Source organism: Streptomyces hyaluromycini, from assembly GCF_002217755.1.
Taxonomy (GTDB): Bacteria; Actinomycetota; Actinomycetes; order Streptomycetales; family Streptomycetaceae; genus Streptomyces; species Streptomyces hyaluromycini.
Genome location: NZ_BCFL01000022.1, coordinates 53712 through 512737, shown reverse-complemented (window position 1 = coordinate 512737; position 459026 = coordinate 53712). Strand labels below are relative to the sequence as shown.

The window sequence follows — 459026 nt, the reverse complement described above, 5'->3', positions numbered from 1 at the left end:
GGACGACCTCGACCAGCCCATCGGCACCCTCTCCGGCGGCCAGCGCCAGTGCGTGGCCATCGCCCGCGCCGTCTACTTCGGCGCCCGCGTCCTCATCCTCGACGAGCCCACCGCCGCCCTCGGCGTCAAACAGTCCGGCGTCGTGCTGAAGTACATCGCCGCCGCCCGCGAACGCGGCCTCGGCGTCATCTTCATCACCCACAACCCCCACCACGCCTACATGGTCGGCGACCACTTCAGCGTCCTGCGCCTGGGCACCCTCGAACTCTCCGCCGAACGCGCCGACATCACCCTCGAAGAGCTCACCAACCACATGGCCGGCGGCGCCGAACTCGCCGCCCTCAAACACGAACTCTCCCAGGTCCGCGGAGTCGACACCGAGGAACTCCCCGAAGAGGAGAGCCTCCAGGTCGGCGGCGCACCGCACACGACCTGACTTCCCACAGCAGCGGAGACAGCAGAACATGACATCCCAGCAAGCCCTTGGTATAGCCGTCGTCGGCACCGGGAAGATGGGCGCAGACCATGTGCGCCGAATCCACCAGGTCGTCAGCGGGGCTCGCGTGACCGCCGTCGTGGACATCGAGGCGGAGCGTGCCAGGACGCTCGCGGACGGGATCGAGGGCTGCACGGCGTACACCGAACCCGCGGCCGCCATGGCGGCGCAGGACGTGGACGCCGTGCTCCTCGCCTCCCCCGGGCCCGCCCACGAGGCGGCCCTGCTCGAAGCCCTCGGCCGTGACCTGCCGGTGCTGTGCGAGAAGCCGCTCACCCCCGACGCGGCCTCCGCCCTGCGTGTCCTGGAGGCGGAACAGCGGCTCGGGCACCGGCGCGTCCAGGTGGGCTTCATGCGGCGGTACGACGCCGAGTACATGGAGCTCAGGCGACTCCTCGCCCGGGGGGATCTGGGCAGGACGCTGATGCTGCACCAACGGCATCGCAACCCGGCCATGCCGGCGGGGTTCACCGAGGAGATGCTCATCAACGACTCGGTGGTGCACGAGACGGACGTGACCCGCTGGCTCCTGGACCAGGAGATCACCGCGGTCACCGTGCACAAGCCGGCCGCGACGTCGTACGCCCCGGCCAGTATGAACGACCCGCAGCTCGTCCTCTTCGAAACCGAGTCGGGTGCCCTCGTCGACGTCGAGATCTTCGGCCACTGCGGCTACGGCTACCAGGTGCAGGCCGAGGCGGTCTGCGAGCGGGGCGTCGTACGCATCGACGGCGAGCAGGGCCCGCGGCTCACCTCCGCGGGCCGTTGGGGCGGCTGTGTCACCCCGGACTACCTGGAGCGTTTCGCGGATGCCTACGACCGCGAGGTCCAGGCCTGGGCGGACGCCACCCGGCGCGGGGAGACAACGGGCCCCACTGTGTGGGACGGCTACGCGGCCGCGGCCGTGTGCGAGGCGGGTGTGCTGTCGCAGCGGGAGGGCCGACGCGTCGAGGTCGAGCTGATCGAGCGGCCCGCCTTCTACCGGTAGGCGGCACGCGAAGAGCGGGGGCGGTACCGGACCGGTACCGCCCCCGCTCCGTACTCTCAGCCAGTGGCGGGAAGCACCGTGCGCGGCCGGGCCGGGAAGCCGGCCGCCCGGTAGCACTCGTCGATGAGGCGCATGGTGGTGAGCGCGTCCTCCGCGTCGAGGGCCAACGGTGCACCGTGCCGCAGGTGGGCCGCGAAGGCCTCCAGTTGGAAGGTGTACGACGACCTGCGGCCGAGTTCCTCGGTGCGCTCGCCGACGGCCGTGCGCACCACCACCCGGTCGTCCAGGTGGGGTTGGACGAAGTTCACCGCCGTGGCCTCGCCGCGGGAGCCCACCACACGGCAGCTCATCTGCCACGTGTCGTACGCCATATGGCAGTTGGCGGTGCCGGTGACCCCGCCCGGGAACTCCAGATCGGCGTACAGCCACTCGTCGACCCCTGCGGCCCCCGCCCGCTCGCCCCCGCGCGCGGCGACCAGCCGGGGCGCACCGCCGGCCCAGGGCGCGAGCATCCGCAGCGCGTGCAGGCTGTAGCACCCGAGGTCCATCAGCGCGCCGCCGGCCAGCGGCAGTGACCAGCGCACGTCGCTGTCGGGCGGCGCCGGCATGGCGACCACGGCCTCGACGTGCCGGAGGTCGCCCAGCTCCCCGCTGTCCAGCAGCTCGTGCAGGCGTCGGGTGACCGGGTGGAAGAGGTAGTGGAAGCCCTCCATGAACACGGTGCCGGCCTTGGCCGCGGCCTCGCCGACCTCGGCCGCCTCCCCCGCGTTGCTCGCCGACGGCTTCTCGGTGAGCACGTGCTTGCCGGCCTGGAGCGCGACCAGGTTCCACGGCGCGTGCACGCCGTTGGCCAGCGGGTTGTAGACGACTTCGACCTCCGGGTCCGCTATGAGCTCGGCGTACGAGCCCGCGACTCGCTCCACGCCGTGCGCGGCGGCGAAGGTCTCGGCTCGGCCCCGGTCGCGGGCGGCCACCGCGACCAGGCGGTGGCCGCCCGCGCGAGCGGGCCCGACGATCGAGAGTTCGGCTATCCGCGCGGCGCCGAGGATCCCGATCCGCAGTGGTCCGTCCGTCATGCCTTCCCCACCTCGTCGAGCCGCACGGACCGGAGCCCGTGCAGCGAGAGGGTGCGGGTCTCCGCGGGGAAGGCTCCGATCCGGGCCCGTCCCATCATTCCTGTACGCATGCGGCTCTTCTTTCCGTCAGCTCAAGAGAGCGGCTCAGTCCTGGCCGCCGAAGACGATCTGGTCCCAGTCGATGACCGAGCCGGTCACCACCCCGCTGCGGTCGGACAGCAGGAAGACGACGAAGTCGGCGATCTCGTCGACCTGGCCGAGCTTGCCCATCGGCTGGGCCGCGGCGGCCTTCTCCCGCCAGTCGTCGCCCGCGTCGTGGAAGGCACGCTGGGTCGCGTCCTCGCCCTCGGTGTCCGTCCAGCCGATGTTGAGGCCGTTGATGCGGATCCTGTCCCAGCGGTGGGCGTGGGCCGCGTTGCGGGTCAGCCCGGCCAGTCCGGCCTTGGCCGCGGAGTACGGCGCCAGGAACGGCGGCCCGCCGTGGGCGCAGTTGGAGATGATGTTGACGATGGTGCCGGGCGCCTCACGGGCCTTCATGTCGGCCACCGCCGCCTGCATCGAGAAGAACGGCGCCCGCAGATTGATCGCCATGTGCTGGTCGAACAACTCCGGCGTGGTGTCGAGCAGCGAGCCGCGCGACGTCAGCCCGGCCGCGTTGACCAGGCAGTCGATACGGCCGTGCGCGTCCAGGGTGCGTACGACGGAGTCGCGTGCCTGCGCCGGGTCGGCGAGGTCCGCTTGTACGAAGCGGGCCCCCGTGTCGGCGGCGAGCTTCTCGCCCGCCTCAACCCGGCGGCCGGTGAAGACGACCAGCGCGCCCTCCCGGACGGCCGCCCGCACGATACCGGCGCCGACGCCCTGGCTGCCACCGTTGACCAGGACGACCTTGTCCTGAAGAAGTGCCATGAGTCGGGTGTCCCTTTCAGCCGTGCCGGCGCTTGGCGCCGGCCTGCAGTTCGTGCCCCAGCCGGTCGGGGGTCCAGTCCTCGGCCACGGCCTGCCAGAGGGTGTCCGCCTGGGAGGGCGGGGCGAGACCGTCGACCGGCGGGTCGAGGTCCAGGTTGGTGGGGAAGGGGTAGCCCTCGGCGGTGGCGGCGACCACGCGGCGCAGCCAGTCCTCCGAGACCCCCTCGGCCTTGCGGCGCAGCAGCACCGGGAAGAGGGCGTTCGCCATCGCCTCGCGGTCCACCGTCTCCATCGCGCGGCCGAAGGCGGAGGAGATCTGGAGCAGGTTGGCCATGCGGCGGATGCCGGTGGAGCGGTTGTGCCCGGCGGCGTGGAAGAGCGCGGGGTTGAAGAAGGCCGCGTCGCCCTTGTCCAGGGGGAGCTGGACGTGGTGGGAGTCGAAGTACTCGACGAACTCGGGCAGTCGCCAGGCGAGGTAGCCGGGCTCGTACTTCTGCGAGTGCGGGAGGTAGAGCGTGGGGCCGGACTCGACGGGCATGTCGCAGTGCGCGACGGCGCCCTGGAGGGTGAGGACGGGTGACAGGCGGTGGACGTGCGCCGGGTAGGCGGCGGCGCGCTCCTGGGAGAGGAAGCCGAGGTGGTAGTCGCGGTGCACGCTCTGTGCGGCCCCGCCCGGGTTGACGACGTTGACCTGCGAGGTGACCTGGTAGGCGGGGCCCAGCCAGGCCTCGGCGATCAGCGCGAACATGTCGTTCGCGTAGTAGTCGGCGAACACCTCGGGCGCCCGTACGGCCATCTTGTCCAGGGCGTTCCAGACGCGGTCGTTGGCGCCGGGCCTGGCGAAGTGGTCGCCGCGGGCGGTATCGCTCGCGCGCTCCTCCTCGATCAGCGCGGTGAAGGCGTCGGTGGCCCGGTCGACGACGTCCGGGGCGGCGAACGCGCCCTTGAGGACGACGATGCCGGGTCCGTCGAGCAGCGCCCGCACCAGCTCGTCCTGGACCTCGCGGCGGCCGTCGGCGGTGGCCGTGAGGGCGCGGAGCCGGTCGCTGTCGTAGAGGGGCACGTTCTGCTCGACACGCTCCGCCGAAGGGTGGTCGGCGGCGTCCGTCTCCTGCTCGACGAGCGAGCGGAACGCGTCGAGATCGCAGTCGGCCTCGGTCAGCCAAGTCCGCGCTCCCGCGGCGGTGGGAGACATCTGGGGTCCTTTCGCAGTCCGTGTATTTCTGCCAGTCTTGAGAACCAGAAGCCATCATTCAATGCTTGGCAATACATCAAAAGTCCATCAGAAGTTCTTGGGATCACTCATGAGGCACCCCTACCCGATCAGGGAAATCGCCCGTCAGGCAGGACTGAGCACGGCCACGGTCGACCGCGTACTCAATCAGCGGGGCAATGTGCGGGAAAGCACCGTGAGAGAGGTGCAGGAAGCCATCAAGGACCTGGACCGCCAGCAGGCCCAGGTCCGCATCGGCGGCCGTACATTCATGATCGACATCGTGATGCAGACACCGCAGCGGTTCTCCACCGCCGTACGCGAGGCGCTGGAGGCCGAACTGCCCTCCCTGCACCCGGCCGTCGTGCGCTCCCGCTTCCACTTCCGCGAGACCTGCCCGCCGGCCGAGTTGATCGGCACCCTGGACAAGATCGCCAAGCGGGGTTCGCAGGGCGTGATCCTCAAGGCTCCGGACGTTCCGGAGGTGGGAGCCGCCGTCGGGCGGCTGGTCGCGGCCGGCATACCCGTCGTCACCCTGGTGACCGACCTCCCGCACAGCGCCCGCCTCGCCTACGTCGGCATCGACAACCGTGCGGCCGGCGCCACCGCCGCCTACCTGCTCGAACAGTGGCTCGGCGACCGGCCGGGCAACGTGCTCACCACCGTCAGCCGGGGCTCCTTCCGCGGCGAGGAGGAGCGCGAGATGGGCTTCCGCAGCGCGATGCGGATCGCAGCCCCCCGACGATCGCTGGTGGAGGTCACGGACAGCGACGGCCTGGACGCCACCCAGTACGAGCTGGTGCTCGACGCCCTCAAGCATGACGAGGACATCGTGGCCGTGTACTCCGTGGGCGGAGGCAATCAAGCCACCCTTGAGGCCTTCGACGCGCTCGGGCGGGACTGCGCGGTCTTCGTCGCCCACGACCTCGACCACGACAACACCCGCCTGCTGCGCGAGCGCCGCCTGTCCGCGGTCCTCCACCACGACCTGCGCCAGGACATGCGCCGCGCCTGCCAGATCATCATGCGGGCCCACAAGGCACTCCCCGAGGACGGCCCCGCCCTGCCCTCGGCGACACAGGTGGTCACCCCGTTCAACATGCCGCCCGGGATCCCGGCCCTGCCGGTCGTGGACTGAACCCGTCGCACGCGCGCACCGTCGGCGCGCTGCGCCGGCCATGGCAGCGGTTCCGGACCGCACGCACCGCACGCACCGCTCGACGGCTGCGTCAGGCCGGCGCTCCGGACGTGCTGCGCCTCAGGATGGCGCCCGCGTCGACCTTCATCTGGAGGCCGGTCACGTACCGCGACTCGTCCGAGGAGAGGAACAGCACCGCATTGCTGATGTCGGACGGGTCCACGTACGGGATCGGCATGGGCTGCGTGGTGCGGAACGACTCCTCGGCGTCCTCCCGGCGCGGGTCGTCCAGGTCGGGGCGGAAGATCCGGTACATGGGTCCGCTCTGGAGCATGTCCGTGTCGCAGTTGGTGGGGTGGACGGCGTTGACCCGGATCAGCCGCGGTGCCAGTTGCAGCGCCAGGTCGTGCACGAAGCGGGCCACGCCGCGTTTGGCATGGGAGTAACCGGAACCGCCGGGACCGCTCTCCGGGCTGTCGACGCTCCCGACCATCAGGCCCGCGGACGAACCGATGCAGATCACGGACGCCCCGGAGCCCAGGTACGGATAGGCGGCCTCGACCGTGTTGACGACGCCGACGAGATTCACGGAGACCGCGTCCAGGAAGCCCTGCGGGGGCACGTCCAGGCCCACCGGGGCGATCCCCGCGTTCGCCACCACGATGTCGAGTCGGCCGAGTTCGGCGACCGCGTCGCCGACGGCGGAGACGAGCCGGGAACGGTCGCGGACGTCGACCCGGCGGGTGACGATCCGGCGGCCGACTCCTTCGACGAGGTGAGCGGTCTCCGCCAGGTCCTTTTCCGTGGAAAGGGGATAGTGCGCGGAGTCGATGTCCTCGCAGATGTCGATCGCGATGATGTCGGCGCCTTCCTCGGCCAGCCGCAGTGCGTGGCTGCGGCCCTGCCCACGCGCGGCGCCGGTGATGAACGCAACCTTGCCCTCTACCCGCCCGGCCATGTCGGTCCTCCCTCGTGTGCGCGACGGACCGGGGCCGTGCTGGTAGGCAGTCGGCCCCGTCCTGTACAAGCGACGACGATAGCGCCACATCAGTCAACTATATATACTCTTACATTGACAACTGAGCGCAGTCCCAGGGGCCTTGGCCCACGTCACGGACAGAGGCGGGATGCGGTATGCAGGTGGCGGACAACGCCGACCCGAGGATCGGCAAGGCTTTGGACCAGGCCCTCGACGCGGGCGAGAAGGGCGTGCAGATCGCGGCCCTCCTCGACGGCGAGCTCATCGTGGACGCCTGGGCCGGTGAGACCGGGACCGGGCGGCCCGTCGACGGCGACACCCTGTTCCCGGTCTTCTCGGTGACCAAGGCCGTCACCGCGTCCGTGATCCACGTCTACGCACAGCGCGGCCTCCTCGATCCGGACCGTCCGGTGGCAGACGTCTGGCCCGAGTACGCGGCGCACGGCAAGGGAGGCATCACCTTCGACCATGTGCTCAGCCACCGGTCCGGTGCGCCCGCCATCGGGGCCGACACCACGCTCGAGGAGCTGTGCGACTGGGACACCATGGCCGCCAGGGTCGCGGAGCAGTCACCGGTCGCCGAGCCCGGCACCCGGAACGCCTACAGTCCGTTCGCCTTCGGCTGGGTGCTGGGAGAAGCCGTGCGGCGCGTCGACCCGCAGCGGCGCCCCTTCCCGGACATCGTCCGCCAGGAGGTGCTGCTCCCCCTCGGCATGGACGACTTCTTCCTCGGACTGCCCGACGACCAGCGGCATCGCGTCGCGACCCTGGTGGGCGACAGCGCCCCCACCACGAGCCCTGACGGGCTGCTGGAAGAGGCGTCACCGGCACACCTGCCGTTCGGTCCCTCCATGTTCAACCTGCCCCAGGTCCAGCGGGCGGGGCTGCCCTCCGCGGGCGGCATCGCCACGGCCCGGGCCACGGTGCGGCTCTTCGACGCCTACGCCGCGGCCCGGCGGCAGGACGGAGAGCAGTTCTTCACGGCCGACACCCTGCGTCGCTGCCGCAGGCCCCGCCCGGCGGGCATCGACCACACCTACGGCTTCGGCATGCCGGTCGGGCACGGCGGCCTGTGGCACATCGCCCCCGGCGTGAGCGACGAGAGCCCTGGCGGGGCCCTGACCGAGGGAGTGCTGTCCCACACCGGCGCGGGCGGCACGATCGCCTGGACCGAGCCCGAACTGGGCCTCTCCGTGGCCGTCCTGCACAACCGCATGTTCTTCGGACCCCAGCCCGTCGCCCCCTTCGGCGCCGTGGCGGACGCTGTGCACGCCATCGCCGCGGAACGGGGCTGACGAGGGCTCCGGCGCCGGCTCCCCAGGTCCGCTGCGACCTGGGTACGCAGTGGCCTCCGGGCGTCACACCGGCTGGCGGCCCGTCACCTCGGCCGCCAGCCCGCGCATGACGTGTTCGAGCAGGGCGAGCAGCACTTCTTTCACCGACTCCTTGTCCCGGGCGTCGCACAGCACGAGTGGTACGTCGGGAGAGAGATCGAGTGCGGCACGGATGTCCTCCGGATCCTCGTCGCACCGGCCGTCGAAACAGTTGACGCCCAGGCGCGACCGCGGAGACGGCCGCACCGGCTGTGGCCACGGTCAGGCCGGCGAGCAGCACCCGGCGTTTGCCGTGCAGGTCGGCCAGCTTGCCGAGGAGCGGGCTGACGACCGCGCCGGTGAGCATGTAACAGGTGAGGAGCCAACCGCCTTGGTCGGTACGGAAGTGCCGGGTGACCGAGGGGAGCGCCGTCGACGTCATGGTGTAGCTCAGCGCGACCAGTTCCACCACCATCACCATGGCGATCGTCGACACGACGAGCCGCGGTGTCCAGCCCTGTCCGTCCTGGCTGGGCGTGTTCGCCGTGCGGGATTGGCGTAGCGTCATCGTCGCTCCCCGTGGGGTCGGCTTTTTGACGCGACGCTATGGTCGTGATCCCACCCCGACAATCGGTCCTCCCGGTGGCCGGGCGACAAGGAGCGGCTGTCACGTTCTGGGGCGGCTGGGACAGCCTGCGGCGGGTCCGGAAGCGGGAAACACCGAACGCGAGCAGCGCTCACGTGGTGGGGTCGGTCGCCGTGGCGGACCGGTCCCCTCACGGAGCACCGCTCGCGTCAGGGCTCGTCGCGTCCCGCTTCACAGGCGGGCGCGTGCTACCAGGCGACGGGCAGCTCGTAGATGCCGTAGGCCTGCGAGTCCTCCTTGAACTTCAGTTCCGACAGGTCGGCCGCCATCCGCAGCGTCGGGATCCGGCGGAACAACGTGCTGAAGACCACGTGGAGTTCGATGCGGGCCAGCTGCTGGCCGATGCACTGGTGCGGACCCCAGCTGAACGCCATGTGATGGGCGGCCTTGCGTACGAGATCGAGCTTCTCGGGCTCCGGGAACGCCTCCGGGTCCCAGTTGGCCGCCGCCAGGGACGCGATGACGCCCTCTCCCGCGCGGATGACCTCGCCGTCGATCTCGATGTCCTCGGCGACCGCACGCCGGGCGAGCAGGTGCGGGATGGTCAGATACCGCAGCAGTTCCTCGACGGCGTTGGCCACGAACTTCGGGTCGTCGCTGTGGTCCCGCAGGGCGGCGAGCTGATCGGGGTTCTCCAGGAGCAGGGCCGTGCCCAGGGTGATCATGTTCGCGCTGGTGTCGTGGCCGGCGACGAGCAGGATGTGCCCGAGCGGGGCGGCCTCCGTCATGGACAGGTCGCCCGCCTTCACCCGCTCGGCGAGGTCGGAGAGGACGTTCTCGCCGGGGTCGTCCATCTTGGCCTCGATGAGCCCGGAGATGTACGCGCGCAGCACCCTGGCGGTCTCGGCGCCCTCCTCGGGCGTCTGGAACCGTGCGTTGGTGACCCCGGCGTGGTGCTGGAAGAAGTCGTGGTCCTCGTAGGGGACACCGAGCAGCGCGCAGATCATGAGGGAGGGCAGGGGCAGCGACAGCGCCTCGTTCAGGTCCGTCGGGTTCGGGCCCGCGAGCATCTTGTCGATGAGGTCGTCGGTGATCTGCTGGATCTCCGGGCGCAGCTTCTCCATCCGGTGCCGGGTGAAGGAACTCGTCAGCATCCGGCGCCAGCGCTGGTGCTCGGGGCCGTCGGTGTTGTTGATGGAGGGCTGCATCTGGCTCGCGTGCGCCTTCATCCCCGCGGTGGTGTGCGGATACCCGGAAGCACCGATGTTCGCACTGAGCCGCGGATCGGCCAGCAGTTGCCGCGTGGCGGCGTGGGTCGTGGCCAGCCACGGGGTGGTGCCGTCCCAGGTCTCGACCCTCTGCACCGACCTGCCCGTGCCGTGCAGCGCGCGCAGACCCGGCGGCGGCGCGAACGGGCACTCCGCCGCCCGGGGCGAAGGGAACTTCGGGGTCTCCTCCGTCACGCCGGCATCGGTCACCTTCTCGGCCATGTCCGCACTCCTCTTCCTTGACCTCGTCGCCGGACGGCGCGGAACCGCACGTTCGTCACGACAGCGACGGCACTCCGATGTGCACGCAAGGAATCATACTTCGACCGGTCGGTACAATCAATGCGGTCCACGCGAGCGAAGGCCGTTGTCCTGCACCGAGAGATCGGCGATGTCCGGAACGCAGAGGCCGCGACCCCGTGCGAGGAGGCAGCGGTCTCTGCGTTCCGTGGCTCCGAAGCCGGCCTCAGCCCGTCTTCTCGCCGGCGAGATCGAGGACGGCCCGGTAGGCGAAGGCGAGGCTGCTGCCGATCGGGGTTCCGGCGCCCGGGTACACCCGTCCGGACATGGCCGCCGCCGTGTTCCCCGCGGCGTAGAGACCGGCGATGGCGCCGCCGTCGGGGCGCAGGACGCGCGCGTTCTCGTCCGTCTTGAGGCCGCCCTTGGTCCCGATGTCGGAGAGGACGATGGTCGCGGCGTAGTACGGCGCCGTGTCGAGGGGCGGCAGCAGCGGATGGGCGAGGTCCGGTGACGCCGGCGCCGGATAGTTCATCACGGGCCCGGCCGGGAAGCCCACGATGTGCAGGTACATCTGGTCCCATGGGGTCTCGCCGCGGTGGAAGCGCTCGTCCACACCGGTGGCGGAGTAGGCGTTGTACTCCTCGACGGTCTTGTTCAGAGCCTCGTACGGCACCCCGATCAGCTCCGCCAGCTCCTCCAGGGTGTCCGCCTTCTTCAGCGCGCCCGACTCCAGCCACGCCGGGTCCGGCGACTGACTGGGGTCCCCGCCGATGCTGTCGCGGTCGAGCTGACGCTGGTCGAACACCCAGTGGCAGGGGATGTGGGAGACACCGGTGGTCGAATGCAGGCGGACCAGTTCGTGGCCGGCCTGGTCGTAGGGGCGGGTCTCGTTCACGAAGCGCTCGCCCGCGCCGTTGACCCAGATACCGCCGCGGGTTCCCGTGTGGAACACCGGGAGTCCGTCCGGCTGGACGAGACCCGGTACGAACCATGCCTCGTCGAGAAGGGCGGTGGCAGCGCCCACCGCGATGCCGGCCTGAAGGGCGTCGCCGGTGTTGCCCGGGCAGCCGTTCGACCACGTACCGTCCAGCGGCACCGCGTGGTACTTCTTGCGGAGTTCCCCGTTGCGTTCGAAGCCCCCGGCGGCGAGCAGCACCCCGCGCTCGGCGCGGAAGGCGGTCCGCTCACCCCCGCTCGTCGCCGTGACACCGACGACCCTGCCGTCCTCCAACAGCAGGCTCTCCAGGCGGGTGTTGACCCGCAGCTCCCCGTTGCCGGTCTCCAGGAAGGCCGCCAGGGCCCGGCCGATGAGTGCCCGGCCGCCGGTGAACACCGCGGGACGCTCCGCCCCCCAGCGTTCGACGGGTATCGAGTCCCTTACCAGCTCAGCTCGTTCGCCCAGATCCGCTGCGGCTACGTCCGGCGGGAAGATGGTCCGCCCCGCGGGCGAGGAGCCCGGTACCCCCGCGAAGTAGTCGGGCACAGGTCCGTAGACGAACGACTGGAACCAGGAGTTCTGCTCAAGCTCGTCGATCAGCTTCCGGCCGGCGTCCAGATACGCGTCCTGCAGATGCTCCCTGGTGTCGTCCGCGACCACACCGCGCAGATAGGTCCTGGCGTCCTCGCTTCCTTCCTCGACGCCGGCCCGCAGCAGAGGTGCCGACCCCGGGTACCAGAGCCCCGCACCGGAGTAGGCGGTCGTTCCGCCGACGCGGTCCGTCTTCTCGATCACGAGCGTGCGCAGCCCTCGCGACGCCGCGACATACGCCCCGACCAGACCACCTCCGCCCGATCCCACGACGACGACGTCGTAGCTCTCCCCACTGGCCATCACTGTCCTCCTCGTCTCAGGCGCTCGCGCCCGGCACACCTGCGCCGAGGACGACGTCCTGGAGCTTCGGCGCCCGTCCCTGGCCGAGCGCCCGTAGGCCCGCCCGGCCCTGCACGCGCGGTTCTGCGGCTCGCATGCCGCGCGCGGTGGATTCCCGATCGGCCGGAGCCGGCGAGAGGGCCCGCCCTCGGCCGGGCGACCGCGTCATCAGTGTGTTGTCTGCCTCAGGCACGCAGGTGGCGCGATTCCGGTGACCGGAACGGAATGTGCGGGACGCGGTCGAGTCAGCGGTTGGTGCGGCCGAGGTCCACCGGCAGTTGGATGCCGCTGACGTGACGTGCCTCGTCCGAGGCGATCCAGGCGACGGCCGCCGCGATGTCCTCGGCCTGGCTGACGCCGTCGGGGAGGACGCCCTGGAAGAAGGCGCTCAGTTGCGGGTCGTTCTCCAGGATCGGGCGGATCCCGGGGACGAGTCTGGTGTCGACCCCGTGCGGATGCACGGAGTTCACCCGGATCCGGTGGTCCCCCAGTTCGTTCGCCAGGGTCTTGGCCAGTCCGGTGACACCGTGCTTGGCCGCCACGTAGTCGGCGAGCAGCGGCAGCCCGCGCAGTCCGGCGACCGAGCTGGTGAAGACGATCGCGCCGCCGGTCCCCTGCTCGATCATCAGCGGGACGGCGGCCTTCACGGTGTGGAAGGCTCCGGTGAGGTTGATGTCGAGCGTCGCGTTCCAGTGCTCCAGCTCGATCTCCCAGGTGCGGGCGAACGTCGTCATACCGGCGTTGGCCACCACGACGTCCAGGCGGCCGAGTTCGCGGACGCTCTCCTCCAGGGCCGCCCGTACGGCGGGGAAGTCGCGTACGTCGGCCTTGTGGGTCAGGATGCGCCGACCGAGCTTCTCGACGAGCCGGGCGGTTTCGGCGAGGTCCTCGGGAGTCGCCCCCGGGTATGTCGTGGTGGGGAGGTCCTCGCAGATGTCCAGCGCGATGATGTCCGCGCCCTCCGCGGCGAAGCGCACCGCCTCGGCCCGTCCCTGCCCACGGGCCGCCCCGGTGATGAAGACGACCTTGCCCTGGAAACGGTGCGCGTTCGGCGCGTTCGGCACGGGTGCCTCGGGAACGGTGCCGGTCATCGTGCACTCCTCTCGTCCTCGGCGGGCTCCGCAACGGTGATCTCGGGGTTCGGCTTCGGCGCGGGCGTGAGGCTCAGCTCTTCGAACTCACCCCTGTGCCGCCATTCCTCCAGCATGGTGAAGTACGCCGTCGAGGTGCCCGGGTAGTTGACGTTCTTACGGGGGCGGCCGTCGGGATCCCCCTCGTTGTTCCAGCGGCCTGGCGTGCAGTCCTTCAGGAAGCCGCCCGCGCCGAGGAGCGCGAGCCCGGAGCCCTCCGTCACCTGCCGGACGTACGCCTCCTCGCCCTGCCTGGTGACGTCCGCGATCACTCCCCGCCGCTCGAACTCGGCGACGAGGAAGGCGACATGCTGCGCGGTCTCGTCCAGGGTGTGGCAGAAGTTCACCGCGGCGGTGCCCTGCGTGTAGTTCGGCGGCAGGAGGAAGAAGTTGGGGAAGCCGCTCGACATCACGCCGTGCAGGGTCTCCGGGCCGTCCTGCCACTTTCGGGAGAGGGTGAGGCCGTCGCGGCCGGTGACGTCGAATCCCACCCGGTCGACGTAGGCGGAGTCCTGGTCGAAGCCGGTCGCCAGGATGATGCAGTCGAGCGGGTACTCGACCTCGCCGACCACGACTCCCCGCGGGGTGATCCGCCGGACGCCCTCGCCCTGGGTGTCGACGAGTTCGACGTTCGGCCGGTTGAAGGCCGGCAGGTACTCGTCGTGGAAGCAGGGACGTTTGCACTGGTAGCGGTAGTAGGGCTTGAGCGCCTCCGCGGTCGCCGGATCCCGCACCGCCTCGTCGATCCTGGCCCGGATGTGCTCCATGTGCTCCAGGTCGGTCAACTCACGCTGCTCCGCGAGCTCCTGGGGACTCGGGGCGCCGTATTCGTCGCCGCTGAGCATCGCGTGGTAGAAGACGGTCCAGCCGTCCCCCACCAGGTCCTCGGTGATCGGCTCGCCGTTGGTGACCGCGGTGAAGTTCTCCCGGCGCCGCTTCTGCCAGCCCGGCTCCAGGGAACGCGCCCACGCGTAGTCCGTCTCCCTGTTGTCCCGGACGGCGACCGTGGAGGGGGTGCGCTGGAACACGTAGAGCTGCTGGGCCGATTCGGCGAGCGGGGCCACGATCTGGACCGCGGTGGCGCCGGTGCCGATGACGCCGACCCTCTTGTCACCGAGTCCGGTGAGGGGGCTGGAGCTGTCGCCGCCGGTGTAGTCGTAGTCCCATCGCGAGGTGTGGAAGAGCTCGCCCTCGAAACTGTCGATGCCTTCGACGGCCGGCAGCTTGAGCGAGGTGAACGAGCCGTGGGCCACCACCACGTACCGCGCCTGGAACTCGTCGCCGCGATCGGTGCGCACGCTCCATCTGGCGCTCTCCTCCCGCCACTTCAGCCCCGTCACCGACGTGTGGAAGAGCGCATGGTCGTACAGCTTGAAGTGCCTGGCCAACCGCTGGGCGTGGGCGAGGATCTCGGGGCCGTACGAGTAGCGGCGCCGGGGTATGTAGTCCAGTTCCTCCAGCATCGGCAGATAGACATACGACTCGACGTCGCACATCGCGCCCGGATACCGGTTCCAGTACCAGACGCCGCCGACGTCTCCGCCCTTCTCGACGATGCGGATGCGTTCGACTCCGGCCTTGCGCAGATGTGCCGCGGCGAGCAGACCGCCGAACCCTCCTCCCACCACCATGGCGTCGACCGTGTCGTGCCGCGGCTCGCGCGGCACGACATCGGTGAAGGGGTCCGCCACCAGCTTCTCGCGTTCTGAGAGGTCCAGGATCTCCCGGCGCGAGGGATCGAGGCGCTTGTCCCGCTCGGCTCGGTACTTGGCGCGCGCCCGATCGAGATCCGTGGGCGCGGCCGAGGTGTGCGTCATCCCTGTTTCTCCGTCCTGACGCCTCCGACCAACGGGGCGATTTTAGAAGAACAGTTAAATGATGTGAAGGTATTTGACACCTGAATCAGCTAACTCAATGCTACAATTCATACGCTCAGCTGAGCAGCGCACGACACTTGCGGGAGGATCGGCGCACATGACTGAGTTCGGCATGCCCTGGCCCGGTGCGGACGTCGGCCCGGAGGCCGAGGCCGCGGGCGTCGCGGCCTTCTGCACCGGCGAGTTCGCGGACCACGACGCCTATGTCACGGTCGCCAGGATGGTCGCGTCGACCCGCAGGGCGCTCGTCGGCCCGGCGATCGCCTACGGGTTCTCGCGTACGCCGTTCGCCCACGCGACGGCGATCCGTGACCTGTGGAAGCAGGCACCCGGACGCGTCTTCGCGGGCCTGGGCTCGGGGGCGTTCGCCATCAACCGCGACTGGTGCGGTGTGGCCGCGGACCGCCCGGTGGCGCGGATGACCGAGCTGGTGACGGCCGTACGAACGTGGCTGCACGCCGAGAACGGTCAACGCATCGGCTTCGACGGCGAGTTCTACCGGATCGACGCGCGGGTGAAGGCGCCGGTGCTGGGCCGGATCGATGTGCCGATCCTGCTGGCCGGGTTCCAGCGCGGGATGGCGACCGCCGTCGGCCGCACGGCCGACGGGATCATCGGCCACGGGCTCTTCACGGACGACTGGTGGGACGGCGTCGTCCGTCCGGCCGTCGAGACCGGCGCGCGCGAGAGCGGACGCGACCGGCGGCCGCTGGAGCACGGCTGGCTGCTGACCGCGATCGACGACGCCGATCCCGAGCGTGCCGTCACCGACATACGCCGGATGATCGCCTTCTACCTGACCGTACGCACCTACGACGCGTTCGCCGCACACCACGGCTGGACCTCCCAGGTCGAGAAGATCAGGGAGGCGTTCGCCGACGGGCGGTTCGACGACATGGCGCGGGCCGTGACGGACGACATGGTCGACGCCATCGCGCTCTGCGGAAGCACCGCCGACGCGGCGGCCGCCCTCCGCCGACGCCGGGCGTCGATCGCCCGTGACGTCGCCTACTTCGCGCCGCCGTCGTTCATGGTCGGCGAGCGCCGCCGGCAGGCCTACGCACGGTCGAGTCTGGCGCTGATGGACACACTCGACGCCGCCGAAGCGTCCTGAGAGGGATGCCCCACAAACACCCGGCACGCTCACCCCATGAGAGAGGAGACCTGCCATGCCGCAAGCCCAGGACGTCGTCAACGAAGTGCTCGAACTGCTGGAACCGATGGTCGCTCCCGACGGCGGTTCCATCCGGCTCGCGGAGTTCGCTCCCGAGCAGTCCCGTCTGACGGTCGACTACTCCCGAGGCCACAACGACGCCTGCGCCACGTGCGTGCTCGACGGCGAGTCGCTCAAGGCGTTCATCGAGGAGGGGCTCCAGACCCGCGGCATCGAACTGGCCGAGGTCACCGTGCGCGAACCGGACCCGGCCGGCTGAGGCCGCTCCCTCAGCCGGCCACACGGCGGAGCGGCGGCGAGTCCCGGGACTCGCCGCCGCTCCGCGTTCGCGCGTCCGCCGCTACCAGCCGACGAGCCGGTCCAGTACCAGCGAAGTGGTGGAGAAGTAGTCGCCGTAGCCGCCGCGGAAGAACAGCAGCGGTGTCTTGGCCGACTCGGCGCGCAGGGCGTGGACCCGCCCCACGGCCAGACAGTGGTCGCCGATCTCGACGACCTCCGCGAGTTCGCAGTCGATCCAGGCGACCACCCCGTCGAGCACGGGGTTTCCCAACGGCGAGGGCCGCCAGGGGACGCCGTCGAAGCGGTCGGCGCCCCTGGTCGCCATCGTCCGGCACAGGACCTCCTGGTCGGCCGCCAGTGCGTTGACGCAGTAGCGGCCGGCCGCCCGGATCTTGGGAAAGGTCCCGGAGGAGCGGTCTGCCAGGAAAGCCACCAGGGGTGGATCGAGGGAGACCGACGTGAACGATCCGACGATCATCCCCTCGGGCCGCCCTCCGGGCACCCCCGCCGTGATGGCCACCACGCTCGTGGGGAAGTTCCCCAGCACCTGGCGGAAGTGGGCCTTGTCGTGCCGGGAGTCCGGCAGACCGGGGGAAGAGGTGTTTGTCCCGCTCTCACTCTGCATGTGTTCTCTCCTCCTCGCCCACGGCACCGGAGCTCAGATCAGCACCCGCAGCTGCGGAGGCAGTTCGAGACCCATCTGGGCCAGGGAGTTGGCGTGGTAGGCCGCACCCGGCACATGGATCATGTGGGCCAGGCCGACATGCGCGTCCCGCCAGTAGCGCTGCAACGGGTTGTCACGCCGGATGACGTTGCCGCCGGACCTGGCGAAGATCTCGTCGAGGGCCGACACCGCCCGCCAGGCGCAGCGCACCTGGTTGCGCCGGACCCTGGAGCGCTCCTCGACGGACACCGGCTCTCCGGCCGCGACCTGCTCGTACACCTGGCTGATCCCGTCGATCAGCTGCACACGGGAGGCGGCGATCTCCGCGGCGGCCTCGCCCGCCGAGTGGAGCACGTACGGGTCGTCGCGCACCTGCACACCGGTCACCGCGACCCGGTCGCGCTGCTGGGCCAGGTGGACGTCGAGGGCTCCCTCGCAGATGCCGATGACGGCCGAGGTGATCCCGAGCGGGAACATCGAGGTGAACGGCAGCCGGTAGAGGGCTTCGGTGACGCCGTTGCCCGCCGCCGCCTCCCCGGCCGACACCTCGTCCTGGTTGACGGTCCGGTAGGCGGGGATGAACGCGCCGTCGACGACGACGTCCTTGCTGCCGGTGCCGGACAGTCCGATGACGTCCCAGGTGTCGTCGACGATCTCGTACGACGACCTGGGCAGGATCACGTGCAGGACGCTCGGCGGCGAGGCCGGCCGGCCCTTGCCGTCCCCGACGAGCGCGCCGAGGAACACCCAGTCGCAGTGGTCGGTCCCCGACGAGAAGGGCCAGCGCCCGGAGAGGACGTAGCCGCCGTCCACCGGCTCGGCGATCCCGTTCGGCATGTAGGGGGAGGCGATCCAGGTCTCCTGGTTCTCGCCCCAGATCTCCTGGGCGACCCGCGGGTCCATCTGGGCGACTTCCCAGGGATGGACTCCCACGACCCCGCACACCCAGCCGGCGGCACCGTCGTGCCGGGCCACGGCCATCACGGCTTCGGCGAAGTCGCGGGGGTGGGCCGCGTAGCCGCCGAACTTGGCCGGCTGGAGCAGGCGCAGCACACCGGCGGAGCGCAGGAGACTCACGGTCTCGTCGCTCAGCTTGCCCAACTTCTCGTTCCCGACGGCCAGTTCCGCCAGCTTGGGACCGTACTGCTCTACTCTCTCGACGACTTCATGCGCCATGCCCCGCACCTTCCGCTTCCGATGTCTTCCGGGTGAGGAACTCCAGCACCACTCGTTCGAACTCGGTCTTGCGCTCCACCTGCACCCAGTGCCCGCAGCGGGCGAAGGTGTGCAGTTCGACCTCCGGCAGCCACCGGGTGGCGAAGTGCGCCTGGTCGTAGGGGAGCATGCGGTCGTCGCGCCCCCACAGCAGCAGGGTCGGAGTGGTGAAGGACGCCGCCTTGGTCCACAGGGGCGTGTACTTCTGCCGCAGGGCGGGATGGAACATCGACCCGATGATCTTCCGGGTCTTGTCGATGACGCCCTCCTCCAGGGCGTTGTGCATACGCTCGTCGATGAGTTCGTCGGTGATCCTGCCGTGGTCGCTGACCATGGTCCTGACCCAGGCGATCATGCGCTCCCGGGTGGGGTCGTCCAGGAACTCGAAGAGCCGTACGAAACCCTCGCTCGGCTCGGCGGCGAACAGCCCCACGGAGAGTCCGCCCGATCCCATGAGAGCCAGTCGGCGAACCCGTTCGGGATACAGGGCGGCGAGCTCCGCCGCGACCGCGCCGCCCATGGAATTGCCGACGAACACCGCGGACTCGATGCCCAGTTCGTCCATGAGGCCGGCGATCCGGCGCGCGGCGGCCACCGGGTAGACCTCGGTGAGTTCCGGCAGGCCGCTGCCGCCGAACCCCGGGAGGTCGGGTGCGATCGTGCGGAAGTGCTCGGCGAAGACGGGCAGGTTGTGGCGGAAGTTCGACCAGGCGCTGACACCGGGGCCCGACCCGTGCAGCAGGAACAGCGGCTCGCCCTCACCCGCCTCGTGGCAGGCGATGGTGAGTCCGTCCACGTCGTGGGTGACCCTGGTCGACTCGAAGGTGAGTGCGGTCATCGTCCGGCACCCCTCGCTTCTGCTCGTACTGCGGCTCGGGACGTTTCCATTCCAATGCCTCCCAGTCCGGGGCGAAGGAGAGACGACCCGGAGGACAGCTCGATGTGGTGGTCCGACCCGGGGTCTTGGACACCGACCGGGTCGGGGAGGCCCGCGTAGGGGACCTCAGGACTTCTGGGTCTGGAGTGTCAGTGCGATGTCGATGAGCATGTCCTCCTGCCCACCGACGAGTTGGCGGCGCCCCGCCTCGACGAGGATCTCCCGGGTGTCGACCCCGTACAGCCGCGCCGCGTTCTCGGCATGGCGCAGGAAACTGCCGTACACGCCGGCGTAGCCGATGGTGAGGGTCTCCCGGTCCACCCGGACGGGACGGTCCTGGAGCGGTCGTACGAGATCGTCGGCGGCGTCCTCCAGGGTGAACAGGTCGCAACCGGTCTTCCAGCCCTTGAGGTTGGCGACCGCCACGAACGGCTCGATGGGGTTGTTGCCCGCGGCCGCGCCCTGTCCGGCCAGCGAGGCGTCGACGCGGTAGGCGCCCTCCTCCACGGCGGCGAGGGAGTTGGCGACGCCGAGGGAGAGGTTCTCGTGGGCGTGGATGCCGATCTGGGTGTCGTCGTCGAGGACCTCGCGGTAGGCCCTGACCCGGTCGCGGACGTCCTCCGAGGTGAGTCGGCCCGCGGAGTCGGTGATGTAGACGCAGTGCGCGCCGTAGGACTCCATCAGCTTCGCCTGCCGGGCCAGTTCGGCCGCCGGGAGCATGTGGCTCATCATCAGGAACCCGGAGACGTCCATGCCGAGTTCGCGGGCCTCGGCGATGTGCTGTGCCGCCACGTCCGCCTCGGTGCAGTGGGTGGCGACCCGCACCGAACGCACGCCGAGGTCGAAGGCCTTGCGGAGTTCGGTGATGGTGCCGACGCCGGGCAGCAGCAGGGTCGTGATGATCGCCCGGGGGGCGTTGGCGACGGCGGCCTCGATCCACTCCCAGTCGGTGTGGCTGCCGGGCCCGTAGTTGAGGCTGGCGCCGGCCAGGCCGTCGCCGTGGCTGACCTCGATGGCCGCCACTCCGGCCCGGTCGAGGGCGGCGACGATCCGGCCGACCTGCTCGGGCTCGATGCGGTGCCGGATGGCGTGCATGCCGTCGCGCAGGGTCACGTCCTGGACGTAGATCTCGGTCATCGGGCCACCAGCTCCGCCTGCTCGACGATCCGCTCGGCGACGCGCAACGCGGCGGACGTCATGATGTCGAGGTTGCCCGCGTAGGCGGGCAGGTAGTGCGCGGCTCCCTCGACCTCCAGGAACACCGACACCTTGGTGTCGACCGGGCCGGCCGCCTGGGGCAGCAGGGTCGCGGCCTCGGCCCGCTCGATCGGGGTGAACTGCACGTCCTGCACCAGGCGGTAGCCCGGCACATAGGTGGCGACCTCGGCCACCATCGCCTCGACGGACCGGCGGATCTCGTCGTGGTCGGCCTGGCCGACCAGGCAGAACACCGTGTCCCGCATGATCAGCGGCGGTTCGGCCGGATTGAGGATGATGATCGCCTTGCCGCGGCGGGCGCCGCCCACCGTCTCGATGGCGTGCGCGGTGGTCTCGGTGAACTCGTCGATGTTGGCCCGGGTGCCCGGACCCGCGGAGCGCGAGGCGACGGACGCGACGATCTCCGCGTACGGCACCTCGGTCACCCGGGACACGGCGGCCACGATCGGGATGGTGGCCTGACCGCCGCACGTCACCATGTTGATGTTCGGGGCGTCGAGGTGTTCGCCGAGGTTGACCGGAGGGATCACGAAGGGGCCGAGCGCCGCCGGTGTCAGGTCCACCAGCCGCCGTCCGGACCCCTCCAGTGCCCGCGCGTTGGCGACATGGGCGGCGGCGCTGGTCGCGTCGAGCACGATCCGGACCCGCTCGAACTCCGGCATGCGGAGCAGGCCCTCGACCCCCTCCGCCGTCGTCGCCACACCGAGGCGGGCGGCGCGGGCGAGTCCGTCCGACTCGGGGTCGATACCCACCATGGCGAGCGCCTCAAGGTTCTTCGAGGTGCGTTTGATCTTGATCAGCAGGTCGGTTCCGATGTTGCCCGACCCGATGATCGCGACTCCCACCCTGTCCGTCATCACTCTCCCTTTTCCTCCGAGAAGCGGGCGGTGATGGTGCCGAGCGGCTCGATCGTCACCTCGAAGACGTCCCCGGGAAGCACCGGGACCATCGGCCCGAGCGCCCCGGAGAGCACCAGGTCCCCCGCGCGCAGCGGCGAACCGAACTCGATCGCGGTCGCGGCGAGCCAGCCGAGTGCGTTGAGCGGGTCCCCGAGACAGTCGCGCCCGGTGCCGCTGGAGACGGTCTCGCCGTCGCGCCGCATCGTCATGACCGCGTCCACCGGCTCGAAGGCGTCCAGCGACCGTCCTTCGCCCCCCAGCACGAAGACCCCGGACGAGGCGTTGTCGGCCACGGTGTCCGTGATGCCGATCTGCCAGTCGGCGATACGGCTGTCGACGATCTCCACGGCGGGGTAGGCCGCTTCCACGGCCTCCCGCAGCACGGACAGGTCCTGGGCGTCGGTGAGATCGCGGCGCAGCAGGAACGCGACCTCGGCCTCGGCCTTGGGCTGCAACAGCCTGCCGTAGGGCACCACGTCGCCGTCGGCGTAGCGCATGTCGGCGAAGAGGACACCGAAGTCGGGCCGGTCGACGCCCACCTGCGACTGCACCGCCGCGGAGGTCAGTCCGATCTTCCGCCCGATCAGCCGGGCGCCGGCGGCCAGCCTGCGTTCGGTGACGGTCTGCTGCACCCGGTAGGCGGTCGCGATGTCGGTCCCGCCGATGAGGTCGGTGACCGGCCCGCAGGCCCGTCCGGTGGCACTCGCCTGCTCCAGCCGGGTGGCCGCCGCGAGCACGGCTTCCGTCCCGGCCGTCATGAGGGTCCTCCGCGGGCGGCGGTCCACCGGCACCGCGGTGTGCGGGGCCGGCGGATCGCGGCCGGGTCCGACGCCGGGGCCGGGTCCGACGCCGGGGCCGGTCGTCGCGGGTTCGCGGTCATCACCGCTTCGTCCATCACGCACTCATCGTCCGGCGTCGGCCACGCCTGCGGACGCCATGTGCCCGCTGAGCGGGACAGAAGTGATCAGCGGGCGCGGGCGCGGCCGTGGCGTGGAGGTGGCGGTCAGACGGCGGGAGATCTCGGCGGCGATCCACTTCACATGGAACTTCAGCTCGTCGACACGGATGCGCTCCTGCGGGCCGCACACCGAGATGCCGGCAACCGCCTGGTTCATGACGAGAACGGGTGCGGCGACGCAGGACACCCCGGAGACGGACTCGCCGGTCTCCGTGGCGTATCCGGTGCTGCGGATCCGGGCGAGGACGGCTTCCAGGGCCCGGGGCGTGGTGATGCTGGCCTCCGTACGGCGGCCCAGATCGCTCCAGAGGTACTCGTCCACCACCTCCTTGGGCGAGTGGGCGAGGATCGCCTTGCCCACCGCGGTGCAGTGGGCCGGGAAACGGCCCCCGATCCTGGACGGCAGGGTGCTGGCGAAGTTCCCGCCGACCCTGTCCAGGTAGACGACGTCCCGCCGGTCGAGTACCGCCAGGTGCACCACGTGTCCCGTGGCCGCGCACAGTTCCTGCAACAGGGGCCTGGCGGCCTCGTTCATCCGGGTGCGGTGCACGACCAGGCTGCCGATCTCGAACATCCGCAGTCCCAGCCGGTATTCGTTGTCGTACCTGCTCAGCAGGCGGGCGTTGACCAGCTGCTGGAGAATCCGGTGCACGGAGGAGCGCGGGAGACCGCTGCGTGCGCTGATCTGCCCCAGGTTGAGCGGTCCCGTGGACCGCTCGAAGACACCCAGGATCATGACGACCCTGTCGACCATGCTGGACGGGGATTCGGACACGGTGACCTCCTGAGCATCCCTGGACGGCGCCCTGGTCGGCACGGGGCGTCGTCCAACGGGTCCCTCATGGGGAAAGACTTCATCGGCTCTGCATCGTCAGATCACTTCGGATCACAACGGACTCCCGGCGGAGCCCGCTCTTGGTCAAAGCGGCTCGTCCCGGCCGGTCGGCCGGGCCTTGGTCAGACAGGTAACTCCCGGTAGGGGCCGGCGAGATGACCGCCGTCGGCGGTGAACTGGGACCCGGTGCAGTACGACGCCTCGTCCGAGGCGAGGAAGAGGGCCATGGCCGCGACCTCCTCGGACCGGCCCATCCGGGCCAGGGGCTGCCGCCCCACGGTGCGGGCCAGCCGCGCCGACCGGGCCTCGCCGATCGAGCGGACCAGAGGTGTGTCGATGACCCCCGGGTGCAGGGAGTTGACCCTGATCCCGAGGGGGCCCAGATCGATCGCCATCGACCGGGTGAGCCCGGTCAGCGCGTGCTTCGACGCGACATAGCTCGCCATCGAGCCGATGCCGGTCAGCCCGTCGATCGAGGACACGTTGATAACGGAGGCGCCGCGGCCCTTCCGCAGCAGGGGCAGCAGGGCGCGGATGCCGTAGAAGGCGCCGTGGACGTTGACGTCGAAGAGCCGGAGGTGGTCCTCGACGTCGAGTTCGTCCACCCGGCCCAGCCGTGCGGGTGCGATCCCCGCGTTGTTGACCAGCACGTCCAGCCGCCCGAACCGCTCGCGCACGGTGTCGGCGGCGGCGCTCCAGTCCGCGACGGAGGTCACGTCGAGGTGGAGGTAGCAGCCCGCCACCGAACGTGCGGTCGCCGCACCGCGATCGTCCAGTACGTCACTGACGATGACCTCGGCGCCCTCCCGCGCGAACAGAGCAGCCTCGCAGGCGCCTTGGCCGCGCGCGGATCCGGTGATCAGTGCCACCTTGCCCTGCAGTCTTCCTGTCATGATCGCCCCTCAGGCCATGGACGCGCCGCCGTTGACGCGGATCACGTGTCCGGTGACGCAGCGGCTCGCGTCCGACGCCAGATAGAGCACGGCGTACGCGGAGTCGACGGCTTCGGCCACCGTTCCCAGCGGAGCGGCCGCGGCCATCCTGCTGGCGAGTTGGTCGAACCCGCTCTGCTGGAACTCGCCCGCGTCGTCCACGTGCCGCTGCCGGGTGATGCCGGTGTCCGTCCAGCCGGGTGCGACGCCGTTGACCCGGATGCCCCGGGGTCCCAGTTCGACGGCGAAGGTCCGGGTCAGCGCCTCGCCGCCCTTCTTGGCGGCGGCGTAGGAGCCGGTGCCGGCGGTGGCGAAGTCGATGATCGTGGAGAGGGTGTTGACGATGCTCGACCCCGGCCGCATCACCCGCGCCGCGGCCTGGCTGCCGTAGAGAACGCTCTTGAGGTCGACCGACAGGATGCGGTCGAACTCGTCCGGCGGGACCTCCACGAGCGGACGGCGGATCATGATGCCCGCGTTGTTGACGAGGACGTCCAGCCGTCCGAGTCCGGAGACGGTCTCGTCGACCAGCGCGCCCATGGCGGCCGGATCCGACACGTCGGCCCGGCGGGCCATGGCCTCCCCGCCTTCCTCCTTGATGCCGGCCACGGTCTCCTCGGCGCCCGCCAGGTCCAGATCGGCGACGACGACCCGGGCGCCGGCCGCGGCGAGGACACCCGCGCTCGCCCGCCCGATGCCGCTCCCGGCGCCGGTGACCACGGCCACCTTTCCGGTCAGCCGGAACACGTTCGACGGGTCCATCTCACTCCTCCCCGCCGTTGTGCGGCGGTGCTGCGCTGGTGCGGTCACTAGGGCGGCGGGCGCTTTTCGGACGGCTCGTCATGTCGCCCCCGCCCTCGCGGGTACGACGTCCCGTCCGAGCCCGGCGGCGACGTGCGGGACGACGCCCTCGGCGAGGCTGCGGTGCCCCGTGTCCCCTGGATGGATGCCGTCCACGAGGTGTTCGGGCGCTACGAGGTCCAGTCCCGGCACGAGCGTCACACGGCCGTCCCCGCCCACCTCGGCGAACCGGCGCACCGCTTCCTCCAGGGCCCCACGGAGATCGGCGAGGCTCGCGCCGAACCGGTTGGGTACGTGCTCGGCGTCCGGGCGGACGATCGGGCTCACCACCACGACCGGGGCCTCGGGAAGGCCTTCGCGTACGGCGGTGAGGTAGAGCCGCATGGTCTCCGCGATCTGGGCGGTGCTGGTCGGCAGGGACGAGTAGGCGTTGGTTCCCCAGGCCAGGGTCACGGCCTCCGCCCCGGAGGCGGCGAGCACGTCGGCGGTCAGGAGTTCGCCGCGCGCCGCCCCCGCGAAACCGAGGTTGACCAGGTCGAGTCCGAGGGTGTCGGCGACCTGCGAGGGCCATGCCAGGCCGGGCTCCGTGACCGACCAGCCCTGCGTGATGGAGTCGCCGTAGACCACCCAGAGAGGGCCCCGCGCAGCGGGTTCCGGGCTCTGGTCGCCCGCCAGGCCGACCACCGTCACCTCCGTCGACTCGGGCAGGTACACCCGCACGACGCGGTCCCGGTCCCGGTCCGGCAACCGCACACGTACTGTTCCGTCCCGGGAGGGCAGGGGGACCAGGCGGGAGGGGCTCCCCGGCACCCGTACGACGAATCCGTCGGGGACGGTGGGGGCCGGCACGGTGGTCCGCTCCCCCACCTCCACCGTCAGCTCGACCGTCGACACCGGTCCGGTGAAGGCGAGGTGGACCCCGGCCGGCACGCGGGCGGCCCGCACGGTGTCGGCCGTCAGCTTCGCGCACCCCGCGAGCGGCAGTCGCGAGCCGCCGTCGGCCCACGACAGTCCCGGCAGCACACCACGGAGAAAGCGTTCCGGCTGCACCTGGATCATTCGGGGTTCACCTCTCCATCGGGCGGCGGACGCGGATCCGTGCGGCACGGTCGCGGTGTCCCGCTCCCTCAAGTCCGGACTTCGGCCCGGGCGTTGAACACTTCTCCCTTATTCATCTAACTTCTTTAACGGATATGGCTATATTAACGAGGTGGCTCCGTCGGGCGTCAAGGAACGTGTCAGCACCTTCTGCGGCGTCTTGCGGACCGGCCCCTCGGCAGAGAGGGAGGCACGATGGGCATCACCGAACTCACGCCCGACTACCGCGGCCTGATCGATCTCAAGGGCAGGCATGTCCTCGTACTCGGCGGGGGGCTGGGCATCGGCCGGCAGACCTGTCTGGCCGCGGCGCACGTCGGTGCCAGGGTGTCCGTGGTCGACAGGGACCCCGAGCGCGCCGCCGCGGTAGCCGAGGAGGTCGACGGCCTGGCCCTCACCGGCGACGCCACCGACCGCGCGGATGTGGAGCGGCTGGTCGCCGGGGCCGTCGCGCGCTTCGGTCCGCTGCACGGGCTGGCGGACATCGTCGGCATCTCCGACAACGGCCCGCTGGGCGAGGTGACCGACGAACTCTGGCAGCGCGGGCTCGATCTGAACCTCCGTCATGTCTTCCTCGCCCTACAGGTCGGCGCGAGGGCCATGACGGAAGGCGGCTCCATGGTGTTCGTCGGTTCCGTCTCAGGTCTGCGGTCCGCCCCCCGTCACGCCGTGTACGGCGCGGCGAAGGCGGGCCTCGTCAACCTGGTCAGTACGGCGTCCCTCGAACTCGGACCGGACATCCGGGTGAACGTCGTCGCCCCCGGCCAGACGGCGACCCCTCGCGTGGCCGAGCGGCACCCCGAGCCCGACTACTACGACAGGGCCGCCGGACAGGTGCCGTTGGGGCGGGTGGGCAGGACGAGCGACATCGCGTCGGCCATCCTGTTCTTCCTGACGGACCTCTCGGCCTGGATCACGGGTCAGACCCTGGTGGTCGACGGCGGCGCGGGCCGGAAGTTCGCCTACCACCTCTGACACGTCCACGGGCGGGCCGGTGTGGACCCGGGCCGACCCGGATGGGCCGGTGTGGACCCCGGAACCCCGGGGCCGCACCGGCCCGCCGCTCTCGCACGTCACAGGTACTCGGCGATGGCCTTCTCGATCATCGTGCGGGGCTTGGCTCCCACCAGCGTCGTCACGAGCTCCCCGGCGGAGAACAGCAGGAGCGCGGGGATCGAGGAGACACCGTGCCGCTGGGCCGCCCGGGGGCTCTCGTCCAGGTTGACCTTCACGATGTCGAGGGCCCCTTCGTGCGCCTCGGCCATCGCGTCGAGAATGGGCCCCATCGCCCGGCACGGGCCGCACCACGGAGCCCAGAAGTCCACCAGCACCGGTCGCCCGGTCCCCTGGACGGCCTCGTCGAAGTCGTCGTCGGTGACCGCGCGGACGACTGCTGCCATGAGCGTGCCTTCCTTCCTCCGCCTGCGCGCGGGACTATGCGAGCGGGGCGATCTTCACGGTGATCGGCGTGGTCATCGTGCCGAAGACGAACTCCTTGGGCGTGCCGTGCCCGGCGACGGCGATGTTGATCGCGGCCGGGTCGTTGAACGCCTGGATCGTCTGGGTCCGCTGCTCCTCGGGGGTGAGCTGGAACATCCACTCCCACTCGGGCCGGACCAGGCCGCGCTCCCGGAAGTCGATGAACGGCGCGACGACGTCCCAGATCCGCGGCCGGATGTTGTGCAGCAGAAACCTCTTCACCGCGTCCTTGCTCAGCCCCGCGTCGGCGAACTTCCGCGCCGTCTCCGGCGGCAGCAGGTAGAACAGGCCGTCCTCGTTGCCTTCGAGGCCGGCCAGGGTGCTCGTCATGAAACCGACCTGGGTGAGCGTGGGGGTGCGCGCCGCGATGGACCGGATACGGCGGTCCGCCGGTCCGTGGTTGGAGCCGAGGTCCCACTCCCCCACGGTGTGCACCACGGTCACGGTGCTGTCGTCGGGCCGCAGGCCCTTGCCGACCTGGTACGGCTCCCAGGGACTCTCGTCCTCGTTCTCGCCGAACACCTGGATGTTCTTGCGCACGGTGCCGATGGTGTCGAGGTCCATGCGTCCCGGTATCCACGCGCCGAGGTTGCGCAGCGTCAGGGCGACCGCCCGCCCGATGCGGATGTTGACCCGGTTGTTGAGGCCCGGCCCGAGCGGACTGCGCCCGCTGTTGATGCCGAGCTTCTTCACCAGCGGCCCGTTGACGAGGATCACGGGCGCGAAAGCCCCGGTCGACATCAGGACCGAGAGGTTCATCGGAGGGGGGCACGCGTGAATCGCCTTGAGCGCGGCGATCACGACAGGCAGCTCCTCCGGACGGCACCCGGCCATGGCGGCGTTGACCGCTATCCGCTCCAGGGTTCCATGGCCGTGCAACGGCGGGATGGTGAGGACCAGTTCGTCCCGGGGCAGCCCCTGGGCCTCGATGATGGCCTCCACCTTCGCCCGGGTCGGCGGGTGGAGCGGCAGTCCGTCACCGAAGTCCTTCTGGAGGTAGAACTCGTTGAAGGCTTCGACGGCCGCCACCGGGTCCTGGCCATGGAAGGTGTACGTCTCCTGCCGCTCCTCGTCATCCTCCTGCCCTGCGGTGTCGGCCGGGATGGCAGCGGGAGTCCGGGTGAGGGCCTTGATGATGTCGTCCGCCACCGGCAGCGTCTGCTCGGTCGCCTGTTCCGGCGTGAGCGCGGTGAAGACGCGGGGCACGACCACGTACTGGAGCCCGGGGACGCCGAACACCTTGGCACTGGTGTCCGTGTCGCGCTCGAAGCCCCGGGCCACGATCGTGACCTGGGGGACGCCCGCCTTCTCGGCCTGCGCGCCGTCGTGGATCAGCCAGGACGTGCAGGCACCGCAGTCCGCCGTGGCGCCGATGAGGGCGTCGCTCTCCTCGATGGCCCGCCGCAGCAGCCCGGGTTCGAAGCGGATGGAGCCGGGGTAGAGACGGATCTTGAGGTCCGGGTAGGTCTCCTTGATCTTCTCCGCCACCGCCTGGAGCGCGATCTCGGCGTTGGGCTTGCTGTTGGACAGCAGGCCCAGCACCTTTCCGTCGAGTGTGTCCAGTCGCGGGGCCAGGGAGGTCTCCGCGGAGTCCAGCTTGTCCGCGGTCGGATTGACCACCTCAAAGGCGGCCTGGTCTACGCCGGCTTCGATCGTCACGGCTTCTCCTCATGGATTTAGTTATCTGTATCAGTTATACGATTGAACTCATTGGGTTCGTCAATACTCCGGTCGGAGATTGCCGTCCGCCGGGACCTCGACGTCAGCAGCCACATCACCGTGACCCCGGTCACCGCGGCGGCGACCACCAGCCAGCCCGCCGCCGGCGGCCCCGCCGTCCGGGTCAGCTGGGCGGCGAGACAGGGCGTGAGACCACCGCCGGCAACGGCGCCCGCGTTGTAGGCGAACGCAGCCGACGTGTAGCGCACCCGGGTCGGGAACGCCTGGGTCAACGTGACGTACATCGACGGCGCCGCCGCGTAACTGAGCGCGAGCGCCAGGACGTACAGGGCACCGGCCGCGACGAGCGCCCAGGCGCCACCGGAGCGCACACTCCGCATGCCGTACAGCACGGGGAAGACCAGGGCGGCCGAACCGCCGAGGCCCAGCAGCATCGCCGACCGGCGTCCGAAGCGGTCGGTCCACCAGCCGCCCACCAGGAACCCGCCGGCCCCGAGGAACAGGCAGACCGCCGACAGCCAGTACACCTTGACGGCCGGCACGCCCAGGACGGCGAGCAGGTAGACGCTCATGTAGTTGACCAAGACGCCGAGCACCATGGTGACGACGAGGTTGAGCACGGCCGAGACCGTGATCATGCGCCAGTGACCGCGCAGCGCGGTGCGCACCGGCGACCGTTCGACCGCTTCCGCCTCGGCCAGGGAACGGAACTCCGGGGAGTCCTCGACCCGCACCCGGTAGACCACCACCGCGAGCGTCATCGCCGCGGACAGCAGCAGCGGGATGCGCCAGCCCCAGTGCGCCATGTCCTGCGCGCCGAGAACCGTCACCAGCAGACCGACCACCGCCGGGGAGACGGCGACCCCCAGACTCGAACCCAGCGGTATGAGTGCCTGGAGCCGTCCGCGTCTGCAGCCGCCGTCGGACTCCGCCACCAGCGTGGCGGCGCCCCCGATCTCGCCGCCCGCGCAGAATCCCTGCACCATCCGGACGAGGACCAGCAGGACGGGCGCGGCGACCCCGACCGTGCCGTAGGTCGGCAGCAGCCCCATGAGGGTGGTCGCGCCGCCCATCCCGATGACGGTGACGAGCAACGCGAAGCGGCGCCCGCGCCGGTCGCCGAGCCGGCCGAAGAACAGCGCGCCCAGCGGGCGGGCGAGATACCCCACCCCGTAGACGCCCAGGGAGGCGAGGATCCCCGCGCCCGGGTTGTCCGCCGGGAAGAACAGAGGCGCCGTGTACACGACCAGGAAGCCGTAACAGGTGAAGTCGTAGAACTCGATGAAGGTCCCGAGCATGCTCGCGGTCCCCACCCGTACGGCGTTCGTACGGGTGCCGCTCCCGTTGTGCAGCGCGGACGGGGTCGGCGTGGCTTTCGACATCTTTGTCTCCTCCTGACGGTGTCGGAGTGACTGTGGGCTGTCCGAGGCACACCGGGGGCGGCCCACGGGTTCACGGGTTCACGGGTGGACGACGACCTTGAAGGTCCCCGGCGGCCTGGCGGCGGCGACCTCGAAGGCGCCCGCGGCCTCGTCGATGCCGAACCGGTGGGTGATCAGGGTCCGGGCGATCTCCGGCCGGTCGGCCAGCATCCGGGCCGAGCAGGCGAACTCCCGAGGGCCCGTGGCGTCCTGGGCGTATCCCATCGAGGGCACGACGCGGGCCTCCTTGAGGAAGGCGGCCATGTGGGGCCAGGTGATGCCGGGCGGGAAGACACCGACCGTCACCACCGTGCCGAGAGGGCGCACCAGCTCGATCGCACGGTTCAGACCGCTCTCGCTGCCGCTCGCCTCGACGACGACGTCGTACACCCCCGACGGCCGCGTCGCGCCGAGGCGTTCGCCCGCCTCTGCCTGGAAGGGATGCCTGGCCACCAGGGCCACCTCCGCTGCCTGCATCCGCAGGGCGGCGGCAGCGGCCAGCATCCCGATGGTCCCGGCCCCCACCACGGCGACACGGGTCCCGGCACCGATCTCGCCCCTGCGGCAGGCGTGCCAGGACACCGCGCCCGGTTCGACGAGCGCGGCGTCGTCCAGGGACAGTCCCGGGGGCAGCGGCACGAGTGCCGACCGAGGGGCCCGGTAGTACTCCGCCATCCCTCCCGGTACGGTCATGCCGACCACGTCCCGGCCGGCCGCGCGGCACAGGTTGTGCCGGCCGGCGGCGCACCACTCGCAGGTGCCGCACCGGGTTATGGCCTCCACGGCCACGGGTGTGCCGTCCGCGGTGGTGGCGGCGATCTCGTGTCCGATGATCTGTGTGCTGCCTCGCCGCAGGTACCTCAGGTCGGAGCCGCAGATACCCACCGCGGCCACCCGGACCAGCTCTCCCGGCCCGCCGGGCTCGTCGGTCTCGACGACCTCGATGCCCGGCGGCACGCAACGGACCGCCTTCATCGCATCCCGTCCTCAGGCGAAGTCGTAGTCCTCCGGCCGGAACCTCGCCAGGAGCTCGTGGTACTCCTCCAGCCGCCACGGCACGTTGACCTGCTGGCGGCCGAACTCGTTCACGTAGTAGTTGCGGTCCCTGGAGCCCTCGTCGTACCAGATGAGGGAGAGCATCGCCTCGTCGAGCCGGCGGTTGTAGTCCTCGAAGACCTCCTTGCGGACCGTCAGGTAACGGTGGCCTCCCTCGATGAGGGCGACCAGCCCCTCGGCCGTGTAGCGCGCCCAGGTCTCCATCCACACGATCAACGACCCGGCCCGGTTCTGCGAGTTGGGGCCGTACATGATGAACAGGTTCGGGAAGTCGGGCACCGTGAGGCTGAGGTAGGCACGCGGGCCGCCGCCCGCGGGGTCGCTCCAGCGCTCCTCCAGCGTCTCCTCGGCCAGGCCGCGGTAGCGGGTCGGCCACAGGTACTTCTGGGTGGCGAACCCGGTGGCCGTGAAGACGAGGTCGTAGGGGCGCTCCTTGCCGTCGGCGGTGCGGATGCCCGTCGGGGTGAACCGCTCGATCTTCTCCGTGACCAGTTCGACGTTGTCCTCCAGCAGCGAGGAGTACCAGTTGTTGTCGACGATGAGCCGACGGGCCATGGGGGCATGGCTCGGGATGAGCTTCTCCCACAGGTCGGGGCGGTCGCCGAGCTTCGACTTCACGTACTGGGTGAGGCTCGCGCGGTAGCCGTCGTTGCCCTCGTTGACGAGGCCGCCCGCGGCCTGCCACTCCGCGTCCGGCTCCTGGAGGACCTGGCCGCCCAGCCGCAGGGTCGCGATCGAGTAGCAGTACCAGTTCCAGTAGTAGGGCATCGTGTCGAGCAGCCAGCGGGTCTCCGGGGAGATGGCCTCGCCGTAGCGCTCGCGCGGGCTGATCCACTGCGGGGTGCGCTGGAAGACGCCCACGCTCCGGGCCCGGCTGCGCACCTCGGACATCATCTGCACACCGGTCGAGCCGTTGCCGATGATGGCGACGTCACGGCCGTCCAGCAGCTCCTGGCCCGTGCATTCGGCGGTGTGCACGATCTCGCCGCGGAAGTCCTCGATGCCGGGCGTGTCGAGGCGCTTGGGCGTGGCGAAGAGCCCGCTCGCGCTCACCACGGCGTTGGCGGTGAGCTGTTGCGGCCGGCCGTCGATGACGGCGTCGATCGTCCACCGGCCCGTCATCGCGTCGAAGGCGGCTTCCTGTACGTCGCTGTCGAAGCTGATGTGTTCGAAGACGCCGTACTTCTTGGCCACGTGCTGCAGGTAGTCGCGCACTTCACCGGCCCGCGCGAAGTACTCGGTCCACGGGTAGTTCTTCTCGAAGAAGAACTGGTAGAGGAAGTTGGTGGTGTCCACCCGAACGTCCGGGTAGGCGTTGATGCTCCAGGTGCCGCCCAGCTCCGAGCGCCGCTCGTAGACCGTGTAGGGGATGCCGAGGTGTTCCAGCTGGACGGCCACGGCGATGCCGCCGAATCCGGCGCCGATGACCGCCACCTGGAAGCCCTCGGGAATGGTCGGCTTGGCTCCCGTCCACCGGGCCAGCCGGGGATGGTCGTCGAAGGCGGCGAGGTCACGGCGGTAGGACCAGTCCCGGTCGGTGAGCTCCTCGTTGCGGAACGCCTCGTACATGCGGCGCAGTCGGACGTCGTCCGGCTTCACCTCGGTGAAACCGGCGGTCATGCCGAGGAGGAACTCCGTCGCCTTGGTCCGCACGGTCGACACGGCCTCTTCGGCCAGGACGGTCTGCTTGAGGGCGCCGCCGTACATGGGGGTGGTCTTGAGGGGTAGTTCGAGCAGGGTCTCGTCTCCGGTGGCTTGGTACAGCGCGAGCCTCAGCGCGTTCAGGTCGGCGTCGTCCAGCGCGCGGCCGACGAACGCCTCGTCCACGTGCGGTGACGCTCCCGTCGCGAGCCTGCCTTTCCCGGCCATACGGCTCCTTCCCTGCCGGCGTACCCGTGCCTGACGGGCAGCCACATATCAAGGTTATTGAGTTAACTTAATCTACTCATGGATGGAGCATCAAGACGCAGGTGAGCCGAACTCCACTCACGTATGCGGGAGTTCGGCTCGCCCTCCGTATGCCCTCAGGCGGCCGCGGGCACGGCTGTCCGCTGTCCCAGCGCCTCGCGCTCCTCGGACTTGACCGCCCTCAGCAGCACGATGATCATCGCGATCTTCCAGACGACGAACGCGATGGACGGGATCAGGACCGTGAACACCCCGTCCCAGGCGAACGGACCGTCGGTCGCCACGTACACGAAGACCCCGGGGAAGAAGGAGACCGCCAGCACGAGGTTCAGCCAGCCGAACCACCGCGGGAACACCGGCTCGGGCCGCCGGTCGATGAGGGCCGACAGACCGATCACCGCGACGTTGATGACGAAGATGACGGCGACTCCCACGTACGTGAGCCAGAACTGGTCGCTGAGCAGCTGCATCAACTCGGGGCTGCGGTGCGGCCGGTAGGCGGCGGTGGCCAGCACGGCGAGCGGGTAGACCCATCCCGTGGGTGCGACGACCGCGGTCGTCAGCTGGATCATCGACAACAGGCCCCAGCCGCCTTCGATCCGGCGCATCTGCAGGCTCGTGATGACCGCGAACGGGTAGAAGAACGGAGCGAAGACACCCATCGTGACCACGGCCCACAGGATGCCGGTCCGGTGTTCCGTCAGGAAGTCGGCCACCTGCTGCGCGTTGTCCGAGGGCGAGACGGGCGGCGAGAGGTGTCCGAAGACCGAGAACGCGAGCGTGTTGGCTATGACCACCACCACGCCGCACCAGACCGACAAACGATAGAGCTTGAACTTCAGCTTTTCGTCCATGGGATCTCCCTTGATCCGTCGCATGGTCGGGTGCCGCCCGGGCGCCGAGGACGTGGCTCACCGAGGCGGGGAGGGGACGGCGATCCGGGGGACGGCGATCCGAGGGGCGCCGTTGACGCGGAGAGCCGGTGATGCCGCCGGAAGAGGCTCCGCAAGCTGCGGGGGATCCCTCGGATTCCGGGGAGCGGACGTGCGCAAGCGCGGGCTCGTCAGCGAGTTAAGGCCAGCGTGCCGGCGCTGATGCGGGAGTTCGGCTGCCTCGTCCCGGTGAGGTCATGGTCGCGTCGCATCGCGGCTCTCCTGGGTCTCAGTCCGTCCCGATGGGCGCGATGCCCGGTCGGCTGGATCCAACAGGAGGAGAGTAGGTGGCGCCGATCAGCCGTCGGCCCCGAGTCCCGCTGACCGGGACACGTCTTGCAAAGCCCCCGGGTCTTGCAAAGCCCCCGGGTCTTGCGAAGCCCGGGGGCGCCCGGGCACGGCCCGCACCGTCACGAGGAGATCTCCGCGAAGCAGGTGCGGGCGGCGCCTCGGATTCAGGCGAAGAGATCCACCACGGGCTTGTTGTGCAGGTCGTCCTTGAGGAGGTAGGTGCCCGCGACCTTCATGTGCGTGCGCCAGTGCCGCTCGGCACCCTCGGCGTCCCGGGCCTCCACCAGCACCACGAGACGCTTGTAGGCCTTGATAGCCCGCTGGAAACGCTCGGGCGACTCCGTCTTGTCGAAGTTGCGCGAGACCCGCATCTCGAGATGGGTCGCCACGATCTCCTGAAGGACCGCTCCCTGGACGGCCATGGTCTTGTTGCCGCAGCGCTCCATGATCAGTTCATGGAACCGGTACGTCAGCCGCGACCACAACGCCGGGTCGGGCACGGCGTCGTCCTTCGACTCGACGGCCGACTGGAGTTCCGCCACCACCTCGCTGAGGTCGGTGAGATCCTGCTTCGTGCGACGCTTGGCCAGCATGCGTGCGCAGGCCGGCTCGGCGATCATCCGGGCCTCGTAGACGTCGTCGACGGTGGTCCCCTGCATCTGCAGGAGCAGTCCGACGTGCCGGGCCGCCACGGAGAAGTCCGGGGCCATGACCTGAGCGCCGCCCCGGCTGCCTCGGCGGACGCTGATGAGCATCTCGGCTTCGAGGATGCGGAAGGCCTCGCGCAGGGTGGGCCGCGAGACGCCGAACTGCTCCATGAGCTGGATCTCGGGCGGCAGCGTCTCGCCGGGCGTCAGCTCACCCTGGACGATACGACGGCGCAGTTGCGCGGCGATCAGCTCCGCCGTCTTGGGCGCGCGGACCGTCTGACCGACTGGCCCCAATGTGGCACTCATGACAATGAGTGTACTTGCTCGGAGAACCTCGTTACCGGGAACGGGGCAAGGACGTCCGGCCGCATCCCGCCCGGGTCGCTCGTCCGCTGAGCGGGACGGCCTTCCATCCTTGACGCCGCAATCAGTTTACTGATTTACCCGATCACTGTTAGGGTCAAGCTGCGTGAAGGGCACGACGATGTCGATGGATGCGCGATGAGCCTCAGTCTCGGTGAGGAACAGGAGGAACTGCGCCTGCTGGTGCGCACGTTCCTCGACGACAAGGCCACGAGCCACCGCCCGCCGCCTCCCGGCACCGGTCCGCAGAAGTACGACGGGGGCCTGTGGCGCCAGCTGTCCGGTCAGCTCGGCCTCACCGGTCTCGCCGTGCCCGAGCGGTTCGGCGGTGCCGGCCTCGGCCCCGCCGAACTCGGCGTCGTTCTGGAGGAGATGGGCCGCGCCCTGTTCCCGAGTCCCTTCTTCGCGACCGCCGTACTGGCCGGTCAGACGGTGACGCACTGCGGTGACGAGGCGGCGATGGAGCGGTGGCTGCCGGACATCGTCTCGGGAGCGCTCACCGCGACGCTGGCGACGGCCGAACCGGACGGTTCATGGGCGGCGGATCCGCCCGCCACCGTGGCCGACCGGGGGCGGGACGGCTGGGTGCTCTCCGGCACGAAGACGTACGTCGTGGACGGGCACACCGCCGACCTGCTGCTGGTGACCGCCCGGTGCCCCGACGGCGTCGGGCTCTTCGGCGTCCCGGCCACCGCGCCCGGTCTCACCCGCACGGTGCTGGACGCCCTGGATCCGACCCGGCCCCTGGCACGGATCCGCCTCGGCGCCACCCCCGCGAGCAGGATCGGGACCGGCGACGCTTCCGAGTCGTTGGCAGCCGTGCGGGACCTCGTGCGGGCGGCGCTCGCCGCGGAGCAGGTCGGCGGAGCCGCCGCCTGCCTCGACATGGCGGTCGGACATGCCAAGACGCGTGAACAGTTCGGGCGGCCCATCGGGTCCTTCCAGGCGATCAAGCACAAGTGCGCACAGCTGCTGGTCGAGGTGGAGTGCGCCCGGTCTGCGGCCAGGTTCGCCGGGTCGGTCGTGGGCTCGCCCGGCACCGAGGCGGCGATCGCGGCCGCCGTGGCCCGCTCCTACTGCTCGGAGGCGTTCACCCACGCGGCGAAGGAGAACATCCAGATCCACGGGGGCATCGGCTTCACCTGGGAGCATCGCGCGCATCTCTATCTGCGCCGGGCCAAGTCGTCCGAGCTGCTGTTCGGCACACCCCGCGAGGAACGGGCCCGGCTCGCCCGGCTCACCATGTCAGAAGGAGCCGCCCCGTGACGACCGCTTCGGCCCTCCCCCGCACCCCGGAGCCACTCGACGTCTTCCGCTCCCGGCTGCGGGACTTCCTCACCGGCCACGGGCCCGGGCGGCGGCCACGGGATCCCGAGGAGCGCTTCGCCTGGACACGCGCCTGGCAGGCCACCCTCTTCGACCACGGATTCGCCGGGCCGAGCTGGCCCGAGGAGTACGGCGGGATGGACCTGCCGTTCGCCCATCAGGTGGTGTACCAGGAGGAACTGGCACGCGCCCGGGTGCCCGGCCCGGTCGGGACGGGCCTGGGCATCGCCGCGCCGACGATCATCAAGTACGGCACCGACGAGCAGCGCCGGCGCTGGCTGCCGTCCATGCTGCGCGGGGACACCGTGTGGGCGCAGGGCTACTCCGAGCCGGAGGCCGGTTCCGACCTGCCGGGCCTGCGCACCACCGCACGTCGCGACGGTGACACCTACGTGGTGAACGGACAGAAGGTGTGGACCAGCCACGCCGCCAGGGCGGACGTCTTCTTCACGCTCGTGCGGACGGGTACGCGTGCGTCGCGGCAGCGCGGGATCACCTACCTCGTCGTCGACGCCCACGCGCCGGGCGTCGACGTCCGTCCGCTGCGCGACCTGACCGGGGGGCACCTGTTCGCGGAGGTGTTCTTCGACGACGTCCGCGTCCCGGTCGCCGACCGTGTCGGGGAGGAGAACGGGGGCTGGCCGCTGGTCCGCACGAGTCTGGGGCACGAGCGCGCCGCCGGCGCCATGAACCAGGCCGCGACCTACCGGCGCGTCCTCGGCGAACTCCGGCAGCTCCTCGCGGAACGCGGCGCGCTGGAGGACACGGAGGTGCGGGACCGGATGGCCGACTTCGAGATCCGGGCCCGGATCATGCACTACAACGGGCAGCGCACGATCTCCGACATCCTCACCCACGGGGAGCCGGGCCCCGTCTCCTCCGTGTCACGTCTGCACATCTCCCAGTTCGAGCAGGACATCCACGAGTTCGCCGTCGACGTGCTCGGCCCGGCCGGCCTGCTGGGACCCGGATCCGAGGAAGCGGTGCAGCGCGGCAGGTGGCTCTACGGCTTCCTGCGCACGCGGGCCTCCACGATCGGGGCCGGCACCGCCGAGATCCAGCGGAACACCCTCGCCGAGCAGGTCCTCGGGCTGCCCCGCGACCCCGGCATGCCCTCGGTCTGACAGGAGACACGATGAGGCTCGACACCAGCGCCGAACTCGACGCCTTTCGGGCCGAGGTGCGCTCGTTCATCCGTACCCACGCCCCCGGCAGGAAGACCCACGCGGGGGTGCGGGCGCCCGCCCCGGCACTCGTCCCCGAGCTGCGCCGCTGGATCGCCCGGCTCCATGACGCCGGCTATCTCGGCCGCTCGTGGCCGACCGAGTACGGCGGTCTCGCCGATCCGCGCCCCGAGCCCGCCTTCGTCGTCGCCGAGGAACTGGCACGAGCGCGGGCCTGGGGGCAGATCGGAGCCGGCGCCCTCGCCGCGGGCGCCCTGCTGGCCCACGGGACGGAGCAGCAGAAGCACCGGTTCCTGCCCCGGCTGCGGTCCGGCCAGGACCTGTGGTGCCAGCTCTTCAGCGAACCGGAGGCGGGCAGCGACCTGGCGGGACTGCGGACCCGGGCCCGCCGGGACGGCGACCACTTCGTGGTCGACGGCCAGAAGGTGTGGACCACCAACGCCCAGTACGCCGACGTCGGATACCTGCTCGCGCGCACCGATCCCGGGGCGCCGAAGACCCGGGGCATCACCGCGTTCGCCCTCGACATGCGCGCCCCGGGAGTGGAGATCCGGCCGCTCAGGGAGATCACCGGCACCGCCGACTTCAACGAGGTGTTCCTGGACGGGGTGCGCATCCCGGCCGACCGGGTGATCGGTGAGGTCGACGGCGGATGGCGGGTCGCCGGTGCGAGCCTGGCCCAGGAGCGGGGTTCGGTGGCCGCGCGGAGCGCCGAACTGCTCGACGACCTCAGCGGCCTGCTGGCGCTGGCGGCCCGGCCCGGCCCGGAGGGGCTGCCGCCGCTGGGTGACGCGGCCGTGCGCGATCGCCTGGGCCGGCTGGCGACGCGTGTGTACGTCGCCGACCTGATGAGCAAGGCCGTGCAGTCCCGGATGGCGGCGGGCACCGACGAGCCGACCGATCCGGCGATGGTCAAGGTCTTCTTCAGCGACACCAACCTCGACGCCGTCTCGCTGGGGGTCCGACTCCAGGGGCTGGACGGCCTGCTGGCCGAGGGCGACGACCGTGCCGTGGACGGGGGTTACTGGCAGGACGCCCTCCTCTACGCCCGGGCCTACACCATCGCCGGGGGCGCCAACGAGGTGCTGCGCACGACCATCGCCGAGCGGGCCCTGGGTCTCCCCCGGGAGCCGCGCTCCTGACGTGGACCGGCCGGGACGGTCACGTCGTACGCACGCGAGTCACAGCGAAGAGAGGCGGAAACCGTGCTGAGCGTTGCCGAGTTCGACACCTTGGCCGAGCAGGTCAGCAACTGGAAGCGGTGGGGCGCGGACGACGAACGGGGGACGCTCAACTTCATCACCCCCGAAGTGGTGCGCAAGGCGACGGCCTCGGTGGTGACGGGCGAGAGCTTCTCGCTCGCCATGTCGCTGTCGCTGGACGGCCCGCAGAACGGCATCGGAGTCCCGGGACGGATCAATCCGGTCCGGACGATGCTCGCGATCAACACGTTGATGGGCGACTCCCCCGACTCGGTCGCCTACAGCGACGACATCGTGGTGACCCCCACGCAGGCGGCGACGCACTGGGACGCGCTGTCGCACTGCAGCCACCGCGGTGTCATGTACAACGGCGTACCGGCGGACGCGATCGACGCCTCCGGCGCCACCCGGCTGGGCATCGAGGCGGCCGGCACCGTCGTGTCGCGCGGCATCCTCCTGGACGTGGCCCGGCACCAGGGCGTCGACGTCCTTCCGGGCCGGTTCCCGGTGACGTGCGCCGTCCTGGAGGCCGTCGAGGAGGCCCAGGGAACACCGGTGGAGGAGGGTGACATCGTCCTGGTCCGGACCGGGCAGGTGACGCACTTCCTGCTGGCGGACGTCCCGAGCTATCGCCGGCCGGTGCCCGCGCTCGACTACGACGCGCCCCTCTTCTTCCACCAGCGCCGTGCGGCGGCCGCCGCGATCGACAACATGCCCATGGAACTGCTGCCGTCGAACGTGGAGGACGTCATGCTGCCCGTGCACGTCCTGTGCCTGGTGATGATGGGCATGATCCAGGGACAGAACTGGGTACTGGAGGACCTCGCGGCTGCCTGTGCCCGGGACCGCCGTTACACCTTCCTGCTCAACGCGACGCCCGAGCGCTTCCTGCGCAGCACCGGCGGTCTGGTGAACCCCGTGGCCATCCGCTGACAACCGTACGCACGGCCCGCGGCCCGCCCGACGTGCGAACGCCGGGCGGGCGACGCGCCTAACGGCCCGTCCACTTGGGTTCCCTGCGCTCCACGAACGCCCGTGCTCCTTCCCGCGCGTCCTGCGAGGCGAACACGGCGTCGGAGAACGGGGCCTGTCTGCGCCACACCTCCTCCTGCGGCCAGCCGGGGGCGGCGCTCGCCACGGCCTTGGCACACCGCACGGCCAACGGCGCGTTCTCGGCGACACGTCCGGCGAGCTGTAGCGCCGCCTCCAGGGCCTGTCCCTCGGGCACGACGCGGTTGACCAGTCCCAGTCGCTCCGCCCGCTCGGCGTCGATCGGGTCGCCGGTGAGCAGCAGTTCCATCGCGACGGAGCGCGGCAGCCGCTGCGGCAGCCTGATCATTCCGCCGCCCCGTGCCACCAGGCCGCGCCTGACCTCGGGCAGTCCGAAGCGCGCCCCCTGCGCCGCCACCACCAGGTCGCAGGCGAGGGCGAGTTCGCAGCCGCCGCCGAGCGCCCAGCCTTCGACTGCGGCGATGAGCGGCTTCTCGGGAGGTGCCTCGACGAGCCCGCCGAAGCCACGGCCCGGCAGCGCCGGACGCTCCCCGAGCGCGAACCGTTTGAGGTCCATGCCCGCGCAGAAGGTCCCGCCGGCACCGGTCAGGACGGCGACGGACAGATCCGGTGAGTCGTCCAGGCGGTCGACGGCCTCGGCGACGAGGTGGGCGGCCGCCAGGGTCATCGCGTTCTTCTGTGCCGGTCTGTTGAGGGTGATGACGAGGACCCGGTCGTGTGCGTCCGCCAGGACCTCGGGGGCGGCGCTCACCTGGGGCCCATGCGCAGAGCGCCGTCGAGGCGGACGGTCTCCCCGTTGAGGTACGGGTTGCGCACCATGGCGAGTGCCAGGTCGGCGTAGTCCGCGGCGTGGCCGAGGCGCCTGGGGTGCGGAATGGTCTCGGCGATGCTCTGCCGGATGTCCTCGCGCAGCCTTGCCAGCATCGGGGTGTCGAAGGTCCCGGGTGCGATGGTGTTGACCCGGATCGCCCAGCTCGCCAGGTCCCGGGCCGCCACCAGGGTCATCGCGTGCACGCCGCCCTTGGAGGAGGCGTACGAGGTCTGGCCGATCTGTCCCTCGAAGGCCGCCGCCGACGCGGTCAGCACGATGGCACCGCGGTCGCCGTCCTCGACGGTGTTGCCGGCCATGGCGGCCGCGGCCAGCCGCAGGACGTTGTAGCTCCCGACGAGGTTGACCTCCAGGACCTGACGGTAACTGTCCAGGGCCGCGGGTGCGCCGGACTTGTCGAGGATGCGCAGCCGGTCCCCGCCGCGGCCCGCGCAGTGCACGACGGCTCGCAGGTTGCCGGTCTCCCGGGCCGCTTCGAGGGCAGCCCGCAGACTGTCCTCGTCGGTGATGTCGGCGGGCACGAACCGGACTCCGCCGCCGATCGCGGCAGCCGTCTGTGCACCGGCCGAGCCGGGCAGGTCGGTGATGATCACCTTCGCCCCCGCCTCGGCGAACGCCGCCGCGGTCGCGGCTCCGAGGCCGGAGGCACCGCCGGTGACGAGTGCGGTGATGGCGTCTAGCTGCATGTGTCCTCCTGCATGCGTCCTCCCCAGCAATCAGGCATGTCAAATAAAAGATTTGTCTGTTTCAGGAGCGTCTTCAACGCACCGATGCGGGCCGCCCATTGGCCTCACCTGGACAGCACCGATAGAATCAAGTAACTAATTTAGCTTAAACGTCTGCCTCCCCGTAGAAGGACGCCATGACGAAACAGGCCCGCTCGCATCCCGCCGGGCGCACCCTGCCCCTGCTCTCGAAGTGGCTTCGTCGCGTGATGGGCATCGACCCGGACGCGACGGCACTGACCTTCGCGGAGTCGAGCCTTCCGTGGTCGTACCTCGCCGACGCCACCCGCGATCTGGACACTCTCCTGAGCGGCCACCCCTCCGCTCGGCGGGTCGGCCTCGTCCTGCGCAACAGGCCGGCCCAACTGGCCGCACTGCTGGCCGTGATCGCCACCGGACGGCAGGTCGTCACCCTCAGCCCCCACGTGGGCGAGACCGGTCTGGGCGAGGACATCCGCTCGCTGCGCCCGGACGTCGTCATCGCCGACGCGGAGGACTGGGCCCGGGACGCCGTCCGGGACGCCGCCGAGGACATCGGTGCCGTCCCCCTGATCGCTCGCCAGGAGACGGGCCTGCGACTCCGGCCGGACTCCTGGACACCCGCACCGCCCACACCTCCCGGACTGCCCGGACTGCCCGGGCTTCCCGCGGACGATGTTGCCGTGGTGATGATGACCAGCGGCACGACCGGCAGGCCCAAACGTGTCTCGCTGACCTATCCGCAGCTGACCGCCGCCTTCCAGGCCGCCGGCACCATGCTCGACGACAGCACCGGTCCGCGCCTGCGCCGGGGATGCGTCATCCTGTGGTCCTCGCTCGCCCACATCAGCGGGCTGTACTTCGCGATCGCCCATGCCGTCGACGGCCGGTCCGTCGCCCTGATGGAGCGGTTCCAGGTCGAGGAGTGGGCCCGGTTGGTGTGCCGGCACCGGCCGCGCCAACTCCGCCTGCCGCCCACCGCGATCCGCATGGTGCTCCACGCGGAACTCCCCGCCGACACCTTCAGCAGTGTGCGGGCGATCGGCTCCGGCACGGCACCCCTGCCGCCCGAACTGGCCGAGGAGTTCGAGGCGCGGTACGGCGTGCCGGTCCTCGCCACCTACGGCGCCACCGAGTTCGCCGGCGCCATCGCCGGCTGGTCGCTCGCCGACCACCGCCAGTGGGCGGGAACGAAGCGCGGCAGCGTGGGCCGCGCGCACCGCGGCATCGAACTGCGCGTGGTCGACCGTACGACACAGGACGTGCAGACACCGGGCGGCATCGGACTCCTGGAGGTCCGCGGGCCCCAACTGCCCGTCGCCGACGGGGGATGGCTGCGCACGAACGACCTGGCATCGCTGGACGAGGACGGCTTCCTGTTCATCCACGGCCGCGCGGACGAGGCGATCAACCGGGGCGGCTTCAAGATCCCGCCGAGTGTGATCGAGGACGCCCTGCACCAGCATCCGGCCGTGAGTGACGCCACCGCCGTCGGGCTGCCGGACGAACGTCTGGGTGAAGTGCCGGTCGTGGCGGTGACGTTGTGCGGTCAGGCCAGCAGGCAGGACCTGCTCGACCATCTGGCGAGCCGACTGACGCGCTATCAGATGCCGGTGGATCTGCGGATTCTGGACCAGTTGCCGCGGACCCCCTCGCTCAAGGTCGACCGGCCCCGGCTCCAGGAACTCTTCACCGCCGAAGGCAGCTAGGACCGGTCCATCCGCTCGCCGGGCACCCGCCCGCCCACGAAGCAAGGAGAGATGGTGACCACGTTGACGGACCGGCCGGACTACGGCCTCCTCACCGACGATGCCGTGGAGCGCTCACGGCGGCGCATCGGTCTCCCCCAGCGCCGCCTGCCACCCCACAACCTGGAGGTGAGCACCGACGGAATCCGTCACTTCGCGCTCGGGTACGGCGACGACAATCCCCTGTGGTGCGACCCCGCACACGGCCCGGCCACCCGGTGGCAGGGCACGATCGCACCGCCGAACTTCCTCTACACCATGGGCGAGAACGCCGTCGAACCGGACGACCGGGCCAAGGCGATCCTCAAGGGCGACCCGTTCGCCGGGCTCGGCGCCTACCAGGCGGTCATGGAGTTCGAGTACTACCGGCCGCTGCGCCTCGGCGACCGCTGTTCCTGCCTGCGGGCCCAGGTCGGCGTCCAGGTCAAGCCGAGCTCCTTCGGGGGCAGGGCCGCCCATGTCACCAACGACTTCCTGTTCGCCGACGGCGCGGGCCAGGTGGTCGCCCTCCAGCGCGGCACCTGGATCCACACCGAACGGCACACCAGCAGGAACCGGGCCGACGGGAGGCAGGACCTGGAGTTTCCCCCCTACACCGCCGGCCAACTCGCCGAGATCGACGCCGCCTACGACGCCGAGGAGCGGCGCGGGGCGAACACCCGCTACTTCGAGGACGTCCACGTCGGCGACGAGCTCCAGCCCCGGGTCAAGGGGCCGCTCACCGTGACCGACGTGGTCGTCTGGCATGTGGGATGGGGCATGCAGCTGACGCCACCGGGAGCCTTCGCGGTCGCCCGGCGGGTGCGGCGCAAAGCCCCGGGCCTGTACCCGCCCAACGCCCGGAACATCCCGGACACGGTGCAGCGGCTGCACTGGGAGCCGGAGCGCGCCCGGGAGCTGGGCATCCCCATGAGCTACGACTACGGCGGCATGCGCGAGACCTGGCTGACGCACGCGCTCACGGACTGGATGGGCGACGACGGCTGGCTCTTCAGACTCCGCTGCGAGCACCGCAAGTTCAACTACGTCGGCGACACCACATGGGTGCGCGGTGTCGTGGTGGACAAGGTGCGGACCGACGTCGGCAACGAGGTGCACATCGAGGTGGCCTGCCACAACCAGCGGGGGGAGGTCTCGACACCGGGACGGGCCGTCGTTCTGCTGCCGACCCGTCAGGCCCCGGTGCGCCTGCCGGATCCTCCGGCGGACACCCTCGGCGATCTGCTGGACGCGGAGATCGCACGGTTCGCCGGCTGACAGGCGCGGGCTCGGGGGCGGGCGCAGGCGCAGGCGCGGGTCACCGCAGCGTCCACTTGGGCTTGACGAAGGTCTCGCGCGAGACCTGCGGCTTGCCGAGGGGATTGCCGATCGTCGTGTAGTGCCAGCCGAGTGCCTGGGCCGCCTCGCGGTCCAGGCCGTGCGTCTCCCAGATCGCCCGGACGGTTCCCTGCACGGCCGCGGGCGGCTTGGCCGCGATGGTGCGCGCCAGTTCGTCGGCCCGGCCCCACAGTTCCGGGTAGGGCACCAGCTCGGACACCAGGCCGATCTCGCGCGCCCGCGCGGCCGACATCCGCTCGTCCAGCCCGAGCAGTGCCCACCGCAGGGCCTCGCCCAGGGGGATGCGCCGGGCCAGCCCGATGGGCTCCAGGGCCGATGTCATGCCGTAGCTCACGTGCGGGTCGAAGAAGGTGGCGTCGTCCGCGCCGATCACGATGTCGCAGTCGTTGAGCCAGTAGAAGGCGCCGCCGGCGACCATGCCGTGCACAGCGGCGACGACCGGCTTCCACACCCTGTTCTGCTTGGGGCTCAGCCCCCGCCCCGGGTCCTCCTGGCTCCAGACGTTCCCGGCGAGATGGATCCGGTCGTCGACATCGGTGCCCGTGCAGAAGGCGCGTTCGCCCGCGGCCCGCAGGACCACCACGTGAACGGCGTCCTCGGTACGCACGCACTCCCAGATGTCCCGGAACTCGTCGACCATGGTCTGGTTGAACGCGTTGAGCTTGTGGGGGCGGTTGAGGGTGACCGTGGCGACGTGTTCCGCCACCTCGAACAGCACGGTCTCGTACGCGCGCCCACCGGCGCTGAACTCCTGGTCCGACATCATCGTTCCTCTCGCCCGCCGGGTTCGCGGCCTCGGGATCCTCCGGAAGCTGGCACCTCAGATAGCTTAATCATTACACTCAATAAGAGGCTAGTGATCCGTAATCGGTACGACCATGGAAGGGCCGGTCGATGGTGGACTTCGAACTCTCCGAGGAACAGGCCGCGTTGCGCGAGACGTCGCGGGATCTGCTCACCTCGTACTGCCCTCCGCAGCTCGTCCGGACGGTCCTCGACGCGGGACTGGACGTCGACGAGAAGCTGTGGAGCAGAGGCGCACGCATGGGCTGGACGGGCCTCGCGACCCCTGAAGCCCAAGGCGGCGCGGCGCAGGGGCTGGTGGAGCTCTGCCTGGTGGCCGAGGAACTGGGACGCGCCGCGGCACCGGGCCCGTTCGTGGAGACGGCCCTGGCCTCCATGTCCGCCGCCTGGTGCCCCGACCCGAGCGACCTCGCCGCGCAGGCCGCGACGGAACTCGGCGAAGGGCGGCTGAAGGCGGGGTTCGTGCATCACGGTTCCCTCACCGCACGCCGGGAGGGGCAGGGCCTCGTGCTGTCGGGCCGGGCCACGGCCGTGCACGCCGCCGCCTGTACCGACTGGCTGCTGGTGACGCTCACCGGAGACGAGCCGTACGTCCTCCTGGTCCCGACGTCCGCCGCCCGTACGGAGCGGCGCACCACCCTGGACCTGACGCGTTCCTGGTACGACGTCGTGTTCGACGACGTGACCGTGGCAGCCGCACAGGTGCTGTCCGACCGCCGGGGCGACGCGGACCGGTGGGTGGACGCGATGACGGTCCTCACCGCCGCGGACGCGCTGGGCGTGGGCCAACGGCTGCTGGAGATGACGGTCGATCATGTCACCGTGCGCGAACAGTTCGGCCGCCCGCTGGGCAGCTTCCAGGCCGTCAAGCACAAGGCGGCCGACATGCTGATCACCCTGCGGGGCCTGCGGGCCGCCACCTACTACGCGGCCATGGCCTTCGACGCGGGCCGCGACGACACCACCATGGCGACCGCCGTGGCCAAGGCATTCGCCAGCGAACGCCTCCCCGAGGTCGCCGGGGAGGCCCTGCAGTCCCACGGCGGCATCGGCTTCACCTGGGAACACGACCTGCACCTGTATCTGCGGCGGGCGACGGTGGACTCCCTGGTCCACGGCACCGCCGCCCACCATCACCAGCGGGTACTCGCCCAACTGGAACGTACGACGGTCACCCGGCAAGCCGCTTGAGCAGTTCCATGTCCTCGACCCGCCGATCGTGGGTGACCGCGATCGGCGAGGCGTTCAGCCCCGTGACCCCGCTGTCGCGGAACGCCGCGACCCGTTCCGCGACCAGTCCGCGCGGTCCCACCAGGGCCACCGCGTCGACCAGTTCCCCGGGGACCGCGGCGGCGGCCTCGTCCTTGCGGCCACTCTGGTACAGCTCCTCGATCTCCGCCGCCGGACCTTCGAAGCCGTACCGCGCGACGAGGGCGTTGTAGAAGTTCCGGCCCCGGGCTCCCATGCCGCCGACGTACAGGGCGATGTATTCGCGGACCCGCTGCCGTCCGGCCGCGAGTTCCTCCGCGTCGTCGCTGACGAGGACCTTGACGTCGGCGACGACCCTGAGCGGCGGCAGCCCGGCCCGGCGCCGGGCGCGCCCGGCCTCCAGGGAGGGGCCGAAGACCTCCTTGGCCGCCTCCGGAAGGTACAGCGTGGGCTGCCACCCCTCGCACAGCTCCGCCGCCAGTTCCACGCTCTTCGGTCCCAGCGCTGCCAGGACGATCGGGATGTCCGGCCGGAGGGGATGGTTGATGAGTTTCAGGGCGCGGCCGCCCCGGCCGGTGCCCCCGCGCTCGGCGGTCAGCGGCAGCTGGAAGACCCGGCCCTCGTGGCGCAGGGGCTCGCGCCGCCAGACGGTCCGGCAGATCTCGACCACCTCCCGGATCCGGGTCAGCGGGGATGTGTGGGGCAGTCCGTGGAACCCCTCGACCACCTGGGGGCCGGAGGCGCCGATGCCCAGCTCGAACCGTCCTTCCGACACGAAGTCGAGTCCGGCCGCGGTCATCGCGAGCAGCGCGGGGGTGCGTGAGTACACGTTGAGGATGCTGGTCGCGAGGCGCATCCGTTCGGTGCGGGCGGCGAGGTGGCCGAGCTGGCTCACCGAGTCGAAGGTGTACGCCTCGGGCAGCAGGACCGAGTCGACTCCGGCCGCCTCGAAGTCGCCCAGCCGCCGGGCGGCTTCGGCGAAGCCTCCCGAGTAGCTCATCAGCAGTCCCACGTCCATGAGAAGCCTCTCTTGTTCCGCCGGGGATGGCACCGGATCACAGGGCCATAGGGCGCGGGGCGGTCAGACACCGGCCTCGTCGGCGGACTCCTCCGTGGCCCCCGCCCCCCGCAGCCGGTCGCGCAGCTCGAACTTGCGGACCTTCCCCGACGGGGCCCGCGGGAGGTCGGGGACGACCACGATGCGCTCGGGCGCCTTCTGCGGTGCCACCCGGTGCCGGGCGAACAGCTCGCGCACCTCCTCGACGTCGAGCGTGCCGCTGTCGAGGACGACGAAGGCGGCCACCCGCTCGCCGTACCGCGGGTCGGGTTCGGCGACCACGGCGGCGTGCCGAACCCGCGGATGGGTGGTGAGGATGTCCTCGACCTCCTTGGAGGCGATGTTCTCCCCGCCGCGGATGATGATGTCCTTGATGCGGTCGGTGATGGTCAGGTGGCCGTCCTCGTCGAGCCGTCCCACGTCCCCGGTGCGGAACCAGCCGCCGGGCAGGAACGCCGAATCGTCGTACGCGCGGTTGCGGTAGCCGACGAACTGACTGGGACCGCGGGTCACGACCTCACCCGCCTCCCCCACCGGCAGCGGACGCAGCTTGTCGTCGACGATCCGCACCTCGTCGCCGAAGCGCACCAGGCCGTCCGTCAGGGACCGCTGGCGCGCCGAGGCGTCCAGCGGCGAGGTCGCACACCGCGGGTGCTCGGTGCTGCCGTAGGCGCGGGCCACCACGACGCCCGCGTCGTCGGCCCTGGCGACCAGCGCGGGCGGGACGTTGGCGGCACCGATCTGGACGAACCGCAGACTGGAGATGTCGCGGCCGTGTTCCTCGGCCGCCCTCAACAGCGCCTCCACATGCAGGGGGGTGCCGCTGGTGATGGTGCAGCGGAACTCCTCGACGAGTTCGACGGCCCGGCGTTCGTTCCAGCGGTCCATGTGCACCGTGTCGGTGCCTCCGACGATCCCGCTGCACGCGGCCAGCAGCCCGGCGACATGGCCGGAGGGCCAGGGGATGAGGCGGGTGTCGTCGGGTCCGGCCTCGTTCATCAGGTCGCCCTTGCGCAGCTCGTGCAGCAGGGTGTTGTGGGTGTGCTGCACGCCCTTGGGTGTGCCGGTCGTCCCCGAGGTGTAGATCACCGCGCACACGTCGTCGGCGGCCACGTCCACGGGCGCCGGCGCCTCCTCCGACTCGGCGAGCAGGGTGCACCAGGGGACCGCGTCCGGTACCACCCGGTCGCCGATCATGACGACGTGTTCGAGGGCCGGTCCCGCGTCGAGGCGGGCCAGGCGGTCGACGAAGTCGATGGAGCGCCACGCGTCGGGCAGGACGAGTACCTTCGCCCGGGCGTCGCGCAGGATGACCCCGACCTCGGCGGAGTCGTAGATGTGGGTGATGGGCAGCACGACCGCGCCGGCCAGCCAGGTGCCGAAGTACGACACCACCAGCTCCAGCCGGTTGGGGACCTGTACGGCGATCACGTCACCGGGCCGCACCCGGAGCCGGCGCAGCCCGGCCGCCGCCCGCCTGCCCAGCGCGAGCACGTCCGCCAGGGTGACCGTGGTCGTCTCCGTCTCCGAGGCGAAGACGAACCGCGTCCCGGGCACCCGGCGGCCGGCGTCCTCCAGGGCATCGGCCATGGTGCGCGAGGAGTAGTGGCCCTCCCGGTACCAGCGCTCCCGCAGCGCGGCCAGGTCGAGCCGCCGCTGCTCGGGTGTCACGCTCACTGCCGTCTCCTCCGGTGTGCGCGTTGCGGTCATGTCAGTCGGCCAGTTCGAAGACGGTGGCGTTGGCGGTGCCGCCGCCCTCGCACATGGTCTGGAGGCCGAACCGGATGCCGTGGCGGCGCATGTGGTGCAGCAGCCGGGTGGCGAGGACGGCACCGGACGCACCGAGGGGATGTCCTACGGCGATGGCCCCGCCGAGCGGGTTGACCCGGTCCGGATCGGCCTTCACCTCGCTCTGCCAGGCGAGCGGTACCGGCGCGAAGGCCTCGTTGACCTCGAAGGCACCGATGTCCCCGATCGACAGGCCGGCCCGCTGCAGCACCTTGTGGGTGGCGGGGATGGGCGCCGTCAGCATCATCACCGGGTCGTCCCCGACGACCGCGCCCGCGCGGATCGTCGCCAGCGGGCGCAGTCCGTGACGGCGGGCCAGCTCGGCGGTCGTGATGAGCAGTGCGGCGGCTCCGTCGGAGATCTGGGAGGCGTTGCCCGCGTGGATGACCCCGTCCTCCTGGAACGACGGCTTGAGCCTCGCCAGCGTCTCGGGTGACGTGCCCCGGCGCAGCCCCTCGTCCTGCTTCAGCTCCGGTGCGGCGGGCACGGTGACCAGTTGCCCGTCGAAGACCTCCGCGTCGATGGCGGCGGCGGCCAGTGCGTGCGAACGCGAGGCGTACTCGTCGAGCCGGTGCCGGTCCAGTCCCCACTTGCGGGCGATCATCTCGGCCCCGGTGCCCTGTTCCAGCCGGTCCGTCCGGTAGCGGTCCAGCACGGTCCGCCCGTAGGGCAGGCCGGTCTGCCGGGCGGCTCCGAGCGGAACGCGCGACATGGACTCGACGCCTCCCGCGATCACCCAGTCGTAGGCGCCCGCGACGACGGCGTGCACCGCCGATTCGACGGCCTGCTGGCCGGAGCCGCAGGCCCGGTTGAAGGTGACGCCCGGAATGCTCTCGGGCCAGCCCGCCGCGAGGGTGGTGAACCGGGCGATGTTGCTGGACTGGTCGCCCAACTGCGTGACGCACCCCCACATCACGTCGTCGATGTACTCCGGCGGGACCTCGTTGCGCTCCACGAGCGCGCGCAGGACCACCGCCGAGAGGTCGACGGGATGCACCTCGCTGAGCGCCCCGTTGCGCTTCCCGATGGGAGTGCGCACCGCGTCCACGATCACTGCCTGCCGTGCCGTCATCTCTCCTCGCTCCCACATCGCAGGTTCCGCGTGTCGACCCGGTGCCGGGTTCGCCGGGCCCGTCAGCGCGCCGGGGCCGGGTCACCCCCGGACTCGTCCGCCCGCCACCGTGCGAGCGTGTCCGCCACCGACGACGCCGCCGACGCCGACGGCGCACCCGCGAACCGCCGGCCGCCCAGCGTCGGCCGCCATCCCGTCCGGCCGTCCGGCGCGGGCACCAGCGCGCGTCTGGCGCGCAGGTGCGGATGTCCGGCGGCCTCCGCCAGATTGAGCACGGGGCTCAGACAGGCGTCCGTCTTCTCGGCCGCCGCCGCCCATTCGTCCCGGGTGCGCCGCCGTACGGCCCGCGCGATCTCCCGGCGCAGTTCGGGCCAGTTGCGGGGGTCCTCGCGGATGTCGGTCCAGGCGGGATCGAGGCCGAGCAGCTCCACGAGTGCCGCGAAGAACGGCGCCTCCAGGGCACCGATCGCGACGTGCCCGCCGTCGGCGCACGGGTAGACGTCGTAGTAAGGCGCGCCGGTGTCCAGCCTGTTGGTGCCGGCGACGTCCGACCACGTGCCTCTGGACCGGTACTCGTGCAGCATGGTCGTGAGATAGGTCGTTCCGTCGACGACGGCCACGTCGAGCACCTGTCCCGATCCCGTACGGCCGCGCTCGTGCAGGGCCGCCAGGACGGACATCACCAGATACATGCCGCCCGCGCCGAAGTCCCCCAGCAGGTTGGCGGTCGGGACGGGTACCTCGCCGCGCCGGGCGGCATGGTGTAAAGCCCCTGTGATCGCTATGTAGTTGATGTCGTGCCCCGCTGTCGGTGCCAGCGGGCCGTGCTGTCCCCAGCCGGTCATGCGCGTGTAGACCAGCCGTGGGTTGGCCTTTCGCACTTCCGCCGGCCCCAGTCCCAGCCGCTCCATGATGCCGGGTCGGAAGCCCTCGATCAGGACGTCGCACCGCTCGGCGAGCCGCAGCGCCTCCTGGCGGCCCTCGGCCGACTTGACGTCGAGTTCGACGACGGGCCGGTTCTCCGCCAGCGCGGGCCGGGCGGCGCGCGGCCTGGTGACGGCCAGTACGTCGGCCCCCAGATCGGCGAGCAGCATGCCCGCGAACGGTCCGGGCCCCAGGCCCAGGAACTCCAGGACCCGCAGATCGCCGAGGGGTGGAACCGCTGCCATCGGTCCTCCTATGATGACTCCCGCGCCATAGGGTATATCAGTTAGCGATTTTAGATAATGGCCTGGGAGCGGACGATGCCGTACAGCTTCTACGAGGACGACCACACCGCGTTCCGCCGGACCGTACGCAGCCTGGTCGAGCGCTCGGTGACGCCGCATCTGGAGGAGTGGGAGGAGGCGCGCCTCATCGACCGCTCCGTCTGGAAGGCGGCGGCCGCCGCGGGTGTGCTGGGACTGCGCGTACCCGAGCGGTTCGGCGGTGCGGGTGCCGACGACTACCGTTTCCGGTGCGTGATCCAGGAGGAGCTGGCCGAGGTCGGGGCGGCCGCCCTGGCGTCCGGCTTCTCGATCAACGAGGACATCGTCGCGTCGTACCTGGTCAGGTTCGGGACAGATGAGCAGCGGGAGAGGTGGCTGCCCGGCATGGCGGCGGGCGAGGTGGTCGCCTCGATCGCCATGACCGAACCGGGCGGCGGCAGCGATCTGCGCGGGATACGCACCACCGCGCGGCGCGAGGGGGCGGAGTGGATCCTCGACGGCACCAAGACGTTCATCACCAGCGGTTCCAGTTCCGACCTGGTGATCGTGGCCGCCCGCACCGGGGAGGCGGCCGGCCGCTCCCGGCTCTCCCTGTTCCTCGTACCGTCCACGGCACCGGGATTCCAACGGGGGCGCAAGCTGAAGAAGTTGGGCCTGCACGCCCAGGACACCGCGGAGCTGTACTTCGACGACGTGCGGCTGCCCCCGGAGGCCCTGCTGGGCGAGGAGGGGGCGGGCTTCGGCCAGCTCACCGCCCAACTCCCCCTGGAGCGGCTCTCGATCGCCTGGCGCGCGGTGGCGGCGGCGGAGGCGGCCGTGCGCTGGACGGTGGCGTACACGCGGGAGCGCCAGGCGTTCGGGCGGCGGCTCGTCGACTTCCAGAACACCCGGTTCCGGCTGGCCGAGCTGACCACCGAGGTCGAGGTGACCCGCGGCTATCTGGAGCGCTGCATCCTCGACCTCAACGAGGGGACACTCGACGCGGTGACCGGGGCCAAGGCCAAGTGGTGGGCCACGGAACTCCAGAACCGGGTGGTCGCCGCCTGCCTCCAACTGCACGGCGGTTACGGCTACATGGACGAGTACCGGATCTCACGGGCGTACGCCGACGCACGGGTGCAGACCCTCGTCGGCGGCACGACCGAGATCATGAAGGAGATCATCGGCCGTGACCTGGCCGGACCGAAGCCCGGCGGGGACGCCTGAGCCGGATGCCCCGGCCCGCGTCCGCCGCCGGTCGGGCGGGCGCCTACGAGGACGCGCCGCCCGGCTTCTCGCTGAACTGGTGCCCGAGGAAGGCCCCGGTCCACGCCATCAGGTCCCCGGGCACGTAGTAGTCCTTCTCGTCGTTGATCACGTCCCAGTTCTTCACGACGTCCTCGATCGTGGCCGGACCGTCCTCGTGCACATAGCCGGGCGTGGACCCTATGAAGAAGCGCGCGAAGCGCCGCGCCCCCGCCGCGTAGATCTCGCCGTTGACCGGGCAGGCCTCGTGGGCGAGATAGGCGACGATCGGCGACACCGCCTCCGAGGGCATGCCCGCCTGCTGGGCTGCGGCCTCGGCCGCGGCCTCGTCCTCGATGCCGCCCATGCGGGTCAGGGCGGCCGGGGCGACCACGTTCACCTTGATGCCGTGCGGTTCGCCGGCCAGCCGTGCGCTGCGGGCCAGACCGACCACGCCGCCCTTGGCCGCCGCGTACGACAGGTTGTTGTCGAGGCCGAACAGACCGGCCGACGTCGTCAGCACGACGCGGCCGTACCCCTGCTCGACGAAGTGCGGCCAGGCGGCCTTCATGGTGTTGAACGAGCCGATCAGGTGGACGGCGAGGTGGCGTTCGAGGTTGTCGAGGTCGACCTCGGGCAGACCGGCCCACCTGATGATGCCGGCGTTGTTGATGACGATGTCGACACGGCCGAAGGCGTCCAGCGCGGAGTCGATGATCGCCTTGCCGCCCGCCTCGGTGGAGACGTCGTTGGTGTCCGCGACGGCCTGGCCGCCGGCCGCGACGATCGAGTCGGCCACCTGCTGCGCCGGACCGGCGTCGGCCCCCTCGCCGGCCATCGACCCGCCGAGGTCGTTGACGACGACCTTCGCTCCGCGTTCGGCCAGCAGACGGGCATGGGCACGCCCGATCCCCCGCCCCGCGCCGGTGACGACGGCCACTCTTCCTTCGAAGCTGAACTCACTCATGGGTGACTCCTGTCGTACTGCGCTGTCCCACCGTGCCTGTCTTCCGGGTCTCCCGGGGCCTCCGGGCCGTCACGGCCGGCTACTCCGCTATGCGGATGGCGAGTGCGGGGCACACCGCGGCCGCGTTGCGGACGTCGTCCGCCAGCTCGGCCGACGGGTTCTCGTTCAGCAGGACGACGATGCCGTCCTCCTCACGCTGGTCGAAGACGTCCGGGGAAGCGTTCACGCACTGTCCGGCGGCGACGCACTTCTCCTCGTCGATGAGAACCTTCATGAAACCTCTCCCAATTCGTGTCAGGGGGTGGAGACGGGGGTGTGCAGGGCGTCGACGACCTCCTGGCGGCGCAGGCGCGTCTGCTTGGGCATGTTCCAGCCCAGCACCCCGGTCACCGCGCCCTCGCTGGCGTACCGGAGGACGAACCGGCGGGCCGCCACATCGCCTTCGACGACCTCCACGTCGGCGTCCGCGGGCAGCAGCCCGTGGACCTGGAGCTTCGCCTCGAACTGGTCGGTCCAGAAGTAGGGCACGGGCACATACGGCCGGTCCTCGCCGAGAACGACGCCGGCGACGGCCGCGGCCTGCTCCGTGGCGTTCGTACGGTTCTCCAGGCGCATCAGGCGGCCATAGCCCTCATGGTGGAACCGGGCCACGTCACCGACCGCGTAGATCCCGTCCGCGGCACGGCAGCGGGAGTCGCACACGACGCCGTTGTCCAGGGTCAGACCGCTGTCGGCCAGCCACTCGGTCGCCGGCGACGCCCCGATGGCGACGACGACCACGTCGGCCGCAAGGGTCTCCCCGGTGCTCAGTTCCACCCCGGTGACCCGCCCGTCCCGGCCGCTCAGCCCCGCGACCCCGGCCCCCAACCGCAGTCGTACGCCGTGCTCCTGATGGAGTTCCGCCAGCAAGCCGCCCACCATCGGGCCCACTTGAAGGGCCATCGGCGCGGACAGCGGGCCGGTGAGGGTGACCTCCAGCCCCAGCGTGCGTGCGGTGGCCGCGATCTCCGATCCGAGCACGCCCTCGCCGACCACCACCAGCCGCGCGCCGGGGCGCAGCTCCGCCTTCAGGGCGAGTGCGTCGTCGAGACCGCGCAGCACGTACACGCCCGCCAGGCCCTGCTGGCCGGGCAGGATACGAGGCCGGACGCCGGTGGCGAGGACGACCGCGTCCGCGGACAGCTCCCGTCCGGACGCGGTGCGCACGGTCCGGGCCGCCGGGTCCAGCGCGACCGCCTCGTCACCGAGCACGAAGTCGGCGGCGAGGCCGGAAAGGATCTCCTCCGTGCGCAGCGTCGCCCGCTGCGGTTCCCACGCGCCGGAGAGGACCTGCTTGGACAGTGGCGGCCGGTCGTACGGCGCGTGCGGCTCGTCGCCGATCACGGCGATCTCGCCGGTGTATCCCTTGCGTCGCAGCGACTCCACCGTGGTGAGCCCGGACGCCGACGCGCCCACCACCAGGACCCTTCCGGGGGCGGTCATGTGCTCACCCCGGCGGCCTGGACACCATGCTCGATCCTCATAGCTGACTCCGATGTTGCTTCATACGTTCTCTCAAAATAGACCATGCGGTCTAAACAATAAAGCGGCAGGGCGGGATGTCAGGCGAGATAGCGTCCGCCGTTGGTGCTGAGGGTCTGTCCCGTCACGTAGCCCGCTTCCTCGGAGGCCAGATAGGAGACCGCGTAGGCGACGTCCTCGGGCCGGCCGGCCCGCTTCATCGGCATCGTCTGCGCGACCGCGTCCACGTCGATCGGCCCCTGGCGCACCAGGGGGGTGTCGATGAAGCCCGGGGGCACGTGGTTGACGGTGATGCCCTTGTCCGCGTACTCGATGGCCAGCGCCCGGGTGAGGCCGATGACCCCGCCCTTGGACGCCGCGTAGTGCGCCATGGCCGGGGCACCGGTCTGCGCGGACGAGGACGAGATGTTGATGACGCGCCCCCAGCCCGCCTCCAGCATGTCGGGCACCAGCTCCTTGGTGACCAGGAACGGCCCCTTGAGGTTGATGCCGATCATGCGGTCCCAGGCGTCCTCGGTGATGCCGGTGAACGGCTGGTAGGCCGTGATCCCCGCGTTGTTGACGAGGATCGTGACGGGCCCCAGCTCCGCCCGGGTCCGGCCGGCCGCCGCGGCCACGGCGGTGGCCTCGGCCGCATCACCCCCTACGGCGATCGCGGTTCCGCCCGCTTCCTGGATCGCGGTGACGGTCTTCTCGGCCCCGCCGAGATCCAGATCCCACACCGCGACCTTCGCACCCTGCGCCGCCAGTACCGTCGCGACCGCCTGGCCGATACCCCGGGCGCCGCCGGTGACGACGGCGACCTTTCCCTGCAATGACATACCCCTGCTCCTCGCTCGTGTGACACCGTGCGACAGGTCTTCGACAGACCCCGCCGCCCGGCCGGCTGTGCACCCCGTGCATGCGTCCGGCGCCCCATGGAGCACCGCCCCCCGTCAGTCGGGGAGTGCCTCCCGTGCGGCACTCCGGGCCGCCGACGCGGCCGGGAAACCCGCGTAACCAGCGGCGTGGTAGATGACTTCGGCGATCTCGTCCCGGGTCAGACCGTTGGTGACGCCGATCCGGAAGTGGGTCCGCAGTTCGGTCTCCGCGCCGAGCGCGATGAGGATTCCCAGGGTGACCAGGCTGCGGTCACGCGGACCGAGCCCCTCACGGGCCCACAGGGATCCCCATACGCTGGTCAGGCCGATCTCGACCAGTTCCTCCCCGAGGCGCCCGTCCCGCAGGTCGATGTCCCCGTCGGGGAACACCCCGGGCAGTGCGTCACGCATGGCCTTGAGCCCGGCACCGCGCAGATCGGTCGGCTCTTCGACATTCTTGGCCGTCATGGGCGACTCCTGTTGGCACGACACTGTGTCCTCCCCGCGCCCTGAAAGTTAGTCCAATCGGTCGGTATAATCAACGACCAGGACAGGAATCACCTGTCGCCAGGTCGCGAAGGAGTTCGCGGCGGACATTCAGAGGGTCGACCACCGCCCCGCAGGCATCTCCTCACGGCACGGCCATTGATCGAGCCAGGGCCCTGCTCTACTCTCACCTCAATATTCGATCGATCGGTCGACATAAAAAACTCGGGCTCACGCGGGCGGAGCAGCCCCCTGTGCACTGTGGAGGGCAGATGAGCAAGACGACGAAGACGGCGGCCGCGGCATCCAGAGGTCAGGCCGATCCGGCCGGCCTGCTGGACGTCGTGGTCATCGGCGCGGGTGTCACCGGCATCTACCAGCTGTACCGGGCTCGCGAGGCGGGCCTCTCGGCGAAGCTGCTGGAGGCCGGCAGCGGCGTCGGCGGCGTGTGGTACTGGAACCGCTATCCCGAGGCACGCTTCGACTCCGAGAGCTACACCTACGGCTACCTCTTCTCCAAGGAGCTGTGGGAGGAGTGGGAGTGGTCGGAGCAGTACGCCGGACAGCCGGAGATCGAGCGGTACTTCAACCACGTGGTCGACCGGTTCGACCTGCGGCGCGACATCGCCGTCAACACCAAGGTGACCTCGGCCGTCTTCGACGAGCCGTCCGGCACCTGGACGGTGACGGCCGAGAACGGCACCACGGTCCGGACGCGTTTCCTCGTCGCGGCCACCGGGAACCTCTCGGTCCCCTTCATCCCCGGCATCGCGGGCCGGGAGGACTTCAAGGGCGAGCAGCACCACACCAGCCGCTGGCCCAAGAAGCCGATCGACTTCACCGGCAAGCGGGTGGCGCTCGTCGGGACCGGTTCCAGCGGCGTCCAGATCGTGCCGGCCATCGCCGACGAGGTGGCCTCCCTGACCGTCTTCCAGATGAAGGCGGACTGGGTCACACCGCTCAACAACAGGCCGATCACGGCCGAGGAGCAGGCCGGGCTCAAGGCGGACTACGAGCGGATCCGGGACACCCTCAACACCTCCCCCAGCGGGTTCCTGCACGCCATGAACCCGGTCATGGGCGCGGACGTCAGCCCCGAGGAGCGCCAGGAGTTCTACGAGAAGGTCTGGAACAGCCCCGGCTTCACGAAGCTGACCGAGCACTACCGCGACATGACGTTCAATCCCACCGTGAACGCCGAGTGGTGCGACTTCATGGCCGGGAAGATCCGCGGCATCGTGAAGGACCCCGCGACGGCGGAGAAGCTGATACCGACCGACGGCGGCTACGGCGCCCGGCGCCCTCCGTTCGGCACGGGCTACTTCGAGGCGTACAACAAGCCGACCGTCTCGCTCGTCTCCCTGCCCGAGGAGCCCATCGTCCGGTTCACCGAGACGGGCATCGAGACCTCGACGGGCCTGCGTGAGTTCGACATCGTCATCTGGGGCACGGGCTACGACTTCGGTACCGGCGCGCTCAACCGCCTGGGGGTGCGCGGCAGGCAGGGGCTGGCGCTGGAGGAGCACTGGGCGAACGGCCCGCGCACCTACCTGGGGATCGCCGCGGCCGGGTTCCCCAACTTCTTCTTCCCCGGCGGCCCGCACGGCGCACTCGGCAACAACCCGCGCTACGCCGGCGACCAGGTGGAGTTCGCGCACGAGGCCCTGCTGCACGCGTACAAGCAGGGCTACGACGTGATCGAGGTCAAGGCCGCCGCGGAGCAGGAGTGGACCGACCTCATGAACAACAGCGACAACATGTCGATCTTCCAGAAGGCCAGCTACTTCTACGGGGCCAACATCCCCGGCAAGGCGGTCAGCCAGCTGCTGAACCCCACCGGGCGGTGGAAGCTCCAGGAGCTGATCCAGGAGGTCCGGGAGAACGACTTCAACACCTTCGACCTGTCGAAGGCGGGCAGCGCGGCCGACGCGTGACACCTGCTCTACGTCACGATCACGCCGGTGCCCCGGGAAACGGATCCTGGGGCACCGGCGTGATCGTGCGTGCGACCGTGCGAGTGCGTACGACCGTGCGGGTCCGTCGGCCGGATCCCGCCGCTCACGCCGCAGTGCGCGCGGCAGCGCGAAGGTCCCGCATCAGGCGGCCCGCCCGGCTTCGGAGAAGATGAACGCCCCGTACGCGTCGCCCATGGTCTCGCCCGCCGGGCCTCCCAGCGGCGATCCCGGCAACGGGTGCGGTCGCCACGAGAGCGGCGCCCCGGCCATCAGGTCCGTCCACTCCTCCTCGGCCGCGAGCCCCACCTCGACGACGTCACGCCCGTGATCGCGGGCCCGTACGAGGGCACCGGTGATGAAGTCCACCTGATCGCCGGGGTGACGAGGGTTGTCGGGGACGCAGTGCGGGCCGCCGGGGAAGAAGAAGTTCGGGAAACCCGCGGTCATGACACCGAGATAGCTCCGCGGGCCGTCCGCCCAGTAGCCGGCCAGTCTGAGACCGTCCCGGCCCCGCACCCCGAGCCGCTTCAGCGTGCCGCCGCTGAACGCGTCGTCCCCGGCCACGATGAGGCCCCCCGCGCACACACCGCTGTCGCTGTACGCGGACGATCGGCTCTCCGGAACGTGCGAGGCGGACAGCTCCTGGCGCGCGCCCCGGTGCCCGCGCCCGCGTCCCGGCCGTTACGGTGTCCGGCCCTGGCCTGCTGACGGCCGCCCGCACAGGGGCGGCCGGGTGCCGGGAGGGCTCCGGTGGCGGCGACCAGGAAGCGTGCCCGGTACTCGACGGCGTCATCGGTCAGCACCGACCAGGTCCCGGTCGGGTCGTCGTAGACGGCCGAACCCACCGTGGCGCCCAACCGGATGTGCGGGCGCAGGTCCTGACGGTCGACCAGGTGGTTGAGATAGCCCTCGATGACCGGCTGGCCGGCGCCTTCCTCGGGGCGCTGCCACGCGGCTCCCAGCTCTGCCGAGAAGAGGTGCCCGCGGACACTGCTCTCCGCCTCGAAGCGCGCCTCGAAGGAGTTGTTCCAGTACCAGATCCCGCCGACGCCGAGGCCCGCTTCGAGCAGCACCGCGGAAAAGCCCTCGGCTCTGGCGCGGTAGAGCTGATAAAGGCCTGTAGTACCGGCACCCACGATCAGCACGTCGGCCTCGGTTCGCCAGTCCACTCAACATCCCTCCTCGTGCCGAGCGGTCGCCCACCGCCAAGCAGGACACAAGAGGTTATACCGATCGGTCGGTGAATTAAATCCCACACTATCGGCGCGGGCAGAGGTAGGCAACGCCCGGAACACGGGCGGCGGGCCCCGTGTCACGCCCTGCCGGAGGAACGCGGAATCGGCACGGGAGCGGCGGTCTCCCGCTTGGCGAGGAAGTCGCTCACATGGTCCTCGATGTCGTCGAACCGGCGGCCCGGACCGGCGAATCCCGAGAAGAGCGTCGCGCAGTACTCCCGGGACAGGCTCCGGGCGTCCCACTCACCACCCGGCTTGATCCACTGGTAGGTGTGGTTGTGCATGTTCAGGAACTGCAGGGTGGCCAGCCCGGGATCGAGCCTGCGGAACGATCCGTCCTCCATCGCGGCAACCAGCAACTCCTGGACGACACCCTCGAATTCGCGGCGCTGGCTCAGCAGGCGGGTGCGGTTGTCCCCGCGCAGGTTCCGGTAGTCGTGTTCGTAGACCCGGACATGGTCCAGCCGGGCCAGGATGTTCTCCAGCAGCGTCTGGGACAGCAGCCGGAGCCGGAGCACCGGATCCTCGTCCAGGGCGGCGATCCGGTGCACACCGGCGAGCATGGGACGCATCACCCGGTCCTGGATCTCGACGAGCAGATGCTCCTTCGAGCCGATGTAGTAGTAGAGCGCGCCCCTGGCCAGCCCCGCGACATCGCCCACCTCAGCGATACCGGTGGCGGCGTACCCCTTCTCGGCGAACAGCGCGGCCGCCTTGTCGATGATCTCCTGACGCTTGGTCTCGTAGCCCGGTCCGTGCCCTGGTGGTCTTGCCATGATTCAGCATTCTAGGGACTGCGTACAGAAAACCGAGGGACGGGTCAGGTGAGAAAGAGCTTTGGATCACTCGGTCCATTTCGGTTCAGACCGCGGCGATACGGCGCAGGGTCTCGGCGATCGTGTCCTGCGAGGGCAGCCACGCACGCTCCAGGGAGGGCGCGTACGGGGCGGGCACCGGAGGCGGTGCCACGCGTGTGACCGGGGCGTCCAGATGCCAGAAGCCCTCGTCGACGGCGAGCGCGGCCAGTTCGGCGCCGACCCCGAAGTCCCGCACCGCCTCGTGGGCGATCACCAGGCGGTTCGTCTTGGCCAGGGAGGTGAGGACGGTCTGACGGTCGAGCGGGGCCACCGTGCGCAGGTCGACGACCTCGACACTGACGCCCTCGCCGCTGAGCACCTCGGCGGCGGCGAGACAGTCCTGAACCATCCGGGACCAGGAGACGAGCGTGATGTCGGTGCCCTCGCGCACCACCTTCGCCCGGCCGAGCGGGATCAGGTGGTCGGCCGGTGGCCGTGGTCCCTTGAGGCCGTACTGGAGCCGGTTCTCGACGAAGACGACCGGGTTGGGGTCCTGGATCGCGGCCCGCAACATCCCGTAGGTGTCGGCGGGGTTGGAAGGCATCACCACGGTCAGTCCGGGGATGTGCGCGAGCAGCGCCTCCAGGCTCTGCGAGTGCTGGCTGCCCGAGGAGCGGCCGGCGCCGAACTGGGTGCGGACGACGAGCGGCATGGAGGCACGGCCGCCGGTCATGAAACGCAGCTTCGCCGCCTGGTTGAGCAGCATGTCGAGGCAGACGCCGATGAAGTCCATGTACATGATCTCCACGACCGGCTTCATCCCGGCCATGGCCGCACCCACCGCCGTACCGAGGATCGCGCTCTCGCTGATCGGGGTGTCTCGCACCCTGCCGGGGAACGCCTGCGCCAGACCTCGGGTGAGCCCGAAGACGTTGCCGCCGGCTCCGACGTCGATCCCGGCCACGAACACCGCGGGATCCGCGGCGAGTTCGTGCTCCAGGGCGAGCCGTACGGCGTCCATCGAACGGAAGATCTCGGCCTCGGCCGGGAGCGGGGCCGGCTCGGGTACGGCGGTACGGGGGGCGGAGACGAAGTCGTGGAGGGTCTCCGGGGCGGGCTCGGGCAGGCTCCTCGCCCATTCCACCGCCGCGTCGATCTCCTTGTCGATCTCCTCGTCCACCGCGTCGGCCTGGGACGCGTCCACCCCGGCCGCCGCCAGATGCCGGCGGGCCACGAGCAGGGGGTCGCGCTCCTTGGCCTCGGCGACCTCCTCCGGGCTGCGGTAACGCTGCGGGTCGCCCTCGTAGTGGCCGTGCCAGCGGTAGGTCTCCGCCTCCAGCAGGACCGGGCCGCCGCCGTGCCTGATCCGCTCCACCACATCGGTCATGATCCCGGCCACCGCCAGGACGTCGTTGCCGTCGACGTGGGCGTAGGCGATCCCGTATCCGGCGGCGCGGGCCGAGAGCGGCGCCCGGTGCTGCTCGGCGGCGGGCGAGAACTCCGAGTAGTGGTTGTTCTCGCACAGGAAGACGACCGGCAGGTCCCAGACGGCGGCGAGGTTGACCGCCTCGTGGAACATGCCCTGCGCGACCGCGCCGTCCCCGAAGAACGCCACCACCACGTCCCCCGCGTCGCGCAGCTTGGCGGCGGTGGCCACTCCGGTGGCGATGGGCAGGCCCGCGCCGACGATGCCGTTGGCGCCGTAGATGCCGAGACCCGGGTCGGCGATGTGCATGGAGCCGCCGCGGCCGTGGCAGGTGCCGGCCTCCTTGCCCATCAGCTCGGCCATCATCGACGCCGTGTCCAGCCCCTTGGCCAGCACGTGACCGTGGCCCCGGTGGGTGGAGGTGATGCCGTCGGTGTCGCGAAGGGGCCAGCAGGCACCGACCGCGCTGGCCTCCTGTCCGATCGACAGATGCAGGAAGCCCGGGATCTCGGTGGCCTTGTACAGGTCCGACGCCCGCTGTTCGAACCGGCGGATGCGGCTCATCCGCCGGTACATCTCAAGGAGTTGTTCCGCGTGGGTGGATCTCACTCCGGTCATCTGCGGTGCCAGGGTCATGGTGCGTCCTCACTACTCCTGCGTCCCCTTGTGGAGCTGGTGTCCGGCCCCGCGCCGCGGGGCCGGAGCCACCCGGATCTCAGGCCCGCTCGACCAGTGCCCTGGCGATGACGTTGCGCTGGATCTCGTTGGTGCCCTCGCCGATCTCGAGGATCTTGGCGTCGGCGTAGAAGCGGGAGATCTCCGACTCCCGCATGTAGCCGTAGCCGCCGTGGATCTGCACCGCCTGGGAGGCAGCGCGGTTGGCGACCTCGGAGGCGTACAGCTTCGCCATCGCCGCCTCCGTGGCATGCGGCCGCCCCTGATCGGCGAGCCACGCGGCGCGGTAGACCATGCAGCGGGCCGCCTCGAACTCCGTGCCCAGGTCCGCGATCTTGTGGGCCACCGCCTGGAAGGCTGCCAGCGGACGGCCGAACTGCTCGCGCTCCTTGGCGTGCTGGACCGCGAGCGCGAGCGCCGCCTTCGCCAGCGACATGCCCAGCGCCGCCACGCTGATGCGGCCCTTGTCGAGGACGGACAGGAACTGGCGCAGTCCCCCGCCTTCCTCGCCGATGAGATGGTCCTCGGGGATGAAGCAGTCGGTGAAGACGAGTTCCCGGGTGTCCATGGCGTGCCAGCCGAGCTTCTTCAGCTTGCGGCCGACGGTGTAACCGGGCGTGTCCGTCGGCACGTAGAAGGTCGCGAACCGCTTGCGCCCCCCGTGGTCGCGTCCGGTCACCGCGAGCAGGGTCACGCCCTGGCTGATGTCGGTGCCGGCGTTGGTGATGAACATCTTGGTGCCGTTGATCACCCAGCCCCCGTCCGCGCGCCGGGCGGTGGTGGCGATGCCGGCCGCGTCGGAGCCGGCCCCGGGCTCGGTCAGGCCGAACGCCCCGATGGCCTCGCCGCGGGCCAGCGGAGCCAGCCAGCGGTGCTTCTGCTCCTGAGTGCCGTAGGCGAGCAGCGGCAGCGTGGCGATCGTGGAGTGCGCGTTCCAGGAGGAGGCGACGGACTGGTCGGCGGCGCCCAGTTCCTCCATCACCGCCACGTAGGAGACCAGATCCGATCCGGCGCCGTCGTACTCCTCGGGCACCAGCATGCCCATCAGCCCGAGCTCGCCCAGTTTGGTGAAGATATGGGTCGGGAACTCCTCGTTCTCGGACCACTGGGCAGCGTGCGGCGTGATCTCACGGGCCGCGAACTCGCGGACCATCTCCTGCAGCGCGCGTGTCTCTTCCGGCAGGTCGAAATCCATGTCACAGCCCCTTGGGAGTCAGCAGAACCTTGAGATGCCGGGCCCGGTCCGCAGTCAGGTCGCCGAAGACCCCGATGCCCTGTGCCAGCGGGAACCGACCGGTGAGCAGGGGTGAGGCGTCCAGGCGCCCGGTGCTCATCAGGTCGATGACGCGGGGGATGTCGAAGTTGTAGCCGAGGGTTCCCAGCACGGCCCGCTCGTAGAAGACCAACTGGCCCATGTCCACTTCGATGTTGCCGTGGCCCACCCCCGCCAGGACGACCCGGCCGCCGCGCCGGACGGTGGCGACCGCCTGTCCCGCGAGCGCCGCCACACCCGTGGCGTCGATCACCACGTCCGGGCCGATACGGCCGGTGCGCAGGAACACCTCGCGGCGCACGTCCGTCCCGCCCGGGTCGAACGCCTCCGTGACACCGATCTCCAGGAGCCTTTCCCTGCGCTCCTTCAGCGGCTCGCTCACATACAGCCCGGCCGCTCCCGCGAGACGCGCGGCGAGCACGACCGCGAAGCCGATCGGCCCGCCGCCGACCACCAGCACGTTGTCCCCCGGTCGCACTCCGGCCCGGGTCACCGCGTGCAGTCCGACCGCCAGTGGTTCGGCGAGCGCGGCCATCTCGTCGGTGACGTTGTCGGGCAGGCGGACCAGCCCGGCGAGGGGCACGGTCACGCGTTCGGCGAACGCGCCGGCGGAGGCGAGTCCTACGGAGCCGCTCTTGGGGCAGATGTGGTACTCGCCGCGCAGGCACCAGTAGCACACACCGCATCGCCAGACGGGATCGGCGGTCACCCGGTCACCGACCTCGATGCCGGGCACCTCGGAGCCCAGGGCGAGGACGGTTCCGCTGAACTCGTGCCCCAGTGCCAGGGGCGGCTCCGCTCCGGTGAGGGGGTGCGGGCCCGTGCGGATCATGTGCGGGCCTTCGAGGAACTCATGCAGATCGGTGCCGCACACACCGCACCAGGAGACCTCCACGACCGCTTCGTGCGGTCCGGGTTGCGGTGGGTCGGGTACCTCGTCCAGCCGCAGGTCCCGTGCACCGTGCCAGCGCAGTGCCTTCACGCCCTACGTCCCTCCGTGTCGTCGTGGTCCGTGTCGTCGTGGTCGGTCTCGCCGCGGTCCGGCGCGGGACCTCCGAACGTCGCCTTTCCCGGGCCGTGTTCGAGGAAGGAGCGCAGTCCGGTGGCCGCGTCGGCGGTGCCGAAGACCCCCGTGAACAGGGACCGCTCCAGGGCGAGTCCGGTGGACACGCCGGCGTCGGCGCCGTGGTCCACCGCCTCCTTGATCGCTTCCAGAGCCGCGGCGGGACCCTCGGCAAGCCGCTTCGCGTAGCCCAGGGCGGCGGCCAGCACCTCGTCGGCCGGGACCACCTCGTCCACCAGGCCGATCCGCAGCGCCTCCTCGGCGCCCACCCGGCGGCCGGTCATCAGCAGGTTCTTCGCCCGTGCCGGGCCGAGCAGGCGCGCCAGTCGCTGGGTGCCACCGGAGCCCGGCATGATGCCGAGCTGCACCTCCGGCTGACCGAGCAGGGCGTCCCGGGCCGCCACGCGGTAGTCGGCGCACAGCGCCAGTTCGAGGCCGCCGCCGAGCGCGTAGCCGGTGATCCCGGCGACGACCGGCATCGGCAGCCGGGCGACCTCGTCGAAGGTCCGTTGCAGGGCCCGGTTCCAGCTCCGTATCTCCTCGGGTCCCATCGCCGCCAGCGCCTGGATGTCGGCACCGGCCGCGAACAGCCGCTCACCGCCGTAGAGCACCACGGCCCACACGTCGCGGGAGTCGGCCAGCTCGCGCACCGCGGCCGCCAGCTCGCGCCGCTGCTCCGAGTCGAAGGCGTTCATCGGTGGGTTTGTCAGCCGGAGGACCACGACCGGCCCGTCGGCCTCCCATCGAATACGTGGCACAGAGACCCTCCTCCTCGGCGGGAAATCGCTCCGCACGACGGTTGTCGGTGGCTGCGGAGCGCCGTAAAGTGCGGCTACGGTTTTATAGACCAATGAGTACACGAAAACTTTGTAGTGGGCAACCGACCGGTCGGGACAATGCCGGTCGCCGAACGAGAGAGTCGCCGTGCACAATTTCGCGAGCATCCTCGACTACCACGTGACCCAACGGCCGGACGCCGTGACCGTCGTCCAGGACGAACGGCAGCTGACCGTGCGCGAGCTGCATGAACGGGTCAATCAGCTGGCCGCCGGCCTGTCCGAACTCGGCGTGGGCCGGGGCGACATCGTGGGGCTGCTGCTGTACAACCGGCCGGAGTTCCTTGAGCTGGTGTACGCCGTCAACCGGATCGGGGCGGTTTTCCTGCCGCTGAACTACCGGCTGTCCGAAGACGAATGGCAGTACATCCTCGACCACGCCCGTGCCAAGGTGATCGTGACCGAGCCGGAGTTCGTCCCCGCCATGGCCAGGATCGACCCGGGCCTGGGCCACCTGGAACACCGGATCCAGCTCGACGCCGGTTCCACCGCGCCGCCGTGGACGGGTTACGAGGAACTGCTGGCCCGCCACAAGGGCGCCCGGGTGGAGCCGGTGGACGTGGTCCCGGGCGACCTGCAGCGTCTGATGTACACCTCCGGCACCACCTCACGGCCCAAAGGCGTGTGCATCACCTACGGGAACGTGCAGGCCAAGAACCTCGCCCACATCGTGCACTTCGGGCTGACCGCGGCGGACACCACGCTGGTCTGCGGCCCGCTGTACCACGTCGGAGGGCTGGACATGCCCGCCCTCGGAGTGCTGTACACGGGCGGCGCGGTCGTCCTGCAACGCAGGTTCGACCCGGAGGGCGTGCTGCGCGCGATCCAGGATCACAAGGTCACCAACGTGTGGCTGGCGCCGGCCATGGTCAACGCCGTCCTGGAGGTCCCGGACCGCGAGGCGTACGACACCGCGTCCGTGCGTTTCGTCCTGGGCGGCGGCGAGAAGACCCCCGAGCCGGTGCTGCGCCGGATCATGACCGCCTTCCCCAACGCCTGGTTCGCCGACGCCTACGGCCTGACCGAGACCGTCTCCGGTGACACCTTCCTCGACCGTGAGCACTCCCTGACCAAGCTCGGATCCGTCGGCCGCCCGGTGCCCCACACCCGGGTCCGCATCGTCGGCGACTCCGGCGAGGAAGCTCCCACGGGCGAGCTCGGCGAGATCACCCTGCGCGGCCCCAAGGTCTTCGCCGGCTACTGGCGCGACGAGCGGGCCACCGCCGCCGCCCTGAAAGACGGCTGGTTCCACACCGGTGACATCGGGCACGTCGACGAGGACGGCTTCCTCTATATAGACGACCGGAAGAAGGACATGATCGTCTCCGGCGGGGAGAACATCGCCACGCCCGAGGTCGAGCGGGTCCTGTACGAGCACCCCGCCGTCCTGGAAGCCGCCGTGGTCGGCCTGACGCACCCCCGCTGGGGTGAAGTCCCGCGCGCCTTCGTCGTCTTCCGGCCCGGTACCACGGCCGGGTCGGAGGAACTGGGCGAGTTCTGCCGGGCCCGCCTGGCCAAGTTCAAGGTGCCCGCCCGCTTCGACGTCGTCGACATGCTCCCCCGTACCCCCTCCGGCAAAGTCCTCAAGCGGACCTTGCGCGACATCCCCGTGGAGGAGCAGGCATGACCGACGACGTGAACACCCGTCTGCGCCTGGACGGCAAGACCGTATGGGTCACCGGAGCGGGAAAGGGCCTCGGCCGCGCCATGGCGGTGGCGCTCCACCAGGCGGGGGCCACCCTGGCCGTGACGGCACGCACCGCATCCGATCTGGAGCAGCTCTCCGGCGAACTGTCGACCCACGGCGGCAAGGTACTGGCCGTGCCCGCCTCCGTCTCCGACTCGGCCGCCGTACGGACGGCCGTCGGCCGCGTCGTCGAGTGGGCGGGCCGCCTCGACGTCGTGGTCAACTGCGCCGGCATCAGTCCGCACTTCACCCGCAGCGAGTACGTCACCGACGAGGACTGGCAGCAGGTCCTCGACGTGAACCTGGCGGGCACCTTCTACTGCTGCCGCGAAGCCGGGAAGGTGATGCTGGAGCAGGGCTCCGGGTCGATCGTCAACGTCTCGTCGGTGCACGCCGGCACCGGTTTCGAACGGATCGCCGCGTACGCCGCGAGCAAGGGCGGCGTCGAGGCGCTCACCAAGGCGCTCGCCGTCGAGTGGGCCGAACACGGGGTGCGTGTCAACACCCTCGCGCCCGGCTACTTCCGCACCGATCTCAGCTCCGGGCTGCTCGACAGCCGCTGGGGCGAACGGATCGTCCGCGGAACTCCCCTGGGCCGGGTCGGCGAAGCCGACGAGCTGGGCGGTGCCGCGGTCTTCCTCGCCTCGGACGCGTCCCGCTACATGACCGGCACCACGGTCACGGTCGACGGCGGCTGGACGGCCTGGTAGCGGGCGCGGTTCCGCAACCGACCCGCGCCACCACCGCCCCAGCGGCCATTCCTGACCAAACCATTGATTGTACCGACCGTTGGGTCTATTTTACGGGCAGCCACATCGCTGGTCAGGAGAGACCCGTATGTTCAATGAGGATCATGCGAGCAGCGGTGTCGCCGGTCGTCCTCCCCCGCGGGGCGCCGGCCGCACACACTCAAGCCCGCACCCGGGCCGCCCGGCCCGGACCCGCCGCAACACCCGCTCCGAGCGATCCCCGACACAGGGCTGCACAACGCAACGCGGACATTGAACGGCCCGGCACACCGCGCCCCAGATCCCGCACCCCAGCCCTTCCTCGCCGCCGTTCCGGCACCACGGCACCGACCGAGACGGTCGGTCAGGGCGGCGACAAGAGCCGACGAGCCCGCGTCGGCCCCGACCGGCCGGTTCCCTCCGCCGGTCCGGCCTGACACGGCACACCGAACGCCACAGCCGAGCCGCTCCCCTCTTTCCAGGCCGCGGTCACTCGGAACGGCACCATCCACAGGGATCGATCCCGCTCCCGGCGTCCCCCACGCCGCCCGGAACAAAGCCGCTCCCTGGACCTCCGCTCACCCACGGAAGGCCCTTCCATGTCCCAGACACAGACCACGCCACCCGAGACGTCGGAAAGATCCCGTTCGACCCCGCACAACGTGCTCATCGTCGTCGCCCTGTTGTGGGCCGTGCAGCTGGTGTCCCTCGTGGCCGCGCTGTCGGGCGTGACACAGGCCGCGGTCGCGATCCACTTCCAGACGACCCAGATCGCCTGGTTCACCCTGATGACCCTGCTGAGCGGGACCTTCTTCCTCCCCTTCGTGGTCAAGGGAGCGGCCCTGTTCGGCAAGAAGCGCGCCTTGGTCGTCGCCACCGCGCTGGGCCTCGTCGGAGACCTCGTCGCCGCCGTCGCCACCGACTACCGCACGCTGCTGATCGGGCGCGGCATCGCGGGCATCTACGTGGCGGCCACTCCGATCTGCTACGCCATCACCCGTGACGTCTTCCCCCGCCGTTGGGTCGGGCTGGCCAACGGGGTCATGGCCGGCGGTGTGGGGCTCGTCGCCTTCGGCGGCCCCTTCCTGTCCGGCTGGCTGCTCGACAACCACGGTTTCCGCGGCGTTCTGTGGTTCATGGCGATCAGCACGGCCGTGAGCCTGCTCCTGGTGACGTTCCTCGTCCCGGAGAGCCCCGTCCGCGAACGCGGCGGCCGGATGGACTGGGCCGGCGGAATCCTCCTCGGCGGCGGCGTCACCCTCATCGTCTACGCCGTGGGCGAGGGGGCGGACTGGGGCTGGGGCAGCGGCAAGTTCATCGGATTCGTCGTGGGTGCGGTGGTCGCGCTGATCGCCTTCCTGCTCGTCGAACGCCGGGTCGCCGAGCCGCTGTTCCCGCTGGCCATGACGCGGCGCCGCACCGTGTGGACGGCGTTGCTCGCCACCTCCGTGGCGGCCGGTTCGCTCAGCGCCGTCGGTGTGGTGATCCAGCTGCTGGTGCTGATGCCCAAGATCCCGCACGTCTCCGACGGCCTGGGCTGGTCCGGAACGCACAACGCCATCGTCACCAGCCCGATCAGCGTCATGATCATCGTGGGTGCCGTGGGGACGGGCATGCTCGCCCGCCGCCGGGACAGCCGGCTCCTGCTGGCCGTCGGCGCCGCGCTGGCCGTCCTCGGCTACGGCATCGGCACGCAGTACCACCACACCGCCGCCCAGATCATCTCCTGGGGCGTGGTCGCGGGACTCGGTACCGGCATCGTCGTCGCCGTCGTACCCATCATGATCATCGAAGTGGTCAGCCCGGAGGAGCAGGCTCTCGCCAACGGCGCGCAGAACCTCGCTCAGGGAGTGGCGCAGATCGTCGTCTCCCAGGTGGCCTACGTGGTGATGGCACAGCACGGAATGGTCCTGAAGGGCACTCAGTTCTACCTCGACAAGGGGTTCACCAACGGGATGTGGCTGGTCGTCGGCTGCTGTGCCCTCGGTGGACTGTGCGTCGCCCTGGTGCCGAAGGCCGAGCGTCTCCAGGACGCGGAGGTCGGCCAGGCCGCCTGATCCCGTCCCCCCGGTGTGATCACCGGGGTGTTCGTCCCAGGACCATGAGGTCGGCACGAGCGGAGGACCTCGACCGTACCGTGGCCTGAACGGGCTCCCGCACCGCTGCTCGCGGCGCGGGAGCCCGAACCCATGTCGGCGCGGGTACGCCCTGCCGGTCGTCGGCGGTCGATGCGGAGCCGTCCCGTCCCGGAAGTTCCGTACCGTTCGGCGGGCATCCACTGCGGGGCCGACTGCTCGACGCGGTGTTCTCACGGAGGCCCGGGGGGGGGAGGCGGTACAGCCTCTACGCCTCGGCTTGACCTTACCCTCGGGGGCAAGGTTTAGCGTTCGTCGAGGTGAGAGACATGCAGATCAGCGAGCTGGCCCGCCGGGCGGGTGTGACCACGAAGGCGGTGCGCTACTACGAATCGCTGGGGTTGATCACGCCCGAGCGGTTGGCCAACGGCTATCGGGACTACGGCGAGCACGACGTACGCCTTACGCAGGAGATCCGGGCGCTCGGCAGTCTCGGGATTCCCGTCGAGCGCACCCGCCCGTTCCTGGAGTGCCTCACGGCCGGCCACCGACATGCCGACGAGTGTCCGGCCTCGCTGGCCACCTACCGGGACGCGATCGACGAGCTCACCCAGCGGATCGAGGGGCTCACCGCCCGCCGGGCGGTACTCGTCACGCACCTGCACCAGGCCGCCCACCGGGGCGGCCGCCTCTCACCGGTCAACGAAGGAGAGGACCTGATGACCGACTACACCAGCCTGCCCGCCGACCTGCCCGTCCCCGAGGACGACGGCGCGGCTGCCCACCTGCCGGGCACGAAGCTGCCGCGCCTGGAACTCCCGGGCACCGACGGCGCGACCGTCCGCCTCGACGCGCTCGGCGCGGGACGCACCGTGATCTACGTCTACCCGCTCACCGGCCGCCCGGGCGTCGACCTGCCCGACGGCTGGGACTCGATCCCCGGGGCGCGCGGCTGCACCCCCGAGACCTGCGGCTTCCGCGATCACTACCAGGATCTCCTCGCCGCCGGCGCCGGCGGTGTGTTCGGCCTCTCCAGTCAGGAGACCGACTACCAGCGTGAGGTCGCGGAGCGGCTGCATCTGCCGTTCCAGATGCTCTCCGACCCGGCACGGAGCCTGGCACAGGAACTCGGCCTGCCCACCTTCGAGACCAACGGGCTGACGCTCTACAAGCGGTTGACCCTGATCGTCCGGGACGGCGTGATCGAGCACGTCTTCTACCCGGTCTTCCCCCCGAACGAACACGCCGCCCAGGTCCTGGCCTGGCTTCGGGACAACCCCCGGTAAATCGGGGTGATGCAGCCGGTCGCCGTGACGGTCAGTCTGTCTGCCGGCGGGGTTGGTGTGTTCCCGGGGTGTGTCCGAAGGCGCGGCGGAAAACGTCGATGAAGGCGCTGGCGGACGACCAGCCGCACAGGTGGGCCACGGTGGTGACCGGGGTGTCCTCGGCCAGCAGGACCAGGGCGCGGTACAGGCGCAGTTGGGTGCGCCACTGCGGGAAGGTCATGCCGAGGTCGGCCTTGAAGAGGCGGGAGAGGGTGCGGTCGCTGGCGCCGACTTCCCTGCCGAGGGCTGCCAGGGTGCGGTCGTCGGCGGGGTCGGTGCGCAGGATCTCGCAGACCGCCTTGAGCTGCGGGGTGGTCGGGGTGGGCAGGTGCAGGGGCTGCTGGGGCGAGGCCCTCAGCTGGTCGAGCAGCACGGCCCGCAGCCGCCCGCGTTCGGGACTCTCGTCGTGCGGGGTGTGGGTGCCGGCCGGTACCCAGATGGCGCGGGTGCCCGGCGCGATCCAGGTTCCGGTGCCGGTCGTCACGGCCAGCACGCCCCGGCCCGCGTAGACGATCTGGTGGTCGTCGTGGCGGTGGGCGTCGATGGCGGCTCCGGGCGCCAGCCACTGGGTACGGGTCGGCGCCACGGACTCGTGGCGGATTTCTGTCATTGCCTGGCAGTTTATCGGAAGCACGACATGTTGTCCGGCCGTGAGCATGGTGATGTGTCAAGGAACAGATCGATCACTCTGCTGTCGGTCGGCCATGCCTGTGTGGACATCTACCAGGGCGCGGTCGCCTCACTCGTCCCGTTCTTCGTCGCCGAGCGCGCCTACGGCTACGCGGCGGTGTCGGGCATCGTGCTCGCCGCGTCGGTGCTGTCCTCGGTGGCCCAGCCCGTGTTCGGCCTGCTCACCGATCGCTGGGCGATGCCCTGGATCCTGCCCGTGAGCACGGTCCTGGGCGGACTCGGCATCGCCCTGAGCGGGCTGAGCGGCTCCTACCAGCTGACGCTGGTGTCCGTGGCGGTGTCCGGCGTCGGGATCGCCGCCTACCATCCCGAGTCCGCCCGCATCGCCCGGCTCGTCAGCGCGGGCAGCCACAGCGCGATGGGCTGGTTCTCCGTCGGCGGCAACCTCGGTTTCGCCGCCGCGCCGCTCATGGTCACCGCCGTCGTCGCCTCCGGCGGCCTGCGCCTGTCGCCCCTGCTCGTACTGCCCGCCCTCGCCGGCAGCGTGCTCTGCCTGCCCGTCCTGCGCGCGCTGCATCAGAAGGCAGCCGTCGGCGGCCCCGACACCACCATCGGGGTGGGCACCGACGACAAGGCGTCGTTCGTGAAGCTGTCGCTGGCCGTGGTCTTCCGGTCCATCGTCTTCGTCGGCCTGAGCACCTTCATCTCGCTCTACGCCCGGCAGCGCACGGGCGGCGGTACGGCAGCCGGCACGGCGGCGCTGTCCGTGCTCTACGCCGGCGGCGCGCTGGGCTCCGTACTGGGCGGCAGCCTGGCCAACCGCTGGGACCGGGTCACCGTCGCCCGCTGGTCCTACCTCCTCACGGTCGCCGCCGTCGCGGGAACCGTGTTCGTCCCCGGCCCGCTGTTCTACGTGTTCGTGGCGCTGACCTCCGCCGGCCTGTACGTCCCGTTCTCCCTGCACGTCACCCTCGGCCAGGACTACCTGCCCACCCGCGTCGGCACCGCCGGCGGAGTCACCCTCGGACTGACCGTCAGCATCGGCGGCCTGGTCAGCCCCCTCATCGGCAGCATCGCCGACGCGACCTCCCTGCGCACGGCACTGGCCCCCCTGATCCTGATGCCCGTGCTGAGCTGGCTGCTGTTCCGCACCCTGCCCGAACCCGCCGCGCCGAAGCCCGTGGCGACGGCGCGGCGGACCGGGGACGGCACGGATGCGGCGGCTGCGCGGCGTTGACCCGCCCGCCGGAACGGGCCGGAGATGCGGAAAGGTACCGCGGGGCCGGGACGGAGCCCGGCCCCGGCTACCAGGTGACCGGCAGCTCCTTGATGCCGAAGGCGAGCGAGTCGGCCGGCCGGAAGGTGAGTTCCTCTCGGTCGACCGCGAGGCGCAGGGTCGGGACGCGGCGGTAGAGGGTGCCGTAGACGACCTGGAGCTCGATCCGGGCGAGTTGCTGGCCGAGGCACTGGTGGATGCCCCAGCCGAAGGCGTGGTGGTGGCTCGCCTTGCGGTCGAGGTCCAGCTTCTCCGGCTCGGGGAACGCCGTCGGGTCCCAGTTCCCGGCGGGCAGCGGGACGACGATGCCGTCGCCGGCCTCGATGCGTACGCCCTCGAACTCGAAGTCCTCCTTGGCGATCCGCCGCTGTCCGAACTGGGCGACGGTCAGATAGCGCAGGATCTCCTCGACCGCGCCCGCGACGGCCTTCGTGTCGTCGATCTCCCGCAACCGGGCCAGCTGTTCGGGGTTTTCGAGCAGCAGTGCGGTGCCCAGCGTGATCATGTTGGCGCTGGTCTCGTGCCCGGCGATCAGCAGGATCATCGAGAGCAGGGTCGCCTCGGGAAGGGTGAGGTCGCCGTCCTTGATCCGCGCGGCGAAGTCCGAGAGCACGTCGTCGCCGGGGTTCTCCATCTTCGTCTGCAGCAGCGCCGCCAGGTATCCGCCGAGCGCCTCGTTGGCCCGCCGGTCGTCCTCGGCGGTCTTGTCGCTGCGGGTGGCGAAGGAGGCGTTCTCCTGGAAGAAGTCGTGGTCCTCGTACGGCACTCCGAGCAGCGCGCAGATCATCAGCGAGGGCAGCGGCAGCGACAGCGCGGTCACCAGGTCCACCGGCTTGGGACCGGCCAGCATCTTGTCGATCAGCTCGTCGGTGAACCGCTGGATCTCCGGCCGCAGCGCCTCCATCCGCGGTCGGGTGAACGGCCGGGTCATCATGCGGCGGATGCGGGTGTGGTCCGCGCCGTCCGCGTTGAAGATGGTCAGCGGATAGTGCTGGACGTTCTCGGCCATCGCCCGGTTGGGCAGCGGGAATCCGGGCTGTTTGTCGTCCGAGCTCACCCGTGGGTCGGAGAGTATCGCGCGCTGGGCGGCGTGGCCCGTGACCAGCCAGGGGGTGCTGCCGTCCCAGATCCGGCCGCGGGTCACGGGAGCCTTCTCGTTCAGAGCGCGCAGTCCGGGCGGCGGGGCGAACGGGCACTTGGCGTCCCGGTCGTCCTGGTAGTCGTAAATCCGTTCGTCGAGGGCGGGTTTGATGTCGGCCTCGGCCATGGTCTTTCCTCCAGGGGGAAGTGGGGGATGGGGGAAAATCGGGGGCGGGACGGAGACTGCTCCGCCACGCGGACGGCCGGCCAGGTCAGTCCGCCAGCGCCTCGCGAGCGGCGGTTCGGGCGGCCACCGCACGCGGGAAACCGGTGTAGCCGCTGGAGTGGTAGACGACCTCCGCGATCTCGTCCCGTGTCAGTCCGTTGGTCAGCGCGACACGGACGTGGGTCTTCAGCTCGCTCTCCGCCCCCAGGGCGATGAGGATGCCCAGGGTGACCAGGCTCCGATCGCGCGGGGCCAGTCCCTCGCGAGCCCACAACGACCCCCAGACACTGGTGAGGCCGATGTCGACGAGGTCCTCGCCGATGCGCCCGTCGCGCAGGTCGACCTCGCCCTCGGGGAAGACGCCCGGCAGGGCCGCCCGCATGGCCGTCCAGCCCGCTGCCCTGAGATCGGCTGCTCCCTCAACGTCTTTGTCGGTCATGACTCGCTCCCGTTGTGCGGCTTCGCATCCTTGAGCGAAAAATAGAATAGCCGGTCGATACAATAAACACCTCGTGGATGGCACAGATGACACGACGGACGGATCCTCGCGTGCCGGACCGGTCCCACTCGGCCGCTGTCGATCGTCCCCGTCTCTCCCGGTCAGTGGGACGGCCCCGGGCGGCGGGCACACCGAAGCGCCTACCGTCGCGCACATGGAGGAACCGGGGCCCTGGCCGCCCCGGACTGACCAGCGTGAAGGAGAGAGTCGGATGGGAGTTCATTCGCTCGGGTACTTGAGGCTCGAGTCCAACGACATCGAGAAGTGGAAGGCTTTCGGAGCCGACTTCCTCGGGCTCATGCCGGTCGAGGGCGGCGGCTCCGAGTCGCTGTCCTTCCGGATGGACGACTACCCGGCTCGTATCGTCGTCTCCCCGGGCGCCCAGCCCGGAATGGCGGCGATCGGCTTCGAGGTCCTGGACGAGCGCGAGCTCGAACGCCTGGTCGCGGACGTCGAGAAGGCCGGAATCAAGGTGACGCCCGGCACCGAGGCCGAGGCGGCGGACCGCAAGGTCACCGGCTTCGTCAAGTTCAACGACCCGGGCGGCAACCCGGTCGAGCTCTTCTACGGCACCGTCCTCGACCACGTGCCCGTGCACACCCCGCTGGTGTCGAAGTTCGTCACCGGGGACATGGGGTTCGGACACGCGATCGTGTCCGCCGAGGACGCACGGACCACGTTCGAGTTCTACGTCAACGTGCTCGGCTTCATCGAGCGGAACACCATGCGCTCGCCGGGCGGCACGACCTGGTTCATGGGCTGCAATCCCCGGCACCACACCCTCGGCGTCACCCCGATGCCGGGCCCCGGGCGCCTGCTGCACTTCATGGTCGAGGCGGCGACGCTGGACGACGTCGGACGCGCCCTGGACCGGGCCGGCAAGTACGAGGTGCCGATGATGCACAGCCTCGGCAAGCACACGAACGACCACATGGTGTCGTTCTACGTGTGGTCACCGGAGAACTATGCCGTGGAGTTCGGCTGGAACGGCCTGAAGGTGCCGGAGCCGGTCCCCGTCTACGAGATCACCGACGGCGCGTTCTGGGGGCACCACTTCACGCCGCCGCCGCAGCCGGCCGGCTGAGCGACCGGACATGCGCGAGCCCCACGGCCCGAGGCCGTGGGGCTCGTGCGTTCACGGCGTCACCCTGTGGTGATCGCTCGTTCCGGGCAGGCCGACTCTCCGTCCCGGGCTGCCTCTTCCAGGTCCTCGGGGACGTCTCCGTCGTAGGGCAGTGCATAACCGTCGTCGTCGAGACGGAAGAGTCCGGGCGCCGCTGCCGCGCATCGCGCGTGCCCGGAGCACTGCGCCGCATCGATGGTGATCTTCACTCAGCTACTCCGTTCTACCGGGCTTGCTTCGATATTCAGGATACTTATTTATCGGGCGAAGGGACGGGGGCCGAGGGTCGAGGGGGGCGTCGGGATCAGTGCCACCAGGGCATGAGCGCGTCCAGGTGACGGCGCATGCGGTGCCGTGCCACCCCGGCGTCCTCCTGCAGGATCGCGTCGAGGATGCGCTGGTGGACGTGGCGCACCTCGTCCGCGGCCGTGTCACCGGGCAGGGGCCGGTCGTGGCCGGACGCGTGCCGGCGGAACAGTTCGGTGATGATGTCGAGGAAGAGCGACAGCACCGGGTTGCCGGCCAGGGCCGCGAGCTCGGAGTGGAAGAGGTCGGCCTTGCGGGGCTCTCCGGCCGGCCCCTCCGTGGTCCACCGCACGGCCTTGGACAGGCGCTCGGCGACCTCCGTGTCGCCCTCGGCGTGCCGGGCGGTCACCCTGGCGACGACGCCGAGTTCGATGGCGTTACGGACGATTCGCAGGTCGTCGGCCGTGACGCCCTGGTATTCGAGGAAGAGCGCCATCGTGTCGACACTGGCCCGGGGCTCGGGCTCCGTGACGATCAGCCCGCCGCCCGGGCCCCGGCGCATCCGGGCGACCGAGTGGTACTCAAGGAGCCGGACGGCCTCGCGCAGCACGGCCCTGCTGACGCCGTACCTGGCCAACAGGTCCGCCTCCGAGCCGAGCACCGTCCCGATCCGCCGGCCCCGCGCGGCGATGTCGTCATGGATCCGGGCCGCCACGACCTCGGCGAGCTTGGCCCTCGGGCCCTCGACCGGTTCGGGTTCGACGACGTTCCCCTCGACGCGCCGGCCGCGGCGCACGCGGTGCTTCGCGACCCAGGCGGTCACCGACTCCAGGTGCGCGGTGAGCTCCGCCTGGGCACGGGCACCGTCGTCGGCGATCACGGCGTCGACGACCGCGCGATGCTCCCGGTGCGAGAACTCCTTCGCTTCGCGCGTCTCCGCCCTGGAGAGCCGACGGGAGGTGTGCGCGTACCGGGCGGTGAGGCGGGTGAGAACGTCGATGAACAGGTGCAGCACGGGATTGCCCGACAGCTCGCCGAGCAGCGGGTGGAGTGGTTCCTGCGAGTGGACCGACGGGTCGTCCAGGTGCCTGAGTTCGTCGTCGAGCGCCGTGCGGAGGGTGGCGATCCCGTCCTCGGTGAGGCGCCCGGCCGCGAGTCCCGCGGCGATGGGCTCCAGCAGCAGGCGGGCCTGGAGCAGGTCCGTGACGCCGGTGCCGACGTACTCGAGATAGATCACCACGGCCCGGGTCGCCGGTCCGGCGTCGGGGGCGCGGACGATCAGGCCGCCGCCCGGGCCGCGCCGCATCCTCGCGACCTGGTGGTGCTCGACCAGTCGAACGGCCTCGCGCAGCACGGCGCGGCTCACGTCCAGGCTTTCCCGCAGGTCCGCTTCGGAGCCCAGTGACTCGCCGACCGGCCAGCCCCGGCGGATCACGGTGGCCTCGATACGCAGTGCGGTCTGCGCGGCGAGTTTGCCGACCGCGGCAGGGGTCTCGCCGTCGGCGAACTCGCGATCGACGGCAGTCGCCATGGGTCACTCCTCCGGTGGCTCTCGCGGCTCCCGAGTCTATGCGTCACCGCACCGGAGGGACGAGACGGTGCCGCGAATGGAGTGCCCTCATTTCGCGGCCGCACCGCGAGCCCGCTCAGCCACGCCACTCCAGGCGGAGCGACTTGATGCCGTACATGTTGCCGTGCTGCCAGAGATCCTGACCGGGCGCGATCCGGTAGTCGGGGATGCGGCGGTGCCACTCCTCGACCGCCACGTTGAGTTCGAGGCGGGCGAGGTGCGACCCCAGGCAGCGATGGGGACCCGAGCCGAACGCGATGTGGTTGACGGCCTTGCGACGCAGGTCCACTTCGCTCGGGTTGTCGAACCGGTCCGGATCGCGGTTGGTGACCGCCAGCGGGAGCATCACCATCTCGCCCGCCCGCACCGGACAGCCGCCGACCTCGACGTCCCGCGTCGCCTTCCGCGCCGGGACGACGAAGGAGTAGACCCGGAGGGTCTCCTCCACGCCGGTGGCGATGAGCGAGGGGTCGGCGACGATCTCCCGGCGCTGCTCCGGATGCGTCGCGAAGTGGTACAGCGCCCAGCCGATGGAGATCGGGACCGTGTCCAGGCCGGCCTGGAAGAGGAGGATGCAGAAGGCGTGCATGTCGCGGTCGTTGATCGGTGTGCCGTCGACGGTCCAGGCCATGGCGTGGGAGAGCAGGTCGTCGCGCGGGGCCGAACGGCGTAGCGTGATCTGTTCCTCGAAGTACGCCGACACCGCTCGCATGGCGGCCAGCCGCCTGCTGCCGTCCGGGTCCTCGCTGTGGGAGAGGTGCAGCAGTTCGTGCACCCAGTCCAGGAAGGTGGGCAGATCCTCCTCGGGCAGCCCCATCAGGCGCATGAAGATCAGGGTCGGGAAACGGCGCGCGAACTCGTCGAGGACGTCGGCGCCGGCACGCTCCTTCAGCGCGTCGATCAGATCGCCCGCGACCCTGCGGATCTCCGGCTCGCGGGCCGCGACGGTCTTCGGGGAGAAGTAGTGGCCGAGCAGCCGCCGCCACACGGTGTGCACGGGCGGGTCCAGCATCTCGGGGATCCACAGGAACGTCGGATCCGGATCGAGCGCCGTCACCGACTTGTTGGAGAAGGTGCGCCAGTCCTGGAGCGCCTTCTGCACCGCCGGGCCGTCCGTGACGACCCAGTGGCCGCGGGCGACGGTGCTGCGGAAGCCCGAGTGCGCGGCGGCCATCTCGTCCCAGCGGTTCTGATGGCTGAGCACCGGCCCGCCGAGCCGGTTGTCGAAGTGGTAGGCGGCGACACCGTCGTGGGTTCCGTCGGGTTCGAGTGTCGTGGTCATCGCGACTCCTCTCGTCGTACGTTCGTCGGAGCGCCCCGCTGTCTGTCCCGAGCGCGATCAGCTCGTCCCCAGCAAGACCGATCCTCCGCCCTAATGAGTGTACTTTTTTAGGGATGCTTGGGTAGGCTGACTTCTCCGGGGGGCGGGGCCGTCTGCAGAGCCGGCCCCGCAGCCCGGTCGCTCCGAGGCCGGTCCGTCACCCGGTCGCGGTTCAGGTCCCCTGCGGGACGGGAGCCAGCTTCCGGCTCGCGTCGAAGCCCACGATCCCGGCGAGCGTGCCGCCCAGGATCGCCGCGCGGTCGGCGTCGGGGACGTCCACGAAGTTCTCGGCGACACAGTCGGCGCTGCTGCGGAAGGTGCCCTCCGCGTGCGGGTAGTCGTTGCCCCACATGATCGTCGACAGGCCGGTGATGTGGCGGGCCTTGACGGCTGTGGGGTCGTCGGCGAACTGCACGTGGATCTGGCGCCGGACGTACTCACTGGGCTTGAGCGGGTGCGGCCAGCGGCTGTTCACGGCGAACAGCCGTCCCATCGCCGGCTGTTCCTTCGGCGAGCGCGAGTCGTCCCAGAAACCGAGCCACCAGTCGGGGTCCTGGCCGGTGCCGGTCTTCCAGAGTTTGTCCATGAACCCCATGTAGGAGACCAGCCAGCCGGCGCTGTACTCGATGAGGTTGAAGTGCAGGTCGGGGAAGCGCTCGCAGGCGCCGCCGGCCACCAGGTCGGCGATGATCCCCTGCGGACCGGCCGCCCCGCTGCCCCCGGCGCTCATGGTGCGGCTCGCCACCATGGCGTCGGTCAGCTGGCCCTTGCCCATGTTCATGGAGGTCATCAGGCCCCGGACCGTGACCGCGGTCTCCGAGACGTTCTCCCTGACCTTGACCCCGCCGGTGGCGACATGGAAGAAGACCGGCATCCCGTTCGCCTGGGCCGCGGCCCACACCGGGTCGTACTCCGGCGACCAGTAGGGCACCGGCGGAATGTCGGGCAGCAGGATCGCGCCGATCCCCAGCCGGGCGCAGCGCTCGATCTCGGCGACCGCGTCGGGGATGTGGGTGAGCGGGATCGCCGCCGTGGGGCGCAGGCGGTCCCGGTGGGGGAGGTAGCGCTCGGCGATGTAGTCGTTCCACACGCGGGCGTGAGCCATCGACAGTTCGTGGTCGTCGGTGAACAGGACGAACAGCGAGAGGTTGGGGAACATGACCGACGCGTCGACGCCGTCGAGGTCCATGTCGCGGATGATGTGCTCCGGCTCGCCGTCCGGCGTCTGACCGCCGTGCTGGCGGTACTTGGAGATGGTCCAGCCGTCGAAGCCGATGGTGTGGAGCTTCTTGAACTCCGTGTGACCGCCCGGGACGATCGGCTCGTCCAGGGTGAACTCCTCTTCCCACAGGGCCCGTTCACGGAGCTGCTTGGGCAGCCGGGTCTTGAAGAGATCGACCGGCTCGATGATGTGCGAGTCACCGGACACGACAAATTCCTTGAACACAGGAAGTACCCCTTTTCGAACCTCGTCGTTCGCTGCAGGACTCACCCGGGCTTGCCTACGAAGTTAACTGTACCGATCGGTCGAGTCAATAATTGAGGGTACGGAATGTCGCGTCGGCGTCGCGTCAGCGGGTGACGCGCGGCCGCAGCGCGCCGGTGGAGCGGCCTCGGAGGGCCGAGAGCCATACGCCGGCTCCGTAGGCGAGGTCGTCCAGACGGCGGGCGACGGCGTAGCGGAGGGGGTCGAGAGGAACCTGTTCGTGCTGGTACTCCAGTGCCACGTCGGCCAGCGCCGCCACCGCCGTGGCTCTGCGCACCCGGTGGGACACGGTGCAGCCGACGACCGTGAGCGGCCACCAGTGGCGGGTCAGCAGCGCGGAGGCCTGCGACAAGGTGCCGAGGGCGCCGTTGGCGGTGAGCCGCACGGCGAGCCGGTACGGATGCCTGGTGCCGTCCAGCTTGTGGGCGATGCGGACGGTGACCACTCCCAGGACGGCCCCCGCGGCCGGCACCGACCAACGGCGCTGGGCGAGCAGCGCGGTGACGAGCGCCAGGCTCCACGGGGCGAACACGGCGGGCGCGATGAAGTCCGGGTGCCGCTCGGCGAGGGGCTGGGCCCCGGTCCCGTACACGGCCTTGCGCAGGAGCCAGTCCCCCACGCGTACGCGGTGCTCGTGGGCGGCCCGGACCACGGGCTCGTAGCGCACCCGCAGCCCCGCGTCGACCAGCCGCCAGCACAGGTCGACGTCCTCCCCCACCCGCATGCCGTCGTCGAAGCCCTCCCCCAGCATGTCCACCCGCGCCACCACGCAGGCCGAGGACGCCCAGGACACGGGCGTGCCGGGGTGCACGGGCGCCGGATGTGCGCCGAGGTCGAGGGAGGACCGGCCGTTCTCGTACCGTTCGATCCAGGTCGCGGCGGCGGTGGGCAGGCCGGTGATGCGTGGTACGGCCATGGCGACCCGGGGATCGGCGAAGTGCCGTAGCAGGGTCGGGACCGTGTCGGCGTCGAGCACGATGTCCGAGTCGGCGAAGACGACATTCGGGGTGGTGACGAGCCGGAGCCCGGCGTTGCGGGCGCCGGCGGGTCCGACGTTCGCGGTCAGGGCGGCCAGCCGGGCACCGTGCCGGGCGGCGACGGCGGCCACCGCCGCCGGGTGCCGTGAGGCGTCGTCCACCACGATCACCGGATGGTCCGTGCCGATGCTCCGCAGCAGCCGGTCCAGTTGGCGCGGGCGGTCCCGGACCGGGATCACGACCGTGCAGCGGGGGTCGGGGGGTGCGGGCAGCGATGCGGCCACCGGGTGGGCCATGCCGCACGCCAGCAGCCGGTCCGCGAGGAACGCGCTCGCCCTGTCCCGTACGGGGACTTTCCGGTCCACGAGGAGCCGCCGGGCCCGCGGTGTCAGCCGCAGCAGCCGGGTCGGGAACCCGCCGAGGAGAGCCCTGCCCCCGTCGACGACCCGGGTGTGCCGGTCCAGTTCGACCACGAAACCGATGGGAAGTGTCATGGGTCTACCGCCTCCGGGCGGGTCGGATCGCCGAGACGGCCCCGGTCGTCGCAGGTCCACGCGCTGATCCGGCCGACGGTCGCGGACACCATCGCCGCCATCGCCCGACGGCCCTCCTCGGCCGAGGCGCCGGCGGGATCGCCGAGCACACCGGAGGAGGAGACCGCGCGGACGCCCCGGGCCATCAGCTCCGGCAGGAGGAGGGAGAGCGGCCGGGTGTCACCGGCGACAGCGTCGTCGAGGCGTACCCGGTCGGGTGTCAGGTACAGCAGCAGTGCGGTCTCCGCCCGGCCGGCGTGCGCGTCGCCGCCCGCTACCTCGCAGCAGGTCCAGGCGGCGTCGTGGCCCTCGGCACGCAGCAGACCGACGGCCCTGTCGAAGGTGGCCGTGTTGCCGCCGTGTCCGTTGACGAACACGACGCGGCCCGCCCACAGGAACAGCGAGCGCGCCAGCTCCACGAGCACCGCGTGCAGCGCCTTCTGCCCGATCGAGACGGTGCCCGGGAAGTCCGCGTGCTCGCCGCTGGCGCCGTACGCGAGCGGCGGTGCCACCAGCGGCTGGCCGTACGGTCCGCCGGCGAGAGCGTCGGCCGTCCGCCGGGCGACCGCGTGGGCGACCACGGTGTCGGTGTCCAACGTCAGGTGCGGACCGTGCTGTTCGGTGGATCCGACTGGAACCAGGACGAGCGCACCGGACGGCACGGCCGGCCAGACGGCGTCCGAGAGGTCTCGCACGCTGGTGTCTCCCGGCATGCTCAGGCGACCGGTGATTCGAGGTGGGCCGGGACGGCCTCGGGCGGCACCGGGAGGTCCCCGCCGCCCAGGGTCAGCGGGAAGCCCGGTGGTATCACCAGGTCCCCGGGCCCCAACTCGTCGACGCGGGAGTGCCCGAGGCCCAGCACGGCCGAGTCGAGCCCGCCGCGCAGGATGTCCAGCACGTTCTCGACGCCGGCCTGTCCGTTCGCCGCGAGGCCCCAGAGGTAGGCACGGCCGATCAGCACGGCCTGGGCGCCGAGGGCGAGCGCCTTCGCCACGTCCCCGCCGCGCCGTATGCCGCCGTCGAGAAGGACCTCCACCTGGTGGCCGACCGCCGCCGCGATGGACGGCAGGACCCGGATGACGGCGGGAGTGGTGTCCAGGTTGTTCCCGCCGTGGTTGGACACCGACAGGCCCGACACTCCGGCGTCGACGGCCCGTTTGGCGTCGTCCAGCCGGGTCACGCCCTTCAGGAGGAAGGGCCCGCCCCACTCCTCCCGCAGCCACCTGACGTCCTCCCAGGTCGGCGGCGTGGTCTGCATCCATTCGCCGTAGGCACCGAAGAACGTGGGGGCGTCGCCGCCGGGTGGCCGCAGGTTGGGCACCGTGAGGTCGGGCACCCGGCCGGACCTCGCATACCGCCACAGCCAGCCCGGGCGGGGCAGGACGTCGGGGGCGAGGCGCAGCGCGGTTCTCCAGTCGACGCGGTCCGGGATGGCCGGACTCCCCCAGTCCCGTCCGTGGGAGAAGGACCAGTCGAGGGTGACGATCAGCGCCCTGGCGCCCGCCGCCCTGGCCCGGTCCATGCGCTGCACCATCGCGTCCCGGGTACCGCTCCAGTACAGCTGGAAGAAGGTGTCCGGGTTGGCGGCGGTGACCTCTTCCACCGGTCTGCTCGCGAACGAGCTCAGACCCATGATGACGCCCCGCCCGGCCGCGGCGCGGGCCACGGCCACCTCCCCTTCCGGGTCCACCGCCTGGACGCCGGTCGGTGAGATGAGCACGGGAAGGGCCGTCGGCACGCCCAGCACGGTCGTCGACAGATCGCGCTCCGCGTGGTGGCCCACGAGCCGCGGGGCGAAGCCCAGTTCGGCGAAGGCCGCGATGTTGGCGTCGATCGTCCGCCCGCGCTCCGAGCCCGCGACGAGCGCACCGTAGACCGTGCTCGGCAGTCTCCTCTCGGCCCGTCGCTGTGCCTCGGCGACCGATTCGAACCAGGGGTTCCGGCGTCGCATCTGCCACTCCTCGGAGATTCGGAGATCCGGAGATCCGGTCCTCAGGTCAGTCGGAGCCCGGCCAGCGGGTCCTGGGCACAGTCGCTCACCGGCGGCCGGGCCGGGTCCTCGCGGCGGGTGAGGACGAGGTCCACCGGCCGCGGGCGCCGGGAATGGTCCGCGGACGGGCGTGGACGGCCGCCCCGACCCTCCGCGAGGCGCTGCTCGCCGTATCCCTGCACGCACTCGGGATCCGGGCCGTCCAGCGGAAGGCCGGTGAAGAACTTCGCGGCCATGCATCCGCCCTTGCAGGTGTCGTAGAACGCGCAGGAGGCGCACGCTCCGCCGTGCTGCGGGGCACGCAGCCGCCGGAACAGTTCGGAGTCCCGCCATACCGCGGCGAAGCCGCCCGTCTCGCGGACGTTGCCGGCGAGGAACTCCTCGTGGATGGCGAACGGGCAGGCGTACACGTCGCCGACCGGGTCGATCAGGCAGACGACCCGCCCGGCACCGCACAGGTTCAGGCCGGGGAGCGCCTGGCCGTAGGCGGAGAGGTGGAAGAAGGAGTCCCCGGTCAGCACGTTGTCGCCGTGGGCGAGCAGCCAGTCGTACAGCTCGCGTTGCTGCGAGGCCGTCGGGTGCAGGTCGTCCCAGACGTCCGCGCCGCGTCCGGAGGGGCGCAGCCGGGTCAGGCGCAGCTGGGCTCCGAAGCGGTCGGCGAGGGCCTTGAAGTCGTCGAGCTGGGGGATGTTGTGCCGGGTGCACACCACGGAGATCTTGAAGTTGCGCATTCCCGCGGAGGCGAGGTGCTCCAGCGCCCGCAGCGCCGTGGCGTACGAACCGGGGCCGCGTACCGCGTCGTTGACGTCGGCGGTCGCGCCGTCGAGCGAGACCTGGACGTCCACGTAGTCGTTGCGGGCGAGACGCCCGGCGGCTTCGGGAGTGATCCGGACACCGTTGGTGGAGAACTTCACCCCCACGTGGTGTGCCGTGGCGTAGTCCAGGAGCTCCCAGAAGTCGGGGCGGACGGTGGGTTCGCCGCCGCCGATGTTGACGTAGAAGACCTGCATGGCCTCCAGTTCGTCGATGACCGCCTTGGCCTCCGCCGTGCTCAGCTCCCTCGGGTCGCGCCGCCCGGAGCTGGACAGACAGTGGGCGCAGGCCAGGTTGCAGGCGTAGGTCAGCTCCCAGGTGAGGCAGATCGGGGCGTCGAGTCCGTGCTCGAACAGGTCGACCAGCCGTGGCGTTCGGGGCGTGGGCCCGAGGGCCGTGGGTGCGGTGGTCATGTGATCCTTCCGACGAGCATCGACGCGTCGGCGAGTGCGGCCAGGGCCCGGCCGTACCGGGCCAGTTCGCCCTCGTCGACGCCGGCGGCCAGACAGGCGGTCCGGGCCGTCCGGGCGTGGGCGAGGTGCTGTACGACCGCGAGCAGCCGGCGGTCCTTGAGGAAGGTCAGCCTTCGGGTGCCGAAGTGGTAGAACAGCGCACCGAAGGGTTCGGGGCGCACCGAGACCTGCGGATGCAGGTCCCAGGCGCGGTCGAGGTCCAGCCGTGTCATCCGGCGACGCCTAGTAGACGCCGCACATGCCGTCGATGGAGATCTCCTCCAGGAGGTCCTCGGCCTCGATGAGCGGTGGCGAGGCGTGGGCCTGGTCGTGCTCGGCGTCGAAGGCCGCCTCTTCGGGCACGGTGGAGCGGAGTTCGTTCATGCGACTCTCCCTCGGATGCGGGGAACGTAATGGCACTCGATGCCAAAACCAGGGCGGTCCGCACCGCCGACCCGTCTGGCATTCCTGACGCTAGGTCACCGGTGCGCCGGGCGCCCGAGGCTGTCCCGGTCAGCGGGACACGTCACCGCGCGCGGAGGCCGGTGCGTCTTCAATCACGTGTCCATGAGGCGGACGGAGCACGGGAACAACCGGGCAGGCAGCGCGGACGTCATCGTGGTGGGCGCCGGCGGCAGCGGGGCCGCTCTCGCGGCACGGCTGAGCGAGGACCCCGGCCGCACCGTGCTGGTGCTGGAGGCGGGCCCTGTGCCGCGTACTTCGTCGGCGTTCGCACCGGAGTTGCTGGACGCGCGGCTCGTGCCCGGCGCACAGCCCGGTCACCCGGCCCTCCTGCCGTACGACGTACACCTCACCCCGACGCGTCCGTACCGGGTCGTCCGGGGGCGCTGGCTCGGCGGCTCGACCACCGTCAACGGCGGGTACTTCGTCCGCGCCCGGCGGGCCGACTTCGCACGCTGGGCGGACGTGGGCGGCGCGGTCTGGTCGTACGACCGGGTGCTTCCGTTTCTCCGCGCTCTGGAGACCGACCTCGACCACGGTGCCGACGCACTGCACGGCGCCAGCGGGCCGGTACGCGTCCGTCGCACGGAACTGCGCCATCCCGCCGCCGTCGCGTTCCGGGCGGCCGCGCATCGGCTGGGCTTCCCCGCGGACCCGGACAAGAACGCCCAGGACCCACCGGGGTTCGGCCCGGTGCCGTCCAACTCCGTGGACGGAGTACGCGTCAACACCGGCATCAGCTACCTGCTGGGTGCCTTGGACCGCCCCAACCTCCGGGTGGAAGGAGACAGTACGGTCCGCAGGGTCGTCGTCGAACGGCACCGCGCCACCGGCGTGGAGGTCGAACGCCACGGGCGCCGCAGGGTGCTCCGCGGCGGCGAAGTCGTGCTCTGCGCGGGGGCGTTCGGCTCTCCCCAGCTGCTGCACCTGTCGGGCATCGGGCCGCGCCGTGACCTGGAGGCCCTCGGGATCGCCGTCGTCAGGGACGCTCCCGCCGTCGGAGCCAGGTTCGGCGACCACCCCCAAGTGGTCCTGGAGTGGGTGCCCCGGCGCCCCATGGTGGCGCCCTCCGGCTCATGGCTCGGCGGGGTCCTGCACCTGAGCTCTTCGGACGGGGGCCATCCGGGCGACCTGGAGATCCTGCAGTCCCTCGTCCCCATGGCCGGGCTGACCCGCGGCAAGGTGTCCGTGCCCGGCGCGCCTCTGGCGTTCCTCGTCTCCGTGCAGACACCGCGGCTGAGCGGCCGGATGCGCACCCGTTCCGCAGATCCCGCGACACCGCCGAGCCTCTCCTACGGCTATCTGGCGACCGCGGCGGACCGGCGGCGCATGCGCGAAGCGGTCCGCGTCACTGCCGAGTTGGCAGACACGAGTGACTTCAGGGAGGTCTGCTGCGGTCTCGTCGAGCCGATGGCGCCGGTGCTGGAGGACGACCTCCTGCTCGACCAGTGGATCCTCGGGCATCTCGGTACCGCGCATCACACCTGTGGCACGGTCCCCCTGGGCCCCGCGGACGATCCCCGGGCGGCGGTCGACCCCTACGGCAGGGTGCACGGCGTCGACGGTCTGCGGGTCGCGGACACCTCGATCCTGCCGACGCCCCCGTTGCGGGGACCGGCGGCCACCGCCGTCCTCGTCGGCGAGGTGGTCGCCGACGCCATGCGGCGCGGTCTGGCCTGAACCGCCCAGGCGTCCGCGGCCCCGGCCTCGCTACGTGATCGGCACTACGCCCGAAAAGCCGACTCCCCGTATCCGGCAGCGAGTTGGCGGATGGCCAGATCCAGCAGGCCGCAGAGGTCGGCGTCCTCGTCGGTGAGCCATTGTTCGTACGCGGCGACACACGCGGCCAGGACGGTACTGCCGATCAGCCGGGGCAGCAGGTCGGACACGGGCCGGTTCAGGCGCCGCGCGGCGAACTCGGTGACGAGCGCACGCCATGACGCGTAGCGCACGGCCGAGTCCGCCTGCAGTGTCGGCACCCGCAGGATGAGCCTCATACGCTGCCGGTGCCAGGGCACCACCGCAGGGTCGAACCGGTTGAACTCGACGACCGCCTTGCGCAACGCGTCCATCATCGGCACATCCGGATCAGCCGCCGCGAGCGGGGCCGCCAACCTGGCCAGCTGCTTTTCGAAGTCGCCCCACACGAGGTCGTTCTTGGAGGCGAAGTAGCGGAAGAAGGTGCGGCGGCCGATGCCCGCCGCGTCGGCGATGTCGTCGACCGTCGTACCGTCGAACCCCTGCCGCGCGAACAGTTCGAAGCCCAGTCGTTCGAGTACGGCGCGCGACGTCGCGCGGGGCCGGCCCGTTCGGATCGCTGCCGCACCGGCCGCCGCGTCGCTCCCGAGCGCCTTCATCCGCGGTCCTCTCTTTCGGCACCAGCACCGGCACCGGCACCGCACATGATGCACGGTCCGGCGGGCGGCCTGCCGGGCACGCGCTCGCCGGGCGGTTCGACCGGTCGACAGGGACACGTGCCGGTCCTCGGCCCGGTTCTCAGCTGCCTCGGTGGAGCTGGCTACACCTCCGGTCGGGGAGCCCACGTCCTCGTTCGGATCCGCAGGCGACGGGATCGTGGAAACCAGCCGCTCACCGCGGTTCGCAACGCTCCGTCCGGAAGGAAACCGCCATGACCCCGACGCTCTCGTCGAAGCCGGTGACGGCACGGACGGCGTCGTTCGTGCCGGTGCCGCGCCGGACTCCGGACACCCCTGGACCGCTGGCTTCGTTCGTCCGGTTCGTGGCGTGCGGCGGAGGTGTCGGCCTCGCCTCCGGCCCGGCCGTGACACTGTTCGCCCTCTCGATGCCCTGGGTGGTGGCGAACGCGCTGGTGACGGTCGCGACGACCCTTCTGTGCACGGAACTCCACGCACGCTTCACCTTCGGGACCGGGCGGCGTGCCGGGTGGCGGCAGCACTGGCAGTCGGCCGGTTCGGCCACCGCCGCCTACGCCCTGACCTCGGCCGCGGTGCTCGTCCTGCACATCGTGCGGCCGTCCAGCGGGGTGATGTGGGAGCAGGTCGTCTACCTCAGTGCCTCCGGGCTCGCGGGCATCGGGCGATTCGCCGTGCTGCGCCTGTGGGTCTTCGCCGAGCGCAAACGCACCGGCGCGGCGCCGCAACATCACGAACACCCGGCGGGGCCGGAGACACAGCTCCGCAGTCCACACACGATGGCAGTCCCCGTCCCCTCCTGACAGCCGCCCGGCGTGCTCTTGCGGAGCGAAATCCGAGGCGAACTCGGTTTGTTGCGGCGCCAGTTCGTTCACGCCGAGTCCCCGGGGTGCCGATCGGCGCCGGGCCGGACACAGGGAAGACCGAGCCCGTGCCGCCGACCCGGACGGGGAGTGGGTCGGCGGCACGGCCGTTCTGCGTTCGGGGCTACTTGAAGGTGGTGACCCGCCTGCGGAACTTCCACTCGTCACCCACGCGGACCAGGGTGTCCTCGTAGGTCCCGACGAGTTGGACGGCCCAGCCCTCCTCGCCCCGGACGAAGAACACCAGGTTGCTGCTGGCGGTGACCTCGTCTCCGGGCGGGGAGGTAAGGAGGGTGTTGCCGACGAGGTGCAGCTGCGGAGCCTGCGGCGTGAACGCCGCGTAGGCCTTGCCGATGGCCTCCCGGCCCTCGAAGGTGCCCTGACCGGTGATCTCGGCGACGCCGTCCTCGGTGAACAGGTCGGGGATGGCCTCGGTGCGGCCCGCGTCGATGGCGTGAGCGTAGGCGGCGATGGCGGTCTGTACACCGGCCAGGGCTGCTTCGGCGGAAATGGTCATCTGTCTTCTTCTCTCCCGGGGCGGATTCGATGGGCGGAGTGCGTCGATGGGCGGAGTGCGTCGAGGCGGGAAGCTAGGCCTGGTAGGTGGTCCTGCGACGGTGCAACAGCCACGTACCGTCGACGCGGCGGAAGGTGTCGTCGTAGCGGCCCACGAGCTGTGGTGCCCAGCCCGGCTCCGCGCGCAGGAAGAAGACCACGTCGCTCACCGCCGTGGCCTCGTCCTCGGCGGCGGAGGTGACGACGGTATTGGTCACGACGTGGAGCTGCGGCCGGGTCGGGGCCCAGCCCTTGAAGGCCTCCCGGATCCCGTCGTGACCCTCGACGGGATCCATGCCCGGCACCTCGAGAACGCCGTCGGGCGTGTACAACGCGACGACCTCGTCGGTACGGCCGGCGTCCTGCGCCTGGGCGTGGGCCCCGATCACGGCGCGCACGCCCTCTGCGACCCACGCCTGTGCGGCTTCGCTCATTCTCTCTCCAAGGTCGGACGGGCCTGCGCTCGGCAGCAGCACCCCACCACTTCTTTCGACCACTCAGTCTATTACTGCCCCAGAGGGAAAAGGGAGAGGTCATTCGCATTAAACCCAACTCATTGACCGATCGGTACAATCTGAATAGCATGCCCACGGCTGTCATCGGGACTGTCGCCGAAGGAGGCGTAATCGTGACGAAGCGTTGGAAGCAGCGTCCGCCGGGCTCGACGTGGGGCGACTGGGGTGACGACGACGAGCTGGGCCGCATCAACCTGCTGACCTCCGAGAAAGTCCTCCAGGGCGTGCGCGAGGTCGAGCACGGAATCAGCTTCAGCCTGAGCCTGCCGCTCGACTATCCCGGCGGCTCGGCCATGAACCAGCGCCGCTATCCGCCGATTCTGAGGCCCACCGAGGACCTGGCGCACAAGCAGGACGTCTTCTACAACGTCGTCGCACGTGAACAGATCGCACCCGAGCTCATCGACGTGTGGTCCGACGACGTGGTCACCCTCTGGCTGCAGTACTCGACCCAGTGGGACGCCCTCGCCCATCAGGGCGCCGAGTTCGACACCGACGGCGACGGGGTGGCCGAGCCCGTCTACTACAACGGATACCGCGCGGGCACCGACATCGTCGGGCCGCAGGAGGACGCCAAGGGCGACGGCAGCGGGAGCCTCAGCCACGCCCGTCACCTGGGCCTGGAACACATGGCGGAGCACGGCGTGCAGGGCCGGGGCGTCCTGGTCGACCTGGCACACCACCTGGGCACGGGCTACCAGGCGGTGAATTTCAAGACCCTTCAGGACATCATGGCCGCGGACAACGTCGTCGTCGAACCCGGCGACATGTTGCTGCTGCACACCGGTTTCGCCACCCAGATTCTCGCCTGGGGCAAGAACCCCGACCCCGTGGCGATCCATCAGACCGCCGCCTATCTGGACGCCGACGACCCGGCGCTGCTCGAATGGATCACCGAGTCGCAGATCTCGGCGCTGGTGGCGGACAACTATGCCGTCGAAGGCGTGGGCGTCACACAGGCCCAGGGTCCGCACACGCTGCTGCCGATCCACCACCTGTGCCTGTTCAAGCTGGGCGTCCCCCTCGGCGAACTGTGGTACTTGCACGAGCTGGCCGGCTGGCTGCGCGAGCACGGCCGCAGCAGGTTCCTGTTGACGGCTCCCCCGCTGAACCTGCCCGGCACCCAGGGCAGTCCGCTGACACCGGTCGCGACCGTCTGAACCACGGACTCGACCGGGGTCCGCCGTGGGCCCGACCAGTCCTGCCCGAGCGGCCGGGCCCACGGCGGACGCACCAGGGGCGGCCCGGATCCCGGCGGCGGACCTGCTGCCCTGTCGACAGATGCGGGAACCCGGGGAACTCCGTCGCCTTGTAGGGTTCGTGGAGTTCGGATACCCGGTCCTCGAACCGTCGGATGCGTCACCTGCGGCGGTACATTTGCGCCACGTCGTCCAGGCGTCCGGAGCCGATGCCGGTGCGCCGGAGCACCGGCTCCGTGGGCCCGGCGCGCCGTTGCCATGCTCCGGCAGACGCTGCGGGCTTGAGACGGCGGGTTTTCATGGTTTAATGTACCGATTGGTCCAGTAAAAGCAAGCGGCGCCCCGTGGTCCGCTTCCCCCGGATATACCGAAAGGCATCCGACGTGGGCACGGGAGTCGATCCCCATCGACATGTCGCCACATCACGCGGGGAGTGAATCCATGCCACGACCGCCAGGCCATGGACCGGGCTTCGAGGTCAGACGCCAGAAGATCATTGACATCGCGGCTTCCCTCTTCGCTCAGCAAGGGTACGCCGCGACCTCCATCAACGACCTGGGGCGCGCGGTCGGGCTGGCCAAGGGAGCCCTGTACTACTACATCGGCTCGAAAGAGAACCTGCTGGTCGAAATCCAGTCGCGGGTCATGGGGCCGTTGCTGTCCCGCGCGCGGCAGATCGCGGACCTCGACATGGACCCGCTGCTGCGCCTGCGTCTGCTGTCGGAGTCGCTTCTGACGATCATCTTTCGCAGGCTCGACCACATCTGGGTCTACGAACACGACTATCGCAGTCTCAGCGGCGACGAGCTCAAGACCCTCCTCGCCCAGCGTTCCGACTTCGAGCAGTTGATCTCGGACCTGCTCTCGCAGGCCATGGAGCAGGGCATGTTCCGTACCATGTCGCCCCGGTTGGCCACCCTCCAGTTCCTCAACCTGCACAACCACACGTACCAGTGGGTGAAGCCGGACGGGCAGTGGGACGCGCAGTTCCTGTCCCATGAGTACTGCGCGACCCTGTTCCGCGGCTTCGGCGCGCCTGATCACGCCCTGCCCAAGGTCGAGAAACAGGCACAAGAGTTCAAGCGCGACCGGCCCGGGCTGCCACTCGACCCCGAGGCCGAGTGGGAGGCCACCGCCGGCTGATGACAGGCGCGCCGGCCGCCCCGCCGAGCGCACGGCGACCCCAGCGGGTCCCTGTCCCGACGTCGCCCGCCGGAAGTGCCGGTGCGGGACGCGTCGTCCCGCACCGGTCCTAGCGCGTCTCCTCCGGCGTCAGTCCTCTCGCAGCGAGGCGCACAGGCCGCCGTCGACGACGATGTCGACGCCGTTCACGAAGCTCGCCTCGTCCGACAGCAGAAAGGCCGCGACGGCGGCGACCTCCTCGTACCGGCCGACGCGGCCCAGTGGCGTGTGCTCGATGAGCTGTCGAATCGACGCGTACCGTGCCGCCTCCAGCCGAGTCTCCGGGGTGTCGATCGCACCCGGCGACACCGAGCACACGCGGGCGCCCACGGGGCCGAACCGTACGGCCTCCGCGCGGGTCAGGCGGTGCACGCCGTACGTGGCCCACGGGTACGCCCAGGCCGGATCCTCGACGGCGGGTCCGACCACCTCCCGGATACGGTCGAGGAAGTCCTCCTGCAACGGATCGTCCAGGACGGCCGCCACCGCCGGATCGGGCTCGATGTGCGCGATCAGCGGAGACACGGAGGCCAGGTAGACGAACGCCGTACCGGCCGTGGCGAGCGGCCGGAGCGTGTCGGTGAGCAGCGCCGCCGCGACGAAGTCGGCCTCGATGATCCGGCGCCAGTCGGTTTCCTCGGGCGGGATGCCGTAGGCGTGCGCGACGGCCCGGAGCGTGCCGGCCGCCCTGACCCGGTCGGCGAGCCGGGCCAGGTCCTCCCGGTCGGTGACATCGACCGCGAACGGCTCGACGAGGGCCCGCTTCCCGTGGCCGGACAGGTCCTTCGCGACCGCGGCCACCGCCGCTTCGTTCCCGTCGGCGAGCAACAGCACATCCACCACGTCGGCGAGGCGCCTGGCGCATGCCTCTCCCGTCCCGCTGGCGGCGCCGGTGGCGATACCTACCGTGGTCATGCGTCACTCCTCATTGAAAGACACCTGTCACTGAGGACGAGTGTCTCGCAGGCGGCCGTGTCCAGGGCACCCGTTCACGACGTGCAGATGTCCTTCAACCGATCGGCCGCCGCGTCGATCTTGCTGCTGTCCGGGTCGGTGTCGCCGTTCAGGATGGCCTTGTTGTAGTTCGCGATGGCCTTGTTCAGGTCATCGACCGCATCACCGACCTTGTTGTCGTCCGTCTTGCCGTTGATCTTGTCGAGATTCTTCTCGATGGTGTCGATGGACTCCTGGGTCCGCGAGGGATCCTCGATCGCGTCCGCACCCGCCGTGTGGATGGCGGTGACGCTGTCGGCGATGGTGTCGGCGCTGGAGAGGCAGTCCAGCGAGTCGTCGAACTCGCAGCCTGCGGCGAGTGTCGCGGTCAGCGCGACAGCGGCTGCGGCGGTGGCGACGGCAGTGACGCGATGGCGGCGGCGTGCGGTCATGGGTGTGTCCTTTCCTTGTACCGTCCGGTGCATGTGGGTGGAGCCGGTGGCCGGCTGAGCGCGGGTGGCGGATCGCGGTGCCAGGACCGGAATCCGGTCCCTACCTGCTGGTGACGCGGGTGTCCGGTACGAGCCGACCGGCTTCGTCCCTGACCCTGTGGCGGCCTGTCACCAGTCCTCCGAGCGCTCCCAGCGCGACCAGGCCCATCGCGGCGGCGGTCGCCATGCCCTTCACACCGTCGACGAGGAAGTAGGAGGCCGCGGCCACGGCGCCGTTGAACAGGAACAGGAACCACAGCACCGGCCGTGTCGACAGGAACGCCTTGATCCTGGGCTTCTTCGCGATGCGGGTACCCGTCAGCAGCGACACGGCGGCGCCGGCGAGCCTGGCGACGTTCTTGTCCGTGCCGTCCAGAACCGCGCCGGCCCCTGTGGAAGCGGCCATGCCGGCCACGAAGAACGACCAGAGCAGCAGGTCGGCGACGAACGACTTCAGGGTGGCGAACAGCGACTTCGGCTTCATCGCATTCCTCTGGTGCGGGGAGCTCGGAGCTCTCGTGGTCTGGGCCTCCCACGATTCCGTCGTTCACCTGTCGGGACACGGGCGCGGACTCCCGAACCGAGGGTGTAGCCCGCTACACCCTGGGACCGCACCGGGCAGCGATATTTGCCTCACTCAACTACATCATTTAGCTTCCTGCCATGTGGAAATCGGTGCAGCGCGCCGGGAGGGCCACTGCCCACCTCTTTCTGACGGCGCTCATGGCGTTCGGCACGTGGATCTTCATCACCGTGCTGCTGATCACCGTCGTCGGTACGTTGGCCGTGGTCGGTGCCTGGCTGCTGCCCGAGACGGTCCTGCTCGTCCGGCGGATCGCGGGGGCCAAGCGGAACCTCACCGCCGACTGGACCGGCGTGAAGATCCCCGAGGTGTACCGCCCGCTGACCGGGACGGTGCGCGAGCGGGTGGCCACCGCGGTGCGGGATCCCGGCACCCGCAGGGATCTGCGCTGGATGGTGGCCTACTGGTTCTACGGCGCCCTGCTCGCCCTCGCCGTGCCGCTGTGGCCGGTGGGACTGGTCGTCGACGGCGTGTGGTGCGGCCTGCTGCGCCGGAAGACGGTCGTGCTGCCGCTGATCGTGCGGCTCGCGGACCTGGAGGCCGACTGGTCGACCGCCCTGCTCAAGCCGTCCCCGGAGGCGCTGCTGACCGCCCGGGTGGAGCGGCTGGCCCAGACGCGGGCCGACGCGATCGCCGCGCACGGCGCCGAACTGCGCCGCATCGAACGCGATCTGCACGACGGGGCGCAGGCGCAGCTCGTGGCGCTGTCCATGCGGATCGGGCTCGCCAAACGCGCCTACGGCCGTGACCCGGAGACCGCGCTCAAGCTGTTGGACGAGGCCCAGGAACAGGCCGAGAAGGCGCTCGCGGAGCTGCGGAACGTCGTACGCGGCATCCATCCGCCGATCCTGACCGACCGCGGCCTGGCCGGCGCGCTGCGGGCGCTGGCAGCGAGCAGCGGACTGGAGGTCGCCCTGGACGACGGCGGCCTGGACCAAGGGGTGCGGGCGCCCGCGGCCGTGGAGGCGGCGGCCTATTTCGTGGTGGCCGAGGCGCTCACCAACGTGACCAAGTACAGCGGGGTCACCCGCGCCGAGGTCCGGCTGGTCCGGGCCCGGCGCGGGCTGCGGGTCCGGGTCCGGGACGAGGGCCGCGGCGGTGCCGACGAGGCCGCCGGCTCGGGGCTGCCCGGCATGCGGCGCCGGGTAGCCGCTCTCGACGGAACCATAAAGGTGTCCAGCCCCGTCGGGGGCCCAACCGTGATCGAAGTGGAGCTGCCGTGCGTGTGGTGATCGCCGAGGACAACGCCCTCCTGCGGGAGGGCCTGGTCCTCCTGCTGACCTCGGCCGGGCACGAGGTCGCCGCCGTCGCCGGCAGCGGCCCCGAGATCATGCCCGCGCTGCTGGCACACCGGCCGGACATCGCCCTGCTCGACGTCCGGATGCCGCCCGCTTTCAGGGACGAGGGTCTGCGCGCCGCGCTGGAAGCGCGGCAGGCTATTCGCGGCCTGCCGGTGCTGGTGCTCTCCCAGTACGTCGAGGAGTCGTACGCGGCCGAGCTCCTGAGCGGGGGCACCAACGGGATCGGCTATCTCCTCAAGGACCGGGTGGGCCGGGTCGACGAGTTCCTCGACGCACTGGAGCGGGTGGCGGCGGGCGGCACCGCACTGGACCCGGAGGTCGTCGCCGAGCTCCTCACCCGGCGCAGGAACTCGCCGCTGGACTCGCTCACCCCGCGCGAGCGGGAGGTGCTGAAGCTGATGGCGGAGGGCCATGACAACGCGACCATCGCCCGGACTCTGGTCGTCACCGAACGTGCCGTCCACAAGCACATCGGCAACGTCTTCCTGAAGCTGGGCCTGCCGCAGAGCGACAGCGGCCACCGCCGGGTCCTCGCCGTCCTGGCCTACCTGGCCCACACACCGCAGGCCTGAACGTCCGGAAGGACGACTTCACCACCCGCGGCACAGCGGAGGGGCCGCCCCGAGCAGGCGGCCCCTCCCCGGCTCAGCGGGCCCCGACGGGCTCCACGGAGGGCGACTCGTCGGCCGTCCCGGCGGCCGGGACGGGCACCTTCCGGCTCAGCTTCTCGCCCTCGACATCGATGTTCGGCAGCAGCCGGGCCAGCCACTTCGGCAGGTACCAGGCCTTGTGGCCGAGCAGGGCGAGGATGGCCGGGACGATCGCCATACGGACGACGAACGCGTCGAAGAGGACCGCGACGGCCAGTCCGAAACCGATCATCTTGATCATCGACTCGTCGGCGCCGATGAAGCCGGAGAACACCGCGATCATGATCAGCGCCGCGGCCACGACCACGCGGGCGCTGTGGCGGAAGCCCGAGACGATCGCCTGCTCGGGCTCCTCGCCGTGGACGTACGCCTCGCGCATCCGCGAGACCAGGAAGACCTCGTAGTCCATCGCCAGGCCGAAGACGATGCCCACCAGGAAGATCGGCATCATGCTCATGATCGGGCCGGTGGACTCCACGCCCAGGAGGTCCGCGCCATGCCCCTGCTGGAAGACCGCGACGACCGCGCCGAGGGCCGCGAGGACGGAGAGCAGGAACCCGAAGGCCGCCTTCAGAGGCACCAGCAGGGAGCGGAAGACCAGCAGCAGGAGCACGACGGCGAGCGAGACCACCACCGCGAGATACGGCACCAGCGAGGCCTGTACCTTCTCGGCGACGTCGATGTCCAGGGCGGTCTTGCCGGTCACCTCGAAGGACACGCCCGCGTCCTTCTCGATGCCGGCACGCTCGTCCCGGATGGTCTTGACGAGGTCCTTGGTCTTCTGGTCGGTCGGGCTCGTGGCGGGCGTGGCGGAGAACACCGCGGTGTCACCGGCCTGGTTGAAGCGGGCGGCCGAGACGGAGACGACGCCCTTGGTGGCGGCGATGTCCTTGGTGATCGTGGCCACGTCCGCCTTCGGGTCGTCGGACCCCTTGGCGTCGACGACGATCGTCAGGGGGCCGTTGAAGCCGGGGCCGAAACCCTCGGCGAGCGCGTCGTAGGCGCGGCGCTCGGTGGTGGAGGTGGGCTTGGCCTCGTCGCCCGGCATGCCGAGCTGAAGGTCCATCACCGGCGTGGCGACCGCGCCCAGGCCCACGACGCCCAGCAGGAGCACCGGGAGCGGCAGGCGGACGACGGCCCTGGCCCAGCGCGAGCCCCCGTTGTCGGTCTTCCGCTGCTGCCTGCGGTACCGCCTGGAGTTCTTCCGGGCGCCGCGCGAGAGCACGGCGTTCGGCCAGCAGCCCAGGACCGCCGGGACCAGGGTCAGGCAGATCAGCACGGCGACGAGGACCGCGCCGGCGGCGGCCAGCCCCATCTTGGTGAGCATCGGGATACCCACGACCCAGAGCCCGGCCAGCGCGATGACGACGGTGAGCCCGGCGAAGACGACCGCGGAGCCGGCCGTGCCGGCGGCGAGACCCGCCGCCTCCCGGGGTACGTGGCCCTTGGCGCTTTCCTCGCGGTAGCGGGAGACGACGAACAGGGCGTAGTCGATGCCGCAGGCCAGGCCCAGCATGGTGGCGAGCGTGCCGGTGTTCTCCGACAGTCCGAAGGTCTGGGACAGGGCCATGATCCCGGTCATGCCGACGGCCACGCCGATGATCGCGGCCAGCAGCGGCAGACCGGCGGCGGCGAGGGATCCGAACGTGATCAGCAGGACGACGGCGGCGACGGCGATGCCGATCACCTCGGCCGGTCCGCCGGCCGCGGGCTGGGTCGCCAGCGCGTCGCCGCCGACCTCCACCCGCAGGCCCGCCTGCCGGGCCACGTCGATGGCGGACTCCAGGTGCTTCTTGCTCGCGTCGGCGAGGTCGTCGGCCGTCGCCTTGAAGGAGACGGTCGCGTACGCCGTCGTACCGTCCTTGCTGACGGCCTTGGCCTGGAAGGGGTCGACGGCGGCGGCGACCTGTGAGCCGTCGGCCGCCTCGTCGACGAGCTTCTCGATCGCGGCCCGGTTGCCGGCCGCGGTCACCTTCTCCCCGCTCGGGGCGATGAACAAGATGCGCGCGCTCGCCCCGTCGGCCGTGGTCCCCGGGAAGCGCTGCTCCATCAGGTCGAACGCCTTCTGGGACTCGATCCCGGGCATCGTGAAGCCTTCGTCGGCGGCTGCGGGCGCCTTGGAGGCGGCGAATCCGACGGCGCCCAGCACCGCCACCCACAGGACGACGACGAACCATCGCCATCGAAAGGCCGCACGGCCCAGGTGATACAGGACAGTTGCCATGACGAGGGAAGCCTCCACATCAGCGGTTCCGGGAATGCGCAGGGAGCCGGAACCGCCTCGGCCTGGGAAAGTCCGCCCTGTTCACCGTGGGTTCAGGGAGGCGTCCGTCTCCACACCTCACCCTTCCGTGAGGCGGGCGGAGCCACGAGGGAGCGCCCTCCCGTATCCGTGGTGTAGCCCGCTACACCACGGAGCGGCCCTCGCTCCCTGCCGGTATGTCCTGGTCCCGGCGGTCCGCGGATGCCGTCGTCTCCGAGCGCGAGCGTTGCGGCGGCTGCGGCGAGAAGCCGCCATGGGCAGCGCGGCCCGACTGGGAGCCGTTCGCCGAACTGGGCGCCGACGAGCACGACACCGCACCGCCCGAACGCCGGATCGGCTGCCTCATTTCGAGTACAACGGCGACCCCCACAAGACGGCGGCCGGCCGGCTCGGAGATCTCGTCACGGTCGGCGACTACGGCTACCTCGACGAGGACGGCTGTCTGTTCCTCCTCGCCCGGCGCACAGAGCGTCCTCGCCGTCGTACAACCGAGCTCCGGCGTCGACGCCGACGAGGACCTCTCCGACTGGGCCGGCGCCGAGCGACTGATCGCCCCCGCCGTCTGCGAGTTCGGCGGGCTCGACGTGCTCGTGAACAACGCCGGCATCCTGCGCGACCGCACCATCGCCTCGATGACCGAGGATTGCCATCAAGAACGCGACGCCCTTCCCCGCCGGCTGCGTGGTCACCACGGTCGACCGCACCGGCACGTATATGGCAGACACGAGCGGCTACGACCTGATCACCTGCGCGGCGCCGAAGACCCTGCGCCCGCTCCTGTGACCAGGTCCGACTCCGGCGTCCTTGCGGCTGTCAGGGACCGGCCGTTCCCGTCGGCGTACGGAAGCCGATCGAGTCGGGATACGGCACGGCCACGGCCGTGCCGGTGTCCGTGAGCTGCCCGGATCCCCGGTCCACCAGGAACAGGTTGACCGTGCCGCTCGCCTCGTTCGCGACGAACAGCCACCTCCCGCCGGGGTGGAGAGCGAAGCTCCAGGGGGTGAGACCGGCGCAGGAGATGCGCTGGACCTCGGTGAGCGGACCGGTCCTGTGGTCCGTCGCGAAGACGACCAGGGTGTTCTCGCCCCGGTTGGAGGTGTAGAGGAACCGACCGTCACGGCTGATGACCAGTTCGGCGGCGCTGGTCGTGCCCGTGTGGCCGGGCGCGTTGGTCGTCAGGCTCTGGAGCTGGGTCAGCGTGCCGTGCCGGGCGTCCCAGCGCAGGGCCTGGAGGTCGGCGGTCAGTTCGTTGAGCAGGTAGACGGTACGGCCGTCGGGGTGGAGGGCGAGGCGGCGGGGTCCCGATCCCGGCGCCGTCGCATAGGCGCCGGGGCCGTCGGGCGTGGCGTCGGACAGGGCGCGGGTGGCCTGGTCGTAGCGGTAGACGAAGACGCGGTCGGCGCCGAAGTCGGCGACCAGGGCGAACCGTCGGCTCGGGTCGATGACCATGTGGTGCGGATGCGGGCCCACCTGCCGCGGGCTGGGTCCGGAGCCGGTGTCCTGGACCCGGGAAGCTACCGCGCCGAGCCCGCCGTCCGCGCCGATCGGCACGGTGGCCGCCGTACCCGCCGCGAAGTCGGCGACCAGCAGGGTCCGCGAGCGGCGGTCCACACCGATGTACGACAGCCCGCCGCTGCCGGCCGGCACGCTCTCCGTCCCGACCTCGCCGATCTGGCGCAGGCCACCCGAGGCGTCGTCGATCTCGAAGACCCGAATGAATCCGCCCTGTTCGCTGCCGGCCACGTACAGGACCGGGCGGGTCGGGTGCACGGCCACCCAGTTCGAGCTGACCTGCGCGACGGACCCGACGGGTGTCATGGTCCCGTGGACGGGGTCGAAGCGCACCGCGTAGACCTGACGCTGTCCCCAGGTGCCGATGTAGACGAGGTCCGTGGTCCCGGTCGGCGCCGCCTCGGTCGGAGCGGCGGCGAGCAGCGGGACGGCCGCCGTGGTCACGGAGACCGCCAGGGCGCCGAGCACGGTTCTGCGGGTCGGCGCGTACGGCCGGAGCCGGTGAGGTAAGCGCGGGGAGTCGTTCATCGAGAAGGTGGTCCTTTCCTCGCTTGTCGGAGAGGCCGTGGCTCTGGGCCGTCCGGGGATGCGACGGCGGGCGTTGACGGCGAGTGTTATCACGACCGAGGATGATCAGTCTGGCGAACTCGCCTACCCCGTCAAGGTTTTGGCCTGCCCGGGCCGGGTGGACGCCGGGCTGCGCGCGACAGCAGTCGGCGAGGGCTACGACTGCTACCGCGGGCGGGGCCGACAGTGGGGGCTGCAAGGATGCGGCCATGGAGCAGACATTGAGTCGGCAGGAAGCATCGGAGGCGGTCCAGAACTACGGGTGGCGCTTCTTGCTGGGCACCTTGCAAACGTCGGTCCGGGTCGGGTCGTTGGCTCAGGCGATGGGGGTGGCGGCGGCCGCGGTCGCGGTGTGCGGCAACGACGCCGACCGGCACCTTCGGGTCGATGTCCGCCCCGATCGGGTCGTCTTCACTCTGCAGTCGTCGGACCGCGCAGCGATTACCGCCCGGGACGTCGAACTCGCACGTCAGATCTCCGCCACCGCTGACAGGTCCGGGCTTCTGACAGAGCCAGAAGTCGGAACGGGGGCACCGCGGTCCGTCCAGCTTGTGGAGATCGCGATCGACGCACTGGACATCGCAGGGATTCGGCCGTTCTGGAAGGCAGTGCTGGGCTATACGGATGAGGTGGGTGCCGAGGGACCGGAGGATCCACTCATCGACCCGGTCGGGCAGGGCCCGGCCATCTGGTCCCAGCAGATGGACCGGGCGCGCCCACAGCGCAATCGCATCCACTTCGACATCTGTGTTCCGCATGACGAGGCACCCCGGCGGATCGAGACCGCACTGGCGGCCGGCGGCCGACTCGTGTCCGCGACCCGCGCCCCCGCCTTCTGGGTACTTGCCGACCTGGAGGGGAACGAAGCCTGCGTGACCACATGGCAGGGCCGAGACGGCTGAGACTTCCTTCGAACGTGCGCCGATGCGTCGGATGTCGTCGTCGCTCACCGATCGGGGAACGGCCATATACGGCGTTCGGCGCTGAGTGGGTCGTCGAGGGTGTGCGGGGTGGTGTCCCAGGTCATCGTGGTGCGGTGCTTTCGGGTGTAGCGGGGCCAGTGGGGGCCCGGGTCCAGGTCGCGGACGAAGGCGACCCAGGCGCTGTGCATCGCGTCGGCGAGGGACTGCGGTGGATGCGGGCCCGTCGCGGCGGTGACGCGTTCGGCGTCCAGGAGGTCGAAGGCGAAGGGGATGTCGATGCAGTGCGCGGCGCTGCCCCAGGTGAAGTGGTAGAGCCAGGTGGGCAGTTCGTGGTGTGCGCGGGCCTCGGCGAGGGCGAGTGAGGGTCCGCGGAAGATGGCGTCGGTGAGGGCCTGGCCCATGCGTTGCGCCGGGTCCGTCTGGTCGTGGAGGGCCGCGTACGCGTTCACGGCCTCGGGGCCGAGGCCGTTGGCGGCCAGCATGGCGGGTACGGCTTCGGGCGGTGCGGGTGTCGGGGTGGCTCCGGGCGGGGAGTTGAACTCGCGTTGGGTGAAGCCGAGCAGGAGTGGTACGCGGGACGCGCTGCCGTCGGCGAAGGCTTCGGGGACGGGCACCGGGACCAACTCCCCGTCCGCGAAGGGGGCCAGTGTCAGTCCGGCGTCGGGAGTGGCGAGGGCGTCCTGGAGGGCGAGCAGTTCGTCATCGGTGAGGTCGCGGAGTGCGGAGGCCAGGGCGGGGACGCCGGTGCGTTCGGTCAGGCGGGCCGAGTCGGCGAGGGCGTCGCGACGGCGCTGGGGGGACCTGACGGCGCCGGACTGGGAGATCGCGGCGCGGAAGAGCCCGTGTGCGGAAGGCGTGGCCATGAGGGTCTGCGCGGCGCCGCCGCCGGCCGACTGACCGGCGACGGTGACCTTTCCGGGGTCGCCGCCGAACGCGGCGATGTTGTCGCGTACCCAGGTCAGCGCGGCGATCCAGTCGAGCACACCGCGGTTGTCGGGGGCGTCGTCGAGGTGGAGGAAGCCCTCGATGCCGAGCCGGTAGCCGATGGAGACGAGGACGGTTCCGTCCCGGGCGAAGGCCGATCCGTCGTACCAGGGGCTGGCGGCGGATCCGGCGACGTAGCCGCCGCCGTGGATCCAGACGAGTACCGGAAGGTCCGCGCCCGGTGTCGGCGACGGGGTGAAGACGTTGAGGTTCAGCACGCCGTCGCCCGGTATCGACGGCTCGGGGATGGTGGTGGGGCCGTCGAGGATGAAGGGGCGGCGTTGCGCGGTCGGCCCGTACCGGGTGGCGTCGAGCGGTTCGGTCCACGGCTCGGGCGGGACGGGGGCGGCGAAGCGGAGTTCGCCGACCGGGGGCTTGGCGTAGGGGATGCCGAGAAAACGGGCGGTGGTGTCCTGCCACGTCCCGAGGACAGGACCCTGGGACGTGACGGCGCGTGCGGACTGGGGCACGGAACAACCTTCTCGTGGAGGTGGGGGGTGGGAGGAGAGAGGAGGAAGGAACGAGTGCTGGCCGAGGGCTACTTGACGCCCTTGATCGGCCGGATCGCCAGCGCGCTGACCAGTACGACGGCCATGGCGAAGACGAACAGGACGCGGTAGCCCGGCAGTTTGTCGCTGCCCGCGGCGAAGGAGGTGATGAGCACGGAGGCGATGATCGGCCCCAGTGCCTGCGGGATGTTGGTGGCGATGTTGAGCAGGCCCAGGTCCTTGCCGGCCGCCGAGCCCGTGGGCAGGACCTCGGTCATCAGGGCCATGTCCAGCGACATGTACGTACCGAATCCCATGCCGCTGACCAGTGCGTACGCGTACATCGCGGGCAGGGTGGGGCTGGCGAGCGGGATGGCCATGGACAGGGCCAGCAGGACCGAAGCACCGACCACGAAGACCTTGCGGCGGCCGGTGCGGTCGGAGATCTTCGCCGCGGGCAGGGCACCGGCCAGGGTGCCGACGAGGGCGAGTACGGACATCAGCTGCTGGGCGCTGTCCACGGTGTCGGCGTCGAGGCCCACGTAGTCCTGGAGCGCGTACCGCTGGTAGGTGGCCACTCCCCAGTAGCCGAGGATGAACGTCATCCGGGCCACGAACGCCCAGGCGAAGTCGGGGTGCCTGCGTGGTGAGACCCAGAAGCCGGTCACGAACTCCCGCCAGGAGAACGGCTCCGGAGCCTCGGGGCGGGTCCGGTCGCGGTTGAGCAGGACGAACGCCAGCACGGTCACCAGGACGACGGCGGCGATGACGCCGTATCCGAGGCCGAGCCGTCCGGCGTAGCGGGCGGCGAGGATCACGCCGAGTGTGGCGCCGAGGTTGGAGCCGAGGCCGACGAAGGCGGAGACCATGCCGAACCGGCGGGGAGCGACCCGGTCGGCCATGACGGCGGTCAGCGGGGCCTGGATGACGTTCAGCAGCACCTGGACGGCGACCCAGAGCAGCGTGAGCCACAGCAGGGTGGTGGCGTGCGAGATGGCCAGCAGGGCGAGGGTCGCGCCCACGGCGCCGAACAGCATCCAGGGGGTACGGCGGCCCAGGCGGCCCCGGGTGCGGTCCGAGACGGCGCCGATGATCGGCTGGGCGAAGAGCGTGACGATCGACGAGGTCATCGTCACCAGCGCGAGGTTCGATTCCTTCGCGGCGGCGTCGAGGTTCTGGATCTGGGTGGGGAGCAGGACCACGACGAGGCCGGCGTAGGCGGTGTAGAGAGCGGCGAATCCCGCGCCCATCGACCACATCAGGACGTTGGCCTGGGAGCGGCCCAGGGTGTCGTCCGTTCGGGGAGTGGCGGGTGCGGAAGAGGTCGAAGCGGACAAGACGCCTCCACGGGGACGGACCGGCTTCGTTGCCGGTGCCGGGAGTATGGCCTCGTTCATTTATTTATTTCAAGACTCGAAAAAAAATATCCTGGCCACCCTGACCGGATCCGGTCGTGCCGGAGGCACAATCGACTGGTGAACGCACCCGCCGACTCGGCCGACGTACGGCGCCGCAACCTGGCCCTGGTGCTGCGGTACCTCGACGCCCACGGCCCCTGCGCCCGTACCGAGGTCGCCGTCGGCACCGGACTGGTGCACGCCACCGTCACCGCGCTGGTCACGGAACTCATCGACCGCGGTCTGGTCTGCGAGGCGGGCTCCGTGCCGTCCGGCGGCCGGGGCCGCCCCCGGCGCCTGCTGCGGCTCATACCCGAACGCGTGGTCATCCTCGCCGCCCAGGTGACCCTGGAGTACGTGCACGTCATGGCGGCGGACTTCCGGGGCCACGTCCTGCACCGCGAGTCGGCCCCCCACCACGCGCCGTACGGCGATCCGCGCGCCCTGGCCGCGGTCATCGCCTGCCTGGTGCGGTCGGCCGAGGCGGCGGTACGGAACGCGACGCCGCACGCCCACCTCGCCCAACTCGCCGTGGCCATGGCCGGACCGGTCGTCGGGCCCTCCCATCTGGTCGCCGCCGCGATCGACTTCGGCTGGCACAGCACGGACCTGCGGGCCCTGGTGGCCGCCGAACTCCCGGGGCTGGACTGCCCTGTCGACGTGGTCAACGACGCCAACATGGCGGCCCTGGCCGAGTACCACGCCCTCGCGGCCGAGGGCGTACGGCATCCCGACACCGTCGCCTACATCAAGGCCGACACCGGCGTGGGCGGCGGACTGCTCGTGGGCGGCCGGGTCCACAGCGGAAGTCACGGCATGGCGGGCGAGATCGGCCACCTGCCGATCGCCCTCGACGGTCCCGAATGCCGTTGCGGCACCCGGGGTTGCCTGGCGACCTACCTCGGCCCCGAACCTCTCATCCGCGCCGCCGGACTGGAGCGGCTCGCCGAGGCGCAGGGTGGTGAAGCCGCGCTGGCCGAGCTGGACCGCCGCCTGCGCGACGGCGACCCGGACGCGGTCGCCGCGCTCGGCGCGGCCGGGCACGCTCTGGGAGCGGCCGTCCTCGGCGTCTCCGGCGTCACCGACGCCGGAGAGATCATCCTCGGCGGTTACCTCGCCACCTGGGCCACGTGGTTCAGGCCCGGCCTCGAAGCGCGTCTGGCCGGACGCCGCGCCCTGTCCCCCGACATGCAGCCGGTCATCACCTTCGGCGTCCTCGGCGGTGAGGCGACGCTGCGCGGCGCGTTCCAGACCTGCCGGGACGCCCTGCTCGACGACCCCACCAGCGTTCCCGCCACCCGGCGGACACCGGTCGGCGGGCCGGTGCGGCAACGCTGAACGCGTTCGGCGCCTGCCCCAGGTGACGACCTGAGTGCGCCACCCGGCCGTGACGCCGGCATGTGATCACCGTGTGATGCGGACAACGGCCGCCGCCAGCAAGGTGGTTGCGGCCAGGGCACCCCACAACGGCGCCGGACCCGCCGTGAGCAGAGCGGTGAGCGCGGCCGGCGCGGCGGCCCTGCCGATGCCGGTCGACAGCTGCCAGCGGGCGAGCGCGCGGCCGCGCAGCCCCGGCGGTGCCATGGCCAGGACCAGCGGTGTGGCGCTGCCGGTGTAGAGGATCTCCCCGGCGGTGTACAGCACCGACACCGCGGCGACGGTCACCGTGCCGGCCTGCCCGCCGAGTGCGGCCGCCGCCCAGAACCCGAGGTAGGACAGTGCGAGCACGGCACCCGCGGAGGCCAGTACCGACCGCCGGGAGCGCCGTGCCAGCCGCAGCACGACGGGCACCTGGGTGAGGATGACCAGCACGGTGTTGGCCACGAAGATGCCGGCGGACCAGGAGGGAGAGGCGTGCAGGGAGGTCACCAGCATGGCGGGCAGCGCCACTTCGAGAACGTCGTAGCAGAACGCGTACGGCAGGTTGACGATGCTCAGGACGGTGACCTGCCGCAGACCGCCGCCGTACGTCGCACCGTCACCGGCACCGGATTGCACCCTCGCACCGGCGGAAGGCTTCACGTGCTGCCCTTCTGTGTTCTGTGCGGCGGCGGGAACCCTCGTCGACCACACCAGCGCCGCCGCCACGAGATATCCCAGAGTCGTCACCACGGCCAGGATCCGGAGCGCCCCGGTGCCGGCGGCCACGGCGAGCGTGGCGACCAACGCCCCTGCTCCCATACCGGCGTTGCGCAGTGACCGCGCGGCCGCCAGAGCGGTGTCGCGCTGCCGGTCGTCCGCGAGGGCGGCGACCATCGCCGCGTGGGCCGCGGGCCAGCACTGGACACCGATGCCCAGCAACACCGCCGCCGCCGTGTACCCGAGCGGTCCGGTGGCCGCCAGCAGGACGACGGTCCCCGCGACCCGTACCAGCAGGGTCGCGGCCACCGGCGCCGTGAGGGCCCCGCGGTCGATCCACCGCCCGGTCAGCGGGACGGCGCCCAGGCCCGCCAGCATCCCGGCGGACAGCGCGAGCCCGGCGTCGCGCGTGTCCAGGTGCAGCACGCCGATCCCGTACAGCAGCAGGAACGGCCGCATCAGCCCGGCGGCCAGGGCGTCCACCAGCAGCGCCGAGGTGTACCGTCCGCCGCCCGGGACCCGCGGCAACCAGGTCAGCCTGACGAGGGCCCCCGCATTCCCCGCAGTACCCGTCCCCGTACCGGTCCCCGGATTCGTATCCGCATCCGCATCCGTGTCCGTATTCGTATTCGTATTCGTATTCGTATCGGTGTCCGTCCTCATGGCCGTCACGATCCCCGCCGGTTGCACGGCCGGGCACGTGGATTGACGATCAGCGCCAATCCGCTTCCCGCCCGGCCGGGCCGCCCGCCTCCGGCTGCGACGATGAGGCCATGAGCGTGACCATCGACATCACGGGACTGCCGCCCGAGCAGATCCGCTTCGCACCCTCACCGCTGGCCGAGCTGACCGCGATGCTGCACGTTCTGGCCGAGCCCAACCACCACCCGGAGCTGCTCGGTTGGGCCACAGCCACCCTCTCTTCGCTCCCGTCAGGTCTCGCCGACCGACTGCTCGACGCGGAGGCCCTGTGGAGGTCCGCCCGCGCGGACTTCCTCCTGCCCGGCCGCCCCGGCGCGACGCTGGCCGACGAGCTGGACGCGGTGGACCGCATCTCGGACGAGGCGTACGCCACCGCGGCACTCACCTCCCAGCGCGCCACAGCGTCCGCGTTCGAGGCACCCCCATCGCCGCTCACCGACCGGGCGGCCCGGGAGCGTGCCCTGGACGTGGCCCGAGCCGGCGGGCCACGGCAGGCGGCCTTCGCGGAGCGGCTGCTGGCGGACCCGCCTGCCGTGCGCGCCTGGGTGCGCAGGCTCCTTGACGACTGCGAGGAGGCGTTCTTCGCCGACACCTGGCAGCGCGCCCGGCATCACCTCGCCGCCGACGCCCGCCAGAAGTCCGACCTGCTGAGCCGGCACGGCCCGGAGCAGACCCTGGCAGCCGTCTCCAGCGCCATCACCCTCGACACGGCACACCGGCGGCGGCGCATCGTCATCGACAAACTCCAGGACGTCAGTACCAGCACCACCGCCGAGACCGGCCTCACTTTCGTCCCCAGCGACTTCGGCCGCCCCCACCTGACGATCGTCTTCTCGCCCGGCTGGCATCCCGTCGTCCAGTACCCCGCCGCCCGGCCCGGCCTCGACCACCCCGCGGCACCCGAAGTGGTCCGGCGCCGCCTCGACGCACTCGCCCACCCGGTACGCCTCCGCCTGTGCCGCACCCTGGCCCGCGGCCCGCACACGACAGGCGAACTCGCCGCCTACTGGCAGCTCACCGCGCCCGAGGTGTCCCGGCAACTGGCAGTGCTCAAGAAGGCCGGACTGCTCGTCACCCACCGCCGAGGACGGTACGTACGCTACGAACTCGACCTCGCCACCAGCGCGCGCCTCGGCACCGATCTGCTGGAGGCCCTGTTGCGATAGACCGCCGGCCGCCGCGCGCTCTGCCGGCGAACCACCGACATGCAGCTGAACGTGCTGCTCAGGCCGTGCCCTCCAGGGCGATGGAACGTTCTGTGGTGAGAGAGCAGGCGGTCGCGAACGCTGGGGTGCACATGATGTCCACTTCCCCTCGTCGGGAGCTGATTCGTGTCGGTGTCGTGGGGCTGAGCGCGCGCGGCGGGTGGGCGGCGACCGCCCATGTGCCGGCGCTGGCCGGGCTCGACGGCTACGAGTTGCGGGCCTTGAGCGCCGGCACCGCCGAGTCGGCGCGTGCGGCCGGCAAGAAGTACGCGGTGCCGTTGGCCTTCGGCAGTGCGGAGGAACTGGCCCGCAGTGACGAAGTCGATCTCGTGGTCGTGACGGTGAAGGTGCCGCATCACCTGGAACTCATCCGACCCGCGCTGGAAGCGGGGAAGATGGTGTTCAGCGAATGGCCGCTCGGTGCCGACCTCGCGCAGGCCGAAGAGCTGGCTGATCTCGCGCGGCGCAAGGGTGTGCTCACGGCTGTCGGCCTGCAGGCCCGGTCGGCTCCGCCGCTTCGGTATCTGCGGGACCTGGTCGCCGACGGTTATGTGGGGCGGGTGCTGTCGACCGACATGCTCGGGTCGGGCTGGATCGGGGGCGCCACTTACGACGACGACTACGCGTACGTGCTGGACGTCACGAGCGGCGCCACACTGCTGACGATCCCCTTCGGGCACTCGGTCGACGCGCTGACCATGGTGCTCGGGGAGTTCCGCGAGGTGTCGGCTCTCATCGAGAACCTGCGCCCGGAGGTCACCCACGTCACGAGCAGGGCGGTCGCGGCCAAGAGCGCGGAGGACCAGATCGCCGTCACCGGTGTGCTGGAGTCGGGGGCCGTTGCCGCGCTGCACTTCCGCGGTGGGACGTCCCGCGCCACTGCGTTTCACTGGGAGATCAACGGCACGGAGGGTGATCTCGTCGTCAAGGCCGGCCTGGAACAGTGGTGGTACGGGGGGACGCGGCTGTACGGAGCCCGGGGAGACGAAGACGCGTTGACCGAACTCCCGGTGCCCGCCCGCTATCAGCGCTCACTGACGCAATGGGCCGACCGATCCGCCGAGCCCGCCTGCGGCGTCGCTCACGAGTACGCGCTTCTGCGCGACCAGGCCACCGGGAGCCTTGCACCGGACGAGGACGGCGTTCCCGACTTCCGGCACGCCGTCCGGCGGCACGCCATGCTGGAACGGATCCGAGAGGCGGCGCGCACGGGCCGGAAGGTCACACTCGCGGAGCACGGCGGGTAAACCCTCGCGGGGACGGTCTTCCGGGGTGCTGCGGGGCCTGCGGTGCCCGATGTCGGGTCAGGGCACGCCGGTGACGTCGGCCCAGTGCACGGCGCGCCCGGGTTCCGCACGGTCGCCGTGCGCGGCGGTGAGCCGGTCGACGATGTCCAGTCCGCGGCCGTGCTCGTCGGGGGTGCAGCCGGCTGCCCAGTCGCCGTCCATGGCGGCAGGGCCTCCGTCGGACACCTCGATGTGGACTCGCTGGGTGCCGGGGTCCCGGCTCAGTCCGAAGTTCACCGGGGGCCGGGCATGCTCCACGGCGTTGGTGACGAGTTCGGAGACGGTCACAAGGACCGAGACGGCCGCATCCTCGGCGACGCTCCACCGAGTCAGGAGCTCCTTGGTGATCTTGCGGGCTGCTCCGGCGGCTTCCGGGCCGTGCGCCCGGATCCATGTGCCGACGGATGCCGACGGACCGCGAGCCGGGCCCTGCCGCGGGCGCGCGTCCGGGGAGTAGGTACAGGTCACGGTCATCGCCTTCCTCCGGCGCCGCCGTGGCGCCTTGGTTGTGACCAGAACCCCTGAGGGTCTACAGAACGTATGCGTCCGGGCGGGTCAGGGCCGGTGAGCTCTCCCGGCGTGAAGCGGCCGGCATGGGGATGCTGCTGCTGACCGCTGGGCACGAGACCACGGCGAACATGATCGCGCTGGGCACCCTGGCCCTGCTGCAGAACCCGGACCAGCTGGACCGGCTGCGCGAGAGCGAGGACCCGAAGGTGGTCGCCTCGGCGGTCGAGGAACTCCTGCGCCACCTCACCATCGTGCACAGCGGACGGCGCCGGGTGGCCCTGGCGGACATCGAGGTCGGCGGCGTGACCATCCGCACCGGCGAGGGCGTCGTCCTCTCCAACGACGCCGCGAACCGCGATCCCGACGCCTTCCCCGTCCCGGACCTGCTGGACATCGGCCGCAACCCCCGCCACCACGTGGCCTTCGGCTTCGGCGTCCACCAGTGCCTGGGCCAGCCGCTGGCCCGGGTGGAGCTGCAGGTCGTCTACAGCACCCTGTACCGCCGCATCCCCACGTTGAAGCTCGCCGTGGATCCCGACGAGATCCCGTTCAAGCACGACGGAAACGTCTACGGCGTCTACGAGCTGCCCGTCACTTGGTGAGTGCGGCCAAGTGCCGTGCAGGAAAGGAGGATCCGATGAAGGTGATCATCGACCAGAACAGGTGTGTGGCCTCCGGGCAGTGCGTGCTGAGCGCACCGGAGGTGTTCGACCAGCGCGAGGAGAACGGCATCGTCGTACTCCTCGCCGAGACCCCGTCCGAGCACCTGGCAGACGATGTCCGGCAGGCCGTCGCCCTCTGCCCGGCCCAGGCGATCTGGCTGGAGGAACAGGGGGACGAGCAGTGAAGCGGATAGCCGTCGTGGGAGCCTCGGCCGCCGGCCTGACCGCGGCCGAGACCCTCCGCCGCCGCGGCTGGGACGGTCACCTCACCGTGATCGGTGCGGAGTCCCGTCCGCCGTACGACCGTCCGCCGCTGTCCAAGCAGATCCTGACCGGCGCCTGGGAGCCCGAACGGGCCGCCCTGCGCTCCCTGCCGGATCTCGCGCGGCTGCGGGCCGACCTGCGGCTCGGACAACGCGCCACCGCCCTGGACATCCCGGGCCGCCGGGTGCGCCTGGCCAACGGCACGAGCGTCGGCTTCGACGCGCTGGTCATCGCCACCGGTGTGACCCCACGGCGCCTGCCCGGCAGCGATCTGGCCGGAGTCCATCTCCTGCGCACGCTCGACGACGCGATCGCTCTGCGTGCCGCGCTGCTGGGCGGGCCCCGGGTGGTCGTGGCCGGTGCCGGATTCCTCGGCACCGAGGTGGCCGCGGCCGCCCGGGCCATGAGCCTGGAGGTGACCGTGATCGAGCCGAGGCCGGTCCCAATGCAGCGCGCGTTCGGGGACCGGATCGGTGCGCTCGTCGCCGAGTTGCACAGGGACCACGGAACCCGCCTGCGGTGCGGAGTAACGCTGCGCAGGCTGCGCCGGGCCGGCGGCCGGGTGACCGGAGTGGAACTCGACGATGGCACCACGCTGCCGGCCGACGTCGTCGTCCTGGCCCTCGGTGCCAAGCCTGCGACCGGCTGGCTGGAGGGTTCGGGCCTGCGGCTGGGAGACGGGGTGGAGTGCGACGCGAACTGCCGGGCGGCACCCGGGATCTACGCCGCCGGCGATGTCGCCTCCTGGCCCCATGCGCACTTCGGCACCCGTATGCGGCTGGAGCACCGGATGAACGCCACCGAACAGGCCATGGCCGCGGCAGGCAACCTGCTCGGCGACGCCGCCCCGTTCGCTCCCGTGCCCTACTTCTGGACCGATCAGTACGACACCAGGATCCAGGCGTACGGGATCTTCCCGCCGGACGCGGAGATGCGGATCGTCCACGGCGACCCGTCGGAAGGCCGCTTCGCCGCCGCCTACGGGCACCGCGGGAGTGTGGTCGGCGTACTCGGCTGGAACGCTCCGCGCCAGGTGCGCACGCTGCGCCGCCTGGTCGTCGACCGCGCACCGTGGACGGCCTTCGCAGCCACACGCGCGCTCAGCCCGGCAATCGTGAACTGACCCCGGCTCTTCTCCTGCCCACCAGCACCCGGAACACAAAACAACGCCGGGCCACCGGACAGGGCCCAGAGGCAGGAGGAGCACCCCTGATTCCTGCAACTGAAGAACCGACGGCAGTGGGCGAACGCGTCGTGCAGCCCGGTCTGCCTGCCGCCCGGGAGTCGTCGGCGAGCCGGATATACCGAATCCATGGCAGTTCACCATCGCCAACTCCCGCCACCGCGACGTCCTGGCCGGCGAGCGCAAGGAACGCGCCCGCGTCCGGGGCAAGCAGGGCAGCCGCTGGGGCCGACGCCGCCTCAGAACCGCGGCTTGAACAACCCGGCGAATCGACGCGGTCATGTCGCTAGCGGGCGAGAAACGGGCCCAGTAGCGCGGTGAGTTCGGTCGGCGCGTCCAGCGCGATGAGGTGGGCAGCGGTGGCGAACTCGACCAGGGCGGCATCAGGGATCAATGAGGCGTAGCGCCGGCCGATGTCCTGGAAGTCGGCGACGTCGAGCTTGCCGATTCCGACCAGTGTGGGGACGGAGATGGCGGAGACGTCGCCCTTCGTGGCGCCCTGGGAATACTCCGCAACGACCCCCTGGTTCACCAACGACGTTCGCAGAGGGCCGCGGAGTCGGTCGGCCAGTCCAGCGGCGACGTCCTCCCACCTTCGAGCCGGCCCGCGCAGCCACATGTCCAGGTTGATACGGACGGCGGCATCCAGGTCGCCGGATGCCAGGGCCGCCGTTTCCGCCTCGTCGTACGCGACCATTTCCGCAGACCAGTCATATCCCGGCTGTGGAGGGGCAAGCAGCACAAGCGAGTGCACCCGGCCCGGGTGAGCGATACTGAAGTCCACGGCCACGCGGCCGCCCCAGGACGCGCCGACAAGCCGAACACGTTCGTGGCCGAGGTGGTCCAGGAGACGCCGCAGATCGTCAGTCTCCCTGAACGGGCCGCTCGGTGGCGCGGATTCACCGAAGCCGCGCAAGTCGTAGCGAACGACAGTGTGTCGTTCTGTCAGGTCGGGCACAACCCCATCCCACATACGGTGGTCGGCGACGCCGGCATGCACGAGTACGACGGGCGGTCCGTCGCCGGCAACGACGTAGGAAAGATGCCCAAGATCATCGGCGAGTGTGAGCATCCGCAGATGCTTGCAGGACGACGATGCACGTGCCACTCGATAAGGGGAAGGCTGCTCCTCCCGCAGCAGGACGTGCCCTCATCCCGCCCGGCTTCTCCCGGATCCGCACCTTCTTCCGCTTCTTCTATCCGGCCGCGCACCTGCGCAGCCAACGCCCTTGATCTCTCCCCTCGGACGTGTGGCTCCTTGCGGAGCGCCTCTGCCGACGCCGGCCGCTGATGCAGTCAGCAAGAACTACCGGTACTCGACGAACCCGCAGGTCGTCATCGACGCCAAACCCCGCCTGGTCGTGGCGGTCGGCCTTCCGCTGCCCGGCAGCCGCAACGGCTGCCGGGCATTCACGGAGTCCGGTGTCGACAGGGCCTGCCGCGGCGCCCCGACCAGACTGCCGCACCGTGCTCAGCTCAGCGTCAAGTGCACCAGGTCGATCTCCTCGTCACGAGCCCGGGCGAAGCACCGGCTTTTCCCCGTGACGACGAAGCCACACTTCTGCAGCACACTGATGGAGCCGGCATTGTCAGCGGCGGCGTCGGCGTGGAGCGGCCGGACGGGTTCCAGCTCGATCAGTTCGGCAAGGACGATGGTGGCAATGCCCTGACCCCAAAGAGCTCGCCCGATGACATACGTGACCTCACGCTCCTGCGGCGGGCCGAAGACAGCGGCATGCCCTGCTACAACGCCGTCGGCAAGAACGGTCCGCAAGATCACGGACGGGTCCGAGCGCACCTTCGCCCAGTGCTGGTCGAAGTGGCCACGGTCATAGTGATACTTCCTGGTCACCGCTGCCATCCGCTGCAACTCGGGATCCGTCAACTGCTGCCAGAAGACCGGCAGGTCACTGTCCTCTAGCCGGCGCAGAGATATGTCCATGGACGCAGTCTCAGAAGCCGTATCTCAACCGAACGTGATCCCTTGATTTCTGCTGGTCAGGCATGGTTTCGCTCGGGGTGAGGGAGGCATGCAGCGTCTTGTGTCGGCATCATGACCGAGGGGTGCGCGGTGGCGTCGGTGCTGGGAATGCTGGAGGAGCGGGAAGCGGCTGCCCGCGTGCGGGTGGAGGGTCTGCGGGAGGAAGTCGCGCGGTTGGCTGAGGTGTTGGAGGCCGCGGAGATCGAGCTGGACCGGCGAGTGATCGCGCGGGAGGAACTGGTCGAGGCCCTGGCTGTGTCCGCCGCCGGGACGACTGTAGTGACCGAGGCGGAGCAGGAGACGGCGTGCTCACCGGTGCCGGTGCCGGGCTCGACGGTGCCGCCATGGCGGGACGGGCTGCCGGTGACGGTGCTGGCACCGGACTACCAGCGGATTCTGGGCGTGCTCGGCGGTCCGCGGGCAGGGGACCGGCGAAGGCCAAGGAGATCGCGGTGGGGCTGGGCCTGGGGACGGCGCCGGCGAAGGTCGAGGGGGTGCGCTCGAAGGCCAGGCGCCTGGCAGAGCGCGGTTGGCTCCTGCAGGAGACGTCGGGGATGTTCAGCGCAGGCCGGCGGCCCGTGGCCGCGCCAGACGCTGGCTCATCCGCGTAACCATCGACCACCGGATCAGCGCTTCGCTGGAAGCGGGAAGAGTCTCATAATCACGGGCCAGACGGCGGGAGTTCATCAACCACGCGAACGTGCGCTCTGCCACCCAGCGCCTGGGGAGCACCACGAACCCCGTCATGTCGTCGGTGCGCTTGACGATCTCCAAGGTCAGGGCAAGTTTGTCCCGGCACCATGCAACGAGGCCGCCGGTGTAGCCGCCGTCGGCCCAGACGAGGGTGATGTCGCGGTGCAGGCGGCGCAGCCGCTGCAGCAGGCCCGCCGCGGCGTCCCGGTCGCCGATGTTCGCGGCGGTGACCGCGACGACTAGGAGCAGGCCGAGGCAGTCGGTCACGATGTGCCGCTTTCGCCCGGGCACCCTCTTCCCGCCGTCGTAGCCGCGTGAGGAGGCCGGGACTGTCGCGGCGGCCCGCACCGACTGCGCGTCGATGATCCCCGCTGTGGGTTCGGCCTCACGGCCTTCGCGTTCACGGACTGTCCCGCGCAGCCGGTCGTGGAACTCGGTGATCAGTCCGTGCTCGCGCCAGCGGCGGAAGAAGGCGTAGACCCGAGCCCAGGCGGGGAAGTCCGCGGGCATCGCTCGCCACGAGATCCCGCCCGCGACCACGTAGCGGATCGCGTCCAGCATCTGGCGGTGGCAATAGCCCTCGGGCTGCCCGCCTCTGCCCTGGAGCCAGGCCGGCACCGGCAGCAACGGCCGGACCTCCGCCCACTCTGCGTCCGTCATGTCCGACGGATACCGGCGCACCCGATCGGGATGATCGGCCGCGTTGCCGTACACGTGCGCGAGGCAATCGCACGACACAGCGGGCGAGTTGAAGTGAACGGGCTCGGGCGCGTACAACAACGACAACAGGGCCTCCAGGAACCGCTCGGAATGGGGTCGCACCCCCGAACTACCAGGAGGCCCTGCCTTCATGCCGGTTCGGCCGGAAGATCACCCGAGCAGGGACTCTGTTCGACTCGCAGGTTCCAAGATCGGTTGGGCTACGGCTTCTGACCCCCAACCCGCCCCTCGTGTTGACGAAACCCATAGGGGCACCACCGAAGAGTTCAGTAGGTATGCCGGGTGATGTGATGTGCAATGTCTGCACTGCGTTTGGCTAGGACGGGCATGCCGGAGATGAAGTAGAAGGCGCCACTGGTGAGTTCTCCCAGTATGTACAGGTGGGGGTTGGCGCGGCCTTGTACGTCGAGTGCTTGGCTGGTGTGCCGGAATACGTGGACTCCGCCTGCCGGGTTCGGGTGGAGCAGGCCGGTCGCTATGGCGTGATCTATAAGGCCCCGGGCCGCATGAGGGGTGTGGCGACGGGCTGGGGTGATGGTGTTGACGAGGAGATCGACTGCGGTAGGGCCAGTACCGGTGGCGACAGTGAATCCGCCGCTACGTGCGGGATGCACGGCCGTGATGCCGGCATGGACAGTGAGCTGGCCGGTGGCGAGGAGTTTGGCGATGCGGGTGGCATTGAAGGCTGGCATGGGGCAGCACAGTGCCATCACGGTCCGGTGGAGGTGGTCGAGCACCCAGTGCTTTGCAGTTGTGTCCAGCAGGTACCACAAGTCCTGTCCGACGGTGGCAACCGCGATTTGCAGGATCTGGGGCCCGATATCGCTGCTGGTGAGGAAGGCATCGAGCTGAGCGGACAGGCGGGCCAGCGGCGGTTGGGGACGCATGGCGCGAAGGAGTAGCTGAGGACTACTGCCAGCAGCGCGAAGTTCGTCCTGGATCATGCGGGATACGGCGTCGATTGACAGGGGCGCGTTCTTGGCGGCGTTTTCGATGGCCGTCGGTGTGAGGTGAGTGAGCTTGTACGAGGTCTGCGGCCCACGGACGGTAGGAAGCTGACCGCTTCGGCCGAACATGGTGATGGGTCCGTCATGGCCGAGTGCGTCCAGGGTGACGGCGACGTCCACGGCGGCCAGACCGGTGCCGAGGATGCCTACCCTGCAGCCGCGGGGGATGTTCGTCGCGTGTTTGGCCAGTGGGTAAGGGCTAGGTAAGTAGTTCGGGGCCGTGGACAGACGGTAGGGGTCAGCGTAAGCGCTCCCGCCCACGGCCAAGACCACTGCATCCAAGCGGTAGGTCTCAGAGGGCGGTATGTAAGTGCATAGGTGATTTGCCGTCACCTGAAGGTGTGGCAGCGCAGTATCCCGGCCGGTCGGCGGCCTCGGGCGTGCTGGGCTGAGCACCGTGAGCGAGCGTAAGCCCTACAAGACTGACCTGTCCGACGAGCAGTGGGCGCTTGTCGAGCCGGTGATCGCCGCATGGAAGGCCGCGCACCGCTCGGTCAGCGGTCACCAGGGCCGGTACGAGATGCGGGAGATCGTCAACGCGCTCCTCTACCAGGGCCGCACCGGCTGCCAGTGGGACCTGCTTCCGCACGACCTGCCGCCGCGCGGTGCGGTGATGTACTACTTCACCAAGTGGCGCGATGACGGCACCGACCAGACCATCCACGACCTGCTGCGCTGGCAGGTGCGGGAGAAGGCGCGGCGGAAGGCGGACCCGAGTCTGGTGGTGCTCGACACCCAGAGCGTGCACGCGGCGGCTGGGGTGCCTGCGCAGTCGACGGGGTGTGATGCGGCAAAAAAAGTACCGGGCCGCAAGCGCGGCCTGGCCGTTGACGTGTTGGGCCTGGTGATCGCGGTGGTGGTGCTCGCCGCGTCGGTGCACGACAACGCCGCCGGTATCGCGCTGCTGGACAGGGTCGCCGGCGACACCGACACCGTTCAGAAGGCCCTGGTCGACCAGGGCTTCAAGAGCGCCGTCGTCGCGCACGGGGTGCAGGTGGGCATCGAGGTGGAGATCGTCGAGCGCAACCCGGCGCAGACCGGGTTCGTACCGATCCCCAAACGGTGGATCGTGGAGCGCGCCTACGGGATCTTGATGCTGCACCGCAGGCTGGTGCGCGACTACGAGCACCTGCCGCGCAGTTCGGAGTCGCGGGTGTACTGGGCGATGACCGCGGTGATACTGCGCCGGCTGACCGGGGCCACCGCTGCGGCCTGGTGCAGCACATGACCGGCGGGGAGCTGACTCTCGGGGCGGTACTGGCGCGGCTGGAGGAGCAGGAACGGGAGCTCGCCGTGCAGGCCGAGGCGACGAGGGAGCAGATCGCGCAGTTGACCGCACGGCTGGACGAACTGGGCCGGGCCGCCGAGGAGGTCCGGATCACCCGCAAGACACTGCTGGCGCTGCCCGATCCGCAGCCACCCGCGCCGCCGGCACCGACGCTGCCGGACCATCCTGCCTACCAGCAAATCATGGCGGTGTTCGCCGCAGCCGACATGCCGCTGCGGGCGCGGCAGGTGTGTGAGGCGATGGACCTGGAGATCGCGCCCAACAACATCAACAACACCCGCCTGAAGCTCAAGCGGCTCGCCGAGCGCGGGGTCCTGGTCGAGACCGAGCAGGGCTTGTTCACCCAGCCGCGGCCGTAACCACCAGGCGACTTCACGGCCGGTCCGCGCACTCCTCCTGAAAGCTCGAAACGGACATCAGATCACATACCGCCCTCTCACTCTTTGTATAAAGGCGCACACCGTGAGGGGTGTTCTCAAGGCGGGTGGCGTGTTCGCTGACCAGGCGCACGGTCCAGCCTTGGTTCTCCAATCGGCCGATGGTTTGCCGAGTGGCGGAGTGCAGGTAGTCCCCATAGGCGGGCCGAGTCAGGAAAGTTGGCTGTCCGGTGTCCGGGTCGGTCAGCGGTAGGTTGTGGGCACGCAACCAGGCCTGGCCGTGGTCGGGATCGTGGTGCACTACCGACATAGCTTTCATCGGCGAGTTGCACCAGATGTACTCTCCATCGTCCTGGTAGGCCCTACCGCGCCACCACAGCTTGGTGTCGTCAAACACGAGGATTTGCCCAGGCCTAGGGGCACTGGCGTCGTCCTGCTCCAACTGTGCAGCAAGATTGTTGATCAAACAGGCGCCTGCGGTGCCACTACCGACGACGCCGATGGTGAGGCCCATCATTCCTCCCCCGAGGCGGGGACTGCGGCGACCAGACCGGTTCCGGCTCCGGTTCCCAGGGCGAGTGCGCCCGCGGCGGCACTCCCGCGGCGGATCAGGGAACGACGACCAATCATGTGGGTCTCCTGGAGGGAGGGACAGAACGTATGGCCCGGCCGGGCACTGCCAAGGATTTGTCACGTCCACCGCCCTCGCCCATGGACCTGGATCGCGGAAGTATGGATTCTCCGTGCACCTGACGGACGGCCTTCGGATTTGTCTAGACATCACCGGTGCCCGGCGGAAATCATGGCCGGGACACAGGCGGCTCCCAGGACCGCCACGCACCCCCAGGTGCCGTGCGCGTCGCCGACCACCGCCGTCCGCAGGAGCACCCCACCTTGCGTACCGACCCTGCCGGCGTCCCCCCGCCGGGCGGCCGTGAGCTGCTGACCGCCCGGCTGCCCGCGGCGGATCCCGCGCTCCACGTGATGCTCCTGGACGACGCGGCCCTGAGCATCCAGACCTGCCCCGTCCGTGGCCCGCACCGGCACGCGTACCACGAGCTGTTCTGGACCAGGAGCGATACGGCTGTCCATGTGGTGGACGGCGAGCGCACGACCGTCGGCCCCGGCACGGTGCTGGTGCTCGGGCGTGGCCCGGTGCACTTCCTGGAACAGGCGAGGGAACTGTCCGGGGCGATCGTGCGGTTCGGGGACGAACTGCTGCACGACGGTCTGTCCACTCGCCCGCACCCCGGCCGCCTGCTCACCGCCCGCGGCCGGCCCGTGGTCAAGGTCCCGCCGGAGGACACCGCGCACTTCGACGCCGTGATCGGGGCACTCGCCACGGAGACCCGGCGCCCGTTGTCCGCCTGCAGCGACGACGTCCACCGGCACCTGCTGCTGACGCTGCTGTCATGGATCGGCCGCTGGCACGACCACGGCGAGTCGCCGGACGCCGGGGGCAAGGACGACCCCGACGTCCGTCTGTACCGGCGCTTCAACTCACTCCTGGAACGCGACTTCGCCCGCCATCACGACGTCCGCCACTACGCGCGCGAACTGGGCGTCTCGGAAAGCGCTCTGTGGCGTGCCCTGTCCGGAGTGACCGGAAGCCCGACCCGGACCCTCATCACCGAGCGCGTGATGATGGAAGCCGCCCGCCTCCTGCGCTTCACCGACCTGGCCGTGGGCCAGATCGCCCACGAGGTCGGCGTCCGCGACCGCCTGTACTTCTCCCGGGTGTTCAAACGCCGGTACGGGAGGTCGCCGCGGGCGTACCGGGCCCGGTTCCACGGGGCGGTGGAAGAGGAGGACGGGGTGTAGCCGCGGGGAAGGGTTGATGACCCGTGGCCGGAGGATGGGCGCGACGGGCCCGCCACCTTGATCGTGGACACCTCGATACTGGATCTTGAGTCCAGGGAAAAGAGTCCCAGGTGGGGACCTACAAGTACTCGGCGGAGTTCCGGGCCGACGCGGTGGCGTTGGCTGGTTCGTCGTACCGGCCTGTCTCGCGCTTGGCCGACGCTGCGGGTCAATACATCTAGAGCGCGTATCGAGTCGTGATCAATCTTTGGGTTTCGTCCTCGCGGCTGGGCCTGGACGGAGAGAGGCAGTGCATTGTCGGAACGCAGCCGATGCACTGCCGGGATACACGGACGCTTTGGCCAGCAGAAATCAAGGGATCACGTTCGGTTGAGATACGGCTTCTCAGCCTCCACAAGAGAGGTACCCGGATGGCTGGTTCAGCCTAGACCCAGCTTGCAGTTGCGGGACAATCTTTTAGCGACACCGGCTACCCCGGCGCTGGGCGGTCGAGCGCTCGCCCGCGACTACGAGGCACACCCGCAGCGCTCCGGAGCAACAATCCACGTCGCGGACCGCCGGAAGCACCGGGACCACCGCCTGCCGAACCGGTGTGCTCAGAAGTAGCTCGTGATGTGCAGGTCCCGGAAGACGAACTCGTTGGCCTGGATCGGCATGTAGCGCGTCGGGTCGGCCGGGTCCTCCTGGCGCCACCGCTTCCCGGAACACCGCAGGTGCACGGTCTCGTTCATCGAGTCGTTGCGCACCGTCCCGACGCACACCCAGTCGTGGGCATCGACGTCGTTGCGGGTGTAGGCGGCGAAGTAGGCGCCGCGCCGCTCCAGCCGCAGCCGGGCCGCGAGCACTCTGCCGTCCCCGACGGGCGGCCCGTACTGGTTGGTGTCGTAGAGCGTGCCCAGGTTCCAGTTGATCCGGTAACCGTCGTCCTCGTCGTGTTCGGCGCCGACGAACGGCGGTGCGCCGTGGGGGTCGTAGAAGGCGTCCTTGTCGCGGAAGGAGCGCGGGAACCACGGCGTGCCATCGTCGTTGTACGGCGGGTGGTGTGTGCCGGGGTCGGCGTTGACCGCGGCCATCTCGCACATGGTGGCCTGGGCCGCCACCGCTGACTCGACCCGCACCTCGGCGGCGAAGTCGCCGCGCAGACCATGCGTCACGCCGAAGCCGCCGCCGCTGTAGAACGGCCAGTCGCCGAGGGCGTCCCAGCTGCGTTCCGCCAGCTCGGCGAGGCGGCGCTCGACCGGGTCGACGGGCAGGGGCGGCTGGGGGTCGCCCTGGTACGGGGTGATGCGGATGTGGATGCCGTCGTCCTGGAAGACGTGGCCATAGGGAGTGGCCTTGGCGTAGCCGAGCGCGAAGCGGCGGGTGTCGACGTGGGTGCCGGCGAACGTCTCGTCGAGCCGGCCGGTGCCGGGGCGGAGGGCTTCGGCGATGTCGAAGGTGGACTCGGTACCCACGGCCCACGTGTACGGTTGCGCGGCGGCGAGTGCGGGGTCGTCGAGGTCCCGGTCGGCCCGGGGCAGGACGAGCACGCCGAGCCGCACCCCTTCCGAGCGTTTGGCCTCGCCGATGCGAACGCCAAGGCCGGTGGGCCGGCCGTCGGGGCCGATCAGATCGTCGATGCCGGCGAGGACCAGGTCGAGAGCCCCGTCCTGGAGGGCCGCGTCGAGCAGGGCCGGGTCGGGGCCGGCACCGGAGCCGACCAGCTGGGGTCCGGTCAGCGCGGTGCCCACATCGAGGTCGAGCCTGCGCGCGTGGCGCAGCAGTTCGGGGTCGCAGGCGGCTACGACGAGGCGTGCGGTGGCGGCGTGGCGGACGAAGATTCCGATGACGGCGGCGACGGTGTCCGTGCCGCCGGTGCTCACCCGCACCACATAGGTGACGTCGTCGGGCAGCGCGTCGAGGAGGTCGTCGAGCGCTTCGACGCGCACGGGCGCGTGGCCCGCGGGTCGGTAGCGAAACTCCGGGGAGCCACGCGGCTTGAAGGTGGTGCTCAGGTCGAGTTCGCGCAGCCGGGTGAGGGTGAGTTCGCCGACGGAGGCCGTAGAGCCGGCCTGGCGGGGCAGCCCACGATCGGAGCCGGGCACGACGTGTCCGTCGGCGGTCACGGCGACGTCGAAGACGAGAACGTCGGCACCTTGGACGTAGGCGGACGTCAGCGCGGTACGGGTGTGGGGCGGGGCGTGCAGGGCGTTGCCGCCGATTGCCGCGATCCTCATGGCGTCGTCAACTCCTCTTCGCTGATCGGGCCGGCGGCGCACACCGCGTAACCCTGCGCGGGGAAGGGCGTGTTCTGCGCGAACACCGTGATCGTGTAGGTACCGGGCGCGGGCCGCCGATCCGGACGGCCTCGACCGTGTTGGCGCGGTCCAGCGGGAGACCGGTGAGTTGCGCCACGGCGCTGCGGTCGAAGCCGGGGACCTTTTTGTCGGCGTGCTCTTCGTTGCCGACGTGAATGGTGCCGTCGGGTGTGGTCACCGCGAGGTCGCCGGGTGATCCGCTCCCCCGAGGTCTCGGCGGGAACGACCCCCCGGTAGCGGTGCGTCCGGTCCTCAAGGATCGCCGCGATGCGTTCGGCCTCCGGACCGGTGTCGAAGTAGACGGCGATGCGGTACTGCCGGTCGAGTGCTCCCTCGGGGTCGATGCTGCCGGACATCGTGGTCTCGCTTTCGGAGGGTGGTGGCGCCGGTGGGCGTTTCGGCGTCAGTCCTCCCGGTCGTCGGTGTGTGCCCAGACCTCGGCGACGGGTGCGGCCCGTGCGGTGATGCCGTCGAGCAGCCGAAGTTGGGTGCGCTTCTCCGCCTCGACGGGCGTCGATCCGTCGGCGAGCAGGGCGGGGCCACCGCCCGGGAGCGGCGTGAGCACGTCGGCGTACGGGCACGGGCCGATCTCTAGGAGGGGGCAGAAGGAGCACGAGCCGCGGGGGCGCGTCAGATGCCCGATGCGTTCGTCGTGACCCAGCCGGCCGGAGCGTGCCTCGTGCAGGAGTTGTTCGACGAGCAGTGGCCGGGCCTGCGCGTAGTCGTCGGGGTGCCCGGTGGGATGCGGGACGAACAGCACCCGGGCGTCGAGTTCCCCGCCGTCGTCGAGGGTGCCGTAGGCGAGCCGGATCTCGGTCGCCATCAGCTGCGCCAGGGGGGTGTCGGGGGCAGGTACGGGTGCCAGGCGATCGCCGAGTTCACCGGCGAACGCGTTGGCGGTGCTCTGGCCGAGCACGAGGATCACGGCAGGCAGCGACTGGAACAGCTGGCGCAGCAGGTGGCGGCGGGTCCGGAAGCACTCGCCGACGATCCCGGCGCGCTGGTCGTCGGTCATCGGCGGAAGGGCGGGGTCGTGCGGATCGGCTTGGGTGGTCCACTTGGCCGAGGCGCAGGCGACCATGTTGCCGTACGACAGGTCCTCGCCGACGGCGAGCGCACCAGGGTCGAGGCCCAGTTCCGCGCCGAGGGCGTCCAGCAGCTGCTGGTAGACGAGGTACATACGCTGCGGCTGCTCGCGGACCGGGATCGCGCGGCGGCCCAGCGCGTCCTCGGGAACGGTGAGCGGGACCCCGGCCAGGGGATCGTCGTCGGGTCCGCCGCCGAAGGCGCGATACGCGTCGTCGGGCAGCTCGGGCTTGAACACCCCTCGGTGTCGGAAGTAGTGCGCGTACTGGCGCACGGAGTCGAAGTCGGGGGTGAGCGAGCCGTGGCTGTCGGGCCACCAGCCCGGGAGGTTGGGGTTGATGCCGACGGCGAGGATCGGAGCCTTGCGGCAACCGGACAGCGGTTCCGGCAGCGGGGTCATCCGGCCGGTGTAGTGCGAGGGCCGCACGATCGAGGCATCCGGCGGCGGCCCGTCGGCGTCATAGTCGTAGGCGTGGTAGGTACCCCACGAGCGGAAGTAGGCGCACGGATGGGGCCCGGATCCGGCGTACTGCGAGGTGCGTAGCGCATTGCACGGCATGAGCTCGAACAGCAGCTCGACCTCGATGGGGAGCCGGGTGACGGCCGGCGGGTCAGGCATCGTCGAAGCCCGCCTCGGAGAGTCCCGCCAGCAGGCCCCACGTGGTGAGCGCGCCGCAGACGCTGGTCCAGTAGCCGTACGACTGGTAGTAGGACACCGCCCACATGGTCTGCTGGTTGAGGCGGAAGTCGTGAGTGGGGAGTTCGCCGTTGATCTGGGGGTCGGACATGTTGCGGACCACCACCCAGTCGGGCACGTGATCCGCGCCCGCGGCGGTGAGGTCGGCAATGGTCAGACCCAGCGCCGCGTCGCCCATCTCGACGGCCGCTCCCTCGTGTTCCAGGCCGTTCGTGGACGTGCCGTACTCGAAGTAGTCGGTGGTCAGGATCGGGTGGAAGGCGGGCATGTCCTGCGCGCCCTGCTCGATGCGGACGGTCGGGTCGTTGTCGGGCGGCTTGAGCAGCGGCCCGACGAAGGGGAAGCGGGTGGACGGCGGGCCGAGCGGTGGTTCGGTGAGCCGGTCGGCGAAACCGCGCATCAGCTTCTGCGCGTCCTCGATCCGGCCGAGCGGGAGGGTCCAGTCGCTCTTGAACGTCCGACCGTTGAAGTCCTCGTTACGGAACTCGTTTTTGCAGCGGAACTTCGCCGCGCGCGTGACCACCACGTCGCCCAGGGGGAAGTCGCCGAAGACGCTGCCCGAGGTGCCTATGGTGGCGATCACTCGCGGCCGGGCCTCCTCGATGATCTGCTCGAAGAAGTCCCGGACGGGCAGGGTGGCGGTGCCTTCGCCGGTCTTGATGCCGTCCTGGTTGAGGTGGAGTTCGGACTTCACGCACAGCACATCCAGGTCGCCGAGCTTGACGGGGAAGTACGAGCCCAGGCGTGGCGGGCGGGCGGCGAGCGAGGGCGCTCCGGCTCTGATCAGCGGCCGGTAGTGCTCCTCGAAGCGGCGGGTGTACCGATACCAGTGCAGCCGATCGAAGCCGTGGGTGAACACGTCGGCCAGGGCATCCTGTTCGTCGACGGTCCAGGTGATCACGACGACGTCGGCGCGAGGCAACGCGGCGTCGGGGGACGGTACGACGTCGAAGGGCTGTGGGACGGGTGCGAGCCCGTCGGGGAAGACGATCCCGAGGTGGGCGGCGAGGACAGGGCCTCCCGGCGCCTCGGCCAGGTCGGGCGACAGCTCGAGGTCGGCCGGGGTGATTCCGGCGGACAGCAGGGCGCGGGCGATGTCGACCCGCTCGTCGAGGGTGTCCATGGTGCTGCCTTTCGCATCGTTCCCGTTCGGTCCGGTGTCCGTGTGCCGGTACCTCGTCGAGGGCGTGCGCCTCAGTCGGGGTCCGGGAGTTGCTCGCACACCCGGTAGGCGTTGGCGAGAAGCGTCAGGGTGGGGTTCGAGGCGCCGGCGGTCGGCATGAACGCGCAGTCGAGGACATAGAGTCCGGAGACGGTGTGCGACTGGCAGTTCTCGTCGAGCACCGAGGCGTCGGGATCGGAGCCGGCGCGCAGCGTGCCCTGCACATGCCCGTAGCCGGGATTCTCCGCGCCGGGAACGTCGTAGCCGCGCAACTCGCCGCCCGCGTCCTCCATCACCCGGACGACGCGATCGATGGCGTAGCGAGCCGCGGCCAGGTCGTAGGCGTGGTGCCGGTACCAGATTCGGGCCGCAGGCATGCCCCACGGGTCGGTGACGTCGGGGTCGAGTTCGACCCGGTTGTCGTACAGGGAGAGCGCCTCGCCGGTGAAGGAGAAGTAGACGCCGCCCTGGTGACGCAGTTCCTCAAGGTAGGTGTACAGGTCCTCGCCCCACAGGCCGCCGCGGCCGGGTCCGAGCGCGGCGCCCTTGACGAGCCGGACCGGCGGCACGCACGTGTAGGGGTCGTACACGGAGAACTTGCCGGCCTTGGTGACCGGGGTGGCGGGGTCGTCGACCACGTACAGGTCCCGCAGTTGCAGCGAGCCGATCGCGGTGGCGGGCTGCTGGGCGCCGTCGCCGGTCCACACGGGCTGGAGCGGCAGGGTGACTTCGGCGTTTCCGTGGGTGTGATAGGTCAGATAGCGGCCGATCATCCGGTTGGGGTCGGGCACCTGCGACACGAGGAACAACCGCGCCGACTCGATGGTCTGGATGGACACCAGCACCTGGGATGCACCCAGGAACCGTTCGGGTCCGCCGGGCTCGGTGCGGTACATCACGCCGCGCACCCGCCCGTCCTCGTGCACGAGCCGGGTCACGCAGTGTCCGGTCAGCAGGTCGCACCGGCCGGTGGCCAGGGCGCGCTGGAGCACCGTGTTCAGCGCGGAGGCCCGTGAGTTGAGACCGCAGCCGAAGAACTGGTTGTAGCCGCAGAACGAGCAGGCCGGACGGCCGTCGCGCACCCGGGAGTTGATGGCCCGGGGGCCGAGGTAGGGCCGCATGCCGGCGCGGCCGAACGCCTCGGTCAGGAACGGCACGGCCGCGTGCGGGCGCAGCGGCGGCATGGCGTAGTCGTAGCCGGCCCGTATCGGCTCCTGAGCCGGGGACTGCCGGGCCCGCCCGGAGACGCCCCATTCGTACTCGGCCCGCTCGAACCACGGCTCGAACTCGCGGTAGGTCCACGGCCAGTTCACCATGTCCGCTTCGGGCGGCACGTCGTGCAGGTGGTCGAGGACGCGGAAGTCCTCCTCGGTGTAGCGGGGCACGTTGGCGTCCCACACGTTCGTCGCGCCGCCGGCCATGTTGACGTTCCACCAGCGCTCGACCCGGGTGGGCTGGTCCTGAGCGGGGCCGGCCATGTAGATGTTGGGGTCGGTGTCGCGGTGCGGGATCAGCGCCTTGTGCGTGTGGAAGTGGAGTTCGTCGTAGGGAAGGAAATCGTCGGCGACCGGGAGCGGGCCCTTCTCCAGCACGGCGACGCGGCGTCCGCGCGCGGTGAGCACGCGGGCCGCGGTGCCGCCGCCCGCGCCGGCGCCCACGACGATCGCGTCGTATCCGCCGGGTGCGGTGGTCGTGGCGGTCATGAGTCCTCCCCGGGCCGGTCGGCGGTCGCGGTGGTGGGGCGGGTGAAGGGTGTCGCGGTGGTGGGACGGGTGAAGGGTTCGGCCGGTGTGAGGTAGCCGTACCAGCGCCAGATCACCGCTTCGCGGTTGCCGCCCCAGCGCGGGTCGCCGAAGCAGCCCTCGATGCAGTGGGCCCGCAGCAGGGCGAACGCGGCCGGCTGCGCAAGGGCGGCCGTGGGCCAGTCGGGCAGGGTCCCCGCGGCCAGGTCGAGCAGCAGCGCGGTTGCCTCGGCGCGGTCGAGTTCGGCGACGCCGCGTCCGCCGTGCGCCTGTTGCGCGGCGGTGTCGAGCGCTGCGAGCAGCACCGGGTAGGCCAGGCGCCACGACGGAATCTCGGGATGCGTCTCGGGGCCCATGGCCAGGAGCCGGTCGATGTATTCGGCGGCGTCGGCGTCGGCCGCGCCGGGCCGTCGGGGGCCGCCGGGCAGGACCGCGTCGAAGAGCACCTCCACGGCGCGCCGCTGGTCCTTGTCGAAACAGCCGGTTTCGGGCGGTCGCAGGAGCCACATGGTCAGGCCTTTCCGGTGGTCCGGGTGGCCCCGTCCGCGCTGTCCGGGTCGTCCGTGCCGCGCGCGGGGTCGGCGGCGTCTGCGACATGCGCGTTGTCGAGGGCCTCCTCCATCGCGCCGACGATGGCCGCGTAGGGCCCTATGTCCGGCGGGCCGGTGTGGCGGACGATGGAGAGCACCGTCGCGTCGTCCGCGTCGGTGAGGTGGCGGCCCAGTTCCGGATACAACTCGTCGTTCTCGCGCACCGCGTGCGCCCGGAAGAGCAGGACGAAGCCCTCCGTGCAGCGGCGGAAGTCGGAGATCGCGGAGGTCACGTCGCGGGGGTCGCCGTTCTGGATCCGTCGCCAGGCGACGCGGATCGTCTCCCAATAAGCACGGGCCTGGTCGTGCTGGTCGAACATCCAGCGGGCGTGGTCGGGCGGCATGCCGCGTGCGACGGCCAGCGGCACGATCGCTTCCTCAGCCTTCAGGTGCGCCTGGTCCGCGAAGTTGGTGAGCGTGTACACGAACATGCCCATCGCGGTGCGCACCCCCGGCGGGATGTCCTGTGCCTGGTGCACCGAGTCGAGCGCCTGCACGATGCGGCTGCCGCATGCGAATATGCGTTCACCGAGCAGGTGCTCCTGTTCGAGGAACTCCTCGAAGGCACGGCCGCTGTCGCGGACCGATTCCCCCTGCCGGGTGATCACCGCGGGCTGGAACTCCTTGCCGGGTGGCGACGGCTTGAGCACGCCTCGCATCCCGGCCGCCTCGGCAGCGAGGACTTCGATGAGGTTCTCCCCGACGAACAGGCACCGCTCGATCGGTACGCGCATCTGATCGGCCGCGAAGTGGTAGATGGCGGGCTCGGGCTTGTCCACCTTGGCCTCGTGGTTGATCACGATGCCCTGCGGGTCCAGGATGTCGGCGAGGTGGACGACGCTGCCGTCGTGCTCGGTGACGACGGCCTCGGCAATCATCCGACGCCCCTGCTCGGCGCTGACCTCCGCGGGCAGGTTGGTGATCACGCCGAGACGCAGCCCCACCAGATCCCGCATGGCGTCGAGCAGCTTCTCGGTGCTGGGTCGATACAGCGCGAGATGACCGGGCCGGTCGACGTCGCCGAGGGTGTCGCGCAGGTCGAAGAAGACCACGTCGCAGTCGACGGTGGTGGCGGGCATGGGACGCCCCTTCCATGGATGTGTACGAGCGGGACGGACGCGACGTCGTGGGGCGCGCCAGTTCTTCCCAGGCGCACAAGGCTGTCCGGATGCCCTGAGGCCACGGCGACCCGATGTCTCGTCGGTCCGGGACGGCCGGCGACCCGCATGCCGCCTCGCCGAGAGCACCCGACACGCACCACTGCACAAGGCTCAGCCGCAGATTCGGGTGGCTGTGCTTCGAGAGTCACTCGCCGACGGTTGCCCTGCCGGAGCGCTGTCGTCCTCCCGGACTCCGGACCGCACACGTCACCGGCACGCCGCAACCGGGGGTGGCGGTCTCCGGGAAGCGACACCAGCCGGCCGGTGGCGGGGTCACGCACCGGTGTAAGCGGGATCGGTTCTCGGGTTCCCATCCGGGCCTCCTGCCCGCACACCCATCGACGGACAATCATCTCAAATCATAACGAAATAGGTCGAAAGCGGCTATCGCTGCACGCCTGGCCGCCGTGGAGGCACCAGCGGGCCCTCGGTGAGCCCGTGCACGGTGACCGCTTCGCGGCCTGTCCCTGGTCGATGCGAACCCGACGTACACGACTCGGTGTTGAGCCACCATGGCCCGCCGGCTCGCAGTCAAAGTGCTCAAGGACGCAGATAATCCCGTCGAGTTCGTGACAGCCGGCAGTCAAACGCCGACGACGCGAGCCAGTGGCCCATCGGTGGTGCGGCGGGTGGGGAGACGGCGGGAAGCTCACGATGCCGAGTGCCGTACGGGGCCAGGCCAGCAGAACGGGGCAAGGGGCGTGGTCCACGGCGAACCGGCCGCCGGGACCGAGGCCCCGTGGTCCGAGGTGGATGCGCCGGCCGCCGCGGGCCAGGATGAGCAGGTCGGCACCTTCGGCGGCGACGACTCAACTCGGCCCCGGCTCCCTTTCGGCCTTCTGTTCCGCCCTCGCGTTGATCTTCAGCACGAGGGCGGAACAGTCCACCAGCGTGTCGGCGATATCCGGCTGCCGGACGCAGCCTCACGACCGACGGCATCCACGACCTCAGCAGCGACGGTCGGGCAACGAGTCCGGATGGCCTTGTTCATGGTCGACGGGCATCCTGCCCTTGCCGGCAAGCCCGTCAGCTACACCGGCCTCGATCCACTCCTCAGTAGTACATGAACGTCGGGATCAGGCCGCCGCCGCTGGCATTCGGTATCGTTACCAGCCCGCCGGCGCCGACGCCCCTGCTGTTCGCGACGTTGACCACGTCGTAGACCGAGCCGTAGTTGCCCATCCAGTGCCACGAGGGGTCACCCGACTTCTGGGCCTTGCAGGCGTTGGCGAGCTTGATGCCTTCCTGGGCAGTGAGAACTTGGTCAGCCCGCGGCGTGTAGCAGCTGGCGTTCGGCGTGGTCGGCGCCTTCGGCGCGGGTGCGGCGGGAGCCGGAATCGCCAGGCCTATCAGCAACGCCCCGGGCGCGGCCGCGATGGCGAGGGTGCGAAGTCGGTTCATGGTTGACCTCCCTGGCTAGCCACCTGTCTCGGAACCGAGATCTGAACCGACCGTAGAGTCGCCAGGTCTATACCGCCATTCGGATACACCCATTCGGGTGATGTCGAGGCGTCGATGAGGGGGGTGCTTTTGGGCGTGGGGGTGGCGTCTGACCTGGGGTGTTGTTGGTTGGTCGAGAAGGCCGGCGGGGGTGTGAGCTGGGGTTGCCTGTGGTGTGTTGAGGGGCTGGTGGCTTGTTGACGTTGGCGTCTGGGTGTATGTAGCTGTGGAGTTCAACTCGGCTGCACCAACGCGTGATCGTGTCGCTCACCGGTTCGGGAATGCGGCCGATCACCCGGAACGCGTTCGGCGGTATCCGTCGGACATGACGGACGCGGAGTGGACCCGGCAGCGGCCACAACGACGCACACACCCGGACCACCGCGCCCTGTAGAGCGAACGACCTCTGTTCCTGGTTCACCCACCACACGATGTCGATGAACGCCTCGTCTGGGTCGCTGCCGTGCGGGTAGGTGCAATACCCCACGGTGTCGAGTGCGGCGTCGTCAACGCACATCAGCGCCTTCCGCCAGGCCGCGGCGCCGGCGGCGAAGGCGGCGACCGCCCCTGTGGCGTCCCCGATGACGGAGTGGTCGGCGCGGGTCAGCGCGTGCCCGCCGGCCGTGTGGTCGGCGCGCAAGGTCAGCGTCTCGCCGTGGTGGCTCAAGCGCCATGCGATGGTGGCGAAAGGCGGGGGCCAGGGGTGCGGGCAGGAGGCGGCGTCGCGTCCCCAGTCGCCGGTGCCGACCAGGAGCGTCGCGCGAGACCCTGGCCTGTTCACGCGCCGCCGTACCGACCAGCAGTCAGGCACCGTCAGACACCGGCTCCCAGAGATACTCCTCGTCAGTCATAGGGCCGACCTTGGTATCCGTCCCGTCGCCGCTTTCCATGGCGGGCCCTGTCATACGGTCGGCGAGGCGCTTGTGGCGAAGTCGGACTGCTCCAGCAACGGAGACAGGCGGGACGGTGTCGTCATCGGAAAACAGGCTCACCGGCCGGATCGCGCGTTGGCGAACGACGTCATCACATCTCATCCAGCAGCCAGCAAACGGCAGCCGACGAGCGTCCGTAGATCATTTACGGGACATCCCTTGGCTACGAGTGCGCTCCCCACCAGATGTGGGTGGAAAGGGGGATGCCGACGTCCGGGTCGGTCGCGGAATTGGAGTTGAAGACCGCTACCGTCCCCGGAGAAGTTCGCAGGGACCAGGGAATCGTGTCGGCATCGAGCCAGTTCGGATCGTCGTTGTCCCACCAGGGAGGGCCAGATCACCGACCGGTACAACGCGGCGGTGGAGAACCTCGGCAACACTCCCAGGACGTCCGTCTGGGCGGCGTCTACGCCCTTCAGCGCATCATGCAGGATTCCCCGCGCGACCAGCCCACCATCGTTGATGTGTTGGCGGCGTACGTCCGCGCCCACGCCGCGCAGTCGAAGGGAGCTGACGGTGACCCGAAGCAAGGCCGGCATAGGCCGCCCAGCGATGTCGAGGCGGCGCTGTCGGCCCTGCGGGACAGAGACAGCCGCCATGACGGCGGCGCACACCTGGATCTGAGCAGTAGTGCCCTCACCGACTCGGACCTGCACGGCGCGGACTTCCACGGCGCGATCCTCAACCGCGCTGACCTGTACTACTCGGACCTGGTGGGGGTGAACATGCGCGGTGCGAAGTTGGGCGGGGCCGTCCTTAGCCACTCGTGGCTCCTGCGCACGGACCTGAGTGGCGCGATACTGCAGGGCGCAGACCTTGGGTGCTCGTCGCTACGCGAGGCGAACCTGGAAGGCGCCCGCTTCGGCGGCGCCACGCTGGGTGGCGGTGATCTCACCGGCGCGAACCTGGCTCATGCAGACCTACGGGGTGCGGATCTCAAGGCAGACGACGATGGGGACGACGCGGTGGTGAGCGTTCAGCAGTTGCTGAGTGCCAGGCTCGACAGCACTACCGAACTGCCTGCCGCATTGGCGAAGGACCTGATGATCACCGGAGCCACCAGGGGGAGCCCGCAGCATGACCGGCACCACGCAGGCCCTTGGCGGGTCGGCTGCAGTCGACGATGCGGCACAAAGTGTCACGCGCCCGTTCTACGTATACGCCGTGCTCGCCAACTCGCTGTTCCAGCGTGGCGTATTCGTCCTCTTCCTTCAGCAGCGAGGCTTCTCCGCCGGGCAAGTGGCCCTCCTTCAGACACTGCTCTACCTGGTCAGCGGACTTGCGGAGTTGCCGACGGGAGTGATCGCCGACCGAATCGGCAGGCGTGCCAGCATCGTGATCGGCCAGGTGCTGATAGCTGGATGCCTGCTCGGTCAGGTGACGTCCTCCAACTACTGGGTGTTCCTGACGCTGTTCATCGGGCAGGGCGTGGGGATGGCATGTGTATCCGGTTCGGACACCGCCCTGCTGTACGACCTGCTCGTGCGTCGTGGTGCAACAGCCGGCTACGTCAAGATCAAGTCCCGGTTCACCATGCTCGGGACGGTCACCTCGGGAGCCGCCATCGTCCTCGGCGGCCAACTGCAGCAGCTTTCCTGGGGAATCGTCTACGTCGGTTCGGCGTCGTGCCTCGTCCTGGCCGTGGTGGTGCTGATGTCACGGGTGCCCGAGATCCGCGGCGCGGACGCGGTGGACGAGCAGGACGGAGCCGAGGAGCACGGCGACGCCACAGCATGGCGGGCGGTGCTTCGGGTCGCCACGCCGGCACTCGTGACGCTTGTCGTGGTGTCCGGATTGATGCATGCGACTTTGACGCCGTACATCATTTTTACGCAGAAGACCCTCTCCGATCAGGGAGCGGGCACCGCATTGGTCAGCATGGTCATAGCGGCGGGATTCTTCACCGGCGGGCTCACTCCGCTGCTGTCGGACCGCGCGGACCGGCGCATCGGGTATCGGGTCATCGTCCCGGTGTCTCTCCTGACGCTCGCCGTGGCGCTCGGCCTGAGCGGCCTCGGCCTTGTCTGGGTCACCATCGCCGCGTTCCTGGTCCTGGTCGGGATTCCCGAGATCACCGCCGTGATCGTGGACAACGTGTTCAACGAGGCAGTGCCGTCGCGCCACCGGGCGAGCCTGCTGTCGATGATCGCATTCGTGGAGTCGGCGCTCATCGGCATCGGCTATCTCGTCCTCGGCGCGCTCATGGACGGGCTGGGCTCCAGTGTGGGCATGGCCACCTACGCCGCAGTCCCCCTGCTGGCATGTCTCCTGTGGCTCCCGGTGCTCTTCCGAGGGGCACGGGTGACCACCGAGATCGAGAGACCCGCCGACCAAAAGGCATCCTGAAACAGACCATCTCGCGCAGCCCCCTGCCCGGTGGCAGGGGCGCTGCTCGTTGACATGTCGCTCCCAGTCGGCGACGGAGCAGATGCACGTGGATCCCCTGGCAGGACGGTTCTCACCGCAAGATCGTCCGCTGAACCAGAGACTTCACGTTGGTCACCTATGCTGCCACGCTCGATGTCCCGCACCACATCGTGGTGCACCTCCCCCGGTTGCTCGCCGCGCATCGACGTCCTCGCCGCTCAAGCCCCCGACCTGCACGAGGTGTTGAACCGCTGCCGCGAAGAGGAGATGAGTCACGTGATCCTCGACGGCCTGCCCACCCAGAATCGGCCACTGCCACGCAGGTCACCAAATGTCGTCCCCGCCGGCACGGGGGTGTTCCAGTGGCGGTGCCGCCCTGGACGTCGTGGCCGCAACGGGAGAGAAGGCCAGGCCAACTCCGAAGGCTGGACGCTCCATTGCTACCGAAACGGTCATGAGGTCAGCGGTTGCCGTCCGTGGAGCCGGCGGAGCTGGGGTCGAGGGCTGTGGGACTGGCGGCGGTGTGCGTGGTGAGGTTTTCGCCGTCCTGGGCTGCTCAGCGGGTTCCCGCACGGGCACGGAGCTGTTCCGCCAGCCGCTCGAGTTCGGCCGCCGTGGCAGGCGAGGGGTCGTTGAGTCCGCTGTGCACGGCCGTCGGGCTCTTCAGGAAACGCCGGAGCACGGCCACGAGGAGCCCTTGCGGCAGAGCCCGCAACGCGGCGAACGCGCGAGGTACCGGCGGCGTCTCCATCGCGGCGAGGTTCTGCCGCATGAGGTGGAGCATGCCGCGGACCGCGTCCGGGTCGTCGGCCAGCGCTACCGGGCCGCCCGCCGCGCGTACCGCCTGCCCGAGCGGGACCTCGAACGCGGCGTGCGTCCTGAGCCAGGCATCCATCTGCGGCTCGGCCTTGGCGTTGATCCCGGCGGTACGGAACGTCTCCACGATCCGTTCCAGTCGCGGGGTGGTACGGCCGTCGGGCTCGCCGATCGGCATCGCGACCCGGCGGGTGATGAAATTGTTCTTGCGGTAGCGGACCACGTCGCCTTCCATCGTGCCGCCAGTCGTGGGGAAGCCGAGCAGCACCCGCTCGTGGCCGATCACCGCACCCAGCGTCTCCGGCCCGGCTGCCCAGTTGAGCAGGAACAGCACGTCACCTTGGACACCGGCGAGTGATTCCAGCACTGCATCCACCTGGTGGGTGCGAACGAAGACGGCGATCAGGTCGTACCCGCCGTCCGGGTGCTCGACCGCCGGTACCGGCACCCGCCTGACCGCTGGACTGCCTTCCTCGGCGAGTTGCACTCCGTGCCGGCGCAGGGCGGTCAGACGCTCGCCCCGGGCGAGGAGCGAGACGTCGTGGCCGGCCTCATGCATGCGGGCGGCGAACAGGCTGCCGCAAACCCCGGCGCCGTACACGAGCAGCTTCATGACAGTCCTCTTTCATACGTTCGCTTGATTCATACGTTCGTTTCATTCAAACATATGTATAGTCCCTCGTGTGGCGACCCCAGACACCCGCACCCAGATCCTCGACGCGGCCGAGCACCTCTTCGCCGAGCACGGATACCGCGGCACCTCGGTCCGCGCGATCACCAAACTCGCCGGAGCGAACCTGGCCGCCGTCGGCTACCACTTCGGCTCGAAGGCGGAGCTGATGGCGGCAGTCGCCCGCCGCGTGGTCGAGCCCATCACCGCTGCCCAGTGCGCCGGGCTCGACAAACTGCTCGCCCGGACCCCCGACCCACCGGTCGGTGAACTGGTGGAGGCATTCGCGGGGCCGCTGTTCGACGAGATGCCGGCCGGCGACGAGGGCGGCGCCCGGACGTCCCGGCTGATCGTGACGATCCTCAGCGACCCGGCCGAGGAGGCACGCAGCTGGACCGGGCCGGCCGAGGACTCGGTCCGCGAGCGCTACTTCGCAGCCTTCGCGCGCGTACTGCCCGGCCTTTCCCCGGAGGAGCTGTGGTTCCGGATGCGGGGGATCTTTGCCGTGACGGCCGTCGACCGCCTCCAGGTCCACCAGCAGCCCTCCCCTGGCTGCGCGTCCCCGATAGCGGGCGAGGCGTCCCGGCGATGGGCGATCACGTTCCTGACGGCAGCGATGAGTGCGCCTCCGATCCGGCCCTGACGACCCAGGACAGACGCCGGCGGAGCAAACTGTCCTGAGCGTTGTGGGTCGGGTGGCCGGTGCCGTCGAGGGTGAAGTAGCGAACAGCGGTGAACTGGGCCTCGATCCTGTTCAGCCAGGAGCTGTTGGTCGGGGTGCAGACGATCGCGATGCGTACGTCCGCCGGGTGGCTGTGACGTTGTTCAGCGGCCCGGCATGTCGGCTTCCAGCGGCCCCAGTTGGCGAAGGTTCCGTAGCTTCCCGACGACGTCCTCAAGTGGCCCCGGTTGTTGGCTGCGTGGCGCATCAGCCCGGCCAACTCGCCGCCCCCTCGGCCGCGGGCGCCCCGCGCCCGTCTCCGTTCACCCGGTCACGGCGTCATCGCCTCCCAGGGCCGTACCGCCGCGCCGCTTCCTGCGTACGACGAGCACTCCGACCACCGCTGCCAGCACGGCAGTTGCGGCCGAGGCACCGGCAACAACTGTTCCCGGCCGGTCCAAGAAGCCGCTCGCCTGCTCCTGCGGCGGGCTCGGCAGCCGTCGGCCTCGGCATGCCGCGGGCACCGGCGCCGCTTTGGCGCCCTCCGTCACCTGGAACAGGAAGCGGTTGGTCTGCGCGTCGCCGTCGACCGCCAGCACCGTGTAGGTGAGGGAGTCGACTCCGGCCGGCAGCCCCCGCACGGCGGCACACACGGTGGAGCCCGGGACCACGACGGGTTCGCCGACAGGCACCGGTTTGCCGTCGGGCCCGGCGGCGGAGACCTTGGGCACGGTTCCCTTCAGCAGGGTGCCGAACGTCAACGCGATGACCTGGGTGTCCGGCCCGACCTTGGCGCCGGGAGCCGGTGACGCCGTCTGAAGGGCGGTGTGGGCGTAGGCCGGCGTACCGCCGGCGCAGAACAGCGCGCAGCCGGCCGCGCAGAGCACGGCCGGTGCCCTCAGAAGTCGAAGTCCGCGCATGCGATGCGGTTGTCGAGAGCGTCGCTGGGGTGGACCACGATGGCGACCGCGCCCTTGCCGGTCTTGCGGTCGTTGTTCACCGTGGTCATCCCGATGCCCTTCGTGTCGGCCTTGAAGGCCAGGTGCACCTCGTTGGGCGGCATGGCGGGGCCGCCCTTGACGAACTGGAAGTGCTCGCCGCCGTTGTCGGCCGAGCAGTGCTGGGCGTGCAGATGCGCCATGTAGGAGGCGCCGGGTTGCAGACCCGTCAGTTTCACCGTGACGGTGGTTCCCTTCGGCCCCTGCGCGAGCCACGCCGTTCCCTTGACGTGGTCCAGTCCCGGCGGCCGGGTGTCCAGCAGCTTGAACGTGCCCTCGACCACGGTGGCGTGGGCCATCTTGTAGGCGGGCGTGGCCGAGGGGTCGCCCATCGCCATGCCGGACATGTCGTCCATGTTGTGGGCGGTGGCGGTCGTCTTCGGCTTGGCGGCGGCGTGGTCGGACGATCCCCCTCCGCAACCTGCGAGGAGGGCTGCCAGGGCGGTCACGAGAGCGGTGCCGAGGGCGAGCCGGGGCGCGCGGCGAAGGGGGGCGGGCGCCGACGGGGTACCGGGCGTGGAGAGGTGGGCGGACGTGCGGTGGTACATGGAACTCCCGATCGAGGGGCAGGGGAGCACGCGCCGTCGCCTGCACAGGGGCTGGCGGGCGTATGCCGAGCCGGATGGACGGACTTGCGCACGCGGGTGCGCGCGCAGGTCCTGGGCGTGACCCGGCCCGCCCCCTGTACCCGTCTCCGGGAAGTCGCGTCGGACTTCAGAGGGGTACGGCGGACAGCGGGCCGGTAGTCTTCAGCAGTGAGCGGACTGCCGAACCGGCCCGTGGCGGGCCCCTGCGGATGACAGCGTGCCGCAGTACGGCGGAGGTGGCGGGCGGCGCCTGCGCGGTGGCCTCGGCCGGGCGGCGGGTGACGCGAGCGCGCCGACCGGGCACCGGGCCCGCGAGCATGCGGCTGACGCGTCGCAAGGGAGCCAGCAGGGTGACGGCAAGGGCCCGGGCCATCCGGTGGGCCGCCGTCTCACCGCGCCACAGCCAAAGGCCGCAGACGACGGCGGCCAGCAGATGTGCCAGGAACATTCCGGCCGAGCCCTGGTGCAGCAGCACCGATCCCGTCGGCAGGAGCTTCGCAGCGCCCGTCGTCCCGGTGTGCGCCATCGCCATACCGGAGGGGTCCATCTCCATGCCCGAGTGGCTCATGCGCATGACCATGCCGGATCCGGAGAAGCCCATCGCGTGGTTCATTCCGGAGGCGGCCGCCCGTCCGGACGCACCGGACGGCACCCGGACGAGTGCGTGGGCCAGGTCGAACCACAGGTGCAGCAGCCCTTGGGCCACCGCCGTGACCCCGACCACCGTCGGGGCACCGCGTTCGCGCCCCGTAAGCCGCCAGGCCACCGTGGCCGTTCCGGCGAACGCCGCCCCCAGCGCCCACCAGGGCAGCAGGTCACCGGACATGAGGGAGTGCCCGAGCGATGTCGTGACCACGCAGACGGCCGCGAAGACGCCCGCCCGCAGCGGACGCAGGCCGACGCCGTTCGCTGCGGCCGACGTCGTGCGGGACGCCGGGCCGGGCACGCCGCCGCGACTCCTGAGGGGCACCGGTCAACTCCTGGTAGGGATGGGCTCGTTGTCTCTTACGGAAGGGAACGTCCCCGCGTTCAGGCCGGGCTGGGGTGCGTGTCGGCGCTCACGACGTCCGGGGCGTCCTGGTGTGCGAGCGGCTGGGCCTCGTACGTGATGCGGATGACGCCGTCGGCATGGCGTTCGGTGCGGGCGCGGACGCCGAAGACGTCCGCGAGGATCTGCGGGGTCAGCACGTCGAGGACCGGTCCCGCCGCGACCACGGATCCTTCGTACAGGACGGCCAGGTGGTCGCAGAGGCGGGCGGCCAGGTCGAGGTCGTGCAGGACGGCGAGGGTGGTGATCCCGGTGGCCCGGATGAGGTCCAGCAGCTCGAAGCGGGCCCGGATGTCGAGGTGGTTGGTGAGTTCGTCCAGGACCAGGAGCCGGGGGTTCTGGGCCAACGCGCGGGCCAACAGCACGCGTTGGCGTTCGCCGCCGGACAGGGATGCGTAGTCGCGGTCCGCGAAGGGCCGTACGCCGCAGCGGTCGACGGCGTCCGTCACGGCCCGGTGGTCCTCGGCGCCGTCGCGGCCCAGCAGGCCGTGGTGGGGGGCGCGGCCGAGGGCGACGATCTCGGTGACGGTCAGGCCCGTGGTGTTGCCGCCCGCGTCCTGGAGGACGGCCGCGGTACGGCGTGCGGCGGCCCGGGGGGACAGTGCCCAGACGTCGTCCTCGCCGACCCGGACGGCGCCGTCCGCCGGGCGCAGCGAGCGGTAGACGGCGCGCAGCAGGGTGCTTTTGCCGCTGCCGTTGGGCCCGACGAGGCCGACGATGTCGCCCTTGCGGGCTTCGAGGCTCACGTCGCGCAGGATCGGGGTGCGGTCCAGGGTGATGTGGAGCTGGTCGACGGTCAGTTTCATGCGGTCAGTCCAGACCCTTGTTGCGGCGCAGCAGCCACAGGAAGAAAGGGGCGCCGAGGAGGGCGGTGAGGATGCCCAGCGGGAGTTCGTTGGGGCGGTCGAGGGTGCGGGAGAGCAGGTCGACGAGGACCAGGTAGACGGCGCCGAGCAGGGCGGTCAGGGGCAGCAGGCGGCGGTGGTCGGCGCCGGTGGTGAGGCGTACCAGGTGCGGGATCATCAGGCCGACGAAGCCGATGCTGCCCGCGACGGCGATGACGGTGCCGGTCAGCAGTGCGCTGAGGACCAGGAGGACGGCCCGCAGCCGGTTGACGTCGACGCCGAGGGCAGTGGCGGACTCGTCGCCGGCGAGCAGGACGTTGAGGCGCCGGCCGAAGAGGGACAGGAGCGTGGTCGTGACCAGCACCACCACCGCGACCGTGGGGAGTTGGTCCCACTGGGCGCCCGCGACGCTGCCCAGCATCCAGAACATCACCGTCCGCAACTCGGTGGGGGTGGCCTGGAGTTGGACGAAGCTGGTGGCCGAGAGGAAGACGTATCCGACGGCGACGCCCGCGAGCACCAGCCGGGTCGGGGCCATCCGTCCCTTTCGCTGCCCGAGTGCGAAGACCAGCGCACCGGCGGCGACGGCGCCGAGGAAGGCCGCCGCCGACACGCCGAGCCCGGCGAGCGCGGCGCCCCCGCCCAGGGTGATGACGAGGACGGCGCCGAGCGTGGCGCCGTAGGAGAAGCCCAGCACGATGGGATCGGCGAGCGGGTTGGACACCACGGTCTGGAGCACCGCGCCGGACACGGCGAGGCCCGCGCCGACCAGGGCCGCCAGGACCACCCGCGGGGTGCGGAAGTTCCAGACGATCTGGTCGAGCGCGAGGTCGGAGGGCGCCGGTCCCGCCCCGGTGACGTGATGCAGGACGATCCGCCACACGTCACCGACCGGGACGTCGACGGCGCCGATGCTGATCGCGACGATCATCGTGGCGACCAGCGCGACCGGCAGGAACGTGAACGCCAGCGGGACCCTGAGACGGCTCAGAAGGCGTCCGGGTGCAGCACCTCGGCGATCTTCTGCACCGCCAGGTCGTTGCTGGGGCCGAGGTACATCGAGTCGGACAGCGTCACGTACGCGTTGTTCTTGGCGGCCGGCCACTGGGGGAACTCCTTCAGCAGTTTCCTGGCGTACGCCGCCGGGTTGGGGTCGTTGTAGGCGATGACGACGAGCGCGTCGACGTCGGTGGCGGCCACCTTCTCCTTGCTCAGGTCGGCGAAGGACGTCTTGGAGGCGTTCTCGAAGGCGTTGGTGCCGCCTGCCTTGGCGAGGATGTCGTTGTAGATGCCCTTGGCGACGACGGAGCTGAAGTCGTTGCCGCCCATGGACATGTTGGAGAAGAGCACCATGACCTTGGGCTTCTTCTCCCCCTTCACCTTGTCCGTGACGGCAGCGATGTTCTTCTCGGAGGCGGCGATCAACTTCTCGGCCTTCTGACTGACGTTGAAGACCTTGCCCATGTCGCGCAGCAGCCGGTAGCTGTCGGCGACGGTCATCTTGGAGGTGTCCTGGTCGCAGCCCTGCGGGGAGACGTAGGTGCTGGCGCCGACCTCCCCGAGCTGGTCGCGGGTGGCGAAGCCGTTCTTCTCGTCGAAGCCGTACGACGTCGTGGACAGCACCAGGTCCGGGCGGAGGCCGAGCATGGTCTCGCGGGGGACGTCGTAGGCATCGTTGAGCTTGACGTTCCCGGTGGGCAGCTTCTTGATCGCGGCGGCCCGGCCCGCGACCTCGGAGGCGCCGTAGCTCTGCTCGTTGGCGACGACCCGGTCCCCCAGACCGAGGGCGAGGAGCGTGGAGACCTCGGCGACCGAGGCACCGTTCATGACGACCACCCGGCTGGGCGCCTTCTTGAACGTCTCCTTCTGCCCGCAGTTGTCCAAGGTCACCGGGTAGCCGGTCTTGGAGGCCGCGACCTCGGCCGTGTCGTCGCTCGCCTTGTCGTCGGACGAGGCGCCGCATGCCGCCGTGAGCAGGCAGAGGGCTGCGGCCAGGGCGGTGGCGGCCGGCCGGTTGATCGACATGCGGACTCCTATGCGTACGGGGCATGCTGACGGTCTGAGGGGTTCTGATGCAGTAGTCGGGGCGCGACGGCCGTGAGTTCCCGGCAAGTCCCGTTCATTTCACGAAGGTTGCCGACTGCGGCCGCCGCCGGCCGGGGCGGGCAGCAGGCCCGTGGTGACGCAGTGGTCCAGGTGGCGGCGGACCAGGTCGCGGCCGACGGACGGGCAGGTGATGCCGCTGCCCGCCAACCCGGCACGGACGTGGTCGGCTTGGACGTGGCCGAGGCGTAGGTCGGCGGCGGTGGCCTGCTCGGCGGAGTCGAAGAAGGCGAGCGTGGTGGCGGCGGTGTCGGCCGAGCCGGGCAGCTGCTCCCGCCAGCGCGCCAGCGGCAGACGCCGTACCGGATAGCCGTACTCCGCCACCCAGTCGTAGACGTCGGCGAGCCGCACCCGAGGCAGGGTCGCGTGGTTGAAGACCGGGCCACCGAGGGCGGCCGGGTCGAGGGAGAGATGGACCAGGGACCGGGCGGCGAAGTCCACCGGGGTCCACACCTCGTCCTCGAACAGTTCGGGGACGATCCCCGCCGGGATGCCCGCCCGCAGCACGCTCCACAGGAAGTCGTGCTCGTTGACGTACCCGGTGCCGGACGGTCCGACCACCCGGCCCAGGCGGTGCACGGTGACCGGCAGCCCGCGCCCGGCCGCCTGTTCCAGCAGCCGTTCGGAGACCCACTTGGACTGCTGGTAGCCGTACCGCAGCCCGTCGTGGGGCGGCAGGAACGCCTCCGGCACCTCGGGGCTGCGGCTCGCGGGCGGGGCCACGGACAGGGTGGAGACGTAGTGGAGCGGGGTCGTGCGTACGGCGGCCAGGCGCAGCAGCTGCCGGGTGGACTCGGTGTTGGCGGCGCGCAGGGTGGCGTAGTCGCGCAGGATGCTGACCGTCGCGGCATTGTGGAAGATCGCGTCGCAGGTCGCGGCGAGGTCGCCGAGCGCGTCCCGGGTCAGGCCGAGGTGCGGGCGGGCGAGGTCGGAGGGGAGGGCGGTGACGCGGGACCGGGTCCGCTCGTCCAGGGTGATGCCGTGCCGGGCGAGGGCCGTTGCGATGCGGGCGGCGGCCTCGGGGACGGTATCGGCCCGGATCATGCAGACGATCTCGGCCGCCGTGGCCGCGAGGAGTTCGGCCAGCAGATGGGCGCCTACGAAGCCGGTCGCACCGGTGAGGAGAATGCGGCGGGGGGTGTGGTGCGGGGGGCGGTCGATGCCGGGGCGGATGCCCGGGTCGAGGACGGTGTCGGCGAAGAGGGTCGGCGGCAGTCCGGACGGTGGGGTGAGCGGTTGGGCGCCGTCGCTGTCGCCTGCGGTCTGGGTCTCGGTCTCGGCGAGGAAGCGCGCGAGTGCGGCAGCCGTGGGGTGCTGGAAGAGCCAGGCGACCTTCACGTCCCGGCCGAGTTCGACGCCGAGCCGGTTGGCGGCCTGGATGGCCTGGAGGGACTGAGCACCCAGGTCGAACACGTCGTCGTTCACGGCGACGGCGGCGATGCCGAGGAGCTGCTGCCAGGTGCCGGTGATGGTCCGTTCCAGGGGACTGACGGCGGAGGGGAACCCGGGTTCGGAGGGAGCGGCGGCGGGCGCCCGGAGTGCGGAGAGGGCGATCCGGTCGATCTTTCCGGAGGCGGTGCGGGGCAGTCGGTCCAGGAATTCGACGGCGGAGGGGGTCATCGCGGACGGCAGCATCGCCCGCAGGTGCTCCCTGATCCCGGACGGCGCAACATCGTCCGCGACCAGATGGGCGACCAGCCGACGGGTGCCGTCGCCGAGCGGCTGGCCCACGACGGCGGCCTCCCGGACCCCGGGGTGAGTGAGCAGCGCGCTCTCGACCTCGGCGGGCTGGACACGGTGACCACTGATCTTGAACTCGTCGTCCGCCCGGCCGACGAAGCGCAGTTGCCCGTCCTCGCCGAGGCGGACCAGGTCGCCGGTGCGGTAGGCGCGAGGGCTCCCCGGCAGCGCGGCCAGCGGGCCGAAGCGGACGTTGTCCGGTGTCTCACCCCGGTAGCCGTGTGCGAGAGCGTCGCCCAGCAGGTACAGCTCGCCGCCGAGCACGGCGGCCCGGGTGCCGGGCAGCGGACGGCCGATGGGGACGTCGCCCGGGAGGAGAGCGGGGTCGTGCAGGTCGGCGACGGTGGCGACCACCGTCGCCTCGGTGGGGCCGTAGGTGTTGAGCAGCGCGACCGAGGTGCCGACCGCCTTGCGCCAGCGCTCGACCCGTTCGGGCAACGCAGCCTCGCCGCCGATCACGACGGTCCGCACGCATGACGGAAGGGCGGCGGCGCCGGTGGAGACCGCATACGCCGTCTCGTGCCAGTACGCGGTGGGCAGGTCCAGCACGCTCACCCGCAGCCGGGCGCACTCGTCCAGGAACCGGGGCACCGAGTCGGTCATGTCGTCGGCGCGGATCACCAGCGTGGCGCCGGTGCACAGGGTCAGGAAGACCTCCTCCACGCTGGTGTCGAAGTGGAGAGGGGCGAACTGGAGAACGCGGTCGTCGGGGCGCAGCCCGTACCGGTGCGAGGCGCCCGCGACGAAGTGCGCCAGCGCTGCGTGGCCGATCTCGACGCCCTTGGGACGGCCGGTGGAACCCGAGGTGTGCAGCACGTACGCCAGGTCGGCCGGGCCGGGGCCCGATGGTGCACGCACGTCGGCGGTGATCGGTTGGTCCAGGAGGAGGAGCGTGTGGTCCGGGAAGGCGGGCGCGCGGTCCTTGGTCGTCACGACGAGCGCGGGAGTGGCGTCGGCCAGTAGCTGGGCCGTGCGGTCGGCGGGGGCCTTCGGGTCGAGCGGGCAGTAGGCGGCGCCGGACAGCAGTACGCCCAGGACGGCGGTGACGGCGTCTGCGCCACGGGGCAGGACCACCGCGACCACGTCACCCCGGCCGACTCCCCGGGCGGCCAGGCTCCGGGCGATGTCCCGTGCCGCGCCGAAGAGTTCGGCATAGGTGAGACGGCGGTCACCGTCCTCCACCGCGATGGCCCCGCCCCGGCGGGCGGCGTGACCGGCGATCAGGCTCAGCACCGGCCGGGCGGGGGCGGGCAGCGGGCCGCCGTCCAGAACCGACGCGGACGGCACGGCGAGGGGGGTGCTGCCGTCCATCTCCCTCAACCGCCGGTCGGGGGCCGTGACCGCCTCGGCCAGCAGGTTCAGCAGGCCCTCCTGGAAGCCCGCCGCCTCACCCTCCGTGTACAGGTCCGGGTTGGCGTCCAGGGCGAGGCGCAGGCCCGTGCCGTCCGAGCGGTCGTAGACGTTGAGGGCCAGGTCGTCCACGGGCCCCGCCGACACGTTGTGGACGGTGCTGCGGTGTCCGGCGAACCGCAGGTCGTACGCGAACGGCATGATGTTCACGCCGGGTCCGGAAAGCCGCCGTTGGCCGCCCACCAGCCGCAGGTCGCGGCGCAGTCGCTCGTAGCGGTGGCGCTGGTGGGGCAGTCCGGCGCGCAGTTCGCGGGATACGCGGACCGCGAGGTCGCGCAGGCTGTCGTCTGCGGTGACGGCGACGCGCAGGGGCAGGATGTTGCGGACCATGGCGGGCACGCGCAGGGAGACCGAGCCGAGGCGGCCCATCGCGGGCAGGCTCAGGACGGTCTCCGGTGCGCCGGTGACCCGGTGCAGGTGGGCGGCGGTCACCGCGAGCACCACCTCCGACCAGGTCACCGACAGCTCGCGGGCGACCCTGCGGAGGGTGTCCGCCTCGGCCGGTGCGAGGTCCGTGGCGTGGCGGTGGAAGGTGCGGGCGGGCAGGGCCGATCGGCCGGCCGGGGTGGCGACGGGGGGACGGTCGGCGAAGCGGTCGGTCCAGTAGGCGTGGTCCTTGGCGTGGCGGGCGGAGTCGCGGTAGGCGCGTTCCTCGGCGCGGACCGACTCCAGGGTGCCGAAGCCGCTGTCGGGGACGGGTTCGCCGGCCATGAGGGCGGTGTATACCTGGGCGACGCGCCGGGCCACGAGGGAGAGCCCGAAGCCGTCGAGGGCGATGTGGTGGACGCGGTGGTACCAGAGGTACTCGTCCTCGGCGGTACGCAGCAGGGCGTGGCCGAAGACCGGGCCCCGGGTGAGGTCGACGGGGCGGGCCATGTCCTGGTCCATCCACGCCAGGGCGGCGGCGTGCGGGTACGGCCCGGCGGTGAGGTCGGCGATGTGGGTGTGCCAGTCGCCGGCCGGGGTGTCGAACTGCCAGGGGCGGCCGGAGTCGTCGGCGACGAAGGTCGCGTGGAGCGCCTCGGCCTCTGCGACGACATGGTGCAGGGCCGCGTCGAACACGGCGGTGTCGACCGGGCCGTGCACGCGCACGTATTCGGCGGTGTTGTAGGCGGGGCTGTCCACGTCGAGTTGCTGGCCGGTCCAGATGCCCTCCTGGGCGGCCAGCAGGGGGTGGCGTTCAGGTGTCGGCATGGCCCGCTCCCCGCTGACGTGTGGTGAGCAGTTCCCACCACTGGGCGAAGGTGGTGCGCTCGGCGAGTTCGACGAAGGTCACGTCCACGCCGGCGGCCTGCCAGCGCTCCAGCAGCGTGACGATGCGCAGGGAGTCCAGTCCCGCGTCCAACGGGCTTTCCTCCAGGTCGACTTCGTCGGCCGGCAGGAAAAGGCACTCCGCGAGTTCGGCGCGGAAGCTGTCGAGAGTGAGAGAGGGTTCGGGCACGGGTTCTCCCTACGACCGTGTCGGCGGGCTCAGTTGACCTTGCGCGCGGAGTCGCTCCAGAAGCGGTCGCGCAGTTCGCGGCGGAGGATCTTGCCGCTGGGGTTGCGCGGCACGTGGTCGATGACCTCGTACCGCGAGGGCAGTTTGAAGGCGGCCAGCCGCGGCACGAGGAAGGTGTGCAGGTCGCGGGGGCTGGGCTGCTGCTGTCCCGGCACGGGGACCACGAAGGCGTGCACCCGTTCGCCCCAGCGCTCGTCGGGGGCGCCGACGACCACGGCCTCGGCGACCTGGGGATGGCTCTCCAGGACGTTCTCGATCTCGGCGGGGTAGACGTTCTCGCCGGCGACGAGGATGGCGTCCTTGATGCGGTCGCGGATGAAGACGTATCCGTCCTCGTCGACGTATCCGGCGTCGCCGGTGTGGATCCAGCCGTCGACGAGGGTCTCGGCGGTCTTGTCGGGCAGGCCCCAGTACTCGACCATGCGGGCGGGGGTGTGCAGGCAGACCTCCCCCACCCAGCCCGGAGGCAGCTCCCCGCCGTGTTCGTCGATGACCTTGGCCCGGACGCCTGGGTAGGGGTGCCCTGCCGCCTGCATCAGCGGGCCGCCGGGAACGTGGGCGGCAGGGGGCAGGCAGACGGCGGTGTTGCCGGTCTCGGTCAGGCCGTAGATCTGGGCGAACTCGCAGTCCAGGACGGCGAGGCTCTCCTCAAGGAGGGCCTCGGAGATCGGGGAGCCGCCGTACACGGTCTTGCGCAGGGTGGTGAAGTCGGCGGCGGTGACGCCGGGTTCGGTGAGCATCATGCGGAGCATGGCCGGGACCATGCAGGCGGTGGTGACGCCGAGGTCGCGGATGAGGTCGACGGCCTGCCGGGCGGCGAAGGCACGCATCGCCACGATCGTCGTACCGGCGTTGAGGTTCTGGGTGGCCCACCACAGCCCGCCGACGTGGAAGCCGGGGATGCCGACGAGCGCGATGTCGCCCGCCCGCCAGTCGATCCAGTCCAGCCCCTCTGCCGCCAGGGCGTCACGGACCGCGAAGAAGCTGCGATGGGCGAGCACCACTCCCTTCGGCAGGCCAGTGGTGCCGCTGGTGTACAGCTGGGCGACCGGGGTGTCGGGGGTGGCCTCGAACTCCGGCTCGGCGTCCGCGTGTTCGGCCCGCCAGTCCAGGATCGAGCCGAGGTTCACGACCGTCTCGGGTGGCGCGGTCGGCATGCCGTCGACGATCGGGGCGAACTCGTCCTCCAGGAACAGCAGCCGGGTGCCGGAGTCCTGGAGGATGTGGCTTACCTCGGGCGCGGTGAGCCGCCAGTTGACGGGGACCAGGACGGTGCCGGTCTTGGCGCAGGCGAAGAGGACCTCGTAGTAGTGCTCGGACTCCTTGCCCAGGTAGGCCACCCGGTCGCCCTCGGCGAGGCCGGCGGCGCGCAGGCCGTGGGCGAGGCGGTTGCTCGCGGTGTGCAGGTCCGCGTAGGTCAGGGTGCGGCCCTCGCAGACCACGGCGGGGGCGGTGGGCTGACGGTCGGCGTGGAAGCGGGCGGTCTGGACGAGGGTGGTGAGTTCGGGGTGGTGCAGCCTGTGCGGCACCGGCTGCGTTCTTGTCTCCATGGGGAGTTCTCCCTTTCGGCGGATCAACGGTGGATCAACGGCGGGGCATCCGTGGGTCGCCGCCGGGTCAGGGGATGTTGACGAACGCGAGGGTCGCCTCGCCGTCGCACCGGCCGCCGTCGCTGTCCCAGTAGCGGTACGACGTCTGCGCGTGGAGGAAGGGGCTGCCGCCGCCGGGGGTCCGTCGGGTGACGGAGTGGAACTCCATCTCGCCGGAGAAGGCGCGGGGGTCCACGGGGCGGCGGAAGTTGCCGGCGAACCGGGCGATGAGGATGTCGGGGAGCTGGTGGCGCCAGAAGTCGGCCGGCGTCCAGGTCTCGAACCCGGTCAGGAGCCCTTCCTGCACGGACTTGGCGACCAGGTAGTACATCATCTGGTTGTAGGCGATGTTGACCTCGACCGAGTTCAGGTGGCCGGTGTCGTCGATGTAGCAGGACTCCGGGATCGCGAACTCGCAGCGGGCGGCGGCGAGTCCGGCGTCGGCGGTGACATGGGCGGATCTCAGGTACTTGCAGTTGTCCTTGTAGGGCGCCAGGACGCGGGCCAGCAGTTCCTCGTCGGTGGCGTACGAGCGCTGCGGCGGGGCCTCGGGGTGGTCGGCGGCAGGGGCGGTCACGCGGCCGGTATCCCGTCGTGCAGTTTGCGCTCGTCGTGGACGGTGACGCGGTAGGAGACCGTCGGCTCGGGTGTCGTGGTGTGGCGGGCGCGGTGGATGAGGCTGCGGTTGTCCCAGACCAGCAGGTCGCCCTTCTCGAAGCTCTGGAGGTGGATGTTGCCGTGCTCGAAGGTCTCGTCGAGCTGGCCGGTGGCCTCGAAGAGACGCTTGAGCAGCTCTTCGTCGAGCGGGTCGCCGTCCGCGTCCTCGATGCCGACGGTGAAGCCCTCGCTGATGTAGAGGACGGTCTCGCCGGTCATGGGGTGGGTGAAGGTGGTGGGCTGGACGACGGGCGGGGTCTTGGTCTCGACCTCGTCGATGACCTCGGAGATGGGGCGGTACACGTCGTGCGGGCGGATTTTGAAGTACTTGCGCACGGAGTGCCTGCACCGGGTGTCGGCGATCTCCTTCTTCAGCTCCCCGGGTAGTTCCTCGTACGCCCGGCCCATGTCGATGAAGTAGGTGCCGCGGTTCTTCTCCGGGACGACCTGCGGGTAGATCAGGGTGATGCCGAAGGGGTCCGGCATGAACTGGTAGTCGGCGTGCCAGAACTTGCCGGTCTTCGGCACGCCTATCTGCTTGCCGTTCTCCGGGACGTTGGAGGAGACGAAGATCTCGGGGACCTCGGGGTGCTTGTACATCGGTTCGTAGTAGGTCTCGGGGCGGCCGAGGCGTTCGCCGAGCGCGAGGAACCCCCATGGGGAGAGGTCCTGGCCCTTCAGGACGGCGATCTTCTTCGTGTAGACGGTCTGCTTGAGCGTCGCGATGTCGGCGTCGGAGGCCGTGGTGTGGTCGAAGTCCTCGACGAGCGCGCCGAGTTCGGCTCCGGTCTGGTCCTTGATCCGCATGTCGCTTGTCCTTTCGTGGGGTTCAGCGAGGTTCAGTGGGGTTTTCAGACGGTGGTGGCCCGGCGGGCATCGACGAGTGCGGCTATGTCGCCGAGGGTGAGGCCGGGCTGGAGTTCGTCGTCGCCGACGGTGACGCCGAGGTCGCGTTCGATACGGATGCTGATCTCGACGGTGGTCAGGGAGTCGACGTCCAGTGCACCGAGGGTGGCTTCGGGGCGGATCAGGTCGGCGGGGGTGTCGTGGAGGCGGGTGAGGATGCCCACGAGGTCGTCGTAGGTGCTGGTCATGGTGTGCTCCGTTCGGGTTGCGGATGCGTGAGGAGCGGGGGCCAGGTCAGGAGGCAGGAGCCCCAGGTGAGGCCGCCGCCGAAGGCGGTGAGCAGGAGGCGGTCGCCGGCCCGGATCCGCCCCCGGGCGGCGGCGTCGGCGAGGGCGAGCGGGATGGAGGCGGCACCGGTGTTGCCGACGGAGTCGACGTTGGCCACGCAGCGTTCCCTGGGCAGGTCCAGGTCGTCCGCGACGGAGTGCAGGATGCGCAGGTTGGCCTGGTGGGGGACGAAGTGGTCGACGTCGTCGGTCTTCCGGCCGGCCCGGTCCAGCGTGGCCCGCGCCGAGGCGGCCATGCGGGTCACCGCGTGGCGGTAGACCTCCTTGCCGCGCATTGCGAAGTGCCGCTCGGCGCGGGTGGGTTCGCCGCCGTCGAAGCCGTGCCGGGAGCCGTCGGCGGAGCCGTGCCGGAAGCCGCCGTCGGAGCCCTGCCCGGAGCCGGCGGTGGACGGCCGGCGGGAGCCACCGGCGGCGACCATGATCAGGTCCTCGTTAGCCCCGTCGCTGCCGAGGTCGAAGTGCCCGACCGCGCCTGGCTCGTCCGGGTGCCCGGCGCGCAGGACGACCGCTCCGGCGCCGTCGCCGAAGATGATCGCGTTGGCACGGTCCAACGGGTCGACGATGGTGGAGTAGACGTCCGCGCCGATCAGCAGGACCCGTTCGGCGACCCGGGAGGCGATCAGGCCCGCCGCGGTGGCGAGGCCGTACACGAATCCGGTGCACACCGCGCCGACGTCGAAGGCCGCCGCACCGCCGAGCCCGAGCCGGGCCGCGACCAGGGGCGCGGTGGCCGGGCACGGCCGGTCCGGGGTGGTCGTGGTGACGATCACCGCGTCGGCGGAGCCGCGCCCGGGGCGGTGCCCGGAGCCGCCCCCGGCGGAGGTCAGGGCGGAGCGCAGGGCGAGCCGGCCGGCCTCGACGGCGAGGTCGGAGGTGGCCTGGCCGGGCTCGGCGATGTGGCGGCGTCGGATTCCGGTGCGGGTGCGGATCCAGGTGTCGTCGGTCTCCAGCCGCTCGGCGAGTTCGTCGTTGGTGACCACGCGGGGCGGCACCCAACCGGCCAGTCCGCACAGGACGGCCGCCGGGGCGGACGGTCTGGGGGCATTGCTGGGCACAGCTGTTCTCCTGATGAGGTGGGGCGGAGCGGCGGCTTTTCAGGCGGTGGCGGCGGCGGTGGCGGTGCTGCGCAGGGCCAGGGTCAGCGGGATCCCGCAGCCGAGGCCGGCCGCGATCGCGAACACGGCGGCGCGGATACCGGTCAGCAGGGCGTCGTCCGGCGGGCCCTGGCCGATGCCGCCCGCCAGGGCGACCAGCAGGGCGAGTCCCACGGCGCCGCCGATCTGGAGGCTGGTGGAGGCCATTCCGGACGCCACGCCCTGGTCCTCGGGGGCCACCCCGGAGGCGGCGGCGATCCACATGCCGGTCCAGGCGGCACCCTGGCCGAGGCCGAGCAGCACGATCCCGGGCAGCAGCAGGCCGTACGAGCCGTCCGCGGTGAGCGCGAGGCCCAGGGCGGCGGCTCCGGCCGCGCCGCAGACCAGGCCGCCGACGAGCATGCGCCGTACGCCGACGGCCGCGACGGCCCGTTCCCCGGCCTGGGTGCCCAGCGCGGTCACCACGGCCGGCACGAGGAAGGCGAGGCCGGTGGCGAACGCGCTGTAGCCGCGCACGGTCTGGAAGTACAGGGTCAGGAAGTAGGGCAGGGAGCTGAAGGTGGCGCTGTAGAGGGCGGTGACCGCCATCGCCGCGACCAGACTCCGGTGGGTGAACAGCCGGGCCGGCACCAGCGGGTCGCGGGAACGGGTCTCGACGACGGCGAAGAGTGCCAGGAGGGCTGCCGCGAGCACCCCGCCGAGCAGGGCGGACGTGCTGGTCCAGCCCGCCTCGGGGGCGTGTACGAGGACGAACACCAGGAGCGTGATCCCGCCGGTCCCGGCGAGCGCGCCGGTCACGTCGAAGCGCCGTACGCCGGTGCGCGGAACGTCCGCCGGGAACAGGCTCCGGCCCGCCCAGGCGATGGCGGCCGCCACGGGCACGTTGACGAAGAACACCGACGGCCAGCCGAACGCGTCGACCAGCACCCCGCCCAGCAGCGACCCGAAGCACAGGCCGCCGGCCCCCGCCGCACCCCACACCGCGAGGGCCCGGTTCCGGGCCGGTCCCTCCTCGTAGATCGTGTTGATCAGCGAGAGAGTGGCCGGGAAGAGCAGCGAACCGCCGATGCCCTGGACCGCGCGGACGGCGACGAGGGTCCCCGCCGACTGCGACAGTCCGCCCACCAGGGAGGAGCCCGCGTAGACCAGAGCCGCGGCGACGAACGTCCGGCGCCGGCCCAGCAGATCGGCCGTCCGGCCGCCCAGTAACAGGAAGCCGCCGGTCGTCACGACGTACGCGCTCACCACCCACTGGAGGTCGTGTGCGGAGAAGCCGAGGCCGGCGCCTATGTCGGGAAGTGCGACGTAGACGATGTTGTAGTCGAGCGCGATGACCAGTTGGGCGAGCGCGAGAACCAGAAGGGACAGTCGTGCACGCATCGGTCGGCCCCCTCCTCACGCCTGAACGGAAAACGACGGCGAATTCGAACCGGATATTCGCGCCGGTCGATCAATTTCGGTCACCATAACACCTCGGAGAAAGCTTGAGAATGACTCGTCAGAAAACATTTACCCGCGACCTTGATTGCATTTCCGGGCACGCCTGAATTCCGACGGACAGAAATCCCGCCGGATGAACCGTGCTACGAATTACGGGTAATCAGCCGTCGCCCATGAGCTGCCTGATCTCGGTGATGAGCGCTACCAGCGCAAGCCTTTCCGGGACAGTTGTCTCCGGATGCCACAGGTCCACGAGCAGGCAGGTCCGCGGCCGTTCGCCGTCATTGCGCGCCGCATGCTCGAAGGAATAGTCGAAGAGCAGGCACTTTCCCTCCCGCCAGGAACGGGTCTCACCCGCCACGGTGATACTGCAACCGTCAGGAATGTCGACCGCGAGATGCAGGTTGATGCTGAAGTTCCACAGGTCGCAGTGCGGGGCGATGGCGGCCCCGGGGAGCAGAATGGAGAAGTGGGATTCCAGGAGGGGACAGATCTTCTCCGTGTCCACCGCGAATTCCTTGAGCACCTGGTACGCGGTGGGTGCGGGCCCTGCCGACTCCTCGACCATGATCCCTCCCCGGTACAGGTAGAGGGCCTGCCAGTCCTCCTGGCGGGTCAGGTAGTGCTCGTAGTCCGAGAACGCCTCCCGCCGTCCCGCCCAGGCGGCGGTCAACTCCTCTTTGACAGCCGGATGGGCGGCCTCCAAGGCATCGACGACCGGGGCCAGTTCGGGATACCCGTGCGGATCGTGCCACGGGGTGGCGGACAGTCCCGGCAGGATCCACTTGGCCCCCTTCTGCAACGGGTGCCGTGGGTCGCCGCCCCCGGGCTCCAGCATCCGTTCCACACGCCTGAGGGAGTCCGTGCCGTAGTCGCCTCTGATCGCCGCGAAGGCGGTCTCTGTCTCGGGTGTCATACGGGCCCTTCCAGCTGGTGCCACGACCGGCTCGGTGAGCCGGTGTCGCACTAGTAGTCGGACGCGCGAGCGAGCGGGTTCCCGCGAGTTTCCGCCAATCTCCCGGCCCGGCAGCGGAGTTGGTGCGTTGGTGCTCCCCCGACGGGGAGCACCGACCCGTCGTCGCGTCAGGCCGCCAGGGCGGCCGGTGCCTCGGCCTCCAGGAGCTGCCTTTCCAGAGTCGCCCGGGCGCGGGACACCCGGGAGCGGATGGTGCCGACGGGGCAGCCGGTGAAGCTGGCGGCCTCCTCGTAGGACAGGCCGACCACCTGGGTGAGGACGAACGCCTCACGGCGTTCGTCGGACAGCGCGTCCAGCAGATCGAGCAGGGCCACACCTTCTTCGAAGCCAGGCAGGCCGCGCGGCTGGGTGCACTCGACGGCCACCTGCCAGTCGGGGGTGTCGGCGAGCCGCGGCCGGGCGGCGGCATGCCGGAAGCTGTCGGCCACCGCGCGACGGGCGATGGACAGCAGCCAGGTGCGGGCCGACGCCCGCCCTTCGAAGCGGTGCAGGCTGCCGAAGGCCCGCGCGAAGGTGTCCTGGGTCAGGTCGTGGGCGGTCTGGGGATCGCCGCTGAGGTGGGCGACGTAGCACAGCACGTCGTTGTGGAGCGCGCGGACGAAGTGCTCGGCCGCGTGCTGGTCGCCGCCTCGGGCGGCCAACGCCCAAGCGGTCGCCGCCGCGTCCGTCGAGGCGCGTTCGGTCCGGGAAGCGGGCAGGACGGCAGCAGTCACGTGATGTCCTTCTCGGGTCGTCAGGGCGTCCGGGGCCGGCCGCAGGGAGCGGCGGCGCACTCGGACTTGGGGTGCAGCCGTACGCGGTGGGTACGGCGATGCCCGGGGCCCGTCAGGAGGTGTCGGCGCACGGCGGCACGTGGACGTGCCGGTGTGAAGCGTCGACAGGAAGGAACTGCGCGCGAACGCGGCAGGACAGAGACGGAGGGCGAGACGTGAGGCCCCGGTGGTTCCGGCTGTCTCAGGCGACAGCGGCACCCGTGGGCGGGGCCCGGGAGGTGAGAGAGCAGCACAGGAGAAGGCGCGCCGGAGCCGGTACGTCGGTGGCGCGACGCCTGCCCGCGAGCGGGCGCGGGAGCGGCGCGGGCCCGGCCAGCAGCATCCGCAGCGGTGCCACCAGCCGGGTGGCCGCGGCCCGCAGGACGCGGAAGACCGCGCGCTCGCCGTACGCGAGCCAGAGCCCGCACAGGACTGCGGCCAGGAGGTGTGCGGCGAACATGCCGTACGTGGCGGTGCCGCTCATGCCTGCCATACCGTGCGCGTGTTGGGCACCGGTGATGGCATGCGCCATGGAGCCCATGTCCATCGGGTCCATGTGCATGGAACCCATGGACGTGGAGCCCATGTCCATGCCGCCGCTCATGTCCATGCCGTTCATGTCCGTCACTGAGCCCGGGGCGCGGGCCGCGACGCCTTGGCCGGGCACCGCCGCCGGTGTGACCGTCTGCGCCAGCGAGAACGCCTCGTGGAGCACCGCCTGCGCCACCGTCACGACCGTGACGATCAGCGTGCGTCCCCGTTCACGGTCGGCCAGCAACCAGCCGACCGTGCCGGTCCCGGCCGCGCCGGCGGTCATGGCCCACCAGGGGACGGAGGTGCCGGACATGATCACGTGACCGAGGGCGGCGAGCAGCACGCAGGCGGCGGCGAACACACCGGCCCGCAGCGCACGGCACCACCCTCGGACAGTCATAGCCCGCCCATCCTCGCACCCGGCGTCCGCTCGTCGTCAGGGGGTACGTGCGGGCAACCACCCTCCGACTCACCGACCGGACAGTGACGCACCTCACACCCAGCGCCCGGGAACTCGACGGCCGATCGGCACGACTACTGGAATGAGACACTTCCCGGACGCACCACCACCGCAAGGACCTTGACCCGCCCGCTGTGCCGGAACTCCAGGGTGAAGGGCACCAGATCGCCCGAACTCCACTTCCCGGCCGGAGCGGACACCGTCAGGTCCACCCCCTGCGGAGACATCGCGACGCTCCCGCCCGCCGGTATCCCCACGGAGTCGACTGCGGCGCCGTAGGCCACGTTCCCCTCGTTCATGCGGTGACGGGCGAGCGTTATGCCGCCGGGGACGTCGCGCGAGGTCACGCGTATCAGACTGTCGGCCGAGCCGCCCTTGTTCTCCATACGGAAGAACGCGGCCGTCTCCGCGACTCCTGCGGACGGCAGCAGGACGCGCCCTTCGGTGATGCTCATGCGCGCCGGGCTGCCCGCCCTGCCGGTGCCGGTCCAGGCGGTGAGGCCCGCCAGGGCCACGCTGCACGCGGCGACGGGAACGAGGGCGGCGAGCGCGCCGTCCTTCAGCCGCCGCCGGTCGCCGAGGGCCGTGCTCGTCCACTCCACAGTCCACTTCACAACACTGCCGCCTTCCCGGATCGTGCCCCGCGTCCCCGGCCACCGCCGGGTGCCCGTTGCGGTTGCCAGCCGCGCAGCCGCAGGCTGTTGGCCACCACCAGCACGGAACTCACCGACATCGCGGCGGCGGCGAGCATGGGGTTGAGCAGCCCCACCATGGCGAGGGGCACGGTGACGACGTTGTAGCCGAAGGCCCACAGCAGGTTGGCGCGGATGGTGCCGAGCGTGCGCCGGGCCAGTCCGACGGCGTCAACGAGTGCCTCGATGTCGCCGCGCACCAGTGTCAGGTCGGCCGCCCCGATGGCCACGTCCGTGCCGCTGCCCATGGCGATGCCCAGGTCGGCACCGGCGAGCGCGGCGGCGTCGTTCACACCGTCACCGACGACCGCGACCCGGCAGCCCTCCTCCCGCAGCCGCCGGACCAGGTCGGCCTTGTCCTCCGGGGAGCAGCGGGCGTACACCTCGTCGATCCCGAGTGCCTGCGCCACCGCCCGCGCGGGAGCCTCGCGGTCCCCGGTGGCGAGCACCGGGCGCAGGCCCAGTCGCCGCAGCCGTTCCACGGCACGGTAGCTGCCGGGCCGCACGAGGTCGCCGACGGCGATCAGCCCCAGGGCCCGGCCGTCCACCCGGACCACCACGGGCGTGTACGCCTCGCCCTCCGCCGCGGCCAGAGCCTCGGCCAGCACGGGCGGCAACTCCCCTTCCGGTACGGCCACTTCGACCGTACGACCGGCCACGCGCCCCGTGACACCCCACCCCGCCGTGGCGGTGAAGCCGGTCACGTCCGGCAGCGGGTCCTGGTCGGCCGAACGGCGCGCGTACGCCGTGACCGCCCGCCCGATCGGATGCTCGGAGCCCTGCTCCACCGCTCCGGCGAGGCGGACCAGTTCCTCCTGTGCCGGGCCGTCGGGCACGGTGGTCACCCGGGCGACGGTCATGTGACCGGAGGTCAGGGTGCCGGTCTTGTCCAGGACGACCGTGTCCACGTGCTGGAGCGTCTCCAGCGTCTGCGGGCCGCTCACCAGTACGCCCAGTTGTGCCCCGCGGCCGGTGGCGGCCATCAGGGCGGTCGGGGTGGCGAGCCCCAGCGCACACGGGCAGGCCACGACGAGGACGGCCACGCAGGCGGTGAGCGCCGCCTGCGGGTCGGCGCCGGCGCCGAGCCAGAACCCGAGGACGGTCACCGCGATCGTCAGCACGACCGGTACGAACACCCCGGCCACCGCGTCGGCCAGCCGCTGCGCCCGCGCCTTGCCCGCCTGGGCCTCGGTGACCAGCCGGGTGATCCGGGCCAGCCGGGTGTCCGCGCCGACGGCAGTCGCCCGTACGAGAAGCAGCCCGCCTGCGTTGACGGCCCCGCCGACCAACGCCGAGCCGGGGCCTACCTCGACGGGCTCGCTCTCACCGGTGACCAGGGACAGGTCCACGGCGGAACTGCCCTCCGTCACCCGCCCGTCGGTGGCGACCCGCTCCCCCGGGCGCACGACGAAGACCTGCCCGACCCTCAACTGCTCTATGGGGACGGACCGCTCGCCGTGCTCGTCACGGACGGACACCTCCTTGGCCGCCAGGTCCGCCAGCGCCCGCAGGGCCGTCCCGGTCCCCCGGCGCGCCCGCGCCTCCAGGTACCGCCCGGTCAGCACGAACAGCGGCACGCTCACCGCCGCTTCCAGATAGACGTGCGCCGTACCGTCCGACGCGGACGGCAGCAGACTGAACGGCATCCACATCCCCGGCTCGCCCGCTCCCCCGAGGAACAACGCGTACGCCGACCAGGAGAACGACGCCACCACGCCCAGCGAGACCAGGGTGTCCATGGTGGCCGCGGAGTGGCGCAGCCCTCGTAGCGCGCGCTCGTGGAAGGGCCACGCGCTCCACACAGCCACCGGCGCCGCCAGCGCGAAGCACAGCCACTGCCAGTTGCGAAACTGAAGGTCGGGCACCATCGACAGCACCAGCACGGGGACGGCCAGCAGCGCGGTGACGAGAAGCCGTTCACGCTCCTGCCGGGCGGCGGACTCGGTCCCGTCCGGCTCGGCGTCCGCCGTCCGCTCGTCCTCGTGGACAGGTGGTGCGGGCAGGGCGGCCTGGTAGCCGGCCTGTTCGACCGCGGTGACGAGTTCCTCCGGCGCGACGCCTGCCGGGTGGCTGACCCGGGCCATCCCGGTGGCGAGGTTCACGGTGGCCGTGACGCCGTCCAGCTTGGCGAGCTTCTTCTCCACCCGCCGTACACAGGCCGCGCAGGTCATCCCGCCGACAGTGATGTCCGTGACCACGAGGCCGGTCACCGCTTCGCCCGCCGTCACCGGTCACTCCCGTCCGTCATCCCCGGCATGTTCTGCATGCTCCCGTCCGTCCCGGACATGTCCTCCATGCCGCCGCCGCTCCCGCCACTCCCGCCACCACCGTCTCCGCCGCTTCCACTTCCGGCGCTCCCGGTCCCGTGCATGCCGGGCGCCACCGGCCCGGCGGCCAACCCGACGGCGTAGGACACCGAGAACACGAGGACGAGCAGCAGCAGGAAGCCGCACAGCGCCGGGGGCGGCAGCAGCCTGCGGGCGATCGCGCCGGCAGGGTGGGACGGTTGTCGGATCTCGGCCATGCTCGACCTTTCTGGTCGCATCGAACCGTCGTACGAAAGACAGCAGTTGAAGCCGTATCGCTCCAGTAGTCGGCCGGAAGGAACGCGGAGTTCCCGCATCCAAACGTGACGCGCGACACACCTGAGGCGTTTGTCTTCGCGTGGTGCGGGTCAATGTCCCGGATGCGTCGGGTCACCGCGCCGGACGTCGCGGCGCTCTCCGGGCACGGCGGTGGCCACAGGCAGCGGCCAAGCCCCTGAGGCAATGCGCGTCCCCCGCCCCGGACCTCAGCCGACTCGGGCTCCCAGGGCCACGCGGCGCGCACTGCGCCACGCTGGTGGTTGTCGTGCCGGCCGTCCGCCGCCCCGACCCCCTCCTCCCGCACCGGGCCCAGCGCCGCGGAGGAGTCCTTCTCTCGCGCTCCGTGCCGGAATCGACGCACTCGCTCCGGAACTTCCGGCTCCGCCCAACCGACTGTTGTGGTGACGGGAAGGGACTGAACTTCCGGCCCCGTACACCCGTAAACCGCCCAAAGCCCCATAGGCATCCAGGAGTTGCGCCATGGCACAGAAGCAGTACAACGTCACCGGCATGAGCTGCGAGCACTGCGCGGCGAGCATCAGGGAAGAGGTTTCCGAGGTCGCGGGGGTGAGCCAGGTCGTGGTCGACGTCGCCGCCAAGTCCGTCACCGTGCACGGAACGGACCTCGACGACGGGCGACTCCGCGCCGCGATCGTCGAGGCCGGATACGGCATCGCCGACACGGTCGCCGCCTGAGCCGCCCGAGGACACGCACCCGCGCCGGGAAGGCCGGGCAGGACGCATCAGCCGTCCTGCCCGGCCTTCTCCGTCAACCGCGGGCGTGAGCTTCGGCACCTTGCGCACCCTCAGACCGCCAGGGCGGCGGACTTGGCGGCGGACTTCTCCGTCGTCTCAGCCTGTTCCAGCAGGTCGATCAGGGTCGCGCGGGCCCGGGCCACCCGGGAGCGGACCGTGCCGATCGCGCAGTCGCCGACCTCGGCCACCTCGTCGTAGCGCAGGCCGAGCAGTTGGGTGAGGACGAACGCCTCACGGCGTTCCTCGGGCAGTGCGGCCAGCAGGTCCAGCAGCGCGATGCCGTCGTCGAAGCCCGGCAGGTCGCACGGCTGGGCCAGCTCGACGGCCAGCTGCCAGTCCGCTACGTCGCTCAGGCGCGGCCGGGCGGCGGCGTACCGGTAGCTGTCGATCACCGCGCGGCGGGCGATGGACAGCAGCCAGGAACGGGCCGAGGAGCGCCCCTCGAACAGGTGCAGGCTGCCGAGCGCCCGCAGAAACGTGTCCTGTGCCAGGTCGTCCACGGCCTGGGGATCGCCGCACAACTGGGCGACGTAGCACTGGACGTCCCGGTGCAGGGCGCCTACGAACTGCGCGACCGCGTCGGCGTCACCGCAGCGGGCGGCCAGCGCCCACGCGGTGATCGATTCGTCGAGCGCCGCCGTTTTGCCGTTCCTGGCACGCGCGGCGGGCAGGGCAGAGGTGATCACCTGGTGTCCTTCTCGGTCGACCGTGATCCGGACCAGGGCGCACGAAGAACGCGAGCGGTCCGGTGAAGTGGGGAGACGGCCTACGGCACGCCGACACCGCGCCGGGGTGCGGTCGTACGGCCGTGGCCCGAGGGGCACGCCATGCGCGGCCCCGGGAAGCCTGCTGTCCTCAGACGACAGCAGCCCGCGCCGGCGGGCCCCGAGAAGTGATCGCGTGGACGAGGAGAAGCAGATACGGCGTCCGGTCCGCTTGGCGCCGCCGCGGGCGGCCGGGCGGCTGGCAGGCGGCGGGGGGCAGGGCGAGCAGCAGTCGCAGTGGTGCGGTCAGCCATCCGGCCACGGCCCGCGTGATGCGGAACGCGGCCTTCTCGCCGTACGCGAGCCACAGGCCGCACAGCAGTGCCGCCACCAGGTGGGCCGCCAGCATGCCGGACGAAGGCGAGGTGCCGGCCAGGGAGTGACCCACGGGGTCCATGTGATCCATGTGGGCCATGCCCATGGAGTCCCCGCGCATCGAGCCCATGTCCATGGAACTCGCGTCGCCCATGTTCATGACGGCGGCGGAGACGGATGCCACGGTCGCCGGTCGCGCGAAGGAGAACCCCTCGTGCAGCATTGCCTGGGCGGCGACCACAGCCGCGACGATCGGCAACGGCTCCCGCTCACGCCATGTCAGGCACCAGCCCACGGCGCCGGTCACGGCGACCCCGGCGGCCAGCGCCCATGCGGGCGCCTCGCTGCCGGACATCATCACGTGCCCCAGGGCGGCGAGCAGCACGCACACGACCGCGAACACCGCGGCCCGTAACGCGCGAGAACACCACCCTGCTGTCATGGCGCCACATCCTGGCACCCGGACACCGGCCGGCGGGGCTGCCGCACGGAAACCCACAGGCGTTCCCACCCGATCCACAGCATGTGATCTGGATCACAGAAAACGCCTGGAACTCAAGGGCCCTCGGGCCCGACTGTTACAGGAGAGCCGCGCCGTGCAGGGTCCGTCCCGCCGACGGGAACCGGGAACCGTGCCCTACTCGGCCTGGGATCCGGTGGAGCGACCGCGCAGGCCGGCGAACGCGGCCGCCGCCGGCCCGAGGACACCCACGACCAGCCCGGCGACACCGAGACCGCGGGCGGTGGAGTCGCCGTTGCGGTTCCCGCCGGTCAGCGATACCAGGCGGCCAGGCGCCGCCAACAGGTCATGCCCGAGGTTGTCACTTTCCCACGATCAGACCAACGAGCATCTGGCGTCGCCGCCATGACCAGAATCCGTCACGCTGCCGTTGCCGCAGTGTTCACACTCGTCCTGCCACTGCCCGCGGTCACAGCAGGTACGGCATTGGCCGCGCCTGCGCTCTCCGCAGTCGCGGCCTCGGACCCGTACGCGCTCCGTCCCGAACTCCCCCGCCCGACCGGTCCGCACGCCGTGGGCCGTGAGATCCTGCACCTCGTCGACACCCAACGTCAGGATCCCTGGGTGCCGTCGGCGGGGCCGAGGCAGCTGATGGTGTCGATGTATTACCCGGCCCGGCCCGGGACGGGCGGACCGGCTCCGTACATGACCGTCGAGGCAGCCCAGGACATGCTCCAGTTGAAGCTGCCGGGTACCACCATCCCTGCGGAGGCGGTCAGCGGCACCCGCACCTGGGCGCGCTCCGACGCGCGCCCGGAGCACGGCCGCTTCCCGCTGGTGATGCTCTCGCCCGGATTCACCATGCCGCGCACCGAACTCACCAGCCTCGCCGAGGACCTGGCCAGCCACGGATACGTCGTCGCGCTCGTCGACCACACCTATGAGAACTCCGGCACCACCTTCCCCGACGGGCAGACACACACCTGCGCCATCTGTGACACACCCCCCGACGGAGGTCCGGGGGTCATAGCGCAGAGCCGGGCGAACGACGTCTCCTTCGTGAACGACGAGCTGACCAGCCGTCACCACCATGGTGACAGACAAAAGGGTGCGAGCCGGGGTGAATCTCGACGGCTGGAAACGCTGGCTCATCGTCGCCGGTTCCAACCATGCCAGCTTCACGGATGTACCGGTCCTCTCCGAGGCGCCGGGCATTCCCGAGCCTCCCGGTACAACCCTCTCCGCCCAGCGGTCGGTTCAGCTCACCCGCACCTACGTCCGGGCGTTCTTCGACCTGCACCTACGCGGCATCCCGGAGCCTGTCCTCGACGGACCCTCCGCGGCAAACCCCGAAGTCAGCCTCCACCCCTGACGATTTCGCTCACCGACACGGCCGACCGACGCCGCCGGCAGCTCACCCTCCCCACCCGAAGGACCGCAGAACAGTCCCCGTCGAACGATGCGGAGGGGCCTGTGGACTCCCCCTCCACATCGTCACAGGTGCCGGCAGTCAGCTCTTGCCGAGCAGCCGCCAGATCTGGTTCTTCTTGGTGCTCAGGGCGCTCGCCGCGTCGCAGGTCCACTGATGGATCTGTGCTCCGGCGGTCGTCGAGACGTTGCTGACGTCGACACACTTGCCGCTGTGGACGGCGACGAGTTGGTAGTCGTGGCTGTTGCCGAGTGCGGTGACGGGGTTGAGGGTGAACTGCTGGTTGGTGGCGCCGTTGCAGGTGTACTGGATGACGGCGGCGCCGTCGGCGGTCGACGCTCCTGTGACGTCGAGGCATTTGCCGCTCAGTTCGTCGACCACGCTGTACGTGCTGGTCTTGCCGCTGACCGGCTTGAGGTCGAGCATCTGCTGGTAGCCGCCCTCGCAGTAGTACTGCTGGTACTGCGTGCCGTTGGCGGTGGAGAGGTTGGTGTCGTCCAGGCACTGGCCGCTGTTCTGGCTGACGGCGACCGTGGAGACGGTGGTGTTGGACGGGGGCAGCAGGGTGACGGTGTAGCCGTCCTTGGCGTTCGTCCAAGGGAGGCTCACCGACGCGGCGTTGCCGCTGACCGTGAGGGTGGTGTCGGCGATGGTCTCCGGGCCGGTCACGGCGGCACCGCTGTTGTAGGGGATGCGCTGGACGACGGCGCGGACCTGGCTGTTCTCCACGACGGACGTGGTGTTGAGCCCTGTCAGATTGACAGTGACGGTGCCGGTGTTGCCGCTGCTGCCGAGCAACACCTTGGCGTTCCCCGCCGAGTTGTCCTTGGTGGCCAGGCCGTCGGTGCCGGTGCCGGGCGTGAGCTTGACGATGTTGCCGGTCTGGGAGCCGTAGTAGCGGTACATGAACCACTCGCCGAGCGGCAGGTACTGGCCGGCGCTGTTCTTCGTGAGGAGGTTGGCCTCGTCGTCGTGCAGCGCGGTACCCGAGGCCCAGTTGCCGCGCAGGCCGTCGGCACCGGCGCGTTCCAGGCGGCCGATGAACCAGGCGCCGCCGCCCGGGGACTGCATGGACAGGGTGGCGTACTCGTTGATCTGGTACGGCCGCGTGTTGGTCAACCCTGCTGCGGCGAGCGTCGAGTTGGCGCGGCCGACGTCGGTGACCGGGTCGCCGGGCTCGTCGTGCCAACTCCAGATGTCCGGAGCCACGTTGTCGGCCTTGACGTACGTCAGGAAGGTCGTCCACCAGCTGTTGGAGGAGTTCGGCTGGCCCGCGATGCTGGGGCCGACGATGAGCTGGGCGGGGAAGGCGGCGCGCACCTTGGCGTAGAAACGCGACCACATCTGCAGGTACTGCGTCTGTGAAGCACCCCAGAAGCCGCTGCCGTCGGGCTCGTTCCACAGGTCCCACTGGACCGTCATGTTGTTGGCCTTGACGTCACCGATGAGCTGGGCGAGGAAGGCGTCGAACTGCGTCCAGTCGCCGTTGTCACCGGGCCAGCCCTGGCTGGTGGTGCCGTCGGCGCCCCACAGGTCGTGCGGGAGGAGGACGAAGGTGCCGCCGAGGGCGGCGGTCCGCTTGTACTGGGCCAGCGTCGATGCCCAGCGGGTCTGGTAGTCGGCGAGGCTCGTGGCGTAGCCGCCGCTGTTGAGCTGGGCACCGCCGGCCCGCATGAAGTGCCACTTGATGTCGGTGAAGAAGTGGTCCTGGGGCAGCGAGCCGTCCGGGGTCATCCCGTAGATCATGCCGGAGGCGTGGTACGTGGGGGCGCCCCCGGCGGTGGAGAAGTCGACGGTGACGGAGGTGTCAGCGGCGTGGGCGGTCGTCGCGGGGAGGGTGACGGCGGCGAACGAGGACGAGGCCAGGAGCGCGGCGATCAGTGCGGTCCTGCGGCCTCTCGGGACGGGTGGTCTGCCGGGGCGGCCGGGCGGGGAAAGGAAGCGAGGTATGCGCATGTGCGGGTCTCCCGAAGGGGGTACTGCCTGGGCGCGAGTCGCCCAGGGGCTCTGTCAGCCGCCGACGGCCTCCGCGGTCTCGGCGTGCCTCAGCTCGTGGGCCTCGGCAAGAAGGAGGTAGCTGCCGGCCGTCCAGGTGTAGGCGCGGTCGCGCAGGCCCGCGCCGGTGAGGGCATCGAAGTTCTCCGCGAAACCCGAGGTCTCGCACAGGGCCCGGAAACGGTTGCTGATCTCGTCCGCGAGACGGTCGTGGCCGGCGCGGCGCAGGCCGTCCTCGATCAGGACGGTGGCCGGGGCCCAGATCGGACCGCGCCAGTAGCCGTCGTCCAAGTAGTGCGGTGAGGTGGGCAGTTCGGTGGCGAGACCGTATGCGGTGAGGTGGGCCTCGATGCGGTCGGCCAGCGCATCGCCGATGTTCTCGGGCAGGTGCTCGCCGAGCACGACGGGCATCAGGTCGAGCAGGCTGGAGCTGGTCCAGGTGGCCCCGGTGTGTGCCGAGCGGGCGACGAACCGGTCGTCGGTCCACAGCTCGTCGAGCATCGCCGCCTGCGTCGCGTCGGCCGTCCGGGTCCACCTGCGCGTGTCGTCCGGCAGCCCCAACTCGCCTGCCAATTCGGCAAGTTCGCGCAGTTGGAGGACGAGGAAGGCGGACAGGTCGGCGCTGACGATCACGCGCTCGGGATCGAAGGTGGTGGCGTTGTCCCAGCCGCTGTCGTTGCCGTGCTGGTAGTGCGGGAGGGTGGCCCCGGGAGCGCGCCGCATGGTGAGCCAGAAGTCCGTCCAGCGGGCCAGCCGGTCGTAGACCTCGGCCAACTCGGCCTCGCCGAGCGGATCGGGAAGCCGTCGGCGCAGGTGGCGCAGGGCCCAGCCGTGGATGGGGGGCTTGACGAAGTTGTAGAGGATCTCCGAGTGCGCCACCGAGTCGGGCAGCGCGCCGGTCTCGTCCTGGTGGTCGAAGGGCAGCGAGAACTGGTCAAGGGCGAGTCCGGGGCTTCCCGGGGCCAGGGCCAGGGCATTGAAGCAGTGGTCCCAGCTCCATACCTTGTCCATCCAGTGCTTCGACATGAGCACCGCGGGCCGGGTGACGAAGCCTCTGGGCCGGACGGTCGCGGACCACAGCACGTAGGCGGCGAGTTCCGCGGCCGGCGTCCTGGACGAACGCCAGGGCGCGACGGCGTCGACGAAGGCGGAGAAGGCGCCGTGCGCGGCGTCCACCACCTGGCCGAAGGATGCCGAGGACACGTACGGGCGGCGCGCGGTCTCGTACTCCTCGACCGCGACCTCCCAGACCGCGCCGGCCTCGGCGCCGATCGTGACACCTCGCGCGGCACTGCCCATCGTCTGCGTGCCGGACGCCTCAGCCACGGTCCCGGACAGCACGGTGACGCGGTAGCGCCGCCCGGTCTCGTACGAGGTGAACACATACGCCCCTGTGCCGGGTTCGGGGTAGAAATAGGTGCCGCTGAACGGGGTCAGCACGGCCGCCGCCGCGCCGATGTGCAGGCCCAGCCCGTCGCCACGCAGGCGTACGGTGTCCGGCGACTCGTAGGACAGGTCGATGCGGCCTTCGGCGCCGATCCAGCTGAGCAGGCTCGGCGTCGCGTGCGGCCCGGTGGCGGCGCGCTCTCCGGTGGTCATGTCGAGCGCGAGGAGACGCAGCACGGCGTGCATGCCGTTCTGGTGCGAGACGAGGTGGATGTCGTCGGCGGTGTCCTTCTCCGCCACCACGGGCGAGATACCGAACCATGATCCGCGGGTGCTGAACGGGATGTCGTGGACGGAGAAGGCCGGGCCGGACGGGGCGGCGGTCATGCAGCATGACTCGTTTCTGGAGCAGGGGTGATCGGCCCTCGAACGGGGCTGACGAGCTGGGAAGGTTTCAGTCCTTGACGGCGCCGGCGGTCACGCCGGCGGCGACGTAACGCTGGGCGAGGACGAGGATCACCGCGGCGGGCAGCGAGGCCACGACGGCGGTCGCCATGATGGCGTTCCACTGCTGGTTGTTGTTGCCGATGTAGTGGTAGATGCCGAGGGTGATCGGCTCGTGCGCGCCGCCGTTGGCGAGCGTGCTGGCGAAGACGAAGTCCGACCAGGACCACAGGAACGCGAACAGCGACACGGTGACGATGGCGTTGCGGCTCATCGGCAGGACGATCGACCAGAAGGTACGCAGGGGCCCGGCCCCGTCTGTCTTCGCGGCCTGGAGCAGTTCGCCGGGGATGCCGGACATGAACGCGGTGAAGATCAGCACGGCGAACGGGACGGCCAGCGTGGAGTCCGCGACGATCAGGCCGGGCACCGACTGGAGCAGGCCGAGGCTGAGGTAGATGGCGTAGAAGCCCATCGCCATGATGATGCCGGGGATCATCTGGGCGACCAGGAAGAGGAAGCTGAGCACTCCGCCGCCACGCGGGCGCAGTTTGGCGAGTGCGTAGCCTGCGGGCGCGGCCAGTGCCACCGTCAGTACGACCGTACCCAGACCGATGACGAGGCTGGTGCCGAGGTAGGGCAACTGCTGGTCCAGGACCGCGCGGTAGCCCTCCAGGGTGCCGTGCAGGGGAATCAGGTCCGGCGGGCTCTTGCGCATGTCCTGGTCACGGGTGAAGGACACGTTGAGCATCCAGTAGACCGGGAAGAGCATCACCGCGGTGAACAGCACGCCGATGGCCGTCTGCCACCACGTGCGGCTGGTGCTTCGGTTCATGGCCGTGCCGTTCATGACAGTGCCTGCTTCCGCTGGACCCTGGCGTAGACGAGGCCGAACACCAGGGCGGCGACCACGAGCAGGTTGCCGACGGCCGCTCCCGGTCCGAAGGCCGGCAGCAGGTTGCCGAAGCCGAGCTGGTAGGACCAGGTGGCGAAGGTGGTGGACGAGTCGGCCGGGCCGCCCTTGGTCATGATCCAGATGATGTCGAAGACCTTGAGCGTGTAGACGAGGCCGAGGAGGAGGGTGATCGCGGACACCGGTCGCAGCAGCGGGAAGGTGATCCGCCAGAACCGCTGCCAGGCGTTCGCCCCGTCGAGGGCCGCCGCCTCGTAGAGGCTCGCGGGGATGGACTGCAGGCCGCTGTGGAGGACCACCAGGTTGAACGGGACGCCGATCCAGATGTTCGCGATGATCACCGAGGCCAGCGACCAGCCCGGTGCGGTCAGCCAGTTCACCGGACCGATGCCGACGGCGTGCAGGACGGCGTTGACGACGCCGGAGTCGCTGGTGAGCATCCACGACCAGGTGGACGCCGACACGATCAGCGGGAGCAGCCAGGGCACCAGAAAGAGTGCCCGCAGGGTCGCGGAGAGCCGGAAGCGCTGGTTGAAGAAGACCGCGAGGGCCAGGCCGATGGCGTACTGGAAGACCAGACACACGGTGGTGAAGACCACGGTGTGGAGCAGGGCCGGGGCGAAGGTCGGGTCGTCCAGGACCGTGCGGTAGTTCGCCAGGCCCGTGAAGGGAGCGTCGCCCTGGACGAAGGACCGGACCGTGTAGTTGCGCAGGCTCAGGTCGATGTTGCGGTAGAGGGGATAGGCGTAGAAGAGGACGAGGTACAGGGTCACCGGGGCGAGGAAGCCCCAGGCGGCCCACTGCTGGGACGTGGGCCGGCGCCGTGCCCGGGGCGGTGCGGTCAGGGCCGCACCGCTGTGGTGGCGCACGGGCCGCCGGTGTGGCACTTGGGTCATGTGACTCATCAACTGGCCCTGGTCTCTGATTACTTGACGGCCGACTGGGCGGCGGACAGCGCGTCCTTCGGCGACTTCGAACCGCTGAGCGCGGACTGGACCGCCTTCCACAACTGCTCCGAGATCTTCGGGTACTTGGTGCCCAGGTCGTCGCTGGTGCGTCCCTTGGCCGCCTTGACCGCGTCGACCCAGGGCTTCAGTTCGGCGTTCGCCGCGATCTGCTTGTCCTGGACCTCGGCGGTGGGTGCCACGTAGGACAGCGTGGTGTCGGTGTTGAGGAGGTTGTCGGTGCTGGTCAGGCAGGTCACGATCTTCTGTGACGTCGGGTAGCGGTCGGTCTTGCCCTGGACCGGGATGGTGACGAACTCGCCGCCGGTCGGGGCGGCCGCGTTGCCGCCGTCGGCGGCGGGAACGGGGATGACCCCGTAGTCGAAGCCGGCGTTCTTGGCGTTGGCGAGCTGCCAGGTGCCGTTCTCGCTGAACGCGTAGTCGCCGGTGGCGAACTCCTGCCAGCTGGTGGTCTGGGTGTTGTTGAGGACCGAGTTGGGGGCGTAGCCGTTCTTCAGCCAGTCGTTCCACAGCGCCAGCGCGGACACGGCCTGGGAGGAGTCGAGTTCGGTCAGCTTGGCGCCCGACCCCCAGAACCAGGGCAGGAACTGAAAGCTGCCCTCCTCCGTGCCGATCGCGGAGAACGTGATGCCCTTCTTGCCCGCCTTCTTGACCTTCGCGAGTGCGGCGGTCAGCGACTTCCAGTCCCTGACAGAGGCGATGTCCACCCCGGCCTGCTTCAGCACCTTCTTGTTGTAGTAAAGGGCGAGTGTGTTGGCGCCGATCGGCGTGCCGTACGTCTTGCCGCCCGACTGTCCGGCCGCGAGGAGATTGGCGTCCGCCTTCGAGGTGTCCAGCTTGTTGTCCTCGGTCGTGGTGAGAACGCCGGCCTCGGCCAGGGTCGACACGACGGGGTTGTCGACGATGAGGACGTCGGCGGAGTTGTCCTGCTGGGCTGCCAGGAGTGCCTTGTTCGCCAGGTCACTGGTGTCGAACGCGGTCCGCTTGATCTTCACCCCGGCCTTGGTGCCGCAGGCGTCGAGCAGCTTCGCCCACGCGGAGCTCTGGTCGAACTGCGGGTACGGGTCCCAGATGGTGTAAGTGCCGCTGTCCGCGGCCTTGGTGCCGGTGCTGCTCGCACCGGAGGAACAAGCGGTGGCGGTGCCGACGACGGCGAGGAGGGTCACGGTCGCGGCGGTGAGGCGGAGCCGTCTGACGGAGCTGTGCATTGCGCGTTCCTTCGTTTTCAGGCACGGGTGTGCCGAGAGAGGGTGACGAGGGGGGAAGCGGGCATGCCGAACAGCCACGGCGAGCGGTGCATACGGTGAGGGGGACGGATGCGGCCCGTGATCCGTGGTCAGAAAGTGGTGCTGATGGCCGACGTCAGGGGGCGTCGACGGACGCTGTGCCGGGGCCGGGCCCCGTGCTGGCACGGAGCGAGATCGGCGGCGTGAGCAGGTGGTGCCGGGGCGGCGCGTCGGGCTGGTCGATCCGCTCGACGAGGAGGTCGACGGCGTGTCGGCCCATCTCCTCCGCCGGTACGTCCGCCGCGGTGAGCTGCGGGGTCACCGTCTCCGCCCACCGGCCGGCCACGACCCCGGTGACGGAGAAGTCGCGCGGCACGTGGCGGCCCGCCTGGGCGAGCCCCCGGTAGAGGCCTCCCAGCGCGGCCTCGTTCAGCGTGACCAGGGCCGAGGTGGCCGGGTCGTCGTGCAGGATCCGTTCCAGGCACTCCTGGCCGGACGCGGCGTCGTCTCCGCAGCAGTACGTCCGCACGGTCAGCCCGCGCTCGGCCGCGGCCTTGGTGAAGCCGTCCAGCCCGCGGTGGGCGGACTCGTAACCGGCCCGCAGCAACTGTGCGGGCCGGTTGACGAATGCGACCCTGCGGTGACCGAGGTCCGCGAGATGATGCACGCACGCCGCTGCCAACGCGGTGTGATCCAGGCCGACCCACCAGGTGCCCTCGGGATGCGCGGTCCGGCCGATGGCCACAGAGGGAAAGCCGAGGGCGGCCAGGTGATCGACCCGGTCGTCCTCCAGTCTGATCTCCATCAGGATCGCGCCGTCGACCCTCCGCTCCCCCAGCAGCCGCTGGAACGAGCGGTCGCTGTCGACGCCGCTGGGAGACAGCAGCACGTCGTAGTCGTGGGCCGCGGCGGCCTCCACCACGCTGCCGATGAAGTCGAGTTGCATTCCGGTGTAGTGGTTGCCGGCCGGCGGGAAGACCAGGCCGATCGTGTTGGTCCGGCCGTTGGCCAGGGCGCGCGCGCTGGCGTTGGGCCGGTAGCCCAGCTCGTCGATGACGCGCTGGATCTTCCGTCGGGTGTCCTCCGACACCGCACGCTTGCCGCTCAGCGCATAGGACACAGTGCTCCGCGAGACACCGGCCCGCCGGGCGATCTCACCGATGTTCACGGGGTACTCCTTGGACGGATCGAACCGGTTCGATGTGCTGAACCAGTTATCGAACCGGTTCGCGTGAAGTGAAGGTAGGAACAACCCCAGCGACTGTCAACACCTCTCGCCACACTTCTCGCAACGCGCCTGAAATCCATGACTACCTGACACGACTTCCTCTGCCAGAAGTATTGCTGCCGGTTTTCCACGCTGCTAGCTTCCCGACCCAGCATCATCGAACCGGTTCGATCCGCCTCGTTCCCTTCCACGCGACTACACCTTGCCTTCCTCCTCCACCGCCCCGTGGAACCGCTCCCGGTACGCCCGCGGCGATCGCCCGTACCGGCGCTTGAACGCGCGGGAGAAGTACAGGCGGTCGCTGACGCCGACCTCGTGGGCGATCTGGCCCACGGCCAGGTCGGTGAAGCGCAGGAGGCGGGCGGCCTCCATCATCACGCGCTCGGTGATCAGGGTCCTTGTCGAGCTCCCGGTCACGCCGGACAGCGCGCGCCACAGCGCGCTTTCCGAGACGCCCAGTTCGCGCGCGTAGTGACGGACGTCGTGGTGGCGGGCGAAGTCGCGTTCCAGGAGGACGTTGAAGCGCCGGTACAGACGGATGACGGGGTCGTCCTTGCCCCCGGGTCCCGGCGATCGGTCGTGGTCGTACCAGCGGCCGATCCACGACAGCAACGTCAGCAGCAGGTGCCGGTGGACGTCGTCGTTCAAGGCGGACAACGGGCGCCGGGTCTCCGCCGCGAGTGCCCCGATCACGGCGTCGAAGTGCGCGGTGTCCTCCAGCGGGACGTGCACCACGGACCGGTCGCGGGCGGTGAGCAGGCAGCCGGGGTGCGAGCGGGCGGAGAGACTCTCCTGCAGCAGCTCGTCGCCGAAGCGCACGATCGCCCCGGAGAGTTCCCTCGCGTGCTCCAGGAAGTGCACCGGGCCACGGCCCAGCACCAGCACCGTGCCGGGGCCGACGACTGTGCGCTCGCCGTCCACCAAGTGGACACCGGTGCCGCTCCTGGTCCAGAACAGCTCGTGGTAGGCGTGCCGGTGCGGGCCGCGGACGGGGCAGGTCTGGGTGCTCAGGGTCGCGTTGTCCAGGGGCATCACGTGGAGCGCGGGGTCCGCTGCGGGCAGCCGGGCGATCAGCAGTTCGCGATCGCCCGGCGGCGGGTCGCTGGAAGGGTCGGTACGCAAGGTGGGGTGCTCCTGCGGACGGCGGCGGTCGGCGACAGGCGGCATCAAGCGGCGACGCGCACAGCGCATGGGGGGCGCGTGGTGGTCCTGGGAACCGTCTGTGTCCCGGCCATGATTTCCGTCGGCCGCCGACGATGTCCAGACAAATCCGAAGGCCGGCCGTCAGGTGCACGGAGAATCCATACTTCCGCGATCCAGGTCCATGGGCGGAGGCGGTGGACGTGACAAATCCTGGGCAGTGCCCGGCCGGGCCGTACGCTCTGTCCACCTCTCTCGGAGACACACATGATTGGTCGTCGTTCCCTGATCCGCCGTGGGAGTGCCGCCGCGGGCGCACTCGCCCTGGGAGCCGGAGCCGGCCTGGCCACCGCGGCCCCCGCCTCCGCCGCCCCCGGCACTACCGGTTTCCTGCCCCTGCCGGACCACGTGAAGCCACTGCCCGACACCGGCGACGGCTACCGGCTGGAGCGCGTCGGACGCAACGGCTACGTGCTCATAGCAGGGATCGTGCAGTGCGTCTTCGTCGTCACCCGCGAGGGTGTCGTCCTCGTCGACGCCCCTCCCGCCGCCCGCGCGGCGATCCGTGCCGCCATCCCCTCGGTGACCGACAAGCCGGTCACCCACGTCATCTACAGTCACGACCACGCGGACCACATCGGCGCGGTCGGCGACCACCCCGGGGCGACACTGATCGCACACAAGGACTGTGCCGCCCTCCTCGCCGCCTACGCCGACCCGGCCCGGCCGGTGCCTCACCGGATCATCCGCGACCACCACAAGGTGATCCACATCGGCGGAGAGGAGATCCACTTCATCTACCCCGGCCCCAACCACGAGGCGGGGAACATGATGATCCACTTCCCCCGGCTGCGGCTGGCCCACATGGCCGACGTGGTCATGCCCGGCTGGGCGCCCTACCGCGCCTGGGGCAACGCCGACAACATTCCCGGCCTGCTGACCGCGCACGACGCGATCCTGGACCTCGACTTCGACACCTTCTGCGGCGGGCACGTGTACCGCACCGCCACCCGCGCCGAGGTCGCGCAGTCCCGCGAGTTCTTCGTGGACATGTGGTCCACGACCGTACGGAAGAGCAGTGAGATCTCGTCCGCGGACGCGGCAGCAGCGGTGGCCGAGAAGGAGAACGTCTGGGCCGTCCAGAAGGTCTGGATCGACCGGATCGCACAGTCGGTGACCTCGGAGCTCATCGACCGCTGGGGCACCAGGATCGCCGCGGTGGACACCTTCACGCCGGACTGTGTGGGCGCCCTGGTCGTCTCCACCTTCACCGACGCGCCGGTGAACTTCCCCTGACGGCGACACCGCTCCTGCCCGCCCGCAGCGCGACATGAGGTGCGTCTCAGGCGGGTAGGAGCGGACGCGACACCGCACCCTCGAACGAGCCTGGGCCGCCGAGGCATTCGGTGCCGAATGGGTCGTCGGCGACCTGCGCGACAGCCGGCGCGGTGAGGGCCGCCCCGGTCCGGGCTCTTCCCTCCTGGTCACCCGGCCTGCGCCCTCCCCGCCCCCAGTGCACATCCAGTGCACACTCGGACGGGAATTCCAGGGAAATCCAGGGAAATCGCGGGAGCTGCTGACAGGGCGTCAAAATGCTTGCCCAGGTCAGCAGCGGTCCAGGTCAGGCCCCGGATGCCGCCAGTGTGACGGTCTTGTACTCGACGTACTGGGCCAGTCCGGCCGTGCCGTACTCGCGGCCGATGCCGCTGGCCTTGTGGCCGCCGAACGGGCCGTCGAAGGAGATGGATGCGCCGTTGACGGTGACCGTGCCGGTGCGCAGTCGGCGGGCCACTTCGAGGGCGTGGGTCTCGTCGGCGGACCACACGCCGCCCGAGAGGCCGTACTCGGAGTCGTTGGCGATCCGCACGGCGTCGTCCTCGTCGTCGTAGGCGATCACCACGAGGACCGGACCGAAGATCTCCTCCTGGGCGATCCGCAGGGAGTTGTCGACGTCGGCGAACACGGTCGGGGTGACGTAGTTGCCGTTCTCCAGCCCCGGCGGGACCTGGGGGCCGCCGGTCACGAGCCGGGCGCCCTCCTTGATGCCGAGTTCGATGTAGTCGCGCACCCGCTGCTGCTGGTCCCTGCGGACCATCGGGCCGATGAAGGTGTCGGGATCGGCCGGGTCGCCGACCTTGAGCGACTCCACGAGCTCCTTGAGGGCGGTGACGACCTCTTCGTACCGGCCGCGCGGCGCGAGGACGCGGGTCTGTGCGATGCACGACTCGCCGTTGTTGAGGAGCGACGCGAACTTCAGTCCCTGCACCGCCCGGTCGACGTCGGCGTCCGGCAGGATGATCGCGGCCGACTTGCCGCCCAGCTCCAGGCTGACCCGCTTCAGCTGCTCGCCCGCGATGGCGGCGATCCTGCGGCCGGCCCGGGTCGAGCCGGTGAACGCGATCTTGTCGACGTCACGGTGCGAGACGAGGTGTTCGCTGGTCTCCCGGTCGGCGGGGAGCACGCTGATCACGCCTTCCGGCAGGCCGGTCCGCTCCAGCAGCTCCGCGAGGAACCCCATGCTCAGCGAGTTCTCCGGCGACACCTTCAGGACGACCGTGTTCCCGGCCAGCAGCGCCGGGATGATCTTCGCCAGGGCCGCCGAGAACGGGGAGTTCCAGGGGATGACGGCGGCCACGACGCCGACGGGCTCGCGGCGCACCACGGTCCGGACCGCGGCGGCGGACTCCAGCGTCTCCTCCCAGCCGAACCCCTCCGCCGCCCTGAGGTAGGCCTCGGCCTGCCGGGTGAGCCCCGGCTGGCCGGCCCCGGTGAACCAGCGGGCCGAGCCGTTCTCGGCCGAGATGAGGTCGGCGATCCTCTCGGCCTCGGCCTCGCGCAATGCGTTCAGCCGCCGGATGACGGCGATGCGCTCCGCCGGGGCCGTCCGTGGCCAGGGGCCCTCGTCGAAGGCTGACCGCGCGGCGGCCACGGCGCGGTCGATGTCGGCCGGCCGGGCCTGGGCGGCACGGCCGATGACGGCCTGGTCGTGCGGCGAGCGGATGTCGAGCAGTTCCGGGTCGCTGGGCGCCGTCCAGGAGCCCGCGATGTAGAGACGGCCGTAAGTGATCATGTGCCCTCTCTCGAGGATCGGAGCGAATCGGGTTTGTCATCCATCCGCCACTCGCCTATCTGTCACATCAATGTAGCACTTCGACTTCGCTCCAGCTCATTGCTGAGTCGGTAGGCGTACTAGGTGCCACACCTCCGGATATGCTCCGTGCGTGAGAGCTGACGCAGCACGCAATCTGGAAGCCGTTCTGACGACCGGGGCCCGTATGCTCGCCGCCGACCCGGGCACGAGCATCGCCGCGATCGCCGCCGAGGCCGGGGTCGACCGGCGCACCGTCTACCGCCGGTTCGCGTCCCGCGAGGAGCTGCTGGCGGCCATCTACGAGGCGCGGTACGACGCGGTCGAGCGGGCCGTCGAGCACGCCAGGCTGCGCGAGGCCCCCGTCTCCGTGGCTCTGCACCGGTACGTCGAGGAGATCATCGGCGTCAATCGCAAGTGGCCCGTGGAGCTCACCCGGCTGCGTGCCGACGACGCGATCCGGGAGCGGCGCGACGCCCTGGTCCGGGACGTCGACGACTTCCTGCGGCGGGCCACCGACGAGGGGCTGCTCCGCGCCGACCTGCCCCTCGCCTGGGCGAGTTCACTGCTGCCGCAGCTCATGCATCTGGCGTCGCAGCAGTTGCCCGAGCTCAGCGCCGCCCAGGCCGCCGACACGGTCGTCGACACCTTTCTGCACGGGCTCGGGGCACGGTGATCGCCGCGGGGGTTGTGGTGCGCCCGTGCGTCTGATTGGGTACCGCGCGACAGAACAGGGGTGACCAGCGTGGATCAGGCGGCACGGCAGGACGACCGAGGGGCGCTGCCCGCGGGGCTGGGGCAGGCGATACGGCAGACCGCCGCCGACATCACGGCCGTCCTCGACGGCGTCGCCGACACAAGTGCCGCCGTACCGGGATCGAAGTGGACGGTCGGCGAGGCGGCGGCGCATCTGGCGCTGGCCAACGAGCTGATGGCCGACCTCGCCCAGGGCCGGGCGCGCCCGTACGGGGACGGCACACCGCAGAGCCTGGCGGCCGCCAACGCCGAGTCGCTGGCCGCGTTCGGGGAGCGCCGGGCGGCACCGCTCGCGGCGATGATCGCCGAGCAGGCGGAGCGCTGCGCCGACGCGCTGGCCACGACGGCCGACGGCCCGGCGCCCGTGACTCCGCTCGGCCCGATGGACCGGTCCGTCCTCGCCTCCTATCTGCTCACCCACATGCTGGGCCACGGCTACGACCTCGCCCGTGCGCTGCGGCGCCCGCACATGATCGACGCCGAACGGGTCGCGTGGTGCATGCCGTTCATGCTCTCGGTGATGCCGACCGTGGCCGACGGCTCGGCCACCGCCGGTCTGACCGCCCGCTACACGATCCGGCTGCGCGGTGGCGACAGCGCCTTCGGCGTCACCCTCACCGACGGTGCCGTCCAGGTGGCAGCGGAACCGCGCGACCGCCCCGACTGCACGATCCTCATCGATCCGGTCGCCTTCCTGCTCATCGCCCTCGGCCGCCGCAACCCCTGGCTGGCGATGGCCCGGGGTCAGGTGCTCGCCTTCGGACGCAAGCCCTGGCTCGGACCTCGCTTCCCCGCCCTCTTCGTCGCCCCCTGACCACGTCTGAAACGGCGGGGATGTGGGAAGGGCGACCGGGACATGCCGCTGAGCTCCGGGAAGTCGGGGTCCGCCGGGGAATCTCGGTGCGCCGGGCACGTCGGCGGTTGCACGCTCGTCGGGACCGGCACGGCAGTCGGGCGAGCCGGAGAACCTGCCGTACACGGGCCTGATCCGGGTGGACCCGGGCCTTGTCCGGGTGGACCCGGGCACCGGCGCCGTCGTCAAGGTCCCCATCCGGAATCCAGAGCGTCCTGCGGGCCCGCTCGTGCAGGCCGCCTACGCGCACCGAGTCAGCGCTCCGCCCGCTGATCCGGCGTACGCCGAGGCACCACCACCCCACCCCCCCCGTCCGGTCCAACGCCGCTCGTCCAGAAGAGGCGAGCGGGCGTGACCGATGTGACCGTGGTGGAAGGTATGGGCGCGCGCACGGATCCGAGGAGGCTGCATGGCCGAGGGACTGGTCGACGGCAGAGCGCCCCGCACTGCCCTGGTGGACGGTTCCGGCCGCCCCGCACCGACCTTCGAACAGATGAGTGCCGTTGCCGACGCCGTGCTCTACGAGGGCTACCTCCTCTACCCCTATCGGCGGTCCTCGCCGAAGAATCGTGCCCGCTGGCAGTTCGGGGTCCTCCTGCCCCGGGACTGGGTGGAGGCCGACGGTCCGGTCAGACCGGGTGTGTCGGGTTCGGCTGACTCCTGGTACCAGCAGACGGAATGCCTGCTGCGGGTGCGCCGGCCGGATACGGTCGTACGGCTGCGGGTGCGGTATCTGCACGTGCAGCACAAGCAGGTCGAGGACCGCGACGGGCGGCCGGTCGAGTCGCTGAGCTGCGACGACGGGACCGTGCAGCTGACCTTCGAGGAAGCGGTGGCGCGCGAGACCGACCTCACGATCGCGCTGGACGAGGGCGAGCACAGGTTTCCGGTGGGTTCCCCGGCCGGCACCGACACGCAGGAGCTGTCCTCCGGCGCGGGGCGGGTGGTGCGGCGCCGGGCGGAAGTGCAGGCGAGTACCGTCCTCGTGGCCGAGCGGCTCGGCGAAGGGCTCTTCCGGCTCCGGGTGCGCACCGCCAACGAGGGGCACGTGGGGGATCCGCATGCCCCCCGCGAACGGGCCCTGCGGCACGCGCTCATCGCGACCCACACCCTTCTCGGCGTCGAGGGCGCGGAGTTCGTCTCCCTGATCGACCCGGGCCCGGCCCTCCAGGAGGCCGCCCGGAACTGCCGCAACGACTTCACCTTCCCGGTGCTCGGCGGCGCGCCCCCCGCCCCCGCCCCCGCGGACGGCTCGGTGTCCGCCCTGCTGCTGTCCTCGCCGATCATCCTCCCCGACCATCCGCAGGTGGCGCCGGAGAGCCCGGGTGACCTGCACGATGCCGGTGAGATCGACGAGATCCTGACCCTGCGCACCATGCTGCTGACGGAGGAGGAGAAGCGGGAGGCCAGGGCCACCGACCCACGGGCCGCCGAGATCCTCGACCGGGTCGACACGATGCCACCGGAGGTCTTCGAACGGCTGCACGGCGCCATCCGCTCGCTCAACCCGATCAGCGAAGCGTCGGCCGGCGAGGACTCCATCGGCGAAGCCGCCACCGGAGACGGCTCCACCCGACACGGGTCCACCGGACGCGGCTCCATCGGCGAAGCCTCCGTCCTCGGAGACGGCTCCAGCCGCGCACGCCCCGCCGGCGAAGGCTCCCTCCACGCAAATCCCGTCGGCCGGAGCTCACTTGGCACACACCCCACCGGCCAGTACACCCCCGCCGCACGCCCCGCCGGCAAAAGCTCCCCCGCCGAACGCCCCCTCTGGTGGCAGCAGGGCGGCGACGACGGGATCTCCCCGGCCACCGACACCGTCCTGGTCGGCGGTGTGCGGGTCGGCGGTGGCAGCCCGGTGCGGCTGTGCCCGCGGGGCAGGGGCTCCGACGCCCAGGACATGTTCCTGGCCGGCCGGACCGCGACCGTGGCCGCCGTCTTCCACGACGTGGACGGCAGCACCCATCTCGCCGTCACCGTGGACGACGATCCGGCGGCCGAACTGCACGGCTGGTACGGCCGTTACCACTACTTCCGGCCCGACGAAGTCGAGCCGCTCGGGGGCACCGACGTCCCGGATCCAGCGGCGGCTGCCGAGCCGTCCCCGGGCCCCACTCCATCGGAGGCCTAGCGCATGAGCACCAGCAAGAACGGCACCACGGCCGTCGGCGGCGAACCCGGCCCGGCCGGCGAACACCAGGGGTTCGACGAGATCACCATCCTCTGGATCTCCGAGGGCATGAGCTGCGACGGCGACACCGTCTCCGTGACGGCCGCCGACCAGCCCTCCATCGAGGACCTGGTCCTGGGCCTGATCCCGGGGATACCGAAGGTCAACCTGGTCAACAAGGTGCTCTCGCCGAGCCTGGGCGGCGAGGACTTCCTCGCGCCGTACCGGGCGGCCGCGCGGGGCGAACTGGAGCCGTTCATCCTCGTCATCGAGGGATCGATCCCGAACCAGAACATCATCGAGGGCGACGGCTACTGGACGTCCTTCGGCAACGACCCGGAGACCGGCCAGCCGCAGACCCTCAACGACTGGATCGACGAACTGGCGCCCAGGGCCTGGGCGGTGGTGGCCGTCGGCACCTGCGCCACCTTCGGCGGCATCCACGCGATGGCCGGCAACCCGACCGGCGCCATGGGCCTCGCGGACTACCTCGGCTGGGACTTCAAGTCGCAGGGCGGGCTGCCGGTGGTGAACATCCCGGGCTGCCCGGTCCAGCCGGAGAACTTCATGGAGACCCTGGTCTGGGTGCTGTACCACGCCGCCGGCACCGCTCCCCCGCCGCCGCTGGACCACATGCTGCGCCCCCAGTGGCTGTTCGGGCGCACGGTGCACGAGGGCTGCGACCGGGGCTCGTACTACGAGCAGGCGTCCTTCGCGACGGACTACAACTCGCCCAAGTGCCTGGTCAAGACGGGCTGCTGGGGTCCGGTCGTGAACTGCAACGTGCCCAAGCGGGGCTGGATGGCCGGCATCGGCGGCTGTCCGAACGTCGGCGGTATCTGCATCGGCTGCACCATGCCGGGCTTCCCGGACGCGTTCATGCCGTTCATGGACGAACCGCCCGGCGGCACCCTCTCCTCGCTCGCGATCAAGCCGTACGGGGCGGTCATCCGCAGGCTGCGCGGCTTCACCAACGAGCTGGTCAACCACGAGCCGAAGTGGCGCCACAACAAGCGCAAGCTCACCAGCGGCTACGCCCCGCGCTGGCGGCCCTGACACGCCCGCGCCCTCCCGACCCCCAAGTCCCCCCCACAGCAAAGGTCAGCGACGCTGATGACAACAGAGGCCCGGCAGAAAGGGCGCAAGCCCGCGCAGATCGTGGACATGTCCTGGGATCCGATCACGCGGATCATCGGAAACCTGGGCATCTACACGAAGATCGACTTCGCCAACAAGGAGGTGGTGGAGTGTCACAGCACCTCCTCCCTCTTCCGCGGCTACTCCGTCTTCATGAAGGGGAAGGACCCGCGCGACGCCGGGTTCATCACCTCCCGCATCTGCGGCATCTGCGGCGACAACCACACCACCTGCTCCGACTACGCCCAGCAGATGGCGTACGGCGTGAAGCCGCCGCCGCTGGCCGAGCACATCGTCAACCTCGGCGAAGCGGCCGAGTACATGTTCGACCACACGATCTTCCAGGACAACCTGGTCTTCGTGGACTTCTGCGAGCAGATGGTGAAGGCCACCAATCCGACCGTCCTGGCCCGCGCGCAGAAGACCAACGCGCCGCGCGGTGACATCCACGGCTACCGGACCATCGCGGACATCATGAAGGCCTTCAACCCCTTCGAGGGCGAGGTCTACAAGGAGGCCCTGAAGGTCTCCCGGACCACCCGCGAGATGTTCTGCCTGATGGAGGGCCGCCATGTGCACCCCTCCACGCTGTATCCGGGCGGTGTCGGCACCATGCCGTCGCCGACCGCGTTCACCGACTACCTCAGCCGGCTGATGCACGTCATCGACTTCGTGAAGAAGGCCGTCGCCATGAACGACGACGTCTTCGACTTCTTCTACGAGGCACTGCCCGGCTACGAGGAGGTCGGCAAGCGCCGTATCATGCTCGGCTGCTGGGGCGCCTGGCAGGACCCGAAGGTCGTCGACTACAAGTACGAGAACATGAACCGCTGGGGCAAGGCGATGTACGTCACCCCGGGCATCGTGGTCGACGGCGAGCTGGTCACCAACAACCTGGTCGACATCAACCTGGGCCTGCGGATCATGCTGGGCAGCTCGTTCTACGAGGACTGGGTCAACGAGGACCCGTTCGTCACCCACGACCCGCTCGGCAACCCCGTCGACATGCGCCACCCGTGGAACCAGACCACCCTCCCGGTGCCGCAGAAGCGGGACTTCGAGGGCAACTACAGCTGGGTGATGAGCCCGCGCTGGTACGACCAGCGCACCGGCGACCACCTGGCCCTGGACACCGGCGGCGGCCCGCTGGCCAGGCTCTGGTCGACCGCGCTGAACGGCATCGTCGACACGCCGTACATCAAGGCCACCGGCCACAGCGTGCGGATCTCGCTGCCCAAGGGCGCGTCCCTGCCGGAGACCACGCTGGAGTGGAAGATCCCGAAGTGGTCCAACACCCTCGAACGCGACCGCGCCCGGCCGTACTTCGTCGCCTACGCGGCCGCCATGGCCCTGCAGTTCCTGGACGAGGCGATGGGGCTGGTGCGGTCCGGCGACACCAAGGTGTTCGAGGACTTCGAGGTGCCGGACGAGGCGATCGGCTGCGGTTTCCACGAGGCCGTGCGCGGGGTCCTCTCGCACCACCTGGTGATCAAGGACAAGAAGATCGCCAACTACCACCCGTACCCGCCGACCCCGTGGAACGCCAGCCCCCGTGACAAGTTCGGCACCCCGGGCCCGTACGAGGACGCCGTGATGGGCCAGCCGATCTTCGAGGAGAACGGCCCGGACGACTTCAAGGGCGTCGACATCATGCGCACGGTCCGCAGCTTCGACCCCTGTCTGCCGTGCGGTGTCCACATGTACACGGGCAAGGGCAAGACCCTGAGCGTCACGCACTCGCCGGTGTACGGAGCGAGTCATGGCTGACGCCGGGCGTCTCGACGGGCCGGCGGTCGAGGCCCGGCTGGCCCGGCTCGACGCGCTGCTGGAGGGCCTGGAGTCCGCTCCCGGTCCGACCGGCGGTTCGGCCGTCGAGGCGGTGCGGCTGCTGACCGAGGTCTACGGCGAGGCGCTCGCCCGGGTCCTCGACCACGCGGACCCGGCGGCCGTCCGGCAGCTCGCCGACGACGAGCTCCTCGACCACCTGCTCGTCCTGCACGACATCCATCCCGAACCGCCCGAGCTCCGGGCCGCCCGCGCGGTCGAGCGGCTGCGCCCCGCCGTCCAGGAGCGCGGCGGCGACGTCGAGTGGGCCGGTGTGGAGGGCGAGGTGGGCCGGGTGCGGCTGGCCACGGGCGGCGGTTGCGGCTCGGGGTGCGGCGGAGGTACCACTGAGGTGACCGACGCCGTCCGGGAGGCGGTGCTCGCCGCTGCCCCCGAGCTGGCCGACGTGCAGCCGGTGCCCGAGGCCTCGGCGCCCGCCTTCGTGCCCCTGGACTCCCTGCGCCGGCCACAGGAGGCCCGGTGACCGCCGACGGAGCCCTGGCCCGCCTCATCCGTTCCTCGGCCGACCGGCAGCCGGCGGCCGGGGCGGAGGTGTGCGACCTGTGCGCCGAGCCGCTGGCCGAGGACCATCCGCATCTGTACGACACCGGGCAGGCCGAGGTCCGCTGTGCCTGCCGGGCCTGCTCGGTGCTGTTCGCCGACACCCGGCAGGGCACCGGCGCGGGCGACGGCCAGTTCCGGCTGATCCCCACCCGCCGGGTCCGCCTCCCGAAGGTCGACACCGCGGCCCTCGGGGTCCCGGTCGGCCTGGTCTTCTTCGTGCCGCGCGCCGACGGCTCGGTCACCGCCGAGGGGCCGAGCCCGGCGGGGGCCATGCGCTGGGAGGTGGCGGCGGCGGCCTGGCAGCGTGCGGTCGCCGGCTGCCCGCCCCTGGCCGGCATGACCCCCGACGTCGAGGCACTGCTGGTCAACACCGTGCACGGCCTGGACCACCACTGGATCGTCCCGGTCGACGACTGCTTCCGCATGCTCGCCGTGGTCCGCCGGGAGTGGCGCGGCCTGTCCGGCGGCGGCCGGATGTGGCCGGCCGTGGAGCGTTTCTTCGAGGAGCTCACCGAGCGTTCTTGAGGAACGGCAACACAGGAAGGAGAAACCTCATGGGCAGCATCCGAGTCGGCCGCGCCCAGGCCCGGCCCGACACACCGTCCCACGTGCCCGGCATCCACCAGGGCAACGAGGGTCCGTACACCACCCAGAGGGGGCACCACCGGGACGGCACCGCCGACGCGCGGCGCTCGACCGGCATCGACTGGAAGCAGCACGACGTCCTGCTGGACGTCATGCCCAACATCCCGCCCGCGTGACACAGAGCAGGGAGTGCCCGCTATGAAGATGCAACGCAGGAGAACCGGAACGGCGGCCCAGCGCGTGCTGACCGCCGAGGTCGCCGTGGTGGGCGCGCTGTTCCTGGCGCTGTTCGTCACCGAGATCCCCGCCTTGATGCGCGAGATGAAGATCTGGCGGATCGTCGGCGGGCCGCGCGCCGGTCACCGGTATCCGTGAGCCGGTCGTGCACGAACTGTCGATCGCGACCGCGATCGTGGAGCAGGCCGACGAGTGGGCCCGGGCGGACGGCGCGGACAGTGTCTCCGCGGTGACCGTCCGGGTCGGCGAACTGTCCGGGGTCGTCCCCGACGCCCTGGACTTCGCCTTCGAGGTGGCCCGTGACGGCACCGCCCTCGCCGGCGCCCGGCTCGTGGTCGAGCAGGTGACCGCGCGGGCCTGGTGCGGGCCGTGCGCCGAGGAGTTCGCGGTGGGCATGCCGCCGTTCTTCTGGTGCCCGCACTGCGACCGCCCCTCCACCGAGCTGCGCAGCGGCCGGGAGCTGGAGATCACCGCGGTCGAGTGACCCCGCCGGTGCCGCGGAGAACCCGGGCCGCCGGCGGGGTCATCGCCCTGTCGTCAGCAGACGTCGTCAGCAGATACGGGGCAGTTGCTCCCCGAGCGGAAGATCGACGACCCGGGTGCCGCCCAGGCCGGTCGCCACCACCACCATGCCGGGGTGCTCGGTCACGCACTGGCCGACGACCACCGCGCCCGCCCCCTGCGGATGGGCGCGCATCGCCGCGAGCACGGCGTCGGCCTCCGTCGGCGGGACGAAGGCGACGAGCCGCCCCTCGTTGGCGACGTAGAGCGGGTCGAGGCCGAGGAAACCGCAGGCGTTGGCGACCGCGTCCGGTACCGGGATCGCGCGCTCGGCCAGCTGTACCCCGGTTCCCGAGGCGCGGGCGATCTCGTTCAGCGACGCGGCCAGGCCGCCGCGGGTCGGGTCGCGCAGGACGTGGATGTCGGGGGTGACGTCCAGCATGGTCGCGACCAGGTCGGCCAGCGGCGCGGTGTCGCTGGCGATCTCGATGCCGAACTCCAGCCCCTCGCGCACGCTGAGCACGGCGACTCCGTGCAGGCCGATCGGCCCGCTGACGATGACGGCGTCGCCGGGGCGGGCCCGCTGCGGCCGGATGTCGACGCGCTCGGGGACGAGGCCGACGCCGGCGGTGGTGACGTACACCCCGTCCCCGTGGCCGCTCTCGACCACCTTGGTGTCGCCGGTGGCGATGGTGACACCGGCCGTCTCGGCCGCCGCGCCCATGGCCCGCGCGATGCGCTCGACGACGGTCAGCTCGACGCCCTCCTCCAGGACGAAGGCGGCGGAGAGGTAGGCGGGCCGGGCGCCGCTCATCGCCAGGTCGTTGACGGTGCCGTTGACGGCGAGGTCGCCGAGGCAGCCGCCGGGGAAGAACAGCGGGCGTACGACGTAGGAGTCGGTGGAGAAGGCCAGGCGGGCGCCGCCGAGGTGGAGGACGGCGGAGTCGGTCATCCCGGCGAGGAGGGCGTTGCCGTAGGCGGGGGCGAAGACCTGCTCGATCAGTTCGGCGGAGAGGGCGCCGCCTCCGCCGTGGCCCATGACCACGACCGGCTGGTCGCGGATGGGCGCCGGGCAGCTCCAGTTCGCGGGGTCGACGACGGTCTGCTCAGCCAACGGGGTTCATCTCCTCGCGCGGGAGGGCCGGTTCGGACATCCGGCGGTACAGGTAGTAGGCGGCGCAGGCGCCCTCGCTGGAGACCATGGTGGCGCCGAGCGGGGTGCGCGGGGTGCAGCTGGTGCCGAAGGCCGCGCAGTCGGTGGGTTTGATGAGCCCCTGCAGGACCTCGCCGGCGCGGCACTCGGCGGGTTCCTCGGTGCGGATGCCGGTGACGTCGAAGCGGTGCTCGGCGTCGAACGCGCGGTAGGCCTCGCTCAGCCGCCAGCCGCTGCCGGGGATGCGGCCGATGCCGCGCCAGTTCCGGTCGGTGATCTCGAAGACCTCTTCGATCATGCGGATGGCGGCGGGGTTGCCGTCGGCGCGTACGGCGCGGGCGTAGGCGTTCTCCACCCGGTGCTCGCCGCGCTCCAGTTGGCCGACCGTGCGGCGGATGCCCTCCAGGATGTCGAGCGGTTCGAAGCCGGTGACGACGACGGGGACCCGGTGCCGTTCGGCGAGTCCGGGGTACTCGGCCATGCCCATCACGCTGCACACGTGCCCGGCGGCCAGGAAGCCCTGCACCCGGCAGGCGGGGGCGGTCATGATGGCCTCGATGGCCGGGGGGACCCGGACATGGGAGACCAGGAGGGTGAAGTTGGCCAGGCCGAGGCGCTTGGCCTGGTGGACGGCCATGGCGTTGGCGGGGGCGGTGGTCTCGAAGCCGATGGCGAAGAACACCACCTGTTTGCCGGGGTGGCGCCGGGCCAGCTGGAGCGCGTCGAGCGGTGAGTAGACCACGCGGACGTCACCGCCCGCGCCCTTGACCCGGAACAGGTCCCGGTCGGTGCCGGGGACGCGGAGCATGTCGCCGAACGAGCAGAAGATCACGTCGGGGCGGGCGGCGATCTCCAGCGCCTTGTCGATGCACTCCAGCGGGGTGACGCAGACCGGGCAGCCCGGCCCGTGGATCAACTCCACCTCCTCCGGGAGGAGTTGGTCGATGCCGTGCCGGATGATCGAGTGGGTCTGGCCGCCGCACACCTCCATCAGGGCCCAGGGCCGGGTGACGGTGGCCCGGATCTCGTCCAGCAGCCGGCGCGCCAGCTTGGGGTCGTTGAACTCGTCGAGGTACTTCACCGGACCTCGCTCCCCTCGGTCGGCTGAGCCGCCTGCCGGGCCGCCTGCTGCCAAGCGTCGCCGAACTCCTCCTCCAGGAGCCCCAGTTCCTCGAAGAGCCTGAGGGAGGCCAGGGCCGACTCCTCGTCAAGTCGCTGCAGGGCGAAGCCCACATGGACGATGACGTACTCGCCGACCTTGACGTCCGACACGTACTCCAGACACGCCTGCTTCTGCACCCCGCCGAAGTCGATCAGGCCGGTGAGCGGATCGGCGGTGTCGTCGATGCTCACGACCCTTCCGGGCACTGCCAAACACATGGGTCACTCCGTCTCGTCGCTGACTGCCGTACGTCGGTCGTCGTCGGGTCGTTGCCGGTGGGCCGCGACCACCAGTTGCCCGAGGGCCAGTCCGCCGTCGTTCGGCGGGACTTCGCCGTGCCGCAGGACCGTGAATCCGGCGCCGTGCAACAGGTCCGTGCTCGCGTCTTCGAGGAGCGCGTTGGCGAACACGCCTCCGGTGAGGGCGACGGTGGTCAGTCCGGTGGCCCGGCGCGCGCCGCGGCAGAGGTCCAGGACCGCCCGGGCGACCCCGCGGTGGAAGCGGGCCGCGATCACCGGCACCGGCGTGCCGCGCCGCAGGTCGGCGATGATCGCGCACAGGGCGGGGGCCGGGTCGAAGGGGTCGCCGAAGGGGTAGGCGGCCGTCTCCTCGCCCCAGGCCCGGCAGGCCTCGGCCTCCAGCTCCAGGGCGGCCTGGGCCTCGTACCCGGCACGGTGGCACACGCCCGCGAGGGACGACACGGCGTCGAAGAGGCGGCCCATGCTGGAGGTGGCGACGCAGCCGATCTGGCTCGGCAACTGCCGTGCCAGCAGCCTGAGTTCCTCACGGGAGCAGGCGGCGGCACTGGGCAGGTCGGGGTCCCAGGGCAGTCCGGCCGCCCACAGCCGGGCCAGTGCGGTCCGGCACGGGTTGGCGACGCCCGCGTCCCCGCCGGGCAGCGGGGCCGGGGCGAGGTGGGCGAGGCGCCGGTAGCCGGTGTAGTCGGCGACGAGCACCTCGCCGCCCCAGACGGTGGCGTCGTCGCCGTAGCCGGTGCCGTCGAAGGCCACGCCGATGACGGGTGTGGTGCCGTCGAGGCCTGCCTGGGCCATGGCGGAGGCGATGTGGGCGTGGTGGTGCTGGACGAACACCGGTTTGCCCAACCCGAGTCGGGTGGACCGGCGGCGGGCCCAGGCGGCCGAGTGGTAGCCCGGGTGGCGGTCGGCGGCGACGAGTTCGGGGCGGACCCCGGTCAGCCGGTACACGTGCCGTTCCGCCCTGACGGCCGCCTCCAGGGTGGCCAGGTCGCCCATGTCGCCGATGTGCGGCCCGAACCAGGCCAGGTCGCCCTCGCCGACGCACAGCGCGTTCTTGAGGTCGCCGCCGACCGCGAGCGCGGGCCGCACCGGGACCGCCAGGCGCAGCGGGCGCGGCGCGTATCCACGGGAGCGGCGCAGAACCTGCTCGGTGCCGTCGGCGCGGACCCGCAGCAGGGAGTCGTCGCAGGGCGAGGCGATGGGCCGGTCGTGGGCGAGCCAGGCGTCGGCAAGGCCGAACAGCCGGCTCAGCGCCTCTTCGTCGTCCGTGACGATCGGTTCGCCCGAGCGGTTGCCGCTGGTCATGACCAGGACGCGGGGGCCGGGCGGGTCGCCGGGGAGGCCGAACAGCAGGGTGTGGACGGGGGTGTAGGGCAGCATCACGCCGAGGTGCGGACTGCCGGGGCACACGCCGGGCGCGAGCCGGGCGGCGGGACGGGGGCGGAGGAGGACGATGGGGCGCCGGGGGCTGGTGAGCGCGGCCCGCTCGGCCGTCCCGATCTCGGCGATCCGCTCCGCCTCGCCGAGGTCCGCGCACATCACCGCGAACGGCTTGTCGCCCCGCGCCTTGCGGGTGCGCAGGGTGTCGACGGCCCGGGTGTGGGAGGCGTCGCAGGCCAGGTGGTAGCCGCCGATGCCCTTCACGGCGACGATCCGCCCTGCGGCGAGAAGCTCTCGTGCCCGTGAGAGGGCATCACCGTCGCGAGCGGCTCTCACGCCGCTGCCCGCGGCGGGCACCAGCCGCAGCCGGGGACCGCAGTCCGGGCAGGCCACGGGCTGGGCGTGGAATCGGCGGTCGGCCGGGGCGTCGTACTCCCCGGCGCAGGCGGGACACATGGGGAAGCCGGACATCGTGGTGACCGCGCGGTCGTACGGCATTCCGGTGGCGATGGTGAAGCGGGGCCCGCAGTGGGTGCAGGTGATGAAGGGGTGGCGGTGCCGGCGGTCGGCCGGATCGGCGAGTTCCCGCAGGCAGTCGGGGCAGGTGGCGGTGTCGGGCGGCAGGAGGGTGCGGCCCGGGGCCGACTGCTCGGTGGCGCGGATGGTGAAGCCGGGGTCCGCCCCGGTGACCGGTACCTCCTCGACGGCCACGGCGGTCACGCTTGCCAGCGGCGGCGGTTCGCCGGCGAGCCGCTCGCAGAACCGTGCGACGCCGGCCGCCGCCCCCTCGACCTCGATGAGCACCCCGCTGGCCGTGTTGCCGACGAACCCGGTGAGCGCGAGTTCGGCGGCCAGGCGGTGGACGTACGGGCGGAAGCCCACGCCCTGTACGGTCCCGCGCACGGTGATGCGCCGGCGGACGGCAGCCGTCGTGGCGGGCGCCGTCACGAGGCGGCGGGAGCGTGGACGTGACCGTGCGGGTGCGGGGCGAGGGGCGGTGTGTGCACGGGGGCGCCGTCCCGTACGGCGAGCACCCGGTCGAGGACCGTGTCGACGCCCTCCCCGGTGCGGGCGCAGGAGCGGATGATCTCCACCCCGGGGTTGACCCGCCGCACATGCTCGGCGAAGTCGGTCTCGTCGAAGCCGGCCGGCCCGGCGAGGTCGGTCTTGGTGAGCACGACCAGGTGTGCGGAGCCGAAGGCGGTGGGGTACTTCGAGGGCTTGTCCTCGCCCTCGGTCACCGCCATGAGCACGATCCGCAGGTGCTCGCCGAGGTCGTAGGAGGCCGGGCAGACCAGGTTGCCGACGTTCTCCACGAACAGCAGCGCGGTGTCCGGCGGCAGCCAGCCCTCCAGATGCCCGCGGACCTGCCGGGCCTCCAGGTGGCACAGCCCGTCGGTGAGCAGCTGCTTCACCGGCGCTCCCGAACGGGCCAGGCGTTTCGCGTCGTTCTCGGTGGCGAGGTCGGCGGTGAAGGCGGCGACGGGCACGCCCCGCTCCCCCGCCCGGGCCAGCACCCGGCCGAGCAGTTCGGTCTTGCCGCTGCCGGGGCTGGAGAGCAGGTTCACCACGCCGACCCCGCGTGCGGCCAGGTCGCTGCGCAGCCTCGCGGCCAGGCCGTCGTTCCTGGCCAGGACGGCCCGGGTGACCTCCTCCGACTGACACATGAAAACTCCGCTCCTCGGTCGCTGCGCTCGGGAAGGACCTGCGGAGCGGGTGGGTCCGCGTCCTGGTCCGTCAGCGATCCTCCGCGCCGGTGACGGCTGTCGGCGGGCGACCGGCCGCGGCGGGGGCCGTGGATTCCTCCGGGCGGTCCAACGCGGGCGTGATCAGGGGATCGGCGAGCAGCGCCGGGACCAGGCGGTGCAGGGCGGCGACCGCCCGTGCGACCGCGTCCCGGACGGGTGCGCTCAGTCCGGGGGCGATGTCCTCGTCGCCGCGCGGCAGCTCCCCGGGCTCGCAGGCGAGCACGAGGACGCGGGGCAGGGCCTCCCCGCCGAGATGGGCGGCGAGCGCGAGCACCTTCGCCGGGTCCATGCCGTGTGCCTCGGGCGGGGCCGCCGGGCGGCCGTCGGGGAGCGCGGGCTCGACGAGGGACAGGGTGCCGGGCCGCTCGCCGCGTACGGCCGCGTCCACGAGGACGACCACCGACCAGCCGTCGAGCAGGGTGTAGGCGAGGTCCATGCCCCGGATGCCGAAGTCCCGGACCCGCGCCCCGGGCGGCAGCGGACGCGCGTCCAGGGCTCGGATCACCTCCGGGCCGAAGGCGTCGTCGCCGAGGAAGATGTTGCCGACGCCCGCCACCAGCAGCCGCGTCACCGGGCACCGCCCGGGACCTTGCGGACGAAGTCGGAGCGCAGGGCGTGGTAGGCGGCGTCCGGGTCGCAGAACACGGCGTGCATCCGGGCGAGTTCGTCCCTGCGGTACTCGGCGAGCGGCCGTTCCTCCTCGTCGGCCCGGCGCGCCGCGGCCTTGGCGGCGATCCTGCGGTCGAGATCCGGAGTGCCCGCGAGCTCGGCCGCCAGTCGTTCGACCTCGGCGGTGAAGCCCTCTGCGGGGACCGGCAGCAGCCGGTCGACGAGCCCGGTCCGGGCGGCCGTCGCGGCGCTCACCGGCCGGGCCTCCTCCGTCAGCCGCCGGGCGGTGTCCGCGCCGGCGCGGCGCGGCAGCGAGTACGTCCAGAACTCGGAGCCGTACAGGCCCATCCGCCGGTAGTGCGGGTTGAGGACGGCACCGGCCCGGCACCAGACCTCGTCGGCGGCGAGGGCGAGCATGGCACCGCCGGCCGCCGCGTTGCCGCCGAGCGCGGCCACGACGAGCCGGTCGTCGGTCCGCAGCACGGCCTCGACCAGGTCGTCCATGGCGTCGAGGTTGGTCCGGGACTCCTCGGCGGGGTCCGCGGCGGCCTCGATGACGTTGAGATGGATCCCGTTGGAGAAGAAGTCGCGCCGGCCGCCGAGCACCACGACCCGGGTGGGCCGGTCGAGGGCGTACCGGTAGGCGGCGAGCAGGCGCCGGCAGTGGTCGGTGCTCATCGCGCCGCCGGGGAAGGAGAAGCCGACGAGGCCGACGTCGCCGAGCTGCCGGTAGCGGATGTCGGTCCAGGTGCGGCGGTCCGCGGGCAGTTCGAGCGGGGCGGGGCTCTCGGGGAGGGCCGGGGTGGCGAGGCCGTCGTTGGCGGGGCGGGCCAGGACGTCGGTGGCGGGGCGGCGGAAGGGGGCCGGGTCGCCGGAGTTCTTGCGGGGGCGCAGTTCCGGGATCCAGACGGCGCCGTCGCGGGTGGCCCGGCAGACCGCGCCCGCCCGGGTCGCGAGCAGCTCACCGGGTGCTCCGCGCAGTCGGTCCTCGGGGTGGCCGCCGTGCAGGAACACCTCACGCCCGAGGAGTTCGTCCAGCACCCCGGGCTGTGAGTCGGCCCCGCGCAGCTTGCGCAGCACCGTCGCGGTGTCGTCGGCCGCCCAGTCGATCCGCCGCCGCCGCTGCCGGAAGACGTCACGCCAGACGACCCGCCCGTGGATGGCGGGGTCGCTCTGCGGCCGTGGTTTGTAGGAGCCGTCGGCGTACCGTCGTACGGCCCGGTGGACGGCGGTGAGGGCGGCGTCGGCGGCCTCGTTGCGGTAGAGGTCGCTCTTGCCGACCGGCGCCACCGGGAACGGCTCGCTCGCCCAGACCGCGCCCGCGTCCATGGCCGCCTCGGCCTGGAGCACGGTCACCCCCCACTCGGCCGCCCGGCCGGCGATGGCCCAGTCGAGGGAGGAGGGGCCCCGGTCGCCGAGCGGTCCGGGATGGACGATCAGGCAGGTGTGCCGCTGCCAGACGTCCTCGGGGAGTGCCGTCCTCAGCATCGGTGCGATGATCAGCTCCGGGCGCCGGTCCCGTACGGCGTGGCGGACGGCGTCGGGGTCGTGGCCGGCGAGGACGACGTCCACCCGGTGGCCGAGGTCGGACAGTTCGGCGTAGACCCGCTGGGACAGGCTGTTGAACGCACTGGCGACGAGCAGAATGTCCATGGTGCGGCATATTCGCCGCTTCAGCGGCTCCCGGAAAGGACCCGTGCGGCGTTTCGCCGGCCGTCCTGCGCCCGGCGGCCCTCCCCTGCCCGTGCCGGGCGCCCCTCCCCCGCCCGGAACGCCCACTCCATCCGGGGCTCCATCACCCATCGGAAGACCCGGCGCACCGGCGGTGTGCACAGCAGGGTCACCACCACGGCGGCGGTGAGGGTGGCGGTCAGCGCGCCCAGCGGGCCGTGCATCCAGGCCGGGGCGTACCAGTGGGCGGGCTTGGCGCCCTGTGCGACGAAGCCGTGCAGCAGATAGCCGTAGAGCGTGCCCGCGCCGAGGGCGGTGAACCAGGTGCGGCGGCCCGGCACCCAGGCGAGGAAGCAGGCGGCCAGCACCAGGGAGCAGCCGAAGGTGGCGAGGGTCATGACCGGCCCGTACCAGGCGGGCACGCCGAGCTGCTCGGCGCTGTCCCGGTGGAAGAACCAGCGGTAGCCCTGGTGCGGCACCGACCAGTAGGCCACGGCGAGGGCGCAGCCGACGACGGGCACGGCTGCCACGCGCACGCGCCGGCGGCGCAGCAGACCGAAGTGCTCCGGCCGCAGGCACAGGCCGAGCACGAAGTACGGCAGGAACTGCAGGACCCGCTGCAGGTCGAGGTCGTTGCCGATGGACGACGACAGGCTCGCGAGCATGGCGATCGCGAGCGCGACGGGCAGCGGCCACCGCAGCAGCCGCCAGACGGGCGTGGTCAGCCGCCAGACGAACAGGGCCGCCAGGAACCAGGTCAGATACAGCGGGTCCAGCAGGCTGATCTCGCGGTCCGGGGCGTGGTCGCTCCAGCGGGTGAAAAGGGTGTAGGCGACCTCGAACACCACATAGGGCACGACGACCCCGGTGACCAGCCGCCGGATCCGGGCCGGGCTCGCGTCGAAGCCGCGGGAGAAGTAGCCGGAGACGACGATGAACGCCGGCATGTGGAAGGCGTACACGAACGTGTAGAGCGCGGTGACGGTACGGCTGTCCGAGCGCAGCGGCTCCCAGGCGTGCCCGACGGCCACCAGCACGATCGCCAGGTACTTCGCGTTGTCGAAGTAGGCGTCGCGGCGGTCAGCCGGCGGACCGCCGCGCGTGGCAGGGCCCGGGCGGGGCGGCGGGGCCGGTGTGCGGTCCGCGGCGGGCGCGGACGACGTGTCGACTGCGGTTGCTGTTTCGCGGGAGCCGGACAGACCAGAACACCTCTCGTACGACATGCGCTCCGCAGAGCGACGGGGACCCGGGGGGGCGGGGGCGGTACTCCGGTCACGCTGCTCTCCGGATTCCAGCGGAGTAAACCCGTCATGCTGTTCGAATGCAAAGGGGGAAACGAGATCCGTCCGATGCACCCCCGGCCCGAAAATGGTTCCGCCCGTGTCGACCGATGCCTCTTTGGAGCGTGCCGCGTGACGTCGTCGGACCGTGTCTCCGCACGATTCGTGGACCTGCTGGACACCCGCCCGGAGACCCTGCGGGAAGCCGCGGAGGACTTCGGCCACCTGGTGAGCGCACCGCCGCTGGGCGTGCTGCGGCCCCGGTCGGCGGCCGAGGTCAGGGATGCGCTGGCGTATGCCGGGCCGCGCGGGATCCCGGTGGCGGCACGGGCCGGCGGTCACTCGATGTGCGGCCAGGGCCAGGCCCGCGGCGGGATCGTCCTCGACCTGCGCGAGCTGAGTGCGGTCGGGCCGGTGGCCGGGGACCGGGTGGAGGTCCGGGCGGGGGCGCTGTGGCGGGACGTGCTCGCGGCGACCCTGCCGTACGGGCTCACCCCGCCCGTGCTCACCGACTACCTCGGTGCCGGCGTCGGCGGCGTGCTCAGCGTGGGCGGGCTGGGCGGCGCCAGTCACCGGCACGGCCTGGTCGCGGACTCGGTGCTGGAGCTGGAGGTGGTGACCGGCGCCGGCGAGCACCTGGTCTGCTCGCCGGAACGCCACGGCGCCCTCTTCCACGCGGTCCTGGCCGGCCTGGGGCAGGTGGCCGTCATCGTCCGGGCCACCCTGCGCCTGTCCCCCGCACCGGCCCTGGTGCGCCGCTACTGCCTGTACTACCCCGACCTCGACGCCTACCTGGCCGACCAGCACCTGCTGGCGACGGACCGGCGCTTCGACTATCTCGAAGGCCAGGCCCGCCCCGCCGAGGACACCGCGGAGGACACCGGCGGCGGCTGGACCTACATGGTCGAGGCCGTGACCGCCCACCAGGGGCCGACCCCGCCCGACGACGAGGCCCTCCTCGGTGACCTCTCCTTCGCCGCCGCCGAGAGCACGGACCTCGGATACGCCGAGTTCGCGAACCGGGTCGCCGCCGACGAGGAGATCCTGCGCGCCACCGGCGAGTGGGGGCACCCGCATCCCTGGCTGAACCTGCTGCTCCCCGAGGACACCGCCGCGTCCGTCGTGACCGCCATCCTTGCCGACCCCGGCTTCCGGGACCTGCGCGCGGGCGGCCTGGTCCTGCTCTACCCCCTGCTCACCCGCACCCTGCGGGCCCCGCTGTTCCGCCGCCCGCGCGGTGAGGTCGTCCATCTGCTCGCCCTGTTGCGCACCGCGGCCCCCGGCACGGCCGACCCGATGGTGGCCGCCAACCGCACGGCGTACGCGTACGCGCGGGCCAAGGGGGCGGTCGCCTATCCGGCCAACGCGCTGCCGATGTCCCCCGCCGACTGGCGGGAGCACTACGGCAGCCAGTGGAGCACCCTCGCCAAGGCCAAGAGCGTCCACGACCCGCACGGCATCCTGGGCCGGGGGCACGGCCTGTGGGGACCGTCGTGAGGCGGCAGCGGACCGGAGCGCCGGCATCGGGTTCCGCCGGGGTGTCGATTCCGGCCGGCTCCGTTCGTCGGTGGGATGCAGGAAGCTCTTGAGGACCGGGAGGAACCATGAAGTACATGTTGCTGGTCTGCGGCGACGACACCGCCGACGCGTCCGGGATGGCGCCGGTGGAACCCTGGGTGGAGGAGCACGGTGTCCGCCGCGGGGTCCGGTTGTACGGCCACCGGCTGCAGCTGCCGGACCGGGCGGTCACCGTGCGGGTGCGCGACGGGGAGGTGCTGCGGACCGACGGGCCGTTCGCGGAGACGAAGGAGTACGTGGCCGGGTTCGACGTCGTCGACTGCGACAGCCTGGAGGAGGCCGTGCGGGTCGCCGCCGGGCACCCGGTGGCGACCATCGGGGCGATGGAGGTGCGCCCGTTCTGGGACGAGGGGCTCATGGAGGACGCCGAGACGGCCGTCCGCCGGATCGACGCCGAACTGACGGAGGCCGCCCGCGACCGGGACATCGACCGGATGACGGCCTGCTACGCGCCCGACGTGGAGGTCTTCGGGCCCGCCGGTGCAGAGGTGCAGTCCGGAATCGGCGCGCTGCGCAAGGCGGTCGAGGCGTGGTTCGCGACGCTGAGCGGGCCCGTGCACCGCGAGGTGCTCGAACTCCGCGTGCGCCCCGGGGAGGGCAGCACCTACAGCCACGCCCTCGTCCGGATCCACGGCACCCGGGTGACCGGGGAGCCCCTGGACCGGGTGGTGCGTGTGACCACCGGCTACCGGGACACCGGTTTCAGCTGGCTGATCGCCCATGAACACGTCTCGGTGCCGCTGGAGGCGAAGCCGTCATGAAGTACGTCATGTTCATCTGCACACCCGTGGGCGGTGCGGAGCTCAGCCCCGCCGAGATCGCCGAGGACCCGCGCTTCACCTCGTACATCCACGAGGTCCGTACCCGGGACGTCGTCAGGGGCGGTGCCCGGCTGCGGCCCGCCGCCGACGCGACGACCGTCCGGGTCCAGGGGGACGAAGTGCTGCTGAGCGACGGGCCGTTCGCCGAGACCAAGGAGTACATCGCGGGCTTCGACGTCATCGAGGTCGCCGACCTCGACGAGGCGATCACGCTGGCCTCCCGGCACCCCGCGGCGCTCGCCGGCGGCTCGGTAGAGGTACGGCCGGTCTGGGAGTGAGCACCACGGACGAGGTCGCGGAGGCCGTCGCCGCCGCCTTCCGCGCGGAGTGGGCCCAGGTCGTCGCCACCCTGATCCGGGTGACCGGCGACTGGGACCTCGCCGAGGAGTGCGCGCAGGACGCCTTCGCCCAGGCGCTGGAGCGGTGGCGGCGCGACGGCGTGCCGGGCCGCCCGGGCGCCTGGCTGACCACGACCGCCCGCAACCGCGCCCTGGACGTGCTGCGCAGAGAGGCGGTGGGGGCCCGGAAGCTGCGGGAGGCGGCGGTGCCGGCACGGGACGAGGGGCCGTACGACCCGGACCACGAGGGCGACGACAGCGGGGTGGCGGACGACCGGCTGCGGCTGGTCTTCACCTGCTGCCACCCGGCGCTGCCCATCGAGGCCCGGGTCGCCCTGACGCTGCGCACCCTGGCGGGGCTGACCACGCCGGAGATCGCCCGCGCCTTCCTCGTCCCCGAGGCGACGATGGCGCAGCGGCTGGTGCGGGCCAAGCGGAAGATCCGCAACGCCGGTATCCCGTACCGGGTACCGCCCGCGCATCTGCTGCCCGAACGCACGACGGGTGTCCTCGGCGTGCTCTACCTGCTGTTCAACGAGGGGTACGCGGCCACGGCCGGCGCCGGCCTGATGCGGACCGGCCTGTGCGCCGAGGCGATCCGGCTGGCCCGGCTGCTGGCCGGGCTGATGCCCGACGAACCGGAGGTCGTCGGGCTGCTCGCGCTTCTGCTGCTGCACGACGCCCGCCGGGACACCCGGGTGGACGCGGCCGGCGACCTGGTGACCCTGGAGGACCAGGACCGCACGGCCTGGGACCGCGCCGAGATCGACGAGGGCACCGCGCTCCTGGAGGGCGCGCTGCGCCGGGGCCGTCCCGGGCCCTACCAGATCCAGGCCGCCATCGCGGCCTGTCACACCACCGCACCGGCAGCCGCCGACACCGACTGGGCCGACATCGCCGGCCTCTACGGCGAGCTCCAGCGGTACGTCCCCTCGGCCGTGGTCCGGCTCAACCGCGCGGTCGCCGTGGGCATGGCCGAGGGCGGGGAGGCGGGGCTCGCCCTGGTGGCAGAGCTGGAGGCGAAGGACGACCTGGCCGACTACCACCTGCTCCCCGCGACCCGCGCCGACCTGCTGCGCCGCATGGGCCGTATGCGCGAGGCGGCCGACTCGTACGAGCGGGCACTGGAGTTGGTGGAGAACGCGGCCGAGCGCAGGTTCCTTGAGAAGCGGCTCGCGGAGTGCCGGTCGACGTAGGCGGCGGAGATCCGCCGCAGGCTTCGGCCGGAGGTCGCCCCACTGCGAATGCGGACGTCACCTGCAACGCGTCCCCGCGCTGACGGGCGCCTCCGGGCCGTCCTGGCGGGGACGGCCCGGAGCCCCGCACCCGGATCAGGCGCCGTCGCGCCGTCGCGCCTCCTGGGCGAGCGCCCTGAACTCCCGCCATTCCACCTGCGGCCGGGACAGGCCGCGGCGGTGCAGATAGCGGTCGGTGGCCCGCTTCGTGGTGCGGAGCACGCTCACCGCGTCGCTGACCCGGCCCGATCCCATCGGCTCCACCACCTTGGTGGGGACCAGCAGCAGGCCGGAGCCGCTCTCGCGCAGTTCGCCGCGTACGAGCGCGTTGTGCATGTGGTTGAGGCGTTCGTCGTGCCGGTGCACCAGCAGGGCGGCGGGGCCCGGAGCGGCCGGGCAGTCGGCCGGTACGTCCACGGCGAACCCCTCGCCCGCGGGCACCGGCCGGGTGCGGGCCAGCACCGGCGCCCCGGAGGCGTCGCGCGCGGCGAGCACCGCGGTCGGGAAGCGGGCGAGCTGCGCGGCGCCCACCAGGTCACCGGCCGCCGCCGCGGGTACGTCGGACACGTCGGACACGGGCAACGGCGGTCGTACGACGACCTGGTCGGGCGTCACGGTGATCAGCAGCCGCAGGTAGTACCAGTCCATCACCAGCCGCATCGGTGCCGTGACGTACGACCTGCTGTGCGGCTGCCGTTCGAACAGCATCCGCCAGTAGTCCTCGGCGCCCTGCGGCCCGGTCATGATCTCGTCGGGGCAGTCGGCGTGGCCGCCGACGAATATCTGCGGGGCCTTCTCCAGGCCGCTGCCGGTGGGGTCGGAGAAGAGCAGGGCGACGCGGCCGTCCCGGCGGATGTTCAGCGCCTTCTGCGCGAACGCCAGGGAGGTGCTGAGCAGCAGTGTCCCGTCCGGGCGGCGCCGCACAGCGGTCGGCCAGGCGAGCGGGGTGCCGTCCCGGCCCAGGGTGGCGAACTCGCAGGTCCGGTAGGCGTCCAGGACGTCGAGCGGGGCGGAGTCGAGGAGGGCCATGGTCTACTCTCCGTCCAGCGGGGCGCGCATGGTCCGGCAGTAGGCAGCGTACTGACGGCGTCCGACGGCCTGCCAGAGCAGCCGGCCGATCAGCGGGGCCTTGCCCAGGAAGAAGGCGCTCTCCTCGGGGGTGGCCTCCTCCAGGATCGCGCCGAGGGCCAGCAGGCGCTTGTTGTTCGGCAGCCCTTCCAGGCCGCGCTGTCCGACCAGTTCCCATTCCGGGACGGTCAGATGCTCGGCGATCAGCGGCAGCACCGAGCGTTCCTCCTCGTCGAGGTGGTCCAGGAGCGCGATCCGGTGCGCGTCCAGCGCCAGCGCCAGTTCCTCGCCGGGTATCCGGTCTCCGGACCGCTCCCACAGGGGCAGCCACTCGGTGACCGCCGCCAGGGTGCGGTCGATCGCCTCGTGCTGCTCCGTCATCCGCTCCACCAGCGCCTCGTCGTGCGCGGCCCGGGCCCGCAGCAGCGGCCAGATCAGCTCGTCCTCGGCGTGGTGATGGTGGTGCAGGCCGAGGGTGTAGTCGCGCAGGGCGGCGGCGACCCGTACCGCGCGGGCCCGGTCGCCGTCGGGCACCGCGCGCACCAGCCGGGGCAGCAGCGCCGACTCGCGGCGGAAGACCCGGTGGACCACGACCATTTCGTGGGTATGAGGACGCTCTGCGGTGGCGGAGGCGCCGTGACTGCTGTTGAGGGACACGCTTTCCTGCTCCAACGATCTGGTGTGTACGTCAGCCGCCCACCGTTGCCCAGCCCTCTTGGTGTCCGCTTGGCGACCGGCTTGGCGCCCGCCTCGGCGGCGGGACGACGGTCAGCCCGGCGGCCCCGTACAGCGCACGTTCAACATCTGTTGACAGGATCGATGCAGCGCTCGGGTAGATTCCCGCGCCGTGCTGCGTTTGCGAGTCCTGGGTCCGCTGAGTGCCGAAGTCGCCGGGAGAACCGTCGAGTTGGGTGCTCCGCGGCAGCGTGCCGTGCTGGGGCTGCTGGTCGCGGCCCGCGGCGGTGTCGTACCGGTCGACCGGATGACGGACGCGCTGTGGCGGGGCGAGCCGCCGGCCAAGGCCGCCGTGTCGCTGCACGCCTACCTGTCCAACCTACGCCGGACGCTGGAACCGGGGCGGCCGCCGCGGGCCCCGGCCACCGTCCTGGTCACCGCGGCGCCCGGATACGCCCTGCGGCTGGCCGGGGACGCGGTGGACGCCTGGCGGTTCGAGACCTGGATCGGGCGCGCCCGTACCGCCCCGCCCGAGGAGGCCCGGCGGCTGCTCGCCGAGGCGCTTGACTGGTGGCAGGGACCGGCCTTCGCCGAGCACGCGGACGAGGAGTGGGCCGCCGTCGAGGTGGCCCGGCTGACCGGGCTGCGCGCGGAGGCCCGGGAACTCGCCGTGGCCGCGGACCTGCGCACCGGCCGGGCGGCACAGGCCGCGGCCGACGCCGGGTCGCTCGTCCGGGACAGCCCGCTGCGCGAGGAGGGCTGGCGGCTGCTCGCCCTCGCCCACTGGGCCTGCAGCCGGCGGGCCGACGCCCTCGCCGCGCTGCGCCGGGCCACCGCCGTGCTGCGCGCCGAACTCGGCTGCGATCCCGGACCCGCCCTGCGGGAGCTGGAGCACGCCGTGCTCAACGGGCGGCTCGACGTGCTGCGTGCGGCCGTGCCCGAGGCCGAGCCCGTCGCCGAACTCGCCGCGCGCACCGGGCGCGGACTGTTCGTCGGCAGGGGCCCGGAACTGCGGAGCCTGGACGGGGCGGCCCGGGCCGCACGGCAGACGGGCGGCCTGGTGCTGGTCACGGGCGCGGCCGGGGCGGGCAAGTCCGCGTTCCTCGACCGGGCCGCCGCCGGGCTGCGGGAGGCGGGCTGGCGGGTGGTGATCGGGCGCTGCCCCGAGTACGAGGGCGCACCGCCCGCCTGGGCCTGGGTGGAGGCGCTCGGCGCGCTCGCCCGCGAGGTGCCCCCGGCCCGCCCGGAGGAGCTGGCGGTGCTGCTGCGGGAGCCGGAGAGCACGGCAGGCCCGACCCAGTCCGAGGCCACCGCCGGCCGCTTCCGCATGCACCGCGCCTTCGCCGCCTGGCTGCGCGACGCGGCCTCCCGGGCGCCCCTCGCCGTCCTGCTGGAGGACCTGCACCGGGCGGACGCCGAGACCCTCGCCCTGGTCGAGGCGGCGGCCGCCGTCACCGGGGTGCCCCTGCTCACCGTCGCCGGTTACCGGCCCACCGAGGTCGGCGAACACCTGCTCAAGACCCTCGCCCAGCTCGCCCCGGCCGCCCCGCACCGGATCACGCTCGGCGGCCTGACCCCGGAGGACACCGCCACCCTCGTCGACGCCGTCTGCGGGACGCCCGTGGATCCGGCGACCGTGACGGCGCTGGCCGAGCGCACCGGCGGCAATCCGTTCTACGTCCTGGAGAGCGCCCGTCTCCTGGCCGACGAGGGCGCCCTGGTCGCGGTCTCCGAGGTCCCCCAGGGCGTGCGTGACGTGCTGCGCCGGCGCCTCGCCCTGCTGCCCGCCGCCGCCCGGTCCGTCGTACAACTCACCGCCGTGCTGGGCCTGGAGGCCGAGGTCGCGCTGCTCGTGGACGCCGCCGAGGCGGACGAGGAACAGGTGCTGGAGGGCCTCGACGCGGCGCTGGCCGCCGGCCTGCTCGCCGAGCCCGGGCCGGGCCGCGTCCGGTTCGTGCACGCCCTGGTCCGGGACACCGTCTACGCCGACCTGTCCGGCGCCCGGCGCTCCCGGCTGCACGCCCGGGTCGCGCGCCTCCTGCGCCACCACCGTCCCGCCGAACTCGCCGCCCTGGCACATCACTTCGCGCACTCCGGCAGCGCGGCGGACGCCCCGCTCGCCGTGGACTACGCGCTGCGGGCGGCCGAGGCCGCCGAGCGGCGCTACGCCCACGACGTCGCCGTCGCCCTGATCCAGCAGGCGATCGACACCCACACGGCGACCACCGGCGACGACGCGCCGCCCGACCGGCTGATCGAGTTGCTGGTACGGCTGCTCGGGGCGCAGGTGCGGACCGGCGCCACGGACACGGCCCGGCGCACCCGGCAGCGCGCGGTGGAACTCGCCGAACAGGCCGACCGGGGCGACCTGGTCGCGGCCGTGTACGGGGTGTGGACCGAGCCCGCGGCCTGGCGCAGCCGCCTCGAAGGACGGTACGACCGGACCGCGCTGGCCCGTCTCGAAAGGCTCGCGGCCGATCCCGGCCTTGACGGCCCGACCCGGGCCCGGGTCCTGCAGGCCCTTGTCGACGCGGTCGCCGCCGAGGACCCGCCCCGGGCCCTGGAGGCGGCCCGCGACCAGCTGGCGCTCGCCCGCGCCGACGGCGAACCCTCCCTGATGGCCGCCGCGTTGATGACCTCGGCGCGGTTGCTGCCGCACGAGACCCGGACCGGCACCCGGCCGTCGCTCACCGCCGAACTGCGCGATCTCGCCCACGCCCACGACCTGCCCGCCTACCGCTGGGTCTGCGAGAACCTGGACGCGATGACCGCCGCCGCCCGCAACGACCCCGCGGCCGTGCAGCGGCACACCGCGGAGGGTCTGGTCCTCGCCCGCCGCTACCGCATGGTGTGGGCGCAGGGGCTCAGCGCCGCGACCTCCGCGATGCTGGCCACCGTGGCCGGGCGTTTCGAGGCGGCGGAGGCCGCCTACGCCGAGGCGGACGCCCTGCTGCAGCAGGTGGGCGCCCACCACGCCACCGGCGTGCGCGCGCTGGCGCTGATCAACATACGGCTCGTCCAGGGCCGGGCGGCCGAGATCGAGCCGGTGGTCCGTGCCGTGTACGAGTCCGCCGGTGCTCCGGTCGCGGTGGTCCGGGCGCTGGTCCTGGCCCGGCTGGGCAGGCTCGACGAGGCCCTGGCCGTACCCGTGTCCCCGGAGCCGCTGCAGGACCATCTCTACGGCCTGGAGCTCGACTTCCGCGCCCAGCTCGCCGTGCTCCACCGGGACCGCGACTCGGCGGCCGCCCTTCTCGGGCACCTGCTCCCGCTGCGGGACCAGCTGGCGGGCGCGGCGGGCGCGGTGTACGCGAGCCGTCCGCTCGCGCACGCCCTCGCCGACCTGCAGCGGCTTCTCGGTGAGGACCGGGCGGCGGCCGAGGGCTATGCGCTGGCCGAACGCACCGCGCACGCCTGGGGATCGGCCCACCTCGCGGCGAACGCCCGCCGGGCGGCGGCGGACCTGGCCGAGGCCCGGGCCGGCCGCCGCACCTTCGCGACCTGACGGCCCGGCACCGGGCCGCCTCCGTCGTCAGCCGCCGAGTGCGGTGTTCACCACCGCCTTGGCCTCCTCCTGTACCCGGGCCAGGTGGTCGGGGCCCCGGAAGGACTCGGCGTAGATCTTGTAGACGTCCTCGGTGCCGGACGGGCGGGCCGCGAACCAGGCGTTCTGGGTGGTCACCTTGATCCCGCCGATCGCCGCGCCGTTGCCCGGTGCCTCGGTGAGGACGGCGGTGACCGGCTCCCCCGCCAGGGTCTCGGCGGCGACCTGGGCCGGGGAGAGCTGGGCGAGGAGGGCCTTCTCCTCGCGGGAGGCGGGGGCGTCGATGCGGGCGTAGGCGGGTTCGCCGAAGCGGGCGGTGAGGTCGGCGTAGTGCTCGGAGGGGGTCTTGTCCGTCACGGCCGTGATCTCGGAGGCGAGCAGGGCGAGCAGGATGCCGTCCTTGTCGGTGGTCCACACCGAGCCGTCCCGGCGCAGGAAGGAGGCGCCGGCCGACTCCTCGCCGCCGAACCCGATGGCGCCGCCGGCCAGTCCGTCCACGAACCACTTGAACCCGACGGGCACTTCGACCAACTGCCGGCCGAGGTCGGCGGCGACCCGGTCGATCATCGAGGAGGAGACGAGGGTCTTGCCGATGCCGGTGCTCGCCGGCCACCGGTCGCGGTGGCGGTAGAGGTAGGAGATGGCCACGGCCAGGTAGTGGTTGGGGTTCATCAGGCCGGCGTCGCGGGTGACGATGCCGTGCCGGTCGGCGTCGGCGTCGTTGCCGGTGGCGACGCGGAACTCGGCGCGCTTCTCGATCAGCGAGGCCATCGCGTACGGCGACGAGCAGTCCATGCGGATCTTGCCGTCCCAGTCCAGCGTCATGAACCGCCAGGTGGGGTCGGTGTACGGGTTGACCACGGTGAGGTCGAGCCCGTGCCGTTCGGCGATCCGGCCCCAGTAGGCGACGGAGGCGCCGCCGAGCGGGTCGGCGCCGATCCGCAGCCCGGACGCCCGGACCGCGTCGAGGTCGAGGACGCTGGGGAGGTCGTCGACGTAGGTGCCGAGGAAGTCGTACCGGCCGGTGGTGGGCGCGGCGAGCGCGCGCTCGTACGGGACGCGCTGTACGTCCTTCAGCCCGCCCGCGATGATCTGGTTGGCGCGGTCCTGGATCCAGGAGGTGGCGTCGGAGGCGGCGGGGCCGCCGCTGGGCGGGTTGTACTTGAAGCCGCCGTCGGCGGGCGGGTTGTGCGAGGGGGTGACCACGACGCCGTCCGCGAGGCCGGTCGTACGGCCCCGGTTGTGGGTGAGGACGGCGTGCGAGACGGCGGGGGTGGGGGTGTAGCCGTCGGCGCTGTCGATGAGGACGGTCACGCCGTTGGCCGCGAAGACCTCCAGTGCGGTGACCTTGGCGGGCTCGGACAGGGCGTGGGTGTCGGCGCCGAGGAAGAGGGGGCCGTCGGTGCCCTGGCCGCTGCGGTACTCGCAGATGGCCTGGCTGGTGGCGGCGATGTGGTCCTCGTTGAACGCGGTCGCCAGCGACGATCCGCGGTGACCCGAGGTGCCGAACGCCACCCGCTGGGCCGGGTCGGACGGGTCGGGGTGCAGCGCGTAGTAGGCCGTGACCAGCCGGGCCACGTCGACGAGGTCCTCCGGAGCCGCCGGCCGGCCCGCTCGCTCATGCGGCATGAGTCCACTTCCTCCGCAGTCGTTGATCGATCGCTCGCCGCCCATCTTTCCTTGTCTGCGGCCGCGGACGCGAGTGCGGCACCGGTCGCGCGCCGAAGACACGGCGGGTTCACGGCGGGTTCACAGCAGTCGTAGCGCGTCCGGGGCCCGCTCTTCGAAGATGCCGACCAGCCAGTCGAAGACGGTGGCCCCGCGTCCGGCACGGGCCTCGGCCAACTCCGCCGCGACGGCCCCACGGTTGGTCGGGTGGCAGCGGGCGAGCCGGATTTCCAGTTGGCGGGCGGTCTCCGCATGGCCCAGATGGGCGCGGGACGTCTCGTGGTCGCGCCACTCGAAGACGTAGTCGCCGTCGTCGGGCGTGCCGAAGCCGCCGCTGAGACAGTCGGCGAACGCGTCGAGGTTACGGCCGAAGTAACCGCCGGGCCCGTTGACCGCCTCGCCGATCACCCGCCAGAAGTCCTCCAGGGTCCTGATCGCGGTGCCGTCCAGTACATAAGTCGCCGTCACGACCCGCAGGATACGGCCCCGTCGGCCGGACACCCGCAAGCATTGAATGCGCACGCCGGCACCCGCAGGGGAACCACAGACCCCATCATCGATATATCGTGATACTTCACAGACCGTATCGATGGTGTTGACCGCAGGAATCGAGGGGTTCGGGATGTCGACCGAGCACGCCACCAGTCCGCTGCACTTCGCGCTCATCGACGGCTGGCCGGTCGACTCGGGCCCCTCGCTGGCCCGCCAGGTCATGGAGACCGTCGCACCGCAACTGCGCCCGGGTGCGCCGGTGATGAACGACAACGCCGAGCCCGACTACCTGGACTGCATCCGCGACCGGGCCAACGGCTTCCGCACCCTCTCGCTGCCGCTCAAGGGCTCGACGGAGCTGTCGGTGAAGGTGGGACCGTTCGCCGGCACGTGAGGCCGGGACGGCGAACGCGCGAGGCCCCCGGACGGTGGCGGATTCCAGGGGTCGTTGCAACACAGGTGATCAACTGGCTGTGGCCAGGAGCTTAGCGAGGCGCTCGGCTGGGGTTTCCCAGCCGAGCGTTTTGCGTGGGCGGCTGTTGAGTTCGGCGGCGACGGCCGCCAGGTCCTGGGGAGTGTGGGCGGCCAGGTCGGTGCCTTTCGGGAAGTACTGCCGCAGCAGGCCGTTGGTGTTCTCGTTGGAGCCGCGCTGCCAGGGGCTGGCCGGGTCGCAGAAGTAGACCGGGACGTCGGTGGCGACGGTGAAGGCCCGGTGGGCGGACATCTCCGAGCCCTGGTCCCAGGTCAGGGACCGCCAGAGGTGCCGCGGGAGGGTCTGGACGGTCGCGGCGAGCGCGTTGCGGGTCGCGAGGCCGCTGTGGCCGTCCGGGAGGTGCACGAGCATCAGGTAGCGGGTGGAGCGCTCGACGAGAGTACCGATGGCTGACTGGCCGTTCTTGCCGATGATGAGGTCGCCCTCCCAGTGGCCCGGAACGGCCCGGTCGGCCACCTCCGCAGGCCTCTCGCTGATCATGATCATGTTCTTGACCGGCCGGTTGATCCGCCTGTCGGCGTGACGGTTCGGGCGCCGCATAGCCCTGCCGGTCCGCAGCGCCCGGGTCAGCTCGCGGCGGAGTTCTCCGCGGCCCTGGACGTAAAGGGCCTGGTAGATCGTCTCGTGGACCACGTGCATCTCCGGACGGTCGGGGAAGCGGGTCCGCAGAGCCTGGCAGATCTGCTCCGGGCTCCACCGCATCGCGAGGTGGTTCTGGATGAAGTCCCGCAGCTCGGCGTTCTGGCCGATCTTGCCCGCCTTGGGCCGGGGACGGCGTCGTTCGGCGCGGCGGTGAGCGTGAAAGGGCTGGTAACTCCATCCACCCTTGGGCATGGCCCGGCGGTTGCGGCGTATCTCGCGGCTGATGGTGGACGGGCTGCGGCCCAGTTCGCCAGCGATCTGCCGGACGGATGCTTTCTCACGCAACCGGTCGGCGATGTGGATGCGGTCATGCTCCTGGAGATAGTGCGACGGCCGAGGCGGCCCCTCCGACTCCGGGTAGACAGACATCTGCCCGGTCCCCTGATAGATCGGAGAAACCGCCTTGCTGTCGCCGGAGGCACGCCGGCCGTTCCGCCACCTCTTGCCCGTGCGGAGGTTGATCCCGACGATACGGGCCGCTTCCCGGGTGCTGTAACCCTGCTCCATGAGCTGGAAGTATGCGGCCCGCTCCCGGGTCAGCTTCCCGCCCCCAGGCTTCCTGTCCTTGCGAATCTCGAAGTCCATCGCACCCCTTGAACTGGGGTGTTGCAACGACCACTAGAACTCAAGGGTTCCCGGGGGCCCTCGCATGTCGTTCGGTGTGCCGCGGAGTCGGTCAGTGTGCCGCGGGTACCGTGCGCGCGGCGGCCGGCGCCTTCGCCGGCCTCGGGTTGAGGACGCGGTCGGCCAACTCGCCGAACAGCAGGCCGAATCCGCCCCACAGCGCCACCTGGATGGCGAGCGCCGAGAGCCGGAACCGCCACAGCAGGGTGGCCGGGAAGTCCTTCGGCACCTCGTTGACGACCGGCAGGAACCGGTACGCCAGCCCGATGAGGACGCCGAACGCGACCACCGCAAGGACGGTCGCCCACCAGGTGCCCAGCCGCGGCTGGAGCCGTTTGCCGAGGATGGTGGCGGCGACTGCGAGGAGCACGCCGAGCAGCATCATCAGGAAGTACAGCGTGGTCCGCTTGCCGATGGTGTCCGGGTCGCCCACCGACGGCGGGTTGGCCGGGTACTTCAGGAACGGCACCACGTACACGGCGGTCAGCGCGCAGCCGGACAGCAGCAGCGCGGTCGCCCGCGGCGAGAAGCGGCCGACGCGGCCGAGGGCGAAGCAGTAGGCCAGGGCGGCGATACCGCCGAAGGCGACCCCGTAGACCAGGACACCGGTGGCCAGGCCGGCGGTGGACTGCAGGGAGCGGGAGACGACCTCCATCTCGTGCTCGCGCGAGTGGGCGTCCTCGAAGCTGATGGCCTTGTCGACGTTCGGCTCACCGAGGAGGTAGGCGACGACGAGGGCGAGCAGGCCGGCGGCCAGGCCGGCGAGCATGCCCCGCACCAGGAGGTTCCGGACCGTTGCGGAGTTCATGGGTGGTACGGCGCCCCTCGCGTCAGTGGCAGGGGAAGCCGAGCAGGTGGCGGGCGTCGTGCACCCACTCGTGGACGTCCGTGCCGCTGAACACGGAGGTGGCGCCCTGTTCGGCGCCGACGAAGTAGAGCAGGATCAGCATCAGGATGCCGAAGAACACCGCCCAGGGAGCTATCGCGGAAAGCGGCAGCTTCGCGGGAACGGCGGGGGTGGTGGCTGTCGGCGGAGCGACGGTCTGCGCCATGGCAGGACCTCCTCTGGGAGTTCGCGTCCCATCTCGGTGGTGCACAGGACGACGGCCACGGGTCTGACTCACGAGCTGCCCTGGGGCCCCCGCATACAGTGGCGCGACCGTTCCGGATTTCCACCGGCTTCCGTCTCGCCGTCGTCGATATCGGACAGACCGTACCGCGTGTCAGGAGCACGGCCAAGACCGCACCACCAGGCGTGATCTTCATCTCGCGCCAGGTGGGCGGCAGGTGGGACGGCTCAGACGGGTGGGACGAGGCCCAGTTCGCGCTCGCCGAGCGGGGCGAAGAAACGGTCGACGTCCGCGGCGGTGACCTCGGCGAGGGTGCCCGGGGACCAGTGCGGGGTGCGGTCCTTGTCGACGACCTGGGCACGGATGCCCTCCACCAGGTCGGGGGTCGCGAGGGTCGCGCAGGAGACGCGGTACTCCTGGTCCAGGACCCGTTCCAGCGAGCCGAGTTGCCGGGCCCGGCGCAGCGCCTCCAGCGTGACCTTCAGGGCGGTGGGCGACTTGGCGAGCAGGGTGTCCGCGGTCTCCTTCGCCGCCGGGTCGCCGTGCGCGAGCAGCCGCTGGACGATCTCCTCGACCGTGCCGGCCGGGTAGCAGGCGTCGATCCACGCCCGGTGCCCGGCCAACTCCCCGTCCGGCGCCTGCCGGACCTGCCGGGCGAGCGCCTCGGGCACGGCCAGGGTGGCGAGGTCGGCGACGAACGCCCTGAGCGAGCCGGAGGGCATGTAGTGGTCGGCGAGTCCGCACAGCATCGCGTCGGCGGCGCCGATCTGGGCGCCGGTCAGGGCGAGATGGGTGCCGAGTTCGCCGGGCGCGCGGCCGAGCAGGTAGGTGCCGCCGACGTCGGGCACGAAGCCGATCCCGGTCTCGGGCATGGCGATCCGCGACCGCTCGGTGGCGATCCGGACGCTGCCGTGGGCAGAGACACCGACCCCGCCGCCCATCACGATGCCGTCCATCACGGCGACGTACGGCTTCGGGTACCGGGCGATGCGGGCGTTGAGCCGGTACTCGTCCCGCCAGAACGCGGCCGCGGCCGACCCGTCGCCGTCGCGGGCGTCGTCGTGGACGGCGCGGATGTCGCCGCCCGCGCACAGGCCGCGCTCCCCCGCTCCGGTGATGACGACGGTCCGGACGGCCGGGTCGTGCTCCCAGGCGGTGAGCGCCTCGTCGATGCGGCGCACCATCGCGTGGGTCAGCGCGTTGATGGCCTTCGGCCGGTTGAGCGTGAGGTGCGCGGCCCGTCCGTCGACGTGCAGCAGGACGTGTTCCTCGGCGCCGGTCATCCGGACACCTCCGCCGGGCCGCGGGGCACGATGAGGCGCATGATCTCGTCGGTTCCTTCCGGGGTCGGGTGGACGCGTGGGTCACGGACGATCTTCTCGTGCCCGTTCCGTCCACGGCACGCCGACCCGTCGCAGGACACCGACCGGCACGCGCCTGAGCCGCCGTGGCCGACGGCCGGGCGCGGCGGCCGACGGTGACGAAGGTGACGAAGGGGGCGCCGAAGAAGCGGAGTCCGCCGGTGTCGGCGCCGGCCGTCAGCCGGTAGCCGGTAGCCGGTAGCGTGCGATCTCCGGGCCGCCGGGAGCGAGCGTGCGGTCGGCCACGCCGGTCGCTCCCGCCGGGTGCGGCGTGACCGTCGGTAACGTCGCTGACGGGGCCGGGGCGGACGATCCGGCCGGACAGCGGCCGTTCGCCCCTCAATGACTGCCCCTCCGTCCATGACACGCGTGAACAGACGGTGACCGACGGGGACTTGAAGGCCACTCGCCGGGCAAGCCGGGCTGGTCAGGTCCTCGCAGCGATAACCTACCCATGGGTATGGACACTTGAGCCGTCAAGCTAGCCTCTTCCCATGGACACTCCCGAGCCTCGCTGGCTGACGGATGACGAGACGCAGTGCTGGCTCGTTCTGGCCGGGGTGCTGGTCCGGCTGCCGGCGGAGCTGGACGCGCAGTTGCAGCGGGACGCGGGAATCAGTCACTTCGAGTACCGGGTGCTGGCGGGACTCTCCGAGGCACCCGGCCGGAACCTGCGGATGAGCGAACTGGCGATGTTCGCCAACGGCTCGCTGTCCCGGCTCTCCCATGTCGCCAAGCGGCTTGAGGACCGGGGCTGGCTGCGCCGGGAGCCGGATCCGGACAACGTCCGCTTCACCGTGGCGACACTGACGGACGCCGGCTGGGAGAAGGTCGTCGACTCGGCACCCGGGCACGTGGCGGCCGTACGCCGGATGGTCCTCGATCCGCTGACCCGGTCCCAGGTCCGGCAGTTGCACGAGATCGGCCGCCGCATCCTCGCGGCGACGGACGACGCGGGCAGGCCGTTGGGCTAGGGGGTGTCGCATCCGTGTGCACCGGCCCGCCGGCCGATCGGGTGCGAGGCGAGGCCGCGCCCGGTCCGTCGGGTCCACCACCCCGGCCACAGCTGGGCGAGGCCGAAGGCCGCCTCCATCGCGAGGAAGGGCCACAGCAGCCGCGGCGCGCCATGGCCCAGCGCGTACGCCTGCCAGGTGGCGAACAGGACACGGGCCGCGCCGTCGAACAGTCCGTGCGACGGCAGCGGCCTGACGATCCGCAGGAGCGCCCAGACCACCACGACCGAACCCATCAGGTTCGCGTAGAGGGTCTGCATCGGATCGAGCGCGGGCAGGACGCCCAGCCCGAGCGCCCCGCCCATCGACGACAGAGAGTCATGGACCAGGGCGTAGGTCCAGGGCGTGGCGAATCCCGCCGTGACGACGAGGTCGTACCAGGCGCTCGCGCGCACGAGTTGGAGATAGGCGGGCCGGGAGGGGGCGGACGGACGTCTCACGGGGAGGCTCCTGCTGGTCGAGTGGCACCGGCGGCCTCGACGTCCACCAGCACCTGGTCCCGCCCTTCTACCGAGACGCCCTCGCCGGGCACGGGATCACCGAGGCGGGCGGTCGCGCCCTGCCCGGGTGGAGTCCCGGGGCTGCGCTGGAGCTGATGGATCTGCTCGGCACCGAGACGGCGATCCTGTCGGTCTCCACGCCGGGCACCGGCTTCCTCGCCGAGCCCGGCGAGGCCGCCGCCCTGGCCCGGCGGCTGAACGACTTCTCCGCCGCGCTCGCCGCCGAACACCCCGGCCGCTTCGGCTGGTTCGCCACCCTGCCCCTGCCGGACGCCGCCGCGGCCGCCCGGGAGGCCGAGCGCGCCCTCACCGGACTCGGCGCCGACGGCGTCACCCTGCTCGCCAACACCGGCGGCGACTACCTCGGGGCCGACGGCCAGGACACCCTGTGGCGGGTCCTGGACGAGCACGGCGCCGTCGCGTTCGTCCACCCGGCCGAGCTGCCCGGGCCCGCCGTGGACGGGATCCCGCCGTTCGCCGCCGACTTCCTCCTCGACACCACCCGTGCCGCCTACCTCCTGGTGCGCAACGGCGTCGTGCGCCGGTACCCGCGCATCCGGTTCGTCCTCAGCCACGCGGGCGGTTTCGTGCCGTACGCCTCCCACCGCATGGCCGTCGCGCTCGCGGCCGACACCGGGCGCAGCCCCCTGGACATCCTGGAGGACCTCCGCGGCTTCTACTTCGACACCGCGCTCTCCTCCAGCCCGGCCGCCCTGCCCACGCTGCTCGCCTTCGCCCGGCCCGGGCACGTCCTGTTCGGCAGCGACTGGCCGTTCGCGCCGGCCGCGGCGGGCCAGTACTTCGCCAACGGGCTGGACAGCGGGGTCGACCCCGGCACCCTCGCGGCCGTCGACCGCGGCAACGCCGAGGCGCTCTTCCCACGCCTGGCGGCAGGCACGCCCGCCCCGGCTCCCTCCCGTCCGCTGCACGCACGGCTGCGGCAGTCCGCGCGGCGCGCCGGTGCCCGCGCCTTCTTCAGGATGGTCCAGCCCGGTACCGGCTGAGCAGCTTCCCCGGAGGTCCGGTGAACCGGCAGGGAACTCTTGGTCATGGGTTTCCCTGGACGGCCGTTCGAGTACAAAGGGCTGCCTAACATGAGGCGATCACGAACGGTACGAACCCCCGGGAGCTCGGGATGGTGTTGTCCGGCCTCAGCTGGAGGTCGTTGCGTCCCTGGGCGGTCGTCGGTGTCGCCGTCGTATGCCTGGTGGCCGGAGTTCTGGCGCTCACGCACGACTCACGCCCCGCACACGCCGACCCGGCCGCGCTGCCGCACACCACCGTGGAGGTGTCCGCCAGCCGCTGCGGCCGGGGGTGGAGCGCGCCGGTTTCCGGTGTCCAGGTCTTCGACCTGCACAACCCGACCGACGGGGCCGCCGAGGTCCTCCTGGAGGACCCGAAGAGCCAGGCCGTGTACGGCGAGGTGGAGGACATCGGGCCCGGTACGACCCGGGAGCTGACCGTCCGGCTCGGCAAGGGCGCGTACGCCTTCAAGTGCGTGCCCGACGACGCCGACGCCGTCACCGGGCCCACAGTCCGTATCAGCAAGGGCCGCAGCGGCCCGGCCGCGGCCCCGGTCACCGAGCACGACCTGATCCCGCCCGCGCTCGCCTACCAGAAGTGGGTCGGCGGCGGCCTGTCCGACACCGTGCGGCTGACGACGGCCCTGCGGGACGCTGTCGACCGCGGCGACCTGGCCGCCGCCCGCGCCGCCTGGCTGCCCGCGCACCTGGAGTACGAGCGGCTGGGCGCGGCGTACGACGCCTTCGGGGACGCCGACGGCGCGATCAACGGCACGGACGCGGGGCTGCCCGGCGGGGTGCACGACAAGGACTTCACCGGCTTCCACCGGATCGAGTACGGCCTGTGGCACGGCGAGTCCGCCGCCAGCCTGCGCGGCCCGGCGGCCGGCCTCGTGAAGGCGGTGACCGCGCTGCGCGACGACTGGGCGCAGACCCGGATGGACCCCGCCCAACTGGGGCTGCGGGCGCACGAGATCCTGGAGAACACGGTGCAGTTCGAGCTGACCGGCCGTACCGACTACGGCAGCGGCAGCAACCTCGCCACCGCCCGCGCCAACCTCGACGGCACGGTGGAGGTCATGTCCCGGCTGCACCCGCTGCTGGCCACCCGGTACGCGGATCTGGCCGGTCTTGAGAGCGAGTTGAAGCAGGCCGGCACGGTGCTCGACGGCTTCGGGCACGGCGGCGCCTGGACACCGCTCGGCAAGCTCGGCCACCGGCAGCGCGAGGACGTCGACGCGGTCCTCGGCGACCTGGTGGAGCGGCTCGCGTCGGTGGCGACCCTGTGCGATCCGCGGAGGACGGTATGAGCACGAACGAGACGGCCGGCAAGGGCGGAGTGGGCCGCCGCGGGTTCCTGCGCGGCGCGGCCCTCGCGGGCGCGGGGCTGGCCGCCGGCGGCGCGGCCGCCCCCGGTACGGACCCCGCCACCCCCAGCACCATCGCTCCCTTCCACGGCGCCCGCCAGCAGTCCGCGATCGCCGCGCCCCGCCGGACGACGGTGTTCACGTCCTTCGACGTCACCGCCGGGAGCCGCGCCGAGCTGACCGAGCTGCTGCACACGCTCACCGACCGCGCCCGCTTCCTGACCTCGGGCGGCACCCCGGACCCGGTCGGGGTCACCGGCCCGCCCGCCGACTCGGGCGTCCTCGGGGAGCAACTGCCGTCCGGTGCGCTGGCGGTGACCGTCGGCGTCGGCGGCTCGCTCTTCGACGACCGGTACGGGCTCGGGAAACTGAGACCGCGCCGGCTGACGGAGATGCCCGCCTTCCCGGACGACGACCTGCGGCCCGAGTGGTGTCACGGCGACCTCAGTTTGCAGTTGCACGCGGACGACACCGACACCGTGCTGCACGCACTGCGCGACATCGCCCGGCACACCCGGGGCGGCATGCAGGTCCGCTGGCGGCTGGACGGCTTCACCAGTCCGCCCCGCCCGTCCGGCACCCCGCGCAACCTGTTGGGCTTCAAGGACGGCACCGCCAACCCGGAGACCACCAGCGCCCGGGAGATGGACCGGCTGGTGTGGGTCGGCAAGGACTCCGGCGAGCCGGAGTGGGCGGTCGGCGGCAGCTACCAGGTGGTGCGGCTGATCCGCATGCTGGTGGAGTTCTGGGACCGGGTCTCGCTCAGCGAGCAGGAGCGGATGTTCGGCCGTTCCCGCGAGTCCGGGGCGCCCCTGGACGGCAACGCCGAGCACGACACGCCCGATTACGCCGACGACCCGAAGGGCGACGTCATCCCGCTGGACGCGCACATCCGGCTGGCCAACCCGCGCACCACGGCCACCGCGGAGCAGCGGATCCTGCGCCGCGCCTACAACTACGACCGGGGCATGGACAGCAACGGCAACCTCGACATGGGCCTGCTGTTCAGCTGCTACCAGCAGGACCTGGCCCGGCAGTTCGAGACCGTGCAGAAGCGGCTGGCCGGGGAGCCGCTGGTCGACTACATCTCGCCGTTCGGCGGCGGCTACTTCTTCGCCCTGCCCGGCGTGCGGGACCGGAACGACTGGTTCGGACGCGCCCTGCTCACCTGAGCTTGTTCGAACAACTCCATGGCAATTCCGTAGCCCAAACGGTCAATACCCAGTCAAGGTTTGCCCCAGCATCCCTGACCCGGTGTTCATTCAGCCGCCATCATGGCTCCGCCACAGCGCCCGCAAGCGGGCGAAGCATCCCTGCCTGTACGACGCAGTGACGTTCATGCCCGGAGGGGAACCAGCATGGCCAGCACAGGAAGACGAACCGCGATGAGGAGCCTCGGCGCTCTCGCGGGGGCCGCCGCACTCACGGTCCTCGGGAGCACCGCGCCCAGCTGGGCCGCCGTACCCGCCGGGCACAGCGGCGGCTCGTCGACCGCGACCCCGATCAAGCACGTGGTCGTGCTGTTCGACGAGAACATCTCCTTCGACCACTACTTCGCGACCTACCCGAAGGCCGCGAACACCGACGGCACGAAGTTCACGGCGTCCAAGAAGACCCCGAAGGACATCGCCACCGTCGCGCACGCCGGGCTGCTCACGAAGAACCCGAACCAGTACACGCCCAAGCGGCTGTCCTCGTCGCAGGCGATGACCTGCGACCAGAACCACTCCTACGGGCCCGAGCAGCTGGCCTACGACGGCGGCAAGGCCGACCAGTTCGTGCAGAACACCGAGGTCGACAAGTGCAGCGGCGGCCTGTTCGGCGAGCCGGGCCTGGTGATGGACTACTACGACGGCAACACCGTCACCGGTCTGTGGAACTACGCCCAGCAGTACGCCCTGAACGACCGTTCCTACAGCTCGGTCTACGGCCCGTCCACGCCCGGCGCGCTCAACCTGATCTCGGGTCAGACGCACGGCGCGATCTCGGTGGACTCGGTCACCGGCAAGCAGACGTCGACCCCGGACTCGTACGCCATCGCCTCCCCGGACGCGAAGGGTGTCGGCACGGTCGTCAACGACCCCGACCCGGCCTACGACGACTGCTCCGACAAGGACCACACCAGCGCCAGCGCGCTGGCGTCGCTGCAGGGCAAGAACATCGGTGACCTGCTCAACACGAGGCACGTGACGTGGGGTTGGTTCCAGGGCGGCTTCCGCCCGTCGACGGCCTACGACGGCACGTCCGGCTCCTACGCCAAGTGCGACACCACGCACACGAACGTCGGCGGCGCCTCCGTGGTCGACTACAGCCCGCACCACAACCCGTTCTCGTACTACAAGTCGACGTCCAACCCGCACCACGTGGCGCCGAAGAACGTCAACGAGATCGGTCACAACGGCCAGGCGAACCACAACTACGACCTGACCGACTTCACCGCGGCCGCCAAGGCGGGCAAGCTCCCGGCCGTCAGCTTCCTCAAGGCCGGCGAGTACCAGGACGGCCACGCCGGCTACTCGGACCCGACCGACGAGCAGCACTTCCTCGTCAACGAGATCAACACCATCCAGAGCTCGCCGCAGTGGAAGTCCACCGCGATCGTCATCGCGTACGACGACTCCGACGGCTGGTACGACCACGCCTATGCCAAGCCCCGCAACGGCTCCACGGACTCCACCGTCGGTTCCAACGGCAAGGCCCTGGACAGCGCGGCCTGCCAGGCCGGCCCCGCCGCGACCGGCGGCTACGCCGACCGCTGCGGCCCCGGCACCCGGCAGCCGCTGCTGGTCATCTCGCCCTACAGCAAGGTGAACAAGGTCGACCACACCCAGACCGACCAGTCCTCGATCACCCGCTTCATCGAGGACAACTGGCGCACCGGCCGCGTCGGCGACCACTCCTTCGACGCGACCGCGGGCTCGCTGACGAACATGTTCGACTTCCGGCACCCCAACAACAAGCAGGTGCTGCTGAACTCGGACGGCTCCGTCAAGCACATCGGCCCGATCCGCCACGTCTCCGCGGTGAGCACCCACATCACCCCCGGCCCGGCGATGGTGAACACGGCGGCGACGACCGACTCCGGCCAGTTCCCGGCCCTTCCGGTCAGCCTCGGCGTGGGCGCCCTGGTGGCCGCCGGCGCCATGGGCTCGTACCTGACGCTGCGCCGCAGGCAGCGCACGGCCGCCTGACCCTCCCCCGCCCCGACCCGATCGGCACGGTCCTCCTCCCCGGACCGTGCCGATCGGCGTTTCGGGCGCAGGAACACGGCTGGCCGGAAATACTCACCCTTTCGGATGGAACGGGGCATTCCTGGAACGTCGGACGTGGACCGGGAGTCCTTTGGAGTGAGGGGAAAGGAACCGCAGACCACACAAGAGCCATAGAGCACACAGAACACACGGGGGTGTTCGACCTTGACCGACATCATCGACAGGATCACCGAGAGCGGCGCCGGGGAAGCGGCGCCGACGCCGGAGGAACTGGCGCCGTACGTGGCGCCGTTGCCGGTCCCGCCCGTCCTGCGGCCCGGCACCGGCGACGTCCTGCGCGAGACGGAGATCGCGCTGCGCCCGACCTGGGTCCGCCTGCACCCGCAGCTCCCGCCGACCCTGATGTGGGGGTACGACGGACAGGTGCCGGGCCCGACCATCGAGGTCCGCCGCGGCAGCGCGTCCGCATCGCCTGGACCAACCGGATCCCCAAGGGCAGTGAGTATCCGGTCACCTCGGTGCAGGTGCCGCTGCGCACCGACGGCCGCCCGCAGGCGAACACCGAGCCCGGCCGCGAGGGCGTCGAGCCGGACAAGGACGTCTTCCGGGTGCCGGGCGGCCAGGTCCTGCGCGTGATGGGGAGGTTCGACGGCGCCTACGGCCGCTTCATGTACCACTGCCATCTCCTCGAACACGAGGACATGGGGATGATGCGGCCCTTCGTGGTCATGCCCGAGGAGGCGATGAAGTTCGACCACGGCACGGCCCACGGCGGACACGGCGGGGGCCACACCGGCTGAGGGTCACGACGGGGCCGGGACATCCGCGTCGTCGCTGCCGGTCCGGGCGGGGCCGGTGGCGGCGGGCCCGTCCAGGGAGGCGAGCAGCCGCAGCCGGTCCTCGGAGTCGCTGCCGGGGCGTGCGTGATAGGTGACCAGGGTCTGGCCCGCGCTCCCGGGGATCAGAAGTTTCTCGTAGTGCAGCTCCAGCGGGCCGACCTGCGGGTGGCGCAGCAGGCTGGTCCCGGTCGACTTGTGCCGGACGTCGTGGCGGGCCCAGAGCCGGCGGAAGCGTTCGCTGCGCAGGGACAGCTCCCCGACGAGTTCCACCAGGCGCGGGTCGTCGACGTCCGCGCCGGCGACCGAGCGCAGGTAGGGGACCACTCGGGCGGTCATGGCCTCCCAGTCGGTGTGCAGCTCGCGATGCTCCGGCATGAGGAACGCGTCCAGGATCGCGTTGCGGCCCGGAGCGTGGGACGGCGAGAGCGCGCGGGCGAGCCGGTTCGCGGCGAGGACGTCCATGTACCTGCCGTGGACGTACGCCGGGGTCAGCGGCCAGCTGCCGATCAGGGTGCGGATGCCGTCGCCGGCCTTCTCCGGCCGGCGGGCGCGGCGGCCGCGGGCGGCCTGGGGAGCGGTGCCGAGCCGGATCAGGTAGGCGGTGGCCTCCTCGTCCAGCCGCAGCGCGGCGGCGATGGCGATCAGCACCTGTTCGGAGGGGTTGCGGTCGCGGCCCTGTTCCAGGCGGACGTAGTAGTCGGAGCTGACCCCGGCGAGAAAGGCGACCTCCTCGCGGCGCAGCCCGGGAACGCGGCGCTTGCCGTCGTCGGCGATACCCGCGTCGGCCGGCTGGACGAGTTCCCTGCGGGCCCTGAGATAGCCGGCCAGGGCACCCGGATCACCGACGGCTGTCATACGACCAGGGTAGGCAGCGGCCGTGCCGGCCGGGTGGCCCTGTCACTCCTAGTCCCGAGCCGTCCTGGCCGGTGCCCGCCCGGCACCGCACAGTGGGCTGTGCACCGCCCCGCCCGCCCCCCTGAGGAGCCTTCCGTGTCCGAGCTTTTCCGCACTCCGTTCGACCGGAACTCGACCGCCGCGCAGGTGATCGACGGCGTCGACCTGTCCGGCAGGCGCGCCGTCGTCACCGGCGCCGGGTCGGGGATCGGGGTGGAGACCGCGCGGGCGCTGGCGGCCGCAGGGGCCGAGGTGACCTTGGCGGTGCGCCGGCCGGAGGCGGCCGAACCGGTCGCGGCCGGACTGCGCGGGATCACCGGGAACGACGCGGTGCGTGTCGCCCACGTCGACATCGCCGACCTGGACTCCGTGACCGCGTTCACCGCCGCGTGGCGCGGACCGCTGCACATCCTGGTCAACAACGCCGGGATCATGATGCTCCCCGAGCTCGAACGGGGCAGCCGCGGCCACGAGCAGCAGTTCGCCACCAACTACCTGGGCCACTTCGCCCTCACCCTGGGCCTGCACGGCGCGCTGGCCGAGGCCGGCGGCGCCCGCGTGGTGACCGTGTCCTCCAGCGGCCACCTGTTCTCCCCGGTCGTCTTCGACGATCTCGACTACCGTTTCCGCCCCTACGACGCGCTCGGCGCCTATGGGCAGTCCAAGACCGCGGAGGTGCTGCTGGCGGTGGAGGCGGACCGCCGCTGGGCGGCCGAGGGTATCCGGGCCAATGCCCTGCACCCCGGGGCGATCGCCACCAACCTGCAGCGGCACACGGGCGGGCTGAAGACCCCGGAGCCGTACCGCAAGACGGTCGAGCAGGGCGCCGCCACCTCGGTGTTCCTCGCCGCGTCCGCCCTGGTCCAGGACGTCGGCGGACGCTACTTCGAGGACGTCAACGAGTCACCGCGGGTCACCGGGCGCCCCGCCGGACTCGGCGTGCCGGGCGTGGCCCCCTACGCGCTGGACCCCGCGAACGCCGAGCGCCTGTGGGAGCTGGCGAGCGGCATGCTGCGGTGACGCCCGCCGGCCGGCGGCAGCGGTTCGGTGTGCGGAGGGGGCGATCGGGCGTGCGGTTGTCGTCCGTCCTGCGGCACGGGATGCTGAGGGAGCACGGAGGGAAGCGGTGCCCATGGATCGTTTTCCGAACGCGGCCAACGTCGACTTCCACAGTCCTCTGGACCTCACCAAGGCCGCGGCCGCGGTGCTGGACGCCGAAGGCCGCATCTCGGGATGGGGCGCCTCGGCCCAGCGCCTCCTCGGACATCCGCCCGAGGACGTGCTCGGCCGGCCGGCGGCCCGCCTGCTGGCGGCGGATCCGGGGCAGCGGCTCTCCGCGCTCTGCACGGCGCACCGGCCCCGCAGCACGGTACTGGACCTGTCGTGCCGGGACGGGCACACCCTGCGCGCGGCCGTGACCTTCAGCCCGCTCGCGTCCCAGGGCGTGGCCGCGACCGTCGTGGTCGCGGCGGAGCTGGCGGCGCTGCGGGGCTGGGAGGCGCAGCTGGCCATGCTGCAGGGGCTGGCCACGGAGTCCTCCGTGGGTCTGACGATCTTCGACACGGACATGCGCGTCGTCTGGGGGAACGTCTCCACCGATCTGGAGCTCGCGGGGATCGCCCAGTACATCGGCCGCCCGGCCGAGGACCTCTTTCCCGAGGGGGAGTTCATCTCCCGCCACCACCCTCCGGACGAGGACCAGATCATGGAGCACGTGCTCACGACGGGCGAGCCGATCATGGGCATGCACTATCGCGGGCGGGCTCCCGCCGACCCGGTGCGCGAGCACGTCTGGTCCTGCTCGTACCACCGGCTGGTGGACGCCAGAGGCGAGCCGCTGGGGCTGTTCGAGGAGTCCCTGGACATCACCGACCGCTACCGCGCCCAGGAGCGGCTGTCCCTGCTGGTGCGGGCGGGCAAGCGCATCGGCGCCTCGCTGGACGTACGCCGTACGGCAGCGGAGCTCGCCGACGTGGCGGTGCCGCAGCTGGCCGACGAGGTGCTGGTGGACCTGCCGCCGGCGGTCATCGAGGGCCGGCAGCCGCCGACGGGTTCGGCGCCGGGGCACAGTCTGCTGCGGATGCACGGCCGCACCCCGGAGGAGTTCCGGACCACTCCCGTCTCCTATCCGCCGTCGTCGCCGCAGGCGCTGAGTCTGGCCACCAGCCGCCCCGTCGTCGACGCCGCCAAGCACGGCTCGGCGGACGAACCGGCATCGGCGGACCGGCGCTCCAGCCTGTTCGTCCCGCTGGTCGCCCGGGACGCGGTCCTCGGCCTCGCCACCTTCCGGCGCAGCAGCAACCCCGACCCCTTCGGCCCCGAGGAGCAGACGCTCGCCGTGGAGCTGACCGAGCGCGCCGCCGTCGGCATCGACAACGCCCGCCGGTACACCAGCCAGCACGCGGCGGCCCTGGTGCTGCAGCGGAGCCTGCTGCCACAGCACCTGCCCGAGCAGAGCGCGGTCGACGTGGCCTACCGCTACCTGCCGGCCGACAGCCGGGTCGGGGTGGGCGGCGACTGGTTCGACCTGATCCCGCTGTCCGGTGCCCGGGTGGGGCTGACCGTCGGCGACGTGGTCGGCCACGGTGTGCACGCGGCAGCGACCATGGGCCGACTGCGCGCCACCGTACGGACCCTGGCCCTGCTGGACCTGGACCCGGCCGAGCTGCTCACCCGCCTCGACGGCCTGGTGGCGCAGGACTCCGAGTCCCGCGCGGACGACGGGCTGGGCGACGAGGCGCTCGGGGTGACCTGCCTGTACGCGATCTACGACCCGGTCAGCGGCCGCTGTGTCTGGGCGAGCGCGGGCCATCCCCCGCCGATCGTGGCCGACGCGAGCGGCTCGGTGGCGCTGTCCGCGCTGGCGCCGGGACCGCCGCTGGGGCTGGGCAGCCTGCCCTACGAGAACGTCGAGCTGAGCCTGTCCAGCGGCAGCGTGGTGGCGTTCTTCACCGACGGCGTCGTGGAGGACCGGCGTACCGACATCGACAGCGGTATCGACCGCCTCGCCCATGTGCTCACCTGGCAGCGGTGCCCGTTGGAGGAGCTGTGCGACCGGGCGCTGTCGACCCTGCCGCCGGGGCCGCAGGCGGACGACGCCACGCTGCTGCTGGTGCGCACCCGGCGACTGGGCGCCGGCCAGGTCGCGGACCTGGAGCTGCCGCCGGACCCGGCGATGGTGGCCCGGGCCCGCACGGACACCGAGCGCCAGCTGGAGACCTGGGGCCTGTCCGAGCTGGCGTTCACCGCGGAGCTGGTGGTGAGCGAGCTGGTCACCAACAGCATCCGGTACGCCACCGGGCCCGTGCTGCTGAGGCTGATCAGGGACCGCAGCCTGCTGTGCGAGGTCTCCGACAACGCGCACACGGCACCGCACCTGCGGCGGGCCCGCCGGGACGACGAGGGAGGCCGCGGCCTGTTCCTCGTCGCCCAGATGTCCCAGCGCTGGGGCACCCGTTACACAGGTTCCGGGAAGACCATCTGGGCCGAACTGGCCATCCCCTGAGCCTGAGTAGGCTTGCGGCTGATCGAAGCAGGTCAAGTACCCATATCGACTTACCCATATCGCCGCACCCGTTCCGCCGAGAAGGAGCAGCCCGATCGACGAGCATCCGACCTTCGCGCAGCTGCTGCGCCGGCATCGGCGCGCGGCCCGTCTGACCCTGGAGCAGCTGGCCGAGGCCTCGGGGGTCAGTGCGCGCACCCTGTCGGACATCGAGCGCGGCCGGAGCAAGGGCCCCCATGAGCGGACCGTCACCGCCGTCGCGGACGCGCTGTCCCTCGGGGACGACGCCCGTCGGCAACTCCTGGAACTGGCACGGGGAGCCCGCCTGCGGGACCACTGGACGCGACCCACCGGGCTGTGCGAACTGCCCCGTTCCGTCGACGACTTCACCGGCCGCGCCGCCGAACTGGCCTGGGTCGACCATCTCGTGCGCAGCGACCTCGGCCCCGGGGTCGCCGTGGTGGGGCTGGTGACCGGCTCGGCCGGGCTGGGGAAGACCACGTTCACGGTCCGGGCCGCCCACGCGGTACGGCGGGGCTTCCCCGACGGGGTGTTCTTCGTCGACCTGTTCGGCATGTCCCAGCGGCCGCTGCCCGTCGACGACGCGCTGGCGCTGCTCCTCGGCGCGCTCGGGGTCGCCGCCCAGCAGGTGCCGGCCGACACCCACGGGCGTGCCTCCCTGTACCGCTCGCTGCTGCGGGAGCGCCGGGTCCTCGTCCTGCTCGACAACGCCGCGTCCGAGGAGCAGGTGCGCCCGCTGCTGCCGGCCGGGGGCGCGGCCAGGGTGCTGGTCACCAGCCGCCGGCTGCTGTCCGGCCTGGAGGGCGTGCGCCGGCTGGTGCTCGGCCCGCTGCAGCTGCCGGAGGCCACCGAACTGCTGACCGGCATCCTCGGCGAGCGGTCCGCCACCGACGGGGAGCCGGCGCTCACCCGGCTCGCGCAGCTGTGCGGCGGGCTGCCGCTGGCGCTTCGCATCATCGGCAACCGGCTGGTGAGCCGGCCCGACTGGGGCGCGGACGAGCTCGCCCGCCGGCTGGCCGACGAGGAGCGCCGCCTGGAGCAGTTCAGGGCCGGCGACCTCAAGATCGCCAATGCGTTCGGGATGTCGTACGAGCAACTCGCGCCCGCCGCGCGGCGGATCTTCCGCAGGCTGGCCGTCGTGCCCGGCCGGGACGTGGACGCCGCGCTCGCCGCGGTGGCCGGCGGGACCTCGGCCGAGGACGCCTGGGACGCGCTCGACGACCTGGTCGACCTGGGTCTGCTTCAGGACACCGCCGAGGGCCGCTACCGCTTCCACGACCTGGTCCGGCTCTTCGCCCGGGACCGGCTGCAGCGGGAGGAGACGGCCGCCGAGCGCGCCGCGCTGGCCGAGCGGACGACGTCGTGGCTGCTGCGGACGGCGACGGCCGCCGGCGCGTGGTTCGGGCCCGCGGACAGCCGTCCGGAGGTGCCCGACGCGGGGCTCGCGGGACTCGCTCCCCTGGCGTCCGCGGAGGAGGCGGACGAGTGGCTGCGCGCCGGTGTGGACAACTGGCTGGGTGCGTTGCGGCTCGCGGCGGAGGGCGGACGGCACACCGAGGTGCTCGACTGCGCCGAGTCGATGGGGTGGTACTCCGAGCGGTGGGTGCACGGGCCGCACTGGAACGAGGTCTTCACCCTCGGCGCCATGGCCGCCGCGGCCCTCGGTGACCATGGGCGGCACGCGGCCCAGCTGAACCATGTGGCCTGGGTGCACGGGGTGCAGACGCTCGACGCGGAGGCCGTCCTGCGCTGCACGGCCGAGGCGATGGACCTCGCCGCCCGCAGCGGCGCCACGGCGCAGATCGCGTGGGCGCACTGCCGTGCCGTACCGGGCTACCGGCTGCTCGGGCGGCTCGACGAGGCCGCCGCGTCGGCGTCGCGGGCGGCGGAGATGTTCAAGGGGCTCGGTGACACCCGCGCCTACTGTTCGAGCCTCGTCAACCTCGGTCTCTGCCGGCGGGACCAGGGGCGCCACGAGGAGGCGCTGGAGAGTCTCCGCGAAGTGGTCGCCCTCGCGGGCGCCGCGGGTTCGGGGATGACCCCGGGCACCGCGGCGTTCGTGCGGCGGCACGCGCTCGCCCCGCTCGGCGGGTCCCTGGCGCTGCTGGGCCGTCGGGCCGAGGCCGTCGCGGCGCTCACCGAGGCCACCGCTCCGGGCGAGCGGCTCGATCCCAGCCACTGGCAGGCCGGCGCCCTGGAGCAGCTGGCGGCGCTGCTGGCCGAGGAGGGCCGCGACGCGGAGAGCCGCCTGGCCTACGAGCGGGCGGCCCTCATGTTCGAGACGCTCGGCGACGCCGACGCACACCACCGTTGCGCGGCCCGGGCCACCGCCGCGCCCTGACCCCGCCGGCTGCCCGAACGTGCGGTGTTTCTGCGTGCTGTTCTGCGTGGTCCGGCCGCGGCGGCCCGGCTTGACTGATCCGCAGCGGACGGGCGCCGGGCCCGTCCCTCCAGGTCAGGGGCATCATGACGACAATCAGGAACATCGTGCTCGTGCACGGTGGTTTCGTGGACGGTTCGGGCTGGCAGGGGGTGCACGAGCGGTTGACCGCCGACGGCTACCGGGTGGCCGTCGTACAGAATCCGACCTTGTCGCTGACGGGTGACGTCACCGCCACCCGTCAGGTCCTCGACGACCTGGACGGTCCCGCCGTCCTGGTCGGCCACTCCTACGGCGGCGCCGTCATCACGGAGGCGGGCCACCATCCCGGTGTCGCCGCGCTCGTCTACATCGCCGCGTTCGCCCCGGACAAGGGCGAGTCGGTCGGCACGCTGACCTCCGACCCGGCGCCCGGCGCACCGGTTCCGCCGATCCTGCCGCCCGCCGACGGCTTCCTGGCCCTGGACCGGGAGCGGTTCGCGGCGTCCTTCGCCGCCGATCTGCCCGCGGCGCAGGCGGCGTTCATGGCCGACTCGCAGGTCCCGTGGGGCGTCGAGGCGCTCGGCGGCACGGTGTCCGAGCCGGCCTGGCGGACCAGGCCGTCCTGGTATCTCGTCGCCGCCGACGACCGGATGATCCCGCCGCCGGTGCAGCGGAGCATGGCCGAGCGGGCGGGCGCGACCGTCACGGAGACCCCGGGCAGCCACGCCGTCTACGTCTCCCGCCCGGCCTCGGTGGCAGCCGTCATCACCCAGGCCGCCGAGACCGTCTCCGCGCAGCCCTAGCCACGCCCGCTCGCTTCGCACCGTACGACCGCCCCGCCCGGGCGACCCCTACGCCCGGGCGGGGACGCATCCGGCCCGGCCTCTCGGCCGCCCCGGTCCGATCCCCCGGACCGGGGCTCCGGCATCCGCTCAGGTCTGGGTGTCCCCGGACAGGTCCCCGGGCAGTTCCTCCCCGGCCGGTGCCTGCGCGGTCTCCGCCGGCTCGCGGAACAGGAACCGTACCGGGATCGGCAGCAGCCACCAGTACTTGGCGAGACCGGGCGAGACGAACGCCAGCGGAACCGACGTGGCGAAGATCAGGGTGTGCAGGACGCTGCGGCGGACCGTCCTCCTCAGCCGCTCCGGCGACGCTTTCGGGGTGGCCAGCGCGGGGACGGCCAGCAGCCGCAGGTACATCGCGCCGAGGAGGGCGAGGGCCAGGGCGATCGCTCCCGCGTAGGTCGCCGTCGCCGTGGTCGTGTCGCCGTACTCGCTGAGCAGCTTGGTCGGGAAGGGCAGTGCGGCGACGACGGCCAGGAGCACGAAGTACAGGTAGAGCAGCGGGCGGTCGACGGTGGTGACCTGTTCGAACAGGGCGTGCTGGGACAGCCAGAGCACGCCGATCACGGCGAAGCTCAGCAGATACGCGCCGACGGCCGGCAGCGCCTCCCGGACCGCGTGGGCGACTTCCGAGTTGTGCAGGCCCTCGGGGACGGTGATGTCGAGGGCGAGCAGGGTGATGGCGATGGCGAACACGGCGTCGCCGAGCATCGACAGTCGCTCGGGGCTCACGGCGGTCTCGCTGCGACGCAGCACAAAGGGGCGGGAGTTGCTCATGTGAAGGACACCAGGTGTTCGTCGGCGTACGGACGACGCAAGAGGTACCACACGGCGGTGTACGCGCGGAGCGGGAGAGATCCCCTGGTCCGCACTCCTGCCCGTCGGGGAAATCTCCCGCCCCTTCAGGCATCGACAACGCGGGACGGCCGACGGCCGTCCCGCGTCTGTCCGGCCCTGCGGGCCGGAGGTGTCAGCCGATGATGCGGTGGGTGGTCCAGAACGACGTCAGGTCGGTGCTGGTGGCCGCCTGGGCCGCCGCCTTGAACTCGGCGGTGGTCGAGACGCCGTACCAGTGCGCACTGGCGTAGCTCTTCAGGAGGTTGGTCATGGCGGTGTCGCCGATGAGGCGGCGCAGGTCGTGCAGGGCGCACTTGCCGTAGCCGTAGACGACGGTGGAGTAGCGGGAGGAGTGGGCGTCCCAGTACGCCATCGAGTTGGTGATGTTCTCCGCCGAGGAGGCCCAGGAGACGCTGTTCCAGCAGTTCGTACCGGTGCTGCCCAGCGCGAGGTCGGTGGCGTAGTCGGTGAACGCCTCGTCCAGCCAGGGGCTGTTGTACTCGTCGTCGCCGACGATGCCGTACCACCACTGGTGGCCGATCTCGTGGGTGAGCGCGGTGGTGCTGACGAGGTCGAGGACGAAGCCGGGGTACTCCATGCCGCCGAACCAGAAGTTGTTGTCGATGACCGCGTCCAGCTCGCCGTACGGGTAGGCCCCGAAGCGTCCGGCGTGCGCGTCGACGGCCGACTTGGCGGTGGTGAGCATCGACTGGGCGCTGGAGGAGCTGATGCCCGACACCGAGTAGATGTTGATCGGGACCCCGCCGGGCGAGGTGCCGGAGATCTTGGTGAACGGCCCGGCCGCCCAGGCGAAGTCACGGACCTTGGAGGCGGTGGCGGTGGTGACGGTACGGCCGCTGGAGCCGGCGGTGTCGGTGGACGTGCCGGTCGCCGGGACCAGGATGCTGGTGGGGTGGTCCAGGGTCACCTTGAAGTCGGCGGCCAGGGAGTAGAAGGACTCGCCGTTGTTGGTGTACGGGTCCAGGTGCCAGCCGGAGCCGTCCTGGACCGCGAGGACGGGCAGGGCGTTGCCGATCATGCTGAAGGAGCCGTCGTAGCCGAAGCGGTCGGCGCCGCTGGGCACGGTGATGCCCAGGTCGAAGCCGACCGTGGTGCTCTGGCCCTGGGCCAGCGGCGTCGGCAGGGCGATCTCAAGCGCCGTGCAGGCGACCGAGAGTGCCCCCGCGGTGCCGCCGGAGACGTTGCTGACCGTGATCGGCGGGGCCGAGCAGGTGCCGTGGTAGTTGTCCCACAGCCGGAGGTAGATCTCGCTGAGCGCGGTCGTGGAGGCGTTGGTGAAGGTCACGCTCTCGTGGCCGGTCCAGCCGGTGCCGGTGGAGTTGCTGGTCAGGCTGACGGTGTACGACGGCGCGGCCGGGGTGCGGGTGCTGTCGCCCGGGGTGGTGGCGGCCGAGGTGTCCAGGGCGACGTCGTCCAGGACGAAGCTGGTCTGGAGGCTGGAGTCCTCGGTGCCGCTGAAGGCGACGGTCACGGTCTGCCCCGCGAACGCGGACACGTCGAACGACTTCTTCACGAACCCGGTGTTCTTGTCCAGGTTGGAGTAGGTCGCCAGCGTGGTGCTGCCGATCTTCGCCGTGAGCTTGTCGTACGCCGTGGACGAGGTCGTCTCGGCGGTGTCGACGTGCAGCCAGAAGCTGAGCGTCGCGGCGCATCCGGAGGGGATGCTGACGCTCTGCGAGAGCGTGTCGGTGTGGGTGCCGCCGGTGCCGTCCAGCCAGGCGAAGCTGGAGCCGCCGTGGGCGGTCTGGCCGGAGCGGTTGGTGATCACGCTGGTCGAGGACTGGGTCCAGGGTGAAGTGCCGCTCTCGAAACCGCCGTTGGTGACCACCTGGGCGGGGGTGCAGGCCGCCTGCTCGGCGGCCGACGCCGTACTGCCGGGGAGCAGGGCCGCGGCGAGTGCCGCGATGGCCAACGCACTGGTGGCGAAGGCCTTGTGGGGGGTCGATCTCACACGGAACTCCTTTACGCCGGCCGGGATTCCGGCCTGCTCGGAGGCCGCCCGCCCGGCAGAGGTGTGCCGGGCGGGCGGCCATGGGGCATGCGCTACGAGCGAGTGGTGCGAGTCGGAAGCCTGACAGATTTGACCAGCACATGTCACTAAGGGGTTACCCTCGCGTCAGAGGTGGTCCGCACAGCACGGGGTGGGGTTGGGGACCTCGAAGGGGGCCAGCAGGCCGCCCGCCGCCGGGACCAGGGTGAGGGTGAGGACGCCGTCGCGCCACTCGGGGCGCACATGGTCCTGGGTCAGGACCTCGGTGGCGGGCGGGAGTTCGGCGCCCGGTGCGCCGAGCACCACCAGGTGCTCGATGGCTGTGCGGTCGAGCAGGTCCGCGACGGTGACGGTGCCGGTCAGGTGCGCCACGCCGGGGTAGGCCACGGCCCGGCCGGAGGCGGGGGGCGCGGCGGCCGCCAGCCGGGCGGTGTGCACCGCGTCGTCCGGGCCGTGGGTGCGGTCGGCGAGGGCGAGGCCGGTGCCCGCCGGCAGCGCCGTGAGCAGCTCCGGCCACCAAGCGTCCACGTCCGCTTCCGGGACGGCCAGCGAGACCGACGTGCCCCGGCGTTCGCCGCTGCGGTACAGGTGGGTGCAGGCGAACACGCCCTCCGGGAGGGCCGGTCGGTCCAGCAGCCGGTGGATCAGGTGGTCGGCCTCGCGCAGGGTCGCCGTACCGGCGTCCACCCCGATGACGGAGTGGACGCCGGACGCGTGGTGCGGGGAGGTCATGCGGGCAGGACCCACATCGGGTTGGAGTAGAACCACAGGTCCTTCCACGGGTCGGCGTCGCCGAGGACGTCGATGGCCGGGCCGGCCGGGTCCACGGCGGCACCGTTGATGCCGACCGCGGAGCGGTTGCCGTCGGTGCCGCGCAGCCGGACGTAGACCGGCTTGTCGAGGCGGCCGAGGGAGTAGGTCAGCTTGACCGAGCCGGTCGCCTTGTTGACCTCGAAGGACTTCACGACCTTGGTGGTGGGCGTGGCGAACGTGTCCTGGTCGGAGACCGCGCCGGTGACATCGCCCTGGATGACGTCGACGCGGGCCAGGCTCGGCACGAACTGCGCCCAGTTGGGGCCGTTGGCGAGGCTGATCTCGATGACGAGGTCCACCCGGCTGCCCTTGCGGACCTGGAGCACCCCGCCCAGGGTCACCGCGCGGGAGCCGGAGCCCAGCTGGGCGTTGAGGCCGCTGATCAGGCCGCCGTGGTCGACCCAGACCCGGCCCGCGCGGATGCCGTCCATGACCGACTTGTAGGAGAAGGAGGCGGCGCCGACGTGGGTGCGGGAGTACTGGCCGGGCCAGAAGTCGGTGTCGGTGAGGCTGATGCCGGTGCCGTAGACCGGGTCGTTGTACCGGCCGTTGGCGTTGAAGTCGCTGTTCGGGCCGCGCACGGCGGTGTCGGCGTAGACGTTGTGGGAGTCGGAGTTGGCGGTGATCCACCAGGGCTTGCCCTCGGCGAGCAGGCTGTCCCACAGGCCGCCCACGGTGGCGGTCATCCAGTCGAAGCCGCCCCAGGTGCGGTAGCTCTCCAGCGGGTAGCCGCCGAAGGAGTCGGCGCTCGGGCTGTTGTCGTAGATGCCACGGGCCGAGCCGGGGCCGTTCGGCTTGGGCAGGCCGCCCGCCTGGTGGCCGGGGGCGCCCTCGAAGCCGACGGCGATCGACGGCTGGGCGTCGCGCCAGGCGCGGATCTCGTGCGGGGAGTCGATGCCCTTGCGCGCCGGGTGGTTGGCGAGGAACAGCGCGTCCTTGACCGTGCGGCGCTGCACCTGCTCGGCGAGGAAGTTGAGGCCGGAGATGGCCAGTGCCTCGTTGGCGGGGGTGCTCGCGGAGGCGCCCTTCACCGAGCCGTCGAAGGAGTTCTCGAACTCCTTGAGGACGGCGACCTCGTTCTTGCCGGGGTGGACGAAGACCGTGCCGTGCTCGGCGGCCGGGATGTTCCACTCCAGGCCCTGGAAGACCAGCGTGTCGTCGATCTCGTCACGGGCGGCGACGATGTCCGGGTTGACCTTCTCGACACCGATCTTGGCGTGGGTCTCGCTGCCGTGGTCGGTGATGACCATCCAGTCCAGGCCGTGTGCGTTGGCCTGCCGGACGTGGTCGATGACCCGGTACTTGGCGTCGGAGCTGTGCTGGGTGTGGATGTGGTGGTCGCCGGCCAGCCACAGGTAGCCGCCGGAACGGGCGTTCTGGGAGTGGGCGGAGGAGACCGCGGCGGCGGCCTGGCCCGCACCGGCGAGGACACTGCCCGCCGCGAGCCCGGCGCCCAGCAGGCCGGTGCGGCGCAGCATCGAGCGGCGGGAGAGCTGACCGGGCGTCAGCTCCGCGTCGGGGACGGACAGGTCGAGGGCGGGCGGCAGCGACGACGCGGCGTCGCCGTCCCCGTGGTGGTGATGGTGGTGGTGAGGGTGACCGTGGTCGTGGCTGTGACCGTGGCTCATGTTCGGAACTCCCGTGGGCGGCCGGTACGGGGGGACTCAGGACGTGCAGAGTCTGCGAAGGTCGCGTGAACAACGGGAGTCGAGGTCATGGTGGGGTAAAGAACGACTCATGTGCAGCGCACTACGCTCTTGCCCCGGTGGGGAGTTGACCAAGGGGCCGTAAAGACGAGGGGGCCGTAAAGACGGCAGTGCCCGGGCCGGCTCACGAGGAGCCGGCCCGGGCATCGGGTGCCGGGCGGTCAGACCAGGTCGAAGCGGTCCGCGTTCGCGACCTTCGTCCAGGCGGCGACGAAGTCCTGCACGAACTTCGCCTTGGCGTCGTCGCTCGCGTAGACCTCCGCGACGGCGCGCAGCTCGGAGTTGGAGCCGAAGACCAGGTCGGCACGGGTGCCGGTCCACTTGACCGCGCCGCTCGCGTCACGGCCCTCGAAGGTGGACTGGTCCTCGGAGGTCGACTTCCACGTCGTACCGAAGTCGAGCAGGTTGACGAAGAAGTCGTTCGTCAGCACGCCCGGGGTCTCGGTGAGGACGCCGTGCTTCGAGCCGCCCTGGTTGGCGCCGAGGACACGCAGACCGCCGACGAGGACGGTCAGCTCAGGGGCGCTCAGGCCGAGCAGGTTGGCGCGGTCGAGGAGCAGGTACTCGGCGCGCAGGCGGTTGCCCTTGCCGAGGTAGTTGCGGAAGCCGTCCGAGGTCGGCTCCAGGGCCGCGAAGGACTCGGCGTCCGTGTGCTCGTCGGTCGCGTCGACCCGGCCCGGGGTGAAGGGCACCTCGATGTCGACGCCGCCGTCCTTGGCGGCCTTCTCCACGGCGGCGGCACCGCCGAGGACGATCAGGTCGGCCAGGGAGACCTTCTTGGCGCCGGTGTTGAAGTCCCGCTGGACGCCCTCCAGGACACGCAGGACCTGGGCGAGCTCGTCGGGGTCGTTGACCTCCCAGCCGCGCTGCGGCTCCAGACGGATGCGGGCACCGTTGGCGCCGCCGCGCTTGTCGCTGCCGCGGAACGTCGAGGCGGACGCCCAGGCGGTGGAGACCAGCTGGGAGACCGTCAGGCCCGAGTCGAGGAGCTTGGCCTTCAGGGCCGTCACGTCGGCGGCGTCGATGACCTCGCCCTCGGCCTGCGGCAGCGGGTCCTGCCACAGCAGGGTCTCCTCCGGGACCTCCGGGCCGAGGTACAGGGACTTCGGGCCCATGTCACGGTGGGTCAGCTTGTACCAGGCGCGGGCGAAGGCGTCCGCGAACTGGTCGGGGTTCTCGTGGAAGCGGCGCGCGATCGGCTCGTAGATCGGGTCGAAGCGCAGCGAGAGGTCGGTGGTGAGCATCGTCGGGAGCTTCTTCTTCGACGCGTCGTGCGCGTCCGGGATGATCGCCTCGGCGTCCTTGGCCACCCACTGGTTGGCGCCGGCGGGGCTCTGGGTCAGCTCCCACTCGTAGCCGAAGAGGATGCTGAGGAAGTCGTTGCTCCACTGGGTGGGCTTGGTGGTCCAGGTGACCTCCAGGCCGCTGGTGATCGCGTCGCCGCCCTTGCCGGTGCCGAAGGTGCTCTTCCAGCCCAGGCCCTGCTGCTCGATCGGCGCGCCCTCGGGGTCGGCGCCCACGTTCTCGGCGGGGCCGGCGCCGTGGGTCTTGCCGAAGGTGTGGCCACCGGCGATCAGCGCGACGGTCTCCTCGTCGTTCATCGCCATCCGGCGGAACGTCTCGCGGATGTCGCGGGCCGCGGCGATCGGGTCCGGGTTGCCGTTGGGGCCCTCCGGGTTGACGTAGATCAGGCCCATCTGGACGGCGCCGAGCGGGTTCTCCAGGTCACGGTCGCCCGTGTAGCGCTGGTCGTCGAGCCAGACCTTCTCGGGACCCCAGTAGACGTCCTCCTCCGGCTCCCAGACGTCCTCGCGGCCACCGCCGAAGCCGAAGGTCTCGAAGCCCATCGACTCCAGGGCCACGTTGCCGGTGAGGATCATCAGGTCGGCCCAGGAGATGGCCTGGCCGTACTTCTTCTTGACCGGCCACAGCAGACGGCGCGCCTTGTCCAGGTTGCCGTTGTCCGGCCAGCTGTTGAGCGGGGCGAAGCGCTGCTGGCCGGCGCCGGCGCCGCCGCGGCCGTCGGAGATGCGGTAGGTGCCCGCGCTGTGCCAGGCCATCCGGATCATCAGCGGGCCGTAGTTGCCGAAGTCGGCCGGCCACCAGTCCTGCGAGGTGGTGAGCACCTCCGCGATGTCACGTTTCACGGCGGCGAGGTCGAGGTTCTGGAACGCCTCGGCGTAGTCGAAACCCTCGTCGAGCGGGTTGGCGACGGCGGGGTTCTTGGCAAGGATCTTCAGGTTGAGCCCATCGGGCCACCACTGGCGGTTGCCACCGCCCTGGGTGGGGTGCGGGGCGCGGTCGTGAGCGACCGGGCACTGGCCCGCGGCGTTCTCCTGGGTCTCAGACATGGGGGAAATCCTTCCGGAATGGGCGGATCAACGTACTCAGGAACTACTGGACGTACTCAGGAACTACTGACGGTGGAACATGCGGGGCACAGGCCCCAGTAGATGACCTCGGCCTCGTCGATCGCGAAGCCGTGGTCCTCCGAAGCGGTCAGGCACGGGGCGTCACCGACCGCACAGTCGACGTCGGCGACGGCACCGCACGACCGGCACAGGACATGGTGGTGGTTGTCGCCGACGCGTCCCTCGAACCGGGCCGGGCTGCCGGCCGGTTCGATACGGCGTATGAGTCCTGCCGTGGTGAGCGCGTGCAGCGCGTCGTACACGGCTTGAAGCGATATGTGGCCTACGCGCTCACGGACGCCCGAGGCGATCGCCTCGACGTCGAGGTGGTCGCCGTGGCGGACGGTCTCCAGCAGCGCGACGCGGGCGGCCGTCACCCGCAGGCCGGCACCGCGCAGCTCAGCGGCGGTCGTCGGGGGCTGGGATGCGGTCATGCCGCCAACCTATCGCCTTAAACACGAGTGATTCAAGAAAACAAACCACTCAAGCCTGGTGGCGAACCGGACAACATCCGTCCCGCTCGTCACCGCCGCGCGACTTTGCCATCCCTTTACAACCTGTCCCGGTGCCGGGTCGTCTCTCCGCTCGATCCGTAACTCAGCCCGCCCCGACCACTGCGGGCCGACGAAAGAGAGCGTCCTCATGCGCCGAACTGCCCTGAGCGCCACGGCACTCGCCTGCACCGCCGTCCTGGCGGGCACCGTGCCCGCGTTCGCCGACGGCACCGCCCCGAGCCCGGTCCCCACCGTGGCGCCGTCCGCCGCCCGCTCGGCGGAACCGTCCGCCGTCCCGTCCGAGGCGCCGTCCGAGGCGCCGTCCGCCGTGCCCAGCCGGGCCGCGGCCCCCGCGCCGACGCGGGACTCGCACCAGGTCGCCGCGGTGCCGCAGGGTGCGCCCGACACCGGTGTGGCCGAGCCGTCCTCGGACTCCGGCACCGAGGGTGCGCTGATCGGCGGAGGTGCGGCGGCCCTGCTCGCCGCGGGCGGGACGGTCTTCGCCGTCCGCCGCCGCCGGGCGACCGGGGCATGACCCCGCTCTCCAGGCGCGCCTTCGTCACCGCCGCGACGGCCTCGCTGCTGGCGGGCTGCGCGGGCCGGGCACCGGACCGGACGGCCCCGGCCGCCCATGGGCGGCCGGCGTCCTCGCCGTCCACGTCGACGTCCGCGTCGGCGTCCTCGTCCGGGTCCGCCACGCCAGCCGCGCTCGGGCGTTCCGTGCCGGTCCGGCTGCGCATCCCGGCGATCGGGGTCGACACCCCGCTGCTGCGGCTGGGCCTCGCGGCCGACGGCACGGTGCAGGTGCCGCCGATCACGGCGCACGACCGGGCGGGCTGGTACCGCGACTCTCCCACCCCGGGACAGACCGGTCCGTCGGTGATCCTCGGCCATGTCACGGTCGGCGCCTACGGGGACGGGGTGTTCCGCCGGCTCGCGGAGCTGCGGCGGGGCGAGCAGGTCGTGGCGCGCCTGGAGAACGGCAGGTCCGCGGTGTTCACCGTCGACGAGGTGCGTACGGTCGCCAAGGCCGCGTTCCCGACGCAGGAGGTGTACGGGGACGTGGACCGGCCGGAGCTGCGCCTGATCACCTGCGGCGGCCCGCGCGGCGGCGACGGCTACCTCGACAACGTCATCGTGTTCGCCACGCTGACCGACACGAAACCCTGACCCGTCGGAACGGATGCGGGACCGGTGGAACGTACGCCACCGGTCCCGCATCCTCCCCGACGAGCGAGCCCCTTCGACCCTGGAGAACGTTGAAACGGTCCCGTGACACGGCGGCCTCCGAGCTCTTCGCCGCCCTGTACCCGCGCCTGGCCGGCTGGTGCCGCCGTCTGGTCGACGACGACGAGACGGCGCACGAGATCGCCTCGGAGGCGTTCACCCGGCTGTGGGCCCGGTGGACGTCGGTGGAGGAGCCGCGCGGCTTCCTCTACGTCACCGCGGCCAATCTCGTCCGGGACCACTGGCGCAAGCTGGAGCGCGAGCGCCGTGCGGTGCGCCGCGCCGGCTCGGAGGCCGCCATCCGCCCGCACACCGAGCCGGCGGATCCCTCGGTAAGGCTGCTGGTGCAGTCGCTGCCCGAGCGGCTGCGGGTGCCGATCCTGCTGCACTACTACGCTGACATGCCGATCCGGGAGGTGTCCGAGCTGACCGGGCGCAAGGAAGGAACCGTCAAGGCCGATCTGCACGCGGCCCGAGAACTGCTCCGCGGCCATCTGAGGAGAAGCCTTGACCACACGCTTTGACGACGAGCCCGAGTTCGGCGGCCCCGACGATCCCCTCGCCGTCATCCTGCGGCCGCCGGCCGCGCACCTCGGTCCGCCGCCGGGCCGCTACGAGGAGATCCGCCGGGCCGCGGGCCGCCGCCGGCTGGTCCGCACGGCGGCCGGAGCCGGGGTGACCTGCGCCGTCGCCGCCTGCGTCGCCCTGTCGCTGCATCTGGCGGCACCTGCGGCTCCGACCTCGCCCCGGGAGCCCCTCGCGCCGCCCGCCGTCAGCCCCACCGCCCCGCACCGCCCCTCGGGATCCCCGGCGCCCGCCACGCCCAGCCCGAGCCCGAGCGTGGGACCCACGCGGCGGGAGACCACCCAGGCTCCCACCCGGGAAGCGTCGACGACCCCGTCGATGATCCCGTCGGCGGTCCGGGGCACCCCGTCCGAGGACCGGCCCAGCGCGGTCGCCACGGCGTCCGGCCGGTAGCGGCGTCAACGCGACGGCAGTGGGGTCATTCGTCCGTGCCCCCGTGTTTCGACGCCCGGCCCCCGCTCCAAAGGCGCGGGTCAAGACGCCGCTCCGGCGCGTGCGGGGCCTGACGGGGGTCACGGCCCGGATGGCGGAGGCTGCGCCTCGGCGTTGGTGTGATGTTTCGTACGAGGCCGGAATGAAAGGCGTGGAACGGGCAACGTTCCGTTTCATGCTCCACGCGCGAACCCTCCGGCAGGTGACTCGATGACGACGGCGACCAAGGCCCATCCGACCGCTCCGGCCGCCGCGCCACCCTCCCGCACCCTGTCGTCCGCCCCCGCCCCCTCACTGCCCTCCCTGACCGGACTGAGATGGATGGCCGCACTGCTGGTCTTCGGGCTGCACGTGCACAACTTCCGCTATTTCGGCGGCGCCGGCGGCCGCATCGTGACCTGGGGGTTCGAGGCCGGCGCCTCGGGGGTGTCGTTCTTCTTCATCCTCTCCGGGTTCGTCCTGATGTGGTCCGCGCGGCCGGGCGACCGGGCAACGCGCTTCTGGTGGCGGCGCGTCGCCCGGGTCTACCCGGTGCACCTGGTCACCGTCGCCCTCGCGCTGGTCATGGTGTGCACGCTGCCCCGCCAGCCGAGGCCGACCCTGCTGCAGGGCCTGGCCGACGTCTTCCTGGTGCACTCCTGGTGGCGGCCCTGGTGGCAGACGCTCGACCCGGTCAGCTGGTCGCTGGCCTGCGAGGCCTTCTTCTACGCCGCGTTCCCGCTGCTGGCGCTGGTGCTGCGGCGCCTGGGCGGGCGGGGCGCCACGGCGCTGGCCGCGCTGTCCGTGCTGACGGTGCTGGCGCTGGCCTGGACGGACGCGCACCACTGGTGGGCGCAGCCGATCAGTTCCTTCCCGGCGGCCCGGCTGCCGGAGTTCGTGCTGGGCGCGGCCGTCGCGCGTCTTGTGCTGCTCGGCCGGTGGCGCGGTCCGGGCCTTGAGGCCTCGCTGGCGCTGGCGGTCATCGGCTACTTCCTGGTCCCGCAGGTCACCGCCGAGTACGCGGCCACCGCCTGCACCATCACGGGGTTCGCACTGCTCATCCCGGCGGCGGCGGTCGCGGACCTGCACGGCCTGCCCTCGCTGTGGCGGCGCCGGCGGCTGGTCCGCCTGGGCGAACTGTCGTTCGCGTTCTACATGGTTCATCTGCTGGTGCTGCGGGCGGGCACCCGACTGCTCGGCACCCGCCCGCGTTTCGACCTGCTCACCGGGGCGGCCGTCGCCGCCGTCGCGTTCACCGTGTCGCTGGGCCTGTCCTGGCTCCTGTACGAGGGCGTGGAGCGGCCCGCGCGACGGTTGTTGCTACGGCGTCCGGCACGGCGGCGGACGGCCTAGCGCCCGACCGGTCACGGGAACTGCGTCACCTTGGAGGGGGTCGTGCTGGTCCCCGAGGTCGGTGATCCGGTGGTGTTGACGACGTGGGCGTACTGGCCCATGCCGCCCAGGGAGATCACCAGCAGGTCGTGCATCTTGATCCCCGAACCGGTCGGCACCTGGAAGCCGTTGGACTGGACGATCGTGGGATCGGCCGTGTAGTTGCAGTAGCTTCCCAGGCCCCACGCCTCGTGGGTGGTCACGGTGTCGGCGACCTTGTAGGCCGCGTAGCCGACGACGCCGTCGTGGGTGATGGCGGCGGCGTTCGGGGCGTCGTACGCCTTCTCGTTCTGGAAGAAGATCGTGCGGCCGCGTTCGCCGTTCCAGTAGACGTCGTACTTGTTGAAGTGCTCGACGAACAGGCCGGTGGCGAGGACGTCGTTGCCGTTGACTCTGAGGCCGTAGTCGGCGCGGTTGGTGTCCCAGCCGACGCCGCTGCCGTGGTCGGCGCGCCACAGCCAGGTGTGGTCGATGATCACGTTGTTGCTGTTGACGACCACGGAGTTGGTGGCGAGGCCGGGGCCGGCGCCGCCGATGCGGACGAACACGTCCTGCATGGAGGTGGGGTTGGCGGAGTGGTCGGCGGTGGAGCCGGGGTCGCCGATCCGCAGCAGGGTGTCGGAGTTGACGGTGCCCGCGTCGATGAGGAACCCGGCGAGCTTGACGCCGTCGACGTCGGCGACGTGCATGGCGTCGACGCCGTTGTCCGGGACCAGGGTGGCCAGGCCGAGGCCGAGGACCACGGTGTTGGCGCGGGTGACGTTGATGGTCTGGTCGAGGTGGTAGATGCCCGGGGTGAAGAGGAGGTTGAGACCCTGGGCGAGGGCCTGGTTGATGGTGGCGGCGGTGGCGCCGGGCTTGACGACGTAGAACTGGTCCAGCGGGATGGAGGTGCCCGCGTTGGCCGGCCAGGAGACGCCCCGGGCGCCCGTGCGCTTGGCCGGGACGAAGACCTTGTAGGCGCTGCCGTCCAGGTAGAGGAACGGCTTCTCCCGCGAGACCGGGGTGGTGTCCAGCGTGGTGTACGGGCCGGTGTCGAAGTTGGTCGCGGGTGCGCCCTCGACCCCGGAGAAGGTCATGTTCCACACGCCGTTGGTCCAGCCGCCGACCGAACTGTCGCGGGTGTACCACTGCTGCTGGGAGTACGGGCCGACGGTGCCGTCGATCTTGGAGTCGGCGATGTAGCCGCCGGAGGCCCAGCCGTAGCCGTTCGGGGCGAGGTTGAGGCCGCCCTTGACGTGGATACGGCGGAAGGGGGCCGCCTGAGCCACGGCCCACCGGTCGGTGCCGTTGGACGGCGTGACGGCGAAGTTCTCCGCCGAGCGCCAGAAGTTCTGGGTGGCGTTGCCGTTGAACCAGCCGGCGTCGACGGTCACGTCACCGTTGATCTGGGTGTCGTCGGGGTTGAGACCGAGCCCGGAGATCGAGGTGTAGAAGCCGATCTGGGCGTTGATCCCGCTGTAGGTGCCCGGCTTCAGCAGGAACTGGTAGCGGCCGGTGCCGAACTGCGCCGACTCCTGCTGGGCGAAGACGGAGTCGAACTTCGCCTGGAGGTCCGGCGTGGACGGGTCGACCACGATCACGTTGGGGCCGAGGTCGCCACCGCCCTGGACCGGGGGCGTGCCGGTGGTGGTGCCGTAGACCTGGAACTCCCAGAGCGAGTAGCCCCACTGGGTGGCGCGGTGCACGCCCAGCATCCGGACGTAGCGGCCCTGCCCGGACACGGCGAGGGTGTCGGTGCCGCCGTCGCCGCCGGTCACGGACTGCAGGTCGGTCCAGTTGCTCCCGTCCGAGGAGATCTGGACCTTGTAGTCCTTGCCGTAGGCGGTCTCCCAGTTGAGGACCACCTGGCTGACCTGGGCGGTGGCGCCGAGGTCGACCTGGAGCCACTGGTCGTCGGTGAAGGCGGACGACCAGCGGGTTCCGGTGTTGCCGTCCACCGCGTTCCCGGCGGCGGTCCCGGCGTTCTCCTCGGAGGAGGCGGTGGCGGTCTTGCCCTGGGACAACGGCGTGTCGGCGGCCTGCGCCGCCGGTGCGTGCGCCACGGGGAGGGCAAGCAGCGCTGCCATGGCGGCGAGCGCTACGCCCAAGGATCTCAGTCTCATCAGCGGCTCCCTGAGGTGGGCAGGGGGCGCGCGTCCAACCGACACGCCCCACTGCTTAGTTCAGGATTTGATTTAAGTGGTGAGGCAACCTGGCGGCAACCCTTCGGGAGCGGATTTCTCAACGACCGGCCCCGAGCCCGCGCCGAACGGGCCGCCCACCTGGAAACCGGGGCGGAAGGGGGTGGTGCCGTTCGGACGCGGGGTCACCGTCACCGGGCGAGCTGCTGGTACATCGCGGCGAGGTCGCCCGACAGGGCGCCCTTGGCCCAGCGGGTGAGGTCGTCGCCGAGCACCTCCCAGGCGTCCGACTCGATCCCGTCGAGGGCGGCCGCCGCGATGTCCTGCGGCTTCGCCTTGGCACCGTCGACGTGGGCCGCCATGTCGGTGTCGACATAGCCCATGTGCAGGCCGGTGACACCGATGCCGCGCGGCTGGAGGGCCAGGCGAAGGCTGTTGGTCTGCGACCACAGCGCCGACTTGGAGGCACTGTAGGCGCCGCCCTCGGCGACCCAGGACAGGACCGAGTGCACGTTCAGGATGTGACCGCCGCCGTTGCCCTCGATGACCGGGACGAAGGCGCGGGTGAGCAGCAGCGGGCCGTAGAAGTTGGTCTCGAACTCGTGGCGGATGTCGTCCAGCGAGGAGGTCAGGAAGCGGGTTCCGGTGGCGACCCCGGCGTTGTTGACCAGGATGGTGACGTCCTGGGCCTGCGCGGCGACCGCGGCCACCGAGTCGGGGTCGGTCACCTCCAGGGCCAGCGCCACCGCGTCGGGGTGGGTGACGGTGCGCGGGTCGCGGGCGGTGGCGTAGACCTTGCCGGCGCCGCGCGCGTACAGCTCTTCCACCAGCGCCTTTCCGACGCCTCGGCTGCCGCCGGTGACGAGGACGACGGAGTCCTTGATCGCGGTCATGACACTCACGCTCCAGACGTGCGAGAAGATTGGAAACCGATCGGTTTCCATCGGGTCGAGGCCATCGTAAACCGATCGGTTTCCTGCTGCAATCGCGGAGGGTGCCACGCGGCCTCGGGCAGGACCGGATGCCCGTACGGGCAGGGCTGGTTACTCGATCCAGTTCCTTGCGTCAGACCCCTGGCTACGGAGTCCTACCGGGCGGTATACAGACCCCCGACACACGCGTGCGGGCCGCCCGTCGGGACCGGTTCCGTGCGCGTCCTGGTTCCTGGGGGGATCTCCATGGCGTACGGCATTCCGTCCGACGGTTCGGCGAGACGGCACCGGCGGAAGGCCACCGTGGCGGCGGCGCTGGGCGGCTGCGCCCTGGTGGCCGCGTCCACGACACCGGCCGCGGCACACGGCAGTCCCGGTCACGGCTCCGGCCACGACCGCGGCACCAGCTATGTGGCGCTCGGCGACTCCTACACCTCGGGCCCGCTCATCCCGACGCAGGTCGACGCGAACTGCGCCCGCTCCGACCACAACTACCCCTCGCTGGTGGCGGCGGCCCGGCACGTGAGCGCCTTCAAGGACGTGAGCTGTTCCGGAGCGACCACCGCCGAGATGTGGAAGGCACAGGGCACCAACGGGCCCCAGCTCGACGCCGTGCAGCGCAGCACCGACCTGGTGACCGTCCAGATCGGCGGCAACGACGTGGGCTTCAGCTCCATCATCGGCACCTGCGCGGCGCTCAGCTCGAAGGACCTGACGGGCAACCCCTGCCAGCAGTACTACAACGCGTCCGGCACCGATCAGCTGACGGTCGACATCGCGCAGACCGCGCCCAAGATCGACAAGGTGCTGCGGGCGGTCCGCGCCCGGGCCCCGCACGCCCGGATCCTGGTCGTCGGCTACCCCGACCTGCTGCCCGACGACGGCAGCGGCTGCTACCCGACGGTCCCGTTCGCCGCCAAGGACTTCCCCTACCTCCGGGACACCGGGAAGCGGCTGAACCTCATGCTGCGCATGGTCGCCGCCTGGAACGGCGCCCGGTACGTGGACACCTACGGCCCGACCGTCGGCCACGACATGTGCAAGGCCCCCGCCGACCGCTGGATCGAACCCCTCCAGCCGACCTCCCCGGCCGCCCCGGCGCACCCCAACGCCAAGGGCGAGGCGGCCATGGCCCAGGCCGTGCTGGAGCGGCTGGAGCGGCGTTACTAGGGGTTCGTGGTGGGCAGCGGCTTGGGCGGATAGCCGCGCAGTACGAGGGACGTGGTGACCGGGCCGTGGCGGGCCAGGGAGTCCACGATCTCTTCGAGGCGTTCGGCGTGGGTGCAGTGCACGTCGAAGACCAGGCAGTCCTCGCCGGTCACCCGGAGCGTCGAGACGACCTCCGGGGTCCGGTCGGCGAGGGCGAGCGCCATCGGCAGCCGCGCGTGCGTGGTGCGCAGCCGGACCACGGCGTGGATGTTGAGCCCGAGCGCGGCGGGGGCGACGACGGCGCGGTAGCCGGTGATGACACCGGTCTTCTCCAGCCGCTGGATCCGGGCGCCCGCCGCCGGCTGGGAGAGTCCGACACGCCGTCCGACCTCGGCTCCGGTGAGCCGGCCCGCGGTCTGGAGCAGCTCCAGGATGGCCCGGTCGATGTCGTCGAGTGATTCCATCGTCCTCGTTCCCGCTTTCTTCTGGATCACTTGCCGGGCCGCGCCGCCGCCACTGGTCCGTCCAGAATCGCCCTCGGAACGGACCCGGCGGGCGCCGGGGCACGACGGAAAGGGCGGTCGGCGGTGGTCGCGTACGTCATCATCCCCGGGATCGACGGGTCGGACGAAAGGCACTGGCAGAGCCGGTGGGAGCAGGCCTGGGGCGACGCGGCGGTGCGGATCGCCCCCGCGTCGTGGAACCGGCCCGAGCTGCGGGACTGGGTGGCCGCGGTGCAGGCCGCCTACGACGTCGCCGTCGCACGGGACGGCGGGGTGGACGGCCGGGTGGCGCTGGTGGCGCACAGCCTCGGCTGCTGGGCGGCGGCCGAGTGGCTGGCGCGGGCGCGGCCCCGGGCGGTCCCGGCGTTCCTGGCCGCTCCGCCCGATCCCCGGGGTCCGGCGTTCCCGGGCGCGGCCGCGCCGACGTTCCTGGAGCTGTCCGCCCGCCCACTGCCCGGCCCCGCCCTGGTGGTGGCGAGCGAGAACGACCCCTACGCCGATGCCACGGCCTCCGCCGCGCTGGCATCGGGCTGGCGGGCGCCGTGGCGCTCCGTCGGCGCGCACGGGCACCTCAACTCCGCGAGCGGTCTCGGTGACTGGCCCGTCGGCCGGGAGCTCCTGCACACCCTGGTGGATCCCTGAGCGGCCCCGGCGCCCCGACACCCCGGGTCGTGCGGCCCCCTCGGACGGTTCGCGATAGGTTGACCTGCATGAGCGACAACGTTTATTTCGACATTTCGATCAACAACGAGCCGGCCGGCCGGATCGTGTTCAGCCTGTTCGACGACGTGGTGCCCGAGACGGCCCGCAACTTCCGTGAGCTCGCCACGGGACAGCACGGCTTCGGATACGCCGGTTCCGGCTTCCACCGGATCATCCCGCAGTTCATGCTCCAGGGCGGTGACTTCACCCGCGGCGACGGCACCGGCGGCAAGAGCATCTACGGCGAGAAGTTCAAGGACGAGAACTTCAATCTCAAGCACGACCGTCCGTACCTGCTCAGCATGGCCAACGCGGGCAGGAACACCAACGGCTCGCAGTTCTTCGTCACCACCGTCGTGACGTCCTGGCTGGACGGCAAGCACGTGGTCTTCGGCGAGGTCGTCGAGGGCCAGGACATCGTCGACAAGATCGAGAGCTACGGCTCGCAGAGCGGCAGCCCCAAGGCCAAGGTCGAGATCACGGCGAGCGGTACCGTCTGAGCTCGGACCGGCTTTTTTCCACGGGGGACCGGGCTGCTCGCCCGGTCCCCCGTGGCGTGGTCACCGGGTGCCGCGCTCGCGCCGCGGCTGCGCCGCCTCCGGCGGGGCGCGCCCGGCCGGGGAGTCGTGCGCGGTGAGGTGTTCCAGGACCTCGGCCAGTTCCTTGCAGGCCTCCGCGACGGAGCGCCGGGTGTTGTGCTGTTCGGTGATGACGGCCGACAGCAGCAGTGCGGTCAGGGCCAGCGAGCCGTTGAACAGCTGCAGCTTCAGCATCACCTCGACGGGGGACAGCCGGGCGAACGCGCCGACGCCGTCCGTCGCGGCGACCGTGGCCGTCACCGAGGCGAACAGGGCGCACAGCATGCTTCCGGCCAGCCGGAACCGCAGCGCGGCCCAGATCAGCAGCGGGTAGACGAGGAACAGCGCGCTCAGGGAGCTGTGCGTGGCCACCGGGACCAGGACCGCCGCCACGGCCGCGAGGGCCAGGACCTCCTTCCAGCGGGCCAGGGACGGCGGCCTGCGGGTTTCGAACAGCACCAGCAGGACCGGGGTGACGATCAGGACGCCCATCGCGTCGCCCACCCACCACGCCAGCCAGATCGGCCAGAAGTGGGCCGTGTCGAGCTTGCCGGCCAGGATCAGCGTGGCCACGTCGATGCCGGAGCTGACCACCATGGCGGCGAGCGCTCCGAGGAACACCAGGGCGAGACCGTCCCGCAGCCGGCTCAGGTCGGTGCGGAAGCCGACCCGGCGCAGCATCAGGTACGCGCAGACCGGCCCGGCCGTGCTGCCGAGGAGGATGCCCACGGCGTCGGGCCCGGGCATGCCGAGCGACAGCACGAGGAAGAAGGCGCCGAGCGTGATGCCCGGCCAGCAGCCCAGCCCGAAGACCAGCAGACAGGCCAGCGCCACACCGGTCGACGGATAGACGGGGGTGAAGACGGCGCCCTCGACGGTGAGCCGGCACAGCAGGCCGAGCCGTCCTGCCGCGTAGTAGCAGGTGGCCACGGCCAGCGTCCGGAGAGCGAGGACGGCCGGCCGGCGCAGCTCCTGGTTACCCACCACACCAGCCATCAGACACCGAGGCGGCCGGGTCGGCGAGGCGGGCGCCGCCCGCGGCCGACGTGAAGGGGCCGGTGCCGGTGCCCCCGGGCTACGGCGTGGGGGTGTCCGGGTCGTCGTGGCCCATGACCAGGACGGCCGCGTCGTCCTCGTGGCCCACGCGTTCCGCGCCCTTGATCACGGCGGCGGCCAGGGACTGTGCCTCCAGGCCGGCGACGGCGGCCACACCGGCGAGCCGTACCACCTGGTCGAGTCCCTCCTCGATGGGCATCGACGGCCCCTCCACCACCCCGTCCGTGAGCAGCACGACCATGCCGCCGGTGGTGAGCCGGTACCGGGCCACCGGGTAGTCGATGCCGGGCTCGATGCCCAGCGGGGGTCCGCCCTCGTCCTCCCCGAGCCCGGACTTTCCGTCGGCGGTGGCCCAGACGAACGGAACGTGGCCGGCCCGGGCGCTCTCCAGGACCCCGGTCTCCGGGTCGAGCCGCATGAAGGTGCAGGTCGCGAAGAGGTCGCTGCCCAGGGACACCAGCAGGTCGTTGGTGCGGGCGAGCAGCTCGCCCGGCCCGCCGCTCACCGAGGCGAGCGCCCTCAGGGCCGCCCGGACCTGGCCCATGAAGGCGGCCGCCTCGATGTTGTGGCCCTGGACGTCGCCTATGGACAGGCCGATGTGCCCGTCCGGCAGCGTGAAGGCGTCGTACCAGTCGCCGCCCACGTTGAGCCCGAAGCAGGCGGGCGCGTACCGGACGGCCAGATGGAAGCGGGGGGTGTCGGGCAGGTCCCGGGGCAGCATGCCGCGCTGGAGGGCGATGGCCAGCTCCACCTGCGAACGCTGGTACTCGGCCCGCTCGCGTGCCTGGGCGGTGAGCGACCTGAGTCTGGCCAGCAGCTCGTCGTCGTCCGTTGAGCGCTTGCGGGGCATGGTCCACTCCGGCCGAGGCGACATCCTTACCAGGGCAAACCCCTAGATTTTTACCTTTACAGGATCATAGTGCGAACGGCGGGCGAGCGGTCGGCCGCGACGGCCGGGTGCGGGCGGCCGCGGCGGCGACGGCCGGGTGCGGGCGGCCGCCGCCGGGCGGGTCGGCTCACCCCTTGTGCAGGCCGTCCGTGCGGCGGGACGCGCGCAGTGTGCCGACCGTCTTGAGCAGCCGGTCCGCCGGATCGCGCAGCCGGGGATGGGCCAGGACGGTGTTGCGCAGCCCGCGGACCGGCCGGCGCCACAGGCGGTGCGCCGCGGCCACCGGGTGGGCACGGGTGACGAACCCCTCGCCGACCCGCAGTTCGCGGGTCTTGAGCCAGTCCTTGTACTCCTTGTCGCCGCGCCCCAGGTCGACGAGGGTGACCCCGCCGCGCGCCGCGGCCTCGGCCGTGCGCAGATGCATCATCAACCCCGGTGAGTAGTAGTGCAGTTCGGGGTCGTAGGCGGTGAACCAGGCGGCGAGTACGGTGGCCGAGCGCGGGCCGAAGTGCGCGGCCACCGGCCGGTCGCCCGCATAGAGCACGGACAGCACACCGGTGAAGTGTTCCTCACGGACGTGGAAGAGGTGGTCCACGAGGTCGACGATCCAGGGGCGGGCGAAGCGGTCCATGCGTCCGGTCCGCCGGTACTGGGCGGACTTCCAGCGCATCAGGGTGCGCAGGGCCGCGGGGTCGCGCTCGTCGAACTCGAAGCGCAGGTCGCCGATGTCACGGCCGAGGCGCCGTTCCTTCTTCAGTGTGGTCTTCGCCAGGCCCGGGTAGGTGGCGCGCAGCCACTCGGGGTAGCCGGCGTCGCCGGGCTTCACGTCGATCACCGGCGAGGCGAAGGTGCCGGTGACGTGCGGGGCGAAAGGTCTCTGCTCGGCCACCAGGTGGTCGAACTCGAAGATGGACATCCCGCAGGCGCTCAGCAGTTCCTGGGCGTCCCAGCCGACTCCGGGCCGGTGCACCAGCGCCTGGCAGTCGGAGAGGCCGAGGCCGACGGCCCGGCCGACACCGAGGGCGTTGCGCTCGTACGGGAGGAAGCCGACGGGTTCGCCGCCCTCGCGCAGGACCGCCACCCGCACGCCGGCGCGGTGTTTGCCGACGCCGATCGTGAACTCCGGGGCCAGAAAGGGGTTGGCGTACTCCGGCGACTCGTCCATCGCGCGGTGCCAGGCCCGGCAGAGCGACTGGGTCAGCTCGCCGGGTCTGTGGATCGTGATGTCCACCTCAGATCAACCGCCCTTCGGCTGACGAGGTGTGTGGCGCATGACTCCCGGGCCGACTCCCGGACGGACCTCTGCACTGGCCTCTGGATCGCATGGGCGACCGCTCCCCCCCCATAACGCGTATGCCGCGTTCTGCCGTTCCGCCGTTTCTACGAACAGCTCCTGTTCCCCGCTGTACACCTTCGTTCCCGGACCGGCGACGGGGTCGCCGGTCCGGAGGTGTCGCTCAAACGTCGCGAAACAGTACGCACGCTGTCAAGGGTGCCACTGTCGGGACGGGTTGGGGGTGGGGTGACTCGGACTTTCCCGGCCCTTTCCGTCAGGTCGCCGTCGCCGCGGCCGCCGCACGGCCCGCCTGCCGGCCGGAGAAGAGGCAGCCGCCGAGGAAGGTACCCTCCAGCGAGCGGTAGCCGTGCACCCCGCCGCCGCCGAAGCCCGCGACCTCACCTGCGGCGTACAGGCCGGGGACGGGTGAGCTGCTGCTGTCCAGGACGCGTCCGGAGAGGTCGGTCTGGAGGCCGCCGAGGGTCTTGCGGGTGAGGATGTTCAGCCGCACGGCGATCAGCGGGCCCGCACTGGTGTCCAGGATCCGGTGGATCGAGGCCGTACGGCTGAGCGAGTCGCCGATGTAGCTGAGCGCGTTGCGGATGCCCTGGACCTGGACGTCCTTGGTGTACGGGTTGTCGATCTCGCGGTCGCGGGCCTCGATCTGCCGTCTGAGGTCGGCGAGGTCGATGAGGTTGTCGCCGGTCAGCTTGTTCATGCCGGTGACCAGATCGGTGAGGTTGTCGGCGACCACGAAGTCGACGCCGTTGTTCTTGAACTTCTCGATGGGTTCCGGGGTCTGCCAGATCCGGGAGAGCAGCTGCCAGACGTTCTTGTTGGTGAGGTCGGGGTTCTGCTCGGAGCCGGAGAGCGCGAACTCCTTGGCGATGATCTTCTGGGTGGTGACGAACCAGGAGTAGTCGTAGCCGGAGGCGGTGATCGACCCGAGGGTGTGCAGGGTGTCGTAGCCGGGGATGTCGGGGGTGTTGAAGCGGCGGCCCTTGGCGTCGAACCACATGGAGGACGGGCCGGGCAGGATGCGGATGCCGTGGTTCGGCCAGATCGGGGCGTAGTTGCGCAGGCCCTCGGTGTAGTGCCACATCCGGTCGGGGTTGACGATCCGGCCGCCCGCCTGGGCGGTGATGCCGAGCATCCGGCCGTCCACGTGCGCGGGGACGCCGGTGACCATGAACTTGGGCGGGGTGCCGAGCCGGGCCGGCCAGTTCTGCCGTACGAGGTCGTGGTTGGCGCCGATGCCGCCCGAGGTGACCACCACGACCGGGGCGCGCAGCTCGAAGTCGCCGACGACGGTACGGCTGCTGGGGGTGCCGCGGGCCGCGCTGCTGGGCTCCAGGACCGCGCCCCGGACGCCGGTCACCGCCCCGCCGGTGGTCACCAGCTCGTCGACGCGGTACCGGAACTTGAAGGTCACCTTGCCGGCGGCGACCGCGGCACGCACCTTCTTCTCGAAGGGTTCGACGACGGCCGGGCCGGTGCCCCAGGTCACGTGGAAGCGGGGCACGGAGTTGCCGTGACCGTCGGCGAGGCCGCCGCCGCGCTCGGCCCAGCCCACGATCGGGAACCACTGCACGCCCAGCCCGGAGAGCCAGGACCGCTTCTCGCCGGAGGCGAAGTCCACATACGACTCGGCCCACTTGTAGGCCCAGTAGTCCTGGCCGTTCGGGTCGTCGACGCCCCGGTCGAAGCCGGCCGTGCCGAGCCAGTCCTGCCAGGCGAGGTCGTGCGAGTCCTTGACGCCCATCAGCCGCTGTTCGTCGGAGTCGACGAAGAACAGACCGCCGAAGGACCAGAACGCCTGGCCGCCCAGGCTCGCCTCCGGCTCCTGGTCGAGCAGCAGCACCTTGCGGCCGGCGGCGGCGAGTTCGGCCGTCGCGACCAGACCGGCGAGGCCGTGGCCGACGACGATCGCGTCCGCGTCCTGCGACTCGGCGGCGAACGCCCCAGCCTGACCGAGGGTCATACCGGCGAGCGCGCCGCCGGCCACCGTCAGCACCTGACGGCGGGTGAACCGGGACGACTGCTCGGAGCTTTCGGGCACGTCGGCACCTGCTCTGGGGTTGTCCATGGGGGGTGCCTTCCGTACGGATGCGGGCGCTGCGGGAGACATGACTGGGACTGCCGGGACGGCAAAGTGTTACCGACGGTAGCCCATGGTGGGAGCGGCGACCAGAGTCGCGCGCGACCTGATCGCGACCGAACTGCCGGGCAGGCGGGCCGAGTTGAGCGGTAGCCCGCCATGCCGGCACACGCGACGCCGGCACCTCGTCCGCCCCCCTCCGGCCGAGATAACGTTTCCTATAGGATTTCCCTCAGGTCCCTACGGCACGAGACCACCCCAACTCACGTCTTCCCTGATGGCAACGGTTCTTGTCACAGGCCTTGACGCACACATCTCCCTGCCCCACGATCACCGCATCAATTTCCTATCTGATCCAGCAGGGGTGGGAGATGCACTTCCCGACCAGATCCGTCCTGTCCGGGGTTCTCACAGCGGCACTGCTCGCTGCCGGGACCGCGGCCTGCACCTACCGCAACGCACCCGCCCCCGCCACCGGGCAGGCCTCGACGGCCGGCCGCACCGGGGACGGCGCCGACCTGGCCGACGGGTCGGGGACCAAGGTGGCCCTCGTGCCCGGCGGCGCCCATCCGTACTTCCAGCCGTGGAAGACGGCGGGGGCCGCCGCGAAGAAGACCTACGGCCTCGGGGACGTCACGTTCGACGAGACGGCGGAGTGGGACCAGCAGAAGCAGAACAACCTGCTGTCCACGCTCGCCGCCCGCGGCTACAACGCCTTCGGGGTGTTCGGCGTCTCCCCCACCGACATCAACACCACCTTCGCCGACCTCAAGTCGCAGGGCTTCCCGGTGGCCTCCCTGGGCTCCTGCCCGGCCGGCGACACGGACGAGGCCGACTTCTGCCTCTCCACGGACGTCGAACTCGCCGCCTACAAAGCCGCGAAGGCGGCCATCGAGGCGATGGGCGGCAAGGGCACCCTGGTCCATCTGACCGGCAACAACGTGGACGCCAACACCCAGTTGCGGATCAAGGGCGTGGCCCGTGCCGTCAAGGAGTCCGGCGGCAAGGTGAAGCTCCTGCAGACCGTCACCGACATCGACACGGACCTGCAGACCGCGCAGAAGGCCGTGTCCGACCTGATGGCGGCCAAGGGCGGCCAGATCACGGGCATCGTCGCCACCGCCTACAACCCGGCCGTGGCCGCCGCCGACGCCGTCAAGTCGTCCGGCTCCAAGGCGAAGGTCATCGCCATCGACGACGACGCCAAGATCCTCAGCGGCATCAGGCAGGGCACGGTCACGGCGACCGTCGTACAGAACCCCACCGGCCAGGCCGAGATCGGCACCTGGGCGCTCGCGCTGCTCCAGACGAAGCAGTGCACCATGCGCGATCCCGGGGTGAAGGTCGACTCGGGTTCGTTCGTCGTCACCAAGGCGAACGTGGCCGACTACGACAAGGCCCGGCAGGAGAAGACCAAGCAGCTGAAGACGGAGTTCGCCGACAAGTACCTCTCGTGCGGCTGACCGCCTCGAAAGAGTCCGAAGAGCCCGAAAGAGAACGGACATCGATGAGCATCATCACGACCGCGACCGCCCGGCTGGCCGACATCGCCGTCGAGACGGACCGCACCGACGCGGTGCAGTCCTTCGTCAAACAGGAGACGGTGCTGGTCGACCTGGAGACGGCGGACGGTCTCGCGGGCACCGGCTACGCCTACACGATCGGCACCGGCGGCACGTCCGTGCTGGCCCTGCTCCGCGACCATCTGCTCCCGGCCCTGGTCGGACAGGACGCCCGCACCATCGAGGCGCTGTGGCAGCGGCTGTTCGCCCTGACCCGGGCCACCACCACCGGGGCCATCACCTCCCTCGCACTCGCCGCCGTGGACACCGCCCTGTGGGACGTGCGCTGCAAGCGGGCGGGCGAACCGCTGTGGCGGCTGGCCGGGGGACACCGCCGGGAGGTACCGGTCTACGACACCGAGGGCGGCTGGCTCCACCTGGGCACCGAGGAACTGGTGAAGGGCGCCCTGCGGGCCCAGGAGGCGGGGTGGGCCGGAGTCAAGATCAAGGTGGGCAAGCCGCATCCCGCCGAGGACGCGGAGCGGCTGCGCGCCGTACGCGAGGCGGTCGGTCCCGCGCTGCACGTCATGACCGACGCCAACCAGTCCCAGACGGCGTCCTCGGTGCTCCGGCTCGCGGCCGCGCTGGAGCCGTACGACCCGTACTGGCTGGAGGAGCCGCTGCCCGCGGACGACATCAGCGGCCACGCCCGGCTCGCGCGGGCGACCCGGATCCCGGTGGCCGTCGGCGAGTCCATGTACTCGCTCATGCAGTTCCGCAGCTACCTGGAGTCCGGGGCCGCGTCGATCGTCCAGGTCGACGCGGCCCGGATCGGCGGCATCACCCCGTGGCTGAAGGTCGCGCACCTGGCGGAGAGCCACAACGTGACGGTCTGCCCGCACTTCCTGATGGAACTGCACGTCAGCCTCGCCGCCGCGGTGCCCAACGGCAGCTTCGTCGAGTACATCCCGCAGCTGCGGGCCGTGACCCGGACCGAGCTGGCCATCCGCGACGGCCTCGCGGTGGCCCCGGACGAGCCGGGCATCGGCATCGACTGGGACCTGGACGCCCTCGACGACCGGAGGGTGGCATGACGACGTCCGTCAGCCCGCCGGAGACCGTCCCCGAGGAGAAGGCGGCCGCCCACCGGATGCCGTTCTGGGTCAACCAGCGGCTCGGTCTGCTGGTGCTGGTCATCGCGCTGAGCATCCTGTTCGGCGTCCTGCGGCCCGCCTTCCTCGACCAGCGCCTGGTGCTCTTCCCGCTGCTGCGGGACGTGGCCACGCTCACCGTGGTGGCGCTCGCCCAGATGGTCGCCCTGTCCGTGGGGCACATGAACCTCGCGGTCGGGCGGATGGCGGCCTTCGGCGCCATGTTCGCGGGCCTCGGCTACGACAAGCTCCATCTGCCCATGCAGGCCGGGCTGTTGCTGTGCCTTGCCGCCGGCGCGGCGATCGGCGCGGTCACCGGCTGGCTGATCGCCCGTACCGGAGTGAGCTCCTTCGTCGTCACGCTGGCGATGGACTTCGCCCTGCTGGGCCTGGTGTCCCTGATGTACTCGGCCCTCACCGAGGACGCCGCCTTCACCACCCGCCCGGCCGGAATCGACGCCCTGCGGTCCTACTCGCTGGCCGACATCTGCGCGGGCCCGATCTGCGGCTCGCCCGCCGTCCCGCAGCTGGCCCAGTTCACCGTGCTCGCCATGCTCGGTCTCGGGTTCCTGTACGGCGGTACCCGCATCGGCCGGGAGCTGCTGCTGACCGGGGCCAACCCGGCCGCCGCCGAGCTGTCCGGCATCCCCACCGGACGCCGGGTCCTGCTCGCCCACACCCTCTCCGGGCTGCTCGCGGCGCTCGCCGGGTTCATGGCCGCCGCCGGGACGGGCACGTTCCGCGCCTCCATCGGCGACGACTTCATGCTGCCGTCCTTCCTGGGCGCGGTGCTCGGCGGCACCCTGCTCACCGGCGGGGTGGTGTCCGTCCTCGGCACGCTGCTCGGCACCGCGCTGGTCGGCGTGATCCGCAAGGGGCTCGACCTGCTCGGCGTCGGCCTGGAAAGCCTCAACATCTACCTCGGCTGCATCCTGCTGCTGGCTCTCTCTGCCGACCGGATCCGCACCGTGGTGTCCTATCGCAAGGTGGTGCGCTCCACATGAGCACGATCCGCGACCAGCAGAGCCGGGCCGCCGCGGCGCTGCACCGGTTCTCCCGTACGACGACGGCCATGCTGCTGCTGGTCGTCGTGGCAGGGGCCGTGGCGCTGGAGGTGGCGTCGTCGGGCTCCTTCTTCGAGGGCCCCTCGGTACGGGTCTTCCTCCAGTACCTCGCCACGCCCGTCCTCATCGGCCTCGCCCAGATGGTGGCACTGTGCGTGGGCCAGCTCAATCTCGCCGTCGGCGCCCTGGGCGGCTTCACCGCCTGCCTGACGGGCGTCCTGATGGCCGACCACGGGGTGCCCGCCCCGGTCGCCGTGCTCGTGGGGCTGCTGACGGCGACCGCCGTCGGCCTGGTGACCGGTGTCGTCATCGTGGCCACGCAGATCAACGGCTTCATCGTCACCCTCGCCACGATGACGATCCTGCTGGGAGCGCAGTACCGGCTCGTCGGCACCCGGACCGTCGACGGCTACTCCGCGACGCTGCGCGACCTGGGCACGGCGGCGCCGCTCGACATCCCGCTCGTCTTCGTCACGGCGATCGTCGCGGCAGTCCTGCTCGGCGCGTTCATGTACCGCACGGTCGCGGGCCGGCGGCTGCTCGCCGCGGGCGGCAACCCGCTGGCCGCGCGGCTGTCGGGCATCTCCACCGACCGGCAGATCGTGGCCGCCCACACCCTGTCCGGGCTGCTGGTCGGGGTGGCCGCCGTGACCGCGACCGCCTCGCTGCCCGGCGTCAACCGCAGCGTCGGCGGCGACTGGCTGCTGCCCAGCTTCGCCGCGCCGATCATCGGCGGGGTCGCGCTGACCGGCGGTTCCATCGCGGTGTTCGGGACCGTCCTCGCGGCCTTCGTGACCCGGCTCATCGACGCGGCACGCGCCCAGTTCTCGCTGGACCCGAGCTGGGTGAACCTGCTGATCGGACTGGTCGTCCTCGGCACGGTCGCCGGCGGGCACCTGCACCAGACGCGGCTCGCGAAGAGCACGCCGGCCCCGCAGCCAGGAGGTGCGCGGTGAACACGGTCCTCCTCGAATGCCACGACCTGGTCAAGGTCTTCCCCGGGGTGCGGGCGCTGGACGGCGTGGGGCTGCGGCTCACCGCCGGCTCCGTGCACGCGCTCCTCGGTGAGAACGGCGCCGGCAAGTCGACCCTCATCAAGGTCCTGACCGGGGTGCACTCCCCCGACGGCGGCACCCTCGCCTGGTGCGGCGAACCGGTCCGGCTGCGCTCGCCGCTGGAGGCGGCCCGGACCGGCATCGGCGTCGTCCACCAGGAACGCAACCTCATCCCCGGCTTCTCGGTGGCCGAGAACATCACCCTGCAGAAGCCGCCCGCACGCCGTGGTCTGGTCGACTACGCGGCCATGACCGAACCGGCCGTCGCCTGCCTCACGGAGCTGGGCGTCGACCTCGACCCGGACCGGCCGGTGCGGGAACTGTCCGTCGCTCAGCAGCAGTTGGTGGAGATCGCCAAGGCCCTGTACACCGAGAGCCGGGTGCTGCTCCTGGACGAGCCCACCGCCTCCCTCTCCCCCGAGGAGACCGAGCGCCTGTTCGGGGTGGTCCGGCGGCTCGCCGAGCGCGGTGCCTGTGTCGTCTTCGTGAGTCACAAACTGGAGGAGGTCTTCGCCCTCTGCGACACGGTCACCGTGCTGCGGGACGGGAAGTCGGTGCTGGAGTCGTCGCCCCTGGCCGACCACTCCCACGACGACATCGTGAGCCTGATGGTGGGCCGTGCCCACGCGGCGGCCGAGATGCGCCCGCGCACGGTCGACCGGTCCGCCGCGCCGGTCCTGGAGCTGTCCGGCCTCGCCACGGCCGGCGGGCACCGGGACATCGACCTGGCGGTGCGGCCCGGGGAGATCGTCGGTCTGTACGGGCTGGTCGGCGCCGGGCGCAGCGAACTGGTCAAGGCGGTGCTCGGCCTCGACCGCATCACCGCGGGCGAGGTCCGGGTGCACGGCAGGCCGGCCCGCATCGGCTCGCCCCGCCAGGCCCTGCACGAGTTCGGCATCGGGTACGTGACCGAGAACCGCAAGGAGGAGGGCGTCTTCCTGGAACAGCCCATCGTCCGCAACATCACGGTGACGGTGTGGCGGCGGCTGGCCAGGGCGCTCGGGTTCGTCCCGCCGGGCGAGGAACGCGCCGTCGCCCAGGACCTCGTCGACCGGCTCGGCATCCGGATCACCGGCCTCTCGCAGAACGCCGGTGAGCTGTCCGGCGGCAACCAGCAGAAGGTCAGCCTCGCCAAGTGGCTGGCCGCCGACACCCGGTTGCTCGTCATCGACGAACCGACGGTGGGCGTCGACGTCCGCACCAAACGCGCCTTCCACGAACTCATCTGGGACCTGGCCCACGACGGTCTGCCGATCCTGCTGATCAGCAGCGACCTGGCGGAGATGGTCACCCTCGCCGACCGGATCGTCGTCATGACCGACCACCGCGTCCGCGGCGAGGTCGACAACGACCGGGACTACGACCGGATGAGCGGCCGGATCATCCGCCTCATCCACGACCGCGACACGGTGCGCTCATGAGACGGGTCGCCCAGGTCATCGCCGTACGACCGGAACTGCTCGACACCTACCGGGAGTTGCACCGCGACGTGCCGGAGCCGGTCCTGGACCGGCTGCGGCGCTGCCGGATCGCCAATTATTCGATCCACCTCCTCGGCGACCGGCTGTTCGCCTACTTCGAGTACCACGGCGACGACCTGGCGGCCGACCTGGCACTGATGGCCGCCGACGAGGCGACCCAGGAGTGGTGGCGGCGCACCGCGCCCTGCCAGACGCCGGTTCCGGAGGCGGCCCCGGGTGAGTGGTGGGCCACGGCGGAACACCTGTTCCTCATGGAGTAGCCGGCTCGTCGCCGCCGTCGTCCTGGAGCTGGCGCTCCATGCTGCGGGTGAGGTGCTCGGCCATCGCCTCGGCCGCCCGCTCGGGGTTGCGGCGCAGCACGGCCCGTACGATCCGCTCGTGCTCGGCGACGGTCGGGCCGCCGGCCCCGACGACGTCGCCGAGCCGGAAAATGTGCAGGTGCGCGTGGAGGCGCTGCACGGCATCGGCCAGCAGCGGCCGGTGCGCGGCCTGTCCGATCGCCTCGTGGAAGCGCTGGTCGAGTCCGGCGAAGTCGCGGTAGGACGCGTACCGGCCGTTCGGGCTGGGCTGGACCTGCATCTCCTCAAGGATCCGCTCAAGGCCGTCCAGCTGCTCCTCGGTGGCGTTGACGGCGGCCAGGGCGGCGGCCCTCGGCTCCAGCAGCAGCCGCATCTCGAAGAGCTCCTCAAGGCCCTGACGGGTCAGCAGCTCCGTGGCCCGGTATCCGGACAGGGCGCGCTTGACCACCAGTCCGTCGGACTCCAGCCGGGCCAGCGCCTCCCGGACCGGGGTGGGTGAGACCTTGAGGGCGCGGGACAGCGCGTCGATGCCGACGCGGGCGCCGGGGGCGATCTCGTGGTCCATGACCATCGCCTTGATGCTCTCGTACACGCTGTCCGACAGCGCCTGCCGGACGGGAGGACCGCTCTGCTCGTCGCCCTCGCCCGGAGACCCGGCTGCGGAAGAGGTGTGCGGCGGCATCCCGGATCCTCCTCAAGACCTGCGTGGCACCCCCAGTTTACCCAGGTGGGCGGGGTGAGAGGACGGACTCCTCCCCCACTTCTCCCGGCCTGTCCCGTCGTCAGACGACGGAGATCTCGTCGAGATCGACGGTGATCAGGCGTGGTTCGGGCAGCGCGCGCCCGTCGTCCTGCACGGGCACGATGTAACGGTGGGTGGGGAAGACCAGTCCCGACACCTGCACGTGCTTTTCGGCGAAGTGCGCGGCGGGCGTGCCGCCGAGGACGTCGGGCGCGTAGTCGTGGCGTCGCAGCAGACCGGAGTGGTCGTAGGAGAAGACCTGCTCCGCGCAGTGGGTGGCCATGCCGTGCGGGAACCGGGCCCGCAGCCGGCGCCACTCCGCGCCCGCCTCCCGCCACGGCTCCGCCTCCGCCACGACCACGCCCGGCCGGGTCAGCAGATAGGGGGCCGTGAGGTAGTTCCACATGGCGTAGCCCGCGAAGTACAGCACGTCGAGCCGGTCCCACGGGGTGTCCGGGTCATGGCCGACGAGCGCCTCGCGCGGAGCGGTCCGCTCGGCGACGGCCTCGCCGTCCCGCCGCTCGACCGCGACCCGCTCGGGCGTGAACACACCCCGCAGCCCGGGGCCGGTGTAGCGCTCGAAGACCAGCCGCTGGCGCTGCACGTCGACGCTCATGTCGGCGGCGGCGAGGATGCCGTCCTGACCGACCTGGGACCACAGGACCCCGCCCAGGGACCCCGTGGCATGAATGGTTTCCGTCTCTCGCCACCGTTGCAGACCCCCGTGGGCGTGCAGCACGAGATCCAGCAGGTCGCTCATACGGCCTTGTTCCTTTCATCGGTCTGCGGCCGGGCCAGGAATCGTGTGACGTCGGCGGCGAACTCCTCGTGGTGCTGGAAGAGGAAACCGTGCGCCGCGTCCGGGTAGATCCGCAGCTCCGCGCCGGGGATCAGCCCGGCCAGCAGGTGGGAGTAGCGCGGCAGGATCATCGGGTCGCTGTCGCCGTTGGCGACGAACACCGGCGCCCGGATCGCGGTCACCCGCTCCAGGAGCGAGAAGCCGGGGACGCCCCAGGCGCACACCGCGTCGTACTGCGCCTGCCGCGTCTGCCACGTCGTCGGCGTGTCCAGCTCGCCCCGGGTGAACATGCGGCCGAGCGCGGCCTCACCCGACTTCCGGCTCTCGGGAGACCGGGTGTAGAAGACGTCGAGCATCTTCGCGGGGGCGGTCTCGGCCTGCCCGACCGCATCGATGACCCACTGCGCCCAGCCGTGCATACCGGGCGCTCCCTGGGGCGCGGACGAGGCGAGCACGAGACGCCGTACCAGCGCCGGCCGGATCAGCGCGATCTCCTGGGCCACGAAGGACCCCAGCGAGAACCCGAGGACGTCGACGCGGTCCAGGTCCAGCGCCTCGACGAAGGCGACGGCGTCCGCGGCCATCTGCGCCACCGTGCCCGGTGTGGTGCCGCTGGATCCGCCGACTCCGGTGTTGTCGAAGGCGATGACGCGCCGGCCCTGGGCCAGGGCGTCCACCAGCGCGGGGTCCCAGTTGTCGAGGTTGCCGCGGAAATGCACCAGCAGGACCAACGGCACACCGCCCGCGCCGACCTCGCGGTACGCGTACTCCACGCCGCTCGCGGCCGTCACCTTGCTGATCGGCGCCTCGGTGTAGCTCTGCACCATCGGATCCACCTCTCCCCAGAAGCTGCGACCGGCCGCGGGAAGGCTCCTCGGCCGGCTCCGCACCAGGGTCGGTCAGCTGCGGGCCGCCTGTCCCTCACATGAACGGGTGAGGGGGGCGGCCGGCCGGGGCAGGGTCAGGACCAGGCGGGCGCCGCGTTCGGCTGCGCGAGGCGGCCGGACGGCGAGTGTCCCGCCGTGGGCGGTCGCGATGTCGCGGGCGATGGCAAGGCCGAGACCGGTGCCTCCCTCGCCGCGGGTACGGGCGTTGTCCAGCCGGGTGAAGCGGTGGAAGACCCGTTCGCGATCGGGTTCGGGGATGCCGGGCCCGTCGTCGCGGACCTCGACGACCGCCTCGCCCTCGGTGTGGCGCAGTTCGACGGTCACGGTGCTGTGCGCGTGCCGCAGTCCGTTGTCCAGGAGGTTCGAGAAGAGGCGGGCGAGTGCGGTGCGGCTGCCGAGGACCGGCTCGTCGGGCTCCGCGGGCGCGACGAGGACGACGGGCCGGTGGGGGTACCGCTCGGCTATGGTCCGCCGCAGGAGGTCGGTGACGCCGAGCGGTTGGAGGTTCAGCGGCCGGTGCGCGTCCAGGCGGGCGAGGAGCAGCAGATCGCCGACGATCTCTTCGAGGTTGACGGTGTCGCGCAGCGCCTCCCGGCCGACGGCGGGCCACTCGGCCCGGTCGGGGCGGGCCAGGGCCAGTTCGAGGCGGGCCTTCAGGGTGGTGAGGGGGCCGCGCAGTTCGTGCGAGGCGTCCGAGGTGAAGGTGCGCAGCCGCTCGACGGCGCGCTGGAGCTGGTCGAGGGTGCCGTTCATCGTCTCTGCCAGCGTGGCGACCTCGTCCTCGGAGCCGGGCACGGGGACCCGGTTGTGGAGACTGTGGGCCGTGATGTCGGCGAACTCGGCACGGATGTCCTCGACCGGCCGCAGGGCCCGGCCCATGGCGTACCAGTTCAGACCGGCGACCAGCAGGACCAGCAGGGCGGCGCCTGGCACCAGGGCCCAGGTCAGGACGACGACGGCGGTGCGGGCGGGAGCCAGGTCGGGGTACGCCTGCACCACCATCGGCCCGCCGGAGGTGTTGACGGAGGCGGTCGCCCCGTCGCCGTCCGGCTCACCGGTCCGCGTGCCGTGGGGGCTGCCCGTGCTGACCACGGAGACGTCCGGCAGTGCGGTCAGTACCTTCGTCACGGGTGTGCCGGCGTCGAGTTGGCGGGCAGCCTGCTCGACGTGGTCACGGGCCATGGTCCGGGCGGAGCCGACCAGGTTGGTGTGGACGGCGTAGAGCAGGACCGCCGAGCAGGCGGCGAGGGCGATGCCGGCGACGAGGGCGACGGCCAGGGTGGCACGGCCCCGCACCGTGCGCGGCCACGGGCGCAGGCGTCGGCGGCGGCGGCGGTCAGGATCCGTCGGAGCGGAGTCGGTAGGCTCCGCCGGGTACGGTTTCGATGCTGGCGCGGCCGAAGGGCCGGTCGATTTTGCGGCGTAGCGCACTGACGTTGACCTCCACGATGTTCGGACCGCCCTCGTACGCGCTGTCCCAGACGTGTTCGAGGATGGCGGACTTGGTGATGGCGACGTCCGGGGATGCCGAGAGCAGCGCCAGGACGTCGAACTCACGTGGCGTGAGGGCGATGTCCGTACCTGCGCGGCGGCAGCGGCGGGCGCCGGTGTCGATCTCCAGGTCCCCGAAGTGCCGGACGATCTGCCGTTCGGGGCGTGCGCGGCGCATCAGGGCGTGCAGCCGGGCGATGAGGACGACGAAGGAGAAGGGCTTGGTGAGGTAGTCGTCGGCGCCGGTCTCCAGGCCCTCCGCCTCGTCGTACTCGCCGTCCTTCGCGGTCAGCATCAGGATCGGGGTGTTGTCGCCGGCCGCACGAAGATGGGCGCAGACCTTGTAGCCGTTGAGCCCGGGCATCATCACGTCGAGGATGATCACGTCGTACGTGTCGGCCGCCGCCCTGGCGATACCGTCCAGGCCGTCGCTCACGGCGTCCACCGCGAAGCCCTCTGCCCTAAGGCCCTGTTGGAGCAGCTCCACGAGCCGCGCGTCGTCGTCCATCACCAGCACACGCATGCCGTACACCTTGCCTCACCGGTGACGTGCGGCGCTGAAGGGGATCTTCAGGACGTTCAGCGGATCTTCAGCGGACGGCGGCGAGAGTCGGGGACGTACTCGTTCCCGACGGGACCGGATGCCGCACCGGGTGCGGTGTCTCCGTGTCCCGTCCCCCAGAAGGAGCTGATCCCATGAAGACACGTTGGCGCGGTGTCCGCCGCCGCCGAGGCCTGCTGATCACCGGCGTCGCCGTCGCGCTCCTCGTCTCGGGCGGCGTCGCCGTGGCGGCGTCCGGCGGCCACGGCACGACCGAGGACCCCGGCATCACGCTCACCGAGGTGCCCGGCGCGAAGCCGACCGACTGGACGCCGGCGACTGCGACCCCGGCAGACGGCACCACCCTCACCGAGGTGCCCGGCGCGAAGCCGCACGGGTGGAAGCCCGGCCACGCCACCGCCCTGCCGCAGCAGCCCGTCGTCGCCGACGACGGCGGGGACGGTGTGACGACGCTTCCGGGCCACAAGGCGGGGACGACACGGTGACTCTTCCGGGCCGCAAGCGGCAGTAGCCGGAGTCCCCGTCGCGGGCGCCCGGCCGGGCGCCCCGGGCGCTCCCGCGGGCAGCCCCCCGCTCACCGCGCCCTCGTACTGGCGTGCTATGACCCCTGTTCCATGGAGACCGTGCCGACCGAGCCGATCACCCCGTCCACCCCGCGGCCCGTACGGTGGCCGACGATGGTGCAGGGGTGGCATGAACTGACCTTCCTGCACTGGCCGGTGGAGCCGGAGCGGGTGGCGGGGCTGCTGCCCGCCGGCACCCGGCCGGACACGCTGGACGGGGTCACGTACGTCGGTCTCGTCCCGTTCCTGATGCGGGGCACGGGCTTCGGGCCGGGGCCGGGGCTGCCGTACCTGGGCACCTTCTGCGAGACGAACGTACGGCTGTACTCGGTGGACGGGCGGGGCCGGCGCGGGGTGGTGTTCAAGTCCCTGGACGCGACCCGGCTGCTCCCGGTGCTGGCGGGCCGGCTGGGGTTCCGGCTGCCGTACATCTGGTCCGCGATGCGGCTGCGCCGCGAGGGCGATGTGATCACCTACACCTGCCGGCGGCGGCGTCCGGCGGCCGCGAGCCGGGCGGTCGTACGGATCGGGCCGCCGATCGCCGAGCCCTCCCCGCTGGAGCACTTCCTGACCGCCCGCTGGGGGCTGCACGTGACCTGGCAGGGCCGTACCGCACACCTGCCGAACGAGCATCCGACCTGGCCGCTGCACCGGGCCGAACTTCTGGATCTGGACGACGAGTTGGTGGAGGCGGCAGGCCTGCCGGCGCCGTCCGGGCCGCCGGTCAGCGTGCTCTGGTCGCCCGGCGTGAAGGTGCGGTTCGGGACGATGGAACTGCTTCGCCACGCCAGGTAAAGAAATCGTATGGTCTAGTCCAAAGTGAGCTTTGGTCCAGTCCAATTCATTGACGTGACCGCGACACCTCCGGAAGCTGGGACCACCCCACCTCCCCGGCCCCCCTGGAGGCACCAGTGAGACCCCTTCGCGCATGTCTGGGCGCGGCGGCCGCCGTCACCCTCGCCGCCGCCGGCACCACCGCACTCGTCGCGAGCAACGCCTCGGGCGCGACCACCGCGCTGAGCAACCGGTGGTACGCGGCCGCCCCCTATCTGATGCCGCTGGACAACAACCCGCCGGACGCGGGCGCGATCATGGACGCCAGCGGCCTCAAGGCCTTCCAGCTGGCGTTCGTCCTGGCCCCCAACGGCGGCGGCTGCTCGCCCACCTGGGGCGGCACGGCGGCGGTCTCCTCGGACACCGCCGTCCAGTCGGTGATCAACACGATCCGGGCCAAGGGCGGCGACGTCTCCGTCTCCATCGGCGGCTACGGCGGCACCAAGCTGGGGCAGACCTGCGCGGACGCGGCCTCCACGGCGGCGGCCTACCAGCAGGTCATCACCAAGTACGGGCTGCACGCGATCGACTTCGACCTGGAGGAGCCGGAGTACGAGAACACCGCGGCGATCAAGAACGAGATCGGCGCCGCGAAGATCCTCCAGCAGAACAACCCGGGCCTGTACGTGTCGGTGACGACCGCCGGCACGGCGGACGGGACCGGCTGGTTCGGCAAGCAGATGCTGCTGGAGGCGAAGTCGCAGGGGTTCACGCCCAACAACTTCTCCATCATGCCGTTCGACGGCGGATTCAGCGGGGCGGCCTCGCAGACCAGCGCGCTCACCAACTTCAACTCGATCCTGCAGTCCACCTTCGGCTGGGACCAGGCGACCGCCTACGCCCACGAGGGCTTCTCCGGGATGAACGGGCGCAGCGACACAGGCGAGTACTTCACCCAGGCCGACTTCCAGACCGTGCTCGACTACGCGACGAGCCACAACATGGACCGCTTCACGTTCTGGTCCCTGAACCGCGACCGCCAGTGCACCCCGGTCGACAACAACGGCACCACGTCCGGGACCTGCTCCAGCGTGGCGCAGAGCAGCTGGGACTTCGCCAAGTACTCGGTGAAGTTCGCCGGGGTCACCCCGCCGACCACCACCCCCACCCCCACGCCCACCCCGACACCCACTCCCACCTCGTGCAAGACCGCCTGGAGTGCGACGGCGGTGTACACGGCCGGGAACGAGGTCTCGTACAACAGCCACAACTGGAAGGCCAAGTGGTGGACCCAGAACGAGGTGCCCGGCGCCTCCGAGTGGGGTCCCTGGCAGGACGAGGGCGCCTGCTGACCTCTTGACGGGATTGGTCCGGACCTTTAGCTTCACGGTCATCGACGGTTATGGATGCGGCCGGAGTTCACATACATGAACTCGCGGAGTGGGCTCCGGCCGCATCCCTCTGACGAAAGGACCCCCCACGTGAACCGATCCCGGTTGCTCGCGGCGCCGACCGCCGCGGGCCTCGCCCTCGCCCTCACCGTCCTGTTCGGCGGCAGCGCGGACGCGGCGAACCCGAACGTCGCACCCGGCGGCAACTTCGACCTGTCCATCTGGCAGCTCCAGGAGCCGGTCGGCTCCCCCGGCTCGCCGACCACCATCCCCTCCTCCCGGCTGCAGGGCGCCAACGGCTACCAGGACGCGTACTTCTACACCGACACCCGCGACGGTGCGATGACCTTCTGGGCGCCCGAGAAGGGCGTCACCACCCCGAACTCCAACTACGCCCGTTCCGAGCTGCGCGAGATGAACTGGGACGGCAGCGCCGCGAACTGGTCGCTGAGCGGCAGCCACAAGATGAGCGCGACCCTGCGGGTGGTCTCGGTGACCAAGAACGTGTGCGTGGGCCAGATCCACCTCGGCACCGGCGGCTCGTCCACCAAGCCGCTGCTGGAGCTGTACTATCACTCCAACGGCGACATCGTGCTCGGCACCGAGAACTCCCCGGACGGCGGCCAGACCACGCACAGCGTGGGCAACGTGTCGGTCGGCAAGACCTGGACGTACACCATCGCCGTCTCCGGCGGGAACACCATCAACCTGACCGTCAACGGCACTACGACCCACTACGCCATTCCGTCCTCCTTCAACCAGTACAAGCAGTACTTCAAGGCGGGCTCGTACAACCAGTCGTCCTCCGACAGCACGACCAACGGCGCCCGCGTCGCGTTCTACGGTCTGACCGTCACACACGGCTGAGTTCGTCTGGTCCACCCTGGCGGGGGCCGTCGTTCCGCCGCACGATGGAGGGGGCGTCCGCCACGCGGCCGGACGACGGGAGGACTCATGACGCAGAGCTGGGGGCCACGTCCTCCCGCCACGACCGACGGCCCCGAGTGGCGGCCGGAGCTGGACATCCCGGGGCCCGGGCAGCAGCGCCGCTGGACGGTGCTGCTGCGCTGGCTGCTGCTGGTCCCGCAGTTCGTCGTACTCGGCCTCCTCGGCATCGCGGCGTTCTTCGTGACGGTGGCCGGCTGGTTCGCGGCGCTCGTGCTGGGCCGGCTGCCCGACTCCATCGCCTCGTTCCTCGGCAAGTACCTCGCCTACGAGACCCGGATCGCGGCCAGCTCCATGCTCCTGGTCGACCGGTATCCGCCGTTCGCCCTCACCGCGCCCGACTACCCGGTGCAGATCGAGCTGCGGCCCACCACCCTGAACCGGCTGGCGGTGCTGTTCCGGCTGATCCTGATGATCCCGGCGGCGATCATCGCGAACCTCGCGGCGACCGGCTGGCTCGCGGTCGGCTGGATCTTCTGGATCATCGGGATCGTGCTGGGACGGCTGCCCGGCCCGGTGTTCGGGGCCACGGCCGCGGTCGCCCGGTACCGGATGCGGTTCGGCGCCTACACCAGCATGCTGTCGCCCGTCTACCCGAAGGGGCTGCTCGGCGACGCGCCGACCGCCAAGGACGAGGTCCGTTCCGCCACCCGGCCCCTGGTCCTGGACACCGCCGCGAAGGTCCTGATCTGGGTTTTCCTGGTGCTCGGCCTGGTCACCCAGGTCGGCTCCCGCAGTACCGGGAACTCCGACGACAACGGGCTGGCGAATACGCCGCAAGTGGTACATCTCGCAGGACGGCCGTAGCGTCGAAGGGAACATGTCCGGCGGAACGGGCGGGAGCGACCATGCGCAGACCAGTGGTGGGAACGGCGATCGGACTCGGGGCGGCCCTGCTGCTCACGGCAGGCATGACGACTGCTTCCGCGACGCCGCCGACACCGTCCGCGTCGCGGGCGTCGGCCCAGCACCCCGTGCTCGTGGACTGCCTCTGGCACCAGCGGTTCAGGCCGAGCGACTTCCTGCTGGCCTGCGGCGACGGCAACAGCATCCTCACCGGCATGCACTGGACCCAGTGGAACGACAACACGGCGGTCGCCCAGGGCGTGAACGCGGTGAACGACTGCAAGCCGTACTGCGCGGCCGGCAAGTTCCACAAGTATCCGGTGACCGTACGGCTCGACCGCCCGACGGCCTGGACGAAGCACCCGAACGTGCAGCACTTCACGCGGCTGAACCTAACCTACTCCGGTGCCAGGCCGGAGGGATACACGCAGGTCATGAGCTACCCGATGTGGAACTGAACGGGGCCGTCACCCGGCTGCGCGGCATGCGGGGCCACGCCGTGCGCCGGGCGGGCGACGTCGCGGCCACGGCTGCCGCGGCCCGGGGACGGCGAAGCCTCATTTTGGTGTGACCGGTACGCCGGAGCTCCGCGCTCCCGTCGAAAGAGGTCACATGCCCCGATTCCCCCGCCGGGCCGTCGCCGCCCCGGCCGCGGTCGCGATCGGCCTGCTCGCGGCGGTTCCGGCCGCGAGCGACGAGCCGGTCCTCTCCCGTCCCCACACCGTCGCCCATTTCGACCTGGCCCACGGACAGACACCCGAGAGCGTCGTCGCCGAGCGGGGCGGCACCGTCGACGTCTCCTTCGCGTTCGCCCGGCAGGTCGTCAAGGTCACCCGGGAGCGCCGGGTCCGGGTCCTCGCGACCCTGCCCGACGAGGACAACCCCCGGACGCCCCTCGTGAGTAGCGCGGTCACATACGGCCTGGCCCGCGCGCACGACGGCACGCTGTACGTCAACTACGCCACCGGCACCGGCAGGACCGGTGTCTGGCGCATCCCGGCGGGCGGCGGCACACCCGAGCAGATCGCCCAGCTGCCGGCGGACGGCCTGCCCAACGGGCTGGCCCTCGACGAGAAGCACGGCGTGCTCTACGCCGCCGACTCGGCGCTGGGCACGGTGTGGCGCATCCCGCAGGCGGGCGGCACGGCCACGGCCTGGGCCGCGGGCACCGAGCTCGCCGGTCTCCCGTCGGCCACCGGCTTCGGCGCCAACGGGATCCAGGTGCACAAAGACGCGGTGTGGGTGACCAACACGGACCGGGGCACGCTGCTGCGCATCTCGGTGGGCGCGGACGGCTCGGCGGGGGCGGCAGAGACCAGGGCGGCCGGCCTCACCGGGGTCGACGACTTCGTCTTCCCCGGGCACTCGGACCTCGTGCTCGCCGCGCTGAACCCGTCCAACGAGGTCGTGCTGGTCGGCCCGGACGGCAGCCACGGCAGCGTCCTGACGGTGCAGGAGGGGCTGTCCAACCCGACCGCGCTGGCGGTACGCGACCGCGACGTGTTCGTGGCGAGCGCCGCCTACCTCACCCAGCGCGACCCGAACCTGCTGAAGGCCCGGCTGGGCGCGCACTTCTCCCGCTCGTAGCCGGGGAGGGCCGGGTCGCCCGGCCCTCCCCCGCCCGCAGAGGCCGTCCGGCCTCAGGCGATCTCGACCAGCAGGTCGCCGCCCTCCACCTGCTGGATGCGGTTGATGGCGAGCCGGGAGATCCGGCCGGCCTTCGGGGCGGTGATGGTGGCCTCCATCTTCATGGCCTCGATGGTGGCCACCGTGGCGCCCGCCTCGACCTCCGCGCCCTCGGTCACCGCGAGGGTGACGACTCCGGCGAACGGAGCCGCGACATGGCCGGGGTTGGCGCGGTCGGCCTTCTCGGTGGCCGGGATGTCGGAGGCCGCCGCCCGGTCGCGGATCTGGATCGGCCGCAGCTGCCCGTTGAGGCTCGACATCACCGTGCGCATGCCGCGTTCGTCGGCCTCGCCGACGGCCTGGAGCTCGATCAGCAGCCGGACGCCGGGCTCCAGGTCGACGGAGTACTCCTTGCCCGGGCGCAGCCCGTAGAAGAAGTCCTTGCTGTCGAGGACGCTGGTGTCGCCGTACGTCTGGCGGTGGGTGTCGAACTCGCGGGTCGGGGCCGGGAACAGCAGCCGGTTGAGGGTCGCACGGGGCTCCTTCGCCAGGCCCTCGCGGTCCTCGGCGGTCAGCTCCGGTGCCGGCTTTGCGGCGGCGCGGCCCTGGAGGGCCTTGGTGCGGAACGGCTCGGGCCAGCCGCCGGGCGGGGTGCCCAGCTCGCCGCGCAGGAAGCCGATGACCGAGTCGGGGATGTCGAACTTGTCGGGGGTCGCCTCGAAGTCCACCGGCCGCACCCCGGCGCCGACCAGGTGCAGGGCGAGGTCGCCGACCACCTTGGAGGACGGGGTGACCTTGACCAGCCGGCCCAGGATGCGGTCGGCGGCCTCGTACATCGCCTCGATGTCCTCGAAGCGGTCGCCGAGACCCAGCGCCACGGCCTGGGTGCGCAGGTTGGAGAGCTGGCCGCCGGGGATCTCGTGGTGGTAGACGCGGCCGGTCGGCGAGGCGAGGCCCGCCTCGAAGGGGGCGTAGACCTTGCGGACGCTCTCCCAGTACGGCTCCAGGTCCTCGATCGCCCGCAGGTCGAGCCCCGTGGGACGCTCCGAGTAGTCGGTCGCGGCCACGATCGCCGACAGGGAGGGCTGCGAGGTCGTACCGGCCATGGAGGCCACCGCGCCGTCCACCGCGTCCGCGCCCGCCTGGATCGCGGCCAGGTAGGTGGCCAGCTGGCCGCCCGCGGTGTCATGGGTGTGCAGGTGGACCGGGAGGTCGAACTCCCGGCGCAGCGCCGAGACCAGCTTCGCCGCGGCCGGGGCGCGCAGCAGGCCCGCCATGTCCTTGACGGCGAGGATGTGCGCGCCCGCGTCGACGATCTGCTCGGCGAGGCGGAGGTAGTAGTCGAGGGTGTAGAGGCGCTCGTCCGGGTTGGACAGGTCGGCGGTGTAGCAGAGGGCGACCTCGGCGATCGCGGTGCCCGTCTCGCGTACGGCCTGGATGGCGGGGCGCATCTGGCCGACGTCGTTGAGGGCGTCGAAGATGCGGAAGACGTCGATGCCGGTGGCGGCGGCCTCCTGGACGAAGGCGTCGGTCACCTCGGTCGGGTACGGGGTGTAGCCGACGGTGTTGCGGCCGCGCAGCAGCATCTGGAGGCAGATGTTGGGGACGGCCTCGCGCAGCGCGGCGAGCCGCTCCCAGGGGTCCTCGGCGAGGAAGCGCAGCGCCACGTCGTAGGTGGCGCCGCCCCAGCACTCCAGGGAGAGGAGTTCGGGCAGGGTGCGGGCGACGACCGGGGCGACGGCGAGGAGGTCCTTGGTGCGTACGCGGGTGGCGAGCAGGGACTGGTGGGCGTCGCGGAAGGTGGTGTCGGTGATGCCGATGGTGGGCGACTCGCGCAGGGCGCGGGCGAACCCTTCCGGGCCCAGCTCCACCAGCCGCTGCCTGGAGCCCGCGGGCGGCTCGCCGTCCGGCAGCGGGGGCAGCTTGGTGGTCGACTCGATCAGGTGGGGGCGCTCGCCGTGCGGCTTGTTGACGGTGACGTCGGCCAGGTAGGTGAGCAGCTTGGTGCCGCGGTCCGCGGAGGAGCGGGCGGTGAGCAGGTGCGGTCGCTGCTCGATGAACGACGTGGTGATCCGGCCCGCCTGGAAGTCCGGGTCGTCCAGGACCGCCTGGAGGAAGGGGATGTTGGTGGCGACACCGCGGATGCGGAACTCGGCGACGGCACGCCGGGCGCGGCCGATGGCGGACTTGAAGTCCCGGCCCCGGCAGGTGAGCTTCACCAGCATCGAGTCGAAGTGCGCGCTGATCTCCGTACCCGCGTGGGTGGTTCCGCCGTCCAGGCGGATGCCGGAGCCGCCCGGGGAGCGGTAGGCGCTGATGCGGCCGGTGTCGGGGCGGAAGCCGTTGGCGGGGTCCTCGGTGGTGATACGGCACTGCAGGGCCGCGCCGTGCAGCTTCACCGTCTCCTGGGAGAGGCCGAGGTCGGCGAGGGTCTCGCCGGAGGCGATGCGCATCTGGGCCTGGACCAGGTCGACGTCGGTGACCTCCTCGGTGACCGTGTGCTCGACCTGGATGCGCGGGTTCATCTCGATGAAGACGTGGTTGCCGTCCCGGTCGAGGAGGAACTCGACGGTGCCGGCGTTGCGGTAGCCGATCTCGCGGGCGAAGCGGACGGCGTCGGCGCAGATGCGGTCGCGCAGTTCGGGGTCGAGGTTGGGCGCGGGGGCCAGCTCGATGACCTTCTGGTGGCGGCGCTGCAGTGAGCAGTCCCGCTCGAAGAGGTGGATGACGTTGCCCTCGCCGTCGGCGAGGATCTGCACCTCGATGTGGCGGGGGTCGATGACGGCCTTCTCCAGGAAGACGGTCGGGTCGCCGAACGCGGAGGCCGCCTCCCGGGAGGCCTGCTCGATCGACTCGCGCAGCGCGCCGGGTTCCTCGACGCGGCGCATGCCGCGGCCGCCACCGCCGGCGACGGCCTTCACGAACACCGGGAAGCCGATCTCGTCGGCGGCGCGGACCAGTTCGTCGATGTCGTTGGAGGGCTGCGAGGAGCCGAGCACCGGGACGCCGGCGGCTCGGGCGGCGGCCACCGCGCGGGCCTTGTTGCCCGTCAGCTCCAGTGTCTGGGCGCTCGGCCCGACGAAGGTGATGCCCGCCTCCTCGCAGGCGCGGGCGAGTTCGGGGTTCTCGGACAGGAACCCGTAGCCGGGGTAGACGGCGTCGGCCCCGGCCCGGCGGGCCGCGCCCACGATCTCCTCGACGGACAGATAGGCCCGAACCGGGTGTCCGGGCTGCCCGATCTCGTAGGCCTCGTCCGCCTTCAGCCGGTGCAGCGAGTTGCGGTCCTCGTGCGGGAACACGGCGACCGTGCGCGCACCCAATTCATAGCCCGCGCGGAATGCGCGGATGGCGATCTCTCCACGGTTGGCGACCAGCACCTTGCGGAACATCCCTGGATCCCTTCAGCCTGCCGGCGACGAACACCATGGTGTCAGCCGCGCCCCTCCGTAGCTCGCCGCAACATTAGGGGTTGCCCGAACCGGTTGAAGTGCGAAAACCATCACATTGACGTCGTTGAGCACTTCGGCGGGTCAGCCGCGTGACCTATGAGGTTTCGGGGAAGTCGGGAGGGTCGGGGAGTCCTCAGGGCAGCCGGAAGGACGGTACGGGGTGACGCGGCGGGCCCTGGCTGGGTATCGGCGGGTCCGACCGGGGCGGCGACGACGCTGTGGTGTCGAGGCGTTCCACGAGGCGGGCGGGGAACGGCAGTCGGCGGCCGTGCAGCAGGCCGAGGACGATCGCGGAGGCCACGGCGATCAGGTGCTCGCGGCCCGCGAGGTTCGGTACGGCGATGGACTCCCACACCATCGAGCCGCCGGTGAGGATGAAGACGACGGGCGCCCGGCGGACCACCGCCAGGTAGGTGAAGAGGCCCACCACGGCGGCGGACGGCCCCGTGTCGAGGATCCGGCCGACCTCCGGGGGCAGGCCGAAACCCCACCAGCCGGGGCCGAGCGCGACCATCACCCGGGCGGTCATCGTGCCGGCGAGGGTGGTGAGGTAGGCGACGGCGAGGGTGCGGCCGCGGCCGAGGGTGAGTTCGGCGAGCGCGAAGGCGAGGAAGAGCTGGGTGATGCCCGCCCAGACCGGCAGGTCGAGCGCCGGGACGTAGAGCGACACCGGGGTGCGCAGCAGGGAGAGCCACAGCGGCAGGTCGGCGGTGACGCCGCCGAGGTGCCACACCAGTCTCCTGCCGAAGGGGTGCTGGGCGATGTCGTGGAAGAAGATGACACCGAACGCGGCCACGAACGCCAGCACGAGCCCGGACAGCCCGCGCCGCACCAGCTGCCGTACCGGCTCCACCACGATCGCGTGCCATTCGTCGCGCAGCGTGCGCCGCACGAAGCCGACCGCCCGTGCGGCCATCCGGCTCCAGTCGCCTTCCATGAAAGGCATCGCCCCCATCGACACCGCCCCCGTCTTCGGCCTGCGCCCCCAAGAGGTTCTCCGCGCCCAGGCCGTTCCACTCGTCATCGTATAGACGTTTGGATCATTTGCGACGATGCGGGAGCTACGGCCGGTCGGATATCGGCGTCGGATTTATCACCCGTCCACGGCTGAACCCGCACGGCCGCGTTCGCGTCCCCCTCACCGGCGTCCCGGCAAAGGAGCGGTCATGCGGAGACCTTCGCGTCGCATCGTGCCGGCCACGGCTCTGGGGGCGGCGGCGACCGCCCCGCCGGCCCCGGGGGCGACCGCGCGACTGCGCGCGCTGGAGCGCGAACACCGCGCCCGGCTGGGGGTGTTCGCCTGGGACACCGGCTCGGGGGCCCGGCTCGGTTACCGGTCCGGCGAGCGCTTCCCGATGTGCTCGGTGTTCAAGACGCTCGCGGTCGCCGCCGTTCTGCGCGACCTCGACGAGGGCGTGCTCACCGAGGTCGTGCACTACGACGAGGGCGATGTCGAGAGGGCGGGCGGTGCTCCGGTCACCGGAAGGCCCGAGAACCTCGCCGCCGGAATGACGGTCGAGGAGTTGTGCGCGGCGGCGGTCTCGTACAGCGACAACGCCGCGGCGAACCTGTTGCTGGAGCAACTGGGCGGGCCGGTGGCGGTGACGCGACTGTGCCGTTCGCTCGGGGAGCGGGTGACGCGCCTGGACCGGTGGGAGCCGGAGCTCAACTCGGCGGAGCCCGGGCGGGTCACCGACACCACCACTCCGTCGGCCGTCGCGACGACCTACGTCCGGCTGACCGTCGGTCACGCCCTGGACGGCGCCGACCGCCGGCGGCTCACCGGCTGGCTGCTCGCCAACACCACCGGCGGGGAACGGATCCGCGCCGGGCTCCCCGCCGACTGGCGGGTCGGCGACAAGACCGGAACGGGCGGCCACGGCACCGCCAACGATGTCGCGGTCGCCTGGCCCCCGGGCCGGGCGCCCGTCGTCGTCGCCGTCCTCTCCACCCACGCCGATGCCGCCGCCGAACCCGACTCTCCGCTGGTCAGAGCCGCCGCCACGGTGGTGGCGGACACCTTCGGGCACGGTGTCGCATAAGATCGTTCACAGTCGGGACACAGCAAGTCGCCTTCCCCGCAGCGGGTTTTCTGCAATGAGACCGGAACCGTTCTGTTTCGATCACGAACTCTCGTATAGTGACGCGCAGTTCAACACCGAGCGTCACAGCTCCTTCACCGGACACACATCCCTACCCGCTCCGAGGACCTGACCGGACCGATGACCGCGCCCACGCATCCCGGCGACCGACCGTCCCTCCGCACGCTCGTTCCGACCTTCGCGCTGACCGCCCTGGTACCGGCCCTCGCGGTCGTCGCCGCGGTGACCGCCGCGCCGGCCTCGGTACGCACACCCCTCGCCCTCGGCGCGAGCGCCGCCGCGCTGCTGCTGTGCGCGGCGGTGACCTGGGCCGTGCACGCGGCACGGGCCGCCCGCGGCGCCCGGCGCCGGCTGGAGGCGGTGAGTCAGGACATCGGACGGCTGCTCCAGCAGCAGGCCCGGACCACCGAGGAGGCGCGTCAGGAGCAGCAGCGGCTGATCGGTGAACTGGCCCAGCAGCGCAGCGAGTTCGCCGACTCCTTCGAGCAGGAGCGGGCGCGGATCCACCAGGACAGCGGCCAGGAACTGGACTGGTACCGGCAGGAGAACGACCGGCTCGCCGCCGAACTGGACCATGCCTCCCGGGAGCGGGCCGCCGCGATCGCCGCCGCCGGCAACGCGTCCGGGCGGATGCAGGCCCTCGCCACCGCGACCCTCGCCGACCTGCGGGCCATGGAGGACCGGCACACCGACGAGGACGTGCTCGCCGACCTGCTGCACCTCGACCACCGCACCGCCCAGGCGGGCCGGCTCGCCGACTCCATCGCCGTGCTCACCGGAGCGCGTTCCGGCCGCCGCTGGGCGCGTCCGATCAGCATGGAGTCCATCCTGCGCGGTGCGATGGGACGCATCAGCGGCTACCGCCGGGTGCGGGTGCACTCGGTGAGCGAGACGGCCGTCGCCGGACACGCCGCCGAGGGTGTCATGCATGCGCTGGCCGAACTCCTCGACAACGCGGCCAACTTCTCGCCCCCCACGGCCGAGGTCCATGTCTACGTGGAAGAGGTGCCGGCCGGGGTCATCGTGTCCGTGGAGGACAGCGGGCTGGTGATGGGCGATGTGCAGCTGCGCCGCGCCGAGCGGGCGGTCGCCGGTGACAGCACCGAGCTGGGCGGTCTCTCCGGCACCCGGCTCGGACTCGCGGTGGTGGGCCGGCTGGCCCGCAAGCACGGTCTGAAGGTGTCGTTCCGGCCGTCGGCGCGCGGTGGCACCGGGGTCCTGATGCTGGTCCCCCAGGACCTGCTGACCCGCCCGGTCGCCGACGAACCCGCGTCGGCGAAGGAGACGGAGCCGGAGCCAGCCGCGCCGTCGGCGGCCCTGCTCGACCCCGCGCCCGTGCACGAGTCCGCCGAGCCGGACGAGGACGAGGAAGGGCCCACCGGGCTGCCCAGGCGGCGCCGTGGCCGGACCCTCGCCGAGGCCGAGCGCCGGTCGGCGCCGCAGCCCGCGGAGCCGCGCCCCGCGCCCGGCGCCGCGGACGCCCAGGTCCGTGCCGCCCGCTTCGACAGCTTCCGGCAGGCCGTCCGCCCGGCCGCGCCCGACTCCGCGGAGACCTTCACCGAGACCTCCGCCGACGCCTCGGGTCCGGCCGGCGCAGCAGCCCCGTACGCCCCCACCCCCGTACCCGACCCGGCGCCCGCGCCCCACCCGGAGTCCGAGCCCGAGTCCACCTCCCACCCGCACGCGTACCCGGAAGGCGACCCCACTTCATGACCGGCAGGACCACCGCCGACGACAAGCTCACCTGGCTCATCGAGGGTCTCCTGGAGCGCACCCCCGGCGCGCGGCACGCCCTGGTGCTCTCCCGCGACGGGCTGAAGCTCTGCCGTACCCCGGAGCTCTCCGTCGACCAGGCCGACCAGCTCGCGGCGATCGCCGCCGGCATCCAGTCGCTGTCGCACGGGGCGTCCGTCGAGTTCGGCGACGGCAGCGGCGGCGTGCGGTCGGCGATGACCGAGTTCTACGGGGGCGTGCTGTTCATCGTGGAGGCCGGCGAGGGCGCCCACCTGGCCGTGGTGACCAGCGAGGACGCGGAACCCGGGCTGGTCGGGCACAACATGAGCGAACTGGTCGAGCAGCTCGGCGAACACCTGACCGCGCAGCCCCGTACGTCATGAGCCGCCCGGGCAGGGACGACGCGCCCGACCGTCTGTACACCATCACCGGCGGCCGCAGCAGCACCGGCCCCGACAGCCCCTTCGACCTGGTCACCCTGGTCGTCGCGGAGTCGGAGCCGGCTGCCGGCATGCAGTCGGAGCACGCGGCGATCCTGCGCCTGGCCGAGTTCCCGACCTCGGTGGTGGAGATCGCCGCGGAGCTGAAGCTGCCGGTGAGCATCACCAAGGTCCTGCTGGGCGACCTGCAGGCGGCCGGCCGGGTCAGCGCCCGCCATCCCTACCGGCCGGCCATCACCGACCCCGACATCCTGGAGCAGGTGCTCGTTGGACTCCGCAACCTCTGACGCGCGCACCCCGTTGGGTGCCTCCGCCGACAACGGTTTCAAGATCGTGGTCGTGGGCGGCTTCGGCGTCGGCAAGACCACCCTGGTCCGCTCGGTCAGCGAGATCCGTCCCCTCAACACCGAGGAGACGATGACCCAGGCCGGCGAGGCGGTCGACGACATCCGGGAGGTGCGCGGGAAGTCCGCCACCACCGTCGCCTTCGACTTCGGCCGGATCACCCTGGACGCCCGCAACGTGCTGTACCTGTTCGGCGCTCCGGGCCAGGAGCGGTTCTGGTTCCTGTGGGACCGGCTGTTCTCCGGCACCCTCGGCGCGGTCGTCCTCGTCGACACCCGGCGGATCGGCGACTCCTGGTACGCCATCGACCGGCTGGAGAAGCACGGTACGCCGTTCATCGTGGCCTGCAACCACTTCGGCGGCCCCGTGCACACGCCCCAGGACGTCCGGCACGCCCTCGACCTGGACCCGCACGTCCCGCTGGTCGACTGCGACGCCCGCTCCCGGGAGTCCGGCAAGCAGGTACTGATCACGCTCGTCCAGCACGTCAAGAACCGGTACGCCGGCCCCTCGGCACCGGCGGACCTGCCCCGACAGGAGTTCGTGTGACCCCCGAAGCCGTGCCGCTCGGCGGCCCCCGGTTCCAGACCGAACCGGCGCGTCTGTACCGCGAGATGCGGCGCGACCACGGCGCCGTCACCCCCGTCGTGCTCGACGGTGACGTGCCCGCCTGGCTGGTCGTCGGCTACCGCGAGCTGCACCAGGTGACCGGGGACCCGGTGCTGTTCAGCCGGGACTCGGACCTGTGGAACCAGTGGGACATGATCCCCGACGACTGGCCGCTGCTGCCGATGATCGGCCGCAAGCAGCCGTCGATCCTCTACACCGTCGGCGAGCGGCACCGCGAGCGGGCCGGAATGATCAGCGACGCGCTGGAGGCCGTCGACCCGTATGAACTGCGCGGCCACGCCGAGCGGTTCGCGGACGAGCTGATCGACGGGCTGTGCACCAGCGGCGAGGCCGACCTGATCGGGCAGTACGCGATGCTGCTGCCGGTGCGGGTGCTGGCGCGGCTGTACGGCTTCTCCGACGAGGAGGGCCCCGGCCTGGTCACCGCGCTCAACGACATGATCGACGGGCGTGAGCGGGCGATCGCCGGGCAGGTGCATCTGGCCACGTCCATGGCGCAGTTGCTGGCCGACCGGAAGGCGGACCCGTCCGACGACGTGGTGTCGCGGATGCTCCAGGACAAGAGCGGGTTCACCGACGAAGAGGTCATGCAGGACCTGATGGTCATGATGGCGGCCGGGCACCAGCCGACCGCCGACTGGATCGGCAACTCGCTGCGCCTGATGCTCACCGACGACCGGTTCGCCGCCTCGCTGTTCGGCGGCCGCAACAGTGTCGCCGAGGCGATGAACGAGGTGCTGTGGGAGGACACCCCGAGCCAGAACATCGCCGGCCGCTGGGCCTCCCGCGACACCCAGCTGGGCGGTCGCCGGATCCGCGCCGGCGACCTGCTGATCCTCGGTCTCCAGGGTGCCAACTCCGATCCGCAGGTCCGCACCGACGCCTCCGCGCTGACCGGCGGCAACAACGCGCACTTCTCCTTCGGGCACGGCGAGCACCGCTGCCCGTTCCCCGCCCAGGAGGTCGCCGAGGTGGTGGCGCGGACCGGCATCGAGGTCGTCCTCGACCGGCTCCCGGACATCGACCTGGCAGTGCCCGCCGCCTCCCTCACCCGCCGGCCCTCGCCGTGGCTGCGGGGGCTGACCGAACTCCCCGTCCGGTTCACGCCCGTACCCACCCTGTGATCACGACCGACAGTTAGGCGCAGCACCGATCGGCGCAGTACTCCGACCCTGCCCTGGGAGGCACGTCACGATGACGACCGGAACCGAACAAGCCCGGATCGCCCTCGACCCCTTCGTCAGCGACCTCGACGGCGAGAGCGCGCGGCTGCGCGCCGCCGGTCCGCTCGCGGCCGTGGAACTGCCCGGCGGGGTGCCCGTCTGGGCGGTCACGCACCACGCCGAGGCCAAGGCGCTGCTCACCGACCCGCGCCTGGTCAAGGACATCAATGTGTGGGGTGCCTGGCAGCGCGGGGAGATCGCGCCGGACTGGCCGCTGATCGGCCTCGCCAACCCCGGCCGTTCGATGCTGACCGTGGACGGCGCCGACCACCGCAGGATGCGCACGCTGGTCGCGCAGGCGCTCACCCCACGGCGGGTGGAGCAGATGCGGGAGCGGATCGAGAAGCTCACCCAGGACCTGCTCGACGGGCTCCCGGCGGACCAGGAGAGCGTCGACCTCAAGGCGGCCTTCGCCTACCCGCTGCCGATGTACGTCATCGCCGACCTGATGGGCATCGACGAGGCCGAACTGCCGCGCTTGCAGGTGCTGTTCGAGAAGTTCTTCTCGACCCAGACCCCGCCCGCGGAGGTCATAGCGACCCTCACCGAGCTGGCGGGGATCATGGCGGCGACGGTCGCCGCCAAGCGGGCCGAGCCCGGCGACGACCTCACCAGCGCGCTGATCCTGGCCTCCGAGGACGGCGACCACCTCACCGACCAGGAGATCGTCTCCACCCTCCAGCTGATGGTGGCGGCCGGGCACGAGACGACGATCTCCCTGATCGTCAACGCCGTGGTCAACCTCTCCGCCCACCCCGACCAGCGGGCCAAGGTGCTGTCCGGCGAGGTGGACTGGTCGGCGGTGGTCGAGGAGACCCTGCGCTGGTCCACCCCGACCTCGCACGTGCTGATCCGGTTCGCCACCGAGGACGTGCCGGTCGGCGACAAGGTGCTCCCGGCGGGCGACGCGCTGATCGTGTCGTACGCCGCGATCGGCCGCGACGAGAACGCGCACGGACCGAGCGCCGGGGAGTTCGACATCACCCGGGAGTCGCCGAACCGGCACATCTCCTTCGGGCACGGCCCGCACGTCTGCCCGGGTGCGGCGCTCTCCCGGCTGGAAGCGGGCGTGGCGCTGCCCGCGCTCTACGACCGCTTCCCCGGCCTGGACCTGGCGGTACCGGCGTCCGAGCTGCGCAACAAGCCGGTGGTCACCCAGAACGACCTGTTCGAACTGCCCGTCCAGCTGAACCCCTAACGGGTCTTGACTGAGTACGACTTGGCTCCCGTGCCGGCCAGCCTGCCGCCGTCGACGATCAGGTACTCGTCGCGGATCGGCCGGCCGACGAGCCAGTTCTCCAGGATCTCCCGGGTGCCGGCCGCGTAGCGGGCCTGCGCGGAGAGGCTGGAGCCGGAGATGTGCGGGGTCATCCCCTGGTGCGGCATGGTGCGCCAGGGGTGGTCGGCGGGCGCGGGCTGCGGGTACCAGACGTCGCCCGCGTATCCGGCCAGCTGCCCGCTGCGCAGCGCCCGGTCGACGGCGTCCCGGTCGACGATCAGGGCCCGGGCGGTGTTGATGAGGTAGGCGCCGCGCTTCATCGTGCCCAGCAGCTCGTCGCCGAACAGGCCCTCGGTCTCCGGGTGCAGGGGCGCGTTGACGGTGACGACGTCGCAGTGCCGGGCCATGGCGGCCGCGCTCTCGTGGAAGGTCAGGTTCAGCTCGCGCTCGACGGACTCGGGCAGCCGGGTCCGGTCGGTGTAGTGGAGTTTCACGTCGAAGGGCGCGAGGCGGCGCAGCACCGCGAGCCCGATCCGGCCGGCGGCGACGGTCCCGACGTGCATGCCCTCCAGGTCGTACGACCGGCTCACGCAGTCGGCGATGTTCCAGCCGCCGTCGAGCACCACCTGGTGCGCGGGCAGGTAGTTGCGGACCAGCCCGAGGATCATCATCACCACGTGCTCGGCGACGCTGATGCTGTTGCAGTACGTCACCTCAGCGACCGTCACCCCGTGCTCGATCGCGGCGTCCAGGTCGACGTGGTCGGAGCCGATGCCGGCGGTGACCGCCAGCTTGAGGTTCGGCGCGGCGGCGATGCGCTCGGGGGTCAGGTACGCCGGCCAGAACGGCTGCGAGATGACGACGTCCGCGTCGGCCAGCTCACGGTCGAAGACCGAGCCCGCGCCGTCCTTGTCGGAGGTGACGACGAGGGTGTGGCCGGCCTTCTCCAGGAAGGAGCGCAGACCGAGTTCGCCCGAGACGCTGCCCAGCAGGTGGCCGGGGGTGAAGTCGATCGCCTCGGGGGTCGGGGTGGTCTGGCCGCCCGGGTAGTGGTCGATGACGGGGATGTCGTCGCGGGCGTAGCTCTTCGGGTATCCGTCGGTCGGGTCGTCGTACAGGACGCAGAGCACCTTGGCCATGGTGGCGGCTCCTCAACTCCGTTGCGGATGGGCGCCTTTCACGATCCTCGGGGACAACTGCGCAGGTCAAAGCGAACGTTGCTATGCCGTGATAGCCCGCTTCTATCATCGGCTCCGGCCGTCCAGGACGGCGTGCAGCCGGCTGTCGAGGGCGTCCCGGAGGCCTGCCTCCCGGGCGACCTTCACCAGGGCTCGGGCGAGCACGGACTGGGGTTCGCTGCGGGCGACGACGAGGCCGACCCGGGGGCCGTGGGCGGGGCCCTCCAGCGGGACCACGCGCATGCCCTCCGGTACGCCGAACATGTGCAGCCAGGCGTGCGAGATCACGCTGGACCAGCGGCCGCCGGGGAGGTGGGCGTACAGCCCGGCGACGCTGTCGGACTCGATCGCCGGGACGGGGGCGGCGCCGTCGGCGGCGAAGCACTCGTCGATGATCCGCCGGTTGCGCATCCGCCGCCCGAGCAGGCACAGCGGGAGCGCGGCGGCCTCGGACCAGGTGGCCGTGACCACCTCGCCGAGGAGGCCGCCGACCGGGGTGAGCAGGACGTACCGCTCCTCGTAGAGCGGGAAGCGGCGGACCTGGCGCAGTTCGTCGTCGTCCAGGTAGGTCATGGCCGCGTCCAGCTCGAACTCGGCGAGGCCGCGCCGGATGTCGGCGGACGACAGGGACTCCATGGCCACCCGGGCGTGCGGATGCCGGTCGCAGAACGGGCCGGTGAGGAGCGAGGCGACGGGGACGGCGGTGGGCACGATCCCGAGGCGCAGGGTGCCGGTGAGGCCGTCCCGCAGCGCCGACAGCTCCTGGCGGAGCGCGTCGCCCTCGGCGAGGATGCGGTGCGCCCACGCCAGCACCACCTCGCCCTCTGGGGTCAGGCCCTCGTAGCGGCGGCCCCGGCGCACGATCGGGACCGCCAGGTCGTGTTCGAGCCGCCGGATCGCGGCGGACAGCGAGGGCTGCGAGACATGACAGGCGGCGGCCGCCCGGCCGAAGTGCCGCTCCCGGGCGAGCGCGACGAGGTATTCGAGCTGACGCAGCAGCATGCGGCCTCCGCGGGCGGGCTCGGCGACGGGTACGGGCTCGGGTCCAGGTGTACCGGATCGGCGGCGCCCGTTTGACTTCGAGTGCTCTTGAAGTCGTAGCGTCCCTGAGGAGAACGAGTCAGCGGGAAAGGCTGGAGTCACATGCAACAGCGCAATCTGCGAGATCTGTCGGTTTCCGCCATCGGCCTCGGCTGCATGGGCATGTCCGCCTTCTACGGCACCGCCGACCAGGACGAGGGCGTGCGGACCATCCACCGCGCGCTGGAACTCGGCATCACCTTCCTCGACACCGCGCAGCTCTACGGACCGCTCACCAACGAGTCACTCGTCGGCGAGGCGATCCGGGGGCACCGGGACGAGTACGTGATCGCCACCAAGTTCAACTACCGCATGGACCACGCCGTGCCCGGCGACATGAGCAGCATCGGGCCGCAGGACGGCTCGGCCGAGCACGTCCGCAGCTCGGTCCACGGCTCGCTCCAGCGCCTGGGAACCGACTACATCGACCTGTACTACCAGCACCGCGTCGACCCGAACGTACCGATCGAGGAGACCGTCGGCGCGCTGGCCGAGCTGGTCGCCGAGGGCAAGGTGCGGCACATCGGGCTGAGCGAGGCCGGTCCCGAGACGATCCGGCGGGCCCACGCGGTCCACCCGGTCACGGCCGTGCAGAGCGAGTACTCGCTGTGGTCCCGCGACCCCGAGGACGGGGTGCTGCCGACCTGCCGGGAGCTGGGCATCGGGTTCGTCCCGTACTCGCCGCTGGGCCGCGGCTTCCTCGCCGGCCGGTTCTCCTCCCCGGACGACCTGGACGCCAACGACTGGCGCCGCACCGGACCCCGCTTCACCGGCGACAACCTCGACGCGAACCTGCGGCTGGCCGCCAAGGTGCAGGAGATCGCCGCCGAGAAGGACGTGACGCCCGCGCAGCTGGCCCTCGCCTGGGTGCTGGCGCAGGGCGACGGCATCGTCCCGATCCCGGGCACCAAGCGCCGTACCTACCTGGAGCAGAACGCGGGCGCCGTCGGCGTGGAGCTGACCAAGGAGGACCTGGCCCGTATCGAGGCCGAGGTGCCTCGGGCGGCGGGCGAGCGCTACGACGAGGCCGGGATGCGCTCCGTGGACCTCTAGAGCGCCGTCCGGCGCGCGGTGGCCGGTCCCCCGGCGGTGGCGCACGCTGGTGGCATGGGCAAGCTGCAGAGCTGTGCGGCGGGGCTGCGGCGGTCGTGGCAGTCGTCACACGCGCTGCTGCTGCTCCCGATCGCCCTCATCCTGGTGATCACGGTGGCGGACCTCCGCACGCCGAAGGACATCCATCTGGGTCCGGCCCTGGTCATCGCCCCGGCGCTCACCCCGTCGCTGGCCGGTCCCCGGGCGACCGCGCTGGTCGGGGCGCTGGCGGTGGCCGCCCAGGTGGTGATCGCCGTGTTCCACGGCGGTCTGACCACCGCGAACCACATCGTGCAGATCGTCACGCTGACGCTGCTCTCGGTGATGGTGGTGGTCTACAGCGCGGTCCGTGAGCGGCGCCGTGCCCAGCTGGCCCAGGTGCGCACGGTCGCCGAGGCCGCGCAGCACGTCCTGATGTGGCCGCTGCCCGAGCACATCGGCCCGCTGCGGATCGCCTCGCTGTACCTGGCCGCCGAGGACGAGGCACAGATCGGCGGTGATCTGTACGCGGCCACCCGCTGTGACGGCGAGGTCCGGGTCCTGATCGGCGACGTGCGGGGCAAGGGGCTGTCCGCGATCGGCGAGGCGGCCCTGCTGCTCGGCGCCTTCCGGGAGTCCGCCCACCGGCACGTCACGCTGCCGGAACTCGCCGCCACGCTGGAGCAGAGCGTGCAGCGGTACGCGGCGGACCTGGAGCCCCCGGAGGAGGCGGGCGAGCGGTTCGCCACCGCGCTGCTGGTCGAGATCCCGGACGAGGACCCGGTCACCCGGATGACCAGCTCCGGCCATCCGCCGCCCCTGCTGCTGAGCCCGGGGCACGCGGTCACCGTGCCGAGCCTGCACCCGTCGCCGCCGCTCGGCGTGCCCGCAGCGGGCGGCGCCGAGCACACCCTGGACGTGTTCTCCTTCGAGCCCGGTGACACCCTGCTGCTCTACACCGACGGTGTCGTCGAGGCCCGGGACGCGCAGCGCCGCTTCTACCCGCTGGCCGAGCGGGTCGCGCAGTGGACCGACGCCGCTCCGGAGGCGCTGATGCACCACATCCGGCGGGACCTGCTGGCGCATGCGGGCGGCCGCCTCGGCGACGACGCGGCCCTGATCGCGCTGCACCGCACCCCGACCGTGCACCACCGTCACCACCACGGCATCCTCGGCCACAACTCCGTCCGGACGTAGCGGGGGGGCGGAACCCGGGCCTCAGAACTCGGTGGTCTGCGCCTCCAGGTACGTCTTCAGGAGGGCGAGCTTGGCGTCGCTGTCGGCCACCGCGAGCGTGCCGAAGCCCGCGCCGAGTTCCATGGTCTGCGGGGTGTCGGTGGCGAGGGCGGGCCAGTTGGCCAGGGAGTTGCCGTTCGGGTCGCCGGTGGCGGCGAAGCGGGCGACGTAGGTGGCGCTGGTGTCGGCGATGTCGTAGTCCTTGGAGGTCCAGGGGCGGTCGGTGTTGTAGAGGTAGCCGAGCAGGTAGTAGACGTCGGAGCCCTGGAAGGCGCCGGTCGCGGCGGTGCCGATGACCGGGTTGGTGTCGTCGTACCCGGGCGGGACGCGGGTCCAGAAGTAGGTGTGCACGGCGCTGGAGTTGGCGGCCGTGTCCTTGAACTGGGTCGCCCACAGGAAGGCGGAGACGCGTTCCTCGTCCCGGGCGTAGGCGCTGTACTGCTGGGCGGCCGACGTGTCGCTGTCCGCCGGGTACAGGTCCAGGAAGGTGTCCGCCAGCCCCAGCGGGCCGAACTCCGTTTGCGCGTAGGCCTTGAACGCGTCGAGCGTCAGCTTCAGGTCGGGCGAGGCGCCGTTCGCGTCCTTGCAGACACCGGTGAGGACGGGCACGTCGGTCTCGGCGCAGGCCTTCAGCACGGCGGTGTAGCTGTCGGGCAGGACGTATCCGTCGAGGACGTGGCCGAAGTCGGCGGTGGTGTCGGCGGCGGCCCGGGTGACGATGTCGTCGGCGTCCAGCGCGCGCAGGCCCGCGAGATCGGCGGCGCCCGACCGGGCGGCGAAGTCCGTGCCGTTGGCCTCGGCGTCGGCGAGGCTCCGGTAGCGGCCGGTCCCTCGGGCGAGCGCCGGGTCCTTCGTGTACTGGACACCCGAGGAGAGCAGGGCGCGGTGGTAGAGGCCCTTGGCGCGCCGGGACGCGAGCAGGATGTTCACGACGGACGCGCCCTGGGCCCAGCCCGCCAGGGTGACCCGGTCCGGGTCGCCGCCGAACGCGCCGATGTTCCGCTGGACCCACTCCAGCGCCGCGACGACGTCCAGGATCCCCCAGTTGCCGGAGCCGTCGTACCCGGACTCCGCGGTCAGCTCGGGGTGGGCGAGACCGCCGAGCGGGCCGACCCGGTGGTCCAGGGTCACCACGACCACGCCCTTGGACGCGAGCAGGGAGCCGTTGTAGATCTCCTGGCCGGACCAGAGGGCCTGCGCGCCGCCGTACAGCCAGACGAGGACGGGGCGGCTGCTCCCCGAACCGGTCGCCGACGTCCAGATGTTGAGGTTGAGACAGTCCTCGCCCAGCTCGGGCACCTGGTCGGCGGGAATGCCCGTGACCGGCTGCGGGCAGGCGGGGCCCCAGGAGTCGGCGGCCCGGACCCCGTCCCAGGAGGGGGCCGGCTGCGGCGGGCGCCAGCGGTTGGCGCCGGCGGTGGTGGCGGCGTACGGGATGCCCTTGTAGACGGTGACGCCCCGCAGGCCGCCCTGGACTCCGGTGACCTGGCCGGACTCCGTTGAAATCACTGTGGCGGCCGCGGTCTTCGCCTCGGCCGGCGTGGCCAGCGTGCCGAGCAGTCCGGCCGCGGCGGCGGCGCCGAGGAAGCCGCGCCGGTTCAGCCGGGCGGAAGGCATGTCTGTGTCGCTCACGGGGTTCCCTTTCGGGCGGTGGGGGGACGAACCGACGAGTAGCCTGACCTCGGGCGGACCGTGGGGCAACCGCATCCGGACGACTCACAGCAGGTCAACAGCCTCTGACAGCAGAGGAGTTGGGCCTGCTGTTCAATTGTCTTTGGGTCAAAGTTAAGTCGTAAGGGTGGTCATCGGCACGAGCCGACTGCGAGACTCCGCATCGCCTTTCACCGACAGGGAGCCCACATGCCCGACCTGCAGTCCCCCACCCGCAGACGGCCGCTGCGCAAGGCCCTCGCCGCCGCACTCGGCGCGCTCGCCCTGGTCGTCGCCGTGCCGGCCACCGCGCACGCCGACGTCCTGACCCTGCTGCCGCAGAACGCCGACGGACTGGAGCAGACGTTCTCCCCGGCCTACGACTACGACGGCGACGGCTGCTACGCCACCGCCGCGATCGGCGCCGACGGCACCATCAACCCCGGCCTCTCGCTCGGCGGTGACGTCAACGGCCACTGCCACGACTACGCGCAGCTCGCCAACGCCAACACCTACTCGCGCGAGAAGTGCAACAACGGCTGGTGCGCGGTGATGTACGCCAGCTACTTCGAGAAGGACCAGGCGACGTACGGGCCGCTGGCCATCGGGCACCGGCACGACTGGGAACACGTCATCGTGTGGATCCAGAACAACCAGGTGCAGTACGTCTCGGTGTCCCAGCACAGCAGCTACCAGGTGGCGGCCGCCTCGGCGATCCGGTTCGACGGCACCCACCCGAAGATCGTGTACCACAAGGACGGCCTGTCCACCCACGACTTCCGGTTCGCCAACTCCAACGACGACCCGCCGGAGAACGTGACCGGCGGCTGGTTCTACCCGCGTCTGGTGGGCTGGGACGGCTACCCGGCGGGCTACCGCGACAAGCTGATGAACGCGGACTTCGGCGACGCCACCATCAAGATCAAGGACGGCTCGTTCAACGCCAACCTGTCGTACTCCATGCCGTCCGGGATCTCGTTCGACCCGAACGCCTGAGTCGGGCCTGACCCTCGACGAGCCGGGCCGGGTCGGCGAGAGCCGCCCGCGTGCCCGGTTCGTCGTCCTCGGGGCGGATGCCTTCGGCGAGGCCTCGTGCGGGACCTCGGCCTCCGTGGCGCCGTCCGCCCCGGCACGGGTGGCCGTCACCGGTACCCGCAAAGCGACCGTGCCGGGGCCGGGAAGGTGAGCCGGGCCCCGGCACGGAGCCCATGTCACGGCTTGCGGGCGACCGCTCCGTACATCGCGATGTCCTCGTCGCGGATGCCCTGTTCGCCGGTGCCGTCCGGGTGCCACTTGTGGACCTGGACGATGCCCGGCTCCACCAGCTCCAGGCCCGTGAAGAACTCGTGGGCCTCGTCGATGGTGCGCAGCCGCATCGGCATGTTGCGGGCCGCGTACTCGCGGGCGACCCGGCCCACCTCGTCGGGCGCGAACTCGGCGGTGCCGATGGACATCGCCAGGTAGCTGCCGGACGGCAGCGGTTCGAGCAGACGCCGTACGACACCCACCGCGTCGTCCGCGTCGAGCATGAAGTGGACGATGGCGATCACCGTGAGCGCGACCGGCTTGTCCAGGTCGAGGGTCTCGCGCAGCTCGGGGGCGTCGAAGAGGTCCGTCAGGTCACGGAAGTCGGCCTCGATGTACGCCGTCCGGCCCTCGGGCGTGCTGGAGAGCAGACCCTGGGACAGGGTGAGGACGATGGGGTCGTTGTCCACGTAGACGACCCGGGAGTCCGGGGACACCGCCTGGGCTATCTCGTGGAGGTTCGGGGAGGTGGGGATGCCGGTCCCGACGTCCAGGAACTGGCGCATCCCCGCCTCCTCGGCGAGCCAGCGCACGGCGCGGTTCATCCAGTCGCGGTTGGCGCGCATGTGGATCGGGAGCGCGGGCCACTCCCGGGACATCGCGTCACCCGCCTCCTGGTCGGCGGGGTAGTAGTCCTTGCCGCCCAGGATGTAGTCGTAGATCCGCGCGGAGTGCGCGTTCTCGGTGTCGATGCGGTCGGCCGGCCATCCGTTGTCGGGCAACGCCGTGTCTCCCATTCAGGTGAGGGATGCGGGGGTGTTCGGGGGGCTGCGCTGTGCTGCTTCAGGTGTGGGGGGTTGGTTGAACGATCAGCTATAGCAAGGAAGTTCCGGGAACAGGGGTCACATCAGGAAGTCGGCGTCACCCGCCTTCACGCCGGACAGGAAACTCGTCATCTCACGGGGCGTGAAGACCAGCGCCGGACCGTCGGGGTCGGTCGACTGGCGTACCGCGACCCGGCCGTCGGCGAGCTTCTTCACTTCCACGCAGGCGCCGCCGGCGTCGTCGCTCCACGGCTTGGACCAGCCGCGCGCGCCGAGTTGCCGGGACGGAATGCCGTTGTGTATCGGGTGGTGCACGTCAGAGCTCCTTGCGAATCGCACCGAGGAGGGCCTCGGTCTTTCTGGCGGGCGCTGCCTGCGCGCCCAACCGGTCCAGGGCCTCGCGATAGACCACGACGTCGTCGTTCTTGTCCAGGTAGACGGCGCCCACCAGGCCGTTGAGATAGACGATGTCGGGCAGTTCGGGGGCCCGGAACCGGAAGAGGTGGTACGCACCCGCGCGCATGGCGGGGTGCGGGCCGTTGGCGAACGGCATGATCTGCAAGGTGACGTTGGGGAGCCGGTTGATCTCGATCAGGTGGTCGACCTGGGCGCGCATGACCTCGGACCCGCCGACCGGCCAGCGCAGCACGGTCTCGTCCATCACGACCCACAGCCGCGGCGGGGCCGGCCTGGTGATCAGCTCCTGGCGGCGCATGCGCAGCGCCACCATGCGCTCGGTGGCCTCGCCCGGCGCGTGCGGGTTGCCGGCACCGAGCAGGGCGGCGGCGTACTGGCGGGTCTGCAACAGGCCGTGCACGAACTGGTTTTCGTAGGCACGGATCTGCAACGCCGCCTGCTCCAGGCTGAGATACGCGGCGAACCAGTCCGGCATCACATCGCGGTAGGTGTGCCACCAACCGCGTTTGTTCGCCTCGCGCACCGACTGCAGGAAGGTGTCGACCTCCTGGCGGTCCGTCACACCGTAGACCTGCAGCAGCTTCTCGGCGTCGGCCAGCCGGAGCCGGGCCACCTTGGCGGCCTCCATCCGGCGGATCGTGGAGTGGCTCACCCCGATCGCGGCGGCCGCCTGCTCATAGGTCAGCCCGGCCCGGGTCCGCATCTCCTCCAGCTGCCGGCCGAGGATCATGCGCAGCACGGAAGGGGCTCCGCCCCAGTCGGTCTCCGAGGTCACGCCCTACCCCCTCACACCAGGTTCCAGGGTCACCGTCTCACGTGCTTGTGATCGTTCACGGACTCGTTCGATCACTTCCTGTCGGGAGCAGCATGCACTTCGCTTCTTGCAATTTTCAACTTGCTGGTTGCGAGGCGATGTTGGCAGATGCCAGAGTGGGCTTACTGCTCCGGCCGACCAAGGAGCAGGCGAAGCAGTCCAGTTGGGGGAGACTGAGCTGCGGCCCGGCGCCGCCCAGGCACGGGTCGTCGTCTGCCTCCGAGCGGCCCGGGGCGGACGCGACCGCTCAGCCCCACGCTGCGAAGCCGGACGAAAGGCGCACGGCGATGGCCCCGCCCTCTCTCCCCCAGCCACTCGACCGACTGCCCGAGGACCACATACCCGGCCTGCCGCGGCCGGCCCTGGCGGCCGCGGCCGAGGGCCCGTACCGCCCGTCGGACGCGACGGGCATCCCCAGACCACCCGGAGGCGAACGCCTCGGTCGACTCCCTGGGCCGCAAGGCCTCGACCGGTTCGCCTCCGGGGACCGGCCCCCCGTGCTCAGCCGGGTCTTCGACCTGGCGCCGACGCCGCGCGCGGTGGGCAACGCCCGCCGGAGCGTGGGCGAACTGCTCGGTTCGTGGGGCGTGGGCGAGGAGGCCCGCGACAACGCGGTCCTGGTGACCTCCGAACTGGTCACCAACGCGATCGTGCACTCGGCCGGCCGGCGGATCGTCTGCCGGGTGCACGCCGACGCCGACCGGATCCGGATCGAGGTCGAGGACCAGAACGGCAGCATCACGCTGCCGGCACCCCGGCGGGCCAGACCCGACGAGCAGAACGGGCGCGGCCTGTTCCTCGTCGACGCGCTCAGTCTCGACTGGGGTGTCACGGCCGCGCCGGAGGGACGGCCCTCCTCCCGCGTCGTCTGGGCCGAGCTGTCGACGGCACCGGACGCACCGCTCACCACCCCCCACGCCTCAGGAGGCCCTCCGACCCATGGACCGTCCCCCCACTCCTGACCCCGCCGCAGACCCGTCCTGGACCCGCACCCGCCCCAAGCCGGGTCCGGAACAACCGCACACCGCTCCGGCCGGCTGAGCCGGCACCGCCACGATGCGGCCGGGACGCCACCGTCCCGGCCGCGCCGTTTGTTCGCCACACCGTTTGTTCGCCACCCTGCATGTTCGCCGCGCCGCATGTTCGGAGGCCGCCGCTCACTCCGCCGCGTGTACCAGCAACGCGGCCGCGGCCGCCCGCAGTTGTATCGCCGCGGTCACACAGGCCGTCGCCTGCCGCTCCAGGGAGGCGCCGCCCCACTCCGGCGCCTCGGCACAGTTGCCCAGCGTCTCGGCGGCGCCGCGCAGCCGTTGGGCGTAGCCGTCCATCCGGTCCGCGTCGACTCTCAGGTCGTCCACGTACGCGAGGAGTTCCGGGGCGGCGGTGGCGGGACGGGATGCGGTCACCATGGGGCTCACCTGTACTCGGAGGGATGCCTAGCGCGGCAGCACCGCGCCGGCGCTTCTGCGGGCCACGAACCGGGGGCTGGTCAGCACGAACCCGGGCCGTACGGCGTCGAGTTCGAGGATCTGGAGGTACCGGGCGAGCGGCCCGTGGGCACCGTCGAGCCGCAGCCGCAGCCGGGGGCGGGCATGGAGGCGCGGCCTGCCGTGGGTGCGGACCAGGGTGCGTACGGTGCTCCCGCCCCGGCGCCCGTAGAGCACCCAGTCCGGCTCGGGACAGCGGGCGCCGGGGCCCGGGCGGCCCTCGACCGAGACACCCAACTCGGGTGCGTGTACGCGCAGTTCCCGCCCCTGCAGATCGACGTCGGCGGTGCCGCGTACGGCCGGCTGGGCCCAGACCTCCTCGGCCACCGCCCGCGCCTCCTCCGTGCCGACGGCGAGCGAGACCACGTACCGTCCGGTGCGGCGCAGGTCGGCGCGGCGCAGCAGGTCCGCGGCCAGGTCGTACGCGTGCGGCCGCCACAGGTCGTCGACCAGCACCGACAGGCCCAGCTCGGTGTAGGGGCCGATGGTGGTGCAGCGGTGCTCGTAGAGGGAGAGCACGGCGAGGGCGCGGCGGCCGAGCCGGGTGGGGACCAGCCAGGCGACGTCGGGCAGCAGGCTGCGGGCCACGTCCGGGTCGACCGGGAAGCACAGGTGCGCGGCCGAGGAGTCGTAGTAGCGCACCGGCACGTCGACCGGGCCCGCCGAGGTGACGAGGCTCGTGGTGGGGACCGCCAGGAAGGGATAGCCCTCGGGCGGGCGGGCGCGGTCCCTGAGCCGGTAGACGCGGGAGCGTTCCACCGGGCCCCGGTAGGGGGTGAGGGCACGGTCGACGTCGGCCCGGGCCTGCGGGATCACCGTCTCCAGGTGCTCGATGTAGACGCGGAGCAGGTGGCAGTGCGGGAACTCGCGGGTGGGGCCGGTGTAGTCGACCCGGTACCGGTTGGAGTGCGGGCCGCCGGGGCCGTCCAGGGCCGGGACGATGTCGTACCGGTTGGTGATGCCGGCGACCCAGGTGCGCGGGTCGGCGGGTGTGCGGTCGTCGGCCCGCGCGCCGACGGCGACCACGTGGGTGACCCGGTAGGCGCGGCAGAACTCGTCGTCCTGCGCGAGGTTCAGCAGCGCGATCCCGCCCTCGCCGTGCCCGACCAGCGCGAGGTCGGAGCCGCGCGGGATGCCGTGGGCCCGGATCGCCAGCAGGATCGAGCGGGTGTACGGCGAGTCGGTCAGGAACAGGTTGCGCCAGGCGCCGGCGAAGTCCTGCGGGGAGTCGTCGCGGGGTCGGCCGGCGGCCGTGCCGGGCGCCTGGACGACGTACCGGAGCACGCCGTCGGGGCCCCGTACCTCCTGGACGAGGACGCGGCCGTCGCCGGTGAGCGCGTCGATGTTGCGCAGGAAGCCGAGGAAGGAGCCCTCGGTGGCGAGGGACCGGGCCTCCTGGGCGGACGGTTCGACGGCCTGGGCGGCGCCGTCGCCCCTGCCCGGGACGGAGAGATGGGCGGCGTCGAGGCCGCTGACCGGGCCGGCGGCCAGCTCCCGGCCCGCGGCCAGTGCCCAGGCGGTCTCGTCGCTCAGCGGGTCCTCGTCCAGCAGGCCCCGGATGGCCAGGAGTTCGGCCAGGATCGGGGCGAGCGCGGACAGCGAGCGCTGGGCGCCCCGGTCCTTGAAGAGGGCCCGCAGCGCGCGGACGGCCTCCGGCCCGTGGTCGGCGGTGACGGCGTCCGTCAGCCGTCGCATGCCGGGGTCGTGCCCGAACTCGGGGTGGTCGAGGAGTACGGCGGCGATCCTGAGCCGCAGCGAGGTGACCGCCACCAGCGCGGCCAGGCTCTCCCGGCCCAGCGCCTCTCCCGCCGCGCCGAGCAGATGACCGACGCCGTCCGGTGCGACGATCGCCGAGCCGCCGAGGCCCTGCTTGTTGGTGAGCGTCCGCAGCAGCGCCCAGCGGGCGGCCAGGCCGGTGCGCGGGCGGCGGCGCGCGGAACTCGTCAGCGCCGGGGAGAACAGGACGGAGCTGGTCCGCGCGGAGACCTCGCGGATGCCCTCGGCGACGGCCACCACGTCACGGGCGCAGTCCCGCAGCATCTCCTTCGCGGGCGGCCCGGAGGCACGGCGATGCGCTGCCATCCGACGCTCCCTGGGATCGACGACATGGCCTGGTCCCATCGTGTGCCCTGGATCCGGCGCCCGCACCTTCGTCCGTCCGGGTGAAGCGGGTGCACGGACACGGCGTGCAGGGCGGGCCCGGGTCCGGCGTGCTGTGCGGCGGGCGATCGCGGCGGCCCTAGGGCCTGTCTGACAATTCCCGTCTGCCTCGCGACGCCATGCACGCACTCTCGCCGCACCGGGCGCAGACCCACGTACGTCCAGTACGAGGGCCTACGCCCGGCACGCCGAAAACACGCACCTGACGCCGCGAGGCCGCCCTCCGGGCAACGACGGGAATTGTCAGACAAGCCCTAGGCGCGGCTGATCCCCATCCGTCGGCTGCCGGCTGCCGGCGGATGGGGATCAGCCGGCCGGCGGCGACAGGTCAGGCGTCGGTGGCGAGGCCGGCGGCGACCGTCGCGCCCAGTTCCCAGCACGCCTCGATGTCGGCCTTGCCGGGCTCGCCGGTCACCGTGACCGGTTCGGCCGCCGGGCGCCAGCCGAGGCCGGTGGTGATGGAGTCGAGGGCGCGCAGGGCGCCCGTGACGTCGTTGCCGCCGTGCACATAGGCGCCGAAGGGTCGGCCGCGCGTCTCGTCCAGGCACGGGTAGTAGATCTGGTCGAAGAAGTGCTTCAGGGCACCGGAGAGGTAGCCGAGGTTGGCCGGGGTGCCGAGGAGGTACCCGTCGGCCGCGAGCACGTCGGCGGCGGTGGCGGACAGCGCCGCCCGCCGCACCACCCGCACGCCCTCGATCTCCGGGGCGGTCGCCCCGGAGACCACGGCCTCGAACATGGCCTGGCAGTGCGGTGAGGGGGTGTGATGGACGATCAGCAAGGTGGGCACACCGGCACCCTGCCGTGCGGTGCCCGCCGACGGCAAGCGGCGGCGGGCGGCGCTCAGGGCTGTACGGGCATGCTCCAGCAGTTGGAGACGGCCGGTACGCCGGAGAGACGGGCCGTGAGCCAGGCGACGGCGTCGCCCTGGTCGGTGAGCAGGGGTTCGAAGTGGTTCAGCAGGGCGCGGCCCGCGTCCGGCAGGAGCACCGGCACATAGGTGACGTTCGCTCCCTCGCCGCACCAGTCGACGGCGAGCCGCCGGGCCTGGGCGTGCGGGACGAGGTCGTCGCTGACGCCGGTCGCCAGCCGGACCGGGCTCACCGGCGCGGTCAGGCCGATGCGTTGTTCGTCCAGGAAGGCCTGGAGGGCGGGCTCCTCGGCGACGACCTCGGAGATGGAGCTGCCGTCGTTCGTCCAGGCGGAGCTGTGCTGGGAACCGTAGGCGAGGAGCGCGTCGGCGACGCACATCGTCGACAGGTCGGCGAGGGCGGCCCGGCCCGCCGCGCCGAGGTGGGCGTCGACGATCGGCTTGAGCGCCGGGTCGGACTGGACGAAGCCGTTGACCGCCCAGCCGAGGGCGCCGGCCAGGTCGCTGCCGTCGATGGCCGCGGTGACGGCGGTGAGGTCGGCGGGCGGCGCGCCCGCGTAGGTGCCGGAGAGGGTGATGTCCGGGGCGTAGGAGGGCTGGAGCTCGGCGGCCGCGGCGGTCGCCCCGCCACCCTGGCTGTAGCCGAACAGGCCCACCCGCGAGGCGGCGGTGACCGAGGCGCCGGGGAGGTTCCGGGCGGCGCGTACGGCGTCCAGGACGGCGTGGGCGCCGTCGAGCCGGTTGACGTAGGTGTGGAGCCGGTCCGTGGTGCCGAGCCCAACGTAGTCGGTGACGACGACCGCGACGCCCTCGGCGAGCAGCCGGTAGATCGACAGGTCCTCGTAACCCACCGACACCGTCTGGCCGTTGAGGATCAGCGGGTACTGCAGGCCCATCGAGGCGGCGCACTGGTCGCCCTGCCCCATGGTGCCGGGGGCCAGCGCGACCAGCGGGCGGGCGCCGGGGCCGACCCAGGGGAGGGTGGGCTCGATGTAGGCGCCGGTGACGGCGACGGGGTCGCCCGCCGAGTCGGTGGACTTGTACATCAGCCGGGTCGCGCTGCCCGGCAGCGGGCCGGGCAGGCTCGGCAGGCGCAGTGCCAGCGGGAGGGCTTCGGTGCGGACGAGGGCGCCGTCGGCCGTGGGCAGGGTGGCCGGCGGGTCGTAGAAGGCGGGGATGGTGACACCCCTGGAGACCTCCGCCTGGGAGGCCGTGGCCTGCAGGGTCTGGAGGCAGAGGCAGGCCGCAGCAAGGAGGGCGGTGGCCAGCAGGCGAACGCGGACAGGCATGGGGAACCTCCTGGACGTGCTGGACGTGGGAGGTGCGGAGGACGTCCCCGGAGCGGCCGACGGGGCGGCCGACGGGGCGGGTGCGGTTTACCCGACGGTAACGAGCAATGCATTACCGGCGGTAGCTGCCGTCAGATTACGGTCCAGTAATGTGACGCGCAGTCAACAACGACCCTGCGGACGCACGTTCGCGCGAGAGCCTCGCAGTACTGCCCCTGGGCGGGCTCGGCAGCGCGGAGCACAACGAGATGCTCCCCGCGTTCGAGCCCGCCCAGGACACACTGCGCGGCTTGTGAGAGGGGTCAGGCCGAGTTCCGCCGGGCGCGCCACAGCAGCGCGGCCCCGGAGGCCAGCAGCAGCCCGCCGAAGACCGCGGGCCACAGGTGGGCGCCGGTCTCGGCGAGACCGCCCTGGACCGCCTGGGGCTCGGTCTGGGGTGCCGTCTGGGAGCCGGTGGCCGGGGTCTCCTGACCCGCCGGGGCGGCGACCGCGGTGTCGGTCGGCGTGGCGGCGGCGCTGCCGGTCGGCGCCTCGGTGTCGGGCCGCTGCGTCGGCTTGCTGATGACGCCGCCGCCCGACGACTTCGTGGTCGACGTCTTCTTCGGCGACGCCGTCGCGTAGACCCTCGGCAGCCCGGTGTCGCCGGAGGCAGGGGTGGAGGCGTTGTCGGAGGCGGCGGCGGTCTCGGTGGCCGGGGTGTCGGCCGGGGGCTCGGACGACGGCTGCTCGGACGACGGCTGCTCGGTCGCCGGCTCGGACGGCTCGGCGTTCTGCGTCTCGGCCGGCGGGGCGACCGGGCTCGCGGTGTCGCTCGGCTCGGACGGCGACGCGCTCTCGGCCGGCGGCTGCTCGTCGGCCCCCGCGCCGCACTTGCGGCCGGAGTTGATGCAGTCGACCATCGTCCGCATCAGGCTCTCGTCGAAGACGTTGATGAAGTCGCCGTGGTCGGTGACCGGCTTGTGCAGCTGCTCGGGGAACGAGTCCACCGCGAACAGCGGGACCGTACGGCCGCCGTCCTGGAGGCTCGGCGCGTCCACGGCGTAGACGATGCGCTGCACCAGCTGCGGGATGGCCTGGAATCCGGCCGGGCAGCTCCCGTCGGGGCCCTCGAAGGCCACGTGGGTGCGGTGGTTGGCGCTGTCGATGTTCCGGCCGTCCCAGCAGCTCTGGAACCTGAACGTGCGCACGACGTCACTGCCCGACGGGCAGAGCGGGTACTTGTCCTTGAGCTGCCGGTCCTCGTAACCGGTGCAGCTCCAGGAGGCGTTGGCGTTGGCCGGGCCGTTGACGAACGCCTTGGCGTCGCCGGTGATGACGCGCAGCAGCCGCGGCATCTCGGTGACCTTGGAGGTCGGGTTGCCCTCGAAGGTCAGCGTGACCTCCTTCGCCGTGACGATCTGCCCGGCGTTGCCCTCGGTGCCGCCGCCCGGCTTGTCGGCGTCCCGCTCCTGCTTGCCGTTCTGCAGCCGCAGCACGGGCCAGTAGTACGTGGACTTGTCGCCCTGGTCCGCGCAGCTGGTGTCGGCGTTCGCGAGGTCCTGGTCGCTGGCGAAGGCGTTGTTGGACTGGTTGCCGATGTAGTCGTGGAAGTGGTGGGCGCCGTTGGAGACACCGGGCGCGACGATCACGTTGTCGGAGTTGAACAGGCCGTTGGCGTTGACGCCGCAGCTGGAGCTGAAGGTGCCGGTGGAGCCGCCGGACTGTTCGGCCGGGGTGGTGACATTGGGCTGCACGGAGGTGATGTCCGCGTAGTCGGCGGCGACCGGGCCGTTGCCGCCCTGGCCGCCGATGCCGGTGCCCTGGCTCGGCGCGGCGCTGCCCTGGCCGCTCTGGCTCGGCGTGGCGCCGCCCTGGGGAGCCGCCGACTGCCCGTCGCCCTGGTTCGAGGAGCGCAGGGTGCAGGCGGCGAGGTCTTCGAGACCCTGCGGGCGGCCGCCTTCGCGGCCGATGGCGTCGGCGATACGCTGGAGCGACTCGGACCGCTTCTCCTTCAGCGGGTTCATGATCGTCTCGTCGGCGAGGCCGGGGTTCTGCTCGATCGCCGCGGCGGACTCCGTGAGTTGCTGGTAGGCGGCCGCGATCTGCTGGTCCAGCTGCGCGAGTTCACCGTCGACGGCTTCCCGGGCCGCGTCGGGCACGTCCGTCAGCCGGCTGCCGACGTCGGGGCAGTAGACCGTGGGCGCGGACAGCACCTGAGCGGTGGCGGCCTGGGCCTGCTGATCCCCGCCCTCGGTGGCCGAGGCATAGACGTTCACCGCGACGAGTCCTCCGCCGCCGAGCATCAGCGCGACCGCTGCGAAGGTCGCGCGCTGTGCGCCGGTCGGGCGTCTGCGCCTGTTGCGTCTCAAGGTCGTTCCCCTGCGTTTCGTGGTCGGCCGGGCATGGAAATCCCCCGCCCTATACGGCCCCGGGCGCCACCGTGTTCAACAGACCCACGAATTCACGGTGACCTCACAGAAAGCGGGGGTTCCGGAGAAGGGCGACGCGACCGACGGCAACACCCCGGTGACCCTGCGAAAGCAATGGATGCGCACGAAATGCCGTCCCGTACGGTCGAGTTCCGAACGCTAAGACGAACATCACAAATACGTATCGGACATTACGCACTTCAACCTTCACACGAGTGACACAAGTTGGCTAAGTTGACGGGCAAGCCGCTCGGCTCCCCCCGGCGAATCCCGTCGGGCCGCGCGGCCTCCGCCGAGTCCGGTGCCTCCCAGGGGCGATTCCGGAGCCGGGGACCCAACCGATCACTGGGGTGAATCGGCCGACCGTCCGCGAGGACAGGGGCCGTAGGGCATGCCTTCCGGACTTCACCGCCCGAACCCGACAGCTAACTCGGTAGGCGGAGTACGGAAGGAGCACCACCCCTCAATGGCGCCCGAGAGCCGTGACGAGGTTCGGCAGCGGATCAACAGCCTGTACGACCAGGCCGAGAACGCCACCGGGAACTACAACGCCACGCGCGCGATGAGCGGGGGTTCACGCTCACGCGGTGTCCCGCTGTTCAAGCGGCCCCGTCGCGACGACCCGGGCCTCGACAACATCGCCAGGGAGTGGTTCGACGGCGCCCGCTCGAAGCTGGGGCCGAGCGTCCCGGCAGCGCTCCCCTCCGACCGGCGGCCCGTCCGGTCCGGCCCGCGCCGGCCCGTCAGCGCCATGGCCGCCGACCTGCTCGGCCAGCTGGAGGACTCCGGCCCGGCCCGGCTGGAGCTGACCGCGGGTCCGTCCGCGCAGACCGACATCTCGGTCGTCCGCGAGCTGCCGCCGCAGCGCCCGGTGCTGGAGCAGCGCGCGGTGGCCGCGCTCGAACCGGCCCCGGCCGCCCAGCCCGTACCGACCGCACAGACCCCGTGGCCCACGCCCGAGGCCCAGGCCGCGGCACAGCAGTGGGCGGCTCCCGCCGTCGGCATACCGAACCAGCGGACCGACAGCGGCTCCTTCCGGACCGACGCACTCGCCGCCACCCGCGCGATCCCCGCGGTGGCCGAGACGGGCGGCATCCCGATCGTGTCCGCGACCGACACCGGTACGTTCCGCATCATGACCCCGGGCGGTACCGGCGCCAGCCGTGCCACGCCCCCGGTGGACACGACCGGCTTCCGCGTCATGACCCCGGGCGGTGCGGGCACCGACAGCTTCCCTGGCGTACCTCCCATGGACACAGGCCCCGCCTTCGCCCAGGCCGCGGCTCCGGCTCCGGCTCCGGCTCCGGCGGACATGAGCGGCTTCCGTATCATGACCCCGGGCGGTGCGGGCACCGACAGCTTCCCTGGCGTACCTCCCATGGACACGGGCCCCGCCCAGGCCGCGGCTCCGGCTCCGGCTCCGGGGGACAGCGGTTCCTTCCGCATCATGACGCCGGGCGCCACGGGCTCGTTCCCGATGCCGAACTCGGCCGAGGCGGGAGCCTTCCCGACCGCGGACCCCATGAGCACCAGCGTGTTCCCGAGCGCGGTTCCCACGAACGCCGGCGCCTTCCCGACCGCCGTCCCCACCGACTCCGGCGCCTTCACGACCGCGGCGCCCGCCGCCGCTCCGGCCCCGATGGACATGGGCGGCTTCCGGGTCATGTCGCCGAACGCGGCAGCCGGCTACACCGAGGTGCCCCAGGCCGCCGCCGACACCGCCTACGCCTACGCCTACTCCTACGCCACCGACGCGTACGCCACGGCAGCCCCCGCCGCCCCCGCGCCCATGGCCGCCATGCCACAGGCCGCCCCCTACGCCACGGCGCCCGTCCCCGACATGGTCGGCGCCTACGCCGGAGCCATGCAGCCCGCCGCCGACATGAGCGGTGCCTACGCCGCAGCCATGCAGCCCGCCGCCGACATGAGCGGTGCCTACGCCGCAGCCATGCAACCCGCCGCCGACATGACCGGTGCCTACGCCGCAGCCATGCAACCCGCCGCCGACATGACCGGTGCCTACGCCGCAGCCATGCAACCCGCCGAAGCCGCATACGCCTACGCCACCGCCGCCGCGATGCCCACAGCGATGGCAACTCCCCCTGCCGCAATGCCCGCGCCGATGCCCATGCCCATGGCAGCCCAGATGCCCATGCCCATGGCGGCACCCATGGCAGCCCAGATGCCGGCACCCATGGCTGCACCCATGCAGGCGCCCATGGCAGCACCGATGCAGGCGCCCCCCACGGCCATGATGGCCGCGGCACCGGTGGCCATGGCCGCGCCGGCCGAAGCGATGATGATGGCCGCGCCCACCATGGCGATGCCCACCGCCGCCCCGGTCATGACGGCTCCGCTCCCCACCACCCCCCTGCCGACCGCGCCCCCGCAGGTCGCCGCACCGGTCCCCACCGCAGCCGCGCCCGTGCCCGGCGCCTTCGCCGCCGATCCCGGTGCCTTCGTCCAGCCGGGCGTCGCGGCCGAGCCTGGCAAGGCCATGAAGGCGCTGACGTTCGCACGGGAGCAGATCGGCCGGCCGTGCGTCTGGGGGGCGACCGGGCCGGGGGCGTACGACTGCTCCAGCCTGACCCAGGCCGCCTGGCGCGCCGCCGGTGTCACGCTGCCGCGCAGCGCGCCGGAGCAGACCCTGGCCGGGACCCCGATGACGCTGGCCGCCATCGAACCGGGCGACCTGGTCTTCTTCTTCGACGACGACAGCCACGTCGGGATCTACGCGGGCGGCGGCACGATGGTGCACGCGCCGAGCCCCGGGGCGCTGATCCGCGAGGAGTCGATCTACAACGCCGGGGAGTCGGCGATCCACCGGGTGATCCGCCCGTCCTGATCCGGCCCGATCCGGCTTGCCCGGCCTTCCCCGAGGTCAGACCCTCCGCCGCCGCGTGCGCCAGCTCTCGTGGTGGTCCAGGAGGGTCTCCTCGACAGGCCGGTAGGAAAGGCCCAGTTCCCGGACGCTGCGGCTGTTGTCGACGCGGAAGCGGATGCCGAGGTGCTTGCGTATGTAGTCCTGGGTGAGGCCGAAGAGCGGGCCGAGGACCCGTACCGGCCCGTGCGGGAGCGCGGTGCGCGGCAGGCGCGGGTCCCAGGGGTGGCGGGTGCGGATGATCCGGGACATCTCCTGGAAGGACGTCATCGTCTCGTGGGCCACTATGTAACGGCCGCCGGCCGCCGGGTTCTCCGCCGCCGCGATGTGCGCGTCGGCCACGTCGCGGACGTCGGCCGTGGTGAAGCTGAAGTCCGGGGCGCCGTAGCAGAAGTAGCCCTTGAACAGCTCGTCGAGCAGGAAGAGGCTGCCGGACTCGGAGGCGGGTGTGAGGGAGGGGCCCAGGATCAGTCCCGGGTTGACGGACACCATGCGCCAGCGGTCCTGGGCGGCCTCGGCGTCCCAGGCGGCGCGCTCGGCGACCGTCTTGGCGTAGTGGTAGGGGTTGCCGGCCACCGTGCTGGTGGTGTTGAAGTACTTCTCCGTCAGCACCTCGCCGGCCATCTCGCGGACGTCGGCGTAGTCGCCGAAGATCGCGCCCACGGTGGAGGTGAAGACCAGGGTCGTCACCTCCGGGGTGCGTTCCACACTGCCGAGGACGTTGCGGGTGCCGAGCAACGCCGGGTCCACCACGTCCCGTTGCCCGTCCTTGATCCGCTCGGGCATCAGGAACGGCGAGGCCACGTGGAAGACGGTCGCGCAGCCGCGGAACGCCTCGTCGAAGGAGCCGTCCCCGAGCAGGTCGGCCTCGAAGAGGGCGAGCCGGCCGGGGAAGGCCTCCTGGAGCTCCCAGAGGGGCCGCACCTTCGTCGCGTCGGAGGCGCGGCGGACGGTCGCACGGACCCGGTACCCGCGCTCCAGCAGCCGTCGTACCAGATGGCTGCCGACGAATCCGCTGCCGCCGGTCACCGCGACGGTCGTCTCCCCGCGTGCGTCCACGCTCCCACCCCTCGCCCTCGGGCCACCGCGCCTCGGTGCGCCGCAGAGGACAGGTTGGTGCATGGGCGGGGCGCCCGCCAAGCACCGGGCGGCCGCTGTGACGCCCCGGAAGCCGTCCGAAGCCATAAGCCGGGCCCGACAGAAGTCATAAGATCGCCTTATGGGGTCATAGAGCGGACCCGCGTACTAACTTAGGACTGCCTTAGTTTAGGCTTCCCGTTCGAGATCGCTTGTCCTCACTCGAAGGGAACCTGATCATGCCGCGCCCCCTGCGGGTAGCCATCGTCGGAGCCGGCCCCGCCGGGATCTACGCCGCCGACGCCCTGCTCAAGTCCGCGGTGGCCGCCGAGCCCGGCGTGTCCATCGACCTCTTCGAGCGGATGCCCGCCCCGTTCGGCCTGATCCGGTACGGCGTCGCCCCCGACCACCCGCGTATCAAGGGCATCATCACGGCCCTGCACCAGGTGCTCGACAAGCCGCAGATCCGCCTCTTCGGCAACGTGGACTACCCGACCGACATCAGCCTCGACGACCTGCGCTCCTTCTACGACGCGGTGATCTTCTCGACCGGCGCGACCGCCGACCGCGAGCTGCGGATACCCGGCATCGAGCTGGACGGCTCCTACGGCGCCGCCGACTTCGTCTCCTGGTACGACGGCCACCCGGACGTGCCGCGCACCTGGCCGCTGGAGGCCGAGAAGGTCGCCGTCCTCGGCGTCGGCAACGTGGCCCTGGACGTGGCCCGCATCCTCGCCAAGACCGCCGACGAGCTGCTGCCGACCGAGATCCCGCCGAACGTCTACGACGGACTCAAGGCCAACAAGGCCCTCGAAGTGCACGTCTTCGGCCGCCGCGGCCCGGCGCAGGCGAAGTTCTCCCCGATGGAGCTGCGGGAGCTGGACCACTCCCCCAACATCGAGGTCATCGTCGACCCCGAGGACATCGACTACGACGAGGGCTCGATCGAGACCCGGCGCGGCAACAAGCAGGCCGACATGGTCGCCAAGACCCTGGAGAACTGGGCGATCCGCGACGTCGGCGACCGCCCGCACAAGCTCTTCCTGCACTTCTTCGAGTCGCCGGCCGAGATCCTCGGCGAGGACGGCCAGGTCACCGGGCTGCGCACCGAGCGCACCGCCCTGGACGGCACCGGCAACGTGAAGGGCACCGGCGAGTTCAAGGACTGGGACCTCACCGCGGTCTACCGCGCGGTCGGCTACCTCTCCGACAAGCTGCCCAAGCTGCCCTGGGACATCGAGTCGGGGACGGTCCCGGACGAGGGCGGCCGGGTCATCGAGGAGAGCGGCAGCCACCTCCGGTCGACGTACGTCACCGGCTGGATCCGGCGCGGCCCGGTCGGCCTGATCGGCCACACCAAGGGCGACGCCAACGAGACGGTGTCGAACCTGCTGGACGACTACGCGAACGGCCGGCTGCACACCCCGGAGGCCCCCGCGCCGGAGGCCGTGGAGGCCTTCCTCGCGGAGCGCGAGGTCCGCTTCACCACCTGGGAGGGCTGGTACAGGCTGGACGCCGCCGAGAAGGCGCTGGGCGAGCCGCAGGGCCGCGAGCGCGTCAAGCTCGTCGAGCGCGAGGACATGCTCCGCGAGAGTGGCGCGTGAGGCACTGACGCCGAACGGGGCCCGCCCCTGAGCGGATGGGCGGGCGGGCCCCGTTCGCCGCACCATTGTGCGGGGGCGTGCCGGATCAAGGGCACGAGTGAACCGGCACCGTACGACGCACCCGGTGTGCACCCCGGGTGCGGGGCGCACACCCCGTGCGCGGGCGGCCCCCGCCCGGCGGGACACACTCCCGAGCGGGGATACTGGAAGACGCAGCCCGCTCCCGTCAGCAGATTGGCCCATGTCGAACTCCGCCGCCGACCGTGCCGTCCTTCCGCCGACCGTCTGGCCCGCCCGCGGCCGCCACACGGGCCCGCACTCCGAAGAGGTGATCCGCAGGATCCTGCGCCGCCGCAAGGAGACCGGCGCCCTCGACGACTTCGCCGAACCCCCGGTGCCCGACGACTCCGCCCGGCGGGTCTTCGAGGCCCGCTGGCGCGTCGACGACGGCACCGTGACGGTGCGCGCCCGGCTCACCCTCGTCGACCTGCAGGGCCGGCAGGCGGGCCGGGAGTGGCAGCTCGTCGCCGAGGCCGACCGGCCCTGGGACGAGGCCTGGCCCTCCCCCGCCGCCATGTTCTGGCCCGACGGCGAGGAGGCCGGTGACGGCGGCGAGGCAGCCTGGGACTACCACCCGGCCGTGGCGGGCGTGCGGTTCCGCACGGTCAACCCGCTGCCCGCCGACGACAAGGACATGCGTCGGGTGCTGCGGGACGCGGCCAAGGACGCCTGGTGCGTCAACCTCGTCGTGCACGAGGCGATGACGCCCGACGCGCTGGGCCGGCTGCCGCTGGTCCGGCAGCTGCCGCCCGGACTCGCGCACCGCGTCGTGGAGCACCGGGCCGCGCCCCAGCAGTTCCGTGCCGTCAACTGGGCGCTGCGCGACCTCGGTGTCGAGATCCCGCGCGGCGGCGCCGTGCTGCTGCCCCCGGACCCGGCGCCGTCGGACTACGACGCGCAGGAGTACGCGGTGCGCAGCGTCTTCCTCGACGGCTCGGAGCCCGTCGAACTGATCGCCGCCGTGCGCCGGTTCGCCGCACTGCCGAAGCCCGCGCCGCAGGGCGCCGAGGAGGCGCTGGCCGATCTCCGCGACCACTGGACCCTGATGACGCTGGAGGAGGAACTGGCACGCGAACGGGGGCGCGTCGCGCAGTACGCCGAGGCGCTGGAGGCGATGACCAGGTCCCGGGACCTGTACCGGGAGGCCGCCGAGCGGGCCGGCGAGGCGCTCGCCGCCCTCCGCGACACCCCCGCCCCGGCCGCACCGGTGCCCCAACCCGCCTCCCCCTTCCAGCAGTTGACCCGCGCCTTCAAGGGACTGCGGGCCCCGAGGGAGAATGCCGAACCGACGGCCATGCCCGGGGACGAAACCGGGAACACGGACCAGTGAGAGACCCCGGGCCGGATCGGGGCGGGACGACAGGACAGCCATGGACACCACCACGACCGTGCTCGTGATCTGCGCGATCGTCGCCGCGGCCCTGCTGGCGGGCGCCGTCGCCGTACTCGTACGGCTGGTCCGCACCCGGCGCACCCTGCGCCGGGCCGGGCTGCCGACCGGCTCGCGCTGGGTGTTCTGGGGTGCCGTGCTGTATCTGGTGCTCCCCACCGACCTGCTGCCCGACCCGATCTACCTGGACGACATCGGCGTCCTGCTGCTGGCCCTGCGCTCGATGCGCGCGGCCCTGCCGGCGGAGGACCCCGAACTCTGACCCGTCCGGCATGACAGAGTGACGCAAGCCACATTCACCGGTGCCCCGGTCGGTCCGCGGCGCCCGGGAGAACGGTCACCTGGCGCTTCGGACGGCGGGCGTGGGCCGAGCCGGCCGGCGCCGCCGCCGCAACCGCCGCGGGTCCGTGTCGCGGAGGTGCGTTTTCGGGCCGTCGTGACGCATTCTTGCTGTGTCACCCACCCGGCGGTGCGCGGACGAGGTAGGACCCGATGACTGGGAGCGGCGAGCACATGGGCCGGGCACGTGAGCGGCTGACCGCGCTGCTGGTCGAGGCCTCGACCGGCGCCCTGGGCGCGGCGGGCGGCCACGTCGCCGGGGTGTACCTGCGCTCCGGTACCCCGGGACTGCTGCGGCTGGCCACGCTGGTGGGGCTCCCCGGCCCGCTGTTCCGGCCCTGGTGGCGGCTGCACATGGACCGGCCGTTCCCGGTCGCGGACGCCTACCGGCTCGGCGTGCGGGTGGTGCTGCCCGACGCCACCGAGATGGTGCGCCGCTATCCCCAGTTCGCGGCGGGCCTGCCGTTCCAGTTCGGGTCGGTGTACACGCCCGTGCCCGGCGCGGAGCCGTCCTTCGGAGTGCTCACCGTGCTGCGTCCCGCGACCCCGGACACCGTGGACGAACTGCCCGACCTGGACCGGCTGGGCCGGCTGGCCGAGCGGCTGGGGGCCGGACTGCGCGAGCTGGTGGCCGAGGAGGGCGACGCGGCGGTCGCCTGGGAGGGCGAGCCGGTGTGCATACGGCCGCCCGCGACGCGGCCCGGGGCGGCCCGGGTGGGCCGTTTCACCTGGGATCCGGTCACCTCGGCGGTGCGCGCGGACGACCGGCTGCACGCCCTGCTCGGCATGGCCCCGCAGGACTTCCCCGGTACCGGCGCCGAGCTGGCCGTGACGGTGACGCCCGACGACGCCGAGGACGTGCTGACCGCGCTGCGCGAGACCGCGGCCGGCAAGCCGCCGCACTCCCCGCTGCGGGTGCGGGCCGCGGACGGCGCCCCGCTCCTCCTGGAACTCTGGCCGCCGCCCGGCGCCGCCGACCCGTCCCTGGTCTCCGGAATCGTCGTCGACCCGGGCCCTGACGTGGCCGCCGACGGAGCGGCCGATCTGCTGCCCCAGGGCGTCTTCTGCATGGACCGCTCGGGGGTCGTCCGCTACGTCAACCCGGCCGTCGTCCACCTGACGGGCCGGCCGCGCTCCGAGCTGGTCGGCCGGCCCGTGTGGGAGGCGATGCCGTGGCTGAGCGGACCGCCCTACGACGACCACTGGCGGGGTGCGCTGCTGGCCCGCGGCTCGGTGCACTTCCAGGTCCGGTGCGAGGACGTCGCCGAGGGCGAGTGCCTCGCCCTGTCCGTGCATCCGGGCCCGGACCTCATCACCTGTACCGTCGTCCCGGCGAGCCGCATCGACCCGTCCGTGCACCTGCCCCGCCCGGCCGAGCCGGACGCGGCGGCCGGACTCGGGCGGCCCGGCGGGCCGGGCGGGCCCTCGATGGCCCCGCTGTACCGGCCGATCGCCCTGGCCATCGCGCTGACCGACGCGGTCACCGCCCAGCAGGTGTCCGCGGTGGTGATGCAGGAGCTGCTCCCCGCGTTCGGCGGCCGCCGGCTGGCCATCTACCTGCTCCAGGACCGGCATCTCTACCTCGCCTGGGAGACCGGCTTCCCGGCGGGCTTCCTCGCCCCGTTCGACGGGGTCGGCCTGGACGCCCACATCCCCGGTGTCGAGGCCCTCACCACCGGCAGGCCGCTGTTCTTCGAGTCGATGCGGCAGCTGGCGGACACCTACCCGGGCCTCGCCCTCGACGCCGACATCGGCGCCCGCGCCTTCCTGCCGCTGATCGCCTCGGGGCGCCCGGTCGGCACCTGCATCCTCGGCTTCGACGTCGAGCGCGGCTTCAGCACCGAGGAGCGCACGGTCCTCACGGCCCTCGCGGGCCTGATCGCGCACGCGATGGAGAAGGCCCGGCGCTACGACAGCGAGGCGGCCCTCGCCCGCGGTCTCCAGCAGGCGCTGCTGCCGCGCCGGCTGCCGGCACACCCCCAGGTGGAGACCGCGGGCCGGTATCTGCCCGGCACCCAGGGCATGGACGTGGGCGGCGACTGGTACGACGTCGTGGCGGCCGGCGACGGTCTCGCCCTGGTCATCGGCGACGTCCAGGGGCACGGCGTGCAGGCGGCCGCCACCATGGGGCAACTGCGCAGCGCGGTGCGGGCGTTCGCGCTCAGCGACCGGCCGCCCGACGAGGTGCTGAGCGGCACCAACCGGCTGCTCATCGACCTCGACCCGGGTCAGTTCGCGAGCTGCTGCTATCTCCGTCTGGACCCCGCCACCGGGCGCGCCCGGATCGCCCGGGCCGGTCATCCGCCGCCCCTGCTGCGCGCCCCGGACGGCCGCACCACCGTCCTGGAGATACCCGGCGGTGTCGTCCTGGGCGTGGATCCGCGGGCCCGGTATCCGGTGACCGAGCTGGAGCTGGCGCCGGACGCGATCCTCGCCCTGTACACGGACGGGCTGGTGGAGCGGCCGGGCGCGGACATCGACGACGGCATCGCCGCGCTGGGGGCGGCCCTGTCCGAGGCCGGGACCTCGCCGGGGCGGCCCGGCGGCCGGACCCTGACCGCGGTGGCCGACCGGCTCACCGCCGTCGCCCGGCACGCCACGGACCGCCCCGACGACGTGGCGCTGCTGCTCGCCACCCGCCGCCCGGAGCCCGCGCGCCGAGGGTGACCGGGACACAACGGGGTATCTCGCCGGTTACCTCAGGGGGCGCTCTCGCCTCGCGGGGCGGGGCAGTGTAGACATGGGCTCATGGTCCGTCAGCCCGGCCGGTCCGACACTCGGCCGTCCCGATCCGGGACTCCGCGCGCGCCGCTCGCCCAGCGGGAGCCGAGCGGGTCGGGGCGTCTCCGGTCCGGACGGCTGTGGTCGGCGCTGAGCGGACGCAGCGTGGCCGGACAGGTCTTCGTGCTCCAGGTGGCGATCGTGCTGCTCCTGATCGTGTCGGCCGTGCTGGCCCTGGTGCTCCAGGTGCGGCACGACAGCACCACGGAGGCCCGCAACCGGTCCCTGGCGGTCGCCCAGACCTTCGCCGACGCCCCCGGCACGGCCGCGGCGCTGCGGCTGCCCGACCCGACGAAGGTGCTCCAGCCGCGGGCGGAGGCGGCCCGCAAGGCGACCGGCGTGGACTTCATCGTCGTCATGAACACCGAGGGGATCCGGTACACGCACCCCAAGCCGGACCGCATCGGCAAGAAGTTCGTCGGGACCATCGGGCCGGCGCTGGCCGGCGGGACCGTCACCGAGGAGGTCCACGGCACCATCGGGGAGCTGGTGCAGGCCGTGGTCCCGGTCCGGGACGCGAACGGCAAGGTGGTGGGCCTGGTGTCGGCCGGCATCACCACCGCGCACGTGGGCGGCCGCGCCGACCAGCAGTTGCCGCTGCTGCTGACCGCGGCCGCCGCGGCGCTGGCCCTGGCGACCGCGGGGACGGCGCTGGTCAGCCGGCGGCTGCTGCGCCAGACGCACGGTCTGGGCCCGGACGAGATGACCCGGATGTACGAGCACCACGACGCGGTGCTGCACTCCGTGCGGGAGGGTGTGCTGATCGTCGGCGGCGACGGCCGGCTGATGCTCGCCAACGACGAGGCGCAGCGCCTGCTGGACCTGCCCCGGGACGCCGAGCGCCGCCGGGTCCTGGACCTCGGCCTGGACGCGGAGACGGCGGCGCTGATCGCCTCGGGACGGGTCGCCACCGACGAGGTGCACCTGGTCAAGGACCGGCTGCTGGCCGTCAACCAGCGCCCCATCGAGGTACGCGGCGGCCCGCCGGGCAGCGTCACCACCCTGCGCGACTCCACCGAGCTGCGCGCCGTGTCCGGACGCGCCGAGGTGGCCCGCGAGCGCCTGAACATGCTGTACGACGCCGGGGTGGGCATCGGCACCAGCCTGGACGTCACCCGCACCGCCGAGGAGCTGACGGAGCTGGCCGTGCCGCGGTTCGCGGACTACGCCACCCTCGACCTGTACGACGCGGTCCTCAAGGGCGAGGAGCCGAAGCCCGGGGACACGCTGCGCCGGGTCGCGTTCGCCGGCATCCGCAAGGACGCCCCGCTGTACCCGGTCGGCGAGCGGTTCCAGTTCGTGCCGTCCTCGCCGCAGGGCCGGAGCCTGGAGAGCGGCGAGTCCGTCGTCGAGCCGCGGCTGCGGGACTCGCCCGGCTGGCGGTCCCAGGACGTGGAACTGACCGGCCGGATCCTGGAGTTCGGCATCCACTCGCTGATCACGGTGCCGCTGCGGGCCGGGAACCTGGTGCTGGGCCTGGCCAACTTCTGCCGTTCGGAGAAGCTCGCACCGTTCGACGCCGAGGAACTGGCCCTCGCGGAGGAGCTGGTGGCGCGGGCCGCCGTCTCCATCGACAACGCCCGCCGCTACACGCGCGAGCACAGCATGGCGGTGACCCTGCAGCGCAGCCTGCTGCCGCGCAACCTGCCCGCGCAGAGCGCCCTGGACATCGCCTACCGCTATCTGCCGGCCCAGTCGGGGGTGGGCGGCGACTGGTTCGACGTGCTGCCGCTGTCCGGGGCCCGGGTGGCGCTGGTGGTCGGCGACGTGGTGGGGCACGGGCTGCACGCGGCGGCGACCATGGGGCGGCTGCGCACCGCCGTGCACAACTTCACGGCGCTCGACCTGCCGCCCGACGAACTCATGGGTCTGCTGGACGAGTTGGTGAGCCGCATCGACCAGGACGAGACCCCCGTGGACGACGCGGACAACACGGTCACGATCGCCGGGGCGACCTGTCTGTACGCGATCTACGACCCGGTGTCCCGGCGCTGCACGGTGGCCCGGGCCGGTCATCCGCCGCCGGCGCTGGTGGGGCCCGACGGCAGCGTGGAGTTCCCGGACGTGCCGGCGGGCCCGCCGCTGGGCGTGGGCGGACTGCCTTTCGAGACGGCCGATCTTGAGCTTCCCGAGGGCAGCAGTCTGGTCCTCTACACCGACGGCCTGGTCGAGGACCGGCAGCGGGACATCGACGAGGGCCTCGAACTGCTCGCCGGAGCCCTGGAGTCGGCGGCCGGCTCCAGCCCCGACGACACCTGTGCGGCCGTGCTGGAGCGGCTGCCGGCCCGCCCCGGCGACGATGTGGCGCTGATCGTCGCCCGCACCCGGGCCCTCGGTGCGGACCGGATCGCCGAGTGGCAGGTGCCGGCCGATCCGGCGGCCGTCTCCGAGGTGCGGTCCAGGGTGACCCGCCAGCTGGCGGACTGGGGCCTGGACGAGCTGTCGTTCACCACCGAGCTGATCCTCAGCGAGCTGGTCACCAACGCCATCCGGCACGGCCGGCCGCCCATCGGGGTACGGCTGCTGCGCGACCGGTCGCTGATCTGCGAGGTCTCCGACGCCAGCACCACCTCCCCGCACCTGCGGTACGCGGCGAGCACCGACGAGGGCGGCCGGGGCCTCTTCCTGGTCGCGCAGATGTCCGAGCGCTGGGGCACCCGCTACACGCCCGCCGGGAAGGTCATCTGGGCGGAGCAGCCGCTGCCGTGACCCTCAGCCCAGCGCGCGGTCGAGGTTGAAGGCGGCGCTGATGAGGGAGAGATGGGTGAACGCCTGCGGGAAGTTGCCCTGTTGCTCGCCGGTGCGGCCGATCTCCTCGGCGTACAGGCCGAGATGGTTGGCGTAGGTGAGCATCTTCTCGAAGGCGAGCCGGGCCTCGTCCACCCGTCCGGCGCGCACCAGGGCCTCCACGTACCAGAAGGAGCAGATGGAGAAGGTGCCCTCGTCGCCGCGGAGCCCGTCGGGGCTGGCCTGCGGGTCGTAGCGGTAGACGAGGGAGTCGGAGACCAGGTCCTCGGTGAGGGCGTCCAGGGTGGACAGCCACTTGGGGTCGGTCGGGGCGATGAACTTGGCCAGGGGCATCATGAGCAGCGAGGCGTCGAGGACGTCGCCGCCCTCGTGCTGGACGAACGCACCGCGCCGCTCGGACCAGCCGCGGTCCATGATCCACCGGTAGATGGTGTCGCGGCACTGCCGCCAGCGGGGCAGGTCGGCGGGGAGGCCGCGCCGGTTGGCGAGGCGGATCGCCCGCTCGATGGCGACCCAGCACATCAGACGCGAGTAGAGGAAGTTCTTGCGGCCGCCGCGGGTCTCCCAGATGCCCTCGTCGGGCTGGTCCCAGTGGTCGCAGACCCATTCGACGAGGCGGGTGACGTCGTCCCACTGGTCGCTGGAGATGGGCTCGGCCCACTTGTCGTAGAGGTAGATCGAGTCGATGAGGGCGCCGTAGATGTCGAGCTGGAGCTGGCCGGCGGCGCCGTTGCCGACCCGGACCGGGGCGGAGCCGCAGTGGCCTTCCAGGTGGGTGAGCTCGCGTTCGGGCAGGTCGGAGCGGCCGTCGATGCCGTACATGATCTGCAGCGGGCCGGAGGCGAAGCCGTCGCCGGGGCTGATGTAGGTGGTCACGAACTTCATGAAGGCCGCGGCCTCGCTGCTGAAGCCGAGCCGCAGCAGGGCGTAGACGGCGAAGGCGGCGTCGCGGATCCAGACGTAGCGGTAGTCCCAGTTGCGTTCGCCGCCGAACTGCTCGGGGAGGCTGGTGGTGGGCGCGGCGACGATGGCGCCGGTAGGGGCGTAGGTGAGCAGCTTCAGAGTGAGCGCCGAGCGGTGCACCATCTCGCGCCAGCGGCCGCGGTAGCGGGACTGGTGCAGCCAGCGCCGCCAGTAGCAGACCGTGGTTTCGAACTGGCGCTCGGCCTCGACACGGGCACAGCCGCGCGGGGCGATGTCCTCGCCGGCCTGGTCGAGGGCGAAGACGGCGGACTCGCCCTCGGAGAGCTTGAAGTCGGCACAGGCGTCCGGGCCGTCGCCCTCCAGGGCCACCGTGGAGGTGAGCAGCAGGGACTTGGCCGCGGACTCGAACAGCGCGGTGTCGTCGAGTATGCGCAGGGTGTGCGGGTCGGCGCCGTAGTTGAAGCGGGGGGCCACCCGGACCCGGAAGGGGACGGTGCCGCGCACGCACAGCACCCGGCGGATCAGCCGGTGCCGCTCGCACTCGGCCGACTCGCCCGCCACCGGCATGAAGTCCTGGACCTCGCCGACGCCCTCGTCGGTGTAGAACCGGGTGATCAGCACATTGGTGTCGGGGAAGTAGAACTGCTTGGTCCGGGCCGGTACGGCCGCGGCCAGCGCGAAGAAGCCGCCGCGCTCGGCGTCCAGGACGGCGGCGAAGACGCTGGGGGCGTCGAAGGACGGACTGCAGTACCAGTCGATCGTGCCGTTGCTGCCGACCAGGGCCACGCTGCGCAGATCGCCGATCAGCCCGTGCTCGGCGATCGGCAGGTAGCGAGGGCTCCCGGGCGCATTCTGATAGAACGGCTGTTCGGCCATCGTGACGGCCTCCCCGGAACGGATGTATCGCTACCTTACAGCTTAAAAGGGGCGTTATCCTTCCCGCACCGGCTGTCGGCACCGGGCAGGGCCCCGGGCCGCTCGGGATGCGGGGTGCGGCCGGGCGGGCAATCGTGAGAGTGTGCACCCCGCTCCGCGAAGGAGGGACCATGTCGACCACAGAACCCGAAGCGTCCCGGCCGTCCGACGACCGCGCCACCCCGGACTCCCTGCTGCACAGCGCCCCCGGCACCGGGGTGGCGCCCGAGGACCTGGTGATGGCGTCGGGCCGCGACGTCACCCCGGCCACGCTCGAATGGGCCAGGAAGAAGATGGAGCGCGAGGGGCCGAACTGCATCGAGCGGCTCCTGCCCTGACTCCGGCGGCGGGACGATGAGGCCGACCAGGCGCAGTCTCCTCGGACTGCTCGGCACGGCGGGCCTGGGCCCGTCCGTGCCCGGTGTCGTCGCACCGCACTCCACTCCGGCCGCCGTCGGATCCGCGGCCGACGGCGGCGCGGCGCACGCCCGGTTCATGAGCCTCGCGATCGAGCAGGCACACCGGAACGCGCGCTACCCCTTCGGGGCGGTGTTCGTGCACTCCGGCCGGGTGCTGGGGCGGGGCGTCAACGCCTCGGCCGAGAACCCCTCGTACCACGGGGAGATGGTCGCGATGGCCGACTACGTGCGCCGGGCCGGCAACCAGGGCTGGGCCGCCACGACGCTGTACTCGACCGCGGAGCCCTGTGCCATGTGCATGAGCGCCTGCGTCTGGGCGGGGGTCGGCCAGGTGGTCTGGGGGACCTCGATCGAGGAGCTCGGCCGCACCGGCCTCGTCCAGATCGCGATCCCGGCGGCCGAGGTGGCGCGGGCGGCGAGCCCCTTCTACTCCCCCGAGCTGCTCGGCGGAGTGCTCGCCGGAACGACGGACGCCCTGTTCCGGCAGGCACAGCTGCTGCGCACGGGCCGTACCCGCGGGGTGCCCTGAGCGCTCCGCTGGAAGTGCCGCGATGTGCCGTCTGCCGACTGCGGCGCCGTCGTGGCTGGTCGCGCAGTTCCCCGCGCCCCTTACGGGGCGCTGCCGAACCGCAGCGGACTTCGCCGGACCCGCTTAGCCGACCGGGGCCCGGGCCCGCGAGGTGCGCAACCGCCCTGGTCCGTACCGGATTTCACGCGGAGGTTGCCCGTTCACTCTTTCGAAGCGGGGCCACGTGCTGACAGACTCCGCAGGGTGCGCGATTTCGACATGCTTGTCATCGGATCCGGACCCGGCGGCCAGAAGGCCGCGATCGCCGCGGCCAAGCTCGGCCGCCGGGTCGCCGTCGTCGACAGCCCCGACATGGTCGGCGGCGTGTCCATCCACACCGGGACCATCCCCTCGAAGACCCTGCGCGAGGCGGTCCTCTACCTGACCGGTCTCACCCAGCGGGATCTCTACGGCCAGAGCTACCGGCTGAAGGAGGACATCACCGTCGCCGACCTGACCGCGCGCACCCAGCACGTGGTCGGCCGCGAGGTGGACGTCATCCGCAACCAGCTCTCCCGCAACCACGTCACCCTCTGCTCCGGCACCGGCCGGTTCGTCGACCCGCACACCGTCGCCCTGCGCGAACCGAGCGGAAACGAACGGCTGTTGACCGCGGACCACATCATCATCGCGACCGGCACCCGGCCGGCCCGCCCGGACAGCGTCGAGTTCGACGGCCGCACCATCATGGACTCGGACAACGTGCTGTCGCTGGAGCGGGTGCCGCGCTCCATGGTCATCGTCGGCGCCGGTGTCATCGGCATGGAGTACGCCAGCATGTTCGCCGCGCTCGGCAGCAAGGTCACCGTGGTCGAGAAGCGCGCGGCCATGCTCGACATGTGCGACGTCGAGGTCGTGGAGTCGCTCAAGTACCACCTGCGGGACCTGGCCGTCACCTTCCGGTTCGGGGAGACCGTCGCCGCCGTGGAGCGGCATCCCCGGGGCACGCTGACCGTGCTGGAGAGCGGCAAGAAGATACCGGCGGACACGGTGATGTACTCGGCGGGCCGCCAGGGCCTCACCGACGGACTCGACCTGGACAAGGCGGGCCTGTCCGCGGACCGGCGGGGCCGGATCACGGTGGACGAGCACTTCCGCACCGAGGTGCCGCACATCTACGCCGTCGGTGACGTCATCGGCTTCCCGGCGCTCGCCGCGACCTCGATGGAACAGGGCCGGGTCGCCGCGTACCACGCCTGCGGGGAGCCGGTCGGGCAGATGGACAACCTCCAGCCCATCGGCATCTACACCATCCCGGAGATCAGCTTCGTCGGCCGGACCGAGGACCAGCTCACCGAGGACTGCGTGCCGTTCGAGGTCGGGGTGGCCCGCTACCGGGAGCTGGCCCGGGGCCAGATCATCGGCGACTCGCACGGCATGCTCAAGCTCCTGGTCTCCACCGAGGACCGGCGGTTGCTCGGTGTGCACTGCTTCGGTACCGGAGCGACAGAACTGATCCATATCGGTCAGTCGGTGATGGGCTGCGGTGGCACGGTCGACTACTTGGTGGACGCGGTGTTCAACTACCCGACGCTCGCGGAGTCTTACAAGGTCGCAGCCCTCGACGCCACCAACAAACTGCGGCAGCTCGACCGGCTGGAGGACTGAGGGACTTCAGGAACCACTGCTTCCGGTGTGAGGGTTGGGCTCCCCAAGTGGCATATGTGATTACCGGTCGGTCAGCTTGAAAGGTCAAAGAGGGCCGCTATAGTCACACCCACACACGCGGTGTGACCGTCCGCCGACTCTCGGCATGCGGCCTTCACCACCCCTTTCTTCTCCTGGCCGGCCCCTGCCCCGAGGCCATCCCTCACCGGGTCCGAGGACGGTCGCGCACCCCCCACCCGTACCGCCGCGGGCCTGCACTCCTGTGCGCCGTGCACGACCGGAAAGCAGCACAACCTATGAGCAACAACAGGGGCAGAGGGCTGCAGGCCAACGCCCTCGGCACGTTCGACACGGTGGTCATGGCCATCGCGGGCAGCGCACCGGCGTACTCGCTGGCCGCGACCACCGCGGTGCTGGTCGGGGCGGTGGGCCTGGCCAGTCCGGCCGCCCTGCTGTGGTGTGCGATACCGATGCTGGGCATCGCGCTCGCCTTCAGCTACCTGGGCCGTATCGACGTGAACGCGGGCGCGAGCTACTCCTGGGTCGGCCGCACCCTGCACCCCTTCCTCGGCTTCATCAGCGGCTGGGCGCTGGTGGTGTCCGCGACCATCTTCATGGTGGCCGGCTCACTGCCCGCCGGGTCGATGACGCTGTCCCTGTTCGACTCGGGCCTCGCCGACAACGTGGCGCTGTCGACGGTGGTCGGGGCCGCCTGGTTCCTGGTCATGCTGGTGGTGGTGCTCGGCGGCGCCCGCCTCACCGTGCGCGCCCAGCTGCTGATGTCCGGCATCGAGCTGGCGATCCTGCTGCTCTTCGTGGTGCTGGCCCTCTTCCACACCGGCACGGCCCGCACCTTCGACTGGTCCTGGCTCGGCTTCTCCCACTTCGACGGCGTCTCCGGCTTCGCCTCGGGCGCGCTGATCGCCGCCTTCTACTACTGGGGCTGGGACGTCACCAGCAACCTCAGCGAGGAGACCCGCAACTCCCGCCGTACGACCGGACTTGCCGGCCTGATCGGCGTCGGCATCGTCTTCGCCCTGTTCGAGGTGTTCACCATCGCCGTGAACGTCATCCTGTCCGCGGACCAGATCGCGGCGAACGACGCCAACGTCCTTGGCGTGCTGGGCGAGGAGATCTGGCCGGGCTGGGGCGGCAAGCTGCTCATCGTCGCCGTGATGCTGTCCACCATCGCCACCCTGGAGACGACCCTCATCCAGGTCACCCGCTCGCTGTTCGCGATGGGCCGGGACCGTACGATGCCGGCCGCGCTGGGCAAGGTGCACCGCACCTGGAACACCCCGCACGTGGCGATCGCCGTGGTCGGCGGAGTGGCGCTGGCGATGTTCATCGCCTCCAACGCGCTGGGTTCGGTGGGTGAGATCCTCTCCGACGCCATCTCGGCCATCGGCCTCCAGATCGCCGTCTACTACGGGCTCGCCGGCCTCGCGGTGGTGGTGGCCTACCGCAAGATGCTGTTCAAGTCGGCGGGCAACTTCCTGCTCGGCGGGCTGTGGCCGCTGTGCGGCGCGCTGTTCATGTTCTGGATCTTCGTGGAGTCGCTGGGCGAGCTGAGCAGCGCGGCGATCGCGATCGGCATCGGCGGCCTGGCCGTCGGCCTGATCCCGATGCTCTGGTACTGGAAGCAGGGCAGCGACTACTACCGGCCGGCCAGGCTGGACGCCACCCGCACGGTCGAGGCCGACTACGTCCCCGACGAACACGTCAGCGAACATGCCCGGGCTTACGAAGGCCTCCCCACGGATTTCTGAGGCAGGAGTCCGATGGCGCGCGACCGCTTCGCCCCCGACTTCGACCCGGACTGCGGGGACGAGTCCCTCACCTCGGCCCGACAGGACATCGTCATCGGCCGCTGGCAGGGCCTTAGGGACCTGCTGCGGGCCACCGGCCCGGACTGGCTGGTCCGGGGACACCGGGTACGGCTGCTGGCGCAGGCCTGCGCGGGCAACTCGACGGCGGAGTCCTGGCTGGCCGCCGAGCCGCACGGCGCCGACGCGCTGGTGCTGCGCGCGGCGACCGAGACGGCCCGGGCCTTCACCCTGGCCATCTCGGCGGGCCGGGGCGTCCCGATCGACCGGTCCAGGATCGACACCGCCGTGCTGGCCTGCCTGGCGGCCGCCGAGGCGTACCCGCCGGACCCGACCCCCTGGGTCTCCCTGATCTCGGTGGCCCGGCTGTATCCCACCGGGGTGCGCCGGCAGGAACTCGCCCGCTGGTGGGACGAGTTGCACCGGCGCGACCCGTACAACGTGGAGGGCCACCTCCAGGTGCTCCACTACTACTCCGCCCGCTGGCACGGCACGCACGGCCTGATGTACGACTTCGCCCGGGACGCGGCCGGGGTCGCCCCGCCGGGCTGCGCACTGCCCGTCCTGGTGCAGTACGCCCGCGTCGAGGAGTTCCGGTACGCCCTGGACGCGGCCCAGGGCCAGCAGAACGCGGTCGCACTCAGCCAGCACTGGAAGCACGACGGCGCGGTCAGCGACGTCCGGCGCACCTGGGAGCGCTGGATCGCCCAGCGCGAAGACGCCCCGGTCGCCCCGGGCGAGCTGCGTGACCTCAACTACCTGACACACGCGGCCTGCCAGGCGGGCGTCACGGACCTCGCCACGGACCTGCTGCGACTCATGGGGCGACGGGCCACCCGCACGCCCTGGTCGTACACCGGCGACGCGGAGAAGCAGATCATCAAGTGGCGGGCGGACCTGAAGGTACGCGGTTGATGAGCGCCCTGAAGGGGCGCGGGCCCGTATCAATATGCGGCTCCGCCGCGTGGGCGCGACCAGCCACGACGGCGCCGCAGTCGACACACGGCGAATCGCGGCACTTCCAGCGGAGCGCTCAGCCCTCGGTCTGCTCGGCGGTTCGGGGGCTCAGGCCCGCCGTCCACTTCTCCTCGATGCGGCCGGCCTTCCAGATCAGCAGGGCGATGGCCCAGGTGGCGAAGAAGAGGCCGACGATGACGAAGCCGACGGTGTTGAGGTCGAGCCCGGCGACCCAGTCCCAGAAGAAGCCGTGCAGGTCCATCTTGTCGGCGAGGAGGCCGAGGAGTTCCACGGTGCCGATGATCAGGGCGACGGCCACGGACAGGCCGGTGATGGTGAGGTTGTAGTAGACCTTGCGGACCGGCTTGGAGAACGCCCACTCGTAGGCGAAGTTCATGAACGAGCCGTCGATGGTGTCCAGGAGCGACATCCCGGCCGCGAAGAGCACCGGCAGGGTGAGGATGGCGTACCAGGGCAGGCCGGAGGCGGCGCCGGAGCCGGCGAGGACCAGCAGGGCGATCTCGGTGGCGGTGTCGAAGCCGAGGCCGAACAGCAGGCCGAGCGGGTACATCTGCCAGGGCTTGCGGATCGAGCCGGTGACCCGGCCGAGGAAACGGTTCATGAAGCCGCGGTTGTTGAGCTGGGTCTCCAGGGCGGCCTCGTCGTAGGCGCCGGAGCGCATCTGCCGGAAGACCTTCCAGATGCCGGCCAGGATGACGAGGTTGATGCCGGCGATGAGGTAGAGGAAAGTGCCGGAGACCGTCGTTCCGATGAGGCCGGTGACCTCGTGGAGGTGCGATCCGTCGTCCTGGACCGGTCCGGCCAGGGCCTTCATGCCGAACGAGAGCAGCAGGGAGAGGCCGAAGACGATGCTGGAGTGGCCGAGGGAGAACCAGAAGCCGACCGACAGCGGGCGCTGCCCCTCGCCCATCAGCTTGCGGGTGGTGTTGTCGATGGCCGCGATGTGGTCGGCGTCGAAGGCGTGCCGCATGCCCAGGGTGTAGGCGGTCACGCCGATGCCGATACCGAAGTCCGCCGATTCTCCGGCAGATGCAGTGCCCACGCTGAAGTGCTGCGGGGCGATGATCCCGACCAGCGCGCCCCAGCCGATGACGTGCAGCGCGAGCACGAAGCCGGCCATCCCGCCGACCCTGATCCACTCCTGCCGGGTCATGGAGCCCCGGACACGGCGCCAGGCCGAGCGCTTGTTCTCGGCCTGGGCGGGGAGGGACGGAGCGGAACCAGGGGCGGCCGTCATCGGGAGGTGACATCCTTCGGTCGAGCGATGGGCAGCTGCCATGGGCAGCCTTGTGCCATCCTCCCGTACTTGCACATCGTTCGCAGCAAGGCCCGCGACAGGCCTTCACCAAGAGAATGCCATGAGAAGGTAAAGGCCTGTCCGGTGGTCAGGCCCCCAGCAGTCCGCTCCCCAGCCAGTCCTTGGTGTTCTTCACGCCCGGGAGGGCGAAGAAGTAGCCGCCGCCGGTCGGGGAGATGTAGTCGACGAGGGGCTCGTCGATCAGCCGGGTCTGGGTGGCCTCGAACTGCCGCTTGACGTCCTGGTTGTAGCAGCAGAAGGCCAGGCCCATGTCGAGGTTGCCGACGCTGTCGACGCCCCGGTCGTAGTTGTAGCCGCGGCGCAGGATGCGGGTGCTGTCGGTCTTGGAGGTGCGCGGGTTGGCGAGCCGGATGTGGGCGTCCAGCGGGATCGCATTGCCCTCAGGATCCTGGGCGTAGTGGGGGATGTCGGCCTCCTTGGCACCGTCCAGGGGGGCGCCGGTGTCCTTGCGGCGGCCGAACATCAGCTCCTGCTCGCTCAGCGAGACCCGGTCCCAGAACTCGACGAGCATCCGGATGATCCGGATCACCTGGTAGCTGCCGCCCGTCGTCCAGGCCGGTTCGCCCTGGCCCTCCCCGACCCAGATCAGCCGGTCGGTCTCGCGGGCCGAGGTGACGTCCGGATTGGCGATGCCGTCCTTGAAGCCGAGCAGGTTGCGCTGGGCTCCGGTCGGCCGGGGGGCGTTCTGGAAGCCGTCGATCCGCCACTTGATCTGCATGGCGCCGCGGGTGTGCTTGGCGATGTCGCGCAGGGCGTGCAGCACGGTGTCCGTGCTGTCGGCGCAGATCTGGAGGGAGAGGTCGCCGTGGCACTCGGCCGCGTTGAGGTTGTCGTTCGGGAAGGTCCGCATCGGGGTCAGCCGGGCCGGGCGGGCCTTGGCGAGGCCGTAGCGGTCGTCGAACAGGGAGGCGCCGACGCCGACGGTGACGGTGAGCGCGTCGGAGGGGACCTCGGGGCCGAGGATGCCGTTGTCGGCGGGCGGCGCGCCGACACCGAGGTCCTCGGGGGTGCCGCCGGAGGTGAGGAAGCGGGCCCGCTCGGTGATCGTCTTCAGCAGGTCGGTGAGCCCCTGCCGGTCGTCGGCGATGACGTCGAGGGAGACGAAGGTGGCGGCGGCCGGGGCCGGGGTGAGGATGCCGGCCTGGTGGGTGCCGTGGAAGGGGACCTTGGTGGTGCCGGTCGCGTCGGCGGCCTGGGCCTCGACGGTGCCGCCGGCCTGGCTCAGCGCGAAGCCGCCGCCGGCCAGGACCGCGCCCGCGGCCCCGGCGCCCAGCGCGGTCCGCACGAAGGAGCGGCGGCCCGTGCCCATCGGGCAGGACGGGGTGTCGGCAGCGGACATCGGAGGGTTCCCTTCGTCGTACGGGTGCGGGTGCTCTGCGGGGTTCATCAGGCGGACTTCCTGATCTCCAGGAGGTCCGGCACCGGGGCGAGGTCCTCCAGGAGCTGTCCGGTGGCGCCGGCGATCCGCTGCCGGGTGACGGTGTCGAGCTGCTCGACCGGGGTCCAGCTCGCGCCCTGATGCTCGGCGTCCAGGAGCTTCTGCAGGCGGGCGATGTCCGCGTCGACGGTCGGCAGCAGCTTGGGCGCGCGGGTGGCCAGCAGCGGCCGCAGTACGGTCAGCAGCTCGCCGGTGCCGGCGAGGTTGGCGTTCGCGGTGGCGAGGTTGGTGCCGCTGCCCTCGTCGGTGTCGGCGGTCAGCTCGAACTGGAGGGTGTTCTCCAGGATCTCGTGGGCGCGCAGCGGCAGGTCGCCGGGGTCGAAGTCCTGGGCGGGGAACGCCTTCTGGAGCCCGGTCGCCGCGTCGACGAGCGCCTGGGCCGGAGCCTTCAGCTGCCCGGCGGTCTGCGCGTGCCACAGCCCGTACTCGACCCGGTGGAACCCGGCGAAGTCCTGGTCGGCGACCCCGCCGGGGAGGCCGTCGGCGCGGCCGTTGATCTTCTTGTCGAAGTCCTCGAAGGTGCCGTAGGCGGCGCCGAGGGAGGAGTAGGTGAGGTGGGCGGTCAGCCAGTCGGTGCGGGCCTTGGCGAGGTGGTTGCCCGCGATGTCGGCGTCGAGCGTGCGGGCCTGCGTGACGAGGGTGGCCAGGCCCTGCTCGACGTACGCCTTGTACGCCGTCAGCGGTGCCGCCAGGTCGTTCTCGGAGACCGGTACGACCGCCTTGGTGCTGCCTCCGCCGCCGCTGACGGTGACGGACTGCGAGGTGACCGCCTTGCCGCTGGAGGGGACACAGCGCCAGGCGTAGGTGCCGCCGGCCACCGTGGCGACCAGATCGCGGGTGGTGCCGGGGGCGAGGCCCTCGACCTCGCCGTAGACCGCGTTGGTGCCCGGGTCGATCAGGTACACCTCGGAGGTCCTGCTGCCGGTGTTCTGCATCTGGAAGGTCTGCCGGCCAGGCTTCGGTGCGGTGAAGCCCTTTCCGCACTCGGTCTCGGAGACGGCGACGGTCTGCCCGCCGCTCGGCTTGGGCCGGGCGAAGGCGACGACGAGCCCGGCGACCACGGCGGGGACGGCGACCACGGCGACGGGCACGACCCAGGCGGGCCGACGCCACGGCCCCCCGGCGGGCTTCGGGCCCGGTTCCGGCTCCGCCCGGTCTGCGGTGGCGGTCGGCGCTTTCCGCTCGGCGGCCGGCTTCGGTGCGGACGTCCGCACTCCGCGTACGAACAGCGTCATGACGACGGCCAGATAGCCGAGGTACCCGATGACCTGCAGCCAGGTCATCGTCGGCGTGATGTTGAGGACGCCCTGGAGCAGGGTGCTGTACCAGGAGCCCGCGTCGATGTGGCTGCTGAGGTCGACGGCGTAGGCCGTGTTGCCCGGGAGGACGCCGCCCTCCTGGAGGTCGCGCAGTCCGTAGCCGAGGACGCCGGCCGCGATCACGATCAGGACGGCGCCCGTGTAGGTGAAGAACCTCGTGAGGTTGATCTTCAGCACGCGTCGGTACAGGCCCCAGCACAGACCGGCCGCCAGGACCAGGCCGATCCCGGCGCCGGCCAGGGGGCCCGCGGACTCGCCGGCCGCCCGGGCGGTGGTCCACAGGAACAGCGCGGTCTCCAGGCCCTCGCGGCCGACCGCGAGGAACGAGGTCAGGATCAGCACGCCGGAGCCCATGGCCAGGGCACCGGTGACCTTCTCCTTGATCTCGCCGGCGAGGCTGCGGGCCGAGCGGCGCATCCAGAAGACCATCGCGGTGACGAAGGCGACCGCGATCACGCTGAGGGTGCCGCCGAAGGCCTCCTGAGCGGTCGCGGAGAGGGAGGCGGCGGTGAAGGTGAGGACCGCGCCGAAGCTCATCGCCAGCGCGATCGCGGCCAGCACACCCGTCCACACCTGCGACAGCCGGTTCCTGACCCCGGCCCGCACCAGCGTGGCGACGAGGATCGAGACGATCAGCCCGGCCTCGAGACCTTCCCTCAGCCCGATCAGGAAACTAGGAAACGCGTCGTCCCACATCCGCCACAGCCCTCCCCGGCAGGCCCGTCCCCGCCCCTTGGCTCGAACTTAGTGAAGGCATGCCTTACTCCGCCGACCATGATGACTACACCCATGTAGTCAGTCGGTCATGAACTGGTAATGGTGCGGCAAAGGCCGCGACCGGACACGGTCGCGCACGCACGGGAACGCCGACGGGACGCCGATCGTCTACATTCGGGTAGACCGTCTACATCTTCGTAGTCGCCAGATCTTCACAGTCACCGGAAAGGGCCGTCGTCGGGGTCATGGAACGCAGGAGGACCGCGGAGTTCGCGGGGAGCGTCGCGTTCGGGGCCTGGGCGGCGTTCGCGGTGCTGGCCCTGGTCGTGACCGGCCGGCACGGCGCCCCGTTCGGCCTGGACCGCACGCTGCTGGCCTGGTCCCTCGCGCACCGGCCGGACGTGGCGGTGGCCGTGGCCCGGGGGGTCACCGCGACCGGCACCGGGGTCGTGCCGTACGCCCTGGTCGTGGCGGCCGGGCTGGTCGTGGGCCGCACCCGGCGGCAGCGGCTGGTCGCCGCGCTGCTCGGCGCGGCCTGCCTCGCCCTGGGCCAGGCCGCCCGCAGCGCCCTGATGGAGCTGATCGGCCGGGCCCGGCCGCCGCAGGCCGACTGGCAGACGTCCGCCTCCGGCTGGTCGTTCCCCTCCGGCCACAGCACCACGGCCGCGCTGGCCGCCGGCGTGCTGATCCTCGCGATCCGGTCGAGGGCCCCGCACGGCCGTACGCCGTGGTGCGTGGCCGTCGCCTGCTGGGGGCTCGCCGTCGGGGCCACCCGGGTGTTCCTCGGCGTGCACTGGTGCACCGACGTGATCGGCGGCTGGCTGTTCGCGGTCGGGTGGCTCGGGGTCTGGGCGTGCGTGGCGGCCCGGTGGGTTCCGGAGGCGGGGGCGCCGGACGGCGTGCCGGAGAGACCGGTGACCACGTCGTGAGTCAGGATGTGGCGCCGGGTCCGTCCGGGCGGGTGCGGCGCTGGTCGACCATCTCCCGGGTCAGGTCCGCCGTCTCGGGCTCCGGCAGCCGTTCGAAGCCGTCCTCCGTGATGACCGAGACCACCGGGAAGATACGGCGGTTGAGGTCGGGGCCGCCGGTCGCCGAGTCGTCGTCGGCCGCGTCGTAGAGCGCCTGAAGTGCGGCCAGGGCAGCCTCGCGGCGGGTGAGGCCGGCGCGGTACAGCTTCTTCAGGGCGCCTCCGGCGTACGGCGAGCCGCTGCCCTCGGCGTGGAACGCGCGCTTCTCGTAGAGGCCGCCGGCGACGTCGAAGCTGAAGATGCGGCCGCGTTCCCCCTCCGGCGCCTTGGGGTCGTAACCGGCGAGCAGGGGGACGACGGCGAGCCCCTGCATGGCCTGGCCGAGGTTCTCGCGGATCATCGCGGCGAGCCGGCGGGCCTTGCCGTCGAGGGTCATGGGGATGCCCTCGATCTTCTCGAAGTGGGTCAGTTCGACCTGGAAGAGCTTGACCATGTCGAGGGCGAGCCCGACCGTGCCGGCGAAGGCGACCGCCGTGTGGTCGTCCGCGGGGTGCACCTTCTCCAGGTCGCGCTGGGCGATGAGGTTGCCCATGGTGGCCCGGCGGTCGCCGGCGATCAGCACGCCGTCGCGGTAGGCGAGGGCGAGGACGGTGGTGCCGTGCGGGAAGGCGTCGGGCGCCGCGACCGTGCCCGGGGGCAACGGGCTGCGGGTGGGCAGCAGTCCGGGCCGGTGGGCGGCGAGGAACCGGGCGAAGGACGAGGTCCCCGGCGCGAAGAACTCCTCCCCCAGCCGGCCCCCGGTGTCGTTCTCCGGCATACCAGTCCCCCTCCTGTCGGCCGACGACATCTGACTCCTACCTGATGCGGGCCGCCGGGAAACGCCCGCCCGGTCACAGCGCCCGGCGGCGGATCAGCACCCCGAGCACCAGCAGGCCCGGCAGCAGCGGCAGCCACACGGTCAGCAGTCGGTAGCCGAGCACGGCGGAGGCGGCCGCGGCGGCCGGGGTTCCGGAGGCGGTGAGGGCGAGCGCGAGGGCCGCGTCGAGCGAGCCGAGTCCGCCCGGGGTGGGCAGCAGCGCCGCGGCGCCGCTGGCGGCGAGGTAGAGCAGCGCCACCCGGGCCGGGGACAACGGCAGCCCGACGGCCCGGGACACGGCGATGAGGACCAGCGCGTGCAGCCCGGCGAAGGCGAGTGAACCGCCCCACAGCGCGGCCGCGCGGACCGGACGGGCGTGCAGGGCCCGGATGTCGGCGGTCACGGCGGCCACCGCGCCCCGGCAGCGGGACCACATCCGGGCCCCGAGCAGGACGAGGACCACGACGACCGCCGCGGAGACGGCGAGGAGTGCGGCCACGGACACGTGCGGGAGCCGCAGCAGCCCCGGGCACGCGGGGGCGAGGACGGCGACGAGGGCCAGCCGCACCACCGCGCCGGCGGCCGCCTTGACCGCGAGGGCGGAGGCACCGCGGCCCGCCGGAAGTCCGCAGCGCATCAGGAACCGCAGGTTCACCGCACCCGCGCCGAGCCCGGCGGGCAGTACGTGGTTGGCGGCCGAGGCGGCGAACTGCACGGCGACCAGCCGCCCGCCGGGCAGCCGGCGGGTGACCGCGCCCTGCTGGGCGAGCGCGGAGGACGCCCAGGTGCCGACCGCCGCCACGGCCGCCACCAGCAGCCACCCCTGGTCGGCGACGGCGAGCCGGTCGGCCCCGTGCGCCACGGCCGGCCAGTGCCGCCGGACCAGCCAGCCCAGGCCGAGCAGCAGCACGAGACAGACACCGCTCTGCCAGTAGAGTCCTCGGCGGCCCAGGACGGGCGTGGCGTTCACGTTCGGGACCATCGAGGCACCCACCCCTGTTCCCCTGCGGCGCGCAGGACCCTCCATGGACTGAGGGACAAACACTGACAAACTAACCGGACTTACCGGTGGAGGCAGCGCGGGTACGGCCATACGAACGGCGGCACTACGCGCTGTAAGGTTGAGCCATGGCTGGCACAGGGTCCCGCGGCAGGGCGGAGCGGCGCAGCGCCGGAGAGCTGGAGAGCGAGGTCCTGGCAGCCTTGTGGTCGACCGAACGCCCGTTGACCCCGGCCGAGATCCAGAGCGAGATCGGCGGCGGGCTCGCGTACAACACGGTCCACACGATCCTGAAGCGGCTGTACGACAAGGGGCTCGTTCTGCGGGACGCCGACGGGCGGCGCGGTGCGTACCGGCCCGCGAAGAACGCGGCCGAGCTGACCGCCGAGGCCATGCACGAGGCCCTGGACCGGGGCCCGGACCCGATCGCCGCGCTCCAGCAGTTCGTGTCCGGGCTGAGCCCGGAGGAGGAGCGGGCGCTGCGGAACCTGTTCGCCGGAGGCGGCGCATGAGGTTCGACGTCTACACCCCGCTGCTGGTCTCCCTGCTGCTGCCGCTGGTCAGCCCGGTGGTCGGCCGCCGGATGGCCCCCGCGCTGGCGGCACGCGTCTTGGCGTCCGCCGCCGTGCTCACCGCGGCCGCGGCCACCTGGTCTCTGATCCTCCTGACGACGGCCCTGCTGGGCGACGCCCCGCCGGTGGTCCGGGAGGCCCATGAGGACGGCCGTCCGCTGGCCGACCCGGTGCCCGAGGTGATCGGCGTCGCCGCGTGTCTCGCGCTGGCCCTGGTGGTCTGGCGGGTGCAGCGGGCGGTGCGGGCCGAGCGGCGCACCCGGCGGGCGCTGCGGCGGCTGTGCGAGGGGCATCCGCGGGACACCGAGCTGGTGGTGGCCGCCTGCGAGGTGCCGCAGGCGTTCGCGATCCCGGGCCGACCGGGCCGCATCCTGGTCACCTCGGCGATGCTGGGTGCGCTGGCACCGGCGGAGCGGCGGGTGCTGCTGGCCCACGAACGGGCCCATCTGCGGCACCGGCACGGCCGCCTGGTGACGGCGGTGACGCTCGCCGCGGCCGCCAACCCGCTGCTCGGCCCGGTCCGGTCCGCCGTGACCTTCCTGGTGGAGCGGTGGGCGGACGAGCAGGCGGCGACCGAGGTCGGGGACCGCGGCACCACCGCCCGGGCGCTGGCCCGGGCGGCGCTCAGCGCCGGGCGGGCCGCGCGCCCGGCCTGCGCCCTCAACTTCACGGACCGCGCGGTCACGCGCCGCATCGCCGCGCTGCAGACGAGTCCGCCCCCGCACCTCTGGCCGGCCGCGGCGGCCGTTCTCGCCCTCGGCGCACTGGCCGCACTGTTCTCGGCGGACGCGACGAGCGATCTGGTGGGCCTGCTGTGGAACGTCCTCACTTAAGGCGCCCCTTCCTTTTGGGGGCGCGGGGAACTGCGCGACAAGCCACGACGGCGGCGCGGACGACCGATTGCGCCGTTGGGGTCCGGATGCGTTGCGAAGTGCCGGTTGACTGTGGCTGATCGCGCAGTTCCCCGCGCCCCTGACGGGGCGCTGTAGCTCAGGTCGGCCGGTTCGGTGCCCGGTGCAGCGGTTGGCCCGGTGCCGGTCCCGGCCTCGTCGGCGGCACCGCCCGCACCGCCGGGCTCTCCGTGCCGACCGTCACCGGCTCCCCGTGGTGGTACACGGTCAGCGGTGGGCCGTCGACCAAGGTGTACGTCGCCTTGTCGGCGCCGATCTCCACCCGGAGTCTGCTGTCCCGCAGCTGCAGGCTGAAGGCCAGCCTCCGCAGCCGCTCCGGCAGCCGGGGGGCGAACCGGGCCCCGTCGTCGTAGTGGCGCAGCCCGCCGAAGCCGGCCACCAGTGCCATCCAGGTGCCGGCGAGCGAGGCGATGTGCAGTCCGTCGCGGGTGTTGTGCTCCAGGTCGTCGAGGTCCATCAGTGCGGCCTCGGCCGTGTAGGCGTGGGCGAGCGTCAGGTGCCCGGCCTGGGCGGCGACGACGGCCTGGCAGCAGGCGGACAGGGAGGAGTCGCGTACCGTCAGCGGCTCGTAGTAGGCGAAGTTGCGGGCGATGTGCTCCTCGTCGAAGTACGCCTCGCAGGTGTACATCGCCAGCACCAGGTCGGCCTGTTTGACGACCTGTTTGCGGTAGAGGTCGAAGTAGGGGAAGTTCAGGAGCAGCGGGTACTGGTCGGGGCGGGTGTTCTGGAAGTCCCAGCGCTGGTAGCGGGTGAACCCGGCGTGCTGCTCGTGGACGCCCAGCTCGTGATTGTAGGGGATGTGCACGGACTCGGCCGCGTCCCGCCAGGCGGCGCTCTCCTCCGCGTCGACGCCGAGCCGGGCCGCCTGCCGCGGATGGCGTTCGACGGCGTCGGCGGCGGCCAGCAGGTTCGCCCGCGCCATCAGGTTGGTGTACGTGTTGTCGTCGGCGACCGCGCTGTACTCGTCGGGGCCGGTGACACCGTCGATGTGGAAGGCGCCGCGGCTGTCGTGGTGGCCGAGCGAGCGCCACAGCCGGGCGGTCTCCACGAGCAGTTCGACGCCGGTGTCCCGTTCGAAGTCGGTGTCGCCGGTGGCGGCGACGTAGCGGACCACCGCGTCGGCGACGTCGGCGTTGACGTGGAAGGCGGCGGTGCCGGCCGGCCAGTAGGCGGAGCCTTCCGAGCCGGCGATGGTCCGCCAGGGGAACGCGGCCCCGTCCAGACCGAGCTGGGCTGCGCGTTCGCGGGCGGCGGGCAGGGTGTTGTGCCGCCAGCGCAGGGCCTCGGCGACGGCGCCGGGGGCGGTGTGGGTGAGGACGGGCAGCACGAACATCTCGGTGTCCCAGAAGGCGTGCCCGTCGTATCCGGAGCCGGTGAGGCCCTTGGCGGGTATCGCCCGCTGTTCGGCGCGGGCCCCGGCCTGGAGGACGTGGAAGAGGGCGAAGCGGACGGCCTGCTGGACCTCCTCGTCGCCGTCCACCTCCACGTCGGCGCGGGACCAGAAGTCGTCCAGATAGCCGCGCTGGTCGTCGGCCAGCCCCTGCCAGCCCTCGTGGGCCGCGGCCGCGAGCGCCGCGTCCACCTGGTCGGCCATGGCAGGCAGCGAGCGCACCCCGGACCAGCCGTGGGCGACGAACTTCTCTACCCGCAGCGCCTGTCCGGGCTCCAGCACGGAGGTGACGGTCAGCCGGGCCACGTCCACGCCGCTCTCGGCGCGGGCCGAGGTCCGCTCGGGGCCGGAGACCGTGTGGTCGGCGGCGACCGCGACCCGCAGGCCGCTGCGCCGGGTGCGGTGCACCATCCGCAGCCGGTGCCCGGAGGCGAAGTTGTCCTCCTGCTCCAGCACCGAATCCAACGCCACCGCGGCACGCGGATCGCCGTTGGACCCGGGCAGCTGCTCGTTGGCGACCAGCTCTGACTGGATGACGATCCGGCAGGGCCGGTCGACCGCCTCCACCTCGTAGGCGACGGCGGCGATCGCCCGCTGGGTCAGCGACACCAGCCGGGTCGAACGCACCCGCACGGTGGACCCGGCCGGCGAGGTCCACTCGCAGGTCCGCTCCAGGACGCCCCGGCGCAGGTCGAGGACCCGCTCATGGGCGACGAGCCGGCCGTAGCGCAGGTCGAAGGGCTCGTCGTCGACCAGCAGCCGCAGGATCTTGCCGTTGGTGATGTTGATGACGGTCTGCCCGGACTCCGGGTAGCCGTAGCCCGCCTCGGCGTACGGCAGCGGGTGCACCTCGTGCACGCCGTTGAGATAGCTGCCCGGCAGGCCGTGCGGTTCGCCCTCGTCGAGGTTGCCGCGCCAGCCGACGTGCCCGTTGGAGAGCGCGAACACCGACTCGCTCTGCGCGAGCACGTCGAGGTTGAGCTGCGTCTCGCGGACCGCCCAGGGTTCCACGGCGTACGACCGGTGGGTGATCACTCCTTGCCTCCCAGCTCGGCGAGGTCCTTCACGACGGTGTCCGCGCCGTGCGCGTACAGGGCGTCGGTCTGTCCGACGCGGTCCACGCCGACGACGTACCCGAAACGGCCCGCGCGACCCGCGTCCATCCCGGCGAGGGCGTCCTCGAAGACAGCGGCCGCGGCGGGTTCGACCCCCAGGTCGCGGGCGGCGGCCAGGAAGGTGTCCGGGTGCGGCTTGCCGGGCAGCCGGCGCTCGGCCGCCACGACCCCGTCGATGCGGACGTCGAAGAAGTGCTCGGCGCCGATCGAGCGCAGCACGTCACGGCAGTTGGCGCTGGAGGAGACGATCGCGGTGCGCAGCCCGTGCGCGCGGACCGCCTCCAGATAGCGCAGGGTGCCGTCGTAGGCCTCGACCCCCTGGGTGCGGATCTTCTCCAGCAGCAGTTCGTTCTTGCGGTTGCCGAGGCCGTGCACGGTCGGGGCGTCCGGTGGGTCGTCCGGGGTGCCCTCGGGGAGGCGGATGCCCCGGGAGTCGAGGAAGGAACGGACCCCGTCGGCGCGGGGGCGGCCGTCGACGTACTCGTCGTAGTCGGCGACCGCGTCGAAGGGCCGCTGTCCGTCGTAGCCGCGCAGGAAGGCGTCGAAGGTCTCCTTCCAGGCCGCCGCGTGCACGACGGCCGTCCTGGTGACGACCCCGTCGAGATCGAAGAGACAGGCCTGGATGGTGTCGGGCAGACCGAGTGCAGTCATGACCCGCATCTTCCCCACCGGACGGCTTCGAGGGGGTGGCGCCCGCCACATTCCGGGCCCGGTGTCACACTTTTTGCGTGCCGCTGACTTTCGACGACCTTCTCGACCGCGCCCGTTCACTCGCCGGACGGGCCCCGCGCGCGATCCTCGGCATCGCGGGCAGCCCCGGTGCCGGCAAGACGACCCTGGCCGAACACCTGGTGCGGGAGCTGAACGGCGCCGGTGAGCCGTGGGTCGCGCATGTGCCGATGGACGGTTTCCACCTGGCCGACGTCGAGTTGGACCGCCTCGGCCTCAGGGACCGCAAGGGGGCGCCCGCGACCTTCGACGCGGCCGGGTACGCGGCGCTGCTGCGGCGACTGCGCGCGGAGACGGACGTCGTGGTGTACGCGCCGGGCTTCGAGCGGGTCCTCGAACAGCCGCTCGCGGGCGCGATCCCCGTCCTGCCGACGGCCCGGCTGGTGGTGACGGAGGGCAACTACCTGCTGCTGGCGGACGGTTCGTGGGCGCGGGTGCGGCCGGCGCTTGACGAGGTGTGGTTCTGCGAGATCGACGAGGCGGAGCGGGTACGGCGGCTGGTCGCCCGGCACGAGGCGTTCGGCAAGGGCCACGAGGCGGCCGTGGCCTGGGTCGCGGGCACCGACCAGCGCAACGCCGACCTGGTCGCCGCCACCCGGGACCGGGCGGACCTGGTGGTCCCGGAGACGGCGCTGCCCTGAGCGGGCCCGGCGGCAGCGCCCCAAAGGGGCGCGGGGCCGTATCCGATATGCGGCTACCGCCGCGTGGGCGCGACCAGCCACGACGGTGCCGCAGACGGCAGACGGCACATCGCGGCAGTTCCAGCGCAGCGCTCAGCAGGCGGTGAGGGCCAGTTCGGGCACACCGTGGGCGTCCTCGGCCCCGATGGCGGCCGTGAACGCGTCGGTGTGCACGGTCAGGTCGCCCTCGAACGACGGCGTGAAGTCACCGCCGGGCCCGTACCGCACGGCGAACACGTGCAGGTGCTCCGGTGCGCCCGGCGCCGGTTCGGCCTCGTACGCCGTCGAGGTGACCAGGTGGCGCCAGCCCTCGTCCGGGTTGCCGAAGCCGCGCGGGTCGGCGGCGAGGGCGAACGCGGCCTGTTCCTGGGTGAGTTCGGCGCGCGCGTCGAAGTGGTCCACGCCCTGCCCGGTGGGGTGCGTGAGGCGCAGGGCACCCGCCGAGGCGACCTCGCCCTCGGCGACCCGGCGGACCCGTTCACCGTCGTCCGCCGCGTACGGCAGCCCGGCCAGCAGGTACGGCGTCCCGTCGAGGCGCTGCAAGGCCACCGTCACCCACAGCCGGGTGCCGTCGGTGACGTACAGGGAGCGCACATGACGCAGCACCTGGTCGCGGCCCACGACCGGCTTGCTGACCAGCTTGGCGGTCAGGCCGTCGGCGGTCAGGTCCCGGACCCGGACCTCGCCCATCGGCCGGCAGTACAGGAAGCCGTCCAGGACCGGGCCGAAGCCGTGCTGCCGGTTCACCGCCGCCGGCAGGCAGTAGGTGCCGCCCGCCTCGACCAGGGACGGGGTCATCCGGTGGTCGAAGGCCACCGACACGGAACCCGCGCGGAGTTGGTGGCGGGCCGGGGCCGTCGACGGGGCGCGGTGCCAGGGGGTGGTGTCCTGGATCTGCCAGACCAGCATCCAGGCGAAGTGCCCGTCGACCCCGCCGTCCGGCTTGACCGCGTGCCGGCCCCAGTTGGTGTCGCCTCGGTAGCGCCCCAGGTCGGAGCCGATCCGGGCGCCGAAGTAGCGGAGCCCGAGAACGGATTCGAAGCCGGAGTGCTGTTCGCTGTAGCGGGGGCCGCCGTTGTCGAAGCCGCCGTTCGGCAGGCGGGCGTCGAGGTAGCGGGCGAGCGCGTCGCCGTCCTCGGCGAACATCTCCGCGCCGCTGATCCGGTGGGCCTGGGCGAGGAAGGACAGGGAGATCGGGCCGTAGTTGTTGTCGTAGGCGCCGCCGTGCTCGGGCGGCAGCAGCGCGCCCCGGTCGAGGACGCGGTGGGCGCGGATCCTGTCGGTGTACAGGGCGAGTGCCCGCTCGCGGACCGGCTCCGCCTCCTCGGGCGGGAGGTGCCGTGCCAGCATCAGGCCGCCGACCACGCACCCGATGGCCTGGTTGCCGGCCTCCTGCGGATTGAAGAAGGTGGCCTCGGTCAGCCAGCGCCAGTAACCGCGGCCCAGCTCGACGAGCTCGGCGCGTTGTCCGTCGTCGGCCAGGCCGTCCGCGAGGTCGAGGATGTTCACGGCCTGGAGCAGCGCCCACACCGTGCTGGGCCAGTCGCCGATCGGGTGCGCGCCCGCCGCCAGGACGTAACGGGCGTACGGGAGACCGGAGTCGCGAACGGTGAGGTTCGGATAGCCGGGGTTGTCCTCGGTGTAGACCCGTTCGCGCAGATGGAAGGCGAGGCTGCGGCGCACCGCCTCCGGCAGCCGCGGGTCCTTGGACCGCTGCCAGGCGAGGGCCAGCAGGGAGGTGACGCCGAGGGAGGTGTCGCCGATGTCGTCGTCGGCGTCGGGGTGTTCGAGGTTGCCCTCGGGGGTGAGGCGGGCCAGGGCCTGTTCGACGACGTCGGCGAGGACCGCGTCGTACGCCTCGGGGGTGGACGGCAGGTCGTGCAGCGGGCCGAGCTGGCGCGGCAGGTGCATCGGAGGAGGTCAGCCCTTCATGCTGGAGGTGGCCATGGCGTGGTTCGTCGAGGTCAGACGGCAGGCGAGGGACGGCGGGCGCGCAGTGCGACGGTCAGTGTCTGAGGGCCGTGCCCACCGATGTAGACGCGGTTCCCGGTCGTCGCGTCGGTGCCGCCCACCACGGTGTAGTCCTGGCTCGGGTCGTACCGTAGTACGTCGGTCCGCTCCGGCCCGGCGAGGGGTTCGCCGGTCTCGACGGCGACCTCGACCCGGATCTCGTCGTCGCCGACCCGGTAGGTCAGCGGCCCGTTCGTCAGGCACCAGCGTCCGTCGCCGAGTGGTACGGCGCCCTGCGGCTCGCCGCCCGGCCGGAAGGTCAGTTCGAGGGACCAGGGCACCGGTGGGCCGCTGATGTCGATCCGCAGGTCGGCCCCGTCCTCCCGCAGGTCGACCTCGACTCGGGTCGTGTGGGAGACCTCGTCCTGAGGGCGGTCGGGGAAGGCCATCGCCGCGGAGAAACGGCCCTCGTCCACCAGACGGTAGGCGCCGTCGTCGCGCCTCCGGTCCTCCGGGAGCGGCTGGTAGTAGGCGGTTGTGAGGGTTCCGGTGAGCCGGTACCCGTTGTCGGCGAGCTGTTCCATGTCAGCGGCGCGGAACGGGCCCAGGTCGAAGAACCCTCGCGAGAGGCGGACCGCGTCAAGGACGGCGGCACCGGCGAACAGGCGCAGGAAGGTGGGGTTGCAGGCGAGACCCGAGCGGATGCGCCGGTGCTCAGGCACGTCGGAGCCGCCGTACACCACGGTGTGCGCGGTGGCCGAGGCGCGCGCGGCGAGGCGTGCGGTGGGGAGGTACCGGTCGCGCGGGAGCTTCTCCGCGTCCGGGGCCGGCAGGACGCGGCACAGATCCGGGGTGAGGAGGGTCTGGGCGAGCAGGTCGGGGTCGTCGATGCCGTCGGTGGCCGCCAGGCGGGCCGCGCGGGCGAAGTCGCCCCGGCCGGTGCGGATCGCGAGCAACCGGTAGTGCGGCAGGTAGGGCCACAGCGGGAACGAAAGCTTCTGGTCCTGGCGGCGCGAGTGGACGGTCTCCACCGTGCCGTCCGGCCGAATGAGGTCCAGCGTCGTGGCGAGGTTGCGTTCGACTGCGTCCCGCAGGTCGGCGCGGTCGAGCACGTCGGCGAGCAGGAGCAGCGACGGGTTGGTCACGAGGGACGCGTAGACGGCGCTGCGTTCCGAGTACAGGCCCTCCGTGTCGATGTCGACGCCCTCGGCGAGCCACTCCTCGACACGGTCGAGCAGTCGGCCGTCCGGGAACGAACGGTGCAGCCGGGCGAGCGCCGCGCACAGTTCCCAGCGGTGGTTCGGAGTGTGCACCCCGCCGGTCCGGAGGCTCTCCGAAGCCGCGCCGGCGATCTCGGCGAGGGCCGCGGCGACCTCGTGCAGTGCGGGCCCCGCGCCCACGGCGAGGACGTGCGCGTCGCACACGTCGTTGACGGTGAACGCGGAATCCGGCGGTGACTGCACGTTGTCGCCGCCGGCGAAGAGGCCGGAGGGGGTCTGCAAGGACCGGAGCGCGGTGAGATGGGTCAGCGCCGCGGCGATGGCCTGCCCGCTGCCGTGCAGGGCCGAGTCCGGGGAGCGGTACGCCGCGACCAGGGTCTTCACCTGGCGTGCCAGGGCGCGGTGGGTGACGTCGGCGGGGTCCTGCTCGGGGTCGGCCGCCAGGGGTGCGGCCGACCGGTCGGCGGCGCGGGCCGCCGACCGGACGAACTCGTGGTCGAGCGGGGTGGACACGGTCAGTCCTTCAGGCCGGCATTGATGTCGGCGCCCATGACGTAGCGCTGGAAGACCAGGAAGATGGCGATCAGCGGGATCATGGAGATGACCGATGCGCCGAGCAGGACCGACCAGTTGATGTTCTGCGCGCCGACGATGCTCTGGATGCCGATCTGCACGGTGAACTTGTTGGGGTCGTTCAGCATCAGCAGCGGCCAGATGTAGTCGTTCCACCGCCACTGGAAGGACAGGATGGCGAGGGTCAGCATGATGGGCCGGGAGAGCGGCACCATGATCCGCAGGAAGATCGACAGTTCGCGGGCGCCGTCGATACGCGCGGCTTCCACGAGTTCGTCGGGGACCGTGATGAAGAACTGGCGGAACATGAAGCAGCCGGTCGCGGTGAGCACGGCCGGGAGGATGATGCCGGCGAACGAGTTGTAGAGGCCGAGGTTGCGGACCACCAGGAACTCGGGGGCGAGCATGACCTCGCCGGGCAGCATCGTGGTGGCCAGGATGCAGATGAAGAACGCCTTGAGCCATCTGTTGTCGTACTTGGCCAGCGCGTACCCGGTGCAGCAGCTGACGCCCACCGTGAGGATCGTCGTGACCACGCACACGATGGTCGTGTTGATGAAGTACTGGGAGAAGTTGGCACTGCGCCACGCCTGGGAGTAACCCGACAGGGTGGGGTGGTGCGGAATCAGCGTCAGCGGATAGGAGAACAGGTCCCCGGCCGGCTTGAGGGAGCTGAGGATGAACCACAGCACCGGCAGCCCGTAGAGGCACGCCATGATCCACAGCAGTGTCGTCGCGGGTACTGCCCGCCGGAGCCCGCCGCTGCTCGCACCGCGGGACCGCTTCTTGGAAACGGCCCGTCCGGGACCGGCGTCGACCGGGCGTGGCGTGTCTGTGGTTGTCATCGGTTCTCCACCCGTCGGTTGACGATCAGCTGGATGATCGCGACGGCCATCAGGATGAGCATGAGCACGAACGACGCGGCGCTCGCGTAGCCGATCTGGCCCCGTTGGAAGCCGGTCTGATAGATGTACTGAACAAGCAGGTTGTTCGACGTTCCGGGTCCGCCGTTGTTGAGGGAGACGAACACCGGGTATTCCTTCATCGCGTTGATCGTGTTGAGGAGGATCACGATGAACGAGGTGGGCGCGATGCTCGGCAGCGTGATGCTGATGAACTGGCGCCAGGGGCCGGCGCCGTCGAGCGAGGCCGCCTCGTAGTACGACACCGGTACGTTCTTGATCGCCGCGATGAACAGCAGCATCGAGAAGCCCGTCCAGGCCCAGGATGCCGCGAACACCACCACGAGCAGCGACAGGTCCGCGTTCGACTGCCACGGAACGGCGGACCCGCCGAGCTTCTCGATGACGTAGTTGACCAGTCCGAAGTTCTCGCCGAACAGCCACCGCCACAGCACACCCACGACGATGGGCGACAGCAGCCACGGAATGAAGAAGATGACACGGGCGACGGAGGCGCCCTTGGCGTGCTTGCTCACCAGCAGGTTGGCGGCGAGCAGGGAGAGCGCGAAGTTCAGCGGAACGAAGAGGACGGTGTACAGCAGCGTCCGGGTCAGGGCGTCGTAGAAGGCGGAGTCCCCGAACAGGTTGTGGTAGTTGTCCAGTCCGATGAACTGGTACGCCCCCACACCCGTGTAGTTCGTGAAGGAGTAGACGAGCCCGATCACCGCCGGCCACGCGAAGAACAGCGCGAAGAGCACGACATTGGCCGCGATGAGGACGAGCGGCGCGAGGGTGTAGGTACTGCGTCTCCTGGGCTGCCTCACGGACACTGCCGCGGCACTTTTTGTCATCTTCCTGACTTCCGTGCTGGTGGATGGATTGCTGTGGGCTCACGCCGTGAGCCCGGCATCACGTGGGCGACCAGGCCCGGGCGGCGGTGTCTCGACCCCGCCGCCCGGGCCCCTGGGCCTACGATCAGCCGCCGACCGCCGTGTTGTAGCCGTCCACGATGTTCTGGAGGGCCTTGTCGACCGACTGCTGGCCGTTGATCGCCTTGCCGAGCTCCGTCTTGGTCGGGTCGGTGGCGAGGCTCTTGCCCTTCAGCACCCAGTTCGTCTGCGCGTTGTTGAAGTAGCCCGAGATCGGCGCGTACAGCGGGATCTCCTCGTTGTACAGCTTGAACGCCGCCTGCGCCGCCGCGGAGGTGAAGGGGTACTTCGGGGTCAGGCCGCTCTCGACCGGGAGGAACCCGGAGGCCTGGACCAGCTCGGTGTACTGCTTCGGCTCGTACACCCACGACAGGAACTTCTTGGCGGCGGCGGACGCCGCGCTGTTGTTGTTGAAGCCCACCATCATGCCGCCGCTGTTGACGTCACTGGCCTGCACCGGCTGAGCCGGGGTCGGGACGCTCGCCCAGTCGAACTTCTTGATGCTGTCCGCGAAGGAGGCGACCTGCCAGACACCGGACCAGTAGGCGACCACGTCACCGCTCTGGAACATGGCCGACGGGTCGGCGCCGCTCGTCCACACCGACTTCGGCATGGTCTTGTCGTCGTTCAGTCCGACGAAGTACTTCACGGCCTTCTTGGTCGCGTCGTCCACCGAGAACTTGCCGGAGGAGTCCGCGTGGACGTACTGGCCGCCCATCTCGTACACCATGGCGCGGAGCCGGGACGGCGACTGGTCGAAGGTCAGGGAGTACTTGGCGCCGGTCTTCTCGCGGACCTTGTTGGCCGCCGCGATGAACTCGGTCCAGGTCCAGGTGTCCGAGGGCGAGGCCGGGACGGCGACGCCGGCCTTCTTGAAGAGCGTCTTGTTGATGAACAGGCCGGAGGCGGTGACGTCCGAGGGGATGGCCAGCACCTTGCCGGACGAGTCCTTGGCGAGGAAGTTGGAGTTGATGTTGTTGGCCTTGTTGCCGGTGATGGAGCTGAGGTCGATCAGCTTGCTCGACCAGATCGGGTCAAGGGCCGGCACGTCGGCGACATCCGGCAGCGAGTTCGCCTGCGCGGCGTTGTGCAGCTTCGTCGGGTACCCGTCGTAGGGGATGTTGACGAGCTTGACGCTGACGCCTTCTTCCTTCTTGTACTGCGCCACCAGCTTCTTCCAGCCCGCGTCCTGTCCCGGAACCGTGGAGATCCAGAACGTCAGCGACTTGGAGGTCCCGCCCGAGCCGGACCCCGACCCGCAGGCGGAGAGCAGCAGGGCTCCTGCCGAGGCCACGGCAGCGAGGGGAATCAGGCGGCGCATACCGCCGCGGCCGAGTCGGCTGGTGCGCCGCACACCCACAGTGGTCATCTTCGATCCCATTTCGTCGAACGGACGGAGCACGGCGCCGGCTGAGGCGGCACTGGTGCATTTTGAAGGAAAAGTCACTTTCCGGGGGGCGCGGCCTCGCCCGGCCGCATCGTCCACGCGGGGCGAGATCCCCGGCCGTCCTGGCCGTCACCGTACGGGCACGCCCTCATACGGTTGCCGTACGTCGTGTACGGGCTGGGAGGCTCACCCCAAGCCGGTGTCCCGACCGACTTAGAAAGCGCTTGTCCGGACATTGGCAGACCGATAAGGAAGCCGTCAATCCTTCACCTGCGCGCCTTCGGTCACGTTTTGGACTCCCTTGGCCACGGCGAGCCGGGCGGCACCCACCACGGTACCGAGATCGCCGATCTGGCTGCTGACCACCTCGGTGGGCCAGCTCAGCCGCCCCAGCTCGGTGCGCACCCCGGACAGGAGCTGCGGGTCCGCGCCGGTGCTGCCGCCCAGGACGATCAGCCCCGGGTCCAGTACCGCGGTCACGGCGGCGGCCAGCCTGCCCACGTCGGCGGCGTGCCGGGCGACGAGGGAACGGGCCGGTTCGCGGCCCTCGGCGGCCAGCGCGAACAGCCGCTCGGCGGTACGGGGGCACGGGCCGTCGGTTTCCCGCCAGGCCTCGGCGGCCCGGCGCAGCAGGGCCTGGGAGCCGACGTAGGCCTCCAGGGCCTCCTGACGGGGCTCCCGGTCGTCGTCCCAGGGGTAGGGCAGCCGGGCCAGCTCACCGGCCGCGCCGTTGGCGCCGCGCAGCACCTGGCCGCCGATGACGATGCCCAGACCGACACCGACGCCGATCCGCAGGTAGCCGAAGGTCCGGCGGCCCCGGGCGGCGCCCTCGTGGAGCTCGGCGAGGGCCGCGCAGTTGACGTTGTTCTCCAGGTGCACCGGAACCCCCGGCGGCAGGGCCACGGAGACCGCGTCGAAGACGGGCCCCGCCTTGGCGGTCGCCGGGCGCATGCCGGTGCCCGCCAGGTCGGGGGCGCTGACGTCACCGATGGCGACGACGATGGCCCGCAGCGGGGCGCCCGCCGGCAGCGCGGCCAGGGCCTCGCGGACGGCGTCGGCGGCGCGGGTGCGGGGCGTGTCCGCCTCGGCGAGCAGGGTGCCGTCCAGGGCGCAGCCGCGCACCCGGGTACGGGCCGGGCCGAGGTCGACGGCGAGGACCGAGCCGGAGGCGGGCCCGAGGCCGTAGACGGCGGCGGAGCGGCCGGTGCCGCCGGACGCGGTACCGGAGTGGGTGGCCAGCCCGGCCCCCTCCAGCTCCGCGACGGCGGCGGAGACCGTCGGCTTGGACAGGCCGGCGAGGCTCGCGAGCTGCGGCCGGGTGGCGCGGCCGGCCTGGGCCAGCACGGCGAAGACCGCGCCGGCGCTCTCGGTGAGCCGGGGGGCTTCAGCCACGACGTGTTCCACAGTTCCCCCATGGGTCAGGGGCCGCGCTCCCCCGGGTGCCGGGGGATGCGGCGATGCGGTGCCCTTGTGCCGCGCGGTTGTGGCCTCGACAGCGTCCCGTTGATCGAGTCCGCGGCAACTCTTGACGCACTGTACTTCGTTAGTTAACTTCCTAACGAAGTCCACGGTACTCGCCTGCCGTGCTCCGCAAGAAGCCCGTCCCGGGGCTTCCCGACTTGCACAACTCCTGTTCGGCCAGGCACGGTTCGCCCGCCGTCGCAGCCAAACGCTCCGCTGGAAGCGCCGCGATGCGCCGTCGTTCAACCGCGGCGCCGTCGTGGCTGTTCGCGCCCACGCGGCGGTAGCCGCATATCGGATACGGCCCCGCGCCCCTTCGGGGCGCTGCCGAACCGCAGCGGCCGGCCCTGAGTGCCAGGCCCTTCGGCGCTGTTCGCCCAGACGACGTAAGAGGATCCGTGCAGGACACACCTTCTCTCCCGCTCGTGGTCGGCATCGACGTCGGCGGCACCAAGACCCAGCTCCGCGCACTCGCCGGTGCGGAGCGGGTCGCCGACCACGTCCGTCCGAGCAGCGGCTGGCGGCCGCACGACCCGGCCGCCGCGGCCCGCTGGCTGACCGCGCTCGTCCACGACGCCCTGCCCCCCGGCACCCGCCCGGCCGCCCTGGCCGTCGGCGGGCATGCCTGTGAGACCCCCCGCCAGTGCGCCGGCATCGCCGCCGCGCTGCGGGACCTCCTCGACGTGCCCGTCCGGGTGGTGGGCGACGCCGAGCTCCTCGTCCCCGCCGCCGGCCTGGACAAGGGTGTCGGCCTGGTCGCCGGCACCGGCTCGGTGGCCGTCGGCCGGCAGCCCGACGGCAGCCCCGTGCAGGTGGGCGGCTGGGGCGCGGCCCTCGGCGACGAGGGCGGCGCCGCCGGACTGGTCCGGGAGGCCGCCCGCGCCGTCTGGGCCGCACACGACCGCGGCGAGGCTCCCGACGCCCTCGCTACCGGACTCGTCGCCGCCTTCGAGGTGGCCGAGGTACCCGCACTCGGCGCCGCCCTGGAGAGCGCCTCCGACGTCTCCGCGGAGTGGGGCCGGCATGCCCCGGTGCTCTTCGCCGCGGCCGACGCCGGCTCCGCTCTCGCCGCGGACGTGATAGCCGAAGGCGGGCGCGCCCTCGCCGGCCTCGTGGCCCGGCTCGCCGCCCGCGGTCTCGCCGTGGACGACGTGGTGGTCGCGGGCGGCACGATCCTCTCCCAGCCGCGTCTGTACGACGCCTTCGCCGCCGCGCTCGCCGAGGCCGTGCCCGGGGCGCGGCCCCAGCCGTTGCGGCTCCCGCCGGTCGAGGGAGCGGTGGCGCTGGCGCGTTCGGTCCTGTGAGAACCCTGTCCGCAGCCCGTCCGGTCCCGCACCTCTGGACCACGGGCCGTTCGAGGCTGCGAACGCGCAGGTCCCGGCCGCTTCTTCCTGTGAACCACAGGGCCGCCGTTCAACTCCGGGTCACGTCACGGTCGTCGGGCGATGACCGACGTGACACGAACTCGCCCTAGAACTTCGCTCGTTCAACACTTTTCCCACGCGAACCCACACGCTCGCGCGCATCTGGAGCAATGGCCGTCCGCGCGAGCTCCCCAGAATTCAAGAGAGGCACACCCATGCCGTCACCTGCCGGGCACCACTCCGCTTCTCCGACCCGTGGACCCGCCGTCGGCCGACGGGGATTCCTGAAGACCTCGCTCGGCGCGTCGGCAGGTGTGCTGGCGGCCCCGACCTTCGTCGGCTGGCTCGCGGCCGCCGACGCCAAGGCCGCCACCGCCCTCGCGTTCGTCGACGACTACAAGACCAACATCAGCACCAACCTCACCGCCGACACCAACGCGGTGGTCCGCATCCTCGGCGGCTTCGCGCAGATCTGGAAGACGGGTTCCGCCTGGAACACCGGCACCGTGCTGCGCGCCGACATCCTGCGCGCGAACATGCGCTACTGCGCCAAGATCACCAGAAAGCGCAGCACCGCCGAGGCGAAGAAGGCGTTCCTCTACGACCGCCAGCACCAGAGCTACGCGATGATCGCCGGCCTCGGCCCGCTCGCCGGCCTCTACAAGGCCGGTTCCCTCGCGGTCACCTCGATCACCAGCGCCCCCGACGGCACGCCCGCCACCACGATCAACGACGCCGTCCCGGCCGGCGCCCCGGCGGGCTCGGCGCTCGGCGCGGGCTCGCACGACTCCGCGCTGGGCAAGGTGGCCACCCTGGTCGACACCCTGCGCGGAAACTACGCGTCCGGCAACCCGTCCAAGTACGCCTACCAGTACCCGCGTCCGTGGCGGATGAACGAGGACAGCGAGGTCGTCGACACCGGCACGACGGACGCGTACGGCTACCCGGTCTACGAGTCCGACGTGGTCGTCGCCCCGCAGCTGCTGCGCCAGCGCAGCACCTCCCCCACCGACGACGCCGGTTTCCCCTCCGGCCACACCAACGCCTTCCACCTGGCGGGCCTCGCCTACGCGTACGCGGTGCCGGAGCGCTTCCAGGAGCTGGTCGCCCGCGCGCTGGAGCTGAGCGACACCCGGATCATCGCGGGCATGCACAACACGGTCGACGTGATCGGCGGCCGCGTCATGGCCACCGCCCTGGCCGCCGCCACCCTCGCCGACCCGGCCAACGCCGACCTCAAGGCGGCCGCCCGCGCCCAGGCCCTCGCGTACTTCGAGGCGCAGACCGGCAGCACCGCCGACACCCTGTACGCCTACGCCCACTCGGCGGGCACCGCCACCGACCCGTACGCCGACCGCGAGGCCAACGAGCGCGCGGCCACACCCCGGCTGACGTACATCCTGAACCGGGAGGGCCGCGAGCTCCCGTTCACCGTGCCCAAGGGCGCCGAGGTGCTGCTGGAGACCCGCCAGCCGTACCTCACCGCCGACCAGCGCCGCGAGGTGCTGCGCACCACCGGCCTGCCCTCCGGGTACGTGCTGCTGGACGGCCCGGAGCAGTGGGGCCGCCTCAACCTGTTCGCCGCCGCCGACGGTTACGGCGCCTTCGACGCGGACGTCACGGTCACCCTGGACGCGGCGGCCGGCGGCTTCTCGGCGGCCGACACCTGGCGCAACGACATCGACGGCCACGGCGCGCTCACCAAGAAGGGCACCGGCACGCTGACCCTGACCGGCGACAACCGCTACCGGGGCGGCACCGTGCTGGCCGCCGGCACCCTGGTCGCCGCCTCCGACGACGCGCTGGGCCGCGGTGACGTCCGAGTCTCGGCCGGCACCCTGCGGGTCACCGGGGAGCTGTTCGTGCGCGGGACGTACACGCAGGACGCGGGCGCCCTGGAGGTCACCCTCGCCAAGGGCCGCAAGGCACCGCTGACGGTGAAGCACCTGGCCGTCCTCGGCAGGGGCACCACCCTGTCCCTCACCCTCGACACCGAGCACCCGCCGGCCGCGGGCAGCACCCTGCCGGTCGTCGACGCTCCGCGGCTGCGCGGCCAGTTCGACAAGGTGGAGCTGAACTCCGCCACGCTGCGGGCCGTACCCGTGTACACGGCAGACGGTCTGTCGGTACGACTCGTGAAGCGGTGACGCGCCCGGTGGCGGGAGCGATGCGACAGTAGGGCCCATGGCTGCTCGTGATCGCTCCCGTCACCGCGGGCCCGGTGTCCCCGCGGGGCTGAAGATGGCAAGCGAACAGCAGTCGGTCCTCGAACCCGACGTCCCCGACCTCCCGGGCATCCCCGCCGACCCCGGGCCGCTCCCCCGGCGCACCGCCGCGGCCCGGCTGGCCACCGCCCTGCGAGCCCGCCGCCGGTGGCTGGTGCCGGTCCTCGCGGTGCTGCTGCTCGCCCAGATGGCGGCGGCGATGGTGACCACCGCCGTCCAGCAGACACCCACCATCGACGAGCCGGTCTACGTGGCCACGGCCACCGACTACCTCCACGAGCACCGGCTGCGCTACAACACCGAGCACCCGCCGCTCGGCAAGCTCGTCGTCATGGCCGGCATCGCCGTCGCCGACCCGCACTACGACCCGTCGTACAAAGGCGACCAGGGGCAGGTGGGACAGCACCTGCTGTACGCGTCCGGCAACGACCCCTGGCGGGTGATGCTGTGGGCGCGGCTGCCGGTGATCGTGCTGACGCTGCTGTTCGGTCTGGTGGCGTTCGCCTTCGCCCGTGAGGTCCTCGGTACGGCCGCCGGACTGCTGGCGCTCGCCCTGTACTGCTTCTCCCCCGACGTCATCGCGCACGGCTCGCTGGCCACCCTGGACGTGCCGTCGGCCGGGTTCGTGCTGACGTCGGCCTGGCTGGTGTGGCGGGCCCGGCGCCGGCCCCGGCGGTATCTGCCCCTGGCGGGGGCCGCGCTGGGGGCGGCGGTGGCGACGAAGATGAGCGCGCTGCCCGCGGTCCCGGTGCTCGTGGCACTGGCGGTGGTGTCGGTGTGGGGCGCGCGCCCGGGCCGTGCGCTGCGCGCCCTCGCGGCCGCGGCCGCGGTGGCCCTGACCGCGGTCGCGGTCGTGTGGCTCTCCTATCTGGCGGTCGATCCGCGGCTGCGTGCGCTGTCCGCCGAGCCCGTGCCGGCGGTGCCCGGACTGCGGGGCCTCCTGGCCGATCTGATGCCCTTTCCGCAGGCCTACCGGGACGGCATGCGGATGCAGTTCGCCCTGGAGGACTACCCCTGGCAGGGTTACCTGTTCGGGCACCTCTACACCGGCTCCCGCTGGTACTACCTGCCGGCCGCACTGCTGGTGAAGACCCCGCTCGGCATGCTGGCACTGTGGGCGGCCGGTGCCCTCGCGCTGGTGGCGGTACGGCGGTTGCGGCCGGCCGCGGCGTATCTGCTGCTGCCGCCTGCCGTGCTGCTGGCCTCGGCGATGACCGGGTCACGGGACTTCGGGACGCGGTACGCGGTCTTCATACCGATGTTCCTCGCGGTGGCCGGTGCCGCGGTCCTGACGGTGCGCCGGCGGTGGGCGCGACCGGTGGGCGGGGCGCTGGTGCTGTTCGTCGCGGTGAGCTCGCTGCGCGCGTTCCCGTTCTATCTGCCGTACGCCAACGAGGCGTTCGGCGGTCCGGCGAAGACGCATCTGTGGCTGCACGACTCCAACGTGGACTGGGGGCAGGACCTGGGCCGGCTCGCCGACCGGCTCAAGGAGCGCTACCCGGGCGAGCGGATCTGGCTGGTCTACAAGGGCAGTGGCGTCCCGGCGTACTACGGCATCCACGCCGCCGACCCCCGCAAGGTGCCGCCCGGGAAGGTGCACGGACTGCTGGTGGTCTCGGACTCGTCGGCCGCCAAGGCGCGGGGCGAACTGGCCGAATTGATCGACACCAGCCGTCCGGTCGATGATGTCGGTCATTCGATCACCATCTATCGGCGGTGACCGTACGATCCATCCGATCCACCGGCGACGACCACCGCATCCGTCGCCGGTGAGCGCCGGAATCCCGGTGCTGTTTCCGCATCCTGAGCGTTCGGCCGCCGGGACGGTCCGGCGTACCGCGCAACCCCTGGTCACCACGGTCCGTGAGCTATGTTGAGTCCTCGTGGGAGACAAAGGAGGCGCTTCGGTGCCATCGCCGCAGCAGGCACGTGCCCAGGCATCCGCGATCACCTCGGGCAAAACCGTGCCGGAGGCCGAGGCCGCGCCCACCTCCCAGCTCCGCGAGCTCTTCGACGGCCCCCGGCTCTCCCCCGGCCAGCGGCGCATCGCCCAGTACCTGATCGACCACATCACCGAGGCGGCCTTCCTGTCGATCACCGACCTCGCCGAGCGGGTCGGGGTCAGCCAGCCGTCGGTGACCCGGTTCGCGGGCGCGGTCGGCTTCAGCGGTTACCCCGCGCTGCGTGAGCGGCTCCAGTCGATCGCGCTGCGCACCCTGGCGGGCGGTACGGGCGTCGCCACCGAGCACCGCAGCAACGAACTCCAGGCCGCCGTCGACGCCGAGATCGAGAACCTGGAGAACCTGCGCCGGGACTTCGCCGACCCGGACCGGGTGATCTGGATCGGCCGCGAGCTGTCCCAGTCGTCCCCGCTGACCGTGCTCGGCCTGCGCATCTCCGTCTCGCTGGCGGAGTACTTCGCCTACGCCGCCCGCCGTATCCACCCCGATGTACGTGTGGTGACCCGGGGCGGCAGCGTGGCCTACGACGCGCTGCTGCAGTCGCGCGAGGCGGGCGGCACCTGGGTGCTGGCGTTCGGCATGCCGCGGCACGCGCAGGAGACGCTGACCGCGATCCGGGTGGCGCGCACCGCGGGGCTGCGGGTCGCGCTGGTGACCGACCTGGCGCTCGGCGCGCTGGCCGACGAGGCCGACGTCACCTTCAGCACCGGCATCGGGTCCCGCCTGGTCTTCGACACCTACGCGGCGCCCGGCCTGATGGCCGCCGCCCTGCTCCAGGCCATGACCGACGCCGATCCCGAGCGCACCCAGGCGCGCCTGGAGGAGTACGAGCAGGTCGCCGAGGAGCACCAGTTCTTCCTCAAGGACTGACCCCCGGGATCCCGGTGTTTCCGGCTTCCCTGCGCCCCCCTCCGCATGACCTCGTAGGGGGAGTATTCACCGCATTTCGCGCATGAATGTTTTCATACGTCTTGCAAACGGGACGGCATATATAAATACTGCTCACGGATCACCCCGGCCCACTCCGGGCACGTTCCGCACCCGAGGACGCACCGCTCGCACCCGCCCCGAGAAAGCCGACGGACCGCCCATGCGCACGCAGCACCACCAGCAGTGCCGGCGGCCGGCGACCGGGGCCTCGCACGGACACCCCCAGCCGCCGTCTCCTACCCGCGTCGGCGCCGGGGATGTTCGAACGGGCATCGCCTGTGCGATTCGCCCGCGGCGGCTCCGGCCATCCCCTAGGCCGGAGCCGCCCAGACCTCCGTCGAGCACCCTCACGACGCCGCACACCCGGAAGCGATGATCATGACTCTGACGACGACCGCGCGCATCAGCTCCGACTGGCCCTGCCAGGTCAAGGCACCGGGCAGTTACGACTGGGAGCGCTCCGCCGCCAAGTGGCTGCGCGAACTGGTGCCGGCCCGCTACGCCAGCTACCCGGCGCTGATCCGGCACCCCGTGCTGCTCGCCCGGCACGCGCAGATCCAGGTCCAGCAAGAGGTCCGGGTGGCCCGCACGGCGCTGCAGACGGCGCGCGCCGAACTGCCCCTGCTGGGCCTGCCGGAATCGGTCATCGAGCACACGATCAAGCTGTACGCGGCGGAGGTCCTGCAACTGCAGCACATCGCCCGCAGCGTCCGCGTGGTCACCGAGGCGCTCGTCGGGCACAGCACCGGCCGCTGACCACTTCGGTCCACGGCTGCCCGGATCCTTCATGCACCGGGTACGCATGTGATCGGAGACACCCTCTGTGCCATGCTCAAGCGGTGACGAGCGAGTACGTGCCTCCCCCGGACGCCGGTGCCGTCGCCGAGTCGGCAGCCCTGGCCAGGGTCGTGTCCAGACAGCGCGCCGAGCTGGACCGGCTGCGGGACTCGCTGGCCACGTCCGCGGCGGTGGAGCGCGCCAAGGGTGCGCTGATGGCCGTCACGGGCTGCTCCCCCGACGCCGCCCACGAGGCGCTTCTGCAGCGGGCCGAAGCCGGGAACCGCACGCTGCTGGAGGAGTGCTGGCTCACCCTCGGCGCCCTGATGCCCGCCGCGCCCGCAGCCGAGGCCGCCCCCGTCACCGGCCCGCCCGCCCCCGTGGTGCCCCCGGAGTCGCCCGCGCCGCCCGGCACCGCCGAGACCCTCGGCCGGCTCGGCCGGGCCCTGCTGCACGTCGGTTCCCCGCAGGAGCTGGCCGGGACGCTGCTCGAACACCTGGCACCCCGGATCGACGCCGACGCGGTACTGCTGTACCGGCGGCTGCCGCCCGGCGACGGGCTCGAACTGATCGGGTACGCGGGGCTGGACGCGACGCTCGCCGCCCAGTGGCACCTGGTGCCGCCGCTGCGGGGGTTCGCCCCGCTGGAGGCGCTCAGGACCGGCGAGCCGCTCTGGCTGGAGGACTTCGCCGAGGACCGGCAGGTGTTCCAGCTCATCGACGAGCCGCCCGGCCGCTGGCTGTCCCGGGCCTGGCTGCCGGTCCCGGCCGGCGTGGCCCTCGGCGTACTGCGCCGGCCGGCGGCCGCCTTCGGTCCCGCCGACCGTGAGCTGCTGCGGTCCGCCGCCCGGCTGTGCGCCGGCCGGCTCGGCACCCTGGGCACCCCCGCCGAGCCGGTGGCCTCGGGACTCTCCGCGGCGGTGCAGACGGTGCTGGACGCGCTGCCGGGAGCCGCGGTCCTGCTGATCCCGCTGCGGACCGCCACCGGGGAGGTGGAGGACTACCGCGTCGAGGCGGCCACCCCGGGCGCCGTGGACATCCTGGGCCGCACCGGCCGCGAGCTGGTCGGCTCCCACATCCTGGAGAGCTACCCTTCCGTCGCCGGCGAGTCGCTCTGGCAGGGGTATCTGAAGGCGCTGGGCGGAGAGCCGTACGAGGGCGAGCCGTTCGTCCACGAGGAGGTCGTCGCGGGGGTGACCGTGACCGCCGCCTACTCGGTGCGCGCCGCGCGGCTCGGCGACGGGCTGCTGGTGACCTGGCTTCGGCACGACACGAAGGAGCGGCAGGAGCAGCGGCTGGCGGACATGCAGCGGCTGGGCAACCTCGGCTGGGCGAGCTGGAACCTGATCACCCGGCAGGTCGACTGGTCCTCCCAGGTGTACACCATCCTGGGCCGTGAGCCGGGGCGCGGGGCGGTCCCGCTGGACCTGCTGCCGGACCTCGTGCTGCCCGAGGACGCGCACGCGCTGGCCCGCGCCGTCTCCGAACTCGCCCGCACCGGGCACCCGTTCGACGTGCCGTTCCGGATCAGGGCCGGGAACGCCGTACGGCATCTGCGGGCCGTCGCGGAGGCGGTGACCGCCCCGGACGGCACGGTCGTCGAGGTGCACGGCTTCGTGCAGGACCTCACCCCGCAGCGCAGCGCCGAACTCGCCCTGGTGGACAGCGAGCGCGCGATCCTGGTGCAGCGCGGCGTCCTGGAGGCCGAGCGCGCCCTGGCCGCCCGGCTCCAGCACGCGCTGCTGCCGCTGCCCAGCCGGCCGGTGCGGCTGCGCGGGCTGCGCGTCGAGGTCGCCTATCTGCCCGCCCAGGCCGGGCTGTATGTCGGCGGTGACTGGTTCAGCGCCATCGAACTGCCCCACGAGGCCGCGCTGTTCGTGGTCGGCGACGTGGCGGGCCACGGCGTCGACGCCGTCGCCACGATGGCCCAGCTGCGGTTCACCGCCAAGGGCATGGTGACCACCGGCTCCTCCCTGACCGGTGCGCTGGCCCGGCTCAACTTCCTGCTCCTGCACTCGCGCGACGCCCAGTCCACCGCGACGCTCGTCCTCGCCCGTTACGAGCCGGCCGAGCGCCGTCTCGTCTGGGCCCAGGCGGGCCACCCGCCACCCCTGCTGGTGCGCGGGGGCCGGGCCCACCGCCTGGACCGTCCGGCCGGCATGCTGCTCGGGGCGTGCACGGACCCGGTCTACGAGTCCGCCGAGTTCCGGCTGGAGCCCGGCGACCGGCTGCTGCTGTACACCGACGGCCTCGTCGAGCGGCCGGGCGAGGACATCGACGCGGGCCTCGACCGCCTGGCCGCGGCCGCCCTCGCCGCCGGGCCGGCTTCCCTGGACGCGCTCCTGGCCGCGATGCTGGCGGGCGAACGGCGGGACGACGTGTGCGTGCTGGACATCCGGGTGCCGGCGACGGGCGAGGAGTAGCCGGACCCTCGGTGTTCTCCTGATCCACTGCCCGCCGCCCGAAGCCGCCGGTCAGCTGTCGGTGAGGCTGGTGCGGGACTCCAGGGAGCGGCGGGTGTCGTCGCCGTAGACACCGCGTTCGTCGCCGCTGATGCCGTACCAGACCTGGAAGCGTTCCACGGCCGCCGTCAGGGCGGCGTCGTAGGTGCCGGCGGTGGAGCCGTCGCGGTACACGTCCGGGATGCGCAGCAGGCGCTGCTCCAGCTCGACGACCTCGGGGCCGGTGTCCCCCTGGCGGAGGGTGCCGGCGCCGTCGGGGTCGGTGGAGGCGCCGGAGGCCGACGGGGTGGCGGCCGGTGCCGTGGTGGCGGACGCGGACGGCTGGGCGGCCTCGGCGGTGCCCGCGCGGCCGGGCAGCAGCAGGGCGCTGCCGAAGCCGACCAGGGCGGCCGCGCCGACGGCCACCGCCACGGCGGCCCGGCGCAGTCCCGGCCCGAAGCCGAAGGCACGGGACGGGTGGGCGTCCGCACCGTGCCCGTACCCGCGGCCTCGGCCGCCCGGCGCGGTGCGCGGGCCGTCGGTGACAGGCGGCAGTTCCTGGGTCTCGTCCTCCGTGCCGGAGCCGGACGCCGGGTCGAAGGCCTCGAAGTCCGCCGGGTCCCGGCTCTTCGGCGCCTTCGCTCTCGCGTCGGCCTCCGTCCCCTCGTGGAACTCGCGCATCAGCTCCGCGAGGGTGTCGAGCCTGCGGGGGCGCAGGACCCGGACGGGTTCCAGGACCGGTCCGCGGTGCGGCTGTTCAGGGTCGGGCGGTGTCGACACACTGCTCTCCTTCCACGCACCCGTGCACACGGGTGTCCGCGATCCCCGAGCACACATACGGGAGGACCGGCCCGCCGGTTCAGCGCGGGAGCGGGGGCGGACCCTGGGACGACCGGCAGAGCACTCAGTCCCCCGATATCGTGCACTGAGTGCCAGATGGCGGACGGAATGCTACGTTCGCGTCCATGAGCTCCAGCAGCGCGGCACCGCCCGCCAAGCCGCCCATGCGGGACGCCCTGGTCGCGGCGGCCTTCCGGCTCTTCGTGGAGCGCGGGTACGAGCAGACGACCGTCGACGACATCGTTGCCCTCGCGGGGGTCGGGCGGCGCTCGTTCTTCCGCTACTTCCCGTCCAAGGAGGACGTGGTCTTCCCCGACCACGAGGGGTGCCTGGCCGACATGACCGCCTTCCTGGCGGCGGGCGACCCGCAGTGCGAGCCGGTGCGGCGGGTGTGCGACGCGGCGCGGCTGGTGCTGCGGATGTACGCCGAGAACCCCGCCTTCTCCGTACAGCGCTACCGGCTCACCAAGCAGGTCCCCGGACTGCGCGCGTACGAGCTGTCGGTGGTGTGGCGCTACGAGCGGGCGCTCGCCGAGTACCTGCGGGGCCGGTACGCGGGCCGCCCGGACGGGACGCTGCGGGCGGACGTCATCGCGGCGGCCGTGGTCGCGGCGCACAACAACGCGCTCCGCTCCTGGCTGCGTTCGGACGGGCGCAGCGACGCGGACGAGACGGTCGACCACGCCCTCGGGTACGTGCAGGACGCGTTCGGCACCGGGTCCGCCGCGCCCGCCGGCCCCGCTCCGGGCGGGGCGCCCGCGGCGCTGTTCGGCGGCCCGGTGGAACACCCGGACGACGTGGTCGTCCTCGTCTCGCGGCGCGACGCCCCGCTGTGGCGGGTGGTGCAGGAGATCGAGACCGCGTTCGGCCGCACCTGAGAAGTCCCGGCGGACCCCACATTGGGGGTACGCAGTGCCTTTACGACTGACACTGAGTGCCATACGCTGTCGGCGTGCACGGTGGCACCGCCGACCGGGCACAGGCGTGCCCGGCCGGGTCCGGACACGCGGGATTCCGGGCGAGCCCAGGGAGTTGACCAGCGTGTACCACCACTCGACGAGCGCCGCGCAGTCGGCGGTCGGATTCGCGACGGGCGTTCTCGACCACGCGCCCGCGGAGCGCGCCCAGGACGCCATCGTCTACCAGCGCTGCGCCTGGTGCGGCACCGCGATGTACCACCGGCTGCTGTGTCCGGTGTGCCAGGGCAGCGAGCTGCGGACGGAGCGCAGCGAGGGCACGGGCACGGTCCGCCACTCGACGGTGGTGCACCGCAACACGCCCGCCGCGCGCAACGTGTCCCTGATCGAGATGGCCGAGGGGTTCGTGGTGCGGGGCCGGGTCATCGGCCCGCCGATCGGCATCCACAGCGGCGACCGGGTCAAGCTCTCCACCGCCAAGGACCCGGTGCGGGGCGAGCCGGTCTTCCAGCTGCTCGACGAGCCGTACCGCGCCTGGAGCTGACGGCCGGAAATCCGGTTGCCCGGCGGCCGGTGGCCCGGGCGAGGATGTGCCCATGAGCGAGGAAACGGTCCAGGTGGCGGCCGCGATCGCGGGCGAGCTGCGGCTCATGGACCCCGAGGTGCGCGCCTCCCGGGAGCCGGCGGTCGAGCTGCTGGACCCGGAGTTCGTGGAGGTGGGCGCGTCCGGCCGCAGGTTCGCGTACGAGCAGCTGCTCGCCGAACTGCCCGACAAGCCGGGCGCGTCGAAGGACGGCCCCCGCTACGAGCCGTCCGGCATGACCGGTGTCGTCCTCGCTCCGGGTCTTGTGCAGGTGACCTTCGAGGCCCGTCTCGGCGACCGGCGCTCCCGGCACAGCTCCCTCTGGCGCCGACGCGACGAGCGGAGCGGCTGGCGGATGTACTACCACCACGCCACGGTCGTTCCGCCCGGCGTCGAGTAGCGCGGCGGGGCCGGGGACAGCCGTGCGGGTGGTCGTGGTGGGGGCCGGGATCCTCGGCGCGTCGGTGGCGTACCACCTGGCGTGCCGGGACGTACCGGTGACGCTGGTCGAACAGGGCCCCGGTCCGGCCACGGGCGTCACCGGGGACTCCTTCGCGTGGATCGGGGGCACGACCGGCGGGGACTGGCCCGGCGGTGCCGAGGATCTGCGCCCTGCGGTCCTGGCGGACTGGCGGCGGCTGGAGCGGGAGGTGCCGGGCGTCATGGTCCGCCGGACCGGCTCGCTCACCTGGCCGGTGCCGTACGGTCCCGGCGGCGGTCGGCTCCCCGAAGGACGGCATCCGGTCGGCCGCACCGCGATCCAGGCGCTGGAGCCCCACTTCCGTACGCCCCCCGACGCGGCCGTGCACACCCCGTCCGACGCGGGCGTGGACCCCGTCGCGGTCACGGCGGCGCTGGTCGCAGCGGCACGGGCCCGAGGCGCCCGGGTCGGGTACGAGGCGGCCGGCGCGGTGCTGCGGACGGAGACCGGGCGCGTCACGGGGGTCGACACCGCCGCCGGATTCCGTCCCGCCTCCGTCGTCGTCCTGGCCGCCGGGACGGGAGCCGTCGAGTTGGCCGCGCCTCTCGGGACCGCGCTGCCCGTCATCGGCTCCCCCGCCCGGCTGCTCCGGCTGGCCGCGCCGCCGGGGCTGGTGCGGTCCGTCGTGGCCGGACCGGACTTCGAAGTACGCGAAGTGAGCGCGGGACGGCTGCTGCTGACCCGTACGAGGGCGGACGACGACACGGCCGTCGCCGGCCTCCGCGCGTCGTTCGAGGGCGAGTTCCGGGTGGTCGGGTCCCGGGTGGGCGTCCGTCCGATACCCGAGGGCGGCCCGCTGATCGGCCCGCTCACCCCGGACGGCTCCGCCTACGTGGCCGTCGCCCACTCCGCGGTCACCCTCGCCCCCACCGTCGGCCGCCTGGTCGCGGCGGAACTCGCCACCGGACAGGCCGCCCCCGAACTCGGCAGGTGCCGTCTTCCCCGCACGTGACCCTTCACTCCAGACCCACAGGCAACCCACAGACTCAACTCCCCGTCCTCCGGAGGGCGAGGGGCTCCCCGGGACGGCCGGGGCGGCCCGTGCTCGCCTTCCGAGGAGGAGGGAACATTGGTCCGTACCCGGCGCATATGGGTCATCGCGACAGCGGTGCTCGCGCTCGCGGGAGGAGTGTCCGGCACCACCGCACAGGCTCAACAGGCCCCGGCCGCGGCCGCGTCCGGCGGAAAGCTGCCGCCGGGCTGGCGCATCGACCAGGAGCGGTCGGCGCCCCAGCTGGTGTGGCGGTCCGGCAGACGGGTGCCGATGGGCGACGCTCGGGTCGAATTCCGGTCGGGCGGGCGGCTGTTGGGGGTGCCGAAGCCGGAGCGGGACGGGCACACCTTCCGGCTCGGTCTGGCCGGGGCGCGGGCGGGAGCGCTGAAGGACCTGCAAGTCTGGTCCGGCGGACGCCGGTTGGACACCCGCCCGGACGCGGACACGTCCGCGCCCTCGGCGGCGGTCCGGCCCCCGGCCGCGCTGCCCGCCAATCCGGTGGACCCGGGAGAGCCCGGCCCGTACCGCACGAAGACGGGCTCGTACCAGCTCAGGTCGGTGCGCCTGCCCGGGTTCTCCGTCCCGGTCGAGATGCAGGCCGTGGTGGTCGCGCCCACCGGGGCCTCCGGCTCCCGCCCGCTGGCGCTGTTCCTGCACGGCCGGCACGCCACCTGCTACGCCCCGCACGGCGGAGGTGACGACGCCTCCGGCGCCTGGCCGTGCCCGGCGGGCACGCTCCCGGTGCCGAGCCACCGGGGCTATCTGCGCGACCAGCGGCTGCTGGCCTCCCAGGGCTATGTGACGGTCTCGATCTCGGCGAACGGGATCAACGGCCAGGACTGGCAGGCCGAGGACGGCGGCGCGCAGGCCCGTTCGTCGCTGATCCGGCTGCACCTGGCGCACTGGGCCGACTGGGCACGTCACCCGCGCCTCGCACCCCCGATCGTGCGCGAGGCACCCCGCGCCGACCTGTCCCGCGTGCTGCTGATCGGCCACTCCCGGGGCGGCGAGGGCGTCAACCGGGCGGCGCTGGACAGCCTGTACCCGCCGCCGGCCGCCCAGGACGGCTATCACGGCAGGGTGCGCTGGCACATCAGCGGGACCGTGCTGATCGGCCCGACCGTCTTCGGCCAGAACCCGGTGCCGGACGTCCCTTCGCTCACGATCCTGCCGGGCTGCGACGGCGATGTCTCCGACCTGCAGGGCGAGGTCTACGTCGACGGCACCCGCGCGGTCAGCCGCGGCAGGGCTCTGCACAGCGCGGTGTACGTGATCGGCGCCGACCACAACTTCTTCAACACCGAGTGGACGCCGGGGCAGGCACAGGCCCCCGCGGAGGACGACTTCTCCGACGACCCGGACCACCCGGACCCGGTCTGCTCCCCGCGGGCCGCGACCCGGCTGACCGCCGACCAGCAGCACCGGGCCGGCTCCACGTACATCGCGGCGGCGGCCCGGCTGTTCGTCGCGGGGGACGACAGGGTCCGTCCGCTGCTGGACGGTTCGGGGCGGCGGGCGCCGTCGGCGGATCCGGCGCGGGTGCTCGGTCACGCGGTCGGTGCCAACCGCGGGGCCGGGTTCCTGCCGGACGGCGCGGTGACGGTGACCGGTGGCCGGCTGTGCTCGGCGGTCGATCCGGACCCGGCGGTGGCCTGTCTGGGGCAGGGCGTCACGGGTGTCTCGCCGCACTTCGCGCAGTGGGAGACGGGACGGGAGGCCGGCCGGCACGCGGTCGCGCTGCACTGGACGTCCGCCGGATCCCCGACGCGGGTCCGGGTCGCACGGCCGGTCTCGCTCTCCGGTGCCGAGGCGCTCGCACTGCGGGTCTTCGTGCCGCCGAACTCCCGGGGCACCGCGCTCGACGTGTCCGTCACCGACAGCCACGGCCGGCGGGCGACGCTGGGCCGGGTCCGGGCCGACGGGCTGCCCGGCAGCGACCGCACCGCGTCCTACTGGGCGCGCGAGTTGCGCGTACCGCTCACCGCCGCCGGCCGCGCCGGGCTCGACCTGCGGTCCGTCACCTCCCTTGAGCTGACGCCGCGTTCGGGATCCGGGCGGGCCTGGCTGATGGACGCCTGGGGCTGGCGGCCGGGCACCCCGGCGGTCCGCGCGGCCGTGCTGCCGCGCGTCGACGTCGGCCGGCTCACGGTCGACGAGGGCGACTCGGGCGTACGCACCTACCACGTCCCGGTGCAGGTGTCCGGGCGGGGCAGCGGCCAGGTCCGGGTGTACGTCGTCGACCCGGCGACCGGCACCGCGAAGGACCGCCTGGTCACCGTGGAGCCGGGCGGCCACGACATCGACGTGCCGGTCGAGGTGCGGGGCAACACCCGCTACGGCGCGGACGTGCCGTACGACGTGCTGGTCAAGGCCGTGCACGGGGCCGTGGTCGGCTCCTACCGGGGCGGGCTGACCGTGCACGACGACGATCCGGCGCCCACGGTCACGGTGACCCCGCTCGCGGACCCGGTGACCGAGGGTGCGGCCCTGAAGTGGCGGATCTCGCTGTCCGAGGCCGCGGACACGGACATCGGCGCGCTGTTCGTCCCCGTCCCGGTCGGCAGCGGCGGCACCGAGCTGTCCACCAAGGACGTCGACCCGGGCTGGCTGGCCGGTGTCTCCGGCGCGGAACCGGACCCGGAAAGGCTGTTGTCCCGGGTGAACGGCCTGTACCTGTGGCTGGACGTGCCCGCCGGGGAGACCGGCCTCGACGTGACCCTGCCCACCGTGCGGGACCAGGTCCGGGAGCCGGCCGAGTCGGTGACCTTCCAGCAGACGGACGACGAGGGCAAGCCGCTGCCCGGCGGTCTGACGCTCACCGGAACGGTGCTCGACGCCTCGTAGCGCCCCGCGCGCCCTGAGGAGACCGCGGTCTCCTCAGGGCATGCCCGCTCAGGGCGCCAGGGTCACCCGGATGCCGACGGTGCCGTCGAGGCCGCGGCGCAGCCTGCTGCCGAGGAGGGTGAGCCGGCCGGTGATGCCGTACTTGCGGGCGATGAGGTCGCGGTAGCGGGCGGTGGTGGCCGCGTCGGCGATCTCCGCGGTGGCCGTCACCGGGTCGCCGGTCGGGCGGCCGCGCAGGTCGCAGGGGCCGACCTTGACGTCGGCGCGGCGGCGGATCCGCTTGACCTTGAAGGTGTCGGCGGGCGTCCAGACGCCGAGCGTGTCCCCGTCCCGCACCACCCACACCGGGGTGGGAACGGGGGTACCGTCCTTGCGGTAACTGGTGACCAGCAGGTATTTGCCGGCGCCGAGCCTGTCGAGGGCCGTGCCGGTGGTGTTTTCCATGCCGGAAGTCTAAGCAGACCGGGTGAAGCCCGCTGCCGCTCGGCCACGCCCCGAGGGGCGCGGGGCCGTATTGCATGTCCGGCGCGCGCAAAGCGCCCCAAAGGGGCGCGGGGAACTGCGCGACCAGCCACGACGGCGCCGCGGACGAACGACGGCACATCGCGGCGCTTCCAGCGGAGCGCTCAGGCTGCCGTACTCCGGTCGAGCAGGTCGAGGTACTTCCGTGCGAACAGATACGCGTCGCCGGGCCAGCGGGCCGAGAGATAGGTGCCGTCCTCGACGACGAAGGCGTGGGTGTCGTCGGTCGCGGTGCCGCGCCGGGTGAGGGTGCGGGGACCGCGCTCGAACCGTCCGGCCGGGTCGGCGAGGGCGGTGCGCACCTCGTCCTCGACGTAGGCGGGATACGTGCGGTAGTAGCGGCCGAGGCGCCAGGCGGTGGTGAAGTAGGCGGTGCGTTCCATGTACTTGGGCAGGCAGGTGGTCCGGCGGCCGGACAGGACGCTGCGCCCGGTGGCCGGGTCCACGGTGCGGGCGAGGACGAGGACGCCGTGGCAGATCGCGCCGACCGGGCGGCCCAGTGCCCAGAACTTCCGCACCTGGTCGCGCAGTTCGGGCGAGCCGAGGTACTGGCGCATGCCGGGCGCGTGTCCGCCGGGCAGCACCAGCCCGTCGAAGCCGGAGACGTCGAGGTCCGCCCAGGCGACGGTGGCGGTGAACTCCGGTGCGGAGGTCAGCTGTTCGTAGAACCGCCGGGGTTCGTCCGCGGCACCGAGCTGCCCGAACAGGACGCCGGTGAGCAGCCGGGGGTCGGCCGCGGGCCGGGTGCCGGCGCGTTCGGTGGCGAACACGACCTCATGGCCGGCCCGGGTCAGCTCCCGCCAGGGCACGGCCACCTCGGTCACGTCGAAGTCCCGGTCGGGAAGCGGTATCAGCACACGCATACCGCCATGATGTCAGCCGGGCGGTCACGCCTCACGCGAGCGCCGCGGCCATCCGCCGTACCGCCTCCGTGATCACCTCGGGCGAGGTGGCGAGGTTGAACCGTACGTGCCCGGCGCCGCCGGTCCCGAAGGGGATGCCGGAGTTCACGGCGACCCGGCCGCGCTCCAGGAAGACCTCGGCCGGGTCGTCGCCGAGGCCGAGGGCGCGGCAGTCCAGCCAGGCGAGGTAGGTGGCCTCGGCGGGCCGGTACCGGATGCCGGGCAGGTGGCGGCCGAGCAGGCCGGCGAGCAGGCGCCGGTTCTCGTCGAGGCCGGTGAGCAGGGCGTCGAGCCAGGCGGTGCCGTCGGTCAGCGCGGCCGTGTGGGCGATGACGCCGACATGGCTGGGGCCGTGGCTCACCTCCTCCGGCAGCCGGGCGAGGTCGGCTGCGGCGCCGGGTCCGGCGAGGGCGAGCGCGGCCTTGAGGCCGGCGAGGTTCCAGGCCTTGGAGGCGGACATCAGCGAGAGTCCCCGGTCCGCCCCGGGCACGCTCAGGTAGGGGACGAAGCCGACGCCCGGTGCGGTGAGCGGGGCGTGGATCTCGTCGGCGACGACCCGGACGCCGTACCGCTCGGCGAGGACGGTGACGGCGGTGAGCTCGTCGGCGGTGTGGACGGTGCCGGTCGGGTTGTGGGGGCTGCACAGCAGATAGCCGGCCCGCCCGCCGCCGAGCCCGCGGAACACCGCCTCCAGCACGTCGAGGTCGATACGCCCGCCAGCGCCGAGCGGGGCCTCCACCACGCGCCGGTCCATGTTCCCGACGAACTGGTAGAAGGGCGGGTACACCGGCGAGTTGACGACCACCGGGTCACCGGGCCCGGTGACCAGCCGGAGCATCTCGACCACGCCGAGCATCACGTCGGGGACGATCGCGGTGCGGGCCACGTCGAGCCCGTCCCAGCCCCAGCGTTTCGCGGCGAACGCGGCGAGCGCCTCGGCGTAGGCGGTGCCCGCCGGGTAGCCGGTGTCGCCGAGTTCCATCGCCGCCGTGACCGCGCGCACGATCGGTGCGGCGAGCGGCACGTCCATCTCGGCCACCCAGACCGGGAGCACGTCCTTCGGGTAGGTGCGCCATTTCATGCTGGTACGACATCGCAGCCGGTCGAGGGTGAGGGCGCGCAGCGGGTTCGGTTCGCCCGGATTCTCCTGCGGGATGCTGGTCATGGGCTCAAGATAGGCGGCTGGGGCAGGCCCGGGAACGAGGCGTGCGGTCATGCCGTACTGCCACGGGATCGTAAAGATCACCAACGCTGTGAACACCCTGCGGGCCGCTCACGTATGGAGAGCAGGGCGCTCGACGACCGGAGGGCCCCGCGGTGCAGGCACCGCGCGTTCGGGGTTCGGGAGCCATGGATGAGGCACGCACGACGACGGGTCGTCCGGCGGGGGACACAGCTGGCGGCGGTCGGCGGACTCCTTCTGGGAGGCGCGATGGTCACCACGGCCATGGCGAGCGAGACTCCCGGGACGTCCGCCGTCCCGTTCAGCTCCGGCTCCGCGACCGAGGCAGGTAACACCGGTGCCGCGCTGGTGGCGAAGCTCGGCACGGCCCGTACCGCGGGCAGCTGGATCGGCGCCGACGGCAAGCCGGTGGTCGCGGTCACCGACGCGCAGGCCGCGGCGATGGTGAAGCAGGCGGGTGCCGAGCCCAAGATGGTGTCGCACAGCATGAACGAGCTGAAGGCGGCCACCGCCACGCTGAAGGCGGCGCCGCGGGTGGCCGGCACCGCGTGGGTGGTGGACTACAAGACCAACCGGGTGATGGTGGAGGCCGACAGCACGGTCTCCGCCTCCGACTGGTCGGACCTGAGCCGGGTCGCCGCGGGCATCGGCGGTTTCGTGCAGATGCAGCGCTCCGAGGGGACGTTCACCACCCGGCTGAACGCGGCGCAGCCGATCCTGTCGACGGGCGGCCGCTGTTCGGCGGGGTTCAACGTCACCAACGGGACGACCGACTTCATCCTCACCGCCGGTCACTGCGGTCCCGCCAACACCATCTGGTTCGACGACAGCCAGGGCAACCAGCAGCTGGGCACGACGATCAACACGCAGTTCCCGGGCAACGACTTCTCGCTGATCCAGTACGCGTCCGGGAAGGCCGGTGACAACCCGGACGTGGTCGCGATCGGCAACGGGCAGGGCGTGCGGATCACGGGGGCGGCCGATCCGACGGTCGGGCAGAAGGTGTTCCGCAGCGGCTCCACCAGCGGGCTGCACGACGGCACGGTGACCGCGCTCAACGCGACCGTCAACTATCCGGAGGGCACGGTCACCGGGCTCATCCAGACCAACGTGTGTGCCGAACCGGGCGACAGCGGCGGTCCGTTGTTCTCCAATGGCATCGCGCTGGGGGTGACCTCGGGCGGCAGCGGTGACTGCACCACGGGCGGGGTGACGTTCTTCCAGCCGGTGACGCGGGCGATGGCGGCGCTGAACGTCCAGCTGATCGTGACGAAGCAGGCGGCCGCCGGAAGTCAGAGCGCCGCGCCGGCGCCGTCCGCGTCGGCCAACCACAGCGCCATCGCGCCGAGTGCGGCCTCGCCGGGTTCGACGGCGCCGGTGACCGGGGACGACACCAGTCTGGTCGCCCGGCTCACGGACACCCGCAACGTCGGTCCGGGCCTGCTGGTGATCGGGGGAAGCCTGATCGCGCTGGTCGCGACCCGGTACATCCGCTCGGAACAGGACCGCAAGGCGTACCAGCGCTACTACTCGGCTACTTGGGGCTGACAGAGGACAGAGGACAACAGAGGACAGGGGCCTCGGCGAGGTCCTACGAGAAGGGCACCCGTCCCACGGGTGCCCGGGACGGGCGGTCAGGCCGCCTGGTCCGGCTGCTACGGGGTCGCTGCCGCCCATTCGAGGACGAGCCGCTGGTACTCCTCGCGCTGCTCGGTGCTCAGTGTCCCGCCCGACCGGAGCCACAGGGCCCGGATCTCCTCGTTGACCTCGTCGGCCGATCGCTCGGTGACGGCTTCAACAGTGGTGGACATGGTGTGAAGCATATGCCGGTCGGCGTGAAGGCGCCGTGAGTAAGTACGACTGATACGGACATATCGGACCGTGTTACTCATCACGTCAATGTGTCAAGGAGAAACGGGAGTTCGATGCGGTGCGGCACCGGCTGCCCGAACGGAAACGGCAGTTCAGCCGCCCGCCCCGCCGAGCACCAGCACCTGGATCGCCAGTACGGCCGCACCCCGCGCCCAGTCGTGGAAGTCGGAGACCTTGGTCTCCAGGCCGATCGGGGCGGCGAGCGGATGCCGGTGGGCACGGACCGCGTCCCGCACCGTGTCGCCGGCCACCTCCATCAGGCCGACCCCTTCCCCGGCCAGCAGGATCTTCTGCGGCATGACGAAGTTGGCGATCTGCGCGAGCAGGGTGCCCAGCGCCCGGCCGGCCTCGCCGATCACCCGCGCGGCCATCGGCTCGCCCGCGGCGGCACCGGCGAGGATCTCCTCGTAGGACGCGTCCCGGCCGGTGGCGGCCCGGACCTGGTAGCGGATGCTGGGGATGGTGAGCAGCGACACGGCGCTGCCGCGCTCGCCCTGCGGGGTGAGCGGGCCCAGCGGGTCGATGATCCAGTGCCGTCCGAAGCCGCGGTCCTCCTCGGCGCAGGGGACCCGCCTGCCGCCGAGCACCAGGCCGTAGCCGATGCCGGCGCCGATGGTCAGCACGACGAAGCGGTCGAGTCCGCGGCCGGCGCCGAACCAGGTCTCGGCCTCGACCAGGGCCGCCACGTCGTTCTCCACGACGACCGGCAGCCCGGTGCGTTCCCGGACCAGCCCGGCCAGCGGGACGTCACGCCAGCTCAGGTAGGGCGACTCGCCGACCACCGCGTACTCGCGCACGAACCCGCCGACGCCTATGCCTATGCCCGCGACCGCGGGGTGCCGGCCGGCGAGCTCGGCGGTCATGGCGGCCAGCAGGTCGGCGACGTACTTCGGGTCATGGCTGGTGAGCGGCCGGTCGAGGCGGGCGACGATGTCGCTCCTGAGGCTGGTCACGACGCCGTAGACCATCTCGTCGGTGATCTTGAAGCCGAGGAAGGACCAGGACTCGGCGACCACGTCGAGCGGCTGCGAGGGACGGCCCTGACGCGCCTCCGCCGAAGCGCCCGCCCAGGGGGCCTCGACGAGCAGGCCGGACTCGATGAGCGGTTTGGTGAGGCGGGTGAGGCTGCCCTGGGAGAGGTTCAGCCGGCGGGCCAGCTCGGTGCGCGACAGCGGGCCGTGGACGAGTACCTCGATCGCCACGGAGCGCTCCGCGGGGCTCAGCGGCAGCCAGTCGGTCACGGCATTCCTTTTCTTCCGGAGCTGAAGCAACCTGTCCACCCTACTGTGCGCCGGGTGCGCCGCATAAGCGCCCTCGTCGCACCTTTCAGACTTCCTTCCGCCCCTTGACGGCAAGATTCTTCCGCAGCAAAAGTAACCTCCATGACTTTCTCACTCGGCATCGTCGGCGCCGGTCAGTTCTCCGGCCAGTTCGCCACGCTGTTCCAGGCCCATCCCGGCGTCGGCGACGTGTACGTCACCGACCTGCTGCCCGAGCGGGCGGAGAAACTCGCCACCGCCCAGGGTCTGGCGGGCACCTTCCCGTCGTACGAGGCCATGCTGGAGTCCGGCGTCGACGCGGTCGCGATCTTCACCCAGCGCTGGACGCACGGCCCGCTGGTCCTGCAGGGACTGAACGCCGGCAAGCACGTGTACTCCGCGGTCCCCATGGCGATCACGACCGAGGAGATCGCCGCGATCATCGACACGGTCAAGGCGACCGGCCTGACCTACATGATGGGCGAGACCAGCCAGTACAACCCGGCGACCGTGCACGCCCGCAACCAGATCGCCGAGGGCGCCTTCGGGCGGCTCTTCTACGCCGAAGGCGACTACGTCCACGACATGGACCTCGGCTTCTACGACGCCTACCGCTACAGCGGCGGCGAGAACTGGAAGGCGACCGCCAGCTATCCCCCGCTGCTCTACCCGACGCACGCGGTGGGCGGGGTGCTCGGCGCCTGGCAGACGCACGCGGTGAGCGTGTCGGCGATCGGGGTCGTGGACGACCGGGGCGACGGCGTCTTCGACAAGGAGGTCAGCCAGTTCGGCAACGACGTGTCCAACGCGACCGCGCTGTTCGAGGTGGCCGGCGGTGGTTCGTTCCGTACGAACGAGTTCCGGCGGGTGGGCTACCCGTCCCACATCCGTGAGTCCCGCTTCCGGTTCTTCGGCACGGAGGCGAGCATGGAGCAGCTGGCGACGGTGGCGCTGTGGCAGGACAAGAAGGGCGTGCAGGACATCAGCGAATTGCTGGAGCCCAAGCCCACCATGTCCCCTGACGACCCGTCGCTCCAGCACATCGCGCCGGAGCTGCGGGCGGCCTTCACCTCCGGGTCGGCGCCGGTGCACGACCGGGAGCGGCTGCCGCGGGAGTTCGACGCGCTGCACAACGGGCACGAGGGCAGCCACCACTTCCTGGTGGACGACTTCGTGACCGCCGTCAACACGCGCGGCCTGCCGTCGGTCAACGCCTGGGTCGCGGCCCGCTACACCCTGCCGGGCATCATCGCGCACGAGTCCGCGCGGCAGGGCGGGGCCAGGCTGGAGATCCCGGACTTCGGGGACGCCCCGGAGAGCTGAGCCGAAGCTGTCGCCCAAGCCGCCGGCCGGGGCCGGGTGCCGTCAGGTGCCCGGCTTGCGGCCGTACACGTAGACGTCGTCGCCGGTCTTCAGCAGCGACCAGTACTTCTTGGCGTCCGTCGTGGTCATGTTCACACAGCCGTGCGAGCCCGGCGGGTTCCACATGCTGAGGTTCACCGAGTGGAAGGCCTGGCCGCCGTCGAAGAACTGGCTGTAGGGCATCGGCACGTTGTAGACGGACGAGACGTGGTCGATGTCACGCCAGTAGATCTTCTTCAGACCGGTCCGGGTCTCGAACCCGTTCCGGCCGGTACGGACCGGCACCGGGCCGTAGACCAGCCTGCTGCCGTCCTGGATCCAGCTCAGCTGGAGCGTGAGGTTGACGCAGGCGATGCGTCCCTTGTTCGTCGGGCACTTGCCGTCCTTGTTGGGGTTGTTCCCGACGGCCTTCTGCTTGTTCATCAGGTCCATCACGCCCCAGGTGACGGGACCCGCGTACCCGACGGCGGGCGTGATGCCGTGCTTGTTCTGGAACGCCTGGATCGCCTTGCAGTCGGCGGTGGACTGCTTGCCGTCGACCGGCCGCCCGAGGAACTTCTCCACCTGCTTCTGGTACGGCCCGGCCTGCGTGGTGCAGCTCGCGGCCTGCGCCGGAGCGGAGGTGAGAGCGAGCGTGAGCGGCGCCACCAGCCCGGTGACACCGAGCACGACGGCACTTCGTCTGCGTATGTCCCCCATATGACGTCTGTCTCCTTTTCCTGCGCTGTGGTCTCGTCGTACTGGACCGGCCGATGCCCGGCATTGGTTGTAGCCCTGGTCAGGCTGTGACGAAACGGTTAACTTAGCCGCCACGGCCGCCGTTGCCGGCATGGGTCCACTTACCCGGAAGTGGCCCGCGCCACAGCGTCGTGGCCGACCTAGTGTGCGGTTCATGCATCCCGCACTCGCCGCCGATCTCGCCCGGCTTCCCGAACTCCTCCAGTCCGCCCGCGACGAGGCCGCCCGGACGGTGGCCGGGTCGGCCGAACGGCCGGTGGCCGCGCCGGGGCCCGCACCCGCGCGGGCGCCGCTGCCCGAGCAGGGGGAGGGCGGGGCCGGCGCGCTGGCCCGGTTCACCGAGCGATGGGCGCCGGGAATGTCCGCCTCGGCCGGGCCACGCTACCTCGGTTTCGTCACCGGCGGTGTGACGCCCGCCTCCCTCACCGGCGACTGGCTGACCTCGGCCTACGACCAGAACCTGTCCGGGGACGCCGGTTCCTGGGGTGCCGCCCTGGAGCGCGAGACCGTGACCTGGCTGGCCGAGCTGTTCGGACTCGGCGACGCGCACAGCGGGGCCTTTGTGACCGGCGCCACGATGTCGAACACGGTCGGCCTGGCCATCGCCCGTGAATGGCTCGGCGAGCGGCTCGGGGTGGACGTCTCCCGGGCGGGGGCCGCCGCGCTGGGCCCGGTCGACGTGCTCTCCGGCAGCCCGCACTCCAGCGTGGGCAAGGCGCTGTCGGTGCTCGGCATCGGGCGGGACCGGCTGCGCCCGGTGCCGCTGCTGCCCGGCAACCGGGAGGCGGTGGACGTGGCCGCGCTGGAGGCGGCGCTGGCCCGGCTGGACGGGCGGCCCGCGATCGTCGTCGCCAACGCGGGCACGGTGAACACCGTCGACTTCGACGACCTGCGGGCGATCGCCGCCCTCAGGGAGCGGTACGGCTTCTGGCTGCACGTGGACGCCGCGTTCGGCGCCTTCGCCGCCCTCTCCCCCGCCCACGCCCCGCTCGTCGACGGTCTCGACGCGGCCGACTCGGTCTGTGTGGACCTGCACAAGTGGCTCAACGTCCCCTACGACGCGGCCGTCCAGTTCACCCGCCGCCCCGACCTCCAGGTCGCGGTCTTCCAGAACGAGTCCCCGTACCTGGGCCCGCCCGCCGGCACCCCGGACTTCCTGCATCTCACCCCGGAGAACTCCCGCCGGATGCGGGCGCTGCCCGCCTGGTTCGCGCTGACGGCGTACGGCCGGGACGGGCACCGTGAGATCGTCGAGCGCAACGTCACCGAGGCCCGCCGCCTCGGCGCCGGCATCGCGGAGCTGCCCGCCCTGCGCCTCCTCGCCCCGGTCCGGCTCAACGTCGTCTGCTTCACCCTCGCCGAGCACCCCACGCAGGAGCGGGTGCCCGCCCTGGCCCGGGCGGTCGCCGCGTCCGGCGAGGCGTTCCTGACGCCGACGGTGTACGGCGGGGTGCCGGCGCTGCGGGCGGCGTTCAGCAACTGGCGCACCACCGAGGACGACGCCCGGCGCGTGCTGACCGTGCTCGCGGCCGCCTCAGCGGCTCTCTGACCCGCGCCGGGCCTCCCGGTACGGCCGCAGCGCCGCGTGGAACCCGCTGTTGACGGCGGTGAGTCCGCCGTCGACGCGGAGGGTGGTGCCGGTGATCCAGGCGGCGTCGCGGGAGGCGAGGAAGGCGACGGCCGCGGCGACGTCCTCCGGTTCGCCGACCCGGCCGAGCGGGTACAGCGGCCGGAGGGCGGCGAGTTCGTCCTCCCGGTCCGCCCAGGCCGAGGTGCGGACCGTGCCGGGTTCCACCAGGTTGACCCGCACCCCGCGGGCGGCCGCGCGCCCGGCGAGGGTGCGGGTCAGCGAGGCGAGTCCGGCCTTGGCGGCACTGTAGGCGTGGTTGCCGAAGTCCGCCTCGGCGTTGACCGAGCCGATGCTCACGATCGCGCCCCGCCCGGAGGCGGCCAGGTGCGGCAGGGCGGCGCGGCAGCAGCGCTGGACGCCGGTGAGCGTGATGTCGAGGTCCAGGGCCCATCCGTCGTCCGGCTGGTCCTCGAAGAGGGGGACGTCCGGGGTGCAGTGCGCGGCGCAGTTCACCAGGACGTCGAGCGTGCCGAAGGCGTCGACGGCACCGGCGACGGCGGCCTCCACCGAGTCGCGGTCGGCGACGTCGCAGGCGAACGCCGTGACGGCCAGCCCCTGTTGGCGCAGCGCGGCCGCCGTCCGCTCCGCCTCGGGCAGGTCCCGGTCGGCCGCCAGCACCTGTGCGCCCTCCTCGGCCAGCCGGCGGGCGACGGCCGCGCCGATGCCGCGGGCCGCGCCCGTGACGAGAACTCCGTGTCCGGCAAAGCGATCGAGTCCGGTCATGACGACGACGGTACGGGCCGGACGATCAACAGCACAGATAGCGTGCGCACATGTCCTCGTTCTTGCAGCAACTCCCGGCTCTCATAGGCGTCGTGATCGGCGCGCTCGGTTCGTATCTCGCGGTGGTGCGGGGGGATCGGGCGCGGTTCCGGCGGGAGCAGGAGGTGCGCTGGGAGGAGCGGCGGCTGGCGGTGTACAGCGACTACGCGCGGGCGCTGAAGAAGACGGTGAACCTCACCTACCGTGTCGCGGCCCATCTCGGCAACGATCCGCATCCGCACCCGATCTCCCCGGCCGAGGCCGAGCCGCAGCTGGCGGCGGCCACCGACGGCCGTGATCCGGCCGGGGAGGCGCTGATCATGCTGGGCAGCCGGGAGGTGGTGGAGCAGGCACGGCACTGGGTGACCGCGGTGATGGCCATGGAGCGGTTCATGCGCTCCGGGACGGTCGACCCGGACGCCTGGCAGGACCTGCTGGAGCGGCAGCGGGCCTGCCGGGAGCGCTACTACACCGCCGTACGCGAGGATCTCGCGCTGCCTCCGGGGCACCCGGCGCTCTGGCCGACCCGGCCGGCTTCCGACGGCTGAGGGGCGTGCCGGTTCCGCGGTAGCCGGTGGCGGGGGCTCCCGCGGAAGCCTGACATCACGTGTCGTCCGCTGTTCTCCCGGCGGATGCCGTCCGCCGGGAGAGCTCAGTGGCCCCGGGCGATCCACTCCGCCAGCTGGGGTGCCTCGGCGCCGATGGTGGTCGGGTCACCGTGTCCGGTCAGGACCTTCGTCTCGGGCGGGAGGGTGAGCAGCTTGTCCCGGATGGAGTCGATGATCGTCGGGAAGTGCGAGTACGACCGTCCGGTCGCGCCGGGGCCGCCCTGGAAGAGGGTGTCGCCGGTGAAGACGGTGCCCAGACCCGGGTCGTAGAGGCAGACGGCGCCGGGCGCGTGGCCGGGCGTGTGCAGCACGGTCAGGTCGGCGCCCGCGGCCTCGATGACCAGCCCGTCGGACAGGTGGTTGTCGGGGTCGCGGTCGGGGTGGGTGAGCTTCCACAGCGGCAGGTCGTCGGGGTGCAGCCAGATCTTGGCACCGGTGAGGTCCGCGAGGGCGGGCGCCGCGTCGATGTGGTCGTTGTGGGCGTGGGTGCAGACGATCGCCTTCAGGACGCGGTCGTCGACCGCCTCGGCGATGGCCCGGGCGTCGTGGGCGGCGTCGATGACGATCACTTCGCGTTCGTCGCCGACGATCCACACGTTGTTCTCGACGTCCCAGGTGCCGCCGTCGAGGGTGAACTGTCCGGAGGTGACGAGGCGTTCGATGCGCGTGGTCATCACAGCACCACCACCGAACGCAGCACGTCGCCGCCGTGCATCCGCTCGAACGCCTTCTCCACCTCGTCGAGCTGGATGGTCTCGGTGACGAAGGCGTCCAGGGGCAGCCGTCCCTGCAGGTGCAGGTCGATGAGCATGGGGAAGTCCCGGGAGGGCAGACAGTCCCCGTACCAGGACGACTTGAGCGCCCCGCCGCGGCCGAAGACGTCCAGCAGCGGCAGTTCGAGCTTCATCTCGGGGGTGGGCACACCGACCAGGACGACGGTGCCGGCGAGGTCGCGGGCGTAGAAGGCCTGCTGGTACGTCTCCGGGCGGCCGACCGCCTCGATGACGACGTCGGCGCCGAAGCCGCCGGTCAGGTCGCGGATCGCCTCGACGGGGTCGGTCTCGCGCGAGTTGATGCTGTGCGTGGCGCCCAGGGAGCGGGCCTTCTCCAGCTTCCGGTCGTCGATGTCGACGGCGATGATCTTCGCGGCGCCCGCGAGGCGGGCCCCGGCGATCGCTGCGTCGCCGACCCCGCCGCAGCCGATCACGGCGACCGAGTCGCCCCGGCCGACGCCGCCGGTGTTGATCGCGGCGCCGATGCCCGCCATCACCCCGCAGCCGAGCAGTCCGGCGACCGCCGGGGAGACGGCCGGGTCGACCTTGGTGCACTGACCGGCGGCGACCAGCGTCTTGTCGGCGAAGGCGCCGATGCCGAGCGCCGGGGAGAGCTCCTGCCCGGTGGCGGCGAGGGTCATCCTCTGCTTGGCGTTGTGGGTGTTGAAGCAGTACCAGGGCCGGCCGCGCAGACAGGCCCGGCAGTTCCCGCACACGGCACGCCAGTTGAGGATCACGAAGTCACCGGGCGCGACGTCCGTGACGCCCTCGCCGACCGACTCCACCACCCCGGCGGCCTCGTGGCCGAGCAGGAAGGGGAACTCGTCGTTGATACCGCCCTGTTTGTAGTGCAGGTCGGTGTGACAGACCCCGCAGGCCTGCACCTGTACGACGGCTTCGCCCGGCCCCGGGTCCGGCACCACGATCGTCTCGACCCGCACGGGCTCGTCCTTGCCCGGTGCGATCACGCCGCGTACTTCCTGCGCCATGGGCCTGCCCTTTCGTCGCTCTGCTGACGTGCTGTCTTCCGACCCTACGCGGGAACGATCAGCGACGGCACGCATCGTTCGTCGCGGATCTTCCCGAACGGCCGCCGCCCCCGCCGCCCGCCACCTCCGCCGGATACCCCCGGGGGTACCTCTGCTACGGTGCTCCATATACCCCCGGGGGTAATTTCCGGGGATCGAGGAGAGGAGTGTGCCGCCATGTCCTTCGTCGACACCATCGAGGTGCCCGGACTGGGCAACCGCGGCTATCTGGCGGGCGGGGCGCACGGCGCCGTCGCGGTCGATCCGCCCCGGGACGTCGACCGGGTGCTGGCGGCCGCCGCCCGGCGCGGGGTGCGGCTCACGCATGTCGTGGAGACGCATGTGCACAACGACTACGTCTCCGGCGGCCTTGAGCTGGCCCGGCTGACCGGCGCCGCGTACGTGGTACCGGCCGGGGCGCGGGTGGCGTACGAGCGGGTGCCGGTGGCCGACGGGGACGTGCTGGAGATCGAGGCGGGCCTTGCGCTGCGCGCGCTGGCCACCCCCGGGCACACCCCGCACCACACGTCGTACGTCCTGGAGGAGACCGGCCGCGCGGTGGCCGTCTTCACCGGCGGCTCGCTGCTGATCGGCACGGTCGGCCGGCCCGACCTGGTGGAGCCCCGGCTCACCGGCGAGCTGGCCCGGGCGCAGCACGCCTCGGCACACCGGCTGGCCGCCGAGCTGCCGGACGGGACGGCCGTGCTGCCGACCCACGGCTTCGGGAGCTTCTGCTCGGCCGGGGACGCGTCCGGCTCCGCCACCACCATCGGCCGGGAGCGCGCGGTGAACGAGGCGCTGGTCAAGGACGTCGACACGTTCGTCGCCGAGCTGCTGGCCGGGCTCGACGACGTACCGGCGTACTACGCCCACATGGGCCCGCTGAACTCCGCGGGCCCGGCCCCCGTCGACCTCACGCCGCCGCGCCGGGCGGACGCGGCGGAGCTCGCGGCGCGGCTGGCCGCCGGGGAGTGGGTGGTGGACCTGCGCAACCGGGTGGCGTTCGCCGAGGGCCATGTCCCGGGCACCCTGAACTTCGAGGCCGACGGGCAGCTCGCCACCTATCTGGCCTGGCTGCTGCCCTGGGGCCGGCCGGTCACGCTGCTCGCCGAGTCGGCCGCACAGCTCGCCGACGCCCAGCGGGAACTGACCCGCGTCGGCATCGACCGCCCGGCCGCGGCCGCCACCGGCACCCCCGGGGCCTGGCTGCGCGCGGGCGAGCGGCCCCATTCCTTCCCGCGTGCCACGTTCGCAGAGCTGGCGGCCCACGGGACGCGGGACGTCGTCGTCCTGGACGTGCGCCGGGACACGGAGCGGGCCGGCGGCCACGTTCGGGGCTCCCTCCACATACCCCTGCACCGGCTGCGGGAGCGGCTCGGCGAGATACCCGGCGGCACGGTGTGGGTGCACTGCGCGGGCGGGATGCGGGCGGCCGTCGCCGCCTCGCTGCTCGACGCGGCCGGGCGTGCCGTGGTCGCCGTCGACGACGGGTTCCCGGCGGCGCGCGCGGCCGGGCTGCCGATGGCGCGGCTCACCGCGGTCGAGGCGCAGGCTCGCACGGACGCGGATGCCGTACTGCTGGATGTCCGCGAGGCCGGGGAATGGGCGGCCGGACACGTGCCGGGGGCCGTGCACGCCCCGCTCTCCGGGCTGGCGGCCGGGGCTCCGCTGCCACCGGCCGCCGCGGACCGCCCGCTCGTCGTGGTCTGCCGCTCGGGGCGGCGGTCCCGGGAGGCGGTGGCGCTGCTGGCCGCCCGTGGGCTGGACGCGGTGGACGTCGTGGGCGGGATGACCGCCTGGCACGCGGCGGGCCTCGCGGTGCGCGCCGAGGGCACCCCCGGATGAGCGCGCTTCTGCTCGCCCTCGCCGCCGGGGCCGTCACCGGGCTGGCTCTCGGGGCCCTGGGCGGTGGCGGCAGCGTGCTGGCCGTACCGGCGTTGATCTATCTGCTCGGCTTCACCCCGGCCGCGGCCACCACCGCGAGCCTGGTCGTCGTCACGGTCACCTCGGCCACCGCGCTCGTCGCGCACGCCCGCGAGGGCGCGGTGCGGTGGCGGGCCGGTGCGGTGTTCGCGGCGGCCGGGATCGTGCCGGCGGCGGTCGGCGGGGCGGTCTCCCGGCAGCTGCCGGCGGCGCTGCTGACCGGGGCGTTCGCGGTGCTCGCCGCCGTGGCGGCACTGCGCATGCTGCGGCCGCCGGCCGCCGGGTCCACCGCCGTCCCTGTTGCGGCTCGGGCGTCCCGGGTGGCCGGGGCGGGCGCCGGTCTCGGCGCGGTGACCGGGGTGCTCGGTGTGGGCGGCGGCTTTCTCGCCGTACCGTCCCTGGTGAACGTCGTGGGGCTGCGGATGCGCGCGGCGATCGGAACGAGCCTGCTGGTCATCACGATCAACTCGCTCACCGCGCTGGCGGCACGCGCCGGTTCGGCGGCGGACGTCGACTGGTCGGCGGTGGGCCCGTTCGCCGGGGCCGCGATCCTCGGCGCCTGGGACGGCAGACGGCTCGCGGCCCGGCTCTCCGCCGGCACCCTCCAGCGAGTCTTCGCCTACGCGCTGCTCGCGGTGGCGGCGTTCATGCTGGCCGACGCGGTCGGCTGACGCGCTGGCGGTCCGCTGGAAGTGCCGTGATCTGCCGACTGCGGCGCCGTCGTGGCTGATCGCGCAGTTCCCCGCGCCCCTTCGGGACGCTGCCGCTCAGGCCAGTGACAGGAACAGCTTCTCCAGCCGTGCCTTCATCTGCTCGGTGGTCTCGCCGTCCGAGCCGCCCCGCCCCGGATCGGCGATGCACTGCTGGAGCCCGGTCGCGATGATCGCGAAGCCCGCCCGGTCCAGGGCGCGCGAGGCGGCGGCGAGCTGGGTGACCACGTCCTCGCAGTCGCGGCCCTCCTCGATCATCTTGATCACGCCGGAGATCTGCCCCTGCGCCCGGCGCAGCCGGTTGAGCACCGACTTGAGCTCATCACCCTCGAACTGAAGCTCCACGACCACTCCTCACATACCCGTAGGGGTATGTTACCCGCCCTTCGGGCCAACCAGCCGCTCATCGCCTCCGGAAGACCTCCGGAAAACCCCCAGAGAGCCTCCAGAAGGCCCCCAGGAAGGATCGCACCCCCATGCCCACGACACCCTCGCACCCGACGCTCGACCCCGAGCACGCCCTCGCCCGCCTCCCGGAACTCACCGTCGTCGACGTCCGCACCCCCGGCGAGTTCGCCTCCGGCCACCTGCCCGGTGCCCACAACATCCCGCTGGACAGCCTGGACCGGGCGCTGCCCACGCTCCGCGCGGCGCGCGGCGAACTGCTCCTCGTCTGCGCCTCCGGCGCCCGAGCCGAGAACGCCCGGGCGGTCCTCGCCGGGCACGGCATCCCGGCGGCCACCCTCACCGGCGGCACCCGCGGCTGGGCCGGGCGTGGTCAGGAACTCCACCGCCCAGCGGGCGCGTCCCGTACGGCATGGGCCATGGAGCGCCAGGTGCGGCTCACCGCCGGGACGGCCGTCCTCGCCGGGCTGGCCCTCGGCCAACTGCACCCGGCCTGGCTGCTGCTGTCGGCGGGGGTCGCGGGCGGCCTGGTGTTCTCGGCGCTCACCGACACCTGCGGGATGGCCGCGCTGCTGGCGAGGCTGCCGCACAACCGGCCCCGCGCGACGGACCTCGACGCGACCCTCGCGGCCCTGGGTTCCGCCGCCGACTGACCGCACGCCGGTACCGGGAGCGGCCGTCGTAGCCTGGGTGCGTCGGAGGGCGCCGCCCACCGCCCGGACGAGGAGCACCGTGACCGTCGCAGACGCAGTTCCGACCGGACAGCCGAAAGAGCCCGTGTTCCGGCTGCTCCTCTCCTATGTACGGCCGCACCGCTGGGCCCTGCTGGCGGGCGCGGCGCTCTCGCTGGTGACGGGCGCGACCGGGCTGCTGCTGCCGCTGGTGGCCCGGGGGTTGATCGACGATCTGTCCCACGACCGTTCCATCACCGTCAAGTTGCTCGCGATGGCGGGTCTGGTGGTCGGCAACGCCGCGGTGGGCGCGCTGGGTTCGTACGTCCTCAGGCGCACCGCCGAGTCGGTGGTGCTCGGGGCACGGCGCACCCTGTCGTCGTATCTGCTTAGGCTGCGGATCTCCGCCGTGGACCGCACCGAACCCGGTGACCTGATGGCGCGGATCACCTCGGACACCACCCTGCTGCGCGAGGTCACCACGGACTCGCTGGTCGCGCTCGGCACCGGCGGACTCACCCTGGTCGCCACCGTGGTGATGATGGGCGTGGTCGATCCCGTGCTCCTTGCCGTCACCCTCGTCGTGATCGCCCTGGCGGGCACGGTGCTCGGCACGATCGTGCCGCGCATCAACCGGGCGAGCCGCCGGGCGCAGGACGCGGTCGGGGTGATGGGAGCCTCGCTGGAACGGGTGCTGGGCGCGCTGCGCACGGTGAAGGCGTCGGGCGCCGAGCACCGCGAGGAGCTTGCCCTGCACGAAGCCGCCGAGGAGTCCTGGCGGCAGAGCGTGCGGGCCGCCAAGTGGTCTGCGGCCGCCGGGAACACGGCGGGGCTCGCGATGCAGCTGGCGTTCATCACGGTGCTCGCGGTGGGCGGGGCCCGGGTGGCGACCGGTGCGATCGGCGTGGGCACGCTGGTGGCGTTCCTGCTCTACGTCTTCTATCTGATGCAGCCGATCCAGCAGGTCGTCGGGGCGATCACCCAGTACCAGACCGGCGCCGGCGCGCTCGCCCGGATCCAGGAGGCGCTGCGGCTGCCCGCCGAACCCGCGTCCCTGCCCGCCGAGTTGCCGTCCGGCGGCGCCGAACCGGCCTCGGTCGCCTTCACCGACGTACGCTTCCGCTACGCCGACGACCTGCCGTACGTCCACCACGGAGTCAGCTTCGACGTCCCCGCGCGGGGCATGACGGCCTTCGTCGGGCCGTCCGGCGCCGGCAAGACCACCGTGTTCTCGCTGATCGAGCGGTTCTACGATCCCGAGTCCGGCACGATCGCCGTGGACGGCCGCCCGGTCGCCGACTGGGAACTCCCGCTGCTGCGTTCGGCCATCGGGTACGTCGAGCAGGACGCGCCGGTGCTGTCGGGGTCACTGAAGGACAACCTGCTCCTCGGCAATCCGGAGGCGGACGAGGACGCGGTCGCGCGGGTGGTGAAGACGACCCGGCTCGACACTCTGGTCGCCAAGCTGCCGCAGGGGCTGGAGACACTGGTCGGGCATCGCGGGACCAAGCTGTCGGGCGGGGAGCGGCAACGGGTGGCGATCGCAAGGGCGTTGCTGCGCCGGCCCCGGCTGCTGCTCCTGGACGAGGCCACCTCGCAGCTGGACGCGGTGAACGAGGCGGCGCTGCGGGACACGGTCGCCGATGTGGCACGGTCGACCACGGTGCTGGTGGTCGCGCACCGGCTGTCGACGGTGACCATGGCGGACCGGATCGTCGTCATGGACGCGGGCCTGGTCCGCGCAGTGGGCACGCACCGCGAGCTGGTGGCGGCGGACCCGCTGTACGCGGAGCTGGCGGCGACGCAGTTCCTCGCCGCCGAGCACTGAGACCCGCGAGCCGGGCATCGACCACGGCGTTTCGGGCATCGGTCACGACGTACGGGGACCGGGTACGGCGGAGGGCCGCCCCGGTTCCGGGACGGCCCTCGGGATGCGGGCGGGGGTCAGTACTCGATGCCCGGTACCAGTCCCATGACGGGCGCGGCCAGGTCGGTGACCTGGTGCAGTTCGCCCAGTTTCTGGACTCCGTTCAGCCCCTGCACCTGCTCCGAGGCCTTCGGGATCTCGTCCTGGTACGGCGCCGGGATGTCACTGCGGGCGATGGAGTCGAGCATGCCGAGCGCGGTGAGCTTCCCGGGGTGCTGCGCGCTCGCGTCGGCGGCGTTCGCCAGCGGCGCGGCGAGGCCGGTGACCCCGACGGCGAGGCCGACGGCGGCGACGATACGTCGTGTTGGGATCATGTCCTCAGCAACGGCCCCGGCGCCCGGCCGGACACGGGCAGCCGGTCCCCCTCACCCGTCAGGCGGAGTGCGCGGCCTGCGCTTGCCGAGCCCAGCGGGGCGGAGGAGGCTCGTTGTGAGGGGCTCGCGCGGCCTGCTCCGCATCGGGTCGCGGGCTCCCGCAGGAGGTCACCATGGGCACCGCGACCGGTTCCACGTTCGACACCGACACGCTGCGCCGGGCCATAGAGGGGAACACCGGGAACACCCTTCTGGCGCTCTACGCGGACGACGCGGAGATCCGCATCGTCGACCGCAACACCCAGCCCAGCCACCCCAGGATCCTGCACGGCCGCAAGGACATCGCCGCGCTGCTGGACGACGTCTACAGCCGCGACATGACACACAAGCTGGACCGTTGCGTCGTCCAGGGCGACACGGCCGCATACACCGAGTCCTGCGAGTACGAGGACGGGGTCCGGGTGCTCGCCGAGTCGATGATCACGCTGCGCGACGGCAAGATCGCCGAACAGATCATGATCCAGGCATGGGACGACTAGTCGGGAGGACCGCGAGGGTCCAGGTCAGCTCCCGGTTGACCTGGACCTTCTCGGCGCGGGCCGCAATGGGACACGCCCGCCGCCCGCGTCGCCGTGGGTCCGCCCTGCTGCTGTGGACGGTCCTGCGGTCGCCGCACCACCGCAGGAAGCACTGACGGCTCGGTTACGCTGGGGGCGGGCCGTGACTGGCGCTGAGGTGGAGCACCACCGGGGAGCGGTCCGCACTGTCGATGCCGTGCGCCTGGGCGATCAAGGTCGAACCAGCTCAGGAGTGTGCCGCATGCCCCAGGCCCGCCTCATGGACGGAACCGCCGTCGCCCGCCGGATCGTCGAGGAGACCGCGAAGAAGGCCGCCGAGCTCACCGCACGGACCGGTGTCACACCGTGTCTGGCGACCGTGCTGGTCGGCGAGGACCCCGCCTCCGTCACCTACGTCCGGATGAAGCAGAACCGCAGCCGCAAGGCGGGCATCGCCTCCCGGCGCGTGGCCCTGCCCGCCGCCACGACCACCGGGGAACTCGTCGCCGTACTGCGGGAGTTGTCCACCGACCCGGCCGTGCACGGCATCCTGCTGCAGCACCCGGTCGGCGAACACATCGACGAGCGGGCCGCGTTCGAGGCGATCGCGCCGGAGAAGGACGTGGACGGCGTGACCTTCGCGTCGTTCGCGACGATGAGCTTCGGCCTGCCGGGCTTCGTCTCCTGCACGCCCGGCGGCATGCTGCGCCTGCTCGACGCGTACGACGTCGACCCGGCCGGGAAGCGCGCGGTGGTCGTCGGCCGCAGCGCGATCCTGGGCAAGCCGGCCGGCATGCTCCTGCTGGCCCGCGACGCCACCGTCACCTACTGCCACTCCCGCACCAGCGACCTCTCGGCGGTCGTCCGCGAGGCCGACATCGTGGTCGCCGCCGTCGGCCGGCCCCGGCTGATCCGGGGCCAGGACCTCAAGCCGGGCGCGGTCGTGCTCGACGCCGGCTACAACGAGGGCAACGTCGGTGACGTGGACTTCGACACCGCCGTCGAACGGGCCTCGCTGATCACGCCGGTGCCGGGCGGTGTCGGCCCGATGACCATCGCCGTGCTGCTGGAGCAGACCGTCGACGCGGCCGCCCGGCAGCTCGGGGCCTGAGGGTCAGCGCATCCAGGCGCTGTAGTCCATGACGTCCCCGGCGTGCACCCCGTACTCCGGATCGTCCCGCGCGAACGTGGTCTCCAGTCCGAGTACGACACCGGTGGCCGGGTCCAGGATCAGCATCCGCCGCCCGCCGGCGCCGCCCTCGTCGTACACGTACGCCTGCCCGGTGCGCCCCAGCCGGTCGGTGACCTGACCGGCCGGCCGCAGCCCCTTCGCATCGGCGAGGAGCTCGGCCAGGGCGGCGGACTCCCGCGCCCCGAGGGTCCAGTTGTCCAGCAACTCCTGGGTGGCGTCGAGGAGTTCGGAGGTGGTGAGGGTGTCGCCGTGGATGAGGTCGAGCAGGTAGGCGCGCAGCTTCGCCGGGTCGTGCGGGGGTGTCGACAGCGGCGGCCCGTCGCCCCACATCGGCGGGAAGGTCCGACGGCTGAGCACACGGCCGTCCTCGACCAGCCCCTCGTCGGTGAGGACGGGCCGGCCCGGGTGACTCGGGTCGGTCGCCACCACCACCTCGGTGTGACTGCCGTCGGCCCGCCAGCGCACCACGCGTTCCTCGGGCAGGGTGAGGGGCGGCCTGTCGTCGCTCATGCCCAGGCTCCAGGACTGCACATGGGTGCCCTGGCGCAGCGCCGGGGACCCGTCGCTCGCCGCCACGTCGGCCAGTCTCGCGACCTGTGCGAGCGGTACGGCGGCGGAGTGGGCGCGGACGGTCAGCGGCCGGGGTGCGGCGACGGCCGGGGCGCCGCCGGAGCCGCCGAGCAGGACGGTCAGCGCGACGGCCACCACGACGGCGGCCGCGGTCAGCCCCCATACCAGCCGCGGTCGTGACCAGGTCCGGCGCCCGGGACGGGGGCTGTGCAGCAACCGGTTGAGGTGCCGTTCTGCGGTGTGGTCGAGGGGGCCGTCGCCGAAGTGGGGGCCGTCGGCGGGGGCCGGGTCGGCGGCGCGCAGCAGGTCGAGTTCGTCAGCCATGGCGGTGTTCCTCGGGAAGGGCCCCGGCGGCGGGGGGTCGCAGTCGGTCGATCTCGGCTCTGAGCCGGCGGCGGGCGCGGTGCAGCCGCATCGCCGCCGCCCGGCTCCCGCAGCGCAGCACGACGGCGACCTCGTCGACGCCGAGTTCCTCCCACGCGGTCAGCCGCAGCACCTCCTGGTCGGCCGGGGACAGCCGGGCGAGCGCCTCGTGCACCCAGGCGCCGGGCCGGTCGCTGCCGGGGCTGGCCACGACGTGCCGTCCGTGCGCGGTGTCGTCGTTGCCCAGCCGGTCCAGCAGTCTGCGCCGGCGCCCGTACCCGCGTACCGCGTTGGCGAGGCAGTTGCGTGCCACGCCGTACAGCCAGGGCAGCGGGGCCGCCGGCAGGTCGGCGCGGCGGCGCCAGGCCACCGTGAACACCTCCGCCACCACTTCCTCCACCTCGCCGGTCCGCCCGTCCAGTCGCCGCGCGACATAGCGGCTGACCGCCCAGTAGTGCTCGCGATAGGCAGCGGCGAAGGTCTCGTCGTTGCTCATGTCCCGTTCTTGTCCGGCACCTTCCCGATCGTCACACCCTGCTGCGTGACGCTCGTCGCATCCGTCGAGTGTGACCGGCGTGCACAGCCCGGACACAGACGGGGCATGCGGAACCTCAAGTGGCTCACGACCACGGATCACAAGACGATCGGAACGCTGTACCTGGTCACGGCGTTCTCGTTCTTCTGCGTCGGCGGGGTGATGGCCCTGTTCATGCGCGCCGAACTGGCTCGCCCGGGCCTGCAGATCATGTCGAACGAGCAGTTCAACCAGGCGTTCACGATGCACGGCACGATCATGCTGCTGATGTTCGCGACGCCGCTGTTCGCGGGCTTCGCGAACTGGATCATGCCGCTCCAGATCGGCGCCCCTGACGTGGCCTTCCCGCGCCTGAACATGCTGGCCTACTGGCTCTACCTGCTCGGCTCCACCATCGCGGTCGGCGGCTTTCTCACCCCCCAGGGGGCCGCCGACTTCGGCTGGTTCGCCTACGCCCCGCTCTCGGACGCGGTGCGCACCCCGGGGATCGGCGCCGACATGTGGATCATGGGCCTGGCGCTGTCCGGATTCGGCACGATCCTCGGTGCAGTCAACTTCATCACCACGATCATCTGCATGCGGGCGCCCGGCATGACCATGTCCCGGATGCCGATCTTCGTCTGGAACGTTCTCCTGACGGCGCTGCTGGTCCTGCTGGCCTTCCCGGTCCTCGCCGCCGCGCTCTTCGCGCTGGAGGCGGACCGGAAACTCGGCGCCCACGTCTTCGACGCGGCCAACGGGGGAGCACTGCTCTGGCAACACCTCTTCTGGTTCTTCGGCCACCCCGAGGTGTACATCATCGCGCTGCCGTTCTTCGGCATCGTCTCGGAGGTCATCCCGGTCTTCTCCCGCAAGCCGATGTTCGGCTACCTCGGCCTGGTGGGGGCGACCATCGCCATCGCCGGCCTGTCGGTGACCGTATGGGCCCACCACATGTACGTCACGGGAGGCGTGCTCCTGCCCTTCTTCTCCTTCATGACCTTCCTGATCGCCGTCCCGACGGGAGTGAAGTTCTTCAACTGGATCGGCACCATGTGGCAGGGCTCGCTGTCCTTCGAGACGCCCATGCTCTGGACCACGGGCTTCCTGGTGACCTTCGTCTTCGGCGGCCTGACCGGCGTGATGCTCGCGTCCCCGCCGATCGACTTCCACGTCTCCGACTCGTACTTCGTCGTCGCCCACTTCCACTACGTGGTCTTCGGTACGGTCGTCTTCGCGATGTTCGCCGGATTCCACTTCTGGTGGCCCAAGTTCACCGGGAAGATGCTGGACGAGCGCCTCGGCAAGATCACCTTCTGGACCCTGTTCACCGGCTTCCACGGCACGTTCCTGGTCCAGCACTGGCTGGGCGCCGAAGGCATGCAGCGCCGGATCCCCGACTACCTGGCGGCAGAAGGCCTCACCACGCTCAACACGGTCTCGACGATCTTCTCGTTCCTGCTGGGCTCGTCACTGCTCCCGTTCTTCTACAACGTCTGGAAGACGGCCAGGTACGGAGAGAAGGTCGAGTCGGACGACCCGTGGGGCTACGGCCGTTCCCTGGAGTGGGCGACGTCGTGCCCTCCCCCGCGCCACAACTTCCTCACCCTGCCGCGGATCCGCAGCGAGTCACCGGCGTTCGACCTGCACCACTCGGCGGAGAGGGAGTTGAGCGCCCGATGACGGCGCGGGAGGAGGAACGCGCGCTGGTCAGCCAGATCGAGGGACATCTGCTGCTGGCGGCGACCAGGGAGGAGGGCCGAAGGGCGGCGGCTCGGCTGGCCGACCGTATCGGCTGGCTCACGGACACCCAACGGACCGATCTTGAGAGACATTTCGAGGCCGAATACCTGGACCTGGCCAGAGCGTCCTGGCAGCGCACGACGAAACGTGGCGAGCAGCTGAGGCGTGAGTACGAGACCAGATACCAGTACCAGTCTCTGCGCCAACGCCTCTTGGCCTGCTTCCTGCTGACCTGCGCCCTGCTGACGGCAACGGCTCTACTTGGGCTGGCGGCATGAGCGCCCCGTCAGGGGCGCGGGGCTGTGTCTGATCTGCGGCTACCGCCGCGTGTGCGCGACCAGCCACAGTCCACCCGCGCCCGAAGCACTACCTGCTCAACTCAACTCTGGCTCCACTGCTGATTGGTCCCGCCGTTGCAGGCCCACAGCACCAGCGAAGTCCCGTTGCTCGTGCCCGCGCCATACGCGTCCAGGCACAACCCGGCGTTGACGTTCGTGATCGTCCCGTCCGAGTTGACGTTCCACTTCTGGTTGTTCTGCCCGTTGCAGTCCCAGATCACGACCTTGGTCCCGTTGGTCGTGCCCTGGTTGTACGCGTCCAGGCACTTGTTGCCGTAGACCACGAACTCCTTGCGGGAGGTGTACGTCCAGGCCTGGTTCTGGCCGCCGTTGCAGTCCCAGATCTCGGCCTGGGTGCCGTTGGTGATGGTGTTGTTGTAGACGTCGGCGCAGCGGCTGGAGGCCTTGCCCACGACGAGTGTGCCGTTGGCTCCGGGGATCGGGCTCACCGCGATCGAGCCGAGCGCCGGAAGCGAACTCCCGCTGAAGGTGAGCGAGTTGGCAGACCCCTTGCTCAGGTCGACCTGCACGGACACGGTGCCCTGCGAGGACCCGGTCGGCGGGAAGGAGACCGTCGTGGCGGTCTGGCCGTTGACCTGGAGGGTGCCGGTGACCGCGGTCGAGCCGGTGTTGGTGTAGGCGACGTCTACGACGTCCAGGCCGGTGCTCGCGGCGCTGACGCCGGTGTACTTGCCGGTGGAGGTCGCGCTGTAGCTGGTGCTCGACGCCTCCGTACCGCCGCTGACCTTGAGCATCACCGAGCCGCCGGCCGGGACGCTGGCGGTGTAACTCGTGGCGTAGGAGCCGAGGTTCGACTGCGCCCACAGGTCACGGACCGTCGCGGAGGCGCTGGTCAGGCCGAGGTCGGACCAGCGGGCGGTGATGTTCGCGGCGGACGAGGTGCGGTTGAGCAGCACGACCGCACGGTTGCCGGTGCCGGCGAGGACCTTGCTGTAGACCTGGAGACCGGTGGTGTCCTCGGCGACCTTGACGCCCTGGAGGCCGCGTGCGTCCTGGTCCACGGCGACGACGTCGGAGTTCTTGAGGATCGCGGCCGTCTCACTGGTCATCGTGGTGAGGTCGTTCCCGGCGAGCAGCGGGGCACCGGAGATCGCCCACAGGGCCATGTGGGTGCGGTTCTGGGCCGCCGTGAGGCCGGACATGCCGACGGTGAGCATGTCGGGGTCGTTGTAGTAGCCGGTGTGCTGGGCGGCCGGGTGCAGGGTCTGGTCGAAGTTGGAGAGCACCGCCGACTGTGACGCCGTGCCGCCGTAGTAGTAGATGTCCGTGCTGGTCCGCCACATGGGGGCGAGGCCCGTCGCCCAGTTCCAGGTGTTCTGGTAGCCCCAGTTGCAGATGGACAGGGTCAGCGGGCGGCCGGTGGTGGCGGCGGCCGTGGCGACGGCCGAGCTGATCGACTTGTACGCGGTCGCCGCGTCCAGGCCCTCGGCGTCGCCGCCGCACCAGTCGACCTTCACGAAGTCGAAGCCCCACTCCGAGAACTGGAGCATGTCCTGCGCGTAGTGCCCCTCGCTGCCGGTGTTGGCGGCGGCGGGGCGGCCGGTCGGGTAGTAGTAGCCGCAGCCGTTCGCGCCCGCGTCGGTGTAGATGCCGGCCTTCAGGCCCTTGCTGTGGATGTAGTCGGCGATGGCGCTCATCCCGCCGGGCCACTCACTGGTGTCGACGGTGATGTTGCCGGCACTGTCCCGGGTGCCCTGCCACCAGCCCTCGTCGATGTTGATGTACTTGTATCCGGCGGCCGGGAGGCCGGCCGCGACGAACGCGTCGACCTGCGCCTTGATGACGTCGTAGTCGATCTTCGACGCGAAGCTGTTCCAGGAGGCCCAGCCCATCGGGGCGGTGGGCACCGAGACCTGCGAGACGGTCGCCGCCTGAGCCGGTCCCGGCGTGGCGAAGAGAAGCGCGGCGGCGGCCGTCAGGGCCAGGGCGAGGGCGCGTACGGCGGCGGCCCACAGGTGTTGTACGAGACCGCTGCCGGTCGATCTGGGCGGGGGGTACATGCGGCTCCTCCACGGGGGTGCACGGGGGGTACGGCTCGATCGCGTTCGAAATCACGAACACAGATCGGTGTTCCGAACGCATCGCGGGCCGACCGTAGAGCCGCCGGAGGGTGAAGTCAACGGCTGTGACAGACGTGAAGTCGCCCTTCCCTTCGAGTCGTTCGCCCCACGAGGACGCGCCCGCCGCCATACTGCTGGTCGTGCGCGTAGCGATCATGACGGCGGGCTCGCGGGGCGATGTGGCCCCCTACACCGGACTCGGGTACGGGCTGAGCCGTGCCGGACACGAGGTCACCCTGGTCACACACGGCCGCTTCGCGGGACTGGTCGAGGGGTCGGGAGTCGGCTTCCACCCCCTGCCGGTCGATCCCCGGACCGAGCTGGAGTCCACGCGGGGGCGCGGGCTGCATCGCAGCGCCGGCGGGGTCGGCAAACTGCTGCGGGTGGTGGAGCTGGCCCGCCGGCTGGTCGGACGGATGACGGACGACCTGCTCGCGGCCGCACAGGCCAGCGACGTACTTCTGCTGTCCGCCTCCCTGGCCCCGATCGGCCACACGATCGCGGAGGGGCTACGGCTGCCGAGCATGGGTGTGTACCTCCAACCACTCGCCGCCACAAGGGAGTTCGCACCTCCCGTGCTCGGCGGCGGCACCTGGGGCGCCACCGGGAACCGGATCGCCGGCCACGGCGTGACCCTGGCCGTGGAACAGGTCTTCGCATCCACCGTCCCCGCGCTGCGCACCCGCCTGGCCCTGCCCCCGCAGCGCTCCGGCGCCGCCCGCCGGACCAGGGAGCGCCGGCTCTGGCCCGTCCAGCACGGCTTCAGCCCCCAGGTGGTCCCCCGCCCCCGCGACTGGCGCCCGGGCCTCGGGGTCTGCGGTTACTGGTGGCCGTACGACGGTGCGGCCCGGCTCCCCGACGACGTACGGGCGTTCCTGGACGCCGGGCCGAAGCCGGTGTTCGTCGGGCTGGGCAGCGCCACGGTGCCCGACGCGAGACGGCTGAGCGGGCAGGTCATGGCGGCGCTGCGGAAGGCCGGGCTGCGCGGGGTGATCCAGAGCGGCTGGGGCGGCCTGACCACCGACGGCGACGACATGCTGACCATCGGCGAGATGCCGCACTCGACCCTGTTCCCCCGGATGGCGGCAGTGGTCCACCACGCGGGCGCGGGCACGACGGCGGCGGGGCTGCGCGCCGGAGTACCGGCGGTACCCCTGCCGATCCAGTTCGACGAGGCGTTCTGGGCGGCGCGACTGGTGGGGTTGGGGGTGGCTCCGGCTGCCGTACCGTTGCGGGGGCTGAGCGTCGACGCGCTGGCCGGGGCACTGCGGCGGGCGACCCGCGAGCCGGGATTCGCGGAGCGGGCCGGTGAGTTGGGCAGGCGAATCAGAGATGAGGACGGCGTAACCCCGGTGGCCGCAGCGGTAGCCGACCTGGCCCAGTAGATGCCGGTGACCGGGGCGCCCCGTCAGGGGCGCGGGGCTGTATCGATGTGCGGCTCCGCCGCGTGGGCGCGACCAGCCACAACGCACCCGCAGCCGCAAAACGACCCCCACGGCTCACCCCTTGGGTACCCACCCCTCCGGCCGCAAGATCCCCACCAACAACCGCACCAACTCCTCCACGACGTCGTCCAGACTCGCGTCCACCCACCCCGCGCTCCAGTCGTGCAGCAACCCGTTCACACTGCCGATGAACGCCGTCGCCGCCAGCCGGTAGTCCCGCGGCGCCGCATCCCCCCGCGCCGCCGCCGCGTTCGCCTCGGTGCATATCAGCTCCACCCACCGCGCCCGCCGCGCCAGCCGCTGCTCCTCCAGCCGGGGACTGACGCCGATGATCTCGACGAAGGCGATGCGGATCCGGCGCGGATCCGAGGTCACGTCCCGGGCGTAGGCCCGGAACAGCACCGTCACCCGCTCGACCAGCGGCAGCGGCTCCGCCTCCGCGAACGCCGCCGCCACCGCCGCCTCCGCCCACCCGTTGACCTCCAGGTGCAACGCGGCGAGCACGTCCTCCAGCGTGCGGAACTCCTCGTAGAACTGACGGGTCGACAGACCCGCCGCCTGACTCAGCGCGGCGACGGTGGTGGCGCGAAACCCCGGTGTGCCGCCGAAGAGTTGAAGCGCCGCGTCCAGGAAGCGCCGACGCCGCTCGGCCTTGCGTTCCTCGGCGGACCGGCCGCCGTAGCGACCCGTCGGTGCCTTGAGCCTGCCCGCCAAGATTGCCCCCTCCGTCGACCGCCCGATGGCCAATTTTCTCGCGTACGCCTCTTGTGGACTCAGCCACCCCCTCCTTACTTTTCAGTAAGTTCACTTTGAACGCGCCCGTGTTCAGATTTCGTGACCCTGTGACCGCACGGACGCGTCCCACCCCCCCCTCAGAGGAGAGAGCAGTCATGCCTGCTTTCAGACCCAGGCACCTTTGCTCCGTGGCCGCCGCCCTCGTCCTGACCGTCGCCGCACCCGCGACCGCCGCCACCGCCGCGGCCGACGCGTCCCTGCGCGAGGTGCTGTTCGTCGGCAACAACTGGGACGGCACCGCGACCGTCCTGAACTCGACCGGCGACTTCGCCAAGGTCGGCCAGATCAACGTCATCCCCGACAAGGACCAGCGGATCGCCGAGATCAACGCCGACCCCATCAAGTGGATCTACTACACGTCGATCCGCAACGAGGTCGGCCAGGGGCACGACCAGTACGTGGACGACATGTACTCCACGCCGGACGGGAAGTCCGTGGTCGTCTCCCGCCCGAGCTTCGCCGACGTCGTCTCCATCGACCTCGCCACCGACACGATCAACTGGCGTTTCCCGGTGGCCGGTTACCGCGCCGACCACATGGCCGTCTCCCCCGACGGCACGAAGGTCGCGGTCTCGGCGTCCACCGCGAACAAGGTGCAGGTGCTGGACATCAACACCGGTAAGGAACTGGGCGAGTTCGCCACCGGGGACAAGCCGCACGAGAACGTCTTCAGCCCCGACGGCAAGTACATCTGGAACATGGCGATCGGCGAGGTCACCACCTCGCTCGACGATCCGGTCTGGGACTGGACGAAGGGCGACCGGCACATCACCGTCGCGGACGCCACCACCTACAAGCAGGTCAAGATCATCGACATGCGGGACCGGCTGGACGCGATCGGCCTGACGGACTTCTCGGACGCGGTCCGGCCCGCGGCCTTCACGCCCGACTGGTCCAAGATGTACTTCCAGGTGTCGTTCTTCAACGGCTTCCTGGAGTACGACATCGCCACCGACAAGATCACCCGGGTGAAGACGCTGCCGGCGAACCCGGCGACCAGCACCGACCGCACCACCTGGCTCCTCGACTCGCGCCACCACGGCATCTCGATGAAGCCGGACGGCACCAAGCTGTGCGTCGCCGGAACGATGGACAACTACGCCACCATCGTCGACCGGGCCACCCTCCAGGAGGGCCCGCTCGTCACCGCGTCCACCCCGTACTGGGCGACGGTGAGCGGCGACGGCAAGGACTGCATCATCTCCGAGGCGGGCGCCGACCAGGTGACGGCCATCGACTTCGGCACCGGCCAGAAGGTGACCTCGGTCCCGGTCGGCGACCATCCGCAGCGCGTCCGGCTCGGCCATGTGCAGGCCGACTGGACGGGCGCGTCGGGAAGTTGACCGATCGTCATGAAAAATTCGGCCTCCGGGGTGCGGCGCACCCCGGAGGCCGAAGCACTGCTCAGAACTTCGCAGCCACCCAGGCGGCCAGCTCCGCCTTGGCCGCGTTGAGCACGGTGGAGCTGGGCGAGGTCGCCCCGTTGGTCACCAGCGCGAAGTGCAGCACGCCGGAGTCCGAGTCGGTGAGCAGCAGTCGGCGGCTGCCCGTCCCACCCGGTTCCGCCGCCACGCCGACCGGGGTCGAGGACGTGTACGCCGGGGGCGCGTAGGCCGTGCCCAGGTCGGAGACGACGGTGGTGGACGCGGTCGGGAAGGAGACCGGAAGGTGGAGTTCGGTCGGTGCGGTGGCGCTGCTGGAGCGCCAGACCTGGACGGCGTACTGCCCGGAGCCGACCAGCGCGGCCACGTTCGGCAGCGAGCTGGGCACCGGGTTCCAGGTCAGGGTCGTGGAGCCGTCCCGGGAACGGTCCTCGTAGGTGAAGGCGAGGGTGGAGCCGGAGGTGGCGCCCGGATAGATCCGGTCGAGCAACCGGGCGTCCTGACGGAGCGTCACGGTGCCCGAGTCGGTCATGTTCACGGCCGAGAGGTCCTCGTCGTTCCAGGCGTCACCCGAGGTGAGGACCTTGTCCGGGTTGTCGTTCATCAGCTCGTGGTGGCGGCCGTTGTAGATGTCCCACTGCCACTGGGTACCGGAGAGGACCGGACCCGAGGAGGCCGGTGTGGACCACCAGTTCGCCCCGGAGAGGCGGGAGTCGAGGGCCTGGTACATCGCCTTGTCGACGGTGGGCGCCTTGCCGGAGGTGGTGCCGGACAGCGGATGCCCGAACTCGCTGACGATCGCCGTGGTCCCGGCGGCCGACGCGCGGTCCCGGATGGTGCCGAAGTCGGTGCTGTACTGGCCGTCGGAGGCGTTGCCCCACATCAGGATGCCGGAGATGGCCTTCTGGTCGTAGAAGTGGGTGTTGAAGACGTAACGCGAGCCGAGCGTGCCCGCGTCCAGCAGGCCGCCCTCCTGGTTGGTGACGTTGCCGTTCCAGTAGAGGTTGGGCTCGACGAGGGCGGGCTTGCTGCTCCAGCCGGCCGCGTCCATCCTCGCCCGGAACTTCTGGTAGAAGGGCCACAGCCGGTTCTGCTCCCAGGTGCGGGAGGTCTCGCCGGAGTCGTAGCTGCCGGCGTACGGCTCGTTGTACGGGTCGAAGCCGACCACGCCCGCGAACTCGTCGGACGTCAGGTGCTGGGCCAGGTAGGTCATGGTGGTCTGGGCGGTGGCCAGGAAGGCGTCCTGGAGGCCGTAGTTGTTGTGCCAGAAGTCGTACTGGGCGTCCTGGACGGCCGTGTTCTGGGTGATGTTCTGGCCCCAGAACAGGCAGATACCGCAGGACTCGGCCGGGTAGTTCCCCAGCGCCACCGCCCATTCGGGGGCGCCGTCGCCCGTGTACCAGCTGCCCGAGTTGAACAGGTAGCGGGAGTACAGGTCCTGGTGGAAGTCGGGGAAGACGCGGATGCCGGCGTCGAGGAACGCCTGCATCTGCGCGGTCGCGTTGGCCAGGTAGGTGGCGTCGACCTGACCCTGGACGGGTTCGGCGTGCGCCCAGGAGAGCAGGAAGCGCACGGCGTTGCCGCCGCCGAGGGCGCGCACCGCGGTGGCGGACTTCTTCGCGTCGGCGACCGAGGCGAAGGGCAGGCCGCTGTTCTCCTCCAGCTTGGTCTCGCCGGAGACGTTGTAGCCGCGCAGTACGACCTCACGGCCCTGGCCGTCGATGAAACGACCGTTCTGCACGGTGAGCGCGGTGCCGTCGAACGAGAGAGAGCCGGACGGGGTGGCTGCGGTGGCGGACGGGGTGCCCGCCACCGCGAGGAATCCGCAGAGGACAACCAGGACAACGATCAGTCGTGCCCGGAAATTCGTCATGTCCATTACAGTCCGGTGGTTTCCGGACACAGTCAATACTTCTGACTCACGAGTAAGTTTCGTACCGGTTCCCTCAGCCGGTCACTCGGCCCGCCACGTTCAACAGGTACTCCTTGCGGCTCAGCGGGTTGTGGTCGGTGCGCGGCCGCTCCGGGACCGGCCCCCGCAGCACCGCGGCGTAGTGGTCGAAGGCGGTCTCAGCTCGCCCTCGCCACGGGTCAGCCCCGGCAGCCGCTCCTCCAGTCCGTGCACCCGGGCCGCGGGTACCGCACCTTCCAGGACCGCGAGCGTCCCCTCGGCGAACCGCTCCGGGTCTGATGGAGGCTCCGGCCGATCCCGGTGCGGTTCGCCCCAGGGCGGACCGCACCCTGTATCGGAAAGCCGGGCTGCGTCACGGCCCTGGCTTCGAGGTGAATGCGGACGCACCCCTGTCGCCTTCCGGTGTGCTCCTGCGGTGGCGCAGCGCCCACAACGCGACGGGAGCTCCTGCCGCGACCAGCGCCGAAGCGAAACACAGACCGGCTTGGTAGCCGGAGAGAAAGGCACCCGAGTCATCGGCCCCGGCGGCGGCTGCGGCATGTTCCACGAACGACACGATGGCGCCCACCAGGCCGATTCCGACGACTCCGGACGCCTCACGGGCGGCACTGAACAATCCGGCCGCGATTCCGGAAAGGTGATTCGGTGAGGATTCCAGAGCGCGGGTGGTCACTGGAGCGGCCAGCGCGGAGCCGAAACCGAGAGCTGAAAGCCCGGGCAGAATATCGACGAGCTTCCCTCCCGAACTGCCCAGCGCGACCATCAGCAACCCAAGGCCGACCAGGAGCAGACCCGCAGCGGAGATCCGGCCGTCTCCCCAGCGGCGCGCCATACGCGCAATGAAAGGGGTGGCGACGATCACGGAAAGGGCCACGGGCATGAATGTCAGCCCGGACGGTGTCGGGGCGAGACCGAGGCCGTTCTGCAGAAACCGGGACGTAAAGAAATAGACTCCGCTTACGCTCAGGCCCCACAGCAGTTGAGTAATGATTCCGCCGACGAAAGGGCGTTGCCGGAAGAGGAGTCGCAGCACGGTGTTCCGGCGCGATGTCAGTTCGTAGGACAGGCCGGCGGCCGATGCGACGACGACTCCCCCTGACGTGGCGACGGGAAGGGCGTCGAAGCCTTGTTCAGGCCCTTCGATCAGGCAGTAGGCAAGGGCCGCCAGCGAGCAACAGGCCAACGCGACGACGCGGAGCGAGAGCGTGGCCGAGGCCGGGGACGCGGCACGGGTCGAGGGTCCGGGCCGGGGGATGAGGAAGCCGACGAGGAGACTGGCGCAACCCAGCGGCGCGTTCATGGCAAACACGGACTCCCAGCCCAAGTGCTGTGTCATGACACCGGAGACCACAGGGCCGCAGGCCAGCGCGGACGCCAACGCCGCAGTGGTGGCGCTGAAGGCGGCATTGCGCACCCGGGGCGGCAGATCATGCGACTGGACCGCCAGTGAGGCTGGCAGGATCAGCGCAGCGCCCGCTCCCTGCAGCCCCCGGCAGGCGATCAACGCCATCCCGGAGGGCGCCGCACTGCACCCGACCGATGCGACGGTGAAGAGTGCGACACCGAGCGACAGCGTCGCACGCCGCCCGACGGTGTCCGCCAGATGCCCGCCCAGCAGCAGAAGGCTCGCGAGGGTGAGAGGGTAAATGGCCGCCACCCATTTGAGGTCGGCCTCGCTCAATGCGAGTTCGGCCTGAATCTGAGGCAGTGCCACATTGACGACGGTGTTGTCCAAGGCGGTCATGAAGGACGGCAGCAGCACGGCCACGAGGATGGCGAGGACACGCAGTCGACTCACGGTACCTGCCTTGAGTAGCACCGACGGCGGTAAGTGGCCGCCACGTTCCGCGCGCCCTTCTTCGTACTCTGCCCCGTGGGCATGGCAGGCGCGACTCCGGGGCGCTCTGATTACGGCATCCGGTGTGCGGGAAGCGCCGCTCGCTTTCCTGCAGGTCGGCCTGGCAGGACTCCCGGCGTGGCGTTGCGTCCCACGGTATGCCTATACGTTTTACTGATCACCAGCACTGCCACCATGCATGGGAGATGGATGACGGGCAGCGATGTCTGTCGTCAATTCTCCGGAATGGCTGACGGCCGAGAAGCCCCGCTGTCTGTCGTGAACGAAGGTTCGGTGACTTCATGCGGAAAACCATGGAAGACACGATCAGTCATCATCTCACTCGGGCTGCGGAGCGGGCCCCCGCCGAAAATGCGTTCACTTTCGTGGACTTCAGCACCGATCGCGAAGGAGCCTCCGCCTCTCTGACATGGCGCCAACTGGAGAAGAGGGTCCGTACCCTCGCGTCGGTCCTGCGTCGCGGCGGTGCGGTCGGCGAGCGGGTGGCCCTCGTGGGGCCGCAGAACCTGGACTACATCGTCGGCTTCCTCGCGGTCACGTGCGCCGGTGCGATCGCCGTTCCCCTGTTCCCCCCGACTCTGCCGGGCCATGCGGAGAAACTGGCCGCTGCGCTCGCCGACGCCGACCCGGTGCTCGCCCTCACCAGCCCCGACTCGCTTCAGGCCGCAGAAAAGTTCTGCGCCAACCAGGACGGCCTCCGCGTGCGTGTGGTCACCGAGGAGGACCTGCTCTCGGGTTGGGCGGCATGGGCCGAACCAGCGGACGGTGAGCATTCTCATCCACGCCCCGAGGAGTGCGCCTACCTGCAGTACACCTCGGGCTCCACCCGCATGCCGTCCGGCGTGGAGATCACCCACGCCAACGTCTGCGCCAACGCACGCCAGGCGCTGAAGGCGTACGGCATCCGAGCCGGGCGCAACTGCACCGTCGGCTGGCTTCCCCTGTACCACGACATGGGGCTCGTGCTGGCGATCGTGCTTCCCGTCGTCGGCAACGTCCACTCCGTGTTCATGGATCCGCTGGCCTTCGTCCAGCAGCCCGTCCGCTGGCTGCGGCTGCTCAGCGAACACCCGGGTGCGCTCACCGCCGCGCCCAACTTCGCGTACGACTACTGTGTGCGCCGCGTCACCGACGAGGATCGCGCAACGCTGTCGCTGGGGTCGGTCGCCGCCATGGTCAACGGCAGCGAACCCATCGCCGAGCAGACGCTCCAACGGTTCCAGCAGGCCTTCGCCCCAGTCGGCGCGGTCCCCACGGCGATGCGTCCGTCCTACGGGCTGGCCGAGGCGACCGTGTTCGTGTCTGCCTCACCGGCCGGTGAGGAACCGACCGTCACCTCCTTCGACCGCGACGCGCTGGCGGCCGGCACCGCCCGGCCGGCCGAGGGCACCGAGGCACAGGCCGTGAGCCGTCTGGTCGGCTGCGGGCGGCCCACCGACCAGGAGGCCACCGTCGTCGACCCGGTCGGCCTCGTCCGGCTGGAGGACGGGCGTGTGGGCGAGATCTGGCTGCGCGGCCCCAACGTCGGACGCGGCTACTGGGGAAGCCCGGAACAGAGCGAGGCGACCTTCCGCGCCACCCTCCACGGCGACAACCCGGGCGCGGAGACGCAGCACTGGTTGCGCACGGGAGATCTCGGGGTGTGGCACGAAAACCACCTCTACATCACCGGTCGCCTAAAGGATCTCGTGATCATCGACGGGACCAATCACTATCCGCAGGACATCGAGCACACCGTCGAGAACGCCAACCCGGCGATCCGCCGTCATCACACCGCGGCATTCTCCGTTCCCACCGACGACGGAGAACGCCTGGTCGTCGTAGCCGAGCATGTCCGTGACCTCACGGAACCCCACAGGGTCCGGGACGAGGTGACACGCGCGGTACGCGTGGCGGTGTCCGCCGGTCACGCCATCGCGATGCACGACTTCGTCCTCGCCCAGCCCGGCACCGTACCCCACACCACCAGCGGGAAGGTCGCCCGCAGCGCCTGCCGTGAGCATTACCTCCGGGGTGCCTGGACCTCCGACACGCACGTACAGAGAGAGACCGGCGACGTATGAACCAGCCAGGCGGACACCAGGACCCGGTCGAGGACAACGCCGAGGCCACCATCTCCATCGCAGACGGCCGCTCCGGATCGGGCGCTGGCGAGCTGCGGAACGCACTGGTGCGGCTGGTCTCGGACATCAGCGGCATCTCGCCGGAACAACTCGACGACGGCCGTCCTCTGGCGGAGTACGGCCTCACCTCCCGCGACGCCGTCGGACTGACCGGCGAACTGGAGAAGATCCTGGACCGATCACTGTCCGCCACGCTGCTGTGGGAGTACCCCACCATCGGACAACTCGTTGCCGCCCTGACGAACGCCGGCCAGACCGACGCCGCGCAGCCGGACCGGCAGCCCCGTACGCCCGATGAGGAGGCCGCCGCCGCCCGCACCGACGACGGTGCCATCGCCGTCGTCGGCATCGGGTGCCGTCTGCCCGGCAACGTACACGGGCCGGACGCGTTCTGGGACCAGCTGATGGCGGGAACGGACACGGTCGGCCGGGTGCCCGAGAAACGCTGGCCGAACTTCGCCGGCACGGCGCCCGAGGTCACCGCCCTCATGGAATCCACCACACAGTGGGGTGGCTTTCTCGACGACATCGAGGGGTTCGACGCCAAGTTCTTCGGCATCACGCCCCACGAGGCCGAAGTCATGGATCCCCAGCAACGGCTGCTGCTCGAAGTCGTCTGCGAGGCACTGGACCACGCGGGCGTACCTGCCCCCGCCCTGCAGAGCACATCCACCGGGGTCTTCGTCGGCCTGAGCGCCCTCGAATACGGGCATCTGACCACCTCGGACCCCGCGCGACTGACCGCGTGGACCAGCACCGGAGCCGCCGGCAGCATCGCCGCCAACCGCGTGTCTTATCTGCTCGACCTGCGGGGCCCCAGCATCACCGTCGACACCGCCTGTTCGTCGTCCCTCGTGGCCGTGCACCTGGCTTGCCGCAGCCTGCGCAGCGGGGAGTGCGACACGGCACTGGCCGCAGGAGTCAATCTCCTTCTGTCCCTGGCGGTCACGGCCTCCCTCGACCAGGCCGGCGCACTGGCCGCGGACGGCAGGTGCAAACCCTTCGACGCCGCGGCGGACGGATTCACCCGCAGTGAGGGCTGCGGCGTCGTCGTGCTCAAGCGGCTCGCCGACGCCCGGCGCGACGGCGACAGGGTGCTCGCCGTCATCAGGGGCACCGCCGTGAACCAGGACGGCCGCTCGGCGGGTCTTATGGCACCCAACCCGGCGGCGCAGGAAGCGCTGCTGCGGGACGCCCTGCGCGACGCACGCATCCACGCGGCCGACGTCGATTACGTCGAGGCGCACGGGACCGGCACCCTGCTGGGAGACCCCATCGAGGGGACCGCCCTCGGAGCGGTCGTCGGACGTGACAGGCAGCCCGACCAGCCACTGCTGATCGGATCGGTCAAGAGCAATCTGGGCCACCTCGAAGGCGCGGCCGGCATTATCGGCCTGATCAAGACCGCGCTGGCCCTGCATCACGGCCGTATCCCGGCCAGCTTGCACTTCCACTGCCCCAACCCACACATCGACTTCACCGAGCTGGGCCTGCGTGTGGTCACCGAACCGACCGCATGGCCCACCGCCGGCAACCGTCCGGCGCGCGCCGGTGTGTCGGCCTTCGGCTTCGGCGGTACGAACGCCCACGCCGTACTCGAGCAGGCGTCCCCGACCGGCGCGCATGCCACGCGGGCCGACGACGAAGAGGCCGGCCGCCCGCACATCCTGGTGGTGTCAGCCCGTTCCTCGGACCGGCTCGCGGACGCGGCCGCGAGTCTGTCGCGATGGGTGGCAGCCGACGACGCGCCCGCCCTCACCGACATCGCCCACACGCTCGCCTCGCACCGCCGTGGCCCGTCCTGCGCCGCCGTCGTCGCGCGGACCCACTCCGACGCGGCTGCCGGGCTGGCCGCGCTGGCCCAGGGGGAGACGGTCCCCGGCGTGGTGGCCGCGTGCACCGACGCACGAGCGGCGCAGTCGTTCACAGCGCAGCGACCGGTCTTCGTCTTCTCCGGTTACGGCTCACAGTGGGAAGGCATGGGGCGGCGCCTGTTGACCGACGATGCCGTCTTCGCCGCCCAGGTGTCCGCGCTCGATACGCACTTCCTCAGGGAGACGGGCTCCTCCCTGACCGACATGCTCATGTCCGATTTGACCAAGACAGCGGACCGGATCCAGCCGCTGATCTTCGGAATCCAGCTGGCCCTGGCGCGGACCATGCAGGCCCATGGCGTGGAACCCGCCGCCGTCATCGGACACTCGATGGGCGAGGTCGCAGCCGCCGTGGTCGCCGGTGCTCTCGACGACCGAGACGGAGTGCGCGTCATCGTCCGCCGGTCGGCCCACCTCGCCATCCTCGAAGCCGGCCGGGCCGGCGCGATGGCCGCGGTGGAGCTGCCCGTGGAGTCCCGGGCGACCGTTCTCAGCCGCTTTCCCGGTGTCGAGGTCGCCGTTCACTCCTCGCCCCAACGCTGCACGGTGGCCGGCCCGGCCCAAGCGGTGCGCGACCTGGTGGACGAGCTGACCGATCAGGACCGGCTAGCCCGACTGCTAGAGCTGGACGGAGCCGCCCACACAGCCTTGGTCGATCCCATCCTGGCGCCACTGAGCGAGGATCTTGCCGACCTGTGCCCGCGCCCACCCGCCACACCCTGGTACAGCACAGTCCTTGATGATCCCCGCGCAGGCGCGGCAGCCGATACGAGCTACTGGTGCGCCAACGCCCGCCGCCCAGTGCTTCTGCAACAGGCGGTGACAGCGGCAGCCGAGGACGGCCACACCCTGTTCCTGGAGATCTCGCCCCACCCCATCGTCGTCGTCCCCCTCGCGGAGAGCCTCGACGCCACCCCGGCGGGGGACCAGGCGCTGGTCCTCCCGACCCTCCGCAAGAACACCGACGACACCGTCCAGGTACGAGTCGCGCTGGCGCGGCTGCACTTCGCCGGCGTCCCGCTGAACCCTGGGCTGTGGCCCGCCGGTGCGCGCACCGCACTGCCCACGCCCGCGTGGCGGCATGAACAGTTCTGGTTCCCCCGCCCCACCCGATCGGCCGAAGCCGGCGGCCATCCCCTGCTGGGGGTGCGCACCGACGACCCGAGAACCGGCGCGGTGCTGTGGCAGGGAGAAGTCGGCACGAGCTGGCACGGCACTCGCGGCACGGTCCACGGCAGAGCGGTGCTGACCCTCGCCGAGGCCGCGGAGCTGATGATCGAAGCCGGCCTGGACCTGTGGGCCCGTGAGGGCATCACCCACCTCGGCATCGAGGACCTGCAGATCCACCGGTGGCTCGCCATCTCCAGCAGCACCCCCCTGACCACGGTGTGGGAACCGGACTCCGGCACACACGGAACCATCACCCTCCACGCCCGTGGCGCCGAGACCGTTTGGCATTGCTACGCCTCGGCCCGCGTCACCCGCGCGCCGGAACCCCAGGGCGAGCCGCACCCCGAGCCGGAAACGAAGCCGACGCCTGCCCAGCACTTCATCCCCAAGGACCCCCTGTCCCCGCACCGGCCGTCCTACGCACATGTCCTGACCGCCATGCTGGAGGCGCAGGGCGCCGAGGACACACCACCGGTCGGCGACCGCGCCGTCGAAGCCGCCGCACACACCGTCCCGGTCGGCGTACGGTCCCTGCTCATCAAGGGGCCGGGCGTCCTTGACCCCGGCTATGACATCAGCCGCACGCCCGCCGACGGCGCCGGCCCGACAGGCCCGGACGTCGACCAGTGGCATGTTTCTGCCCGGGGCGACACGAGCGAGATCGTCGCCCGGTTCGTTCAGCTGCGGCCCGTCGAGCGGCGCGAAGTGCCACGGTCCCTCGAGACGTGCACGTACGACATCCAGTGGGAGAAGTCGACCGTTCCCCTGCCGTCGAGGCGTCTGCAGCGTGCCCTGCTCATCAGCGACGAACCGGACACCGCGGGCGGCGCCACGGCCTCGCTCGTGGCAGCCCTGGAAGCCGGCGGTACCGACGTCACGGCGACCGATGCCCGGGACGACGCCTGCGACAACGTACTTGACGCCTGGCTGGAGAGCCCGCAGGACGGCCAGAGCGCCGTAGTCCTGTTCTTCCAGCGGGACGAACGCGACGACGACATGCGGTCACTGCACAGGGCGGCACGGTTGGCGCGCCGCCTGGCCGGCGCAACGCACCGGCAGCCGCCACGCCTGTGGATGGCCACGGTGCTGGCGCAGGCGACGGGGTCCGGGGAACCCGGGGCGCCGTCTCTCGCCTGCCTGCGTGGACTCGTCCGGGTCCTCGCGCTCGAACACCCTCAGCTGCGGGCCTCGCTGGTAGACATCGACAATCAGCCCGGAGCGGTCGACGACCTCGCCCGCGAACTGCTCGCGGGCAGCGACGCGGACGAGATCGCCTGGAGGGCCGGCACACGCCTCACCGCGCGTCTGGCCCGGGCCGACCTCAGCGCACAGCGCAACGACACCGTGGCCTTCACCCGTCCCGACGGCGCGTACATCATCACCGGGGGCCTGACGGGACTGGGCCTGGCTACAGCGAGCCGGCTCGCCGAGCAGGGTGCCGGGCGCATCGTCCTCAACGGACGCCGTGCCCCGGGACCCGAGGCCCAGGCCGTCCTGGCCGAACTGCAGGAACGTGGGACATCCGTCGCCGTGGTACAAGGGGACATCGCGGACCTCGACGTGGCCGCGAACCTGGTGCGTGCCGCGCTCGCCGACGGCCACACCCTGCGCGGCATCGCGCACTGTGCCGGCGTCCTGCACGACAGCATGATCACCGACCTGGAACCGGCGGACATCGACACGGTGCTGCGGCCGAAGGCCGTAGGAGCCCGGAACCTCGAGGCGGCTGTCGCCGACCACGATCTGGACTGGTGGGTGATCTACAGTTCCGCCGCGGCACTGCTCGGCTCACCCGGACAGTCCGCCTACGCGGCCGCCAACGCCTGGCTCGACGCCGTGGCCCACCACCGCAGAGCCAGCGGCCTGCCCGCGACCTCCATCGCCTGGGGCCCCTGGGAGAACGTCGGCATGACGACCGGGAACCAGGTGCTGGCGCTGGAGCCCATCCAGATGAGCGAGGGAATGGACGTCCTGCAGGCACTCGTCACCCTCAACCGCGCGCACGTGGGCGTCGTCCACCTCGACACGGAGCGCGTGCTGGCGGCGTTCCCCGGACTGTCCGCCATTCCTTTCTTCTCCGACGTCCTCGAAATCGGTTCACCCAGTGCCGACGACTGGGTCGGCCCCCAGGGCATCGGGGCTCTGGGCAGCTCCGCCGCAGACAAGGTGTACGCACGCCTGGTCAGGATAACGGCGGCCGTCATGGGATTCGCGGCCGCCGAACTCGGCGAGACGGTCCCGCTGACCGACCTGGGCCTGGACTCCCTGGTGGCGGTACGCATCCAGAACACGATCCGCCAGGACTTCGGCATCGACGTGCCCGCCCCCCGACTGCTGCGCGGCGCCAGCCTGCGTGAAATCGGTCGCGCGGTGCTCGAACAACTTGGACTGGACGCCACGGAGCCGACGGCCGGTTCCCAGCCCACGGCGCCCGAGGACACTCGCCGGGCCGAGCCGTCCACACTCACGCTGCCGAGCTTCCTCGGCCCCAGGGACACTGCGGAGCGGCTGGTCGCGAGCTCCTGGGCCGAAGTCCTGCGGCAAGGGCCGAGGGACATCCGGGAGGACTTCACCACCGCCGGCGGAGACCAGGCCGCCGCCGCGGCCATGGTGGACGTCATTCGCCGGCGCCTCGGTGACGACACCGAGTTGAGCCTGACGGCCGACGCCGTCCTCGCCCAGCGCACCGTCGCAGCCGTCGCCGAACTGATCCGGCCCGTCGTCAACCGAACCGGCAGGTCGGCACTCACCACCCTGCGCCCCCCACTCCCCGGGTCGGAACGGCCCCCGCTGTTCACCTTCCACCCCGCCGGTGGCCCGACCTCCGTCTACCTGCCACTGACGGGGCTGCTGCCGGCCGAACAGCCCGTGTACGGCCTGGAACGCGTCGACCGGCTGAGCACCATGGAGGAGAAGGCGGCCCGCTACCGCACACTCATCCGTGACATCCAACCGGAAGGGCCCTACCACCTGCTCGGCTGGTCTTTCGGAGGATGCCTCGCCTACGAAGTGGCGCTTCAACTGCGGGAAGAAGGACAGGACATCGAGTTTCTCGGGCTGATCGACACCATCCTGCCCCCCGTCCTGCCGCAACCGGAATCACGGGAGTTCCTGCTAGAGCGTTTCGGTCGTTTCGCCGAATACATCGAGAAGACGTACGGACACCGCCTCGACTTGCCCTACGAAGAGCTGGCGGCCACCCCGGACGATCAGCGGATCGACGTTGTCATGCGTCTGGTCGCCGAGGCAGGACTCGACATGAGCCCAGGGATTATGGAGCACCAACGGACCTCGTACATCGACGCCCGCGTGGGCGAACGGTATGTCCCCCGCCCCCAGGAGGGCCACGTAGTGCTCTATCGCGCCAAGCAACCGCAACAGCTCACCACCGCTTTGGACCCGCGCTACCTCCGGCAGGACACCGACCTCGGGTGGGCGGCCCTGTGCCACACCCTCGAGATCGTCCCGGTCGACGGCGACCATCTGTCCGTCATCGACCCCCCGCACGTCCAGACCATCGTGCAGCACGTCACCCGGGCTATGGGGTGGCCCCCCCGATGATCGGCGCACCACGCCTGTTCCGCGGGGCTCCCCGTGGAACAGGCGCAACCACTTTTCACCCACCAGAGCCGCTTTTCGCCCACCAGAGCACGGCCTGCGAGCGGGTGACGCCGAGCCCGGTACCCCGCGAACGCTGCTCGGCTGTACGGCTGTACGGACCTTTGCCCTCCGTGGAACGGGGTGTCTGCTGGTGGTGATCAACGCATTTCGTCATGCTCCCGCATGTGCGGGTCACTTTCTGAAGTACGCGAAAAGAAATCTGGTCTGTCTCTGGCTCGCCGCGGCTCTTCTCTCGACCGAGGCACACGCGGCCGAGTGGAAACCGGACGCCTCGCCCCGGCCTCACCATGCGGAGGCTCGTGTCACTGACGTGAAGGTCATTGACAACCGGATGCGCGATCTCATGGTCAGTTCTCCGGCGATGGGAATGTCCATCCCGGTCCGCGTCATTCTTCCCGCGCACTGGAGAGAAAAGCCGACAACCACCTTTCCAGTTGTCTACTTGTTCCACGGCGGCGACGACGACTACACGTCCTGGACACGCGAGACAGACGTGGAAGCGTTGGCGAAAGACTCTGACGTGCTGGTCGTCATGCCGGACGCCGGAAGGAACGGTTACTACAGTGACTGGTTCGCCGGTGCTCCCCGCTGGGAAACCTTTCACACCCGCGAACTCGTGCGGCTCATGGAGGAGAAGTTCCGTGCGAGCCACTCACGAGCCGTCGTGGGACTGTCCATGGGAGGCTTCGGCGCACTCAACTACGCGGCGCACAACCGGGGGATGTTCCGTTACGTGGCCTCAATGAGCTCTTACGTGGATCTGAACGACCCTGCCGTGCGCCTGGAACTCGCCCTTGGTACCGGGAACGAGGGGATCGACATCAAAGATGTCTGGGGCGACCCGGTGAAGAACGACGAAGTCTGGCACGCCCACACCCCTGCTGCAATGCCGCGCGCCTTCCGCGGAATGCACGTCCATCTCTCCGCGGGCAGCGGCCAGCCCGGACCGCTGGACACGGGACGCCCCTCCGATGTTGTGCTGGTGAGCGTGCTGGGCGAGGCACCCCTGTGGGGGCAGATCGAAAGATTCGCGCGGTCGCTCCGCTCTGAGGGCGTCGACGTCACGACGCATCTGTACACGCCGGGGACGCATTCCTGGCCGTACTGGCAGGCGGAGTTGCACAGCATCTGGCCGTCGGTCATGAAGTCGATCGGGGAGTGATTTCATGCGGACAGTGGTGATTTTCGCCGCGGGATCCCGCGGCGACGTCCAGCCCTGCCTGGCACTGGGGCGAGCACTGCTCCGTCGGGGCGACACGGTGAGGATCCTGGCCAGCCTCCGCTATCGGCGTCTGATCGCCGAGGCGGGCCTGGATCTTCATCCCCTTCCGGTCGACCCGGTGGAGATCATCGAGTCGGCCGAGGGGCAGGAACTCCTCGCCGGACGAAGGAATCCGGTGGCGTTCATCCGTCGTATGGACCGGGTCCTACGACCCCGCATGATGTCGATGCTTGAGGAGACGCAGGTCGGCGCGAAGGGAGCTGACCTGGTTCTGGCACCAACCTTCAGCTTCCTCGGTCTTCACCTGAGCCAGTACCTCCAGGTCCCGCACGCCGTCATTCACTTCCAGCCGAGCCAGCCCACGAAGGTCTTTCCGCACCCGTTTGCACCGGCTGCCCGGATGCTGGGTGGCGTGGGCAACCGGCTCAGTTTCGGTGCCGTCGACCTCGGGTCCTGGATGGTGTTCCGGCGGTTCGTCAACGCATGGCGCCGGGAGAGCCTGGGCCTCCCAGCGCTCTCCTTGTCGGCCCCCTTCCGGCAGGTTCGGCAAGCCCCCGTGCTGTGTGCGTTCAGCCCCACTGCCGTGCCGCGGCCGTTCGACTGGGGACCGAACGTCCACGTCACCGGCTTCTGGCACCATGATCGGCCGCTGTGGAACCCCCCGCGGCGACTGCTTGCCTTCCTGTCCGACGGCCCCCCGCCCGTCTACGTCGGATTCGGCAGCATGAGAACCGGCGACCCCGAGGCGACCGACGCCCTCGTACGGACGGCCCTGCGTCGGGCGAACCTGCGTGGAGTGCTGCCGGGGGACCCGGCCACCAGCGAGGACGACATCCTCGTGGTCGGCGACACCCCCCACGACTGGCTGTTTCCCAGGATGGCCGCTGTCGTCCACCACGGCGGAGCCGGCACGACGGCCTCGGCACTGCGCGCCGGAAGACCCTCCCTGATCTGCCCGTTCTTCGGAGACCAGCCCTACTGGGCCGCACGGGTGCACGAACTCGGCGCGGGGCCCGCGCCTCTGCCGATCCGTAAGCTCACCGTTGCCGCCCTCGTCCATCGCCTGCACGCCCTCACCCGGCATGCCCCCTACACCGAGACCGCGCGCCGACTCGGCCGGGCCCTGGAAGCCGAGGACGGCATCGCCCAGGCCTGTCAGGTCCTGGACCAGCTCGGCAGGGCGGCTTCGAGTTCCCGGTAGGAGCGGGGTATCGGCTATGCCCCAGATCCGGAGGCCGTGTTCGAGTGCGTCCCGGATCACCCGGCTGGTCTTGGCGATGTTGTCGACAGCGTGAACACCGAACGTATCCTCGGGCTGCCGCGGGTGGTGACCGGGTCGCGCAGCCGGTACGACGGGCTGAAGCGGCTGGCGAAGGCGCCGTCAGTGTCGTACTTGCGCGAGCATCCGGCCTGCCTGGACAGGCTGGAGCTGCTGGGGCCGGCGGCGAAGTGGCTGGAAGGTGTGCCGCCGGGGAAGGTGGAACACTTCGCCGGGCAGGCGCGGGTGCTGAACGCGGCCGAGGGGCGAGAAGGCCCTGAAGGAGGGCGCGACACCGGCGGCCTGCTCCAGGAACCGGCTCATCCGCTGGAAGAGGTCGTCGAACACGGCGGCGATCGGCTCGACCCAGCCCGGGGAGGGGAGGACCGCTCGTTCCATGAGATGGCCGGGCCGGTGGTGTACGGGCAGAGTCATCGCGGTTCGCCTCCGCGAAACGACGGCGTTCGGGTCTTTTCCATGCTGCGGGTATCCGTGACGGCCCGAGAATCAGGCCAGCCGACGACCGGCTCCAGGCCCCCGCGGGCCGCGGACTTGCCTGATCAGCGGCGCCTCTGATCCCTTTGGATGGATCCGCTCCACCTCGGCGATGAAGTCCGGGTGCCCGGGGGTGTCGATGAGGTTGACGGTGACGCCGTCGAGGGGGAACGACACGACGGCGGACTTGATGGTGATGCCGCGCTGGCGCTCAAGGGCCAGCGAGTCGGTCGTGGTACTGCCGTCGTCGACGCCGGCGGTGTGCAGCAGCCGTTCGGTCAGACTGGTCTTACCTGCGTCGACATGCGCGAGAATTCCGAGATTGAGCAGATGCACTGGGCGTGATGTCCTTCGGCATGGGTGGGATTCCTTCCTCGGTGGACATGCACGCAGCGCGCATCGGTGGTCCTCTCTCGGTGACGCCGGGTGAGGAGCAGTGCAGCAGGACGGCGGCAATGGACTAACGCTCAACAAAAGCCCTGCCGCAGCGCTCGCCGCCTCCAGGGCGCGGTCATAGAGTGACCTACATCACGCCCATATGACTCATACACCCCGTTTTCCCTCGCTCCTGCCCGCACGGTCTGGAGGCCACATGACCCACATCAAGGTGACGGTGGACGGCACGCCCTACGAGGACGAGGTGGCACCCCGTCTGCTGCTGGCCCACTACCTGCGCGACGTTCTGGGCCTGACCGGCACCCCGATCGGCTGCGACACCTCGAACTGCGGCGCGTGCACAGTCGACCTGGACGGGGCGACCGTCAAGAGCTGCTCGGTACTGGCCGTACAGGCGGACGGCGGCACGGTGACCACCGTCCAGGGACTGGCCGAGGACGGGGAGTGGACGGCACTCCAGCACGCGTTCCACGAGCGGCACGCACTGCAGTGCGGCTACTGCACCCCCGGGATGATCATGGCCGCGCGGGATCTGCTGCGCGAGAACCCGCACCCCACCTCCGACGAGGTCCGGGAGGCCCTGGAGGGCAATCTGTGCCGGTGCACCGGCTACCAGAACATCGTCCGCGCGGTGCTCGCCGCCTCCGGGCAACAGGTACCCGAGGAGGCCACGGCATGACCGACCAGGCCGTGAAAGCCGCAGCACACGAGATCGGCCGCTCCCGGCTGCGCAAGGAGGACGCCCGGCTGATCACCGGCCAGACCAACTGGACCGACAACATCCAGGTCGCCGGACTGCTCCACCTGGCCGTCCTGCGCAGCCCCATGGCACACGCCCGCATCACCCGGGTCGACGTCTCCCCCGCCCTCGAACGCCCCGGGGTCATCGCCGCGTTCACCGGCGCCGACCTCGCCGAAGGCCTGGGCTCGCTCCCCTGCGCCTGGCCGGTGACCGAGGACATCGTGCTGCCCGACCACCCGCCGATCGCCGTCGACGAGGTCCGGCACGCCGGCGACCCGGTGGCCGTCGTGGTGGCCCGCGACCGGTACGCCGCCGCCGACGCGCTGGAGGCGGTCGAGGTCGAGTACGACCCGCTGCCCCCGGTCCTCGACCTGGAGGCCGCGCTGGCCGACGACGCCCCGCTGGTCCACTCCGACAAGGGCACCAACCGCTGCTACACCTGGCCGCTGGCCACCGGCGAGAGCTTCGAGTCCGCACGGCAGCGCGCCGACGTAACGCTCAAGCGCCGCTACCACCAGCAGCGGCTGATCCCCAACGCCATGGAGCCGCGCGCTGTCATGGTCACCCCGATCGCCGCCTCCGGCGAGTACACCGTCTACTCGGCGACCCAGATCCCGCACATCCTGCGGATCATGCTGGCGACCGTCACCGGCATCCCCGAGCACAAGCTCCGGGTGATCGCCCCGGACGTGGGCGGCGGCTTCGGCTCCAAGCTCCAGGTGTACGGCGAGGAGGCCGTCGCGCTCGCCGTCGCCCGCAGGCTCGGCCGCCCGGTGAAGTGGACGGAGTCCCGCTCCGAGGGCTACCTCGCCACCCACCACGGCCGCGGCATGATCCAGGACATCGAGGTCGCCGCCACCCGCGAGGGCAGGCTGCTCGGCCTGAAGGTGGACCTGACCGCCGACATGGGCGCCTACCTGATGCTGGTCACCCCCGGCATCCCGATCCTCGGCGCCTTCATGTACCCTGCGATCTACAAGATGGACGCCTACGAGTTCAACTGCACCGGCGTCTTCACCACCCGCACCCCCACCGACGCCTACCGCGGCGCCGGACGCCCCGAGGCGACCTTCGCCATCGAGCGGATCATGGACGAGCTGGCCGCCGAACTCGGCCTGGATCCCGTGGAGTTGCGGCGCCGGAACTGGATCGGGCACGAGGAGTTCCCGTACACCTCGATCGCCGGGCTGACGTACGACACCGGCAACTACGAGGCGGCCACCGAGAAGGCCCTCGCCCTGTTCGGGTACGACGAGCTGCGCGCCGAGCAGCAGCAGCGCAACGAACGCGGCGACACCGTGCGCCTCGGCATCGGCGTGTCGACGTACACCGAGATGTGCGGGCTGGCGCCGAGCCGGGTGCTGCGCGACCTCAGGTACGCGGCCGGCGGCTGGGAGGCGGCGAGCATCCGCATGCTGCCCACCGGCAAGGTCGAGGTGGTCACCGGCACCAGCCCGCACGGGCAGGGCCACGAGACCTGCTGGAGCCAGATCGCGGCCGACGTGCTCGGCGTGCCGTTCGAGGACGTCGAGGTGGTGCACGGCGACACCCGGTCCTCTCCGCAGGGCATGGACACCTACGGCTCGCGGTCGCTGTCCGTCGGCGGCGAGGCCGTGCACCGGGCGGCGACGAAGGTGGTCGAGAAGGCGCGGAAGGTCGCCGCGCACCTGCTGGAGGCCAGCGAGCAGGACCTGGAGTTCACGGACGGCGTGTTCGCCGTGAAGGGCTCGCCGGAGGCGCGGAAGACCATCCAGGAGATCGCCTTCGAGACGTTCACCGGCCACGACCTGCCCGACGGGGTCGAACCGTCCATCAACGCCGAGACGGTGGTCGACCCGGAGAACTTCTCCTACCCGCACGGCACCCACCTGTGCGCGGTCGAGGTCGACACCGAAACCGGCCGGACCCGGATCAGGTCGTACGTCTGCGTGGACGACGTCGGCCATGTCGTCAACCCGATGATCGTCGAGGGCCAGGTGCACGGCGGTCTCGCGCAGGGCATCGCGCAGGCGCTGTACGAGGAGGCCGTCTACGACGACGAGGGCAACCTCGTCTCCGGGACCATGGCCGACTACCTCGTGCCGTCGGCGGCCGACCTGCCGGACTTCGTCACCGACCGGACGGAGACCCCGGCGGCCTCGAACGCCATGGGCGTCAAGGGGGTCGGCGAGGCCGGGACGATCGCGTCGACGCCCGCGGTGGTCAACGCCGTGGTGGACGCGCTGCGTCCGCTGGGCGTGACGGACGTACGGATGCCGTGCACCCCCGAGCGGGTGTGGCGAGCGGTGAAGGAGGCGTCGGCATGATTCCCCCGGCATTCGAGTACGCCCGTCCGAGCAGCGTCGGCGAGGCGGTGCGCACGCTCGCCGACGCGGGCGAGGAGGCGAAGGTGCTGGCCGGCGGGCAGAGCCTGCTGCCGCTGCTGCGGCTGCGGCTGGCCTTCCCGGAGCTGGTCGTCGACGTCGGCCGGATCCCGGAGCTGCGCGGGGTGCGCGAGGACGGCGACACCCTCGTCATCGGCGCGCTCACCACACACCACGACGTCCTCCGCGACCCGTTGGTGCGGCGGCACGCCGGGCTGCTGGCGGAGGCCACGGCCACCGTCGCCGACCCCGCCGTACGGCACCGGGGCACCCTCGGCGGCTCCCTCGCGCACGCCGACCCGGCCGGGGACCTGCCCGCCGTGGCGCTCGCCCTCGACGCCGAACTGGTCGCCGCGGGCCCGGGCGGCCGGCGCGTGATCCCGGCCCGGGAGTTCTTCGTGGACTACCTGCAGTCGGCGCTCGCCCCCGACGAACTGCTGGTGGAGGTGCGGATCCCGAAGACCGACGGCTGGGGCTTCCACTACGAGAAGTTCCAGCGGGTCGCGCAGGCCTGGGCGATCGTCGGGGTGGCCGCGCTGGTGCGGCGCGCCGACGGGCACATCGCCGAGGCGCGCATCGGGCTCACCAACATGGGCTCCACCCCGCTGCGGGCCACCGCGGCCGAGCAGGCGCTGTCCGGTGCCGACGGCCCGCAGGCCGTGGCCCGGGCCGCCGAGGCCGCCGCCGAGGGCACCCGGCCCTCCCAGGATCTGTCGGCCTCGCCCGAGTACCGGGAGCACCTCGCACGGGTGCTGACCAGGCGGGCCGTGCTGGCCGCCGGCGGAACGGGGTGAGCGCCGATTCCCCCGATGGAAGACCCTGAGCAGGTGGGGGCCCGCCTGGCGGAGACGGGGTACCTCGTCGACGAAGGGCTGTCCGTCACCTGCTTCCTGGCCCTGAGACTGCACCGGCCGCTGTTCTGCGAGGGTGACGCCGGCGTGGGCAAGACCGCGCTCGCCGCCGCCCTCGCCGAGGCGCTGGGCGCACCGCTGATCCGGCTCCAGTGCCACGAGGGCATCGACGCCTCCCAGGCCCTGTACGACTGGGACTTCCCCCGTCAGCTGCTGCATCTGAGAGCCGCCGAGGCGGCGGGTGTGCAGGACGCGGACCGGCTGGAGAGCGAGCTGTACGACCGGCGCTTCCTGATCGCCCGGCCGCTGCTGCTGGCGCTCCAGCAGCATCCGTCGGTCCTGCTGGTCGACGAGATCGACCGGGCCGACGACGAGTTCGAGGCGTTCCTCCTTGAGCTGCTGTCCGAGTACTCGGTGACGATCCCCGAGCTGGGCACGCTGCGGGCCGAGGTGCCGCCGGTGGTGGTCCTGACCTCGAACCGGACCCGCGAGGTGCACGACGCGCTGAAGCGGCGGTGCCTCTACCACTGGTTCGACCACCCGTCCTTCGCCCGCGAACTGGCCATCGTGCGCAGCCGGTTGCCGCAGGTGTCGGCCCGGCTGGCCGAGCAGGTCACCGCGCTGGTGCAGGCGCTGCGCGGCACGGACCTGGTCAAGCCGCCCGGGGTGGCCGAGACGCTGGACTGGGCGGAGGCGCTGGACGCGCTGGGGGCGAGCGAGGTGGACGCGGACCTGGCCGTGGCGACGCTGGGTTCGGTGCTGAAGTACCGGGAGGACACCGAGCGGGCGCGGGGGCTCGATCTCTCGGCGGTCCTCGCGGCCCGGGGCGGGTGACCGGGCATGGGCGCGTCACCGGCGAGGACGGCCGGGGTGCCGGCGGATGCCGTACTGCTCGGTTTCGTCAGGGCGTTGCGGGCGGCGGGGGTGGACGCGAGCGCCGAGCGCGGGTACGCGTTCCTGCGCGCCGTGGCCGCGCTGCGGCCGGGGCTGCGCTCGGACGTGTACTGGGCGGGGCGGGCGACGCTGTGCGGCGGCCATGACGACCTGGAGCGCTACGAGCGGGTGTTCGCGGCATACTTCGGGGCGGTCGGCGCACCACCCGTCCGGCAGCCGGTGCGCACCGCCCCCTCGCCGCGGCTGCGGCTCGTGGTGCGGGAGGCGGCCGGTGCACCCCGTGCCGGTGGCGGGAGCGAGCCGCCGGGTCCGCCCACGGCCGTCCTCGCCAGTTCCGCCGAGGTGCTGCGGCACCGTGACGTCACCGAGCTGGACGCCGCCGAGCGGGCCCAACTGCGCCGTCTGCTGGCCGCGTTCACGCTGGAGGGGCAGACCAGGCGGTCGGCGCGGCGCCGACCCGCCCGGCGCGGGGAGGTCGATCCGCGGCGCACGGTACGGGAGTTGCTCCGGCGCGGCGGGGAGCCTGCCCTGCTGCGGCGGCACGCGCGGGTGGCGCGACCGCGCCGGGTGGTGCTGCTCGTCGACGTGAGCGGTTCGATGGGGCCGTACGCCGACGCGCTGCTGCGGTTCGCGCACGCGGCGGTGCGCGCGGGCCGCACGGAGGTGTTCACCGTCGGCACCCGGCTGACCCGGGTGACCCGCGAGCTGTCGCACCGGGACCCCGATCTGGCGATGGCGGAGGTCGCGGCGGCCGTGCCGGACTGGCGCGGCGGCACCCGACTCGGCGAGCTGCTGCGCGAGTTCCTCAACCGGTGGGGGCAGCGCGGCATGGCGCGGGGCGCGATCGTCGTCCTGCTCTCGGACGGCTGGGAGCGCGGCGATCCGGAGCTGCTCGGCCGGCAGATGCGCCGGCTGCACGCCCTGGCGCACCAGGTGGTCTGGGCGAACCCGCGCAAGGCGCGGCCCGGTTACGCGCCGCTGGCGGCCGGGATGGCGGCGGCGCTGCCCAGCGTCGACTCCTTCGTGGCGGGGCACAGTCTGGCCGCCCTTGAGCGGCTCGCCGCGGTGGTGCGCGGGGCGCGGGACGGTGCGGTACCGGGGAAGGGAGCGGACGGTGCGTGAGATTCTGCCGACGCTGGCCGGCTGGCACGCGGCCGGGATCCCGTTCGGCCTGGCCACGGTGGTCGCGGTCAGCCGCAGCGCGCCGCGCGGCCCCGGTGCGGCCATGGCCGTGGGGCCGGACGACGAGGTGGTGGGCAGCGTGTCCGGCGGCTGTGTCGAGGGCGCCGTCTTCGAGCTGGCACAGGAGGTCGTCGCGACCGGCGAGCCCCGGCTGGAGACCTTCGGCTACAGCGACGAGGACGCGTTCGCGGTCGGGCTGACCTGCGGGGGCGAGATCACCCTGCTGGTCCGGCCGGTGACCGCCGGCTCCGACCCGGCGTTCGGCGCGGTCGCCGCGTCCGTCGCCGGGGGCGAGCCGGTGACCGTGGCCACGGTGGTGGACGGACCCGCGCCGCGGGGGGCCACGCTCGCCGTCTGGCCGCACCGGGCGGCCGGCAGTCTCGGGGCCGGCGGCCTGGACGTCGCCGTCACTGCGGACGCGCGCGGTGAACTCGCGCTCGGCGCCTCAGTCCTGAGACACTACGGCCCGCACGGCGAACGCCGTGAAGACGCGGTGACGGTGTTCCTCCAGTCGTTCGCGCCACCGCCCCGCATGCTGGTCTTCGGCGCCATCGACTACGCGGCCGCGGTGGCCCGCATCGGCGACTTCCTCGGCTACCGGGTCACCGTCTGCGACGCCCGTCCGGTCTTCGCCACACCCAAACGGTTCCCCGCGGCCGTCGAGGTCGTCGTCGACTGGCCGCACCGCTACCTGAGCGGCACGGACACCGACGAGCGCACGGTGATCTGCGTCCTCACCCACGACCCGAAGTTCGACGTGCCGCTGCTGGAGGAGGCGCTGCGCCGGCCGGCCGCCTACATCGGGGCGATGGGCAGCCGCAGGACCCACGACGAGCGGCGCGCGCGGCTGGCCGGGGCCGGTCTCACCGAGGCCGAACTGTCCCGGCTGCGCTCGCCGCTGGGCCTCGACCTCGGCGCCCGTACCCCCGAGGAAGTGGCCGTGTCCGTCGCCGCCGAGATCGTCGCCCTGCGCTGGGGCGGCACGGGTGCGCCCCTGGCCACGACCACCGGCGCCATCCACGCACCCGCCGTCCGCTGACCAGGCTGACCGCCAGGAGGAGTGAGTCATGGAACTGCACCACGAGTTCACCGTCCCCGTCCCGGTCGACGAGGCCTGGCACGCGCTTCTGGACATCGAGCGGGTCGCGCCCTGTCTGCCGGGCGCGGTGGTCGAGGACTACGACGGCAGGACGGTGACCGGCTCGGTGAAGGTCAGGGTCGGCCCGGTCACGGTGGCCTACCGGGGCACGGCGGTCTTCGAGGAGCAGGACGGGTCGGCGCACCGGATGGTGCTGGTGGCGAGCGGCCGGGAGACCCGCGGGCAGGGCACGGCCAGGGCGAAGGTCACCGCGACGCTCGCCGAACGCGACGGCGGTACCGCGGTGTCGGTCCGCACCGACCTCACGGTGACCGGCCGCCCCGCGCAGTTCGGGCGCGGGGTGCTGTCGGAGGTGGGCGACCGGCTGGTGGGACAGTTCGCGGACTGCCTCGCGGCCCGGCTGGCCGAGCGACCGCCCGGCCCCGGCGGCGAACCGGAGCCGCCGGGCGAGGACTTCGGGGACGCCGTACCGGCCCAGCCGCTCGACCTGCTGCGTACGGCCGGGGTGCCGGTGGCCAAGCGGGCCGCGGCGGTGGCCGCCGTGCTCGCCGTGCTCACGGTGGCGGCGGCACGGCTGTGCCGGCGCCGGCGGCACCGCGCGGGGCTCCGGTGAGGTGTTCCGTCCGCCGAACACTATGAACACAACGCCCGGGCCATGGTTCGGGTCCCGGCCCGTTCCCTAGCATCGCCGCGGACGGCGCGAAGGTGCGCCGCCGAGGACAGGGAGCCGCGCCTTGGACAGGTCGAGAACCCCCGCACGGGTCCGCCGGACCAGCCGCCACCGGCGTACCGGACTGCTCGCCTCGCTGGCGGCGGCCCTCACCGCCGCCTTCGCCGGCGCCCCTCCCGCGCAGGCGGAGACAGCACCGCCGGCCGCCGTCTCCTGCCCGGCGGAACTCGACGGCAGGGCCACCTGTTACACCGGCCAGGACGCGCACGGCGCCTACTACGCCATCGCCGTCCCCGAGCACTGGAACGGCTCCCTGGTCGTGCACGCCCACGGCGGCCCCGACCTCGGCACCGGCTCGGACCCGGCGCGCAGCGTCGACGACCTGGCCCGCTGGTCGGTGATGGTGAAGGAGGGGTACGCCTGGGCGGGTTCGTCGTACCGCAGGGGCGGCTACGGCACCCGCATGGCCGCCGAGGACACCGAGAACGTGCGCCGGCTGTTCGTCGCGAACTTCGGGCAGCCGCGGCGGACTTATGTGCACGGCCAGTCCTGGGGCGGGGACGTCGCCGCCAAGGTCGTCGAGGTGTACGGCAGGCGGGGCGGACCCTACGACGGGGCGCTGCTCACCAGCGGTGTCCTCGGCGGCGGGTCCCGGGGTTACGACTACCGCGTCGACCTCCGCGTCGTCTACCAGTACTACTGCCGCAACATGCCCCGGCCGACCGAACCCCAGTACCCGCTGTGGCAGGGGCTGCGCGCGGACTCGACGCTGACGACGGCCGGACTGCGCGCCCGGCTCCAGGAGTGCACGGGCTACGCCTCGGCCCCGCAGGAGCGCACCGCCCTCCAGCAGCGCAACCTCGACGACATCCTCGCCGTCACCGGCGTCCCCGAGCGCACCCTGGAGTCGCATCTGCGGTTCGCGGTCTTCACGTTCCGGGACATCGTGCACGACCGGCTCGGCGGCCGTGATCCGTTCTCGAACCAGGGCGTGCGGTACTCGGGGTCGCACGACGACGAGGCGCTCAACGCCGGGGTCGGGCGGTTCAGCGCCGATCCGACGGCGGTACGCGACCTGTCCTACGACAGTGATCTCACCGGCACGGTGTCGATCCCGGTGCTCACGCTGCACGCGATCGACGATCCGACGGCGTTCGTGGAGCACGAGGCGGCCTACCGGGCCACCCTGCGCGGCGCGCACCGGGACCGGTACCTCGTGCAGACGTTCACCCACGAGTCCGAGCACAGTGCGCTGAGCGACGCGGAGTACGCCGACTCCATTGCGGCGCTGGACGGTTGGGTGCGCACGGGCCGGAAGCCGACGCCCGGGACGATCGCGGACTCGTGCGCCGCGTTCGACCGGACCTACGCCACGGGCTGCTTCTACGACCCGGAGTTCCGCCCCGCCTCCTACGCCTCCCGGGTCCGGCCGCGGCCGGGCGGGCTGCACTGGCCCGCCATGACGGCGGCGCAGGAGAAGCGGTGGAGCAGGATCGACGGGGTCGGGATCGCACCCTGACGGGTCCCCCGGAGATCGTCCGTGCGTCGCGTCACGGCGCCGGCCGGCGCGGCGGCAGCCGGTGCAGGGTCACCTCGGCGAGGGCGCCGTCGGCGACGGTCGCCGTGAGGTAGGTGCAGTCGGGCTGGCGGCGGCGGTCGGTCGGGGAGCCGGGGTTGAGCAGCCGCAGGCCGCCCGGGGCCGCGCTGTCCCACGGGATGTGGCTGTGCCCGAAGACCAGGACGTCCAGGTCCGGGAAGCGGGCGGCGCAGCGGGCCTCCCGGCCCTGGGCGGGGCCGGTCTCGTGGATCACCCCGAAGCGCAGGCCGCCCAGGTCGGCGCGGGCGATCTCGGGGAGCCGGGCGCGCAGGCCCGGGCCGTCGTTGTTGCCGTACACGCCGATGAGGCGGCGGCTTCGGCTCTCCAGCAGGTCGAGGGTGGCCTCGTCGACCCAGTCGCCGGCGTGCAGGACGACGTCCGCGCGCGGGAGCTCGGCGAGGAGCTGGTCCGGGAGCCGCTTGGCGCGCAGCGGAAGGTGCGTGTCGGAGGTCAGGAGCAGGCGCACCAGGCCAGCGTAGGCCAAGGGCCCCCGTCGAGATCTTCAGCCCAGGCTTAACAGTCCGGACTGGACAGTTCCAGCTGGACAGTTGCGACTGGCGGTTCTACGGTGGGCGCATGGCAGAGATCTCCGATTCCGCGACCCGCGCGGCGCGCGACCTGCGCGTGATGTTCAGCAGGATGCGCCGCCGTATCCGCGAGGTCGCCCAGGACGCGGACCTCACCCCGTCGCAGGAGTCGGCTCTCACCCTGGTGTCGAAGCACGGCGCGGCCACGGCCAGTGCGCTGGCCTCCGCGGAAGGGGTGCGCCCGCAGTCGATGGCGGCCACCCTGGCCGCGCTCGACCTGCAGGGCCTGATCCGCCGCAGCCCCGACCCGACCGACGGCCGTCGCCAGCTGGTCACCCTGACCGAGGCCGGCCAGGCCCGTGTCGAGGGCAACCGGCAGGCGCGCGACGAGTGGCTGGCCCGCGCCTTCCAGGACCGGTACACGGAGGACGAGCGGCAGGCCCTGCTCACCGCGATCGAGCTGCTGGAACGACTGTCCCGCCCGTGATACCGAGGCTCACCGCAGGCACCCGCGAGGACACCCGCACGGCCCCCGCCGGATTCGACCGGCGGCTGATCGCGCCGATGGTCCTGGGTTCCGTACTGAACCCGATCAACTCCTCGATGATCGCGGTGGCCCTGGTGCCGATCGGCATCGCCTTCGGGGCCCCGCCCGACGAGACGGTGTGGCTGGTGACCGCGCTGTACCGGCAGGCCGACCCAGAGCGGATCGGTTCCGCCGCCGGACTGCTGCGCACCTTCATGCACCTCGGCGCGCCGGGTGCCTCCGCCGCCACCGCGGCGTTCTACCCGCACCGCGCCGCCACGGTCGGGCTGCACGGCCTGGCCCTGTTCATGCTCGCCGGCTCGGCACTGCTGCTGGCGATCACCCTGCCGGACCGCTCGCTGGCCCGGCTCACCCCCCAACCCCGTCAAGCCCCCCGAAAGGCCTGATCCGCCCCATGTCTCTGAGCACGCTCGACCCGCGCACCGCCCTTGTCGTCATCGACCTCCAGCAGGGCATCGTGGGCATGCCCACCCAGCCGCACACCGGACCCGAGGTGGTGGCCCGCACGGTGGAGCTCGCCGACGCCTTCCGCGCCCAGGACCTGCCCGTGGTCCTGGTCCGGGTCTCCTTCGCCGCCGACTTCGCCGACGCCGTCCCGGGCCGCACCGAGCGCCAGGCGCGCGGCCTCGCCTTCCCGGAGGGCTGGGACGTCGTCGTCGACGAGCTCTCCGGCCGCGACGGCGACATCCACGTCACCAAGCACAACTGGAGCGCCTTCCACGGCACCGGCCTGGACGTCCAGCTGCGCCGCCGGGGCGTCACCCAGATCGTGCTGACCGGCATCGCCACCAGCATCGGCGTGGAGTCCACCGCCCGCGACGCCTACGCGCACGGCTACCACGTGACGCTCGCGACGGACGCGATGGCCGACGCCGACGCCGAGGCGCACCGCAACAGCGTCGAGCGGATCTTCCCGCGGCTCGGCGAGTCCGGCAGCACGGCCGAGGTCCTGGAGCTGCTCGCCAAGACCCATGGCTGAGACCGCGACCCGGACCGCGACCGGCACCGCGGCTCGGACCACGACCGAGACCCCGTCTGAGCAGGTCTTTTGACGCACGGATGACGCTTCACAACCCGGTCTTACCCTCAGGCGGGATCCGCCCGAGGACAGGGCCGGGTTAGCATTCGCCCACAAGTAGATGCCGTCCAGGCAAATGGGCGGCTTATCCCAGGGGGCTAGGAAGCCGGATGCCGGTCAAAGTCAGTGTTGTCGTCCCTGTGTACAACCCGGGGCCCTATATCGAGGACTGCATCGCCTCGGTGCTGCGGCAGTCGCTGCCGAGCGACGAGTACGAAGTGATCTTCGTGGACGACGGGTCCAGCGACGAGACACCGGCCCGGCTCGACGCCGTCGCCGCCGAGCACCCGCACGTGCACGTCATCCACCAGGAGCCCTCCGGCTGGTCCGGCAAGCCCCGCAACGTGGGCATCGCCGCGTCCAAGGGCGAGTTCGTGATGTTCGTCGACAACGACGACTTCCTGGGCGACGAGGCCCTGGAGCGGATGTACAACTACGGCGTCGAGAACGAGGCCGACCTGATCATCGGCAAGATGGCCGGCAAGGGCCGACCGGTGCCGGTGGAGCTGTTCCGGCGCAACCACCCGCGGGCCACCGTCGAGAACGCCCCGCTGATGGACAGCCTGACCCCGCACAAGATGCTGCGCCGGTCCTTCCTGGACCGCATCGGGCTGCGCTTCCCCGAGGGCCGCAGGCGGCTGGAGGACCATGTCTTCGTCGCCGAGGCGTACCTGCGCGCGTCGAACATCTCCGTGCTCAGCGACTATGTCTGCTACTACCACCTCAAGCGGGACGACGCCTCCAACGCCGGCTTCCAGCGCTTCGACCCGGTCGGCTACTTCGCGAACCTCCGTGAGGCCCTCGACGTCGTCGAGCGCTACACCGAGCCCGGCCACCGGCGCGACCTCATGTTCCGCCGCTGGCTGCGCAGCGAGATGGGCGAGCGGCTGCGCGGCAACCGGTTCGTGAAGCTGCCGGACGACTACCGCAGGGAGCTCTTCGACGAGATCCACAAGGTGATCGCCGAGCGCATGGGCCCCTCCGTGTTCGTCCTCCTTGAGCCGGCCCACCGAGTGGTCACCGAGCTGGCCGGCGCCGGCCGCTACGAGGACGTGCTCGCCGTCGCCGAGTGGGAGGCGGCCATCGCCCCCTCGACGGCCGCGCAGAGCGTCACCTGGGACGGCGACGCCCTGAAGATCGAGTTCAGCGCCGAGTACGCCGTCGGCGGCGCGCCCAAGACCTACCCGGCCGACACCTCGGGCACCGAGCCCGAGGGCCCGGCCGCCACGGCCGCGGAGGCGATCGCCCGGCTGGAGCGCGGCACCGCCGCCCGCTTCGCGAGGGCCAGGGTCGACCTGATGATGCGCGAGCGCGAGACGCACGCGCAGTTCTTCCAGCCGGTCGAGATCACCCGCGAGACGCTGCCCGTGGAGGGCGAGCCGGACCGCGTCCGCCTGGTCGTGAAGGCCACCGCCGCCGTGAACCCGGCCACCGCCGCCAGCGGCACCCCGCTGCCGCCCGGGCTGTGGGACGCGTTCGTGCGCCTGACGATCGGCGGCTGGACGCGAGAGCACCGGCTGTTCCCGGTGTCCAAGGACCCGCTCCCCGCGCTGCCCGTCCCGGGTGTCGTCGGCGGCCACCGGGTGCTGCCGTACTGGACGGTCAAGAACAACTTCGCCCTGGACGTCGACCAGGCGGGCAAGCGGCTCGGCTTCGGCGAGTTCCGGCCCGAGGACTTCACCGTCGCCGGCGACCGGCTGCGCGCCGTGCTGCCGTTCCACGTCACCGGCGACGTCAAGGCGGCGGTCCGGCTGACCGGTCCGAAGCCCGCCGCCGAGGTGCTGGAGGTGCCGGCCACGCTGTCGCCCGCCGAGGGCGGCGGTGCTGTGCTGGACGCCCCGCTGCCGGTGCGGTCGCTGCAGCAGGGCGGCTGGCGGCTCGCCCTGTGCCTGGTCGCGGACGCCGCCGAGCCGCGTTTCTTCACGCTGCCGCTCGTCGTCCGTAACTCCCCCGAGGGCCTGAAGGTCGCCAAGCCGGCTCCGAAGAAGGCCAAGGCCGCCGCCGCGCCCCGGCCAAAGGCCCGGCCGGGCGTCGCCCGCCGACTGGCCCGCAAGCTCCCGCTGCCGGTGCGCCGCGCGCTGGTCAGGGCCCTGGGCAGGGGCCGGAAGCCCGCACGACAGGAAGGCAAGTAAGAACCGTGCGACCGCTGAGCATCGAAGGCGCCTGGGTCCAGGAGCCCAAGCTCTTCCCCGACGACCGGGGCAGCTTCCACGAGTGGTTCAGGGCCGGGGAGTTCCGCGAGGCCCTCGGCTACGACCTCGACCTCGCGCAGGCCAACTGCTCGGTCTCCCGGCGGGGCGTGCTGCGTGGCATCCACTTCGCCGATGTGCCGCCGAGCCAGTCCAAGTACCTCAAGTGCGTGCGCGGGGCCGTGCTGGACGTGATCGTGGACATCCGGGTGGGCTCCCCCACCTTCGGCAGCTGGGAGGCAGTCCGGCTGGACGACGAGAACCGGCACGCCGTGTTCCTGTCGGAGGGCCTCGGCCACGCGTTCATGGCGCTGACCGACGACGCCACCGTGGTCTACCTGTGCTCGGCCGGGTACGCGCCGGGCCGCGAGCACGGCATCGACCCGCTCGACCCCGAGCTGGGCATCGAGTGGCCCGAGGGTCTGGAGCCGGTGCTGTCGGAGAAGGACGCGGAGGCACCGTCCCTGGCCGAGGCCGCGGCGTCCGGGCTGCTGCCGTCGTACGCGGACTGCGTGGCCTACTACGAGCGGTTGCGCGGCTGACCGCGACGGGGGCCGGGCGGTGGCCCGGCCCCCCGTCGGTCGGCGTGGTGTCAGGACTTCGCGTAGCGCTGCTTCAGCGCGCTCCGCTTGTTGCTGCCCTCGGCATTCCGGCCTTTTTCGATGATCACCAGGTTGTGGTAGAAGTGCACGCCGACGACATTGAGGTCCGTGTACGTCGGCTGGTAGTTCTCGGTCACGAATTCCTCGTAATTCAGGCCGTCGGTCAGCCGCTTCAGCATCCCCATACTGGTGTGCGCGGCATCGAGGTCCTCGCTGCCCTGCCATTCGGGCCAGTACGACGACTGCGTGTCCTCGACGATGTAGATGCCACCGTCCTTGAGACGCGGGAAGAGCGTGGCGAAGGTCGTGAGTACATGCGGACTGCGGTGGCTTCCGTCGTCGATGATGACGTCCAGCTCACCGATCTTGTCGGCGATCGAGTTCAGGGACGACGGGTCGGACTGGTCTCCGATGAACGTCGTGATGCGGTCCTCGTCGACAAATGACTTGTCCTGGATGTCCATTCCGAAAATCTGCGCCTTCGGGAAGAACTGCTTCCACATCCGCAGGGAAGCACCGCCCTGACCTGGCCTGTTGTAGCCGCCAATGCCGATTTCCAGCAGATTGAAGGACTCGTTCCTCAGGTGTCCGAGGTGGCGCTGGTAGTGCTGGGTGTAGCGGTGTATTCCCCACTTGTCGGTCTTGAAGTGCTGGGCGAGTTTGTTGAGATCGCCGGAGATCGCGTCGAGCCCCGTCGGCTTCGCCGGCTGGGCCGGCCGGGCGGACAGCCGCCGCTTCAGTCGTCGCAGGTTCCGCACATTCTTCTCACCCAGCACGGACTTCACGGTTGCTCGCATCGACATCGCGGAACAAATCCTTTCCCTACCCGGCCCACAAGACATTCAAAGCATCATCGTAGTGACGCGGGGCAGTCCACAAGGGGCGAACACGACGGCCCGTGAAAAAGACCGCCGGGCTCCGGTATTTCCAAACACCACAGGGCGGCCGACATGCTCGGTGAGCCGTCGGCCGCCCTGCGGCGCGTTGGTGCGAAGTGCCTTAGGCGGACATCTCCTTGCGGATGAGCGGCAGCCCCTCCGCGAGGGCCTGCCGCCAGTCCCGCAGCGGTTCCAGACCGGCCTCGGCCCACCGGTCGTGCCCGAGGGCGCTGTAGGCGGGGCGGGGCGCCGGGCGGACGAACGCCTCGCTGGTGGTGGGGCGTACCCGCTCGGGGTCGGCGCCGAGCAGGCGGAAGACCTCCCGGGCCAGCTCGCACCAGGTGGCCGCACCGGAGTTGGTGCCGTGGAAGACGCCGTGCGCGCGGTCGTCCCGGCCGAGACGGGGGCCGAGGTCGGCGATCCGGGCGGCCAGGTCGGCGCTCCAGGTGGGCTGTCCGCGCTGGTCGTCGACGACGTCGAGGGTGTCCCGGCGGGACTCCAGCTCGATCATCGTTCGCACGAAGTTCTTACCGTGCGTGCCGTACAGCCAGGCCGTGCGGACCACCGCGCTCGCGCCCGGGAGTTCCGCCAGGACGGCCCGCTCGCCCGCGAGCTTGGTGCGCCCGTAGGCGGTGCGCGGGGCGGTGGGGTGGTCCTCGGGGTACGGGCTGGTGCGGGCCTCGCCGTCGAAGACGTAGTCCGTCGAGACGTGGACGAGGCGGGCGCCGTGCCGGGCGGCGGCACGGGCCAGCAGGCGCGGTCCCTCGCCGTTGATCAGCAGGGCCCGCTCCTCGTCGGTCTCGGCGTCGTCGACGGCCGTGTACGCGGCGCAGTTCACCACCAGGTCGGGCCGGTGCCCGGCGAGCGCCGACGCCACCGAGTCGGCGCTGGTGATGTCGAGATCGGCGCGGCCGAGGGCCACGACCTCCGCACCCCGGCGGGCGAGTTCCTCGGCCATGTCGTGGCCGAGCATGCCGCCCGCTCCGGCGACGAGCCACTTCATCAGTGCTTCTCCTGCTCCTTGCGGGACTCCAGGGCGGCGCGCTCCTTGAGCGGCTCCCACCAGTCCCGGTTGTCGCGGTACCAGGCGACGGTGTCGGCGAGGCCGGAGGTGAAGTCGTGCTTGGGGGTGTAGCCCAGCTCGTCGTGGATCTTGCTCCAGTCGACGGAGTAGCGCTGGTCGTGGCCCTTGCGGTCGGCGACGCGGTCGACGCGGTCCCAGTCGGCGCCGCAGGCTTCCAGGAGCAGCCCGGTGAGCTCCTTGTTGCTGAGCTCGGTGCCGCCGCCGATGTTGTAGACCTCGCCGGCCCGGCCGTCGGTGCGGACCAGGTCGATGCCCTGGCAGTGGTCCTCGACGTGCAGCCAGTCGCGGACGTTGCTGCCGTCGCCGTAGAGGGGCACGTTCTTGCCGTCGAGGAGGTTGCTCACGAAGAGCGGGATGACCTTCTCGGGGAACTGGTGCGGCCCGTAGTTGTTGGAGCAGCGGGTGACGCGGACGTCCAGGCCGTGGGTGCGGTGGAAGGCCAGCGCGAGCAGGTCCGAGGAGGCCTTGGAGGCGGAGTACGGCGAGTTCGGCTGGAGCGGGTGGCTCTCGGGCCAGGAGCCGGTCTCTATGGAGCCGTAGACCTCGTCGGTGGAGACGTGCACGAACGGGCCGACGCCGTGCCGCAGGGCCGCGTCCAGGAGGGTCTGGGTGCCGACCACGTTGGTGCGGACGAACGCGCCGGCGCCGTCGATGGAGCGGTCGACGTGCGACTCGGCCGCGAAGTGCACGACCTGGTCGGCCTCCGCCATGAGCTTGTCGACCAGCTCGGCGTCGCAGATGTCGCCCTGCACGAAGGTCAGGCGCGGATGCGACGCGGGCAGGTTCGTCAGCGTGCCCGCGTAGGTGAGCTTGTCCAGCACGGTGATGTGCGGCGCGTCGGGCGTGTCGGCGGCGAGCAGGCCGCGGACGTACGTGGAGCCGATGAAGCCGGCGGCGCCGGTGACGAGGAGATTCATGAACGGATCTGCACCTTGCTGTGGTCTCCGAGAACGAGGCGGTGGGCGCTGGGGGTGCCGGTTGCCGGGGTCACCTCGACATGCCGGCCGATCAGCGAGGACTCGATCCTGCCCACCCCGTCGATGGAGGAGTCCCGCAGCACAATGGAGAACTCCAGCTCACTCTCGGTGATCCGGCAGTTCTCGGCGATCGACGTGAAGGGGCCCACGTAGGAGTCGCCGACGACGGTTCCGGCGCCGATCACGGCCGGGCCGACGATCCGGGAGTTGGTGACGCGCGCACCGGCCTCGACGACCACGCGGCCGACGATCTGGCTGGCCTCGTCGACCTCGCCGTCGATGCGCGGCTCCTGGCCCTCCAGGACGGTCCGGTTGACCTCCAGCATGTCGACGACGTTGCCGGTGTCCTTCCAGTAGCCCTTGATCACCGTGGAGCGCACGTCGGCGCGCTGGTCGATGAGGTGCTGGATGGCGTGGGTGATCTCCAGCTCGCCGCGCCAGGACGGCTTGATGGCGCGTACGGCGTCGTGGATGGCCGGCGTGAACAGGTAGACGCCGACCAGGGCGAGGTCGCTCTTGGGCTCCTGCGGCTTCTCCTCCAGGCCGATCACCTGGCCGTCGGCGTCGAGCTCGGCGACACCGAAGGCCCGCGGGTTGGGCACGTGGGTGAGGAGGATCTGGGCGTCGGGACGGGTCTCGCGGAACTCGTCGACCAGTCCGCTGATGCCGCCGACGATGAAGTTGTCGCCGAGGTACATCACGAAGTCGTCGTCACCGAGGAACTCCCGCGCGATGAGCACCGCGTGGGCGAGGCCCAGCGGGTGCTCCTGGGGGATGTAGGTGACGCGCAGGCCGAACTTCGACCCGTCGCCGACCGCCTCCTCGATCTCGGCGGCGGTGTCGCCGACGATCATCCCGACCTCTGTGACGCCCGCGGCGGCAAGGGATTCGAGCCCGTAGAACAGCACGGGTTTGTTCGCCACCGGTACGAGCTGTTTCGCCGATGTGTGGGTGATCGGCCGCAGCCGGGTTCCGGCACCGCCGGATAGCACCAAAGCCTTCATTCGCTACACCTTATAGGTGAACATCTGATTGAGACGTTCTTCTGTTTTCCTGATGGGTTACGACAGTATGGCCCTGGGGCGGATGCCGTGTGACCGCGAGGTACCCGGTAACGGTGTCCAGCCCGGTTCGTCCCGCGGTTCAGGAGTCCTCCGGCCAGGCCGCCGCGCGTTCCACCTCCGCCTCCACCTCGGCCCTCGACCGGCCCTCGTCGCGGGCGAACTCGTTCACCGCGGTCAGTTCGTCGCGGGCCAGGTCGCGCCAGGCGCGCAGGGCGGTCTCGTAGGTCTCCGACTGGGCGCCGCCCGACTGCTGCCGGGCCGGTGGCCCGTAGGTGTCCCGCAGTTCCAGGACTTTTTCGTGGGCCGCGTCGGCCGCGCGGTGCTTCGCCACGAGTTCTTCGAAGGTGTGTGCCACGTCAAGGACACTAAGGAGGGTCGGCCCGCGCCGCCTGTCGAGAGCGGGGGCCGGCGGGGCTCAGTCCTCCAGGACGAGATCCGCCCACACCTGCTTGCCGCCGCTGGCCGGCACGGTCCCCCAGGCCGCCGACACGGCCTCCACCAGGAGGATGCCGCGCCCGCCGGTGGCCTCCCAGCCGATGTTGGTGGGTTTCACGGGGCTGCGCGGCGAGGCGTCGGCCACCGCGATCCGCAGCCGGTGGTCGACCAGGGTCAGGTCGAGCCGGACCGGCCCGTCGGTGTGGATGAGGGCGTTGGTGACGAGTTCGGAGACCACCAGCAGGGCGGCGTCCATCCCCTCGTCGGTCACGTCCCAGGAGCGCAGCACACGGCGGCTGAAGCGGCGGGCGTGCCGGGCGGCCTCCGGGACCCGCCAGACCGTCCAGCTCTCGCGCAGCGGGCGTACGGCCATGCCGTCGTAGCGCATCAGCAGCAGGGCGACGTCGTCGGCGCGGTGCGCGTTGCCGAGCAGGGCGTCGGCGGCCAGTCCCAGCTGGGCGGGGTCGGTGCCGGCGAGGTCGCGGGCGAAGCGCTCCATGCCGTCGTCGATGTCGGTGTCGGGTGACTCGACCATGCCGTCGGTGGTGAGCGCGAGCATGGCGCCGGGGCTCAGGCTGAGCTGGGTCATCGGGAACTCGGTCTGGCCGAGCACGCCGAGCGGGGGGCCGCCCTCGGTCTCGGTGATCCGCGTGGTGCCGTCCGGGTGGCGCAGGACGGGCGGCAGGTGTCCGGCGCGCACGCACCAGGCGGTGCCGTCCTCCATGTCGACGTCGACGTAGCAGCAGGTGGCGAAGAGGTCGCTCTCCATGTCCAGGAGGAGCCGGTTCGCGTGCGAGACGACGACGTCGGGGGTGTGGCCCTCGGCGGCGTAGGCGCGCAGGGCGGTACGCATCTGGCCCATGAGGGCGGCGGCGCTCGCGTTGTGGCCCTGGACGTCGCCGATGACGAGGGCGACGTGGTTGTCGGACAGCGGGATCACGTCGTACCAGTCGCCGCCGACCTGCAGGCCCACGGTGGTGGGCAGGTAGCGGGCGACGGCTTCGCCGCCGGGCAGGCCGGGCAGCCGGCGCGGCAGCAGGGTGCGCTGGAGCATCCCGACGAGTTCGTGCTCGGCGTCGAAGGAATGGGCGCGCATCAGGGCCTCGCCGGCGAGGCCGGCGGAGGCGGTGAGCAGGGCGCGTTCGTCGGGGCCGAAGTCGTGCGGGCTGTCCCAGCCGATCAGGCAGGCGCCGGCCATCCGGCCGCCGGCGGGCAGCGGAAGGATGGCCAGGCCGCCGGGGCCGACCTCGGCGAGCGCGGGTTCCAGGGCGGCCGCCGCGGGCCAGATCTGGGCCCGGCCCTCGCGCAGGGCGGTGGCGAGCGTGGGCATGGAGCGCACGGGTGCGTCGGGCCATTCGGTGCGCCACTCGCTGCGCCAGAGTTCGGGCCAGGACTCGGCTTCGGGCGGGTCGAGGACGATGACGACGAGGCGCTCGTTCTCCAGTTCGGCCAGGGCGATCCGGTCCGCCTTGAGCGGCGCGCGCAGGGCGGTGACGACGGCCTGGCTGACGTCCTTGACGGTGCCGGCGGTGGCCAGGGCGGCGGCGAGCTGCTGGACGCGGGCCACGTCGGTGACGTCCGTGCGGAACGTGGAGGCGTCGGCGACGGTGCCGGCCAGCCGGGCCGGACGCCCCTCGCCGCCGGGCACCAGACGGCCGCGCAGCCGCAGCCACTTGGGCGGGCCGGAGGGCTGCAGGATCCGGAACTCCAGCTCGCGGTCGCCGATGGACATGTGGTCGGCCTCGACGACGGACATCAGGGCGGGCACGTCCTCGGGCACGGTACGGCCCAGCAGCGTCTCGACCTTGCCGTCGAACTCGTCCCGGCCCATCCGGAAGAGGTCGAGGATGCCGTCGCCGACGGCGATCCGGCCGGTGTCCATGGCGAGGCTGAAGGCGTCCGCGGGCAGCTCGCCGGTGTCGGTGGCCGAGGGGAGCGGGGCGGGCAGGGCGATCGCGTCGGCGACCAGGTGCAGGCAGGCGCGGTCCTCGGGCCCGAATCCGTCGTCCCGCTCGCTGACGGCGACGAGGAGTCCGGCGCCGCCGGGCAGCGGCAGGGCGGCGAGCCAGAACTCCTGGGACGGGGTCCGCCGCGCCTCCGGGCAGTCGGCCAGCTCGTCGGGGGCGAGCCAGACGGACCGCCCGCTGCCGTACGCCTCGGCCGCCGGGGACCGCCCGATGGCCGGGTAGGCGTCGCGCAGCCCGTACAGGGTGCGGGGCAGGCCCGCCGACTCGGCGAGGCGCAGCATGGTGCCGTCGTCGCCGGGCGTGTACACCCCGGCGAAGGCCGCGCCGGCGAACACCAGTGCCTGTTCGAGAACGCGGCGGAGCCGATCGGGTGCGCCGGGATCGCCAGTGAGCGTTTCGAGGGCGATTTCGGCGCGATCGGTTCTCGTTCCGCGTACCGCAGCGCCCTCACTGACCACGCCGCCATTACAGCGCTTATGAGGCGTCTGCGCAGCCCCTGTGACCGTTCCGTGGAGGGCGGGGGGCGAGTGCGCCCGAAACGCACCGAACATCTGCTGTCCCGTGCGCTTCGCACGGCGGTCTCGTGACGGACATGACGGTCCGCGACCGGGCCGCGACCGGAACCGCCGGTGCCTCGGGGACACCGTCCGACGCGCCGTCGCGAACGGCGGCTCCCCCGTGCCGGCCCGCTCCGTGGCGCGGTCCCGCCCTGGGTGGCGCGCACCCGGCGCCCGTACGCCTGCCGCGTGCTTCGGCCAGGGGGGAATGTGCCGGGGCGGACGGGGTACCCGGAGGCAGCCCGGTGCGTGCGTCGCCGCAGCTCTCGCCGTGCGCCGGTCGCCGCCACGAGGGAGCCTTGATCCCGAGGACGCGACGCGCGGCCGGACGAGGAGGTGGTCGGGCGTGTCCGACGGGATGGGGGCGCCTCCGGCGGGAGCGGAGCCGGGCGTCGAGGCGCCGGCGGCCGCCGACCCCCGCTCCGGCCGGCCGCTGTTGTCGCTGGCGCTGGCCTCGATCCTGGAGGAGGTCCAGGCGCACTCCGGCGGGGTCTATCTGCTGGCGGCGGACGAGCCGGTCCTGGAGATGGCGGTGACGGCGGGTCTGCCCCGGGCGTTCGTGGCGCCCTGGGAGCGGGTCGGGCTGAGCTCGCCGATCCCGGTCGCGGAGGCGGTGCGCGAGCGGCGGCTGGTGTGGGTGGGCGGCGAGGAGGACATGGCGCGCCGGTACCCGCGCATCGCGGTGGTACTGCCGTACGCGTTCGCGCTGGCCGCGCTGCCCGTGGCGACGGCGGACACGGTGTACGGGGCGGTGTACGTGACCTGGCCCGGTGCCCATCCGACGGTGCTCTCCGACCGGGAGCGGGAGTCGCTGACGGCGGCGTGCGACCGGCTGGCGGTGCGGCTGGAGCGGGCCGCCCGGCAGAACCGGATGCTGCCCGCCGAACCGGATCTGCTGGCGGCGCCGCCGTCGGGCGTGGCGGGCACACTCGGCACGGTGGAGGCGGCGCGGATGGTGGGGCGGCTGCCGTACGGGCTGGCCTCGCTCGATCTGCACGGGCGGGTCGCGTTCGCCAACGCGGCGGCGGCCGAGCTGCTCGGCGTGCACGTCGACGATCTGCTCGGCACCCAGCCGTGGGTCTCGGTGCCGTGGCTGAACGACCCGATGTACGAGGACCGTTACCGGGCGGCGCTGATCAGCCAGCATGTGACGTCGTTCGTGGCGCTGAGGCCGCCGGGCGACTGGCTGTCGTTCCGGATGTATCCGAGCACGACCGGGCTGACCACCCGGATCAGCCGGGCGCGGGCGGTCGCCGAGATGGTGGGCGCGGCGCCGCGCGCGGATGCGTCGCCGTCCCCCCGGCTGGTCACCATCTCCCAGGTGCTGAGCCTGACCGGGGCGCTGACGGAGGCCGTCGGGGTGCAGGACGTGGTGCAGCTGGTGGCGGACGAGGTCGCCCCGGCCGTCGGCAGCCAGGCCCTGGTGGTCCTCGGGTCACGGAGCGGGCGGCTGCACGTGCTGGGGCAGCGCGGGTACGAGGATCCGCGGACCGTGGAGCGATTCGACGGCCTTCCGCTGGCCGAGCGGACGCCCGGCACCCATGTCCTCAACACCGGCGTACCGGCGTTCTTCGAGTCGAAGCAGCAGCTGGAGCGGTTGTATCCGGACCGGAACGAGACCCCGGACGGGTTCGCGGCCTGGGCGTATCTGCCGCTGATCGCGTCGGGCCGGCCGGTGGGCACCTGTGTCCTCGCCTACGCCGAGCCGCACGCCTTCCCCGCCGACGAGCGTGCCGTGCTCACCAGCCTCGGCGGGCTGGTCGCGCAGGCGCTGGAGCGGGCCCTGCTCTACGACGCGAAGAACCAGCTGGCGCACGGTCTCCAGGCGGCTCTGCTGCCGCACTCGCTGGCGCCGCCGGCGGGCATCGAGGCGGCCGCCCGTTATCTGCCGGCCATGCACGGCATGGAGATCGGCGGCGACTTCTACGACCTGGTGCCCACCCGGCCGCTGGCGGCGGCCGTGATCGGGGACGTGCAGGGGCACAACGTGACGGCGGCCGGGCTGATGGGCCAGATCCGTACCGGCGTACGGGCGTTCACGAGTGTCGGGCAGACGCCGGCGGAGGTGATGCGCAGCACCAACCGGCTGCTGATCGACTCCGGCGCCGATCTGTTCGCGAGCTGTCTGTACCTGCGGCTGGATCCGGAGCGGGGGCGCGCGGTGATGGCCCGGGCAGGGCATCCACCGCCGCTGCTGAGACGTCCGGACGGGCGGGTGCGGGTGCTCGACCTGGCCGGGGGCCCGCTGCTGGGCATCGACGCGGAGGCGACGTACCCGACGACCGAGGTGTCGCTGGCGCCGGGCTCGGTGCTCGCCCTCTACACCGACGGGCTGGTCGAGTCCCCCGGTGTGGACATCGAGGACGCCCTGGTCGACCTGGGGGAACTGCTCTCGGAGAGCGGCGACCAGCCTCTGGACAAGCTCGCCGACACGCTCGTGCGGCACAGTGCGGCGGCGCAGGAGCGTGTCGACGACGTCGCGGTGCTGTTGCTGCGGGCGGAGGCCGAACACTGAGCCTCGCCCGGCCCTCGCCGGAAACGATTCGGTCCGGCCCTCCCGCCGGAGGGCCGGACCGTCCACCGTCGGCCGGGAATCGCTGATGGGCCGCGCGATGGGTCAGTTGGACGACGAGGTGCCGTCCGCGCCGGTACCGGTGGCGTCGCCCGTGCCGGTGGCGTCGCCGGTACCAGTGGCGTCGCCGGTGCCGCTCTGGTCGCCGGCCGTCGCGGACGGGTCGACGGCAGTCGCGGACGGGTCGACAGCCGTCGCGGACGGGTCGACAGCCGTCGCGGACGGGTCGGCGGTGCCGCCGATCTGGTCGCCGCCGGCCTGGTCGCCGGCGGTGGCGGACGGGTCGGCCGTGGCACCGGCGTCACCGGCGCCCGCGCCCGCGTCGCCGAGGGTCGCACCGGTCGCCGTCAGGGCGGCGGTCACCGGCTGGAAGAAGGTCTCGCCGCCGGCGGTGCAGTCGCCGCTGCCGCCGGAGGTCATGCCGACCGCGCCGCCGTCCTGGGTGAACAGCGAGCCGCCGCTGTCGCCGGCCTCGGCGCAGACGTTGGTCTGGATGAGACCGGTGACGGTGTCGACGCCGTTGGGGTCGGTCTCGCTCTGGAAGTTGACGGTGGCGTCGAGGCCGGTGACCTGGCCGTCGTGCAGCCCGGTGGTGGAGCCCATCCGGAACACGGTCTCGCCGACGGTGGCGTCGACGGCCTGGTTGATGGCGACGGTCTGGCCGTTGCCTATGTTGACGTCACTGGTCGTCTGGGTGGCGGGGTCGTTGTACTTGACGAGCGAGAAGTCGCCGTTGCCGGGGAACTGGGCCTGGTCCACGGTGGCGATCGGCTGGCCGGTCTCGGAGTCGGACCAGTCCTTGGCGGCGACACCGCAGTGACCGGCCGTCAGGAAGGCGGGGGTGCCGTCCGAGGCGGTGACGTTGAAGCCGAGGGAGCAGCGGACGGTGCCGTTCTGCACCTGGGAGAAGATCGCGTCGCCGCCGGAGACGAGGGTCTTGAAGGTGCCGGACGACTTCTTGAGGGTCGCCATGTTCGAGCCGAGGCTCTGGACCGTCGACTCCAGCGTGTCCCACTTGGTGCCGGTGACGGTGCTGTCGGCGCTGACCACGACCTTGTTGGTCTTCGGGTCGACGGCCCAGGCGGTGCCCGGGATGGTCGCCTTGGTCTTCAGCGTCTGGGCGACGGCCGCCAGTTCGGAGGTGCTGTTCTGCACCTGGCGGACGACCGCGCCGGCCTGCTCCGCCTGGACGATCACGTTGTTGTCGCCGTTGACGACGTTGACGACGAGCTGCTGCTTGGCGCTGTCGTAGTAAGACCCGGCGAAGGCCTGGCCGAGCAGCTGCTGGAGCTGCGCGGCGAGGTCCGAGGCGCCCGTTGCCTTCAGGGTCTTGGGGGCTGCGGCGGCGCCGGAGGCGTTGTCCTGAGACGCGTTGGCCATCGGCAGCAGAAACGCCGCAGCTCCGAGCGCGGCGACACCGCCCACCGCGATAGCGGCCTTGCGCTTCGGAATTCGCTTGTGACTCAAACTTCTCGACCTCCAAGGGACGGAGTGCCTGCCGTTGCGGGGCAGTCGTTCGTGAGCGGCGCCTGGATGGCCATAGGTACGGGCGGGTCACGTGGTGCGTTCAATTCCGGTTCCCAACTTCCTTGACCCGGTGATGAATCGGCCATGGCGCGCCCGTGGTGGGCCAGGTCCGCGCGCCGGGCCGCCGCCTCGGGAGCAATCCCCCATATGACGATGAGCACCGCGGAAGCCGACAAGATCCTCTCCGTCGGCTTCGCCCCCCGGGCGCTCGGCCTCGGGCCGGCCGTCGGGGCGCCGGGCGAGGCCCGGGCGACTCCGCGTCCGCCCTGGTCGGACCGGCTGTCCGGGGAGGGCGGCGGGCTGTCGGGCAGGAGTTGACGGCTGCGGCCGACACGGCGACGGTGGTCGCCGCCCCGGCGGCCCGGGGCGGCTTCGTGCCGATGCCGACGGCGCGGCGGCCGACCTCGTTCCGGCACGCGGTGACCGGTTCGGATGTCCTGATCGAAGCGGTGCCGACCAGACCGGGCCGCCGGATGGGCTTCGCCCACATCACGATGAGCGATCAGAGATCGGGCGCGCTCGCGGGCCGGGCGAGCACGGCCTGCGCACCTCTGAGCGGACCCGATCGACACGGTCAGCAATCGATCACTGACGGTCCGTTGCGATCACGGACCGGGATCCTTGCTTCAGGGAATCTGCACATCCCATACCCAAGCAAGTCACGGGGAGCGGTGGATCTGCACAACCGCGCGCCCCCTGCCGTGCCCTTGGCCCGGAGTGCCCGGTTCGCCGCCGGGCGGGCAAGCCGTGCGGCGGGGGCGAAGTAGTGCGGCTTGTGAAGGAGTCGCCGACAAGCGGTGCGCGCGCCTGCACGGATGAGCCCTTCTGTGGCCCAAGTTCCCAGGTGAGGCCCCTGGTTGATTGGAAGCGCGGACCTCGGGCGTGCTTTGATCCATCGCACCGCGGGGGCCGCCAAGGACTCCCGGAAACGGGCGCCCGGCGCCCGCGGTCACGGCCGTCCGCCTGTCCCCCCAAGGGCCGTTGTTCGTCCCTGAAGGGCGTCGGGGGGCCGCTCTCCCCCTTGTGAATATCCATATGAAGGGAAGTTCCATCATGAACTCCACCCCCCAGGTTGAGACCGTCGAGATCTCCGACGCCGAGCTCGACAACGTCTCCGGCGGCCTGTCCCTGAACGCCCTCGGCACCGTCACCGGCCTGGTGGACAGCGTTGCCCCGGTTTCCGGCCTGGTCAACACGGTCGTCGGCACCGTCGAGGGTGTCACCGGCCTCAACACGCAGCCGGTCACCAACCTGGTCGCCGGTCTCTGATCGCACCTCGTTGCCGCTGAGTCCCGGAGCCGGATCCCGGCCCCGGGACTCTCGGGTGTTCTGAGACACCCTGTTCACCAGTGCCTCTCCCCTAGGTGAGGGAAGTTCCGTGCAGTTCCGCCAACAGGCCCTCGCCAAGCTCCAGTCACCGGAGGAGCTCGATCTTCCGGTGCGTTTCGCCCGTCCGCAGGGCTGGCTCGCGCTGTCCGTCTCGGTCGTCGTGATGGCGGCGGCCTCGGTGTGGGCGGTGACCGGTTCGGTCGCCTCCACGGTGAGCGCGCAGGCCATCCTCACCCACGGGCAGGGCAGCTACATCCTGCAGAGCCCGGTCGCCGGGCAGGTCACGGCGGTCCTCGCCGAACAGGGCGAACGGCTGCCGGCCGACGCCCCCGTGCTCAAGGTCCGCACCGGCCAGGGCGACTCGGTCGTGCGCACGGTCGCCGCGGGCCGGATCAGCGCGCTCGCCGCGACCATCGGGCAGATCATCCAGACCGGCGCGAACGTCGCCGCCGTGGAGAAGGTCGCCCACACCTCGGACCCGCTGTACGCGACGGTGTACGTCCCCGCGGAGAACGCCTCCGCCATCCCGGCGAACGCCCCGGTCGACCTGACCGTGTCGTCGGTGTCGACGCAGGAGTACGGCGTGCTGCGCGGCCATGTGAAGTCGGTGGACCGCGCCGCCCAGTCGGCCCAGTCGATCGCCGCGTTCCTCGGGGACAGCCAGCTGGGCGAGCAGTTCACCAGGAAGGGCCGCCCGGTGGCCGTCCTGGTCCGGCTGGACACGTCGAGAAAGACGAAGAGCGGCTACAAGTGGTCCTCGGCCGACGGACCCCCCTTCGAGCTCGACTCCATGACCCTGGCCTCGGGTTCGATCCGGCTGGCCGACCAGCGTCCCGTCGATTGGCTGCTCCCGTGACCACCGCCCAGGAGACCCGCGGCCGCCGGCGCGCCGCCCCGCCCAAGCGACCGGTCCCCAAGGGCCGCGGCCGGACGGTCCGTACGCCCACCGTGCTCCAGATGGAGGCCGTCGAGTGCGGCGCCGCCTCCCTGTCCATGGTCCTCGGCCACTACGGCCGCCATGTCCCGCTGGAGGAGCTGCGCATCGCCTGCGGTGTCTCCCGCGACGGCTCGCGCGCCAGCAACCTGCTGAAGGCGGCCCGCAGTTACGGCCTCACCGCCAAGGGCATGCAGATGGACCTGGCCGCCCTCGCCGACGTGCAGGGGCCGGCGATCCTGTTCTGGGAGTTCAACCACTACGTCGTCTACGACGGCATGGGCCGCCGCTTCGGCCGCCGGGGCGTCTACATCAACGACCCCGCCAAGGGCCGCCGGTTCGTGCCCATGGAGGAGTTCGACGGCAGCTTCACCGGTGTCGTGCTGGTCCTGGAGCCGGGCGACGGCTTCGAGAAGGGCGGCCGCCGGCCCGGCGTCCTGGGTGCGATGCCGGCCCGGCTGCGCGGCACCGCCGGCACCATGCCGGCCGCCGTCCTGGCCAGCCTGCTGCTGGTGGTCGTGGGCGCGGCGGTGCCCGCGCTCAGCCGCCAGTACATCGACCTGTTCCTCATCGGCGGCCAGACCTCGCTGCTCACCGTGCTGTTCGCCGCGATGGGCACCTGCGTCCTGCTCACCCTGGTGCTGACCTGGCTGCAGCAGGCGAACCTGCTGCACGGCCGCATCGTCTCCTCCACTCTCTCCAGCGCCCGCTTCCTGCGGCACCTGCTGCGCCTGCCGGTGACCTTCTTCGCCCAGCGCAGCCCCGCCGACCTGGTCCAGCGCCTCCAGTCCAACGACCAGGTCGCCGAGACCCTGGCCCGCGACCTCGCCGCGGCCGGTGTGGACGCGGTGGTCGTCGTCCTCTACGCGGTGCTCCTCTACACCTACGACGCACAGCTCACCTTCCTGGGCATCGGCGTGGCCCTGCTGAACATCGTGGCGATGCGGTTCGTCGTACGGCTGCGCGCGACCCGGACCGCGAAGCTGCGCGCGGACACCGCCCGGCTCACCAACACCTCCTACACCGGTCTCCAGCTGATCGAGACGATGAAGGCGACCGGCGGCGAGGACGGCTACTTCCGCAGGTGGGCCGGACAGCACGCGAGCACCCTGGAGGAACAGCAGCGGCTCGGGGTGCCGAGCGCCTGGCTCGGCGTGGTGGCCCCGACGCTGGCCACCGTCAACAGCGCGCTGATCCTGTGGATCGGCGGCATGCGGGCGGTCGAGGGCGGCATCTCGGTCGGACTCCTGGTCGCCTTCCAGTCCCTGGTGACCCGCTTCACCGCCCCGCTGACCCGGCTCAACGGCGTCGCGGGCCGTATCCAGGACTTCGCGGCCGACGTGGCCCGCCTCAAGGACGTGGAGAACTTCCAGGCGGACCCGGTCTACGCCCGCCCCGGCGCCGGTGACTCCACCCGGCGGCTCCAGGGCCATGTCGAGCTGGAGAACATCACCTTCGGCTACAGCCCGCTGGACAAGCCGCTGCTCACCGGCTTCGACCTCACCGTCGGCCCCGGCCGCCAGGTCGCCCTGGTGGGCGGCTCGGGCAGCGGCAAGTCCACGGTCTCCCGGCTGATCTCGGGGCTCTACTCCCCCTGGGAGGGCGTGATCCGCATCGACGGGCAGCGCCTGGAGGACATCCCGCGCGGCGCCCTCGCCGCCTCCGTCTCCTTCGTCGACCAGGACGTCTTCCTCTTCGAGGGGTCGGTGCGCGACAACGTGGCGCTGTGGGACCCGTCGATCCCGGACGAGGCGGTGGTGGAGGCGCTGCGGGACGCGGCCCTGTACGACGTGGTGACGCGCCGGCCCAGCGGCATCCACAGCAGGGTCGAGCAGGACGGCCGCAACTTCTCCGGCGGCCAGCGCCAACGCCTCGAAATCGCGAGGGCGTTGGTGCGACGGCCGAGCATCCTGGTCCTCGACGAGGTGACCAGCGCGCTGGACGCCGAGACCGAGCTGACCGTCATGGACAACCTGCGCCGCCGCGGCTGCGCCTGCGTCGTGATCGCGCACCGGCTGAGCACGGTGCGCGACAGCGACGAGATCGTCGTGCTCCAGCACGGGACGATCGTGGAGCGCGGGCGGCACGACGAGCTGGTGGCACACGGCGGGGCGTACGCCGCGCTGGTCAGGGAGCGATGAGATGACGACCGTGGACCAAGGCGACCTCGTACTCGGCGCGTTCGGCTCACTGGGCGCCCGGATCGACTGCACCGGCTTCAACCGCCTGGACCTCGAAGGCCCGCAGACGCTGTGGCTGGTGGCGTCCGGCGCCCTGGACCTGTTCGCGGTGGACGCCGAACAGCAGGGCCACTGGCACCACCTGGGCCGCCTGGAGGCGGGCTCCCTGCTGCTCGGCCCGGTCGCGGGACCGCAGCACACCCTGGTGGCCCGCCCGTTGCGCGACTGCGTCGTGCACCGCATCGGCCTGCGCGAGCTCTACCAGCCCTCCCACACCCAGACCTGGTCCTACGACGAGTACGGCAACCCCCAGTACGTCCCGCCGGCCACCAGCCCCCTGGAGTACGCCCTCGCCCTCGGCGTCGGCCGCGGCCTGTCGATCCTCTTCCAGGCCCCGATGACCGCCGGCGAGCGGGCCGCGGCCCCCACCGACGACGAGGTCTTCTGGATGCAGGTGCCGCCGGGCAGTGTGCAGTACGGCTCGCTGTACGGCGCGGAGGCGGCCGCCGACCTGCTGATGGACCCGGCGCTGTGGCAGAGCATGGTCGACCAGCAGTACCGCCTGCTGACCACCCTGGACCGGTGGATCGAGCAGCTGGAGCGCACCCACGAGACACGTACGGCGGCCGGGATCAAGGCCGGTGAGGCGGTCCGCGCCCAGGCCGACCGGACCCTGCTCGCCTCCATCGGCAAGGGGGCCAAGCACACCACGGCCGCCGACGCCGACGCCTCCTACGCGGCCTGCAGACTGGTCGCCGAGGCCGCCGGCATCACCCTCGCGGAGCCCGCGCAGAGCGGCACCGAGAGCGACCGCATCGACCCGGTCGAGCGGGTGGCACTGGCCTCCCGGGTGCGTACCCGGGCGGTACGGCTCGACGGCCACTGGTGGCGCGACAACGTCGGCCCGCTGGTCGGACACCGCGCCCTGTCCGGGGCTCCCGTCGCGCTGCTGTGGCGGCGCGGCGGCTATGTGGCCGTCCATCCGGCGACCGGCCGCGAGACGCCGATCGAGAAAGCGAACGCGGCGGAGTTCGAGCCGCGCGCGGTGATGTTCTACCGGCCGCTGCCCGACAAGGCGCTGAGTCCGCTCGGCCTGCTCCGGTTCAGCATGCGCGGCACGCGCGGCGACCTCGGCAGTCTGCTGCTGGCCGGGCTGGTGACCGTGGCGATCGGCTCGCTGGTGCCGATCGCGACCGGCAAGGTGCTGGGCGACTACGTGCCGAAGGCGCAGACGGACCTGATCGTGCAGGTCTGCCTGGCGGTGCTGATCAGCGCGGTGGTGTCGGCCGCGTTCACGCTCCTGGAGAACCTCACGATCCTCCGCCTCGAAGGCCGTATCGAGGCGACCCTCCAACCGGCCGTCTGGGACCGGCTGCTGAGGCTGCCGACGAAGTTCTTCACCCAGCGCTCGACCGGTGAGCTGGCCAGCGCGGCGATGGGCGTCAGCGCGATCCGCCGGCTGCTGGCGGGGGTCGGCCCGGTGGTCGTCCAGTCGGTGACCGTCGGGGCGATGAACCTCGGCCTGCTGTTCTGGTACAGCGTGCCGATGGCGCTGGCGGCCATGGGCATGCTCGTCGTCATCGCCGCCCTGTTCCTGGGGCTCGGGCTGTGGCAGGTGCGCTGGCAGCGCCGCCTCGTGGTGCTCGGCAACAAGCTGAACAACCAGGCCTTCCAGACCCTGCGGGGCCTGCCCAAGCTGCGGGTGGCGGCGGCCGAGAACTACGCGTACGCGGCCTGGGCTGGCGAGTTCGCGCGCAGCCGCGAGCTCCAGCAGAAGGTGGGCCGGATCAAGAACCTCACCAGCGTGCTGGGCTCGGTCTACCTCCCGGTCTGCACCCTCCTGATGTTCATGCTGCTGGCGGGCCCGGCGAGGGGCGCCATGGACGCGGCGGCCTTCCTCACCTTCAACACGTCGGTGACGATGCTGCTCACCTCGGTCACCTCGCTGACCGGTTCCTTCGTGTCGGCGGTGGCCGCGCTCCCCCTCTTCGAGGAGATCAGGCCGGTCCTGGAGGCCGCCCCCGAGGTGCGCACCGCCAGCACCCGCCCCGGCCCGCTGTCCGGCGCCGTCGAGGCCCGCCGCCTCTCCTTCCGGTACACGGACGACGGTCCCCTGGTCCTGGACGACGTCTCCTTCGACATCCGCCCGGGCGAGTTCGTGGCGGTCGTCGGCCCCAGCGGCTGCGGCAAGTCGACCCTGCTGCGCCTGCTGATCGGCTTCGACAGGCCGGTCTCGGGGAGCGTGCTGTACGACGGCCAGGACCTGGGCGCCCTCGACCAGTCGGCGGTCCGCCGTCAGTGCGGGGTGGTGCTCCAGCACGCGCAGCCGTTCACCGGCTCGATCCTGGACGTCATCTGCGGCACCGAGCCGTACACCCCCGAGGAGGCGATGGCGGCGGCCGAGCTGGCGGGGCTCGCGGAGGACATCAAGCGGATGCCGATGGGGCTGCACACGATCGTCGCCGGGAGCGGCGCGATCTCGGGCGGCCAGCGGCAGCGGCTGATGATCGCCCAGGCGCTGATCCGGCGCCCCCGCATCCTCTTCTTCGACGAGGCCACCAGTGCCCTGGACAACGACACCCAGCGCACGGTCATCGAGAGCACCCGCAAGCTCAACGCCACCCGGATCGTGATCGCCCACCGGCTGTCGACGGTCATGGACGCCGACCGCGTGATCGTGATGGAGGACGGCAAGGTCGCCCAGCAGGGCGCGCCGGCCCAGCTGCTCGCCGACACCGGCGGTCGGCTGCACGAGCTGGTGCGGCGGCAGCTGGCCTGACGGGTCAGGCGCCGGGGATGGGCGCGCCGGAGGGCAGGCCGGCGTCGAGATAGCCCTGGTAGTACTCCTTCCAGGGCGTGGTGACGCCGGCGTGCGGGCCCTGGAAGCGCTCGCCTCGGGCCTTGGCGTCGAGGGCGGAGAGGCAGACCTCCCAGCCGGCGCTGTTGCGGGCGGCGGTGTTCTCCTCGCCGAGGACGTGCGTGAGGGTGAAGCGGGTCCCGTCGGGCCCGGCGTCCTCCAGGTCGAAGCGGATCTCGTCGCCGCCCCAGTCGAAGGCCAGGTTCCGGGGCGGGTCGACGGCGAGCACGGTGCCGTGCGACTCGGGCATGTTCGGGTCGCCGGTGAACTTGACGGCGCCGCCGGGGCGCAGGTCGAACTCGGCGCGGGAGGGGAACCACTCGGCGAGTTCGTCGGGGTCGGTGACGAAGTGCCAGACGCGGTCGACCGGGTGGCCGTAGACACGGCTGAAGCGGACGGCGCGGCGGCCGTCGTCGAGGGTGACGTAGGAACGGCGCCGAGCGCAGCGCCTCCTCGCCGGGGAGGAACGCGGGCCGGGTCACCGTCGGGCAGGACGTTCACGGCGGGCGGTTCATGGGCGATCAGGCCGGTCAGCACCTCGGGGTGGCGGACGGCCAGGGTGAGCCCGACGATCGCGCCCGCGCTGCCGCCGAACACCAGGGCGCGTCCGCCGGCGAGACCCTCGACGACCGCACATGGTGAGCCCCGTCCCCAGCGAAACGTTGCCGTTTCGCTGAAAGTGCTCTAGTCTCGATGTGTACGAAACCGTTTCGTTCGCGGCTGCGTAGGTGTCGTCGCGGTGCAGCGGCTTCTCTGTAAATCCCGAATGACTTTCCCTGGAGTGGTTCCCGCATGTCCGAGAAGACTCTGACCGACGACGTCCTCGTCGGCACCGAGGAGGCACCGCCGGCCGCCTCCTCGAAGCGGTGGTGGATCCTCGCGGTCATCGCCGTCGCCCAGCTGATGGTCGTGCTCGACGCCACGATCGTGAACATCGCCCTCCCGTCCGCCCAGGCCGACCTCGGGTTCTCCGACGGCAACCGGCAGTGGATCGTCACCGCGTACGCGCTCAGCTTCGCCTCCCTGCTGCTGCTCGGCGGGCGGATCGCCGACCTGTTCGGCCGCAAGACCGCCTTCCTCATAGGAGTCGTCGGCTTCGCCGCCGTGTCGGCGCTGGGCGGTGCCGCGAACGGCTTCGGGATGCTGGTCACGGCACGCGCCCTGCAGGGTGCCTTCGGCGCGCTGCTCGCCCCCACCGCGCTCTCGCTGCTCAACACCACGTTCACCGACGCCCGTGAGCGGGCCAGGGCGTTCAGCGTCTACGGCGCCATCGCCGGCGCCGGCGGTGCGGTGGGCCTGCTGCTCGGCGGTGTCCTCACCGACACGTTCGACTGGCGCTCGACCCTGTACGTGAACGTCGCGATCGCCGTCGTCGCCTTCGCGGGCGGCATGGCGCTGCTGCACAACCACCGTGACGCCGGTAACGCGAAGCTGGACGTGCCGGGCACGATCCTGGTCGCGGCCGGTCTCTTCTCGCTGGTCTACGGCTTCTCCAACGCCGAGACGCACGACTGGGGTTCGCCGCTGACCTGGGGCTTCCTGATCGCCGGCGTCGCGCTCCTGGCGGCCTTCGCCTGGTGGCAGACCAAGGCCAAGTACCCGCTGCTGCCGCTGGGCATCCTGATGGACCGCAACCGCGCGGCCTCGTTCCTCGCCGTGCTGATCTCCGCCGGCGGCATGTTCGGCGTGTTCCTCTTCCTCACCTACTACCTGCAGCTGAACCTCGGCTTCAGCCCGACGAAGACCGGTGTGGCGTTCCTGCCGATGATCGGCGGCCTGATGGTGACGGCACAGATCGGTACCCAGGTCCTGGTGCCGCGGCTCGGACCGAAGGTGGTCATCCCGCTGGGCTTCGCGGTCTCCGCGGCCGGCATGGCCTGGCTGACCGATATCGGCGTCGGCTCCAGCTACCTCAGCGCGGTGCTGCCGCAGCTGATCATCACCGGCCTCGGCCTCGGCCTGGTCATGCCGGCCGCCATGCAGCTGGGCACCGGCGGGGTGACGGCCGACGAGGCCGGTGTCGCGTCGGCGACGGTCAACGCCATGCAGCAGGTGGGCGGTTCGATCGGTACGGCGCTGCTCAACACGCTCGCGGCGAGCGCGGCGACGGACTACCTGGCCGGGAAGGACGCGACCAGCAAGCTGGTGCAGGCGCAGGCGACGATCGAGAGCTACACGACCGCGTTCTGGTGGTCGGCCGGGATGTTCGCGGCCGGCGCGGTCATCGCCTTCCTGCTGTTCCGCAAGGGGGTGCCGCAGCAGGACCCGGACGCGGCGCCGGTTGTCCATATGTAACTTCCGCAGAGCCGCAGGGACCGAGGGGTCGCCGTCAGCAGGGAGACGGTGGCCCCTCGCCGTTGTTGTCACTCGCCGTTGCCTAGTGCGGGTGCGCGGTGGCTGGCCGCGCCCACGCGGCGGAGCCGCATATCGATACAGCCCCGCACCCCTATGGGGGCGCGTCAAGTCAAGCCACTTCATTCAAGTTCACTTGGTCGAGTGAACCTGATCTTGCGCCACCGACATCAGGGATGCCCGGCGCTCCGACCGGGTAACTACCAGGCCCCGTACGCGCCCTGTGCCTCGTGGAGCAGAGATGACGCCGGAAGCCGTGGACCCCGGGCTGCCCGCCGCCAACTCCTGTGCGCGCACCCGCCGCAGCGGGGCGTTCGTCGTCGTCGAGGTCTACGGCGAGGTGGACATCGCCACCGAGGAGTTGCTCGCCGAGCATCTGCTCGCGGTGACCGCCGCACCCGAGCCCGATGTGCTCGTCGATCTGCGGCGGCTGGACTTTCTCGACTGTTCGGGGCTGCGGGTGCTGTGCCGGGCCGAGGCGCGCGCCAGGGAGCGGGGCGGGCGGCTGCGGCTGGTGTGCGAAGGGCCCCGGATTCCGCGGCTGTTACGGGCCTCGGGGCTGCTGGGGCGTTTTCCGCCGCTCCCCGGCATTCCCCGGGACGGGAACGCCGGAGAGCGGCGGTGATGCCGGGGGTCGGACGGGCAGCCCCACACCACCCGTCCGCCCCCCGGTGCGAGATCGCAGGTTCCCCGCTCCAGGGGCCGCACTCCCCAGTTACGGACCTGTCCGGCAGTCACGAGGACCATGCGATCCCGGGCTCAGAAGGCGAAGACGCTCGTCCCGTAGGCGTCCCTCATGCACTGGTTGCCGAAGGTGTGCTCGTAGGAGACGCGTTTGCCCTGCCAGACGCCCTCGACCGTGACCACGACGGGATCGTAGAGCTTGGTACACCACACATCGCTTCTGGGCGCCAGGGCGTCGAGGTCACCGCCGGCGCCGCGCAGTTCGGCGCAGGCCTCGGCGGCGGCCGGGTGGGTGCCGGACGCGCCCGGAGCGCAGTTCAGGGTGACGGCGCGCTCGGGCGTGGCGGTGGCCGCTGCTGTGCCGTGGCCGGTGGTGAGCACCAGGGCCGAGGGGGCGTAGAGCGAGCTCGGGGTGGCGACGGCGGCCCCCGTCAGGGGTCCGCAGACGGCGGCGGCCGTAAGGCCGAGGGTCGCTGCCCAGCGCGCGGTGGTTCGCATTGTGTGCATCCTTCCGCTCGATTCGACGGGTGCCGCCCTCGGCCCGGTGGGTGCCGGGGCGGCGGGCGCCACTCTGCCGAGTCCGCCGCCGAAACACACATCGAACCCACAGGTTTCAGTAACCTTGCGTATTGAATCAGTGGCGTGAAGTCACGGAATTCGAGCGCGTCGACCGCGCAACGGAGCGGTTCTTGATCGCCCGAAGCGGCCAGATGGCCGGATCCCACCGCCTCGTTAATCGTCCTGAAACATTCCGCTTCCGCTGTCGGCGGACTTCGCCGCAAGCCCTTGCCTTCGTGCTGCAACGGAGTAATCGTCATTACATGATTACTCAAGAGCAACGAGACAAGCTCCGCGGCTGGTTCGCCGGCCGTCTGCCGGACGACCTCTTCGAGGAACTGGTCGAGGTGACGGCCGACCGCGAGGAGGTCACCGTCATCGGGCGCATCCCCGGCCCCAAGCTGGCGGACGACGCGTCGGACGCCGAGCGGGAGGCGGCCGTACAGGGCCGGATCCAGGAGTTCCGGGAGCGCACCCGGGAGAGCCGGATGGTCGTGGCCCGCGAGGCCGAGCACCGATTCCGGCACAAGGTCTCCTGGGGCGTGGAGTGCGCAGGGCAGCGGGCGCTGTTCACGCATGTGGCCGCGCCGGTGATGACCCGGCTGCGCCAGCCCGAGCGTCAGGTGCTGGACACCCTGATCGCCGGCGGGGTGGCGCGCAGCCGCAGCGAGGCGCTGGCCTGGTGCGTGCGGCTGGTCCAGCGGCACACCGACGACTGGCTGACCGAACTACGGGACTCCCTGGAGCACGTGGAGCGCGTCCGAGCCCAGGGCCCGGACGCCGACCAGGACTGAACGCGCCCCGAAGGGGCGCGGGGAACTGCGCGACCAGCCACGACGGCGCCGCGGACAAACCGCGACGCACTGCGGCTCTTCCAGCGGAGCGCCTAGTGGCCGGCCAGTTCCGCCGGCTGCGCCGACGGGCCCCCGGTCCCGGCGATGGAGAGCGAGCCGCGGCTCTGGGACGGCGTCGGGGTGTCGGTCAGCCAGTGCTGGCCACTGGTGTGGTCGCGGACCTTGACCACGATGTCGGAGCCGGGGTCGACACCGCCCGTGCCGAGCGCGAGGGTCTCGTCCCAGCGGGGCAGCAGCTCGCCCTGGACGGTGAGGTCGTAGCGCACGTCCTCGCCGCGCCCGGCGCCCTCCTCGGCACAGGTGCCGACGATGACCACACCGGCGTCCGCGTGCGAGTCCAGGCACAGATCCGGGCCGGCCGCGCTGCGCAGCTCGCCGTCGCTCTCGTAGGTCCACTGCTGGGTCGAGGCCGAGGAGCACGCCGCGAGCACGACGGTCGCCCCGGCCTTCGGCTCGCCGTTGATGTCCAGGCAGAGCTGGGCGGCGGCGTTGCGCAGCCGCGTCGTGTGGTCGGCGGCGGGCAGCCCGGCCGTGCCGGAGGTGGGCGTCGCATCGGGCTCGGAGTCGCCGGGCACCAGGCCGGCGGTGGCGACGGCGTCGCTGCCGTCACCGCCGCCCGACAGCGTGCTGACGGCGAGGACGGAGGCGAGCAGTCCCGCACCGGCCACGCCGACGCTGGTCAGCAGCGTCTTCGACGACCAGGAGCCGGGCGGGCGGCGCACCTGCACGGGGATGCGGGAGAGGAGCCGGGTCCGGGCGGCCGCGCGCCGGCGCCCGCCTCCTCCGGCGCGCCGGGCGGCGGCGCGGGTCAGGGGAACATCCGCACTGCCCTTGCGTCCCGGGCGGGTGTCGAGGTAGCGGCGGGCCCCCCAGCCGAGCACCGCCTCGACCAGCAGCACGCCCATTCCGCCCTCGACATGGCCGAGTTGCTCGGCGGCGGCCCGGCAGTACGGGCACTGCGCCAGATGCTCCTGGACATCCGGCAGCAGTCCGCCGCCGCGACGGATCGGCACGTCGAGGAGGCGGTTGTAGTAGCGGCACTCCTGGGACGGCGCGAGATCCCGGTGCGCGCGGACACAGCCCTCGCGGAATTTCTCCCGGGCGTCTTCGAGAGCCGCCGATGCAGTTGTCGTGTCCATGTCCAACAGACCGGCCGGTACGGTTATCGGTTCCGCCTCCACCTCGGCATGCCAGAGCAGGCTCTGGGCGAGCGCCGGAAGGCCCAGGAATGAACGCTCCGCGAGGGTGCGGTTTTCCGGTGTCATGGACTTCGTGGCACGCATACCACGGCCGCCGGCCGGTTTCCCGAGGTCGGGAAGAACCTCCGCTATTCGGTCCTCCGCGGACCAGTTGGCGACCGTGTCGCGGACGGAGACCAGCAGGCGGGGCCGGATCGCGTCGGCCGTCTCGCCGAGGGCCACCCGGTCGAGGACCTGATGGAAGGCGGCGGCCGCGACCATGTGCGCGACCGGCCCGGAGGCGGCCAGGCAGATGACCGCGTATTCCTGAACGGGCCGCCAGTGCCGCGCCATGAGCAGCGCGGCGGAGCGGGAGGCCTCGATGTCGGATCCGGCTCGCAGCGGGGCGGCGAGGGACTCGTCGGACTCCCCCGCACCACCGCCCGGCGGCGGATAGGGAGGGCGAGGCGGGTGGGGGGTGGGCACGGAGCGGATTCCTTTGGTGCGGTGGTGCGTACCTCTTCGGTGCGCCTGCAGGGAGCGGGAATTCGCCGGCGCGGTGCAGGTCGCGTTCCTCAACTGTCGAATTGGACCGTGCCATTACCCCCGCGCGGGCATTCACCCTCGCACAAGTCTCACACAAGCAACAAGGCACCCGTACAACATCGACAGCATTGACAGAAAGTCAGAAAGGCGCTGGTGGCTATTGCCCCTGCATGGCCGCATTCACCTTTCCGCGCGCCCCGTGTGAAGCGTACGCACGCGGCGGTCCCGCGCGCACGCTCCCGGACCCTCCGCACGGGTGGTCCACTGATGACCGGCCCTCCTCACGAGGCCCCGCGCGAAACGGCGGCTCTTCCGCGCGAAACAGGCCGCCGGCCCCGTTCCTCCCGCCCTCGGCCGGCGGCCCCGAGGAGCCGGGACAGCTCTGTCCTGCACGTCCGGGCAGGTGTCAGAGCTGCCAGGAACGGAGCCGGTCCGCCGCGGAGTAGACGTCGGCCTTGCCGCTCATCAGGTCGCGGGCGAGATCGACGAGGGCGCCGTAGGGCGGGTCGATGCCGACACCGCTGACGTACATGTAGGCCACGGCGGTCGCACAGGCGAACCGCGCGTTGGCCGAGGGCAGCGGCTTGAGCAGGGCGAGGGTGTGCAGCAGGGCGGCGGCCCGCCAGGCCGGGTCGGAGTCCACGCCGAGCCGGGGCGGATCGACCCGGTGCCGGGCGACCGCGGCGACCAGCGCGGAGAAGTCGTTGATGGTGGGCTGCTCCGGCATGACTTCCTCGTGGCGCTGGAGCAGCCAGGGCACGTCGATGTGGATGACCGGCGGCATGGGTCAGGCGGCCTCGCCCTTCGCGGGCGGCTCGTCGTCGGGGAACGCGGCGGCGAACTCGGCGGCATGGGCCGCGAAGAAGCGGCGGAATTCCTCCGCCCCCTCCTGCAGGGCCCGGTGCCGGGCGATGTCGGCGGCCGCCGCGTCACGGACGAGGGCCTTCATGGACGTACCGCGCTCCTTGGCTATCTGCCTGAGGTCCTCAAGTTCGCGGTCGCTGAACTCCACGTTGAGAGCTGGCATGCCCTTCACCGTACCGCGCGGGTACTCCACCGTAAATACCCGCAGGTCAAGACAGTCTCCCCCAGGTACCTACGAGGGATGCGCCGAGGCGCCGCCCGCCGTCTCAGGTGTCGAGGCGGCTGATCCGTACCGCGCCCCGGGTCTCCCCGGGATGGGCGCTGGTCAGGGTGAGGCGGATCCGGGAGCCGCGTGCCGGGGTGAAGGTGATGGCGGTCGGGGTGTCCGAGGCGGTGGCCCATTCCACCGCCGTGTCCCGCACCGCCCGGTAGGCCGTGCCGTCCCAGACGGCCACCTCGACCGACGCGGGGAGGGCGTGGGTCGCGTCCACGGTGAAGGAGACGTCCACCCGGTCGAAGGTGCGGGTGCGCCCGTGGTCGACCGACACCCAGTCCGCGGTCCGGGCACCGCCGAACGCGGGCAGCAGGGCGGTGGCCGACTTGGCGAAGGCGTTGGACCAGCCGGTGGCCGGGTCGCCGTCGAGCATGGCGGCCGGGAGGGTGTCCGGACGGCCGGAGTAACTGGCGTCCGCGTGCGGGTAGTCCGGCGGGGAAGGATGGTCCGGGCCGAAGTCGGGGGCGGGGGTGCCGGCCACGGAGCGGGCGGGGGTGGTGTGCACGGTGGCGGTGTCCCCGTGCAGCCCGTCCGCCCGCGCGGTCACCTTGAGGGCGCCCGGCTCCGTACCGGCGCGGACGATGGCGAGCGCCTTGCCGTGGAAGGCGGTCCGGGTGCTCGCCTGGTAGCGCTCGGCGCTCTCCTCACGGCCGTTGTCGAGCCCGGCGAGCGAGCCGCCGGTCACGGCGAAGGAGATCAGGTGCGCGGCGTCGGGCACCACCACGCCGTGCGCGTCGACGATCTCCGCGGTGACGAAGACCAGCGAACGCCCGTCCGCGGAGAGGGACTTGCGGTCGGCGGTGAGGCGCACGGCGTGCGGGGCGCCGGCGGTGCGCAGGACGTCGGTTGCGACCACCCTGCCGTCGCGCCGGGCCACCGCCTTCAACTCGCCCGGCCGGTAGGGCACTTCCCAGGTCAGGTGCAGTTTGCCCGCACTGCCGTTGGGGCTGGTGTAACTGCCGGGGTAGGGGCCGGAGGTGAAGGTCCTGTCGTCGCCGGTGGCCTCGGTGGTCTCCAGGTAGGTGCGGCCGTCGGTCGTGGTCTTGGTGTCGAACTCCCGCACTCCCAGGGACTCTCCGTTCAGGAACAGCTCGACGGCAGGCACGTTGGCGTACGCCCACACCTCGACCGTGGCCCCCTCCTCGTGGTTCCAGCTCATCGGCAGCAGATGCACCATCGGCTCGCTCACCCACTGGCTGCGGAAGAGGTGGTACATGTCCTTCGGGAAGCCTGCCGTGTCGACCGCGCCGAAGAAGGACGACTTCACCGGGAACACGTCGTACGGCGTCGGCTCGCCGATGTAGTCGATGCCCGACCACAGGAACTGGCCCGCGAACCACTTCCGGTCCCGGTCCTTCTTGTGGCCGTACTCGCCGCTCATCGTCCAGGAGGACAGGTTGTTGTCGTAGGACGAGGTGGCCCGGCGGCCGGGGGTGTGGTTCTCCCCGGTGTTGAGGTGTTCCGGTTCCTGGTAGGTGCCGCGGGTCGAGGTCTCCGAGGAGGACTCGGACTCGAAGAGGAACAGGTGCGGGTAGGCCGCGTGCAGCGAGTCCACGGACCTGGCGGTGTTGTAGTTGAGGCCGAGACCGTCGAGCTTGGCCAGCATCAGGTCGGAGGCGGAGCCCGTCTTCGGCACACTGCGGTACTTGTCGGAGCCGATGACCAGGGGACGGGTGCCGTCGGCGGCCTTGATGGCGGCGATGATCCGGTCGGCCATGGCGAGACCGGCCGTCGAGGTGGAGTCGGGGATCTCGTTGCCGATGGACCACAGCACGACGGCGGGCGAGTTGCGGGCGGCGAGGACCATCTCGGTGGCGTCGCTCTCGCACCACTCGTCGAAGAACCGGCCGTAGTCGTACTTGGTCTTGCCGGTCTTCCAGCAGTCGAAGGCCTCCACCATCATCACGATGCCGAGTTCCTCGCAGACCTCGATCATCTGCGGCGAGGGCGGGTTGTGCGAGGTGCGGAAGGCGTTGACGCCCATCGACTTCATGAGGGTCATCTGTCTGCGCACCGCGTCGGCGCTGATCGCCGCGCCGAGGGCGCCCTGGTCATGGTGGAGGTCGACCCCCTTAATCTTGGTGGGCACGCCGTTGAGGGAGAAGCCCTCCTCGGGGTCGAAGCGGTAGCTGCGGATGCCGAAGACCGTGCGGTAGGTGTCGGTGGTGGTGCCGCCGACCCGGAGTTCGGTGTGCAGGGTGTAGCGGTGCGGGGTCTCGAAGTCCCACAACCTCGGTTTCCCGACGGTCAGTTCCTGGGTCGCGGTGGTCCCGCCGGAGCCGGTGACGGTGACCGTGGAGGAGGCACGGGCGACCGTGCGGCCGTCGGGGTCGGCGATGCGGGACAGGACCGTCACGTCCGCGCCCGCGCCGGACTCGTCGACGACGGCCGTGCGCACCCGCACCACGGCCCGCTCCGCGGTGATGTCCGGGGTGGTGACGTACGTCCCCCACCGCGCCACGTGCACGGGGTCGGTGACCACCAGACGGGCCTCGCGGTAGATGCCGCTGCCCGAGTACCAGCGGCTGCTGGGCAGTTGGTTCTGCACCTTGACCGCGAGGACGTTCTGCGTGCTGCCGTCGGTGTGCAGCAGGTCGGTGAGGTCGAAGGCGAAGCCGGTGTAGCCGTAGGGGTGGCAGCCGACCTGGGTGCCGTTGCAATAGACGTAGGAGTCCATGTAGACGCCGTCGAACTCCACCGAGATCCGCTTGCCGGCGTAGCCGGGCGGCAGGGTGAAGGCGAGCCGGTACCAGCCGAGACCGCCCGGGAAGAAGCCGGTGCCGCTGGTGGTGCCGTTCTCGGTGGTGGGGGTCTGTTCGATGCTCCAGTCGTGCGGTACGGCGACCTGCCGCCAGGCCGAGTCGTCGTACCCGGGGTCGGCGGCGTCCGCGTAGGCGCCGGTCGGGTCGGTGATCCCGCCCGGGTTGACCAGCGCGAACCGCCAGCCGTCCCGCAGGGCGACCGTGCGGCGGCCGGCGACCTGCGAGGACGTATCCGCCTCCGGGGCCGCCCAGGCGCCCGGGGCGCCCAGCCAGGCGCCGGCCGTCGGGGCTGCCGTGGCGGCTGCCAGAACCGATCTGCGAGTGACCGTCATGGTGCGGCTCTCCCTCATCAGGGCCCAGAACTACTCACAACTGATCGTGAACAAACAGATTCTGACGGAGTGACACTTGTGCCCGTCAAGGGTCCGGAGGCCTTCTCCCACCCCTTTCGTCCCGTCGGCCGGTCCGCGTTCGGCACTCCGGACAGGCCCCGGGTCCCGACCGACCGACCGCCGCCGCTTGCCGGTCGCGCGAGGGTCCGAAGCACTACGCTTAACACGAGTGGTGCACCTGTTGACTGTGAGTGTGCGCTTGGGAGTGGCGAGATGAGCCGGGTCTATCCGTTCGACGATGCGGCGACGGCCCGGGCTGTCATCGGCGAGGACGGCACACTGACCGAGTGGAACGAGGGCGCGCGACGGCTCCTCGGCCACCCGGCCGAAGAGGTCGTGGGCCGGTCCGCGGCACTTCTGCTCGCCGGGGACGTCACACCGCGCACCCCCGACGGCACCCGCTGGGACGGCACCGTCGAACTCCGCCACCGGGACGGCCGTACGATCCCGGTCTGGCTGCTCGCGCACCACAGCACGGCACAGGACGAACAACCCGGTCACTGGCTGGTGGTCTCCCCACTGGACGGCGGCGGCCCGCGCACCCCGGACGATCCGCTGACGACCGCCGCGCTGACGCAGTCGCCGTGCGCCATCGCGGTCTACGACGATCAGCTCAGGCTGCGCCGGGTGAACGGCGCGATGGCGGAGGTCATCGGGCTGCCCGAGGAGCGGATCCAGGGGCTCAGGGTCACCGAGATCGGCGGCAAGCCGGAGAGCGCGGACCTGGAGCGGAACATGCTCCGGGTGCTGGCCTCGGGCCGGCCGCTGGACGTGCAGACGTACATGCGCACCGGCGGCGAGGACCGGGCGCACGCCTGGCGGGCCCGGATGGCACCGGTCACCGACGCCGCCGGACGTGTGCGGGGCGTGAGCCTGGCCGCCCACGACTTCACCGAGAACTACCTGGCCAGAGAGCGGCTCCAGCTGGTCAACGCGGCGAGCGTGCGCATCGGCAGCACTCTCGACGTCATCCGTACGGCTCAGGAGCTGGCGGACGTCTGCGTCCCCGCGCTCGCGGACTTCGTCACCGTCGACCTGCTGGACCCGCCGGAGCACGGCGGCGACCTCCCGGCCCGGCTGACCGCGCCGGTCACCCTGCGCCGCACCGCGCACCAGTCCGTGCTGCCCGGCGTCCCCGAGGCGGTCCTCAAGCCCGGACAGAGCGAGGTCTATCCGGCCTCCTCGCCGCAGGCCGACTCGCTGACCGCGGGGCACACGATCGTGGCCTCGGTGGCGTCCGGCGCGCTGGACCAGTGGCTGTCCTGGAACAAGGCCCGCGGGGAGCGGGTGCGCGAGTTCGGCGTGCACTCCTCGATGTCGGTGCCGATCCAGGCCCGCGGCACCACCCTGGGGGTCGCGGTGTTCAGACGGCACCGGCGGCCCGACCCGTTCGGCCCGGACGACGAGCTGCTCGCCGAGGAGATCACGGCCCGGGCCGCCGTCTGCATCGACAACGCCCGCCGGTACTCGCGCGAGCGCGAGACCGCGCTGGCCCTGCAGCGCAGTCTGCTGCCCCGGACGCTGCCGCGCACCGCCGCCCTGCAGGCCGCCTCCCGCTATCTGCCGGCGGCGCGGGCCGGGGTGGGCGGCGACTGGTTCGACGTGATCCCGCTGTCCGGGCTGCGGGTCGCCATGGTCGTCGGGGACGTCGTCGGCCACGGTGTGCAGGCCTCGGCGACCATGGGCCGGCTGCGGACCGCCGTACGCACCCTGGCCGACATCGACCTGGCCCCCGACGAGCTGCTCACCCACCTCGACGACCTGGTGCTCCGGCTCTCGGCCGAGCAGGGCGGCGAGGGCAGCCCCGGCGAGGTCGGCGCGACCTGTCTGTACGCCGTCTACGACCCGGTGTCCCGGCGCTGCACGCTGGCCCGCGCCGGGCACCCGCCGCCCGTCCTGCTCCGGCCCGGCCACCGCCCCCACCGCCTTGACCTGCCCGCCGGTCCCCCGCTGGGCCTGGGCGGGCTGCCGTTCGAGTCTGCCGAGGTGACGCTGGACGAGGGCACGGTCCTCGTGATGTTCACGGACGGGCTGATCACCTCCCGGCACCGGGACCCGGACACCGGCCGCCGGCTCCTGCACGCGGCGCTGGCGGCGTACAGCGACTCCCTGGACGAGACCTGCGACCGGATCCTGCACGCCCTGCTGCCGCCGGGCGGCGCGGCCGACGACGTGGCCCTGCTGCTGGCCCGCACCCAGGGCCTGCCGCCGTCCCGGGTGGCGTCCTGGGACATCCCCGCCGACCCCGCCCTGGTCGCGCCGATCCGCAAGAAGGCCGTGGAACAGCTCGACGTGTGGGACCTGAGCATGGCCGCCTTCACGGCGGAGCTGGTGGTCAGCGAGCTGGTCACCAACGCCATCCGCTACGGCGCCCACCCGATCCGGCTCCGCCTGATCCACGACACGACGACCCTGATCTGCGAGGTCTCCGACACCAGCCACACGGCCCCGCACCTGCGCCGGGCCAAGACCTGGGACGAGGGCGGCCGCGGCCTGCTGCTGGTGGCCCAGCTGACCCAGCGCTGGGGCACCAGACACACCGCGGAGGGCAAGACGATCTGGGCCGAGCTGTCCCTCTTCGAGGACGACATCGCCTAGGGACTGTCCGGTCCCGGTCCCGGTCGCTGCCGGTCGCTGGTCAGGACCACCAGCTGCCGGGTCGCGCGGGTCATCGCGACATAGTGGTCGACGCCGCCCGCGACGCCGGTGCCGAACTCCTCCGGGTCGACGAGGACGACCAGGTCGAATTCGAGCCCCTTCGACAGCTCGGGGGTGAGCGAGGCGACCCGGGACGTCGGGGTGAAACGGGGGGCGCCGATGACGCAGGCGACGCCCTCGGCGTGGGCGGCGAGCCAGGTGCCGAGGATCTCGTCCAGCTCCGACACGGAGCCGTGCACCACGGGCAGGCCGCTGCCGCGGATCGAGGTCGGCACGTTGGCGTCCGGGAGCACGGCCCGGATGACCGGCTCGGCCTCGGCCATGATCTCCTCCGGGGTGCGGTAGTTGATGCTGAGCGAGGCCAGGTCGATGCGGTCGAACCCGACCCGTGCCAGGCGCTCCCGCCAGGTCTCCGGGAACCCGTGCCGGGCCTGGGCGCGGTCCCCGACGATGGTGAAGCTCCGGGACGGGCAGCGCAGCAGCAGCATCTGCCATTCCGCGTCGGTGAGTTCCTGGGCCTCGTCGACGACGATGTGCGCGAAGGGGCCGGTCAGCAGGTCAGGGGCGAGGGTGGGCAGTTCGGACTCGTCGACCAGGCTGACCTTGGCGTCCTCGCCGCGGAGCATCGTCACCAGACCCTCGCCGTCGTCGCCGTCGGCGCCGGAGTCCCGGGCGGCCCCGATCAGGTTGTCGACGACCTGGGCCATGCGCTCGCGCTGAGCGGCCAGAACGGCCTCCTGCCGCCGCATGCGCCGGTCCGCCTCCGGGTCGCCGAGCCGCTGCCGGGCCGCGTCCAGGAGCGGCAGGTCGGACACCGTCCAGGCCCGGGCATCGGCGCGCTGGAGCCTGCGCACGTCGTCGCGGCCGAGCCAGGGGGCGCAGAGCCGCAGGTAGGCGGGGACCGACCAGAGGTCCCCGACCAGGTCGGTCGCCTCCAGCAGCGGCCAGGCGCGGTCGAGGGTGTCGACCAGGTCCCGGTCCCGCTGCAGCGACCTGCGGAACTCCTCGGGCGTGACGTCGTCACCGTCGTACTTGTCCAGCAGGATGGCGGCCAGTTCCGCCCAGATCTGGTCGCGTGCCTCGTTGTGCGGGGTACCGGGAGCCGGTGCCCGGAACGCGTCGGCCCAGTCGTCGGCGCTCAGCCGGAGGTCGGCCCAGTCGGTCGTGACGGTCATCCCCGCGGCGGGCGGTTCCTCGTAGAAGCGGACGGCCGTCTCGATCGCCCGGACCATGTCCGCGGACGCCTTGAGGCGGGCCGCCTCCGGGTCGGTCTCGGCCGTCGCGGCCGCTCCCTCGTCGACGAGGTCGCGCAGGACGCAGGTCTGCACGCCCTCCTCACCGAGGCTCGGGAGGACGTCGGAGACGTAGTTCAGGTAGGGCCGGTGCGGGCCGACGAACAGCACCCCGCCCCGGCGGTGGCCCAGCCGCGGGTCGGAGTACAGGAGGTGGGCCGTGCGGTGCAGGGCGACGACCGTCTTGCCGGTGCCCGGACCGCCGTCGACGACGAGGGCGCCGCGGGAGCCCGCGCGGATGATGGCGTCCTGGTCGGCCTGGATGGTGGCGAGCACGTCACGCATCCGCTCCGACCGGTCGGCGCCCAGGCTGGCGATGAACGCGGACTGGTCGTCGAGCGCGGCATGCCCGTCGAGCCCGTCGGCGGTGAACACCTCGTCCCAGTAGTCGCCGATCCGGCCGTCCTTCCAGCGGTACCGGCGGCGGCTGCGCAGCCCCATCGGGTCGGCGTGGGTCGCCGCGAAGAACGGCTCGGCCGCGGGTGACCGCCAGTCGATCAGCAGCCGGCGGCCCGTGCTGTCGGTGAGGCCGAGCCGGCCGACGTACACGGGCTCGGGGTCGTCTGCGCCGACCATGCGGCCCAGGCAGAGGTCCAGGCCGAAGCGGCGCAGGGTGCGCAGCCGTCCGGTCAGCCGGTGCACCTCGATGTCCCGGTCCATCGCGGCCCGGCCGGTGCCGCCCGGCGCCCTGAGCTCGGCGTCGAGGCGGTCGGACAGCTCGGCGATCGACTGTGCGAGGCACTCGGCGACGGCGGCCAGGTGCCGCTCGTCGGCGGCGATCAGGGCGGGGTCGGCCTTGGCGGAGAGGCCTTCGGGCAGGTCGAAGGCGCTGGTGGTCAGGGGGTTCAATGCATCAGCTCCGTGGGGAGGCCGTGCGGCTGCAGGCACGTACGGCGGGGCGTCCGGAGGGACGGGACGAACAGGGGGCAGGGACGGCGGCCGTCGTCCGGGGTTCGTGGCGGGTTGCGGTGCGTGCGGGACCGCGGGGCCGTCGTGGCCGGTCGCGCCCACGACTGATACAGCTCACCCACCTCACAGGGGCGCCACGGTGGCCGTGTGTGCGGCTCAGGCGGCGTCGAGGAGCAGCCGGGCGGCCACGGTCGCGCCGTCGGTGCGCATCGCGCCGGCCACGGCGGCCGCGCGGGCGCGGGTCTCGGGGGTGAGGGCGGTCGCGAGCGCATCCGAGAGCGACCCGACGGTCGGGACCGGGCCGTCGTGCGCCGCGCCGATACCCAGTTCGGCCACCCGGGCGGCCCAGTGCGGCTGGTCCACGAACTGGGGGACGACCACCTGGGGCACACCGGCCACGGCGGCCGTCGTCGTGGTGCCCGCGCCACCGTGGTGGACGACGGCGGCGACCCGGCGGAACAGCGCCTGGTGGTTGACCTCGCCGACGGCGAAGCAGTCGTCCCGGTCGTCGACCGGGGCGAGGTCCGCCCAGCCACGGCCGACCAGCACGCGGCGGCCCCGGGCACGCACCGCCTCGACGGCCACCCGGGCGGCGTCCGGGGCGCCGCGCATGGCCATGCTGCCGAAGCCGACGTACACCGGCGGCGCGCCAGCCTCCAGGAACGCCACCAGGTCGGCCGGCAACGGGCGGGTGTCCGGCAGCAGCCAGGCACCGGTCTGCACGAGGTCGAGATCCGTCATCTCCCGCCACGGTGCCAGACCCGGATCGGCCGCCAGCCACGGCCGGTCGGTGAGGACGTGGTCACGGACGTTGTCCACCGGGGGCAGGCCGAGCGCGGCCCGGTGGGTGTTCAGCGCCTCCCCGTACAGGGCGTTCACCCGCTCGGCGTCCACCTTCCACAGCGTGGGCAGGTCGGCGTCGGCAGGGGCCGGGCGGCCCGGCCGGGCCGCGGGCGGGAAGCGCGAGGACGGCAGCCCGATCGGGTGGAAGCAGGCCATCACGTAGCGGATGCCCAGCTTCTCGGCCACCGACCGCGCACCGGCCGGCATCAGACCGCTCGCCACCAGCGCGTCGCAACCCTCGGCCGCCGGGGCGACCGTGTCGAAGTGCGCGGCGACCAGCTCGGGCGCGAGCTTGAAGGCGTCCTCCGGTGCCGGATTCGGCCGGGTCACCAGCGCGCGCACCGACGGCCCGAACGGCACGTGCGGCACGCCCGCACGGGCCAGCAGCTCCGCGAACTCCCCGTCCGGCGGGGCGCACACCCGGGCCTCGGCGCCGAGCTCCCGCAGCGCCACGGCGAGTCCCGCCAGCGGTTCGACGTCGCCGCGCGACCCATATCCCATCAACAGCACACGCATGTCGCGTATCCCCCAAATACCGCGGCTCCTGGCTTCGGCCTGCGATTCTGCGGGACGAGGGGGGCCTTGCCGCAAGCCCCCCAGTGCGCTATACGTTAAGAAGGGCAAGGAGAAGAACTCCTCGCCCGGTGTTTCTTCGGGGCCGCCGGTGTGCGGCCCTTTCTGCTGTCACGGCTGCTGCTGTCACGGCGCGCTCAGCCAGGGCCGGACCTGCTTGCGTGCCTCGTGCAGCCGGGACTTCAGCGTGCCCAGCGGGATCCCCACCCGCTCGGCGACCTCGGCGTAGTCCAGCTGGCAGATGTCCCGGTAGACGAGAGGCGCGACCAGCTGCGGGTGCTCCCGCTCCAGCCGGTCCAGCGCCTCCAGCAGATCGATCCTGGACCCGGCGATCACACTCGTCGTACGCGGGTCGACGTGCTCGGTCGGTTCGATGGTCGCCGGCTGCTCCGCCGCCCGCCGCTTCAGGTCCCGGTACTTCTGCCGGGAGCAGTTGGAGACGACGGTGTACAGCCAGGTGCTGAAGCGGCTGCGGCCCTCGAACGTGGAGATCTTCCGGGAGATCTGGAGCAGTACGTCCTGGGCCGCCTCCTCGGCGTCCTCCCGGCACGGCAGGAACCGCCCGCAGCGCCGTACGACGTCGGGCCAGACCGCGGACAGCAGCTGGTTGAGGGCCAGCTGGTCGCCCGCGGCGGCCCGCCGGGCGAGGTCTTCGGTCAGCGCGGCGTCCGGCACGGGAGGTCCCCCTCGAAGTCGATCTCAGGAAAGGCATGATAGTCGTATGCAACCCCTGGAGCGGATCGGCCGCTATCGCCTCGAACAGCGCCTGGGCACCGGTGCCTTCGGGACGGTCTGGCTCGCTTACGACGACCAGCTGGACGCCCCGGTGGCGGTGAAGGTGCTCGCCGACAACTGGTCCCATCGCCTCGACATCCACGACCGCTTCCTGTCCGAGGCGCGGCTGCTGCGGCGGGCCGACTCGAAGCGCGTGGTGCAGGTCTACGACATCGGCGAACTCCCGGACGGGCGGCCGTACTTCGTGATGGAGTACGCCGACGCGGGCACCCTCGCCGACCTGCTCGGCGGCGGCCCGCTCCCGATCCCCGACGCGCTGCGGCTGACCGCGCTGGCGGCGCGCGGCGCCGCGGACCTGCACGGGGCGGGAATCGTGCACCGGGACATCAAGCCGACGAACGTGCTGCTGCGTACGGCGCAGGACGGCACCCGACGGGTACTGCTGGCCGACCTGGGGCTGGCCAAGAGCCTGGCGCAGGCGTCGGGGCTGACCCTGGCCGCCGGCTCGGCGGGGTACCAGCCGCCGGAGCAGGCCCGGCCCGGTGAGGGCATCGACGCCCGCGCCGATGTCTACGCGCTGGGCGCGGTGGGCTACGAACTGGTCACCGGCACGGTGCCGGCGGCGCCCGGGCAGGTCGTCCGGCCGGAGCGGCTGCGGCCGGACCTCGGGGACGACGTGCAGCGGGCGCTGATGCGGGCGCTGGAGCCGGACCGGCAGCGGCGCTGGCCGACGGCGCAGGCCTTCGCGGACGAGCTGGACCGGCTGGCGGCGACCGCGGCGGCCCGGCGGCCGCGGCGGCTCGACGGCGTGCGGCGGCGGCTCAACGTGGTCACGCTCACCCTCGCCGCGGTCCTGGCGGCCGGCGGCACGGCCCTCGCGGTCACGCTGACGCATCGGGACGGGACGCCGAGCGCGGAGACGAAGGTCTCCGACGCCACCGGGCGGGTGGTGGCCGAGGTGCCGTCCGGATGGGCCGGCGAGCTGCGCAACTCCGGCTGGAACCCGCAGGCCCTGGGGCTGGCCTCCGGGCACGAGCCGGGTCTGGAGGTCGCCGACGACGTGTCGGAGTGGCAGGACCTGACGGCCGCGGTGAACGGCGTGTTCATCGGGGCGAGCGAGCACGGGGACGTCACCGCCAAGGTGAACGCCCTGACCCACTCCGGATGCCACTACGACGGCAGCCGTGCCTTCACCGGCACCGAGTGGAAGGGCCGGGTCCGCAGCTGGAGCGGCTGTTCCGGCGCGGGCGGCTCGATCCAGGAGGCGGCCCTCAAGCCGGCCGGCGGCGACAGCCAACCGCAGGTGTATGTGCAGGTACGGCAGAAGGGCGCCGTCGACAAGGCCACCACGGACGGCATACTCGGGTCCCTCCGGGTCACCTGACCCGATGAATCCCGGCGTGCCCCCGAACTTTTCCGCTGTTTCTCGCATCGGATGGGAGTGACGGCGCACGGAGCGCCTCAGGTACGCCTCGTCCGCGTGCCACGACATCCAGGAGTGCTGATCCACATGGCGCACACGTCCCAGTCCTTGCGGCGCGGGGCGGCCCTGCTCGCGAGCACGGTCGCCGCCCTGGGCCTCCTGACCGCCTGCGGCAACGGCGGTCAGGGCAAGTCCCCGGAGTCGGTGTCGGGCACGGCCGCGCCCGCGACCGGAAACGCGTCGAGTGCGGACACCTCGGGCACCTCCGCCGTCCCCTCCGGCACCGGCTCCTCGCCGGCGTCGCAGACCGGCGGCTCGGCCACCGGCGGCGGTTCGTCGACCGGGGGCACCACGACCGGCACCACCGCCGCGGCCGGCACCCGCTGCCACACCTCGGAGCTGACCGCCTCGGTGGGCGGCAACGACCCGGGGGCCGGTCAGGAGAACTTCCCGATCGTGCTCACCAACAAGTCGGGCCGCACCTGCACCGTGCGCGGCTACCCGGGCGCCGCCTTCGTGAACGCCGCCGGCACCCAGCTCGGCCCCGACCCGCAGCGCGAGTCGGGCAGCACCGCCGCGACGGTCACGCTCAAGCCGGGCCAGAGCGCCTGGGCCGGGCTGACCTTCTCCAGCCCGGAGATCAGCGGCGCCAAGACGGCGACGCCGGCCGCGCTGCTGGTCACCCCGCCGGACGAGAAGGACTCGCTGAAGGTCGCCTGGACGAACGGCGCGGTCCCGGTGTCCGGGAACGCCTCCTCGGTGCGCCTGAACGTGTTCAGCGCCGGTACCGGCGCCTGACCACCCCCTGACCGGACCCCGCTGCCCACTCCCCCGGGCAGCGGGGTTCGTCATGTCCGGGCCACGACTGTCACAGACGTGCAACACGCACGGCCGGCTCCGATCTTTTTCGCCGGACCGCCCATCGAACCCGTCGACCACACAGCAACGGGGCTCCGCGAGGGGCCGGGACGACGGAATCGGGGACGGACATGAGCGGCATCTCTCGCAGGCGGGTGCTGACGGCGGGCGCGACGGCGGGGGCCCTGGGTGCTCTCTCCGCATGCTCGAACGGCAACTGGACGGTGGGCGGCAGCAGTCCGGCCGACGGCAGCAAGGACGGCGGTGCGCCGGCCAAGCCGCTGAAGCTCATCGGCGACGGCTCCACCGCCGACACCGGTGCGCAGCCGCACCAGCCGAAGGCGACGCGGATGGCACCCGGCAGCAAGCCGCCGCAGTTCGTGGTGTTCTCCTGGGACGGCGCGGGCGAGCTCAGCAACCAGCTGTTCTCCCGCTTCCGCAAGGTGGCCGCGGACCACGGCGCGAAGATGACGTTCTTCCTCTCCGGCATCTACACCCTGCCCGAGTCCAAGAAGGACCTCTACCGTCCCCCGCAGCACGCGGTCGGCGCCTCCGCGATCGGCTACCTCTCCGACCGGCACATCCACGCCACACTCCAGCAGGTGCGCGCCGCCTGGCTGGAGGGCCACGAGATCGGCACCCACTTCAACGGACACTTCTGCGGCTCCGACGGGGTGCGCAACTGGTCCCCCGCCGAGTGGCGCAGCGAGATCGACCAGGCCATGGACTTCGTCACCAAGTGGAAGACGAACACCGGCTTCACCGACCTGGAGCCGCTGCCCTTCGACTACCGCAAGGAGCTGATCGGCGGCCGCACCCCGTGCCTGGAGGGCCAGACCAACCTGCTGCCCACCGCGGCCGCGCTCGGCTGGAAGTACGACGCCTCCTCCCCCGGCGGCCTGCAGATCTGGCCGGGCAAGGTGCAGGGCAACCGCATCTGGGACTTCCCGCTGCAGTCCATACCGTTCCCCGGGCACTCCTTCCAGGTCCTGTCGATGGACTACAACATGATGTACAACCAGTCGGCCGGCAATCCGCTGGGCGACAAGACCCAGTACGAGGCCTGGCGCACCCAGGCCCGCGACAGCTACGTGGCGGGCTTCGAGCGGGCGTACAGCACCAACCGGGCGCCGTTCTTCATCGGCAACCACTTCGAGCGCTGGAACGGCGGCATCTACATGGACGCCGTCGAGGAGGCGATCGGCAAGATGGCCGAGCACGACGACGTGCGCTTCGTGTCCTTCAAGCAGCTGGTGGCGTGGCTGGAGGCGCAGGACCCGGCGGTGCTGCGCAAGCTGCGCACGCTGAACCCGGGGCAGGAGCCGGTCGGCGGCTGGGCGGAGTTCCTGGGCGTGGCGGGTACCCAGTCTTCGTAACCGGGTCCGTCTGTTTTCATCTGCTTTCATGGGCGGCCGTACTTGATCACGCATCCGAGGGACGCGCCCTGAACACGCCGCTCGCCGAGACCCTGTCCGTCCTCCTGCTCGCCGCCGTTCTCGCCTGGGCCGTGATCCGGCCGCGCGGCCTGCCGGAGGCGGTGCTCGCCGTACCGGCGGCGGGGATCGTCGTCGCCACCGGGGCGATCTCCCTCGGCCACGCGCGGGCGGAGGCCGAGCAGCTGGGCCCGGTCGTCGGTTTCCTCGCCGCCGTCCTGGTGCTGGCCCACTTCTGCGACGTGGAGGGCCTGTTCCATGCCTGCGGGGCATGGATGGCCCGGTGGTCGGGCGGGCGGCCGGTGCGGCTGCTGACCGCGGTGTTCGCGCTGGCGTCGGTGATCACGGCGGTGCTCAGCCTGGACGCGACGGTGGTGCTGCTGACGCCGGTGGTGTTCGCGACGGCGGCCCGGTCCGGGGTGCGGGCCAAACCGCACGTCTACGCCTGTACGCACCTGTCCAACACCGCCTCGCTGCTGCTGCCGGTGTCCAACCTGACGAACCTGCTGGCGTTCGCGGCGAGCGGGCTGAGCTTCACCCGGTTCGCGGCGCTGATGGTGCTGCCCTGGCTGGTGGCGATCGGCGCCGAGTACCTGGTGTTCCGGCGGTTCTTCGCCCGTGACCTGTCCTCGGCGGCCCCGGGCTCCGAGGATCCCGGCGAGCCGCCCCGGCTGCCGGTGTTCGCGCTGGTCACGGTGGCCTGCACGCTCGCCGGGTTCGTGCTCGCCTCGGCGGGTGGGATCGACCCGGCGTGGGCGGCGTGCGCGGGGGCGCTGGTGCTGGCCGGGCGGGCGCTGCTGCGGCGGCGGGCGACCCCGGTGACGGTGGTGAAGGCGGCCGCGCCCGCGTTCCTGGCGTTCGTGCTGGCCCTCGGGATCGTGGTGCGGGCGGTGGTCGACAACGGGCTCGCGGACGCCCTCGGCCAGGTGCTGCCGGGCGGGACCGGGCTGCCGACGCTGCTCGGCATCGCCGTGCTCGCCGCCGTCCTGGCGAACATCGTCAACAACCTGCCGGCGGTCCTGGTGCTGCTGCCGCTGGCCGCGCCGACCGGGCCGGGCGCGGTGCTGGCGGTGCTGCTCGGGGTGAACATCGGACCGAACCTCACCTACGCCGGGTCGCTCGCGACGCTGCTGTGGCGCAGGATCGTGCACCAGCACGACCACGGGGTGGACCTCGGGGAGTTCACCCGGCTGGGGCTGCTCGCCGTGCCCGCCGCGCTGTGCGGGGCGGTGGTGGCACTGTGGGGGGCGCTCCAGGTGGTCGGGACCTAGACGGAATTCGGTCGGGATCTGGACGGAGGCCATGGGCATGCGGGTGATCGTCTGGCTGGTCGAGGGGACCTGGCCCGCCTGTGTGGACGCGGCGCGCGGCTACGCGCGGGACGCGTCCGAGGTGGTGCTGCTGCATGTGGACGAGCCGGGGGTGGCCGGGCTCGCGCACGGCGCCTTCGCGGGGCTGCTGGGCCGGGCCGGCTCGGAACCGGACCCGGAGCGGCGGCTGGTGGAGCTCGGCGGCACGTCGGCGGCGGAACTGCTGGCCGCGGCCGAGGCCCGGCTGGGGCGGCCGTGCACCCGGCTGGAGCGGGTGGGCCGGGTCGAGCGGGAGGTGGTGGCCGCCGCCGGCGACGCCGGCCTGCTGGTGCTGGCCCGGGACGGCGACCGGTCCCGGCTCGGGCCGCACAGTCTGGGCAGGGCGGCGCGGTTCGTCGTGGACCACGCGCCCTGCCCGGTGCTGCTGGTGTGGTCGGAGGGGGCGCCTGACCTGAGGACGATGCCGCCCCCGCCGCCGCACCCCTGAGCCCGCGCGGGCTCAGTGCCCGTGGTGGTCCCCACCGCCGCCGTAGCCACCGCCGTAACCGCCGCCGTAGCCACCGCCGCCGTACTGGCCGTCCCCGGAGCCGTAGCAGTAGCCCGGGTACTCGACGCACGGGTTGTAGCTGGGGGTGCTCGACGGCGTCGGCTGCGCCGTCGTCTTCGAAGCCGACGGGGTGGGCGTCGGCGTGGGCTTCGCGGCCTTGGTGACCGGGGTGGCGGACGCGGTAGGGGTCGGGGTGGTGTCGGCGTCCCAGTTGACGATCTGCATCTGCAGGTCGGGCTGGGAGGTGTCCATCACCCAGCGCTGTGCGCTGACGTTCGCCCGGGTCTTGACCACGAGGGCACCGCCGCCGTCGGTGGCGGCCGGGGCGAGCGCCAGGTCCTGGTCCCAGCGGGGCACCAGCGCGCCCTGGAGGGTGAAGTCGTAGTGGACGCTCTTGGTCTTGGTACCGGCCGAGACCGTGCACGGGGCGAGCTGGACCGAGTAGCCGAGGTGCGAGTCGAGGCACAGCTCGGGTGCGGCGGCGTTGCGCAGCAGTCCGTCGCCCTCGTACGTCCACTGCTGGCTGGCGACCGAGGAGCACTCGGCGAGCTCGGTCTCGGCGCCCTTGACGGCCTTCTTGCCGACCACGCCGATGCACAGGCCGGAGGCGATGTTGTGCAGTCGCCCGCGCAGGGTGCCCTGCGTGGTCCGGCTGGTGCCGATCCAGGACGGGCCCGAGGTGGCGGTGCCGGCCGGCGTGGCGGACGGCTTGGCGGAGGCCGAGGTGGAGTCGTCGCCGGAGCCGAGCACCGACCACAGCACCAGCGGCAGCACGACCAGACCGCTCACGGTGCCCACGGCCACGGTGAGGTTGCGGCGCCGCACCCGGCGGGCGGCCCGCTGCTTGGCGCGGCGGGAGGCGGCGGGGTGCACGATCAGGTCCTTGCCGGGGGCGGCCTGCGGCACGAACGCCTCGCCGCCCGCGAAGCCTCCGGCAGGCATGGCCGCGGGCTCGGCGGGCTGCTCGGTGAGGCCGGCCCGGGACTCCATGTAGGCGCGGGCGCCCCAGCCGAGCACGGCCTCGGCGAGGGCGATGCCGAGTCCGCCGTTGAACTGCTGGAGCTGGTCGGCGGTGTACCGGCAGTGCTTGCAGCCGTTCAGGTGCTGCTGGAGGTCCCGGTCGACGTCGACCCCGCCGCGCCGGAAGGTCACGTCGATCATCCGGACGTAGCGCTGGCACTCGTCCTCGTGGGCGAGCTCGCGGTGCACCTGGAGGCACTCCTCGCGCATCCGCTCGCGGGCCCGTCGCAGTTCGACACGCGCGTCCTGCTCGTCCAGGCCCAGCAGTGCGGCGGGGGCGGCCAGGGGCTCCGACTCCACCTCGGTGTGCCACAGCACGGTCCGCGAGGACGGGGTCAGCCGCTGGAAGGCGCGGGAGAGCAGCCGCCGGTTCGCGGGCGGAAGCAGCCGGGAGGCGGCCCTCTCGCCCTTGCCGACGCGCAGCTGGGGGTGGAGCAGGTCGCCGCGGCCGTCGTGGTCCCATTCGGCGGCGATGCGGCGGACGGTGACAAGGAGCTGGGGGCGCCAAGCAGCAGTCGGGCCGGCCTGGCGGAGGGATTCACCGAAGAGTCTGGTGAATGCGGCGGTGGTGAGCATTCCCGCGCCGCGCGTCCCGTCGGTGCACAGGCGGGCGTAGGCGAAGGCCGCCTCCCAGTGCCGGTCGAGAAGTTCTCCGACGGGGTGCAGGGCGGGTGCGGTGCCCGTCCACTGCTTGAGCTCGGCGCTGAGCTGCTCGTCGGTGACGTCGAACGGCCGGGCGGGGGTAGGGGAATTCCCCAGGCCTGCGTCATTCACGGCGGCATTCCTTCCAGACGCAACGCGGGATTCGGTCCATACCGTCTGGTATGCGACCGGTATGCGACCCGGCCGACACCGAGGTCGGATGGGCTTGTTGGGGGGTTCGGCACGCGAACGTACGCCGTCGGCAGCTCTTTTGAAGCGTGGGGGGCGTACGGGAGCGGCCTCGCGCATGCGGCGGTGAAAATAATTGTCCGCATGCCGACACGGCACACCTTTGCACAGGCCAGCAGGGCAGAACAAGGGATCCCAGGGTTTTGCGCATTGCCCTGAGGTTGCGGTAATTTGACGAATCGTCAATGAGAGAGTCCGCGCTTTGTCGTCGTATCGACATCGCAATTGGCGCGGGGATTCGAGACGGGTCGCCCCGGGATCGACAGCAACCATTGAACCACGGCCCGACCTGCACAAGCCGTCCGGCCGCCGGTGCCCGTGAAACCAATAACCGGGGGCATTTGAGACGTTCACCGGAGCGGTGGCCGCCGGACGGGACACCGTGTCTTTCTCGGAAAACCCGGTTGAAGCGGAACGGGCTGGGAAATCCGGACGCGACGGCGAGCGGGCGGACCGTGTGAGCGCGACAGGACCAGGACACCGGACCGAGGAGGACGGACATGACAGCCACCGGCATCGACAGCACCATCCTGCGGCAGTTCGAGGAGGACGGGTTCACCGTCGTACGGGGGTTGTTCGGGTACGACGAGATCGACCGGCTGTGTGCGGAGTTCGCGGCGCTGCACGCGGCGGGGCGTGTCGTGCCGGGGCACTTCGAGCCGAAGCCGACGGCGGATCCGCTGCACCGCTATCCCCGGGTGATGCAGCCCCACGAGATCAGCGCGCTCGCGCTGCGGTTCCTGCTGGACGCGCGGCTTCGGGTGATCCTGGAGGCGCTGTTCGGGGAGGAGGTGCTGGCCGCGCAGAGCATGTTCTACTTCAAGCCGCCGGGGGGCCGGGGGCAGGCGCTGCACCAGGACAACTTCTATCTGCGGGTCGAGCCGGGGACGTGCGTCGCGGCGTGGGTCGCCTGTGAGGCGATCGACCGGGAGAACGGCGGCCTGGAGGTGGTGCCCGGGACGCATCGGATGGACCTGTTCTGCCCGGAGGAGTCGGATGCAGGGCTGTCGTTCGCGCGGGAATACGTGGCACCGCCGGAGGGGCTCGCGGCGGTGCCGGTCGATATGGGGCCGGGGGATGTGCTGTTCTTCAACGGGAGCTTGGTGCACGGGTCACAGCCCAATCGCTCCGCCGGGCGGTTCCGGCGGTCGTTCATCGGCCACTACGTGGGGCGGTCGGCGGAGCGGATCGGGGCGTATTACCGGACGTTGAGCATGGGCGGGGAGAGGGTTCCTCTGCTGGAGAGCGCGGGAGCCGGTCCTTGTGGGACTGAGCGGTTGTGATTCGGGTGCGGGTGAGTGGGGGCTTGTCGCGCCCACGCGGCGGAGCCGCAAATTGACACAGCCCCGCGCCCCTAAAGGGGCGCGTTTCAGTGGCCGGAGATGGGATGGGGGCCGTAGGGCTGCTCCAGCTCTTCCAACTCCTTGTCGCTGAGCGCCAGTTCCACCGCCGCCACCGCGTCCTCGATGTGGTTCTGTTTCGACGCGCCGATGATCGGGGCCGTCACCGTGTTCTGGTGGAGGAGCCAGGACAGGGCCACCTGGGCGCGCGGGACGCCTCGGTCGTCGGCGATGCGGGTGACGGCCTCGACGATCGCGCGGTCGCCGTCCTGGTAGAGGCGGTTGCCGAAGTTGTCCGTGGAGCTGCGCTCGGTGACCGTGCCCCAGTCGCGGGTGAGACGGCCCCGGGCCAGCGGGCTCCACGGCAGCACGCCCACGCCCTGGTCGGCGCAGAGCGGCAGCATCTCGCGCTCCTCCTCGCGGTAGAGGAGGTTGTAGTGGTTCTGCATGGAGACGAACTTGGTCCAGCCGTTCCGCTCGGCCGTGTACTGGGCCTTGGAGAACTCCCAGGCGTACATCGAACTCGCCCCGATGTAGCGGGCCTTGCCCGCCTTGACGACGTCGTGCAGCGCCTCCATCGTCTCCTCGATCGGCGTGTCGTGGTCGTAGCGGTGGATCTGGTAGAGGTCGACGTAGTCGGTGCCGAGGCGGCCGAGGCTGTGGTCGATCTCGGAGAGGATCGCCTTGCGGGACAGGCCGCCACCGTTGGGGCCGGGACGCATCCGGCCGTGCACCTTGGTGGCGAGGACGATCTCGTCGCGCGGGACGAAGTCGCGCAGCGCCTTGCCGACGATCTCCTCGCTGGTGCCGTCGGAGTAGACGTTGGCGGTGTCGAAGAAGTTGATGCCGGCCTCCAGCGCCTGCCGGATCAGCGGCCGGGACGCCTCCTCGTCGAGGGTCCACTCGTGGGTGCCGCGGTCGGGCAGGCCGTAGGTCATGCAGCCGAGGCAGATCCGGGACACGTCCAGACCGGTGCGGCCGAGCTTCACGTACTCCATCGTTGTCTCCCGCCGTCGAGATCACGTCGTACAGAGGCGAGCGTACGTCGAGGGGTAGTCCGGTCTCCTGTCGTGGCGGTGGTTATCGGACGCCGTCAGTGCCGCTCCAGCAGGTCCAGCGCCCGTTCCCAGGCGAACTCGGTGCGTCCGTCGTCCGTTTCGGCCGCGCCGGCACAGGGGTCGCCGAAGCGGACGCCGAGCGCGCGCAGCCGGGCCAGGCTCTCCTGGTAGGCGGGGTGGGCGGCCAGTGCGCCGGCGACACAGGGCAGGACGGCGATCGGGACGCCGAGCCCCAGGGCCTCGCACAGGGTGCCGACGGCGAGGGTGTCGGCGAGCCCGGCGGCCCATTTGTTGACGGTGTTGAAGGTGGCGGGGGCGACGACGACGGCGTCCGGCGCGGGGAAGGGGCGCGGATCGGAGGGCCGGCGCCAGGCCGACCGGATGGGGCGCCCGGTGCGGGCCTCGGCCTCGGCGGTGTCGAAGAAGCCGTTCACGGCGACGGGCGTGGCGATGACCCCGACCTCCCAGCCGCGTTCCTGCGCCGCGGTGATGAGCCTGCCGACGCCCGCGGCGATACCGGCGGCGCAGACGACGAGGTAGAGGAAGGGCTTACGGGGCTCATCGGTCATTCAGGAACCCTATGCGGGCGCTACCGGAGCGGGAAGGACAGGCCCCGCTCGGACTCCGGGCGCGGACCGTGGATCCGGCGCTCGTGCTCCTCGATCCGGACGTCGTTGATGCCGGCCTCGCGCCGGGTCATGAGTCCGTGCCCGTCGAACTCCCACAGCTCGTTGCCGTACGACCGCCACCACCGGCCGTCCGCGTCGCGGCACTCGTACTGGAAGCGGACCGCGATGCGGTCGCCGTCGAAGGCCCAGAGGTCCTTGCGGAGCGCGTAGTCGAGTTCCCGGGCCCACTTTGCGGTGAGGAACTCGACGATCGCGGCGCGGCCGGTGACGAAGGTGCCGCGGTTGCGCCAGACCGAGTCCTCGGAGTAGGCGAGCGCCACCCGTTCGGGATCGCGGGTGTTCCAGGCGTCCTCGGCGGCCTGGACCTTCTGGACGGCGGTCTCCCGGGTGAAGGGCGGCAGGGGCGGACGGTCGGCCATGATCTCCTCCTCGACAAAGGGAGAACGCACGTTCTCCGGGTCGCTGCTACCGTAGGAGAACGCACGTTCTCTCGTCAAGGAGTGGCCCATGGACAGCGCGGTCGCGCGTGAGCAGGCTCTGGACGCCGCCGAGCGGCTGTTCTACGGGCGCGGGGTGCAGTCCGTCGGCATGGACGACATACGCGGCGCCTCCGGTGTCTCCCTCAAGCGGCTCTACCAGCTGTTCCCTGCGAAGGAGCAGCTCGTGGAGGCCTATCTGGAGCGGCGGGACGTGCGCTGGCGGCAGCGGCTCGCCGAGCACGTCCGGCGGCACGAGGACCCTCGGGAGCGGCTGCTCGCGGTCTTCGACTGGCTGGAGGGGTGGTTCGGGGAGGCGGACTTCCGGGGGTGCGCCTGGATCAACGCGTACGGCGAGCTCGGTGCCACCTCCCCGCGGGTGGTGGCCCAGGTGCGGGGCCACAAGCAGGCGTTCAGGGACTACCTCGCGGAGCTGGTGGCCGACGCCGGGCTGGCCGCGGCGCTCACCGGGCCGCTGTTCCTGCTCGCCGAGGGGGCGATGGTCACCGCGGGCGTCACCGGGAGCACGG

387 protein-coding genes, 15 pseudogenes and 3 riboswitches (1 of these 405 only partly in view) are annotated in these 459026 nt (G+C 71.6%); of the genes and pseudogenes, 180 read left to right on the top strand and 222 right to left on the bottom strand.

The features are described from left to right. Nucleotides 1-436: ATP-binding cassette domain-containing protein (locus SSP29_RS29115; protein ID WP_145968959.1), on the top strand; the 436-nt coding region annotated here is incomplete at its 5' end. A gap of 28 nt (nucleotides 437-464) precedes the next feature. Then, nucleotides 465-1484, top strand: coding sequence for a Gfo/Idh/MocA family protein (locus tag SSP29_RS29110; RefSeq protein ID WP_089103764.1), 1020 nt, complete (start codon nucleotides 465-467; stop codon nucleotides 1482-1484). 56 nt (nucleotides 1485-1540) lie between these two features. On the opposite strand, the gene SSP29_RS29105 is transcribed toward SSP29_RS29110, so the two are convergent. The 3 genes from SSP29_RS29105 to SSP29_RS29095 all read right to left on the bottom strand — a co-directional run bounded on the left by SSP29_RS29105 (nucleotide 1541) and on the right by SSP29_RS29095 (nucleotide 4661). Further along, nucleotides 1541-2560 carry a Gfo/Idh/MocA family protein gene (locus SSP29_RS29105; protein ID WP_089103763.1) on the bottom strand — a complete coding sequence of 340 codons (1020 nt, stop codon included), beginning with the start codon at nucleotides 2558-2560 and terminating at the stop codon, nucleotides 1541-1543. Between the two features lie 144 nt (nucleotides 2561-2704). After that, nucleotides 2705-3466 carry an SDR family oxidoreductase gene (locus SSP29_RS29100; protein WP_089103762.1) on the bottom strand — a complete coding sequence of 254 codons (762 nt, stop codon included), beginning with the start codon at nucleotides 3464-3466 and terminating at the stop codon, nucleotides 2705-2707. Nucleotides 3467-3482: 16 nt separating this feature from the next. Further along, nucleotides 3483-4661: a phytanoyl-CoA dioxygenase family protein gene (locus SSP29_RS29095; RefSeq protein ID WP_089103761.1), complete on the bottom strand. Its 1179-nt coding sequence runs from the start codon at nucleotides 4659-4661 to the stop codon at nucleotides 3483-3485. Nucleotides 4662-4770: 109 nt separating this feature from the next. Between SSP29_RS29095 and SSP29_RS29090 the strand changes: the two genes are divergently transcribed. Next, complete coding sequence (locus SSP29_RS29090; RefSeq protein WP_089103760.1) at nucleotides 4771-5817, top strand: LacI family DNA-binding transcriptional regulator; 1047 nt, start codon at nucleotides 4771-4773, stop codon at nucleotides 5815-5817. A gap of 91 nt (nucleotides 5818-5908) precedes the next feature. Here the strand turns inward: SSP29_RS29090 and SSP29_RS29085 are convergent, their stop codons facing one another. Further along, nucleotides 5909-6775 (bottom strand): mycofactocin-coupled SDR family oxidoreductase, encoded by an 867-nt coding sequence (locus tag SSP29_RS29085; RefSeq protein ID WP_089103759.1) that lies wholly within the window; start codon nucleotides 6773-6775, stop codon nucleotides 5909-5911. Between the two features lie 176 nt (nucleotides 6776-6951). On the opposite strand from SSP29_RS29085, the gene SSP29_RS29080 reads away from it, so the two are divergent. Beyond that, on the top strand, nucleotides 6952-8091 hold the full coding sequence (locus SSP29_RS29080; protein ID WP_089103758.1) for a serine hydrolase domain-containing protein: 1140 nt from the start codon (nucleotides 6952-6954) through the stop codon (nucleotides 8089-8091). Nucleotides 8092-8154: 63 nt separating this feature from the next. Here the strand turns inward: SSP29_RS29080 and SSP29_RS29075 are convergent, their stop codons facing one another. The 6 genes and pseudogenes from SSP29_RS29075 to SSP29_RS29050 all read right to left on the bottom strand — a co-directional run bounded on the left by SSP29_RS29075 (nucleotide 8155) and on the right by SSP29_RS29050 (nucleotide 15020). After that, nucleotides 8155-8376, bottom strand: coding sequence for a hypothetical protein (locus SSP29_RS29075; RefSeq protein ID WP_150135110.1), 222 nt, complete (start codon nucleotides 8374-8376; stop codon nucleotides 8155-8157). A gap of 49 nt (nucleotides 8377-8425) precedes the next feature. Next, nucleotides 8426-8551: pseudogene (locus tag SSP29_RS61290) on the bottom strand (hypothetical protein); the annotation flags it as partial. 392 nt (nucleotides 8552-8943) lie between these two features. Further along, complete coding sequence (locus tag SSP29_RS29065) at nucleotides 8944-10185, bottom strand: cytochrome P450 (protein ID WP_150135109.1); 1242 nt, start codon at nucleotides 10183-10185, stop codon at nucleotides 8944-8946. Nucleotides 10186-10429: 244 nt separating this feature from the next. Further along, on the bottom strand, nucleotides 10430-12034 hold the full coding sequence (locus SSP29_RS29060) for an FAD-dependent oxidoreductase (protein ID WP_089103757.1): 1605 nt from the start codon (nucleotides 12032-12034) through the stop codon (nucleotides 10430-10432). Nucleotides 12035-12318: 284 nt separating this feature from the next. Further along, nucleotides 12319-13164, bottom strand: a complete 846-nt coding sequence (locus tag SSP29_RS29055) for a mycofactocin-coupled SDR family oxidoreductase (RefSeq protein ID WP_089103756.1) — start codon at nucleotides 13162-13164, stop codon at nucleotides 12319-12321. Further along, nucleotides 13161-15020 carry a flavin-containing monooxygenase gene (locus SSP29_RS29050; RefSeq protein WP_089103755.1) on the bottom strand — a complete coding sequence of 620 codons (1860 nt, stop codon included), beginning with the start codon at nucleotides 15018-15020 and terminating at the stop codon, nucleotides 13161-13163. Before SSP29_RS29050 ends, SSP29_RS29055 begins: the two co-directional genes overlap by 4 nt. Nucleotides 15021-15177: 157 nt before the next feature. On the opposite strand from SSP29_RS29050, the gene SSP29_RS29045 reads away from it, so the two are divergent. Next, nucleotides 15178-16194: an LLM class flavin-dependent oxidoreductase gene (locus SSP29_RS29045; RefSeq protein WP_218036923.1), complete on the top strand. Its 1017-nt coding sequence runs from the start codon at nucleotides 15178-15180 to the stop codon at nucleotides 16192-16194. 55 nt (nucleotides 16195-16249) lie between these two features. Next, nucleotides 16250-16513, top strand: coding sequence for a NifU family protein (locus tag SSP29_RS29040; RefSeq protein WP_089103754.1), 264 nt, complete (start codon nucleotides 16250-16252; stop codon nucleotides 16511-16513). A gap of 81 nt (nucleotides 16514-16594) precedes the next feature. On the opposite strand, the gene SSP29_RS29035 is transcribed toward SSP29_RS29040, so the two are convergent. From SSP29_RS29035 to SSP29_RS28990, 10 genes are all read right to left on the bottom strand, one after another. Then, nucleotides 16595-17158 carry a flavin reductase family protein gene (locus SSP29_RS29035; protein ID WP_089103753.1) on the bottom strand — a complete coding sequence of 188 codons (564 nt, stop codon included), beginning with the start codon at nucleotides 17156-17158 and terminating at the stop codon, nucleotides 16595-16597. 33 nt (nucleotides 17159-17191) lie between these two features. Then, complete coding sequence (locus tag SSP29_RS29030; protein ID WP_089103752.1) at nucleotides 17192-18373, bottom strand: acyl-CoA dehydrogenase family protein; 1182 nt, start codon at nucleotides 18371-18373, stop codon at nucleotides 17192-17194. After that, entirely contained in the window at nucleotides 18363-19250 is an 888-nt protein-coding gene (locus SSP29_RS29025) for an alpha/beta fold hydrolase (protein WP_089103751.1), read from the bottom strand. The genes SSP29_RS29030 and SSP29_RS29025 overlap by 11 nt, the downstream gene beginning before the upstream one ends. Before the next feature lie 165 nt (nucleotides 19251-19415). Then, the gene (gene dmpG, locus SSP29_RS29020) at nucleotides 19416-20426 is read right to left on the bottom strand and encodes a 4-hydroxy-2-oxovalerate aldolase (protein ID WP_089103750.1); all 1011 of its coding nucleotides are present in this window, start codon (nucleotides 20424-20426) and stop codon (nucleotides 19416-19418) included. Next, a complete protein-coding gene (locus SSP29_RS29015) occupies nucleotides 20423-21364 on the bottom strand; it encodes an acetaldehyde dehydrogenase (acetylating) (RefSeq protein ID WP_089103749.1) in 942 nt (313 codons plus the stop codon). The genes dmpG and SSP29_RS29015 overlap by 4 nt, the downstream gene beginning before the upstream one ends. Continuing rightward, the gene (locus tag SSP29_RS29010; protein ID WP_089103748.1) at nucleotides 21364-22164 is read right to left on the bottom strand and encodes a 2-keto-4-pentenoate hydratase; all 801 of its coding nucleotides are present in this window, start codon (nucleotides 22162-22164) and stop codon (nucleotides 21364-21366) included. The genes SSP29_RS29015 and SSP29_RS29010 overlap by 1 nt, the downstream gene beginning before the upstream one ends. 144 nt (nucleotides 22165-22308) lie before the next feature. Then, complete coding sequence (locus SSP29_RS29005; RefSeq protein WP_089103747.1) at nucleotides 22309-23139, bottom strand: IclR family transcriptional regulator; 831 nt, start codon at nucleotides 23137-23139, stop codon at nucleotides 22309-22311. 182 nt (nucleotides 23140-23321) lie between these two features. After that, on the bottom strand, nucleotides 23322-24092 hold the full coding sequence (locus SSP29_RS29000) for an SDR family NAD(P)-dependent oxidoreductase (RefSeq protein WP_150135107.1): 771 nt from the start codon (nucleotides 24090-24092) through the stop codon (nucleotides 23322-23324). A 9-nt stretch (nucleotides 24093-24101) separates the two neighbouring features. Next, nucleotides 24102-24893 (bottom strand): SDR family NAD(P)-dependent oxidoreductase, encoded by a 792-nt coding sequence (locus SSP29_RS28995; protein WP_089103746.1) that lies wholly within the window; start codon nucleotides 24891-24893, stop codon nucleotides 24102-24104. 78 nt (nucleotides 24894-24971) lie between these two features. Then, on the bottom strand, nucleotides 24972-25991 hold the full coding sequence (locus SSP29_RS28990; RefSeq protein WP_089103745.1) for a GDSL-type esterase/lipase family protein: 1020 nt from the start codon (nucleotides 25989-25991) through the stop codon (nucleotides 24972-24974). A 234-nt stretch (nucleotides 25992-26225) separates the two neighbouring features. Here SSP29_RS28990 and SSP29_RS28985 point away from each other — a divergent pair, with 234 nt between their 5' ends. After that, the gene (locus SSP29_RS28985) at nucleotides 26226-27005 is read left to right on the top strand and encodes an SDR family NAD(P)-dependent oxidoreductase (RefSeq protein WP_089103744.1); all 780 of its coding nucleotides are present in this window, start codon (nucleotides 26226-26228) and stop codon (nucleotides 27003-27005) included. A gap of 98 nt (nucleotides 27006-27103) precedes the next feature. Here the strand turns inward: SSP29_RS28985 and trxA are convergent, their stop codons facing one another. The 7 genes from trxA to SSP29_RS28950 form a co-directional block, all read right to left on the bottom strand. Beyond that, on the bottom strand, nucleotides 27104-27430 hold the full coding sequence (trxA, locus tag SSP29_RS28980) for a thioredoxin (protein ID WP_089103743.1): 327 nt from the start codon (nucleotides 27428-27430) through the stop codon (nucleotides 27104-27106). Between the two features lie 34 nt (nucleotides 27431-27464). Further along, nucleotides 27465-29168, bottom strand: a complete 1704-nt coding sequence (locus SSP29_RS28975) for a UGSC family (seleno)protein (protein WP_089103742.1) — start codon at nucleotides 29166-29168, stop codon at nucleotides 27465-27467. 17 nt (nucleotides 29169-29185) lie between these two features. Continuing rightward, nucleotides 29186-30571 carry an MFS transporter gene (locus tag SSP29_RS28970; protein WP_089103741.1) on the bottom strand — a complete coding sequence of 462 codons (1386 nt, stop codon included), beginning with the start codon at nucleotides 30569-30571 and terminating at the stop codon, nucleotides 29186-29188. 78 nt (nucleotides 30572-30649) lie between these two features. Beyond that, nucleotides 30650-31585, bottom strand: coding sequence for a zinc-dependent alcohol dehydrogenase (locus SSP29_RS28965; RefSeq protein WP_089103740.1), 936 nt, complete (start codon nucleotides 31583-31585; stop codon nucleotides 30650-30652). A gap of 12 nt (nucleotides 31586-31597) precedes the next feature. After that, the gene (locus SSP29_RS28960; protein WP_089103739.1) at nucleotides 31598-33535 is read right to left on the bottom strand and encodes a flavin-containing monooxygenase; all 1938 of its coding nucleotides are present in this window, start codon (nucleotides 33533-33535) and stop codon (nucleotides 31598-31600) included. Between the two features lie 155 nt (nucleotides 33536-33690). Further along, nucleotides 33691-34428: a hypothetical protein gene (locus SSP29_RS28955; protein WP_150135106.1), complete on the bottom strand. Its 738-nt coding sequence runs from the start codon at nucleotides 34426-34428 to the stop codon at nucleotides 33691-33693. 533 nt (nucleotides 34429-34961) lie between these two features. Further along, nucleotides 34962-35753, bottom strand: a complete 792-nt coding sequence (locus tag SSP29_RS28950) for a FadR/GntR family transcriptional regulator (protein WP_089103738.1) — start codon at nucleotides 35751-35753, stop codon at nucleotides 34962-34964. A gap of 195 nt (nucleotides 35754-35948) precedes the next feature. Here SSP29_RS28950 and SSP29_RS28945 point away from each other — a divergent pair, with 195 nt between their 5' ends. The 4 genes from SSP29_RS28945 to SSP29_RS28930 all read left to right on the top strand — a co-directional run bounded on the left by SSP29_RS28945 (nucleotide 35949) and on the right by SSP29_RS28930 (nucleotide 40455). Beyond that, the gene (locus SSP29_RS28945; protein WP_089103737.1) at nucleotides 35949-37076 is read left to right on the top strand and encodes an acyl-CoA dehydrogenase family protein; all 1128 of its coding nucleotides are present in this window, start codon (nucleotides 35949-35951) and stop codon (nucleotides 37074-37076) included. Next, nucleotides 37073-38260 (top strand): acyl-CoA dehydrogenase family protein, encoded by a 1188-nt coding sequence (locus SSP29_RS28940; protein ID WP_089103736.1) that lies wholly within the window; start codon nucleotides 37073-37075, stop codon nucleotides 38258-38260. Before SSP29_RS28945 ends, SSP29_RS28940 begins: the two co-directional genes overlap by 4 nt. A gap of 11 nt (nucleotides 38261-38271) precedes the next feature. Next, the gene (locus tag SSP29_RS28935; RefSeq protein ID WP_089103735.1) at nucleotides 38272-39462 is read left to right on the top strand and encodes an acyl-CoA dehydrogenase family protein; all 1191 of its coding nucleotides are present in this window, start codon (nucleotides 38272-38274) and stop codon (nucleotides 39460-39462) included. A 63-nt stretch (nucleotides 39463-39525) separates the two neighbouring features. Continuing rightward, nucleotides 39526-40455 (top strand): cyclase family protein, encoded by a 930-nt coding sequence (locus SSP29_RS28930; RefSeq protein WP_150135104.1) that lies wholly within the window; start codon nucleotides 39526-39528, stop codon nucleotides 40453-40455. A 58-nt stretch (nucleotides 40456-40513) separates the two neighbouring features. On the opposite strand, the gene SSP29_RS28925 is transcribed toward SSP29_RS28930, so the two are convergent. Together SSP29_RS28925 and SSP29_RS28920 are read right to left on the bottom strand one after the other, a co-directional pair. Continuing rightward, entirely contained in the window at nucleotides 40514-41284 is a 771-nt protein-coding gene (locus SSP29_RS28925; RefSeq protein ID WP_089103734.1) for a crotonase/enoyl-CoA hydratase family protein, read from the bottom strand. Further along, nucleotides 41281-42048 carry an SDR family NAD(P)-dependent oxidoreductase gene (locus SSP29_RS28920; RefSeq protein WP_089103733.1) on the bottom strand — a complete coding sequence of 256 codons (768 nt, stop codon included), beginning with the start codon at nucleotides 42046-42048 and terminating at the stop codon, nucleotides 41281-41283. The genes SSP29_RS28925 and SSP29_RS28920 overlap by 4 nt, the downstream gene beginning before the upstream one ends. A 176-nt stretch (nucleotides 42049-42224) precedes the next feature. Here SSP29_RS28920 and SSP29_RS28915 point away from each other — a divergent pair, with 176 nt between their 5' ends. After that, nucleotides 42225-43775 carry a class I adenylate-forming enzyme family protein gene (locus SSP29_RS28915; RefSeq protein WP_089103732.1) on the top strand — a complete coding sequence of 517 codons (1551 nt, stop codon included), beginning with the start codon at nucleotides 42225-42227 and terminating at the stop codon, nucleotides 43773-43775. Nucleotides 43776-43826: 51 nt separating this feature from the next. Continuing rightward, the gene (locus SSP29_RS28910; RefSeq protein ID WP_089103731.1) at nucleotides 43827-45071 is read left to right on the top strand and encodes a MaoC family dehydratase; all 1245 of its coding nucleotides are present in this window, start codon (nucleotides 43827-43829) and stop codon (nucleotides 45069-45071) included. A 40-nt stretch (nucleotides 45072-45111) separates the two neighbouring features. Here the strand turns inward: SSP29_RS28910 and SSP29_RS28905 are convergent, their stop codons facing one another. Beyond that, nucleotides 45112-45915 carry an enoyl-CoA hydratase/isomerase family protein gene (locus tag SSP29_RS28905; RefSeq protein ID WP_089103730.1) on the bottom strand — a complete coding sequence of 268 codons (804 nt, stop codon included), beginning with the start codon at nucleotides 45913-45915 and terminating at the stop codon, nucleotides 45112-45114. 131 nt (nucleotides 45916-46046) lie between these two features. Here SSP29_RS28905 and SSP29_RS28900 point away from each other — a divergent pair, with 131 nt between their 5' ends. Next, nucleotides 46047-47147 (top strand): acyl-CoA dehydrogenase family protein, encoded by a 1101-nt coding sequence (locus tag SSP29_RS28900; protein WP_150135102.1) that lies wholly within the window; start codon nucleotides 46047-46049, stop codon nucleotides 47145-47147. Here SSP29_RS28900 and SSP29_RS28895 read toward each other — a convergent pair. The 4 genes from SSP29_RS28895 to SSP29_RS28880 all read right to left on the bottom strand — a co-directional run bounded on the left by SSP29_RS28895 (nucleotide 47128) and on the right by SSP29_RS28880 (nucleotide 52251). Further along, on the bottom strand, nucleotides 47128-48183 hold the full coding sequence (locus SSP29_RS28895; RefSeq protein WP_089103729.1) for an LLM class F420-dependent oxidoreductase: 1056 nt from the start codon (nucleotides 48181-48183) through the stop codon (nucleotides 47128-47130). The genes SSP29_RS28900 and SSP29_RS28895 overlap by 20 nt on opposite strands. A 63-nt stretch (nucleotides 48184-48246) precedes the next feature. Continuing rightward, the gene (locus tag SSP29_RS28890) at nucleotides 48247-49899 is read right to left on the bottom strand and encodes an AMP-binding protein (protein ID WP_167450021.1); all 1653 of its coding nucleotides are present in this window, start codon (nucleotides 49897-49899) and stop codon (nucleotides 48247-48249) included. Nucleotides 49900-49933: 34 nt separating this feature from the next. Further along, a complete protein-coding gene (locus SSP29_RS28885; protein ID WP_089103727.1) occupies nucleotides 49934-51082 on the bottom strand; it encodes a thiolase family protein in 1149 nt (382 codons plus the stop codon). Between the two features lie 62 nt (nucleotides 51083-51144). Next, nucleotides 51145-52251, bottom strand: coding sequence for a CaiB/BaiF CoA transferase family protein (locus SSP29_RS28880; RefSeq protein WP_089103726.1), 1107 nt, complete (start codon nucleotides 52249-52251; stop codon nucleotides 51145-51147). 75 nt (nucleotides 52252-52326) lie between these two features. Between SSP29_RS28880 and SSP29_RS28875 the strand changes: the two genes are divergently transcribed. Next, the gene (locus SSP29_RS28875) at nucleotides 52327-53496 is read left to right on the top strand and encodes an acyl-CoA dehydrogenase family protein (protein WP_089103811.1); all 1170 of its coding nucleotides are present in this window, start codon (nucleotides 52327-52329) and stop codon (nucleotides 53494-53496) included. A gap of 43 nt (nucleotides 53497-53539) precedes the next feature. Here SSP29_RS28875 and SSP29_RS28870 read toward each other — a convergent pair whose 3' ends face one another. The 5 genes from SSP29_RS28870 to SSP29_RS28850 form a co-directional block, all read right to left on the bottom strand. Beyond that, nucleotides 53540-54481, bottom strand: a complete 942-nt coding sequence (locus tag SSP29_RS28870) for an SDR family NAD(P)-dependent oxidoreductase (protein ID WP_089103725.1) — start codon at nucleotides 54479-54481, stop codon at nucleotides 53540-53542. A 79-nt stretch (nucleotides 54482-54560) separates the two neighbouring features. Further along, nucleotides 54561-54755 (bottom strand): ferredoxin, encoded by a 195-nt coding sequence (locus SSP29_RS28865; RefSeq protein WP_089103724.1) that lies wholly within the window; start codon nucleotides 54753-54755, stop codon nucleotides 54561-54563. Nucleotides 54756-54775: 20 nt separating this feature from the next. Next, nucleotides 54776-55963, bottom strand: coding sequence for an NAD(P)/FAD-dependent oxidoreductase (locus SSP29_RS28860; RefSeq protein WP_089103723.1), 1188 nt, complete (start codon nucleotides 55961-55963; stop codon nucleotides 54776-54778). A gap of 119 nt (nucleotides 55964-56082) precedes the next feature. After that, complete coding sequence (locus SSP29_RS28855; RefSeq protein ID WP_089103722.1) at nucleotides 56083-56823, bottom strand: SDR family NAD(P)-dependent oxidoreductase; 741 nt, start codon at nucleotides 56821-56823, stop codon at nucleotides 56083-56085. A gap of 114 nt (nucleotides 56824-56937) precedes the next feature. Then, nucleotides 56938-57330: a carboxymuconolactone decarboxylase family protein gene (locus SSP29_RS28850; RefSeq protein WP_089103721.1), complete on the bottom strand. Its 393-nt coding sequence runs from the start codon at nucleotides 57328-57330 to the stop codon at nucleotides 56938-56940. Between the two features lie 290 nt (nucleotides 57331-57620). On the opposite strand from SSP29_RS28850, the gene SSP29_RS28845 reads away from it, so the two are divergent. Continuing rightward, entirely contained in the window at nucleotides 57621-59282 is a 1662-nt protein-coding gene (locus SSP29_RS28845; protein ID WP_089103720.1) for a flavin-containing monooxygenase, read from the top strand. Nucleotides 59283-59444: 162 nt separating this feature from the next. Here the strand turns inward: SSP29_RS28845 and SSP29_RS28840 are convergent, their stop codons facing one another. From SSP29_RS28840 to SSP29_RS28810, 7 genes are all read right to left on the bottom strand, one after another. Further along, nucleotides 59445-59867, bottom strand: a complete 423-nt coding sequence (locus tag SSP29_RS28840; protein WP_145968958.1) for an NAD(P)/FAD-dependent oxidoreductase — start codon at nucleotides 59865-59867, stop codon at nucleotides 59445-59447. Further along, nucleotides 59831-60472, bottom strand: coding sequence for an NAD(P)-binding protein (locus tag SSP29_RS28835; protein ID WP_089103718.1), 642 nt, complete (start codon nucleotides 60470-60472; stop codon nucleotides 59831-59833). The genes SSP29_RS28840 and SSP29_RS28835 overlap by 37 nt, the downstream gene beginning before the upstream one ends. Before the next feature lie 143 nt (nucleotides 60473-60615). Then, the gene (locus SSP29_RS28830) at nucleotides 60616-61314 is read right to left on the bottom strand and encodes a TetR/AcrR family transcriptional regulator (RefSeq protein ID WP_089103717.1); all 699 of its coding nucleotides are present in this window, start codon (nucleotides 61312-61314) and stop codon (nucleotides 60616-60618) included. Between the two features lie 85 nt (nucleotides 61315-61399). Further along, a complete protein-coding gene (locus tag SSP29_RS28825; protein WP_089103716.1) occupies nucleotides 61400-63397 on the bottom strand; it encodes an alpha-ketoacid dehydrogenase subunit alpha/beta in 1998 nt (665 codons plus the stop codon). Between the two features lie 79 nt (nucleotides 63398-63476). Continuing rightward, nucleotides 63477-64631: an acyl-CoA dehydrogenase family protein gene (locus SSP29_RS28820; RefSeq protein WP_089103715.1), complete on the bottom strand. Its 1155-nt coding sequence runs from the start codon at nucleotides 64629-64631 to the stop codon at nucleotides 63477-63479. 1 nt (nucleotide 64632) lies between these two features. Next, nucleotides 64633-65691 carry an alcohol dehydrogenase catalytic domain-containing protein gene (locus SSP29_RS28815; protein WP_089103714.1) on the bottom strand — a complete coding sequence of 353 codons (1059 nt, stop codon included), beginning with the start codon at nucleotides 65689-65691 and terminating at the stop codon, nucleotides 64633-64635. Then, nucleotides 65688-66530, bottom strand: a complete 843-nt coding sequence (locus SSP29_RS28810) for an enoyl-CoA hydratase/isomerase family protein (RefSeq protein WP_089103713.1) — start codon at nucleotides 66528-66530, stop codon at nucleotides 65688-65690. Before SSP29_RS28810 ends, SSP29_RS28815 begins: the two co-directional genes overlap by 4 nt. Nucleotides 66531-66696: 166 nt before the next feature. Between SSP29_RS28810 and SSP29_RS28805 the strand changes: the two genes are divergently transcribed. From SSP29_RS28805 to SSP29_RS28790, 4 genes are all read left to right on the top strand, one after another. Further along, nucleotides 66697-68235: an acyl-CoA synthetase gene (locus SSP29_RS28805; RefSeq protein WP_089103712.1), complete on the top strand. Its 1539-nt coding sequence runs from the start codon at nucleotides 66697-66699 to the stop codon at nucleotides 68233-68235. Continuing rightward, on the top strand, nucleotides 68232-69005 hold the full coding sequence (locus SSP29_RS28800; RefSeq protein ID WP_089103711.1) for an SDR family NAD(P)-dependent oxidoreductase: 774 nt from the start codon (nucleotides 68232-68234) through the stop codon (nucleotides 69003-69005). The genes SSP29_RS28805 and SSP29_RS28800 overlap by 4 nt, the downstream gene beginning before the upstream one ends. Nucleotides 69006-69622: 617 nt before the next feature. After that, nucleotides 69623-71080, top strand: coding sequence for an MFS transporter (locus tag SSP29_RS28795; RefSeq protein WP_089103710.1), 1458 nt, complete (start codon nucleotides 69623-69625; stop codon nucleotides 71078-71080). A gap of 347 nt (nucleotides 71081-71427) precedes the next feature. Continuing rightward, nucleotides 71428-72384 (top strand): redoxin family protein, encoded by a 957-nt coding sequence (locus SSP29_RS28790; protein WP_089103709.1) that lies wholly within the window; start codon nucleotides 71428-71430, stop codon nucleotides 72382-72384. A gap of 31 nt (nucleotides 72385-72415) precedes the next feature. Here the strand turns inward: SSP29_RS28790 and SSP29_RS28785 are convergent, their stop codons facing one another. Beyond that, the gene (locus SSP29_RS28785) at nucleotides 72416-73033 is read right to left on the bottom strand and encodes a helix-turn-helix transcriptional regulator (protein WP_089103708.1); all 618 of its coding nucleotides are present in this window, start codon (nucleotides 73031-73033) and stop codon (nucleotides 72416-72418) included. 54 nt (nucleotides 73034-73087) lie between these two features. Between SSP29_RS28785 and SSP29_RS28780 the strand changes: the two genes are divergently transcribed. Continuing rightward, entirely contained in the window at nucleotides 73088-74290 is a 1203-nt protein-coding gene (locus SSP29_RS28780) for an MFS transporter (RefSeq protein WP_089103707.1), read from the top strand. 67 nt (nucleotides 74291-74357) lie between these two features. Here SSP29_RS28780 and SSP29_RS28775 read toward each other — a convergent pair whose 3' ends face one another. Further along, on the bottom strand, nucleotides 74358-75596 hold the full coding sequence (locus SSP29_RS28775) for a cytochrome P450 (RefSeq protein WP_089103706.1): 1239 nt from the start codon (nucleotides 75594-75596) through the stop codon (nucleotides 74358-74360). 85 nt (nucleotides 75597-75681) lie between these two features. Further along, nucleotides 75682-76074, bottom strand: coding sequence for a carboxymuconolactone decarboxylase family protein (locus tag SSP29_RS56610; protein WP_089103705.1), 393 nt, complete (start codon nucleotides 76072-76074; stop codon nucleotides 75682-75684). A gap of 295 nt (nucleotides 76075-76369) precedes the next feature. On the opposite strand from SSP29_RS56610, the gene SSP29_RS28765 reads away from it, so the two are divergent. Beyond that, nucleotides 76370-77218 carry a VOC family protein gene (locus SSP29_RS28765; protein WP_245883258.1) on the top strand — a complete coding sequence of 283 codons (849 nt, stop codon included), beginning with the start codon at nucleotides 76370-76372 and terminating at the stop codon, nucleotides 77216-77218. Between the two features lie 59 nt (nucleotides 77219-77277). Here the strand turns inward: SSP29_RS28765 and SSP29_RS28760 are convergent, their stop codons facing one another. The 10 genes from SSP29_RS28760 to mftA all read right to left on the bottom strand — a co-directional run bounded on the left by SSP29_RS28760 (nucleotide 77278) and on the right by mftA (nucleotide 87029). Beyond that, the gene (locus SSP29_RS28760; RefSeq protein ID WP_089103703.1) at nucleotides 77278-77466 is read right to left on the bottom strand and encodes a ferredoxin; all 189 of its coding nucleotides are present in this window, start codon (nucleotides 77464-77466) and stop codon (nucleotides 77278-77280) included. Between the two features lie 95 nt (nucleotides 77467-77561). Further along, nucleotides 77562-79034: a FadR/GntR family transcriptional regulator gene (locus SSP29_RS28755; RefSeq protein WP_089103702.1), complete on the bottom strand. Its 1473-nt coding sequence runs from the start codon at nucleotides 79032-79034 to the stop codon at nucleotides 77562-77564. 115 nt (nucleotides 79035-79149) lie between these two features. Then, nucleotides 79150-80355, bottom strand: coding sequence for a cytochrome P450 (locus SSP29_RS28750; protein ID WP_089103701.1), 1206 nt, complete (start codon nucleotides 80353-80355; stop codon nucleotides 79150-79152). Nucleotides 80356-80566: 211 nt separating this feature from the next. Next, entirely contained in the window at nucleotides 80567-81823 is a 1257-nt protein-coding gene (locus SSP29_RS28745; protein ID WP_150135093.1) for an amidohydrolase family protein, read from the bottom strand. A gap of 142 nt (nucleotides 81824-81965) precedes the next feature. Further along, complete coding sequence (gene mftF, locus SSP29_RS28740; protein ID WP_089103699.1) at nucleotides 81966-83351, bottom strand: mycofactocin biosynthesis glycosyltransferase MftF; 1386 nt, start codon at nucleotides 83349-83351, stop codon at nucleotides 81966-81968. Beyond that, on the bottom strand, nucleotides 83348-84085 hold the full coding sequence (gene mftE / locus SSP29_RS28735; RefSeq protein WP_245883256.1) for a mycofactocin biosynthesis peptidyl-dipeptidase MftE: 738 nt from the start codon (nucleotides 84083-84085) through the stop codon (nucleotides 83348-83350). The genes mftF and mftE overlap by 4 nt, the downstream gene beginning before the upstream one ends. A gap of 20 nt (nucleotides 84086-84105) precedes the next feature. Continuing rightward, entirely contained in the window at nucleotides 84106-85341 is a 1236-nt protein-coding gene (mftD, locus tag SSP29_RS28730; protein ID WP_089103697.1) for a pre-mycofactocin synthase MftD, read from the bottom strand. A 41-nt stretch (nucleotides 85342-85382) separates the two neighbouring features. After that, the gene (gene mftC / locus SSP29_RS28725; protein WP_089103696.1) at nucleotides 85383-86606 is read right to left on the bottom strand and encodes a mycofactocin radical SAM maturase; all 1224 of its coding nucleotides are present in this window, start codon (nucleotides 86604-86606) and stop codon (nucleotides 85383-85385) included. Then, nucleotides 86603-86878, bottom strand: coding sequence for a mycofactocin biosynthesis chaperone MftB (gene mftB / locus SSP29_RS28720; RefSeq protein WP_089103695.1), 276 nt, complete (start codon nucleotides 86876-86878; stop codon nucleotides 86603-86605). Before mftB ends, mftC begins: the two co-directional genes overlap by 4 nt. A gap of 10 nt (nucleotides 86879-86888) precedes the next feature. Then, a complete protein-coding gene (mftA, locus tag SSP29_RS28715; protein WP_089103694.1) occupies nucleotides 86889-87029 on the bottom strand; it encodes a mycofactocin precursor MftA in 141 nt (46 codons plus the stop codon). 183 nt (nucleotides 87030-87212) lie between these two features. Here mftA and mftG point away from each other — a divergent pair, with 183 nt between their 5' ends. Continuing rightward, the gene (mftG, locus tag SSP29_RS28710) at nucleotides 87213-88787 is read left to right on the top strand and encodes a mycofactocin dehydrogenase MftG (RefSeq protein WP_089103693.1); all 1575 of its coding nucleotides are present in this window, start codon (nucleotides 87213-87215) and stop codon (nucleotides 88785-88787) included. Nucleotides 88788-88831: 44 nt separating this feature from the next. Here the strand turns inward: mftG and mftR are convergent, their stop codons facing one another. Next, complete coding sequence (gene mftR, locus SSP29_RS28705; RefSeq protein WP_089103692.1) at nucleotides 88832-89464, bottom strand: mycofactocin system transcriptional regulator MftR; 633 nt, start codon at nucleotides 89462-89464, stop codon at nucleotides 88832-88834. A gap of 272 nt (nucleotides 89465-89736) precedes the next feature. Here mftR and SSP29_RS28700 point away from each other — a divergent pair, with 272 nt between their 5' ends. Beyond that, a complete protein-coding gene (locus SSP29_RS28700) occupies nucleotides 89737-90303 on the top strand; it encodes a GtrA family protein (RefSeq protein ID WP_150135090.1) in 567 nt (188 codons plus the stop codon). A 184-nt stretch (nucleotides 90304-90487) separates the two neighbouring features. On the opposite strand, the gene SSP29_RS28695 is transcribed toward SSP29_RS28700, so the two are convergent. Both SSP29_RS28695 and SSP29_RS28690 read right to left on the bottom strand, forming a co-directional pair. Continuing rightward, a complete protein-coding gene (locus tag SSP29_RS28695; protein ID WP_089103691.1) occupies nucleotides 90488-90880 on the bottom strand; it encodes a nuclear transport factor 2 family protein in 393 nt (130 codons plus the stop codon). Between the two features lie 73 nt (nucleotides 90881-90953). Continuing rightward, entirely contained in the window at nucleotides 90954-91352 is a 399-nt protein-coding gene (locus tag SSP29_RS28690; RefSeq protein WP_089103690.1) for a nuclear transport factor 2 family protein, read from the bottom strand. Nucleotides 91353-91546: 194 nt separating this feature from the next. On the opposite strand from SSP29_RS28690, the gene SSP29_RS28685 reads away from it, so the two are divergent. After that, the gene (locus SSP29_RS28685; RefSeq protein ID WP_089103689.1) at nucleotides 91547-92593 is read left to right on the top strand and encodes a cyclase family protein; all 1047 of its coding nucleotides are present in this window, start codon (nucleotides 91547-91549) and stop codon (nucleotides 92591-92593) included. 480 nt (nucleotides 92594-93073) lie between these two features. Continuing rightward, on the top strand, nucleotides 93074-93775 hold the full coding sequence (locus tag SSP29_RS28680; RefSeq protein ID WP_089103688.1) for a TetR/AcrR family transcriptional regulator: 702 nt from the start codon (nucleotides 93074-93076) through the stop codon (nucleotides 93773-93775). Nucleotides 93776-93904: 129 nt separating this feature from the next. Here SSP29_RS28680 and SSP29_RS28675 read toward each other — a convergent pair whose 3' ends face one another. From SSP29_RS28675 to SSP29_RS60060, 3 genes are all read right to left on the bottom strand, one after another. Continuing rightward, the gene (locus tag SSP29_RS28675; protein ID WP_089103687.1) at nucleotides 93905-94729 is read right to left on the bottom strand and encodes an SDR family oxidoreductase; all 825 of its coding nucleotides are present in this window, start codon (nucleotides 94727-94729) and stop codon (nucleotides 93905-93907) included. Nucleotides 94730-94803: 74 nt separating this feature from the next. Then, nucleotides 94804-95199, bottom strand: a complete 396-nt coding sequence (locus SSP29_RS28670) for a hypothetical protein (protein ID WP_089103686.1) — start codon at nucleotides 95197-95199, stop codon at nucleotides 94804-94806. 100 nt (nucleotides 95200-95299) lie between these two features. Further along, nucleotides 95300-95722 carry a hypothetical protein gene (locus SSP29_RS60060; protein ID WP_150135087.1) on the bottom strand — a complete coding sequence of 141 codons (423 nt, stop codon included), beginning with the start codon at nucleotides 95720-95722 and terminating at the stop codon, nucleotides 95300-95302. Nucleotides 95723-95901: 179 nt separating this feature from the next. On the opposite strand from SSP29_RS60060, the gene SSP29_RS28660 reads away from it, so the two are divergent. Beyond that, nucleotides 95902-97053, top strand: a complete 1152-nt coding sequence (locus SSP29_RS28660; RefSeq protein ID WP_089103685.1) for a sensor histidine kinase — start codon at nucleotides 95902-95904, stop codon at nucleotides 97051-97053. After that, complete coding sequence (locus SSP29_RS28655) at nucleotides 97041-97694, top strand: LuxR C-terminal-related transcriptional regulator (RefSeq protein ID WP_089103684.1); 654 nt, start codon at nucleotides 97041-97043, stop codon at nucleotides 97692-97694. Before SSP29_RS28660 ends, SSP29_RS28655 begins: the two co-directional genes overlap by 13 nt. A 73-nt stretch (nucleotides 97695-97767) precedes the next feature. Here SSP29_RS28655 and SSP29_RS28650 read toward each other — a convergent pair whose 3' ends face one another. Beyond that, nucleotides 97768-99996, bottom strand: a complete 2229-nt coding sequence (locus SSP29_RS28650) for an MMPL family transporter (protein ID WP_089103809.1) — start codon at nucleotides 99994-99996, stop codon at nucleotides 97768-97770. Nucleotides 99997-100848: 852 nt separating this feature from the next. Next, nucleotides 100849-102075: a lactonase family protein gene (locus SSP29_RS28640; protein WP_150135086.1), complete on the bottom strand. Its 1227-nt coding sequence runs from the start codon at nucleotides 102073-102075 to the stop codon at nucleotides 100849-100851. A gap of 248 nt (nucleotides 102076-102323) precedes the next feature. Here SSP29_RS28640 and SSP29_RS28635 point away from each other — a divergent pair, with 248 nt between their 5' ends. Then, nucleotides 102324-103016 (top strand): 4a-hydroxytetrahydrobiopterin dehydratase family protein, encoded by a 693-nt coding sequence (locus SSP29_RS28635; protein ID WP_089103682.1) that lies wholly within the window; start codon nucleotides 102324-102326, stop codon nucleotides 103014-103016. Nucleotides 103017-103060: 44 nt separating this feature from the next. On the opposite strand, the gene SSP29_RS28630 is transcribed toward SSP29_RS28635, so the two are convergent. Further along, a complete protein-coding gene (locus SSP29_RS28630) occupies nucleotides 103061-104491 on the bottom strand; it encodes a carboxylesterase/lipase family protein (RefSeq protein ID WP_089103681.1) in 1431 nt (476 codons plus the stop codon). A gap of 68 nt (nucleotides 104492-104559) precedes the next feature. After that, entirely contained in the window at nucleotides 104560-105846 is a 1287-nt protein-coding gene (locus SSP29_RS28625; protein ID WP_245883254.1) for an MFS transporter, read from the bottom strand. A 138-nt stretch (nucleotides 105847-105984) separates the two neighbouring features. Between SSP29_RS28625 and SSP29_RS28620 the strand changes: the two genes are divergently transcribed. Next, a complete protein-coding gene (locus SSP29_RS28620; RefSeq protein WP_089103679.1) occupies nucleotides 105985-107244 on the top strand; it encodes an ROK family transcriptional regulator in 1260 nt (419 codons plus the stop codon). Between the two features lie 66 nt (nucleotides 107245-107310). Here SSP29_RS28620 and SSP29_RS28615 read toward each other — a convergent pair whose 3' ends face one another. Continuing rightward, nucleotides 107311-108513, bottom strand: coding sequence for an MFS transporter (locus SSP29_RS28615; RefSeq protein ID WP_245883253.1), 1203 nt, complete (start codon nucleotides 108511-108513; stop codon nucleotides 107311-107313). 245 nt (nucleotides 108514-108758) lie between these two features. Here SSP29_RS28615 and SSP29_RS28610 point away from each other — a divergent pair, with 245 nt between their 5' ends. Then, on the top strand, nucleotides 108759-109853 hold the full coding sequence (locus SSP29_RS28610) for a DUF5937 family protein (protein WP_089103677.1): 1095 nt from the start codon (nucleotides 108759-108761) through the stop codon (nucleotides 109851-109853). A gap of 80 nt (nucleotides 109854-109933) precedes the next feature. Further along, on the top strand, nucleotides 109934-111139 hold the full coding sequence (locus SSP29_RS28605; RefSeq protein ID WP_150135084.1) for a Gfo/Idh/MocA family oxidoreductase: 1206 nt from the start codon (nucleotides 109934-109936) through the stop codon (nucleotides 111137-111139). Nucleotides 111140-111196: 57 nt separating this feature from the next. Here the strand turns inward: SSP29_RS28605 and SSP29_RS28600 are convergent, their stop codons facing one another. Then, nucleotides 111197-111652 (bottom strand): ATP-binding protein, encoded by a 456-nt coding sequence (locus tag SSP29_RS28600; RefSeq protein ID WP_089103676.1) that lies wholly within the window; start codon nucleotides 111650-111652, stop codon nucleotides 111197-111199. Nucleotides 111653-111729: 77 nt separating this feature from the next. Here SSP29_RS28600 and SSP29_RS28595 point away from each other — a divergent pair. The 3 genes and pseudogenes from SSP29_RS28595 to SSP29_RS28585 form a co-directional block, all read left to right on the top strand. Beyond that, nucleotides 111730-112290, top strand: a pseudogene (locus tag SSP29_RS28595) (cytochrome P450); the annotation flags it as partial. Nucleotides 112291-112325: 35 nt separating this feature from the next. Further along, nucleotides 112326-112535 carry a ferredoxin gene (locus SSP29_RS56595; RefSeq protein WP_089103674.1) on the top strand — a complete coding sequence of 70 codons (210 nt, stop codon included), beginning with the start codon at nucleotides 112326-112328 and terminating at the stop codon, nucleotides 112533-112535. Next, nucleotides 112532-113737 carry an NAD(P)/FAD-dependent oxidoreductase gene (locus SSP29_RS28585; RefSeq protein ID WP_089103673.1) on the top strand — a complete coding sequence of 402 codons (1206 nt, stop codon included), beginning with the start codon at nucleotides 112532-112534 and terminating at the stop codon, nucleotides 113735-113737. The genes SSP29_RS56595 and SSP29_RS28585 overlap by 4 nt, the downstream gene beginning before the upstream one ends. Before the next feature lie 346 nt (nucleotides 113738-114083). Here SSP29_RS28585 and SSP29_RS28575 read toward each other — a convergent pair whose 3' ends face one another. Continuing rightward, entirely contained in the window at nucleotides 114084-114869 is a 786-nt protein-coding gene (locus SSP29_RS28575) for an alpha/beta fold hydrolase (RefSeq protein WP_089103672.1), read from the bottom strand. A gap of 226 nt (nucleotides 114870-115095) precedes the next feature. Between SSP29_RS28575 and SSP29_RS56585 the strand changes: the two are divergent. Further along, nucleotides 115096-115272 (top strand): annotated as a pseudogene (locus SSP29_RS56585) (IS5/IS1182 family transposase); the annotation flags it as partial. Here the strand turns inward: SSP29_RS56585 and SSP29_RS28570 are convergent. From SSP29_RS28570 to SSP29_RS28555, 3 genes are all read right to left on the bottom strand, one after another. Beyond that, entirely contained in the window at nucleotides 115269-115739 is a 471-nt protein-coding gene (locus tag SSP29_RS28570) for a GNAT family N-acetyltransferase (RefSeq protein ID WP_089103671.1), read from the bottom strand. The pseudogene SSP29_RS56585 and the gene SSP29_RS28570 sit on opposite strands and share 4 nt — an antisense overlap. Nucleotides 115740-116336: 597 nt before the next feature. Continuing rightward, the gene (locus SSP29_RS28560) at nucleotides 116337-117257 is read right to left on the bottom strand and encodes an IS5 family transposase (RefSeq protein ID WP_245883251.1); all 921 of its coding nucleotides are present in this window, start codon (nucleotides 117255-117257) and stop codon (nucleotides 116337-116339) included. Nucleotides 117258-117457: 200 nt separating this feature from the next. After that, nucleotides 117458-118318 (bottom strand): FAD/NAD(P)-binding protein, encoded by an 861-nt coding sequence (locus SSP29_RS28555; protein ID WP_145968957.1) that lies wholly within the window; start codon nucleotides 118316-118318, stop codon nucleotides 117458-117460. Nucleotides 118319-118595: 277 nt separating this feature from the next. Between SSP29_RS28555 and SSP29_RS28550 the strand changes: the two genes are divergently transcribed. Further along, the gene (locus SSP29_RS28550) at nucleotides 118596-119426 is read left to right on the top strand and encodes an IS5 family transposase (RefSeq protein WP_089103669.1); all 831 of its coding nucleotides are present in this window, start codon (nucleotides 118596-118598) and stop codon (nucleotides 119424-119426) included. Next, entirely contained in the window at nucleotides 119423-119845 is a 423-nt protein-coding gene (locus tag SSP29_RS28545; protein ID WP_089103668.1) for a hypothetical protein, read from the top strand. Before SSP29_RS28550 ends, SSP29_RS28545 begins: the two co-directional genes overlap by 4 nt. A 13-nt stretch (nucleotides 119846-119858) precedes the next feature. Here SSP29_RS28545 and SSP29_RS28540 read toward each other — a convergent pair whose 3' ends face one another. Next, nucleotides 119859-120377: an FAD/NAD(P)-binding protein gene (locus SSP29_RS28540; RefSeq protein WP_167450020.1), complete on the bottom strand. Its 519-nt coding sequence runs from the start codon at nucleotides 120375-120377 to the stop codon at nucleotides 119859-119861. Between the two features lie 380 nt (nucleotides 120378-120757). Here SSP29_RS28540 and SSP29_RS28535 point away from each other — a divergent pair, with 380 nt between their 5' ends. Further along, nucleotides 120758-121684: an AraC family transcriptional regulator gene (locus SSP29_RS28535; RefSeq protein WP_145968955.1), complete on the top strand. Its 927-nt coding sequence runs from the start codon at nucleotides 120758-120760 to the stop codon at nucleotides 121682-121684. Nucleotides 121685-122280: 596 nt separating this feature from the next. On the opposite strand, the gene SSP29_RS28530 is transcribed toward SSP29_RS28535, so the two are convergent. The 8 genes and pseudogenes from SSP29_RS28530 to SSP29_RS60040 all read right to left on the bottom strand — a co-directional run. Continuing rightward, the gene (locus SSP29_RS28530; protein WP_089103665.1) at nucleotides 122281-123900 is read right to left on the bottom strand and encodes a glycerophosphodiester phosphodiesterase family protein; all 1620 of its coding nucleotides are present in this window, start codon (nucleotides 123898-123900) and stop codon (nucleotides 122281-122283) included. A gap of 484 nt (nucleotides 123901-124384) precedes the next feature. Then, the gene (locus SSP29_RS28525; RefSeq protein ID WP_089103664.1) at nucleotides 124385-125686 is read right to left on the bottom strand and encodes a hypothetical protein; all 1302 of its coding nucleotides are present in this window, start codon (nucleotides 125684-125686) and stop codon (nucleotides 124385-124387) included. After that, complete coding sequence (locus SSP29_RS28520; RefSeq protein ID WP_089103663.1) at nucleotides 125679-126887, bottom strand: hypothetical protein; 1209 nt, start codon at nucleotides 126885-126887, stop codon at nucleotides 125679-125681. Before SSP29_RS28520 ends, SSP29_RS28525 begins: the two co-directional genes overlap by 8 nt. Before the next feature lie 71 nt (nucleotides 126888-126958). After that, nucleotides 126959-128629, bottom strand: coding sequence for a GMC oxidoreductase (locus SSP29_RS28515; RefSeq protein ID WP_089103662.1), 1671 nt, complete (start codon nucleotides 128627-128629; stop codon nucleotides 126959-126961). Further along, nucleotides 128626-129177 (bottom strand): gluconate 2-dehydrogenase subunit 3 family protein, encoded by a 552-nt coding sequence (locus SSP29_RS28510; RefSeq protein ID WP_089103661.1) that lies wholly within the window; start codon nucleotides 129175-129177, stop codon nucleotides 128626-128628. The genes SSP29_RS28515 and SSP29_RS28510 overlap by 4 nt, the downstream gene beginning before the upstream one ends. A 2-nt stretch (nucleotides 129178-129179) precedes the next feature. Further along, nucleotides 129180-130337, bottom strand: a complete 1158-nt coding sequence (locus SSP29_RS28505; protein WP_089103660.1) for an HAD family hydrolase — start codon at nucleotides 130335-130337, stop codon at nucleotides 129180-129182. Nucleotides 130338-131471: 1134 nt separating this feature from the next. Beyond that, nucleotides 131472-131819, bottom strand: a complete 348-nt coding sequence (locus tag SSP29_RS60045) for a hypothetical protein (RefSeq protein WP_150135080.1) — start codon at nucleotides 131817-131819, stop codon at nucleotides 131472-131474. A gap of 412 nt (nucleotides 131820-132231) precedes the next feature. Continuing rightward, a pseudogene (locus SSP29_RS60040) lies at nucleotides 132232-132834 on the bottom strand (DinB family protein); the annotation flags it as partial. 141 nt (nucleotides 132835-132975) lie between these two features. Here SSP29_RS60040 and SSP29_RS60975 point away from each other — a divergent pair. Together SSP29_RS60975 and SSP29_RS28475 are read left to right on the top strand one after the other, a co-directional pair. After that, nucleotides 132976-133716, top strand: a pseudogene (locus SSP29_RS60975) (pentapeptide repeat-containing protein); the annotation flags it as partial. Nucleotides 133717-133867: 151 nt separating this feature from the next. Continuing rightward, nucleotides 133868-135136, top strand: coding sequence for an MFS transporter (locus tag SSP29_RS28475; RefSeq protein ID WP_150135079.1), 1269 nt, complete (start codon nucleotides 133868-133870; stop codon nucleotides 135134-135136). 577 nt (nucleotides 135137-135713) lie between these two features. Here SSP29_RS28475 and SSP29_RS28470 read toward each other — a convergent pair. Then, complete coding sequence (locus SSP29_RS28470; protein WP_089103659.1) at nucleotides 135714-136586, bottom strand: ketopantoate reductase family protein; 873 nt, start codon at nucleotides 136584-136586, stop codon at nucleotides 135714-135716. Nucleotides 136587-136656: 70 nt separating this feature from the next. Between SSP29_RS28470 and SSP29_RS28465 the strand changes: the two genes are divergently transcribed. Then, nucleotides 136657-137286: a TetR/AcrR family transcriptional regulator gene (locus SSP29_RS28465; RefSeq protein ID WP_089103658.1), complete on the top strand. Its 630-nt coding sequence runs from the start codon at nucleotides 136657-136659 to the stop codon at nucleotides 137284-137286. Nucleotides 137287-137627: 341 nt separating this feature from the next. On the opposite strand, the gene SSP29_RS28455 is transcribed toward SSP29_RS28465, so the two are convergent. The 20 genes from SSP29_RS28455 to SSP29_RS28360 all read right to left on the bottom strand — a co-directional run bounded on the left by SSP29_RS28455 (nucleotide 137628) and on the right by SSP29_RS28360 (nucleotide 159447). Continuing rightward, nucleotides 137628-138224, bottom strand: a complete 597-nt coding sequence (locus SSP29_RS28455; RefSeq protein WP_089103657.1) for a copper resistance CopC family protein — start codon at nucleotides 138222-138224, stop codon at nucleotides 137628-137630. Further along, nucleotides 138203-138850 (bottom strand): superoxide dismutase family protein, encoded by a 648-nt coding sequence (locus SSP29_RS28450; protein WP_150135077.1) that lies wholly within the window; start codon nucleotides 138848-138850, stop codon nucleotides 138203-138205. Before SSP29_RS28450 ends, SSP29_RS28455 begins: the two co-directional genes overlap by 22 nt. Before the next feature lie 166 nt (nucleotides 138851-139016). Beyond that, on the bottom strand, nucleotides 139017-139859 hold the full coding sequence (locus SSP29_RS28445; protein ID WP_150135076.1) for a hypothetical protein: 843 nt from the start codon (nucleotides 139857-139859) through the stop codon (nucleotides 139017-139019). A 59-nt stretch (nucleotides 139860-139918) separates the two neighbouring features. Then, nucleotides 139919-140743: an ABC transporter ATP-binding protein gene (locus SSP29_RS28440; protein ID WP_089103656.1), complete on the bottom strand. Its 825-nt coding sequence runs from the start codon at nucleotides 140741-140743 to the stop codon at nucleotides 139919-139921. Nucleotides 140744-140747: 4 nt separating this feature from the next. Then, the gene (locus SSP29_RS28435) at nucleotides 140748-141713 is read right to left on the bottom strand and encodes a FecCD family ABC transporter permease (protein ID WP_089103655.1); all 966 of its coding nucleotides are present in this window, start codon (nucleotides 141711-141713) and stop codon (nucleotides 140748-140750) included. A gap of 56 nt (nucleotides 141714-141769) precedes the next feature. Then, nucleotides 141770-142807, bottom strand: coding sequence for an ABC transporter substrate-binding protein (locus tag SSP29_RS28430; RefSeq protein ID WP_089103654.1), 1038 nt, complete (start codon nucleotides 142805-142807; stop codon nucleotides 141770-141772). Nucleotides 142808-142906: 99 nt separating this feature from the next. Next, nucleotides 142907-147229, bottom strand: coding sequence for a non-ribosomal peptide synthetase (locus SSP29_RS28425; protein WP_089103653.1), 4323 nt, complete (start codon nucleotides 147227-147229; stop codon nucleotides 142907-142909). Continuing rightward, nucleotides 147216-147476 carry a phosphopantetheine-binding protein gene (locus SSP29_RS28420; RefSeq protein ID WP_089103652.1) on the bottom strand — a complete coding sequence of 87 codons (261 nt, stop codon included), beginning with the start codon at nucleotides 147474-147476 and terminating at the stop codon, nucleotides 147216-147218. The genes SSP29_RS28425 and SSP29_RS28420 overlap by 14 nt, the downstream gene beginning before the upstream one ends. A gap of 29 nt (nucleotides 147477-147505) precedes the next feature. Continuing rightward, nucleotides 147506-149086 (bottom strand): long-chain-fatty-acid--CoA ligase, encoded by a 1581-nt coding sequence (locus tag SSP29_RS28415; RefSeq protein ID WP_089103651.1) that lies wholly within the window; start codon nucleotides 149084-149086, stop codon nucleotides 147506-147508. 67 nt (nucleotides 149087-149153) lie between these two features. Further along, the gene (gene scoD / locus SSP29_RS56545) at nucleotides 149154-149702 is read right to left on the bottom strand and encodes a (2E)-enoyl-ACP glycyltransferase (protein WP_089103650.1); all 549 of its coding nucleotides are present in this window, start codon (nucleotides 149700-149702) and stop codon (nucleotides 149154-149156) included. Further along, nucleotides 149699-150589, bottom strand: a complete 891-nt coding sequence (scoE, locus tag SSP29_RS28405; RefSeq protein ID WP_089103649.1) for a (3R)-3-[(carboxymethyl)amino]fatty acid oxygenase/decarboxylase — start codon at nucleotides 150587-150589, stop codon at nucleotides 149699-149701. Before scoE ends, scoD begins: the two co-directional genes overlap by 4 nt. Nucleotides 150590-150633: 44 nt before the next feature. Then, nucleotides 150634-150876, bottom strand: coding sequence for an acyl carrier protein (locus tag SSP29_RS28400; RefSeq protein ID WP_089103648.1), 243 nt, complete (start codon nucleotides 150874-150876; stop codon nucleotides 150634-150636). Beyond that, entirely contained in the window at nucleotides 150873-152030 is a 1158-nt protein-coding gene (locus tag SSP29_RS28395) for a beta-ketoacyl-ACP synthase III (RefSeq protein WP_089103647.1), read from the bottom strand. Before SSP29_RS28395 ends, SSP29_RS28400 begins: the two co-directional genes overlap by 4 nt. Before the next feature lie 39 nt (nucleotides 152031-152069). After that, complete coding sequence (locus SSP29_RS28390) at nucleotides 152070-153449, bottom strand: MFS transporter (RefSeq protein ID WP_089103646.1); 1380 nt, start codon at nucleotides 153447-153449, stop codon at nucleotides 152070-152072. 220 nt (nucleotides 153450-153669) lie between these two features. Then, entirely contained in the window at nucleotides 153670-154425 is a 756-nt protein-coding gene (locus SSP29_RS28385; protein WP_089103645.1) for an aspartyl/asparaginyl beta-hydroxylase domain-containing protein, read from the bottom strand. Between the two features lie 167 nt (nucleotides 154426-154592). After that, nucleotides 154593-155198 carry a sigma-70 family RNA polymerase sigma factor gene (locus SSP29_RS28380; RefSeq protein WP_089103644.1) on the bottom strand — a complete coding sequence of 202 codons (606 nt, stop codon included), beginning with the start codon at nucleotides 155196-155198 and terminating at the stop codon, nucleotides 154593-154595. A gap of 241 nt (nucleotides 155199-155439) precedes the next feature. Then, nucleotides 155440-156171 (bottom strand): hypothetical protein, encoded by a 732-nt coding sequence (locus SSP29_RS28375; RefSeq protein ID WP_089103643.1) that lies wholly within the window; start codon nucleotides 156169-156171, stop codon nucleotides 155440-155442. 134 nt (nucleotides 156172-156305) lie between these two features. Continuing rightward, complete coding sequence (locus SSP29_RS28370; RefSeq protein ID WP_089103642.1) at nucleotides 156306-156845, bottom strand: copper chaperone PCu(A)C; 540 nt, start codon at nucleotides 156843-156845, stop codon at nucleotides 156306-156308. Then, a complete protein-coding gene (locus SSP29_RS28365) occupies nucleotides 156842-159151 on the bottom strand; it encodes a heavy metal translocating P-type ATPase (RefSeq protein ID WP_150135072.1) in 2310 nt (769 codons plus the stop codon). The genes SSP29_RS28370 and SSP29_RS28365 overlap by 4 nt, the downstream gene beginning before the upstream one ends. After that, entirely contained in the window at nucleotides 159148-159447 is a 300-nt protein-coding gene (locus tag SSP29_RS28360; protein WP_089103641.1) for a hypothetical protein, read from the bottom strand. The genes SSP29_RS28365 and SSP29_RS28360 overlap by 4 nt, the downstream gene beginning before the upstream one ends. Nucleotides 159448-159988: 541 nt before the next feature. Between SSP29_RS28360 and SSP29_RS28355 the strand changes: the two genes are divergently transcribed. After that, nucleotides 159989-160204, top strand: coding sequence for a heavy-metal-associated domain-containing protein (locus tag SSP29_RS28355; RefSeq protein WP_089103640.1), 216 nt, complete (start codon nucleotides 159989-159991; stop codon nucleotides 160202-160204). A gap of 110 nt (nucleotides 160205-160314) precedes the next feature. Here the strand turns inward: SSP29_RS28355 and SSP29_RS28350 are convergent, their stop codons facing one another. The 3 genes from SSP29_RS28350 to SSP29_RS58650 all read right to left on the bottom strand — a co-directional run bounded on the left by SSP29_RS28350 (nucleotide 160315) and on the right by SSP29_RS58650 (nucleotide 162145). After that, nucleotides 160315-160950: a sigma-70 family RNA polymerase sigma factor gene (locus SSP29_RS28350; protein WP_089103639.1), complete on the bottom strand. Its 636-nt coding sequence runs from the start codon at nucleotides 160948-160950 to the stop codon at nucleotides 160315-160317. Between the two features lie 169 nt (nucleotides 160951-161119). Beyond that, on the bottom strand, nucleotides 161120-161785 hold the full coding sequence (locus SSP29_RS28345; protein ID WP_089103638.1) for a hypothetical protein: 666 nt from the start codon (nucleotides 161783-161785) through the stop codon (nucleotides 161120-161122). A gap of 195 nt (nucleotides 161786-161980) precedes the next feature. Then, on the bottom strand, nucleotides 161981-162145 hold the full coding sequence (locus SSP29_RS58650; RefSeq protein ID WP_167450012.1) for a hypothetical protein: 165 nt from the start codon (nucleotides 162143-162145) through the stop codon (nucleotides 161981-161983). 63 nt (nucleotides 162146-162208) lie between these two features. On the opposite strand from SSP29_RS58650, the pseudogene SSP29_RS28340 reads away from it, so the two are divergent. Next, nucleotides 162209-163175: pseudogene (locus SSP29_RS28340) on the top strand (alpha/beta hydrolase). 138 nt (nucleotides 163176-163313) lie between these two features. Here the strand turns inward: SSP29_RS28340 and SSP29_RS28335 are convergent. The 7 genes from SSP29_RS28335 to SSP29_RS28305 all read right to left on the bottom strand — a co-directional run bounded on the left by SSP29_RS28335 (nucleotide 163314) and on the right by SSP29_RS28305 (nucleotide 172511). Next, nucleotides 163314-165188, bottom strand: a complete 1875-nt coding sequence (locus tag SSP29_RS28335; RefSeq protein WP_150135069.1) for an RICIN domain-containing protein — start codon at nucleotides 165186-165188, stop codon at nucleotides 163314-163316. 54 nt (nucleotides 165189-165242) lie between these two features. Next, on the bottom strand, nucleotides 165243-167000 hold the full coding sequence (locus tag SSP29_RS28330; RefSeq protein WP_089103637.1) for an amylo-alpha-1,6-glucosidase: 1758 nt from the start codon (nucleotides 166998-167000) through the stop codon (nucleotides 165243-165245). 67 nt (nucleotides 167001-167067) lie between these two features. Then, entirely contained in the window at nucleotides 167068-167892 is an 825-nt protein-coding gene (locus tag SSP29_RS28325; protein ID WP_089103799.1) for a carbohydrate ABC transporter permease, read from the bottom strand. A gap of 11 nt (nucleotides 167893-167903) precedes the next feature. Further along, the gene (locus SSP29_RS28320) at nucleotides 167904-168875 is read right to left on the bottom strand and encodes a carbohydrate ABC transporter permease (protein WP_089103636.1); all 972 of its coding nucleotides are present in this window, start codon (nucleotides 168873-168875) and stop codon (nucleotides 167904-167906) included. A gap of 20 nt (nucleotides 168876-168895) precedes the next feature. Continuing rightward, on the bottom strand, nucleotides 168896-170143 hold the full coding sequence (locus SSP29_RS28315) for a sugar ABC transporter substrate-binding protein (RefSeq protein WP_089103635.1): 1248 nt from the start codon (nucleotides 170141-170143) through the stop codon (nucleotides 168896-168898). Between the two features lie 154 nt (nucleotides 170144-170297). Then, nucleotides 170298-171329, bottom strand: a complete 1032-nt coding sequence (locus tag SSP29_RS28310) for a LacI family DNA-binding transcriptional regulator (protein ID WP_089103634.1) — start codon at nucleotides 171327-171329, stop codon at nucleotides 170298-170300. 255 nt (nucleotides 171330-171584) lie between these two features. Continuing rightward, complete coding sequence (locus tag SSP29_RS28305; RefSeq protein WP_167450019.1) at nucleotides 171585-172511, bottom strand: AraC family transcriptional regulator; 927 nt, start codon at nucleotides 172509-172511, stop codon at nucleotides 171585-171587. Between the two features lie 285 nt (nucleotides 172512-172796). Between SSP29_RS28305 and SSP29_RS28300 the strand changes: the two genes are divergently transcribed. Continuing rightward, entirely contained in the window at nucleotides 172797-173825 is a 1029-nt protein-coding gene (locus tag SSP29_RS28300; RefSeq protein ID WP_089103632.1) for an MBL fold metallo-hydrolase, read from the top strand. Between the two features lie 325 nt (nucleotides 173826-174150). Here the strand turns inward: SSP29_RS28300 and SSP29_RS28295 are convergent, their stop codons facing one another. Then, entirely contained in the window at nucleotides 174151-175599 is a 1449-nt protein-coding gene (locus SSP29_RS28295) for an aldehyde dehydrogenase (RefSeq protein ID WP_089103631.1), read from the bottom strand. Between the two features lie 205 nt (nucleotides 175600-175804). Between SSP29_RS28295 and SSP29_RS28290 the strand changes: the two genes are divergently transcribed. The 10 genes from SSP29_RS28290 to hypA all read left to right on the top strand — a co-directional run bounded on the left by SSP29_RS28290 (nucleotide 175805) and on the right by hypA (nucleotide 184227). Then, nucleotides 175805-176293, top strand: coding sequence for a TetR/AcrR family transcriptional regulator (locus SSP29_RS28290; protein ID WP_089103630.1), 489 nt, complete (start codon nucleotides 175805-175807; stop codon nucleotides 176291-176293). Between the two features lie 69 nt (nucleotides 176294-176362). Next, a complete protein-coding gene (locus SSP29_RS28285) occupies nucleotides 176363-177187 on the top strand; it encodes a maleylpyruvate isomerase family mycothiol-dependent enzyme (protein ID WP_089103798.1) in 825 nt (274 codons plus the stop codon). 448 nt (nucleotides 177188-177635) lie between these two features. Next, a complete protein-coding gene (locus SSP29_RS59145) occupies nucleotides 177636-179357 on the top strand; it encodes a hypothetical protein (RefSeq protein WP_150135065.1) in 1722 nt (573 codons plus the stop codon). 3 nt (nucleotides 179358-179360) lie between these two features. Then, entirely contained in the window at nucleotides 179361-180452 is a 1092-nt protein-coding gene (locus SSP29_RS28270; protein ID WP_089103629.1) for an NADH-quinone oxidoreductase subunit B family protein, read from the top strand. A gap of 54 nt (nucleotides 180453-180506) precedes the next feature. Beyond that, a complete protein-coding gene (locus SSP29_RS28265) occupies nucleotides 180507-182300 on the top strand; it encodes a nickel-dependent hydrogenase large subunit (protein WP_438363816.1) in 1794 nt (597 codons plus the stop codon). Then, the gene (locus tag SSP29_RS28260; protein ID WP_089103627.1) at nucleotides 182293-182841 is read left to right on the top strand and encodes a NifU-related iron-sulfur-binding protein; all 549 of its coding nucleotides are present in this window, start codon (nucleotides 182293-182295) and stop codon (nucleotides 182839-182841) included. The genes SSP29_RS28265 and SSP29_RS28260 overlap by 8 nt, the downstream gene beginning before the upstream one ends. Continuing rightward, a complete protein-coding gene (locus tag SSP29_RS28255) occupies nucleotides 182838-183446 on the top strand; it encodes a DUF5947 family protein (RefSeq protein WP_089103626.1) in 609 nt (202 codons plus the stop codon). The genes SSP29_RS28260 and SSP29_RS28255 overlap by 4 nt, the downstream gene beginning before the upstream one ends. Nucleotides 183447-183475: 29 nt before the next feature. Then, a complete protein-coding gene (locus SSP29_RS28250; protein WP_089103625.1) occupies nucleotides 183476-183682 on the top strand; it encodes a hypothetical protein in 207 nt (68 codons plus the stop codon). A 22-nt stretch (nucleotides 183683-183704) separates the two neighbouring features. Then, a complete protein-coding gene (locus SSP29_RS58645) occupies nucleotides 183705-183881 on the top strand; it encodes a hypothetical protein (RefSeq protein ID WP_167450011.1) in 177 nt (58 codons plus the stop codon). Between the two features lie 7 nt (nucleotides 183882-183888). Then, on the top strand, nucleotides 183889-184227 hold the full coding sequence (gene hypA, locus SSP29_RS28245; protein ID WP_089103624.1) for a hydrogenase maturation nickel metallochaperone HypA: 339 nt from the start codon (nucleotides 183889-183891) through the stop codon (nucleotides 184225-184227). Between the two features lie 66 nt (nucleotides 184228-184293). Here hypA and hypE read toward each other — a convergent pair whose 3' ends face one another. The 8 genes from hypE to SSP29_RS56530 form a co-directional block, all read right to left on the bottom strand. Beyond that, the gene (gene hypE / locus SSP29_RS28240) at nucleotides 184294-185283 is read right to left on the bottom strand and encodes a hydrogenase expression/formation protein HypE (protein ID WP_089103797.1); all 990 of its coding nucleotides are present in this window, start codon (nucleotides 185281-185283) and stop codon (nucleotides 184294-184296) included. 67 nt (nucleotides 185284-185350) lie between these two features. Further along, nucleotides 185351-186478 (bottom strand): hydrogenase formation protein HypD, encoded by a 1128-nt coding sequence (hypD, locus tag SSP29_RS28235; protein WP_089103623.1) that lies wholly within the window; start codon nucleotides 186476-186478, stop codon nucleotides 185351-185353. Beyond that, the gene (locus SSP29_RS28230) at nucleotides 186475-186777 is read right to left on the bottom strand and encodes a HypC/HybG/HupF family hydrogenase formation chaperone (protein ID WP_089103622.1); all 303 of its coding nucleotides are present in this window, start codon (nucleotides 186775-186777) and stop codon (nucleotides 186475-186477) included. The genes hypD and SSP29_RS28230 overlap by 4 nt, the downstream gene beginning before the upstream one ends. A 3-nt stretch (nucleotides 186778-186780) precedes the next feature. Further along, on the bottom strand, nucleotides 186781-189144 hold the full coding sequence (gene hypF / locus SSP29_RS28225; RefSeq protein WP_089103621.1) for a carbamoyltransferase HypF: 2364 nt from the start codon (nucleotides 189142-189144) through the stop codon (nucleotides 186781-186783). Further along, nucleotides 189141-189863, bottom strand: coding sequence for a hydrogenase nickel incorporation protein HypB (hypB, locus tag SSP29_RS28220; protein WP_089103620.1), 723 nt, complete (start codon nucleotides 189861-189863; stop codon nucleotides 189141-189143). The genes hypF and hypB overlap by 4 nt, the downstream gene beginning before the upstream one ends. 70 nt (nucleotides 189864-189933) lie before the next feature. Beyond that, nucleotides 189934-190515, bottom strand: coding sequence for a hydrogenase maturation protease (locus SSP29_RS28215; RefSeq protein ID WP_089103619.1), 582 nt, complete (start codon nucleotides 190513-190515; stop codon nucleotides 189934-189936). Continuing rightward, on the bottom strand, nucleotides 190512-192206 hold the full coding sequence (locus tag SSP29_RS28210; RefSeq protein ID WP_089103618.1) for a hydrogenase maturation protein: 1695 nt from the start codon (nucleotides 192204-192206) through the stop codon (nucleotides 190512-190514). Before SSP29_RS28210 ends, SSP29_RS28215 begins: the two co-directional genes overlap by 4 nt. A 20-nt stretch (nucleotides 192207-192226) precedes the next feature. Beyond that, nucleotides 192227-193447 carry an acyltransferase family protein gene (locus SSP29_RS56530; RefSeq protein ID WP_245883249.1) on the bottom strand — a complete coding sequence of 407 codons (1221 nt, stop codon included), beginning with the start codon at nucleotides 193445-193447 and terminating at the stop codon, nucleotides 192227-192229. Nucleotides 193448-193636: 189 nt separating this feature from the next. Here SSP29_RS56530 and SSP29_RS28200 point away from each other — a divergent pair, with 189 nt between their 5' ends. The 4 genes from SSP29_RS28200 (at nucleotide 193637) to SSP29_RS28185 (ending at nucleotide 197437) form a co-directional block, all read left to right on the top strand. Next, on the top strand, nucleotides 193637-195001 hold the full coding sequence (locus SSP29_RS28200; protein WP_245883247.1) for an FAD-binding protein: 1365 nt from the start codon (nucleotides 193637-193639) through the stop codon (nucleotides 194999-195001). A 107-nt stretch (nucleotides 195002-195108) separates the two neighbouring features. After that, a complete protein-coding gene (locus SSP29_RS28195) occupies nucleotides 195109-195843 on the top strand; it encodes a nuclear transport factor 2 family protein (protein ID WP_089103617.1) in 735 nt (244 codons plus the stop codon). After that, on the top strand, nucleotides 195840-196181 hold the full coding sequence (locus SSP29_RS56525; RefSeq protein WP_089103616.1) for a YciI family protein: 342 nt from the start codon (nucleotides 195840-195842) through the stop codon (nucleotides 196179-196181). The genes SSP29_RS28195 and SSP29_RS56525 overlap by 4 nt, the downstream gene beginning before the upstream one ends. After that, nucleotides 196178-197437 carry an RNA polymerase sigma factor gene (locus SSP29_RS28185; protein WP_089103615.1) on the top strand — a complete coding sequence of 420 codons (1260 nt, stop codon included), beginning with the start codon at nucleotides 196178-196180 and terminating at the stop codon, nucleotides 197435-197437. Before SSP29_RS56525 ends, SSP29_RS28185 begins: the two co-directional genes overlap by 4 nt. A gap of 135 nt (nucleotides 197438-197572) precedes the next feature. Here SSP29_RS28185 and SSP29_RS28180 read toward each other — a convergent pair whose 3' ends face one another. Both SSP29_RS28180 and SSP29_RS28175 read right to left on the bottom strand, forming a co-directional pair. Further along, nucleotides 197573-198505, bottom strand: coding sequence for a pyridoxamine 5'-phosphate oxidase family protein (locus SSP29_RS28180; protein ID WP_089103614.1), 933 nt, complete (start codon nucleotides 198503-198505; stop codon nucleotides 197573-197575). A 3-nt stretch (nucleotides 198506-198508) separates the two neighbouring features. Continuing rightward, the gene (locus SSP29_RS28175) at nucleotides 198509-199141 is read right to left on the bottom strand and encodes a hemerythrin domain-containing protein (RefSeq protein ID WP_089103613.1); all 633 of its coding nucleotides are present in this window, start codon (nucleotides 199139-199141) and stop codon (nucleotides 198509-198511) included. A gap of 250 nt (nucleotides 199142-199391) precedes the next feature. Between SSP29_RS28175 and SSP29_RS28170 the strand changes: the two genes are divergently transcribed. After that, on the top strand, nucleotides 199392-202721 hold the full coding sequence (locus tag SSP29_RS28170) for an ATP-binding protein (protein WP_150135056.1): 3330 nt from the start codon (nucleotides 199392-199394) through the stop codon (nucleotides 202719-202721). A gap of 27 nt (nucleotides 202722-202748) precedes the next feature. Here the strand turns inward: SSP29_RS28170 and pgm are convergent, their stop codons facing one another. Together pgm and SSP29_RS56520 are read right to left on the bottom strand one after the other, a co-directional pair. Beyond that, on the bottom strand, nucleotides 202749-204389 hold the full coding sequence (gene pgm, locus SSP29_RS28165; RefSeq protein WP_089103612.1) for a phosphoglucomutase (alpha-D-glucose-1,6-bisphosphate-dependent): 1641 nt from the start codon (nucleotides 204387-204389) through the stop codon (nucleotides 202749-202751). Nucleotides 204390-204509: 120 nt separating this feature from the next. After that, nucleotides 204510-204896, bottom strand: a complete 387-nt coding sequence (locus tag SSP29_RS56520) for a barstar family protein (RefSeq protein ID WP_089103794.1) — start codon at nucleotides 204894-204896, stop codon at nucleotides 204510-204512. Nucleotides 204897-205050: 154 nt separating this feature from the next. Between SSP29_RS56520 and SSP29_RS56515 the strand changes: the two genes are divergently transcribed. Beyond that, nucleotides 205051-205314, top strand: coding sequence for a hypothetical protein (locus SSP29_RS56515; protein WP_218036922.1), 264 nt, complete (start codon nucleotides 205051-205053; stop codon nucleotides 205312-205314). Nucleotides 205315-205383: 69 nt separating this feature from the next. On the opposite strand, the gene SSP29_RS28150 is transcribed toward SSP29_RS56515, so the two are convergent. The 4 genes from SSP29_RS28150 to SSP29_RS28135 form a co-directional block, all read right to left on the bottom strand. Beyond that, complete coding sequence (locus SSP29_RS28150; RefSeq protein ID WP_089103611.1) at nucleotides 205384-206640, bottom strand: IS30 family transposase; 1257 nt, start codon at nucleotides 206638-206640, stop codon at nucleotides 205384-205386. Nucleotides 206641-206731: 91 nt separating this feature from the next. Next, entirely contained in the window at nucleotides 206732-207487 is a 756-nt protein-coding gene (locus tag SSP29_RS28145; protein WP_089103610.1) for a CbtA family protein, read from the bottom strand. A gap of 22 nt (nucleotides 207488-207509) precedes the next feature. Further along, on the bottom strand, nucleotides 207510-207731 hold the full coding sequence (locus SSP29_RS28140) for a CbtB domain-containing protein (RefSeq protein ID WP_089103609.1): 222 nt from the start codon (nucleotides 207729-207731) through the stop codon (nucleotides 207510-207512). Between the two features lie 35 nt (nucleotides 207732-207766). Continuing rightward, a riboswitch (cobalamin riboswitch) is annotated at nucleotides 207767-207910 on the bottom strand. A gap of 66 nt (nucleotides 207911-207976) precedes the next feature. Next, nucleotides 207977-209032: an enoyl-CoA hydratase/isomerase family protein gene (locus SSP29_RS28135; protein ID WP_089103608.1), complete on the bottom strand. Its 1056-nt coding sequence runs from the start codon at nucleotides 209030-209032 to the stop codon at nucleotides 207977-207979. 572 nt (nucleotides 209033-209604) lie between these two features. On the opposite strand from SSP29_RS28135, the gene SSP29_RS28130 reads away from it, so the two are divergent. Further along, a complete protein-coding gene (locus SSP29_RS28130) occupies nucleotides 209605-210084 on the top strand; it encodes a MarR family winged helix-turn-helix transcriptional regulator (RefSeq protein ID WP_089103607.1) in 480 nt (159 codons plus the stop codon). Here SSP29_RS28130 and SSP29_RS28125 read toward each other — a convergent pair. Next, a complete protein-coding gene (locus tag SSP29_RS28125) occupies nucleotides 210081-210563 on the bottom strand; it encodes a hypothetical protein (protein WP_089103606.1) in 483 nt (160 codons plus the stop codon). The genes SSP29_RS28130 and SSP29_RS28125 overlap by 4 nt on opposite strands. A gap of 35 nt (nucleotides 210564-210598) precedes the next feature. Here SSP29_RS28125 and SSP29_RS28120 point away from each other — a divergent pair. The 5 genes and pseudogenes from SSP29_RS28120 to SSP29_RS60030 form a co-directional block, all read left to right on the top strand. Beyond that, a pseudogene (locus tag SSP29_RS28120) lies at nucleotides 210599-211627 on the top strand (amidohydrolase family protein); the annotation flags it as partial. 131 nt (nucleotides 211628-211758) lie between these two features. After that, entirely contained in the window at nucleotides 211759-212955 is a 1197-nt protein-coding gene (locus tag SSP29_RS28115; protein ID WP_089103604.1) for an EfeM/EfeO family lipoprotein, read from the top strand. Beyond that, nucleotides 212952-214184: an iron uptake transporter deferrochelatase/peroxidase subunit gene (efeB, locus tag SSP29_RS28110; protein WP_089103603.1), complete on the top strand. Its 1233-nt coding sequence runs from the start codon at nucleotides 212952-212954 to the stop codon at nucleotides 214182-214184. Before SSP29_RS28115 ends, efeB (SSP29_RS28110) begins: the two co-directional genes overlap by 4 nt. 213 nt (nucleotides 214185-214397) lie before the next feature. Further along, the gene (locus SSP29_RS28105) at nucleotides 214398-216203 is read left to right on the top strand and encodes a phospholipase C (protein WP_089103602.1); all 1806 of its coding nucleotides are present in this window, start codon (nucleotides 214398-214400) and stop codon (nucleotides 216201-216203) included. A gap of 225 nt (nucleotides 216204-216428) precedes the next feature. After that, a pseudogene (locus SSP29_RS60030) lies at nucleotides 216429-217024 on the top strand (multicopper oxidase domain-containing protein). Nucleotides 217025-217027: 3 nt separating this feature from the next. On the opposite strand, the gene SSP29_RS28095 reads toward SSP29_RS60030, so the two are convergent. Further along, nucleotides 217028-217918: a helix-turn-helix domain-containing protein gene (locus tag SSP29_RS28095; RefSeq protein ID WP_089103601.1), complete on the bottom strand. Its 891-nt coding sequence runs from the start codon at nucleotides 217916-217918 to the stop codon at nucleotides 217028-217030. A gap of 135 nt (nucleotides 217919-218053) precedes the next feature. On the opposite strand from SSP29_RS28095, the gene SSP29_RS56505 reads away from it, so the two are divergent. From SSP29_RS56505 to SSP29_RS28070, 5 genes and pseudogenes are all read left to right on the top strand, one after another. Further along, nucleotides 218054-218977, top strand: a complete 924-nt coding sequence (locus tag SSP29_RS56505) for an SDR family NAD(P)-dependent oxidoreductase (protein WP_089103600.1) — start codon at nucleotides 218054-218056, stop codon at nucleotides 218975-218977. 112 nt (nucleotides 218978-219089) lie between these two features. After that, nucleotides 219090-221462 (top strand): SpoIIE family protein phosphatase, encoded by a 2373-nt coding sequence (locus SSP29_RS28085; protein WP_089103599.1) that lies wholly within the window; start codon nucleotides 219090-219092, stop codon nucleotides 221460-221462. Nucleotides 221463-221520: 58 nt separating this feature from the next. Further along, a pseudogene (locus SSP29_RS61285) lies at nucleotides 221521-221751 on the top strand (helix-turn-helix domain-containing protein); the annotation flags it as partial. Nucleotides 221752-221889: 138 nt separating this feature from the next. Next, entirely contained in the window at nucleotides 221890-223824 is a 1935-nt protein-coding gene (locus SSP29_RS28075) for a tetratricopeptide repeat protein (RefSeq protein ID WP_089103598.1), read from the top strand. A 125-nt stretch (nucleotides 223825-223949) separates the two neighbouring features. Next, complete coding sequence (locus SSP29_RS28070; protein ID WP_150135051.1) at nucleotides 223950-224648, top strand: alpha/beta fold hydrolase; 699 nt, start codon at nucleotides 223950-223952, stop codon at nucleotides 224646-224648. A gap of 129 nt (nucleotides 224649-224777) precedes the next feature. Here the strand turns inward: SSP29_RS28070 and SSP29_RS28065 are convergent, their stop codons facing one another. The 6 genes from SSP29_RS28065 to SSP29_RS28040 form a co-directional block, all read right to left on the bottom strand. Continuing rightward, complete coding sequence (locus tag SSP29_RS28065; RefSeq protein ID WP_089103596.1) at nucleotides 224778-225464, bottom strand: TMEM175 family protein; 687 nt, start codon at nucleotides 225462-225464, stop codon at nucleotides 224778-224780. Between the two features lie 193 nt (nucleotides 225465-225657). Next, nucleotides 225658-227496, bottom strand: coding sequence for a M1 family aminopeptidase (locus tag SSP29_RS28060; RefSeq protein ID WP_089103595.1), 1839 nt, complete (start codon nucleotides 227494-227496; stop codon nucleotides 225658-225660). A 165-nt stretch (nucleotides 227497-227661) separates the two neighbouring features. Continuing rightward, nucleotides 227662-228267, bottom strand: coding sequence for a hypothetical protein (locus tag SSP29_RS28055; RefSeq protein WP_089103793.1), 606 nt, complete (start codon nucleotides 228265-228267; stop codon nucleotides 227662-227664). After that, nucleotides 228264-229976: a PHP domain-containing protein gene (locus tag SSP29_RS28050; protein WP_089103594.1), complete on the bottom strand. Its 1713-nt coding sequence runs from the start codon at nucleotides 229974-229976 to the stop codon at nucleotides 228264-228266. The genes SSP29_RS28055 and SSP29_RS28050 overlap by 4 nt, the downstream gene beginning before the upstream one ends. 239 nt (nucleotides 229977-230215) lie before the next feature. Continuing rightward, nucleotides 230216-232405 carry a catalase/peroxidase HPI gene (katG, locus tag SSP29_RS28045; protein WP_089103593.1) on the bottom strand — a complete coding sequence of 730 codons (2190 nt, stop codon included), beginning with the start codon at nucleotides 232403-232405 and terminating at the stop codon, nucleotides 230216-230218. A 56-nt stretch (nucleotides 232406-232461) separates the two neighbouring features. Continuing rightward, nucleotides 232462-232899 carry a Fur family transcriptional regulator gene (locus tag SSP29_RS28040; RefSeq protein ID WP_089103592.1) on the bottom strand — a complete coding sequence of 146 codons (438 nt, stop codon included), beginning with the start codon at nucleotides 232897-232899 and terminating at the stop codon, nucleotides 232462-232464. Between the two features lie 208 nt (nucleotides 232900-233107). On the opposite strand from SSP29_RS28040, the gene SSP29_RS28035 reads away from it, so the two are divergent. From SSP29_RS28035 to SSP29_RS28015, 5 genes are all read left to right on the top strand, one after another. After that, on the top strand, nucleotides 233108-233494 hold the full coding sequence (locus tag SSP29_RS28035) for a Tat pathway signal sequence domain protein (protein ID WP_089103591.1): 387 nt from the start codon (nucleotides 233108-233110) through the stop codon (nucleotides 233492-233494). After that, nucleotides 233491-234129, top strand: coding sequence for a class F sortase (locus SSP29_RS28030; protein ID WP_089103590.1), 639 nt, complete (start codon nucleotides 233491-233493; stop codon nucleotides 234127-234129). Before SSP29_RS28035 ends, SSP29_RS28030 begins: the two co-directional genes overlap by 4 nt. Before the next feature lie 89 nt (nucleotides 234130-234218). Continuing rightward, the gene (locus tag SSP29_RS28025) at nucleotides 234219-234710 is read left to right on the top strand and encodes an RNA polymerase sigma factor (RefSeq protein WP_089103589.1); all 492 of its coding nucleotides are present in this window, start codon (nucleotides 234219-234221) and stop codon (nucleotides 234708-234710) included. Further along, nucleotides 234694-235164, top strand: a complete 471-nt coding sequence (locus SSP29_RS28020; protein WP_089103588.1) for a hypothetical protein — start codon at nucleotides 234694-234696, stop codon at nucleotides 235162-235164. The genes SSP29_RS28025 and SSP29_RS28020 overlap by 17 nt, the downstream gene beginning before the upstream one ends. 249 nt (nucleotides 235165-235413) lie before the next feature. Then, nucleotides 235414-236535, top strand: coding sequence for an acyltransferase family protein (locus SSP29_RS28015; RefSeq protein WP_089103587.1), 1122 nt, complete (start codon nucleotides 235414-235416; stop codon nucleotides 236533-236535). Between the two features lie 11 nt (nucleotides 236536-236546). On the opposite strand, the gene SSP29_RS28010 is transcribed toward SSP29_RS28015, so the two are convergent. Both SSP29_RS28010 and SSP29_RS28005 read right to left on the bottom strand, forming a co-directional pair. Then, nucleotides 236547-238679, bottom strand: coding sequence for a discoidin domain-containing protein (locus SSP29_RS28010; protein ID WP_089103586.1), 2133 nt, complete (start codon nucleotides 238677-238679; stop codon nucleotides 236547-236549). A 209-nt stretch (nucleotides 238680-238888) separates the two neighbouring features. Further along, on the bottom strand, nucleotides 238889-239590 hold the full coding sequence (locus SSP29_RS28005) for an SDR family oxidoreductase (RefSeq protein ID WP_089103585.1): 702 nt from the start codon (nucleotides 239588-239590) through the stop codon (nucleotides 238889-238891). A 285-nt stretch (nucleotides 239591-239875) separates the two neighbouring features. Here SSP29_RS28005 and SSP29_RS28000 point away from each other — a divergent pair, with 285 nt between their 5' ends. Next, nucleotides 239876-240799, top strand: a complete 924-nt coding sequence (locus SSP29_RS28000; protein WP_089103584.1) for an SGNH/GDSL hydrolase family protein — start codon at nucleotides 239876-239878, stop codon at nucleotides 240797-240799. Here SSP29_RS28000 and SSP29_RS27995 read toward each other — a convergent pair. After that, a complete protein-coding gene (locus tag SSP29_RS27995; protein ID WP_089103583.1) occupies nucleotides 240796-241242 on the bottom strand; it encodes an Lrp/AsnC family transcriptional regulator in 447 nt (148 codons plus the stop codon). The genes SSP29_RS28000 and SSP29_RS27995 overlap by 4 nt on opposite strands. Nucleotides 241243-241365: 123 nt before the next feature. Between SSP29_RS27995 and SSP29_RS27990 the strand changes: the two genes are divergently transcribed. Further along, a complete protein-coding gene (locus tag SSP29_RS27990) occupies nucleotides 241366-241923 on the top strand; it encodes an RBBP9/YdeN family alpha/beta hydrolase (protein ID WP_089103582.1) in 558 nt (185 codons plus the stop codon). 68 nt (nucleotides 241924-241991) lie between these two features. Next, the gene (locus tag SSP29_RS27985) at nucleotides 241992-242483 is read left to right on the top strand and encodes a peptidylprolyl isomerase (RefSeq protein ID WP_089103581.1); all 492 of its coding nucleotides are present in this window, start codon (nucleotides 241992-241994) and stop codon (nucleotides 242481-242483) included. A 60-nt stretch (nucleotides 242484-242543) separates the two neighbouring features. Here SSP29_RS27985 and SSP29_RS27980 read toward each other — a convergent pair whose 3' ends face one another. The 4 genes from SSP29_RS27980 to SSP29_RS27965 all read right to left on the bottom strand — a co-directional run bounded on the left by SSP29_RS27980 (nucleotide 242544) and on the right by SSP29_RS27965 (nucleotide 247868). Continuing rightward, nucleotides 242544-243557 (bottom strand): MASE1 domain-containing protein, encoded by a 1014-nt coding sequence (locus SSP29_RS27980; RefSeq protein WP_150135047.1) that lies wholly within the window; start codon nucleotides 243555-243557, stop codon nucleotides 242544-242546. Between the two features lie 79 nt (nucleotides 243558-243636). Beyond that, complete coding sequence (locus tag SSP29_RS27975; protein WP_089103579.1) at nucleotides 243637-244467, bottom strand: PP2C family protein-serine/threonine phosphatase; 831 nt, start codon at nucleotides 244465-244467, stop codon at nucleotides 243637-243639. Nucleotides 244468-244633: 166 nt separating this feature from the next. Next, nucleotides 244634-245737, bottom strand: coding sequence for a GNAT family N-acetyltransferase (locus tag SSP29_RS27970; RefSeq protein ID WP_089103578.1), 1104 nt, complete (start codon nucleotides 245735-245737; stop codon nucleotides 244634-244636). A gap of 319 nt (nucleotides 245738-246056) precedes the next feature. After that, nucleotides 246057-247868 (bottom strand): FAD-binding dehydrogenase, encoded by a 1812-nt coding sequence (locus SSP29_RS27965; RefSeq protein WP_089103577.1) that lies wholly within the window; start codon nucleotides 247866-247868, stop codon nucleotides 246057-246059. A gap of 383 nt (nucleotides 247869-248251) precedes the next feature. On the opposite strand from SSP29_RS27965, the gene SSP29_RS27960 reads away from it, so the two are divergent. Genes SSP29_RS27960 through SSP29_RS27935 form a run of 6 tightly spaced genes read left to right on the top strand, consistent with a single transcriptional unit; the run spans nucleotide 248252 to nucleotide 254393 of the window. Further along, nucleotides 248252-249343: a sugar ABC transporter substrate-binding protein gene (locus tag SSP29_RS27960; protein WP_150135044.1), complete on the top strand. Its 1092-nt coding sequence runs from the start codon at nucleotides 248252-248254 to the stop codon at nucleotides 249341-249343. A 44-nt stretch (nucleotides 249344-249387) separates the two neighbouring features. Continuing rightward, nucleotides 249388-250476, top strand: a complete 1089-nt coding sequence (locus SSP29_RS27955) for a mandelate racemase/muconate lactonizing enzyme family protein (RefSeq protein ID WP_089103576.1) — start codon at nucleotides 249388-249390, stop codon at nucleotides 250474-250476. Next, nucleotides 250473-251537 carry an ABC transporter permease gene (locus SSP29_RS27950; RefSeq protein WP_089103575.1) on the top strand — a complete coding sequence of 355 codons (1065 nt, stop codon included), beginning with the start codon at nucleotides 250473-250475 and terminating at the stop codon, nucleotides 251535-251537. Before SSP29_RS27955 ends, SSP29_RS27950 begins: the two co-directional genes overlap by 4 nt. Beyond that, the gene (locus tag SSP29_RS27945) at nucleotides 251534-252553 is read left to right on the top strand and encodes an ABC transporter permease (RefSeq protein WP_089103574.1); all 1020 of its coding nucleotides are present in this window, start codon (nucleotides 251534-251536) and stop codon (nucleotides 252551-252553) included. The genes SSP29_RS27950 and SSP29_RS27945 overlap by 4 nt, the downstream gene beginning before the upstream one ends. Beyond that, nucleotides 252550-254073 carry a sugar ABC transporter ATP-binding protein gene (locus SSP29_RS56500; RefSeq protein WP_089103573.1) on the top strand — a complete coding sequence of 508 codons (1524 nt, stop codon included), beginning with the start codon at nucleotides 252550-252552 and terminating at the stop codon, nucleotides 254071-254073. Before SSP29_RS27945 ends, SSP29_RS56500 begins: the two co-directional genes overlap by 4 nt. After that, nucleotides 254070-254393: an L-rhamnose mutarotase gene (locus SSP29_RS27935; RefSeq protein WP_089103572.1), complete on the top strand. Its 324-nt coding sequence runs from the start codon at nucleotides 254070-254072 to the stop codon at nucleotides 254391-254393. The genes SSP29_RS56500 and SSP29_RS27935 overlap by 4 nt, the downstream gene beginning before the upstream one ends. On the opposite strand, the gene SSP29_RS27930 is transcribed toward SSP29_RS27935, so the two are convergent. The 5 genes from SSP29_RS27930 to SSP29_RS27910 form a co-directional block, all read right to left on the bottom strand. Continuing rightward, nucleotides 254383-255114, bottom strand: a complete 732-nt coding sequence (locus SSP29_RS27930) for a GntR family transcriptional regulator (RefSeq protein WP_089103571.1) — start codon at nucleotides 255112-255114, stop codon at nucleotides 254383-254385. The two genes, SSP29_RS27935 and SSP29_RS27930, sit on opposite strands and share 11 nt — an antisense overlap. Nucleotides 255115-255214: 100 nt before the next feature. Next, entirely contained in the window at nucleotides 255215-255934 is a 720-nt protein-coding gene (locus SSP29_RS27925) for a hypothetical protein (protein WP_089103570.1), read from the bottom strand. After that, complete coding sequence (locus SSP29_RS27920; protein WP_089103791.1) at nucleotides 255931-256800, bottom strand: alpha/beta fold hydrolase; 870 nt, start codon at nucleotides 256798-256800, stop codon at nucleotides 255931-255933. Before SSP29_RS27920 ends, SSP29_RS27925 begins: the two co-directional genes overlap by 4 nt. 72 nt (nucleotides 256801-256872) lie before the next feature. After that, nucleotides 256873-258156, bottom strand: coding sequence for a sensor histidine kinase (locus SSP29_RS27915; protein ID WP_089103569.1), 1284 nt, complete (start codon nucleotides 258154-258156; stop codon nucleotides 256873-256875). 40 nt (nucleotides 258157-258196) lie between these two features. Beyond that, nucleotides 258197-258874, bottom strand: a complete 678-nt coding sequence (locus SSP29_RS27910; protein WP_089103568.1) for a response regulator transcription factor — start codon at nucleotides 258872-258874, stop codon at nucleotides 258197-258199. Nucleotides 258875-259047: 173 nt separating this feature from the next. Between SSP29_RS27910 and SSP29_RS27905 the strand changes: the two genes are divergently transcribed. The 7 genes from SSP29_RS27905 (at nucleotide 259048) to SSP29_RS27875 (ending at nucleotide 265019) form a co-directional block, all read left to right on the top strand. Then, on the top strand, nucleotides 259048-259398 hold the full coding sequence (locus SSP29_RS27905; protein WP_089103567.1) for a hypothetical protein: 351 nt from the start codon (nucleotides 259048-259050) through the stop codon (nucleotides 259396-259398). A 129-nt stretch (nucleotides 259399-259527) separates the two neighbouring features. Continuing rightward, complete coding sequence (locus SSP29_RS27900) at nucleotides 259528-260271, top strand: YqjF family protein (RefSeq protein WP_089103566.1); 744 nt, start codon at nucleotides 259528-259530, stop codon at nucleotides 260269-260271. 116 nt (nucleotides 260272-260387) lie between these two features. Then, the gene (locus SSP29_RS27895) at nucleotides 260388-261602 is read left to right on the top strand and encodes a carbohydrate-binding protein (RefSeq protein ID WP_089103565.1); all 1215 of its coding nucleotides are present in this window, start codon (nucleotides 260388-260390) and stop codon (nucleotides 261600-261602) included. 129 nt (nucleotides 261603-261731) lie between these two features. Further along, nucleotides 261732-262508, top strand: a complete 777-nt coding sequence (locus SSP29_RS27890; RefSeq protein ID WP_167450017.1) for a polysaccharide lyase family 7 protein — start codon at nucleotides 261732-261734, stop codon at nucleotides 262506-262508. Nucleotides 262509-262595: 87 nt separating this feature from the next. Next, nucleotides 262596-263393, top strand: a complete 798-nt coding sequence (locus SSP29_RS27885; protein ID WP_089103563.1) for a DUF4389 domain-containing protein — start codon at nucleotides 262596-262598, stop codon at nucleotides 263391-263393. 41 nt (nucleotides 263394-263434) lie between these two features. Further along, nucleotides 263435-263890 (top strand): hypothetical protein, encoded by a 456-nt coding sequence (locus SSP29_RS27880; protein ID WP_089103562.1) that lies wholly within the window; start codon nucleotides 263435-263437, stop codon nucleotides 263888-263890. A 154-nt stretch (nucleotides 263891-264044) separates the two neighbouring features. Then, complete coding sequence (locus SSP29_RS27875) at nucleotides 264045-265019, top strand: SMP-30/gluconolactonase/LRE family protein (protein WP_089103561.1); 975 nt, start codon at nucleotides 264045-264047, stop codon at nucleotides 265017-265019. 53 nt (nucleotides 265020-265072) lie between these two features. Here the strand turns inward: SSP29_RS27875 and SSP29_RS27870 are convergent, their stop codons facing one another. Both SSP29_RS27870 and SSP29_RS27865 read right to left on the bottom strand, forming a co-directional pair. After that, nucleotides 265073-268447, bottom strand: coding sequence for a pyruvate carboxylase (locus SSP29_RS27870; protein WP_089103560.1), 3375 nt, complete (start codon nucleotides 268445-268447; stop codon nucleotides 265073-265075). Between the two features lie 193 nt (nucleotides 268448-268640). Beyond that, nucleotides 268641-269453, bottom strand: coding sequence for a hypothetical protein (locus SSP29_RS27865; protein ID WP_150135042.1), 813 nt, complete (start codon nucleotides 269451-269453; stop codon nucleotides 268641-268643). Between the two features lie 220 nt (nucleotides 269454-269673). Here SSP29_RS27865 and bla point away from each other — a divergent pair, with 220 nt between their 5' ends. The 7 genes from bla to SSP29_RS27830 all read left to right on the top strand — a co-directional run bounded on the left by bla (nucleotide 269674) and on the right by SSP29_RS27830 (nucleotide 276179). Continuing rightward, nucleotides 269674-270549, top strand: coding sequence for a class A beta-lactamase (gene bla, locus SSP29_RS27860; protein WP_089103559.1), 876 nt, complete (start codon nucleotides 269674-269676; stop codon nucleotides 270547-270549). Nucleotides 270550-270729: 180 nt separating this feature from the next. Continuing rightward, nucleotides 270730-272322 carry an ATP-binding protein gene (locus SSP29_RS27855; protein ID WP_089103558.1) on the top strand — a complete coding sequence of 531 codons (1593 nt, stop codon included), beginning with the start codon at nucleotides 270730-270732 and terminating at the stop codon, nucleotides 272320-272322. After that, entirely contained in the window at nucleotides 272319-272726 is a 408-nt protein-coding gene (locus tag SSP29_RS27850; protein ID WP_089103557.1) for a roadblock/LC7 domain-containing protein, read from the top strand. Before SSP29_RS27855 ends, SSP29_RS27850 begins: the two co-directional genes overlap by 4 nt. After that, nucleotides 272723-273070 (top strand): DUF742 domain-containing protein, encoded by a 348-nt coding sequence (locus tag SSP29_RS27845; RefSeq protein WP_089103556.1) that lies wholly within the window; start codon nucleotides 272723-272725, stop codon nucleotides 273068-273070. The genes SSP29_RS27850 and SSP29_RS27845 overlap by 4 nt, the downstream gene beginning before the upstream one ends. Continuing rightward, nucleotides 273051-273677 (top strand): GTP-binding protein, encoded by a 627-nt coding sequence (locus SSP29_RS27840; RefSeq protein WP_438363814.1) that lies wholly within the window; start codon nucleotides 273051-273053, stop codon nucleotides 273675-273677. The genes SSP29_RS27845 and SSP29_RS27840 overlap by 20 nt, the downstream gene beginning before the upstream one ends. After that, nucleotides 273674-274882 (top strand): cytochrome P450, encoded by a 1209-nt coding sequence (locus tag SSP29_RS27835; protein ID WP_089103554.1) that lies wholly within the window; start codon nucleotides 273674-273676, stop codon nucleotides 274880-274882. Before SSP29_RS27840 ends, SSP29_RS27835 begins: the two co-directional genes overlap by 4 nt. 70 nt (nucleotides 274883-274952) lie before the next feature. Next, the gene (locus SSP29_RS27830) at nucleotides 274953-276179 is read left to right on the top strand and encodes a cytochrome P450 family protein (protein WP_089103553.1); all 1227 of its coding nucleotides are present in this window, start codon (nucleotides 274953-274955) and stop codon (nucleotides 276177-276179) included. Here the strand turns inward: SSP29_RS27830 and SSP29_RS27825 are convergent. After that, nucleotides 276176-277339, bottom strand: a complete 1164-nt coding sequence (locus tag SSP29_RS27825) for an NAD-dependent formate dehydrogenase (RefSeq protein ID WP_089103552.1) — start codon at nucleotides 277337-277339, stop codon at nucleotides 276176-276178. The genes SSP29_RS27830 and SSP29_RS27825 overlap by 4 nt on opposite strands. Before the next feature lie 105 nt (nucleotides 277340-277444). Next, nucleotides 277445-278380 carry a LysR family transcriptional regulator gene (locus SSP29_RS27820; RefSeq protein ID WP_089103551.1) on the bottom strand — a complete coding sequence of 312 codons (936 nt, stop codon included), beginning with the start codon at nucleotides 278378-278380 and terminating at the stop codon, nucleotides 277445-277447. 141 nt (nucleotides 278381-278521) lie between these two features. On the opposite strand from SSP29_RS27820, the gene SSP29_RS27815 reads away from it, so the two are divergent. Next, the gene (locus SSP29_RS27815; RefSeq protein WP_089103550.1) at nucleotides 278522-279511 is read left to right on the top strand and encodes an aldo/keto reductase; all 990 of its coding nucleotides are present in this window, start codon (nucleotides 278522-278524) and stop codon (nucleotides 279509-279511) included. Nucleotides 279512-279565: 54 nt separating this feature from the next. Continuing rightward, nucleotides 279566-280726, top strand: coding sequence for a PP2C family protein-serine/threonine phosphatase (locus tag SSP29_RS27810; protein WP_089103549.1), 1161 nt, complete (start codon nucleotides 279566-279568; stop codon nucleotides 280724-280726). A gap of 21 nt (nucleotides 280727-280747) precedes the next feature. Here SSP29_RS27810 and SSP29_RS27805 read toward each other — a convergent pair whose 3' ends face one another. Continuing rightward, nucleotides 280748-282397, bottom strand: coding sequence for a carboxylesterase/lipase family protein (locus tag SSP29_RS27805; RefSeq protein WP_245883243.1), 1650 nt, complete (start codon nucleotides 282395-282397; stop codon nucleotides 280748-280750). Nucleotides 282398-282625: 228 nt separating this feature from the next. Here SSP29_RS27805 and SSP29_RS27800 point away from each other — a divergent pair, with 228 nt between their 5' ends. Then, on the top strand, nucleotides 282626-283411 hold the full coding sequence (locus SSP29_RS27800) for an NPP1 family protein (RefSeq protein WP_089103547.1): 786 nt from the start codon (nucleotides 282626-282628) through the stop codon (nucleotides 283409-283411). A 215-nt stretch (nucleotides 283412-283626) separates the two neighbouring features. On the opposite strand, the gene SSP29_RS27795 is transcribed toward SSP29_RS27800, so the two are convergent. From SSP29_RS27795 to SSP29_RS27785, 3 genes are all read right to left on the bottom strand, one after another. Continuing rightward, nucleotides 283627-284442 (bottom strand): SAM-dependent methyltransferase, encoded by an 816-nt coding sequence (locus SSP29_RS27795; RefSeq protein WP_089103546.1) that lies wholly within the window; start codon nucleotides 284440-284442, stop codon nucleotides 283627-283629. Nucleotides 284443-284562: 120 nt separating this feature from the next. After that, on the bottom strand, nucleotides 284563-284799 hold the full coding sequence (locus SSP29_RS56495) for a DUF397 domain-containing protein (protein ID WP_174856016.1): 237 nt from the start codon (nucleotides 284797-284799) through the stop codon (nucleotides 284563-284565). Nucleotide 284800: 1 nt separating this feature from the next. Then, on the bottom strand, nucleotides 284801-285676 hold the full coding sequence (locus SSP29_RS27785; protein WP_089103544.1) for a Sco1979 family transcriptional regulator: 876 nt from the start codon (nucleotides 285674-285676) through the stop codon (nucleotides 284801-284803). Between the two features lie 326 nt (nucleotides 285677-286002). Between SSP29_RS27785 and SSP29_RS27780 the strand changes: the two genes are divergently transcribed. Further along, the gene (locus tag SSP29_RS27780; RefSeq protein ID WP_089103543.1) at nucleotides 286003-286677 is read left to right on the top strand and encodes an ATP-binding protein; all 675 of its coding nucleotides are present in this window, start codon (nucleotides 286003-286005) and stop codon (nucleotides 286675-286677) included. A 195-nt stretch (nucleotides 286678-286872) separates the two neighbouring features. Here SSP29_RS27780 and SSP29_RS27775 read toward each other — a convergent pair whose 3' ends face one another. The 5 genes from SSP29_RS27775 to SSP29_RS27750 all read right to left on the bottom strand — a co-directional run bounded on the left by SSP29_RS27775 (nucleotide 286873) and on the right by SSP29_RS27750 (nucleotide 293801). Further along, nucleotides 286873-287124 carry a hypothetical protein gene (locus tag SSP29_RS27775; RefSeq protein ID WP_089103542.1) on the bottom strand — a complete coding sequence of 84 codons (252 nt, stop codon included), beginning with the start codon at nucleotides 287122-287124 and terminating at the stop codon, nucleotides 286873-286875. A gap of 27 nt (nucleotides 287125-287151) precedes the next feature. Further along, on the bottom strand, nucleotides 287152-289284 hold the full coding sequence (locus SSP29_RS27770) for an acetoacetate decarboxylase family protein (protein ID WP_145968954.1): 2133 nt from the start codon (nucleotides 289282-289284) through the stop codon (nucleotides 287152-287154). A 406-nt stretch (nucleotides 289285-289690) separates the two neighbouring features. Next, complete coding sequence (locus SSP29_RS27760) at nucleotides 289691-290149, bottom strand: flavodoxin family protein (protein WP_089103790.1); 459 nt, start codon at nucleotides 290147-290149, stop codon at nucleotides 289691-289693. A gap of 53 nt (nucleotides 290150-290202) precedes the next feature. Further along, nucleotides 290203-291519, bottom strand: a complete 1317-nt coding sequence (locus SSP29_RS27755) for a lipase family protein (protein WP_089103540.1) — start codon at nucleotides 291517-291519, stop codon at nucleotides 290203-290205. A gap of 302 nt (nucleotides 291520-291821) precedes the next feature. Next, complete coding sequence (locus SSP29_RS27750; RefSeq protein ID WP_089103539.1) at nucleotides 291822-293801, bottom strand: DUF1996 domain-containing protein; 1980 nt, start codon at nucleotides 293799-293801, stop codon at nucleotides 291822-291824. Nucleotides 293802-294207: 406 nt separating this feature from the next. Next, a riboswitch (cyclic di-AMP (ydaO/yuaA leader) is annotated at nucleotides 294208-294383 on the top strand. A 10-nt stretch (nucleotides 294384-294393) separates the two neighbouring features. On the opposite strand from SSP29_RS27750, the gene SSP29_RS61590 reads away from it, so the two are divergent. Further along, nucleotides 294394-296772: a C40 family peptidase gene (locus SSP29_RS61590; protein ID WP_438363813.1), complete on the top strand. Its 2379-nt coding sequence runs from the start codon at nucleotides 294394-294396 to the stop codon at nucleotides 296770-296772. Between the two features lie 36 nt (nucleotides 296773-296808). On the opposite strand, the gene SSP29_RS27740 is transcribed toward SSP29_RS61590, so the two are convergent. Next, complete coding sequence (locus SSP29_RS27740; RefSeq protein WP_245883241.1) at nucleotides 296809-297867, bottom strand: NAD-dependent epimerase/dehydratase family protein; 1059 nt, start codon at nucleotides 297865-297867, stop codon at nucleotides 296809-296811. Nucleotides 297868-298124: 257 nt separating this feature from the next. Here SSP29_RS27740 and SSP29_RS27735 point away from each other — a divergent pair, with 257 nt between their 5' ends. The 5 genes from SSP29_RS27735 to SSP29_RS27715 all read left to right on the top strand — a co-directional run bounded on the left by SSP29_RS27735 (nucleotide 298125) and on the right by SSP29_RS27715 (nucleotide 306768). Beyond that, on the top strand, nucleotides 298125-299489 hold the full coding sequence (locus tag SSP29_RS27735) for an FAD-dependent oxidoreductase (RefSeq protein WP_089103537.1): 1365 nt from the start codon (nucleotides 298125-298127) through the stop codon (nucleotides 299487-299489). A gap of 241 nt (nucleotides 299490-299730) precedes the next feature. Next, nucleotides 299731-300879, top strand: a complete 1149-nt coding sequence (locus tag SSP29_RS27730; RefSeq protein WP_089103536.1) for a hypothetical protein — start codon at nucleotides 299731-299733, stop codon at nucleotides 300877-300879. A 40-nt stretch (nucleotides 300880-300919) separates the two neighbouring features. After that, complete coding sequence (locus tag SSP29_RS27725; protein WP_089103535.1) at nucleotides 300920-301201, top strand: YkvA family protein; 282 nt, start codon at nucleotides 300920-300922, stop codon at nucleotides 301199-301201. A 230-nt stretch (nucleotides 301202-301431) separates the two neighbouring features. Continuing rightward, nucleotides 301432-303945 carry a SpoIIE family protein phosphatase gene (locus SSP29_RS27720; RefSeq protein ID WP_089103534.1) on the top strand — a complete coding sequence of 838 codons (2514 nt, stop codon included), beginning with the start codon at nucleotides 301432-301434 and terminating at the stop codon, nucleotides 303943-303945. An 81-nt stretch (nucleotides 303946-304026) separates the two neighbouring features. Continuing rightward, the gene (locus SSP29_RS27715; protein WP_089103533.1) at nucleotides 304027-306768 is read left to right on the top strand and encodes a SpoIIE family protein phosphatase; all 2742 of its coding nucleotides are present in this window, start codon (nucleotides 304027-304029) and stop codon (nucleotides 306766-306768) included. 3 nt (nucleotides 306769-306771) lie between these two features. On the opposite strand, the gene SSP29_RS27710 is transcribed toward SSP29_RS27715, so the two are convergent. After that, nucleotides 306772-308607 (bottom strand): glycoside hydrolase family 15 protein, encoded by a 1836-nt coding sequence (locus SSP29_RS27710; RefSeq protein ID WP_089103532.1) that lies wholly within the window; start codon nucleotides 308605-308607, stop codon nucleotides 306772-306774. Nucleotides 308608-308777: 170 nt separating this feature from the next. Here SSP29_RS27710 and SSP29_RS27705 point away from each other — a divergent pair, with 170 nt between their 5' ends. The 5 genes from SSP29_RS27705 to SSP29_RS27685 all read left to right on the top strand — a co-directional run bounded on the left by SSP29_RS27705 (nucleotide 308778) and on the right by SSP29_RS27685 (nucleotide 313982). Beyond that, entirely contained in the window at nucleotides 308778-308984 is a 207-nt protein-coding gene (locus tag SSP29_RS27705; RefSeq protein ID WP_089103531.1) for a hypothetical protein, read from the top strand. 16 nt (nucleotides 308985-309000) lie between these two features. Then, entirely contained in the window at nucleotides 309001-309594 is a 594-nt protein-coding gene (locus SSP29_RS27700) for a nucleoside deaminase (RefSeq protein WP_150135030.1), read from the top strand. A gap of 243 nt (nucleotides 309595-309837) precedes the next feature. After that, nucleotides 309838-311241: a Si-specific NAD(P)(+) transhydrogenase gene (sthA, locus tag SSP29_RS27695; RefSeq protein ID WP_089103530.1), complete on the top strand. Its 1404-nt coding sequence runs from the start codon at nucleotides 309838-309840 to the stop codon at nucleotides 311239-311241. 296 nt (nucleotides 311242-311537) lie between these two features. Beyond that, nucleotides 311538-313010, top strand: coding sequence for an APC family permease (locus tag SSP29_RS27690; RefSeq protein WP_089103529.1), 1473 nt, complete (start codon nucleotides 311538-311540; stop codon nucleotides 313008-313010). A 12-nt stretch (nucleotides 313011-313022) separates the two neighbouring features. Beyond that, nucleotides 313023-313982, top strand: a complete 960-nt coding sequence (locus SSP29_RS27685) for a hypothetical protein (RefSeq protein ID WP_089103528.1) — start codon at nucleotides 313023-313025, stop codon at nucleotides 313980-313982. A 118-nt stretch (nucleotides 313983-314100) separates the two neighbouring features. On the opposite strand, the gene nicT is transcribed toward SSP29_RS27685, so the two are convergent. The 3 genes from nicT to efeU form a co-directional block, all read right to left on the bottom strand. Then, on the bottom strand, nucleotides 314101-315282 hold the full coding sequence (nicT, locus tag SSP29_RS27680; protein WP_174856015.1) for a Nickel transporter NicT: 1182 nt from the start codon (nucleotides 315280-315282) through the stop codon (nucleotides 314101-314103). A gap of 148 nt (nucleotides 315283-315430) precedes the next feature. Beyond that, nucleotides 315431-316702 carry an iron uptake transporter deferrochelatase/peroxidase subunit gene (gene efeB, locus SSP29_RS27675; RefSeq protein ID WP_089103786.1) on the bottom strand — a complete coding sequence of 424 codons (1272 nt, stop codon included), beginning with the start codon at nucleotides 316700-316702 and terminating at the stop codon, nucleotides 315431-315433. Nucleotides 316703-316749: 47 nt separating this feature from the next. Beyond that, on the bottom strand, nucleotides 316750-318816 hold the full coding sequence (gene efeU / locus SSP29_RS27670) for an iron uptake transporter permease EfeU (RefSeq protein WP_089103527.1): 2067 nt from the start codon (nucleotides 318814-318816) through the stop codon (nucleotides 316750-316752). A gap of 266 nt (nucleotides 318817-319082) precedes the next feature. Here efeU and SSP29_RS27665 point away from each other — a divergent pair, with 266 nt between their 5' ends. Then, nucleotides 319083-319766, top strand: a complete 684-nt coding sequence (locus SSP29_RS27665; RefSeq protein WP_089103526.1) for a phosphatase PAP2 family protein — start codon at nucleotides 319083-319085, stop codon at nucleotides 319764-319766. A gap of 1 nt (nucleotide 319767) precedes the next feature. Here the strand turns inward: SSP29_RS27665 and prcB are convergent, their stop codons facing one another. Together prcB and SSP29_RS27655 are read right to left on the bottom strand one after the other, a co-directional pair. Then, on the bottom strand, nucleotides 319768-320622 hold the full coding sequence (prcB, locus tag SSP29_RS27660) for a proteasome subunit beta (RefSeq protein ID WP_089103525.1): 855 nt from the start codon (nucleotides 320620-320622) through the stop codon (nucleotides 319768-319770). A 73-nt stretch (nucleotides 320623-320695) separates the two neighbouring features. Beyond that, the gene (locus tag SSP29_RS27655; protein WP_089103785.1) at nucleotides 320696-321643 is read right to left on the bottom strand and encodes a lysylphosphatidylglycerol synthase domain-containing protein; all 948 of its coding nucleotides are present in this window, start codon (nucleotides 321641-321643) and stop codon (nucleotides 320696-320698) included. A gap of 146 nt (nucleotides 321644-321789) precedes the next feature. Here SSP29_RS27655 and SSP29_RS27650 point away from each other — a divergent pair, with 146 nt between their 5' ends. Together SSP29_RS27650 and SSP29_RS27645 are read left to right on the top strand one after the other, a co-directional pair. Then, the gene (locus SSP29_RS27650; RefSeq protein WP_089103524.1) at nucleotides 321790-322173 is read left to right on the top strand and encodes a BlaI/MecI/CopY family transcriptional regulator; all 384 of its coding nucleotides are present in this window, start codon (nucleotides 321790-321792) and stop codon (nucleotides 322171-322173) included. Further along, nucleotides 322170-323066, top strand: a complete 897-nt coding sequence (locus SSP29_RS27645) for a M56 family metallopeptidase (RefSeq protein ID WP_089103523.1) — start codon at nucleotides 322170-322172, stop codon at nucleotides 323064-323066. The genes SSP29_RS27650 and SSP29_RS27645 overlap by 4 nt, the downstream gene beginning before the upstream one ends. Before the next feature lie 157 nt (nucleotides 323067-323223). Here SSP29_RS27645 and SSP29_RS27640 read toward each other — a convergent pair whose 3' ends face one another. Together SSP29_RS27640 and SSP29_RS27635 are read right to left on the bottom strand one after the other, a co-directional pair. Then, entirely contained in the window at nucleotides 323224-325569 is a 2346-nt protein-coding gene (locus SSP29_RS27640) for a glycoside hydrolase family 65 protein (protein WP_089103522.1), read from the bottom strand. Further along, entirely contained in the window at nucleotides 325566-326300 is a 735-nt protein-coding gene (locus SSP29_RS27635; protein ID WP_089103784.1) for a beta-phosphoglucomutase family hydrolase, read from the bottom strand. Before SSP29_RS27635 ends, SSP29_RS27640 begins: the two co-directional genes overlap by 4 nt. Nucleotides 326301-326377: 77 nt before the next feature. Here SSP29_RS27635 and SSP29_RS27630 point away from each other — a divergent pair, with 77 nt between their 5' ends. Then, entirely contained in the window at nucleotides 326378-327019 is a 642-nt protein-coding gene (locus tag SSP29_RS27630; RefSeq protein WP_089103521.1) for a nucleoside/nucleotide kinase family protein, read from the top strand. A 132-nt stretch (nucleotides 327020-327151) separates the two neighbouring features. On the opposite strand, the gene SSP29_RS27625 is transcribed toward SSP29_RS27630, so the two are convergent. From SSP29_RS27625 to SSP29_RS27600, 6 genes are all read right to left on the bottom strand, one after another. Beyond that, nucleotides 327152-328969 carry a hypothetical protein gene (locus tag SSP29_RS27625; protein WP_089103520.1) on the bottom strand — a complete coding sequence of 606 codons (1818 nt, stop codon included), beginning with the start codon at nucleotides 328967-328969 and terminating at the stop codon, nucleotides 327152-327154. A gap of 53 nt (nucleotides 328970-329022) precedes the next feature. Further along, nucleotides 329023-330741 carry a hypothetical protein gene (locus tag SSP29_RS27620; RefSeq protein ID WP_089103519.1) on the bottom strand — a complete coding sequence of 573 codons (1719 nt, stop codon included), beginning with the start codon at nucleotides 330739-330741 and terminating at the stop codon, nucleotides 329023-329025. A gap of 2 nt (nucleotides 330742-330743) precedes the next feature. Beyond that, nucleotides 330744-331646: a carbohydrate ABC transporter permease gene (locus tag SSP29_RS27615; RefSeq protein WP_089103518.1), complete on the bottom strand. Its 903-nt coding sequence runs from the start codon at nucleotides 331644-331646 to the stop codon at nucleotides 330744-330746. Beyond that, entirely contained in the window at nucleotides 331643-332554 is a 912-nt protein-coding gene (locus tag SSP29_RS27610) for a carbohydrate ABC transporter permease (protein ID WP_089103517.1), read from the bottom strand. Before SSP29_RS27610 ends, SSP29_RS27615 begins: the two co-directional genes overlap by 4 nt. 124 nt (nucleotides 332555-332678) lie before the next feature. After that, nucleotides 332679-334001, bottom strand: coding sequence for an ABC transporter substrate-binding protein (locus SSP29_RS27605; protein ID WP_089103783.1), 1323 nt, complete (start codon nucleotides 333999-334001; stop codon nucleotides 332679-332681). Nucleotides 334002-334277: 276 nt separating this feature from the next. Then, on the bottom strand, nucleotides 334278-335411 hold the full coding sequence (locus SSP29_RS27600) for an ROK family transcriptional regulator (RefSeq protein ID WP_245883239.1): 1134 nt from the start codon (nucleotides 335409-335411) through the stop codon (nucleotides 334278-334280). Between the two features lie 467 nt (nucleotides 335412-335878). Between SSP29_RS27600 and SSP29_RS27595 the strand changes: the two genes are divergently transcribed. The 6 genes from SSP29_RS27595 to SSP29_RS27570 all read left to right on the top strand — a co-directional run bounded on the left by SSP29_RS27595 (nucleotide 335879) and on the right by SSP29_RS27570 (nucleotide 345160). Beyond that, complete coding sequence (locus tag SSP29_RS27595; RefSeq protein WP_089103515.1) at nucleotides 335879-336784, top strand: N-acetylglucosamine kinase; 906 nt, start codon at nucleotides 335879-335881, stop codon at nucleotides 336782-336784. Nucleotides 336785-337059: 275 nt separating this feature from the next. Further along, complete coding sequence (locus tag SSP29_RS60970) at nucleotides 337060-338991, top strand: phosphatase PAP2 family protein (RefSeq protein WP_089103514.1); 1932 nt, start codon at nucleotides 337060-337062, stop codon at nucleotides 338989-338991. A gap of 94 nt (nucleotides 338992-339085) precedes the next feature. Beyond that, nucleotides 339086-340789, top strand: a complete 1704-nt coding sequence (locus SSP29_RS27585; RefSeq protein ID WP_174856014.1) for a phospholipid carrier-dependent glycosyltransferase — start codon at nucleotides 339086-339088, stop codon at nucleotides 340787-340789. A gap of 187 nt (nucleotides 340790-340976) precedes the next feature. Further along, a complete protein-coding gene (locus tag SSP29_RS27580; protein WP_089103512.1) occupies nucleotides 340977-341900 on the top strand; it encodes a MurR/RpiR family transcriptional regulator in 924 nt (307 codons plus the stop codon). Nucleotides 341901-342332: 432 nt separating this feature from the next. Next, nucleotides 342333-342716, top strand: coding sequence for a hypothetical protein (locus SSP29_RS56480; protein ID WP_089103511.1), 384 nt, complete (start codon nucleotides 342333-342335; stop codon nucleotides 342714-342716). Nucleotides 342717-342799: 83 nt separating this feature from the next. Further along, entirely contained in the window at nucleotides 342800-345160 is a 2361-nt protein-coding gene (locus tag SSP29_RS27570; protein WP_167450016.1) for a SpoIIE family protein phosphatase, read from the top strand. A gap of 51 nt (nucleotides 345161-345211) precedes the next feature. Here SSP29_RS27570 and SSP29_RS27565 read toward each other — a convergent pair whose 3' ends face one another. Then, nucleotides 345212-345958, bottom strand: coding sequence for a peptidoglycan-binding protein (locus SSP29_RS27565; protein ID WP_089103510.1), 747 nt, complete (start codon nucleotides 345956-345958; stop codon nucleotides 345212-345214). Between the two features lie 185 nt (nucleotides 345959-346143). On the opposite strand from SSP29_RS27565, the gene SSP29_RS27560 reads away from it, so the two are divergent. The 5 genes from SSP29_RS27560 to SSP29_RS27540 all read left to right on the top strand — a co-directional run bounded on the left by SSP29_RS27560 (nucleotide 346144) and on the right by SSP29_RS27540 (nucleotide 351837). After that, the gene (locus SSP29_RS27560) at nucleotides 346144-346896 is read left to right on the top strand and encodes a TetR family transcriptional regulator (protein WP_089103509.1); all 753 of its coding nucleotides are present in this window, start codon (nucleotides 346144-346146) and stop codon (nucleotides 346894-346896) included. 163 nt (nucleotides 346897-347059) lie between these two features. Continuing rightward, nucleotides 347060-347479 carry a Zn-ribbon domain-containing OB-fold protein gene (locus SSP29_RS27555; RefSeq protein WP_089103508.1) on the top strand — a complete coding sequence of 140 codons (420 nt, stop codon included), beginning with the start codon at nucleotides 347060-347062 and terminating at the stop codon, nucleotides 347477-347479. Nucleotides 347480-347531: 52 nt separating this feature from the next. After that, entirely contained in the window at nucleotides 347532-347918 is a 387-nt protein-coding gene (locus tag SSP29_RS27550) for a nuclear transport factor 2 family protein (RefSeq protein ID WP_089103507.1), read from the top strand. A gap of 22 nt (nucleotides 347919-347940) precedes the next feature. Next, nucleotides 347941-348951 carry an NAD(P)/FAD-dependent oxidoreductase gene (locus SSP29_RS27545; protein ID WP_089103506.1) on the top strand — a complete coding sequence of 337 codons (1011 nt, stop codon included), beginning with the start codon at nucleotides 347941-347943 and terminating at the stop codon, nucleotides 348949-348951. A 117-nt stretch (nucleotides 348952-349068) separates the two neighbouring features. Next, on the top strand, nucleotides 349069-351837 hold the full coding sequence (locus tag SSP29_RS27540) for an alpha/beta hydrolase (protein WP_089103505.1): 2769 nt from the start codon (nucleotides 349069-349071) through the stop codon (nucleotides 351835-351837). 48 nt (nucleotides 351838-351885) lie between these two features. Here the strand turns inward: SSP29_RS27540 and SSP29_RS27535 are convergent, their stop codons facing one another. From SSP29_RS27535 to SSP29_RS27525, 3 genes are all read right to left on the bottom strand, one after another. After that, nucleotides 351886-352281 carry a PPOX class F420-dependent oxidoreductase gene (locus SSP29_RS27535; protein WP_089103504.1) on the bottom strand — a complete coding sequence of 132 codons (396 nt, stop codon included), beginning with the start codon at nucleotides 352279-352281 and terminating at the stop codon, nucleotides 351886-351888. A gap of 182 nt (nucleotides 352282-352463) precedes the next feature. After that, a complete protein-coding gene (locus tag SSP29_RS27530) occupies nucleotides 352464-353222 on the bottom strand; it encodes a type 1 glutamine amidotransferase domain-containing protein (protein ID WP_089103503.1) in 759 nt (252 codons plus the stop codon). Between the two features lie 31 nt (nucleotides 353223-353253). Then, nucleotides 353254-354426 carry a MalY/PatB family protein gene (locus SSP29_RS27525; RefSeq protein WP_089103502.1) on the bottom strand — a complete coding sequence of 391 codons (1173 nt, stop codon included), beginning with the start codon at nucleotides 354424-354426 and terminating at the stop codon, nucleotides 353254-353256. A gap of 189 nt (nucleotides 354427-354615) precedes the next feature. Here SSP29_RS27525 and SSP29_RS27520 point away from each other — a divergent pair, with 189 nt between their 5' ends. After that, the gene (locus SSP29_RS27520; RefSeq protein WP_089103501.1) at nucleotides 354616-355992 is read left to right on the top strand and encodes a S1 family peptidase; all 1377 of its coding nucleotides are present in this window, start codon (nucleotides 354616-354618) and stop codon (nucleotides 355990-355992) included. Nucleotides 355993-356099: 107 nt separating this feature from the next. Here SSP29_RS27520 and SSP29_RS58640 read toward each other — a convergent pair whose 3' ends face one another. Further along, nucleotides 356100-356255 carry a hypothetical protein gene (locus SSP29_RS58640; protein WP_167450010.1) on the bottom strand — a complete coding sequence of 52 codons (156 nt, stop codon included), beginning with the start codon at nucleotides 356253-356255 and terminating at the stop codon, nucleotides 356100-356102. Nucleotides 356256-356408: 153 nt separating this feature from the next. Continuing rightward, complete coding sequence (locus SSP29_RS27510; protein WP_150135013.1) at nucleotides 356409-357557, bottom strand: ROK family transcriptional regulator; 1149 nt, start codon at nucleotides 357555-357557, stop codon at nucleotides 356409-356411. Between the two features lie 141 nt (nucleotides 357558-357698). Here SSP29_RS27510 and SSP29_RS27505 point away from each other — a divergent pair, with 141 nt between their 5' ends. Beyond that, nucleotides 357699-358898: a Gfo/Idh/MocA family protein gene (locus SSP29_RS27505; protein ID WP_089103499.1), complete on the top strand. Its 1200-nt coding sequence runs from the start codon at nucleotides 357699-357701 to the stop codon at nucleotides 358896-358898. Between the two features lie 42 nt (nucleotides 358899-358940). On the opposite strand, the gene SSP29_RS27500 is transcribed toward SSP29_RS27505, so the two are convergent. After that, entirely contained in the window at nucleotides 358941-359636 is a 696-nt protein-coding gene (locus SSP29_RS27500) for a L,D-transpeptidase family protein (protein WP_089103498.1), read from the bottom strand. A 193-nt stretch (nucleotides 359637-359829) separates the two neighbouring features. On the opposite strand from SSP29_RS27500, the gene SSP29_RS27495 reads away from it, so the two are divergent. Next, on the top strand, nucleotides 359830-361224 hold the full coding sequence (locus SSP29_RS27495) for a pyridoxal phosphate-dependent decarboxylase family protein (protein ID WP_089103780.1): 1395 nt from the start codon (nucleotides 359830-359832) through the stop codon (nucleotides 361222-361224). On the opposite strand, the gene SSP29_RS27490 is transcribed toward SSP29_RS27495, so the two are convergent. Beyond that, nucleotides 361210-362028, bottom strand: coding sequence for an SDR family NAD(P)-dependent oxidoreductase (locus tag SSP29_RS27490; protein ID WP_089103497.1), 819 nt, complete (start codon nucleotides 362026-362028; stop codon nucleotides 361210-361212). The two genes, SSP29_RS27495 and SSP29_RS27490, sit on opposite strands and share 15 nt — an antisense overlap. A 50-nt stretch (nucleotides 362029-362078) precedes the next feature. Between SSP29_RS27490 and SSP29_RS27485 the strand changes: the two genes are divergently transcribed. Beyond that, entirely contained in the window at nucleotides 362079-362615 is a 537-nt protein-coding gene (locus SSP29_RS27485; protein WP_089103496.1) for a hypothetical protein, read from the top strand. A 104-nt stretch (nucleotides 362616-362719) separates the two neighbouring features. On the opposite strand, the gene SSP29_RS27480 is transcribed toward SSP29_RS27485, so the two are convergent. Together SSP29_RS27480 and SSP29_RS27475 are read right to left on the bottom strand one after the other, a co-directional pair. Beyond that, complete coding sequence (locus SSP29_RS27480; protein WP_089103495.1) at nucleotides 362720-363349, bottom strand: MBL fold metallo-hydrolase; 630 nt, start codon at nucleotides 363347-363349, stop codon at nucleotides 362720-362722. After that, nucleotides 363349-364437 carry an S-(hydroxymethyl)mycothiol dehydrogenase gene (locus tag SSP29_RS27475; RefSeq protein ID WP_089103494.1) on the bottom strand — a complete coding sequence of 363 codons (1089 nt, stop codon included), beginning with the start codon at nucleotides 364435-364437 and terminating at the stop codon, nucleotides 363349-363351. Before SSP29_RS27475 ends, SSP29_RS27480 begins: the two co-directional genes overlap by 1 nt. A gap of 216 nt (nucleotides 364438-364653) precedes the next feature. On the opposite strand from SSP29_RS27475, the pseudogene SSP29_RS27470 reads away from it, so the two are divergent. The 3 genes and pseudogenes from SSP29_RS27470 to SSP29_RS27465 all read left to right on the top strand — a co-directional run. Further along, nucleotides 364654-365994 (top strand): annotated as a pseudogene (locus SSP29_RS27470) (MBL fold metallo-hydrolase); the annotation flags it as partial. 3 nt (nucleotides 365995-365997) lie between these two features. After that, entirely contained in the window at nucleotides 365998-366321 is a 324-nt protein-coding gene (locus SSP29_RS60005; protein ID WP_245883265.1) for a rhodanese-like domain-containing protein, read from the top strand. Continuing rightward, nucleotides 366318-367070 carry a sulfite exporter TauE/SafE family protein gene (locus SSP29_RS27465; protein ID WP_089103492.1) on the top strand — a complete coding sequence of 251 codons (753 nt, stop codon included), beginning with the start codon at nucleotides 366318-366320 and terminating at the stop codon, nucleotides 367068-367070. Before SSP29_RS60005 ends, SSP29_RS27465 begins: the two co-directional genes overlap by 4 nt. Nucleotides 367071-367166: 96 nt before the next feature. Here SSP29_RS27465 and SSP29_RS27460 read toward each other — a convergent pair whose 3' ends face one another. After that, nucleotides 367167-367454, bottom strand: a complete 288-nt coding sequence (locus tag SSP29_RS27460; RefSeq protein WP_089103491.1) for a metal-sensitive transcriptional regulator — start codon at nucleotides 367452-367454, stop codon at nucleotides 367167-367169. 131 nt (nucleotides 367455-367585) lie between these two features. Here SSP29_RS27460 and SSP29_RS27455 point away from each other — a divergent pair, with 131 nt between their 5' ends. Both SSP29_RS27455 and SSP29_RS27450 read left to right on the top strand, forming a co-directional pair. After that, nucleotides 367586-368167, top strand: coding sequence for a rhodanese-like domain-containing protein (locus SSP29_RS27455; protein WP_089103490.1), 582 nt, complete (start codon nucleotides 367586-367588; stop codon nucleotides 368165-368167). Nucleotides 368168-368246: 79 nt separating this feature from the next. Further along, entirely contained in the window at nucleotides 368247-370013 is a 1767-nt protein-coding gene (locus SSP29_RS27450; RefSeq protein WP_174856013.1) for an ABC transporter ATP-binding protein, read from the top strand. A 116-nt stretch (nucleotides 370014-370129) separates the two neighbouring features. Here SSP29_RS27450 and SSP29_RS27445 read toward each other — a convergent pair whose 3' ends face one another. Then, the gene (locus SSP29_RS27445) at nucleotides 370130-370426 is read right to left on the bottom strand and encodes a hypothetical protein (protein ID WP_089103488.1); all 297 of its coding nucleotides are present in this window, start codon (nucleotides 370424-370426) and stop codon (nucleotides 370130-370132) included. Between the two features lie 173 nt (nucleotides 370427-370599). On the opposite strand from SSP29_RS27445, the gene SSP29_RS27440 reads away from it, so the two are divergent. Next, on the top strand, nucleotides 370600-370965 hold the full coding sequence (locus tag SSP29_RS27440; RefSeq protein ID WP_089103487.1) for a nuclear transport factor 2 family protein: 366 nt from the start codon (nucleotides 370600-370602) through the stop codon (nucleotides 370963-370965). Between the two features lie 171 nt (nucleotides 370966-371136). Then, nucleotides 371137-371219, top strand: a riboswitch (ZMP/ZTP riboswitch). A gap of 26 nt (nucleotides 371220-371245) precedes the next feature. Beyond that, nucleotides 371246-372094 carry a bifunctional 5,10-methylenetetrahydrofolate dehydrogenase/5,10-methenyltetrahydrofolate cyclohydrolase gene (locus SSP29_RS27435; protein WP_089103486.1) on the top strand — a complete coding sequence of 283 codons (849 nt, stop codon included), beginning with the start codon at nucleotides 371246-371248 and terminating at the stop codon, nucleotides 372092-372094. A gap of 3 nt (nucleotides 372095-372097) precedes the next feature. Here the strand turns inward: SSP29_RS27435 and SSP29_RS27430 are convergent, their stop codons facing one another. Together SSP29_RS27430 and SSP29_RS27425 are read right to left on the bottom strand one after the other, a co-directional pair. Next, nucleotides 372098-373069: a CU044_5270 family protein gene (locus SSP29_RS27430; protein ID WP_089103485.1), complete on the bottom strand. Its 972-nt coding sequence runs from the start codon at nucleotides 373067-373069 to the stop codon at nucleotides 372098-372100. Next, nucleotides 373062-373604 carry an RNA polymerase sigma factor gene (locus SSP29_RS27425; protein ID WP_089103484.1) on the bottom strand — a complete coding sequence of 181 codons (543 nt, stop codon included), beginning with the start codon at nucleotides 373602-373604 and terminating at the stop codon, nucleotides 373062-373064. The genes SSP29_RS27430 and SSP29_RS27425 overlap by 8 nt, the downstream gene beginning before the upstream one ends. A 105-nt stretch (nucleotides 373605-373709) precedes the next feature. Here SSP29_RS27425 and ctaD point away from each other — a divergent pair, with 105 nt between their 5' ends. Both ctaD and SSP29_RS27415 read left to right on the top strand, forming a co-directional pair. Continuing rightward, nucleotides 373710-375305 carry an aa3-type cytochrome oxidase subunit I gene (gene ctaD, locus SSP29_RS27420; protein ID WP_089103483.1) on the top strand — a complete coding sequence of 532 codons (1596 nt, stop codon included), beginning with the start codon at nucleotides 373710-373712 and terminating at the stop codon, nucleotides 375303-375305. Further along, a complete protein-coding gene (locus SSP29_RS27415) occupies nucleotides 375302-375643 on the top strand; it encodes a hypothetical protein (protein WP_089103482.1) in 342 nt (113 codons plus the stop codon). Before ctaD ends, SSP29_RS27415 begins: the two co-directional genes overlap by 4 nt. Before the next feature lie 101 nt (nucleotides 375644-375744). On the opposite strand, the gene SSP29_RS27410 is transcribed toward SSP29_RS27415, so the two are convergent. Continuing rightward, complete coding sequence (locus tag SSP29_RS27410; protein ID WP_089103481.1) at nucleotides 375745-377724, bottom strand: RICIN domain-containing protein; 1980 nt, start codon at nucleotides 377722-377724, stop codon at nucleotides 375745-375747. 215 nt (nucleotides 377725-377939) lie between these two features. Between SSP29_RS27410 and SSP29_RS27405 the strand changes: the two genes are divergently transcribed. Continuing rightward, nucleotides 377940-379169 carry a glycosyltransferase gene (locus SSP29_RS27405; protein WP_089103779.1) on the top strand — a complete coding sequence of 410 codons (1230 nt, stop codon included), beginning with the start codon at nucleotides 377940-377942 and terminating at the stop codon, nucleotides 379167-379169. Between the two features lie 114 nt (nucleotides 379170-379283). Here the strand turns inward: SSP29_RS27405 and SSP29_RS27400 are convergent, their stop codons facing one another. Beyond that, the gene (locus SSP29_RS27400; RefSeq protein ID WP_089103778.1) at nucleotides 379284-379943 is read right to left on the bottom strand and encodes a TetR/AcrR family transcriptional regulator; all 660 of its coding nucleotides are present in this window, start codon (nucleotides 379941-379943) and stop codon (nucleotides 379284-379286) included. Between the two features lie 176 nt (nucleotides 379944-380119). Here SSP29_RS27400 and SSP29_RS27395 point away from each other — a divergent pair, with 176 nt between their 5' ends. Continuing rightward, nucleotides 380120-381367, top strand: coding sequence for a YncE family protein (locus SSP29_RS27395; RefSeq protein ID WP_089103480.1), 1248 nt, complete (start codon nucleotides 380120-380122; stop codon nucleotides 381365-381367). A 61-nt stretch (nucleotides 381368-381428) separates the two neighbouring features. Here SSP29_RS27395 and SSP29_RS27390 read toward each other — a convergent pair whose 3' ends face one another. The 3 genes and pseudogenes from SSP29_RS27390 to SSP29_RS27380 form a co-directional block, all read right to left on the bottom strand. Continuing rightward, complete coding sequence (locus tag SSP29_RS27390) at nucleotides 381429-383285, bottom strand: cellulase family glycosylhydrolase (RefSeq protein WP_089103479.1); 1857 nt, start codon at nucleotides 383283-383285, stop codon at nucleotides 381429-381431. Nucleotides 383286-383352: 67 nt separating this feature from the next. Then, nucleotides 383353-383573: pseudogene (locus SSP29_RS60000) on the bottom strand (GTP-binding protein); the annotation flags it as partial. 97 nt (nucleotides 383574-383670) lie between these two features. Beyond that, nucleotides 383671-385116: an MFS transporter gene (locus SSP29_RS27380; protein WP_089103478.1), complete on the bottom strand. Its 1446-nt coding sequence runs from the start codon at nucleotides 385114-385116 to the stop codon at nucleotides 383671-383673. Nucleotides 385117-385457: 341 nt separating this feature from the next. Between SSP29_RS27380 and SSP29_RS27375 the strand changes: the two genes are divergently transcribed. From SSP29_RS27375 to SSP29_RS27360, 4 genes are all read left to right on the top strand, one after another. Next, complete coding sequence (locus SSP29_RS27375) at nucleotides 385458-387239, top strand: fatty acyl-AMP ligase (protein WP_089103477.1); 1782 nt, start codon at nucleotides 385458-385460, stop codon at nucleotides 387237-387239. Further along, the gene (locus SSP29_RS27370) at nucleotides 387236-393904 is read left to right on the top strand and encodes a type I polyketide synthase (RefSeq protein ID WP_089103476.1); all 6669 of its coding nucleotides are present in this window, start codon (nucleotides 387236-387238) and stop codon (nucleotides 393902-393904) included. The genes SSP29_RS27375 and SSP29_RS27370 overlap by 4 nt, the downstream gene beginning before the upstream one ends. A gap of 190 nt (nucleotides 393905-394094) precedes the next feature. Continuing rightward, the gene (locus SSP29_RS27365; protein WP_145968953.1) at nucleotides 394095-395126 is read left to right on the top strand and encodes an alpha/beta hydrolase; all 1032 of its coding nucleotides are present in this window, start codon (nucleotides 394095-394097) and stop codon (nucleotides 395124-395126) included. A 4-nt stretch (nucleotides 395127-395130) separates the two neighbouring features. Next, nucleotides 395131-396387 carry a glycosyltransferase gene (locus SSP29_RS27360; RefSeq protein WP_089103474.1) on the top strand — a complete coding sequence of 419 codons (1257 nt, stop codon included), beginning with the start codon at nucleotides 395131-395133 and terminating at the stop codon, nucleotides 396385-396387. 180 nt (nucleotides 396388-396567) lie between these two features. On the opposite strand, the gene SSP29_RS27355 is transcribed toward SSP29_RS27360, so the two are convergent. Beyond that, nucleotides 396568-396879, bottom strand: a complete 312-nt coding sequence (locus SSP29_RS27355) for a hypothetical protein (RefSeq protein WP_089103473.1) — start codon at nucleotides 396877-396879, stop codon at nucleotides 396568-396570. A 156-nt stretch (nucleotides 396880-397035) separates the two neighbouring features. Continuing rightward, nucleotides 397036-397275: pseudogene (locus tag SSP29_RS56465) on the bottom strand (GTP-binding protein); the annotation flags it as partial. A 256-nt stretch (nucleotides 397276-397531) separates the two neighbouring features. Here SSP29_RS56465 and SSP29_RS27345 point away from each other — a divergent pair. From SSP29_RS27345 to SSP29_RS27310, 8 genes are all read left to right on the top strand, one after another. Further along, on the top strand, nucleotides 397532-398014 hold the full coding sequence (locus SSP29_RS27345; RefSeq protein WP_089103472.1) for a (2Fe-2S)-binding protein: 483 nt from the start codon (nucleotides 397532-397534) through the stop codon (nucleotides 398012-398014). Next, on the top strand, nucleotides 398011-400383 hold the full coding sequence (locus SSP29_RS27340) for a xanthine dehydrogenase family protein molybdopterin-binding subunit (RefSeq protein ID WP_089103471.1): 2373 nt from the start codon (nucleotides 398011-398013) through the stop codon (nucleotides 400381-400383). Before SSP29_RS27345 ends, SSP29_RS27340 begins: the two co-directional genes overlap by 4 nt. After that, the gene (locus tag SSP29_RS27335) at nucleotides 400380-401234 is read left to right on the top strand and encodes an FAD binding domain-containing protein (protein ID WP_089103470.1); all 855 of its coding nucleotides are present in this window, start codon (nucleotides 400380-400382) and stop codon (nucleotides 401232-401234) included. The genes SSP29_RS27340 and SSP29_RS27335 overlap by 4 nt, the downstream gene beginning before the upstream one ends. Nucleotides 401235-401249: 15 nt before the next feature. Further along, on the top strand, nucleotides 401250-402125 hold the full coding sequence (locus SSP29_RS27330; RefSeq protein ID WP_150135002.1) for an AAA family ATPase: 876 nt from the start codon (nucleotides 401250-401252) through the stop codon (nucleotides 402123-402125). A 6-nt stretch (nucleotides 402126-402131) separates the two neighbouring features. Then, nucleotides 402132-403307 carry a vWA domain-containing protein gene (locus SSP29_RS27325; protein ID WP_089103468.1) on the top strand — a complete coding sequence of 392 codons (1176 nt, stop codon included), beginning with the start codon at nucleotides 402132-402134 and terminating at the stop codon, nucleotides 403305-403307. After that, the gene (locus SSP29_RS27320) at nucleotides 403300-404406 is read left to right on the top strand and encodes an XdhC family protein (RefSeq protein WP_089103467.1); all 1107 of its coding nucleotides are present in this window, start codon (nucleotides 403300-403302) and stop codon (nucleotides 404404-404406) included. Before SSP29_RS27325 ends, SSP29_RS27320 begins: the two co-directional genes overlap by 8 nt. Nucleotides 404407-404434: 28 nt before the next feature. Further along, nucleotides 404435-405079, top strand: a complete 645-nt coding sequence (locus SSP29_RS27315; RefSeq protein ID WP_089103466.1) for an SRPBCC family protein — start codon at nucleotides 404435-404437, stop codon at nucleotides 405077-405079. 181 nt (nucleotides 405080-405260) lie between these two features. Continuing rightward, nucleotides 405261-406655 carry a hypothetical protein gene (locus SSP29_RS27310; protein ID WP_438363815.1) on the top strand — a complete coding sequence of 465 codons (1395 nt, stop codon included), beginning with the start codon at nucleotides 405261-405263 and terminating at the stop codon, nucleotides 406653-406655. Between the two features lie 31 nt (nucleotides 406656-406686). Here SSP29_RS27310 and SSP29_RS27305 read toward each other — a convergent pair whose 3' ends face one another. Further along, nucleotides 406687-407199 carry a metallophosphoesterase family protein gene (locus tag SSP29_RS27305; RefSeq protein ID WP_089103777.1) on the bottom strand — a complete coding sequence of 171 codons (513 nt, stop codon included), beginning with the start codon at nucleotides 407197-407199 and terminating at the stop codon, nucleotides 406687-406689. Nucleotides 407200-407309: 110 nt separating this feature from the next. Between SSP29_RS27305 and SSP29_RS27300 the strand changes: the two genes are divergently transcribed. From SSP29_RS27300 to rfbC, 5 genes and pseudogenes are all read left to right on the top strand, one after another. Beyond that, a complete protein-coding gene (locus tag SSP29_RS27300) occupies nucleotides 407310-407747 on the top strand; it encodes a MarR family winged helix-turn-helix transcriptional regulator (RefSeq protein ID WP_089103464.1) in 438 nt (145 codons plus the stop codon). After that, nucleotides 407744-407947: pseudogene (locus SSP29_RS61585) on the top strand (MFS transporter); the annotation flags it as partial. The gene SSP29_RS27300 and the pseudogene SSP29_RS61585, both read left to right, overlap by 4 nt. Nucleotides 407948-408201: 254 nt before the next feature. Further along, nucleotides 408202-408786 carry a hydrolase gene (locus SSP29_RS27290; RefSeq protein WP_089103463.1) on the top strand — a complete coding sequence of 195 codons (585 nt, stop codon included), beginning with the start codon at nucleotides 408202-408204 and terminating at the stop codon, nucleotides 408784-408786. Nucleotides 408787-408995: 209 nt separating this feature from the next. Further along, on the top strand, nucleotides 408996-411017 hold the full coding sequence (locus SSP29_RS27285) for a glycosyltransferase family 2 protein (protein ID WP_089103462.1): 2022 nt from the start codon (nucleotides 408996-408998) through the stop codon (nucleotides 411015-411017). A 5-nt stretch (nucleotides 411018-411022) separates the two neighbouring features. Then, entirely contained in the window at nucleotides 411023-411616 is a 594-nt protein-coding gene (gene rfbC, locus SSP29_RS27280; RefSeq protein ID WP_089103461.1) for a dTDP-4-dehydrorhamnose 3,5-epimerase, read from the top strand. Nucleotides 411617-411666: 50 nt separating this feature from the next. Here the strand turns inward: rfbC and SSP29_RS27275 are convergent, their stop codons facing one another. The 6 genes from SSP29_RS27275 to SSP29_RS27250 all read right to left on the bottom strand — a co-directional run bounded on the left by SSP29_RS27275 (nucleotide 411667) and on the right by SSP29_RS27250 (nucleotide 418539). Next, nucleotides 411667-412479: a class I SAM-dependent methyltransferase gene (locus tag SSP29_RS27275; RefSeq protein ID WP_089103460.1), complete on the bottom strand. Its 813-nt coding sequence runs from the start codon at nucleotides 412477-412479 to the stop codon at nucleotides 411667-411669. Nucleotides 412480-412675: 196 nt separating this feature from the next. Then, nucleotides 412676-413557, bottom strand: a complete 882-nt coding sequence (gene rfbD, locus SSP29_RS27270; RefSeq protein WP_089103459.1) for a dTDP-4-dehydrorhamnose reductase — start codon at nucleotides 413555-413557, stop codon at nucleotides 412676-412678. Continuing rightward, nucleotides 413557-414555 carry a dTDP-glucose 4,6-dehydratase gene (gene rfbB / locus SSP29_RS27265; protein ID WP_089103458.1) on the bottom strand — a complete coding sequence of 333 codons (999 nt, stop codon included), beginning with the start codon at nucleotides 414553-414555 and terminating at the stop codon, nucleotides 413557-413559. Before rfbB ends, rfbD begins: the two co-directional genes overlap by 1 nt. Continuing rightward, nucleotides 414552-415619, bottom strand: a complete 1068-nt coding sequence (locus SSP29_RS27260) for a glucose-1-phosphate thymidylyltransferase (protein ID WP_089103457.1) — start codon at nucleotides 415617-415619, stop codon at nucleotides 414552-414554. Before SSP29_RS27260 ends, rfbB begins: the two co-directional genes overlap by 4 nt. A gap of 139 nt (nucleotides 415620-415758) precedes the next feature. Further along, complete coding sequence (locus SSP29_RS27255; protein WP_089103456.1) at nucleotides 415759-416034, bottom strand: hypothetical protein; 276 nt, start codon at nucleotides 416032-416034, stop codon at nucleotides 415759-415761. A 60-nt stretch (nucleotides 416035-416094) separates the two neighbouring features. Further along, entirely contained in the window at nucleotides 416095-418539 is a 2445-nt protein-coding gene (locus SSP29_RS27250) for a SpoIIE family protein phosphatase (RefSeq protein ID WP_245883235.1), read from the bottom strand. A 457-nt stretch (nucleotides 418540-418996) separates the two neighbouring features. Between SSP29_RS27250 and SSP29_RS27245 the strand changes: the two genes are divergently transcribed. After that, nucleotides 418997-421153 (top strand): PP2C family protein-serine/threonine phosphatase, encoded by a 2157-nt coding sequence (locus SSP29_RS27245; protein WP_089103776.1) that lies wholly within the window; start codon nucleotides 418997-418999, stop codon nucleotides 421151-421153. 102 nt (nucleotides 421154-421255) lie between these two features. Here SSP29_RS27245 and SSP29_RS27240 read toward each other — a convergent pair whose 3' ends face one another. Further along, nucleotides 421256-422677: a S1 family peptidase gene (locus SSP29_RS27240; RefSeq protein WP_174856012.1), complete on the bottom strand. Its 1422-nt coding sequence runs from the start codon at nucleotides 422675-422677 to the stop codon at nucleotides 421256-421258. 207 nt (nucleotides 422678-422884) lie between these two features. Between SSP29_RS27240 and SSP29_RS56460 the strand changes: the two are divergent. The 5 genes and pseudogenes from SSP29_RS56460 to SSP29_RS27215 all read left to right on the top strand — a co-directional run. Next, nucleotides 422885-423291, top strand: a pseudogene (locus SSP29_RS56460) (thioesterase); the annotation flags it as partial. Nucleotides 423292-423790: 499 nt separating this feature from the next. Next, nucleotides 423791-424006, top strand: coding sequence for a type A2 lantipeptide (locus SSP29_RS27230; RefSeq protein WP_089103454.1), 216 nt, complete (start codon nucleotides 423791-423793; stop codon nucleotides 424004-424006). 109 nt (nucleotides 424007-424115) lie between these two features. Beyond that, entirely contained in the window at nucleotides 424116-424922 is an 807-nt protein-coding gene (locus tag SSP29_RS27225) for an HlyD family efflux transporter periplasmic adaptor subunit (protein ID WP_089103453.1), read from the top strand. Further along, nucleotides 424919-427141: an NHLP family bacteriocin export ABC transporter peptidase/permease/ATPase subunit gene (locus SSP29_RS27220; protein ID WP_089103452.1), complete on the top strand. Its 2223-nt coding sequence runs from the start codon at nucleotides 424919-424921 to the stop codon at nucleotides 427139-427141. Before SSP29_RS27225 ends, SSP29_RS27220 begins: the two co-directional genes overlap by 4 nt. Before the next feature lies 1 nt (nucleotide 427142). After that, nucleotides 427143-429959, top strand: a complete 2817-nt coding sequence (locus SSP29_RS27215; RefSeq protein WP_089103451.1) for an NHLP bacteriocin export ABC transporter permease/ATPase subunit — start codon at nucleotides 427143-427145, stop codon at nucleotides 429957-429959. A gap of 4 nt (nucleotides 429960-429963) precedes the next feature. Here the strand turns inward: SSP29_RS27215 and SSP29_RS56455 are convergent. Continuing rightward, nucleotides 429964-430467: pseudogene (locus SSP29_RS56455) on the bottom strand (SRPBCC family protein); the annotation flags it as partial. Nucleotides 430468-430550: 83 nt separating this feature from the next. Here SSP29_RS56455 and SSP29_RS60965 point away from each other — a divergent pair. The 3 genes from SSP29_RS60965 to SSP29_RS27195 all read left to right on the top strand — a co-directional run bounded on the left by SSP29_RS60965 (nucleotide 430551) and on the right by SSP29_RS27195 (nucleotide 433014). Continuing rightward, nucleotides 430551-430679, top strand: a complete 129-nt coding sequence (locus tag SSP29_RS60965; RefSeq protein WP_275539775.1) for a hypothetical protein — start codon at nucleotides 430551-430553, stop codon at nucleotides 430677-430679. Between the two features lie 150 nt (nucleotides 430680-430829). After that, nucleotides 430830-432332, top strand: coding sequence for an MFS transporter (locus SSP29_RS27200; protein ID WP_089103450.1), 1503 nt, complete (start codon nucleotides 430830-430832; stop codon nucleotides 432330-432332). 298 nt (nucleotides 432333-432630) lie between these two features. Further along, complete coding sequence (locus tag SSP29_RS27195) at nucleotides 432631-433014, top strand: STAS domain-containing protein (protein WP_089103449.1); 384 nt, start codon at nucleotides 432631-432633, stop codon at nucleotides 433012-433014. A gap of 134 nt (nucleotides 433015-433148) precedes the next feature. On the opposite strand, the gene SSP29_RS27190 is transcribed toward SSP29_RS27195, so the two are convergent. Further along, nucleotides 433149-433571, bottom strand: a complete 423-nt coding sequence (locus tag SSP29_RS27190; RefSeq protein WP_089103448.1) for a subtilase-type protease inhibitor — start codon at nucleotides 433569-433571, stop codon at nucleotides 433149-433151. Nucleotides 433572-433894: 323 nt separating this feature from the next. Between SSP29_RS27190 and abmR the strand changes: the two genes are divergently transcribed. Beyond that, the gene (gene abmR / locus SSP29_RS27185) at nucleotides 433895-434425 is read left to right on the top strand and encodes an ATP-binding transcription factor AbmR (RefSeq protein ID WP_089103447.1); all 531 of its coding nucleotides are present in this window, start codon (nucleotides 433895-433897) and stop codon (nucleotides 434423-434425) included. Between the two features lie 92 nt (nucleotides 434426-434517). Here the strand turns inward: abmR and SSP29_RS27180 are convergent, their stop codons facing one another. From SSP29_RS27180 to SSP29_RS27165, 4 genes are all read right to left on the bottom strand, one after another. Beyond that, nucleotides 434518-436149, bottom strand: a complete 1632-nt coding sequence (locus tag SSP29_RS27180; protein ID WP_089103446.1) for an RICIN domain-containing protein — start codon at nucleotides 436147-436149, stop codon at nucleotides 434518-434520. A gap of 466 nt (nucleotides 436150-436615) precedes the next feature. Then, entirely contained in the window at nucleotides 436616-436993 is a 378-nt protein-coding gene (locus SSP29_RS27175; protein ID WP_089103445.1) for a toxin Doc, read from the bottom strand. A 3-nt stretch (nucleotides 436994-436996) separates the two neighbouring features. Further along, a complete protein-coding gene (locus tag SSP29_RS27170) occupies nucleotides 436997-437236 on the bottom strand; it encodes a hypothetical protein (protein WP_089103774.1) in 240 nt (79 codons plus the stop codon). Nucleotides 437237-437339: 103 nt separating this feature from the next. Further along, complete coding sequence (locus SSP29_RS27165) at nucleotides 437340-440441, bottom strand: glycoside hydrolase family 2 TIM barrel-domain containing protein (RefSeq protein ID WP_089103444.1); 3102 nt, start codon at nucleotides 440439-440441, stop codon at nucleotides 437340-437342. A 273-nt stretch (nucleotides 440442-440714) separates the two neighbouring features. On the opposite strand from SSP29_RS27165, the gene SSP29_RS27160 reads away from it, so the two are divergent. Continuing rightward, the gene (locus SSP29_RS27160) at nucleotides 440715-443099 is read left to right on the top strand and encodes a SpoIIE family protein phosphatase (protein WP_089103443.1); all 2385 of its coding nucleotides are present in this window, start codon (nucleotides 440715-440717) and stop codon (nucleotides 443097-443099) included. Here SSP29_RS27160 and helR read toward each other — a convergent pair. From helR to SSP29_RS27145, 3 genes are all read right to left on the bottom strand, one after another. After that, a complete protein-coding gene (gene helR / locus SSP29_RS27155; RefSeq protein WP_089103442.1) occupies nucleotides 443096-445300 on the bottom strand; it encodes an RNA polymerase recycling motor ATPase HelR in 2205 nt (734 codons plus the stop codon). The two genes, SSP29_RS27160 and helR, sit on opposite strands and share 4 nt — an antisense overlap. Before the next feature lie 216 nt (nucleotides 445301-445516). Then, nucleotides 445517-446719 carry a glycosyltransferase gene (locus tag SSP29_RS27150; RefSeq protein WP_089103441.1) on the bottom strand — a complete coding sequence of 401 codons (1203 nt, stop codon included), beginning with the start codon at nucleotides 446717-446719 and terminating at the stop codon, nucleotides 445517-445519. A gap of 183 nt (nucleotides 446720-446902) precedes the next feature. After that, complete coding sequence (locus SSP29_RS27145) at nucleotides 446903-447451, bottom strand: RNA polymerase sigma factor (RefSeq protein WP_089103440.1); 549 nt, start codon at nucleotides 447449-447451, stop codon at nucleotides 446903-446905. Between the two features lie 46 nt (nucleotides 447452-447497). Between SSP29_RS27145 and SSP29_RS27140 the strand changes: the two genes are divergently transcribed. From SSP29_RS27140 to SSP29_RS27120, 5 genes are all read left to right on the top strand, one after another. Beyond that, entirely contained in the window at nucleotides 447498-448895 is a 1398-nt protein-coding gene (locus tag SSP29_RS27140; protein ID WP_089103439.1) for a serine/threonine-protein kinase, read from the top strand. 126 nt (nucleotides 448896-449021) lie between these two features. Next, the gene (locus SSP29_RS27135; RefSeq protein WP_089103438.1) at nucleotides 449022-449732 is read left to right on the top strand and encodes a DUF4232 domain-containing protein; all 711 of its coding nucleotides are present in this window, start codon (nucleotides 449022-449024) and stop codon (nucleotides 449730-449732) included. A 191-nt stretch (nucleotides 449733-449923) separates the two neighbouring features. Continuing rightward, nucleotides 449924-451168 (top strand): polysaccharide deacetylase family protein, encoded by a 1245-nt coding sequence (locus tag SSP29_RS56445; protein ID WP_174856011.1) that lies wholly within the window; start codon nucleotides 449924-449926, stop codon nucleotides 451166-451168. Between the two features lie 68 nt (nucleotides 451169-451236). Continuing rightward, entirely contained in the window at nucleotides 451237-452496 is a 1260-nt protein-coding gene (locus tag SSP29_RS56440; RefSeq protein WP_174856018.1) for an arsenic transporter, read from the top strand. A 37-nt stretch (nucleotides 452497-452533) separates the two neighbouring features. Continuing rightward, complete coding sequence (locus SSP29_RS27120; RefSeq protein ID WP_089103772.1) at nucleotides 452534-453022, top strand: universal stress protein; 489 nt, start codon at nucleotides 452534-452536, stop codon at nucleotides 453020-453022. A 12-nt stretch (nucleotides 453023-453034) separates the two neighbouring features. Here the strand turns inward: SSP29_RS27120 and SSP29_RS27115 are convergent, their stop codons facing one another. Next, complete coding sequence (locus SSP29_RS27115) at nucleotides 453035-454876, bottom strand: RICIN domain-containing protein (RefSeq protein ID WP_245883233.1); 1842 nt, start codon at nucleotides 454874-454876, stop codon at nucleotides 453035-453037. 617 nt (nucleotides 454877-455493) lie between these two features. On the opposite strand from SSP29_RS27115, the gene SSP29_RS27110 reads away from it, so the two are divergent. Continuing rightward, nucleotides 455494-456276, top strand: coding sequence for a phytanoyl-CoA dioxygenase family protein (locus SSP29_RS27110; protein ID WP_089103436.1), 783 nt, complete (start codon nucleotides 455494-455496; stop codon nucleotides 456274-456276). 86 nt (nucleotides 456277-456362) lie between these two features. On the opposite strand, the gene SSP29_RS27105 is transcribed toward SSP29_RS27110, so the two are convergent. The 3 genes from SSP29_RS27105 to SSP29_RS27095 form a co-directional block, all read right to left on the bottom strand. After that, nucleotides 456363-457331, bottom strand: coding sequence for an aldo/keto reductase (locus SSP29_RS27105; RefSeq protein ID WP_089103435.1), 969 nt, complete (start codon nucleotides 457329-457331; stop codon nucleotides 456363-456365). A 95-nt stretch (nucleotides 457332-457426) separates the two neighbouring features. Then, a complete protein-coding gene (locus tag SSP29_RS27100) occupies nucleotides 457427-457960 on the bottom strand; it encodes a flavoprotein (RefSeq protein ID WP_089103434.1) in 534 nt (177 codons plus the stop codon). Between the two features lie 20 nt (nucleotides 457961-457980). Then, nucleotides 457981-458439 (bottom strand): nuclear transport factor 2 family protein, encoded by a 459-nt coding sequence (locus SSP29_RS27095; RefSeq protein WP_089103433.1) that lies wholly within the window; start codon nucleotides 458437-458439, stop codon nucleotides 457981-457983. 88 nt (nucleotides 458440-458527) lie between these two features. On the opposite strand from SSP29_RS27095, the gene SSP29_RS27090 reads away from it, so the two are divergent. Beyond that, on the top strand, nucleotides 458528-459026 hold the 5' portion of the coding sequence (locus tag SSP29_RS27090) for a TetR/AcrR family transcriptional regulator (RefSeq protein WP_089103432.1). It continues 53 nt past the right edge of the window; 499 of the gene's 552 nt are visible here — the first part of the coding sequence; the start codon lies at nucleotides 458528-458530; its stop codon lies off the right edge, out of view.

Coding starts and splice junctions, on each gene's coding strand:
- SSP29_RS29110 (WP_089103764.1), top strand. CDS start 465: ATGACATCCCAGCAAGCCCTTGGTATAGCCGTCGTCGGCACCGGGAAG.
- SSP29_RS29105 (WP_089103763.1), bottom strand. CDS start 2,560: ATGACGGACGGACCACTGCGGATCGGGATCCTCGGCGCCGCGCGGATA.
- SSP29_RS29100 (WP_089103762.1), bottom strand. CDS start 3,466: ATGGCACTTCTTCAGGACAAGGTCGTCCTGGTCAACGGTGGCAGCCAG.
- SSP29_RS29095 (WP_089103761.1), bottom strand. CDS start 4,661: ATGTCTCCCACCGCCGCGGGAGCGCGGACTTGGCTGACCGAGGCCGAC.
- SSP29_RS29090 (WP_089103760.1), top strand. CDS start 4,771: ATGAGGCACCCCTACCCGATCAGGGAAATCGCCCGTCAGGCAGGACTG.
- SSP29_RS29085 (WP_089103759.1), bottom strand. CDS start 6,775: ATGGCCGGGCGGGTAGAGGGCAAGGTTGCGTTCATCACCGGCGCCGCG.
- SSP29_RS29080 (WP_089103758.1), top strand. CDS start 6,952: ATGCAGGTGGCGGACAACGCCGACCCGAGGATCGGCAAGGCTTTGGAC.
- SSP29_RS29065 (WP_150135109.1), bottom strand. CDS start 10,185: ATGGCCGAGAAGGTGACCGATGCCGGCGTGACGGAGGAGACCCCGAAG.
- SSP29_RS29060 (WP_089103757.1), bottom strand. CDS start 12,034: ATGGCCAGTGGGGAGAGCTACGACGTCGTCGTCGTGGGATCGGGCGGA.
- SSP29_RS29055 (WP_089103756.1), bottom strand. CDS start 13,164: ATGACCGGCACCGTTCCCGAGGCACCCGTGCCGAACGCGCCGAACGCG.
- SSP29_RS29050 (WP_089103755.1), bottom strand. CDS start 15,020: ATGACGCACACCTCGGCCGCGCCCACGGATCTCGATCGGGCGCGCGCC.
- SSP29_RS29045 (WP_218036923.1), top strand. CDS start 15,178: ATGACTGAGTTCGGCATGCCCTGGCCCGGTGCGGACGTCGGCCCGGAG.
- SSP29_RS29040 (WP_089103754.1), top strand. CDS start 16,250: ATGCCGCAAGCCCAGGACGTCGTCAACGAAGTGCTCGAACTGCTGGAA.
- SSP29_RS29035 (WP_089103753.1), bottom strand. CDS start 17,158: ATGCAGAGTGAGAGCGGGACAAACACCTCTTCCCCCGGTCTGCCGGAC.
- SSP29_RS29030 (WP_089103752.1), bottom strand. CDS start 18,373: ATGGCGCATGAAGTCGTCGAGAGAGTAGAGCAGTACGGTCCCAAGCTG.
- SSP29_RS29025 (WP_089103751.1), bottom strand. CDS start 19,250: ATGACCGCACTCACCTTCGAGTCGACCAGGGTCACCCACGACGTGGAC.
- dmpG (WP_089103750.1), bottom strand. CDS start 20,426: ATGACCGAGATCTACGTCCAGGACGTGACCCTGCGCGACGGCATGCAC.
- SSP29_RS29015 (WP_089103749.1), bottom strand. CDS start 21,364: ATGACGGACAGGGTGGGAGTCGCGATCATCGGGTCGGGCAACATCGGA.
- SSP29_RS29010 (WP_089103748.1), bottom strand. CDS start 22,164: ATGACGGCCGGGACGGAAGCCGTGCTCGCGGCGGCCACCCGGCTGGAG.
- SSP29_RS29000 (WP_150135107.1), bottom strand. CDS start 24,092: ATGACAGGAAGACTGCAGGGCAAGGTGGCACTGATCACCGGATCCGCG.
- SSP29_RS28995 (WP_089103746.1), bottom strand. CDS start 24,893: ATGGACCCGTCGAACGTGTTCCGGCTGACCGGAAAGGTGGCCGTGGTC.
- SSP29_RS28990 (WP_089103745.1), bottom strand. CDS start 25,991: ATGATCCAGGTGCAGCCGGAACGCTTTCTCCGTGGTGTGCTGCCGGGA.
- SSP29_RS28985 (WP_089103744.1), top strand. CDS start 26,226: ATGGGCATCACCGAACTCACGCCCGACTACCGCGGCCTGATCGATCTC.
- trxA (WP_089103743.1), bottom strand. CDS start 27,430: ATGGCAGCAGTCGTCCGCGCGGTCACCGACGACGACTTCGACGAGGCC.
- SSP29_RS28970 (WP_089103741.1), bottom strand. CDS start 30,571: ATGTCGAAAGCCACGCCGACCCCGTCCGCGCTGCACAACGGGAGCGGC.
- SSP29_RS28965 (WP_089103740.1), bottom strand. CDS start 31,585: ATGAAGGCGGTCCGTTGCGTGCCGCCGGGCATCGAGGTCGTCGAGACC.
- SSP29_RS28960 (WP_089103739.1), bottom strand. CDS start 33,535: ATGGCCGGGAAAGGCAGGCTCGCGACGGGAGCGTCACCGCACGTGGAC.
- SSP29_RS28955 (WP_150135106.1), bottom strand. CDS start 34,428: ATGGACGAAAAGCTGAAGTTCAAGCTCTATCGTTTGTCGGTCTGGTGC.
- SSP29_RS28950 (WP_089103738.1), bottom strand. CDS start 35,753: ATGAGTGCCACATTGGGGCCAGTCGGTCAGACGGTCCGCGCGCCCAAG.
- SSP29_RS28945 (WP_089103737.1), top strand. CDS start 35,949: ATGAGCCTCAGTCTCGGTGAGGAACAGGAGGAACTGCGCCTGCTGGTG.
- SSP29_RS28935 (WP_089103735.1), top strand. CDS start 38,272: ATGAGGCTCGACACCAGCGCCGAACTCGACGCCTTTCGGGCCGAGGTG.
- SSP29_RS28920 (WP_089103733.1), bottom strand. CDS start 42,048: ATGCAGCTAGACGCCATCACCGCACTCGTCACCGGCGGTGCCTCCGGC.
- SSP29_RS28915 (WP_089103732.1), top strand. CDS start 42,225: ATGACGAAACAGGCCCGCTCGCATCCCGCCGGGCGCACCCTGCCCCTG.
- SSP29_RS28910 (WP_089103731.1), top strand. CDS start 43,827: ATGGTGACCACGTTGACGGACCGGCCGGACTACGGCCTCCTCACCGAC.
- SSP29_RS28905 (WP_089103730.1), bottom strand. CDS start 45,915: ATGTCGGACCAGGAGTTCAGCGCCGGTGGGCGCGCGTACGAGACCGTG.
- SSP29_RS28900 (WP_150135102.1), top strand. CDS start 46,047: ATGGTGGACTTCGAACTCTCCGAGGAACAGGCCGCGTTGCGCGAGACG.
- SSP29_RS28895 (WP_089103729.1), bottom strand. CDS start 48,183: ATGGACGTGGGACTGCTGATGAGCTACTCGGGAGGCTTCGCCGAAGCC.
- SSP29_RS28885 (WP_089103727.1), bottom strand. CDS start 51,082: ATGACGGCACGGCAGGCAGTGATCGTGGACGCGGTGCGCACTCCCATC.
- SSP29_RS28880 (WP_089103726.1), bottom strand. CDS start 52,251: ATGGCAGCGGTTCCACCCCTCGGCGATCTGCGGGTCCTGGAGTTCCTG.
- SSP29_RS28875 (WP_089103811.1), top strand. CDS start 52,327: ATGCCGTACAGCTTCTACGAGGACGACCACACCGCGTTCCGCCGGACC.
- SSP29_RS28870 (WP_089103725.1), bottom strand. CDS start 54,481: ATGAGTGAGTTCAGCTTCGAAGGAAGAGTGGCCGTCGTCACCGGCGCG.
- SSP29_RS28865 (WP_089103724.1), bottom strand. CDS start 54,755: ATGAAGGTTCTCATCGACGAGGAGAAGTGCGTCGCCGCCGGACAGTGC.
- SSP29_RS28860 (WP_089103723.1), bottom strand. CDS start 55,963: ATGACCGCCCCCGGAAGGGTCCTGGTGGTGGGCGCGTCGGCGTCCGGG.
- SSP29_RS28855 (WP_089103722.1), bottom strand. CDS start 56,823: ATGTCATTGCAGGGAAAGGTCGCCGTCGTCACCGGCGGCGCCCGGGGT.
- SSP29_RS28850 (WP_089103721.1), bottom strand. CDS start 57,330: ATGACGGCCAAGAATGTCGAAGAGCCGACCGATCTGCGCGGTGCCGGG.
- SSP29_RS28845 (WP_089103720.1), top strand. CDS start 57,621: ATGAGCAAGACGACGAAGACGGCGGCCGCGGCATCCAGAGGTCAGGCC.
- SSP29_RS28830 (WP_089103717.1), bottom strand. CDS start 61,314: ATGGCAAGACCACCAGGGCACGGACCGGGCTACGAGACCAAGCGTCAG.
- SSP29_RS28825 (WP_089103716.1), bottom strand. CDS start 63,397: ATGACCCTGGCACCGCAGATGACCGGAGTGAGATCCACCCACGCGGAA.
- SSP29_RS28820 (WP_089103715.1), bottom strand. CDS start 64,631: ATGGATTTCGACCTGCCGGAAGAGACACGCGCGCTGCAGGAGATGGTC.
- SSP29_RS28800 (WP_089103711.1), top strand. CDS start 68,232: ATGACCGACGACGTGAACACCCGTCTGCGCCTGGACGGCAAGACCGTA.
- SSP29_RS28795 (WP_089103710.1), top strand. CDS start 69,623: ATGTCCCAGACACAGACCACGCCACCCGAGACGTCGGAAAGATCCCGT.
- SSP29_RS28790 (WP_089103709.1), top strand. CDS start 71,428: ATGCAGATCAGCGAGCTGGCCCGCCGGGCGGGTGTGACCACGAAGGCG.
- SSP29_RS28785 (WP_089103708.1), bottom strand. CDS start 73,033: ATGACAGAAATCCGCCACGAGTCCGTGGCGCCGACCCGTACCCAGTGG.
- SSP29_RS28775 (WP_089103706.1), bottom strand. CDS start 75,596: ATGGCCGAGGCCGACATCAAACCCGCCCTCGACGAACGGATTTACGAC.
- SSP29_RS56610 (WP_089103705.1), bottom strand. CDS start 76,074: ATGACCGACAAAGACGTTGAGGGAGCAGCCGATCTCAGGGCAGCGGGC.
- SSP29_RS28755 (WP_089103702.1), bottom strand. CDS start 79,034: ATGGCGACTGCCGTCGATCGCGAGTTCGCCGACGGCGAGACCCCTGCC.
- SSP29_RS28750 (WP_089103701.1), bottom strand. CDS start 80,355: ATGACCACGACACTCGAACCCGACGGAACCCACGACGGTGTCGCCGCC.
- mftF (WP_089103699.1), bottom strand. CDS start 83,351: ATGACACTTCCCATCGGTTTCGTGGTCGAACTGGACCGGCACACCCGG.
- mftD (WP_089103697.1), bottom strand. CDS start 85,341: ATGCGACGCCGGAACCCCTGGTTCGAATCGGTCGCCGAGGCACAGCGA.
- mftC (WP_089103696.1), bottom strand. CDS start 86,606: ATGACCACCGCACCCACGGCCCTCGGGCCCACGCCCCGAACGCCACGG.
- mftB (WP_089103695.1), bottom strand. CDS start 86,878: ATGACACGGCTGGACCTCGACCGCGCCTGGGACCTGCATCCGCAGGTC.
- mftA (WP_089103694.1), bottom strand. CDS start 87,029: ATGAACGAACTCCGCTCCACCGTGCCCGAAGAGGCGGCCTTCGACGCC.
- mftG (WP_089103693.1), top strand. CDS start 87,213: ATGAGGCGGACGGAGCACGGGAACAACCGGGCAGGCAGCGCGGACGTC.
- mftR (WP_089103692.1), bottom strand. CDS start 89,464: ATGAAGGCGCTCGGGAGCGACGCGGCGGCCGGTGCGGCAGCGATCCGA.
- SSP29_RS28700 (WP_150135090.1), top strand. CDS start 89,737: ATGACCCCGACGCTCTCGTCGAAGCCGGTGACGGCACGGACGGCGTCG.
- SSP29_RS28695 (WP_089103691.1), bottom strand. CDS start 90,880: ATGACCATTTCCGCCGAAGCAGCCCTGGCCGGTGTACAGACCGCCATC.
- SSP29_RS28690 (WP_089103690.1), bottom strand. CDS start 91,352: ATGAGCGAAGCCGCACAGGCGTGGGTCGCAGAGGGCGTGCGCGCCGTG.
- SSP29_RS28680 (WP_089103688.1), top strand. CDS start 93,074: ATGCCACGACCGCCAGGCCATGGACCGGGCTTCGAGGTCAGACGCCAG.
- SSP29_RS28675 (WP_089103687.1), bottom strand. CDS start 94,729: ATGACCACGGTAGGTATCGCCACCGGCGCCGCCAGCGGGACGGGAGAG.
- SSP29_RS28670 (WP_089103686.1), bottom strand. CDS start 95,199: ATGACCGCACGCCGCCGCCATCGCGTCACTGCCGTCGCCACCGCCGCA.
- SSP29_RS60060 (WP_150135087.1), bottom strand. CDS start 95,722: ATGAAGCCGAAGTCGCTGTTCGCCACCCTGAAGTCGTTCGTCGCCGAC.
- SSP29_RS28660 (WP_089103685.1), top strand. CDS start 95,902: ATGTGGAAATCGGTGCAGCGCGCCGGGAGGGCCACTGCCCACCTCTTT.
- SSP29_RS28650 (WP_089103809.1), bottom strand. CDS start 99,996: ATGGCAACTGTCCTGTATCACCTGGGCCGTGCGGCCTTTCGATGGCGA.
- SSP29_RS28640 (WP_150135086.1), bottom strand. CDS start 102,075: ATGAACGACTCCCCGCGCTTACCTCACCGGCTCCGGCCGTACGCGCCG.
- SSP29_RS28635 (WP_089103682.1), top strand. CDS start 102,324: ATGGAGCAGACATTGAGTCGGCAGGAAGCATCGGAGGCGGTCCAGAAC.
- SSP29_RS28610 (WP_089103677.1), top strand. CDS start 108,759: ATGAGCGTGACCATCGACATCACGGGACTGCCGCCCGAGCAGATCCGC.
- SSP29_RS28605 (WP_150135084.1), top strand. CDS start 109,934: ATGGAACGTTCTGTGGTGAGAGAGCAGGCGGTCGCGAACGCTGGGGTG.
- SSP29_RS28600 (WP_089103676.1), bottom strand. CDS start 111,652: ATGACCGTGACCTGTACCTACTCCCCGGACGCGCGCCCGCGGCAGGGC.
- SSP29_RS56595 (WP_089103674.1), top strand. CDS start 112,326: ATGAAGGTGATCATCGACCAGAACAGGTGTGTGGCCTCCGGGCAGTGC.
- SSP29_RS28575 (WP_089103672.1), bottom strand. CDS start 114,869: ATGCTCACACTCGCCGATGATCTTGGGCATCTTTCCTACGTCGTTGCC.
- SSP29_RS28570 (WP_089103671.1), bottom strand. CDS start 115,739: ATGGACATATCTCTGCGCCGGCTAGAGGACAGTGACCTGCCGGTCTTC.
- SSP29_RS28545 (WP_089103668.1), top strand. CDS start 119,423: ATGACCGGCGGGGAGCTGACTCTCGGGGCGGTACTGGCGCGGCTGGAG.
- SSP29_RS28540 (WP_167450020.1), bottom strand. CDS start 120,377: ATGGGCCTCACCATCGGCGTCGTCGGTAGTGGCACCGCAGGCGCCTGT.
- SSP29_RS28530 (WP_089103665.1), bottom strand. CDS start 123,900: ATGAGGATCGCGGCAATCGGCGGCAACGCCCTGCACGCCCCGCCCCAC.
- SSP29_RS28525 (WP_089103664.1), bottom strand. CDS start 125,686: ATGCCTGACCCGCCGGCCGTCACCCGGCTCCCCATCGAGGTCGAGCTG.
- SSP29_RS28520 (WP_089103663.1), bottom strand. CDS start 126,887: ATGGACACCCTCGACGAGCGGGTCGACATCGCCCGCGCCCTGCTGTCC.
- SSP29_RS28515 (WP_089103662.1), bottom strand. CDS start 128,629: ATGACCGCCACGACCACCGCACCCGGCGGATACGACGCGATCGTCGTG.
- SSP29_RS28510 (WP_089103661.1), bottom strand. CDS start 129,177: ATGTGGCTCCTGCGACCGCCCGAAACCGGCTGTTTCGACAAGGACCAG.
- SSP29_RS28505 (WP_089103660.1), bottom strand. CDS start 130,337: ATGCCCGCCACCACCGTCGACTGCGACGTGGTCTTCTTCGACCTGCGC.
- SSP29_RS60045 (WP_150135080.1), bottom strand. CDS start 131,819: ATGAACCGACTTCGCACCCTCGCCATCGCGGCCGCGCCCGGGGCGTTG.
- SSP29_RS28475 (WP_150135079.1), top strand. CDS start 133,868: ATGACCGGCACCACGCAGGCCCTTGGCGGGTCGGCTGCAGTCGACGAT.
- SSP29_RS28470 (WP_089103659.1), bottom strand. CDS start 136,586: ATGAAGCTGCTCGTGTACGGCGCCGGGGTTTGCGGCAGCCTGTTCGCC.
- SSP29_RS28455 (WP_089103657.1), bottom strand. CDS start 138,224: ATGCGCGGACTTCGACTTCTGAGGGCACCGGCCGTGCTCTGCGCGGCC.
- SSP29_RS28450 (WP_150135077.1), bottom strand. CDS start 138,850: ATGTACCACCGCACGTCCGCCCACCTCTCCACGCCCGGTACCCCGTCG.
- SSP29_RS28440 (WP_089103656.1), bottom strand. CDS start 140,743: ATGAAACTGACCGTCGACCAGCTCCACATCACCCTGGACCGCACCCCG.
- SSP29_RS28435 (WP_089103655.1), bottom strand. CDS start 141,713: ATGATCGTCGCGATCAGCATCGGCGCCGTCGACGTCCCGGTCGGTGAC.
- SSP29_RS28430 (WP_089103654.1), bottom strand. CDS start 142,807: ATGTCGATCAACCGGCCGGCCGCCACCGCCCTGGCCGCAGCCCTCTGC.
- SSP29_RS28425 (WP_089103653.1), bottom strand. CDS start 147,229: ATGCCGACACCTGAACGCCACCCCCTGCTGGCCGCCCAGGAGGGCATC.
- SSP29_RS28415 (WP_089103651.1), bottom strand. CDS start 149,086: ATGGAGACAAGAACGCAGCCGGTGCCGCACAGGCTGCACCACCCCGAA.
- scoE (WP_089103649.1), bottom strand. CDS start 150,589: ATGCGGATCAAGGACCAGACCGGAGCCGAACTCGGCGCGCTCGTCGAG.
- SSP29_RS28400 (WP_089103648.1), bottom strand. CDS start 150,876: ATGACCAGCACCTACGACGACCTCGTGGGCATCCTCACCCGCCTCCAC.
- SSP29_RS28390 (WP_089103646.1), bottom strand. CDS start 153,449: ATGCGTGCACGACTGTCCCTTCTGGTTCTCGCGCTCGCCCAACTGGTC.
- SSP29_RS28385 (WP_089103645.1), bottom strand. CDS start 154,425: ATGACACCCGAGACAGAGACCGCCTTCGCGGCGATCAGAGGCGACTAC.
- SSP29_RS28375 (WP_089103643.1), bottom strand. CDS start 156,171: ATGACTGTCCGAGGGTGGTGCCGTGCGCTGCGGGCCGGTGTGTTCGCC.
- SSP29_RS28360 (WP_089103641.1), bottom strand. CDS start 159,447: ATGGCCGAGATCCGACAACCGTCCCACCCTGCCGGCGCGATCGCCCGC.
- SSP29_RS28355 (WP_089103640.1), top strand. CDS start 159,989: ATGGCACAGAAGCAGTACAACGTCACCGGCATGAGCTGCGAGCACTGC.
- SSP29_RS28345 (WP_089103638.1), bottom strand. CDS start 161,785: ATGACAGCAGGGTGGTGTTCTCGCGCGTTACGGGCCGCGGTGTTCGCG.
- SSP29_RS28335 (WP_150135069.1), bottom strand. CDS start 165,188: ATGCGCATACCTCGCTTCCTTTCCCCGCCCGGCCGCCCCGGCAGACCA.
- SSP29_RS28330 (WP_089103637.1), bottom strand. CDS start 167,000: ATGACCGCCGCCCCGTCCGGCCCGGCCTTCTCCGTCCACGACATCCCG.
- SSP29_RS28325 (WP_089103799.1), bottom strand. CDS start 167,892: ATGAACCGAAGCACCAGCCGCACGTGGTGGCAGACGGCCATCGGCGTG.
- SSP29_RS28320 (WP_089103636.1), bottom strand. CDS start 168,875: ATGAGTCACATGACCCAAGTGCCACACCGGCGGCCCGTGCGCCACCAC.
- SSP29_RS28315 (WP_089103635.1), bottom strand. CDS start 170,143: ATGCACAGCTCCGTCAGACGGCTCCGCCTCACCGCCGCGACCGTGACC.
- SSP29_RS28300 (WP_089103632.1), top strand. CDS start 172,797: ATGATTGGTCGTCGTTCCCTGATCCGCCGTGGGAGTGCCGCCGCGGGC.
- SSP29_RS28295 (WP_089103631.1), bottom strand. CDS start 175,599: ATGATCACTTACGGCCGTCTCTACATCGCGGGCTCCTGGACGGCGCCC.
- SSP29_RS28290 (WP_089103630.1), top strand. CDS start 175,805: ATGCTCGCCGCCGACCCGGGCACGAGCATCGCCGCGATCGCCGCCGAG.
- SSP29_RS59145 (WP_150135065.1), top strand. CDS start 177,636: ATGGCCGAGGGACTGGTCGACGGCAGAGCGCCCCGCACTGCCCTGGTG.
- SSP29_RS28270 (WP_089103629.1), top strand. CDS start 179,361: ATGAGCACCAGCAAGAACGGCACCACGGCCGTCGGCGGCGAACCCGGC.
- SSP29_RS28260 (WP_089103627.1), top strand. CDS start 182,293: ATGGCTGACGCCGGGCGTCTCGACGGGCCGGCGGTCGAGGCCCGGCTG.
- SSP29_RS28250 (WP_089103625.1), top strand. CDS start 183,476: ATGGGCAGCATCCGAGTCGGCCGCGCCCAGGCCCGGCCCGACACACCG.
- SSP29_RS58645 (WP_167450011.1), top strand. CDS start 183,705: ATGAAGATGCAACGCAGGAGAACCGGAACGGCGGCCCAGCGCGTGCTG.
- hypE (WP_089103797.1), bottom strand. CDS start 185,283: ATGGGCCACGGCGGAGGCGGCGCCCTCTCCGCCGAACTGATCGAGCAG.
- SSP29_RS28230 (WP_089103622.1), bottom strand. CDS start 186,777: ATGTGTTTGGCAGTGCCCGGAAGGGTCGTGAGCATCGACGACACCGCC.
- hypB (WP_089103620.1), bottom strand. CDS start 189,863: ATGTGTCAGTCGGAGGAGGTCACCCGGGCCGTCCTGGCCAGGAACGAC.
- SSP29_RS28210 (WP_089103618.1), bottom strand. CDS start 192,206: ATGGACATTCTGCTCGTCGCCAGTGCGTTCAACAGCCTGTCCCAGCGG.
- SSP29_RS56530 (WP_245883249.1), bottom strand. CDS start 193,447: ATGTCGTACGAGAGGTGTTCTGGTCTGTCCGGCTCCCGCGAAACAGCA.
- SSP29_RS28195 (WP_089103617.1), top strand. CDS start 195,109: ATGAAGTACATGTTGCTGGTCTGCGGCGACGACACCGCCGACGCGTCC.
- SSP29_RS56525 (WP_089103616.1), top strand. CDS start 195,840: ATGAAGTACGTCATGTTCATCTGCACACCCGTGGGCGGTGCGGAGCTC.
- SSP29_RS28180 (WP_089103614.1), bottom strand. CDS start 198,505: ATGGCCCTCCTCGACTCCGCCCCGCTCGACGTCCTGGACGCCTACCGG.
- SSP29_RS28175 (WP_089103613.1), bottom strand. CDS start 199,141: ATGGTCGTGGTCCACCGGGTCTTCCGCCGCGAGTCGGCGCTGCTGCCC.
- pgm (WP_089103612.1), bottom strand. CDS start 204,389: ATGCCGCATGAGCGAGCGGGCCGGCCGGCGGCTCCGGAGGACCTCGTC.
- SSP29_RS56515 (WP_218036922.1), top strand. CDS start 205,051: ATGTCGACCGAGCACGCCACCAGTCCGCTGCACTTCGCGCTCATCGAC.
- SSP29_RS28150 (WP_089103611.1), bottom strand. CDS start 206,640: ATGGACTTCGAGATTCGCAAGGACAGGAAGCCTGGGGGCGGGAAGCTG.
- SSP29_RS28145 (WP_089103610.1), bottom strand. CDS start 207,487: ATGAACTCCGCAACGGTCCGGAACCTCCTGGTGCGGGGCATGCTCGCC.
- SSP29_RS28140 (WP_089103609.1), bottom strand. CDS start 207,731: ATGGCGCAGACCGTCGCTCCGCCGACAGCCACCACCCCCGCCGTTCCC.
- SSP29_RS28135 (WP_089103608.1), bottom strand. CDS start 209,032: ATGACCGGCGCCGAGGAACACGTCCTGCTGCACGTCGACGGACGGGCC.
- SSP29_RS28130 (WP_089103607.1), top strand. CDS start 209,605: ATGGACACTCCCGAGCCTCGCTGGCTGACGGATGACGAGACGCAGTGC.
- SSP29_RS28115 (WP_089103604.1), top strand. CDS start 211,759: ATGGTGTTGTCCGGCCTCAGCTGGAGGTCGTTGCGTCCCTGGGCGGTC.
- efeB (WP_089103603.1), top strand. CDS start 212,952: ATGAGCACGAACGAGACGGCCGGCAAGGGCGGAGTGGGCCGCCGCGGG.
- SSP29_RS28105 (WP_089103602.1), top strand. CDS start 214,398: ATGAGGAGCCTCGGCGCTCTCGCGGGGGCCGCCGCACTCACGGTCCTC.
- SSP29_RS28095 (WP_089103601.1), bottom strand. CDS start 217,918: ATGACAGCCGTCGGTGATCCGGGTGCCCTGGCCGGCTATCTCAGGGCC.
- SSP29_RS28085 (WP_089103599.1), top strand. CDS start 219,090: ATGGATCGTTTTCCGAACGCGGCCAACGTCGACTTCCACAGTCCTCTG.
- SSP29_RS28070 (WP_150135051.1), top strand. CDS start 223,950: ATGACGACAATCAGGAACATCGTGCTCGTGCACGGTGGTTTCGTGGAC.
- SSP29_RS28065 (WP_089103596.1), bottom strand. CDS start 225,464: ATGAGCAACTCCCGCCCCTTTGTGCTGCGTCGCAGCGAGACCGCCGTG.
- SSP29_RS28055 (WP_089103793.1), bottom strand. CDS start 228,267: ATGACCTCCCCGCACCACGCGTCCGGCGTCCACTCCGTCATCGGGGTG.
- SSP29_RS28050 (WP_089103594.1), bottom strand. CDS start 229,976: ATGAGCCACGGTCACAGCCACGACCACGGTCACCCTCACCACCACCAT.
- katG (WP_089103593.1), bottom strand. CDS start 232,405: ATGTCTGAGACCCAGGAGAACGCCGCGGGCCAGTGCCCGGTCGCTCAC.
- SSP29_RS28040 (WP_089103592.1), bottom strand. CDS start 232,899: ATGACCGCATCCCAGCCCCCGACGACCGCCGCTGAGCTGCGCGGTGCC.
- SSP29_RS28035 (WP_089103591.1), top strand. CDS start 233,108: ATGCGCCGAACTGCCCTGAGCGCCACGGCACTCGCCTGCACCGCCGTC.
- SSP29_RS28030 (WP_089103590.1), top strand. CDS start 233,491: ATGACCCCGCTCTCCAGGCGCGCCTTCGTCACCGCCGCGACGGCCTCG.
- SSP29_RS28015 (WP_089103587.1), top strand. CDS start 235,414: ATGACGACGGCGACCAAGGCCCATCCGACCGCTCCGGCCGCCGCGCCA.
- SSP29_RS28010 (WP_089103586.1), bottom strand. CDS start 238,679: ATGAGACTGAGATCCTTGGGCGTAGCGCTCGCCGCCATGGCAGCGCTG.
- SSP29_RS28005 (WP_089103585.1), bottom strand. CDS start 239,590: ATGACCGCGATCAAGGACTCCGTCGTCCTCGTCACCGGCGGCAGCCGA.
- SSP29_RS28000 (WP_089103584.1), top strand. CDS start 239,876: ATGGCGTACGGCATTCCGTCCGACGGTTCGGCGAGACGGCACCGGCGG.
- SSP29_RS27995 (WP_089103583.1), bottom strand. CDS start 241,242: ATGGAATCACTCGACGACATCGACCGGGCCATCCTGGAGCTGCTCCAG.
- SSP29_RS27985 (WP_089103581.1), top strand. CDS start 241,992: ATGAGCGACAACGTTTATTTCGACATTTCGATCAACAACGAGCCGGCC.
- SSP29_RS27980 (WP_150135047.1), bottom strand. CDS start 243,557: ATGGCTGGTGTGGTGGGTAACCAGGAGCTGCGCCGGCCGGCCGTCCTC.
- SSP29_RS27975 (WP_089103579.1), bottom strand. CDS start 244,467: ATGCCCCGCAAGCGCTCAACGGACGACGACGAGCTGCTGGCCAGACTC.
- SSP29_RS27965 (WP_089103577.1), bottom strand. CDS start 247,868: ATGGACAACCCCAGAGCAGGTGCCGACGTGCCCGAAAGCTCCGAGCAG.
- SSP29_RS27960 (WP_150135044.1), top strand. CDS start 248,252: ATGCACTTCCCGACCAGATCCGTCCTGTCCGGGGTTCTCACAGCGGCA.
- SSP29_RS27955 (WP_089103576.1), top strand. CDS start 249,388: ATGAGCATCATCACGACCGCGACCGCCCGGCTGGCCGACATCGCCGTC.
- SSP29_RS27950 (WP_089103575.1), top strand. CDS start 250,473: ATGACGACGTCCGTCAGCCCGCCGGAGACCGTCCCCGAGGAGAAGGCG.
- SSP29_RS27945 (WP_089103574.1), top strand. CDS start 251,534: ATGAGCACGATCCGCGACCAGCAGAGCCGGGCCGCCGCGGCGCTGCAC.
- SSP29_RS27935 (WP_089103572.1), top strand. CDS start 254,070: ATGAGACGGGTCGCCCAGGTCATCGCCGTACGACCGGAACTGCTCGAC.
- SSP29_RS27930 (WP_089103571.1), bottom strand. CDS start 255,114: ATGCCGCCGCACACCTCTTCCGCAGCCGGGTCTCCGGGCGAGGGCGAC.
- SSP29_RS27925 (WP_089103570.1), bottom strand. CDS start 255,934: ATGAGCGACCTGCTGGATCTCGTGCTGCACGCCCACGGGGGTCTGCAA.
- SSP29_RS27920 (WP_089103791.1), bottom strand. CDS start 256,800: ATGGTGCAGAGCTACACCGAGGCGCCGATCAGCAAGGTGACGGCCGCG.
- SSP29_RS27910 (WP_089103568.1), bottom strand. CDS start 258,874: ATGCGTGTGCTGGTGATGGACGACGACGCGCGGCTCGTGGAGCTGCTC.
- SSP29_RS27905 (WP_089103567.1), top strand. CDS start 259,048: ATGAAGACACGTTGGCGCGGTGTCCGCCGCCGCCGAGGCCTGCTGATC.
- SSP29_RS27900 (WP_089103566.1), top strand. CDS start 259,528: ATGGAGACCGTGCCGACCGAGCCGATCACCCCGTCCACCCCGCGGCCC.
- SSP29_RS27885 (WP_089103563.1), top strand. CDS start 262,596: ATGACGCAGAGCTGGGGGCCACGTCCTCCCGCCACGACCGACGGCCCC.
- SSP29_RS27880 (WP_089103562.1), top strand. CDS start 263,435: ATGCGCAGACCAGTGGTGGGAACGGCGATCGGACTCGGGGCGGCCCTG.
- SSP29_RS27875 (WP_089103561.1), top strand. CDS start 264,045: ATGCCCCGATTCCCCCGCCGGGCCGTCGCCGCCCCGGCCGCGGTCGCG.
- SSP29_RS27870 (WP_089103560.1), bottom strand. CDS start 268,447: ATGTTCCGCAAGGTGCTGGTCGCCAACCGTGGAGAGATCGCCATCCGC.
- SSP29_RS27865 (WP_150135042.1), bottom strand. CDS start 269,453: ATGCCTTTCATGGAAGGCGACTGGAGCCGGATGGCCGCACGGGCGGTC.
- bla (WP_089103559.1), top strand. CDS start 269,674: ATGCGGAGACCTTCGCGTCGCATCGTGCCGGCCACGGCTCTGGGGGCG.
- SSP29_RS27855 (WP_089103558.1), top strand. CDS start 270,730: ATGACCGCGCCCACGCATCCCGGCGACCGACCGTCCCTCCGCACGCTC.
- SSP29_RS27850 (WP_089103557.1), top strand. CDS start 272,319: ATGACCGGCAGGACCACCGCCGACGACAAGCTCACCTGGCTCATCGAG.
- SSP29_RS27845 (WP_089103556.1), top strand. CDS start 272,723: ATGAGCCGCCCGGGCAGGGACGACGCGCCCGACCGTCTGTACACCATC.
- SSP29_RS27830 (WP_089103553.1), top strand. CDS start 274,953: ATGACGACCGGAACCGAACAAGCCCGGATCGCCCTCGACCCCTTCGTC.
- SSP29_RS27825 (WP_089103552.1), bottom strand. CDS start 277,339: ATGGCCAAGGTGCTCTGCGTCCTGTACGACGACCCGACCGACGGATAC.
- SSP29_RS27820 (WP_089103551.1), bottom strand. CDS start 278,380: ATGCTGCTGCGTCAGCTCGAATACCTCGTCGCGCTCGCCCGGGAGCGG.
- SSP29_RS27815 (WP_089103550.1), top strand. CDS start 278,522: ATGCAACAGCGCAATCTGCGAGATCTGTCGGTTTCCGCCATCGGCCTC.
- SSP29_RS27810 (WP_089103549.1), top strand. CDS start 279,566: ATGGGCAAGCTGCAGAGCTGTGCGGCGGGGCTGCGGCGGTCGTGGCAG.
- SSP29_RS27800 (WP_089103547.1), top strand. CDS start 282,626: ATGCCCGACCTGCAGTCCCCCACCCGCAGACGGCCGCTGCGCAAGGCC.
- SSP29_RS27780 (WP_089103543.1), top strand. CDS start 286,003: ATGGCCCCGCCCTCTCTCCCCCAGCCACTCGACCGACTGCCCGAGGAC.
- SSP29_RS27775 (WP_089103542.1), bottom strand. CDS start 287,124: ATGGTGACCGCATCCCGTCCCGCCACCGCCGCCCCGGAACTCCTCGCG.
- SSP29_RS27770 (WP_145968954.1), bottom strand. CDS start 289,284: ATGGCAGCGCATCGCCGTGCCTCCGGGCCGCCCGCGAAGGAGATGCTG.
- SSP29_RS27755 (WP_089103540.1), bottom strand. CDS start 291,519: ATGCCTGTCCGCGTTCGCCTGCTGGCCACCGCCCTCCTTGCTGCGGCC.
- SSP29_RS27750 (WP_089103539.1), bottom strand. CDS start 293,801: ATGCTCGGCGGCGGAGGACTCGTCGCGGTGAACGTCTATGCCTCGGCC.
- SSP29_RS61590 (WP_438363813.1), top strand. CDS start 294,394: ATGGCGCCCGAGAGCCGTGACGAGGTTCGGCAGCGGATCAACAGCCTG.
- SSP29_RS27735 (WP_089103537.1), top strand. CDS start 298,125: ATGCCGCGCCCCCTGCGGGTAGCCATCGTCGGAGCCGGCCCCGCCGGG.
- SSP29_RS27730 (WP_089103536.1), top strand. CDS start 299,731: ATGTCGAACTCCGCCGCCGACCGTGCCGTCCTTCCGCCGACCGTCTGG.
- SSP29_RS27725 (WP_089103535.1), top strand. CDS start 300,920: ATGGACACCACCACGACCGTGCTCGTGATCTGCGCGATCGTCGCCGCG.
- SSP29_RS27720 (WP_089103534.1), top strand. CDS start 301,432: ATGACTGGGAGCGGCGAGCACATGGGCCGGGCACGTGAGCGGCTGACC.
- SSP29_RS27715 (WP_089103533.1), top strand. CDS start 304,027: ATGGTCCGTCAGCCCGGCCGGTCCGACACTCGGCCGTCCCGATCCGGG.
- SSP29_RS27710 (WP_089103532.1), bottom strand. CDS start 308,607: ATGGCCGAACAGCCGTTCTATCAGAATGCGCCCGGGAGCCCTCGCTAC.
- SSP29_RS27705 (WP_089103531.1), top strand. CDS start 308,778: ATGTCGACCACAGAACCCGAAGCGTCCCGGCCGTCCGACGACCGCGCC.
- SSP29_RS27700 (WP_150135030.1), top strand. CDS start 309,001: ATGAGGCCGACCAGGCGCAGTCTCCTCGGACTGCTCGGCACGGCGGGC.
- SSP29_RS27690 (WP_089103529.1), top strand. CDS start 311,538: ATGAGCAACAACAGGGGCAGAGGGCTGCAGGCCAACGCCCTCGGCACG.
- SSP29_RS27685 (WP_089103528.1), top strand. CDS start 313,023: ATGGCGCGCGACCGCTTCGCCCCCGACTTCGACCCGGACTGCGGGGAC.
- nicT (WP_174856015.1), bottom strand. CDS start 315,282: ATGACGGCCGCCCCTGGTTCCGCTCCGTCCCTCCCCGCCCAGGCCGAG.
- efeB (WP_089103786.1), bottom strand. CDS start 316,702: ATGTCCGCTGCCGACACCCCGTCCTGCCCGATGGGCACGGGCCGCCGC.
- efeU (WP_089103527.1), bottom strand. CDS start 318,816: ATGTGGGACGACGCGTTTCCTAGTTTCCTGATCGGGCTGAGGGAAGGT.
- SSP29_RS27665 (WP_089103526.1), top strand. CDS start 319,083: ATGGAACGCAGGAGGACCGCGGAGTTCGCGGGGAGCGTCGCGTTCGGG.
- prcB (WP_089103525.1), bottom strand. CDS start 320,622: ATGCCGGAGAACGACACCGGGGGCCGGCTGGGGGAGGAGTTCTTCGCG.
- SSP29_RS27655 (WP_089103785.1), bottom strand. CDS start 321,643: ATGGTCCCGAACGTGAACGCCACGCCCGTCCTGGGCCGCCGAGGACTC.
- SSP29_RS27650 (WP_089103524.1), top strand. CDS start 321,790: ATGGCTGGCACAGGGTCCCGCGGCAGGGCGGAGCGGCGCAGCGCCGGA.
- SSP29_RS27645 (WP_089103523.1), top strand. CDS start 322,170: ATGAGGTTCGACGTCTACACCCCGCTGCTGGTCTCCCTGCTGCTGCCG.
- SSP29_RS27635 (WP_089103784.1), bottom strand. CDS start 326,300: ATGACTGCACTCGGTCTGCCCGACACCATCCAGGCCTGTCTCTTCGAT.
- SSP29_RS27625 (WP_089103520.1), bottom strand. CDS start 328,969: ATGCACCTGCCGCGCCAGCTCGGCCCGCTGCACGACCTGCCGTCCACC.
- SSP29_RS27615 (WP_089103518.1), bottom strand. CDS start 331,646: ATGACAACCACAGACACGCCACGCCCGGTCGACGCCGGTCCCGGACGG.
- SSP29_RS27610 (WP_089103517.1), bottom strand. CDS start 332,554: ATGACAAAAAGTGCCGCGGCAGTGTCCGTGAGGCAGCCCAGGAGACGC.
- SSP29_RS27605 (WP_089103783.1), bottom strand. CDS start 334,001: ATGACCACTGTGGGTGTGCGGCGCACCAGCCGACTCGGCCGCGGCGGT.
- SSP29_RS60970 (WP_089103514.1), top strand. CDS start 337,060: ATGCCGTCACCTGCCGGGCACCACTCCGCTTCTCCGACCCGTGGACCC.
- SSP29_RS27585 (WP_174856014.1), top strand. CDS start 339,086: ATGGCAAGCGAACAGCAGTCGGTCCTCGAACCCGACGTCCCCGACCTC.
- SSP29_RS56480 (WP_089103511.1), top strand. CDS start 342,333: ATGATCATGACTCTGACGACGACCGCGCGCATCAGCTCCGACTGGCCC.
- SSP29_RS27560 (WP_089103509.1), top strand. CDS start 346,144: ATGAGCTCCAGCAGCGCGGCACCGCCCGCCAAGCCGCCCATGCGGGAC.
- SSP29_RS27550 (WP_089103507.1), top strand. CDS start 347,532: ATGAGCGAGGAAACGGTCCAGGTGGCGGCCGCGATCGCGGGCGAGCTG.
- SSP29_RS27535 (WP_089103504.1), bottom strand. CDS start 352,281: ATGGAAAACACCACCGGCACGGCCCTCGACAGGCTCGGCGCCGGCAAA.
- SSP29_RS27530 (WP_089103503.1), bottom strand. CDS start 353,222: ATGCGTGTGCTGATACCGCTTCCCGACCGGGACTTCGACGTGACCGAG.
- SSP29_RS27525 (WP_089103502.1), bottom strand. CDS start 354,426: ATGACCAGCATCCCGCAGGAGAATCCGGGCGAACCGAACCCGCTGCGC.
- SSP29_RS27520 (WP_089103501.1), top strand. CDS start 354,616: ATGAGGCACGCACGACGACGGGTCGTCCGGCGGGGGACACAGCTGGCG.
- SSP29_RS58640 (WP_167450010.1), bottom strand. CDS start 356,255: ATGTCCACCACTGTTGAAGCCGTCACCGAGCGATCGGCCGACGAGGTC.
- SSP29_RS27505 (WP_089103499.1), top strand. CDS start 357,699: ATGACTTTCTCACTCGGCATCGTCGGCGCCGGTCAGTTCTCCGGCCAG.
- SSP29_RS27500 (WP_089103498.1), bottom strand. CDS start 359,636: ATGGGGGACATACGCAGACGAAGTGCCGTCGTGCTCGGTGTCACCGGG.
- SSP29_RS27495 (WP_089103780.1), top strand. CDS start 359,830: ATGCATCCCGCACTCGCCGCCGATCTCGCCCGGCTTCCCGAACTCCTC.
- SSP29_RS27490 (WP_089103497.1), bottom strand. CDS start 362,028: ATGACCGGACTCGATCGCTTTGCCGGACACGGAGTTCTCGTCACGGGC.
- SSP29_RS27485 (WP_089103496.1), top strand. CDS start 362,079: ATGTCCTCGTTCTTGCAGCAACTCCCGGCTCTCATAGGCGTCGTGATC.
- SSP29_RS27480 (WP_089103495.1), bottom strand. CDS start 363,349: ATGACCACGCGCATCGAACGCCTCGTCACCTCCGGACAGTTCACCCTC.
- SSP29_RS27475 (WP_089103494.1), bottom strand. CDS start 364,437: ATGGCGCAGGAAGTACGCGGCGTGATCGCACCGGGCAAGGACGAGCCC.
- SSP29_RS60005 (WP_245883265.1), top strand. CDS start 365,998: ATGGCGCGGCTCACCGCGGTCGAGGCGCAGGCTCGCACGGACGCGGAT.
- SSP29_RS27465 (WP_089103492.1), top strand. CDS start 366,318: ATGAGCGCGCTTCTGCTCGCCCTCGCCGCCGGGGCCGTCACCGGGCTG.
- SSP29_RS27455 (WP_089103490.1), top strand. CDS start 367,586: ATGCCCACGACACCCTCGCACCCGACGCTCGACCCCGAGCACGCCCTC.
- SSP29_RS27445 (WP_089103488.1), bottom strand. CDS start 370,426: ATGATCCCAACACGACGTATCGTCGCCGCCGTCGGCCTCGCCGTCGGG.
- SSP29_RS27440 (WP_089103487.1), top strand. CDS start 370,600: ATGGGCACCGCGACCGGTTCCACGTTCGACACCGACACGCTGCGCCGG.
- SSP29_RS27435 (WP_089103486.1), top strand. CDS start 371,246: ATGCCCCAGGCCCGCCTCATGGACGGAACCGCCGTCGCCCGCCGGATC.
- SSP29_RS27430 (WP_089103485.1), bottom strand. CDS start 373,069: ATGGCTGACGAACTCGACCTGCTGCGCGCCGCCGACCCGGCCCCCGCC.
- SSP29_RS27425 (WP_089103484.1), bottom strand. CDS start 373,604: ATGAGCAACGACGAGACCTTCGCCGCTGCCTATCGCGAGCACTACTGG.
- ctaD (WP_089103483.1), top strand. CDS start 373,710: ATGCGGAACCTCAAGTGGCTCACGACCACGGATCACAAGACGATCGGA.
- SSP29_RS27415 (WP_089103482.1), top strand. CDS start 375,302: ATGACGGCGCGGGAGGAGGAACGCGCGCTGGTCAGCCAGATCGAGGGA.
- SSP29_RS27410 (WP_089103481.1), bottom strand. CDS start 377,724: ATGTACCCCCCGCCCAGATCGACCGGCAGCGGTCTCGTACAACACCTG.
- SSP29_RS27405 (WP_089103779.1), top strand. CDS start 377,940: ATGACGGCGGGCTCGCGGGGCGATGTGGCCCCCTACACCGGACTCGGG.
- SSP29_RS27395 (WP_089103480.1), top strand. CDS start 380,120: ATGCCTGCTTTCAGACCCAGGCACCTTTGCTCCGTGGCCGCCGCCCTC.
- SSP29_RS27390 (WP_089103479.1), bottom strand. CDS start 383,285: ATGGACATGACGAATTTCCGGGCACGACTGATCGTTGTCCTGGTTGTC.
- SSP29_RS27375 (WP_089103477.1), top strand. CDS start 385,458: ATGCGGAAAACCATGGAAGACACGATCAGTCATCATCTCACTCGGGCT.
- SSP29_RS27370 (WP_089103476.1), top strand. CDS start 387,236: ATGAACCAGCCAGGCGGACACCAGGACCCGGTCGAGGACAACGCCGAG.
- SSP29_RS27360 (WP_089103474.1), top strand. CDS start 395,131: ATGCGGACAGTGGTGATTTTCGCCGCGGGATCCCGCGGCGACGTCCAG.
- SSP29_RS27355 (WP_089103473.1), bottom strand. CDS start 396,879: ATGACTCTGCCCGTACACCACCGGCCCGGCCATCTCATGGAACGAGCG.
- SSP29_RS27345 (WP_089103472.1), top strand. CDS start 397,532: ATGACCCACATCAAGGTGACGGTGGACGGCACGCCCTACGAGGACGAG.
- SSP29_RS27340 (WP_089103471.1), top strand. CDS start 398,011: ATGACCGACCAGGCCGTGAAAGCCGCAGCACACGAGATCGGCCGCTCC.
- SSP29_RS27335 (WP_089103470.1), top strand. CDS start 400,380: ATGATTCCCCCGGCATTCGAGTACGCCCGTCCGAGCAGCGTCGGCGAG.
- SSP29_RS27330 (WP_150135002.1), top strand. CDS start 401,250: ATGGAAGACCCTGAGCAGGTGGGGGCCCGCCTGGCGGAGACGGGGTAC.
- SSP29_RS27325 (WP_089103468.1), top strand. CDS start 402,132: ATGGGCGCGTCACCGGCGAGGACGGCCGGGGTGCCGGCGGATGCCGTA.
- SSP29_RS27315 (WP_089103466.1), top strand. CDS start 404,435: ATGGAACTGCACCACGAGTTCACCGTCCCCGTCCCGGTCGACGAGGCC.
- SSP29_RS27300 (WP_089103464.1), top strand. CDS start 407,310: ATGGCAGAGATCTCCGATTCCGCGACCCGCGCGGCGCGCGACCTGCGC.
- SSP29_RS27290 (WP_089103463.1), top strand. CDS start 408,202: ATGTCTCTGAGCACGCTCGACCCGCGCACCGCCCTTGTCGTCATCGAC.
- SSP29_RS27285 (WP_089103462.1), top strand. CDS start 408,996: ATGCCGGTCAAAGTCAGTGTTGTCGTCCCTGTGTACAACCCGGGGCCC.
- SSP29_RS27275 (WP_089103460.1), bottom strand. CDS start 412,479: ATGTCGATGCGAGCAACCGTGAAGTCCGTGCTGGGTGAGAAGAATGTG.
- rfbD (WP_089103459.1), bottom strand. CDS start 413,557: ATGAAGTGGCTCGTCGCCGGAGCGGGCGGCATGCTCGGCCACGACATG.
- rfbB (WP_089103458.1), bottom strand. CDS start 414,555: ATGAATCTCCTCGTCACCGGCGCCGCCGGCTTCATCGGCTCCACGTAC.
- SSP29_RS27260 (WP_089103457.1), bottom strand. CDS start 415,619: ATGAAGGCTTTGGTGCTATCCGGCGGTGCCGGAACCCGGCTGCGGCCG.
- SSP29_RS27245 (WP_089103776.1), top strand. CDS start 418,997: ATGGGGGCGCCTCCGGCGGGAGCGGAGCCGGGCGTCGAGGCGCCGGCG.
- SSP29_RS27230 (WP_089103454.1), top strand. CDS start 423,791: ATGAACTCCACCCCCCAGGTTGAGACCGTCGAGATCTCCGACGCCGAG.
- SSP29_RS27215 (WP_089103451.1), top strand. CDS start 427,143: ATGACGACCGTGGACCAAGGCGACCTCGTACTCGGCGCGTTCGGCTCA.
- SSP29_RS60965 (WP_275539775.1), top strand. CDS start 430,551: ATGGGCGATCAGGCCGGTCAGCACCTCGGGGTGGCGGACGGCCAGGGT.
- SSP29_RS27200 (WP_089103450.1), top strand. CDS start 430,830: ATGTCCGAGAAGACTCTGACCGACGACGTCCTCGTCGGCACCGAGGAG.
- SSP29_RS27195 (WP_089103449.1), top strand. CDS start 432,631: ATGACGCCGGAAGCCGTGGACCCCGGGCTGCCCGCCGCCAACTCCTGT.
- SSP29_RS27190 (WP_089103448.1), bottom strand. CDS start 433,571: ATGCGAACCACCGCGCGCTGGGCAGCGACCCTCGGCCTTACGGCCGCC.
- abmR (WP_089103447.1), top strand. CDS start 433,895: ATGATTACTCAAGAGCAACGAGACAAGCTCCGCGGCTGGTTCGCCGGC.
- SSP29_RS27175 (WP_089103445.1), bottom strand. CDS start 436,993: ATGCCGCCGGTCATCCACATCGACGTGCCCTGGCTGCTCCAGCGCCAC.
- SSP29_RS27170 (WP_089103774.1), bottom strand. CDS start 437,236: ATGCCAGCTCTCAACGTGGAGTTCAGCGACCGCGAACTTGAGGACCTC.
- SSP29_RS27165 (WP_089103444.1), bottom strand. CDS start 440,441: ATGACGGTCACTCGCAGATCGGTTCTGGCAGCCGCCACGGCAGCCCCG.
- SSP29_RS27160 (WP_089103443.1), top strand. CDS start 440,715: ATGAGCCGGGTCTATCCGTTCGACGATGCGGCGACGGCCCGGGCTGTC.
- SSP29_RS27150 (WP_089103441.1), bottom strand. CDS start 446,719: ATGCGTGTGCTGTTGATGGGATATGGGTCGCGCGGCGACGTCGAACCG.
- SSP29_RS27140 (WP_089103439.1), top strand. CDS start 447,498: ATGCAACCCCTGGAGCGGATCGGCCGCTATCGCCTCGAACAGCGCCTG.
- SSP29_RS27135 (WP_089103438.1), top strand. CDS start 449,022: ATGGCGCACACGTCCCAGTCCTTGCGGCGCGGGGCGGCCCTGCTCGCG.
- SSP29_RS56445 (WP_174856011.1), top strand. CDS start 449,924: ATGAGCGGCATCTCTCGCAGGCGGGTGCTGACGGCGGGCGCGACGGCG.
- SSP29_RS27120 (WP_089103772.1), top strand. CDS start 452,534: ATGCGGGTGATCGTCTGGCTGGTCGAGGGGACCTGGCCCGCCTGTGTG.
- SSP29_RS27110 (WP_089103436.1), top strand. CDS start 455,494: ATGACAGCCACCGGCATCGACAGCACCATCCTGCGGCAGTTCGAGGAG.
- SSP29_RS27105 (WP_089103435.1), bottom strand. CDS start 457,331: ATGGAGTACGTGAAGCTCGGCCGCACCGGTCTGGACGTGTCCCGGATC.
- SSP29_RS27100 (WP_089103434.1), bottom strand. CDS start 457,960: ATGACCGATGAGCCCCGTAAGCCCTTCCTCTACCTCGTCGTCTGCGCC.
- SSP29_RS27095 (WP_089103433.1), bottom strand. CDS start 458,439: ATGGCCGACCGTCCGCCCCTGCCGCCCTTCACCCGGGAGACCGCCGTC.